We start from the raw sequence: 461,373 nt of genomic DNA, 5'->3' as shown, positions 1-461,373 counted from the left end.
AATGCATGTAAGTATTTTATAGGTACTCATGATTTTTCTGCTTTTAAGAAAAAAGGCAGTTCTGCTAAATCTTCTGTTAGGACAGTGAGAGAGTTAACTATTATGCAAGAAGATAATTTGATTAAGTTTAGCATAGTTGGAGATGGATTCTTGTACAATATGGTAAGGATAATAGTAGGTACTTTATTAGAAGTAGGGTTAGGAAGGTTTACGCCAGAATATGTGAAAGACATTTTAGAGTCTAAGGATAGGTCAAAAGCCGGGAAGCCTGTACCAGCCTTAGGACTTTGTTTAGAAAAAATATTTTACTAGATTGACACACCAGGCACATTGTATTATAATATAAATTGTTTGTATTTTGGATATAAAGGATCCACCAGCCCCGGGTCTTTATATAGAGAATCGTTTATCAAAATTTAAAAGTCTCTTTTTAGAGATTAAAAGAAACTAGAATGTGAGAGGAGTTGAAAACCGTTAGTAATATAACGGGAAAGCCATGAAATCATATATAGCAAAACCCCAAGAAATTGAAAGAAAATGGTATGTTATCGATGCTGCAGGAAAACCTCTTGGAAGAGTAGCAAGTCAAGTTGCTTCAATATTAAGAGGTAAAAATAAACCTATATATACACCGCATGTTGATACAGGAGATTTTGTAATAATAATAAATTCTGAAAAAGTAGTTTTAACTGGTAAAAAATTAGATCAAAAGATGTTGAGACATCATTCCTTATATCCAGGTGGATTAAAGGAAACTTCTTATAGAGATGCTTTAGCAAAGAAGCCAGAATTTGTATTCCAGGAAGCTGTAAGAAGAATGCTTCCAGATGGACCACTAGGAAGACAAATGTTCAAAAAGTTGAAAGTATACAGAGGTGCTGAGCACGATCATGAAGCTCAAAAGCCAGAAGTATTAGAATTAAAATATTAGGTTAGAGCTGGAGGGAGGATAAAAAATGGCTAAGGTTCAGTATTTTGGAACAGGAAGAAGAAAAAAGTCAATAGCAAGAGTTAGACTTGTACCTGGAGAAGGTAAAGTAACTATAAATAAGAGAGATATGGATGATTACTTTGGATTGGATACTTTAAAGGTTATAGTTAACCAACCATTGGAATTGACTTCAACTAAAGGAAAGTTTGATGTCCTTGTAAATGTTCATGGAGGAGGATTTACAGGTCAGGCTGGAGCTATAAGACATGGAATATCAAGAGCTCTCTTAAAAGCAGATGAAAATTTAAGACCGGAACTTAAAAAAGCTGGTTTCTTAACAAGAGATCCAAGAATGAAAGAAAGAAAGAAATATGGTCTTAAAAAAGCAAGAAGAGCTCCACAATTTTCAAAGAGATAATATTAGAATTCAAAATAGTTTATACATACAAAATTTGTGTATGTATAAGCTATTTTTTATTGAAAATAATTTAATAACTTTTTATGTTTTGGGTAAATATATATTAAGGCTCTAAATAATTATAAGGAGTTGGTGTATATTGAACATAAAAAAAGCAAGAGTTATATTGTTGATATTGATAATATGCAGTATAAACATGATATGTCCATGTCTAGTATTGGGTAATGAAAATGTTACCAAAGAAAGTAGTACTATACTTATAGACCCTGGTCATGGAGGAATAGATAGTGGAGCAATATCAAAAGATGGAATAATGGAAAAGGAAATAAATTTAGAAATAAGTAATAAACTTAAGGACAAGTTACTAAAAGAAAAATTTAAAGTTGTTATGACTAGAGAAAAAGACGAGGGGTTATATACAGATGATGGGAGAATAAGAAAAAAGAAAGTTGAAGATTTAAATAATAGATGTGAATTGAAAAAAAGTACAAATTGTAATATGTTTATAAGTATACACTTAAATATGTTCCCTCAGGCTAAATACTATGGAGCCCAGGTGTGGTACTCTAAAAATGATAATAGTAAAAAGTTAGCTCATATTCTCCAAAAAAATTTAGTGAATGATCTCGACAAGAACAATAATAGAAAAGAAAAAGCAGCAAAAAATTGTTATAAGGTACTTAGATGTGAAGACACCAGACCTTCTGTATTGATAGAATGTGGATTCCTATCTAATGTTCAGGAAAAAAGTAAATTGATTACGGATGAGTATCAGAGTAAAATAGCGGATTCTATAGCTAGATCAGTGAAAGAATATTATTCTTCTAATTAGAAATCAACAAAAATAAAGTAGATTTTGCTACAGAGGCAAAGTCTACTTTATTTTTGTGTAATTAGAGCAATTTTCATTTTGACAAACTTATTATCAGAATGAAAGTGACTTTTATTTCTAAAATAAAAGTATATAGTGTGTTAAAAAAATTATTAAAGTACTATTGTCAGAATGATAAAGCATTTTGACAATAGTACTTTAATAGCATGTCTATATCCTTTATTCGATCACTACCATTGCTAACACCCCTATCGCACACAGCGAAAGCGACTATCAAAGTGGGGGGATAAGCACTGCTGCGCGCCTGGATAAGTTCTTCTAAGGTTCAGCTGGAGAAAGTCATCCTTATAAAGCAAGGTTCATCTGAACCTAAAAATCACTTGATATAGTGTAACATTTAGTTAATTTACTTTTTGGCACAATTATTGCTCATATTATTTATAAGATTAGTTAAGAAATGATTAAAGGGGTGAGGCACACGCATTGAATAAATAGTATGTAATTACATTTTTTATGGAGGAGATAAGATATGAAAACAATTATAGGTATATGTGCAGATTATTGCTATGGATTAGATGAAATTTATAATGGTCTTGGAAGTAAACTGGATTGGCAAATTGCAGCGAATGATTTTGTTAAGGCAATTGAAACAGTAGGAGGGGTTCCTGTGATTATTCCCGTATTTACTAATAAAAGCAATATTGAAAACGCTATAGATATTATAGACGGTGTAATTTTTGCTGGAGGAGCTGATATTGAACCAAAGTATTATGGAGAAGAAATAGGACCTGAAATAGGAGAAGTTATTCCAGAAAGGGATACACAGGAGTTATATTTGGCTAAAAAAATTATTAATAAAAGTAATGTTCCTATTTTGGGTGTTTGTAGGGGATATCAACTATTAAATGTCGCTTGTGGGGGAACACTTTATCAGGATTTATCAAACTTAAAAAACAATTCCACTATAAATCATTCTGTAATAGGTTCGCCAAAGTATAATACTGTACACAAAGTTTTAGTCAATGAAAAGAGCAAATTACATAAAATTTTAAATAGAAATACACTGGAGGTAAATTCTTACCATCATCAAGCAATAAAAGATGTTGCTAGTAGTTTTAATGTTGCTGCAATGTCACCAGATGGAATAGTAGAGGCTATTGAAATGAAAGAAGATAGATTTATATTAGGAACGCAGTGGCATCCTGAAATGTTAGAGGAAAAACACAATGAACAACTCCTTATTTTTAGCGCGTTTATAGAGGCATGTAGAGAAAACAAGATGTCTAGAAAAAGTAAGGTTACTATGGCTTAATTGTATATTTTATGTATAAAGTATATTTAAGTATAATTATATAGTTTTAGGTATATTTCAGTATAAAATGTAATTATGTCATATTATCAAGCATTATGACAGAAGATATTTACTCATTACTATGTCATGCTAATTAATATAAAGTAGCATACAGGTTTAGGCAGGATAGTGAAATAATATGTATAGTTCAATGTATGAGATAAGAGAATTTATACAAAATTTAATAGAGACGACGAGTTCGGTTATTGAATTTGATATCTATGTTGTAGATAGCCATTTAGTAAGGGTTGCAGCAAGTGGATTATTCAAAAAATCAATTGGGCAAGCTCTTCCTAAGGGTTGTGCTAATGATTATGTTATTAAAAATGGTAAGCCTTTAATCATTGACAGCCCTAATGGAAGTGAAATTTGTAAGACTTGCCCAATTACTGCATATGGGAAATGCTTCAATGAATATTCCATATATTATCCTATAAAAAATGATGTGAAGTGTATAGGAGCTATTACTATTTTATCTCTTACTCCCAAGCTTAAAGAAAAGCAAATTAAAATGAGAGATAAGTTAAGTATATTTGCTAAAAAATTAGGGGAAACAATTCTAATTAAAATAAAAGAAAAAGAGACAAAAGATAGATTATTAACGGTTTTAAATTCTATAAGTGAAGGTGTTGTATTAACTGATTATATTGGAAATATACTTACTTATAACAGTGTTATGGAAGAAATGATAAAAGATGAACAAAATATTCAAAATATTTTTTCAGAAAACTATTTTGAATATATTATGAAGGATGCAAAAGAATATGATAAGGAATTTGAGGTAGTTTTAAAATATCCAATTCCTAATAATAGAATGTTTCTAAGCGTAAAGTTTATTAATAACAGTAATGAAAAAATAGACATTCTTTTTGTATTTAAGAAAAAGAAAGAACTAGGGAATATAGCCTATAAACTTTTAGCAGATGCTTCACATTTGAATATAAACTTTGACAGCATAAAGGGAAATAGCAAACTTATCAATAAGGCTAAAAATCTTGCTGCAAAAGCTGCAGGATGTGAATCTAACATTTTAATTTTAGGTGAAAGTGGCACAGGGAAAGAGGTATTTGCTAGGGCGATTTGTAAGATGAGTAGAAGAAAAAATGAACCCTTTATAGCAATAAACTGTGCTGCTATACCTGAAAACCTTCTCGAAAGCGAACTTTTTGGATATGAAAAGGGCGCGTTTACAGGAGCTAATAAGGGAGGAAAACCAGGTAAATTTGAACTTGCCAATGGTGGAACTATTTTTCTTGATGAAGTTGGAGATTTGTCTTTGCATTTACAACCCAAATTACTTAGAGTTATTGAACGCGGCGAATTGGAAAGGGTTGGAGGTGTAAAATCAATAAAACTAGATGTAAGAATAATTGCAGCAACTAATAAAGATCTTGAAGAAATGATGAAAAATGGTGAATTTAGAGAAGATCTTTTCTATAGATTATGTGTGATACCGATAATGATACCACCTCTTAGAAAACGTCCCGAGGATATCATATTGTTAGCTGAATATTTCCTGGGGAAATATAACGAAAAATTTAAAAAAAATATTGTTAGTATATCAGAAGAAGTAAAAAAACATTTACTATTATATAATTGGCCCGGAAATGTAAGAGAATTAGAAAATGTTATTGAATACTCAGTTAATATGGCTAGTACTAATATATTGATGCCAAATTGTATTCCAGCAAAGCTTAACAATAATATAAATAGTAATAAAGAGAATAATCAATGCAGCAGTTTGAAATCAATGAGAAAAAATTGTATTGAGAAATTACTCCTTAAATATGGTAATACTTTTTTAGGAAAACAGATGATTGCAAAAGAGTTAGGAGTAAGTCTTTCCACATTATATAGGGATATAAAAAGATATAATTTATAAAACTACAATCTTAAATAGAGTAATTTTTATGTTCTAAGTAAATGTTTTCAAGATTATAGATTTGGATTAAACAAAACTTAATGATAACAAGTTAAAAAATATACAAAATATAAGGAGGATTTTATAATGAGCAATAAAAATTCTGGTTTACATGAAGATCTTGATCGTGGATTGGAAGAAAGGCATATTCAGTTAATAGCACTGGGTGGTGCCATTGGGGTTGGATTATTTTTAGGATCTGCAAGTACAATTAATATGGCAGGACCGTCAATTCTGCTGGATTATGCCATAGGCGGCATTATTTTATTTTTTATCATGCGTGCACTTGGTGAAATGTCAGTTGAACAGCCGCTTGCAGGCTCTTTTAGTGCTTATGCCAATGAGTATATAGGACCACTTGCTGGATATTTAACAGGATGGACTTATTGGCTGAATTGGATTTCATGTTGTATGGCAGAAATTACAGCTATTGGTATTTACATAAATTTTTGGTTTCCATCAGTTCCAAGGTGGGTATCTGCTTTTGCAGCACTTGCTTTAATGATAACTGTAAACTTAATTAATGTAAAAGCTTATGGAGAGTTTGAATTTTGGTTTGCAATTATAAAAGTTGTTGCTATTGTTGCCATGATAATTTTAGGTTTAGTTGTCATATTTACTGGAATAGGAAATGGAGGAAAGATAGTAGGATTTACAAACTTGTGGAAAAATGGAGGATTTTTTCCAAATGGAATAAAAGGTTTACTAAAGGCACTACCACTAGTTACTTTTGCTTTTTTCGCAACTGAGCTTATAGGAATTACGGCAGGAGAAGCAAAGAATCCTGAAAAAACCATACCATCAGCTATTAATAAGGTTTTTTGGAGAATTTGCATATTTTATATTGGATCATTAACAGTAATTATGTCACTTTATCCTTGGAATGAAATAGGAACAATGGGAAGTCCTTTTGTTTTAACATTTAATAAAATAGGAATTAAAGCTGCAGCTGGGATTATAAATTTTGTTGTACTTACTGCAGCATTGTCTTCATGTAATAGTGGTATTTATACGACAGGACGTATGGTATATAATTTATCTCTTCAAGGGGGAGCACCTAAAATATTTAACAAGCTTAGTAGTACGAAAGTACCTAAAAATGCAATATTAGGTTCTGCATCATGTATGCTTATAGGTGTTATACTTAATTATTTCCTTCCAGCACAAGTGTTTACATATATTGCATCTATTGCAACATTTGCAGGACTTTTTGCCTGGTTTATGATAATACTTGGACAGACGAAATTTAGAAAAACTCTTACAAAGGAACAAGTAGGAAAATTAAAATTCCCGGCTAAAGGATATCCTTATGTAAATTATATTAGTTTGGCATATCTAGTATTTGTATTTATAATGATGGCATTTAATCCAGATACTTTAATAGCAGTTGTATTAGGACCTATTTGGATAGCAGCTTTAATTATTCTTTATTATGTATTTGGTGTTAATAAAAATGCAGCTAAAAAAAAGGACAGTATTGTTCAAGAAAATCATAATTAAATAAAAAAATTTAACATATCTATACTGAAAAAATTATGTTCCCTAATATTTACAGCAAAATGACCCTTATAAGGGGGTGATTTTAAGAATTGCATAGGAATATGCAATTCTTAAAGGGGAATTGTTCAAATCTTTTATTTTAGGAGACATTTCTCAAAATTGGACTTTAAGTTTGCGTTAAGTAAAATTGGACTAATTAATGGCAGCCATCCTTAAATTTAGGCTAATTAAAGAAGTAGTTTATTTAGTCCCTAATCCTTTAAAAACACATTTTGAAAACAATTTCATAAGAATTTTCTGAAAATTGAAAGTTAACAAAAAGCTATTGATTTTAATCTTGCATTATGGTACCCTTTAGGTAAAGTAATGGATTAATCCATTAATCCAATAATTTGAGGTGATTGCCATAAACATTAAAATAAATAAAGATAGTGGAGTACCATTATATTTACAAGTAAAAAGCCAAATAATGGACCTAGTTAAAGGTAACCTCATTAAGGTAGGCGAAAAAATGCCTACAGAAAGAGAATTATCTGAAAAACTTAATGTAAGTAGAAATACTATAAGCACAGCTTATAATGAATTAGAACAGGATGGCGTTTTAAAATCTTACCAGGGACGAGGAACTTTTGTAGCAGAAGAAGCAAATCCTTGGAAAGTTCAAAATACAAAGGAAAAAATAACAAAGTTTATAGATCTTGCGTTTGAAGAAGCTATTGAATCGGGTATAGATCCAGATGTATTTTTAGAAATTGTCACTCAAAGAATAAGAGAAAAGAAAGAACTTATAAGTAAAATTAGTGCAGTATATGTGGAATGTAACATAGAGCAATCTAGAATGTTTAGTAAACAGCTTATGGAAAGCACGGACATGAATATAGTACCTTTTACTCTTGATGACATAAGGAATATAAGCAGCCAAACTAAGCAGATTATAGAAAAAAGCCAAGTTATAATAGCAACTTTTAACCATGTAAATGAAGTAATTAAACTAACAGAAGGATTACACAAAGAAGTAATAGGTGTAGCTATAAATGTAGATTTGGCAACAATAGTTAAGATTGCTAGATATCCAAGTAATACTAAATTCGCTTTTGTATGTATTTCTAAGGAGTTTATGTTCAAAGCAAGAGGAGCACTTGAAAGAGCAGGCCTAGGAGATATTGATATTCAGTTTACCAATACTTTTAATGATCAGGAACTTGAAAGAGTTATAAATAATGTAGATATATTGATAGTTTCACCAGGAAGATATAAAGATGTTGAAGCACATAATGTGGACAATAAGCATATAATGAGATTTTTATATAATCTCGATGATAATTCAATTAAAGACTTAAAATCAAAAATAGTTGAACTCAATCAAAATAATTGAACTAAAGTATGCAAGTTGGTATTTAATTAGATTGAAAATACATAATATTATTTACTTAATAAATATTATTTATTTTTTAATATACGATTAATATATGTTAATAAAGATTTTAATTAATTGGTATTTATGCAATTTGGAGGTGTTTTATAATGAAAACCATAGTTTTAGGAGTAATTGGCTCTGATTGTCATGCAGTTGGAAATAAAATATTAGATCATGCCATTACAGAAGCTGGATTTAACGTAATAAATATAGGAGTTCTTTCACCACAAGAAGATTTTATAAATGCTGCAATTGAGACTAAAGCAGATGCTATTTTAGTATCATCACTTTATGGACATGGAGAAATGGATTGCAGGGGACTTAGAGAAAAATGTGATGAATCAGGTCTTAAAGGTATACTAATTTATGCAGGTGGAAACTTAGTAGTTGGAAAACAAAAGTGGGAAGATGTATACAATAAATTTAAGAGTATGGGATTTGATAGAATATATCCACCAGGAACATTACCTGAAGTTACAATTGATGATTTGAAAAAAGATTTAAATGTACAAAACTAGTAGAAAAGTAATTTGATTATTGAATCCTCTTTAAGAGAACAGAGGTGGTAAATTATGAAAGGATATTTGCTTATAGATTTTGGAAGTACCTATACGAAGTTGACAGCTGTAGATATAGAAAATGAAGAGATTTTAGGTACAGCTAAAGCTATAACTACAGTGGAAGATGACATAATGATAGGCTTTAATAATGCCTATGCAGAATTACAAAGTAAATTAAAAGATAAAAAAGTTGATTTTGTAAAGAAACTAGCATGTTCATCTGCTGCAGGTGGGCTAAAAATGGTTGCTATAGGACTTGTACCAGAACTTACCGCTGAAGCTGCTAAAAGGGCAGCACTTGGTGCTGGAGCAAGAGTTATGCATGTTTATAGCTATGATTTGAGCTCAAAAGAGATGGAAGAGATAAAAAATTCAAATCCAGACATGATACTTTTAGCCGGCGGAACAGATGGAGGAAATAAAGAGTGTATAATTGGCAATGCTAAATTGTTAGCTAAAAGTGGAATGGACATTCCAATAGTTGTAGCAGGAAATAAAGTAGCAGAAGATGAAGTATCACAAATATTAGAAGATGCAGGAATGTTTTATAAAGTAGCTGAAAATGTGATGCCTAAGCTAAATACCTTGAATGTTGAACCAGCTAGGGAAGAAATAAGAAAAATATTCATGGAAAAAATAGTTGAAGCTAAAGGAATGAAAAATGCTGAAAAATATATAAATGGTATTCTTATGCCTACACCAGCTGCTGTATTAAAAGCTGCTAAAACTTTGAGCCTTGGAAGTGATAAAGAAGAGGGTATAGGTGATTTAGTAGTAGTAGATATAGGTGGAGCTACTACGGATATACATTCTTTGGCTGATGGAGAGCCTACAAAACCAGCAGTAACTTTAAGAGGCTTACAGGAACCTTTTGCAAAGAGAACTGTAGAAGGAGATCTAGGAATGAGATATTCCGCAGTGTCCTTGTGGGAAGCTGCAAGTACCAAAAGGGTACTCAAATATTTAGATGATAAAAGTATAGATATAGAGGCTGGCTGTAAATATAGAAGTGAGAATATAAGAATGATTCCTGATAATGAAAGGGATATAAAATTTGATGAAGCAATGGCAAAGGTAGCTACAGAAATGGCTATGGAAAGACACGTTGGAGTTTTAACTAGTGTGTATACCCCTTGTGGAGTTGTATATTCTCAAATAGGAAAAGATCTTTTGAATACCAAATATCTCATAGGAACAGGTGGAGTATTGGTTCACAGTGAAAATCCTGAAGAAATATTAAAAGCAGGAATTTTTACTACAGAAGATCCTATGCATTTGAAACCAAAGAATCCAGAGTATTTAGTAGATAGAAGTTATATATTATCTGCTATGGGACTGCTTTCAGAAGAGTATCCGGATATAGCAGTTAGAATAATGAAAAAATATTTAGTTAACACTAAAAAAATATGTTGTATAACAAAATAGAAAATATAAGGGGGTAAAGATATGGAACTTAAAAATAAAAAATGGTCAGAAGAACGATTTTTTAAAGATAGAGAAGAAGTTTTAAGTCAATGGCCAACAGGTAAGGAAGTTGATCTTAAGGAAGCAGTAGATTATTTAAAGAAATTACCTGAGCATAAGAGCTTTCCTAAAAAGTTAATAAAGGCAAAAGAACAGGGAATTACTTTAGCCCAACCAAGAGCTGGAGTTGCACTTATAGATGATCATATTACATTATTAAAACATTTACAAGATGAAGGTGGAGCTGATCTCCTTCCAACAACTATAGATAGTTATACGAGACAAAATAGATATGATGAATGTGAAGTAGGTATAAAAGAAAGTAAAGCTCAGGGAAGGTCACTTTTAAATGGATTTCCAGGAGTAAATCACGGAGTTAAGGGATGTAGACAAGTAGTAGAAGCATTGGATTTACCAGTACAGGCTAGACATGGTACTCCAGATTCAAGACTTTTAGCAGAAATAATTCATGCAGGTGGATTTACTTCAAATGAAGGAGGATGTATATCCTATAATGTACCTTATGCAAAGAATGTTTCAATAGCTAAGTCACTTGTAGATTGGCAGTATTGTGATAGATTAGTTGGATTCTATGAAGAAAATGGAGTATCTATAAATAGAGAACCGTTTGGACCACTTACAGGAACATTAGTACCACCAAGTACTTCAAATGCAGTAGCTATAATAGAGGGGTTACTTGCAGCAGAACAAGGTGTTAAGAATATAACTGTAGGATATGGCGAGTGTGGTAATGTAATTCAGGATGTGGCAGCTATGCGATCATTAGAGCAGCAGATAGATGAATATTTGAAAAAGTATGGATACAATGATGTTTATATAACTACAGTATTTCATCAGTGGATGGGAGGATTCCCTGCAGATGAAGCAAAAGCTTTTGGAGTTATATCTACAGGAGCAGCTACAGCAGCCCTTGCAGGAGCAACAAAAGTTATAGTTAAGACACCTCATGAAGCTATAGGAATTCCTACTAAAGAAGCTAATGCAGCAGGAATAAAAGCTACAAAAATGGCTTTAAATATGTTAAGTGGACAGAGACTTCCTATGTCAAAAGATTTGGAAGATGAAATATCAGTAATTAAAGCAGAAGTAAAATGCATATTGGATAAAGTATTTGAACTTGGAAAGGGAGATTTAGCTGTAGGAACAGTAAAAGCATTTGAAAATGGAGTTATAGATGTACCATTTGCACCAAGTAAATATAATGCAGGCAAGATGATGCCAGCAAGAGATAATACAGGAGCAGTTAGATATTTGCACTTTGGAAATGTTCCTTTTAGCCAGGAATTAAAAGATTTTAATCAGAGAAAGCTACAAGAAAGAGGAAAATTTGAAAATAGAGAAGTAAGCTTCCAAATGACTATAGATGATATATTTGCAGTTGGACAGGGAGTACTTATAGGAAGACCAAAAGAAAAATAATTAAAAAACAGTTTAATTTTCAAGGAGGACTTAAAATGAAAATAGTTGACGTAATTTGCTCAGAAGGAAAAACAGGATTTTATTTTGATGATCAGAGAGCTATAAAAAAAGGAGCTAAACATAATGGATTTACTTATGTAGGCGAACCTGTAACAGATGGATTTGCTAAAGTTAGACAGGCAGGAGAAGCTATATCCGTAATGCTAGTACTAGAAGATGGACAGGTAGCTTATGGTGATTGTGCCGCTGTTCAATATTCAGGTGCAGGTGGAAGAGATCCATTATTTTTAGCTAAAGATTTTATACCAGTTATAGAAAAAGAAATAGCTCCAAAATTAGTAGGAAGAGAATTAAACGAGTTTAAGTCACTAGCAGAAGAATTTGATAGTATGAAGGTAAATGGTAAGAGACTTCATACAGCTATAAGATATGGTATAACACAAGCTATATTAGATGCTGTAGCAAAATCAAAGAAAATAACAATGGCAGAAGTTATAAGAAATGAATATAATCCAAAGGGTGAAATAAAGAGGGTTCCAATATTTGCACAATCCGGCGATGACAGATATGATAATGTAGATAAGATGATAATAAAAGGTGCAGATGTTATGCCACATGCCCTTATAAACAATGTAGAAGAAAAACTTGGAATGCATGGAGAAAAACTTTTAGAATATGTTAAGTGGCTTAGAAATAGAGTAATAGAACTTAGAACTTCTAAAGATTACAGCCCAATATTCCACATTGATGTATATGGAACTATAGGTATTGCCTTTAAATATGATACAAAAGCTATGGCTGATTATATAGCTTCACTTGCAGAAGCAGCAAATCCATTCCATTTGAGAATTGAAGGACCAATGGATGTAGAAGATAGACAAAAACAAATGGAAGCTCTAAGGGATTTGAGAGCAGAAATAGATAGCAGAAAAATAGATGCAGAATTAGTAGCAGATGAATGGTGTAATACAGTAGATGATGTTAAATTCTTTACAGACAATAAAGCAGGTCATATGGTTCAAATAAAAACTCCAGATCTAGGTGGAGTTAACAATATAGCTGATGCTATCATGTATTGTAAAGATCATGATATGGGAGCTTATTGTGGAGGAACTTGTAATGAAACAAATAGATCCGCAGAAGTTACAACCAACATAGGAATGGCTTGTGGTGCAAAACAAGTTCTTGCAAAACCAGGTATGGGTGTAGATGAAGGATATATGATAGTTAATAATGAAATGAATAGAGTAGTTGCATTGGTAAATAGAAGAAAATAGAAAATATATGAAAAGGCGGTTTTTTAAACTGCCTTTTCATATATACTTTATTGGACCTAAAATATATTTTATTAATTTTTAAATATATTTTAGTAATTAAAAATTAGTATACGTAAAACGAGTTGATTTTTCGCTTTAAAACCTTATATAATGAGCTTGTTATACATTAAAAATACAATTAAGGAGAATGGTGTTAAATTATGAGAGAAGTAGATGTATCCACTATAACAAAAGCTGTTAGAAATCTCTGTATAGATGCCAATTATTATCTTTCGGAGGATGTTAAGAAAAAGATAAAAGAATGTGAAGAGGACGAAAAATGGCCTACTGCAAAAGACATTTTAGGTAAAATACTTGAAAATATAGATATATCTAAAAATGAAGATGTGCCTATGTGTCAGGATACAGGAATGGCTTGTGTATTTGTAACAATTGGCCAGGATGTTCATATAGTAGGAGGAAGTTTAGAAGACGCAATAAATAAGGGAGTAAGTCAGGGATATGTAGAAGGGTATTTAAGAAAGTCTGTAGTCTCTGATCCTATAAATAGAGTTAATACTAAGGATAATACTCCTGCAGTAATATATTATGAAATAGTTCCAGGAGATAAACTTAACATAAAAGTGGCTCCTAAAGGATTTGGATCAGAAAATATGAGCCAGATAAAAATGCTTAAACCAGCAGATGGACTTAAGGGTGTTAAAGATTTCGTAATAAAAGTAGTAAAGGACGCAGGACCAAATCCATGTCCTCCTATGGTTGTAGGAGTAGGTATAGGAGGAACTTTTGACAAGGCTGCAAATCTTGCAAAGAAAGCTCTTGTAAGACCATTATCTGAAAGAAATAAAAATAAGTTTTATTCAGATTTAGAAAATGAACTTTTAGACAAAATAAATTTCCTAGGTATAGGACCTCAAGGACTAGGGGGAAAGACTACAGCTCTTGCAGTAAATATAGAAACTTATCCTACGCATATAGCAGGATTACCTGTAGCCGTAAATATAAATTGCCATGTTACAAGACATAAGGAAATAGAATTGTAATATTAAATTTCAAGTTGAAATTCAGAGAGGAGTTGAAAAGCCGTTTTATTTAACGGCATGTATATGGAAAAAAAGATAACTACTCCGTTAACGGAAGAAAAGGTTAAAACTTTAAAAGCAGGGGATAGTGTTTTAATATCAGGGACAATATATACTGCTAGAGATGCTGCTCATAAGAGATTGGTCGAGTTATTAGATGAAGGTAAATCTCTTCCTATAGATGTAAAAGATGCAATAATATATTACGCAGGACCAAGTCCTGCAAAACCAGGCCATGTAATAGGTTCAGCTGGACCAACAAGTAGTTATAGAATGGACCCATTTGCACCAAGACTGCTTGATATAGGGTTAAAAGGAATGATAGGAAAAGGCCTTCGTTCAAAAGAAGTTATAGAATCCATGAAGAAAAATGGAGCTGTTTACTTTGCTGCAATAGGCGGGGCTGCAGCACTTGTAGCAAAATCCATAAAGAAAGCAGAAGTAGTAGCTTATGAAGATTTGGATTCTGAAGCTATAAGAAAATTAGAAGTAAAAGATTTACCTGTAATTGTAGTAATAGATTCAGAGGGCAATAATTTATATGAATCAGGACGAAAAGAGTACTTGGACTCTGTGGGCCAGTCTAAGTAAGATTTATTGATAGATTTTAGAAGCAAACAATTGATGTGGATTATGTTGCAATTATGCAGGGTAATCCATATTTTAAGGAGGTAGCATTTTATGAAAATAAATAAACCAGCAAAGGCAGGTACTCTTGAGTCAAATGATATACTCATCATGGTAATGCCAAATGATAAGGATGGTATAGAGCTTGAACTTGAGAGTGTAGTTATGAAACAATTTGGAAAACAAATAAAAAAGACCATATTAGATAAAGTAAATGAGCTGGGAGTAAAAAGTGCAGTGATAAAAGCTCAGGATAAGGGAGCACTGGACTATACTATTAAAGCAAGAGTTGAAACAGCTTTGAGAAGAGCGTTATAGAGAGGTGATTGTAATGAAAAAATTGAGAAGAACAATGCTTTTTATGCCAGGAAACAATCCAGGTATGCTTCAAAATGCACCTATACTTGGAGCAGATTCTGTCATACTTGACTTGGAAGATGCAGTAAGTCTTACAGAAAAAGATAGTGCAAGATTGCTTGTAAAAGAAGCCATTTGCAATGTAGATTATTCTAAGGTAGAACTTGTAGTCAGGGTAAATCCTCTGGATACAGAATATGGGCCAAAGGACATAGATACTATAGCTAGAGTTAAACCTGATTCACTAATGATTCCGAAGGCAACTGAGAAACAATTAGAAGAAATAGATAAAATACTAACAGGTATAGAGAAAGAAGAATCATTTGAAAAAGGTTCAATAAAGTTAATACCTATAGTTGAAACTGCCTATGGACTTGAAAATGTATATAACATAATAAACTCATCAAAAAGAGTGGTAGCTGTACTCTTAGGAGCAGAAGATTTGACTTCTGATTTTGGAATAAAGAGAACAAAGGAAGGTCAGGAAATATTCTATGCAAGAAACAGGGTTTCTACAGCTTGTAGGGCAGCTAGGGTAGATGCTATAGACACACCATTTACAGATACAAATGATTATGAAGGATTGAAAAAAGATACAACAACAGCGAAAAAGTTAGGATTTACAGGAAAAGCAGCTATAAATCCAAGACAAATTGACAGCATACACGAAGTATTTGCACCTGCAAAAGAAGAAATAGACCATGCTGTTAGAGTACTAAAAGCAAGAGATGAAGCACAACAAAAAGGACTAGGGGTATTTTCATTAGATGGGAAAATGGTAGATGCTCCAGTAATAAGCAGGGCAGTAACTACTGTAGAACTAGCAAAATTACTTGGATTTATCCGATGACTACCTGCTCTAATACTCCCGCTTTTCCAAGAGGGAGTAAAGAGCAGCTATGTCCCTGGATAACGATTTCTAAGCATCAGGTGGAGTTAAAACTCCATCTGATGCAAAGAACTCTGTTTATTTGATTGGGATAAATTAAGAATAATAAGTAGAAATGAGGGATTACAGTGAAAAATTCAATCGGAAGAGAAGTTCCTGATTACATAGAAGGTTATGGAAAGGTAAAGCCTTTTGAAGGTGCCTTTGCAAACTATGGAATAAGAGAAAAGGCAGGAGTAAAAATAAAAAGTGTAAAACCTGGAGAAAATAAAGTATTAAATAGTATAGATGAAGTACTGGACAAAATAACATTAAAAGATGGGATGACTGTGTCATTTCACCATCACTTGAGAAATGGAGATTTTGTACTTAACAATGTAATATATGCACTTGCCAAAAGAGGAATAAAGGATATAACTGTAGCAGCAAGTAGTATATTTCCAATACATGAACCGCTGGTAGAGCATATGAAAAATGGAGTAGTTACCCAGATTATAGCGGATTATATATCAGGACCAGTAGCAGAAGCAATATCAAAGGGATATTCAAAGAAACCTTCAATCATGATGACCCATGGTGGAAGACCAAGGGCAATTGAAAGCGGTGATCTTCATATAGATGTGGCATTTATTGGTGCCCCTACAGCAGATACCTATGGAAATGTAAATGGAGTATATGGTAAATCTGCTTGTGGATCTCTCGGATATGCAATAGCAGATGCACAGTATGCAGATACAGTTGTGGCAGTTACAGATAACTTAGTACCTTATCCTGCATGCCCAATAGAAATAAGTCAGGAATATGTAGATTATGTAGTAAAAATGGATTCCATAGGAAATCCTGAAGGAATAGTATCAGGAACTACCAGGATAACAAAAGATCCTGTAGGACTTAAAATAGCAAAGATGGCTTCAAAGGTAATAGAAGCATCAGGACTTGTAAAAGAAGGAATGTCTTTTCAGACAGGAGCAGGAGGAACTTCTCTTGCAGTAGCTATGGAATTAAAAGATATAATGAAGAAAAAAGAAGTTACAGGCAGTTTTGCAGCAGGAGGAATAACAGGATATATAGTTGATATGCTTCAAGAAGGATTGTTTAGAAACATTTTTGATGTACAGTGTTTTGACTTAAAAGCAGTGGAATCTTATAGAGACAATCCAAAACACCAGACAATGTCAGGTTCTATGTATGGCAACCCACATAACAGAGGATCAGTAGTAAATAATCTAGATGTGATGATACTAGGAGCTACAGAAATAGATACAGATTTTAATGTAAATGTAACAACAGGATCAGATGGTATGATAATGGGAGGCTCAGGTGGACACAGTGATACTGCAGCAGGAGCAAAGCTTGCCATAGTTGTTACAAGTCTTATAAAGGGTAGACTGCCAATAATAAAGGACAAGGTAACTACAGTAACCACACCAGGAGAAAGCATAGATGTAGTTGTAACAGATAGAGGAATAGCAGTAAATCCAAAAAGAGAAGATTTAATAGAAAAATTAAAGAAAGCTAATTTACCAGTTATGACTATAGAAGAATTAAAGGAAACAGCTGAGAAGATGACAGGAAAACCAGAAGCTATAAAGACTTCTGATGAAATAGTAGCAGTAGTTGAGTATAGAGATGGAACTGTAATTGATGTAGTTAGAAAAGTTATATCTTAATTTTACAAAAAGATGGGAAGGAAGGATGAAGTTATGTACGGTTTATCCCTTGAAAGTATAGATTTGAGTTCGGAGCAGGAAAAAAATGAGGTAATTTGTTTTTTACAAAAATTTGATTTAATACTGGACAAAGATGTAGACTACACTGTAGTACTTAGAGACAATAATAGAAATATAAAGGCAACTTGCTCTAAGGCAGGAAACATATTCAAGTGTTTTGCAGTGTCAGAAGACATGAGAGGGGAAAACTTAACTTCATCACTTATATCCCATTTAATTGACAAGAGTTTTAATGAGGGAATATTTCATAATTTTATATTTACAAAACCAGATAGAATTAATGTGTTTACTTCTTTGAACTTTAAACTTTTATATAGGGCAGAAAAAGCTGCCCTTTTAGAGTATGGTATATACAATATAGATAAATTTTTAGATAGTATAGATAAAAAATATTCTATAGACAATAATATAGAAAGTACTGCTTTAGTGATGAATTGCAACCCTTTTACAAAAGGACACAGGTATTTGATAGAAGAAGCTGCTAAAAGCTGTAATCAGGTTTTATTATTTTTGGTGGAGGAGGATAGATCTGACTTCCCATTTTCTGATAGATATACTATGGTAAAAACAGGAACACAAGATTTAAAAAATGTTAAAGTAATTCCAGCAGGAGAATACATTATATCTCAAGCTACATTCCCAAATTATTTTATAAAAAAAGCAGATGAAAGATTACAGGCTTATGAAGAAATAGATAGCGGCATATTTGGGAAGTATATTTGTAAGAGGTTTAATATAAAAAAAAGATTTGTAGGAAAGGAACCTTATTGTGATGTTACTAGCACTTACAATGAAACTTTGAAAAAAATTATGCCTACCTATAATGTAAAGGTTGTAGAAATTGAAAGAGAAAAGTATAATGGAGAATATATAAGTGCTTCCAAGGTAAGGAAGCTTTTATGTGAAGGTAGAATGGATGTAATAGAGAAAATTGTTCCAGAATCTACCTGGCAATTTTTAAATTCTGATAGAGGAAGAGACATTATCAAGAATAAACTTCATAAGGCTTTTTAGGGGGATAAATAGATGGCTTTTAAAAATAGAAAAAGAATAGGTTCCAGATTATTCGGAAAATTTTCTTTAAAGACTAAAGTGATAATATTTTGTGTTCTTTGCATATTTTCCATAGCCCTTATAGGAAAAGACATCTATATGAATAAAAAAAATGAAAACGTTATACAAAAATCTAATAATATAACAGAAAATTCAGTTATAAAACCTGTAGATGAAAAAAAAGATGAAGAGAAAAAGTATGATGAAGCACAAAAGCTTTTTAGCAATAAAAAGTATTCTGATACTATTGCAAAAGCAGATGAAATTATAAATGAGGATAAGGAATTTTACAAAGCCTATAATATAAAGGGTATAGCATTATGTTACAGTAATAACTATGAAGAAGGTATGAAAAATATAGATAAGGCACTTGAAATCAACTCTAATTTTGGATACGCTAGGTTCAATAAAGCCCTGGCTTATGAACTTTATGGAAAATACGATGATGCACTTAATTGGTATGATAAGGATTTGGAGATAGAAAAGTATATTTGGAGTTATTATGGAAAGGCTAGCATATATGGCAGACGGGGAGACGTTGAAAATACAGTTAAATTTTTAAAAATAGCTGTAGATATGTCACCAGATATTAAGTCTATTGCTAGAGAAGAGAAGGATTTTGATCCTGTAAAAGGTTCAAGTCAATTTCAGGATTTAATTAAATAGATACTATTTATGCATAACTTAGACAGTTATTTTCCAAATTGTAATATTTTATTCGATGACTACCTGCTCTAATACTCCCACTTCTCCAAGTGTGAGTAAAGAGCAGCTACGTCCCTGGATAACGAGTTCTAGTCATCAGGTGGAGTCCAAAACTCCATCTGATGCCAAGAACTCTGTTTATATTGAAATGGTTAATTTATGGTACATATATTTAAAAATTTTTAAATATGAGATATAATTATGTAAAAAATAAATATTTATAGCAACATTTATATATAACTTTGTATAAATATACAATTTTAGGAGGAAAATAAATGAAAAAAGGTATATCTGCTTCTAAAGGTTATGCAATAGGAAAAGTAGTTGTAAAAAGGAAAACTGAAATAAGTATAGAAAGAAAGCATATAGATGATGTAATACAAGAAAAAGAAAGATTTCAAAAATCCCTTGAATTATCAAAAAGTCAATTAGAGAAAATTAAGGCAAAAGCTGAAAAAGAAGTGGGAAAAGATAAGGCAGAAGTATTTGAAAGTCATATCATGCTTTTAGATGATGTAGAATTTGCAGGTGCAGTAACAGTAAAGATAGTAAATGAGCATGTGAATGCAGAGAGTGCACTTTATGATATAGTAGATTTGTATATGAAAACCTTTCAGGCTATGGAAGATGAGTATATGAGAGAACGTGGAGCAGATATAAAAGATGTAGGTAGTAGAATACTTGCAAATCTTACAGGAAACAACTCCTCTATAATTGACATGGAAAACAATACGGTAGTTGTAGCTCATGACTTAACTCCTTCAGATACAGCACAGCTGGATAAGAGTAAAGTAATAGCCTTTGTTACAGATATTGGAGGAAGAACTTCTCATAGTGCAATTATGGCCAGAACTCTTGAGATACCAGCAGTAGTTGGACTAAACGATATAACAGATTCAGTTAAAGATGGAGATCTTATTATAGTAGATGGAGTAAAAGGTGAAGTTATAATAAACCCAGATAAAGATACTTTAGATACTTATAAGATAAAAAAAGAAAATTATAATAAAGAAAAAGAAAAACTTAAAGCTTTAATAGATGTAGAAGTATTTACGAAATATGGAAAGAAAGTAGAAGTTTTTGGAAACATAGGTAAGCCAGAAGACGTAGATCAGGTGCTAAAAAATGGCGGTGAGGGTATAGGACTTTTTAGGACTGAGTTTTTATATATGGATAGGGAAAGTATGCCTGGAGAAGAGGAACAATTTAATGCTTATAAAACTGTAGTGGAGAAAATGGGTAAAAGGCCTGTAATTATAAGAACATTAGATATAGGAGGAGATAAAAAGCTTTCCTATTTACCGGTACCTGAGGAAATGAATCCTTTCTTAGGGTATAGAGCTATAAGGCTTTGTTTGGACAGAACGGATATATTTAAAGTTCAGCTAAGAGCTCTTTTGAGGGCATCTGTTTTTGGAAATTTAAGAATAATGTTTCCAATGATAAGTTCTTTGGAAGAATTTCTAAAGGCTAAGGAAATATTAAAAGAGTGTATGGATGAACTTGCTAAAGAGGGAAAGAGTTTTAATAAAGATTTACAAACAGGAATAATGGTAGAAATACCCGCAGCGGCAGTAAATTCAGATGAACTTGCAAAGTATGTGGACTTTTTCAGTATTGGAACTAATGATTTAATACAATATACCTTAGCGGCAGATAGGATGAATGAAAAAGTAGCTTATCTCTACAATCCAATGCATCCAGCAGTTTTGAAACTTATAAAGATGACCATAGAGGCTGCACATAAACAGGGAAAAATATGTGGAATGTGCGGAGAAATGGCTGGAGATGAAAATGCCGTTGAAACTTTAGTAGAATACGGATTAGATGAATTCTCCATGAGTGCTTCCTCTATATTAAAGGCAAAAGAACTTATAATGAAAAAGTAATATTAAAAACTACTGGTAGAATAGCATACCAGTAGTTTTTAGCATAGAATTATTATGGTATAATTTAATTAAATATTAAGGCAGTATGATAAAAAATAAGCTAGCATACTGACTGGTTAATTGTTTAAAAATGTCTAAGACTGCATAGCCCGAAAAATAACAATATAATCTTATACAAGGAGGAATATATTATACATGAAAAATAATAGATTGAATTTTATAATGTGTTCATTATTAGTTATTTTTACTTTAGGACTTACAGCCTGTTTTGACAGCAAAGGCAATTCTACTTCCACTCAAAGAAGCGGTAGTACTAATAGTAAAAAAATAGATTCAAGCAATGTATCTAATAATAAAGAAACTCAAAACCCAAAGGAGGAAATGAAGACTTCTTCTCCTGCTGTTAAAAATTCAAGTGAAATAAAATTTATAAAGCAAGAAATGGATAATAATTCTACAGTTAGTTTTAATACTACCTGGAAAAGTAACAAAAATGGAAGCTATAATGCTTGTATAGAAGGAAAAGGCAGTGAGGCTTTAGAAGAGGGTACAGGGAAAATAATCATAAAAGGTCCTCAGAAAGTTTATAGTTTTAAAATTGAAAACAACGCTAAATTATCTCCGAAATACTTGGAATGGGCTGATGATAAAAATTTATTGGTGGTTATAGGATATTCAAATGGATCCATTTCAAAAGGTGGAGATCTTTATATGCTAAATGTAGATACGGGGGATAATGAAATCTTAATAAAGATGCCAAGTAAAAAACAACAGATAATGTCTGCAGAGAAAAATGGAGATATTGTAAATTTAAAAGTCAATGTATATGACGATGATGTATATAATAAATGTCATGTAGAAAATTGGACTATAAATTCTTTTAGCACAAATTTAAATAATAAGATGGAAGTTAAAAATTCTAATGGGAAAGTGGTATATACGATAAATGGATAAGTCTCAGAAAATATACAATAAGGCTCTAAAAAAATATAATGATGGGTATATAGATAAAGCAATAGAACTTTGTGAAGAAAGTATATCTTTAAATATAAAAAATAGGGCATCTATTAATCTTAAGGGACTTTTATTTTATCTTAAAGGCGATTTAGATAAAGCTCAAAAACTTTGGAAGATGAATCATCAAGTTAATGGAGATGGGGTTTCAGAAAAATATCTCGATTCTTTAAAGGAAGATGATGTTCGATTCAGTTTGTATGTAAAGGCTTTAAGGTTAATTAGAGAATTAAAAATAAATGAAGCACTTGAGTTACTTGAACAATGTGCTGAAAGTGATTTTAATTATATTAAAGTAAATAATTATAGTGCCCTTTGTTATATAAAAAAGGGAGAGTACAAAAGCGCATTGGAAAAATTAAACAATGTATTAAGAGTTGATATAAACAATGATGAAGCTAAAAAGACCATGAAGCTGCTTGAAGATTTAAATGTAGTAAAGAAAAAGTTCCCACTTAAAAAGGTAGCTTGTATTTCAGTAAGTGTAATATGTTCGGTAGTTTTAATTGCATTAATTTTTAATGGTGTCAAAAATAGAAATTTGCTTAATAAAAATTCTGCAAAAGTAAAAACTTCTACTATTAAAAATAGTGGACAAAAGGCTTCAGGTGTAAGCAATAAGGCTAAACCAAAATCTGAAACTACTAAAGAAGTTTTTCCGCAGGAAAAATTTAAAGGTTATGTACAAAATAAAGATTATGATTCTATATACATAGAGGTTAAAAAGTGGAAAGATAAACAATTAAGTACTGATAAAGGGGCACTTCTTTCAGAAGGTACCAATCTCTTAAAAGAAGACGGATCTGCCTATTTTTATAAATTGGGAACCAATTATTTAAATAGCAAAGATTATAATAATGCCAAAGCTTATCTCACAAAAGCTTATGAGTTTGGAAGTGAAAATTATCTTTATGCTCATATAGTATATATGCTTGCTACAACTTTAGATTCCTCAGGAGATACAAAAAATGCTATAAATTATTATATCCAATATGATAAAAGCTTTTCTGATGGAGATTATGAAGAAACTGTACTGTACAGACTTGCCATTATATATAAAGATACGAATAAGTCACAAGCAAAAAAATATGCTCAAAAATTGGTAGATAAATATCCTAATTCAATTTACAATAATTCTATAATAAGTAATTTGATAAATGGCTAAAATTTTTATTTTTTCATTAAATTTATAGACTAAAAACGTTGACCTAGTAGATAATATATTATAAAATATAATTAAAGACAATACCCCTACGGGGTATAAGGAGGGCAAATAATGGTAGAGGAAATAAAAGATCAAAATTTTTCGCAATCAATTGAAAATGCACCTACTCCTGTAGTTGTAGATTTCTGGGCTTCATGGTGTGGACCATGTAAAATGCTTTCTCCTGTAATAGAAGAAGTTTCAGATGAGTTGTCGGGAAAAGCAAAATTCTTTAAGTTAAATGTAGATGAGAATCCTGTTACAGCAGCGCAATTTAAAATTGCAAGTATTCCAACTGTAATGGTATTTAAAAACGGAAATATGGTAGATAAATTTGTTGGATTCAGACCAAAAGATGCAATAAAAGATGCTTTGGAAAAACATATATAGTTTAAACTCTGTTTACGTGTTAAAATGGCAAATTGACAATTTAGTTAATTTGTCATTTTAACTATGGAATTAGAAAACAAAAACTGGAGGTGGTAGTTATGAGTAATAGATATGATATTGCTATAGTAGGCAGTGGTCCTGCGGGACTGTCAGCAGCAATTAATGCGAAAATAAGAAATAAGAACATAATTATTTTTGGAAGCAGCGAGCTCAGTGGTAAATTGATAAAAGCACCTAAAATAGATAATTACCTAGGGCTTCCTGATATAACAGGAATACAGTTAAAAGATAGATTTCAGCACCATGTGGCAAACATGGGGATAGATATAACTTATGAAAGAATAAATACTATATATGCTATGGGACAATATTTTGGTATTGCTGTAAATGAAAAAATGTATGAAGCAAGTGCAGTCATATTGGCAACTGGCATTGAATATACAAAAGCATTAAAAGGAGAAGAAGAATTCCTAGGCAGGGGAGTTGGATATTGTGCTACCTGTGATGCCCCTCTTTATAGAGGGAAGATCGTTACTATAATAGGATATAATAAAGAAGCTGAAGCAGAAGCCAATTATGTAAATGAACTGGCTAAAAAAACATACTATATACCAATGTATAGAGAAAGCTTAAATTTAAATGAAAATGTAGAAATAGTAAGAGATAAGGTAGTGGAGATATCTGGAGGAAATAAAGTAGAAAAGGTAATTTTGAAAAGCAAGGAAATAGTTACAGATGGAGTATTTGTTTTAAAGGATAGTATAGCGCCAGATAAATTGGTACCAGGACTTATTATGGAAAATGGACACATAAAAGTAGATATGAATATGAAGACAAATATTGAAGGTTGTTTTGCAGCAGGAGATTGTGTGGGGAAACCTTATCAGTATATGAAAGCCGCAGGACAGGGACAGGTAGCAGCACTAAATGCTGTCTTTTACATTGATAAAAATTAATTAAAAAAGCCCCCTCATCTTTTAAAAAAAGATAAGGGGAGCTTTTTCAATTAGCTACAAAAAATACATGATGCCCTATAGTTCTCATATTTCTTTTATCTATGTTTTTCATCCATTGAGATGTGGCTATTTGGGGATTATAAAAGAAAATAGATTTACCTGAAGGATCTATACCCTTTAGAGCCTGAGAAACTGCACTATAACTGCTTTCATTTGGAGATGCATTTATAGTACCATTTTTGACACAGGAAAAAGCACCCCTTTGTTTTATAACACCTTCTACTGTCTTTGGAAACTCAGGGTATTTTAATCGGTTTAGTATTACGGAAGCTACTGCTACCTGGCCTTCAAAGGGTTCTGAATTGCTTTCAGCATAAACAACTTTGGCCATTAAATCAACATCATTTTGAGTTATATATATCTTTTGATCAGAGTAATTAAACACTTGCACGACTTCTTCTTGACCATTAAATAAATTGGAACTGGTACTGTCGAAATTCTTTGCAGTTACTTTAGAAAAAGGAATAAGTAACAGCAAAGAAAAAAGTATTAAACAAAAAATTTTTTTCAATCTAATCCTCTCCTTATTACCGACGGGGTTAGCTGACGGGTTCGGTAAAGGCATAACCTACGTAAATACGATTCACCCCAATGTTACTGGTTTCCCCGCGTTTTTAGTAAAACTTAGGCTAATGATATTGTACCCATATAAAAAAATAAAATACGATAAAAATGTATTTTATTAAAATTTTATAAAATAATCTATTACGTGATATAAACAATATCAAATAGTGTATAATTTAAATATATATTTATTGACAGGGTGGTGAGATGGGTGGAATTATTGCAAATGACAGCTAATTCAATAAGAAATATAAGTATATCTTCCGTTATGGATATATTAGTAGTATCATATATACTCTATAAAGGATACATGCTTATAAAAGAAACTAGAGCTGAACAGCTTTTAAAGGGAATTGTACTCATAATATTTCTTATACCAATAAGCAGCTTTTTTAATTTAACTATGCTCAATTGGATACTTACCAAGACCTTGACCATAGGCGTCCTTTCTATTGTTATTATATTTCAGCCGGAAATTCGTCGGGCACTGGAACAGTTAGGAAGAACCGCTTTTAATGATAAACATATTTTAGAGGACGAAGAGACTATGGAAAAGGTTATAACAGAAATTGCAAATTCAGTAGGTAATTTATCTGAAAGCAAAACAGGGGCACTTATTGTAATAGAACAAGTTACTGGGCTTGGAGATATAATAAATACTGGTACTAAGATAGATGCTTTGGTATCATCTGCACTTCTAGAAAATATATTTGTAGTAAATACTCCACTGCATGACGGTGCAACTGTAATAAGAAATAATAGAATAGTTTCAGCAGGGTGTTTTTTGCCGCTTACTAGTAATAACGATTTAAACAAAAAGTTAGGCACGAGACATAGGGCTGCAATTGGTATATCAGAGAATTCTGATGCACTTATCATAGTGGTTTCAGAAGAGACTGGTACTATTTCTCTTGCCATGAATGGAAGGATTACAAGGAATTATACAAAGGATAGGTTGAAAAAAGTTCTTATAAATATAATGAAAAATAGATTTCAGAAAAAGAGTACATGGAGAGAGAGGGTGATTGGGTGGAAAGAAAAAATAAAAGGGACCAAATCCTAGTAAAAATATGCTGCGTAATAGCGTCATTTATTTTATGGTTGTACATATTCAACGTAGAAGATCCTATGAGGGAAAGAAAGATTGTGGTACCTGTTACTATAGTGAATAAAGATGCACTTGCTCAATCAAAACTTGTACAAATAGATAATCAATCCGCTAATATATCTCTTTTAATAAAGGGTAATGCTTCCAATGTATACTCAGTAAAACCATCAGATTTTAAATTACAATCAGATTTAAATGCTTATGTTATGAAAAAAGGGGAAAATAATATACCTGTAGAAGTAAAGAAAAGCCCTGATAACATAAGTATATTAAATAATGAAAATTTGTGGATAAAGGTACAACTTGATGAATTAAAACTGAAAAGCGTGCCTGTAAGAATAGGAGTAGTAGGTAAACCAAAAGAAGGATATTATGCACTAGATCCTGTCTTAAATACAGACAAGGTGGAAATAAGTGGAGCAGCAGATGCGGTAAATAGTGTAAAGTATGCTGCAGCCACATGTGACGTGAAATATGCTGGAAGTGATATAAATACATCTGTTAAGCTTCAGGCTCAGGACTCATTTGGAAATGTGGTAAAGGATGTTACAATAAATCCATCTCCTATTAAAGTTACTGTACCCATAGGAAAAGTAAAGACTGTACCTGTAAACGTAAAAATTCAAGGAAATACAGGAAATGGATCAGTTCCTAATTCAATAGTAAGTAATCCAGATAAAGTAGATGTGTCAGGGGATGAAAATGTAATAAAGAACATAAGTAGTTTAGATACAGAGCCAGTTGATTTAAGTAAAATTGGTAGTTCAGGTAGTATAGAAGTTAAGCTAGTAGTACCTAAAGGGGTAAAATTAGTTAATAACTCAGGAAAGGTAGAATTAAATGTAAATATAAATAATGAGGCTGCGGCTTCTTCCGATAAAAGTGGCCAAAAGACAATGAATCTTAATATACAGGTTAGAAATTTAAATGCTGGGTATACGGCTAACTTAGGCAGTAACAGTGTATCTGCAGTATTTAATGGACCTACTAATAATATAAATAGTCTAAATGGAAATAATATAAGTTGTTTTGTGGATGCAAGTTCTCTATCAGAAGGAACTCATACGGTAAATGTAGTTGTATCTATGCCTCAGGGAGTGTCTTTAGTATCACAAGACCCACAAAAAATTAGCATAGAAATTAAGAAAAAAACGTCGGAGGGACAAAATGGCAATTAGAATAAATAATTTAAGCATAAACATAGATGAAAGTATAAATGAATTAAAAAATAAAGCTGCAAAAAAGCTTAAAATAAGTGAGAAGGATATTAAGAAGTTTAAAATACTTCGAGAATCTCTGGATGCCAGAAGAAAAAACAATATAAGGTTTAACTACTCTGTTGAATTAAGCTGTGATGGAGAAAGAAAAATTGTATCAAAAATTAGAGATGGGAATATAAAGATAGAAGAAAAGGTAGTAGAAAAAAGGTTAGTTTTAGGTACAAAAAAGATGAAATATCGACCTATAGTTGTTGGCATGGGACCTGCAGGTATGTTTGCAGGTCTCTTGCTGGCAGAAAATGGTTATAGACCAATAATAATAGAACGGGGACAAAAAGTTGAAGATAGAACAAAAACTGTAGATGAATTCTGGAAAAGTGGAAAGTTAAATTTAGAGTCCAATATACAGTTTGGAGAAGGTGGGGCAGGGACATTTTCAGATGGAAAATTAACTACTAGGATAAAAGATGAGAGATGCCAATTTATATTGAAAGCTTTTGTAAAGTATGGAGCTCCAGAAGAGATTATTTATAATGGAAAGCCCCATTTGGGAACGGATAATTTAAAAACAATTGTAAAAAATATAAGAAATAGAATACTTGAATTGGGCGGAGATATACTATTTGATAGTAAATTGGATAATTTAATAATAGAGCATAAAAAATTAAAGGCAGTATTAGTAAATGGAAATGAGATAGGCTGTGACAATTTAATATTAGCTATAGGGCATAGTGCAAGAGACACCTATGAAATGATATTAAAAAAAGATGTTGTAGTAGAACCTAAGGCGTTTGCTATAGGAGTTAGAGTAGAACATTCCCAGCATATGATAAATGTAAATCAATATGGGAAATTTGCAGACCATCCTAAATTAAGAGCTGCAGATTATAGGCTAGCTTATAATAGTAAAGAGGGAAGAGGAGTCTACAGTTTTTGCATGTGCCCCGGAGGGGAAGTAATTGCGGCAGCTTCAGAGGAAAATAGGCTTGTGACAAATGGAATGAGTTACTATAAAAGAGATTTTGAAAATGCAAATTCTGCAGTAGTTGTAACTGTAGGAGAAAAGGATTTTGAAGGAAATTCCCCTCTAAAAGGAATGGAATTTCAGAGGCATTATGAGAACCTGGCCTATAAGTTAGGAGGAGGCAATTATGCTGCTCCAGTACAGTTAATTAAAGACTTTTTAAATGACACGGTTTCAAATAAAGTTGGAGAAGTAAAACCTACTTACAAACCTGGATATGAATTTAGAGATCTTAGAAAGTGTTTGCCATCTGCTGTTTCATCTGCATTAAAAGAAGGGTTTATTGATTTTGAAAAAAAGATAAAAGGATTTTCTGAAAGCGATGGTGTAATGACAGCCATTGAAAGTAGAACTTCATCTCCAATAAGAATGATGCGAAACAGTAATTTTGAGAGTGTATCTTTAGAAGGATTATATCCTTGTGGAGAGGGTGCAGGCTTTGCAGGAGGAATAATATCAGCGGCAGTAGATGGATTAAAAACAGCAGAGAGTATAATACAAAAATATAGTCCACTTTTGTAAATATAATTAACTCAGCTACTCGTCACTTAGTACTTGGCACTATCTACTAAGCAAATTTAGCCTGTTAAAAATTGCGTTGTGGAAAAATTTTTAATGTAATATAATAAAAGATGAATGCTTTTAATGTAAGAGAGGAACACAGATTTTAAATTTAATGTGATAATCTATAGAAAAATTAACTTTTAATAAGAGAGGTATTAATAATATGCAGAGAATGTTTGGAACTGATGGAGTAAGAGGAATTGCAAACAAGGAGTTAACTGCAGAACTAGCATATAAATTAGGACGGGCAGGAGCATATGTGCTTACAGAAACTGCACATAAGCCAAAGATATTAGTTGGAATGGATACAAGAATATCTGGAGATATGCTAGAAAGTGCCCTGGTTTCGGGTATACTTTCTGTAGGAGCAGAAGCTGTTTGTGTAGGTGTAATACCAACTCCAGCAGTTGCTTATTTGACTAGAAAATACAAAATGGATGCAGGAGTAGTTATATCGGCTTCTCACAATCCTGTAGAATATAATGGAATAAAATTTTTCAACAGTGAGGGATATAAGCTCTCAGACGAATTAGAAGATAGGATACAGGAAGTAATTGAAAGTAATTTTAAAGATGTATCTATGCCTATTGGAGCTGAAATTGGAAGAAAAGTAGTGGAAACAGGAGAAGCACTAAAAGACTACGTAGAATTTGCAAAATCCACTATAGATATAGATTTAAAAGGATTAAAGGTAGTTTTAGATTGTGCAAATGGAGCATCCTACGTAACTTCTGTGAAAGCTTTTGAGGAATTGGGAGCAGAAGTGAAAGTTATAAATAATGAACCTGATGGAATAAATATAAATAGAAAATGTGGTTCAACTCACCCTGAAGAACTTATGCAAACTGTAGTAAAAGAAGGTTATGATTTAGGACTTGCTTTTGATGGGGATGCAGATAGATGTCTTGCAGTGGATGAAAAGGGAAATCTCATAAATGGAGATTTTATAATGGCTATAATAGGAAAGCATTTAAAGGATGAAGGAAAACTTTATAAAAATGTGGTAGTAGTTACTGTAATGAGTAATCTTGGACTTGATATAGCACTCAAAAAAGAGCAAATGAGTACTGTAAAGACTAAAGTTGGAGACAGGTATGTGCTTGAAGAGATGAAAAAACAAGGCTATAAATTAGGTGGAGAACAGTCAGGTCATATAATTATGCTGGATTATAATACTACAGGAGATGGACTTGTAACAGCACTACAAATAGCTTCTATAGTAAAAAAGACTGGAAAGAAGTTATCTGAATGTGCTTCTATGATGAAAAATTTACCTCAAGTACTTGCAAATGCTAATGTTCCAAATGATAAAAAGAATATATATGCAGAAGATGAAGAAATAATATCTGAGATAAAGAAAATAGAAGAAAAATTAGATGGTTGTGGAAGAGTGCTTATAAGACCTTCGGGAACAGAACCATTAGTAAGAGTTATGTTGGAAGGTCAAAATCAAAGTGAAATAGATAAAATTGCGCATAAATTGGCTGAGCTTATTGAATCAAAAGTGAATTAAAAATATAAAAGCGTACTGTAATTGAATTTAAAAGTGCATTTTTTATTTGTAAAAATTAAATGTTTTAAATATCTTAAAAATTGGACACTCTAATAATTAAGATATAAATTATTAGAGGAGTGAGTCCAATGTCGTGGCAATATAGAATATTTACAGTGGAGCGTTTTTTAAATTCAACTGATAATTTAAACTTAGAAGAAAAATTAAATAAGTATGGTAAGGAAGATTGGGAACTTACAGGAGTTTTACAAAGACATTATGCTACACTTGGAAATCAGGATAAATTAGAAGATGATTTAATAGTGTTTAAAAAACACAGTTAAAAAAACCGCCTTTAAAGTAAAATTTAAAGGCGGTTTATTTTTATAAATTTACAATTTTGAGGGTATATAGTACATTCCAATCTCAATTCCATAATATGAAAATAAGAACAAAAAGTTAATTTTAGCTATCTAGTTGACATAAAATAAGATTAAAGAATATAATAGATTGACAGGTTTTTAATACTGTTATATTTTAAAAAGAAGGTGGTTGAATTTAAGAAAAATATGAATATAAAGCGCCAGAGCTCAAGGCTTAATTTAAACAACACTTTGAGCTGACGAGGATGGGGAGTATCGAATCTTCGGCGGGTGCCCCACGGTATCGCACTACCGTTAACAACTGATAAAATCAGGAAGTGATTTCTGATACAACATCAGTTTGGTGTTAAAACCTTTAATAGGAATCAAAATATATGATTCCAAAAATATGTTTACCTGTAAAATTTTAATAACAATGCAGGTTTTGTTTGATTATCAAATTTTTTATTGATAAAGCCGCAATGTTTTGTAGGTAAATTATGATTTATTATATTAAAATGTGAAAGGAAGAATTGATTATGTGCGGAATTGTTGGATTTGTTGGAAAGAAACAAGCATCATCTATTTTGGTTGAAGGACTAAGTAAACTTGAGTACAGAGGTTATGACTCTGCAGGTGTTGCCATAATAGATAATGATCATATCAATGTAGTAAAATGTAAAGGAAGGCTTAAAAACCTTGAAAATAAATTGTCAGAACATCCTCTAAAAGGAATAGTAGGTATAGGTCATACAAGGTGGGCAACTCATGGAAAACCATCTGATCTAAATGCTCATCCCCATAACAGCCAGGATGGAACTATAAGTGTAGTTCACAATGGTATAATAGAAAATTATGTACAACTTAGAGAATGGCTCACTTCAAAAGGATATAAATTCGTATCTGAAACTGATACTGAAGTTATTCCACAGCTCATAGAATATTTTTACAAAGGTGATATAGTTGAAGCAGTTATGCGTGCAATATCTAAGATAAAGGGAAGTTATGCTGTAGGAGTTATCTGTTCAAAAGAACCTGGAAAATTAGTAGCAGTAAGAAAGGACAGCCCTCTTATAGTAGGACTTGGAAAAGATGAGTATTATATAGCATCAGATATACCTGCTGTATTAAATCATACTAGAGACATATATCTTTTAAATGACAATGAATTTGTTGTCATAACTAAAGATGGTGTAAAACTTTTATCAGAAGATAAAAAGGAAATAAAGAGGGATGTATACCATGTTACATGGAGTGCAAATGCAGCTGAAAAAGGTGGATTTGATCACTTCATGATGAAGGAAATACACGAACAGCCAAAGGCAATCAAAGATACAATGACATCAAGAATTATGCCTGGGAAACCTATAACGTTAGATGATATAAAGATAACTAAAGAGCAAATTAAAAATATAAATAAAATATATATAGTAGCTTGTGGAACTGCTTACCATGCAGGAATAGTTGGAAAATATGTAATAGAAAAATTGGTTAGAATGCCTGTAGAAGTAGATATTGCCTCAGAGTTTAGATATAGAAATCCTATAATAGACGAAAAAACACTTATGATAATTATAAGCCAGTCTGGAGAAACAGCAGATACTTTAGCAGCTTTGAGGGAAGCAAAAGCACAAGGTGCTAGAGTAATAGCTATAACAAATGTAGTAGGAAGCTCTGTATCCAGAGAAGCAGATGACGTGCTTTACACTTGGGCTGGGCCTGAAATAGCAGTTGCATCTACAAAAGCTTATGTAACACAGCTTATAGCAATGTATATAATTGCATTGTTCTTTGCACAGCACAAGGGAACTATAAGCGAAGAAAAGATGGAAGAACTAAAAAGTGAGATGCTTACACTTCCTATTAAGGCAGAAAAAGTTCTTTCAAATAAGGACATTATACAAGAATTTGCAGAAAAGATTTATAAAGAGCAGGATGTATTTTTCCTTGGAAGAGGATTGGATTATGCCGTTGCATTAGAAGGTTCTTTAAAGCTTAAAGAAATATCTTATATTCATTCTGAAGCTTATGCTGGTGGAGAATTAAAGCATGGACCTATAGCTCTTATTGAGGACGGAACTGTAGTAATTGTAGGAGCTACTCAAGGATATTTAGTTGAGAAGATGATAAGCAATATTAAGGAAGTAACTACAAGGGGAGCTAATGTATTGGCTTTTGCTTTTGAAGGCAGTGACGAAGTTAGCAAAGCGGTTGATTCTGTAATGTATCTTCCAAAAGTAAATGATATATTTGCACCAGTACTTTCCGTAATTCCTCTGCAGCTTTTAGCATATTATATTTCTATAAAGAAGGGCTGCGATGTGGATAAGCCTAGGAACTTGGCCAAGTCAGTTACGGTAGAATAGATAATAGGTAGTGAAAAAAATATTGTGTTTTGTATAAAAAATGTTGGAAACTATAAATAATATCGGGAACTATAAATAATATCGGGAACTATAAATAATATCGGGAACTATAAATAAAGTTGGAAACTAAAATATTGCTAAATATTTAGCAATAATAGTGTTGACGATATTTAAAAAATTTTAAATTAAGTATTATTTATAGTTAGTATAGAGAATATTTAAATATAGAACTTGATATACTTAGGAATTGAGTATATCAAGTTCTTATTTTATATGGTGAAATCATGAATTCTTTGAAAATCAATAAATACAAGATATTGTATAAAATGATATAATCTACTCATAAGTTAATTCGCAAAGGTAAACCATTACGTTATAATTATTAAAAATAACTTTCTATAATTGTTTGAAATATTATAGTTATGATATATATAATTTAGTATTCCGATGATGCATAAATGATGGGAGAAGAAATTATGTCTATATATTTTTTCAAAGATAAATTCAATATAATGTGTTTATTTCTAGTTGTTATAGTATTTGTTATATTTCTTACCATTGAACTACTTGATTTGATTAGGAGTTTAATTAATTATAGAATTTTAAAACTTGAGTTAATGAAGACTGGGAAAAACATGAGATACAAGATTTGTTTAAGTTTACTTAAGTTGGTATATAAGTCTCTTGATTCTATTTATAATTTATTTTATAGATTAAGGCATAAGATTAAAGTTGATACAAACTTACTATGTTCTCTTATATTTACTATTACAATTTTTCTTCAATCTATAAAGTTATTATATAGTATTGTTTATATATTCATAAGTGTTATTTTTATTAAAATAACTTTAGTTAAGGATGCTTATGCGTATTTCACTTTGACAATAGTTTTAACAATTGTAGCATACTTCCCCGACAAAGTTGGTTTGTGGGTAGAAATTAGTATGAACAGATTTTTTAAAAAAATTTCTAAGAAAAAAATAGAAGGAATACCTAACAAAGAACTAGATGTTTCAAAAAGTATTATTATACTTTTAAGACCAAAATTGTGGGTGTATTTTGTATCTATTTTGTTTACTATAATTAGCTCATTTGAAAAAATATCTAATAAAACAATTTTTTCAAATCATTTATGGATACAAATTAAGCCAATTGCTTTTGAAGCTGTAATTTCGTTTATAGTTATTGATAGATTTGTAAATTTATTCAAAAATGAATACAAAAAAATAAATGAAGAGGCTAAGAAATTGATAAATAAGTAGAGTAAGAAAAGATATTTGTTATCACTTCAGAAATGGATTTCAAAACTAGTACATAATATTCTTATTAAACGCAATAACTTTTTTAGTATTTTTAAGGGCATTGATTTGCCCTTTTTATTTATTCACATAAGTATTTATACGGATATCCTTATAATTATAAGCTTGTAAGGATTGATTAATTGTATATTGTGAGATTGCTGAATACAGATTAGGACATTTTATCTTATAATTAATACGGATTGTGGCAAAGATACTTATAAATTGTGACAGCTTCAAAATATAAAACATATATTTTGGCCAGTATTTTATGACAATATTAATTATAACTCACAATATCAAGTTCTTATTTTATATAGTGAAATTAGGAGTTTTTTGAAAAATAATTTTATTGACATTGGATTATATAAATTAAAAAAATTGTAATATACAATAAAGTTTGTTCATATAGCTAAAGAGCTAGGAATACAACATCTTAAAAATCCGAAAACTACTATTTAACCCAATAAAATTGTATTCCGAATTATAATTTTTATCAAGGTTAAAATAAATGTTAAAAAACTGATCTTGACCAAAATTATAATTCAGAAAGAGGGTTGTTAGGGTCAACTGGCTAAGTATGCAAATACTTTATGTACTTTAAATAAAAGGTATAGTTTTTTATTAAACAACGTACAAAACTTAGATTTTTAGCTTCTACGTTATTGTCTTTTCTAGTATAGTTAATGGCACGGGTACTACTTTTCACCTCAAATATAAGTGACAAAAGTATTTTTTAAATAAGTGGATATAATATAGATATATTTAAATTATGAAGGAGCGTTATATATGGATAATACATTAGTAATGTTGATGAGCATGATAATAGGTTCCATAATTTTAATTGGAGGTATTGGCATCTTTACAATATTAAAACATAGAAATTTTCTGAAATAAGTGATTTTCTTGTATTACTTTATGATAAATAGAGAAAAATGAGACCGCATTTAATCATATCATTTCATTTTTTACTGCAACTGCATCTTTAGTTGCCAATACTGAACAAACTATTAATTCTAGTTTGCTAAAGTATAATACTTCTAATTTTTTTAAACTTTAATTTTTATACAAAATTTACACAGTGAACTAGATAGGATAGTTATTAGTTTCAATATAGTAAAGTGTTTTAAAATCTTTTCTAAGGAAAGAGTAACCTAGAGGCTGTAAAGAGTTTTCAGAGAGACAGCGTGATTGCGATTGATGGGCATTGTTGGAGTAGTAGGTTGTTTGGATAAATTAATACCAGTATAAAGAAGGTTGGTATCGTAAAAGTGATGCCAACCTTCTTTATACTATCAAATCAAAGAGTATGTTAATATGGTTTTATAGATTTTTTGATTTTTCACCTATAAAAATATTTTATTTAAATAATATTAATGTCTTAAAATTATCATTATAGATCTATGGTTCAATAGGTTTTTTAAATACTATTGAATCTACAGCTAAGCATTTAGATGGATTACCTAACTTTATATATGGTTTTTGTAATATTCCTACAAGTTCCCATCCTTTTGATCCGTATTTATTCAACTTTTCCTCTATCGTTAAGTTTTCATCTAAACTTATAAAACTGTAAACATTTTATACTTCCATATCATAATACATTAACCCACTCCTTCAATATTTTTATAGATACATTCCTAAATACACTCTTTTTGATATGCAATTGTAACTCTATCACTGATAATTTCAAAAACACCACAGTTTGATAAATTATAACATGCCCTATAATTAGTGCATTTTTTCATATCAATTACTGGATACCAACTCACAGATATTATATAATCCAACATTCCCAATTACCAGCATATTTATTTTTCTTGTTTTAAACCAAAATACTTTCTTCCCCACAACAAGGCTACATTAACAAGTCCGATCATAACAGGTACTTCAATTAATGGTCCTATAACAGCAGTAAAAGCTTCCTGGGACTGAATACCAAAAACTGCTACTGCCACTGCAATTGCCAGTTCAAAATTATTACTTGCAGCCGTAAATGACAAACTAACTGTTTTATGATAGTCTATTTTTGATTTATAACTTATAAAGAAAGATACAGAGAACATAATTATGAAGTATATAATCAAAGGGACAGCAATTCTTACAACATCCATTGGGAGCTCAATAATGTATTTTCCTTTAAACATGAACATTATAACTATAGTAAATAATAATGCTATTAGTGCTAAAGGAATTATCTTAGGTACAAAAGTTTTAGTATACCATTCTGTCCCTTTCTTAGGTTCCAAAAGTAGCCTTGTAAGCATACCTCCAATAAAAGGAATACCTAAATAAATTGCCACGGAAGAAGCTACTTCACCCATAGACACATGAACCTGCATACCTTGTAATCCTATTGCCTTTGGCAATACAGTAATAAATATATAAGCAAATATAGAATAAAATACTACCTGAAATATAGAGTTAAATGCAACTAGCGCTGCTGCATATTCGCTGTCACCATCTGCAAGACTGTTCCATACAATTACCATAGCAATACATCTTGCAAGTCCTATGAGAATTAACCCTACCATAAAATGCGGATAATTTCTAAGAAATATAACTGCTAAAGTAAACATTAAAATAGGTCCTATAATCCAGTTTTGAACTAATGAAAGAGTTAACACTTTTGGATTACGAAAAACCTTTCCAAGTTCCTTATAGTTAACTTTAGCAAGTGGTGGATACATCATAACTATAAGGCCTATAGCTATGGGAATAGATGTTGTTCCAACTGATAAATTTGACAGTGTATTAGATAAACTAGGCAAAGCCCAGCCTAAAAATATTCCCAGAGCCATTGCTATAAAAATCCACAATGTTAAATAACGATCAAGCAATGATAATTTTGATGATTGATTACTCATAATAATTCCTCCTAAATTTTCCTAATCATTAATACCATTTAATATCTCATTGAGAATTTATATCTTTTTATCAAACTTAGTCTTTATTTAATCAGATCTAACAACTTATCACCTTTCACTTCTTCTGATTTCCATTCGATAACCGCAAAGTTTCCTTTAGAAATTTCACTTACTTTATTTATCCAGGATATCTCACTGTTTGCTTTTACCTTGAGGATATCATTAGTAGTATTAGCTGCAAACAAGCTTGAATTTATAATCCACCACTTACTATTGATTCCTGCTCTCTTTAAATCTTTCTCTAATCTCACAGCTTCATATACAGGTGTAGCTTCAGCTAAAGTTACAATGATGACTTCTGTTTCATTAGCATTTCTAAGCTTTGGTAAAAGTTTTTTAACTGATTCTGGTATGTCACCTTGTGATCTTTTTATTTCTCTATTATAGTTTTGGGTAGAATCCAGTAATAGTAATGTATGCCCTGTGGGAGCAGTGTCAATAACTACTATTTCTTCTTCAGATTTTTCAACTATTTCTGCAAAAGCTCTAAATACAGCTATTTCTTGAGTGCATGGAGACCTTAAATCCTCTTCTACATAAGCTATATCTTCTGCACCCATAGTTTCTCTAGCTTTACTCAAAACTTCTTTTTTATACTTTTCTAGTTCCTTCTTTTCATCAATATGACTTAAAGTGATACCAAAGCTGTCATCTAAAACAAACTTTAAATGTGCTGCTGGATCTGTAGTAGTTAAATGTACCTTTTTGCCTTTCTTTGTAAGTCCTAAGGCAATAGCTGCTGCTGCAGTGGTCTTCCCAACGCCGCCTTTTCCCATTGTGAAAATCACCTTTTTATCTGTATTGTATAAATCGTCAATAACATCCTTTAACTTAGATATCTTTTCATTATTTAAAGTTTCATTACTATATTCAATGTTATCTTCCTTTAAAAAAGCTCTTACATTTTGAAGTCCTGTTACATTATAGGGCCTTAGTGGAATCTCATAAGTCTCTAGTTTTTTTAAATATTCTGGTATATATTTCAAAGCATTTTGCTGCTTTTCATAAATTGCATTTGAAAGACCATCATCATGATTTTTTAGGACTCCATTTATAATCAATATCTGATTATTTATTCCTATATCCTGTAATTCCTTAGATGCTCTTTCTGCTTCCTTTAAAGGTGTATTTTGAGGCCTCGATACAAGTATAAGGGTAGTTTTTTTCCCATCTGCTAAAGTTTTTACAGCATTTTTATATACTTCCTTTTTGCTTTCAAGTCCTGCTAATTGTCCAAGACAAGATGCTCCATGGGTGTTTTCACTTATAAAATTGCTCCAAGCTGACGGCAACTGCAGCATTCGCAGTGTATGACCTGTGGGTGCAGTATCAAATATAATGTGATCAAATTGTTTTTGTATTTTTTCATCAGTTATAAAATTAGAAAATTCATTAAAGGCTGCAATTTCTACAGTGCAAGAACCTGATAGCTGCTCTTCCATATTTTTTATTACTGTATCTGGAAGCTTTCCTCTATAGGGTGAAATAACACTTTCTCTATATTCTTTAGCAGCATCTTCTGGATTAAAATTTGATACTACTAAATTTGGTACTTCCTTAATAACAGTTCCCTTATTATTTAATTCTGTGTTAAATACATCCTGCAGATTTGAAGCTGGATCTGTGCTTACAAGCATGATTTTTTTACCTTGATCTGCTAAGTTAACTGCAACTGCACATGCTGCTGACGTCTTTCCCACGCCGCCTTTTCCTGTAAAAAATATATATTTGGTTAAATGTATATCATTCAAGTTAAAAGTCCTTATCATGGGTTAATCCCTTCCTTCTTCCTAGCAGCAGCCTTTATGGTTGCAGCCACAACTTTTAGTAGGTTTTTTTATTGCTACATTAGATATTTCTTTCTTAGATAGTCCTGACCATTCCGCAAATTCCTCATTTGTTGGATATTCCTTAATTTTTTTAACTTCGCCATCAACAAGGGTTATTGGAAGTATATCAGCACCTTTTGAGTTTAAATATTCATTGATTTTCTTGTTGTCTATAAATGCCTGCGGCTCACTGGAAAGATTATGCCTTACTACATTAGCACCTTTTTTAATCATGTTATTTATAACTGTTTCAACTCTTAAAAGTTCTTTATTTATACTTGGTCCACAAACACCTGTTGAGCAGCACATAGCTGGATCAAAAATCTCTACTTTACTCATTTTATATCGCTCCCTATAATTTAATTTCATTATTTTTAATTCTTCTAGCTAAATTCCTAACTTTTTCTTCAATAGTTTTTGCTGTCTTTATAAATTCTTCATCACTTTTACCTGTAGGGTCTTCAAGCCCCCAATCTTCTGTATGCTTTGCAGGAAGAAAAGGGCAAACTACATTACAGCCCATTTTTACTACAACATCCATCTTAGGTAAATCCTTTAACAGCTTTGATTTTTGAGTTTTATTCATATTAATGCCGTATAAATCTTTTATAATTCTAACTGCATCCTGATTTATATTATCTCTAAGTTCCGTGCCAGCAGAATAGGATTCAAAGGCATCACTTGCAAATAACTTTCCCAGGGATTCTGCCATTTGTGATCTGCATGAATTGTGTACACATATAAATGCCACTTTTGGTTTCATAATTTATCTCCCTTCTAATTAAAGTAATATTTTATTGTTATTTGCAGCAATTAGGTTTACTTTTTCTTTTACAAATACAATCATCTGTATCAGTGATGATATTCATTAAAAATAGCATTAATCTGTTTGCATTATTGTTATTCAAACGGTAATGACTCCATAAACCTTCTTTTCTAGATTCTACAAGTCCGCATTCCATCAAAACTTTCATATGGTGGGATAAAGTAGGTTGTGTAAATTCAAAATATTCTAGTATGTCACAAGCACATTCTTCACCACAGGATAATATATCAAGAATTTTTAATCTGCTGGGATCTGATAATGCCTTAAATATCTTTGCATTAGTTTCATAGTTTTTATCCATAGTATCACCTCGTGTATAGACCATTATCTATATATAATATAAACTATAAGCTATATACAGTCAATAAAATATACTGTTATTAACTAAAACTAGTATTTATATATAAATGATAATCTATATATACATTTTATGTATTTAATTTTAAAGTGTTCCAATCAATTTTCTAAATATGTTTTATTTATTGTAGTATATTAAAATTATCTTATAACATTTGCTTATACAAAAGAGCCCTTTTATTAATATAAATAATAATTATTGCAAGAGAAATTTATTGAATTTAATATATGACTAAGGGGAATTATATTAAACTGCTTACAATTACATGGCAGTTTTAATATTATAAAAATACTATTAGGAGGAAATTACATTGAATAAGATTATTGACTTGCATAAAATAAAAACTACGGCAGAAAATTATTACCGTAATGGGGATTTTTATTGTTCTGAATCAATAGTAAAAACAATTAAGGATGAATTTAACCTGCCAGTATCCGATGACATTATAAAAATGGCTTCGGGTTTTCCAGTAGGTATAGGTGGATCTGGATGCACTTGTGGTGCAGTAACCGGAGGCATTATGGCAATAGGCTTATTTTTCGGCAGATGCGAACCCAAAGATGAAAGGGTTAATAAAGCTATGGCTTTATCTAAAGAACTGCATGATATTTTTAAAGATAAACATAAATGCTTATGCTGCAGAGTTTTAACAAAAGATATGACCCTTGGTTCTGAAGAACATATGAAACAATGCATTTACTTTACAGGAGAGGTTGCAGAAGAATCAGCAAAAATAATAGCCAGAGAATTAAACCTAAAGGTGAAATAATTAATCTATTTAGCATAAGACCTCCCATTGCGGGAGGTTTTAACTTATAAATTATATGAATTTTCTTACAGCATAGTTTCCAATATATTAATCGCATCTTTAATATACTTAGGACACTTTTCTTTAAATAACCCTTTTTCTCTTGCGACTATTCTATTTTCTTTATGAGCAAAATCAACTCCCATCAGCTCTCTACATATTATGGAACCATTAATTTCTTTAAATTTCTCACAAAAAGCTCTTGTAACATCATACGTTTTTTCTTTTGCCGCCTTATCATCTGCTTTAATATTTCCGTATTTAAGACCTAAAGCCATTACAGCACCAGTTACAGCACCGCAGGTCTCACCAAAGCACATTCCTCCTCCAAAACATGAAGAAATCTTTAAGGCTAACTCTTTGTTAATTCCTAATTCCTCACTGAAAGCTTCTAGGACACATTGAGATCAGTGAAATCCTTCTTTAAAATTAACAGCAGCATTTTGTAAATTACTCACATTATACCCCCCTTATTATTTATAATAGTTCTCACAAAACACCTAATCTATTCCTACAGTATCACTTCTGCGTTCCATTAAAACTACGTCATACCATTTCTTATTGCACATCTTTCCTAGTTTCTTCCTTACACCTACTTCTCTAAAACCACATTTTTCATGCAGTGCTATACTTGGTGAGTTTTCTTTTATAATTCCAGATTGTAAAGTCCAAAATCCATTTTTTTCAGATAATTTAACTAGATTATCTAAAAGAGAGGTTCCTATACCTTTTCCTCTATATTCTTCTCCTATATATATACTAACTTCTGCAACACCTGCGTAAACACATCTGCTTGATGTTGGACTTAAAGCTGCCCAACCCAATACCGTATTTCCTAATCGAGCTACTAATCTACAGGATTTAAGGTGGCTGTTGTCCCAATTTTGCCAAGTAGGTACTTCTGTCTGAAATGTAGCCTTTTTCGTATTAATACCTTCCAAATATATTTTTGATACTTCTTCCCAATCTTCTTTTTTCATTTCTTCAATTTTATAGTCCATCTTTCTCTGCTCCCATTTATATTTTTCAAAGTTTATATGCTTTCACATGTGCTCCTGCAAAAGCACCATCAACAAGTTCTGCATCTATCTTGCTGTATACATCACCTAAATTTTTCTGTTTTGCAATATCTTCTATAACCTCTTTGGTGTATATATTTACCGGTGCTATTTCAATGTTCTTAAAGCCAACTTTTTCTAATATTTCTTTGTAGTTCTTAATTGTCAATGCGCCTGCAATACAGCCAACCCACATTTCCACACTTTGCTTCATTTCTACTGGTATATCCTTAAGCACTACAACATCTGCTATTGCTAACCTGCCGCCATTTTTAAGAACTCTATATGCCTCTTTTAATGCTGCTTCTTTACTTTCACACAAGTTTATTACACAATTTGATGTAATGACATCTATGGTCTCATTTTTAAGGGGAATATCTTCTATATATCCCTTTATAAATTCTACATTCCTAACTCCCATTTTTTCTTTATTCTTATTTGCTAACTCAAGCATTTCATCAGTCATATCAAGTCCGTAGACTTTGCCACTATCTCCAACATATTTAGATGAAATAAATACATCTATTCCTCCACCACTTCCTAAATCCAAAACAACTTCACCCTTTTGAGGATTTGCAAGTACAACAGGATTAGCGCATCCAAGAGATGCATTGACAGCTTCCTCAGGCAGCCCCTCTATAAACTCTTTTGTATATAAATTTGAATTACCTGCAGCATCACCGCAGCAAGATGTACCGCAACCACAGCTAGTTTCAGGTTTAGCACTTACTTTTTTAGCTATACATCCATAATATGCTTTAACTTGACCCTTAATATTTTTCTTCATAATTGATCCTCCTAACAACATTTATTTTTATTTACAGATTCAGTTAGCAATTTCAAGCTTTCAAGTACCTGTTCTCTTTTATTGTCTGGAATAGAATGAAATATATTTTTGTAATATTCTTTCATTCTGGATTCAATACTTTTGAATGTATCCATTCCTTCATCAGTAAGTTTTATAGTTACATATCGTCTGTCTTCTGGATGCATATCTCTAATTACCAATCCACTTTTTACAAGATTATTTATTGTTCTGCTCATTGTACTTTTGTCTAAATTCAGTGTCTTAGCAAGTTCATTTAAGGAAATTTCTTCTGATCTTCCAACTTCTACAATAGCATGGCATTGAGAAATTGTTACGCCGCAGCAGCTTGTATCTGATTTTTCCAATATACCTAAATCTCTTACCAATATTCTTATTAATTCGCGCAAATAACTGCTTCCTTGGTTTTCCATTTGATCTTCACCGCCTTAAATTGATTGTAACATAAAACTGTTGCAAATTACAACTTTATGTTTTAAATTTATTTTATTGTTTTTTATAGACAAAACTTCTACATAAAATAAGACCTACCCAACTGTAAGGCAGGTCTTCATTCTAATTTAATTTCTTAAATTTACAGAAAGTCTGTTTCCTTAATATTATTCACATAATCCAAAACATATTTTCCAACATCCTCAATAATATTCTTAACATTATCACTATATAATCCGTAATGCATTTCAAGTCCTACTTTTTCACTCTTAACTAATCCTGCATCTTTTAAAATCCTCAAGTGCTGAGATAAATTTGCCTGACTATATTCAAACTTTTCATTTAGCTTACATACACATTTAGGCCCATCACACAAAAATTTCATTATTTTAAATCTTACCGGATTCCCCAATGCCTTAAACACCTTTACGGCTAAATCATCTTGATTCAAAGCTTTTCCTCCTTATACATTTATCATCTTATATTTATCTTTTATACATTAAACTATAAAGAATAAATCCTTTTAATTAAATACTAATAGGCGTTTGCGAAACGCTACAACCCGTATAAATGCGGTGTATTTTTTGTTACAAAACAAAATAACTCCTCACTGATTTATGGTAAAATTGAATTGCAAAGAAACAAAATCACCATATACCTCAGAAAGGAGTTATATATTTATGATACCATATAAACAGCTTTCTTTGGCAGATATTTTTTCTGATTGCAAAGAAAAATTTGAAAATAACAAGCCTCAGTTTCTTTCTTTACTTGAAAATACTATTAACCTTGATGATTTAATCCCTGCTTCCTTCATAAATCATTTTTATGCTTCTACTGGAAGGCCCCGTAAATACAGTCTTTACGCCATGCTCCGTGCTTTGATTTTGCAGCACATTTTTTCTATTCCTACGGATTCCCTTTTGATTATTTTTCTTAAATATTCTCAAGAGTTAAGGGATTTCTGCGGTTTCCTTAAAGTCCCTGATGCTTCTAAATTCACACGTTTTAAACAGGATTTTATTCTGGACTTACAATTGATATTTGATAATCTCGTTGATATTACTGAACCAATATGCCAGCAAATTGACCCCAAACTTGCTTCTATGACTATTTTTGATACTTCTGGTATCGAAGCTTTTGTTACTGAAAACAACCCTAAGTATGCTAACCGCATCATAAAACAGCTTAAGACTTTTAAGAAAGTACATGCTTTAGATGATTCTTATGATCCTTATAAAGCTGCCTATGGTTCTATGCCTCCACACGCTTCAGCTAATCCGGCCATTCAACAAATGTACATTAACGGTCATTTTTGCTATGCTTTTAAATTTGGCATTGTAACCAACGGACTTGGTATTGTAAGAGATATTTCATTTTACAATCAGGATTTTCTAAAAGCACATCCTGATATTGTTATTGAGAAAAAATCTGATTCACCGGATGAAGATAAATCTCTTGCTGATTCTAAAGCTCTTATACCTGTTCTTATGGATTTCTTTGCAAAACATCCTTTGATAAATCCAAAAATCTTTTTAGGTGATGCTGCTTTTGACAGCATTCTGATTTATCGATACCTTTTGCATGATTTGAAATTTGAAAAGGCATTCATTCCATTAAAAACTAAACTTGCATCAAAAGAATTCGACTGCCCTTTAAATGAAAATGGTATTCCATGCTGTCCTTATGACCATTCGCTTCCAATGAAACGAGAAGGCAGTAAAACACACTTACGTTCTGGAATTCCATCAATGAAATTCGTATGTCCCAAAATGAAATGGGTATACAATAAAAAAACTAAAAAGAGCAAACGTGTAACTCTATGTGAAAATCCATGTACAAAATCTTCTTGCGGCAGAATGTTTTACATTTATCCTGAAAAGAATCTTCGTGCATATCCTGGAACTACTCGTGGAACTCTCCAATGGGAAAACACTTATAAAATCAGGACTGCTGTCGAGAAAAACATCAACCATTTCAAAGGCAGTTATTGCGTTGCGGATCGTAAGACACAAAATGAGCTAACGCTTCATTCTGACTTACTTCTAGCCGGTATAACTCAGCTAATAACAGTTATTGTAGCAAATAAAATACATAAAAATGAATATATTAGAAGCCTAAAACCATTAATTGCATAAATTTTATTTGTAAAAAATAGAAACCCAACTTTGCTTTATTTCGTGCGCCCTTTTTTATCAATATGGCTATTTCAAATCATAAAAATTTGTCTTTAAACTTCTAACAATACTTTTGCAACTTCTAAACATCTTTTATTCATTTTTATTAGCGAGTTTCGCAATTACCTATATCCTAATATCCGCACAGTTTTTGTTACAGATCCCAATTGGTGATATACTTTCAATGCAATATTAACTTTTTCTTGAGAATACATTTTTCAAAAGCTCCTTTCGGAACTCTAAGGGAGTCCAACTTTATGTCCGCACCCCCGACTCGTTTAAAGTTTTATTTTCATATACTTATCATCCTAAATTTATTTTTATGATCTCAAAACATTAAAGAACACTTTTGCCTTTGTTGAAATCTGTTTCATTTTTTGAAGGAATCATAGATAATTGTTCTGTTTCATGCCATTTGTTTTTTAAATCGTTTTTTACAACAAAGGCATCCATTTCCTGTTTTGTTTGAAAATCTTTAAATTGAAACTCTCCCTCTTCATCCATATATTTTAATCTACAAATCATTTTAACCTCCACACATAATTATTATAAAAAATACAATAAGTTAGAAAATGAACTACTAAAAAAAATATATTGCTAAACTTGTTAGGAAATTAGTTAATATATCAAATTTAATGGTAAATTGAAAAATTAAAGAACAGTAATTCCTTTATTAAAACTATTTTTGGGCTTCAAATGCTATTTTATCAAACTTCTTACATATTTCATCTGCAACCTTATCAACCATTTGATAGTGTTCTTCTTTTAAGTCTTTAGAAGAAACAACTTTGCTTAAAGCAGCATCTTCTCCTAATACATCTGAAACAATTACAGTATCACTTACTTTTCCACTATACTTTTCTGTAGCCCTTTTAGCACAGCATTTATTGCATCCGTCTACTGTAATTACAGGATAAGCTTTTGCAAATGATCTTTCGCCTTCTCCTCCAGCAAGATATAAAGGTAGGCATAGGGTAACAGTTTTACCTACACGGAGATCTTCAAGCATTTTTCGAGTAGCTAGTCTTGCTATAGTACCTCCCAGACATTCTTCACCACTGCAGGATAATACTCCAATTTTTGAATCAGCCATGTTATTTAGCCTCCTTTAATACTTCATCAACTTTTGTACAAACTTTTGCACATAACTCATCAACTATTTGCCAGCCTTCTTTTGTAAGGGCCGTTGCATTTCCAGCATCTACGCCTTTATGATTCCTCATTTCATCAATGGTTCTATACTGTGCTTTGACTAAGCCGCCTGCTAAAGATACATTTTTAGAAGCACATAGTTTTGGACAACCATCTACAGTTATACATGAACATCCCTTTATTTTTTCTTTAGCTTCATCATCACCTGTTACTATATGACCGAGACAAAGGATTTCAGTATCATTAGCTTTTAATTCGTTTGTAACTTTTAAGGCAGTTTCTCTTGCCATAAGACCAAATACTTTCCCTATACCACTGCATGGTATAACTTTTACTTTAGACATGAAATTCATCAACCTTTCTTTTTAATATTTCAAAATATTTATCAAAATCATAAAGAAGTTCTTTATCGCTTTCAAAATCAGTTAACTCTAGTTCTGCAATCCAGCCTTTTTCATAAGGATTTTCATTTATTAGTTCAGGTGAATCAGCTAAGTTTTCATTTACTGCTGTAATTGTGCCACTTACAGGAGATACTACTTCAAAAACAGCCTTTCCAGATTCTATAGAACCTACTTCGTCAAATTGTTCTACTATGGTTCCTATTGATGGTTGATCAAAGAATAGAATATCTGATAGATTGTGCTGAACGTAATCGGTAACACCTATTCGTGCTTTATTACCTACAACATAGGCCCAGCAATCATTTTCATTGAAATATAAACCTTCCTTTGGTATCCTGAATATAAACTTATCTTTTTTATAAGTCTCGTATTCAAAGCTTTCAGGATAAACTGCAGAATTAACCTTTTGTATTTTATCTTCTTGTTTTGCAAGTTTATCAGTTATAATATTTACAAGGTTTAATTCACTTTCTCCTAGTTTTAAACTCTTTCCAATAGTAAGGTTATTTGCTTTAGCTTCATCACTTATATTAATTTTTTGGGTAATTTTTAAACCCTTTTCAGAAGCAAGTTTACTGGCACATCTTGTGGCACATCCATCAAGTACAAGAAGAGGTTTTTCTTCCGCAATTTTATTGTATCTTGCATCTGCTGCTCTGTATAAAACAGGACAAATAATTTCACTATCTGTAGTTTCAATTAGTTTTATAGCTACTTCTTTAGTAATGCATCCAGCACATTTATCAAGACCATTACATGGAAGAATGGCATAAGATTTATTCATTACCCTCAAGCTCCTTTCGTATGGTTTTTATTTTTTTTGTGGTTTCTCCTTTATTAGGGAATGTTAATGCATCAACTCCACAAGTTTTTCCACAAGCACGGCAGAACACAACACAGTTGCCAGGATTTTTTACAATAAGTTTTTTATCTTCATTTTGTATGACTTCGTAAACATTATGAGGACAAAATTTTACACATTCCATGCAGTAGTTGCATTTATCATAATCTATTCTTGGACTCCAATCTATTTTTTCCCTTGGAACCCCCATAAAAGTTGATTCACTCATATTTATTCCTCCTCAATACCTAAATCATTTAATGCTTTTTCAACTAATGAAAATGCTTTTTCATTAGTCATATCTCTTATATCCAGCATAACTGCATCCTTTTCGATATCTAGGCCAGAATCTTTGAAAGCTTGTTTAAACATTTTTCTTTGCATATTTGGAGCACAGGCACCAATTATTAATTTCCTGTGAGCCTTTAAAAAATCAGCAAGGAATCTATCTCCATCCTCTTCACAAAGCTGTGGATGAATAAATCCATACTCTACAGGTAATTCTACTCTAACCTGGTTAATAAAATCCCAGATATCCATTGCTTTAAATCCTGGGCACTTTCCTGTGCATACACACATAATAAAACCTGGTAATTGTTTTTTTTCCATAATTAAAGCCTCCTAATTTTTATTGTTTATGCATGGGTCTTTATAAATTCTCCTTATTTAAAAAATATTCTTAGATGTCTTGTTTACACTTAATAACTAATTAATTAAATCGTTAAATACTTATAAGCTAATGTTACTACTGAAATTATTTAAAGTCAAGTTCGATATTTAAGTTTAAATATGCTAATTTTCTACAACAAAAGCGATATAGGTATTTAATATGATTGGATATATAAAGAGTTTTTAACTTTATAACATAAGTCAAGATGCCAGCTATAGTAATAAAATAAAAATATATTAAACTATATAATTAAATCATATAGAAGATTCCATTCGTTCGTCAATGAAATCTTTTATAGGGTCTATTTATAGTGCTTCCTCAAACATAAAACATATATAGTTAACATTGAAATCTAAAAAAAAATAACCTATACTATATAAAGTATATTAGTATTTTAGGTAATTGCGAAACTCGCTAATAAAAATGAATAAAAGATGTTTAGAAGTTGCAAAAGTATTGTTAGAAGTTTAAAGACAAATTTTTATGATTTGAAATAGCCATATTGATAAAAAAGGGCGCACGAAATAAAGCAAAGTTGGGTTTCTATTTTTTACAAATAAAATTTATGCAATTAATGGTTTTAGGCTTCTAATATATTCATTTTTATGTATTTTATTTGCTACAATAACTGTTATTAGCTGAGTTATACCGGCTAGAAGTAAGTCAGAATGAAGCGTTAGCTCATTTTGTGTCTTACGATCCGCAACGCAATAACTGCCTTTGAAATGGTTGATGTTTTTCTCGACAGCAGTCCTGATTTTATAAGTGTTTTCCCATTGGAGAGTTCCACGAGTAGTTCCAGGATATGCACGAAGATTCTTTTCAGGATAAATGTAAAACATTCTGCCGCAAGAAGATTTTGTACATGGATTTTCACATAGAGTTACACGTTTGCTCTTTTTAGTTTTTTTATTGTATACCCATTTCATTTTGGGACATACGAATTTCATTGATGGAATTCCAGAACGTAAGTGTGTTTTACTGCCTTCTCGTTTCATTGGAAGCGAATGGTCATAAGGACAGCATGGAATACCATTTTCATTTAAAGGGCAGTCGAATTCTTTTGATGCAAGTTTAGTTTTTAATGGAATGAATGCCTTTTCAAATTTCAAATCATGCAAAAGGTATCGATAAATCAGAATGCTGTCAAAAGCAGCATCACCTAAAAAGATTTTTGGATTTATCAAAGGATGTTTTGCAAAGAAATCCATAAGAACAGGTATAAGAGCTTTAGAATCAGCAAGAGATTTATCTTCATCCGGTGAATCAGATTTTTTCTCAATAACAATATCAGGATGTGCTTTTAGAAAATCCTGATTGTAAAATGAAATATCTCTTACAATACCAAGTCCGTTGGTTACAATGCCAAATTTAAAAGCATAGCAAAAATGACCGTTAATGTACATTTGTTGAATGGCCGGATTAGCTGAAGCGTGTGGAGGCATAGAACCATAGGCAGCTTTATAAGGATCATAAGAATCATCTAAAGCATGTACTTTCTTAAAAGTCTTAAGCTGTTTTATGATGCGGTTAGCATACTTAGGGTTGTTTTCAGTAACAAAAGCTTCGATACCAGAAGTATCAAAAATAGTCATAGAAGCAAGTTTGGGGTCAATTTGCTGGCATATTGGTTCAGTAATATCAACGAGATTATCAAATATCAATTGTAAGTCCAGAATAAAATCCTGTTTAAAACGTGTGAATTTAGAAGCATCAGGGACTTTAAGGAAACCGCAGAAATCCCTTAACTCTTGAGAATATTTAAGAAAAATAATCAAAAGGGAATCCGTAGGAATAGAAAAAATGTGCTGCAAAATCAAAGCACGGAGCATGGCGTAAAGACTGTATTTACGGGGCCTTCCAGTAGAAGCATAAAAATGATTTATGAAGGAAGCAGGGATTAAATCATCAAGGTTAATAGTATTTTCAAGTAAAGAAAGAAACTGAGGCTTGTTATTTTCAAATTTTTCTTTGCAATCAGAAAAAATATCTGCCAAAGAAAGCTGTTTATATGGTATCATAAATATATAACTCCTTTCTGAGGTATATGGTGATTTTGTTTCTTTGCAATTCAATTTTACCATAAATCAGTGAGGAGTTATTTTGTTTTGTAACAAAAAATACACCGCATTTATACGGGTTGTAGCGTTTCGCAAACGCCTAATATTAGGATATCCTGAAAGGAGAATTTTATATGACTGGATTCGTAATGAGGGCAAACCTAAAAAGCAAAGAAAAATACTTGATATCACTAATACTAAAATTCATCCAAGGAATCCACCTTTTAAAGTAAAAATGGATGCATTACATCGTTGCTTTGAATTGAGAGAAAGTATAAAATTAGTATCAGAAGATATTGGTTATACTAGAGCTAGCATTTATGCCTGGAGGAAAAAATATCTTCAGAAAGGTGCAGTTGCGTTGATGAATGATAAAAATATTCAGCCAGAAACTTTAAAAGAAGGTTCGGCTGTATCTAATACTAAAGTTGAAGAATTAAGGGCTCAAATGCTTGATATGCAGCTTGAAATAGATATTTTAAAAGAAACGATAAATGTATTAAAAAAAGACCCCGGCATCAACCTAACATCTCTGAAAAATCAAGAGAAGGCAGTGATAGTTGATGCCCTAAAAAATAAATATTCACTGCAACTATTATTTAATAAATTAAATATTGCAAAAAGCTGTTATTATTATCAAGAAAACGTCTTTTCTAAAACAGATAAATATGCTAAATTACGTAACCATATTAGAAAAATATTCACAGAAAACAAAGAACGATATGGTTACCGCCGTATTTATGGTATTTTAACAAAGAAATACTGTACAGTTTCGGAAAAGGTTGTTAGACGAATAATGAAGCAAGAAAATCTAGTAGTGAGAGTTCGAAAGAAGCAAAAATACAATTCTTATAAGGGTGAAATAACTCCATCTGTTTCAAATATTATAGGAAGAAATTTTCATGCTGATAAGCCAAATCAAAAATGGCTTACTGATATAACAGAGTTTGCTATTCCTGCAGGGAAAGTATATCTATCTCCAATTGTTGATTGCTTCGATGGACTATTGCCATGCTGGACAATAAGTACTAGTCCAAATTCAAATTTGGTAAATACAATGCTTGATAATTCTATTGCCTTACTAAAAAATAATGAGCATCCAATAGTTCATTCTGATAGAGGCTGCCATTACAGATGGTCTGGATGGATAGAAAGAATGGATAAAGCAGGACTTACAAGATCAATGTTACGAAAAGGATGTTCTCCAGATAATTCTGCCTGCGAAGGTTTATTTGGGCGATTGAAAAACGAAATGTTTTATGCTCAGGACTGGTCAGGTGTAAGCATTGAAGAATTCATAAACACACTTAATACCTATCTCATATGGTATAATGAAAAACGTATAAAAGTATCATTAGGAAATATGAGCCCTAAGGAGTACAGACAAAATCTTGGATTTACAGCCTAGCTAGTCCAAGAAAATGTCCGCACCCCCCTCTCCAAGTTTAAAATGTGGAAATTGCTTAGAACTTTCTCATTTTAATTTGTACTTTTTCTTGACATAGCACCAATTATAAGTTAGCGCCTATAATTGATAAATCAAAGTTAGCTAATCAGTTATCAAAAGTGCTAGAAATAAATATAAAAACAGCATTAGTATGTATTGACATATTTACATTTAAACCATCATTTATGAATGAACAAATTTCTTTAGATATTTTTTCACAACCATTAGTATATGTTAGTGAAAAACAAGGTATATTTACTCCATGTTTTATAATGCAGATGAATGCAGAAAGAATAATTGATAAGATATTAGGAGCTATAGACTATAATCTAGAAGACAAAGGACATAGAATGGAGAAGGTAATAAATAGTCTGATTGCTAGAAGTGAGTATATTAAGATAAATAAAAATCAAATAAAATTTAAAGCATTTGATGGAAAAGATGTTGAATTTGATTGTATAGCTGTGTTTGAAGGTAAGCTTATAATTATGGAAATGAAATGTAGAACTACTCCATATAGTGATAAAGAGAGAAATGACAAAGAAGCAGTATTGCATGAAGCTGTAGAACAAGTAAAAAGAAGGGTACAAGTAGTACAAAATAATTGGGAAGAGATAAAAAGGAGATCATCTATTAAACTTATGGATAGTGCTCCACAGGAAAGTGACATTATAAAAATTGTTTGTTTTAATTTTTTTAATTTTACAGGACAAGTTATCCATGGAGTGTATATTACTGATTGGTCAGCAATAACAAAATATTTCAATTCACCTATAGATTATGCTAACGTAAGTAGAGGAAGTAGCATTAAGAAAGTAGCTGTTAGAAATATATGGAGAGCAAATAAACCAACATTAGATAATTTTAAAAAGTTTCTGGAAATGCCAAGTATGATGAAAAATTTTTATGATAATATAAAAATTATTTATAAACCTATTATACGCATTGAAGATAAAAATGACAACTTAGGTTTAATAGGTTTTTATTTGGGAAAAAATCCGTATGAAGAGTATTTTAAGTTAGCTGTCCAAACAAGTGAAAAAAATACTGATATAAAGGATACTGATGACTATTTAGAATTGATTATATATCAAAAGAGTAAAAAAAAGAGAAATAAGCAGAGTAAGACAAGTAGAAGACGGAATAGAAAAAAATAATTATATAAAGTAAACGTAATAGTCTATCTGTATTTTGATAAGTTAAGTATTCAAATACAATTTAATGTAGAAATTTTAACGTTATAAAACGTAGAAGCATAAATCCATGCGGTTAGTTTCCAACTTTATTATTTGTAATAAATATGATTAACTTAAGTATACTGCTGTTTAGTTTCCAACTTTAATATTTTTATTAAAAAATTATCTACCTATTAATCAGCTATTAGAAGTTCTTTCAGTTTCCGACTTTATTATTTTAAAACATATTGTCTAAGTATAATAGAGTTTGATTAAGAATAATAAAGTTTGGTTGAACCTCGTGAGAGTAATGAAGGGAAAATTCTTGAATACTTGCACGAGGCTTTTTGCTGCCCTGCGGACGTACCCAAGCATCTACAAAAGCGAAGTGCGTAGCAGTGTATAAAGCCTCAAAAGCCAAAATAAAGATAAATACAAACCGAAGGTCCTTACAAATCCTAGGCAAATCCCGTGTCTTGGTCGCTCCTGACCAAAAATAAAAATATATATAATTGTTCTATTATGTCGATTGTGTTAGCATTTTCTCCGGTTTTTCATTCCTTGTATGTCGCAGAAATCACTAAATAATTAATTAAATATGAAAGAAGCAGTTGTTAAGGTTGTGTGGTTCACCAAACCTTATTATAATTCAACACCAGACGCACGTTGAGATTGTGGTTAAACTAAGTAAGTAAAATCAACAATTTTACGTAAATTAAATATGAAAATTTGGCTATTTGCCACCGCTTTTTTTGAAGGGTGGCAAATTACTTTTAGTAGAAATACAACGGAAGAACAAGATTTTCATATTTAATTAGCAGAAATAGTATTACAAAAGGAACAACAAAGAGTAATAAATAAAGAATAGATGATTGTACAATGCAGATTTTATAGAATATTTAATAGTAATTTTAAGATAGAACTAGCGTATTATGTTTATAGTAAGCTAGTTTTCTTATTATATAGGAATTTTCTATTTTTTAATCTTAAAAAAATGCTCGGGAGGGTTTGATAAATCTTATATGTAATTTGAATTGAATATAGAGTATTAGGGGGGGTAGTCATCGGATAAATTACAATTGTGTAGATATAATTGATATTTGCAATTCCTCAAAGTGTGGAAAAATATAAAGTAGGATATCATTGACAAAATAAAAAGATAAATATATAATAATTTACGCTAGATAAATGATTTACAACATGTAAACCATTTACGTAATGTAAATTAGGAGTGATAACTATGGAAAATTCGTATTTTAAAAAACTACCTTTATTTATTTTGATGATAAATTTATTTATAGCTCTATTGGGACAGGGGATGGTTATACCAATTTTACCTGAGTACTTAAAACAATTTAATGCTGCCGGGAGTGCAGCAGGGTACTTAGTAGCTGCCTTTGGAGCGGCTCAATTCCTATTTTCACCTATAGGTGGGAGGCTTTCAGACAGACATGGAAGAAAAATAATGATTTTCTCCGATATGATTCTTACTGTTATATCTGATTTTATATTTGCAGTTTCTCCTTATCTGATTCTATTATATATAGCAAGGTTTATAGGAGGAATTGGTTTAGGAATAATGATTCCATCGGTTCTAGCATATGTGTCAGATGTGACTTCAAAAGATACACGAGCAAAAGGTATGGGGTACTTAAGTGCTGCTATGAATTTAGGTATGGTGTTAGGCCCAGGAATAGGTGGAATAATAGCTAATTTTGGAGTAAGAGTTCCCTATTTTTTTGCAGCAGCCTTAGGATTTGCTTCTACATTGTTAACATTAATACTTCCAGAAACTTTGCCTATAGAAAAAAGAACTGCATCAAAAGGATCTGAACAGCAGGAATCTATTGTAGAACAACTTGTTCAATCTGTTCATACTTCTTATTTTAGATACTTGATCCTCATTTTTATTATGACTTTTGGCTTAGTAAACTATGAAACTGTTTATTCGCTGTTTGTAGAGCATAAGTATGGATTCACAACTCAACAAATCTCTGTATTGATAACTCTTGGAGCAGCTATCGGTATTATTGTGCAGGTATGGCTTATAGATAAGGTAATAAAGCGTTATGGAGAATACAAAACCATAAGATTTTCTCTAGTTATGGCTGCTATTGCGCTTGTATTGATGATACTAAAAGTAAACTTTATATATCTTATACTAGTCTCATCAGTATTCTTTACATTTAACTCATTTCTTAGACCAACAGTAAATACTATGCTTTCAAAAGAGGCAGGGGATCAGCAAGGCTTTGTATCAGGACTTAATAATATGTATACAAGTTTAGGTAATATAATAGGTCCAATATTGGCTGGGAACTTGTTTGACAAACAAATAAATTTGCCTTATATTTTAGGTGCTTTTATTCTTTTAATAACAACATGTCTAGTGAAAAAAGAAAATAAAATTCAAAATAACGAGGTAATTGTAAATGAGCGATAGTTGGCATGAAAAAGTAAAAAATAAAAATAGAGATGAAATAATTGCAGCAGGAAAAGAGTTGTTTTTAAAGTATAATTTCCTTAATGTTAAAATTAAGGATGTATGTAAACTTGCAGGAATCAGCAGAGTTACGTTCTATAAATATTTTGATTCAATAGAAGAACTCATATTTGAGATTCATGTAGATATTTTAAATAATATGACACAATACATAAAGTCAGTTGATAAGTTAGATGCCAGTGGGATAGAAAGACTTAGATTGATGCTGAACGCATGGGTAGATTTTGGAAAACAGCACAAGGATCAGATGAAGTTTATTATCCTATTTGATCTTTACTATGAATGCTATAACCCTAATGAGGCATTGAGACTAAGGAGAGAAAAATTCCTCAGTAAAGAAATAAATGAACATTTTCTTAACTCAGTTATTAACACTGGAATTAAGGATAAATCACTAAGGGGAGATTTAGACACTATTAAAACCGGATGTTATATATTTTCAACAATTATGGGAGTCCTGCAAAGAATGAGTTCTACTGCATTGATTTATGAAAATCAAGATACGGTATTTGAGGAAGTTGCACAATCACTTGTGGAGAGTATTTTAAATTATATCAAAAGTAATAATTCTACAGTATAAAACTAAATTAGTAAACAGTATTCTTATATTGTAAATAACCCATACAATATCTTATAGAGCATAACTTGATCTTTTTTATTTACTTGTAAATAAATATTTATACTAGCACTTTAATAATTATAAGGCTATATATACTGTTTAAATATGGACTTTTAACTTGCGGAATACAGATGTTCCATTAGGTTGGGAAAAAGGCAAACTTTCATTTTTATGCTTTTGTCTGATTCTAAAATAGAATAATTGAAACTTTGAAATAGAAATTGAAATATTGAAATAAAGTCTCATTAAAAATTTATTATTAGGTATTTTTAATAATAAATTCATTTTAGAAAAAGAGAGGGAAAATATCTACATTGGCAAATTCAAATATTTTATTAACTGTGCGAGTGGCTTATGTTATAGATATATAAGAAGCTTAGTAAGAAAAGCATATGATTATATAGTTAAACAGATAACAATATTTTTAAAAAATCTATAAAAGTGTTTGAAAAACCATAACTTTGTTTATATAGGGATTAGTTCTATAAATAAAAGGATATTTGTTAGGCCACAACTTTTTAGTAACTGACCTAATTAGATTAAGTAGGAGTACTAAAAATTTATTTAGTTTGGTAGATCAGATTGAAAAAAAGGGTGCTAATATTAAAAGCCTAAAAGAAAATTGGCTGGATACTACAATGCCATAAGGTAAATTAATGTTTACTTTTATATCTGGAATAAGCCAATTTGAAAGAGATTTAATAAGCCAAAGAACAAAAGAAGATCTTGCTGCAGCAAGAGCACACGGCAGAAAAGATGGCAGAAAACCAAAGCTTGACGATAATAAAAAGAAAGCAATATATAAATTATGTCAGTAGAAAGAAACAACAGTAAAAAATCTATGCATTATGCTTAATATAAGTAAACCTACTCTATACAAGAGCACAGAAGAAATTAGTAAGAACCATGTATCATAGTGATATTATAAAGTTATAATTAATACGCAGTTGTAATAGTTATATATTCACTTAATATAATGGTAACAAAGAAAGTTTTAAGGAGAATTAACTATGCTATCTAGAAGTGAGTTTATACGACAATCACTGGGATTGAACCTTTTCTTTGCATGGATTATGAAGGAACACTCTTTCTTTTTGCAAATAGGGTTTACTTCGAAAAGTTCAGGTTATATATAGTATGCAAATGATTTTAGGATGGCATTTGATAGACTTTTAACTAATACCATAGCTCTGTCAAACGGAGTTGTTTCAACGAGTGTATTACAATCTAATGAAGTAGTAACACCTTTTACAGTAGAAGCTGAAAAGGCATCATCCTATTTTACAGGAGTAGAAATTCCAACTAAACTAACTGAAGTAGAAACTAGATTAATGGGTAATACCTCAAGATCAGGTAAACCTTCTATTTATCGAAAAGTAATTATGATTAATGAGGAAGCAATGAGGCTAACTAGGGCTTTAGCACAGTTTAAGGCTAAGCTACTGTCAGATGTTGTATCCTGTAGAATATTTACAACTAACTATCCTTTACTTATAGATCATATTTTAAGAGAAGCAAAGTTTTATTTTCACCTAGTTAGAAAATTACAAAATCATGAAGATGTGAATTTGGAAAGAGAAGCTTATGAGCAAGAGGCTTTTTGGAACAGGATTATGGCTGAACATTCAAAATTTATTCGAGGGCTTCTTGATCCAACCGAAGGGGAACTTATAAAAACGGCAAATAATTTTGGAAATGAATTTGATAAGCTTACAGAAGAAGCAAGGGAAGCTATGGATAAAGCATTGCAAATTTCAAAAGTTACAGATAGCAGTCTGAAAGCAACCATAGAAATAAGTAAATTTAAGGCACAAGGTACAGAAGGATTGGTAGAATGTAAGATTAAGTCCATAATAATACCACTTTTGGGCGACCATACCTTACGTGAAGCAAATCACTATTTGCGTCTATTAAAAATATTTAGTAAAACGGTATAAAGGCTAAAAGTCACATGATATAATTTGTTTCCTATATATTATAGAATAGCTGTACATCATGTGGTAGTACATATTTTTTGCAGTACTCCTAATTTATTTGTCTGATTTAACAATATTCTTATTTTTCATAGTGTGTCTTACATTGCGCTATTTCAATTTGACTATTTTAAATGTGGTATACCAAATGGTTTACATCATCAAATCTTCTACTCCAAAAACCCTGTAACTCATAGTTTAATAGTTCGGGTTTTCCAGTACTATAATATCTATTGAGATCAATATCTTTAAGAAGTTGATTTTAAATAAAAAAGCCGCGAAAATACTGATGGGAGAAGAGATTGGAGTGTTGAACTTAATTTGATGTGCACAAAGTAAAGTATTATAAACTTGGTCATTCGTAGAGGAGTTTGGATTAATTTGTAGAATTTATATTATTGTGTAAGTAATTGATGAAACAATAAAATTATAAGAAAATGGGGGAGTAAATATGTTATCAGGAAAAATAATAACTTTAGGGATCACAGCATGTAGCCCAGCAAACCAGTCGCTTATGTTAATTAAGGAATTGAAAAAGCGTGGAGCACAGGTGCATGTAATTATGACGACAAATGCAGCCAATTTTGTTACACCGCTTATGGTACAGAGAGAGGCAGGAACGCCTATACAGATTGAGCAATTTGAACTTCCAAAGGCTTATGATATGAATCATCAGTCGCTGTCATTTAAATCTGACTTAATGCTTGTTGCACCAGTTTCTGCTAATACTGTTGGAAAAGCAGCAAATGGAATAGCAGATAATCTTCTTACTACAAATCTATTATCGACAAGTGCACCTATTATTTTTGCAACTCATATTAATCCGAAAATGTACAGCAAACCAAGTGTACAAAGAAATGTGAAAACACTTAAAGAAGATGGGGTAATATTTGTTGAAAATAAAGAGGCAAAATTTCCAAGTCTATTTCCAAGCATAGAGGCTATTATTAAAACAGTTGAAGAAGTAATTGGTTAAAAATGATTTTAACCAAAATGGAGCTATAACTTAATATAGTTCCATTTTAGCTGAAGCAAAAGATTTTCTTCGTCTTAAATAAGAATATTTATTTGATTAAGTTGGCTCATCTGTGAAGCAGAAACTTTAGAAGCTGTGACAGTGTCAAATAAGCTTTTTATAGGTTTCCTAATTTTGATTTCACTGATTCAAGGATACTCTTAAATTTGGGCTGATCCTTAAATGCTGCAAATGCCGGATTTTCTGTGATTGCCTCAAGTATGCTTCTTTTAATGACCTTTTCATCTCTAGGTGCCTGGTTTCCTAAATCAAATTCTGCAAACCAATTATCAATACTATCAAAAAACTCATCGCCGTGTAGTTCAAATGAAAGTGACTCCGATGTGCATATATCCGCATATTTTCTTATCATATCAATTGCCTTATCCTGATTATTTTGCATTGCATAGCACTGTGCTGCTGTTAAATATATCTTTAGCATAACTCCGGGATGAAGATTGTTTAAATTGAAAAGCTTGGCTGTGGAAATTGTGCGCTGGAGTATATTTTCAAACTGCTTTGGAGTATCCTGATCCAATATAAAATAACTTGGCAATATATCCATCATATTAATTAAGTGATGATATATACCAACCTGTAAAACTTCTTTTGCCTTTTGTATATTTCCTGTCATCTGATATGCACTTGCCAGTATTACTTCATCTGATGGTTTAGGTTTCATTGTTCCATTCAGTAATTCCTGAACTTCTTCTGGATGCTGTAGTATGAGAGAGCAGGCAGCTTCAAGTGAGTTTGCCTCATTTGTTACATACACATCATCCTCTTCTGTTCTAATTCTCTGGCATAAATCAATTACTTCATGAAGAACGGACTCCTGTGCTTCCTTGCCCTTTGCCAGCATATAATGGTTCGTAAGAAGTACAGCCATCTGCACTAAAAGAGGAAAACAAGAATAGTATTTTTTTATGATCTCATGACACTCATCTAGAACATCTTCAAAAGGTTTGCTGCTAAATTCACCAGCTAATTTATTATAGAGTTTTTTTATATCATCCTTTGTCATCTGCGGCTCATATCCTATAAGATCATCTATACTGATATTAAAATATGCTGCAAGCTGTGGAAGAAAAGTAATATCAGGGTAACTTTGACCTGTCTCCCATTTAGAAACTGATGCTTTGGATACACCTATATATTCAGCCAATTTATCCTGCGTAATGGCTTTTTCCTTACGCTTTGCAACAAGTGTTTTTGAAATATTAATTTCTTTCATAATTATCACCCCATAATGTAATTATACGGTTTTAATATATGATAACAATGGATTAAAAGTTGATTTTAGTTGATAAAATCAACTTACAGTTAACTTTGGATATTCCTTAAGTTCTGAGGTAATAAGAATAATAGTCACTATAACTGATAATATTTCTGCACAGGGTCCTGCATATAAAACTCCTAAAACTCCAAGAAATTTAGGTAAAATTATCATAAGGGGAACTATAAAGAAGGTCTGTTTACATAGTGTGAGAAGCATTGCTTTTCCAGGTTTACCTACAGCCTGGAAGAAAATACAACTTGTAAGTTCAAAACCTATAAACATACATAGCATCAAAAATATCTTAAAAGATTTTAATGCAAATTCATTATATAATGCACTATTTTGACCAAATAGATTTACTATACCCTGTGTAAAAAACTGAAATATAATAAAGCCTATTATTGATACAACAGTTGCTATTTTTATAAGCATAAAATAGGTATCTTTAACACGTTTAAAATTTTTAGCACCGTAATTGTATCCAAGTATTGGTTGACCTCCTATGGCTATACCTATTACCACTCCTAATAAAAGATCATTCACTTTCATTACAATACCTATTGCTGATATGGGAATATCACTGCCATAAATTGATTGTGCTCCATAAATTTTAAGCATATTATTGCTTACTATTATTATTATTGTTACTGCTGCCTGGGTAATTAAACTGGAGATTCCTAAAAGCATTACTGTCTTGCTCACCTTTACATCAAGCTTCAAATATTCTCTTTTAAACTTTATGTTTTTAAACTTTTTAAGGTAACTTAGAGAAATTGTGCAGGATAAGATTTGTCCCATTATTGTTGCTATGGCAGAACCTTTAACCCCCATACTGAAATGAAATATAAGTATAGGATTCAAAACAATATTTATAACTGCTCCTACTATCATCGCAAGCATTGAATATTCCGGGCTGCCATCTGCACGTATTATTGAATTTAGACCTGCTGCCAAAATCATGAAAGGAAATCCTATTAAGATTATTCTCATATAATCCAGTGCTACAGAAATGTTAGTGCTTGTAGCCCCAAAGCTCCAAAGCAGCTTTTCCATAAAAATATATCCAACTGCTAAAAATATCAAACCTAAAATCACCATCAAAACAATTGCATTACCTATTGCCTTAGCGCCCTCTTCTTTGTTCTTTTCTCCTAATTTTATACTGTAAAAAGCAGCTGCTCCATCTCCCAAAAGTAGTGAAAAACCTAAGGCTAAAACTACAAGTGGAAAGGTTATATTTGTAGCTGCATTACCAATATAGCCTACTCCCTGACCAATAAAAATCTGGTCCACAATACTGTAAAGAGCATTGACCATCATTGCAAGTACGCAGGGAATTGAAAACTTCATAATAAGCTTGCCAAGCTTTTCATTTTCAATATAGCTTTCATTAGTTTTTGTACTCTTTTCGCTCAACTTACATACACCTCTTTCAAATTTCATATAGACATTCACCGAAGTTAACAAACTTATCTAAGATATATATTTCTGGTGTGAATATCTACAATTGAAAGAATACTGCATACAGTAACGGGAGAGTCAACACTTATTTTAATGATTTTATTGGAACTATAAGTTCAGTCACATAATTTTCTTCATCTACTGTGTTCATTATGTCCACAAGATAATTATCTACAGGTTCACCGCAAATTTCATATCCATTTTCATAAATGTATTTATACAACTTTCTATAAGTATCTATCATACTATCATAACTTCCATAATGAACAGCAGTAACAGCTTTAAAACCTCCAAACTTTCTAACTAAACCATCTATTTCTCTTTCCTCAGATACAGCTAGGCAAACTTCTATATCATAATCTTGCTTTTCTTTTTCTTCAAAATCGATACAGTTATCATAATACACTGCCATAGCATTTTTTATAATATGAAAATTATTTCTTTCAACTAATGAAATCAGCTTACAGTACCTAACTGTAAATTCTTCAATAGTACAAGGTCCCTTGCTTCTGAGATAGGCAACATAAGAAACCGGTATTTCTTTTATCTCAATTTTAAAATCCTTATTTTTTTTCTTTTCCTTCTTACTTTCTTTTATGAAAAACTGTAATTTTTGTTTTAGCATCTTTAAATCGTTAATTTTATTATCAATTTGTATACATTTTTCATTAATTTTTCTTGTGTTATATTCTAAATTTTCTCTCCCCAAAAGAACTTTTATTTCCTTTAATGAAAAACCCGCTTCCTTAAAGTGCTTGATCACAAGCACTAAAGCCAATTGGTCATTTGAATAATATCTATAATTACTGTCTGGATCAATCTTTCTTGGTATCAACAGTTTTATTTCATCATAGTATCTGAGTGTTTTTATTGGAATATTGCATATTTTAGATACTTTTCCTATTTGATAAAGTTTTTTACTTTCATCCATTGTATTAATCAACTCCTTATATAAACGCAGTTAACTATATTTTATCATAACGGACATATGCTAAAAAAGATTCTAAAATTAAGCTGCTTATTTATGCAGTTTAAATTTAGAATCCAAATTTATTCATTCTAGAAATACTTAAACAGAAAGAGTTGAGATAATTTCAGTTATATATTTAACTATATGGCCAATCATGTCAAAATCAATGCTATCCAACGTATCTTTTCGCGTATGGGTGTATTCTAAGGCACCACTAAAAAGATCTGATGATGTTATTACTAAACAAGGTATACCACGAAATATAAAAGGAGCATGATCTCCGGCATACCAATCCTTACCTTTAACAATTTTTTCACTCTTACCTATAGTGCAGTTTATAATGTCACTTATATTATCACTCAGATTGTGAAAGGAAATGGCAGTTTCAGCTCCCTTATGGCATGGTGAATCTATATTAATCATGAGCCTAATTCTATCTTTTTCATTATCAATTAATTTTAAATATTCCATTTCACCACACGCACCATAAAATTCTTCACTATTAAATGGTACAATCTCTATATCGTATGCTGTAGATTTCAATACTTTAGCCACCTGCAGCAACACTGCAACTCCTGCTGCATTATCCAAAGCTCCAGGTGTATTATATTTTGTGTCCATATGAGCACCTATAACAATTTTACCCATTGATTTTTCAGCTTTCTTTAATGCTACAATCTGTCGGCTTTTAGACAATCTCTTATGGGAATCTATTGTTAAATTTACAACCTTACCTAAAAGCTCCGCGGCCTCAATTTTTGATAAGGTTTGATCATTTATATTTGCTGATGGTATTAAAAAGTTTCCATCTTCAAAAAGCGGAAATGGATTTTGCCCATTTAATGGATTTTTACCTGTTACAGCAATAATTGCCTTTGGCTTCTTTCTTTCAAGTAGAGAAATAAGATATTTATGCTCTTTCGGATAATAAAATGGATAGTCCTTGGGCTGCAAAGGACTTTCTGCAAGCTTTCCTGACAATACTAAAATAACATCATTACAATCAATATCCTCTAATTCCTTCACAGTTTTAACCATAATCAATTTACCAATTCCTTTAAAAGGCTCAGAAAAGGGACTTGGATCAACCTGGAACAAGTGATTGCTACTCATAAGAGTTGATTTTGCCTTTTCCCAAACAGTACATTCAAATGGCAGAGACTTTATTGAATAGTTCATATGTTTAAACTTATTTTCTAAAAAATTTACTATTTCATCATTTGCAGCTGTTCCTACTGCACGTTCTTTCGTGATAACTTCAAAAACCTTACTTATCATTGTTTTACCTCCAGTTTTTATAGTTTAGGATGAAAAAACAACACACCATCCTTCTATTAAAAAATAACATAGAAAATATAGGGTGGTGTGCAAGTGTAAGGTTTTTTATAAACAGAGTTCTTGGCATCAGATGGAGTTTTAACTCCACCTGATGCTTAGAAATCGTTATCCAGGGACGTAGCTGCTCTTTACTCCAACTTGGAGAAGTGGGAGTATTAGAGCAGGTAGTCATCGGACAAGTTTTTCATCTCTTCAATAATTGAAGGTATTTTTTGAGCTGCTTCTAGTAGTTTATTTAGTTCATAAAGCCAGCGATCTCCAACTGAGAAAAAATCATCATACTCTTGACAGTCCAGTGATGATGCCACTAACTCGGCATGTCCTTTATCATACATTGAAATACTACGATGGATCGAGGCCATGCTATATCCCGACTGTAATAACATGTATATAATGTGTATTCTTCCTAAATCAGTACTTGAATAAAGTTTTTCACCTTTTGTACCTACTTTTTCTGGAAGAATTAACCTATTCCTTTCCCAGTTTCGAATGGCTTCAGCAGTGACTCCCATATAATTAGCAATATCTTTACGTGATAGCATTTTATTTTCTAAAAAAATTTCATTATTTTTAGTTGAGTTTGCCCAATTCTGCAGCATTTCACAGGTCTTTTGAGCCTTCTTAATTTCCTGTTCAATTATCTGTATATAACAATCTGTATTTTGTTCTGCTTCATCCCACTGCTTTTTTGATATTGACCACATGATTTTATTGCCGGCATTTCTTATGTGACTGTTTGTAAAAGGATAGCCAAAAATGCACCGGCAAACCTTTATTTGTAGTACATGTAATTCTCCAAATATGCGGTAGTTATTTATATTTCTTTTTGCTTTAGATATAAAGCCTAGCTTTTCATATAGTCTTATAGTATTGGAATGAACACCATACATTTTAGCTAAATCAATAACTTTATATATTTTTTTCTTTTTCTCCATAATATCTCACCCTACCAGTGGCTCATCTATAAATTTAGTTTCATTTTTTATTATATCCCCTAAAACATTTAAAATAAAAGCTTTCCTTAAAATCTCCTGGACCGTTTTTCTATCCTAACAAATATATAAAACAAGTATTTTAACTCTCAAATTTAAAACAATACTTTTCAACAACATCAGGAGGTAGCTAACAATATTGGTAAAGCTTTGAAAATTTACTACGAGAATATTGTTAACGTATTTTTATTTATTATAGAAGGAGTTTTGAATTATGAATGTTAATAGTATCTCAAATTCAGCAGAAAACAGACTTTATACAAATGAAAATTTATGGGATAAAAATGGCGATATTACAAAAGCCAAATTTGATACAAGTAAAGCCTTAAAGATTGAAAATGCAAATGTTAATGAAACAAACAGAGCTCCATCAGAAATATTATATATACCATCAGAAGATATAGACTACGAAAAGTGCACAGGGAAAGATGGAAAGGAATTTACTGTAACTAGTTATTGTAAGATTGAAGGTGAAACTTTAAATAAAGATTATTTAGATGTATTTGCTTCTAAAGCTCAAGGAAAAGATGTAAATTATTATGATTATTATGTAAATAATTTTGTAGCAAAAATAGCTCAAAATTTTAGTGATAGCAGTAGTTTAAAAGAGGATGAAACGTCAATAAAAAAAGGAATAACTGATCTTGTTGGAGAAATGAAAAGAAATATTTCAAAAGGTGTTTCCAATAATATAGAAAACTTAAATACTAAGTTTAAGGTAAATGGAGTTGATTTTACTTTAAAAGAATTAGTGGATTCTTCAAAGGTTATGGATTATGCATGTTCTATTGTAAATACTTTAGGTGGTATGGATTATAGTGACTATGCAGAAATGGGGATAGCTAAAGGTAAGGTAAGTTCTTATGCAGAAAAAAATCTAAATGTAGAGCAGCAGAAGTTACTTAATTCAACTATGTCTGCAAGAATACAAAAGGTTATAGATTCAGAGCCAGAAATATCAACTGTAATTGAAGACCTGAAACGTGTAAACATCAAAATTGACATGGTTACAGATAAAAATAGTAAATACTATGCTGTAAAAAGCTTAGAACGTGCCACTAATAAGGAATATGCACAAAAAATTATGAATACTTTTGCAAATGTAGATTATTCAAATACAAAAAGTTTTGATAAAGCTATAGAAGAATATAAAGTTCTAATAAAACCTGTATTCGAGGAAGCAGGTGTTATAAACATGGGAAAAAATGATGCTTTAGATTATGGAATTAATTATGAGGCTAATACTCTTAAAACTTTATTTAATAAAGATTATAAAAGAGTTATTTCATCAAGTGTTAAACTTAAAAGCCTGCATGGACATTCTTTAGATGTTTATAGATAAATTTTAAATTTGTTATTGAAGTCATCTTAAATTAAAGCTTTGAAAATGTTGGAGTTTATATTATACTTAATTTGATTGTATTTCGAATCTTCAATAGTTTTTATGATGTATGAGTTCATAGAATAATTATTGTAAATATACAATTAGTAGATTAAGGAAAAAAGGGGGAATTTATAATGATTTTAGTTATAAGAGTTAGCTCCATGCAAAGATTGTAAAAACATGGAAAAATTTTGTTTGGAGCTGCAGGGAAAACAATGTTAAACTTAATTTATGTATGTTTCAAAATGACATTTTTAAATCATTATGAGTAGTGTATAAGTTAATTAGCGACCCTATAATTTATCAATTTAGTTTTTACATGTTTTGTTCAGTCTTTGCTTCACTATTTACAAAGTAAATGTAGATTGGAGCAGATGACTTATGAAATATGAAAAGGCACAGAATGTATTACCACAATGTATAATTCAAGCAATTCAAAAATATACCGATGGAGGATATATTTACATTCCTAGGAAAAATGAAAATAAAAAATCCTGGGGAGAAAATACTGAAACCAAAAAGTATCTTTATATAAGGAATAAAGAAATTTTTAATAAGTATTGTACAGGAATATCTGTTAAAAGCTTATCTAAACAATATTACTTAACAGAAAATAGTATTAGAAGAATAATCAGAAAACAAAAAAAGCATGGTTAATGTAAAACGGTATATTAGCATAAAAAAGTATGCTAATATACCGTTGTTTTATATAGTCACATATAATACAGAAATATTTATGAGCTTGAGTATTTATAGCATGAAATGATATGCTTTAAAAGCGCATAATATATTAATTTGGAAATACATAGATAAAGGAAGTAAAGAAATAATGAGTATTTTAACAGTTGAAAATATGAGCCATTCATTTGGTGAAAGAGTATTATTTAAAAATACATCTTTTAAATTATTAAGAGGAGAGCATATTGGTCTTATTGGTGCTAATGGGGAAGGTAAGTCAACCTTTATGAAAATTATTACGGGAGAGCTTTTGCCAGATGAGGGTACAATTGAATGGAATCCTAAATTTAGCATAGGCTATATGGATCAGCATGTTGATCTAAAAAAAGGAAATACTACATTAGACACTTTAAAGGGCGCATTTTCGAAGTTATTTGATATAGAGAAAAAAATAAGTGACTTATGCAACAAGCTTGGTACTATGGATGAAAAGGAATTATCCAAAGCTCTCAATAAGCTATCAAATATGCAAGAAACTTTAGACAAAAACAACTTTTACAGTATTAATTCAAAAATACAATCTACAGCAGCAGGTCTTGGGATTAGAGAACTTTTAGATAAAGACGTTTCAGATTTAAGCGGTGGACAAAGAACAAAGGTTTTACTTGCTAAGCTTTTACTTGAAGCACCAGACATTTTGTTATTAGATGAGCCTACTAACCACCTGGATGAAGAACATATAGAATGGTTAAAAAGCTATTTAATAAATTATGAGAATGCCTTTATATTGATATCCCATGATAACAGCTTTTTAAACAGCGTTGTCAATGTAATATATCACCTTGAACACAAAATCTTAACTAGATATCACGGAAATTATGATTATTTTCTCAGGCTTTATGAAATAAGAAAACAGCAGCTGCAGATTGAATACAAAGAGCAGCAAAATGAAATTGCAAAGCTTGAAGATTATGTGAGAAAAAATAAAGCGAGAGCTGCAACGGCAAAACAAGCAAAGGCAAGAGAAAAAAAGCTAAGTAAAATTGAAAGAATAGAAATTAAAAAGAACCTTATAAAACCTCGCTTTAATTTTAAAAGTGTAAAAATGCCGGAAAGTGTAATTTTTAGAGCCAGCAATTTAGTTATTGGATATGATAAGCCTTTAAGCAGACCTCTAAATCTAAAAATGAAAAGAGGAGAAAAAATTGCAATAACTGGAGCCAATGGCTTAGGAAAAACAACTCTATTAAAAAGTTTGCTTGGATTATTAAAACCTGTAAATGGTAAAGTAGTTTTAAGTGACTATAAAAAAATAGGCTACTTTGAGCAGGAAGTTGCAGAAAGTAATACCCATACGGTTTTATATGATGTTTGGAAGACTTTTTCTGATTTGACCCAAACTGAGGTTAGAAGTGACCTTGCTAAATGTGGACTCACAAGACAGCACATAGACAGTCCTATTAATATATTGAGTGGAGGAGAACAGGCCAAAGTTAGATTGTGCAAGATCATCAATAAACCAACCAATATATTAGTTTTGGATGAACCAACTAATCACTTAGATATCTATGCTAAAGATGAGCTTAAGCGTGCTTTAAAGGAATATGACGGCAGCATAATTTTAGTGTGCCATGAACCAGAGTTTTATGAAGAAATTGCAACGAATGTGTGGAATTGTGAAGACTGGAAGGTGTGAGTATTAGAGCCGGTTAAAATAATCGGCTTTTTTCTCGTCTTTTATACCATTACTAATAGAGATAAGTGTATATGTTAGTTAATATGTGATAATAATAAAAATAATATTAAACTTTAAGAAGAGGAGTGAGATTAGGTGTCGCGAGGCTTAGAAATATTTTTAATTACTATAGGTGGATTAATTACAATTGGAACAATAGTGGTTGTATTTATAAAAGTTATGGTTAATATTACAAAGTATGTAAATGAAAAAAATGGGTCATATTAGAATGAATAAGTTTTATGGTAACAATGTTGAAGAACGTACATAAACTAAATGTAGATTATAAAAGTTGTATGGAGGAAATTTTTTTGCCTAATGAAAAACAAGATCTATTATTTTGGACAGGTATAATGAGAGATCATGCTATATTTCAAAATAGTGCATTAACATCTAAAGAACTACCATATATTCAGAAAACAATAATTTTTAGAAACTTTTTTCAAAAAACTATGGACAAAATTGAAAGTGAGGACAATTTTGATGAAAATACATCTGGTTTAATTGAAGTTCTTAATGACCTCATAAATTTTAAAGTAAGTATACTTAAAGGTCTTTTGACCTGTAAATTAGAGATGAATTTGCCGCCAACTCTTATTAGTCATCAAATAAATGAAGCTATGGAATTTAGACTTCAACTTATGTACCCAGAAGATTATTTAAAAAGTATTCAAGATCCTCCCAGACCATATGATTAGAGAGCATAAATACTATCTGGATAAAATTAATGATTATATGAAAAGTAAAGAATGTTAAATATACTTTTTACACACCTTACAAGTGCTGTGGAACTACTTTAAAAATAGTGCTACAGCATTATTTTACTTTTTGTTTTGAAAGTTTATAAAAATGATTCTAGTTAAGTAGAATAGGGTACAAAATTTAACATGAAATTTGGGAATATATTTATCACATGATTTTATGATAAATTCTTAATCATATATATGAAGGTTTTTATCCGATGACTACCTGCTCTAATACTCCAACTTCTCCAAGTAGGAGTATTAGAGCAGCTATGTCCCTGAATAATGATTTTTCCTAAAGGATAACGCCTTCTAAGTGCTGAAGCACTTAGAACTCTGTTTATGTTAAAGAAAACAATATAACAAAAATGTAATGTTAATGAAATATAGTTCAATTGATGATATAAATAGAATCTTATAAAATAAGTTACATGAAATGACGTTAATAGGGCCAGTTAATATCTCAAAATGAAAATATTATATAAACTATCAATAATATTGCAAAGGAGCGCGATATGAATTATATCAAAAAAAAGTTTACAAACTTCATGAATATATCTTTAAAAAATCTTTTCCTATTGATTATATTAGGAAGTATAGGAATGTCATTTTTAAGTCTTATAAAGTTATCATTCAAAAATATAATATACTTAATAATAAGTAGCTTAATTTTATTTTTAATTTGTTCATTAATAGGATACTTTATTTGTAAACTTTTAAAAAAAGGTTACTCTGATAAAGTAATATTATTAATAATTTTGTTATTAGCATTTTCATTAAGGCTATTATACATTTTATTAATAGATGTTAAACCATTTTCAGATTTTGAAATAATTTATAATTGTGGTCAAAAATTTGCATATGGAGACTACTCAGCCTTTAAAGGTACAAGCTATATAGCAAGATTTCCCCATTTAGCGATATTAACATTATATTTTGGAATGATAATTAAATTATTTCCAAATGCTTTACTGGTAATTAAATTAATAAACATTATTTTATCAACAATAAATGTATATATTATTTATTTGATAAGTATAGAATTATACGGAAATAAAAAGGAATCAATCATAATTTCTTTTATAGCATGTGTATTTCCAGCATTTATATTTTATAATTCTGTAATTTGTTCAGAAAATTTAGCTATAACATTTTTTTTAGGAAGTATCTACATATTTATTTTAGTAATAAAAAATAAAAAGAGTTCACTGTGGGCTCTTGCTTCAGGATTATTATTAAGTATAGGTAATCTTTTTAGAATGGTAGGTATTGTTGTTATTATAGCGTACATTTCTTATTTAATAATTTATTATCAAAATAAAAAAAGCATTATGATAAGTATATTATTAATAGTTTCATTTTTAATTCCATTAGGCACTACGAATACCATATTGTTAAGATTGAATATAACAGAATATTCGCTGTGGCATGGAAGAGAACCAGCTGTATGGACCTCTGCCTTAAAAGGTACAAATATTAAAGCTCTAGGTATGTGGAATAATGAAGACAGTCAAGTATCAGAAAAATATAATTTTAATTATGATAAAGTTGAATCAGCTTGTAAGTCTATTATTAAAGAGAGATTGACGAGTACACCATTGTATGAATTAATTGGATTTTATATAGTTAAATTTATAGGACAATGGTCAAGTGGTGATTTTTCAGGAGCATATTGGTCTACAGGTGCGATTAGCATATTAAATTCAAGATTTACTTTGAGCATAGTATTATTCTTTTATTCTCAAATATTATATATTATTTTAATGATGTGTATATATAGATGATTATTTCATGTAAAACAATATTTACATAATAAGCTAATAAACTTACTATATATAATTTTTTGTGGTTTTGTGCTGCTTTATTTAATTACGGAGCAGCAACCGAGGTATGGTTATATAATATCATGGGTATTTATATTAATGTATCAATTACCAATGAGACAAATAACGGATTAAGTGATATACATGCAAAATTGAATCACTTGATGGTGATGTAATCAGATAACAAAATTATTAATGTTTAGAATAGTACTAAGAAAAAAGGGAGAATTGGGAATGCAAAATATATTAAGTGTAGAAAAAATTGAAAAGTATTATGGTAGTAAAGATAATGTAACAAAGGCTATAGATGATATCAGCTTTAAGGTAGATGAAGGAGAGTTTGTTGGAATAATGGGACCTTCAGGAAGTGGTAAAACTACATTACTTAACTGTATATCAACCATTGATAATGTTACTGTGGGAAAGATAATAATAAATGGTAGTGACATTACCAGGTTAAAATCAAAAGCATTGGACAAGTTTAGACAAAATGAGTTAGGCTTTATATTTCAAGACTTTAACTTATTAGATACTCTTACAGCTTATGAGAATATAGCTTTAGCATTAACAATAAAAGGCGAGAAAATTTCAGAAATAGATGAAAAAATAAAAGCAGTAGCTAAATATTTAGAAATAGGACAAGTATTGAATAAATATCCTTATCAAATGTCAGGAGGACAAAAGCAAAGAGTTGCCTCAGCAAGAGCAATAGTAACTAACCCATCCTTAGTACTGGCAGACGAGCCAACAGGAGCACTGGATTCAAAGTCTGCTAGGTTATTACTTGAAAGATTTGAAGAGCTAAATAAGAATTTAAAGACTACAATACTTATGGTTACTCACGATTCTTTTACAGCTAGCTATGCTCATAGAATACTTTTTATTAAAGATGGAAGGATTTTTAACGAGCTTATAAGAAGCGGTGATACTAGAAAAGAATTCTTTAATAAAATTATAGAAGTTATAACTCTTCTTGGAGGTGATGACAACAATGTATTCTAAGATAGCTATAAACAATATTAAGAAGAGTTATAAGGATTATACTATATACTTTTTAACACTAATACTGGCTGTTTGTATATTTTACAGCTTTAATTCTATAGATTCACAAAAGGCACTTATTGATGTAAAATCCTCAAATGCAAAATACATATCCAGGTTAATGGAAATGATGTCTGGCGTATCAGTATTTGTATCAATGATATTAGGGAGTTTAATATTATATGCTCAACTTTCGCACATAAAAATTAAGGCGAAAGCCTTCAGAATAAACACATAAAGCAAAAAAACATTCCTTTTGGTATAATAGAATTGCTAAAAACACCACACCAAAGAAAGGAATGTTTCTTATGAATACTATTATATCAAATGATACTACTGATAAACAATTTAATTTTACTATAAATAGATTTTTTAAAGACAACAAAATTGGACATATACTTAGGCAATGCAATTTTTCTAAAGAAAAAGGATTTTCATGTATTAAAATATTTCAATATATTTTTATGCTTGTTTTTACTGGAAAAAACTTATTTAGAAACTTGGAGTCTGGAAAAAATAATCAATTTTCAAAGGATACTGTATATAGATTTCTTAATTCACCAAACTTTAATTGGAGAAAGTTTTTGTTTTTACTTTCTTCATCAATCATAAAAAATATTATTGTACCACTTACTTCAAAAGATAGAGTTAATGTACTTGTAGTTGATGACTCTTTATACAGTAGGTGCAGGAGCAAATCTGTTGAACTTCTTGCAAGAGTTCATGACCATGTTGAACATAAATATGTCAAAGGCTTTCGCCTTCTCACCCTTGGTTGGTCAGATGGCAATACTTTTTTACCTCTTGCTTTCACTCTGCTTTCTTCCGAAAAGGAGAAAAACAGACTTTGTCCTGAAAACCACAATATTGATAAAAGAACCAATGGTTCTAAACTTCGTAAGGAGGCTGTTTTAAAGTCACCTGAGGTTATGATTAGTTTACTTAAACAAGTTTCAAAATATGCTATTCCTGCATCATATGTTCTTTTTGACAGTTGGTTTACGTACCCAAAAACTCTTATACAGATTTTAGAACTCAAACTTAATACTATTGCTATGGTCAAAGCAATGCCAAGGGTTTACTACAATTACAACGGTAAGTTATTGAACCTTAAAAATCTCTATGCTAATTTAAGAAAAAAGCGTGGTAAGGCAAAAATTCTTTCTTCTGTTATTGTAGGTATTGGCTCTGACAAAAATAGTAATGAGGTAAAAGCAAAAATTGTATTTGTAAGAGATAGAAACAGAAGTAGAAAATGGCTTGCTTTAATTTCTACAAATATATCCTTAGATGACAATGAGATAATAAGAATTTATGGAAAACGCTGGGATATAGAGGTTTTCTTTAAAATGAACAAGTCTTTTCTAAAACTCGCTAAAGAGTTTCAAGGGCGTTCTTATGATTCCATGGTTTCACATACTTCTATAGTTTTTACCAGATACATTATGCTTACTTTAGAGAGCCGTAAGAATAATGACGTTAGAACTATTGGTGGTTTTTTTTATCAATGCTGTGATGAACTTCAAGATATCCAATTTTGTGAAGTAATGAATATTATTATAGATATTCTAAAAAGTGTATTAACTGAAAAACTTCTTCTTTCAAAGAACGTTATTGACTCAATAATAGATAGTTTTATTGCTGCTTTGCCTTGTTATATCAAGGAGAAATTAGTCTTTTTGTCCTGCGAAAGTTGAGTTATATGCAAATAATTTTTTAATAAAAAAACGTAAAAAAGAATTAGGAATATACATGTCTTTAGGTATGGGAAAAGGAAAAGTATCCAGGATATTAGTAACAGAGACACTTATAGTTGGAATTATATCTTTAATTGTCGGTCTTATATTAGGAATGGGAACATCACAGGTTCTATCTATTTTTACATTAAAATTATTTGAAACTCCTATAAATGAATATAGATTTGCTGTTTCAACAAGTGCTATAGGTAAGACTATATTATACTTTGGAATAATGTTTTTGCTTGTTATGATATTTAATGTATTTGTTATTTCTAAGTATAAAATAATTGATTTACTAACAGCAGGCAGAAAAAATGAAAATATAAAATTTAAAAATTCATTTACATATTTATTAGCTTTTATTCTATGTGTGGTATTACTTGGATTTACGTATAAGTCTATACTAAAAATAGGTTTGGATACAAGAAATCCTATGTTTAAGCCATTAATAGTCCTCTCGGTAGTAGGTACTGTATTATTCTTCTTTAGTTTATCTGGAGTTATACTATATATAGTAAATAGAAATAAGAATGTATATTTAAAAGGATTGAATATATTTGTAGTAAAACAAATAAGTAGTAAAGTTAATACAAATTTTATATCAATGTCAGTAATATGCTTAATGTTATTTATTACAATACTTGTATTATCTACAGGAATAAGTCTTAAGAAGGATCTTGAAGCAGGGCTTCAAAAAGAGGCACCTTTTGATGCTAGTATAACAGTATACAATAATAGTAAAAAGAACAATTTAGAAGATGTATTAGCTAAGATTAATTTTAAAACAAGTAAAAATGAAAAGTATGCAGTTTACAATGAATATCTTTCAGGAGTAAAAGTAGGCGGTTTATTATCAATTACAGATGAAGATCATAAGGATGATAGGGTATCCTTTGTTAAAATATCCGATTATAATAAAATGTTGAAACTGAAAGGAAAAAAAGAAATAAGCTTAAACAAGGATGAAGTTTTATTTATGTCCAACTATAATGAGCTGGTTAAGTTAGCTCATGGAAAGCTTAAAAGTAGTAAGAAAGTTAATATTAAAGGAAAAGAGTATTTAGTGAAAAACGACAAAATAATAGATGAAAATCTTGCAAATTATATTATGCAGGATACTTATTTAACGATAGTTATAAATGATAAATTTTTACCTGGTTCTAATGAAATTAATAGATCCATACTTAATGTGATGTATTTAAATAAAAATAGGCAACAAAATAATAAAAAATATAGTGAAATACACGAGAATTTATTAAATCACAAGTATAAGAGCTTAAGTATTTCAAATATGGATGCGTATTCAAAGGATGATATTTATTCTAGAAGTAAGAGCGGAACAACAGCAGTATTGTTTATTGGAATATATTTAGGGATAGTATTTCTAATAACTAGCATGGCAGTGCTTGCTCTTGAGCAATTGTCAGAAGCTAGTGATAGTATAGAAAGATATAAAGCTTTAAAGAGAATTGGTGCAAACAAAAAAATGATAGATAAAACAATCTTCATTCAAACTCTGATATATTTTAGTCTCCCAGTTATGCTTGCGATAATTCATTCTATTATTGGCATTTCAGTAGTTAATGGAGAGATGAGTAAGTTTAATCAAATAGATATTAGATTTTCAGCTTTAATAACAGCGTTATTATTTATTGCAGTTTACGCAGGATATTTCTATACAACATATACAGGATATAAAAATATAGTAAAAAATAATATCTAATATTATAATAATTATTAGGGCTATTAAATTTTGTTTGCCAAAGTTTAATAGTCTTCTATATAGAAAGGTAAAGAAAATAATGAGAAAAATTATTATTATTGAAGATGATGAAGTTATAAGAGAAGAATTACAAAGCTTTTTAATGAAATATGGATACGAAGCGAAAGCTCCTGTAGAGTTTAATAATATAATACAATATGTTGAAAATGAGAATGCAAACCTTATATTGCTAGACATAAATCTCCCACAGTTTGATGGCTATTATATATGTAGAGAAATACGTAAAACCTCAGATGTTCCTATTATAATAGTTACTAGCAGAGATAGTGACGCAGATGAATTAATTAGTATGAATTTGGGGGCAGACGATTTTATAACAAAACCTTATAATACAGAAATACTACTTGCAAGGATGACAAATATATTAAAAAGAACATATGGAAACTTAAAAACTAATAATATATTAAATTACAAAGATTTTAATTTAAATCTTTCAAATGCAACGGTTATTTATAAAGACAAATCTTTAGAGCTAACTAAAAATGAGGTTAAGATACTTTCTTATTTAATAAATAATAGGGGAAGTATAGTAAAAAGAGATTTACTTATGGAATACTTGTGGAAAGTAGACTATTTTGTAGATGACAGTGCTTTAACTGTTAATATTAACAGATTAAGAAAGAAGCTTGAAGAGATAGGTATAGAAAATCCAATAGAGACAAGAAGAGGGTTAGGGTATATAATGCCATGAGTATAGGTGAATTTATTAAAGATAAAATGGTAATAATATCATGTAATATGCTGATATTTATTGTGTTATCAATTATAATGCTTGCTATTAATGTTAGCTTCAGTATAATTGTATTGCTTTTTTGCGTCTGGTTTTTACCATTAGTTTCATATATGGCCTTACAATTTATAAAATATAAAAATTATTATGATGAAATTGATAGCATATTAGAAAAATTGGACAAGAAATATCTGCTCCCAGAGGTAATAAAGGAAGCAAGCTTTATAGAAGGAGAAAAACTTAATTCTATACTTAAAGTGGTAAGCAGAAATATGCATGAGAATGTGAAATATTATAAGGATAGTCAAGCAGATTATAGAGAATACATAGAGACCTGGGTACATGAAATTAAGACACCAATAGCTTCTACAAAGCTGATACTTGAAAATAATCAAAATGAAGTAACTAATAAAATAGACTCCCAACTGGATAGAATTGAGGGATTTGTAGAACAGGTACTTTATTATTCACGAAGTAACAATGTGAGTAAAGACTATATTATAAAGCAAATTAGCCTTGATAATGCAGTAAGAAATGTAGCCAAAAGAAATTATAGAGATTTTATTCATAAGAAAATAAAATTAGATATAAAAGATATTGATGAAATTGTATATACTGATGGAAAATGGGTTGAATTTATTATAAATCAGATAATAGGAAATTCTATAAAGTACTCAAGTACTAAGGACCCAATGATAATTATATATTCAGCGAAGAAAGCTAATGTAGTAATGTTAACTATAGAGGATAATGGAGTAGGTATAGTAGATAGAGATATAAATAGAGTTTTTGAAAAGGGGTTTACTGGTGAGAACGGAAGAAAGTTTAGCAAAAGTACAGGAATGGGACTATATTTATGTGAAAAGCTTTGTTCAAAATTAGGGCTGAAAATTAGTATTAACTCTGATATAAATAAGGGAACTAAAGTTACATTAATATTTCCTTTGTCAGATATGATTAATATATGCAACACTTGAAATTTGATCTAAAATATGTGTGGGAAAATTAAGGAATCCCTTAATGCAGTTTTAATTTTAAATGATATAATATATGATGTAATCAAGTGATTCTTAGGTTCAGATGGAGTTTGCTTATAAGGATGACTTTCTCCAGCTGAACCTTAGAAGAACTTATCCAGGCGCGTAGCAGTGCTTATCCCCCACTTTGATAGAAAAGCAGATATACCAAATCTTTGATTTGGTATAGTCGCTTTTGCTGTGTGCGATGGGGGTGTTAGCAATGGTAGCGATCGGATAAAATTAATTACTGCTTTGTAGGGGTGACAGTTAAGAATGAACATGGAACTTTTTAGATTAATAAACAACTTAGCAAATAAAAATTTAATTTTGGACAAGATAATGATTTTCTTTTCTAAATATTCGCCTTTCATATTTGTGGCAGTTCTTAGTGCGGTATTTATTTTAGGAATTGTAAAAAGGAATTCTAAATATAGGAAAGGTGCTGTTAATGCCTTATTTATTACTTCATTAAACTTAATTTTAAACTGCATTATCGGGGGCATTTATTATGTAGACAGACCTTTTGTTCATAATAAAGTAAATTTATTATTACCTCATACAAGTAATGCATCATTTCCAAGTGACCATGCAGCAGGGACAATGAGTATAGCATTAGGCTTTAAAAATTATAATAAGTCACTTAGTCTAATATTAACCTTTTTATCGTTGATTGTAGGATTTTCAAGAGTATATGTAGGTAACCATTATCCTATGGATGTTATTGCAGCATATGTAATTGTATGGATAACAAACTACATATACAATTTAATATTAAGAAGAAAAATTCAAAGTTTATATGAAGTAATAGAAAACAAATTGATAGCACATTTTGCAGTATAAAGTGATTCTTAAGTTCAGATACAGGTGTTAGCAATGGCAGCAATCGGATAAATTGATTTTTGTTGAGAACTCTATAGTTACTAATAAAAATTAAGGGTTATACTTGTATATGTGAGGTGAAAATTTTGCAGTTTGTAATAGGATTATTTAATCATTATGGATATATTGTATTATTAATAGCGTTAATGCTGGAACTTATAGCATTTCCATTACCTGGAGAAGCGCTTATGACTTATTGTGGATATGTTATTTATAAGGGAAAAATGAGTTTGATTATAAGTATATTAATTGCTTCGCTTGGAGTAAGTATAGGTATAACTCTATCTTATTTTATTGGAAGAATATTAGGATCAGCTTTTTTCGAAAAGCATGGACATTATATTCATATGAATAAAAATAAATTTGATAAGGTATTTCTATGGCTTCAAAAGTATGGTAATAAACTGTTAATTATAGCATACTTTATTCCAGGTGTAAGGCATGTTACGGGGTATGTTTCAGGCATTGCACATATATCATATAAAAAATTTTCAGTTAACGCATATATAGGAGCTCTTATATGGACGACCACTTTTATTTCATTGGGAAGTGTCCTTGGAGTTAACTGGGTAAAGTATCATCACCTGTTAGAAGGTATTTATTTATAGAAAATTTACAGAACAGTGCCTAAAATAAAACAAGAAAAAATTCAACTATCAGTTGTCTATTAATAGTGTACAAAAAGAGTACACTTAATAGATGAAATAAAATATAGTATTATGAAAATTTTAATGTAATACAAAGGAATATACGGCTATCATCCAAATAATAACATTACAGAATTGTCTGAAGATTGTGTTCTTTATTTGATCAAAATCCTGCTTTTTTTTTGAACAGTGGTACTAGTATTATTAAAGATAAACCTAAAGTTGGAAAAGCTATAAAAGTACCTCGAAACCTTAACTGGTATGGCTTTGGGTATAATATCTAATGATATAGAAAATTTCAAAAGTAAGTAAGTTGATTGGTACGAATTTTGCTAATGAAATATATGGGAATAAAAATATATGGAAATAAAATTAGGGGGAATAATAATGGAGAGATTTACGTTGCCAAGAGACATTTACTTTGGAGAAGACGCTTTGGGTGCTTTGAAAACGTTAAAGGGTAAGAAAGCTGTAGTAGTTGTTGGAGGAGGATCCATGAAGAGATTTGGTTTCCTTGACAAGGTAGAAGAATACTTAAAAGAAGCAAACATAGAAGTTAAACTAATAGAAGGTGTTGAACCAGATCCATCTGTGGAAACTGTTATGAAAGGCGCTAAAATAATGACAGAATTTGGACCAGATTGGATAGTTGCTATTGGAGGAGGTTCACCAATAGATGCTGCAAAGGCTATGTGGTTATTTTATGAATATCCAGATTTTACTTTCAAACAAGCAATTGTTCCATTTGGATTACCAGAATTAAGACAAAAAGCTAAATTTGTAGCTATAGCTTCTACTAGTGGAACAGCTACTGAAGTTACTTCATTTTCAGTAATAACTGATTACAAAGCTAAAATAAAGTATCCTTTAGCTGACTTCAATTTGACACCAGATATAGCTATAGTTGATCCAGCATTAGCCCAGACAATGCCACCTAAATTAACTGCACATACTGGTATGGATGCATTAACTCATGCACTAGAGGCTTATGTAGCATCAGCTAGGTCAGATATTTCAGATCCACTTGCAATACATTCTATAATTATGACAAGGGATAACTTATTTAAATCCTATAAGGGTGATAAAGATGCTAGAAATAAAATGCATATATCACAATGTTTAGCAGGTATGGCATTTTCTAATGCACTTCTTGGTATAACCCATAGTTTAGCACATAAAACAGGAGCTGTATGGCACATACCACATGGATGCGCTAATGCAATATATCTTCCATATGTTTTAGATTTTAATAAAAAAGCTTGTGGAGATAGATATGCTAATATAGCTAAAATATTAGGACTTAAAGGAACTACTGAAGATGAATTGGTAGATTCTCTAGTTAAAATGGTACAAGATATGGATAAGGAAATGAACATACCTTTGACTTTAAAAGATTATGGTATAAGTAAAGATGATTTCAATTCAAATGTTGATTTTATAGCAAAGAATGCTCTCTTAGATGCATGTACAGGAGCTAATCCAAGGCCTATAGATTTTGATCAGATGAAAAAGATACTTCAATGTATATATGATGGGAAAAAGGTAACTTTTTAGTATAACTCAATATGAACCTAATATAAACTTAATATAATTTGATGAAGCACCAGTTATTAATCCAATTGATAACTGGTGCTTTAATAAATATTATTGTAAAAATTCCACCTAGTCTAATAAATATAATGAAATCTTTTGGTTGGTATAAATTTTAGATTTTGGTTGAAGACATTGGCACTTTAATAAATATAATTAATTTTATAGAGTTTTTATTTTTTACTTGGAAATTCTATAATATGAATTTTTAGAGGTGGAAAAATGATTAGATATTTTTTACAAGGATTTTTACTTGGAATTTCTTATGTGGCTCCAATTGGTATGCAGAACTTATATGTAATTAATTCAGCTATAACTGCTAGTAAAAGAGCAGAGGCATTTAGGACAGCTTTTATAACTATATTTTTTGATATTTCCCTTGCACTAACCTGTTTTTGGGGTGTAGGAACCATAATTCAAAAATCAAAAGTTTTGAGATCAGTTGTGCTATTGGTTGGATGTATAGTTGTTATATACATTGGAGTAAGCCTTATAAGAAGTAAGCCGGATATTGATGAAAAAACTAATATAGAAAAAGGCTTAGTTAAAGTAATTATATCTTGTTTTGTTGTGACTTGGATGAATCCCCAGGCTATTATTGATGGCTCACTTCTCCTTGGAGGATTTAGGGCATCTCTTTCTTATCAAAGCTCCTGGTACTTTATACTGGGATCATGTATGGCATCAATTTTTTGGTTTACTTCTCTTGCAGCTATTATGTCGATTTTCAAGCACAGTTTTAATGAAAAATCAATTAAGGGAATCAATAGGATATGTGGTATAATAATAATTTATTACGGGGTAAGACTTGGTTTTAATTTTATATTATCAAAATAAAAGGATTTGAATATGTATGTTAAATATTGATTGGAAACCGGATAAAAAATCTTGTATTTCTATGTACAGGCAAATTGTAAATTATATAAAGGAGAAAATAGGAAATGGAGAGTGGACTGTAGGAGAAAAGTTACCATCACAGAGAGAATTGGCAGAAAAATTTGAAGTAAATAGAAGCACTATTGTAGAAGCTTTAGATGAGTTAAAAGCCGATGGTTTAATTGAGGGAAAAAGTAAAAAAGGTACCAGAATTATAAATAATACCTGGTCCTTGATGGCTTCTATGCAGCCAGGTAGTTGGGAACCTTATATAAAAAGTGGAATACACAAACCTAACCTCCATACAATCCAAATTATAAATAAGATGGAGTATAAGGATAATATAATAAGGCTTGGTACAGGTGAACTTTCTCCTGAATTATTTCCAAAAGATATGATGAAGAAGGTATTTAAAACTGTGTCTAATAATATAACTTCTTTAAGCTATGAAATGGCTAAGGGTTCACTTAAATTGAGAAAGGTTATAAGTAAGTATTTAAAAAAGTTCCATATAAATGTGTCACCGGATTCAATACTAATTGTTTCAGGTTCACTTCAAGCTCTTCAGTTGATTTCAATGAGCATACTAAAGCCTGGTTCTAAGATACTTGTGGAAAAACCATCATATATAAAATCACTTCATGTATTTGACTTTTCTGGAGTTAGTTTCAGTGGGATATCTATGGATTCAGATGGAATTAAGTTAAATGAAATTTTAAAAAATATAGATAGAAATACATCTCTTCTATATACTATTCCAACATTCCATAATCCTACAGGTACATTAATGCCGCAGTATAGAAGAAACAAGCTACTGGATTTGTGTAATAAAGAGAGAATTCCAATTATCGAAGATGATGCCTATAGGGAATTATGGTTGGATGAAATGCCACCTTATCCAATAAAAGCAAAAGATGAAAATGGAATAGTACTTTATATGGGTACTACATCGAAATCAATGGCAGCAGGAATAAGAATAGGGTGGGTTGTTGCTCCGGAAACTGTTGTTGAGCGACTTGGAGATGTTAAAATGCAAACGGATTATGGTGCAAGTTCCATTTCACAGTATGTAACTGCGGAATGGATAGAAAGTGGATTTTATGAAATATATTTAAAAGAACTTAGAGAGAAACTTAAAATAAGGAGAGAAATTGCATTAAATGTTCTTGAAAAATATTTTTTTGGCATAGCTAGTTGGAACATGCCAAAAGGAGGGTTTTATATATGGTTAAAGCTTAAAAATAAAATAGATATGAGAAAACTTTTTTATAAATGCTGTAAAAATGGAATATTAATAAATCCAGGATATATATATGATTTTACTAAAAATTATAGTATAAGGATATCCTATTCCTATGCTTCTCTTTATGACTTGAAACTAGGACTCAAAAAGCTTTCAGAAATAATCAGAAGTTTATCCGATGACTACCATTGCTAACACCTATAGCCACACAGCGAAAGCGACTATGAAAGTTGGGTATAAGCATTGCTGTGCGCCTGAATATGTACTGCAAGTAGATTACATAACATTTTGTATAATTTTTAACAATTCTAGAAGTGCTAGGTATAATCTTCTGTCTTATCGCAAAATACGCCTCTTTATTCTAAATTATTCACAAAGTAAGGCAATTTCTTTAATATTTTATTGAAAAAAATCAATACTATTAATACAATAAGGTAACGATAGTACAAAAAGATAAAAAAATAAGCGGATATTGTCCAAATAACATATGTCGCTTTATGCCATGAAAAGATCTTCTATTCGTTTACAATAAGTAATGTATTAATATATTAATATTACAAAAGCGTCTTAATCTGAAATTCGCATTAAGATGAGGCCTCTCATCAAATAACAATATAATAAAATAATTGGAGGTTTGTTTATGGAACTGTCAATGGATGCAGCTTTGGCTGCTGCTAAAAAAAAGGTAAAATCAAGTTTCTTTAAAAAAGGTATTGCAATTGGTTTATTTTCAGGAATTTCATATGGACTATATTCAGCATTTTTGACATTAGCTACAACAAAGGGAGTTTGGAGTGACTGGTATGGTGCAAATACAGCAGGTTTAACAGCACTTACTATTGCATATGTACTTGGTGCACTTAGTAGTGGAATAAATGATACTGCTAGTGCAGTTTGGGCATTAATTGCTGCAGCTGGTAGAGGTAAATTGGGTGATTTCTTTAGATGTCTTAATACTAAGCCAGGTAGATTGATTATGGTAGCTGCTCTTATGGGAGGACCAATTGCTACTACAGCTTATGTTGTAGCTCTTAAGATGGCAGGTTCACTTGCTGTTCCGATTTCTGCCCTTTGCCCAGCTATTGGTGCTATATTAGGAAGAGTTTTATATAAACAAGAATTAAACAAGCATATGATTGTAGGTATTCTTATTTGTGTTTGTGCAAGTGGTTTAATTGGTCTACAAAGTGTTACAGGAAATGCACCTGCAGGAGCAGGATTAGGTATGGTTATCGCTCTTATTGCTGCACTTGGTTGGGGCTTAGAAGGTTGTATAGCTGGTTATGGCTCATGTATGGTAGATTCAGAGATTGGTATTGCTATTCGTCAGACAACATCAGGTCTTTCAAATTTAATTATATTTATTCCTGTTATATCTATAATTGTAGGAAATAATGCAGGACTTGCATTTCACCTTACTGCTAAAGCATTTACAAGTGGTCCTGCTATGATTTGGCTTGCTATAAGTGGTCTTTGTGCTTATCTTTCATTTATGACTTGGTACAAAGGTAATAGTATGACTGGTACAGCTCTTGGTATGGCAACTAATGGAACATACTCATTCTGGGGTCCATTCTTCTGTTGGATTATACTTGGTGTAATTTTTGGCATACAAGGTTGGGCAATGGCTCCTATAGTATGGTTTTCCGCTATATTAATGGCAGTTGGTATTTTAGTAATTGCTGTAAACCCAATAGATTTGTTTAGAAAACAGGAGGATTAATTGTATGAAACCACTTAATTATGCTATTTTAAAACATTTTACAAAAGCTAAAGAAGCCTGTGCAGATGACGTTATTGAAGCTTTAAAAGGTGACTATGGTGATTTTAAAGGACTTAAAAAAGGTGCTGTAATTGAAGCTTTAATGACAGCTGAAGCTAATGGACTTCTTGAAGAAACAAGATCTATATTAGACAAGTCAGGTGATTTAGTTGTTTACTATCATGCAAATGAAGAAGGAGCAGCTACAATTAATAAATACATTGATTAAAATTAAATGCTATTAGTACAAGAAAATAGCTATAGTACAAGAACTCCAAAAAACTAGCAGATATTATGCATTAAAATATGGCATTTTGTACCATGAAAAAATGTTCTAATGAGTTAATATATCATTAGATTGCAAAAACGTTTTCATCAGTCTAGTTTTTTAATATGAGGAGGAATTTTGTTTATGAGTGAAATGACAGGGGCGGTTAGTGCATCTGCAATTGCTGCTAAGAAAAAGTTATCATCACAATTTTTTAAAAAAGGTATATCAATTGCTATATTTTCAGGTATTATGTATGGATTTTATTCAGCATTTTTGTCATTAGGTATGACTAAAGGAGTTTGGAGTGACTGGTACGGAGCTAATAAAGCAGGGTTATCCGCTTTTGCTATTACATATGTATTGGGTGCCCTTGGTAGTGCAGTAAATGATTCTTGCAGTGCTATCTGGGCAATGCTTTATGCAGGTATTAAAGGTAAGTTTGGAGACTTCTTGAGGTGTATTAATACAACTCCAGGCCGTGTAATGATTTTGGCAGCTCTTATAGGAGGACCAATTTCAAGTACAGCTTATGTTATCGGTCTTCAGATGGCTGGCTCAATAGTTATTCCTATTACAGCTCTTTGCCCAGCTATTGGTGCTATTTTAGGTAGAATATTATTCAAACAAGAGTTAAACAAACGTATGGTGTTAGGTATAGTTATTTGTGTTACTGCTAGTTTTATGATTGGTAGTACAAGCATTACTGGAAGTGCTCCAAAGGGTGCTCTTTTAGGTATTTGTATTGCTTTCATAGCAGCCCTTGGTTGGGGATTTGAAGGCTGTGTAGCTGGGTATGGTACATCTATGATTGACTCTGAAATAGGTATTACTATCCGTCAGGCAACATCAGGTCTTTCAAACTTAATTATATTAATACCTATTATGGGTATGCTTGCAGGTAGTGTTAAGCTTTCAACTGGTCTTGTATTTCAGGCATTTACAAGTGGATCTGCTATGATTTGGTTTGCTGCAAGTGGTCTTTGCGCGTTTGTTTCATACATGAGTTGGTATAAGGGTAATAGTATGTGTGGTGCAGCTCTTGGTATGGCTTGTAATGGTACTTACTCATTTTGGGGACCATTCTGCTGCTGGATAGTACTTGGTGTAGTTTTTGGCAAATCAGGTTGGTCAATACCTGCTATTGGTTGGATTGCTGCTGTACTTATGGTACTTGGTATCTTGGTAATTGCTATGAATCCAATGGATTTATTCAGAAAAAAGGAGGACAAATAGTATGAAACCACTTAATTATGCTATTTTAAAACACTTTACAACAGTTAAAGAAGCTTGTGCAGAAGATGTTATTGAAGCTTTAAAAGGTGACTATGGTAACTTTAAGGCACTTAATAAAGCTGCTGTAGTCGAAGCTTTAATGACAGCTGAAGCTAATGGTCTCCTTGAAGAAACAAGATTTGATGAGGATAAATCAGGTAATTTGAGAGTTTATTATCACGCACATGAAGAAGGTGCAGCTACAATTAATAAATATATTAAAGACTAATAACTTGGATTCCATAAGTTCAAATTATTAGTTCAAATAATAAATATTTTCAAGCAAGGGTAATTGAATCAAAGTTGCATTTGCTTGAAAAAGATCCATACTGCGTAATTGCGTATAGAGGAGGAGGGTTATGAAATGAGGTATTATGGCGAAGAGGCATTAGGCCTTATTGAAACATTAGGGATGGTTCCTGCAATTGAAGCAGCAGATAAAATGTTGAAGGCTGCTGATGTTGAACTGATATCATATGAAAATATAGGTTCCACTCTTGTTACAATTATGGTAAAGGGTGACGTTGCTGCCGTTAGAGCATCTGTTGAAGCAGGAGCTGCTGCTGCTGCAGCAATAGGCAAATTGACAGCACACAATGTTATGCCAAGACCAATTAAAGGTGTTGGGGACATTGTTTCAGTACATGACATCGATGCATAAAAATATAGTAAAAAATATGATAAAGGAAAGGGAAAACAGATGAGCAAATATGTAGCTTTAGGTTTAGTAGAAACATTTGGTTTGGTTTTTGTTTTAGAGGCTGCAGATGCAATGTGTAAAGCTGCAGATGTTGAATTAATTGGCTACGAAAATGTAGCTTCCGGTTATATTTCTGTATTGGTTGCCGGAGATGTAGGAGCTTGCAAAGCAGCTGTAGAAGCTGGAGTAAAAGCTGTAACAGATATGGGCGCTGAAGTTTATAGTTCAGTTGTTATTGCAAGTCCACATCCAGATCTTCAGAAAATCACCAAACGTTATACAATTGAAAATTTACTTCCTTAATGTGTGGATAATATGTGGATGTTATGATGTTACCACATAAAATGAAAAAGTACAGAAGTACAGTACTTAGTTAGTAAAAATGAAAGGGAGAGTTAGAAATGAATATTATTGATAATGATTTGCTCTCCATCCAAGAATCCCGAATCCTTGTGGAAAATGCTGCACGAGCACAAAAAATGTTAGCAACTTTTCCACAAGAAAAGTTAGATGAGATTGTTGAACGTATGGCGGAAGAAATCGGAAAATATACCCGAGAGCTTGCTGTAATGTCACAGGATGAAACTGGTTATGGAAAATGGCAGGATAAATGCATCAAAAACCGATTTGCCTGTGAGTATTTGCCAGCTAAGCTTAGAGGAATGAGATGTGTAGGTATTATTAACGAAAATGGTCAGGATAAAACCATGGATGTAGGTGTACCTATGGGTGTAATTATTGCATTATGTCCTGCAACTAGTCCGGTTTCTACTACCATATATAAGGCATTAATTGCAATTAAGTCTGGTAATGCAATTATCTTTTCTCCACATCCTAGAGCAAAGGAGACAATTTGTAAGGCACTTGACATCATGATTCGTGCAGCTGAAGGATATGGGCTGCCAGAAGGGGCTCTTGCATACTTACATACTGTGACGCCTAGTGGAACAATGGAACTGATGAACCATAAGGCGACTTCTTTGATTATGAATACAGGTGTTCCCGGGATGCTTAAAGCATCATATAGATCTGGAAAACCTGTCATCTATGGAGGAACTGGTAATGGACCAGCATTTATTGAACGTACAGCTGACATCAAGCAGGCGGTAAGAGATATTATTGCTAGTAAGACCTTTGATAACGGAATAGTACCATCAGCTGAACAATCTATTGTTGTAGATAGTTGTATTGCATCTGATGTTAAACGTGAGTTGCAAAATAGTGGTGCATATTTCATGACAGAGGAGGAAGCACAAAAACTGGGTTCTCTCTTTTTCCGTTCTGATGGCAGTATGGATTCAGAAATGGTTGGCAAATCCGCACAGAGATTGGCTAAGAAAGCAGGTTTCAGCATTCCTGAAAGTAGCACAGTGCTAATTTCAGAGCAGAAATATGTTTCCCAAGACAATCCTTATTCCAAGGAGAAACTTTGTCCGGTACTAGCTTACTACATTGAAGATGATTGGATGCATGCATGTGAAAAGTGTATTGAGCTGCTGTTAAGTGAGAGACATGGTCACACTCTTGTTATACATTCAAAAGACGAAGATGTAATTCGCCAGTTTGCATTAAAAAAACCTGTAGGTAGGATACTTGTTAATACACCTGCTTCCTTTGGTAGTATGGGTGCTACAAGTAATTTATTTCCTGCTTTAACTTTGGGTAGTGGATCGGCAGGTAAAGGTATTACCTCCGATAATGTTTCACCAATGAATCTTATTTATGTTCGTAAAGTCGGATACGGCGTACGGAATGTAGAAGAGATTATTAATACTAATGGATTGTTTACAGAAGAAAAAAGTGATTTGAGTGGTATGACAAAGCAGTCAGACTATAATCCAGAGGATATACAAATGTTGCAGCATATTTTGAAAAAAGCTATGGAAAAAATTAAATAGCATACAGATGTGTTGGAACATGCTAAACAATAAATTTAAAACTCAAATAGTTAAATCTAAAATAATTATGAAAGAAAAGAGGTAAGTGTTTTGGATATTCGTGAATTTTCAAATAAGTTTGCAGAGGCAACTAAAAATATGTCTGCAGAAGAACAAGCAGCCTTAATGAAGATATTTCAAGGCGTTTCTCAAGAAATTACAAAAGAAGATAATGGAGTACCTGCAGCTTGTGCAGAACCTTGCACTAATAATGGAGAAGTTCCAAATGGAATGACAGAACGTTTAAAAAGAATAAAGGAAAACTATTTAAAGCAAAAGCCTTCAATAACAACATATCGTGCTAAGGCTATTACAAAGATTGCTAAAGAAAATCCTGGTATGCCTAAGATTTTATTACGTGCTAAATGTTTCCGTTATTGCTGTGAAACTGCACCTTTAGTAATTCAAGATGATGAGCTAATTGTAGGAGCTCCTTGTGGTGCACCTCGTGCTGGAGCTTTTTCTCCTGATATAGCATGGAGATGGATGCAAGATGAAATAGATACTATTGGAACACGTCCTCAAGATCCATTTTATGTATCTGAAGAAGATAAAAAGCTTATGCGTGATGAACTTTTCCCTTTCTGGCAAGGTAAATCCGTTGATGAATACTGCGAAGATCAGTACCGTGAAGCAGGTGTTTGGGAACTTTCAGGTGAATCATTTGTTTCAGATTGCTCTTACCATGCAACTAATGGTGGTGGAGATTCAAACCCTGGATATGATGTTATCTTAATGAAAAAAGGTATGGCAGATATTCAGCAAGAAGCAAAGGATCATTTAGCAAAATTGGATTATGAAAATCCTGAAGATATAGAAAAGATTTATTTCTATAAATCAGTTATTGATACTACTGAAGGAGTTATGATTTACGCTAAACGTATGTCTGAATATGCTGCTGAATTAGCTGCAAAGGAGACAAACCCTAAACGTAAAGCAGAATTACAAAAAATTTCAGAAGTTAATGCACATGTTCCTGCGCATAAACCTCGTACTTACTGGGAAGCAATTCAATCAGTTTGGACTATTGAGTCATTACTTGTAGTTGAAGAAAACCAAACTGGTATGTCTATCGGCCGTGTTGACCAGTATATGTATCCATTCTATAAGGCAGATATAGAATCAGGACGTATGAACAACTATGAAGCATTTGAATTATCTGGTTGTATGCTAATTAAAATGTCTGAAATGATGTGGGTTACAAGTGAAGGTGCTTCTAAGTTCTTTGCAGGTTACCAACCATTTGTAAATATGTGTGTTGGTGGTGTTACTCGTGATGGTCTTGATGCAACAAATGACTTGACTTATCTTTTGATGGATGCTGTTCGTTATGTTAAGATTTATCAGCCATCTTTAGCTTGCCGTATTCACAACAAATCACCTAAGAAGTACTTAAAGAAGATTGTTGATGTTGTTCGTGCTGGTATGGGATTTCCAGCTTGCCATTTTGATGATGCACATATTAAGATGATGCTTGCAAAAGGTGTTTCCATAGAAGATGCTAGAGATTATTGTATAATGGGTTGTGTTGAGCCTCAGAAAGCTGGACGTTTGTATCAGTGGACTTCTACAGCTTATACTCAATGGCCTATATGTATAGAATTAGTTCTAAACCATGGTGTTCCTTTATGGTATGGAAAACAAGTTTGTCCTGATATGGGAGATTTAAATAGATTTAAGACTTATGAAGAGTTTGATGCTGCTGTTAAGGAAGAAATCAAATATATTACAAAATGGACTGACGTTGCTACAGTTATTTCTCAGCGTGTTCACAGAGATTTAGCTCCAAAGCCTTTAATGTCCATCATGTATGAAGGATGCATGGAGCACGGTAAAGATGTTTCTGCAGGTGGTGCTATGTACAATTTCGGACCTGGTGTTGTATGGACTGGATTGGCTACATATGCAGATTCCATGGCTGCTATCAAAAAGGTAGTATTTGATGACAAGAAATGTACTTTAGAGCAGTTAAATCAAGCATTGAAAGCTGACTTTGTTGGATATGAAGAACTTAGGAATGATTGCTTAAAAGCTCCTAAGTATGGTAATGATGACGATTATGCAGATTTAATTGCTGCAGACTTGATCAACTTTACAGAGATGGAACATCGTAAATATAAGACTTTGTACTCTGTTTTGAGTCATGGTACTTTATCTATCTCAAATAATACTCCATTTGGTCAGTTGACAGGTGCATCTGCTAATGGACGTAAAGCTTGGACACCATTATCTGATGGTATCAGTCCAACTCAGGGTGCAGATTTCAAAGGACCTACTGCTATTATTAAATCTGTTTCCAAGATGTCTTGTGACAATATGAACATAGGTATGGTTCATAACTTTAAACTTATGGCAGGATTGCTTGAAACTCCAGAAGGAGAAGAAGGTATTATAACATTGTTACGTACTGCTTGCTTATTTGGTAATGGACAGATGCAGTTCAATTACTTGGATAACAAGACTTTGATTGAAGCACAGAAGCATCCAGAACAGTACAGAGATCTTATTGTTCGTGTAGCAGGTTACAGTGCATTCTTTGTTGAATTGTGTAAGGATGTTCAGGATGAAATTATTAGTAGAACTATGTTAACACATTTTTAAACATAGTATCCCATTGATTTTAAATTAATTTATCTGATGTCTGTATCTTGCATACTTCAAAGTATGCAAGAGGACAGGCTCAGTTAAAAATTCATCTGAACACCAAAATGAATCAAACAGGAGATTGGTTAGTATGAGTAATGCGAAGGCAGCAATGATTGAAAGAAAAGCAGTCATTTTTAATGTGCAAAAATACAATATGTATGATGGACCGGGAGTAAGGACACTGGTGTTCTTTAAAGGATGCCCATTGCGTTGCAAGTGGTGTGCCAATCCTGAAGGACAATTACGAAAATATGAAGTTATGTTCAAAAAGAATTCATGCATTAATTGCGGTGCTTGTGTCTCTGTTTGTCCGGTTGGAATACATACAATGTCAAAAGGAATGGAACATGAGGTAGATCATAGTATTGATTGTTTAGGCTGCCGCAAGTGTGAGAATGCTTGTACCGAGTCTGCAATATCCATTATGGGAGAAGAAAAAACTGTTTCTGAAATTATGGAAGTTATAGAAGAGGACAGGCAGTTTTACGAAATTTCAGGTGGTGGTGTCACACTAGGTGGCGGCGAGGTATTGATGCAGTGGGAATTTGCAGCAAATTTGCTTATGGTATGTAAGCAGGAAGGAATCAATACAGCCATTGAAACTTGTGGTCATGCAAAATTAGAAGCAATACTTAAGGTTGCTGAGTTCACAGATTTGTTCCTTTTCGATATAAAGCATATTGATCCTGAACGACACTATCAACTGACAGGAGTGCATAATGAACAAATTTTGAAGAATTTGAAAGAACTTCTTAACCACAGGTATAACGTGAAGATTAGGATGCCCCTGTTAAAAGGCTTGAATGATAGCAAAGAAGAGTTTGATGGTGTAATTAACTTCTTGATGCCTTTCCGTGATTACAAAAACTTTAAAGGTATAGATCTACTTCCTTATCATAAATTGGGCGTAAATAAATATACACAGTTGGGTATAGATTACCCAATAGAGGGAGATCCAAGCTTAAGCAGTGATGATTTGGATAGGATTGAAGGCTGGATTAAAGAATATGATTTCCCAGTTGCGGTTATTAAGCATTAATAAGCAGTTAATTAGTCAATATGTGTTAATGTGTAATTTCCCTGGTTTTATAAAGATTTATTGAATGACCTGTAATTGGTGTAGTAAATAAAATTGATTTGATGGCGGAACATTAGAGTTTGTGTTTCCGACAGTTGAGGCAAATAAAAGTTTCAGAGCCTTATTATAAGATTAGTGTTCACAGCGGATTAGCCGGTGGAGCCCTAAAAAGTGTTTATTTTTAAAATAAAAGTAAAGGGGGGCCAAAATGAAATTTATTACCGAAATTGATTTGCGGGATTTATATAGAAAAGAACCTTTTACAGATTATGAATTAGAACCGGGAACAAGACTTACACCTGGAGCACGTCAATTTCTATCAGATAAAGGTATAAATATGTTTGACGATGGTCCTTACACAAAGAGAAATACTGCAAATAAAAAACAGACTGTGGAGAAAAAGCAGACTGTAGAAAAAAAACAAGCTGTAGAGAAAAAGGAAACTGTGGAAAAGGTGCAGACCATAAATGAAGATCAAACACCTGCACAGCCGAAAAAGAAAAATAGTTGGAAGAAGAAAAAACTTTACAGTAAGATGAAATCAACGGAAGCATTGTTCCTTATTACGGAAGAAGAACTTTTGAATAAGGATATCCTTTGGGCACAGAATGTTATTAGTTTAGGTAAGCAGTTTACTAAAATTAAAAATGCCATTCAGGGTAAAGGGTCCGTTGAAAATCTTTGTATTAAGGAATGTACAGCAATAAATTTTAGCAATTATTCACTTGATTTAGATGATTGCTTTGAAATTACAGAATTTCATATGCAGCTTAAAAAGGGAAGAGATATCATAATTTTGCATAGACTGCGCTGTGCTCTTAGAGAAATCGAACCATTTATTTTAGAAGCATATGAAGATAGTGAAAATGAGGATGCATTGTGCAGTGATACTATTGGAAAGATCAATCAGATTATTAATGCTTTGTCCCAAATGATTTGTTCTATTTTTGGAGGTACAAAATGTCAGAGAAAAATTTGACTTTTAAGTTCTGTGACCAACTTGTGAAAGATTTTGAACATGTAGTAAAACATCCGATTGTTGGCAAGTCATCTGTTTATTATACAGGAGTTGACTTAGGTACAGCATGTGTTGTCCTAGCAGTTGTAGATGAAAACTATAAACCAGTAGCAGGTGCTTATAAATATGCAGATGTAGTTCGAGATGGCATGGTTGTTGATTATATTGGTGCAATCAATATTGTTAGAGAGATGAAGCATGAAATTGAAGAAAAGTTAGGTACAGAGTTGATTTATGGAGCTGCAGCTATTCCACCTGGAACAGATGATTTGGATTCAGGGGCAGTTAAAAATGTAGTTCAGGCAGCTGGCTTTGAACTTACAAGTGTACTTGATGAACCAACGGCTGCTAATAAAGTTCTTAGAATTAAGAATGGTGCAGTTGTAGATATCGGTGGTGGAACGACTGGAATCTCAATTTTAAAAGATGGAAAAGTTGTTTATATTGCAGATGAACCAACAGGAGGTACTCAATTTTCATTAGTTGTTTCCGGTGCATATAAAATGCCTTTTGCAGAAGCAGAATTGTATAAACGTAATCCAGAAAACCATAAGGACCTTTTACCTGTACTAAAGCCAGTAGTTGAAAAGATAGCATCTATTATTAACCAGCATATTAAAGGGTACGATGTTCAGGAAATATCTCTGGTAGGAGGAACTTGCTGTCTGACAGGTATTGAGACAATTATAGAAAAAAAGACAGGAATATTTACTCATAAGCCAAAGAATCCGATGTTTGTAACCCCTTTGGGCATAGCACTTAGCTGTACGCAGGAAAGTATATAGTTGGAGATGATTCAATATGGAATTTCGAACTATTAAATCACCTTCAAAGGGTACTATAGATATGCTTATGAGGCGTATGGGTGCTAATGTTAATAAAGATTCAATTTGTGTTGATGCGGTTGGTCTTGTACAAGGTAAAATGCTGGACATGATTTATGCCGCAGATATTGCTGAAAAGGCAGTTGGTGTCACAGTAGAAGATATTAAAGGAAGTTGTCCACAGAACATGATAATGATTGCGATTTTTGGCGATACGTCATCTGTTGAATCAGCAATTCAGGAGATTAAGCGCAATGTTAAAAAGGAGAAAGATATATGTTAATAGCAAGATTAATTGACAATGTATGGGCAACAAGAAAAGCAGAATCACTTAATGGATTGAAGTTTATGTTAGCGGAAGTAATTGGTGGAACTGGTGCTGGTCAGCATTTAGTTGTTGCAGATATAATCAGTGCCGGAATTGGAGATAGAGTTCTTGTTTCAACAGGGTCGTCAGCTCGAAAAATGTTAGATGAATGTGAAGATATCCCGGTTGACGCAGTTGTTGTTGGAATTATTGATGAAGACTGCAATGTAGAATAAACTCAGGAGGTACGGGAATGAGTATTCTTGATATGGTGCGAGAAGCTGGTGTTATTGGTGCCGGTGGGGCAGGATTTCCTACCCACGCAAAGCTAGCATCAAAGGCAGAATATATACTTCTTAATGGAGCTGAATGTGAGCCGCTGCTTCGTGTGGATCAGCAGCTGATGAGGATGTTTCCAGATGAGATAATTAAAGGATTTGAATCAGCAGGAAAGTTAGTAGGTGCAAATAAAGCACTTATAGGCATTAAAGGAAAGCATAAGGAAGCTATTTCTATACTTCGTAATAGAATCGAAGAACTTCAAGTAGGAGATTTTATTGAAGTAAAAGAAATTCCTGATATTTACCCTGCAGGTGATGAGCAAGTTCTAGTTCATGAATTGACTGGAAGAGTTGTTCCTGAAATGGGTATTCCAATTAGTGTTGGTTGTGTAGTAGTTAATGCAGAAACGGCATTAAATATTTATCACGCTTCTATGGGAGTGCCGGTTACAGAAAAATATATCACAGTTGCAGGAGATATCCCTAAACGTTTGACTGTAAAGGTACCAGTGGGTACACCTGTTATAGATGTACTGAAGCTGAGTGGCATAGAAAATTTTGATGATTATACAGTTATTGATGGTGGCCCTATGATGGGACCTGTAAAGAGTGATGTAGATGGATATGTTACGAAGAAAAATAAGGGATTCGTAATTTTGAAAAAAGATCATCCTCTGATTCGTAAAAAATCTGTTAGCATAGAACAGGCGAAAAGAGTAAATAGATCTTCCTGTGAACAGTGCCGTATGTGTACAGATATGTGCCCTCGTTATCTTCTTGGACATAGTACACAACCCCACAAGATGATGAGAGCTTTAAATTATGCATTGAAGAATGTTGAAGAACAGAAGATTGCACAGCTTTGCTGTCAATGTAATTTATGTGAATTGTTCTCATGTCCAGCAGGGCTTTATCCGAAATCTGCAAATCTCTATTTTAAAGGAAAATTAGCAGAACAGAACATAAAATATAAACCAATGAAGTCGGAATTTACTACCCGCAAAAGCCGTGAATATAGGTTAGTTCCAAGTAAGCGTCTTATTGCCAGATTAGGTTTGCATGACTTTGACAGGCCAGCTCCTATGACTGAAGTTCAGGTAAATCCTGAAGAAGTTCATATTGCAACAAGACAGCATGTAGGAGCACCTGCAGTACCAATTGTTAATGTTGGTGATCATGTAGAACTTGGACAACAAATTGGAAAAATTCCTGAAGGTAGTTTAAGTGCTGCTATTCATGCAAGTATTTCGGGAACAGTTGTGGAATGTGGAAATGATTTTATTGTGATAAGGAGGGGATAATATGTCACAAGCAATAGGAATGGTTGAGTTTACAAGCATTGCTCGTGGTATATATGCAGCAGATCAGATGGTAAAAACTTCTGAAGTGGAAATAGTCACAGCAGGTTCTTCTTGCCCAGGAAAGTATATTGCCATTGTTCAAGGTGATGTTGCAGCAGTTGAAGATTCAGTAAGTGTTGGTGTAAGATTTGCAGAAGAATTTTTAGTTGATTCTATTATTATACCAAATGTCAATCCGGCAGTATTCCCTGCAATCACAGGTGCAACGATGCCAGATGAAGTTCAGGCTTTAGGAATTATGGAGTCTTTCTCCCTGTCAACAATGGTCATTGCTGCTGATGCAATTTTGAAATCTGCTGAATTGCAGCCGATTGAACTTCGTTTGGGAAATGGATTGGGAGGTAAGTCATTCTTTACTTTTACCGGAGATGTAGCTGCTGTTGAAACTGGTGTTGAAACAGGAAAAGCTATTGCAGAAGAGAAAGGGTTATTAGTAAATGCAGAGGTTATACCTTCACCGTCTGAAAGATTATTGGCATCATTGTTCTAATATATAAGAACTTTTATAAATGAAAGGATGTGAAGGAATGAAAAAATTAATTTGTGTAAAAGATGTTGAAACTGCAGAAAAGCAGGGTCAAAAAGTAGTGTATATTAATTGCGATACAATTGTTACTCCTTCAGCTAAAGATGCGGCTAGAAATAGTGGAATAGAATTTTCTACCGAAACTCCAGTTCCTGAAGTAAAGAAATCTTGTGAAGTAGAAGTTCCTTGTGAAGTAAAAGGTTCTTGTGAAACAAAAGCTTCTGAGCTTGAAAAAGTTTTTGAAAATGGAATTGATAGTGAAGTAATTTATAAAGTATTCAAGGTAATGATGGAGAAAGGACTTTTGAATGGAGTGATTGATTTGATTACCAATAAGAAGCCGTATCTTGCTGAGACTGACTCTATCGGTTTGAAGATCGTTCGTGGTAGTTCAGTAAAGTATGAAGCACTAGATACAGGAAATCCTGATGATAAAGTATTTTATCAGGAAATAATCAATGCAGATGATGGTTCCTCAATGAATGCGGGATTTATTACAATTGAAGATTGCAAATTTGATTGGGAAACAGAATGTCAAGAACTTTACTATGTTATAGAGGGTACATTGACAGTAACAGTGGATAATAAAGTTTATACTGCACATCCTGGTGATTCAGTATTCTTCCCTAAGGGAGCTAAGATAGCATTTGGTTCACCTGACAAGATGAAAGCATTCTATGCTACATATTAGAATTTGGAATGCTTGACCAAAGTTTAGGAGGGTTAAACAATGCAGGCACTTGGGTTAATCGAAACAATAGGACTTATTGCAGCTATTGAGAGCGCAGATGCTATGCTCAAGGCAGCAGATGTGAATCTCTTAGAAAAGACATATGTAGGAGGGGGACTTGTTTCGATTGCTGTAACTGGTGATGTGGGTGCTGTGAAAGCAGCTGTAGACGCTGGTGGAGCGGCAGTTAGAAACATAAATGACACATTGCTTGTTTCACAACATGTGATTCCCCGTCCACATGAGGAATTAGATAATATAATTGTATCAGCAGTACCACTGAAAGATAGAAATATTCCAACTGTCGCTCCAGCGAAAAACCAACTAGAAGATGAAACAACAGTTGAAGTAATTGAAGAAGATACTGTAGAGGTTCCTGTTAAAATAGAAGATTCAATAGTAGAAGACTCAATAGAAGAGAATTCAACAGTGGAAAATCCAACAGTGGAAGACTCTAAAGAAGAGAATTCAACAGAAGAAAATTCAGAGAATGAGGAGCTTTTGCCAGAAAAAATAACTGATCCTTTGAAAATGGATTTGACTAAACTAAATAGGAAAGCTGTAGATAAGATGGTACTTGACTATGGTTTAGAAAAAGCTATTGAGATTTTGAGTAAGTTTAAGGTAATAGAGCTTCGAAATCTCGCTCGTAAATATAAGAACTTTGGTATCAAAGGAAGATCCATTTCTAAAGCAGACAAGAAGTTACTGCTTATAGAGTTCAAAAAATATTATGGGCATAATTAGCCAGCTATAAAAATTAAAATATATAAATAATAAACAATGGAGGGAACACAATTGGAAAATTTTGATAAAGACTTACGTTCTATACAAGAAGCAAGAGATCTTGCACGCTTAGGAAAAATTGCAGCAGATCAAATTGCTGATTATACTGAAGAACAAATTGATAAAATCCTATGTAACATGGTTAGAGTAGCAGAGGAAAATGCAGTTTGCCTTGGTAAAATGGCTGCAGAAGAAACTGGCTTTGGAAAAGCTGAAGATAAAGCTTATAAGAACCATATGGCTGCTACTACAGTATATAATTACATCAAGGATATGAAGACTATTGGTGTTATAAAAGAAGATAAAAGTCAAGGTGTAATTGAATTTGCAGAACCAGTTGGTTTATTAATGGGTATTGTACCATCTACAAATCCAACATCTACTGTTATTTATAAATCAATCATTGCAATTAAATCAAGAAATGCAATTGTATTCTCACCACACCCAGCTGCATTAAAATGTTCAACAAAAGCAATAGAACTTATGCGTGATGCAGCAGTAGCAGCAGGAGCTCCTGCAAATGTAATTGGTGGTATTGTTACACCATCTATACAAGCTACAAATGAACTTATGAAAGCTAAAGAAGTTGCTATGATAATTGCGACTGGAGGCCCTGGAATGGTAAAGGCTGCATATAGTTCAGGAACACCTGCAATAGGCGTTGGTGCTGGTAACTCTCCATCTTATATTGAAAGAACTGCTGATGTTCATCAATCAGTTAAAGATATAATTGCTAGTAAGAGCTTTGACTATGGTACTATTTGTGCATCCGAGCAATCTGTAATTGCTGAAGAATGCAACCATGATGAAATAGTAGCTGAATTTAAGAAACAAGGCGGATATTTCATGACAGCTGAAGAAACTGCAAAAGTTTGCAGCGTACTTTTTAAACCTGGTACACACAGCATGAGTGCTAAGTTTGTAGGAAGAGCTCCTCAGGTTATAGCAGAAGCTGCAGGTTTCACAGTTCCAGAAGGAACAAAAGTATTAATAGGAGAACAAGGCGGAGTTGGTAATGGTTACCCTCTATCTTATGAGAAACTTACAACAGTACTTGCTTTCTATACAGTTAAAGATTGGCATGAAGCATGTGAGCTTAGTATAAGATTACTTCAAAATGGTCTTGGACATACTATGAACATTCATACAAATGACAGAGACTTAGTAATGAAGTTTGCTAAAAAACCAGCATCCCGTATTTTAGTTAATACTGGTGGAAGTCAGGGAGGTACTGGTGCAAGCACAGGATTAGCACCTGCATTTACATTAGGTTGTGGTACATGGGGAGGAAGCTCTGTTTCCGAAAATGTTACTCCATTACATTTAATTAATATAAAGAGAGTAGCATATGGTCTTAAAGACTGTACTACATTAGCTGCAGATGATACAACTTTCAATCATCCTGAACTTTGCGGAAGCAAAAATGACTTAGGATGCTGTGCTACAAGCCCTGCAGAATTTGCAGCAAAGAGCAATTGTGCTAGCACTGCTGCAGATACTACAGATAATGATAAACTTGCTAGACTCGTAAGTGAATTAGTAGCTGCAATGAAGGGAGCTAACTAAAATGGACAAGTACGAAGCTGTTATAAAGCTTTTATTGGAAGCTGTTCAAGGTAATCAGTCTTCTACAGAGACAAAACAAGATACAAATGAAATCCCGGTTGGAGTTTCAAATCGACATATCCATCTTTCACAAGCAGATTTTAACATCTTGTTTGGAGAAGGATACCAGGTAACAAAGATAAAGGATTTAGCACAGCCAGGACAGTATGCTTGTAAAGAAACAGTAACAGTATGTGGACCAAAGGGAGCTATTGAAAAAATTAGAATCCTTGGACCATTACGTAGTAAGACACAGGTAGAAATCCTAAGAGGAGATTCTTTCAAATTGGGAGTAGCTCCAGAAGTAAGGATGTCCGGTGATTTACACGGAACACCTGGAATTGCCATAATAGGACCAAAGGGATCTGTTCAAATAAAGGAAGGTGTGATTGTTGCACAAAGACACATTCACATGACTCCTGCAGATGCACAACATTTTGGGGTGAATGATGGACAGACAGTAAGTATTAAAGTTGATGGACCACGTGGTGGAATTTATAATAATGTTGCAATTAGAGCAAATGATACTTCAGCTTTAGAATGCCATATTGACACAGAAGAAGCAAATGCTATGTGTGTTGGCAACTCATCAAAAATTACAATAGTAAAATAGTAAAATTATAAATTATAAAATAACAGTATTTGGAGAGGAGAAATAAAAATGAAATCTGATGCATTAGGAATGATTGAAACAAAGGGGTTAGTAGGTTCTATAGAGGCTGCAGATGCAATGGTTAAAGCAGCTAACGTTAACTTAATAGGAAAAGAACATGTTGGCGGCGGTCTTGTAACAGTAATGGTAAGAGGAGATGTAGGAGCAGTAAAGGCAGCTACTGATGCTGGTGCTGCAGCAGCACAGCGTGTTGGAGAATTAGTTTCTGTTCATGTTATTCCTCGTCCACACGTTGAAGTTGAAACTATCCTTCCTAAAACTGGCTTAAAGGAAGACTAATATTAGAGAATACAGGATATAAGATACAAAGTACAAAATAAAAAATAAATTAAAAATTAGGAGGAAATAAAAATGAAATATGATGCATTAGGAATGATTGAAACAAAAGGTTTAGTAGGTTCAATTGAAGCTGCAGATGCAATGGTTAAGGCAGCTAATGTTTATCTAATAGGAAAAGAACATGTTGGCGGCGGTCTTGTAACAGTAATGGTAAGAGGAGATGTAGGAGCAGTAAAGGCAGCTACTGATGCTGGTGCTGCTGCAGCACAACGTGTTGGAGAATTAGTTTCTGTTCATGTTATTCCTCGTCCACACGTTGAAGTTGAAACTATCCTTCCTAAAACTAATTTAAAGGAAGATGAAAAGTAGATTACAGTTTACCGTTTAAATGCATATGCAGAGATGACTTTGAAAATAAGTCAGATATGATGTGACATGGTAGATAGTTAAAAGTAATAGTTTCTATAGGGAGCGTATCTAGATTGTGTAAATTAAATCAAGATACGTTCCTTATTTGATCTTTAGAAAAATGTTATCGGAAAATATAATTAAAGCGCCAATTGTATAATTGGCACTTTAATTATATATAACTGTCCATTTAACAGGGAACAGTTCAAATATCAATCTTTCCTATGAAATTAACTACACACAATTTAGTCATCTTCCATTGACATAAGCGCATGTTTTCTATAGGCTTGAGGAGTCATATTCATCTCCGCACAAAATACCCTGTTAAAATAAGATGGATCTGAAAAGCCACATTCTGATGAAATTCGATAAGCACGATAATTAGTTGTTTTTAATAATCTGCAGGCATATTGAATTCTCAGATTAATTACATACTTTGAAAATGAGACACCTAGCTCCTTTTTAAAGACACGACTAAAATATTTTGGATTCAAAAACACTGTAGAGGCAACTATTTGTAAAGTTATTTTTTCCCTAAAATGCTCTTTAATATATTTTATAGACTTTTCAATAAAGTATTGCTGAGATTCTTTGGATTCGGGGTTCTTTTCTTCAGAGCTCTTATCTACTACTATATTACAATCAGCTGCGGAGTCTAACATCTTCCGAAAAACTTGTTTAATAATATTAGGCTTTACGGGTTTTAATAGGTATTCAAAAACCCGGAGACTAATTGCTTTCTGTGCATAGGAAAAGTCCGAGTGAGCAGATAAAATTGTAATAAGCACGTTGGGGAGAAATTTTCTGATTTCTTCAATAGTACTAAGACCGTCCAATTCGGGAATCATTACATCCATCATGATAATATTTGGCTTGTATTGTTTGGCTAGTTTAATAGCCTGAACTCCACTTTCGCAGGTCAGTAATACATCTTCTGGGAAAAGTTCTTCAAGTACAATTGATTTGAGAAATTCTTGTTCAAGTATTTCATCTTCTACAATCAATACTATACTCATTATTATCACCTCACAATAGGTTCTGCAGGAATTGTGATGGTAACGGTGCTTCCACTGTAATCAGATTTTAAAATTTTCAATCCATATTGTTCTCCGTAATATCGTTTTAAACGTTTGTCTGTACTTTGAAAACCTAGGCCAGATTTATTTTTACATTGTTGTATGTCAAGCAAAACATCCTTTGGGAAACCATTTCCATTATCCATAATGGAAATAACAATTTCATCTTTATATTTTTCTGCATAGATACTTATTTTGCCCCCATCTCGCCTTGGGGTTATTCCATGAATTACAGAGTTTTCAACAATAGGTTGGATAATCATATTGAGAATTCTATAAGACTTAAGATCTTCCGAAATGTTGATATCATATTCCAGACGAGTTTTAAATCTTACTTTTTGAATATATAAATACTTCTCAATATTGTTAATTTCAGCACCAATGGTGTGAAGCTGGTTACCCTGCTTTAAATTATACCGCAGCAAATCAGAAAGGCAATAAATAAGCTCTTCTGTTTCGTGAGAATGTTCAAAATAAGCCACACGGGCAATACAATTTAAAGTGTTAAACAAAAAATGAGGATTAACGACTAGAGACATATTTTTTGATTCTAGATCAATGATCTTCTTTTCCAGTATTTCCTTTTCAATTGACAACCTTTTCACATCCTGATGGGACAGCTTAGTGCTTTCTGATAAATCAAGAGAAATATTTTTAGCAATTTCGCAACATAATCGCTCGTATACTTTAATTTTATTTGATTCTACGGATTTTAGTGAGAAAATCGATTTAGCGATAAACTCTAGCTCCTCAGTCTTAGTATCTTTGTGAGATTGGACATCAATCATATACTTTTTGTATTCGTTATCTTTCAAATATACTTGTATACCAGCCATATAACCTACAGTTTTATTGTCTACTATGATCGGAAAAATCATATTTTCAAGACCATATCGGCATACAAATCTACCTTCCTTGCCAGATTGTAATCGACATTGATAGTCAGGACATACATGAGACTCTCTTTCCTGACATACATGAGTACAAAAATCTGGGGAGGGAATAAATTCAAGTAAAATATCCCCATTTGTATCTACCAAAAATAAAGGTACATCTGATAGGGATAAAATACCACTATAGCGGCTATATAACTTTGAGGTTATAAATTTTTTAAGTGGATTATCAGTTTTATTCATCCTTATAACACCCGTCTCCTGACCTATAGTTTATACTCAAAAAAAGAAATTAATTAGATTCTAGTACGTTCTTTTTTTATATTATATTATATAAAAATATAAAAGTAAACAATATTTTATATTTTCCCACAGTTTCTTGTCATATATTGTCAAAAAAAGAGGGCAAATATAAAACATTTAGATTCTAATTTTTCCTAGTTTTAAGTAATAAATTAATTTTTACTATAAGCACTAAGACATAATTTAAAAATAATGCAAAGCAAAGCTTCGCAAGTTAAGAATTAATAATGAAAAATTAATAGTGAAGGATGATTTCTAGTTATCACAAAAAATCCACCTTCACTGTCCACTATCAATTATCAACTTTCAACTAAATTGAGAAAGTTGAGATACTTATTAATAACATTTTTGATAAATATGTATAAGTTCTTCTTTAGAAGGTTTTCTAGGATTAGTTGGAGTGCATCTATCTTGCATTGCTGTTTCTGCCATATGATTTAGAGCACTTTGAAACTCATCTTCTTTAATCCCAAAAGATCGAATATTATCTTCAACACCTAGGGATTTTATTAATTTATCTACAGCTTCAATAAAACTTACAGCGCCTTCGCGAGTTGTTCGAGCTGGAAGGTGTAGAATTGATGCTAGTTTTGCGTATTTTTCCATAGCATGTTCGCTTGCATTTCCAACCAAGCTAGCGTTGTATTCCATTACTGCATTAAGTAGAAGTGCATTGGATCGGCCGTGAGGAATGTGGAAAGATCCACCCATAGCATGAGCCAAGCTGTGATTAATTCCAAGACCAGCATTTGTAAATGCTATTCCTGCTATACAGGAAGCGTTTTGAACATGATCTCGAGCTTCGGAATCCTTACTATCGTTATAAATTTTTGGAAGATTCTCAAAAATTAATTTAACTGCTTTTTCAGCAAGAGCGTCTGTAAAGTCAGTTGCTTTTTTGGAAACATAGGCTTCAATAGAATGAACTAGAACATCTATACCAGTATCTGCTACAATACGCTGAGGCAGACCATCAATACAACTTGAGTCAAGTATTGCAACATCTGGTGCAATAAAATCATCTATAATGCATACCTTTTCTTTCTGAGAAGTAATAACAGTAAAGTTTGTTACTTCAGAGCCTGTACCACTTGTTGATGGAATTGCAATAAATAGAGGTTTTTTCATTTCTTGGCCCATTGCTTTTCCTAAATTACATGCAAAATACATTATTCCCTTAGCGGTATCAATACTGGATCCTCCACCTAGTGCTACGAGAACATCTGCGTCGCTTTTTTTGTACAATTTCATTGCATCTGCAATTACATTGACGTCTGGATCAGGGTGTACCCCCGTAAAAACAACGGAACTTATTCCAGCTTTGCTTAGGTAATCTATTACTTTTTGAAGATATCCAAGTTTTCCCATAATAGCATCTGCAACAATAAATGCTCGAGAACCAGTGACTTGCTCTAAAAGTTGAATAGATTCCCTATTAAAATAAATCTTGGATTTCAAATTAAAATTTTCAAACTTGTCTTCCATGATTTTCCCTCCTATTCTTTCTACAGTTACTTTTTACAGATTTTTAATAAACTTTGTTATTTTTTTAATAAATGCTTTCGCAATTATCACTTTACATGGTAGCATACAAAGTGGCTAGTTTATTGTAAATAGAATATATAGTTTTAGCACTATTGTATCTAGTTAGAAATTTATATGGTACAATATTGCTTTTATTGAACAATATCTACTTCAAAACATGATTTGTTATTGCATTTTTTTGAAGTTACAATTAATACTGCTATTAGAATATATATAATCTATAAAAAAGGTATGAAATATTTAATAAAGGCTCTAATAGAAAGCGATATGTTGATTTTTGGGACTATTATTGTTATAATTAAATTAATAATGGGTATGATCAGAAAGTTACAAACCGGTGTTAGGTGGTTACTTGTGTTTTTTATTGACAAAACAAAAGATTGAAATATGTGTGGTGGATTATTTATGAAAATGGAAGAATTAGTACAAAAAAAACTGTGTCTTGCTTTTAACGATGACAGTATAATGTTTGATAAATCTCGTTTTGCAGGTGGACTTACCAATTATAACTATATTATGAATATCAATGGAAAACAGTATGTTGTCCGACAACCGGGTGCCATGACCAATCTGATGATTGATCGTAAAATTGAAAGTTTTAATGATAAAATAGCAGCAGAGCTTGGTTTGAATTCTGAGTGTATTTATTTTGATGAGGATAGTGGAATAAAAATTAGCGTATATATTGAAAACAGCAAAAATATTGCTCAAGTTGATCCATGTTCTCCTATAACGCTTAGATCTGTTTCTGATCTCATGAAAAAAACTCACTCTAGCAAAAAGTGTTTTTCTAATTCATTTAATTGGCGGATGGAGTTAAATAAATATGAACATATAATTCAAAAGCTTAATGGTGATTTTTTCTTTGACTACGCTACATTAAAAAAACAATTGCTTGATTTTATGGAAAAGAATATTAAAAAAACAATTTCTGTTCCGTGCCATAATGACACGGTTCCTGAAAATTTTATTGTTGATAGTAATGGAAAGACCTACCTTATAGATTGGGAATATTCCGGAATGAATGATCCAAGCTGGGACGTAGCTTCATATATTCTTGAATCTAAATTAACCGAGGAAGCAATTCAATATCTTCTTGTTGACTACTATGGACAACTTCCGACACCTGAAGAAATAGTAAAGATAAAAAGTTATATGGTAGCACAAGATTTACTTTGGATGGTATGGGCTATGATTAGACATTACAGTGGAGATGATTTTCTTGATTATTGCTGTTTTAGATATGAACGATTTCAAAGAAATGTGAAGGCAATCACAAGCTCGCCAAGTTACTCCATTGCTGATATGGTAAAGAATTGTTAGTAAATAACATATTGCTGAGAACCCTGTACATAAGAGTAGAAAATAAGATCAAAATCAAAGTAGAAATATAGTGGCTTTTTGTGAATATAAAGCGTTCATTAATAAAGTGAAAATTTATTAATATGAGTTAAAGCAGTTATTAAGCATAACTAAAAGTTTGTACTATCAGTGTACATTTTACTGATAGTACAAGCTTTAATAAGTCATAATATATTATAGTGGTTATCGATTACTATTATTTTGCATAATCTTTAAGAATCTCATAAGTATAATCTATTATCTCATCACAAGATATACCTTTTTGTTTTAATTTAGAGCATTCAAAAGTGCCATACTTTTCTGTTACTTTGTTCATTATTTCTTTTGCAATTTTTCTAGATTCATTTTGTACAGAAGCCTCGTTTCTTCCTTTTACGGAGCCCATAGCCATAAGTGCTCCAGTAACAGCACCGCAAGTACTTTGTACGGCCATACCAAGACCAAATGGACTTGCAATTGAGACAGGAATATTTAAATTGTTGTCTCTGTTAAAAGCTTTAATTATAGATTCTGCACAATTAAATCCCTCTTTATGAAATTGTGACGCATCATTCATAATTTTCACCCCTTGTTTTATATAAATTCTAAATATTTGTAAATTACATTAATAATTATAATATATACATTTTTGTTGATGTCAAATTATATAATCTATCTTATTTATTAGGTACTGTTTTCCAGTCATCTAAAAATCTCTGTATTCCTATATCTGTTAGTGGGTGTTTAGTCATTTGTATTAATATTTTATATGGAACAGTGGCAATGTCTGATCCTGCTTTAGCAGCATTTATAACGTGAAGAGGATTTCTAATGCTGGCTGCTATAATTTCTGTTTTTATGTCATGAATTTTAAAAATATCAGATATTTGTTCAACTAATTCAATTCCGTTCATTCCAATATCATCTAGTCTTCCTAAGAAAGGACTTACATAAGTTGCACCAGCTCTTGCAGCTAAAAGTGCTTGTGCTGGAGAAAATATTAATGTTACATTGGTTTTTATATTTTCTTTTGAAAGAATTTTTACAGCTTTTAATCCTTCTACAGTCATAGGAATTTTTATTATTATATTTTTATGTATTTTTGCAAGTTCTTTGGCTTCTTTTACCATTCCTTCAGATTCTAAGCTTATTACTTCAGCGCTTATTGGCCCGTCTACAATAGTAGTTATTTCTTTTACTACTTCCTTAAAATCTCTGCCTTCTTTTGCGATTAAAGAAGGATTAGTAGTAACTCCACAAATTACTCCCATTTCATTAGCTTTTCTTATTTCTTCTACATTAGCGGTATCTATAAATAATTTCATACTTATTACCTCCTATTATATTTATATAAAATTATGATTTACACAATTATTTTACCACAAATTGATCATATTTTCTTTCTAAAATTCTTAGCTACTTTATTAATTAATTCAACTTTTGAAGTTGACCTTCTGTCTATATATTGACGAAAAAGCTAAAAAAGAATATCATAAAGTCATGTAAATGTATCCACTTTTTATAAAAAAGAAGATACTAATTGACTGAGTATATGAAAATAAGGTCAATCTTTATTAAATTAAATAAAGCTTGGCCTTATTTTCATATTAAATAAAGGTTATAATCTATATTTTTAAGGGTATGAAAAATATAGAGGTTAAATAGTGTAAAAACATTTACACTAACAAATTAAAATAGGGGGAAAGTGTTATGAAGAAAATAAGAAAGGGAAGTTTAATTTTATTATGTGCTATTCTTGTACTATCTACCTTGATTGTAGGATGTCAGGACCAGAAAAAAACAACTTCTGACAATAAAAAAATCAAAGTAGCTTTTGTCTATGAGGGGCCTATAGGAGATACGGGATGGAATTATGCCCAGGATCAAGGACGAAAGTATTTAGCTGCTAATATGCCAAATGCAGAAGTAACATATGTGGACAATGTCCCTGAAACAGCAGACTCGGAGAAAGTATTCACACAGCTTGCTCAAAAAGGCAATAAGGTTATATTTGGAACAACTTATGGGTACATGGATTATATGGTTAATGTAGCAAAAAAATTTCCAAATGTAATTTTCATGCATTGTACTGGATACAAAACGTCAAACAATCTAGGAACATATGCTGGACGTGATTATGAAGGAAGATATCTTTCAGGTATTTTGGCAGGTAAGAATACAAAGAGTAATATAATTGGATTTGTGGCTCCGTTTTCAATACCTGAAATTGTAAGAAATATTGATGCCTTTACTTTGGGAGCACAATCAGTAAATCCAAATGTAAAAGTTAAAGTAGTTTATACTAATTCATGGAGTGATCCTGCTACTGAAAAAACTGCAACTAATAGTTTAATAGATGCGGGGGCTGATGTACTTGCAATGCATCTTGATTCTACTACTGTAATGCAGGCTGCCCAGGAAAGAGGGGTATATGGAATTGGTTTTAGTTCTGATATGAGGTCAAAAGCTCCAAAGGCAGTGCTTGGAGGATCAATATGGAATTGGGGACCTTATTATGTCAAGACTGTTAAAGCTGTAGCTAATGGTACCTGGAAATCTGGACAATACTGGGGTGGAATTAAAGATGATTCAATAGTTGATATAGGTTCTTTTGGTCCAATGGTAACAAATGATGTAAAAACACTTATTTCAAAACAGAGGCAGAGCATTATAGATAATAAGTTAAATGTATTTGAAGGGCCAATATATGATCAAGCTGGTAACTTAAAGGTTGCTAAAGGACAAAAACTTACGGATGAACAAATGCTTTCTATTAATTGGTTTGTAAAAGGCGTTGAAGGAACAATCTCTAAATAGAATATATTATTTTTACATACCGGCTTCTAAATGGGTCGGTATGTAAACTTTAAAGGTTGGGAGTGATAATATGGAGAAACAACCTATAGTTGAAATGACTAATATTTCAAAAGAATTTTCAGGAATAGCAGTTAATGATAAAATCTCATTCTCATTAAATGCTGGAGAAATTCATGCTCTTTTAGGTGAGAATGGAGCAGGCAAAAGTACCCTTATGAATATATTAACGGGTCTATATAAACCAGATAGCGGTGAAATAAAGATAAATCGGAAAAATGTTGAATTCAACTCTCCTAGAGATGCCATAGATTGTGGCATAGGTATGGTACATCAGCATTTTAAGTTAGTAAGAGCTTTTACTGTGGCAGAAAATATAATGTTGGGACTTAGAAATTTAAAAGAAATTTACAACAAGAAGTATATTGAAGATGAAATTGAAAAAAATGCTCAAGAATATGGACTTTATGTAAATCCTAAAGCTAAGATATGGCAACTTACAGTAGGAGAACAACAAAAGGTTGAGATTGTAAAAGCACTTATGCATGGTGCAAAAATACTTATAATGGATGAACCTACAGCAGTACTTACCCCTAAGGAAGGGGAATCACTTTACAAAACACTGGGTATTTTAGCTAAAAAGGGAAAATCCATTATAGTAATATCACATAAAATGAGAGAAGTAATGGAAAATACTAATAGAATTACAGTACTGCGTGATGGAAAATCCATGGGTACTTTTAACACAAAAGATGTTAAAGAAAAAGATATGGCGAAAATGATGGTGGACGGAAATATAGTACATGTTTCCAGTAAAAAAACAGTATCAAGTGGAAAGAAAATTTTGGAATTAAAAGATGTGTGTTCAGAGGACAAAAGTGGATCTGTAAAACTAAAAAATATATCATTTAGCATACATGAAGGAGAAATATTTGGAATTGCAGGTATTGATGACAATGGACAGAAGGAACTGGCAGAAGTTATTTCAGGTTTGGCACCAATAAAAAAAGGAAATATATTTTTAAATGAAGCAAATTGTATAAATGAAAGCAGAAGAAAGTTTATAGATAAGGGAATAAGTTATGTACCAGAAGATAGGATGACGGTAGGTCTTGTAGCTGATATGAATGCTTGCGAAAACATGATACTTGAAAATTATCGAAGGATGCCGGGATATCATATTAACTGGAGAAAAGTGTATGATAACACAGTTAATATAATAGAAAAGTTTCATATCAAGATAGCTTCTTTGAATACCCCTGTGAAAACTATGTCAGGGGGAAATATGCAAAAGCTTCTTTTAGCTAGAGAAATACAGTCAGATCCAAATCTTATTGTTTTGGCATATCCTTTCAGAGGACTTGATATAGGTGCCTCAGAATACATAAAAAAACTTTTAATAGATGAAAGAAATAAAGGTAGAGCAATTCTTCTTATTTCTGAAGAACTGGAAGATTTAATACAGCTTTCAGATAGAATATGTGTTTTGCATGAAGGCTCTATTATGGGAATAGTAGATTCATCTGAGGTTACTATGGAATCTATTGGACTAATGATGTCTGGAAGTAGAAAGGAGAATTACAGTGATTGACGTGTTTAAAGGGTGGAAACTAAAAAAAACGGACTCCTGTTCTATGATGAAAAAGGTAATGGTTTCTATTATATCTGTAATTGGTGGAATTGTATTTTCAGCTATTATCATTGCTATTACTGGAAATGATCCTATAGATGTATGTTCCCAAATATTTTCTGGTGCTTTTGGTTCAACCTATGGACTTTCAGAAACTGTAGCGAAATCTATACCACTTATGCTTACTTCTCTTGGAGTATCACTGGCTTTTCGTATGCAGCTCTGGAATATAGGTGCTGAAGGTCAGTTTTTCATGGGAGCTTTTGGGGCTTCTTGGGCTGCACTATCTTTTCCAAATATGCCCGCCTATGAATTGCTGCCACTTATGATGATAGCAGGTTTTATAGCAGGTGGATTATGGTCAATGGTTGCAGCGATTCCAAAGGCATTTTTAAATATAAATGAAACTATAACTACATTACTTCTCAATTATATAGCTATATTATGGGTTCAATATCTGGTATTTGGCCCTTGGAAAGATCCAAAGGGCAAAAATTTTCCTGTAAGTGCCACCTTTTCTGAAAGTGCAACTTTAACCTCCTTTGGTAATACAGACATAAATATAGGTCTATTTATTGGAATAGGAATAGCAGTGTTGATGTTTATTGTTTTGAAATATTCTAGATGGGGGTATGAGATACGGGTAAGCGGCGGTAATAAAAGCACAGCAATCTATGCAGGTATGAATTATGTCAGAAATATTTTAATTGTTATGTTTATAAGTGGAGGAATTGCAGGAATTGCAGGAATGGTAGAGGTATCAGGAGCTATTCATAAACTTCAACAGAATATATCACCTGGATATGGATATACAGCAGTTATAATTGCACTTCTGGCAAGACTTAGTCCTTTGGGAATAGTTATAGTTTCTTTCTTTATGGGAGGTCTTTTTGTAGGTGGATATAATTTGCAAACATCAGGCTTTTCATTAAGTATGGTTTTAATGTTTCAAGGTGCCATATTACTTTTCGTACTGGGGAGCGAAATATTACTCAAGTATAAATTAGTGAGAAAGGAAGCTTGATAACATGAATAGTACTTTTATAATTTCAGTGTTTGCAGCGGGAGTTGTTGCAGGAACGCCTTTATTATATGCTTGTCTTGGAGAACTTTTGACAGAGAGAGCAGGAGTAATGAATTTAGGTGTAGAAGGAATGATGCTTGTAGGTGCTGTAACAGGATTTATAGTTAGCATTCATACTAAAAATCAATGGTTTGGGTTTATAGCAGGGATTGCTGCTGGTGCGGCTTTAGCATTTTTTCATGCTATTCTCACTATAAAGTTAAAAGCTAATCAGGTAGCCAGTGGTGTGGCACTTACTATATTTGGAACGGGACTTAGTGCCTACCTTGGAAAATCCTACATAGGAACTCTTCCAGCTGCCTCATTTAAAGCTATAGATATTCCACTCTTAAGTAAAATACCAGTGATAGGGACAATACTTTTCAAAAATGATCTTTTGGTGTATTTGAGTTTTATACTGGTTTTTGTAATCTGGTTTGTGCTTTATAAAACTAAATCTGGACTCATACTGAGAGCTGCTGGAGAAAATCCTGGTGCTGCAGATGCTGCAGGAATAAATGTTTTTTTAGTAAGATATGTATGTGTAATTTTAGGTGGTATGCTGTCTGGGGCAGGGGGTGCTTATATATCTCTTGCGTATTCTCCTTCATGGAGTGAAAATATGACAGCAGGACGGGGGTGGATTGCCATAGCCCTTGTGATATTTGCATTATGGAATCCAATTCGTGCTGTGGTAGGAGCTTATATTTTTGGAATTATAAGTTCACTGGGTCTTCATCTGCAGGCTTTTGGCTTTGTTATTCCTACATATATACTACAAATGCTTCCGTATATTTTTACTTTTGTAGTTCTAATTTTTACAACTAGAGAAACTAAAAGTAGACCTTCAGCTATGCCTAAAGCTTTGGGCATTTCATATTCAAGGGAAGAAAGATAATTATTTAAAATGGTAAAAACTTAGGATTTAAATTGAAATCCTAAGTTTTTATTTTTACCTACACATGGATAGAAAATATTTGTGGAAGTTTAAGTCTTCTGTAAGCTCGGGATGGAATGAGGTTGCTAAAATGTTCTTATATTTTGCTGCAACTACATGCTTACCTATGCTACATAAGTTTTTAACATTACTGCCTATGGCAGTAATAAAAGGGGCTCTTATAAAAACTAAAGGTATTTTAGAAGAAGATACCTGGGGAATTAAAGCTTCTGTACTAAAACTATTGATTTGACTTCCATATGCATTTCTTTTCACCTTAATATCCATAACTTTTAGATAGCCTTCATTTGAATCTTCTATAGAATTTGCAAGTAATATCATCCCTGCACAGGTTCCCCAAGTAGGCAATCCATTTAATATTTTTTTTCGCAAGGGTTCCATCATATTTGTGTCTATTAAAAGTTTCCCTATTGTGGTACTTTCTCCGCCAGGAAGTATGATACCATCAATGTCATTCAGCTGATATGAATTTTTTATTTCTACAGCAGCAGATTTAAGCATTTTAACATGGTGAATATGTTCTGCTACTCCACCTTGAAATGATAATACTCCGATTTTCATGATTTACCATCCTCGCTGTGCATATTTTTGATCTAAATTATCAATTTCAAGTCCGGGCATTGCTTCTCCTAGGTCTTCTGAAACTTCTTCAATTTTTTTAGGATCATTGTAATAAGTTGTAGCAAGTACTATAGCGGTGGCTCTTTTTTGGGGATTTTCAGATTTAAATATTCCAGAACCTACAAATACCCCCTCAGCTCCAAGCTGCATCATAAGTGCAGCATCTGCTGGAGTTGCGATGCCACCTGCTGCAAAGTTTACTACTGGTAGCTTTCCGTTTTCCCATACATATCTTATTAAATCATAAGGTGCTTCAAATTCTTTTGCAAGTGTCATAAGCTCTTCCTTTTTTGCACTTTTAACTTTTGATATACCATCTACCATAGTTCTCATATGAGTTACAGCTTCAACAACATTTCCAGTTCCAGCTTCACCTTTTGTTCTTATCATTGCGGCTCCTTCACCGATTCTTCTCAGGGCTTCACCTAAATTTCTAGCTCCGCATACAAAAGGTACTTTGAAGTCCCATTTATTTATATGGTAAGAGTTATCTGCAGGAGTTAAAACTTCACTTTCATCTATAAAATCTATATTCAACTGCTGAAGCACCTGAGCTTCAACAAAATGACCTATTCTAACTTTTGCCATAACAGGTATGGATACAGCTTCTTGTATTTCTTTTATCATTCTAGGATCAGACATTCTGGCTACCCCTCCCTCTTTTCTTATATCAGAGGGAACTCTTTCTAAAGCCATAACCGCACAGGCTCCAGCTTTTTCAGCAATAATGGCTTGCTCTTTATTTACTACGTCCATTATTACTCCACCTTTTAACATCTGGGCTAAATTTTTATTTATTTCATATTGTCCCATATTATTATCCTCCTATATTATCTAAAGATTTATTGATTAAGTTATAAAATCTCCATGAACTAGTATTAATGGAGTCTATAATAAATGAATGAAATAAAGCTTTATTATTTATATATTATATTCGTAATTGAGTATTTGCAAAATGTAACGGTACATTTTTAAATAAAATCTTTATAGAATCTTTATACAGGCAAGTACAATCTTAACTCAAAATTTATGTTTAAGGTGGTAATATAGTAAAATCAAAATTAGGAAATCAACTTTTGACAAGGGGTTTATTAATATATTTAACTTAACTTTCGCAATTTTTTATATTAAGTTAATTTCGTATGTGCGAAAGCTGAGATATCTAATTTGTATTTAGGAGGTGTTAAAAATGAATTTAAATTTAGGAAATGTATCAAATGCTCTTATAGGTAAAAGCTTAAAAACCGAGGAATTAAAAGGTGAAAAATTCAATGTATTTTGGGGACTGCCAATAATGTCAAGTGACGCCATCTCCTCTGTAGCCTATGCTGGAGAAGAAATATTATTGATACTTATGCCGGTTATGGGGCTTTTGTCCTATAGATATATGCTCTATGCTTCACTATGCATTATATTTTTATTGTTTATGCTTATATTTTCATATAGACAAACTATAGATGCCTATCCAGGTGGTGGAGGTTCTTATATTGTAGCAACAGATAATTTAGGGACAACCGCTGGTCTTGTGGCAGGAGCTTCATTAATTATTGATTATATATTGACTGTAGCAGTAAGTGCTTCAGCAGGAACTGCTGCTATAACTTCAGCAATACCATCCCTGCTTCCACACACGGTTACTATAACTCTAGTGCTTATAACGCTTTTAGTAATTGGAAATTTAAAGGGCATAAGAGAATCTTCAAAGGTATTTGGAGTTCCAACTTATATATTTATATTTTTAATATTAGTTATGCTTATATGGGGAATAATAAAAATAAATTTTATGGGGTATGTACCTAAATCCAGTTATAAGATACCTGATGTTTCTGGAACTATAACTATATTTCTATTTTTAAAGGCTTTTGCAGCAGGGTGTACGGCTTTAACAGGTGTGGAAGCTGTAAGTAATGGAGTTCCAAACTTTAGGGAACCATCACAGAAAAATGCTAAGATTGTGTTAATGCTTTTAGCTTTTATAGTACTTTTAATGTTTGGGGGAATTTCCTATTTGGCTACACTTTATCATGCTGTTCCAAATTCTAATGTAACTGTAGTTGCTCAGATTTCGTGGCAGGTATTTAATGGAGGAGTTTTATTTTATATAATTCAGGCAGCTACAGCCATTATACTTGTTATGGCATGTAATACTGCTTTTGCAGGACTTCCGCTGTTACTTGCTCTTATGGCTAAAGATGGATATGCCCCAAGACAGTTTGCAAAACGTGGTAAAAGACTTAATTATTCAAATGGTATAATAATGCTTGGTTTGCTAGCTGCTATATTAGTTATAATATTTAAAGGAGATACCCATTATTTGCTAGGACTTTATGCTGTAGGAGTGTTTATATCATTTACTTTATCTCAGTGCGGTATGTTCAAAAGGTGGACTAAAATTAAAATAAACGGATGGAAACACAAGGCATTTATAAATGGATTAGGTGGAGTGTTAACTTTTGTTACAACTATTATTATAGGAGTTACTAGGTTTACTCGTGGTGCGTGGGTAGTTTTCATACTTATACCTATAATTGTATATACCATGGAAAAGATAAAAAGACATTACTTAAAAGTTGCACAGCAGCTGAGGCTTTCAATGGATGAGCTGAGAAAATATGAGAAGGTAAGTTTTGAGGGGCAAAAGAGATACGTAATAGTACCTATAGATACCTTAAATAAATCTTTTCTGAAAGCTTTAAATTATGCTAGAACTATATCTGAGAATATAATAATATTTCACGTTTCTGTAGATGATGAGGTGACTAATAAACTTTTAAAGAAATGGAATGAATATAATATAGGTATACCTATAATAGTGAAAAAATCTCCTTATAGAAGTATTATAAAGCCTCTTGCAAAGTTTATAGATTCTGAAGAGTATGCTGCAGGACCTAAGGATACAATAACTGTTGTACTTCCACAATTTGTAGTTACTAAATGGTGGGGAAATATTTTGCACAATCAAACTGCATTATTGATTAAAACTATTCTTCTTAAAAGAAGAAATATAGCAATAGTTACAGTGCCTTATATAATAGATGAAAATTAAATATGTATAGAGATTCTAAACCCAAAATAAACTTATGCTCCGAATATTTTTACAACTACAAGTACGGTTAAATATTTTAATAAGTCTAAGGGGAAATTTAAAAAAATACTGAGGACTTTTGAAAACTCGTACCTCAAACAATTCAAAAGTCCTAAATTTTTTTAAATTTTTACCTAAGACTTATATACAAAATATTTAAATGTACTTGCTTATTGTAAAATATTTCTACGCATAAGTTTATTTTTTAGTTAGAAAACCTAGAACCATTTTACTATTACCAGAGAAAAGTATTTTAGCTTTGAAAAATATAATAGTAAAAAATGGAGAGTTAAGAAAGAAATTCACATTTTGTGGATTTCTTTTTTTTTGGAATAAACAGAGTTCTTGGTTTCAGGTGGAGTTTTTTCTTCATCCGAAACTTAGAAATCGTTATCCAGGGGCGTAGCAGCCGTTATCCTCCACTTTATAAGAAAAGCAGATGTCCCAAATCTTTGATTTGGTGACAGTCGCTTTCGTTGTGTGCGATAAAGGTATTACGGCTGGTAGCCATCGGATAAAACATTTATGCAATTTTTACATAGGTAGGGTTTATCTTAACTCTAATTTTATACATAAGGTGATAGTATTAGGGCTAAGTAAGAAACGTGGAGGAGGGATAAAAATGCTGGATATTATATTTGTAGCTTTGCTTTTAATAGGATTTTTGTCATTAAAATATTTTATAAAGTGGTGTGAAAATCAAATAAGTAAAAAACAATAAGTTGGAGGAATGTTTATGATCTTTTTAGTAATTGTGATTATTTTATTGTTTGGATATTTGTGCTATGCATTATTTAATCCAGAGAAATTTTAACTATAGGATGTGGAGGTTAATAATATGGAAATATTGCAAATTGGAATTATACTTGTTATTTTTGTTCTGCTCTGTATTCCAACAGGTAAATACATCTATAAAGTTGCAGAACATGAAAAAACATTTTTAGATCCTGTACTTGATAAAGTTGATAATTTTATTTATAAAATTTCAGGAATAACAAAGGAAGAAATGACATGGAAACAATATATTTTGGCTTTGCTTTTATGTAATGCTGTTCCAGCTGTTTTAGCATATATAATTTTGAGAATACAGTTTATACATGTTTTAAATCCTAATCATATAGGAGGCATGGAACAGGAACTTACATTTAATACTGTAATAAGTTTTTTAACAAATACTAACCTTCAAGATTACAGTGGGGAATCAGGGCTCTCTTACTTTAGTCAGATGATAGTAATTACATTTTTTATGTTTCTCGCAGCATCAACAGGGCTTTCTATAGCACTGGCATTTATGAGAGGACTTGCAGGAAAGAAAAAAACACTGGGAAATTTTTATGTAGATTATGTAAGGATTATAACAAGAATACTTCTTCCTGTGTGTATTGTAGTGTCTATATTTTATATTCAACAGGGTGTCCCACAGACATTATCAGCTAATAAAACAATCACGACTATAGAGGGAAAGCTCCAGGACATACCAATGGGGCCTGTAGCAAGTTTGGAATCAGTAAAACTATTTGGAACTAATGGAGGAGGATTTTTTGGTGCCAATTCAGCTCATCCATTTGAAAATCCAACACCACTTACAAATGCTTTTGAGATAATTTCATTCCTTCTTTTTGCAGGAGCAACTGTGGTATGTTTTGGACATATGATTAAAAAGAAAAAACAGGCTATATCTATATTTTTAGCTATGAGTGTGTTATTTGTAATTGGAATTGCAATATGTTATGTAGCTGAAAAAGCAGGTAATCCTATACTTGGAAATTTAGGACTTAATCAAATTATGGGCAATATGGAAGGCAAGGAAGTTAGATTTGGAATACCTATGTCCGCACTTTTTACTACAGCTACTACGGCTACATCCTGTGGTGCTGTTAATAACATGCATGATTCACTGACACCTATAGGTGGACTTGTGGCACTTGTAAACATGATGCTCAATGTAATATTTGGTGGAAAAGGTGTAGGGTTTATGAATATGATCATGTATGCGATACTTACTGTTTTTCTGTGTGGACTTATGGTAGGAAGAACCCCTGAATTTCTTTCAAAAAAAATTGAGGGAAAAGAAATTAAATTAATAGCACTTGCTATTATTATACATCCATTTTTGATATTAATGTTTTCAGCTTTAGCACTTGTTGTACCTCAGGGAATTGCAGGCATATCAAATCCAGGATTTCATGGACTTACACAGATATTATATCAATTTTCAAGTTCAGCTACAAACAATGGTTCTGGATTTGAGGGACTTTCAGATAACACTATGTTTTGGAATACGACGGCAGGCATAGTAATGTTTTTTGGAAGATATTTGTCTATGATAATACTGCTTGCTGTATCAGCATCTTTAGCTTCAAAGAAGGCAATACCTGTAACTGCAGGTACGTTTAAAACAGACAATGGGGTATTTACTATAACTTTAGTATTTATTGTCTTGATAATTGGTGCACTTACGTTTTTCCCAGCATTGTCTCTTGGACCTATTGCAGAACAGCTTACATTATGAATATAAAAAGGGAATGGTGTGATTATGAAAAATAAAATTAAAAAATCTAAGTTTATTACAAAGAGCATAATGAAAGACGCAATTGTAGAAGCTTTAAAAAAATTAAATCCTAGATATATGATTAAAAATCCTGTTATGTTTGTAGTTGAAATTGGATTCTTAATATCTTTGATAAGTACAATTTTCCCTAGTATATTCGGAGATAAGGGGAATAATCTGAGAATTTACGATTTTGTAGTAGCTCTAATTTTGTTTGTAACAATATTGTTTGCAAACTTTGCAGAAGCAATAGCTGAAGGAAGAGGAAAAGCTCAAGCAGAAACGCTTAAGAAAACCCGTAAGGATACTTCTGCAAAATTACTTGATTTAAATGACAATGTAAAAGTTATAAGTGCAAGTGAACTTAAAAAAGGTGATGTAGTTTTAGTACAAAATGGAGATATAATCCCAAATGATGGGGAGGTTGTTTGTGGTATAGCATCTGTAGATGAATCTGCAATAACCGGTGAATCAGCACCTGTTGTCAAAGAGTCAGGAGGGGATTTTGCTTCAGTTACAGGCGGAACCAGGGTTGTAAGTGATTGGTTAAAAGTAAAAATTACAGCAACTCCGGGAGAATCCTTCTTGGATAAAATGATAAGTTTGGTAGAAGGAGCATCAAGACAGAAAACACCTAATGAAATTGCCCTTAATACTGTGCTTGTAAGTTTAACACTTATTTTCCTTATAGTACTTGTAGCACTTTATCCCATGGCTTCTTATACAGGGGTAAAGCTTTCAATATCCACTCTTATAGCTCTTTTAGTTTGCCTCATACCAACAACAATAGGAGGACTGTTATCTGCAATTGGTATAGCTGGAATGGACAGAGTCACAAGATTTAATGTTATAGCTATGTCTGGAAAAGCAGTCGAATCCTGTGGAGATGTAGATACCATGATACTTGACAAGACTGGTACCATAACTTTTGGAAATAGGCTAGCTGCAGATTTTATTCCCGTAGAACATGTATCTAAAGAAGATCTTATAGATTATGCTGTTTTATGTTCTTTAAGGGATGATACGCCGGAGGGCAAATCTACAGTAGAACTTGGATATAAATTGGGTTCAAAAGTGGAAAAATCTAAATATGAGGATATGGAATTTGAAAAATTTACAGCACAGACTAGAATGAGTGGAGTTAATTTAAAGGATGGTACTTCCATAAGAAAAGGGGCCTATGATGCTATAAAAGATAGAGTGGAGAAATTAGAAGGGGCTATTCCAGATGGACTAGATGATATTGTAAACAAAATAGCAAGCTTGGGAGGAACACCACTTGTAGTATGTGTAGATAATAAAATTTATGGAGTTATATATCTTAAAGATACTGTAAAGCCAGGTCTTGTGGAAAGATTTCAAAGGCTTCGTGAAATTGGAATCAAAACTATAATGTGTACCGGAGATAACCCACTTACGGCAGCAACTATTGCTAAAGAGGCAGGAGTGGATAGTTTTATTGCTGAATGCAGGCCAGAGGATAAAATAGAAGCTATAAAAAAAGAACAATCAGAAGGTAAACTTGTGGCTATGACAGGAGATGGAACAAATGATGCTCCAGCATTGGCACAGGCAGATGTAGGACTTGCTATGAACAGTGGTACCACTGCAGCTAAAGAGGCTGCTAACATGGTGGATTTAGATTCAAATCCTACTAAAATACTTGAAGTAGTTGAAATAGGAAAGCAGCTTTTAATAACAAGGGGAGCACTTACAACTTTTAGTATAGCTAATGATGTAGCTAAATATTTTGCTATAATACCTGCTATGTTTACAGTAGCCATACCTAGAATGCAGGTGATGAATGTTATGAAATTGGCAACACCTTATAGTGCTATACTATCTGCGTTAATATTCAATGCCATAATAATACCTCTTTTAATACCTATTGCTATGAGAGGCGTAAAATATAGACCTATGAGATCAGAGACAATGCTTTTGAGGAATATGCTTGTTTTTGGATTTGGAGGAATTATTGCTCCATTTATAGGAATAAAAATTATAGACTTACTAATAACTCCATTAGTTAGAATTCTTAATTTAGGTTAGATATTTTGAGAAGGGAAGGTTTTAATATGAAGATGCTCCAAAAATCTATTCGATTAACTGTTGTTTTGATGATAATTTGCGGTATTATATATCCGCTTTTTATAACAGGTGTAGGTCAGGTGTTTTTCCATAAACAGGCAAATGGAAGTGTTATAACGGTAAATGGCAAAGAGGTAGGCTCTGAACTAATAGGACAGAATTTTACAGATCCAAGGTTCTTTAGAGGAAGGGTTTCGGCTGTGAACTATAACACTTATACAAAGGCAGATTTGAAACCAGATAAGAGTGGAAAAGTGGCTTACACTGGTGTATCATCTGGATCTCAAAATTTGGCACCGTCAAATAAAGCACTTCAGGATAGGGTTAAAAAAGATATGAATGACTTCTTAAAAACTCATCCAGGGGTAAAGAAAGAAGATATACCGACAGATTTCCTTACAAGTTCAGGATCTGGTCTTGATCCTGATATAAGTCCTAAAGCTGCAGAGATACAGATTCCTGCTGTATCAAAAGCAACAGGTATAAGTGAAGAAAATATTCGTAAGATAGTCCATAAATATACGGAAGATAAAACTTTTAAAATTTTAGGTGAGCCTAGAGTAAATGTACTAAAAGTTAATCTTGAAATAGCCTCGATTTTAAATAAATAAATTTTATTTTAATTGGAGAAGTAGGTGATAGTATCATGAAGAAGATGGGTGTCATAATATCATGTATAATTATTGCTGTATTTATAGTGGTTTTTGTAAAGAAAGATAATAATAAATATCCCTATATAGGTAAATATCAGTGTCCCCAGAATAATACAATTTTAATACTTGATAAAAATAATAATTATACAATAATAAATAATTTATACAGAGAAGCTGTTTATACTAAAGGCAAGTATAGCATAGAAAATAACAATATGAAATTAATGTTAAAGAAAGGCGAGACGGTTTCCTATCCAAAAGAATATATTGAAGGAAAAATTAAGGGGGATAGAATTGAATTCAATAAATTTTATGAAAAACATGTTACATTTTATCTAGAAAAATGAGAAAATAAATATGTGATATAAGTTCTATATGGAGGTGATTATTATAGATTATAATGAAAGACCTAATCCATATCGTATTTTAAACAAAGTGGAAAAAGAAGAGAGTGAAAGTGGACGGGGAAAATTAAAAATATTTTTTGGATATGCTGCGGGAGTTGGAAAAACCTATTCCATGCTTAGAGAAGCCCATGACATTAAAAATTTGGGAAAAGATATAGTGATAGGTTATATTGAATCCCATGAAAGATTAGAAACTATGGATTTGACTAAAGGGATTGAGAGTATAAATACTAAAGTTATCGACTACAGGGGGGTAATTTTAAAAGAATTTGATCTGGATGCAGCACTTTCAAGAAAGCCTGAGATAATACTTGTAGATGAACTTGCCCACACCAATGCCAAGGGAAAAAGACATAGAAAAAGGTGGCAAGATATAGAGGAGCTTCTTGAAGCTGGAATTGATGTATATACTACGCTAAATGTTCAACACATTGAAAGTTTAAATGATGTAGTTGAAAGTATAACTCATATTTCCGTAAGAGAAACTATTCCAGACAAAGTATTTGATAACGCGGATAAAGTTGAAATTATAGATATAGAACCAGATGAACTTTTAAAGCGTTTTAGCGATGGTAAAGTATATGCAAGAGATCAGGTAAAGAGTGCCTTTCATAATTTCTTTACTAAAAGCAATTTATATGCTTTAAGGGAAATTGCCCTTAGAAAAACGGCTGATAGGGTAAACTATGAAATTGAAACTGCAAGGCTTTCAAAAGGTCAGATTACTGTAGTACCTGCGTCCGATCAAATACTTGCATGTATAAGTTCATCACCTTCATCTCTTCGGGTTATACGAACAGCTGCAAGAATGGCAGAAGTTTATCATTCAAAATGGATAGTAGTATATGTAGAAACTACTAAATCTCAGAAATTAAGTAAAGAAGATAGAAAAAGACTTAATTCATATTTTAATTTAGGAGAGCAATTAGGTGGAGAAGTAGTTACAATATATGGGGATGACATAGCAGATCAAGTTATACAATATGCAAAATTTAGAAATATAACTAAGATAATAATAGGTAAGAACAACAAAAAAACAAGTAAGGTATTTCATTTTTATGCAAAAGATGTAGTAGATAAACTTATGGATTCTAATTCTTATATCGATGTTTATGTGATACCAAATTCACTATATGATAAGAAAAGTGACAAGATTACTAAGAAATTTAGTAAAGAATTTAATTTATCCTTAAAGGAAGCTATTAAAGCTGCTTTAATTTTATCAATAGTAACTTGTGCTGCTATAATTTTTGACTATGTGGGTTTTTCAGAAGCCAATGTTATTATGATTTTTATTTTAGGTGTTATAATTGTATATATGCAGACTACGGGTTACTTAATGGGTATAATATCTTCTTTAGTAGGTGTATCTATATTTAATTATTTATTTGTTCAGCCCAAGAGGTCTTTTCATTTTTATGATAAAAATTACTTGATTACATTTATAATGATACTTATTGAGGCATTTGTAATAGGAAATTTGACAAATAGGATCCAGCGGGATGCGGATGAGTCCTATACTAGGGAAAAAAGAACACAGACATTGTATAGGGTGACAAGTAAACTTTTAAGTGCAGTTGGAAATTCTGATGTAATTTCCATAGCTATAAAATATCTATCAAGACTTGTGGACAGGACTGTGGTATGTTACCTATCTATAGATAACAAGCTTTCAACTCCTTTTGTATATTATTTGGATGAATTAAAAAAAGATGATTCAATTTTGAATAAAGATGAGGCTGCTGTAGCTTACTGGAGTTTTTTGAAAGGCAAGGAAGCTGGTTCTGGTACAGATACATTTTATAGGGCAAGGGGATACTACATTCCAATAAAAGTGCAAAATAAGATATTAGGAGTTATTGGAGTTTCCTGTGAAAAAGATTTTTTAAGCCATGATCAGAAATTTATTGTAGAAACTGTAACGGGCCAAATGGCTATTGCACTTGACAGAGAAATACTTGTAGGACAGCAGGAAAAATCCAAAGTGGAAATTGAACGTGAAAGGCTTAGAAGCAATCTTTTAAGATCTATTTCTCATGATTTAAGAAGTCCCCTTGCAGGAATTAAGGGAGCAGTAAGTACTATTATAGAAAACGGTAAATTTATACCAGAAAAGACTAAGGAAGACTTGCTAAATGGGATTTATGACGATACAGAATGGCTTATAAGTCTTGTAGAGAATCTCCTTAGTATGACTAAATTTGATGAGGGAAATATGAAAATCAATAAAAATCTAGAACTGGTGGAGGAAGTAGTATCAGAGGCAGTTCAGAGAAGCTCTAAATATTTTAAAGACCATAAAATAAAGGTAGAAGTTCCAAAGAAACTTATAATGGTTCCTATGGATGGAAATTTAATTGAGCAAGTACTTATAAATTTAATTCAGAATGCTGCAAAATTTTCTAAGAAACAATCGTTTATACAAATAAAAGTTTATGAAAGTGTAGACGATGTATTTTTTGAAGTCATAGATGATGGAATAGGAATATCAGATAAAATATTGCCCCATATATTTGATAGGTTTTTTACCAATGGCAGCAGTATAGCAGATTCAAGACGTGGTGTGGGACTTGGACTTACCATTTGTAAATCCATAGTTGAAGCCCATTGTGGTACAATTGAAGCGGAAAACAAAAAAGAAGGAGGGGCTATTTTTAGGTTTAACATCCCTAAAGGGGAAAGTAATAGTAATGAGTTAGGTAATTGCGAAACTCGCTAATAAAAATGAATAAAAGATGTTTAGAAGTTGCAAAAGTATTGTTAGAAGTTTAAAGACAAATTTTTATGATTTGAAATAGCCATATTGATAAAAAAGGGCGCACGAAATAAAGCAAAGTTGGGTTTCTATTTTTTACAAATAAAATTTATGCAATTAATGGTTTTAGGCTTCTAATATATTCATTTTTATGTATTTTATTTGCTACAATAACTGTTATTAGCTGAGTTATACCGGCTAGAAGTAAGTCAGAATGAAGCGTTAGCTCATTTTGTGTCTTACGATCCGCAACGCAATAACTGCCTTTGAAATGGTTGATGTTTTTCTCGACAGCAGTCCTGATTTTATAAGTGTTTTCCCATTGGAGAGTTCCACGAGTAGTTCCAGGATATGCACGAAGATTCTTTTCAGGATAAATGTAAAACATTCTGCCGCAAGAAGATTTTGTACATGGATTTTCACATAGAGTTACACGTTTGCTCTTTTTAGTTTTTTTATTGTATACCCATTTCATTTTGGGACATACGAATTTCATTGATGGAATTCCAGAACGTAAGTGTGTTTTACTGCCTTCTCGTTTCATTGGAAGCGAATGGTCATAAGGACAGCATGGAATACCATTTTCATTTAAAGGGCAGTCGAATTCTTTTGATGCAAGTTTAGTTTTTAATGGAATGAATGCCTTTTCAAATTTCAAATCATGCAAAAGGTATCGATAAATCAGAATGCTGTCAAAAGCAGCATCACCTAAAAAGATTTTTGGATTTATCAAAGGATGTTTTGCAAAGAAATCCATAAGAACAGGTATAAGAGCTTTAGAATCAGCAAGAGATTTATCTTCATCCGGTGAATCAGATTTTTTCTCAATAACAATATCAGGATGTGCTTTTAGAAAATCCTGATTGTAAAATGAAATATCTCTTACAATACCAAGTCCGTTGGTTACAATGCCAAATTTAAAAGCATAGCAAAAATGACCGTTAATGTACATTTGTTGAATGGCCGGATTAGCTGAAGCGTGTGGAGGCATAGAACCATAGGCAGCTTTATAAGGATCATAAGAATCATCTAAAGCATGTACTTTCTTAAAAGTCTTAAGCTGTTTTATGATGCGGTTAGCATACTTAGGGTTGTTTTCAGTAACAAAAGCTTCGATACCAGAAGTATCAAAAATAGTCATAGAAGCAAGTTTGGGGTCAATTTGCTGGCATATTGGTTCAGTAATATCAACGAGATTATCAAATATCAATTGTAAGTCCAGAATAAAATCCTGTTTAAAACGTGTGAATTTAGAAGCATCAGGGACTTTAAGGAAACCGCAGAAATCCCTTAACTCTTGAGAATATTTAAGAAAAATAATCAAAAGGGAATCCGTAGGAATAGAAAAAATGTGCTGCAAAATCAAAGCACGGAGCATGGCGTAAAGACTGTATTTACGGGGCCTTCCAGTAGAAGCATAAAAATGATTTATGAAGGAAGCAGGGATTAAATCATCAAGGTTAATAGTATTTTCAAGTAAAGAAAGAAACTGAGGCTTGTTATTTTCAAATTTTTCTTTGCAATCAGAAAAAATATCTGCCAAAGAAAGCTGTTTATATGGTATCATAAATATATAACTCCTTTCTGAGGTATATGGTGATTTTGTTTCTTTGCAATTCAATTTTACCATAAATCAGTGAGGAGTTATTTTGTTTTGTAACAAAAAATACACCGCATTTATACGGGTTGTAGCGTTTCGCAAACGCCTAAGTAATGAGTTAATGTAAGGAGGAAGAGTGATGGATAGTAAGCCTTATATTCTTGTAATTGAAGATGACAGACCAATAAGAAATTTTATTACAGCAGCTTTATCTTCCCAGGGATATAAATATATTGAAACAGATAAGGGAAATGAGGGTATTTCTCTTGTAATGTCACACAATCCTGATCTTATAATATTAGATTTGGGTCTTCCAGATATTGATGGAATTGAAGTTATAGAAAAAGTAAGAGGATGGTCTAACATTCCGATTATAGTTGTATCTGCAAGAGGAAATGAAAGACAGAAAGTTGAAGCACTTGATAAGGGGGCAGATGATTATTTAACTAAACCTTTTAGTATAAGTGAATTGCTTGCTAGAATTCGTGTGTCTTTAAGGCATCTTATTGTAAACAAGGATCAACATGAGATATTGAATAATTTTAAGGTAAAAAAGCTATTTATAGATTTCGATAAAAGACGTGTAACTGTAGAAGGTAAAGAGATACATTTAACTCCTATAGAGTATAAGATAATGGCACTTTTATGTAAGTATTCAGGAAAAGTGCTTACTCATAATTTTATTATTCGTGAAATATGGGGTTCATCCTTGGGAAGTGAGACTAAATCATTAAGGGTGTTCATGGCAAATTTGAGACGAAAGATAGAAAAAGATCCTGCACAGCCTGAGTATATATATACAGAGGTTGGAGTAGGCTATAGATTAGCAGATGAGTAGTATAAGAGTATGCTAAAATTGAATTTGATTGCTAAAATTAATAAATTAAATTTTGCATATTAAAAACTTTGTGAGTTAAGAATTAATAATGAAGAATTAATAATGAAGAATTAATAGTGAAGGATGATTTTTAGCTTTCGCAAAAAATCTTTAAATTTATATAAGTCAGTGCTTAGTAATGTTTTGCTTTAGCAAAACGAGTGGTAAAAAGCTTAATCAAAGATTTTTTGTAGTGTAACGGAAAAAAATCCACATTAACTATTAATTAAAAAAGCTGAGTTAAATTATGTCTTGATATATCTATTTTAGGTCATTAAGCTGCTTTTTTAAGTCATGAATTTGATCTTTTTTACTCTGAATTGACTCGAGGTACTGCATCTGAGCTGCGATAGAAAGTACAGTAGCTCCAGTTGATGCAATTACGTTTCCAAGAACATTTATTTCATCTGCACTTTTATCCTTAGTTATAACAATGGCTATAAAAGTACTAAGTACTGCAAGCTGTGTAGGGGACATTGTGTTTAAACAAGACATTTTATTCACACCTCTAATATATATTATATGAAATTAACATAAATGACACACTAAGTTATTTAGGCATTTGAAAGAAAATGGGAGGGTAAGATTATGAAGGAACTTGGAAAATTCTTGGGATGGGTTGGATTTTGGGTGTATTTTATATTACTCCTTAATTTCTTTATAAAGTATATAAATAGGAAATATATAAAGAAGTTACCAAAGGATAAAAAACAGTATGCGCATATATATAAAGCTTTTATGAAATGCATTATAAAATATCACAAGTTGGTTGGAATTATAGGAGTTATAGCTGTAGTGTGCCATGGTTATATTATGTATAAATATAAGGGCATTTCCATACCGGGGCTTGCTGCAGCTGTAGTTATGGTTGCGACAGCATGTTTAGGAGTATATGGACTTAAAAGTAGGAATATGAAGGGAAAATGGCTTGTAGATCATAGGATATTAGCGTTTTTTCTCATATTCCTAATACTATTTCACATAATGTTTAAAAAATTTCTTATGATATAGAATTTCTAAACTTAAAAATAAACTTATACGTAGAAATATCCTGAGTATAAGCTTATTTTTTAATTGGTAACTATGTCAGTTATATTTTTAGGATCAATGTTAACGGCACATAAAACTTCTTATTTGACGTAAATCCATTCCAAAATAAACCCATCTATTTCTATGCCATCTATAACCTGAAATAGATCTTCTTCCTACATGAGTTAACCATGCCCAGAATCCATTGCCTCTATTTGGCCAAATATAAACGAATTTAAATAAGCATCGTCTTATAGAACCTGGATCTACAAATTTTGTACTTGAACCAGGTGCTAAGTTTTGAGGTGCTTGAGGAACATTGGCTGGAGGAGGCCCTGGTGGAAAGTTATCTCGCTGTCTGCTCATACACATAGGGGTATGGTTTGAGGAAAATTGTAGGTAAGGACATACAAAATCATCATCAAGATAATCTAGTTCTTCTGGCTCATCATCTTCTCTAGCGTCATCATCAAATCTGAAGTAATCATAATCGTACATGTACACAACTCCTATTTTTTACTCTTAATTAAATAGTATGTTATTGTGAGTTATATAGTTACAAATCAATGAAAAAACTTTACATATACATAGTAGTTAAGCTAGAATTGTTCCTTAGAACAGTTTGATGTATATATAAAGTTATATAGACTAGCATGTCTTAATTCATCTGTTATTATTTCAATAAGCATGTTTATGTGTTTTCTGTTATTAAGTGCAAACAATATTTTTCTATATTTTACAACTGCATTTAGTTCTCCATTTAAGGCACGTTTAATGCCACTGCAAAAAGAATCAGGAGTATTAAACTCTACATTTTCAGGAGAAGGAATCATATTTCCCGTTAGTTCATAGTAAATAAATCTAAACATTTTGTTATGCTTTTTTTCATTATCCCTGATACCAGATATAATTTTTTTAGATTCATTTTCGGGAGCATTTTTTATTAAATAGTTGTAAAAAAGTTCATCTTCTCTTTCTCCAGAGATAGCTTCTTTTATTAACTTTAGTGCAGAATTGAAGTTGTCTGGATAAGTGTATTCATCTAAATTCAAGTCTACTTGAGAAATATTGTTAGAGAAGTTCATACCACAGCGAGTAAAGGGACACATATAATGTTTCATTTTCAACTCTCCAAAATATAAATTATAGTAGTATTTTATGATAAAAGTTATAAAAAGTGAATTAGGATAAACAGAGTTCTTGGCATCAGATGGAGTTTTGACTCCACCTGATGCTTATTAACAGGCTTCTTAGTGCTTCAGCACTTAGAAGGCGTTATCCTTTAGGGAAAATCGTTATCCAGGGACGTAGCTGCTCGCAACGTACACTTGGAGAAGCGGGAGTATTAGAGCAGATAGTCATCGGATAAATAAGTTACTTTAATGCAATATACTGATATATTGAACTATGATATTGTAAAAAAGTAATTTGCTACTTAAATATTAATCTTTTTATATTTATGTAAATTTTATCTAAGATTGACTTATAATATAAGTATAAGTTTGGAATATAAGGAGATGTTTGGTGTGTATCCAATAAAATTTAAAAACTTATACTATGATAAAATTTGGGGAGGCAGAGATTTAGAACTTTTTAGGAGTAACCTTCCAGAAGGCAAGATAGGAGAAAGCTGGGATATAGCCTGCCATAAAAATGGTATGGGTATAGTAGAGAATGGAAAATTTAAAGGAATTAGATTTGATGATCTTATTAAGATTCAAGGAGATAAGCTATTGGGAACAAAAATTAAAGGTAATAGATTTCCTCTTCTTGTAAAGCTAATAAATGCCAGGAAAAAACTTTCAATACAAGTTCATCCAGACGATATCTATGCGAAAAAAGTAGAAAATGATTCAGGAAAGACAGAGGTATGGTATGTTATTGAAGCATTTGAGGGGGCAAGTTTGATAGTTGGGACTAAAGATGGATGCAGCATAGACGAATTTAAAAAGGCTATAAACAATGAAAACTTGGAAAAGTATATGAACAGAATTCCTGTTAAAAAAGGTGATGTGTATTTTATAAAAAGCGGTCTTGTACATGCCATATGTGAAGGAGTTATATTGGCAGAAATTCAACAAAATAGTGATATAACTTACAGAGTATATGATTATGGAAGGGGAAGGGAGTTACATATTAATAAAGCCTTAGACGTAGTAAATCTAAAATTAAAGGGAAATAAGAGTAGAGGTATTAGTATAAAAAAGGATGGCTATAAAAAAACCTATCTTTGTTTATCAAGAGAAATTTCTCTGGAGTTATATGATATTCAAATTGAAGCAGTAGAAAAAAGTGATAGAGAAAGGTTTTATATATTTACCTGTGTTGATGGTAAGGGCAAGATAGTTTACAACGGCGGTTTTGAAAATATATTTAAAGGAGACAGCGTGCTTGTTCCAGCTTCTCTTGGAGAATATAGCTTGAAAGGTAACATGAAATTGCTTAAAAGCTATGTTCCAGATTGTAATAAAGTAGAAAATAGTATATTAGATGAAATAAGAAAATTTTAAAAATTTTCATTAAGCTATTGTTAATAAAAATCTTTTTATTAACAATAGCTTTCTACTTTTTTATACATAAAAATTGAAAACATCTTATTTTCAAAAAATTTTAAATTTCTAGGCAAATATTTTGGTAAAGCATTTCATTCAAATTCTTATTATTGTACCTCAACCCTTTGTATAAGACAATTTCCTTAAATTTTATCCGTGGAATTGCTGTATTATGTATAGGCAATAACTATAAAAGATAACAATAACATTGGTGGTAACTATTGGTAATATATTTTAGATATAAGTATAATAAAAGCATAAAGATTGTTATAAAATACACAAGGGGGAAATAAAATGTCAAAATTAAATGAAAAAGAATTTCAGGATTATCTGAAACAAATTAGAGCTTTAGCTGAAGGACCTTTTGAAGAGATACAAAAAGAAGTTGAGGTTACTAATAAATTTCCTCAAAAGTTTTTTGATCTATCAATTGAAAACAATTTATACAGATGTGCATTGCCAGAACAATATGGTGGATGGGGATTAAGTGAGACACAAATTTTACAGGTACAAGAAGAGTTCAGTAAAGGACCAGGTGGAATGCGTATGCATCTTCATTATGCAATGGATTTAAACTGGAGAATTCTTGATGACTTTGGAAGTAAAGAATTAAAAGATGAATATATGGACAAATTTCAAGATAAAACAATCTTCACATGCTTTGCATTAACTGAAGAAACAGGTGGTACAGGAGCAGATTTACATACAAGAGCTGTAAAAGATGGTGACTACTACATCATGAATGGCGAAAAAACATTAATTTCACATACTGACTGTTGTGAGTTTGCATATGTAATCGCTGTAACTGACCCAGATGCTCCAAAGGATAAGAGATTATCTGCATTCTTCGTACCAGTTAATACACCTGGTTATGAAATCGTTCCAATGCCTCATATGATGGGATGCCGTGGAGCTGGACATGCAGGATTAAAATTCACTAACATGAAACTTGACAAGAAATACTTACTTGGTAAAGAAGGCGAAGGTCTTAAGATTGCAATGCATTCTTTATCCGTATCTAGAGCTCATATTGCAGTAAGTAATCTTGGTATGTCTCAGAGAATGTTAGAGATGACAATTAAGAGAGCAAAAGACAGAGTAACATTTGGAAAACCACTTGTTAAGAGACAAGCAATTCAACAGACAATTGCTGATATGGGAACTGAAATACATGCACTTAGATTAATGGTTTACGATTTTGCAAAAGATTATGAAGCTGGTAAGGAAATTGAGATGAAAGCAGCTATGTGTAAACTTCACAGTATCAATACTGTTAAGTTAGTATCTGATTATATGTTAGAGATATTTGGAGGAATTGGATACTTTGAAGAATGCGAATATGGTCCAGTTGAAAGATTATACCGTGATTGTCGTGCAATGTGGTTAGAGGAAGGACCTAGAACTGTTCAAAGATTAACAGCTTCAAGAAAACTTATTGCTAATGGAGGCAATACTGAAGAAGAGTAATTTTTTACTTGAAATAGTTATTATTTTATATTATAGCCTTTTGAAGTTTTCAAAAGGCTATAAATAAAATATAAGAACAGGAGGATAAAAATGGAACCTTTAAAAGGGATTAAGGTAGTAGATTTAACCACATATTTAGCAGCTCCTACTACTGCTAGAGTTATGGGAGAGTGGGGCGCTGATTTAATTAAAATTGAAGCCCCTAAAGGAGATCCCGCAAGAGAGCAGGGTTCAGTATTTAATATGCCTTTCAGTGATGAAGAAAACTTGCCTTTTGATGTTGCAAACATGGATAAGAGATTTATCACTATAAATTTAAAAACAGAACGTGGACGAGAAGTTGCTTATAAATTGTTAGAAAAGGCAGATGTATTTATTACAAATACAAGGACAAAATCACTTGTAAAACTAGGTATGGATTATGATACTTTGAAAGAAAAATTCCCAAAACTTATTTTTGCACAGGTTTTAGGTTACGGAGAAAAAGGACCTGCAAAAGATAGGCCGGGTTTTGATGCTACTTGCTATATGGCAAGAGGAGGCGTCTTAGGCACAACAGTAGATAAAGGTGGTTCTCCAATGAATCCACCTAATGGTTATGGAGATTTTCAGGTTTCAATATGTCTTTTATCTGGTATATGCGGAGCTTTGTTTAATAGAGAAAGGACAGGAAAAGGAGATAAGATAACTGTAAGTCTTCAGCATGCTGCATCATTTATGTTAAGTGTTGCCATGATTTCAGCACAATATGGAAATAAATATCCAAAGAGCCGAAAAGAAGTTCCAAATCCATTTAATAATTGTTATCGTACTAAGGATAATAAGTGGGTTGTAATGTGCTGTCCTGAATATGACAGAGATTATGATAAGATTATGACTTTATTGGGTATTAAAAATATAGTAGGAAATACCAAATACAATAACTGCGCAAAGATAAATGCTGAAAAATTAAATCATGAAGTAGTAGATATGCTTGATGAAGCTATTTCTAAGATTAATAGGGATGACTTGCTGAAAATGCTTGCTGACAATGAGTTGCCGTGTGAAGCAGCAAATGAGCCTTTGGATGTTTATAAAGATGAGCAGGTTTGGGCAAACAATATCTTAACTAAGGTAGATTACCCTTCAGGAAAAAGAATGGTTCCTACTAATCCAATTTCATTTGGTTCTATGTCAGAACCTATAATAAAAACTTGTAAACCTCAAGGTGCACATACAGAGCAAATCATGAAAGAATTGGGTTACAGCAGCAGTGAGGTTAAAGAATACATAAACGAAGGAGCTGTAGCTGGATTGAAACTGCTTAAAAAATAATGAGGAGGGTTAAAATTAATGAGCTTATTATATACAAAGGAACAAAAGGAATTAATTGCTCTTGTAAAAGAAATGGCAGAAAATGAAATCAAACCACATGTTCAGGAGCTGGATGAAAAGGGCGAATGTCCAAGAGAATTGTTTAAGTATGCCTTTGATATGGGACTTCATATGCTTGAAATTCCAGAAGAATATGGTGGAACTGGACTTAGCTACGAAACTACAGCCATGATTTTTGAAGAGCTTGCAAAGGTAGATGCAGGATATGCAATTACACTTGTTACTACATTTGTTGCTTTAAGAAATGTTATTCTTTCTGGTACCAAAGAGCAGGGTAAATATTTTGCAGATATAATTGGAAAAGGAAATTTTGCGGGTTTCGCTCTTACAGAGCCAAATGCAGGTTCTGATCCTGCAGGAATGAGAGGAACAGCTGTAAAAGATGGTGATGAATATATATTGAACGCAACAAAAACGTTTATCACTAATGGTGCACTGGCTTCTGTGTTTGTAGGAATCTTTAAAACAAATCCTGAAGCAGGCAATAAAGGTATTTCAGCTTTTATAATAGATGGAAATACACCAGGAATTACTATTGGAAAACATGAAGACAAAATGGGTCTTCGTTTATCAAATACTACAGATGTTACTTTTGAAAATGTAAGAGTTCCAGCTTCTAATATGCTTGGAGAGGAAGGATCAGGATTTAAACTTGCATTAAATTCTCTTAACTTATCTAGAGCTTTTGTTGCTACATTAGCAGTAGGTATTATGCAGAGGGCTTTGGATGAATCTGTAAAGTATGCAAAAGAAAGAAAGCAGTTTGGCAAGCCTATAATTAAATTCCAAATGGTACAACAGATGCTTGCAGATATGGCAATAAAAGTAGAAGCTTCCAGAGCACTTGTAAATAATACTATGAAGTTAATGGATAATGGAAATCTTGTTCGTAAAGAAGGTGCCATTACTAAAGCATTCGTATCTGATTGTGCACAGGAAGTTACGTCAAATGCAGTTCAAATTTTCGGTGGATATGGATACAGCAAGGAATATCCAGTTGAGAAGCTTATGAGAGACTGCAAAGTGTTCCAGATTTTTGAAGGAGCTAATCAGATTCAAAGAATGACAATAGCCGGTGCATTAGAAAAGGAATATAAGTAGGGGGGAAGAGAAATGAACATCGTTGTTTGTATAAAACAGGTTCCTGATACAACAGAAATTAAAATTGATCCAGTTAAAAATACATTGATTCGAAAAGGCGTTCCAAGCATTCTAAATCCATTTGATAAAAATGCACTAGAACAGGCACTTCGTTTAAAAGATCAATATGGAGGTACTGTAACTGCACTTTCCATGGGACCTGATAACGCAAAAGAAGTTTTAAGAGAAGCTCTTTCCATGGGCGCAGATAAAGCGTACTTAGTAACAGATAGAGCTTTTGGAGGATCTGATACCTATGCAACTAGCTATATTTTATCAAAGGCAATTGAAAAAGTAGGGCCATTTGATTTTGTACTTGTAGGTAAACAGGCAATTGATGGAGATACAGGACAGACAGGTTCAAGTATTGCAGAGCATTTGAAAATTTCCAGATTAAGCTATGTGCTTGATATTAAAATGGAAGGCCAAAAGTGTGTAGTAAAGCGTCAGGTAGAAGAAGGTGCTGAAATAGTTGAAACAAAACTTCCTGTTTTATGTACTTTGACAAAAGAAAGCAATAAACCAAGATATGCAACTATTAAGGGAAAAATTGATTCTTTAAAGGCAGAAATAGGAGAAATTCATTTAGATGATATTAAGGATATAGATACTACCAAAATAGGTCTTAAAGGTTCACCAACAAGAGTAAAAGCAACTTTTACACCAAAACGTCAGGCAAGTGGTGAGGTAATGAAAGTTGTAAATCCTGAAAAAACAGCAAAAGAGTTAGTTGGCAAGCTATTAGAAGCAAAATTAGTTTAAGGGGAGGCTTTGGTTATGAATTTCGATGAGTATAAAGACGTATGGGTATTTATAGAATGCTTTCAGGGACAACCAAAGAACGTTGGTTTTGAACTGCTGGGACAAGGTAGAATTTTAGCAGATGGCCTAAAGCAGAAATTATGTGCCGTAGTAATAGGCAGTGATGTAGAAGATGCAGTTAAGGGTGCAAGCAGTCATGGAGCAGATAAAGTTTATGTTGTACAGGGAGAAGAATATAAAAATTATTCTTCAGATGTATATGGAGATGCATTTTTAAAACTTTGTCACAAGTATAACCCAAATACCATTTTAATAGGTGCCACTATAAGGGGCAGAGAACTTGGTTCTAAAATTGCAGTTAGCTTGAGAACAGGTCTTACTGCAGATTGTACTGCTTTAAGTGTAGAAGAGGATACTGGAAATGTTGTATGGGAAAGACCTGCTTTTGGAGGCAATCTCTATGCACAGATACTTTGCAGTGATACCAGACCACAGATGGGAACTGTAAGACCTGGTGCCTTTAAGAAACCACAGGAAAATGAAAATAACCGTCCAGAAATTATTAAAGAGACTATTAATATAGACAAAGATTCTATTTTAACAAAAGTAGTTGACTTTATTAAAGCCCAAGAAGATTCTGGTGTTAAACTTGAAGAGGCAGAATATATAGTATCCGGCGGTAGAGGAATGAAAAATGGAGAAAACTTTAAGATGTTACAAGAGCTTGCAGATTTACTTGGCGGAACAGTTGGAGCATCAAGAGCTGCTGTAGATTCTGGATGGATTCCACAGACAAAGCAGGTAGGGCAGACAGGTAAAACAGTTTCTCCAAAAGTATATATTGCATGTGGAATTTCCGGTGCCGTGCAGCATTTAGCTGGAATGAGCTCTTCAGATACAATTATTGCAATTAATAAAGATGAAACTGCACCAATATTTGAAGTAGCAGATTATTGTATAGTAGGAGACCTATTTGAAGTCGTTCCAGCACTTATAAAGGAAATTAGTTCAGTAAAAAATCTTTAATTGTGTTCTTTTTATAAGGAGATATGACGTGATGGATGAAATTAAAATAAATGATAGCCAAAAAAAATTGTATGAAAAAATGGGCTATTGGGGTAAAAAAACACTCTTAGATTACTGGAATACGTCGGTAAAAAGGTATAGAGATAAGGAATTTGTAGTAGATGATAGAGGATACCGCTATACCTATGGACAATTAGATGAAAAAGCAGGTATTATTGCTTCCTATTTTCTCAGTATTGGAGTAAAGCCTCTAGATGTTATTTCTTTTCAAATACCAATATGGAGTGAATTTGTAATTGTTACTATTGCATGCATGAAGGTGGGAGCTGTTGTTAACCCAATTGGTATGTGCTATAGTGGTCGAGAAGTTTCGTATCTCTTAAATTTATGTAAAAGTAGAGTTTTTCTCTGTCCTACATATTACAACAAGACAAATTATGAAAAATTGATTCTATCAGTCGAAAAGGACGTAAAAAGTTTAAAACACATTGTATTACTTGACAACCTAAAGGAAAAAGAAAGCAGCATCGCTACTTTGACACAAATATTATCATCATATTTTCCAATAAAGTTAAAAGATGAAGTAAGAGTTAATAGTAATGATGTTGCAGCTGTTCTTTGTACATCTGGCACTACTGGATGTGCAAAGGGGGCTATGATGACGCATAACAACATAATATTTAGTGAGAAATACTTTAGTAAGGAACTTGGTCTTACAAAAGATGATATCATGTTTATGCCGGCGCCTTTAAATCATGCAACTGGGTTTCACCATGGAATTATTGCACCTATGCTCATGGGATCAAAAGTGGTTTTACAGCAAAAGTTTAAAAGTAGAAAAGCAATAAACCTTATGAATAGAGAAAAATGCACCTGGTCAATGGGAGCTACACCATTTATATATGATATTTTAAAGAATATTAGAGAGGATAAACTTTACCTTAGTTCGTTAAAATTTTATCTTTGTGGTGGGGCTGTGGTACCGGAAGAAATGGCAAGGCAAGCCTATGAATATGGAATAAAGATATGTGAAGTTTATGGATCTACAGAAAGTGTTCCACATGTATTTGTAAGACCTGATGAAAATATTGAGTTAACATTTGGTACTGCAGGAAGGCCTATGGAAGGGGTAGAAATTCGAATTGTAGATGAAAATAGAAAAGAAATACTACCTGGAAATCTAGGGGAAGAAGCATCAAGAGGTCCAAATGTATTTGTAGGATATATAGGTGATAAATCAGCTACAAATAAGGTACTGGATGATGAAGGATGGTTTTATAGTGGAGATCTATGTGTAAGCGATACAAGTGGAAATATTAATATCATTGGACGAAAGAAAGACATAATTGTTAGGGGCGGTGAAAACCTCAACTCAAATCATATAAGTCAGTATATTTCAAAATTTCCGCTAATTAAGGATGAGGCAGTTATTGGAATGCCTGATAAGCGTCTTGGTGAACGAATTTGCGCTTATGTTGTATTAGAAAAAGGAGTTCATTTTCTGGAATTAGGAGAACTTTTAGAGTATATGAGGAAAGAAAAGATTCCAAAACGGTATTGGCCAGAACATCTGGAGATTATAGATAAAATTCCGAGAACTGATAGTGGTAAGGTGAAAAAAAATTTATTGGCAAAGGATTTGAAAGTTCGTATGGGTAGACAGGAGGAGTCAAGTTGGAAGGGCGAGAATTTGGTCCAAGAAGATCAAGAGAAACAACAAAACCAAGGGTTGTGTGCCCCAAGTTAATATTTTATCATTGTAAACATTGTGGTAGCGTTTTTCAACTAACAAGTATGAGGAAAGAAATTTCTCCAATGTGTTGTGATGAAAAAATGGAGATGCTTTCTACAAAAGATCCATCAGAGATTTCAGATGATATAATTATTGATTACAAAATTACAGGAGGATACAATGAAAATGTGGTAGAAGTTTTTTGGAAAATAAAGAATGAAACCACTTCTCTCGAATGGATTTATCTTAGAACATTTACAGGAGGACAGTTAAAATATGTGACAAATCCTAAAAAGACATCTTTTGTATTTGCTTTAGCAGATGAAGATTCTTATGTTTACTGTGACGAAGATCCATGCCTTGAATGTACTTTTAGATGTAAAAGGGGATTTGAAATTTATGCATATATAAAAGATAAAGTAATTGTTAAAATCCCTTTAGAGAGAATGCATGCTAATTGGCAGTCTTAATTTTACGAATTTTGCTTTTTTTAATCATATAGTCTGCAAACATTTTTACAGCCATGGTGTGGTAAATATTATTATTATACGCCATATATACTGTACGTGTATTATTTGGTGTATCTAGTTTTATAATTTTTAACTTATGAAATTGGAGTAAAAAAGAAGTACGCGCAGTAATAGCAGCCACATTTGTTGAACATACCATTCCACCAATAGTTATTTCATCGTCAAAATCATAACTTACATGAAGGTTGTAGGGTTTTAAGAGTTCCGTTATAGTTTTACCAATAGGCAAACTTTGTCGATATGTGATTAATGGATAGTCGCCGATATCTTGTAGACCAATGATTTTTTCTTTTGCCAATGGATGTTTATCGTTTACAACAAGAACAAGTTCTTGAGTAAGAATTGGAACAAACTCGATATTAGGCTCATTCTCTAAAATGGAACAGAAACCGATATCGTATTTTTCAGACTTGATTCCCTCTATAACATCTAAAGTCATGCCGGTAAAAATATTAAATTTAGTTTTTGAGTTCACAGTATCTAAATACCCATTTACTATATTTGGTAAAAAGTCCCCACATAAGGTAGGGATGCATCCTATATCAATAATCCCTCCAATAATACCAGATGATTCTTTTAAACAATCAATACCTTTTTCTAATTCACCTAAAGAGTTGCATACGTATTGATAAAAGACTTTTCCGTATTTTGTAAGCTTGATTTTTCGACCTTGCCTATGAAATAATTCTATACCAAGTTCTTCTTCTAAAGACGAAATCGCCCCGCTTAAACTTGGTTGTGTTATATATAGTTCTTTTGCGGCATGTGTAAAATGTTGTAATTGTGCTAATTTTCTAAAGTAATACAGTTGATTTAAGTTCATGTTATGCCTCCATACCAGTATATATTAGATTTTTTAGTGTACATTGTTATTGTAGCATAAATTTATAAAAAAATATAGAATTTTATATAAATTTGTACAAAATTGTATAATAATATATAATTTTTGAACTTAAAATGATAGAATATAGATATTTTTAAAATTTCATTAAAAATTTAACTTTTATTTTTGAAAGAACTTTTAGATTTATAACGTTCTTTAATTGAGATATTCTGTTTAAGAATATTAAGCTATTTATTTTTCAATCATTTCGAAATTCCACGAGTAACTAAAATTTCTATAATAAATTTAGGAGGGTTTTTTATGAGTGATTCAAAAAGAACGAATGTACGTTGGGCAGTGGCAGTTGTATTGTCACTTTCCTATATGGTAATGTTTTTAGGTAGAACTGTATTTTCTGTATCTGGACCTAGTATAATGAAGGAGTATGGATGGACTTCTACACAATTTGGATATGCTTCCACTGCATTTTTTATTGGGTACATGATTAGTATGATACCATCAGGTGCTATTGCTGATAAGTACGGAGCTACCAAGGTATTAATTATAAGTCTGCTATTATCTGGAATATTTACTTTCTTTACACCAATCATTGGAATTTCTATTGGACTTATGATTTTGGTTCGTGTCTTTGAAGGTATCGCACAGGGATGTATTGTTCCAGGTGCAATGTCGAATTTAGGAAGATGGATTCCAAAGAAAGAATCTGGTATTGCATGTGGTTTGGTACAGGCAGGATGTCCTTTAGGTTCTGCAATCACTATATATTTGGCAGCAGCATTACTCCCAATTATTGGATGGAAAAAGCTATTTTTCGTATATGCATTGTTCTTCCCAATATGGTGTATTATATGGGCGCTAATTGGTAAATCTGATCCATCTGAGCATAAGAAAGTTAACAAAGCAGAGCTTGCTTATATTCATCAGAAGGAAAAAGTTCAAGCAGTAGTAATGAACACAGACATTACAAAGTCGGATGTTTTGAGAACTCCTGCTGTATGGTTTATGTGTTTGTCTTATGCATGTGCTACCTATATGTATTTCTTTTGCACTACATGGCTTCCAAATTATTTTATTATTGGTCGTGGTATGAAAATCAGCGCAGGAGCCGTTCCTTATATAGTAGGGTTCTTTACTTATTTTATTGGCGGATTTGTTGCAGATGCAGCTTCCAATAAATTTGGAGATAAAATTGGACGTAAACTAGTACAGGTAGTTGGTATGATTGGTGCAGCAGTTCTTATTTTCTTAGGTGCCAGTGCAACTAATCCAACTATTGTAATTGCGGCTGTATCATTATCCTATGGATTTCTTTGCTTGACTATGAGTGGTTATTTTTCTGTAGCACCTTCTATCTGTCCTACACTTGCTGGTGTTTATGCTGGTCTTGCAGGAGTTCTAGGTTCCATTGCTGGAATACTTGCACCAACTATAACTGGTATTGTAGTTGACGCTGGCTTAAAAGCTGGTGCAAATAATGCTACTGCATATGGTTATGCATTATGGATATGTGCAGGTATATGTGCTTTAGGTTCCATTTTAGCCTTAGTGGCAAAGCTTGACCCGATAAAACATAGAGCTGTTGAAGAAGATAAAATTGTTAAAGATTAATAAAGATAAAGGTATAACGTAAAATTTTTACACAAGGGGTTGGTGACCAAATGGATTTTAGCAAGCTATTTAAAGTTGGAAGCACGTATGTTAGTGAGTATATAGTAAAGCCTGAAGATACAGCTAACTTTATTGGAAATAAAGGTGTTGTTATGTTATCTACGCCTGCTATGATAAAGTATATGGAATATACAACTTTACATATAGTAGACAATGTTATACCTAAAAATTATAGACCTGTTGGAACTAAAATTGACGTTGAACATATAAAACCAATACCTGCAAATATGAAAGTTATTATAAAAGTAACATTAATATCAATTGAAGGTAAAAAACTGCGTTATAATGTAGAAGCTTTCAATGAAAAAAATTGTAAAGTAGGGTTTGGAATATACGAACAACAGATAGTTAATTTAGAACAATTTTTAAATAAATAGTAGAAATTAATAAAACCGATAAATTTTTTGAGTTATTTAGGATAAAAATATATATGAAGCATTTGTTTAAAGGTTTTAAAATTGAACCTTCTAATCAAGTAAGAATAAATACATTATGGGTATACCTATAATGTATTTATTTCATATAAAATGAAAATTATTTTATAAAAGCTATTGCAAATTAATAATTAATATTATATAATGATTTATGTCAAGGGAAATGAAAATTATATGAAATAACTTAAGGAGGAATTTTAAATGAAAAAGTTTGTTTGTGCTGTTTGTGGATATGTTTATGAAGGTGAAAATCCACCAGAAAAATGTCCTGTATGTGGTGCACCATCAGATAAATTTGTTGAAAAGGCAGAAGGCGAAATTAGTTGGGCAGATGAACATAAAGTAGGCGTTGCTAAAGGTGTAGATGAAAAAGTATTAGAAGAATTGAGAGCTAGCTTTACTGGAGAATGTTCTGAAGTAGGAATGTACCTTGCTATGAGTCGTCAAGCTGATAGAGAAGGTTATCCAGAAGTTGCAGAAGCATATAAGAGAATAGCTTTTGAAGAAGCAGATCATGCAGCTAAATTTGCAGAATTATTGGGAGAAGTAGTATTACCTGATACAAAGAAAAATCTGCAGATGAGAGTAGATGCAGAGACAGGTGCTTGTAAAGGTAAAAAGGATTTAGCTACTTTAGCTAAAAAGTTAAACTATGATGCAATTCATGATACAGTACATGAAATGTGTAAAGACGAAGCAAGACATGGAGCTGCTTTCCAGGGATTGTTGAATAGATACTTTAAATAAACAGTAGTCATCGGATAAATGCAAAGGACTGATACACTAATTAGTGTATCAGTCCCTTTTTATACTCTATGCTAAATACATAAAATAAGATATACAATCTTTTGTTGGAGTTTCAAAATCTATGTTTCTCTTATGGTAGGCATCACCGGTGTAGTCATAACCTTGATTATCACAAATATAAGCATAATCAAAACTTTTTGGATCTACCCACTTCATGAATGTATATGTATGAGTAGGGCCGCTTCCATAAGAAGTAGTAAAGCATATATCTCCTGGCAAAAGTTTAGATAAATCTGTAGAAGTTTGCCATCCTCTGCTTCCAAGTTGAGATGTAAGTTGATTGGTATTTGCTACATATTCCGGAAGATCAGTCATTCCGGCTCTTCTAAGAGCTTCACTTGCATAATATACACAGTTATTACTTGTAATTCCACCATGAAGTTCAATAGCTCTGTCTAGCACAGATTGTCTATTATCATAATTCATAAGATAATTATAAAGGTTTGTCCCAATTTGAGATTGAATTCTATAGTCGTTCATAATAGATGGTACAGGTTCAAATGCTTTTATAGTTAAATTTAACGTTACTGGTTTACTATATCCATCAACAGTACCTGTATAAGCATATACACCTGGTATGCTTGTCATGTCTACAGACTTGTTCCAAGATACATTTACAGAAGTAGTAGTATCATTTGACATTTTAGCAGTTACCTGTGTAGGTAAGGTGTATTCATCTTCCTGATTTATAGTTACACTTATGTTATCTATAGAAGATATAACTGGTGCTGTTTTAAATTCTACTATAGTAGGATTTTTAAGTGTTCTGTTGTATCTGGATACTATATTCCCACTTATAGTTAAGGTATAGTCTGTGTCTGGATTACAAGCATTCGTAGGTGATACAATAACGGACATTCCGTAATCTGTTGAAGAAAAAGCTAGTGGAACTTCAGTATTATTATTGTCAACTAGTCTTATTTTACCACCTAAGGAATTTACATCTACTGGTTGGTTAAAGCTTATCTTCCACTTTTTGCTTACAGGAATACTAACTTTTACAATGGTATTGTAGTTTGTACTTTGGCCCACGTTTGAATTAGCTTTTTCTGGAGTATTGTTCTCGCTGGTACTTTTATCATAGCTGCTATTAGTGTTACCATCAATAGTTTTTGAATTAGAAATATCTTTATTAGTATCTAAACTAGTTGAAGCGGTAACAGTTGATACGTCAGAAGACTTGTCCATATTATTTGCAGCTAATGCAATTGTGCAGTGAGAGCCTTGAGCAATTGCATAAATTCCGCAAAATAATACGAAGTTTTTAATAAGTTTCTTCACTTTTTAATCGCTTCTTTCTATTTTGATTTTAATTTATGTAAAAAATATGCCATATCTATTAACTTAAATTTTATCCCATTACTCCACCGAACTTTGTAAAAATAATTTGCACAAAATCATAGACTTTAGTTCTCTGTTTTTTTCAAGGCGGGGTAAAGAATAGATGTATCTCTAGATAAGTTCAATAGATTTAGGCATATTTGCTTATAATTTTTCATGTAAAAGGGCAAAATTATAATAACAAATAAGAGTATAGCATAATATTAATATATAGTCTATATAGCGGATAATATACAATATTCTGAAGGCGTATAGACGATTAAATTAAGGTATTTTCAAAGAAATAGCCATCCAGTCAGTATGATAGCCTTTTTTCTTTCAAATGCCTAAAAGAGGAGAATTTTCTTTGAAGGAAAGAGCATTTAGTAAATTAAAGGAATTTATTTTTAGATTTATACAAGATGATGTATTAGCGCTGGCTTCACAACTTGCATATAGCTTATTATTTTCTATTTTCCCTTTTTTAGTATTTTTTATAAGCCTTATAGGGTATAGTGATATAAGTAGTAATGATATATTGCTAATTTTAAGTAATGTATTGCCTAAAAATGCACTGGAATTAATAGAAAATACAGTAGTTAAAACTGCTAATAGCAAAAATATAGAACTTTTATGCTTAAGCTTGATTCTTACACTATGGGCGCTATCAGGTGGATTTCATGCTGTTATAAAAGGATTGAATAAAGCATATGATCAAAGAGAAACTAGATCCATATTTAAGATATATATTATATCTATACTATGCACCCTAGGAGTAACTTTAATAATATTATGTACTTTATTGTTTTTAGTATTTGGGCAAATGCTTGGAAGTTTTTTAGCTTTTAAGTTAGGGCTTTCCGAGGGATTTGGCTTTTTATGGAATATATTACGATATGTTATTATATTTTTTGGAACCATATTTATATTTGCAGCAGTCTATATTTCTACTCCAAATGTAAGGCTTACGTGGAGAAAGGTATTACCAGGTGCTGTTTTTTCAACTATAGGTATCGTAATAGCTTCTATGGGTTTTGCCTTTTATGTGAATAATTTTGGAAATTATTCTAAAATTTATGGAAGTATAGGAGCTGTAATAATCCTCTTAACTTGGCTTTTTATTTTATCTACAATAACTATTTTAGGAGGAGAGTTTAACTCAGTATTATTTAAAAAAGAAAAAAATAGATTTTAGCTGTGCTTTCCGTGTATCAGCACACTTGCTTGTATAAATTTTCTAAAGCTGTATCAAGTACTTCTTAGGTTCAGGTGGAGTTCTTATAGTTATGACTTTCTCCAGCTCAACCTTATAGAAGATGGTGGTGTTAGCAATGGTAAGCATAGGACAAAAAAGTTTTATATAAAATTAAAAATATTATTGACAAAAATTTAGGTAGTTGTATAATATAAATATAAATCATAGTAAAACACTCAAGAATACTTTGAAAAAGAAAAGTAACTTAAATTAAATTTTGCAGAGAAGAAACGGTTGGTGAAAGTTTCTAAATTAAGTTTAAGTGAAGTGCCCTTTGGAGTTATGTGGTCGAATTAATAGTAGATTACATCGGGTTCACCCGTTATAGTGATAGAACATAGCGCTGTGTTCGATTGAGAGTTGGATTTTTTAAAAATCTAATTAGAGTGGAACCACGGAGTATAAACTCCGTCTCTATATAACATATAGAGACGGAGTTTTTTGATTTCAAAGTAAATTTCATGCTTAAAATATTAATTATTATATAAAATTTTGGGAGGTACTAAAATGATATTTACTAATGCTATAGATATGATAGGTAATACACCTTTGTTTAAACTTGATAATTTTAAAAATGAGGATACAGCTGATATATATGTTAAACTTGAAAAATTCAATCCTGGTGGAAGTATTAAAGACAGAGCTGCTCTTGGCATGGTTGAAAGAGCTGAAAGAGAAGGACTCTTAAAAAAAGGTGACACAATAGTGGAGCCAACTAGCGGTAATATGGGAATAGCTCTTGCAATGATAGGAAAATTAAAAGGATATAAAGTTACAATTGTAATGCCAGAAACTATGAGTGTAGAGAGAAGAAATATGATAAAGGCTTATGGTGCAGAATTAGTTTTAACAGATGGAGCTAAGGGCATGAAGGGAGCTATAGAGAAATCCTATGAAATTGGCAAAGGTAAAGAAGGTTACTATATACCACAACAATTTATAAATACTGCTAATCCTAAAAAGCATTATGAAACTACAGCAGAGGAAATTTTAAAGGATTTAAAAGATGTAGATGCCTTTGTAGCTGGTGTTGGTACTGGAGGAACAGCAATAGGAGTGGGAGAAAACTTAAAAAAGCACAATAAAGCTGTAAAGGTAGTTGCAGTAGAGCCAGCAGGTTCACCAGTTCTATCAGGAGGTAAAACTGGAGCTCATAAAATACAAGGTATAGGGGCAGGATTTGTACCTGATATTTACAAATCAGAAGTTGTAGATGAGATCATAACTATAACAGATGAAGAAGCTTTTAAATATGCTAAACTTATGGGAAAAGAAGAGGGAATACTAGTTGGTATATCTTCAGGAGCTAATATAGCTGCAGCAATTCAGGTGGCGAAAAAACTTGGAAAAGGTAAAAAAGTAGTAACTGTAGCACCAGATGGAGGAGAGAAATATCTATCCATGGGATTATATGATTAGTATGTAATTCAATCAATTCACAGTTCACAATTTTGGTAGATTTTTATCTACGAGTGTTATGAAAAATCTAAAAACTAAGTAGTATGAACATTAAATTTTTAGATTTTCTGTAATAGCAGAAAATCATCCTTAATTGTGCATCGTGAATTGATTACTTAGTATTACTTTCATGTTAAGTCAAAATTTGAGCAATAGATTTGAAAGGAGAAAACAATGAGAAACCCATTTAAGCTATTAACTTATGATATTAAAAATGCTATGAAAAATGATCCAGCGGCTAGGAATCCGTTAGAGGTTTTTATATTATATCCCTTTATTCATACTTTGATACAGTATAGAATAGCACATTTTTTTTATAACAAGAAATGTTTCTTTATTGCTAGGTTAATATCACAAATTGCTAGGGGTTTAACTGGAATAGAAATACACCCAGGAGCTAAAATAGGAAAAGGATTATTTATAGATCATGGAATGGGTGTGGTTATAGGTGAAACTGCAGAGGTTGGAGATAATGTAACGCTTTACCATGGAGTCACTTTAGGAGGAACAGGAAAGGATACAGGAAAAAGGCATCCTACAGTAGGAAATAACGTATTTATAGGAAGTGGAGCAAAACTTTTAGGGCCAATAGTTGTAGGCGATAATGTAAAAGTAGGTGCAAATTCAGTAGTTTTGAAGGATATACCAGCAAATTGTACTGTGGTAGGTATACCAGCTAAAGTAGTTAAGGCTGAAAGTAATACTGTTATAGAAATAAAAGACTATGCAGGAAGAAGAAAAAAGATATATAATGAAATGATAATATAATTTCTATAATAAGCAGGTGAAAGGTTTGAACTATAAAGAAGATATATTGAGTTACTGTAATAAGATTGGATTGGATACTGTAGGATTTACAAAATGCAGAATATTCACCGAATTAAAAGATTGTTTTAAATATAGAAAAGAAAATTTGCTTGAAAATGAATTCGAAGAAAAGAATATTGAAAATAGAGTTAATCCATATGTGTATATGGATGGGGGAAAGACAATAGTATCCATTGCCTTTCCCTATTTATTTGAAAAACAAGATGAGGAAAATATAAGCTTTTCTCTATATACTAGAGGAAAGGACTACCATGTAGTAGCACGTTATTATTTACAAAAAGTGTGTAATTTTATAAAGGGTTTAGGGGGAAAAGCTGTATACTTTGTAGATAGCAATTCCTTGCCTGAGAGATATATAGCTTTTCAGTGTGGAATAGGGTTTATAGGAAAAAACAATATGATTATTACAGAGAAATATGGATCTTATGTTTTTTTAGGAGAAATAATAACTGATATAAAAGTAGAAGCTGATACCCCACTAGAAAGTAAGTGTGGCAGCTGTAATTTATGCCAAACATCGTGTCCTACAGGTGCTTTGCTTGAAGATAAAAATTCTAATATATGCATGTCATATATAACTCAAAAAAAACATATAGATAATAAATGGTTTTCACAATTTCAAGGAAGATTATTTGGATGTGATACTTGCCAAAAAGTATGTCCATATAATAGTAAGGTCGCTTTTTCTAATATACAGGATTTTAAGCCTTTTGATTTTATGAGTAGAGTTGATTTAAATGAAATTATAGATATGGATAAAAAAGAATTTGCAGAGAAATACAAAAACACATCCTGTGGATGGAGAGGTAAAAATATTATTCAGAGAAATGCAATTATAAATATGATTACATTAAATAAAAGTATTAATTTGGAATATAAAAACATAAGGTCAACCTATGTAAGAGATTATTATGATAGACTTTTACAGGTTTTAAAATTATAATTTATATTAGAGAGGTACATTTAAAAAAGTATACCATATATAAAAAGAAAGGTGGATTTATTTATGATTTCTCCATGGATGGTCAAGCTAATGGGACATCTTCCTAAAGGATTTTTAGCGTATATTTCAAAAAAGGTATTAGGTGGTTACTTAAATAGATGTGCAGATATAAAAGTAAAAGGCATTGAAAATTTAAATGAAGTGGAAAGACCTGTAATATTTATCTGCAATCATTTAAGCAATTCTGATGCTCTTGTATTAAGTAGAGTACTTAAATCAGAAAACCTGACTTTTGTAGCAGGTAAAAAATTGAATCAAAATTCTTTAACTCAGCTTGGCATGTGTATTACAAAAACTATTGACATAAAACCAAATAGTGCAGACAAGGATGCCATATCTAAAATTATAAAAACTGTAAAGAACGGAGATAATATACTGATATTCCCTGAGGGAACGAGAAGTAGAACAGCAAGCTTAGCAAAAGGGAGGAAAGGGGTAGTTTTAATACAGAAGTTAACTAAGGCTGCAATTCTTCCTATCGGTATCTCTGGTACTGAAAAACTTTTACCTATAAGCGACAAGGATATGGCTCTAGAAAGTTTTCATAATGCAGAGGTAAATGTGAATATAGGAAAGCAGATAGATATACCGCCCCAAGATAAAGGTGAAAACAAACATGTATATGAAGACAGAATATCAGATTTATTTATGAAAAAAATAGCAGAACTTTTGCCTGAACAATATAGAGGAGTATACAAGTCTTAATGAAGGTGATAAAAGTTGGATAAACAAAATATAGATAATATATTGAAAGTACTGAAAGAAACCTATCCAGAAGCAAAATGTGCATTGAATTTTGGGTCTCCTTATGAATTGCTAGTGTCCACTATGCTTTCAGCTCAATGCACCGATGTAAGAGTGAATAAAGTTACATCAGAATTGTATAAACAATATAATACTCCTGAAAAAATGATATCTTTAACAGAGGAAGAATTAGGAGAAAAGATAAAAAGCTGTGGCTTTTTTAGAAATAAAAGCAAGAATATACTTTCAACTAGCAGAGAACTTGTTGAAAAGTACGGTGGAGAGGTACCACATACTATGGAACAATTGATAGAACTTCCAGGAGTGGGCAGAAAAACTGCGGATGTTGTTTTGTCAAACGCCTTTGGAGTTCCAGCAATTGCAGTGGATACTCATGTATTTAGAGTATCAAATAGACTTGGAATTGCAAAAGGAACTACTCCCAACAAAGTAGAAATGGAACTTATGAAAAATATACCCAAAAGTATGTGGAGTGATTCACATCATTATTTAATATGGCATGGAAGGCGCATATGTAAGTCAAGAAAACCTGATTGTGAACATTGCCCTCTAGCCCCTTACTGTGAATACTTCAATCATCCAGAGGAAACTAAGTCTTGAAGTTTAGAATTTACATAGAGTTTCTAAGTAAAAATCACTTTATGCTCCAAATATTTTTACAACATTCATCACGTTAAATATTTTGATAAGACTAAGCAAAAAAATTAAAAAAATACTGAGAACTTTTGAAAACTCGTACCTCAAACAATTCAAAAGTTCTAGATTTTTTAAAATTTTTTTACTAAGACTTATATACAAAATATTTAAAAGTGCTTCATTATTGTAAAAATATTTCTGCACATAAAGTGATTTTTAAGTTAGAAAACTTATGTACAGTTTCTAAATAAAAGTTTTTTTGAAAATAACAGAGTTCAAATAACAAAGAACAGATAAAGATGATTTCCCTCGTACCTCAGGAAATCTATAATTTTAATATTTTCTGACGTTAGGAAGAAAATTATCCTTATTTGATATTTGAACTTTGAACTTTTTCAGTTTAAAAATATTGTTTCACAATTTTTTTAAACTGAAAAAGTTGAGTATTCAACTTTTACTTATAAACTCTACAAATTTATAATGTGCCTTCTTATCAAATCAAGGGCGGTCATAGTAGCCCTTTGTCTTACCACATCTCTGCTTCCAAAGAATTGGCACTTCTTAACATAAGTCTCTCCGTTTATATAAAGTCCTATATATACTAGACCTACAGGTTTTTCGTAAGTACCACCGCCAGGACCTGCAATTCCTGTAGTAGCTATGCCTATATCTGTATTTGCTGTTTTAGCTATACCTTCTGCCATTTCTTTTGCAGTCTCAGAACTAACAGCACTAAATTTGTCTAGGGTATCCTTTTTTACTCCTAGTCTTTTCATTTTGGCCTCGTTGCTATAAGTGACAGCACCTTCTTTAAATACAGCAGATATGCCAGGATAATTTACAAGTCTTGCTGCTATTAACCCACCAGTACATGATTCTGCAGAGGATATAGTTAAACCTTTATTTATCAATAATTTTCCTATAACATCTTCCATAGTGTCATCATCTTCACCATATATATTTATCCCTAGTTTTTCTCTAATTTTAGATTCTACAGGTTTTATAAGCTCTACAGCTTCTTCTTCTGTATTTGCCCGTGTAGTAATTCTAAGTATTGTATCATTTTCTTTTGCATAAGGAGCTACAGTGGGGTTTACACTATTATTTATAAGATCTGATACACTTTCAGCCATAGAACTTTCTCCCATACCACAAACTCTCAGCGTTTTAGATTTTATTACTCCATTACTGTATTTTTTTAAGAATGGTACTACATAATTTTGAAACATAGGCTTTGCCTCTTTTGGAGGTCCAGGAAGTATTATTAAAATTTTCCCGTTTTGCTCCATACAACAGCCAGGAGCCGTACCATGTGGATTAGGAAGTATAGAAGCACCTTCAGGAAAGTAAGCTTGTTTTATATTATTGCCTTCTAAATTTAGTTTTCCCATTTTCTTAAAATAAGATTCTAATTGGGTAAGTGAACTTTTATCTAAGATCATTTCCTTATTGAAGTATTTAGCACTAGTTTCTTTAGTTAGATCATCTTGTGTAGGTCCAAGCCCTCCAGTTGTAATTATGATGTCAGCTCTTTCAAAAGACTTCTTAAACTCATCTAAAAGTCTCTGAGGATTATCTCCAACAACAGATTGGTGATACACTTCTATACCAAGATCAGCTAATCCTTTGGAAATAAATTGTGCATTTGTATTTACTATATCTCCAAGTAAAATCTCTGTACCAACGCATAATATCTCAGCTTTCATTTATGTACTACCTCCATATCTAAGTATATTTGAAAAACAAACATACTTTTATGATAGCATAAAAGTTATGCTTATTTAATAATAATTAACTCAACTTTCGTACATATAAAATTTTGACCTAATATAAAAACTTTGTGAAGCAAAGCTTTGCAAGTTAAGAATTAATAATGAAAAGTTAATAGTGAAGGATGATTTTTAGCTGTTGCAAAAAATCTTTAAATTTATATAAGTCAGTGTTTAGTAATGTTTTGCTTTAGCAAAACGAGCATTCAAAAATTTAATTAAAGATTTTTTGTAGTGTAACGGAAAGAAATCCACATTAACTATTAATTAAATTAATAATTCTTATATATAAAAGCTATTACTCTATAGTATAATAACTATGTGAAAATAAAGAGGTGATAATTATGAGTGCAAAAAGAAGAACTAGGAAGTCAAAGAGAAAGTCAGGCGGAACATTAAAAATATTAGGTTTAGCTGCCTTAACTATTTTTTTGAGTATAAGTTGCGGATTTATAGTATATCATTATAATGATATAAAATACTGGGATAACTTAATTTATCCTAGAGTTTCTATAAATAATACGGATCTTTCTGCAAAAACTAAAGATCAGGCTAAGAGTATAATGAGCAGCGGATATTTAAATAAATTTCAACAGAAACAAATTACTATAACTGCAGGAAATAAAAGTTATGAATTACCTTATTCTAGTTTAAGTTTTACGAATAACTTGGATGATACGGTAAAGTTGGCCTATTCTTATGGAAAAAGCAGCAATATATTTAAAAAATATGAATTATTAAAGAATCCTAAAAATGTAAACTATAATTTGAAATTTTCTTATGACACTAAAGTTATAGATAATATGGTAGATAAAATTGCAAGTGAAGTTGATACAGAACCTGTGAATGCATCTCTTGAAATGGGAGGAGTGAAATTTTCAGTAATACCACAGAAAGATGGGGCTAAAGTAGATAAAGAAGCTTTGAAAAAAGATATTGAATCTAAAATAGATAATAATTCAGATCAGGATTTAACTGTAAAAGCGGTACTCAAAACTACTAAAGCTAAAATAAAGGAAGATGACCTTAAACCTGTGGACACATTAATATCTAGTTTTAGTACAGCCTATGGCGGCATATCTTCTGGCGAAAGAGCAAATAACATATCACTTGCTACTAGCAGCATAAATGGACATGTAGTAATGCCAGGAGATACTTTTAGTTTCAATGATGTTGTAGGTCAGAGAACTGCAGCCAAAGGATATGAGGCAGCTCCTGTTATTATTGGAGATAAAGTGGAGTCAGGACTTGGCGGGGGAATATGTCAGGTATCTACGACGCTTTATAATGCAGTTGCTAAAGCAGGACTTACATCTACGGAAAGGACTCACCATACTATGCCTGTTCATTATGTTCCTGAAGGAATGGATGCTACGGTAGATTACGGAAACATAGATTATAAATTTAGAAATGATTTTAAATATCCTATATACATACAAAGTTATACTTCAGGTGGCAGCATAGTATTTAATTTATATTCCAATTCGTCAGTATCAAAATAAAATCATAAGTTTTTTGTAAAAATTTATTAAATGATTTGTAATATGTTTTTTAACTTTTAGGATATAACTAATAAAAGGAGAGTTTAATATATGAAATAAATAAGGGAAGAGTAGATATGAAAAGTAAAATTCATAACAAGATTATAACTCCACTTTTATATTTTTTGCAGAGTGAGTCTGCTAGCGGTGTAATACTATTAATTTTTGCCATCATTGCAATAATAATTACTAATTCTAAAGTTAATGCAATATATAGTCATATACTGCATACCTATATAACTATTGGATATAAAGATATATCCTTATCAATGTCAGTTCTTCACTGGATTAATGATGGGTTAATGGCTATATTCTTTTTTGTAATTGGTATGGAGATTAAAAGAGAGTTGGTAATTGGAGAACTTAAATCTTTAAAGAAAACTATACTTCCTGTTGGTGCTGCTATAGGAGGTATGATTGTACCTGCAATTATTTACGTATTATTTAATTATAAAGAACCAACTAGTACAGGATGGGGAATTCCAATGGCTACAGATATTGCATTTACTTTAGGAGTACTTTCTTTGGTAGGCAAAAAAGCATCGAAAGGAATTATAATTTTTCTTACGGCTTTAGCTATAGTTGATGATTTAGGAGCTATTCTTGTAATTGCAATATTTTATACCAGTAGAATATCATGGACATATCTTTTTATAGGTATGATCATTCTTATAGTTCTTATACTAGCAAATAGATTTAAGGTAAGATTTGTTTCCGTTTTTATTATGTTGGGAACTATATTATGGATTAGTCTGCTTAAATCTGGTGTGCATTCAACAATTGCAGGTGTACTGCTTGGAATGACAATACCAACAGGAAAAGATAGAGAAGAATTCAAAAAATCAATGTTATATAAACTAGAACATGCACTATTGCCATGGTCTTCCTTTGTAATTATGCCCATATTTGCTTTAGCAAATTCAGGTGTAGTTATTAATATTAATGATTTTTCAACGCTTGTATCAACGCCTGTTAGTTTAGGAATTATATTTGGACTTTTTTTAGGGAAACAACTGGGTATATTCGGGGTTTCATATTTGTTATTAAAATTTAAAATTGCTAAGCTTCCTTATCAAGTAACAAAAATACATTTATACGGTGCAAGTGTGCTTGCTGGTATTGGATTTACGATGTCATTATTTGTTTCATCTTTATCTTTTTCAGATGAGACTATATTATCTATAGCAAAAATTAGCATAATAATGGCTTCAATTTTATCTGCAATATTTGGTATAATAGTTTTTAAATTTATAAAACCTCAAAGTAAAGTAGAACCTAATACAAAACAAGAATTTAGTAATTAAATGTTATTTAATATTTGAGAAGTTTATTGAATAACTTAAAATGTTCAGTTAAAAACGGTTTATATAAAATGGAGTGTAAAACAGTTATGCTTGTTTTCCAGGCTTTGCTGTGATATACTGTTAAAGGAATAAGTGAGCACTTTTAAAGAAAAGTTGTGCTAACTGTGTAATCGTGCGGATATGGCGGAACTGGCAGACGCGCTAGATTCAGGTTCTAGTGAGGGAAACTTCATGCAGGTTCAAGTCCTGTTATCCGCACCAAATGAATGCTTAATGGCATTCATTAATGAGTTAAGAATGTATTATAGTTATAACAAGTGAATATGATAATTATAGGATTATTGAGGTCGGAAATGGTTCCCGACACACTCGAAAGAGTACCTGAGATGATGGATACACCGCCCATCCGATAATCCAAACGTATATAAGGCCTCTGATTGATGTTAGGGGTCTTTTGCTATGCCTAAATTTTTTAAAAATTAACATATAACTTTAGCTAAAAATTTTAAGAAGTTTATAGATATATAGAGTAGATTAAATAGAATAGTATATTAAATTTTGCTGTGATATACTAAAATATAAATATATAGCAAATAAGTTCTAGTGATAAACTTATGGATGTTTAGTTTATTTACATCATGATATTATGAAAGGTGGAAAAAATATATATGTATTTTTCAGATTTATTTGAAAACGATCAACCAGTTGTATCTCTATAATCTAAGATGAAGGTTAATTGTTTGATTAAAATACCTTCTCTTAGATGTCAACTTATATAAATGTAAGAAGATGGAGGTATTAATAATGAAAAAAAGATTGATTGGATCAATATGCTTATTTTTAGCAGCTTGTATATGGGGTGGAATGTATGTAGTTAGTAAATATATACTGAAGTTTATTTCTCCAATTACACTTGTGTGGATTAGATATGCAATTGCTTTTGTAGTTCTATTTTTAATACTTATGTTTTTTGATTATAAAAAAGGATGTAAGGTAGTTATAAAAAAGAAGGACTGGCTTCTCATTGCATGGATAGGTTTTATAGGATATTTTATTTCTATATGCCTCCAGTTTATGGGCACAAAATTATCAGATGCCCATATGGGATCATTAATTACAGCGTCTACACCTGTATTTGTGATTATATTTGCCAGATTCATACTTAAGGAGTTATTTACAAAGAAAAAAATAATTTCTCTTATACTTGCTACTTTTGGTGTCATCATAGTTATTGGATTGGATTCCATGTTTATGAAACATCTTTTAGGAAATATAATTCTTGTTGGAGCTGCTGTGACCTGGGCGTTATTGTCTGTTTATGTAAAAATAGCATCTAAGCGATTTGATTCACTGATTATAACTACATATGCAATGTTATTTGCTTTAATATTTACCACTCCATTTATGCTTATGCAGCATAATAACTTTGCATTAATACTAAATAACAGAAATCTTATACTTGGGGTTATTTATCTTGGAGTTGTATCTACAGCAGGAGCATTTTTTTTGTGGAATAAAGGTATTGAGCTTATGGATGCAGGAATTGGATCGCTATTTTTATTTTTTCAGCCTGTTACGGGTTCAATTTTTGGATGGCTCTACCTACACGAGCAGCTTACATTTGGCTTTTTTATAGGTGGGATACTTATAGTAGCTGCAGTGGTTATAGCTACTACAGGTGCGGATAATTGATAAAATTAGAAACTTTTTAACATGCGGATACTTTAAAACATATCTTATAATGTGAGCTAAATTTGAGGCTATTTAGTGAATAGGTGAATGATATGGATAAAGTGGGTATTACTGAATCGGATAATTTTATAATTCAAGTTAGTGAAATAATAACCTATAATGAAGGGTACTATGATACTATAAACAGAAATGATGGTACTTCATCAAGTATAGGAATATTACAGTGGAATGGCTATAGAGCGAAAAACTTATTGAAAATTATTATAAGTAAAAATGAAGAACAAGCTAAGGCAATTTTAGATGGAACTACTATTCTGGCTGATATAAATAAAGATGATGATTTCTGGAATAGCAAGATATTGGATGATATAGAGTGTGAAAAGATAAGTGAATTATTAAGAACTGAAGAAGGAATGAAATGTCAATATGAACTGAGAATGAGAGATGTAAAAGCTTATATAAATCATGGGAAAAGTCTCGGCATAAAGGACGAAAAGGCACTAGCATATTTTGCAGATTTGGAAAACCAACTTGGATGTTATATGGCGGAAAATATAATAAAGAGTATTGACAGCGGAAAAGAATTAACTATTTATGAAATTTTGCAAGCATCTGTATCATAGTTTTTACTATATGTAAGGAAAAAGTAGATTATTTCAAAAAATTAGGAATTAAAGCAGCACACTTGGGTTTTGGATATCACGAAAGTGTTCATCATCCTGTAGATAGCTGTGATAAATACAAAGTATCTATTGCAGTTGTTGCAAATGGCTATGATAAATATATTGAAGCTCACCCGGACTGCTGCAGAAATGCTTCTCTTAAAGTTCTTGTAAATCCAATTTTAAAAAATAATATGCGTATTGACTTTTGGGGTAGATATTGGGATAAAATGAATTCTATTGTCAACTTTGATATACCAAAGGAATGGATTCATGGATATTTACCTTATACTGAAGCCAATAAAGTTTATAGCTCTGCAGATATAGTAATAGGACTTCAGAATAGACAGCTTACACAGAGAACGTATGAAATTTTAGCTTCAGAAGGATTTTTACTTACTAATGATACGCAGGTGGTGAAACAATTATTTAAAAATGGTAGAGATTTAGTTATATCTTCTTCAGAAGAAGAAACTTTAAAGCTAGTGGACTACTATTTATCTCATCCGAAAGAACGGGAAAAAATACGTAAAAATGGCAGAAAGGCAGTGGAATGCTGCAGCTACAAATATAAAGCTGAATATATTATTAAAGTTTTAAAAGAACAAAAAATATTGCCTATAAATATTAAATAGATTTTTAAAGGAGGATGTGTTTTAATGCGTATAATTTTTTTTTAGGTGGTAATATATGGCGGTATACTTTGCCTGAGGGCCTTATTGAAGCAGGGCATGAAGTTGAAATTGTAGAGCCATTTAGTGAGGAAAATGTTAAAAATAAAATATTAAAGTTTAAGCCGGATTTATCCATGAGCATTGGTTGGGGAACTGAACAGCGTATTAAGAATCAACTTATCATGAGACAATGTGTAAAAACTGCAAAACTGCCTCATGTCTATTGGTCTATTGAAGATCCTGCATATACATTTATTTTTTCACTACCGCTTATACAGAGGCTTCAACCTGATTTCGTATTTAGTATCTCCAATTCCACAGTTGATTTTTATAGAAAAATGGGGATTAAAGCAGCTTATATGGATTTTGGCTTTTCTCCTAAAATTCATAAGTATACTCAATGTGATGAAAATTATAAAGCTTCAATTTCTTTAGTTGCTAATGCATATCCCAATGTACTAAAGAATTATCCTGATCATTATAGACGTATTTCCATGGAGACACTTATTGTTCCGTTGTTAAAAAATAATATAAGAATTGATTTTTGGGGAAACAATTGGGATAAGGTAAAATCTTATGTAAAATGTGATATACCAAAAGAATGGATTCATGGGCATATACCTTATAAAGATGCAAATAAAGTTTACTGTTCTTCTAAAATAGTATTGGGATTGCAAAATTATCCTGATCAGCTCACACAAAGGACTTATGAAATATTGGCATCGGGCGGATTCCTTTTAACTTCTAATACAGCTGCAGTGAGGCAATTATTTAAATCTGGTAGAGAGTTAGCTGCATCTTCCTCTCCTGAAAAAACTTTATCTCTTGTAAGATATTATTTGAATAATTCTAGGGAGAGAAAAAGAATAGCTGATTGTGGTAAAAGGAGTGTATTAGGTAATAGCTATAAAGACAGAGCTGAATATATGATAAAAATATTAAAAAATTATCATATAATATGAAAAAGGCTGCCGTAGAAAGATTTCTACAGCAGTTTTTATTTTAATATTTCACTTACTGTTATCAATTTATATTTTCTAGCTTCCAAGTTTTCAATAATTCTATCAGTAGCTGCTGCTGTATTATTGCCAGCAATATGCATAAGCACAATAGCACCATTTTTAGCTTTACATAATACCTTATTTACTATTACTTGCATAGGTGGCAGAGCCCAATCTATGGGATCAATACTCCAGTAAATGCTGTACTTATACCCGGCTTCACCAACAGCTTTTAAAACTTCGTCATTCCAATGGCCAAAAGGTTCTCTAAACAATGTAGTTTTTATTCCTGTTATATTATAGATGGCTTTTTCTCCATCTATAATGTTTTTAATCATATCATTATAGGGTATCTTTCTCATGTCGGGATGATCAAATGAGTGATTGCCAATTTCATGACCTTCTGAAACTATTTTATTTGCTAGTTTAGGAAATTTATTTACCCAAAATCCTGTCATAAAAAATGTGCATCTTATTTGATGTTTTCTTAATACTTTTAGTATTTCTTCAGTTTCCGAATCTTCAAAACCAGCATCGTAAGTAAGTGCAATTTGTATTTTATCGGTATTCCCATGGCATATAAGGATAGAAGGGGATATGGATTGTATATTCAAAGTATGTTCACCTCTAATTTCAATATCATATAATTTATGTACTACATATTATGATATTAAATAAAAAAAGTTCGAGGTGAGTGTATATTGAAAGTTCTATTTTTCCAAAACCATCCTATGTGGATACATGGACTTCCTAATGGATTTCAGGATCTTGGACATGAAGTAAAAGTATCTGGTGAATTGACGAAAGAAAATGTTGAGCAAATGATTTTAAATTTTAAACCCGATTTAGTAATCACTATTGGATGGACTAATGAAACTGTCGGTGAAAAAGTAAATTGGATAAGAAAATATATTAAGTTATATAAAATTACTCATATTTATTGGGCTACAGAAGATCCTACTCACACTTTTAGCTTTACATTACCTTTAATTCAGAAAATGCAGCCAGACTTTGTTTTTACTATCTGCCAGGAAAGAGTAGATTATTATAAAAAATTAGGAATTAAAGCTGCACATCTGGATTTTGGTTTCCACCCAAGTGTGCATTATTTTACAGGAGTACAAGATAAATATCACTGTTCTATTGCTGTAGTTGCTAATGGATATCCTAAAAATCTCACACTGTACCCAAATCATTATAGAATACAATCTATAAAAACCCTTATTGCACCTCTTGTAAAAGAGAATATTAGAATTGACTTCTTTGGATGGGGATGGGAAAATCTATCATTTATATTAGGGCAAGATATACCTAAAGAATGGATTCATGGATATTTAGATTATACACTAGCAAATCAGGTTTACAGCTCTTCTGATATAATACTGGGAATACAGAATCATCGTACTCAGGTTACCCAGAGAACTTATGAAATTCTAGCTTCTAGGGGATTCTTAATTACATCAGATACTCCTAAAATAAGGAGCTTATTTACTCCTGAAAAAGATTTGGTAGTATCTTCCTCACCGCAGGAAACATTAGATTTAGTTAAGTATTATTTAAAAGAAAAAGATAAATGTGATGAAATACGGAAGCAGGGTCAAAAATCAGTATCTATTCATCACTATAAATATAGAGCTAAGGAAATGTTAGACATATTAAAAATTGAAAAATTGTTGCCAGTATAAGATTTAAAAATGCTATTACATGGCTTTTTCTTGTAACAGCATTTTTTCTATAGTATTATATATTTCATTCCAATTTAATACCCTGGTGATATTTTGATTTAAAGGAAGGCGGTTGTAGTTTGTGTCTACTAGTAGTACTTTAAAGTTACTTTTAGATAATTCAATGGCATTTTCATAACTATCTTCTATAAATATATCACAGTTTAAATTTTTAGCTGTACCTACCTTATGAGCAGAACCAAGGACGTAAACGCCATCGTAAGGTATTTCATATTTATTCAAATATTTGTGTGTTACAATTTCCAGACATTTTTCACGAGCAGTTACAAAATAAATATTATTTAATTCTGCTAGTTTCTGTATAACTTCTACGGCATCTTTTCTTATTGTCTCTTCACTATGAAGTTCAAATTTGATTTTATTGTAAAAATCAGTATACTCATCTCTTGTTATTCCAATAATTTTATGAAGTTCATATTGTGTTACTTCATCGGCAGTTATATTCTTATTAAAGTATTTATTGGCACTTTCTATCCAGTAATATGGATCTGTAATTGTTCCATCAATGTCTATACATATATTCATATTTTTGATACCTCCTATACAAATATACTAATATATAATTATTAATAGGATATTAAAACAAAATTAAATCTGTGTAAAAATATAATTTGGTAGAAGAATAATATTAACTGGAATATTAAGGAAAAAAATGATATAATGTACATATCATAAAAAAACGAAAAAGGGACAGTGATATTATGAGGATTGACAGCAGAAAAAAGTTAATGTTTTCCTGCATTTTTTTAATTTTGATAATGTTTATTTTTGGAAAAAATATTAAAATATTGAATCAAGTTAACTCTATGAAGGTAGCTGCATCTCCTATAGTTAAAATGTCAAATAATCATAGTTCATCTAAAAAGTATCGTATAGTACTTGACCCTGGTCACGGAGGAATAGATAGAGGGACAAGCTATGGAAATATGAGTGAAAAGGACTTAACTTTAAAGATAGCAAAGTATGCTCAGTCTTACTTAAAGAATCAGGGAGATGTAGTACTTTTGACTCGTGATAAGGACAAGCTAGTACCACTTAAAGAAATAGGCAACAAAACAAATTCTTCTCATGCAGATGTTTTTGTTTCAATTCACGTAAATTCTTTAAATGATAAAAATTTTAATGGAATAACTGCATTATATTATGATGTAAATGGATATCAAAAATCTGAAAGGATAAGATTAGCAAAAACAATAGAAAGTCAGGCAGTAAAAAATGATGGTTGGGAAAGTAAGGGCATAAGAAGACAAAACCTAGCAGTACTAAGATATAGCAAAATACCTGGGGTACTTATGGAATGTGGATTTATAACTAATGATGAGGATAGAAAAAGGTTGTCAAATGATGATGTGTTAAAAAGACTTGCAAAAAATATTTCAGATGGCATAATAAAGTATTTAAATGAAAATCCTTAATAACTGTAGAGTTTCTAGACATGAAATTTGACTTATACAAATCATGTAATGACAAATTTCAGCACCATAAAAACTTTTAATAAGTCTAAAGTTCGGTATTTAGAAAATCTAAGGAGCTTAGCTAAACTCGTACCTCAGACATACCTAAGCCCCTAAGATTTTCTAAAATATCTCGCTAAGACTTATGGAAAAGTTTTTAAAGGTGCTTTCAATTTTGTTATTACATTTTATGTATAAGTTCAAATTTCAATTAGAAACCTTAAGTATTTTAACTTAAAAATCAACTTATACGCAGGCATATTTTTACAATAATGAAGTTCTTTTAAATATTTTGTATATAAGTCTTGGAAAAAATTCGTAAAAACTTAGAACTTTTGAATTGTTTGAGGTACGAGTTTTCAAAAGTTCTTAGCTTTTTTAGAATTTTTTACTTAGACTTATCAAAATATTTAATGAACTGAAGGTTGTATAAAATATCCGGAGTATAAGTTGATTTCTATTTAAAAATTTTATAGTGCTTCTAATATAACTGGATTTGGAATAAGATATAGAAAAAATACTATTGAAAAGTTAATCTTAAATAATCCACAACTGTGGATAGATTCCATGGGACACGAAGGAAATCGTCATTATTTGAACTTTGATATTTGGACTTTAAACTTTTTTAAAACTTTGCAGCATTGAATTCTAATTGTAGAGTTAAAAGTATGCTCTTTACTGAAACATCAATATGGAGTAATATATTTAATAGGACTTTTGAACTAATGAGTCCATAAACTTAAAGAAATTATTATTTATATTTTATATGTTGTAATAGAGGAGGAAATAAAATTGAGTTTAAATATAGTGTTATTTCAGCCTGAAATACCACAAAATACTGGAAACATTGCTAGAACATGTGTACTTACAGGATCCAAGCTCCATTTGATAAAACCTTTAGGTTTTAGTTTAGATGAAAAACATTTGAGAAGGGCAGGTCTTGACTATTGGAAGTACCTGGATTTAACTTTATATGATTCTTATGAAGAACTTAGAGAAAAATATAAAGATAGTACTTTTTATTTTTCTACTACTCATGGGAAAAACTTTTATCATGAAGCCAAATTTAAAGATGGGGATTTTATAGTATTTGGAAGGGAAACCTGTGGTTTGCCAGATGAAATAAGAGATAGTGCCCCTGAAAAATGTATAAGAGTTCCTATGATAAAAACAAGTACTCGTTCCTTAAATTTATCTAATACTGTAGCAATAGTTGCCTATGAGGCTTTAAGGCAGATAGATTTTCCCGATATGAAATAAGGAGTAAGTTATGGAAAAAATAAAGATAATAACAGATAGTACAGCAGATTTACCTGAATATATATTAAAAAAGTACGATATAGAAGTACTTCCTCTTATTATTAATTTTGGTGAAGAATCTTATAGAGACGGAATTGATATAGATACTTATGCGCTTTTTAATAAGATGGAAAATAGCAGTATTTTTCCTGCAACGGCTCAAGTAAATCCACAGGTGTTTTTGGATTGTTATAACTCTTATATAAAAAAGGGGTACAAAATAATTTCTATTCATCTTTCATCAAAAATGAGTGGTACTTATCAATCTGCATGTATTGCCAAAGAAACCCTTAAATCAGATGATATAGTTGTAATAGATAGTATGAATGTAACTTCTGGACTAGGAATTCAAGTTATTGAGGCGGCAAAATTAAAACAAGCAGGGCTTGGGATAAAAGAAATAGAAAAGGAAGTTAAGAAAATTTCTACCCATATAAAAAGTACTCTTGCCTTTAACAGCTTAGATAACCTTGTAAGGGGAGGGCGTCTTTCTAAAACAGCTGGAGTTATAGGAAACATTTTGGGCATAAAGATAATAGTTGAAGTGAAAGACGGAGAAATGTCAGTAGTTGATAAGGTAAGAGGAAGCAAGAGAGTTCTTAGAAGTATGTTAGCTTACCTTGATCAAAAAGGAATAAAAAGTGATGAAGGTTTGATATTACTTCATGTAGGAGAAGTAGACATATTGGATTCTCTCAGAGAAAATTTAAATGAGAAAAAATTAGATTTTATAGAATGTGAAGTAGGATGTACAGTTGGGGTGCATTCGGGATCAGGAGCTTGTGGAGTATTTTTTGTAGAGGATTATTAAGATATATATATAGTCTGCAATTTGTAATTTAAGGATCGTAAAGTATTTCATGTATATTACGAATTGCAGAAAAAAATAAACAAAATAAAGTTTTTTACAGCTTCATGATATAATAAAATAAAGAAGCTGTTTTTTTAGTAAAATGTGAGAATGGGAGGTATATAAAAATGAACATGGATTTTGGACTTAACTTAACTCAAGAACAAAAATTAATCATGACTCAGCAAATGCAATTGTCCATAAAAATGCTTCAGATGTCAAGTTTTGAACTTCAGGAATATATAGAAAAAGAATTTCAACAAAACCCTGTCCTTGATGTTAAGGAACCGGACTCTACTGAGATAGAAAAAGACAAATTGGATTATAAGGAAATTATAAAGAGTCTTAATTCAAATAATTTTAGTCATCAAAGCTATCAAAAAAGTGATGAAGAAGAAGTGTCTCCTTTTAACTTTATTTCTCACAAAAAGTCCTTAAAGGAATATTTAAAAGAGGAAATAATGGACTTAAATGAAAAGGATTACGTTAAATCTATATGTTCCTATATTATAGAAAACATAGATCATAGAGGATATTTAGTTATAGAAGAAGGAGAAATAGAAAAAGATCTTAAGATTTCAACAAAACTTGTAAAGTACTGTATAGATATAATTCAAACTTTAGAACCTTATGGAATAGGTGCTAGGAATTTATCCGAATGTCTGAGGATACAGGCAACACAGAGAAGAATAGATGATGAAAATATATTTATAATAATAGACAAATATTTAGAGCTAATTGCGGAAAATAAGTATACTGTTATAGCAAAGAATATGGGGATAAATGTAAAACAGGCTCAGGAATATGGTGATATTATAAAAACTTTCGATCCAAAGCCTTCTAGAGGATTTTATACAGGAGAAGATGTAAAATATATAATCCCAGATGCTTATATAGAAAAAATTGGAGACAAATATTATATAATTATGAATGACGATTTGACACCAAGACTAATCATAAATTCAGTATATAAAGATATAGTTGAAAACCAGGAGGACAAAGAGACTGCGGATTATGTAAAAGAAAAATTAAACAGTGCAGTATTTCTTATAAAAAGTATACAACACAGAAAAAGTACTATATATAAGGTATTACAAAAGATATTGGATTTGCAAAGGGATTATTTTGATTATGGAGAAAGATATTTAAAACCAATGACATTAAAGGATATAGCAAGTAGCATGGACATGCATGAATCTACTATAAGTAGGGCTATAAGGGACAAATATATATATACAAGTAGGGGAACAATAAAAATAAAGGACTTATTTACTACAGGAATATCAAAAGGATTTGATGGAGAAGATGTGTCTGTATTAATTATTAAAAAGAGCATTGAAAAAATAATAAATGAAGAAGACAAGAAAAAACCTTTATCTGATCAACAAATATGTGATTTAGTTAATCAACAAGATATGAATATTTCTAGAAGAACTGTAGCAAAATATAGGGAGGAGATGGGTATAAAATCATCAAAAGGGAGAAGAAGATTTTAATATTCTCCCTAATATTTATAATTGTTGTTAAATTTTTTTCATATTTCTATTTAAAAAATTGTTCATATGTTTTATAATATAAGCGGGACAATTAATAATGCAGTGGGACGCATTTTGACCAAGGAGGCACAGCAGTGGAAGATGTACTTAAATTTGAGCAGAGAATAGTACCTGAATTGGTAAAACTATTAGAGAAAAGATATAACATTTTAAGGACTATATACTATAACCAACCTGTCGGAAGGAGAGTATTAGCCAATAATCTAGGCATAGGTGAGAGAATTGTTAGAACTGAAATAAATTTTCTTAAAGCTCAAGGCTTTATTGAAATAAACACTCCTGGTATGACTATAACGTCGGATGGAGAAGAAATTATAAACAAACTGAAGGATTTTATACACGAATTAAGAGGATTGTCTAAGATTGAGAAATTTATAAAGGATAATTTAGATTTAGAAAATATCATAATTGTTCCCGGAAATTGTGATGAAGATATAACTGTGTTAAATGAAATAGGAAGAGCTGCTGCAAGTTATCTTAAGAATGTGTTAAAAAGTAATGATGTGATTGCAATTACTGGTGGATCCACTATAAAAGAAGTAATTGATAATATGCCTAAAGTTTCTAACATAAAGGATATATTAGTTGTGCCAGCTAGAGGTGGCATGGGTAAAAATGTTGAAACTCAAGCAAATACCCTATCTGCCAGATTAGCAGAAAAATTAGAAGGTACTTATAAATTACTTCATGTTCCTGACAATTTAAGTGGCAATGCGTTAAAGGCAATTATTGAGGAAAAAGATATACAGGATATATTAAAAAGTATATCGAATGCAAATATACTTATGTATGGTGTAGGAATGGCTTGTAAAATGGCAAGGAGAAGAGGATTACCAGAAGAAAAGATAAATAAAATCCAGGCAGATGGAGCAGTAGGAGAAGCTTTTGGATGTTACTTTGATAGAAATGGAAATGTAGTATATTCTACTCCAAGCATAGGAATAGTAAATGAGGAAATAGGTAAAATAGATATATTGATGGCTGTAGCTGGAGGAGTCAGTAAGGCTGAGGCTATTCTTGCTACAGTAAGAAATAATCATAATGGTATTCTTATTACAGATGAAGGTGCTGCTAGGGAAATTGTTAAATTCATAAAGTAAACACAATATATTATTTTAAAATAAATATTTAATTTTTTAGGAGGAATTGTAAATGGTTAAGGTTGGAATTAATGGTTTTGGAAGAATAGGAAGAAATGTATTTAAGGCATTAGTAAAAAGATATGCTAATGAATTACAGGTTGTAGGTATCAATGATTTAACTGATGCAAAAACATTAGCTCACTTATTAAAATATGATTCTTTATATGGTAGATTTGATGGAACTGTAGAAGCAAAAGAAAATTCTATAGTTGTAAATGGAAATGAAATAAAAATATTTGCAGAAAGAGATCCTAAAAATATAGATTGGAATTTATTAGGTGCTGAAATAGTTATAGAATCCACTGGACTTTTTACAGATGCTACGAAAGCCAATGCACATTTGGGAGGATCAGTTAAAAAAGTTCTTATATCTGCTCCAGCTAAAAACGAAGATGCAACAATAGTTATGGGAGTTAACGAAGAAACTTATGATGCTTCTAAACATAATATAATTTCAAATGCATCTTGTACTACAAACTGTCTTGCACCATTTGCTAAAATATTAGATAGAGAATTTAAGATAGTAAAGGGACTTATGACTACAGTACATTCATATACTGGAGACCAAAGACTTTTAGATGCTCCTCATAGAGATATGAGAAGAGCTAGAGCAGCTTGTGAGTCTATGATCCCAACTACTACAGGAGCAGCAAAGGCAGTTGCACTTGTACTTCCTCAATTAAAGGGAAAACTAAATGGATTTTCTCTTAGAGTACCTACACCTACAGTATCATGTACGGATTTAGTTGCAGAACTTTCAAGAGATGTAACAGTAGAAGAAGTAAATGCTGCATTCAAAAAAGCTGCTGAAACTGATATGAAGGGAATATTAGGATATAGTGACGAACCTTTGGTATCTGTAGATTATAGAGGAGATGAAAGATCTTCTATAGTAGATGGACTTTCAACTATGGCTATAGGTGGAAACATGGTTAAAGTTGTTGCTTGGTATGATAACGAATTTGGATATTCAAATAGATTAGCAGATTTAACTAAATACGTTGCCGACAGACTATAATATTATAGGGCCTGGTTTTGTAGTTTTGTCTATGAGGCCGGGCTTTTTTACTACAATAATTTTAAAATCAGTTGTATAATGTTACCGTGAAATAAATTTATAAAGGAGTTGGGAACAGATATGGCTTTTAATAAAAAGACAATTGAGGATGTAGATGTAAGTGGAAAAAGAGTACTTGTTAGATGTGATTTTAATGTTCCACTAAAAGATGGAAAGATAACAGATGAGAACAGGATTATCGGTGCACTTCCAACTATACAATATTTACTGGAGAAAAATGCAAAGGTTATACTTTGCTCACATCTTGGAAAACCAAAGGGAGAGCCAAAACCAGAAATGTCACTGCTTCCAGTTTCAAAAAGGCTTTCAGAACTTTTAAAAAAAGAAGTTGTATTTGCAGCAGATGATGTGGTAGTAGGAGAAAATGCTAGGACTGCAGTTAAGAATATGAAAAATGGAGATGTAGTCCTCCTTGAAAACACAAGATATAGAAAAGAAGAAACTAAAAATGAAGACAATTTTTCAAAAGAACTTGCATCCCTTGCTGAAATATTTGTAAATGATGCTTTTGGTACAGCTCATAGAGCACACTGTTCTACTGTAGGAGTTACTAAATTTTTGGATACTGCCGTATGTGGGTACTTAATTCAAAAGGAACTTAAATTTTTAGGAAATGCAGTAGAAGATCCAACAAGACCATTTATTGCTATATTAGGTGGTGCTAAGGTCTCTGATAAAATTAATGTAATAAATAATTTGCTTGAAAAGGTAGATACCCTTATAATTGGAGGAGGAATGAGTTATACTTTTTCAAAAGCTGAAGGTCATTCCATAGGAACTTCTCTCCTAGAAGAGGATAAATTAGAGTATGCCAAACAGATGATAGATAAGGCAAAAGCCAAAGGAGTAAAGTTACTTTTACCTATAGATACTGTAATAGCAGATAAATTTGATGCAAATGCAAAACCTATAGTTACAGATGGAGTAGATATAAAAGATGGTTATATGGGACTTGATATTGGACCTAAAACCTCTAAGTTATATGAAGAAGCTATAAAAGATGCAAAAACTGTAGTATGGAATGGACCTATGGGAGTATTTGAGTTTGAAAACTTTGCCAAGGGTACTTTTGCTGTAGCTAAAGCAATGGCTGAATCTGAAGCGACTACAATTATAGGTGGTGGAGATAGTGCTGCAGCTGTAAATCAACTTGGTTTTGGAGATAAAATGACCCATATATCTACAGGTGGAGGAGCTTCTCTTGAGTTTTTAGAGGGAAAAGAGCTGCCAGGAATAGCAGCTTTAAATGATAGATAGAAATAAAGGGAGGTAATTTATATGAGAAAGGCAATAATAGCTGGAAATTGGAAAATGAATAAAACTGTAACTGAAGCACTGAAGTTGGTTGAAGAGTTAAAACCTCTAGTAAGTGATGCAAAATGTGATGTAGTTGTATGCCCTCCTTATGTTTGTCTAGATGCAGTTGTCAAAGCAGTAAAGGGAAGTAACATAAAAGTAGGAGCACAAAATATGCACTATGAAGAAAGTGGTGCGTACACTGGAGAAGTAGCTCCTAATATGCTTAAGGATATTGGAATAGATTTTGTAATAATTGGGCACAGTGAAAGAAGACAATATTTTAATGAGACAGACGAGTCAATTAATAAAAAAGTGAAAAAAGCTTTTGAATATGATATAAATCCTATAGTTTGTTGTGGAGAGACTTTAGAAGAAAGAGAATCAGATGTAACAGAAGAAGTTTTAGGGAAACAGATAAAGATTGATCTTGCAGGACTTGAAAAAAGTCAGGTGGAAAAATTAGTTGTAGCATACGAGCCAATATGGGCTATAGGTACGGGAAAAACTGCTACAGACAAACAGGCAAATGATACTATAGCTTATATTAGAAGTGTAATTGCCAAAATGTACGGCAGTGAAACAGCGGAGAAAACAAGAATTCAATATGGTGGTTCTGTGAAACCGGCTACAATTAAAGCTCAGATGGCACAATCAGATATAGATGGAGCGTTAGTTGGAGGAGCTAGCTTAAAGTCAGAAGACTTTGCAAAAATAGTTAATTACTAAATTTTATTGTATTTTGGAGGAAAAGATGAAAAAGAAACCAGTAATGCTTATGATATTAGATGGTTTTGGAATATCTGAAAAAACAGAGGGAAATGCAATTAAAGCAGCCCATAAACCTAATTTTGATAAATACTATAAAAGTTATCCTCATACTGAGTTAGGAGCTAGTGGATTAAGTGTAGGTCTTCCAGAAGGACAGATGGGCAATTCTGAAGTTGGACATCTAAATATAGGTGCAGGAAGAATTGTGTATCAAGCACTGACTAGAATTACAAAGTCCATAGAAGAAAGGGATTTTTTCAAAAATGAAGCTCTAAATAAAGCTATGGATAACTGTCTTAAAAATAATTCATCCCTCCATCTTTTGGGACTTTTATCACCAGGGGGTGTACATTCTCATACGGATCATTTGAAAGGACTTCTCAAATTAGCCAAGGAAAAAGGTCTAGAGGACGTATATATTCATGCGTTTACTGATGGAAGGGATGTACCTCCTTCCTCTGCTGGATCCTATATAAAAGATATGGAAAGTTACATAAAGCAAATAGGAATTGGAGAGATAGCAACAGTATCGGGAAGGTACTATGCTATGGACAGAGACAATAGATGGGAAAGGGTGGAGCTTGCATATAATGCACTTGTATATGGTCAAGGGAAAAAAGCAAAGAGTGCCTTGGAAGCAGTCCAAAATTCCTATGAAGATGGTAAGACCGATGAATTTATAATTCCAACAGTAATTGAAGAACGTGGAAATCCAATTGCTACTATAAAAGATGAAGATTCTATAATATTTTTTAACTTTAGACCTGATAGGGCAAGGCAGCTTACACGAGCTATAAATGATAAGATATTTAAAGGATTTAAAAGAAATAATTTAAATATTGAATTTGTAACTATGACAGAATATGATTCTACTCTGGAAAATGTGGATGTAGCCTTTAAAAATGAACTACATAAAAATACATTGGGAGAATATCTCAGCAGTAAAGGAAAGAGACAACTTAGAATAGCAGAAACTGAGAAATATGCTCATGTAACTTTTTTCTTCAATGGTGGAGTTGAAAAACCAAATGAAAATGAGGATAGAGATCTCATTCCTTCACCTAAAGTTGCCACTTATGATTTAAAGCCTGAAATGAGTGCTAGAGAGGTAACAAGTGAAGTGTTAAATGAACTAAATCAGGATAAATATGATACTATAATATTAAATTTTGCTAATCCTGATATGGTAGGTCATACGGGAAAATTTGAGGCTGCAAAAAAAGCAGTAGAAGTAGTAGATGAATGTTTGGGGAAAATTGTAGATGAAGTTTTAGAAAAAGATGGAACAGTATTTATAACAGCAGATCATGGAAATTGTGAGCAAATGACAAATTATTCTACAGGAAGTCCTATGACAGCACATACTACAAATGAAGTCCCATTTTTATTTGTATCAAATAACTCAAAATCTTTGAGACAAGATGGGATATTAGCAGATATTTCTCCTACAATACTTGATGTTATGGGACTAGAAAAGCCTTCAGAAATGACAGGTAAAAGTCTCATATTAAAAGATTAAACTTAACTAGCTGATTTTTTAAATATGTATATAAAATTAAAATAAGAAATGAAGGGAGTGAAAAAACCGTTGTTTTACATAGCGGTTAGAATTTATGAAAAATTATATAGAAATAGTAGATGTAATGGCAAGACAAATCCTTGATTCAAGATCAAATCCAACTGTAGAGGTAGAAGTTGTATTAGAAGATGGAACTGTAGGCAGATCAGCAGTACCTTCTGGTGCATCTACAGGAGCATTTGAAGCTGTAGAACTTAGAGATGGAGACACTGAAAAATATAAGGGAAAAGGTGTTTTGAAGGCTATTGATAACATAAATAATTACGTAGCAGAAGAACTTATAGGAATGAATGTATTTGATCAGGTACTTATAGATAAGACAATGATAGAACTTGATGGCACAAAAAATAAGGCTAAGTTAGGCGCTAATGCTACATTAGGTGTATCACTTGCTTGCGCAAGAGCAGCTGCTGAATATTTAGGACTAAGCTTATATCAATATATAGGTGGAGTAAATGCAAAAGTTCTTCCAGTTCCAATGATGAACATACTAAATGGTGGAAAACATGCTGATAATAATGTAGATCTTCAGGAATTTATGATAATGCCTGCAGGTGCTCCAAGTTTTAGTGAAGCTCTTAGAATGAGCTCTGAAGTTTACCACACATTAAAATCACTTTTAAAATCCAAGGGCTATGACACTGGTGTAGGTGATGAAGGTGGATTTGCTCCAAATCTAAAATCAAATGAAGAGGCTATACAGGTAATAGTTGAAGCTATAGAAAAAGCTGGATATACTCCAGGAAAAGATATATTTATAGCATTAGATCCTGCTTCATCAGAATTTTATGAAGATGGAAAATACAATTTAAAGGGAGAAGGCAAAGTTTTAACTCCTGCAGAAATGGTAGATTTCTATGTAGATATTGCAAATAAATATCCTATAATCTCCTTAGAAGATGGTATGGCAGAAGAAGATTGGGAAGGATGGGCATTATTAACTGAAAAATTAGGAGATAAAATTCAGTTAGTAGGCGATGACCTCTTTGTAACTAATACAGAAAGATTGAAAAAAGGTATAGATAAAAAAGTTGCAAATTCTATACTTATAAAATTAAACCAAATAGGAACTCTTACAGAGACATTAAATGCTATAGAGATGGCAGAGAGAGCAGGTTATACTGCAGTTGTATCACATAGGTCAGGTGAGACAGAAGACACTACAATAGCTGATTTAGTAGTAGCAGTGAATGCAGGACAGATTAAAACTGGTGCACCAGCAAGAAGTGAAAGAGTTGCAAAGTATAATCAACTTTTAAGAATAGAGGAAGAATTAGGCGAAGTAGCTGAGTACAGAGGACTAGATGCATTTTACAATCTAAACAGAAAGTAAAAAAGAGCCCGGTGTAAAAACACCGGGTTTTTTAAAAAATAGTAAATTGAAATTATTAGATACATATGTTAATATAGTATATGTGTTAATTTAAAATGCAATATGTAGGAGGAAATTACCTATGCACATTTTTTTAGTAATTTTACAGCTGATAATTGGAGTTATGCTTATAGCAGTTGTGCTGATGCAGCCAGGTAAAACTAACGGGTTGAGTGGACTTATATCTGGTGGAGCAGGTGAAAGCTTTTATTCAAGAAATAAATCAAGGACTTCAGAAGCAATGTTAGTAAGAACAACTGTTATACTAGCTATATTATTTGCAATTATATGTGTAGTGCAAAATTTCATAAAGTAATTTAGATAGCAGTTTGTATAAATAGGGTATATGTTGCTCTATTTATTTTTTTGTGTAGAGTTTCTAAACGAAAAATCAACTTATACTCCGGATATTTTTTACAACCTTCAGCTCGTTAATATTTTGAATTGTAAAAGCATGCCTACGTGTAAGTTGATTTTTAAGTTACGAAATAAATTCTATAGGTTATTGACTTATAGTGTAGGTATAATATATTATTATTTTAAATAAAAAATTTGGGTAATATTGAATATTTTTACCATAATTAAGTCAAGATAATAGTAGGTGGTGAAAAAATGAATATAAAAGAAGCAATTATAAATTTTATGGAAGAACAGGCTTATAAGCCTATGAATATAAGGGAATTAGAGAGCATATTTTCTGTAACAAAGGCTGAAGCAAAAGATTTTAAAAAGGTATTGGATGACTTGGAAAAGGAAGGATTGGTAGTTAAAACACGCAGAAAAAGATATGGAATACCGGATAGAATGGGACTTGTAACAGGTAAGTTTCAGGGACATCAAAAAGGATATGGTTTCGTTATACCAGAAAATGAAGGAGCAGATGTATTTGTTCCATCTTCCTATTTAAATGGCGCCATGAATGGCGATAAAGTAGTAGTAAAGGTAACGAAGATGGAAGATAAAGGTAAAAAATGTGAAGGAGAAATTATAAGAGTATTAGAAAGAGCCAATAAAGTAGTTATAGGCACGTTTGAAGACAGTACAAATTTTGGATTTGTGGTACCAGAAGAAAAGCGTATATATCAAGATATATTTATACCTAAGGAATGTAGAAAAAGTGCCCAAACAGGTGATGTGGTAGTTGCAGAAATAACTGAGTGGCCTGAAAAAAGAAGAAATCCAGAGGGGAAGATAATAAATATATTAGGTAAAAAAGGAGAAAAGGGAATAGACATATTGACCATAATAAAAAAGAATAACTTACCTGAAGAGTTTCCTATAAAAGTTCAGCAATATGTTGAAAATATATCTGAAGAAATTCCAAAGGATGAGTATGATAGAAGAACTGACTTAAGAGATTTACTTACAGTTACAATAGATGGAGAAGATGCTAAGGATCTAGATGATGCTATATCCTTAAGTAAATTGCCAAATGGAAATTACTCCTTAGGTGTCCATATAGCCGACGTATCCAACTATGTAAGGGAAAAAAATCCATTAGATAAAGAGGCATTGAAGAGAGGAACTTCTGTTTACCTTATAGATAGAGTTATACCTATGCTTCCTAAGAAACTTTCAAATGGTATTTGTAGTTTAAATCCTAATACAGATAGACTAACATTGAGCTGTCTCATGGAAATAGATAAAACTGGCAAAGTAGTACAGCATAATGTTGTGGAAAGTGTAATTAGAAGCAATGAGAGGATGACCTATACTGACGTAACAAAAATACTAAGAGATAAAGATGCTGAGACTATGGAAAAGTATAGTTATTTAGTGAACATGTTTAATTTGATGGAAGAATTGTGTAAAATTTTAAACAAAAAGAGAACGGGAAGAGGAGCTATAGATTTTGACTTTCAAGAATGCAAGATAATTTTAGATGACTTAGGTGTGCCTGTAAAGATTGAGCCTTATGAAAGGGGAATATCTAACAGGATAATAGAAGAGTTTATGTTGGTGTGCAATGAAACTATAGCTGAGCATATGTTTTGGACCAATTTACCTTTTGTATATAGGATACATGAAGACCCTGATGAGGAAAAATTAATGCATTTTAATGAGTTTGTACATAATTTAGGATATGTGATAAAATGGGGGCAGGAAGTCCATCCTAAAGCCCTACAGGATATTATAGAAAAAGTAAAGGGTAAAAAAGAAGAGATTGTGGTGAGTACTTTGCTACTCCGTTCTATGAAACAGGCCAGATATTCATCGGAGTGTGTGGGCCATTTTGGACTGGCAGCTAGATACTACTGTCATTTTACATCGCCTATAAGAAGATACCCTGACTTAATTATTCATAGAATTATTAAAGAATTTATAAATGGTAGGTTAACTGATAATAGAATAAAAACATTGGTAAAAGAAGTAGACTATGCTGCAAAACAATCTTCTGAAATGGAAAGAGTTGCTCAAGACGCTGAAAGAGAAGTAGATGATCTTAAAAAGGCGGAATATATGAGTAAAAGAATTGGGGAAGAATTTCAAGGAATAATATCTTCAGTTACTAATTTCGGAATGTTTGTAGAACTTCCAAATACGATAGAAGGATTAGTTCATATGAGTACTTTGGAAGATGACTATTATGTATATGATGAAAAACATTTAAGCCTTGTAGGGGAGAGAAACAGAAACATTTATAAATTAGGTGATGAGATAAAAATTCGAGTATTAAAAGTTGATATGTTCGCTCATGAGATATATTTTGAAGTGGTAAAGGAAATAGATGATGAAGAAAATGGGGACTAGGTAAACAGACGTTATGAAAGGGGATGGGATGCTTTGACTAATAAAAAGTCTAGTAATAAGACTCTTGCAGAAAATAGAAAGGCAAGGCATGATTATTTTATTGAAGAATCCATGGAAGCTGGAATAGAACTGGTTGGAACAGAAGTTAAATCTATAAGAGAAGGTAAATGTAACTTAAAAGATAGCTATGCTGAAATAAGAAATGGTGAGATATTTATATGTAATATGCATATTAGTCCTTATGAACAAGGAAATATTTTTAATAAGGATCCATTAAGAAATAGAAAATTACTTCTTCATAAAAATGAGATAATTAAATTGCAGCAATATACAGCCCAGCAGGGATATACTCTTGTGCCAATGTCTCTTTACCTTAAATATGGTAGGGTAAAAGTAAATTTGGCAGTAGCAAAGGGAAAGAAAAACTACGATAAAAGAAATACAATGCTGGAGAGAGCTGCTAAAAGGGATATAGATAGACAGATGAAAGAGAGATCTAAATATTAGGGTAGGTAGTCATATAAAATAGTTAAGGAATCATATTTCAGTGAATATGATTTCTTTTTTGATATTTTTTACTGAGTTTTTAAATGTTTATTGGTTACTTAAAGAATTTCCTAGGTTAGTTGAAATTATGAATTGTAGTATTAATTGTATCTATAGGTTATACTATAGATATGGACATAAGTATAAATTGGGAGGTGGTTTATTTGGGACGCAAAAATGGAGGCAGAGGTAAAAATAAGGACTTAACTGATTTCAGATATTTACTTAATAAAGATGAAGAAAAAATTAGTGATAGTAAAGAAGAGAAAAATAAGGATAAAGAAGATTAGTCTAATTCTAGGAGGGATGTTATGAAAAATACTTTAAAAGGAATTGAAGTTCATTGTGATGATTGTGGAAAAACATTTAGAATAGAAAAACTAGAAACAGATTGGGTAAATGATAGTGTTAGAAGGACTTATTTTGAATGTCCACATTGTAAAAAAAAATATACTTCATTTTATGAAGATGCTAAGGTAAGAGAAAATATTAAAGATATACAGAAGCTGCAGAAAAAGATGAATGGTATCGTTGCGCAGAATAGAGAAATAATGGAGAGTTTAAAACAAAAATATGAAGCGTAGAAGTACACCTGTTTATTTTACATATTTGTAAAATAAACACAAATAATGCAATAAAATTAAATGAGAAAATAGCATTATTTTTAGAAAATATGTTACCCCCTAGATAATATAATTATTTAGAGGGCTTTTAGGTGATCAAAATTGGATGAATATTTTAAATTTATATCGTTTGTTTTATTTATAAGTATAATTTTGTTTGAATTCTTCTATCAAATTCTGACCAATTATCAGGTTCAGTTTCATCCTTTATCTGACAAATCTTATTCATAGTAGCATCTATGGAATCAGCATAGTTAACTATAAATGATTCTTCTGTTTTCATTTCTCTTGGAGAACCAAATTCAAGTTTTCCATGATGCTGAACAATACAGCCTTTTATTCTCATTATAAAATCCTCTGAATACAGTGTAGGATTTTCCCTAATAGCTTTATCTAATAACTCTACTCCAATAACAATATGACCTTCCATTTCTCCTCTAAGAGTATATTTAAAAGGGCCATCATAATACAATTCATAAACTTTTCCAATGTCGTGGAGTTTTGCTGCTAACATTGCCATTTCTGTTCTCCTGCAGTTATACCTTTCACAAAGCACAGCAGTTAAATACATAACGTTTAAGGTATGTTCTGCAAGGCCTCCTATATAATTATGATGCATGGAAACACCACCTATTCCTCTTTTAAATTTATCTAGAAATAGTTCATCTTTAAAAAAATAATCGTTTAAAGTTCTAGCTTCTTTAGAAATAATATATTTATTTGTATACAGTTCAATTTCCTCCATAATATCTTCAATAGGCCTTTTTGCGGTTGGAAGATAATCTGAAATATTATAATCACAAATTAGTTTATAGTCCTTTATATCTAGAATATTACTTTTAATTCCTTCAGCCTCGAGTACTGTTCCTTGTGTAATATTTTCATTTTTATTTGGCATATTAGCTTTTATTTCTCCACTTTTATCGGCTAATATACATACAATCTTAGAAGCATCTTTAAATATTATTTTCATTACCATTAATGATAGTTTTACATTATGTCCATTTTCTATATTACTTAAAAAAAGCTCTTTTTTATTCATATGTTCCTCCCAATTAAATGTCTTTTCTAAATGTAGTATGTGTAAAAAGTTCATTTATATCAATTTCTAATTGAATGTGCTCTATTTGCTTAATATTTTTTCATAGCAGTAGAATGGCTTTTCTTTTCCATTAAAGTGGATTTCTCCAACAAAATTATAACTGCATTTTTTAAAAAGAGCTTGCATCTTTGCATTTACTGAATAAGTATCTGTTTTTAAATATTTTATATTATTTTTTAGAGCAAGGTCTTCTGTAAATTTCATTAATTCAGTGGCAATTCCGCATCTTCTATAATTCGGGCTAACTGACATTCTATGAAGAACCAAACAATCTTCATTTAATGACCAATTTAATCCATTGTATTCAGCTGGTTCTATTTTATTGATGCACAGGAAACCAACTAATTTTTCGTTCCTCTCTACTACAACTAAATTTTCATTTTGAATATCATCAACAAAATCTTTTTTTTGAGGGTAATTTTCATCCCATTGAGTATTGTTATAAGTACGCATTTCTATAATAGTTTTTCTTATGATTTCCATAATATCCTTTATATCTTCCATAGTTGCTTTTCTTATCACAAGTATCACTCCTAAGAATTTTTTATTTCTTTCCAATGATTTTCAATGTTTTCTCTCATTTTCTTAACTAATTTATAGACAAATTCTTTTTCTTCGCTGCTAAAGTTATGGAAACAAATTTGTATATGTTTGTTTTCTTCCTCAATGATAAATGGATATATATCTAATGCCTTTTCTTTTGGATAAAGTCGCCACATTCTTTTATCAATATCATCCTTTTTTTTATTTATATATCCAGCCTCAATGAGTTTCTGTACGGCTTTTGTTGTTGTAGTTTTGTCTACTTTTAAAAGATTTGATAAGTCAATTTGATTAATTCCAGCATTTTCACATATTCTTGTTAAAAATGTAAATTGACCTTTTTGAAGGTTTATTTCTTTAAATTTCAAATCACTTATAGACTGGACACAGCGGGATAGACCTCCTATTTCCCTTAATATTTGACTATGTAAGATTTCCATAACCGTTCACCTCCTTAAACACTAGTTGAAAGTTCAACTATATTACATTAATAGTAACATATTAAAGTTGAACCTTCAACTTTATTTATTTGCTTTTTATTATATGTAATCTTTTTTTTATGCCTAGGACAAAGAAAAGTAATAAAGGTACTCCAAAGTCAATTGGAAGAGAAAAATACTGCCATACATGCTCCCTTAAATTTAAAAACAACACTCTGTCATGACCTAGATAAAAGGTAACAATTATCATTATTAAGGCAAAAACAATAATAATGAATGGATTTTTCTTTTTTATTCCAGTAGTTTGCATAAAGGCAGTTAAAGAACAGCTTGCTAGAATTCCTGCCTGAGTCATTATACTCCAATACCACAGGGCAACCATAAAGGATTCAAATCGGTGAAGATATTGGGTTATTTGAATGGACCTTACAAAGTCCATACTGGCAATACGCATTAAGGCTACTACATGGGGACCCATAACCATTAATTCTACAATAAAGTAAAAGATAAAAAAAGAACCTCCAATGAGCAAACCAGAAGCTGCGGAGCCAAAAGCTTTTTTTTGGTCATGAACCATTGGAAGAATCATTGCTATAAGTATTTGGGATATGCCTATAAATGTATCAGTCTTTAAAGTGGATTTAAATACATTAGCAACTCCTGAATCAAAAAAAGGTAAAATTCTGTTAATATCTATTTCACCTAGAGAAGCCATGGAGACAAGAAAATAAAAAAATATATCTGCTCCAAAAGCGATAACAGCTGTTCTTCCAATGACCTCAGAACCTTTCCATACTAAATAGAATACTATCAAAATATGCATTGTAGTTACTACTAAAAAAGGTGTTCGCGGCAGTAGAAAGTCAGTAAGATGGTGGACGTACATCGATATTGAACTAGAAGACATGATAAAAAAGTACAGTGTAAGTATTATCCCTAGAACTTTTCCTAATACACGGCCTAACAAGTTCTGACTATATTGTACAATTGTTTTGCCTGGAAAGCTTTGTCCGATATAAACAATGAGAAGAGCAAAAGGTATTATAGTAAGTACACCTATAATACCACTTATCCACATATCCCGTCCTACTTCTCTAGCTAAAATGCCACTTGCGTAGTTGATTGTCGTAGGCCACATAATGCAAATTAAAATATCTCTAAACTGGTTATTGCTAATGGTTTCCTTTTTTTGCATCATAGCACTTCTTACTCCTTTATCTCATATATTATTTCTGTATTTTTATTGGCTCTAGGGGCTTTGCCAATGATACGTGATGAATAGTTACATTTGCAGCTATATTAACTTTGCTGTCTTTAAAAAGCTGATCCCATTTTGAAGATATTTGATTCCACTCTTTTCTATGCTGTCTGTGTAGTGTAAAATTTAAACCGGGAAAATCTATTTGTATATCTTTTGCTGTTAGTATTGTAGATTGGATATCTTTGCAAATGGATTTCTCCAGTGATTCTTCCAACTTATTTAGTTTTTCCATGTCGTTAAAGTTGGTAAGACATGATTGTTCGGTGATGGTAGCGTCTACTTTAAGATTAATTGAAAAATGGGGGACTTCACCATCCAAATAACTCTTGATGGAAGACTTAGAATTTTTAATTTCAAGTGTAATAGGCATACCATCATAGGGGCAATTTACAACCATTATTGATGAGTTCATTTTATTTTTTATCCACAAAAGTCCTCTTGTCCGTTCTTCACTAAGTACAGTGGACATTTTATTGTTGCCAAAAACGTATGCACCACTCGTTTTTAGAATAGGTTCTGATTTTGATTTATCAATAATGATCCTTGAGGTTACTGGACCTACATAGGGGTCAAGATAATCTTCAATAAAATCCTTTAACATTATGTCGTAAGATTTGCCTGTTAAGTTCTTATTTTTAATTATTTTTTCCAGGTATACAGCTGGATCTTTCTCCGTTACAGGAACAACATCAAGAACTTTTCCTGCATCTCCCGGGGTAACTGCAACTAGGGTTCTCAAACGAAGCTCGGGATTCCGAATAAAAAAATCAAATATTTCAAGGGTATTGCTCCGCGCTAGTTGTTCGCTTATAACTATTACTTTAATGTGAGACCAAAATATACGTCGGGAAGATATGGAGGCCATATTACGTATTGCCTCAAAAATTGTTTTGCCGGTGCTTGTGATTATCCAGAAAGGTTTATTCTTTTGAGTAATTCCAGAACCTGATGGTGTTTTACTATAAGTTTCGGGACTTGCAATTTGTGCCGTTACTTTGAATCCATAGTCTGTTTTATCCAGACCAATACTCAATACAAAGGCAAGTTCATCGATTTCTCTGGCATCCCAACAGCCAGTTTGTAGAAGTGAAAGTATAAGAATTAATCCCAGAGCTATCTTCCTCATCTGTATCTCTCCTTTTTTGAAAACAGAATTAACTATTATTATCTTTCTCTGTAGAATCTGCTTTTGGTCCTGGTTTCATGTTTGGGGCTTCTCTTACAATATTTTTACGCGCAATATAACCTGGAAGCCGGTTGATTTTCCACCAGTGTTTTCTAAATACAGTGTCTTCAGTTATGCTTTTGTCCGCTGATATAAAAGGTTCCATGTAGTTCACACCAAAAGAGCGCAGGCTGTTTAAGTGAATAACAATTATACTTACTCCTGCCAGGATACCAGGTAAACCGAGTATAGAAGCTACTATCATTAGGGGAAATCGAAGTAAACGGCCTGAAGATGACGCATTAAAAGCTGGAATGGCAAAGGAACTTATACCTGTTAGGGCCACCACGATTACCATAGCTTGTGAAACAATTCCCGCTTGAACTGCAGCCTGACCTATAACAATACCGCCAACTATACTTACGGCTTGACCTGCCTGTTTTGGCAGGCGAAGGCCTGCCTCTATTAGAACTTCAAAAGTAATTTCCATCATAAAGGCCTCTCCTATGCTGGGAAAAGGTACACCCTCACGGGAAGCTGCAATTGATAAGGCCAGTGTAGTAGGTATCATTTCTTGGTGAAAGCTTGTTAAAGCAATGTACAGTGAAGGAAGAAGAATTGAAGTAAAATAAGCAATAATTCGAATAAATCTTGCAAAAGACCCTACAGGAAAACGCTGGTAATAGTCATCTACAGACTGAATAAACTGAACAAAAATTGTAGGAACTATGAGCACATAAGGAGTTGTATCCACAAGAATAGCCACTCGACCTTCTAAGATTGCCGCAGAAATTTTATCAGGCCTTTCACTGTGTTCTATCTGAGGAAACGTAGATGAAGGGGTATCTTCTATTAATTCTTCAATATAACCACTCTCAAGTATGCCGTCAATTTCAATTCGTCCTAGTCGTTCTCTAACTTCATTTATTACGCCTTCCCTTGCTATTCCTTCAAGATAGGCTATCAATACTGTTGTTTTAGTTTTTGTACCTATTTTAAATGATTCTATCCTTAAGTCAGGACTTTTGATATGGCGCCTTATTAGAGCAGTATTGTTTTCAATGTTTTCTGTAAAACAATCCTTTGGCCCTCTTACCGAGGCTTCGCTGGTTGACTCAGAAATTGCCCTGTCTTTCCAGCCTGTACTTCCTACTATAAGAACTTTGTCTATTTTGTCCAACAAAAGAATTGTATTGCCATCAATCAATTCAGTTACTATGTTATTAATATCAGATTCTTCATTTACGTAGGTGTTGGGTAAACCATATTCTTTTATGGTTTGAAAAAACTCATTAGTATTTTTGAAACCATTAAATCTGTCATTTAACATCAATGCTCCAATAACCTGTTCGTTAATGAGTTCTCTTTCAGCCAGGCCTTTAATAAAAATGACCGCTGCCCTTATTTCAGCATCTGGAGTAATAGTAAAATTTCTTACTGTTATGTCACTAGAAAAACCTAGCATCTTTTTTATTATTTCAATATTAGAATTTAAATCTAAGGAAAGTTTTATTTGAGGAGGTAACTTTTTTTCAGTTTTTTGATATTGTTTTTTAATTTTGGATTTCTTAGAATTATGGAAATATTTTGAAATTGACGTAATAAAACCTCCTTTAGAACAATTAAATACAGATTTAGTATGTTTAATATGATTAAAATTATTCACACATGAGATGAAGATTTTTAGAAGAAGTTAAAGAAAGTACAGATATGGAAATAAGAGGACCTTTTCAAAGTATCTTCTTAGTAATGAACTATATAATTTGCATAATTTGCTAAAGTTCTAAAAAAGGTGCGATATTTATACATAATAAATAAAAAAGTACTATCTTTTTTAAACAAGCGATATTATAATAGACGTAATACACTTTAGTTAACTAAAGATGAATAGGAGGAATTTGTATGCAACAAGAATTAAAAAGAACACTTACCATGAAAAATTTAATTATATTCGGTATGATTACGATGTCACCTCTTGCACCTTTTCAAGTGTTTGGTACAGCTGCTCAAGCAAGTTATGGAATGGTCTCTTTGGTATATCTAATTGGGGCAGTACTTATGCTTTTTACTGCATTGAGTTATGCTCGATTTAGTAAGGAATTTCCATATGCAGGGTCAGTTTACTCATATGTAGGAAAAGGATTTAATCCCCATATTGGGTTTATAGCTGGTTGGACTATTTTATCAGATTATATTCTTGCGCCTGCTCTTATGTGTTTATTTTCAGGTTTATGGTTAACAGGTATTTTTCCAGGTCTTGATCCAAAAGTTTTAGCTATCATATTCATTATTATAACTGGTCTTATTAACATTCGGGGAGTAGAATTAAACGCTAAAGTAAACACATTTTTATTTATACTACAGATTATAGCATTAATTTTATTTGTAAGCTTTGCTATTAAATTTGTATTTATTGAAGGATTAGGAATAGGAAAATTTTCATTACTTCCAATTTTTCAACCAGAACATGTTAATTTGAAATTTGCTGCAACTGCAACTTCTATGATTCTATTAGGATTTGTTGGATTTGATGGAATAAGTACATTAGCTGAAGAAGTGGAACAGCCTGAAAAGGTAGTTGGAAAAGCAACTGTTTTAGCATTAGTAACGACAGCTTTAATATTCTTAGTTCAAACTTATTTGGCTTGTTTAGCTCACAGTAATTATGCAAACTTAAATCCAGATATGGCAATGTTTGATATTGCAAAGGAAATTGGAGGACAGTATTTTTATGTGGCTATGCTTCTTATAAATGTAGTTGCAGTTGGACTTGCTGTTACTCTTAATATTCAATCAGCAGTAGCCCGTATTCTATTTGCTATGGGTAGAGATAACATTGTTCCTGGCTCTAATGTATTGAAGAAAGTTCACCCTAAATATATGACCCCGGCAAATGCAATTATATTATCGATGATTGTATCCATTACTCTTGTTTTAACATTAAAGATAACAACCATTTTAATGTTCGTGAACTTTGGTGCAGTAACAGCATTTATGATTTTAAATCTATCTGTAATTGCATATTTCTTTTTCAAGAAAAAAGAAGGTGGAGTGAAGGGATTTTTGTTTCATTTATTATTTCCACTTATAGGATTTGCTGTTTGTGCTTTTGTATGGTCAGGCTTTGATAGAAATACTAAAATTGTAGGCCTTTCTTGGATTTTCATAGGTGTCATTGTTGGGTTTATCAAATCAAAAGGATATAAAAAGGAAGGACCTATAATTGATAATATATAAGAAAATGTATGAATTAAAATAAATTACATTTAGTAGGGAGGAAAAGAATATGAGATTAAAAAATAAAGTAGCCATTGTGACTGGAAGTGCAAAAGGAATTGGAGAAGCAATTGTTAGAGATTTTGTAAATGAAGGAGCAAGAGTAATTATTTCTGATATTTTAGAAACTGAAGGACAAGCCCTTGCGGAAGAATTGCAAAAGAAGGGTTATTCTGTTTATTTTTTTAAAACAGATGTTTCTTCTGAAAAAAACATACAAGAGCTTGTTAAATTTACTGTTGAAAAGTTTGGAACAATTAACATCCTATGTAACAATGCAGCTGTTAATATTCCTGGTTCTGTTATTGAGTTAACAGAAGATATTTGGAATAAAACAATGGATGTAAATGTAAAATCTCACTTTTTAGTATCTAAGCATGTTATTCCTGTTATGCAAAAAGCAGGGGGAGGTTCAATAGTAAATACTGCATCAGCAAATAGTTTTGTTGCAGAACCAAGGCTTTCTGCTTATGTAGCATCCAAAGGGGCTATTCTAATGTTAACAAGAGCAATGGCACTAGATTTTGCAAAAGATAATATTAGAGTAAATTGTATCTGTCCTGGTTGGGTTGACACAACTTTTAATGATGCTCATGCTGAATTATTTGGAGGTAGAGAAGCTGTATTAAAAGATCTTGCTTCCGTACAACCTATTGGAAGACCTATTGCTCCAATGGAAATTGCTAAAATTGCTACATTTTTAGCTTCAGATGATTCTTCTTGCATGACAGGCTCACCTGTTATTGCAGATGGTGGTATCACAGCAGGAGTTTAATAACATTATTATACCGCATACCTGAATTCAGCAGGTGTGCGGTTATTTGTTTTATTATTATGGTGTAGGCAAGGATAATGATTAAATTCCATGCCTGTCATTGAATTAAATTTTCATATTTTTCTTTTGCTAGCTTGATAAACTCCTTTACTGCTTGAGATATATAGCGATTTTTTTGATAGCCAATGGCCAGCGTTCTATGAGTTTTATTATATCTCATGTGGTATATGTTAGTATTTGCAAAGGAGTCTTTATCAAATACTAAATTCTTGTTACTCATTAGAGTTTTAGGATAAAAAGTAATTCCCATCCCTTTTACTGAAAGTGCCAACGCTGTTTCAATACTATCTGTTTCTAAAATAATATTAGGTTTTATATGTTTTTCACTAAACATTTCATCTGCAATAATCCTAACCATATGTCTTGTGTTAAACATTAAAAAAGGGCAATCTTTCAATAAAGCTAAATCTACATCTTTTCCAAGTTGCGCTTTAACTTTATCATAGTTATTAGGAAAGTATTTTACTAATATACTATCTGGAACAATCATAAGAACTTCTTCATTACAAAGAGGTATTGTTTCTACATTTTCTACATTGAAAGGTAACATTGCAACTATTAAATCTACATCACCATTAAGTAATGCAAGGTCTAATTCTTTTGAATTACCTTCGAATAAATGTAAATGAATATTAGGAAATTTTTCGCTATAGTCAGGCAGTATCTCTGGCAAAAATGATAGTCCTCTTGTAGGGGATATACCAATATATAAGTCACCTCGTTTAAAATCTTTGATATCTGACAGTTCTTTTAGAGACTGTTTTCTTAAGTTCAATATCTTTATAGTGTTTTTTGCCAGACTTTTTCCTTCTGGTGTCAACGTTAAAGGTGAGGTGCGATTAAATAATTTCACATTCAAGTCACTCTCTAACTTTGAAATATGAGAACTTAATGATTGTTGAGAGATAAACAGCCTTTTTGCTGCCTTAGTAAAGTTTAATTCTTCTGATGCAACTAAAAAGTATTCCAAATTAAGAAAATTTATCATAATCTAAATCAACTCTACTTTAATATAATGATTTATATATTTCATATACAGTTTGTTCATTTAATTTTGTATAGTTATTTGCCATTAAACGACCTTGTTTAGTCATAACACTTTGCGTAAATTCCTTTAGTTCTTCTTCTTTTACCCCATACTCACGTAATTGTTTTTTAGGAATCAACACGTTTAATAACTCTTCTATTTTAGTGTAAACTTCACTTTCTTTGCAGTTTAAAATGGATGCTAAGAATTTATTTAGTTTTGTAATTTTACCTTGTGGTTTTAAACGATAATAAGTTTTAAATACTCCAATAAACATTTGATAATTTGCTTCTCCATGAGGAACGTGGTAATTAGCACCTAAAGGATAACTCATAGCATGTACTGCACCACACCCTGCATTACCAAATGCGATTCCAGCATAATTGCTTGCAAGTAAAAATTTATCTAACAGGGAAAACCTAGCGTCTGGGCCATTTTTTGAAATTTCCTGATATCCTTTTAAAATCATTTCCATTGCTTTATAGGAAAACATTTCTGTATAGCTTGTAGCCTTTGGTGAAACACTGGATTCAATGGAATGAATTAAGGCATCAATGGAGCTAGTTGCAAAAAATTTAAAGGGTAAATTCTCTAGAAGTTCTGGAATCATAACAGCAAAATCTGCATATAGTTCATCTATGGCAAGACCTAATTTTGTATGTCTTGACTTCAATTCAAGAATAGAAATATTAGTTACTTCACTGCCTGTTCCACAAGTTGTTGGAATTAGGATCAATTCCTTATCTTTTACAAATTCTAATTTGTGATCAAATAAATCAAGTACTGGCGAAACTGTTTTTAATGCAAACAATTTTGAAACGTCAAGGACACTTCCGCCGCCAATGGCAATTACTCTTTTATAAGTAATATCTTTTATATCCTTACAAATTGCTTCTACCATTGTATCATTTGGCTCTCCAGTTCCGTATTTTCTAATAAATATTACATTGGTATCAAGGTTATATTTAGAAAAATATGAAACATAGGTATGCTCACTTGTAATAATTAAGTCTTCTTTTCCTATTTTAAATTTGTCTATAAATTCTTTACATGTATCAAAGGTATAGATTTCTGGTTTAATAGATAATGCCTTCATTTTATTCCTCCACTTTACATATTTTCATAAATTTCTTTTAAATGCTTTGTAAGTTTTATATTTTCACCATAGTCAACTTGACAATCAATAACTGCAGGTACATTTTGTTTAAAGGCTTCTTCTAAAGTTGGAATTAAATCTTCTGCTTTTTCTACTCGATATCCTTTTGCATACATACTTTCTGCAAGCTTTACAAAGTCTGGATTAGTAAAATCTACATAACAGCTTTTACCATAGTGTTCTTCTTGTTTCCACTTTATTAAACCGTAGTTACTATCATTAAATATTAAAACTACAATTGGAGTTTTAATACGTAGGGCTGTCTCTAATTCTTGATTATTCATCATGAAACCGCCATCACCAACAATAGCCAATACTTTTTTATCTGGATTAATTAATTTGGCTGCAATTGCACCTGGAACACCAATACCCATTGTAGCAAAACCGTTTGAAATAATACATGTATTGGGCTCATAACAGTTATAATGTCTGGCAATCCACATTTTATGAGCACCTACATCTGATATGACAATGTCATGTGGTCCCATTACCTTTCTAACATCATTTAAAATTCTTTGGGGTTTCATTGGAAAAGCATTGTCATTTGCATAGCTTTTATGCTCAGCTAGCATTTCTGCTTTAATCTCCAAAGCTTTTACTGGTTCATCTTTGCTAGAAGTTCTTCTCAATATATTGTATAGAGCATCTGAAATATCACCAACTACTTCTACTATGGGCTGATAAAGTTTATTGATGTGTGATGGCCTTGCATCGATATGCACAATTTTAATGTCTCCATTTACATTCCATTTAGATGGGGCATATTCTACAATATCATATCCAATTGTAATTACTAAATCAGCCTCTTCAATAATTTTATTTACATAATCTTTTTGTGGAATACCTATTGTCCACATTGAATATTTGTTATCCATTGGAATAATACCTTTTGCCATCATTGTATTAATTACTGGAATTTTCAATTTAGTTGCAAATTCCGTAACAGCTTTTGAAGAATTTCCCCTTATAGCACCGCTTCCAGCTAAGATAATAGGATTTTTTGCCTTGAAGATTTCACTTGCAGCTTCCTCAATTGTTGATAAATCCGCATGTTCCTTTGGTGGAATTTTCTTTTCCAAAGGCTTTTCTAAAGCACCTACTGGCATTTTTGAAATATTTACAGGTAAATCAATGTGGCATGCTCCAGGCTTTTCACTTTCAGCATACTTAAAAACAAGTCTTATAATCTCACTTACAGTATCAGGACGAACGATTTGTTTACTTCTCTTTGTGATTGGTTCGAACATTTTGCAAAGGTCTAAAAATTGGTGTGATGTTATATGCATTCTTTCAGTACCTACTTGACCTGTAATAGCAACAACCGGAGCACCATCACTATCAGCATCTGCTACACCAGTTACTAAGTTAGTCGCACCTGGTCCTAGTGTTGATAGGCAAACACCTGCTTTTCCTGTTAAACGTCCATAAACATCTGCCATAAATGCAGCACCTTGCTCATGACGGGTTGTGATAAATTCAATAGTTGAATCTGAAATTGCATTCATTATTTCTAAATTTTCTTCACCAGGAATACCAAAAATGTACTTTACTCCTTCGGCTTCTAAACACTTTACTAGCATTTGAGCTGTATTTAGTTGGACTTCTTTTTTTATATCTCTATTCATATAAAACTTCCTCTGATCTTTATAGATTTTATTAAACGAATTAAAATTCATAATTTTAATTAAACAAATTCATATTTGTGATTGTATCAATCATCATACTTCAATTAACAACACTTTTCAAACACTTTTTTCTTATTTTATCACAATAAAATGGTTGTGACTATTATCTGAACCTTTTACATAGGTTTCTTCGACAAATAATATTTTTAAACATTATTCTATTGGATTTTTTATTATTTAATAATATAATGTATTTAATAGTTTATATCTAGGTAATAAAATTATTTAAAGTATTTGTTATATGTAATTATTATTTTATTGGGAGGCTGTTCATATGTATAAATATAAAAATTATATTTTTGAAGTTATTATTTTATTAATTGTGATAGCAGTTTTGTATATGACCAACCTATATAGCTATTTGTTATTTCACAGCTTTGCAGAATTATTTAGTGTAATAATAGGGTTTACTTTATTTATAGTAGCATGGAATTCAAAAAATTTTTCAAAAAAATATTTTGATTACCTTGTATTTATAGGTATTGCATATATGTTTGTATCATTTTTAGATTTATTACATACACTGTCATACAACGGTATGAACATTTTTAGAGGATATAATTTTTATGCTAATCAATTGTGGATAGGAGCCCGTTATCTTGAAAGCATTTCTTTGTTGATACCATTTATATTCATACGTTTTAAGAGAAAATTGAGGCCATATTTAACTTTTGGAATTTATACCGTAGTTACTTTAAGTATTATAGCTTCAATTTTTTATTTCAAGGTGTTCCCTATATGTTTTATTCAAGGAAAAGGGCAAACTTCATTTAAGATAATTAGTGAATATATAATATGTGGAATATTAACAACTGATATCATATTGTTAAGGAAGAACAAAAATAAATTTGATAGTAAAGTTTATGGGTACTTGTTTGGGTCTATTATTTTTACTATAATATCTGAATTTGAGTTTACTTTATATATAAATAACTATGCATTTTCAAATTTGTTAGGGCATTATTTTAAGATGATATCTTTTTATCTTATATATAAGGCAGTTATAATAACTTGTATTACTCAGCCTTATAACACTATATTCAAAGAATTAACAGACAAAGAAAATGAATTAGAAAAAACAGCTGCTACTGATGAAATGACGAAGTTATACAACAGAAGGGCTGGTATGGAGTTTTTGGATAAAGAAATGAAAAATGCATTGAGAAACAAAAATAATCTAACAATATGTTTTATAGATGTAGATAATTTAAAAAAGACAAATGATACTTATGGACATATTGAAGGGGACAATCTTATCTTAAATGTAGTCAAATTGTTAGTCTCTAATGTAAGAAATTCTGACTATGTTTGTAGAATAGGTGGAGATGAATTCCTTATTGTATTTCCTAATATCGCTATAAAAGATGCAGAATTAATTATTAATAGAATAAGAAGTGACATGGACAAGCTTAATGCAGGCAGCTCTTTTAATTATAAAGTAGATTTTAGCTATGGTTTTGCAGAATATAATAATGTAAAAAAGGTTGATATTGATACTTTAATAGAGACAGCAGATAGCAATATGTATAAGAATAAAGTGCAAAAGCGAAAAATGACGGTATAGATAAATTAATTTTCATTTATATTTTTTTATGGTAGTATATCACTATGAGTAGTTATTTGTAGGCTTTCTTATGCAAAATTTTTCTATAAATGGTAATACAATTTAATTGAAGAACTATACTATGAACAAATTACACTTTTTTAATAAGTCAAATTTTTTTTTTACAAAAGATCAAAAATCTAATATTATGCATGATATTAATGTTATTAGTTTTGCAAGAATGAAGTTAATTCTTATTATATTTGTAATAGTTGAAGGTTTATTTATATTATTTAATGATATACCGTACATAATAAATCCTTATTCAAATGTAATTTGGAATGACAGCAGATAATTCCTTATATTTCTCCCTGAAACTTCAATTAATGAAGCTTATTCATTAGCCGAGAATATTAGATTAGCAATTCAAAATAAGGTAATATCAGTTGATAAATCACAAATACAAATAACTGCAAGTTTTGGAGTTTCCTTATTAAAAAGCAGCTTTTTAAACTCTTTTGATAATTCCTATAAATCAGTAGATGATGTTCTTTATCAAGCTAAAAATCAGGGCAGAAATAAAGTTATAATAGTACCATTAGATACTGAAGAATAACTTTTAAGTTTCTTCAAACTAAAAAAATCCCAGTAATTTAAATTTTAGATTGATGTGGGTTTCATCGGTAGAGGCAGCGCATGGTAGCCGAAATTCATGATTACTTATAGTTGAATATGATTACAGCTTTTAATATAATAATCTATATAGCATATAAGAAATAATATTATAAAATGGCGATTAGTTAAATGGAAAAATTGCCTGAAAGACTAAAGAGGCGAAGGATGAAAACAAAAAAATTTGTTAAAAAAAATAAATTTATATTTGCTGGTATACTATTGGTTATTGTATTTTTAGGACTAGTTGGAAGGTTAGGGTATTTAATGGTAGCAAAGGGTTCTGAATATAAATCAATGGCTGTGGAGCAGCAAACAACTACAATACCAATTAGTGCTAAAAGAGGGGAAATTCTAGATAGAAATTCTAATGAATTAGCAGTAAATGAAAGTATTTATAGAGTTGACCTCGATTTAAAAACATTAAGACAAACTTTAAGTGAGAGAAAAATGTCTTTTTCTCAATTAGCTGATAAATTGTCTCCCATACTTAATATGAAACCTGGCGATATTTTAAAAGTATTAAGTACAACACTACCTAATGGATTGCCTGCTAATTCAGCTTTATTGAAAAGGCAGATTGAGAAACCTGTAATGACTCAGGTTAAAGCGTTAAATATTAAAGGAATTATTATTTCACCAGATACTAAAAGGTATTATGTAAATGGAAATTTTATGACAAGTATTTTAGGATTGGTAAATCCTGAGGGCAATGGAATTTCCGGTGCAGAATTGAGCTATGATAAAGAACTTTCAGGTACACCTGGCAGTATGACTTATGAAAAAGATGCAAAAAATAATCAATTACCTTATGAATCTCAAAAATATACCCAGCCAGTAGATGGTAAAAATGTTATTTTAACAATAGATTCAGTTATTCAACAATATGCTGAACAAGCGGCTCAAAAAGCTTTAGAAGATAATAATGCAAAAGCAGTCAATATTATAGTTATGAATCCTCAAAATGGAGAAATATTAGCAATGGCAAATAAGCCTAGTGTAGATCTTAATAATGCAGCAAGTATAGCCAAAAACTCTAAAGATGCTGAAATGCTTTGGAAAAATCCTTCTATTCAAGATAATTTTGAACCAGGGTCTATATTTAAAGTTGTTACTGCAGCAAGTGCTTTAGAAAACAATATTGGATTAAATGATACCTATATATGTGATGGCAGCATAACAATTGATAAAAGTCCTATTCACTGCTGGAATTTAAATGGTCATGGCAGTGAAAGCTTTGTGGATATAATAAAAAATTCCTGTAATGTAGGTTTTGCAGAGTTAGGAAATAAACTAGGTAAAGACAAGCTTGTTGCTACTGCAAAAAAAATGGGGTTTGGTCAAAAAACGGGAATAGACTTACCTGGAGAATCAGCAGGTACTTTGAGAAGTCCTGATCAAATTAATAGATTTGATTTATCTGAGCTTGCTTTTGGACAAGGTGTTGCAGTCAATCAAGTTCAATACATGGCTGCTTTTAATGCAATAGCAAATGGAGGAACATGGATAAGGCCTCATATCATGAAGGATATTACACATGTTACTGATGCAAGCAATGAAGTTATAGATAAAAAATATGATAATTATGGCAAAAAAACTGTGTATAATTCTAAATTAGCATCTGAGTTAAGAGATGATTTAACTAAAGTAGTTACTTCAGGGGTAGGACAAAATGCCTTTTTACAGGGATTAGATATTGCAGGTAAAACTGGCACGGCTCAAGTAGCTGATCCTAAAACAGGAGGTTATGCAGTGGGAAAATACATGTCTTCCTTTGCAGGTATGGCTCCTGAGGAGAATCCTAAAATAACTTTGCTTGTAAGTGTGAATGAACCTAGCGGATCAAATTATTATGCTTCAGATGTTTCAGCACCTGTGGCGAGAACTTTATTTCAGGAGATATTTAATTATATTGGTATTAAAGGTGAGAAAAGTGTGTTAAATTAATATCTCAACTTTCGCAAAGTTTTTAAACTGCGAAAGTTGAGCTAATACATAATAAATATATTATTTATTACATTTCTAAGTCTGCCTCTAATTCATCAATTTTTTTTGAAATATAGGTTTGAAAATCCTGATCATGGACAAAGACGAGATTTGATTTTATAAGAAAAATTGATGAACGGACTGCAGATTCTGCCAGAATATAAGCTTGCTTTACATCTGATGCTGATGTTTTACATCCATGTTTATTAACAAATCTTATAGCGTAAATTAACTCTACAATATTATTGGCCATACTTAGAGGTATCTCTATAGCTGTTTTAAAACTATTTTGCAATTCCTTTTGTTGAATTTCTTTTTCAGCATCTGTAGTTAACTTCATTAAATACAAATCTATTACTTTTTTAAAGGCTTTTGTATCTTTATCAATATCATTAAGAAAAATCTCCCTATAGGAAGAACATTCCTCAGCTATTTCTTTCATTTTAGCTGAAATATCGTGATATTTGGGTTTTTTTGAGGTAAGGTTAGCAGCCATTTCAGTTAATGCTGCTGCAGAAGCTGCGCTCAAGGCAGCTATGCTTCCTGCAGCTGGAGTTAATGGTTTAGAAGCTATATTTTCTAAGAAAGAATTGATTGGTTTATTACTTAGCATTTAGTCACCTACTTTTTTAAACTAATATTAATAAGTAAAATGTTATATTTTATCCGATGGCTTCCATCCTCTTAAGCAAACTCCACCTGAGTCTAAGAATCACTTGATGAAATTAGTATGCCCATGGATATAAAGTCTAAACGAAATTAGAAATGTAATAGATAAATTTCACTTTCCTAATTTTCTAAAATATCCTGTTCTCTGAATAGGCTTAAAACCGCTGCATCGTAATCGTATAATCTTTCTGATTTCTTAATTTTTTTTGCATATTTTGCATTGTTAGAAAACACCTGAATCATATAAGACCATAATTCTTTCATTCTAAACAAGACAGTCCTATCTCCAAAAAGTACTTTTTTATAATCTTCATAAATCTTGTCATGAAAATCTTTTAGTAATATTTTATCTAGTTTAGTATTATTTTTAATATTATTAATCAATCCGGGGTTGGCTAATAATCCACGGCCAATCATTATAGTTTTTACACTGCAGAAATCAGCCGTAAATTTCTTATAATCTTTAACTGTAAAAATGTCACCATTATAGCAAACAGGATTTTTACTTAAAGACAGAGCGTCCTTAAAAATTTTCATATTAGGCTTATTTTTATAAAAATCTTTTTGAATCCTAGGATGAATGATAAGTTCTTCTATAGGATATTTGTTAAATATTTCAATTAAATTATAAAATTCTTCTGGCCTGTCTTTTCCTATTCTAGTTTTTACTGAGATTTTTGCTGTAGCCTCTGAAAAAATTTCATCTAAAAATGCATCAAGTTCTTTTGTTTTTGAAAGGAATCCAGATCCTCTATTTTTTGAGACGACAGTTCCAGAAGGACATCCTAAATTTAAATTGACCTCAGTATATCCCATTTGCTTTATTTTTTTTGAAGTATGTATAAAGTCTTTTGCATTATTTGTTAGTAATTGTGGAATCAAAACTATACCTTGGTTGTTTTTAGGTAAAATATCATTTAATTCCTTTGTTTTAAACTTATCACTTTGATTTGCAAAAATAAAAGGTGAAAAGTATTTATCTATTTTATTAAAAAAGGCATTATGGGCATTTCTATAAATGTACCCAGTCAAACCTTCCATAGGTGCGAAATAAAAATTCATATGTTTAAAAGCTCCTTTATTTAAGTAGTGCTATTACCACATTCATATTCTCATAACAAATATTATACTTTATTGTCACTTATTATTTCAAATCTAGTTTTCCACAGCTGTTGAAATAGTTATTAAGCTAAACAGAGTTCTTGGTTTCAGGTGGAGCTTTTTTTTCCATCTGAAACTTAGAAATCGTTATCCAGAGGCGTAGCAGCCGTTATCCCCCCACTTTATAAGAAGATTGGGGTATTACGGCTGGTAGCCATCGGATAAATCTCCCATAAGGAAGTGGTTTAACTAAAATTAAGCTACATAGGTATGATATTGTGTGGATAATATGTGCATAACTTGTGAATTAATAAATGATAATGTTGAGGCACCTTATTTCTTAGTCCTCATTCAATCATACTTAATTACATAATTTGTATATATTGTTGACAGTATCAAAAAATATAATATACTTATAGTCAGTGCTGAGTATAAGGAGATTACAAATGAAAGTACAATTATATATTCTAGGGATTCTTATGAGATATGGTCCTCAACATGGATATAGTATAAAACAAATAGTATCAGATAACATAGCAGCCTTTGCTAAAATCAAACTTCCTACAATTTATTATCATTTAGATAAACTGGCTGAAAAAGGTTATATAAATTCTGTTATCGAAAAGGATGGCAATAGGCCTGAAAAAACAGTATATTCTATTACTGATTTAGGAATTGCTTATTTTAATTCTTTGCTTAATAAAATTTTAGCTGAAAATTATAGTGTAGAATTTGATTTTGATGGAGTATTATATTTTTCTGACTTTGCTGATAAAGATGCTGTTATTAAAAACTTAAATAGACAAAAAGAGTATATAGAAAATAAGCTGAAAGAATTAGCTAGAAATAAAGATAATACAGTAAGTAAATTGTTACCTGATTACAGAATTTACTGTATTAGCATATTTAATCATCATATATATCATTTAGAAACTGAATTAAAATGGATAAATGGAACATTGAAGGAACTCTCTTAAGAGTTCCAAAAAAATGTTATTATAGTCAGTACTGAGTATAACTATGGAGGTATATTTATGGAAAAGAGTCTTTATTCAAGAAATTTTGAAGTTAACTATTATGAAGTGAATGATAGTATTTGGAGAACGATCTCACATTTAAATTTGCAAAGAAAAACTTCCTAAGGCATGTATAGCTCACACAATGATGAGTAATAATGCTTAAATACTAAGCAAGAAAATCTAATTTATACAAACAAGAGTAAAAATGATGGCATTAAATTATTAGATAATAGAGGAGTAAAATTATGGCTTATAAATTGAAAGAAGTAACAATAAGAACGAGTAATTCTGAAGAAGGAACAAAAATAATTAATGAAATCTGGGGTGATATTACGAGCGGAAAGTTGCCTCTTCTTTTTGATAGTGGGCACATGTTCCAAAAAGGCGTTTCTCCAGTTTCAAAATATAGTAACTATTCTAGTGATGAAAGTGGAGATTATGACCTTACCATAATGGCTGTAACAGCTGATTTTTTTGGAAAAATGGAAACAGCAGTAAGTAAAGGCTTATACAAAAAATATGATGAAAAAGATGAAAACGGAGAAATAGGTATATGTACAAGAAAGGCATGGGAAAAAGTATGGCGTGAACAAAAATCGGGAGATATAAAGAGAGTTTTTACCGAAGATTATGAGAGTACCGTTCCAAGTGAATATACGAAAGATGGAAAGGCACATTGTTATTTATATATCGCAATTCAGTAGAATGAAAAAATGAAAAAACCGTACTGAATTTCTCCAGTACGGTTATGTATTCGTGGATTTCAGTGGAGGTGAAGCATGGACTTTTAAAATCCACTACTTTGAATAATCGAAACTCTAGTATGCTCATTACCTATAATTTTACATTTGGATTTAAATATTGTTCTCTTTTTTTAGTCTTTCCCTTATAATCAATTGCCTTATTTGGGCAGCTTTGAATACATGCCACACATAATTCACAATGATGATTCCAGTTTGGTTTATCATCAATCATTGTAATATTATTTACTGGACATCTTTTTGCACACAAACCACATCCTGTACAATTATCATCTACTGTATAATATTGATCTGCTTCATGAAATTCATTTATATGTTTATAAAAATAATTACTAAACACACGGTCTATAACAGTATGGCTTTTTTCGATTCTGCATTCTTTTTTACTTTTTACACAGTCAGAAATATAGATGATTTTCTTTCTTTCTTTTGCAAATAGCTTGTCCTGAATCTCTTTGTTCTTTGCCCCATAACCCAAAATATAGTTACCAGGCATATTAATCAAGAATCCTGCAGACAATTTCAATCCATTCTCTTTCAAAATATCTTTACACTGATCAAGTGCTTTACCTGGAAGTCCTCCATAATTTGCAATAGCATAAATAAATGTATCATCTGAAACATCTAGTTTGCTTAAAAAATCACAGATAATTAGAGGCAGTCCCCAATTATATACAGGAAAAATAATTCCAAGTGTGTTTTCAACTATTTTCTCTCCAGAAAATTCTGTAATCTTATGGATTTTACATTCGCCCAGTTCTGCACTCAAATCATTGGCAATCTGCAAACTATTTCCAGTACCTGTAAAATAATATATCCTATTCATATTATACCTCCAACGAATTCATCTTACGTTTCTTATATTATTTTAAAAGAAATGGAGGTATAATTACTTTCAATTAGTTGCTATTCTTCTATTGTTTTATACACATCTCTTAAAGATATGCCAAACATCCGTTTACACGTTGATGAACAATGGGATGGGCTGTCAAACCCTGCTAACATACATGCTTCAGTAATATTCCTGCCTTCACAAAAATATTGATAAGTCTTATGAAGTTTTTCAAATGCAAGATAGCTATGTAATGTCATTCCTGTCTGTTGCCTAAATAAATGGGATAACCGGCTCTTTGATACATATATCTGATTACATAAATCATCAACAATTGAAGGTTCAATTGTCTTTAGTCCGCTAATATAAGAGAGAATTTTTTCTATTCTTTCTTCATATTCACGATTACCTGAATTATCAATTCCACACTGCTGTAACAGCACTGTAGCAAGTGTTTCTTTATCAGTCTGATGCTTCATATATTCCTTAAGTATTCTGTCAACAACATCATCAGTTAGAATCATATAAGGTTTTCCATTAAGATATTTTCCCTTTATTGAAGCAGCATATCTGCTTATTTCAGTAAATAAGAAGACAATTGAGCCCTCTTTTGTCATTACTCCTGTATGTAGTATATTTGAATCAATACAAACTCCCTGACACTTTATCTTTTCTTCATTAATATTCCATTCCATTTCCCCACCTAAAGAAATGATAATATGAGAAGCAAGATGTTTGTGTGGTTCTGGATTTTTATAATCAGCTAATATCATCATAGAATCATAAGATTTGAAAATCTTTGACATTACTTTATCACCCCCTTTAAGGTAAAATACAATCTTTTAAATCTATCAATTTTTATTTTATCAGACACAATGTTGTAAATTCAAGTTGCGGATTTGCAACTATAGATTGGTGTGAAGTATAATAAATAATTTTTTATGGGTTAAATATTTTTAGATAGATATTTGTCATTTGTATAAAAGTACTATTCTTTCTTGCCTTTAGAGGCAAAGTAACTTAGCACTAAGAAAAGAATATACCCAAATATAACTAATACAACTGCTGCAATTTTGCCATTACCGCTTGACATCCAATTTTTTGTTAATGGTATTCTTAATGTAATTCCAATAAAGCCTAGAATGAATATAGGTGGTAGAAAAGGCCACCATATACGACGTTCTTGCTTGTCGCAGTTAAATATAAAGAAAGCGGCAGCAATAAGTAGTATAGATATAATAAAAATTCCCAACAAATTTGACAAATGTATAGTTATCAGATGAGGAGTAAACAATTCAATCAATACAAACAAACCAATTATCAAAGAAACAAGGAGCCATATAGACAAAAAAGCGGCGACCTTTCCTTTAATAATTTTTGTATAAATACTTTTGTGCAGTATAAAAAATACAATTTCTACAACTAAGAAGCTCAATAAACCATTTATGATTAGTATAAGAATATTTATTCCCTTGTCTGGAGCAGTTAATGCACTCAGCAGTTCAAAGAAAGAGCTGATGCCAAAGACAAGACCAGTTAATTTAAATGTTTCTTTTTTACTGGATTTACCAAGGTTGTGAATCAATTCGTCTGCTGCAAGCTGTTGGTTTTTTCCAAAGAATTCTTCGGCAGATTGATTATCTTCCTGAGCGGAAATTATATCCTGTAAAATTTGCATCAACAAGCTTTCTACCTCATGATCGTCATAAAATAATCCGGCAGTACGAATGTATATCAGCAGCTGTTCATAATATTCTCTATTTTCATCCGTTAATTTTTTGCGCAATTCAGTATTTCTTTCAATAATTTCTTTCACAGAATTGTCCTTTTTACTCATATAATTTTTCTCCTTTCAAGCATATTAAATTATAGGCGTTTGCGAAACGCTACAACCCGTATAAATGCGGTGTATTTTTTGTTACAAAACAAAATAACTCCTCACTGATTTATGGTAAAATTGAATTGCAAAGAAACAAAATCACCATATACCTCAGAAAGGAGTTATATATTTATGATACCATATAAACAGCTTTCTTTGGCAGATATTTTTTCTGATTGCAAAGAAAAATTTGAAAATAACAAGCCTCAGTTTCTTTCTTTACTTGAAAATACTATTAACCTTGATGATTTAATCCCTGCTTCCTTCATAAATCATTTTTATGCTTCTACTGGAAGGCCCCGTAAATACAGTCTTTACGCCATGCTCCGTGCTTTGATTTTGCAGCACATTTTTTCTATTCCTACGGATTCCCTTTTGATTATTTTTCTTAAATATTCTCAAGAGTTAAGGGATTTCTGCGGTTTCCTTAAAGTCCCTGATGCTTCTAAATTCACACGTTTTAAACAGGATTTTATTCTGGACTTACAATTGATATTTGATAATCTCGTTGATATTACTGAACCAATATGCCAGCAAATTGACCCCAAACTTGCTTCTATGACTATTTTTGATACTTCTGGTATCGAAGCTTTTGTTACTGAAAACAACCCTAAGTATGCTAACCGCATCATAAAACAGCTTAAGACTTTTAAGAAAGTACATGCTTTAGATGATTCTTATGATCCTTATAAAGCTGCCTATGGTTCTATGCCTCCACACGCTTCAGCTAATCCGGCCATTCAACAAATGTACATTAACGGTCATTTTTGCTATGCTTTTAAATTTGGCATTGTAACCAACGGCCTTGGTATTGTAAGAGATATTTCATTTTACAATCAGAATTTCCTTAAAGCACATCCTGATATTGTTATTGAGAAAAAATCTGATTCACCAGATGAAGATAAATCTCTTGCTGATTCTAAAGCTCTTATACCTGTTCTTATGGATTTCTTTGCAAAACATCCTTTGATAAATCCAAAAATCTTTTTAGGTGATGCTGCTTTTGACAGCATTCTGATTTATCGATACCTTTTGCATGATTTGAAATTTGAAAAGGCATTTATTCCATTAAAAACTAAACTTGCATCAAAAGAATCCGACTGCCCTTTAAATGAAGATGGTATTCCATGCTGTCCTTATGACCATTCGCTTCCAATGAAACGAGAAGGTAGTAAAACACACTTACGTTCTGGAATTCCATCAATGAAATTCGTATGTCCCAAAATGAAATGGGTATACAATAAAAAAACTAAAAAGAGCAAACGTGTAACTCTATGTGAAAATCCATGTACAAAATCTTCCTGCGGAAAAATGTTTTACATTTATCCTGAAAAGAATCTTCGTGCATATCCTGGAACTACTCGTGGAAATCTCCAATGGGAAAACACTTATAAAATCAGGACTGTTGTCGAGAAAAACATCAACCATTTCAAAGGCAGTTATTGCGTTGCGGATCGTAAGACACAAAATGAGCTAACGCTTCATACTGACTTACTTCTATCCGGTATAACTCAGCTAATAACAGTCATTGCAGCAAATAAAATACATAAAAATGAATATATACGAAGCCTAAAACCATTAATTGCATAAATTTTATTTTTAAAAAATAGGAACCCATCTTTGCTTTATTTCGTGCACCCTTTTTTATCAATATGGTTATTTCAAATCATAAAAGTTTGTATTTAAACTTCTAACAATGCTTTTGCAACTTCTAAACATCTTTTATTCATTTTTATCAGTGAGTTTCGCAATTACCTAATATTAAATTATCAACCTTGGACTCTAAATTCTTCCACTGTTCAACAAAATCCTTACAGTGAGCTTTTCCTTCTGTAGTTATGCAATAATATTTTCTATCAGGGCCTTCTGGTGAAGGCTTTATTGTACTTGAAAGATATCCTTGCTTTTCTAATTTTTGAAGTAGGGGATATACAGTACCCGCAACTATTTCTTTAAATCCATATTTTTTTAACATTTGAATCATTTCATAGCCATACACTTCGTTTTCTAAAACAACTAAAAGGACACACCCTTCCAGTACACCTTTTAAAAGCTGAGTCTGCTTCAAATTATCCCTCCTTGCTTCGACTATTATGTATTACATATTAGTATTGATATTATTATACGATAGTTTAGCTATTATGTAAAGCATAATAGTTGAAAAATATTATTATCAGGTAATGTGGGCTACTGGTATCACTCATCTCTGATGAAGGGAGGCCATGCATATGGGTAACGACATTTTACAGTAAAACCTTACAAAACTGTAAGGCTTTTTTATATAAATCGATTTGTTGATTTTCTTAATTCATATAAAATCTATTTATCTGATGAAATGTGAAGAGAAAATGTCAACTTAAGAAGTTTAAGGAGGTTACTAACCATGAAAAAACTTATTACTTATATTAAAAGATTTATAATTTGTTTTTCGCTTGTTGCATATATTTTCCCAACGCTATGCGCTTCAATATGTAGCTTTCGCTATATTGTTAATAGTAACGCAACTGTTTCAGCAAAAGAAAATAAGAAAGAATTTTCAGCACCTTTGCTATATAGTAGTTCTACAGAAACTTTAAACAAAGACAATGTAGAAAAATTTGCGGATACTATTTTTAACCAAGAATTAAAAAGATTTAATGTGCCAGGAGCTGTTTTATCTGTTGTTAAAGATAATCATGTACTTTTTGAAAAAGGATATGGATATTCTGACATAGATAAAAAAACGCCAGTTAACCCTAAAACAACAGTTTTTAGAGCTGCTTCCATTTCTAAGCTTTTTACCGCTGCAGCTGTTATGCAACTTAAAGAAAAAGGTAAAATAAACTTAAATGAAAATGTAAATAATTATTTAAAAGGCTTTCAGATAAAGGATAACTTTTCTAAGCCTGTTACTCTTGATAATCTCTTAACTCATACAGGTGGTTTTGATGAAAGGATTATAGGAGAATCAGAACTAGATAACTATCACCAGGAAAAACCACTTAAAGATACCTTAACAGCTCGTCTTCGTCCTATAATTCGAGAATCAGGTGAAGCAATACAGTATAGTAATTATGGTATGGCTGTAGCCGGATATGCAGTTGAAAGTGTATCAGGCACTACTTTTGATAAGTATATGGAAGATAACATATTAAAACCTCTCCATATGAATGACAGCAGCTTTGTCTTTGATAAAAAAACACTAGCTAATTTATCACAAGGTTATGATTATAAAAATGGAGTTTACAAAAAAGTACCTATGTATGGAAATACCTTTTTACCAGCAGGAGGGTTAAAAACTACAGCAGATGATATGAGTAAATAATTTTTAAATATCATAGATGGGCTATAGCTTTTATTTGTATTTTGAATTTAGTTTTTTTAATTGGTATGGCTAAAGAATGTATTACTTTATTATCATCCTTGATTTTCTTAACAGAATTGCCTAAGGCCGCTATATATCTGTTAATGATTCCAATAATAACTACCATATTTACTTTGGGACTAATAATATCAATATGCTTATATTGGCATAATAAAAAATCTAATTTAGGAACAATTATACCCAATATATTAATTTGTTGTATATTTTTAGCTTTTACTCTGTATCTAAATTACTGGAATCTTTTAGAATTTAAATTTTAGTTAAAAAATATCAAAATTTGAACCTAGCTTTTCTCCCAAATAGAATTATGCTATATTAAAATTACTATAGCATAATTTTAAAAGGAGGAAATTGCTTTGTATAAGATACTTGTTGTTGAAGATGATATTAAATTAAATGACCTTATAACAGAGTATCTTCAAAGGTATAAATATGAAGTCGTTAATATACAAGATTTTAAAAATGTAGATACTGAGTTAGAAAAATCAAATGCTGATTTAGTTCTTTTAGATATAAATTTGCCTTATTATGATGGCTTTCAATTATGTAAAACTTTTAGAAGAGTATCAAAAATACCTGTAATTATTATTTCTTCAAGAAGCAGTGATGAAGAACAAATACGTGGGATTGAGTTAGGAGCCGATGATTATATTGTAAAACCTTTTAACTTTGATTTTTTGCTTGCTAAGATACAAGCTGGAATAAGAAGGGTATATGGTGAATATGCTAATGAATCAAATATACTTGAAAGTGATGGAGGCATTAAACTTAATAAAGACACTTTTAAGATACTTTATAATCAGATTGAACTTGAGCTTAGCAAAAATGAGTTCAAGCTATTAAATATGCTTATTAAAAATGAAAATAAAATAGTCAGTAGTGAAGAACTTCTGGAAGAACTTTGGGATGATTCCTTTTTTGTAGATGATAACACTTTAACAGTAAATATAACGAGAATAAGAAATAAACTTAAAAAATTGGGTGTTAGTGAAGCTATATCAACCAAGCGAGGTGTAGGATATATATTCCACACAACTGCAAATAAGGGGAATTAGTATGGATAATAAAAAAGTATTAGTAAACTTTTTAAAAGATAAGTTAGCATTTACTGTTGGGTATTTCCTTAATACAAGTTTAATTCTTTTTTATGGTTATTTGATAAGTAATAAAAGTGATGTGATATACCCTTTACTTATATCTACAATAATATATGTATTTATAATATTTAATGAATGGATTAAATATTATAGGTTCAATAGAGGTTTTAATGAGGGTATAGAAAGTAGATACTTTGATTTAAATCCAAAAACGAATGAACAGAAAGAAATATCTAAAGCTATATTTAAAATTCATGAAAACTATACAAATAAGATAAGTACAATTTATGCACAAAATGCAGATAATAAATATTTCTTATCCCAATGGATTCATAATATAAAGACGCCCACTTCAATAATTGATCTTGTTGTTCAAAAAGCTGCTAAAGAAATAAAATATATTAACGAAAGTTCCACAATAAACCAAACAGATATATTAAAATTATTCTTGGATATAAGAGAAGAAAATGATAAAGTTAAAAGCGGTTTAGATCAAATCCTAAACATTGATAGATTAAATAGTTTTTCTAAAGATTATGATCCTCAAGAGGCAGATTTAGTTTTATTGTTAAAGGAAGTTATCAATAGTAAGAAAAACCAGTTTATTTATAATAATGTTTTCCCTAAAATAGAATTTAATTATGAAAAAATATTAATTATTACCGATAAAAAATGGAATAAGTTTATGCTTGAACAAATAATAGCAAATGCTATTAAGTATTCTGGAGATAGAAGTCAAAAGAAATATGTATATTTTAATATGTATTTAGATAATAAAGAAGTAAAATTAACGATTAGAGATGAAGGTATTGGAATTCCGGGTTATGATATAAAAAGAGTCTTTGAACCATTTTTTACAGGAGAAAATGGGAGAAAAGTAGGTAATGCAACAGGCATAGGCCTATATATATGTAAATTAATATCAAAAAAGTTGAATCACAATATAAATATAGATTCTGAAGTTGATAAGGGGACTACTTTTTCAATTACTTATCCATTAAAATTAGATACAACGGGGTGATACTAATGGAGATCTTGAGTGCCGAGGATATTATTAAAGTCTATGAATGGAATTTAGAAGTTAATCCTACTAATGTTTTGAATGGTATAAATCTCAGCATTGAAAGTGGAGAATTTACTGCTATTATGGGACAATCAGGCAGTGGTAAGACGACTTTGCTTAACATTTTGTCGGGAATCGATAAGCCTACCAGCGGAATAGTAAAGATAATGAATCAATACATAACTTCGCTAGACAAAACAGAACGTTCTATCTTTAGACGAGAAAACTTAGGAATTATATTTCAAAATTTTAATCTTCTTGATAATATTACCCTTGCAGAAAATGCTGCACTTCCATTGATATTTAAAGGTGTGAGTACAGAAAAAATTAATGAAAAAATAGAAGAATATTTTACGTTTTTTAATATATACAATATTAGAAATAAATATCCCTATAATGTATCTGTAGGTGAACAACAGAGGGTAACTGCATGTAGAGCACTAATAAATGATCCTTGTATTATTTTAGCTGATGAATCAACTAGCAGTCTTGATCCAAATACCTCAAAAAAGTTTATGAAGTATTTGCAAAAAATAAATGATCAAAAAAAAGCAACAATTGTTATGGCTACACATGACATATATGCTGCAAGCTGCTGCAGCCGGGTTATCTTTATAAAATCGGGGAGAATATTTGCAGATATATACACAAAAGGAGATCAGCATACTTTTTTTAATAGAATATTGGATACTCTTGCTGTAATTAGTGGTAAGTGATATGAATTGGAGAAAGATGCTTGAACAAACTATAAAATTAAATTTAGGTCAATATTTTGCATACATATTCTCTCTTGTAATTTCAGTTTCATTCTTCTTTGCGGAGCTAATATTTTATAATTCATATGTAACAGCAATTGGACTAAAAAATATTTTTATACTCCCCTCAATTGCAGTTTTTAATACAATGTTGTGGAACATTTTTACGTACATTTCCTTTATAAAATATAGGCAAAAGGAATTTACAACATTTTTGACTTTAGGAATGACATGCAGCGAAATTAAGATGCTAATTTTTATGGAAAATGTGCTAACTTTTTTTATCTATATGCCCATAGGATTGATTTTAGGTGCAGCATTTTCAAAAATTATTGTACTTTTTGCACTAAAATTATCGGGAATGCTTATTTTTACTTTTAAATTTCAATCAATTATTTTTATAGTTACAATTGGATACTATGTTTTTCTTACTATTATATTTATTTTATGGACATTTAAATTTATGGATAAGCTGTCAGTAATTAATGAAGTGAACTATAAAAATTTGTATATAAAATATTCTAAGAAAGAAGAGTTCGCAAAAACAATAATTTCTATTTTAATACTGTGTTATATAAATTTTAAGGAAAGAATGTTTGTAAACTTTCAATCTAGATATTATGTTGACTACTCTTTAATATGTACATTAGTAATTTATATATTATTTTTAATTTTTATAAAAATTTTTGCCGTTTTTATAAAAAGAAGTAAAAGCTTTTATTATAAGAGAATTTTATTAGTAAATGAGCTAGAAGATTCCTTCAAAAAAAATAAATATATAATTCTTTTTATTATTTTCCTAAACACTATATTTATTACCAGCAATAGAGTGTATAGTTTGCCAAATGTAAAAACATTTTTTAATATTTACAGCATTTTTCGTGGGTCTGCTTTCAATTTCATATATATGTTTATTGTACTATTGAGTTTTATTGTTTCTTCTAATATTTTATATTTTAAAGCAAAGATAGATTTTTGTGGCTGGCAACTTAAAAGGACTAAATTATATTATATTGGATTAATTGATAAGGAAATAGATACCTTGTTAACATATAAAATTAGAATAATATTTTTTTTACCTGCACTTTTAACGGTATTAACAAGTATTGTATATATTTATGTTTTAAATACCAATGGAGAATTTAAGATAGATACATTTAAAATATTGGCATATTATATTATTGTTCAATTGTTAGGATACATTATTACTAAAAAGAAAATATTAATATTAAATAACTAGTAAAGTGTTAATAATTATATAAGTTGTATATTTATTAAAAATTAGGACACAATATTAATATTAGAAGTTGATATATACAATCGTATAAAAGAAAAAAATAGAAGAATCCTTAGAAACTTTAGCAGAAACAAAAGCAGAGATAGAATTTTTGGTTGTCTGCAAGCGGGAGAGGCGTGTACGTGTGCCAAAAGTAAAATATATAAAAATAAATGATATTAAAAATATTAAGTTATAAATAAAATACTATAAGTATCATGAATTTTTTTAATATACTAAAGCAAGTAAAATCAATAGCTAGTATAAAAAAAGGGTGTCCAATACGTTGGATACCTTTTTTTACATATTTTTAGATAGGAGAAATAAAGATTATGATGAAGAAAACTCATATTGTGGTAGTCATCGGATAAATAGTTATTGTGGCAATTTCATTATGGTTAAAAATAAAAATATGAAGGGTAAAGATGCTATGGAAAATGCCATATGTAATATATTCATTAGTGGAATATATAATATAATCATTACTGCTATAGTTAGCAGCAAAGTATATTTTGGTTTTTCATTATTAGTTAATCTTATTATTCCTAATGAAAGAAATGTTAATCCTTTCTTTTTAATATTTAAGAAATCTGATCTACTTGAATCCTTATATAAATCTGTAATTAATGATGTAGTTATAGGATATTTTGCTTTTTTGTACAAATCCAATACTCTATCATTTTTTTCACTTGTCTGAAACATTATTGCAGGTCCACTAGTCCCTCTAGCTTCTAAGTTAATAACATATGATACATTTTTGTACAAAGAAAAATTATTATTATATTCCTCCCTTGATCCAATTAAATGCATCTCTTCTCCATCTGTTATTAATATTTTAATACCATTTTCTAATGTTTTTCCACTGTTTCTTATACTTCTTAATGTCTCTAATATTGTTGCAACACCATATCCATCATCTGATGCTCCAAAAGAATATCCTCCGGTATTTTGAGGATTAGTTCCAGCAGAATCATAATGGGCTATAAGTAATATATAGCTTCCATTTTCACCATTTTTATCATCAATTTTCCCATATATGTTACTTAAATTTGCTACTTGTCCTTTATCATTTTTTATATTTTTGTAGCTGAAAATCTTTGGATTCATATTTAATTCTTTTAGCTCATTAAATAAATATTGTCTTACATCCTTTAATGCTTTTTGATGAAATAAAGTTGAATGTGGTTCTTTACTTATTGCCTTTAAATCTTCTTTTGCTTTCACATAGGAAAAATTTCTGCTATTTTCCTTTGAATTTGGATAATACATTGTTATGCATCCTACTAAAATTGATAAAATACATACGACCAAAATTATAACTTTTCTTTTTTTCATAACTTCTCCTCCAATACTTACTGTATGGGAAGAGTATAATAATTCTTTTTTTATTTATACATAGTCTAAAGCTCTCATTTTACAAAAAAAAGCTAGTACATTAGTACTAGTCTCGCCTATTTATAAGGTTTATAAGCTCTACTTTATTTTTAACATTTACTTTTTTATAAATATTATAAACATGATTTTTTACAGTATTAGGGGATATAAATAATTTGTTACCAATTTCCTTATTGCTTAAACCCATGCAAATATAATCAGCAATTTCCTTTTCTCTATTAGTAAGACATTCTAAATCGTTTTTTCCTTCATGTGATTATTTCGCGGAAAAGAATCCAGTACGGAGCATAGCTCCGTACCAGTAATAATCCGTCTTGAATCCAGCAATTCACGGAATGAATCCACTTGAAATTATAGCTTGTGTTTAGCACAGTACTCACGCATGTTCAGGGATCCTGTTTCAACCCAGATTGCATTATGTACTATTCTGTCCATGATGGCATCAGCATGAACACCACCACCAAGTCTTGAATGCCAGTCTTCCTGACGGTATTGCGTGCAGAAGATAGTAGATGTTGAATCGTGTCTGCGTTCAATCAGTTCGAAGATGAAATGCTGTTCTTCTTCAGAGATATCTTCAAGTAGCCATTCATCCAAAATTAGCAATCCATAACAGCTATACTTCTTAAGTAGTTTTGCTGAGCCCTTAGTGACTAGAGAAGCCTCATCATGCTCTACTAATAAGTCTGGAAGTCTTATATACCTAGTTTTGATCTGATATTTGCAGGCTTGCCTTCCAAGTGCACATGCAAGATATGTTTTGCCAGAACCGGTAAAGCCTTGAAAAATGACATTTGAATTGTTTCCAATGAACTGGCATGTGGACAATTCTTGAATCACCTGCTTTTCAATACCACGTTCTGAATAATAGATATCATTTACTTCGGCTTTGGGAAGCCTGAACTTTGAAAGCTTCATAAGTCGCTGAATCTTACTGTTATATTTCTCCTGGTAAAGATAATCCATCAGCCTTTGTATGCGTTCATCAAATTGCAGAGTGACACAGTTGATGTCTCGCTGCTGTATTTCCAATGCAGTAATGAGTTCACTAAGATTCAGTTCACGCAGTTTTCGTTTTGTTTCATCGTTATGACCTTTCCCCAATAAAATAGACATCTTAAACTCGTAATATCTCTTTATTTCGTAGATTATCATAATTTTTATGCTGCTTTTGATTTTTTATTTGAATTGTTATAATATTTTTCAGGCGTTACATAACCATTAGAAGCATGTATTCTTTGCCTATTATAAAATATCTCAACATATTCAAATACAGCAGCACGAGCTTCTTCACGTGTTTTAAAGTGATTCCCATAAAGCCATTCACATTTCATTTTACCCCAGAATGATTCCATAGGAGCATTATCCCAGCAGTTACCTTTACGAGACATACTGCATATAAATCCATACTTATTTATTAAATTTTGGTAATCATTTGAGCAATATTGTGACCCTCTGTCCGAATGTAGAATAACACCAGTTGGTCTTCCTGCACGTTGATATGCGTCATTTAATGCGTTGATTACTAATTCTTTTGTCATTCTTTCATTCATAGATAAACCAACTATTTTTTGTCCACACAAATCCATTACTGCTGCTATATAAAGCCATCCTTCATTTGTCCACAGATATGTAATATCACTGACCATTTTTTCATTAGGTTTATCCACAGTAAAATCTCGATTAAGAATATTTTTTGCTACTGGAAGTTTATGATTTGAATTAGTAGTAGCCTTAAATTTCTTTGAAACCCTTGATTTTATGCCATTCTGATTCATGATACGTTCTACTCTTTTATGATTAATAGGTTTATCATTTTTCATATTTACTATTTTAGTAATTTTAACAGAACCGAATACATTTCTATTTTCTTTGTGGATTGTTTGAATTTGTTCTAATAACTGTTTATTTTCCTTTGATCTTTGACTTTCAGGTCTTTTATCCCATGCATAGTAACTGCTTCTTGACACGCTTAAAACCTTGCACAGCTTCGCTATTCTATATTTATGGCAACTAGCCTTGATAAACTCAAACCTCTTTATTTTAGGTTCTTGGCGAAGTAGGCTGCCGCTTTTTTTAATATTTCATTTTCTTCTTTAAGATCTCTAATTTCTTTTTCTAATCTTCTTAATTTCTCATCTTCAGGCTTAAGATGTCCACTGCCAGGAAAAGGTGTATCAGGTGATTCTCTATACTTCTTTACCCATCCATGCATTGTTGTTGGTCTTACTCCTAATTCTGTTGCTATCTTATTTAATGATTCTCCAGATTTCTCTAATCTTTTTATTGCTTCAATTTTAAATTCTGCACTATATTGTTTTTTCATAACCCTACCATTCCTTTCACTTTTAATATAACACGAGTTCCTCGTGTCTATCAAAGTGGGTAAGGGTCATTAATCATTACTGCTACCTCCGTAATACTCTGCACCACGTACATATCCACCTGTATTTTTCTTGGGTTTTACGGATGCATTTTTATTTTCTAGATAAATCTGGTCTTGATTAGTAGCAAGAATAGATTTAACATGATGATAGCGGGGCGTTTTGACTCTAGTTAGTGCCAACTCGCAGGCAGTTTCCAGACGGGCTTCTGAATAGGTTTTGCTCAAGCGTAAAACGGACAGGGATGGGTTGTATCCCTGTTCTTTTATTTTTACTCCAGCAAATATCCTATCAATAACCTCACCGGTACTGCTTCCGATAGAATAAGCCCGTCGTCTGATTCGTGTATTATCCCATTCAGGTTGTTGGAACTGATCAGGCATGTCTTCAGCGTGTGTTGAATAACGATTGATTACATAATCAGGAAACTTTGTATGGGTAGCAACACGTTCCCTTGATATATATATTTCCAAGTTAGAATCGGTAACTTTTAGGTCTGCTGTTTTACCAACATATTGATAAGGGCAGGAATATCGATTCTTGTTATAGACCACGTGACAGTCAAGATTTACTTTTCTGCCATAAATCCATTCAGCGATTTCATATGGGATGATTGGAAGATTATGAAGATAACTCTTTTCTTCTTCAAAAACTGCCTTTCGGCTTCCCTCACGTTTTTGGAACTTTTGGTTATTAAAGTCCGTAAGGGCATTTGAGACACCCATCTTTAATTCATGAAATGAGTAATAGAGCTTATTACGAAGTTTAGCAATGATGGCAGTTGCTACCTTTCCAACAGTACCTTCTACTGATGCTTTCTGTTTAGGTTTTCTGACTCCGGTTGGCATGATTGCTGTCATGTAATGAGAACCAAGTGCCTCATAATTGTCGTTAAGTATGATATCGCCTTCTTTAGGATGGGATATAACACCAGTTTTGAGATTATCGCAAACAGTACGGATGGTGACACCACCAAAGAATTCATACATGTGAATATGACATCTAAGCCATGTGTCCTGCTTCATATCAAGACAGGGCTCTACATATGAATACTGGCTATATGGAAGTGTAGCAACAAACAGATATACGGTAATCACTTCACCTGTTGTAGCATCAACATAAGACATCCCTGGTCCTGACCAGTCTACTTCTGTGATGACACCTGGCTTGTGATCCAGATGATTAGTCAGTTTGTTTGCAATCGTATAATCACTGTATCCCTCGCAGAATTTAGTGTAGCCCATAGAGATTTCGTTGGAGCTATTACATTTATCACAGTATTCCTGCCAAAGCAGTTTTAATGTAACACCAACTTTCTTCAATTCTTTGTGAACATACTCATAATCAGGATTCCTATACATATTTTCGATGACATGCTTATCCGGATAGAAAATCCGATATACGATTTCCTCATCCATGTCTTTGACAGTATCGAAGGTAATGCCGAGAGAATCAGCGATGTGAAACACATCACTAACAGAGTTTTTAGACATATGCCTGGTAGCTGCAATTGTGTTACGTGACATACGTGCTGCTCGAAGCTCTAGGATGAGCTTCACTTTGATTTTATTGGCCATAAAAAGGCCTCCCTTCTGTAAAATTAGGTAGCTTTTAGCTCCATATTTATTGTACAGAAGATTTATGAATAAGTGGAATCATTCCACGAATGACCTTATAAAAAACAGAGTGGAATCATTATGCGAATAGGTGGCTCTCAATTGCGTATTGATGGCTCCGTGAACGCGAAATAATCATTCATGCACTATTTCGCTTTCTTCTTTAATACAGCATAGTATTACTAATATGCATTGAAGTATATATATTAAACATAAATAAGGTACATCTTTGAGAAATACAATCTTATAACTAAATAAAAATAATATGCATGTTGCTATTATTAGTCCTATAATGATTTTTACCTGCACATTTATTTTTTTTATATAATTTATTATCCTTAACCTTCTTAATAATTCTATATACATAAAAGATAACTGCTGCTGCTAAAAAATAACTTATTACATTAATAATATTCTCTATTTTATATTCTGATAATATTTTTCTAATATAAATAAATAGAGTGTCTATTAAAAACCATATAGAAAAAATAATTTCTCCTATAACTATGTATTCTAATATATTTTTTTTATGCTTTTTATATACTAACCAACTTAATGTAATACATCCTACGCCTAATGAAAAACATAGAAAATGTAAAATAATTATTATATGTATCATATTGTCCTCCTGTAATAGGTTGTACAACTATATATTAACATATCGTGAATATAAATATGTGCATTTAATTCTCAGGAACTATTTACAAGACAATTATGACACACAAAAAAACCGTACTGGATTCCAGTACGGTCATATGTATGGTGGAGGCGAGGGGAATCGAACCCCTGTCCAAAAGCAGAAACATTTGAGCATCTCCGAGTGCAGTCCTTAATTTAACATTCCCTCTTTCAGACGCCTAAGGACAGGCTTCTGAATTCAGTAGCTTCATAAATTCCGTTCCTAGGTCAAAGCTTTCCTAGGCTCGTTTCCCCGCTGTCGACGCCAGACCCTAGATCGCGGGAAGTCTAGGCTGACGGCTAGCAGACTATGCTGCTAAAGCTAAATTTTCGTTATTGTTTTCGTTTATATTTAATCCCATAGTTTTTTAACGCGGGCCCACAGGTTCCCTCGACTCGCTTCTCAAACACATCACACCCCTGTCGAAACCATTGCGCCCCCATGTTGGGTTAAGTGTTTGAATACTTAACATTGCATAATTATTATCTTATGTAGTATTAAATTATATCACCCAGATTGCTATAAGTCAAATATAAAAAAATTGAACTATAACAAATAATAAGAAAGTATTCCAAAATTAGTTATACTATATGCGTTTAAAAATAGTTTATAGAATATGATTTTTACTTTATAGATTACCCCTTGAACTCAAAAGTTTTTTAGAGATTTAAACTACTTTTATAAAGCTAATTTAGGGAGAAATCATTATATATTGTTAATGACTTCTCCTGTTTTAAATGTTTTTATTTTGCTGACTGCTTTTTATTGTTTTTATTATGATTTTGTCCTTCTTCAGTAATAGGTATCTGGCCTTTACTTTTTTTAGCTCTGGCCTTTTTGTTATCAGGCTGACTGTCCTTTGTCATTTATATTACCTCCTAAATTAATCCTGCTTTCTTATTTCCAGTTTTAGCTTTTCCCTGGATTTCTTTCACAGGTTTCACAGTATTTCTATTAGATTTCATCTTTTTATTGCTTTCAGTACCATGAGGGTCACTTGGATCGGGCCTTCTCATTCCTGCTTTAGCCATAAAAATACCCTCCTTAGATTCAAAATACATAGTTATTTTTAGCATTGAATAAGAAAATATACACATAATAAGCAGAGATATTATTTATCAAATATTGAAAAAAATATATAAATAATTAATAAAAAAGAGGTGGCAAGGTATGAAGAAAAAATTAAGCATTTTTATGTGCACTATGTTTTTAGTATCTTTACTTGGAGTACCTGTAGTATATTCCAAGGAAGTTACACAAATGCAAAATGAAAATGTGCAGCTTGAACACATACAAAATAAAAATGTACAGCTTAAAATAGACTCTAAAAAGAAAAATAAAATTCCTAAGAGATTCAGAAAAACTACAGATGACATTAGAGTTTATGGTAAAGCCTTAAATTTGAAGGGATTATCCTCTTTAAATGCTTCAGGCAGCGCACAGTTTACAGGGCAGAATATAAAAATGGTGAAAGAGGAAATAGGTAATGTACCTATATTGGTAGTAGATTTAAGGGAAGAGTCCCATGGTTTTATAAATGACTTGGCAGTTAGCTGGGTAGGAGAAGAAAAAAATAATGCAAATAAGGGACTTACTAAGGAGCAGGTATTAAAGGATGAAAGCGAAAGGTTAAAAGGTATCAAATTAAATGAGGAACTTGATATTGAGAAAAAAGAAATAATTCCAGCTAAAGTTCAAGATGAGAGGGAACTGGTAGAAGAAAATAAGATGTCCTATGTAAGAATACCCGTTACAGATACAGAAGGTCCTACAGATGAAATGGTGGATTATTTCATAAGTATTGTAAAGAAAACACCGCCAGGTACATGGATGCATTTTCACTGCAAAGCTGGAATTGGAAGGACTACTACGTTTATGACAATGTACGATATCATGAAAAATGCTAAGGATGTAAGCTTAGACGATATAATGGAGAGACAGATTTTGCTTGGAGGAAAAAATTTACTTAAGCCTTTTCATAAAGTTGGAAGTAAATCCTCAGAGAGATCCGAATTTATAAAGAAGTTCTATGAATACGCAAAAGAAAATAAGGATAATTTTAATACTAGTTGGTCTGAGTGGTTAAAAAGCAATAAAGATTCAGTTAAAGACTTAAATTAGGAGGTCTTATAGATTGAAACATAAAAATAATATATTTGTCAGGACAGCTGTATTTATGTGTATATTTTTTATGACAATAAACTCCAATGTGGTTTTCGCAAATAATTCAAAACATAACTTGAATGAAGATTTACAGAAGGACAATAAAAAAATAATTTACTTAACTTTTGATGATGGACCTAGTAAACTTACAGATAAGTTTCTAGATATACTAAAGGAGAACAATGTAAAAGCTACATTTTTTCTCATAGGTAATCAAATAGAAGATAATGAACAGGTAGTAAAGAAAATATATAGTGAGGGTCACAGTATAGGACTTCACACATATACTCATAAATATAGAAAAATATACAAAAATGGTGACAGTTTTATAGATGAAATGAATAAATCTAACGAATTGATAAAGAAAGTTACAGGGAAGGAAAGTCACTTAATAAGATTCCCAGGAGGGAGCAGGAAACATCTAAATAAAAGTTTTTTAGAGAAATTGCACAACAATAAGTTCAAAATATATGACTGGAACATACAGGCATCTGATGGAATTAACCCCAAAAGTCCACCGGATAAACTAGTCAAAGAGGCTACTAAAGATCCAGATAAACACAATCCAGTAATACTTTTAATGCACTGCGATTATATGCATAAAAATACTTGCATTGCTCTCCCTGAAATAATAAAGTACTATAAATTACAGGGCTATGAGTTTAAAACTATAACAGAAGATACAGGGGAGGTTTATTTTCCAATAAGAACTAATAAAGCTTCTTCATTTTTAGAAAAGTTATTTAAAAATTAGTAAATGTAATAATATAGTTTTTATAATTGAGGTTTGAACTTATACGTAACATATAATCTATAGTTGAGAATATTTAAATACAAATTTTTAATTGTAAATAAATGTTATGAAGTATTCTCAACTATTACTTTAATCTATTACAATATCAGTATATTATTGTACAACCATTGCCAATATTAATAAAATTTTAGTATATTATATCAAATTATCCCAATATTGATTGAAATTAATACCATTTTTGTTTAAAATGAAAATGGTATTTTTGTGCTATAGATAAAATAAAAAATTAGACTAAGATTAAATAAAATCCATGAATTTTATAAATAACATGAATTTTGCCAATAAGAACAGTATTAATATGGGGGTAAAGTAAGTGATAGAAAATTTTTTAGATAAAAAAGCTACAATATTAAAAAAAGAAAAAAGAGCAAATAAAAGATATAAGTATGACTATAATTTTAAAATTGAAAGCGTAAATTTAAAAGAAATAAATTTAGATGTGCTAGGTGTAAATATTTCTATTAATGGAATAGCCTTTATCTCCAATATAAGTTTTGAAAAAGGCGACATGTTATCAATTGCCTTTAAATTTAATAATGTAACTATACCTGCAATTATTAAAGTGCAGCACGTAAATATATGCGATACTGGATTTTTTGTTGGTGGTGAATTCATAGCTATGCAAAATATGTATAGAGAAGTATTAAAAAGAGGATGTGAGACTTTTTCTGTAAAGTAGCTTTCTATAACAATTCTTTAATGGCAGATATTATTAAAATTAAATCTCATCTTAATTTTCAATATATAATTTAAAAATAAGTATGTAAATAGCGCTTCCAAATTTCAATTGAAAACTCTATGTGGGTATTCTAGCTTAAAATCAACTGTAACTATTAATTTTTATGGGATTAATCTATATAGAGTTTGTAAGTGGAAGCTGAACTTATACCTGAAAATAATGCTGACAAAATTGAAATCACACTTAAAAACTTTTTTTATAAATCTTAGTGAGGTATTTTAGAAAATCTTAGAAGCTTATATATGTCTGAGGTATGAGTTTATATAAGTTTCTTTAGATTTTCAAAATACGGAACTTTAGACTTATCAAGTGATTCTTAGGTTCAGATGGAGTTTGCTTATAAGGATGACTTTCCCAAGCTGAATCTTAGAAGAACTTATCCAGGCGCGTAGCAGTGCTTACCCCCCACTTTGATAAAAGATGGGGGGTGTTAGCAATGGTAGCGATCGGATAAAAAGTTTTTAGTCTGATGAAATTTGTCAGCATATGAACTGGTATAAGTCAACTTCTCAGCTACAAACCTCATGTGTGCAGATTCTTTTTCATAATATCCATAAATGTATCTGGTGGAACAACTTTTACTTTAGGATTTTTATTTAACTCGTTTACTACTTTTTCTATGTCTTTCATGGATTTACTCCATGCATGAACGTACACAAATGTATAGGTTTCAGGTTTGGATATGTTGGTGTATCCTTTATTAACATAATTATTTATGTTGTTTATAAGAGCATCTTCCTCTTCCAGTCCAGACCAGAGTACATCTCTGCAGGACACCACTGGCTTTCCATTGCTCCATACAATTTTACCTTTATAGTCATTTTGCTTGCTATAATTAAGGTAGAATATACCATCAACATTTGAACAACTAGTGTATTTATCCCATAATTTAGTATCATAAAGTGACCAGTCATCCAAAACTGACACATACCTTTCATCTACATCTGCCATATAATTGTTTAATCTTTTCAGATATGCATTTAAAGAATCTTCCTCAAACTTACTAGGGTACATATAACCATTACCAGAAGGTGATACTACAAAGTTATCTCGATGAGAATTTGAAGATGCATTTTTATAATATAGTTTAAAAACGGTAGGTGTCAGTTCATACATAGAAGGACTTATGCTGAATCCCATATTAAAACTACCTCTTTTAGGAGAGCCGTACCATTTTTCAGATCCATAATTACTTCCAAGGTTCCACTGCTGGTTATCTCCATCTGACATTATAAAAGTTACATAGTGCATAGGCTGAGAGAAAAGTTTTTTATCAGGATTTACACTGCTTTTTTGTGTTAAAGGTACTGATGGAAAGGCACTTAATACTGTTAAATTGTAAGACCAATCTGCAGGAACCATACTTACTCCATTTTTAGAGGCTGCACTTACATTACCATGTTCGTCAGGCCCCCACCCAAGGCACGTAGAGTCCTTTTTCATAGACCCAAAAACTTTATCCCTTAGTGAGAAATCTTTTAGATCATCCTCATAAAACACTAGACATTTACTCATGATGCCATAATCTCTAAGAGGAGCATTTTTATTTGGAGACAGCTCAATTACAACGGAATGGTTTAGTCCTGAATTCCACAAATTATTATAAGCCCAATATTTATCGGTGTTTACACAATCACCCTGCATTTTAATTCCTGTATTTTTAACCTTATTTTCTATAGACTTATCTATAACTATAGAATTTTTTAACGCTGCAAGAGAGCAGGCGTTGTTAATGGAAGGGTTTTTTTCAGGATAACTGTTGTAAAGTACATATCCAGATACTAGTGATTTAAATGTATCTAGCAAATACCAGGGATCTTTTACTGTGGTATAGGTTACCCCGTAATTTGATTTCAAATCATCCAGCCATATTTTGTAATCAGGTTGATTTTTATTTAAGGTATATATTTGAGAATTTGACTTATTTGATATTACTCCCTGAAGGGTGACTATCATAGTTTTTTCTACAGGAGTTAGATCATTTTGGTAAATTACATAAAGGTGATGCGGTATCTTTGAGTTTTTTACATAATAAGGCTTGCCTAAAAAAGCATGTACATTTGGAATAAATGCACCAATTAAAAAAATAGAAAGAATTAATACAATAAATTTTTTGAATTTCATATAAATTTACCTCCTGATTTTATTATGCAGCTTTTTGGTTAGTTTATTAGAAATTTGATTTGGTAAAGTATAGCAGCAGCTGTTTAAAAAAGTAAGAATATTTTTAGACGCATAATATTTGGAGAAACCCTAATTTCAAAAAATATATTGACAATAAATTTCCTATATTCTATTATATAGAAAGAGTTTAACTAAATATAGTGATATGCAAAGAAGAGGATTAGTAAAAATGATATTTTTTTAAGAGAGGAAACGGGTGGTGAAAGTTTCTAAATGTACATTTTGAACCTACCTTTGAGTTCTGTTAGGATACAGCGGTAATTGCCGTTATAATTATAATTGAGAGAATATGTTTAATGTTTTAAATATATTAATCAGGGTGGTACCGCCGACGTAACCTCGGTCCCTTTTGGGATTGGAGGCTTTTTTATATTTCAAAGAAAAACTAGTTGCACTAAATTGAAATTTTGGAGGTAATTAAAATTGAGTAAAAAGATGGTAGAACAAATAACATCAAGAGATGAAGATTTTGCACAGTGGTATACAGACATTGTAAAAAAAGCAGAATTAGCTGATTATTCAAGTGTAAGAGGCTGTATGATAATACGTCCTTATGCCTATGCTATGTGGGAAAATATTCAGAGTTATTTAGACAAGAGATTTAAGGAGACAGGACATCAAAATGTATATATGCCTTTATTTATTCCTGAAAGTCTTCTTCAAAAGGAAAAAGATCATATAGAGGGATTTGCACCAGAAGTTGCCTGGGTAACTCACGGTGGTAATGAAGAACTTACAGAAAAATTATGTGTTCGTCCAACATCAGAAACATTATTTTGTGAACATTATGCTAAGATAGTGCAGTCTTATAAAGACCTGCCTAAGCTTTACAATCAGTGGTGTTCTGTAGTTAGATGGGAAAAGACTACAAGACCTTTCCTTAGAACTACAGAATTTTTATGGCAGGAAGGTCATACTATACATGAAACTAAGAAGGAAGCACAAGAAGAAACTACAAGGATGCTGAATGTATATTCGGATCTTTGTGAAAAAGTGCTGGCTATTCCAGTATTAAAGGGACAGAAAACTGACAGTGAAAAATTTGCAGGAGGAGAAGCTACATATACTATAGAAGCACTTATGCATGATGGAAAGGCACTTCAGGCTGGTACATCTCATTACTTAGGACAGAACTTTGCAAAATCTTTTGGAATGCAGTATTCAGATAAAGAAGGAAAACTTCAATATGTATACCAGACTTCCTGGGGTGTAACAACTCGTCTTTTAGGAGCAATTATAATGGTACATGGTGATGATAATGGACTCGTAGTTCCACCTAGAATAGCTCCTACTCAGGTAATTATAGTACCTATAGCACAGCATAAAGAAGGAGTACTGGATAAGGCAAATGAGCTAAAAGATAGAATAGCTAAATTTGCAAGAGTCAAACTTGACGACAGTGATAAAATGGCTGGATGGAAGTTTAGTGAATATGAGATGAAGGGAGTTCCTGTACGTCTTGAAGTAGGACCAAAGGATATCGAGAAAAATCAAGTTGTACTTGTAAGGAGAGACAGTGGAGAAAAGATAATAGTATCCATGGATAACTTAGAGAAGGATATACCAGATCTTTTAGATAAAATTCATGATGGTATGTTTGAAAAGGCAAAAAATCTTATAGAAAACAATACAAATAATGCTGTAAATATGGAAGAGTTTAAAGATATAATGGAAAATAAAATAGGTTTTGTAAAGGCTATGTGGTGTGGAGACGCTAAATGTGAAGAAAAAATTAAAGAAGTTACTGGTGCATCTTCAAGGTGTATTCCATTTGAACAAGAACATATTTCAGATACCTGCGTATGCTGTGGTAAAAAAGCTGATAAATTAGTTTATTGGGGAAAAGCATACTAAAATATGTTTAATATAATACTTTAATTTTTAGAAATACTATCAAAATTTTGATAGTATTTCTTTTTGGTGAATAAACTTAATGGTTACTTGCAAACATTATAGGTATTTGGTTAAAAATAACTTTAAAAATATTTTGTAAATACTAGTAGGAAAAATAGTATTTATTGCTATAATATAAATAGATTATGAGTTGAAATAAAGTGGAGGCTTACATATGTTTAATAGCAAAAAATTTAAAGGCAACAAATTCAAATATGTTATTTATTATTCACTATTAGCTGTTATAATTGTGTTTATAGTTAATGAATACTCTAGTCAATTAAAATATGAGCACATAAAATATAGTGATTTTATAAATTATATTAACCAAAATAAAATATCTAATGTACAAATATCCAAGGATAGGCTAATAATAACCCCTAAGGATAAGGATAAAGCTCACAAAGGAAAAATACTTTATACTGAAAGGGTAGATGATCAGGATTTAATTAAAAAGTTAAATGATGCCAAAGTCCAGTATGAAGGTGTGTCACAGGAAAGCTCTTTAATGAGAAGCCTTTTTACAAATTGGATTTTACCCATAAGTATAATTATGTTTTTTGGAAGTATTTTAATGGGAAGACTAGATAAAAAAATGGGCAGTGGAGTTATGTCCTTTGGAAAGAATACTGCTAAAATATATGCGGAAAATGAAACTGGCGTGAACTTTAATGATGTGGCAGGACAGGAAGAAGCTAAAGAGTCTCTGATTGAAATAGTTGATTTCTTGCATAACTCTCAAAAATATGTATCAATAGGTGCAAAGCTTCCTAAGGGAGCACTCCTTGTAGGACCCCCTGGAACAGGAAAAACTCTTCTTGCAAAGGCTGTAGCAGGAGAAGCTAAAGTCCCATTTTTCTCTATATCAGGTTCTGCTTTTGTAGAGATGTTTGTAGGTATGGGGGCATCTAGAGTTAGAGATTTATTTAAACAGGCGCAGGAAAAAGCTCCTTGCATAGTATTTATAGATGAAATAGATGCCATAGGTAAAAGTAGAGGTGGCAACGTATCTGGAAATGATGAGAGGGAGCAAACTTTGAATCAACTTCTTGCAGAGATGGATGGATTTGATTCTTCTAAAGGAGTTGTAATTTTAGCAGCTACCAATAGACCGGAAGTACTTGACAAGGCACTTTTAAGACCTGGAAGATTTGATAGGAGGGTTATAGTAGATAGGCCTGATCTAAAGGGAAGGGAAAGTATACTTAAAGTTCATACTAAGGGAGTTAAAGTTTCAGAAGATATAGATTTAAATTCTATAGCAAAATCGACTCCTGGAGCTGTAGGAGCAGATTTGGCTAATATGATAAATGAAGCTGCTTTAAGGGCAGTAAAAAACGGTAGAGAAGAAGTAATTCAGGAAGACTTAGAAGAATCAGTAGAAGTAGTTATGGCTGGTAAAGAAAAGAAGGATAGAATTTTATCTGATACTGAAAAGAGAGCTGTTGCTTTTCATGAAGTAGGTCATGCACTTGTGGCTGCATTATTAAAACATACGGATCCTGTACATAAGATAACTATAGTTCCAAGGACCATGGGTGCGCTAGGGTATACTATGCAGCTTCCTACAGAAGAAAAGTATCTTGTTAGTAAGGAAGAAATGATAGATAAGATATGTGTTATGTTAGGAGGAAGATCTGCAGAAGAAGTAGAGCTTAATAGTATATCTACAGGTGCATCCAATGATATTGAAAGGGCTACAGAAACAGCTAGGAGCATGGTGACTATGTATGGAATGACAGATAGATTTGATATGATGGGTTTAGAGTCAATGCAGGATAGATATTTGGATGGAAGACCAGTGCAAAATTGTAGTGCGGAAACGGCTTCTATTATAGATGATGAAACCTTAAAAATAATAAAAGAATGTCATGAAAAGGCAAAGAGTATTATTAAAGATAATAAGAATTTACTCGTAAAGATATCTGAAAGTCTAATTGAAAAAGAAACTCTAATGGGAGAGGAATTTATGGACATAATAAAAGAATATAATGACAAAAAACAGGAAACTCAGGATACAAGACTCTGATTATAAACTACTCTAAAGCATTTGAAAGAAAATAGGCTAAAATACTCACTGGTTATTTCTTTGAAAATGCCTAATGGTTAACTTATGAAATGGAGATAGTAATATGTATAGAGATGATTTAAAAAAGGAATTGGAGAAAGAAGTCGAACTAAACCTTGAAAAGGAAAAATTAAAAGAAGTCTTAAAGGAAATTGAGGTACAAATTCTAGAATACATTGGGATTAGAAAAAAAGTAATAGATTATATTTTAAAGCTAAGAGAAAAAAATTTGGAACAGTACGAAGATGATGAAGATAAAGTTATAGAATATTTCAACCATGAAATGTACGAAAAGGAAGAACAGTATAGGCTAGTAAACAAAAGTATAAAAGAACTTACTATACTGAGCAATTCACCTTATTTTGGTAAGGTAAAATTTCAGGATGAATATGGAGAGGAAGAAATATACATAGGTAGGTTTGGTGTTACAGGGAGGAAAAGTTACGAACCTATTGTAATTGACTGGAGATCACCTGTAGCTGCTTTGTTTTATGCAGGTAAACTGGGAACTGTAAAATATACATCTCCTATGGGAGAAGTAGAAACAGAAGTACTTTCTAAGAGACAGTTTATTATAAAAAAATCTAATCTAGTAGGTATGTTTGATTCTAGTATAGATGTAAAAGATGAAATCCTGCAAATGGTACTTAGCAAAAATGCTGGTGAAAAGTTAAAAGATATTGTAATGACTATACAAAAAGAACAGGACAATTTAATAAGACAGCCTAGAACAGGAGCTATTGTAGTAAATGGAGTAGCAGGAAGTGGAAAAACTACTATAGCACTGCATCGAGTAGCTTACTTATTATACAATTATAGAAAGGTTCTTCAAGGAAAGGTACTGATATTAGGTCCTAATAGCATATTTATAGATTATATCTCACTTGTACTTCCAAGTTTAGGAGAGGAAAAGGTTACTCAAACTACTTTTAGAGAATTTGCAGAGGATATGCTAAATGTGCCTTATATAATGGATTTTAAGGATTATATGGAAAAAGTATTAAGTCACCAAAAAGATTTTTCTGAAGAAATTAAGTATAAGGGTTCTTTACAATATGTTCAGGATATAGATAATTTTATTGGCATCTTGGAAAAAGACTGTTTTAAGATAGAGGATGTGTTTTTTTACGATAAACTTATAATATCTGGAGAAGACATAGATAAGATGCTTAATTATTATTTTAAAGATATGCCTCTGTTTAAGAGAAGTTCCAGGATAAAAAGAGTCATATATTCAAAAATAAGGGATGAAAGAAACAGGCTAATAATATCTATACAAAACGAGTATGAAAATAAGGTGAAGAGTCTAACGGAAAGTGAACTAAATGATTGTGGAAATGAGCTGGAGTATAAGAGACGAAATGATATAAGAGATGTAATAAAAGAAGTAATTAATATCAAAAAAAATAAGTTAATTTGGCTTAAAAACCCTGATGTAATTACATTATACAATGATTTTAATGGAAATAAACTGCTAATTTATGATGACTTAGCTCCTATTTTATATTTAAAAATAAAGCTGGAAGGGTTAAGATATAGAGATGAAGTAAGACATATAGTGATAGATGAAGCACAAGATTATTCCCCACTACAGTTTCGGGTTATTTATGAACTTACAAAGTGTAAATCTTTTACTATAGTAGGAGATACCAATCAGAAAATTATATTTTCAAAAGAGACACCTGCTGTAGAAAAATTGGAAAACATACTCCCAGATTTAGAGATAAAGCGTTTTTCATTAAATAAAAGCTATAGATCCACAAATGAAATAATTGATTATGCGAATAAATATCTAGAGGGGGATAAAACCGTACCCCTAGTTAGAAGTGGAAAAAAAGTTGTGGAAAAAAGGGTAGATAATTCCAAAGAACTTGTGGACAAAATACTCGATAATGTTGTAAAATTAAAAGAAAGAGGTTATGAAAGTATAGCCATAATTTGCAGGGATTTAAAAGACACGGAAGCTATAGGTAATTTAATAAAAGCAAAAATTCATATAAATGTGCTTGATAGAGAAGATATGATTTATTCCAGCGGTGAAGTTATACTTCCAAGTTATTTCGCAAAAGGTTTAGAATTTGACGCGGTTATAATGATAGACACCTGTGAAAAAGATGAAAATACATTAAAATATATAATGACTACAAGGGCACTGCATGAATTATATGTGTATAAGACTTCCTCGATTAATTAAAAGTTTACTGAGCTTCAGGTTTAAATCAATTATCCTGAAGCTCAGTGTTTTGTAAAGGAGATATGATCTATGGGGGATAAATTACTAGAATCAATTGAAAAAGCTGAATTGAATCATACACTTGATAAAAGTGAAATAGTTGAATTATTTAACAGTAACGAGCATAATGAAGAACTTTTTAAAGCGGCAGACAGAGTAAGAAAAAAATATGTGGGGGATGAAGTACATCTAAGAGGGCTGATAGAATTTTCTAATATATGCAAAAGAAATTGCATGTACTGCGGACTTAGACGTGATAATAAAAATATTAAAAGGTATAGAATAGAGCCGGATAAAATAATTGAATTAGCAAAAAAAGCAGTAGGATACGGCTACAAAACAGTTGTTTTGCAGTCTGGAGAAGACGATTACTATACTGTAGATAGGCTTAAATACATAATATCAAATATAAAAAAAATGGACATAGCTGTAACTCTCAGCATAGGTGAAAAGACTTTTGAAGAATATAAAGCTTTTAAAGAAGCTGGAGCAGATAGATATTTAATAAGAATAGAAACTACGGATCCGGAATTGTATGCAAAAATGGACCCCGGGATGAGTTATGAAAATAGAAAGCGCTGCTTGAAAGATCTTGGAAAGTTAGGGTATGAAGTTGGTACAGGATGCCTTATAGGTCTTCCTGGTCAAACTTTTGAGTCACTTGCAGAGGATATACTATTTTTTAAAGAAATAGACGCAGATATGGTAGGCGTAGGGCCTTTTATTCCAAATGCAGATACGCCTTTAAGAGATGAAAAAGGTGGAACGTTCATAAATGCTCTTAAAGTTATGGCTATAAGCAGACTGATTATGCCGGATATTAATCTTCCCGGTACAACAGCTATGGAAACTTTGAATCCAAGAGGCAGGACTATAGCTCTTCAGAGTGGAGCTAATGTAGTTATGCCAAATGTAACAGAAGGTGTGTATAGGAAACTTTATGCACTTTATCCAGGTAAAATTTGTACAGGTGATACTCCTGCCCAATGCAGGGATTGTATAACCGGTAAAATAATTACCATAGGAAGGGTTATATCTGGTTCTAAAGGATTTAGAGTAAAAAAATAGTTGAAATCATTAAATATTTGTGATAAACTTAGAACAATTTAATAAATTAGTTACCTTAGGGTAGAGGTGCTGTAACTATCAGTATTTATTTTTAGTCGGCGGACGTTGAAAAATAAAGAAAGGAGCTGCAGCCGAAAAAACTAGTTTGGCGAAACTGTTTTTGGCTTTGTACATAATATGTTCAAAGCTGTCATTGAAAAGGCATATTCATTTTATATGATTTAATGGATATACTTTTAGTGGAGAGCTACAAAGGTACACGACCATGCATATTTGTGCAGTATAGGTGTTGTGTCCCTTTACTGCACTATTTTTTTATAAGATTCATTGATAACAAACAATTTAGGGAGGAGTATTATGGCAATTATTGTTCAGAAATATGGAGGGAGTTCAGTAGGAACTCCAGAGAAGATAAAAAATGTAGCAAAGACGGTAGTTAGTAGGGTTGAAAATGGAGACAGTCTAGTAGTTGTAGTATCAGCTATGGGAGATACTACAGATGACTTAATAGCCCTTTCCAAAAAAATTACAGATACCCCAGATAAGAGAGAATTAGATGCACTTTTGTCTACTGGCGAAATGATGTCCTGTGCACTGCTTGCTATGGCTATCAAAGATTTAGGATGTGATGCTGTAAGTTATACAGCTTATCAAATTGGCATAAAAACTAGTGGACAATATGGCAAATCTCTTATATGTGATATAAATGGAGAAAAAATAAAGAAAAGTTTGGATGAAGGAAAAGTTGTAATTGCAGCAGGTTTCCAGGGTGTAAATGATAAAGGAGATATAACTACTCTAGGAAGAGGAGGGTCAGATACCTCAGCTGTTGCAATAGCTGTAAAACTAAAAGGAAGTTGTGAGATATATACAGATGTAGATGGCATATACAGTGTAGATCCTAGAAAATATAAAGACGCTAAAAAGCTAGATGAAATAGATTATGAGGAAATGCTTGAACTTTCAAGTTTAGGTGCTCAAGTTATGCATTCTAGATCCATAGAATTAGCTCAAAAGTATAATATACCTGTATATGTGGGATTAAGCAATAGTGATATAAAAGGAACAGTTATTAAGGGGGTAGATAGTATGAATTTAGAGAGTAAACCAGTAACAGGACTTGCAACAAGTGATGAAGATGCAGCAATAACGCTAACAAATATTGATAACGACATAAACATTATTTCCAATTTATTTGAGAAGATAGCAGAAAAGAGAGTAAATGTAGATATGATAAGCCAAACTGCACCTGTAAGTGGAAAGGTGAATATATCATTTACTGTACCAAAAGTTGATTTAAAAGATTGTCTTACCATTTTAAAAAACTATTTTAATGAAGAAACTAAAGTTGATATAGATGAAAACATTACTAAATTTTCAGTAGTTGGTATAGGAATGAAAACTACTTCCGGAGTAGTTGCAAAGATGCTTAAATTATTTAAAGAAAACAATATAGGTGTAAAGATGATAACTACATCTGAGATAAGAATTACTTGTGCTATAAAACAAGAAGATAAAATGAAAACTATAAACGTAGTAGCAAAAGAGTTTAATTTATAATTTTATTCGGGTAAAATTTATTAATAGTTATTATAAATCTTGACGTGTATTCGGAGTATGTTTATGAAATTAAAAGCATACTTAAAAACTTTTGGGAGGAAACCAGTGTGAAGATGATGGGTAGCATGGAAATCAGAAACAATGTTTTATACATTGGTGGGATGAGTACGGGGGAATTAGTAAAAGAATTTAAGACTCCTCTCTATGTAATGGATGAAGAATTAGTAAGGGATAGGTGCAGGAGATATTACAAATCTTTCGAGGCTGATAAAGCTAATAAGGTCACTTATGCGGGTAAAGCCTTTTTAACTTTGGCTATGTGTCAGATAATAAACAGTGAGGGATTGTATTTGGATGTAGTATCAGATGGAGAATTGTATACTGCACTAAAAAGCGGCTTTCCTATGGAAAAGGTCTATTTTCATGGAAATAATAAAACTTTAGATGAAATAGATATGGGAGTAAAACTGGGAGTAGGTAAGTTTGTAGTAGATAATTTCTATGAGATGGAAAAGATAAATTCTACAGCAAAGAAATATGGTAAAATACAAGAAATACTCCTTAGAGTGACACCAGGAATAGAAGCTCATACCCATGACTATATAAAAACTGGTCAAATAGATTCTAAATTTGGATTTACCATGTTAAATAATGAGGTTATGAATATAATAAAAAGTGCAGTTGATTTTCCTAATTTAAAATTTGTTGGAATCCACTGTCATATAGGTTCTCAAATATTTGAAACCAAACCTTATGAAGACGAAGTTGAAATTATGTTAAGTTTAGTTAAAAAAATAAAAGATGAATTGGGCTGTGAAGTAGAGGAATTAGACCTTGGTGGAGGATTTGGAATATACTATACTGAAGGGGATAAGCCTAAATCTGTAGAAGATTTTTGCAGTATTATACTTCAAAAGGCAAGGGAAAAAGCTAAAGAGCTTGATTTAAAACTTCCTACTCTTGTGATAGAACCTGGAAGGTCTATAATTGGTAATGCGGGAACAACTCTTTATACCGTAGGGTCTATAAAGAATATTCCAGACGTAAGAAAATATGTATCTGTAGATGGAGGCATGGCGGACAATATAAGGCCGGCTTTATATGGTGCAAAATACGAGTGTGTTCTAGCAAATAGAGTAAATGATGGTGCAAAAGAAACAGTTACTATAGCTGGAAAATCTTGCGAATCGGGAGACATATTGATAAAAGATGTGGAGCTCCCGGAAAGCAAAAGCGGTGACATATTAGCTGTGTTTACCACAGGAGCTTATGGATATTCTATGTCTAGTAATTATAATAAGATTCCCAAACCTGCAGCAGTTTTAGTAAAGGAAGGAAAGGCAAGGCTAATTGCTAAAAGGCAAAGCTTTGATGATCTAATAGAAAATGAAATAATGTTATAATTTAAATCCATCCTGAGTGTGAATTAATATTTTGTGCTTTTATTGGGAACAATAATCAAAGCAAAATTCTTTTTCACAGGAAAGGATGGATTTTTTATGCTTTACATTGTATGCATTATAGGTATAGGGATAATTTTATTACTCATGATGACTTATAGCAAACTCAATAAGGTTGATTGTGGAAATGAAAATGTAGGAGAGGATATTTCTACACTAATTGTTGATAGAGAAGAATTAAAGAAATATGCTAGAGAAATATCAACTGTTCCATCTGCAGTTCAAAGAAAAAGCTGCAAAAAGCAATTAATAAAGAGTTTGGATAAAAGTTACGGAAGGATTTTAGCTGGATACAATTTTTTTGATGAGGAAATTAAAAATAGAGAGGAAATAGTATCCTGCGCCGAATGGCTTTTAGATAACTTGTATTTGGTAAAAAAGGAATACAAAGATATAAAAAATAATATGTCTGAAAAATATTATAAAAATCTCCCTGTAATGACTGAAGGCACTATGAAGGGTTTCCCTAGAATATACTACATTGCTAGGGAAATGTTATCGAAAACTCAAGGAACTGTAAAAGAAGATACCATAGAAACATTCATAAATGCATATCAGGAAAACACAATATTAAAAAGTGGAGAACTCTGGGCAATACCTATAATGATAAGGATAGCTTTGATTCAAAATATAAGTAATATAACTGATCGTATGGTATTTATGCAAAAAGAAAGAAAGAGGGCAAAAAGTGAAGCAGAGGATATTATAAATTCTAAAGAGAATGAGAATGAAATAATTCATAAGTTAAAGGATAAAAATATTAAATTTACGCCCCATTTTACAGAAGGATTCATTAAAACATTAAGGGATAATTTTATAGGAAATGCTGAAATATACAAATGGATAGACGAGGAGTTAGATAAAGAAGATAGCAGTGTTAAAAGGATGGTAAATATAAATCATCAAAAGCAGGGTGTATGCCAGATTTCTATGGAAAATTCTATAAGTGGAATGGTAGAAATATCTGCATTGAACTGGAAAGAAAACTTTGAAAGATTGTCCTATGTAGAAGAAATATTGAAAATGGATCCTTCAGGAATTTACAGTGAAATGGATTTTAAGTCTAAGGACTATTATAGACATAGAATAGAGAAAATGTCTAAAAATATAAACATACCTGAATCTTTTATAGCCAAGAAAGCTATAGAGTGTGCAAAAGAAGCTTGTGGAAAAGAATACGAAAAACATGTAGGGTATTATTTAATCGATAAGGGTATAAGCTGTCTTGAGAAAAAGATAAAAAACAGTACAAGAGAATATAAAAATTTGCATTACAAAGTTCAAAATAAAATAACAGTTAACTTCTATATAGGTAGTATTGTGTTTGGAACTATTTTTCTAGATGCGCTCATAAGTGGTATAAATTTTTATGTAGAGAACTTACCTTTGTGGAAATATATATTAGGAGCAATTGTGCTCTTTATACCTTTAAGCGATATATTTATATCCATATTCAACTGGAGTGTAAATAAACTTGTAAAACCAAGGTTTATACCTAAAATCGAATTTAGAGATGGTGTACCTGAAAAGTTCAGTACGGTAGTAGTAATACCTGCTATTATAAACGATAGTAAGCAGGTTAAAAAACTGATAGGCGATATGGAGGTCTATTATCTCGCAAATGAAGAAAAAAATTTGTATTTTGCACTATTGGGGGATTTTAAGGATGGTTTTGAAAGAGAAAAGAAAGATGATAAATTAATAGTAGATACAGCTTTAAGTGAAATAGAAAAATTAAATAAGAAATATTCTGCAAAGGGAAAAGATAAATTCTATTTTTTAAGCAGATTTAGAAAATATAATGAGAAAGAGGGAAAGTGGATTGGATGGGAAAGAAAACGTGGAAAGCTTATGGAGTTCAACTCTCTTATAAGGGAAAATGATAATACAAGTTATGATGTTATAAGTGGCGACATAAAAAATTTATATGATGTAAAGTATGTTATAACTTTGGATGCAGATACTAAATTGCCTAAAGATACAGCTAGATTCCTCATAGGAGCTATGGCTCATCCACTAAACATACCTTATCTGAATAGTGATGGTAAAAAAGTAATAAGAGGACACGGCATTATGCAGCCTAGAGTAAGCGTCAGTGTATTAAGTGCAAATAAAACGATCCATTCCAGCATATTTTCAGGTGAAACAGGAATAGACGTATATACAAATGCCATTTCTGATGTGTATGAAGATTTATTTGACGAAGGTATATTTACGGGTAAAGGCATTTATGATGTAGATGTATTTAACAGCGTTTTAAAAGGTGAAATACCCGAAAATTCTGTATTAAGCCATGATCTTTTAGAAGGATCTTATGCAAGAGCCGCTCTTGTGACTGATATAGAACTTGTAGATGGATATCCTGCTTACTATAATACAAGTTGTAAAAGACTTCATAGGTGGGTAAGAGGAGACTGGCAGCTCCTTCCCTGGTTATTAAAAAAAAGTTCTTTAAATAGGTTATCAAAGTGGAAGATAATAGATAACTTAAGAAGAAGCATTATAGCACCCTCCATAATGGTGTTAATTATAATGTCTATGACATTATTTAAAAATTTAAATGATTTTTTGGTAGTAGCTTTTGTTTCAATACTTTCACCTATACTTTTTGATGTATCTGAAACAGTAGTTTCTCCTATAAAGGGAAATGGACTTTCAGGTAAAATAAGTAATTTTAAGACTGTAGTAGAACAATTTTTTCTAATACTAAGTTTTCTACCTTATCAGGCATATTTGATGTTAGATGCTATAATTAGAACTCTTTACAGGCTTTTTATAAGTAAAAAAAATTTACTTCAATGGCAGACTGCAGCAGATGCAGAGGCCACTTGTAAAAAGGGATTGGAAAGTTATTTAAGATCTATGTGGATAGGCAGTGCATTAGGTATTATTGTAGCTTTTTTGGGTTTTAGAAGCTCTGTAGAAGATGCTGTTTTGGTAATACCTTCCTGTATAATCTGGATTTTTTCACCATGGATTGCGTTTAACATAAGCAATGAAAGAAAAAATACTGAGGAAGAGATTCACAAGGAAGAAAAAGATATATTGAGAAGATTGGGAAGAAAAACTTGGGCTTATTTTGAAGATTTTATATCACCTGAAAGTAATTGGCTTTCTCCGGACAATTATCAGGAAGAACCTTATAAGGGAGTAGCCTACAGAACTTCTCCTACTAATATGGCCATGGGAATTTCATCCAATATAGTTGCTTACGACTTAGGATATATAGGCATAAAAGAGCTCATATATAGACTCCAACATATAATATCCAATATGGAGTCTTTAGAAAGGTATAGGGGACATTTTTATAATTGGTATGACATAAAAAATAAAGTCCCTCTAAAGCCTAGATTTATATCTACAGTTGATAGCGGAAATTTAGTGGCATATATGTGGCTTACAGAAGAATCACTGGAAGAATATTTGAGCTATCCTATAATAAATAAAAATTTGCCAGATGGATTTAAGGATACTTTGAAGCTAGCGCAAAATGAATTATATAGTAATTCTAAAATTGAATATGCTTATGATAGTTTTATAGATAAACTTTCTAAGGATAATTTAAATATATTTTCCTTAGAAAGTTTCTTGAGGGATTTAAATAGAGAATGTATCAAATTCATAGGGATTGGTAAGAACTTATATTGGAATGAGAAAGTTAAAAATATGACCTGTAAACTTACGGATGAATTAAGTGAATTTTTCCCCTGGATTTATTTCATAAAGGAAAATGACGAATTTCATGATTTTAGGGGTAAATTAAACGAATTGGCAACTAAAATTCCTTTAAAAAAGGTTCCAGAAGTTTTTGATAAATTGATTAATTTTATAGATAAAGATAATAAAAAAGATTTTTCAGAAGAAGAAAATAGACGTAAAGATGATTTGAAAAAATTATTATTGGACAGTAAATTAAATTTATGTAACTTCATATCTAATGTAAAAAATATAATAGGAAAATTGAAAAGCATTGATGAAGATCATAATTTTAGTATGCTTTATAGTAAAAAAAGACAGCTTTTTGCTATAGGATATGATGTTGAAAAAGATACTATTGGCAAAAATTATTATGACCTTCTAGCATCTGAGGCAAGGCAGGCTAGTTTTGTATCCATAGCTAAAGGTGAGATTAAACAAAATCACTGGTTTAATCTTGGTAGGGCCATGGCTTCTATGGGAGGTGGAAAGGCATTAGTTTCTTGGTCTGGAACTATGTTTGAATATTTAATGCCCCTTATAATTATGAAAAGCTTCCCTAATACCTTGTTAAGTGAAACCTATGAATATGTGGTTAAAGCCCAAAAAAAATATGGTGAAAAAAGAAGGATTCCCTGGGGAATTTCAGAATCTGCTTACTATGACTTTGACATAAATTCTATATATCAGTATAAGGCTTTTGGAATACCAGCAGCTGGATTAAAAAGGGGACTTATTAACGAATTGGTAATTGCACCTTATGCATCCTTAATGGCTCTTCAGGTTGATTTTAAAAGTGCATTTTGTAACATAAAAGATCTTATAAAATCTAATGCTGAGGGCAGATATGGATTTTATGAAGCTATAGATTATACCAAGGAAAGACTTGCAAGAAATCAAAAGTGTGCTCTGGTAAAGTGTTTTATGATACATCATCAGGGAATGAGTTTTATGTCACTGGATAATGTGCTTATGGAAAATGTACTTCAGGAAAGATTTCATAAAATCCCTAAGGTAAAATCCGCAGAACTTTTACTTCAGGAGAAAATTCCTAATAATATAATCTATAATCATGAAGAACATAGTGTAAATGAAAAACCTATAGTAAAAAATGAAAATGTAATTGCCAGGAAGTTTACGGGAGCATGTACAGAAATACCAGTGGTGAATATAATTTCTAGCAACAATTATTCTATGATGATAACCAATAGTGGCAGCGGATATAGTAAAAGAGGGAACATGACAATTTATAGATGGCGTGAGGATGCAACAAAAGATGATACGGGAATGTTTTTTTATATAAAAAATATAAATTCAAATGAATATTGGAGTGCTACTTATGAACCTTGTGAATATGAAGGAGAGAACTATGAAGTAGTATTTTCGCCTGATAAATCAGAATTTAGAAGAAAAGATGGAAACTTAAGAACTTATACAGAAGTTACTGTGTGCCAAGAAGAAGAAGGTGAAGTGAGAAGAATTTCTATTACAAATACAGGTGAAAAGAGGAGAGAAGTTGAAATAACCAGTTATATGGAAGTAACCTTGTCACCTTATAATGCGGACTTAGTTCATCCTGCATTCCAAAAATTATTTATAGAGACTGAATTTATACACAATCCTTTATGTTTGCTTGCAAGTAGGAGGCCTAGAAAAAAAGATGAAAAAAGGCCATGGTTAGTGCAGACTATAGCAGTGGAAGGAGAACAATTAGGTTCTATCCAGTATGAGACCAGCAGGATGAAGTTTATAGGAAGAAATAGAAATCTAAGAAACCCAAGGGCAATGGATAATGATGTGCAGCTTACTAAGTCCGTAGGAGCTGTAATTGATCCTGTAATAAGCATTAGAGTAAGAATAGCCGTAGACCCAGGGAAAACATGTAAGGTAGCTTATACTACTGGAATTACAAGCTCCAGAGAAAAGGCAATTGAAATTGGAAATAAGTATAGGGATATGTTTAATGTAAATAGAGTATTTAAACTGTCATGGACAGAATCTCAGATGGAAATGAAGTATTTAGGTATAAAATCCAATCAAATAAATATATATCAAAAAATGGCCTCGAGGATTTTATTCTTAAATAGCTCTCTTGAGCAAAGAAAAGAATACATTATGAATATAAAAAAAGGGCAGTCTGCTTTATGGCCTTATGGAATTTCAGGTGATTTACCTATAGTACTTGCCATTATAAGGAATGACAATCATATGTCACTTGTAAGACAGCTTTTAAGTGCACATGAGTATTGGATGTGGAAAGGGTTGTCGGTAGATTTAGTTTTTATAAATTTACAAGATAGCTCATATATGCAGTCTCTTCAAAATAAGTTAGGGGATGCTGTGAATTCTAAAGCTTCAAGATATAAGAAAAATATAGATGGGGCAGTATTTTTATATAATAAAGATAACATGAAGAAAGAAGATATAGAACTCCTTATAGGCATATCTAAATTTGTAATAGATGGAGATAAGGGAGAACTGTTTGAGCAGGTTGAAGATAGTATGTATTTACCAGAAGGTGGTAGTATGGAGAAGATTGGCGAAAGTACAAAGCTAGCCTTTGAAAACAAATCTTCTTATCATTTTCAACTTCCAGAGCTTCAGTATTTTAATGAGGTAGGTGGATTTTCTTCAGAAGGAAAATCTTATACTATAGTGCTAAAAGATTATAATCATACCCCGGTTCCATGGATAAATGTAATTTCAAATAAAAAGTTTGGATTTCATATTTCTGAAAGTGGTACTTCTTATACATGGAATAAAAATAGTAGGGAAAATAAACTTACAACCTGGTCAAATGACCCAGTTATGGATGGGGAGTCTGAAAGTATATATTTAAGAGACGAGATTACAGGACAGATATGGAGTATATCTCCCGAACCTATAAGAGATTCGGGACAATATGTAATAGAACATGGATTTGGGTATTCCAATTTTAAACATGAGGCTAATGGAATAGTAGGTGAAATGGATGTTTTTGCTGATATGGATGAAAGCGTAAAAGTGTTCAAAATAAAGCTAAAGAATATAAGTGGAAAGAGAAGAAAGATTTCAATAACTTATTATGCAAAATTAGTATTGGGAGTTTGCCATGAGCAGACAGCACAGTATATATGTACAGGATTTAATAAGAAATCGGAATATATATATGCTAAAAATCCATATAGTGAGCACTTTAATCAAGGAATATGTTACATGAAAATTTTAGGAGGAGAAGAACTTTCCTATACTGCTAGTAGAAAGGAATTCATAGGTAGGGGAGGAGATATATCTAAACCTAGAGCACTGGAATTTCAGCAATTCTCTAACAAAGTAGGTGCAGGATTTGATCCTTGTTTAGCTGAGAATGTAAAAGTAGAACTGGATACAAATTCAGAAGAAGAGGTACTAATTTTATTTGGAGAAGAAGATAGCTCTGAAGAAGTAAGAAGGGTAGTTGAAAAATATAGTAGTATAAAAAATGCATATATGGAATTAGAAAAGGTTCAGGAGTATTGGTCAAAGTTGTTTGGAACTATACAAGTGGATACTCCAGATGAATCTATGAATATAATGTTGAATGGCTGGCTTATGTATCAGGTTATATCTTGCAGATACTGGGCAAGAACAGCTTTTTACCAATCCGGAGGTGCCTATGGATTTAGAGACCAGCTTCAAGATGTAATGGCTGTTTGCTATATAGATCCATCTGAAACTAGAAAACATATAATATACAGCGCTTCAAGACAGTATCTTGAGGGAGATGTACAGCATTGGTGGCATCCATTTGTTGAAAGTGGAATTAGAACTAGATTTTCCGACGATTTGCTTTGGCTTCCTTATGTAGTAGAAGACTATATACAAAATACAGGTGATTACAGCATATTGTCTGAAAAAGCTTTGTATTTGGAAGACACTGATCTTCAAGATGGAGAAGATGAAAGATATAATATATCAAATGTGTCAGAAAAGAGCGGAACCATATATGAACATTGCATAAGAGCAATTGAAAAATCCCTTAAATTTGGAAGTCACAATATACCGCTTATTGGTTCTGGAGATTGGAATGATGGTATGAGCACTGTAGGAAATAAAGGACAGGGAGAAAGCGTATGGCTTGGATGGTTTTTATATAATATACTGGATAAATTCATACCTATATGTACATTTGAAGGAGACGTGGAAAGTTCAAATAAATACTCAGAGCTAAAAGAATTTATAAGGGAAAACATAGAGGAAAATGCATGGGATGGCGGCTGGTATAGAAGAGCATATTTTGATGATGGAACTCCACTTGGTTCTGCAATGAATGAAGAGTGTCAAATTGATTCCATTTCTCAATCTTGGGCTGTTATATCAGGTGCAGCAAAAGAGTCTAGAGCAAAAGAAGCTATGGAGGCCCTGGAAAGAAATCTCATAAGAAGAGATAAGGGAATTATATTGCTTTTAAGTCCGGCTTTTGATAAATCTAATTTAGAACCAGGTTATATTAAAGGATATGTGCCTGGCGTCAGGGAAAATGGAGGCCAGTATACCCACGCTGCTATATGGTCAATTTTAGCACTAGCTAAAATGGGATATAACAATAAGGCATACAGTGCATTTTCTATGATAAATCCTATAAACCATAGTAACACATATTTAAATTGTCAGGTTTATAAAGTGGAACCTTATGTTATGGCAGCAGATGTATATGCAGTTGAGCCTCATACTGGAAGAGGAGGATGGAGCTGGTATACAGGTGCGGCAGGATGGATGTATAGAGCTGGAATAGAGTCAATACTTGGAATGCAATTCAAAGAAAAATTAGGATTTACAGTTTCTCCTTGTATACCAGATAGTTGGAATGGTTTTAGTATGAAATACACGAGAGAAAAATGTATTTACAATATACAGGTTTTAAAAGACAATGAAAAGGGAATATGGTTAGATGGAAACAAGGTACCACAAGATACAATACCTTTTTTAAGAGAGGGCGAGCATGAAGTAAAAGTATATATATAACCTAGGAAAAAATTTCCATAGCATTTTTTACGGGTTTATAGTAGAATATATGATAATATTCGATATAGTTTAAATCCTTTGAAAGAAAGCAAGTAAATTTAAAAACAGATTTTTAGAGAGCTGTATGAGGTGAAATTACAGTAATTATGCTTGAATTGAATGGATTCTTGAGGAGAAAAATGAATTAAATTAGTAGTTTTAACCGTAAGTCTTACGTTATAAAGGCAGGATGTTTTGTAATCCATATGAGAAAAAGATGTAACTTTATCTTTTTGAATTTAGGTGGTACAGCGGTAAATACGCCCTATGATTTTTATATCATAGGGATTTTTTTTATAAATGCTTAAAGGGAGGCAATAATCATGGAAGAAAAGAAAAAAGTAATATTTAGTGGCATTCAACCTTCAGGAAATTTAACTATAGGAAATTATTTTGGAGCTTTAAAAAATTGGGTAAAACTTCAAGACAAATATGATTGTTATTTTTGTGTAGTAGATTTACATGCAATAACTGTAAGGCAGGAACCAAAAGATTTGAGAAGAAGAACCCTGGAAGTGCTTGCAATATATTTAGCAGCAGGCATAGATCCAGAAAAAAATACTATATTTATTCAATCTCATGTTCCTACTCACTGTGAAGCAGCATGGCTTTTAAATTGTTTTACTTATGTAGGAGAATTGGAAAGAATGACTCAGTACAAGAGTAAATCTAAAAAATATGAAAATGGTGGTTCTATAAGTGCAGGACTTTTAAACTACCCTGTACTTATGGCAGCAGATATATTGATTTATAATGCAGACCTTGTTCCTGTAGGTAAGGATCAAACACAGCATGTAGAATTAACTAGAGATATAGCAGAGAGGTTTAACAATCTATATAGTCCTACATTTACTATGCCAGAAGCATACATACCAGAGGATGGAGCTAAAATAATGGATTTACAAGATCCTACAAAGAAAATGTCTAAGTCATCAGATAATCCTAACAGCTACATACTTATTATGGATAAACCAGAAGATATAAAAAGAAAGATAAATAGGTGTGTTACTGACAGTATTGGAAAAGTAAAATATAATGATGACCAACCAGGAGTTAAAAATCTTATAAATATAATGAGTGCTGTAACTGGAATGAGCCATGAGGAAATAGAGAAAAAATATGAAGACAAAGGTTATGCTGAATTTAAAAATGATACGGCAGAAGCTTTAATAGGTGAGCTAAAGCCAATACAGGATAAAGTCAATGAGTTCCTTCAAGATAAAAAATATCTAGAGGACATATATAAAAAAGGTGCAGAAAAGGCTTATTATGTATCAAGCAAGGTACTTAGAAAAATGCAGAAAAAGATAGGATTTATTCCTGTTTCAAAGTAAATAAAATTTTTACAAAGAAAATAGCCAGCTTCAATTCAGTAGAGAATTGAAGCTGGCTTATTATTTTATTCTGTTTTACCTATATCTGATAGCTCAAGGCCTTTATTGTGTTCAAGTGCCCAACTAATAGACCACTCACTTTGAAATATTAAAAGGTCTCTTCCTTTTAGGTCTTTTACTTTTTTAGTATCGCTTGTTAAAATAAGGTCTTCTACCTTTGAAGTAGAGCTTTCTATCCACCTTATAGCTCTATAAGGAAGCATGTCGACTTTTATATCTACATTATATTCATTTTTCATTCTGTACTCTAGCACTTCAAACTGAAGAACACCAACCACACCTATGATGATTTCCTCAATTCCTATATTTAACTGCTTAAATACTTGAATTGCACCTTCTTCTGAAATCTCACTTATACCTTTTATAAATTGTTTTCTTTTCATGGTATCTATGGTTTTTACTCTGGCGAAATGTTCTGGGGCAAACACCGGGATGCTTTCAAATTTTAATTTTTTATTCGTAGGACATAATGTATCTCCTATATTATAAATTCCAGGATCAAATACACCTAGTATATCCCCTGCATAAGCTTCTTCTACTATTTCCCTATCTTGAGCTAGAAACTGCTGGGGCTGAGAAAGCCTTACTTTATTTCCTCCCTGAAAATGGAATACTTCCATACCCTTTTTAAATTTACCTGAACATATTCTCATAAAGGCAATTCTATCCCTATGTGCAGGATTCATATTTGCCTGTATTTTAAATATAAAAGCAGAAAAATCATCACTAAAAGGATCTATTTCCCCAATGTCTGAGTTCCTTGGTAGGGGTGGTGTAGTTAAATTTAAAAATTCCTTTAAAAAAGGTTCTACCCCGAAATTGGTGAGGGCACTTCCAAAAAATACAGGAGTAAGTGAACCTTCTCTAACTTTTTTTATGTCAAATTGGTCTCCTGCAATATCCAAAAGTTCTATATCGTCTTTTAGTTTTTCATGTAAAGCTTCACCTAATAAGTCTTTAAAAACATTGTCATCTACAGAGCCTTCTATGGATTCTACTGCTGTTTGACCATGATTTCCGCCATTAAATACTTCTATTAGACTTTTTTCCCTATCATATATTCCCTTGAAGTCTTTACCGGATCCTATAGGCCAATTCATTGGGTAGGATTTTATTCCTAAAACATTTTCTAGGTCATCCATTAATTCAAAAGGATCCTTACTTTCTCTATCCATTTTATTTATAAATGTAAATATGGGAATTCCACGTAAACTGCATACATTAAACAGTTTTTTAGTCTGTGCTTCAACTCCCTTTGCTGCATCTATTACCATTACTGCACTATCTGCTGCCATTAAAGTTCTATATGTATCTTCACTAAAATCCTGATGGCCTGGTGTATCTAATATATTTATACAAAAATTATTATAGTTAAATTGCATTACTGATGATGTTACAGAAATACCTCTTTGTTTTTCTATTTCCATCCAATCAGATACTGCGTGTTTTGAAGCCTTTCTTGCCTTAACAGAACCAGCAAGTCTTATGGCGCCCCCGTATAATAACAGTTTTTCAGTAAGAGTTGTTTTACCTGCATCTGGGTGAGATATTATTGCAAAAGTTCTTCTTTTTTCTATCTCTTTTTTTAAGTCTGCCACTACCTTTTCTCTCCTCTTTTTTTATTAGTTTCATCACTGATTTTAACTTTATTATATATTAATGTCAACTTGTGTTGTCTGTAAAATTTAAACGTTTAATTCTAATGCTTATGGGTTAATATAAGGTATTTTACGATTTAAACTTATTTTTTGTAAATGATATAATTATTATGAGATATTATTTAATGGTATAAGATAGCACCTATATATGGAGGGGATTTATGTATAAACTAGTAGGAATTGATATGGATGGTACTTTGCTTAGAGATGACAAAAGCATTTCAGAGGAAAATTACAATGCTATTCAAAAGGCTAAAGAGCTTGGAATAAAAATTGTACTAGCTACTGGAAGGCCTTTAAAGGGAATTGAAAAGTATTTAAAACAATTGAAATTGACTTCAGAAGGAGATTATTCTGTAGCCTTTAATGGAGCAGTAGTTCAAAAAAACAATAATGCTGAAGTTATAAGTGAAAATTTACTTAAGCATGAAGATTTAGAATACTTATATAGCTTAAGTAAGGAATTAGGTGTAAATATTCATACCCTTACTTTTGATTTTTGTGCTGCAGCTAAGCTAAATAAATATAGTAAATTGGAATCTTCTTTAAATAAGATGCAGCTTAAAATATTAGATTTGAACGAAATTCCTGATTATGTACCTATAGTAAAAGTTATGTTTGTAGATGAGGAAGCAAAGCTTTCAAGGGCCATAGAAAATTTACCTAAAACAGTATATGAGAAATATACTGTACTTAGAAGTGAACCATATTTTTTAGAGTTTATAAACAAAAATGTAAACAAAGGATTCGGTATACAAGTTTTAAAGGAGAAGCTAAATATAAGTAGGAATGAAATAATATGCATAGGCGATGCAGGAAATGATATTCATATGATAAAATATGCAGGGCTGGGTGTAGCTATGGAAAATGCTTTTCCCGAAGCAAAAAGAGCTGCAGATTATATTACAAAAACTAATGAGCAAAATGGAGTGGCACATGTAATAAATAAATTTATACTAGAACAATGTGTTGTAAAATAGAATCTCAATAGAGTTTCTAAACGAAAAATCAACTTATACTCCGGATATTTTTACAACCTTCAGCTCGTTAAATATTTTGATAAGTCTAAGTAAAAAATTCTAAAAAAGCTAAGAACTTTTGAAAACTCGTACCTCAGACAATTCAAAAGTTCTAAGTTTTTATGAATTTTTTTCTAAGACTTATATACAAAATATTTAAATGAGCTTCATTATTGTAAAAATATGCCTGCGTATAAGTTGATTTTTAAGTTAGAAAGCCTATTCGGTGATTCTAATTAACTCAACTTTCGCACATAAAAATTAAGGCGAAAGCCTTCAGAATAAACACATAAAGCAAAAAAACATTCCTTTTGGTATAATAGAATTGCTAAAAACACCACACCAAAGAAAGGAATGTTTCTTATGAATACTATTATATCAAATGATACTACTGATAAACAATTTAATTTTACTATAAATAGATTTTTTAAAGACAACAAAATTGGACATATACTTAGGCAATGCAATTTTTCTAAAGAAAAAGGATTTTCATGTATTAAAATATTTCAATATATTTTTATGCTTGTTTTTACTGGAAAAAACTTATTTAGAAACTTGGAGTCTGGAAAAAATAATCAATTTTCAAAGGATACTGTATATAGATTTCTTAATTCACCAAACTTTAATTGGAGAAAGTTTTTGTTTTTACTTTCTTCATCAATCATAAAAAATATTATTGTACCACTTACTTCAAAAGATAGAGTTAATGTACTTGTAGTTGATGACTCTTTATACAGTAGGTGCAGGAGCAAATCTGTTGAACTTCTTGCAAGAGTTCATGACCATGTTGAACATAAATATGTCAAAGGCTTTCGCCTTCTCACCCTTGGTTGGTCAGATGGCAATACTTTTTTACCTCTTGCTTTCACTCTGCTTTCTTCCGAAAAGGAGAAAAACAGACTTTGTCCTGAAAACCACAATATTGATAAAAGAACCAATGGTTCTAAACTTCGTAAGGAGGCTGTTTTAAAGTCACCTGAGGTTATGATTAGTTTACTTAAACAAGTTTCAAAATATGCTATTCCTGCATCATATGTTCTTTTTGACAGTTGGTTTACGTACCCAAAAACTCTTATACAGATTTTAGAACTCAAACTTAATACTATTGCTATGGTCAAAGCAATGCCAAGGGTTTACTACAATTACAACGGTAAGTTATTGAACCTTAAAAATCTCTATGCTAATTTAAGAAAAAAGCGTGGTAAGGCAAAAATTCTTTCTTCTGTTATTGTAGGTATTGGCTCTGACAAAAATAGTAATGAGGTAAAAGCAAAAATTGTATTTGTAAGAGATAGAAACAGAAGTAGAAAATGGCTTGCTTTAATTTCTACAAATATATCCTTAGATGACAATGAGATAATAAGAATTTATGGAAAACGCTGGGATATAGAGGTTTTCTTTAAAATGAACAAGTCTTTTCTAAAACTCGCTAAAGAGTTTCAAGGGCGTTCTTATGATTCCATGGTTTCACATACTTCTATAGTTTTTACCAGATACATTATGCTTACTTTAGAGAGCCGTAAGAATAATGACGTTAGAACTATTGGTGGTTTTTTTTATCAATGCTGTGATGAACTTCAAGATATCCAATTTTGTGAAGTAATGAATATTATTATAGATATTCTAAAAAGTGTATTAACTGAAAAACTTCTTCTTTCAAAGAACGTTATTGACTCAATAATAGATAGTTTTATTGCTGCTTTGCCTTGTTATATCAAGGAGAAATTAGTCTTTTTGTCCTGCGAAAGTTGAGTAATTAAAGTTTAAACTTAATATAATATAAGCGTTTTAGTTTTCAAACTAATTTTTCATAGTTTCCAAATAGTAATTACTTACATATATAGCCTTTTTCTTCTTGTAATAAAACATGTCTAATGGCTTCTGGACAAGTACTTTACCTTTAGCCAAAATAAAGTCTACTAATTTTACAGTTAGGTAAGCTAATAACATTCCAGCAAAAACATCTATTACCCAATGAACTTCTAGGTATAGAGTTGCAAATATTACACTTAAACAGAAAAAACCAAATACACATTTCCATATTTTGTTCCTTTCTCTAAGAACTAATAAAAACATGGCAAAGCATATAGATGTATGCATAGATGGAAAACAATTAAGAGCAACGCCTGCAGCAGCACTTGGACTTAAATGTCTATCAAGACCATCAGGTTGTCCAAGTACGAACCATACTTCCTGTAAATGAAAAATAAGATAAAATGGAGTTATTAAAAATATTTGTACTACATGTGCAGATAAAATATAACGCAGCATTTTTTTAAAATCCTTGGCTAAGGTAGATCTATACACTGCAAGTAAAACGGGTAGTACAAAACCGTTATTATATACCATTCTAAAAAACCAGGTTAAAGTTTCTGTTTTATAAATCCTTGCAAAACTTCCATCATTAAAAGGTATTTTACTAAATATAGGATTAAGATCTACTACTATTTTTCTACTTATTTGCCAATGCAGCATTTTCCCCCAAAATGCATATCCGTGCTGTTCTATGTAAAATATGAACGCAAAAAATGGAATACATAATATTAAGAAAGGGATTAATTTAATATCATTTCTAATATCTGAATAGACTGTAAAACACATTAAAGCAAGCATACCCAAATATATCTTACTAGTTAAACTGATAGATGGATATTGAACTAGATGTAAAGTCTTTTGTAAGAAATATAAACCTATAAGAATAAAGTAGTATTTACTTAGTAAATTCAATAATATCTTAAATGTGTGCTGCGTAGTTTTCCATATTTTATTTTCTACAAATTTATACATGAAATTTATACCCCCCTTATGGACAAATAAATTATATCACTAGTAAAAGGGTAAGTATATAAAAAAATTTAACAATATTTTATCATATTTTACATAAATATAATCTAATTATCTTTTCTATATTTATTTGGCATTAGGGAGGAATAAGTTAAAATCAAATATAAAATGTTAATTTTATGAAGCATATTAGAATCGTTTTTTGCCCATAAATGCTGTGTCTATTATAAAAACAAAAGCACATATTAAAAGTAGCATGTTTATGAAAGTTAATCCTATTTTAAATATTGCACCTATAAATAGGAATATCAAAAAAAGGCTGCAGAGCCATTTAAAAAAAATCATTTTAAAATCTCCCTTATATAATTAAATAAAAATATCAAATGTATAAAATAGTATTTCCTATTTTATATGAATTAATACAAAAGCGTACCGCTACATTTTGAGTTTTTCATAAAAGAAAATATAATGTTATTAATTCAAATTTAAGGGGGTTATCACTACAATGGAACAAAAAAGATTAAGTGTAAGTGGTTTAAAAGTTAGAGACATTATTCAGGTATCACTTATGGCTGCAATAACTTATATTGCTACAGCTATAATTAATATACCAACAGGAGTATTGGTTAAAGGTGTTGTACATATGGGAGACAGTATGGTACTTTTAGCGGCTATATTAATTGGAAGAAAAAAGGCATTTTTATCTGCAGCTATAGGAATGAGTTTATTTGATGTTCTTTCATCCTATGTTATTTGGGCTCCGTTTACTTTTCTTATAAAAGGAATTATGGCTTGGATTGCAGCAACTATTGCTTACAGGGGAGAATATAATGGTGAAAAGTTTTGGAATAATATAATTGCATTTATTGTAGCTTGTATTTGGATGGTATCTGCATATTATGCAGCAGGAGTACTTATAATGCACTTTGTTACAAATATAGCTTTTTCAAAAGCCATCATTTTATCTGCAGCAGAAATCCCGGGAAATATAGCCCAGAGTATTGTAGGGATAGCTATAGCACTTCCATTAGCAAAAGTTTTAAAGAGAGCTAATTTAGGTAAATAATAAAGGAGAGGTTTTTACCTCTCCTAATTATTTATCTAGTTCTCATTCTATTTTTTTCAGCTTTTCTTTTTCTTCTACATTCAGGACATCTTACAGGATCATTTTCAAATCCTTTTTCCTTGTAGAATTCCTGTTCACCCTCTGTAAATACAAATTCTTTTCCGCAATCTTTACATACAATTGTTTTATCTGCCATAAAAAAACCTCCTTAACCTAGGACTAATTTTATTCTTGATAACCTACCTCCTAGGATTAAAAGGAGAATATAGCACCTTGAAAAAATTTGACCTAATATAAATATTATAATTAGAGTAAAACTCTAAGCTAATTATACCATATTTTAATAAAAAAACAATATTTTAAATAATTATAGCTTGTACCAATTCGTTGATATAACTAGCGTAGGAGAAAGTGTCAATTAATACACATGTTAATTTTAATTAAAGTTGAATGAATTAAAAATCTGTCAAATAACAATAGTAATGGGGTATAATTAAATTAAGTTTTATATATTAAACTTAAAAAAGTAATGGGGTTGTTTTCATGGATATAAAAAAATTTTTTAATTTATTAAAGAAAATGGAAGGACCGAAATTAGATTTTAAACAATTGCTAAATATTGATACTGATGGTGGAAGAAAAGAATTAGCTAAGGATGTATGTGCTATAGCAAATTCTAGAGGGGGAAGAGGATATATTATAATTGGAATTGAAGATAAAACTAAGAAAATAATAGGAGTAGACAAGAATTTTAGTGAAGAAAAAATACAGCAGATAATAAGTTCTAGAATAGAACCTCCCATACCAATTTCTCTAGAAACCTTAAAGTATAAGGGTAAAGATATAGTTATTATAAATATATATGATGGACCTCAAAAACCATATCAAATGAGAGAAAATGGAGCCTTTTACACGAGAAGAGGTTCAACAAATGATACGATGCGTAAACAGGAAATAATATCGGCTCTTCAGCAAAATTTAAATGTAAACACGGAATTGTGTCCTATACCACATAGCAAATTAAACTGTATAGATAATTGTATAGTAGATAAGTATTTTTTGTCTCAAGGAATAAAAGTAAATGATGAAAATAGATTGGGGCTAATGGAAGATGCTTCAATAATATATATAGATAAGGATTCAGGTAAGTATATGGTAACGTTAGGGGGACTTCTAATTTTTTCTAATACAAATAATGTATATATTCCCCATAATATGATAAAAATAGTTAATAGGATAAATAAAGATTTTAGAAAGGTGAGTATAATTCAGGGAAATCTATTGTCAATTATGGATAAGGCACAAGAGGCTATTGAGAATATTATACCAGTGAAATCATATCCCACAGAGGGGATAAGTGAAGGAATAAGAAATGCCGTAATGTATAGGGACTATTCTGACTTTTCTAGGGAAATAGAGGTTACAGTAAGCTATAATAGTGTAGTAATAACTAGCCCTGGAATGTTATCAAATAGGGAAAATGCAAATTACTATAATTATGCAAGAAGGAATATGTGGATATATGAAAAAATAATTACACTGGATTCTAAAAAGAGATTTACAGGAACTGCAGCAAGTTTTAGTAGAATTCAAAAGCTGTTTAAGAATGTAGGAAGAGTTAAATTTATAAATTCTATAAAAAATGATTATTTTAAGATTATATATCCTAGTATTAAGAAGTTGGGTAGTTAATATGCTATTAATAGTGGTAGGAAAAATAAAAATAATATTTTCCAAAATAATACACTTAAGTTATTGAAAAAATATTCTGAATATTATATAATTTATCTATAAGGATGACACCTGAATATTAAATTAAGGGGTGATAAAAATGATTCATGTATTTTGCAGCAAAAGAGGATCTGGGAAAACTAAAGAACTGATTAATTTGGCTAATGAAAAGACAATGATAGGGAGGGGGCATGTTGTCTATATAGATGATGATAGGGGACCACTGTGGCAATTGAACAGAGGAGTAAGATTTATAGTAACAAGTGATTTTAAATTAAAAAAAATAGAAGAGTTTTATGGTTTTTTGTGCGGCATACTTTCAGAAGATTATGATATTGATACAATTTTTATTGATGGATTGTTTAATATTGTAAAAGAAAATCTTCAGGATATGGCGCATTTATTTTATGCCATTGAAAAGCTGTCGGAGGAATACAAGGTTAATTTCTATATAAGTGTAAATGGAGAAAAAGAGGAGATACCTGAGTGTATTATGAAGTATGTAGCCTGATTAATGAAGTAATTTGTTTGTGAGAAAATAATGCTGGTTTTTATATAGTTAAGACTGGAGAATATATCTTCAGTCTTAAAATTTTTTAAAATAGTTTAAATTAGCATTAGTTTATGCTAATTACGCTATTTATTTAATTAAATTAAAATTACATAGGTAAATCATTTAAATGTTGATAAAAATAGGTTTTAAATATATACTATACAATATATAAGAGTACTATTGTACTTACTATTTGAAAGGTAGGGATTTAGGTTGCCTAACGTTTATGACATATTATTGGAACGTGGATACATAAAACAAAGTACACATGAAGAAGAAATAAGGGAGTTATTAGGAAAAGAAAAAGTGACATTTTATATAGGATTTGACCCAACAGCAGATAGTCTCCATGTGGGACACTTTTTACAAATGATGGTTATGCATTATATGCAAGAAGCAGGACATAGACCGATAGCTTTGCTTGGTGGTGGTACTACAATGGTTGGTGATCCTACTGGAAAAACTGATATGAGAAAGATGTTGTCTAAGGAACAAATAGAACATAATGCAGAGTGCTTTAAAAAGCAGTTTTCAAGGCTTGTGGATTTCAAAGATGATAAAGCTATTCTTGCTAACAATGCAGATTGGCTTTTAAATTTGAATTATATCGAATTCTTGAGAGATATAGGAGTTCATTTTTCCGTGAATAAAATGCTTACAGCAGAGTGCTTTAAACAGAGATTAGAGAGGGGATTGTCTTTCCTTGAATTTAACTACATGCTAATGCAGGGATATGATTTTCTAGAGTTAAATAGAAGATATGGCTGTGTTCTCGAATTAGGGGGAGATGACCAGTGGTCAAATATAATAGCAGGAGTAGAATTAATCAGGAAAAAAGAGCAGAAACCTGCTTTTGGGATGACTTTTACCCTTTTAACTAAAAGTGATGGTAAAAAGATGGGTAAGACAGAAGGAGGAGCTATATGGCTGGATCCTGAAAAAACATCACCTTATGAATTTTATCAGTACTGGAGAAACATAGGAGATGCTGATGTGGAAAAATGTCTAGCTCTTTTAACTTTTCTTCCAATGGATGAAGTGAAAAGACTTGGCTCACTTCCAGGTGAGAAGATAAATGAAGCTAAAAAAGTACTTGCATATGAGGTAACGAAGATTGTACATGGTGTAAAAGAAGCTGAAAAAGCTAAGGAAGCAGCAGAAGCTTTATTTTCTGGTGGACAGAATATGGAAAATGTACCTACTGTAGAAGTAGGTGAAAATTCACTTGGATGTTCCGTAGTGGAATTACTTGTTAACTTACAAATACTGACTTCAAAAAGTGAGGCAAGAAGGTTAATACAACAAAATGGACTCACTGTAAATGATGAAAAAATAACTGATCCAAAACTTTTAATTACAAAGGATAATTTTAAAGAGGGAAAAATGCTTATAAGAAGAGGAAAGAAAAAGTATAATAGGATTATACTAAAATAATACATAATTTAAGTATTAAACCTTCGTAGCTTAAAAAAATTACGAAACAATTTTTTAAAAGAACAAAGAACAAAGTTCAAATATCAGATAAGGATAATTTTCTTCCTAACGTCAGAAAATATTAAGATTATAGATTTCCTGAGGTACGATGGAAATCATCTTTATCTGTTCTTTATTATTTGAACTTTGTTATTTTCAAAAGCTTTGCTTCGCAATATTTTTATATTAAGTCAAAATTTCATATATGTGAAAATGCTTTAAATATTATATTTCCACATTATTAGAGCATCTTCTTTATTGTCTCTATAATATTCTTTACGTATACCGTTTTGTAAGAATCCGTACTTTTTATATAAGTTTTGAGCACGTACATTGGATTCTCTAACCTCTAAGGTCATACTTTTTATAAATTCAATTTTGCATATTTCTATAAGGGCCTCTAAAAGTAAACTACCAACACCTATACCCCTGTATTCTGGATGAACTGCTATATTTGTTATATGACCTTCGTCCAGTATAACCCACATGCCTGCATAGCCTATAACTATTCCTGATTTTTTAGCTGCAACATATTTTGTAAGAGCACTGTTTTCAATTTCTTTCTCTAGAGACTTTCTACTCCAGGGTGTAGGAAAACATAAAGAATCTATTACAAGAATCCTATCAATATGTTCTAGTTTTAAAGGGCAAATTTCTATATCACTCATGGATCTGGGACCTCAGCTTTTTTTCATATTCCCTTTCAGCTTGGGATTTTCTTAGATAAAAAGGTGCAAAACTATATAAATCGTCTTGTATACCGGATTTTAGAAGTTTTAATCCTAATTCACCTAAAGAAGAGGCTCTTGCCAAATTTAAATTTGCAGGTGAGAAACGAATTTGTTTTATATTTGAAATTAAATCATCCTTAAATTTCGGAACAGCATCTCCTATGAAACACACGGGCTCATTATAGTTGTTCAATGTTTTAACTAGATCTTCTATGGAAAGGAGCATATGGTCGCCTATCATATTTAATTTATTACCTGTAAAATTATAAAGGGCGGTGTATACATTTCCTCTAAGGGCATCTAATATAGGACAAATAATACCAGAGGTATAACATAAATTATAGGCTAATGCATCTAAGGAAGATACTCCTACAAAAGGTTTGCCTGTACCTTGGCTTAATCCTTTTATTACAGCAGCTCCAATTCTAAGTCCTGTAAAAGAACCAGGACCTTTTGAAACAACAAAGCCGTCTATAGAATGAATATCCATATCTAAGTTTTTTAAAAGAGTGTCTATCATAGGCATTAATACTGTGGAATGCTGCTTTTTATAATTAAAAGTAATTTCACCAAATAATTTATTATCGTCTATTACAGCACAAGTTGCTGATTCGGTGGAAGAATCTAAACTTAATATTTTCATGTTCTTATTTTAGCTCCTTTATGTAATCATATCTATTACCATGATATTTTATTATTATTTTTCTATAATTTGGACCTTTTTCTGGCAGTTTATAAATACTTACCCATATGCATTCTTTAGGTATTAATTCCTCAATATAATTTGCCCATTCTATAATGCTTACAGCATCACTGAAAATATACTCATCAAATCCAATTTCAGCAATTTCATCTATATCATTAACCCTGTATACATCAAAATGGTATAATTTTAGTCTTCCATAGTACTCATTTACTATAGTAAATGTAGGACTTGTTATAGGATCATCTATGTTAAGTCCCTTTGCTATTCCTTTTGTAAAATGGGTCTTTCCTGTACCCAAGTCACCATTTAGACAAATTATGTCACCAGCATTTAATAAGCTGCCTATTTTTTTGCCTAGATTAATGGTATCTTCAACACTATTTAAAATAAATTCCACAGCAATTCACCTCATAGAATATTGTATCTAAAATGTATTAAAAAGTGAAGAAATATATTATTTAATTTCAGGATTGGAAGAAATAGCTATATGATCTTCATAAGAACTTAAATTAGAAAGATTATTTATTGCTTCCTTTAGATGGTTTAGTGCATGGTCACATATAAACCCTCCAGATACCATTTCGTCCATTATGTTAAAGGCTTTTTCTGAACTCATACCATTTCTATAAGGCCTGTTTTCTGTAAGGGCTTGGTATATATCACACACTGCCATAATCCTACATTCTTCAGATAATTCATCTGCTTTTAAGCCTTGAGGATATCCACTGCCATTTAATTTTTCATGATGATTTGATGCCCATTTGCTTATATTAGGAATATCGCCTATTTTATTTAATATTATTCTAGTATAATAGGCATGAGATTTTATTATACCGAATTCCTCACTTGACAGAGAACCATTTTTGTCAAGTATATAGAGAGGAATGGATAGCTTACCTATATCATGCAGGAGACCTGCAATTTTCATTTCATGACACTTTTCTTCTGGATATCCAATGAATTTTGAAACTAAATAGGCCAGATTTGCTATACCTTGGGAATGAGTTGCAGTGAATTTACTTTTGTTATCTATTATGTTTGCAAATATTTTAGATATCGCTTCAAACTCATGGAGATCCATAAACATATTTAACTTGGGATGGGTTTCATCTAGTATAAAGTCAATAAAATCTATGTTTTGAAGATTAAGCCAGAATATATCAGAAGATGCACTTCCTAAAAATGCATTTGCAATTGTTTCAGAAAAAACTTTTTTAGAGTTTTTTCTAATCCATGAGATAATATTATTTTTTTGCTGATAGTTAGATATATTTTCGTTATATATAAGTTCTGTTAAATCCGAAATCCTTATTATTTGACTTTCGAGAGGGATCATATCTCCTTTTAATCCCAGTGCACCACTTCCATCAAAATTTTCATGATGATATAATATTATCTTTGATATATCATGAAAGTAGGGAAAAGCTTTAGTTATTTTGCTGCCAAGCTCACAATGTTCTCTTATAAATAGATTAGAAGAATGACTTTGAGATAAAAAGGCAGCAGCTCCTATATCATGCAGTAGAGCTGATACATAAAGTTGTTTTTTAAATTTATCACTTAATTTTAGATAATTTGCAATTTCAAGCGCTATATAGGTAGTCCTATGGGAATGATGGATAAATCGATGATCTGAATAGTTTATATTAGTTATATTTTCAATGACTGGATCATTTCCAGTAAAGCTATCATATTTAGAACTCATTTGAGCTAAATCCAGTGCAATTGACATGGCCCTTATTGTTTTGTCCATACTAACCTTCATGGATAAACCCCCTTAAATAGAATATACTTTGTACACCTAATTTTATCACAATGGAATGTGTCAATAAATACTTATGGATAAGCAATGTAAAAAATAAAAATTATTTGTAAAATGGGCATTGTGATTTGCAATGTTAAAATACATTATGTAAAATGTATTTGTTATGAGTTAATTTATTTGCATTCTGGATAGGAAGGTGAAAGACTTGAAAAGAGTATTGAGCTTAATTATGTCTTTTTTAATAATTTTTATTGTTGTTGGATGCAATAGTAAAGAAGAATATAAAAGTAATAGCAAGTTGCAGGTAAGAAATAATGTACAATTAAATATAGTTACTACAGATAAATTTTTATATAATATGGTAAAGTCTATAGTAGGAAACAGACATGTAGTAGAATATATGTTTAATGATAGAAAAAGTGAAATAGATTTTAAATTTACTGAAGATAGTGTAAATAATGTATCTAAAAAAGATCTATTTTTTTATGTAGGAGCAGATTATGAGCCTTGGGTAGATACTTTTGTGGACAAATTAAATAAAAGTAAGGTTGGAGTTATAAATGTTTCAAGAGGAATAAATCTTTTATCTTATAGCAGAGTAGTAAAGTATAATAATGCAATTTTAAAAGATAATCCCTATTATGTTAACAATATTGATAATTACAGGATAGCACTTATGAATATTAAAAATGCACTTGAGGATAGAGACGCTAAGAGTAGAGATTTTTATGAGAAAAATTTTTCTGAAACTTTGAATAAATTAGATAGTTATAAAAAAGACTTAAAGTCAGTAGATGGAGAATTGAGTAATTATACTTTTATTGTTATAGAAGATGAACTCAGTTATTTTGCAAAGTATAATAATTTGAAGCTTTTAGATGTAAGTCCAAGGGAAGATAATAGCATAATGCCTTTGGATTCAGCAGGGCAAAAAGATTTAGAACAAAAATTAAAAGACAATAAGGTAGTTCTTCTTTATAATAATGATGCTGTAGTTAAAAGTAATGAAGAGTTGATAAAAATTTATAATATAAAAACTTCTAAAATAGAAATTTATAATGGGGATTTTAACTATGAAGAAACTTTTAAACACAATATAAATAATCTAGAAAATATTTATAAAAAATAAAAAGCTTGCATTTTATTAGTTTATATTATATAATTAGTAACGTCTTAGGGGTATAGCTCAATTGGTAGAGTGCCGGTCTCCAAAACCGTAGGTTGTAGGTTCGAGACCTACTACCCCTGCCAGATATCAATGCTTTCACGATTTCGTGAAAGCATTTTTTATATGAAATAACACAACCGTAACACAACCCAGAAAAAAATATATAAACACAAATAAAAAAAGCGCCCTAAAACTATAGGGCAAATAAATGATTAATTCTATCAACTACTATTATTGGAGTTTTATTTTCTGCTGGATTTTCTATATTAATTTTAGATATTCTTTTAAAAGTTCTCTGAACTTTAAGATCATTATTTTCAAAATCTATGTCATACCACTTAAGAGCTACTACCTCGCCTATCCTCAAACCTGTTCCAAGTACTAATATAAATAATGCTTTATTTCTATGATCTTGTATAGATTTCAAAAATTTTTCTTCTTCTTCCAAAGTAAATATCTGAATTTCTTTTTTATCAGTTATCTTAGGTAGTATTACATTGTTACAGGGATTAATTATAATATAGTTTTCTTTAACTGCCTGATTTATGGCAGGCTTGAGCATTTTATTTATTGATTTTATAGTATTTGGAGTTTTATGCTTATCTTTTACTAGGGTATTATAGTAAGCCTGTATGTTGGTTGATTTTAAATCTTTTAGCTTTCTCATACCTATTTGAGAATTAAGTATGTAGTTCTTATATAGGCTGTTATATTCTGCTAATGAAGAAGGCCTTAAATCATTAATTCTGTATTCATAAAGCCATATTTTAATCCATTCTTGCAGGGTTATCTTCTCATCACAGGGAAGAAGTCCTGCAGCGGATTTATTCATATACTCATCTTTCTTTTTTATGGCTTCTAATTTCGTCTTTCCATAAAATTGTTTTCGTACAAGCTTTCCAGTATCATCCCGTCCTATAGTAATTGTAGTTCTCCATCCCTTTAGAACTCCATCTTTATAATATTTTTGTACGGAGCCTTCACCATTTGCTTTTTTAGAGGGCATATTAACACCTTCCTTCACATGTAATAGAGAATTATTTGTGATTGTCACCTGTGTATTTTGATGTATTTAGTACATCATTAACTAAATCTGTAAAAGCTTTCTTTAAGTGTTTTGAAAAATAGTTTTTATTAAGGTCATTTGTACTTGTATACTCTAAAATTTCATCTTTAAGTTTTAGAGTAGATGGGGCATTGCAGAACAAAACGAGATTTTCAAGTTTATCCACTATTGAATCAAGACCTATTTTTGTAAGAGCTTTAAGTTTGTTTATATCTTTAAGTGTATCCATGGATATAGAATCTATGTATTTAACGTCCTGAAGGGAGCTTCCTGTGTTATAGCATAAAACTTTATTTTCCATTTCATCATAAAAACTTTTCAGTATATCTACAGCTTTAGTTATGAGATACAGAAAATCCAGGTTTATTTCATACTGCTTTTTTTCATTATTAAAATTTGTGAAAATATCAGAAGTATAATTTGATAGCAAAAAATACACTGCCTTTTTCATATTGTCAGGGTAATTTTTTATAAGCTTTTCAATGTTTTGCTTTGAAAGATATTTAGAAAAATATTCAAAGTTGATTTCATCTATACTTACAGAATCAGTTTTACCAAGAAGGTAATCTGTAGGAACATCAAAATACTGTGCTATTTTTATAAGCATTCCAATTGATGGATCCCTGCCGTTCTCCCAGTAAGATATAGTTTGTGTATATATTTTAGAATTACTACTTAAGTCCGTATTGAGTTTATTTAATTCATCTGCTAGTTCTTTCTGAGTTAAACTTTTAGACTCACGGAGCTGTTTAAGTCTATCTTTAAAATCCATTTTTATAATCCTCCTATGAGCATAGTATATCATAAAATCATTAAATTTATAAATAGGTTATTCATAAAATTATTGACAATCATCAAAGCAGTGATACAATTAAATTATAAAATCAACAAATTAGTAAAAAGATATTATCATTAAAAGGGGGAGCGGATGATTATATGTTGTACAAATTAAAGGCTAAAAGGGTTGAAAAGGGCATAAAGCAGATAATACTTTCAAAACAACTTGGTATAACACCTCAGTATTTAGGAAAAATAGAAAAAGGCGAAGTTGAACCCAGGAGAGATCTGATGAAAAAGATTGCAGAACTTTTAGGGGAAGATGTGAAGGAACTGTTCTTTAAATAATATTTATTAAGGCTGGAGGGATTGAAATGGAAGAGTATAAAACAGCCGACAGGATGAGACATGATAAGAAAAAAGTAATGACAGTATCTCAATTTATGGAGGAATATTGTGTGGGCCATAATAAAGCGTATGAGTTAATACACTGCAAGGGTTTTCCTGTGGTTTTCTGTGGAAGAAAAGCACTTATCATAAGAAATAAAGTTGATGAATGGTTTTTAGGACATTTAGGTGAAAAATTTTGATAGGTATGTTTCTTTATAGTTTATATGTGACAGATGAAATGTTTTTAGTCAGAATATTGAAAATAATACAGAAGTATCTTACAATGAAATTATAAATATAGAAATTATGTTATATTATGTCATGGAACATAGTCACATTAAAAGGGTGTTTAATAATTTTTAGGTGATGAGTATGGGGGTAAATTATAAACTTAAGTCTCTTAGAATTAGAAATAATGTAACTGAAAAGGAACTTGCATATATGCTTCACATGAGTATATCTGCATACAGCCGTAAAGAAATAGGAAGCAGGAATTTCACTATTGGAGAGGCCGGAAAACTTGCTAGATTTTTTAATACTACTATAGAGGACATTTTTTTGTGATAGTTACTTTTATCTTATAATATGGGGGGATCTATATGATTAAAGAAAGACTCAATGAACTTCCACCGCTTATAACTGTAAAAGAAATGGCACAGGTACTTAAGATAGAAAGAAGTACTGCTAACGAAATTATTTACAGGGAAAACTTTACCGTAATTATGCTTAAATCCAGAAGGACAAGGATACTTAAAGAGGAGTTGATTAACTGGCTTGAAAATAATACAGGCAAATATAAATTTAGCAGATAGAAAGATTATATTAATTTAGGGAGGGTATTATATGGCTAAGTACAGGCAGCTCCATACTGATTTCTGGAATGATGGATTTGTTTTAGATTTAACTCCTGAAGAAAAGTTTTTTTACATATACTTGATGACTAACTCAAACACTACCCAGTGCGGTATTTATGAGCTTCCTAAGCGGATTATAGAAACCCAAACAGGTTATAATAGAGAAACAGTGGACAAACTACTCCTTAGATTTCAGGAGTATAAGAAGATATTTTACCTGGATGAAACAAAAGAAATAATGATTTTAAACTGGATTAAATACAATAAACCCAATAATTTAAATGCTGTAAAGTGCGTAAATAGAGAACTTAAAAATGTTAAAAATAAGAGATTTGTTTCAATATTTTATAAACAGTGTATTAATGAAGAACTGGATATTGAAAGTATTTTTGATGGAATAGAAATAAAGGATCCTGCTGATTTTAAAAATGAAGCTGCTAAGGATTTAAAAGAGCCCCTTACAAGCCCCTTGGAAGGGGCTTGTAAGGAGCCTATAAGTAAGGAAGTAATAAGTAATAAGCAAAAAATAATAAATAATAAGCAAGAAGTAAGGAGTAATAAGAGTACAGATGAACCTGTACCTTTTGACACCTATGCTACTGTGCTGGCATTTTTTGAGGAGAACATACATCCTGCAGGAGAAGCTGAGAGAGAAAAACTGCGTATGTGGAGCGGTGTTATGGACTGTGATGTGATTATTCTGGCAGTTGAGGAGGCTTTAAAGTACAATGCTAGGAATATAAACTATGTGGGTAGAATACTGCAGAGTTGGAGAAGGAAAGGATTGAATACTGCTTCTGATGTTAAGAGGTATAAGAATATACGTGATCATGGGGGAGAGTGTGGAAAGTATGATTTTAAGGAGCTTGAGAGACAGCTGCTTGGATGGGGTGATGGATAATTTATACTTTTTGGTGCATTTTTGTATTTAATGGTGCTATTATGGTGTTAAAGGCTGATTTAGTATATAAGAATGTCCATACAAATAGCAATTTGGAGAGAGGATAAAATATGGAAAAGCATGTGTCATTAGCAAATAATTTTATATTATATAAAGATGAAATTGAATTAGTACAAGCTCAAAACCGAGTAGAATGCGATTTATACTCAGTAATTGCCTGTATTATTAGAGGGAGTAAGCAAGGTGGAAATATTTCTTTAAGAGATGTTTCTGTAAGACGTACAACTGATTTTTCTAGGCCGTTTAAAGGAGATGCAGGATTTCCGGACTTTGTGGTAAGGACAAGAGAAAAAAGTGAAAATGCAGCTATTCTTGGGGCAGTTGAGATAAAGTATATAGGTTTAAATTTGGATTTAGAAAACTATATAGAACAGTTAAACGGACATATTGATTTTTACAAACAGGTTATTTACACTAATGGTATCGAATGGCGATTTTACAATTTAGACAAGTTTGGAAATAAAAAACGTATATGGAAAGTTGATCTTGGAAAATTCGATAACGAAGTAATTATTTGGAATGATGAGGAGGAATGGCAAAATTTGTTGGAAAAGTTAGATAATATTAGGTGGATAAAGCAGAAATAGATTAGCAAATTCCAATTTAAGTTTGAGTAATATAAATAGTAATTTGTAATACTATACTGTTTTTCAGATCAAAGCTATGATTAGATAGATTGGAGGATTTTATGTCAAAAAAAAGAAAATGTGTTTTCTGTAATGGAACGAATTTGAGCAAAGAACATATTTTTGCTCAATGGTTATTGAAAGAACTTGATATATACGACAGTGATGTTACCATGGTACACGCAAGTATTGCGGGATTTCCTATATCTAACAGAAAGCACCCTTTTTCAAAATTAGTAAATGGATTAGTATGTGAGAAATGCAATAATGGTTGGATGAGTCAATTAGAAGGTGACTGTCAAAAACATATTATTAATCTTATGAATATAGAAGAGATTGAAAGTGAATTAAAATTTTTTAAAGAGCATTATGATACTGTTGCAAAATGGGCTTTTAAGAATGTTATTCTTTTAAATTCTGCCACTAATTATAGACAACTTGTTCCTGATGAGCATTATAGGACTCTCTATTCTGGCAGAATTCCAGAAGGAGTATTTATAGATTTTGCTTTTTGTAAAAGTGACTCTAAAATAGAATGGAGACAAACTCCTGGAGGATTGGTTATAAGGGATAAACAAATTCCGCTTAATCCCAATGCTATAAGGTATCTAATAACATTTCAAATTAAGAGTTTACTTATCAAAGTAGCTTTTTATCAAAGTTCAGTTGATGTGTTTTATGAAGATGAGGGGGTAATTCGCCTTTTCCCAGAATTTGGTGTATATGGAACACCTAAATTATTTGATAGTATTGATGATTTTGATATTCACGGCGTTATACACGAATACGAAGACATAAAGAAATAAGATTAACAAATCCCAATTTTATGTTGAGTATTATAAATGGTAATTTGAAGGGATTGATATATACACAATGAAGGATAAAAAGAATATTGTAACTACAGTACTTAGAATAATAATTGTATACACGGTGGTTGGTGGTATACTTCCATTTATATTTAAATATGTGATCTTTGAGAGTACAGATTTTTCTAATTTGTCTAATAATGAATGGGCTGGTTTTTTGGGAAGCTATGTTGGTGGTATTCTTGGAGGTTTGGGAACGCTGATATCTGTATTTGTATCTGTGAAAGAGAGTCGTGATATGCAGGCAGAAAATAAAGCAGATACAGATCATAAAATTCTAGCAGATAAAGAGGAAAGAGAGAAAGAAAGAAAAGCGGAAAAAGTATTAGAAGGACAAAAAGAAAGAAAACAATTTGCAGATGACATAGCTGTTTATGTTGGCAAGTATATTACGCATATTTCAAAATATTATTATGCATCAAGATGGTCCGAAAGCCTTGACTCTGCATATAGAGACGCAAATGACAAGTTGAAAAAAATTGAAAATAAACTTGTTAATTTGAATGAAAAGATAGATAAAGGTGTGATTGATTCTGACGAATTTATTAAGTTGGAAACTGAAAGGGAGCATTTATGTGATAGAAAAGGCATTGCTGAAAGAGAGTATAATGAAAGACTAAAAGATAAGGAAGCAAATTCCAATTATGGAAATCGTTTGGAAGCAAATGAGTGTTACTTCATTCTAAGAACAAAACTTTATAACATTTCCCAAGCAAAGGATTTTTTAGAGCAGCTGGATATATTGCATAAAGATATGTTTAAACATTTGAATCAAATAGACATGGAAGAAGACTGGCTTCAAGCCAACAGCAATTTGCTTATAAAAAAATATTATATTTTTAAAACAAAATATATTGTTGCTACAAATGATATTACTATAGCTACAATGGTTGAATAGTTGGAAAACTTGTAGAGTTAATACTTTAAAGGAGAAAACTTAACTTTTTTCTTTATTATAAAATATTAGATTTGTTATATTGAAAAGATAGATTGCCTTGGCAGATAATCGCGTAGTGATTTCGCTGGTGCTTCATATTGGGGTATGATTTTCAGAGTAAATCTTGCAGCAAATAAGAATAAAATTTGATTATGTGCAAGCACAACGCAAATCCGATTTCGTCTTTTGATGGCTCATAGCTAACGTATAAATTCCAATTTAATGAGGTGAATAAATAAGCATACAAGCAATTTATAATAGAAGGAGTATACAAAAGTATAAATCTAAAGAAATATCAATAGATATTCTTAATAAAATATTTGATGCTACAAGAACTGGTTGGAGCTGTATCACTTGAATATCCTGATGAGAAACTAAATCCAAGACCGAGAAAGACACCGGATAGAACTATAATGATACTTAGGACTAGTTCTTTATTACCAGAGCAAAGTATTTTAGTTTTGAAAAATGCATTAGGAGAAAATTTAAAAAGTTTATCTAAAGATGAAGTAGTAGCTCTTGTTTCAGCACTTAAAGAAGGTCAAATAACTAATATTAGACTTCAGATATTAATAAATAAAAATTCTATTGAGGTAAATAAAATATTAAGCTCATTAATAATAAAAAATTATTAAAAACGGAAGGGCAGTGAAGAAACACAATATATTTATTATCTAATATGTTTAATCACAGCAGTTATTTAAATGAGAACTCCATAAATAGTGAAATGAACTCCATAAATAGTGAAATGAACTCCATAAATAAGGAGGCTAACTCCATAAATAATAATGAAGATATACAAAAATATTAGTTAACATAGCAAAAAAATAGAAAATTTAAAAATAAATATTTTCCATTATGTTAAAAAATGGTCACCCACTGCCATTTTACCTGTATAATCAAATAAAAAGGCGGTGGTTACCATAGAAGAGCTTGTTAGAAAAGCCAAATCCGGCGATAAAAACTCCATGGATTCTATCATTGCAAAATTCAGCTGCTTTATAATAAAAAAAGCATGTAAATACAACATTCCTTCCTATGACTTTGATGATCTAGTGCAGCATGGGTACCTATCTGTAATAAAAGCAGTAAAACTTTACAAAATAGGAAAAGGCTCTTTTACAACTTACTGTACAAATTCCATAGTAAATAACTTCAATGCCCTTTTGAAAGGCCAGATAAAGCACTTTAGAGAAGTACAGGATGAAGGGGTTCTGTCAATTCAGCCCTATAACTTTACACTTGAAGATGAAATTATTGCATTTGATCAGGCAGAAAAGATAAAACTTGCACTTTGCAAACTTCAAGCTATAGAGATAAAAATAATTAAATCCGTGTACATGGAAGGCAGGACACTTAAGGAAACCGCTGAAATACTTAACATAAAATATAGACATGCTATAGAAATAAAAAAATCTGCCCTAAATAAACTGAAAAAATATCTGAAATAGCATATATATTTATAATGGCAGGGGGAGGGTGATATTTATGTATGACCAGCTGGTTAGTTTAATCAGCACCGTAGGGTTCCCAATAGCAGTTAGTATATATTTGCTTATAAGGTTTGAAAATAAGATTGACCTTTTAGTCAAATCTATTGAAGACTTAAGAGAGGATATATCAGCCGTTATAAAAAACCAGGAAAAGAAATAGGTAAAAGCCTATTTCTTTTTTTCTGCACTAATTTTAAGAAAGGCATATATATAAGTAAAAGTTAAAGAAAGGGGCGAATTGTTATGGCAGCAAACTCAACAAAGCTTTCAAGTACGCTTTCTATTGTAGAAAAGACAGGGATCAATGAACAGGGTAAAGACATACTTAAGAAAGTTACACTAGGTAAAATCGCCATGGATGCAGCAGACCAGGATGTATATGATGTAGTAAAGGCTGTAGGAGATATACTTGCCTACCCTGTAAATGAGATTCAAAAAGTGGACAACAGCGTAATTACTAACGCCTAGTGAGTGGGCAAAAATTAGGAAAGGAGGAGTTTAAATGGCAAACAGACTTAATATGAGGTTTACTACCGAGGAGGAAGGCAAATATTTTTCCCTGAGTGTGGACAACGTAAAAGAAGATGCAAATGGACAGCCTTCAGTTACCCAGGAACAGGTCGCATCTCTCATGGATCTTATAATTGCAAAGAAAATATTTGTTACTAAGAACGGTGCATTGGTTGGCAAGAAGGATGCTAAAGTTGTAACAACAGACTCAAAAGAATTTGAAATGAAATAGATCATAAAGGTCCTGCAGATGTGCAGGACCTTTAAATTTAGGAGGCGGTATTTTGAATATAGTAAATTCTAATTTAAGCTTCAGGAGCACTTTAACCTGGGGAAACAACCCACAGGCAGTCGTGCTCCACCATGCAGATGCAAAAGTGTGCAGTATAGAGGATATCCACAGGTGGCATCTTGAAAACGGCTGGTGCGGCTGTGGTTATCATTATCTTGTGAGGAAGAACGGTAATATATATACGGGAAGAAATGAGAAGGCTGTAGGTGCCCACTGTCCAGGATATAATTCTAAATCTATAGGAATATGTGCTGAGGGAGATTTCAATGTTGAGGTTATGGGTCAAACACAGTACAGTGCATTATTAGAATTAACCCGCTCCATGTTAAGCAAATATGGAATAAGTAAAATATATGGACATAGGGAGCTTTATTCTACAGATTGTCCTGGAGAAAATTTTCCGCTGGACAGGATAAGAAATGAAGCTTTAGGAAACAGCAGCAGGTTAGTTTATCCAGGACATCTTATAAAGATGAATCCTGATTTGGAGGATAGTAATGTAAAGGCTGTGCAGGAGAAACTTATAAGCAGAGGTTACAGTGTTGGAAGATGTGGTGCTGATGGATTCTTTGGAGGGGGTACCCTGGAGGCTATTAAGAGTTTTCAGAGAGACAGCGGGCTTGCAGTTGATGGCATTGTTGGGATTAATACATGGAATAGGTTGTTTGGATAAATAAAGAAGGTTGGTGTTATATTTACCATAATTATTTTAAAATTAAAATCAACAAAAGCCTACAGAGTTTTCTGTAGGCTTTCTTTATATCTCTCAGATTGATGGCAGGGCGGCATATCCTGCATACCTGGTAACTACCTTTTTAAAGGCAGCGTGTCGGGAACCTTTCCGATCCTCATACAATCCTTTATAATAATATATTCAACTTGTTTTAAGTTTATTATACACAATAAAAAATAAATTATCAATATCAGTTTTATGGATTAACTTTTTTCAATCTTCCACTTTTCAATCTTTTAGGAACTTTTGAAGGTGCTAACAAATACATACTGGAAAAATAAAGATGGCCGGATGGATCTAATTTTACTGCTACTAACACATCGCCATCTATAACTTTAACTAACTCTATACTATCTTTTTCTTTAGGATTTTGTCCTACATAATCAGGACTTTCAATTATCTCAGGAATGTTTTGAAAATATTTTTTAAAATCATCAGGATGTTTCTTTTTTATATGTTTAATAGCACCTGGGTTCATTCTAACTTCTCCAGAAGGTACATTTGAATTAGCCATATTTATATACTTTTGTTCAAGGTTTCCTACAACCTGAACTTCATTCGTATTATCTTTAAGCTTTCTAATACACATAACACTAACCCTTTCAATTTAGCAACCATAAATAAATTATAATGTTTTTAAATATACTTGTCCATTTAAAGTAACCATTTAAATATACAGATGCAAATGGACAGCCTTCAGCTACCCAGAAACAGGTCGTATCTCTCATGAATCTTATAATTGCAGTTATTTAACTTTGTTGACTAAAAAGGTAGCTTATCTGAGTAAGAAAAGTAAAAAATATGATAAAATATAAATATATTTAATAGATTGACTTGAAAAATAGGAGGAAATTAGAGTGGCACAAACAAATGATGGTTCGTTAGACTTTGCAGCAAAATTATGGTCAACATGTGATAGACTAAGAAATAATATGGAAAGTGCAGAATACAAGCATATTGTTTTAGGACTTATATTTTTAAAATATATTTCTGATTCATTTGAGTATAGATATAAAGAATTAGGAGAAATGATTAAAGATCCCAAAAATGATGATTACTATTGTGACAGTGAAGAAGATGGAATTGAAATATTAGAAGATAAAGATGAATATACATCTCAAAACATTTTTTATGTTCCAGAAAAAGCAAGATTTAGTTACATACTAAAAAATGCGACTCAATCTGATATTGGTAAAATTATAGATAATGCCATGGAACTTATAGAAAAAGAAAATCCAAAGCAATTAAAAGGTGTACTTAATAAAGTATATACAAGAGCTCCACTTGATTCACATACTTTAGGAGAAATTATTAAAACCATAGGAAGTATTGAGCTGTACAATAAAAATGATGAAATGGATATATTAGGCAGAGTATATGAATATTTCTTAGGAAAGTTTGCACAGCAGGAAGGAAAAGGCGGTGGTGAATTCTTTACCCCTGATTCTGTTGTTAGACTACTTGTAGAAATGATAGAGCCTCTAAATGGTAGGGTCTATGATGGCTGTTGTGGTTCAGGTGGTATGTTTGTTCAAAGCATGAAATTTCTTCAGGCACATAAAGGGCAGAGAAAGAACATTTCTATTTATGGACAGGAATCAAATCCTACGACACTTAAACTTTGTAAAATGAATCTTGCAATTAGAGGATTAAGCGGTGATATTAGGTATGGAAATACATATATAGATGATCAATTTAAGGATTTAAGAGCACAGTATGTTCTTGCAAATCCACCTTTTAATGATAAATTGTGGGGAGCAGATAGAACAAAAGGAGATGCTAGGTGGGCCTATGGACTAGCACCGGAAAATGATGCAAACTATACTTGGCTGCAAAACTTTTTATATCACTTAGACAGCGAGGGTGCAGCTGGTATAGTACTCGCCAATGGTTCTATGACTACATCTCAAAGTGCAAACCTTGAAATAAGAAAAGGAATGATAGAAAAAGGAAATGTAGTAGATTGTATGGTGGCACTTCCTCATCAGTTATTCTTTACGACACAGATTCCAGCTTGTTTATGGTTTATGAGAAAAGGAAGAACCACAGATAAAGTGTTATTTATAGATGCAAGAAAGATGGGAACAATGCTTGATAGGGTTTTAAGAAAACTAACGGATGAAGATATTAAAAACATAGCAGATACATATCATAACTGGAGAAAAGGCAAAGGTTATGAAGATGTACAGGGTTTTTGTGCAGAAGTTGATAGAGAAACTATAGCTGAAAATGATTATGTACTAGCACCAGGAAGGTATGTTGGTATTGAAGAAGCAGAGGATGATGGAGTTCCTTTTGAAGAAAAAATGACGGAGTTAACGGAAAAGCTTTATGCCCAGATGAAGGAAAGTGTAAAGCTTGATGAAGTTATTAAGAAGAACTTGGAGGAACTTGGGTATGGAGAATAATTGGAAAGAGTTTTTGATTGAGGACTTATGCTCAATAAGAAGAGGTGCATCACCAAGACCAATAAAAGACTTTATAAAACCAGATGGGGTAATACCATGGGTCAAAATTTCGGATGCAACAGCATCTGATTCTAGATATATTACAAGGACTGGTGATAAAATAATTGAATTAGGAAGAAACAAAAGTGTTGAAGTTACTAAAGGAGATTTAATACTTTCAAATAGTGCTACGCCAGGATTACCTAAAATTATGAAAATAGATGCATGTATACATGATGGATGGTTATTATTAAGAGAATTTAAAGGAATATTAAAAGAATATATGTATTACTTACTAATTAATGAAAGAGAAAGAATAGTTGGGTATGCAAATGGTACAGTATTTCAAAATTTGAAAACTGATATTTTAAGAAAATTTAAGGTAAAAATACCTGAAATAGAAGAACAACGAAAAATTGTATCAATACTTTCCTCATTAGATGATAAAATTGAACTCAACAATGAAATGAATAAAACCTTAGAAGAAATAGCACAAGCTATTTTTAAATCCTGGTTTGTTGACTTTGAACCCTTTAAAGGTGGAGGGTTTGAAGAAAGTGAATTGGGAATGATACCTAAGGAATGGAAAACTAAAGAACTAAAAAGTATTTGCCAAATTAATATGGGGCAGTCACCAAGTTCAGAGACTTACAATGATGAAAGTAATGGATTACCCTTCTATCAAGGAATTAGAGATTTTACGGAAAGATTTCCTTTGGTTACTACATATTGTAGTGATCCTAAGAAAGTAGCAGAAAAAGGAGATATTCTACTAAGTGTAAGAGCTCCTGTGGGTAGTCTTAATATAGCAATTGAATCTTGTTGTATTGGGAGAGGAGTTGCTTCTATAAAGAGCGAATTATATGGTAATAATTTCATCTATTATTTATTAAAAAATATTAAGTGGAATAGGTATGAGAGTGGTACAGTTTTTTCTTCAATAAAGAAGTCTGATATTCAAAATTATAAAATAATTGTACCGAGTATGGATGTTATAAAAAGATTTAATAAATTGGTAAAACCATTAGACAATAGTATCTATAATAATAGCATGGAAAATATAGAATTACGACAGATAAGAGATGCATTATTACCAAAGCTTATTTCAGGAGAAATAAAACTATAAAGAATTTATGGGGGACTATAAGTAATGTGAAATTTTTCTTCCATATGATGGAGATAGATATACTATATTGCAGTGTCCGTATTGAAGAGAAAAATTTTAAATGTAGTAAAATCAAGTAATTTTTAAAGAAATGAAGGTGTCTGCTATTGATAAAGAATTGATTATAGAAATTAATTATAATATTAATCCTAATCCTACTGATATTTCAAAGTTAATAAAAATACAGAATGATTTTTTATTAGGAGATTATGAAAAGTTAGTTTTAAATTTTACCGAATCAGAATTTATAAATGCAGCAGTAGCAGTAATTATAGGAACATTGTGTGTTTATGCAAAAATAAAAAATAAATATGTGAAATTTGAATTTCAAAATGAAACTAATAATCCAATTTTTAAATTTATGAAACAAGTTGGAATTTATGAATATTTTACAAAATGTGACGCTCAATATTCAACTAGTCATGCTATTAAATTTGGGAAAATATCTAATGAAGATATGATGGAAAATTATACGGATAAAATTATGAGATTAGCTCCAATAGAAATAACGGAAGAAGCAAAAGATATACTTTCATCATATTTTTATGAAGTATATCAAAATTCATTATATCATGCAAAGAGCCCAATTGGTGTATTTTCATCTGGGTATTGGATGGATAAGAAGAAACAATTAATATTTTCCATATATGATATGGGAATAGGTATAGCTAATAATGTCAGAAATCATATAGATAGTAGTATGACATCAAGAGAGTGTGTAGAATGGGCTTTAACCGAAGGAAAGTCAACTATCGAGGATGAACTGATAAAGAGAGGCTTAGGTCTTAGCAGACTCGAACAATTTATTAAATTAAATAAGGGAACAATGTCTATATATACAGATAACATTTGTTGTATAATTAATAATATAGGAAGAAAATATATTGATTTAGAATATCCAATAATGGGAACATTAATAATAATTAATATTATTGCAGATAGTGATCATATATACATAGTAGGAGAATAATCAGGAGGTATAAGAGTGAAAACTATTATTGTAAATGAGTTTATTAAAAATGCATTTTCGCAAGAAAAAGCACTTATATTAAGAAAAAAAATTGAAGAATGTTTTTCTAATGATGGTAAGATAGTACTGGATTTTTCTGGGATAACTAAGTTTACAACTTTATTTTTTAATTTTAGTACAGGATATATTATTTCAGCATTTGGTCCAGACAAGTACAATGAAAAAATATCATTAATTAACCTTTCACCTTTAGGACAAAGCACTTATGAAAGTTCATATAAGAATGCAGTAGAAAAATACAAGCCTAATAAAGAAATTGAAAGGAAAATATTGGAAGTAATAAAAAATCCTGAAGAGTAAAGATATGTAGGAGTGATAAAGTTGCCATCAAATGAGTATAATATTGATACACTGGATGTTTCAAAGATTGATACAAAAGATATTTTTGCATTAGATACAAATGTTTTATATTGGACACATTATTCTAAAGCAAGTGATCCTAATTTAAGGGTTCATCCATATCAAGTAACTAAATATCCTAATTTTGTTGAAAAATTGTTGGAAAATGGGAATACATTAGTGACTACAATGTTTAACATTACTGAGTTAATACATGTGGTAGAAAATAGTGAGTTTAAGATATATAAGGCAATAAATACTACTCATATTAAGAAAAAAGATTTTAGAAATATGGAAGAAGAACGTATAAAATATAAGAATGAAATAGAAACAATATTACTACAAATAAATTCTTCATACGAAGGACAGATTAAAGTAATAGATCTAAATGAAGATGATATTAATAATTTTGTAGAGAATATAACTAATAATAGTTGTGATGTATTTGACTATGTTGTCATTGATCATTTAAAAGATATGGGAATAAATAACTTTATTACAGACGATAAGGATTTTAAGAGCATTGATGGTATTAATGTATATTTTGCATGTGATTAAAGCTAAAATGCAGGAAGATAATAAATTAGTTGTTGAATATTATAGTTAATTATGTAATGATACTTCAAAAATAGAAAAGCGGATTAGAAATGATAGATAAAAGCCATACTTCCTTAGAAAAGTATGGCTTTTCCATTACACATCAAAAAATAGAGGACGAAGTATGGGAATGCATCGGAAATGTTTTAAAAAGAAGGGAGATGCATAAATAATGAGTATGAAATGCTATATTTGTAATCATGAAATGGAAAAGAAAGTCACTGCAATTAATACAGGGTGGGGTAATTATAAGGTTACTGTAAATGATATAAGTGCGTATGTATGTCCAGAATGTGGAGAAATGGTACTAGATAGTGAAGATGTAATGATGCTTCAAGAGTTTAGTAAGAGCTTAGAAGATATAAAATCGGAAGATAAACCAGATGTTTTAAATCTAACAGAGGTTGCAGATCTTCTACGAGTAAGTAATCAAACTATATATAAACGGATAAATTAAAATATAAGCAGCAGAGAAAAGTCATACTTCCTTAGGAAAACGTGGTAAAATTATAATATATAAACATAAAGTGACAAGGAGTGGCAAAAATGGCTATTAACTCTCAGTTTGAATCTCTAGTGGAACAAGCAGCTATCAAGTGGTTTAAAGACTTGGGTTATGATTATATTTACGGCAGCAAAATATCTGCTGAAGATAGAAAAGATACTATAGAAGTAGTTTTAAATAAAGTTCTAATGGATAGTTTAAAGAAAATTAATCCTAATGTTAAAGGTGAATGTATACAAGAAGCTTATGAAGCCTTAAAAACTTTTAACTATCCTACAATAGAAAATAATAATAAGGATATCCATAAATTAATTAGAGAAGGTGTAAAGGTTACCTATAATGATAAAAGCGGAGAAGAAGTTGGGGATATAGTTAATGTGTTTGACTATATCAATCCGGAAAATAACTCATTTATTGTCTGCAATCAAGTAACTATAAAAGGACCTAATACCCCTAGAATTCCAGATATCCTTGTATATGTTAATGGGTTACCTATAGGTTTATTTGAACTTAAAAATCCATTGGATGAAAATGCAACTATAGAAGGAGCTTACAGGCAGATTAATCTTTATAAAAAAGATATACCAGATATATTTTATTATAATGAAATATGTGTTGTTTCTGATTCTACAGAAGCAAAGGCAGGCACCTTAACTGCAAATTTTGAAAGATATTCTGCCTGGAAATCTATTGATACTGGAAACATAGAAAAAGAAAAAACAGCTCTGGAAGTACTTATAAAGGGTATGTTTGATAAAGAAAGATTGCTTGATATTATAAGAAACTTTATTACTTTTGAAGATGGAAGTGCTGTAGTTAAAAATAAAAAGAAGAAGAAAATAGTTTCAAATAAGAAAGAAAAGAAAAAAATAATTGTAAAGAAAATAGCTATGTACCATCAGTATTATGGTGTAAGTGATGCTATTACAGAAACTTTAAGAGCTGCAGGTGAAAATGGAGATAGAAAGATAGGAACTTACTGGCATACTCAAGGGTCAGGTAAAAGCTTGTCTATGGTATTTTATACGGGAAAGGTTATTAGGGAAAAAGCATTAAATAATCCAACTATAGTAGTTATAACTGATAGAAATGATCTTGACGATCAATTATACGAAACTTTCTGCAATGCAAGTGATTTGATACCTTATCCCGTGCAAGCAGATAGTGTAGAAGATTTAAAAGAAAAAATACATACTCTTGCAGCTGGTGGAATTATATTTACAACTATTCAGAAGTTCCAAACGGATAAAGAAAATATAGAAGGATTAGATGTAAATAAGAAAATGAAAAAGGCTATAACAAGGGGCAGTGAGTATCCACTATTGTCAGATAGAAGCAATATAATTGTTATGTGTGATGAGGCACATAGAAGCAATTATGATTTTTTAGATGGTTTTGCTAAAAATATAAGGCAAGGACTTCCTAATGCTAGTTTTATTGGCTTTACAGGAACTCCAATAGATTTTGAGGACAAATCTACACTTCAAGTGTTTGGCGATTATATTTCCATTTATGATATGAAACAGGCAGTTTTGGATAATGCTACTGTGCCAATTTTTTATGAATCCAAAGTAGTTAAGTTAAAACTTGAAAATAACGATATTGACATGGATTTTGAAGAAGTAACCGAAAATGAAGAGGAAAACACAAAGAATAAATTGAAATCCAAGTGGGCAGCCCTGGAGGCTTTAGTAGGTACTTCTGAAAGATTGGATATAATAGCAAAAGAGATTGTAAATCATTTTGAAAAAAGACTGGAAACCTTAGATGGAAAAGGCATGATAGTTTGCATGAGTAGAAGGATTTGCGTTGATTTATATGATAAGATAATAAAATTAAGACCCTCGTGGCACTCTGATGACTTGGACAAGGGTGCTATAAAAATAATAATGTCTGGCAATGTATCAAAAGATCCTGAAAATTTTGCACCGCATCTTTTAAGTAAAACACAGATGAAAGAAATAGAGGGAAGGATGAAAGATCCTGATGATCCTTTAAAACTAGTTATTGTTAGAGATATGTGGTTAACTGGATTTGATGCTCCTCCGGTTCATACTATGTATATAGACAAGCCAATGAAAGGTCACAACCTAATGCAGACTATTGCTAGAGTAAATAGGGTATTTAAAGATAAACCGGCAGGATTAGTAGTAGATTTTATAGGAATAGCTGAGGATTTAAAGAAGGCTTTGGAGCATTACACACAAAGTACAGGTGGAAATGAGGCAGCTGCTTTTCCAATAGATAAAGCACTTAGATTAATGAAAGAAAAGCATGATATTTGCAAAGCATTTTTCCACAAGTTATTAATATCCAACTGGGAAAACCAGGAGCCAGATAAGAAACTAAATTTATTAAAAAAAGGTATGGATATAATAAACTATTCAGAAGAAGTGAAAATGAGATTTTTGAAACATAGTGCAGAATTAAAAAAGGCATATGCACTAGTTGCTCATGATGAAAGAAGCAATGCTTTTAGAAGTGATATAGCGTATATGCTTGCTGTTAGAAATAATGTGGTTAAATATACACCGCCAAAAGGCCAAACTATGGAAGAACTGGATACGGCAATAAAACAAATAGTATCAGAGGGTGTAGGAGCATCAGAGAAACCTATAGATATATTTGCAGAGGCCGGCCTAAAAAATCCCGACTTATCAATTTTAAGTGAAGAGTTTTTGGATAAAATGAGCGGCAGGGAAAATGAAAATCTTCAAATTGAGCTTTTGAGAAAATTATTGAATGATGAGATAAAAGTTAAGCAAAAGAAAAATGAAGTTAAATATAAATCCTTTAAGGACATGCTTGAAAACATGATAAATCAGTATCACAATAGGGCACTAACTTCAGCTGAAATTATTAAAAACTTAGTGGATATGGCAAAGGAAATGCAAAAGGAAGATAAAAGAGCAGCACAAATGGATATGACAGAGGAAGAAATAGCATTTTATGATATTGTAAAACAAGGCCATGAAGCTATTTTGCAGGATGAAAAGACAAAAGAGATAGCAAAGAACTTAGTTAGGATAATAAGAGAGAAAACTCAAAATGCTGTTGATTGGACAAACAGGGAAGATGTTCAGGCAAATATAAGGGCAACAGTAAAAAGGCTGCTTAAGAGAAGTGGCATAAAGGATTCAGAAGATCTTGAAAATACAATTAAAACTGTAATGAAACAGGCAAGTAATATTTTTGATAATAATATAGCTTAGTATTGAATATATTATTGAGTTAAAAGAAGGAACAAAGTTTATGTTAAGTGAATTTAAAAATTTTCATTCTTTTCAGCAATTATATAATGTAAATTTTTATATGTTTTTGGGCTTTAAGTATCTATATGTTATTATATAGATATAAAGGAAGATAGGTGTGTGGGTATGTTTAAAATGAAAAATAAAAAGCTAATTTTATCTTATGGAATTATATGTATAGCTACATTATTAATTGTTTTAAATGTTATTCAATTTATTCAGAATAAAAGATCATATGATTCTATGACAAAACAAATATTAGTGGCAAATGAAAAGTTAAAAAATCAAGCTAATGATTATAGTAAATTAAAAAAAGAAGTATCAACTGCAGAACAATCAATACAAAAATTATCTAGCAATAAATTAGCCGGGAATAATGATTTATCTAGTGAAAAAGCTGATAGTTCATCTAAAAGTACATTATCTAATAAAAAAGCTGATAGTTCGTCTGACAATACACTATCGGTTGCAGAAGCCCAAACAAAATTAATTCCGGTTTATATGGATGTAGTACAAAAGGGTGGAAACCACTTTACTGGTTCATTTAATATAGTTAATACAAATTATAAAATTAATACTCAGTATTATTATTCATTTCAAGATGACAGGGGAAATTCATATTATGTTAATAAAAGTACAGGCCATATAATGTATCAATTAGGTGCAGATAAAACGTATATTGACTATAAATAAAATATATATATTATGAAAATTAGAAGCCAAGTAGTTATTCATTTGAAGCTATAAGGCTATTTTTTTTAATAGATTAGAAGTTGAGAAAAATGTTATTAAATTAATATTGAATATATTATTTACAATATCTTCAATCTACTTGAAACAAAGTAACTTTTACTTAACACAGGAGACTGATTACTTGAAAGCAAATATATTATTATATATAAGATAAATGCTAGTTTTAATGCCATTTATTATAAAAAGTTGTTATTAGCTTATAATAAGTACAAATTTACTTAACACTAAAGTTATATTACTTGAAAGTAATATAAAGTTGCTCGAAATAGAAAGAGGGAATCTTTAGATGTCCGCCATTTTCATATTTTATTTAAAAGTAGAAATTTGATTGGAGTATAGAGATTAAGTTATATTATGAAGCTATGGCCAAGCTTTAAATCTTCGCATACTCAGAATAAAAGCTAGGCCATAGACGAAAATTTAATGGGATTCTCCGCCCCAAAACCCAGGAAGCAAATCTTCGAAGTCCTATAATAGGCTCCTTTCAGTCGCATGGAAGTTTTGGACTAGCTATTATTTTTCACTACGTTCAAAAAAATAGCTAGTCCAAAGGCGAACATAATATTCTATTCATTAAATCATATCGTAACAAAGTAAATTCCGCTCTTGTAATAATATATAACACTAATCCTACAAATTATGAAAGTATCATATGATAAAAAATAAATCCTGATTTATTAAGTTCAACTAAACTAGATATAGATTCTAGGTTGTAAAAGAAGATAAACTCTTACGCAAGTAAAATTGGTATTACATATAATTTACATTTTATATATTCGGGCACTTTAACTGCCACCCAAAAAAGGACAGGTTCCTATCTATTATTTCTAAGTTTTTATAAGTTCCTCCTTTATCCGGACCTTCTAAAAGCAAAGAAATACACGATTTTAACTAGTCTTTTATTTGGGTATCCGGCAGAGTGCATGGGGGTGAGACATGCTCCCTGCAGAAACCTTTCATGTACAAGCATTAAAAAGACATGTCCATATAAGGTTTTGCAGCAAGGCAGGTCCCACCCCTTCCTAGTATTCCTCTGGGGTCTTTCGCTTGTGCTACTTCGCTAAACAAAGGGAGATTTAACGAAAGTACAAGCTTGTAGCAGAGCCTTTGGTAAATTCTTTAGGGTCACAAGCTTGATACAGTCGTCAAATCTATTGTTTAGCGAAATAAACAAGCGTTTGGGGGAGCATTCACAGGTCTTTATATGCATGAAGTTTTAGATAGCTTTTTAAAATATTTTTAAACAATTTGTAGTATACAGGCGGAAGGGTGGACATGCTTCTAACACTCGGAGGTATATATGGTTATAGTAGATATTGCTTATATAGTCGGCGTTACAAGACAAGTCCACCCTATATAAATTGCGATTACATTTATATAGAAGAAATACTTATTTTGCAAGTATGGTAATAAAATGGATTTATGTAATATAATTAAAATGTACTATTTTTATATGAATGTGCAATAGATATATGAGGAGGATTAATGTAAATGAGCGAAAAAGGAAGAAAAATTATGGGAATGTGGTTTTTACCAAAATTTCCAGATGAAAAGTTAAATGGAACACTAAGTATTGATGATAATGGAAATTGTCAACTGCGAGTAGCTTATAAATTTGAAGGATTACAGAACATTGGATATAATAAGCAGTTAGATGTAATTCATGGTTTTACAGCTAATGGGAAAAAAATTACACTATTAAAGTGTACAGTAATAGAACAGCAAATTGGAATTCCTGGATTTCCTGTTACAACATATACAAGCCAAATAACAATAATTGGAGAATGGTATAGTGATGATAAAAAAGTACTTATTTCAGAAATAACTGCATCATATGATTATTTGAATTATTGGATAGGTAACAAACCTTTTTTTAGTAAGACAAATGATGAAAAAAACGAAATAACTGCAATTTGATTATTTCGCGTTCACGGAGCCATCAATACGCAATTGAGAGCCACCTATTCGCATAATGATTCCACTCTGTTTTTTATAAGGTCATTCGTGGAATGATTCCACTTATTCATAAATCTTCTGTACAATAAATATGGAGCTAAAAGCTACCTAATTTTACAGAAGGGAGGCCTTTTTATGGCCAATAAAATCAAAGTGAAGCTCATCCTAGAGCTTCGAGCAGCACGTATGTCACGTAACACAATTGCAGCTACCAGGCATATGTCTAAAAACTCTGTTAGTGATGTGTTTCACATCGCTGATTCTCTCGGCATTACCTTCGATACTGTCAAAGACATGGATGAGGAAATCGTATATCGGATTTTCTATCCGGATAAGCATGTCATCGAAAATATGTATAGGAATCCTGATTATGAGTATGTTCACAAAGAATTGAAGAAAGTTGGTGTTACATTAAAACTGCTTTGGCAGGAATACTGTGATAAATGTAATAGCTCCAACGAAATCTCTATGGGCTACACTAAATTCTGCGAGGGATACAGTGATTATACGATTGCAAACAAACTGACTAATCATCTGGATCACAAGCCAGGTGTCATCACAGAAGTAGACTGGTCAGGACCAGGGATGTCTTATGTTGATGCTACAACAGGTGAAGTGATTACCGTATATCTGTTTGTTGCTACACTTCCATATAGCCAGTATTCATATGTAGAGCCCTGTCTTGATATGAAGCAGGACACATGGCTTAGATGTCATATTCACATGTATGAATTCTTTGGTGGTGTCACCATCCGTACTGTTTGCGATAATCTCAAAACTGGTGTTATATCCCATCCTAAAGAAGGCGATATCATACTTAACGACAATTATGAGGCACTTGGTTCTCATTACATGACAGCAATCATGCCAACCGGAGTCAGAAAACCTAAACAGAAAGCATCAGTAGAAGGTACTGTTGGAAAGGTAGCAACTGCCATCATTGCTAAACTTCGTAATAAGCTCTATTACTCATTTCATGAATTAAAGATGGGTGTCTCAAATGCCCTTACGGACTTTAATAACCAAAAGTTCCAAAAACGTGAGGGAAGCCGAAAGGCAGTTTTTGAAGAAGAAAAGAGTTATCTTCATAATCTTCCAATCATCCCATATGAAATCGCTGAATGGATTTATGGCAGAAAAGTAAATCTTGACTGTCACGTGGTCTATAACAAGAATCGATATTCCTGCCCTTATCAATATGTTGGTAAAACAGCAGACCTAAAAGTTACCGATTCTAACTTGGAAATATATATATCAAGGGAACGTGTTGCTACCCATACAAAGTTTCCTGATTATGTAATCAATCGTTATTCAACACACGCTGAAGACATGCCTGATCAGTTCCAACAACCTGAATGGGATAATACACGAATCAGACGACGGGCTTATTCTATCGGAAGCAGTACCGGTGAGGTTATTGATAGGATATTTGCTGGAGTAAAAATAAAAGAACAGGGATACAACCCATCCCTGTCCGTTTTACGCTTGAGCAAAACCTATTCAGAAGCCCGTCTGGAAACTGCCTGCGAGTTGGCACTAACTAGAGTCAAAACGCCCCGCTATCATCATGTTAAATCTATTCTTGCTACTAATCAAGACCAGATTTATCTAGAAAATAAAAATGCATCCGTAAAACCCAAGAAAAATACAGGTGGATATGTACGTGGTGCAGAGTATTACGGAGGTAGCAGTAATGATTAACGATGAAACAAAACGAAAACTGCGTGAACTGAATCTTAGTGAACTCATTACTGCATTGGAAATACAGCAGCGAGACATCAACTGTGTCACTCTGCAATTTGATGAACGCATACAAAGGCTGATGGATTATCTTTACCAGGAGAAATATAACAGTAAGATTCAGCGACTTATGAAGCTTTCAAAGTTCAGGCTTCCCAAAGCCGAAGTAAATGATATCTATTATTCAGAACGTGGTATTGAAAAGCAGGTGATTCAAGAATTGTCCACATGCCAGTTCATTGGAAACAATTCAAATGTCATTTTTCAAGGCTTTACCGGTTCTGGCAAAACATATCTTGCATGTGCACTTGGAAGGCAAGCCTGCAAATATCAGATCAAAACTAGGTATATAAGACTTCCAGACTTATTAGTAGAGCATGATGAGGCTTCTCTAGTCACTAAGGGCTCAGCAAAACTACTTAAGAAGTATAGCTGTTATGGATTGCTAATTTTGGATGAATGGCTACTTGAAGATATCTCTGAAGAAGAACAGCATTTCATCTTCGAACTGATTGAACGCAGACACGATTCAACATCTACTATCTTCTGCACGCAATACCGTCAGGAAGACTGGCATTCAAGACTTGGTGGTGGTGTTCATGCTGATGCCATCATGGACAGAATAGTACATAATGCAATCTGGGTTGAAACAGGATCCCTGAACATGCGTGAGTACTGTGCTAAACACAAGCTATAATTTCAAGTGGATTCATTCCGTGAATTGCTGGATTCAAGACGGATTATTACTGGTACGGAGCTATGCTCCGTACTGGATTCTTTTCCGCGAAATAATCAAATTTATCATATGCCAAAAGTGTTTATTTGTAATGTAGGTAATGAAAAAATTGAATTTACATATAAGCTAAATGCTAAAAGTGACTTTCTTAGCAATTTTACAATGTACCAATATGAATTCGTATCTTTTAAATTTTTTGAAAAAGTATATTATAAAAATGCTCTTGATAGAATATGGGATTTTGCTAAATTGCTTACGTTGTGTATTGGAAAGAGGGTATCCCCACTTTCAATAACCAGTAAAAATGAAAGTGGTCAAAAAGTTGAATTTATTTATCCGGCAAGTAATATAATGGATAAAGAAGTAATTAAAGAACATGATATATGTATTAAGTTCTCATATATTAGAGATATTTTTGAAAATGTTATAAATAATTGGAAAGTTAAAAAGGATAAGTTAGAACCTATAATTGACTATTTTGTTGATGCTTATGAAAAAGTATTTATGGTACCTACATCTTTTTTAAAAGTTATCCAAGCTATTGAAGCTTATTCACGAAGAATGAGAAAGAATGCAGTGTTACCTCAAGCAGAATTTGAAAAAAAGGTACAGAATATTTTAGAAAAAGTTGAAAGTAGCGAAGATAGAGAATTAATAAAGAGCATATTATCAAATGAACCAAGATTGAGAAAACGATTAGCAGAATTATTTAATGAAACTAATTATGTCTTTGATATTTCATCAAAAAAAAGAAAATTGTTGATATGTGAAATCGTTGATACGAGAAATTATTATACTCATTTTGATAATAAATCTAAATATAAAATATTAGAGCCTGAAAGGATGTTTTATGCATCAAGTTTTATGAAATTAGTATTAAGAGTACTTTTAATGCAGGAATTGGGCATGAGCAAAGAACTAATAAAAAGTAGAATGAAAGAAGATCAGGAATTAATATATATAAAGCAGGGTTTGCAACTTATAGAACCTATTAGTCAATTTAATATGACATTTATACCTGATGATAAGAAACAATCTAATCCATTAAATGAAAAAAATAAATCCAAGTGTTAATTTAACTAATTTGTATGTAATTATTCATATAATAGATAAATAAAAATTTAAATTATTTTATACCTAAGCCGTCCTTATGCCTGCCCTGCAAAGGGCATGTATAAGGTGGACTAGCCCTGGGCTTGTCAAAGGCGTCAATCGTGCGTGAAAAATTCAATTTAATTAAATACTTTGTGCGTAGAGGGAAGACCCCAGAGGAATACACCGGCAGTACAGTTAAAACAGGAACTTTTTATGAATTATTAAGGAAGCACTTTATCCGCAGGAAGCCTTCCTTTTATTTTTTTGCAGGAATCTAACTATCATAAGGCTGACGAGGACTAAAAAAGTGCTGGTGCTTGAAGAAAATATACAGCGGTTTATTATTTCAAGAACACATAAGTGAAATTAGAAGTGTGTCTACAGTAATATTTATATATATAACAATTCTTATTAGTGATAAGGGAAAAGTTATAGCATTATATTTTAAATTTATACATATATGTTTATGGTATTTTTATTTTGTGAAAGTATAAAAACTCATTTTATAAAGATATAGGAGCGGTGTTTATTTAAAACGCTGTGTAAAAGAATTTATATAATTTGCCTTTGGACTAGCCTTTGTTTTGAACGCTGCAGGGTTAGGTTTTGCATATAACAGATGTTTTACTTTAAGTGATTATTGATGCAGTAACTAAGCGAAAAAGAAAGTGCTTGTCCAAAGCTTCCTTGCGAGGAAGTCCGAGCCTATTATGAGACAGAGAAGCATTACTTCCTGGGATTGGGGCGGAGCATCCCATTAAAATTAAAGGCACTTGCCAAGCTTTTTGTCTGAGTGTGCGAAGAGTTAAAGCTTGGCCAGTGCTTCAGTTTCTGAAGGTTAATATTTATCTAAAGATTGATTAAACAATATGAAATTTTTATGAACTTGTAGTGTTATTTTAGGAGTAGATTTTAAAAATTAGTCTTTATTTATAATGAGGTGATTAAATTGAAAAAAATAATTAAAGGTGCAGTTATGGATCAAAGCGGAAAGTATAGGTATAGCTTGTGGAGGATCTGGAATAAAAACAAGCCCAGAGCAACATTTATTATGCTTAATCCGAGTACAGCAGATGATAAGATCGATGATCCTACGATAAGAAGATGTATAGGATTTGCGAAATCATGGGGATGCGGCTCTATACAAGTAGTTAATTTATTTGCTTTTAGGGCTACAAATCCTAAAAGCTTACGTACTACTATTAATCCAGTTGGTCCTGAAAATGATAAATATATTATTGATGCTTTAAAAGAGTCTGATTTTATAATTGCAGCTTGGGGAACAAAAGGCTCTCTGTTTAATAGAGATAAAGAACTTATTAGAATTTTAGGAAATAAATATAAATTAAAATGTCTTGCGATAACTAAATATGGCTATCCTAAACATCCGTTATATGCTAAATCGGATATAGCACCAGTCAATTTTAAAATTTATCAGGGATAGAGATGTAATACAAATAATTTATGAAGATATGTTCAGTTTTTTATCTGAGTATGAAGTTATTCTCTAAGGTGTGAGAAAGGATCACATTATAAAAAATATAGGAAAGTTAAAAAAATATTTCGGAGATGAAGCAGAAAAACTTATTCAATTATCTTATATGTAAGTCCACATAGTGGAATAAATTATGTAACTATATTCCACAAAATTATAGAGACTTATACTCAAATCTGTAACACAACCGTAACACAACCGGGGGAGAAAAGTAATGCATTTAGGTTTTATTAGAAGGACAAGCTATGTCTGGAGAGCGTTGATATATAAAGGCTTATAAACTTGTATAATTTTAACATAATGTCCATTCTATTACACCGTAGGTTGTAGGTTCGAGACCTACTACCCCTGCCATATATCAATGCTTTCACGATTTCGTGAAAGCATTTTTTATGCTTCTTCAACTCTTCCATTATATTTAGAGGTACAGGTATAGTCCTCTTACTGCTTTTGGTTTTAGCCCCTTGTTCTATTATTGCAGTTTTATTTTCCACTGAATTTCCTATATTAATTTTAGATACTCTTTTAAAATCTATGTCAGACCACTTAGGGGCTACTACTTCGCTTATCCTCAAACCTGTTCCGAGTACTAATATAAATAATGCCCATTTTTATGATTTTGTATATAAGAATGTTCATACAAATTATAATTTGGCGTTAAGGAGGTTAAAAGAAATGGCAAGAGGAATTTAGAATTTCCCGAATTAATAAGAGAGAATATGAAGCATATGGGGAGAGAATCATGGAAGGCGGCGATATGTATGAAGAACATTGCCGTTTTCTTGATAATTCAGCAAGATATGATACCGACGGTTCTCCATGTATGCGCACACATACACAATGGGCTAATTCGTTACCCTGTAAAGTACTTCGACTAAATGGAGATGAAGATTTAAATAAGAATACTGAAATAATAGTTTATGAATATTTGAAGCAGGATTTTCAAGGATAAGTTTATTGGGAATTTTGATGTGAAAATTCCAATTTAAGATTGAATATTGTAAATAGTACTTTAGAAAGGATAATCTATGATAAAGCAGGCAAAAGAACATGATACTTTAGTGATTGAGGAGATATTATTAGATGCAGTGATGTGGATGGAAAAAAATAAATTGCAGAATCAATGGAATGCCTGTGGGATGTATGGCTATAACTGATTTAGACACAAAGTATTGGCCTGAAATTTCAAAAGAAAAGTCACTTTATATACATAAGTTGGCTGTTAAGAGAGTGATTGCAGGTAAAGGTGTCTCAAAAGAACTTATCAATTTTGCCAAAAATTTATCATTAAAAAATGGTATTAATTCACTAAGATTAGATTGTAATTTACAAAGAAATAAATTGAGGATGTTATATGAAAATGAAGGTTTTATATATGAAGGTAAGAAGAAGTCAAAAAATAATTATGATATGGCACTATATGTATGGCATATATAAAATTTTGCTTAACTATAAATTCCAATTTAATGAGGTGAAATAAATGAGCATAGAAGCAATTTATAATAGGAGGAGTATACGAAAGTATAAATCTAAAGAAATATCAATAGATAAGAAATTATACCTTGGAAGATATAAATAAAGAATCATATGAAAGATATAGAAAAAGTTTTCAGAGAGACAGCGGGCTTGCAGTTGATGGCATTTTGTTGGAGTTAATACATGGAATAGGTTGTTTGGATAAGTAAAGAAGGTTGGTGATGCCAGCTTTTTTTATGATATCACATCAAAAAAGTAAGCTTTATTTATATTTTCCTATTTTTATCATATATAAGAAGATACAGAAGCATATATATCCCCTGCACTTCCAAGTAAGCTTAATAATAGCTCCCTTCGGATTAACCAGATTTTTTATTTTATCTGTCTACTCTAAAAGGAGCATGTCAAAGTGTATATCCTCCTAAAATGTATTTTTTATAATCTTTACCTACTTTATTGTATTATTTGGGTTTAATTGAAAATATCTATATTCTTCATAAGATTGGCCACAATTATCTTGTTCAATAAGATTTATAGCTTTACTATCTGTATTATAACTCCATGAGTAACCAGTTAAAATATTTTCCTCTATTGTGAAATAAAAATTATACAGACAAATAAAAATTGTATTGATGATTTGAATGAAAGTGAATCAGCAGAAGTTTAGCACTTAAAAAATTTTTAGGACGGTAGTCCTTTGGATTATAAAGTCTTATGAATATTTACAGTAGAAGTAATAGATTCCGATTTTTACTGGAAATTATACGGAAAAAATTTGCATAATAAAAGCATCCTTTTTATAATGGTTTTGCTGAAAACTAAAAATAAAAGGATGCTGATAAAATGAGTAAAAGTTATTTAAAACAATTACTTACTTATATTAATAAAGTATATGATATAGGTGAAAAAATCAATAGTTTAAAAGATAAAAGAGTAAAATCTCCAGTAAAAGTTTCAACAATAGTTTTCGTAGTGTTATTTGGATTCATGCTTCAAATAAGAAGTTTCAATAGATTAGAACATTGGATTGAAAAGAATAAATTTAAAAAAGTGTTACCTAAAAATACTAAAATGCTGCACATTGACGCAGTCAGGCGGTGTTTAAGTAACTTTGATATGGATGGCTTGAAAAACATTCATATCAGCATAATAAAAACAACTATAAAAAACAAAGTATTTCGAAATGGTACTATTGATGGTTTAAAAGTAGCTGCCATAGATGGTGTAGAGTTATTTGAAAGTACTAAAAAATGTTGCAATAAATGCCTTTCTCGAGAGAATAGAGATGGAACTACCCATTATTTTCATAGATCTGTAGTGTGTGCAACAGTAGGATCAGACCCACATATTATTTTAGGTCAAGAGATGCTTGAACCTAAAAAAGATAGTTCAAGTAAAGATGAAGGTGAAATTACGGGTAGTAAACGACTAATTAAGAAGTTATATAAGAAGTATCATCATTTCGCTGACATCATAGTGGCTGATGCTCTTTACTGTAAATCTACTTGGATAAAAGAAGTTCTTTCTATAGGAATGGATGCATTGGTAAGAGTAAAAGATGAAAGGCTGCACATTGTAAAAGATGCATTAGCCCTATTTAAATGCCGGGAGGCAGATAAAGATTGGACTGTAAAGGAAAATGTAAATACCTATAGAAAGATTAAAGCGTGGGATGATGATAATTTTCAAATGTCTGATTCAAGTATAGAAGTAAGATTCATAAAATTTATAGAAGAAATTCATACTGGAGATAAAGCAGAAATTAAAGAAGAATGGATCATAACAACAGATAAATTTATATCAGTAGAAACTTTATGGAAAATAATGCATAAAAGATGGGATATTGAAAATAATGTATTTCATCAGTTGAAAACTGAATGGCATTTAGATCATTGTTTTCTTCACAGTTCTACAGGGGTAGAGACAGTTTTAATGTTTATGATACTAGCATTTAATTTAATGCAGTTATATTTTTTTAGGTGTATCAGAGGTTTTAGGAAGAAAAAAATGCTCCAAATAGATATTATTGAAGATATAAAAGATGAAAGATTTACTATAGAAGATGATTGGGATAATCCACTATTCATAAAGACGTAATTTTAAAATAAAAACTGGAAACTTTGCATTAAGATTTTTAGGGGTAGGGGAGTGTATAACAATTTTTACGATCTACCGGTTTAAGGGCTTACCAGACCTTTAAATAAGTGTAAAAAAATATAATTCCAGTAAAAATAAAATTTTCACTGGAATTTAGGTGCTAAATCTCTGGTGAATCAGAATTTGTGTTGCTTTTTTGTCTGAATATGGTATAATGAATTATCCTTATCAGAGGACTTGTAATCAAAAGATTATTTAAGTGGGATAAGATCCGAAAAGATCTTGTTCCACTTTTTTTCTAGTCCAATATACTATCTTAACAACATCGTTGATTGTATTTTGCCGTGCTTATTACGAAATTGGAATTAAAAAAACAGAATATAACTCAAGTAAAAATTAGAAGTTAAAGGAGATAATTATTAAATGCATTTGAAAACAGATAGATTGATAATTCGTGATTTTGATAAAAAAGATGCTGCGGGATTGTATGAAATCCTTGAGCACCCACCTGTACATTGTTTTCTGAGTGAAAAATTAGATTCACTTGATGAAGCAGAAAAAGAAGTGGAGCGAAGATGCAAAGAAGGTGAAGACTTCGCTGTTTGTTTGTCTGATACAGATTCAATTATCGGGGATCTTTTTGCCATAAAAGAGGAGCCTGATACATATAGTGTCGGATGGAATTTCAACTTAAAATATGGCAAGAGAGGTTATGCAACTGAAGCGGCAAAAGCGTTAATCGACTACTTCTTCAATAACGGTGCAAGGAGAATATATGCTTATGCTGAAGACGATAATATTCCGTCCCAAAAGCTTTGTGAGCGACTTGGAATGAGAAAAGAAGGACTCTTTATGGAATTTATATCTTTCGTGAACAACCCGGATGGGACTCCGCATTATGAAAACACCTACCAATATGCTATTCTGAAAAGAGAGTGGATAGAGCCATAAATTCCAATTTAAGGTTTGAAATAGTAAATTAGTAATTTGTAATACAGATTATAAAAAAATTACGACCTAATTTTTTTAATTGAAAATTGAGAGTTGAGAATGTATGACTTAATAAAAGTTTGGGATGATGGAACAAAAACTTCTAAAGAAATAACAGGAACTGTTTCTGGTGAAAGTTCGGTTTCAATTCTAGGGGAAGATCCAACGTATGATGGTGTACCTGCTAATGTAGGTAACCAAATACCACCTGTAAATATTAAAAGTTTTGTGGTAAAACCAGTAGTTGATTGTGATTGGAATTGGTCAGATTATAAATATAATTTGAGTTTTACTCTTATTAAGAATCTAAGTAATGGTCAAATTGAAGAAAATCAAGAATCTATATCAATAGATCCTTCAACAACCTATACTTATACTGCAAAGGATGGTAGGTCACCAGACTATTCACAAGACTTTACATTTACTGCACCAGCAGCACCAACTCCGGTTGTAACTAATGCTTTAGTAGAACCTAGCAGTATTAGTTCTAAATGGACTGGGAATAATGCTAACGGAGGAAATGTTCAGGAAAATTATACTTTAACTTATAAAATTAATGGTCAATCCTTCTCTAAATCTTTAAGCACCAACTTTATAAATGGTACAGGATACAGTGACCAAAATTTACTCTATACAGTAACATTTAATGGTGAAGATGTGAATGTAAGTTATACATTGCCATATATTCAGCCAGCTTCAACAGATATTAATACCTCTAATTCTGGTTCTGGTAGTAATGATAATAATGGCAAAGGATCACACTAATAAACAGTTTGAATTTAGAAATATATAAAGGATTTATTGATTTGCAGCAAATAATTTTATAAAACACTGTATTATTCAAATTTGAATTTTACAGTGTTTTTTATGTTTATATTCTCCAAAAAAATAAAACAAATTGGAACAGGATAGAATAAAATAACAAAAATCTGTATGTAGTTATTTATGGTTAAAATTCATAAAAAAGTAGACTTACTAATGCATTACAATTTATTCCAAGCCTATATCAAAAGAAGAAAAATGCAAAGTATATCTAAAGACTCCATGTTTGGGAAAATTCTGAATAGATATATATTGACATTAGATACAAAAGCGGTATACTTATAGATAATATTAGATATAGTCTAATAAGAGATTTAATCTAATTAATAATTAAAAAATGTCCGTGTAAAGATAGCAATCTGGAATGGAACTAATTTCTGTCCAGCAAAGCGAATTTTTAAAATTAATGAAGACGATTGTAATTACTCAAAGTATGAGATATTAAATATCTAAAAAAATTGGAAGGATGGATAAAATGAAAAAAAATAAATTTATGGTTGTCAGTGGATTTTTGGGAGCTGGAAAAACAACAAGCATGATTGCATTTACCGAATATATAAATAAAAATATTGGAAAGGCTGCTATTATAGCTAATGATTTAGGTGCTAAAAATCTTGTTGATGCTGGTTATACATCAACAACAGGGTGTTCAGTAACAGAAATTGCTGGAGGTTGTATTTGCTACCAGACAGAAAACCTGGTAGATAAAATTAGAAGACTGCGAGATGTGGAAAATGCAGATATTGTGATGTCTGATATTCCAGGTTGTGGTGTAGGTGCATTAGACCATGTTTATCATAAATTAAATAGTGATTATGGTGAAGAATTTGAGTTAGCACCATTTATGGTTATTGTAGATCCTGAAAGACTGCGAATGATTATGCCGGAGAAAGCAGATATAAATTTACCTGAAGAAATGATATATTTACTAAGTTCTCAACTTGAAGAAGCAGATTGTATTGTATTAAATAAGATTGATCTTTTGACAGATGATGAAATTGAAAAATATTTGAGCTTTCTTAGAAAAGCTTGTCCTAATATCCCCGTATTTGCTATTTCAGCAAGAGAAAATAAAAATATTAAGGAAGTTGTGGAATACTTTATGTCACATGAATCAAAGCTTAAAGTTGTTGATATAGGTTATGGTGGGGATGAGTTTTTAGCAGCAGAAAGTAAACTTAGTTGGTATAACCGCCGATTTTTTCTCAAAGCAAAGGATGGTAAGGAATTTGACTGTAATGCGTTTATTGATGATTTTATTGAATCGATACGTATGAAACTTGTCAAAAACAAACGTAATGTTCCTCATCTTAAAATATTTGCTGTTGGCGGCGAAAATGATTTTGGAAAGGCATCCTTGCTTGGAATTGATTATAAAACAGAATATGATAAAAAAATACAGAAAAAATATAATAAACTGCGTGTTGTTATAAATATAAGAGCAGCTTGTGAGTCACAATTGTTAGCTGCATTAATTGATGAAGCTCTTAAAGAAGTGTCAGAAATGTATAAAGTTGATTATCAAGTATTTTTTACAGAATGTTTTGGGATGATGGATGAAGGAAAAGAATAAACAAAAATATTTATGTATTATGATTTGGAGGAACTATCATGAATGAAGCTGCGAATGTAATTCATATAACCGAAAGTTTATGTCCAGTATGTTTAAAAAAAATACCTGCAAGACATGTTTCAATAAATGGAGATATCTATATGCAGAAAAATTGTGATGAGCATGGAGATTTTTCTACGATTATCTGGAGAGGGCAAGATGAACCTTGTTATACTTCATGGAAAAAGGATAAATGGCCCATATACCCTCAAAAATGTTTGACTGAGGTAGAAAAGGGATGTCCCTATGATTGCGGTTTATGTGCTGAACATAGACAGCAAACCTGCTGCGCTTTGTTGGAGGTAACTCAGCGTTGTAATTTGAATTGTAATGTATGCTTTGCCAGCAGTGGAGGAAAAGCTCAAGATCCATCTTTTGATAAGATAAAGGAGTGGCTTAAAGTCCTTGTAGAAGCTGGAAGACCTTTTGTCCATATTTCAGGAGGAGAACCTACAGTGAGAAATGATTTACCTGAAATAATTAGAATGATAAAGGAGATGGGCTTTCCGTATATACAATTAAATACAAATGGACTTCGTTTATCACAAGAACCTGAATATGTAAAAATACTAAAAGAAGCTGGATTATCTTCAGTCTTTATGCAGTTTGATGGAACGAAAGATGATATATACAGGCAGCTTAGGGGACGAAACCTTCTTGCTGAAAAAGAAAATGCTATTAAAAACTGCGGCGATAATAATCTTGGAATTGTGCTGGTACCTACAATAGTTCCAGGAGTTAACGTGGACAATATTGGAGATATAGTAAGATTTGGACTGTCAAGAGCTCCTGATGTTAGAGGAATTCATTTTCAACCTGTAAGTTATTTTGGTAGATATCCAGCTTCTCCTTCCGACAATCAACGTATAACTTTGCCAGAGGTATTAAGGGAAATTGAAGGGCAGACAGGAGGTAATTTTAAGGTTGAATATTTTGCACCATCAGGTTGTGATCATGCACGCTGTGGTTTTCATGGAGATTTTGTAGTAATGCCTGATGGCAGTGTAAAACACTTAACAATTAGAAAAGAGGGATGCTGCTGTAATAGCAAAACCGATTCTTCTGGGGTTGAAAAAAACAGAAACTTTGTAATGCGAAGATGGGTAAGGCAGAGTTCTCAAAGCAATCAAAGTTTGAATAAATCTAATGTTAAAATGGATGAAATGGATATTTTTATTGCTCGGCTCAAATCTCATGGTTTTACTATTACTGGAATGGCTTTTCAGGATTGCTGGAATATTGATCTTGAAAGGCTGCATGAGTGCAGTTTACATGTAGTAAGTCCTGAGGGCAAGATTATTCCGTTTTGTGCATATAATGTCACGAGCATAGAGGGTAAATCACTTTATAGGGGAAATGTTCAATAGTTAAAAAGAAGTTAAATTGATGAATCTTCTTATTTAATGCAGCAATTAAAAAATGATATGCTCCCCTTAAAGCACACAGGTTAAAAATAAAAGTCTGTTAATGGAAATGGGGGATCATATCAAAAAACTGTACGGCTTTTTTATTTGAAATGACATATTAAAAAAATAAAATTATTTGCATTTTTGGAGAAACTGATTAAGGGTATGTTTCTCTTTTTCTCTATCGCTATTTAATCTTCCAATTCTATCGCATAAGCCTAGTAAAGCCACTTCATGGATATCTGTGTGCTCTTTCATACCCTGTATATCTGCAAAGGGCAAATTATTTACTACAAAGAGTATTTGCATGTGGTACCTGATAAGTTCGCAAACTCCTTCAATGAAGTCTTTATCTTCTGTAAAAAATAGCAAGAATTCTTTTGATAGAGTTGCTCCAACCTTATCATGGTCATAGGAGGTTATTTTACCCTTTCTGTCCTTGGTTGTAGAAGGTTTTCCAATATCATGAAGCAGTGCTGCCCACATAAATACTTTTTCATTTTTACTTTTTGATTTTACCTTTGCTGCTTCATCTACTACAAGTAGAGTATGGTTCCAAACGGTGCCTTCTGGATGATATTTTGGAGATTGCTTTGTATCATTCAATTTGTAGAGCATGTCAAATGGATGCTGCTTAAATGACGGAATATTATATATCTCTTTTAAATAATCCGATGGTTTGGAATCGTGCAGCAAGTGATATTCAATATTGAGGTACAGTCCATTCAAACTCATCATCTTTTAGTGTTGGAACCTAAGGCCTCTTTTTTTGTATTATGATTTTGATTCTGGTTATTATTATGGGCAGAATTAACCGTATTGCTTAACTTTTCTTGTATGTTTTTGGATTTTGTGTTTTCGTTTTTTTTACTTTTAGACATATGTTTCACCTCTTTAATCAGTATTCCAATATGAAAGATATTTATTCTAATGCCAAACCTTTAGAAAAGAGAGTAATGTTATTCCACAATATAGGAAAATATTAAATGTTTGACATACAGATTGGCAGCGTTTATACTTATATAGGATTTTTAACATAATGTAAACTAAATTTGATAATTATGAGAAAACCAAAAGGGACAGAAATCTCTTTTTATTAACAAACAATTTATATGGGGATGTGACTTATGCCTAGATCGAGGAGAACAAAAAGAATTAAGAAAAATAAAAAATTTAAGGCTGTAACTTTAATTTGTTTTATACTAATAATTTTAATTGCTTGTTTTTGCAACTATAAATTTCACTTTCAAAAAAAATTGACTAGTTCTGTAGCAGTATCATCTAATGCAAATTCTCATAAAAGTAAAAAAACTCAGGATGCTATACCTAAAAATGCATTAAATTCAATTCCTGAAACTACTGATTCCCAAAATAAAGATTTGAGGAAGTTTCCATATCCCTACAGTTCTATGCTTGCTATATGTTCTGATATTGATGATGGAACATTGGAAGAATTTAAAACCTATCATAAATTTTTAAATACCAAATCTCAGACATCATATGGACAAGGACTAGGATTAGATATTGGAGATTCCTTCTGGATGTATATGGGTGATAATACCGACTCTGTAGTTGATGTTCATGGAAGACATAACGTGAAAAGTATAATGACATTTTTTAATGGGACAAGTCAAACTGAAAAACACAATGCTGATGAAATAACTCACTATATTAAGTCAGGATGGATAGATTGTATCCATACTTTTGGAGATTTTTCAACTGAAAATCAAAGAGGTACTCTTTTTAATAGAAATTTGGCTGAAAACGCATGGAACGTTTTAAATTCTGAAAATTTAAAACAAACGGTATGGATAAATCATGGTAATAAAGCTAATAAACAAAATTTTGGTGCATATGGTACTGGAAAATTTATGAGTTATCAACAAGGGGACAATCCTAAATCACCTTACTATCATACAGATATAACTTTAAAAAGTGGTATTAAATATGTTTGGGATTCATGGTCAGATGACAAATTTGGACACGATTATCCACTCTACGAAATTTCATTGAGAGATGGAAGAAAAGTGTGGGGATTTCATAGGTATACAAATGATTTAGTAAATAATAAAATAGATTGGATTTGGACTCCTAAATATATTCACAGACAGCTTACAAAAGCCAATCTTGACAGTATAGTAAATAATAAACAATATAGTATAGTGGCACAACACCTGGGTATTGACACAGAAGATTTATTTACACAAGATAATATAAGTTCACTGAAACTATTAAAAGAATATCAGGACAACAATAAAATAATTGTTGCGAAAACTTCCAGAGTTTTAAACTATGCCAATATTCATAAGTACTTAACCTATCAGAAATTAACTCAAAACGGCAAAACTTATGTTAATATAACTTCTATAAGTGATCCTATATTTGGAAGATACATTCCTACAATTGATGATATAAGAGGAATTACTTTTTATTGTGATAATCCTAAAAATACAGTGCTATTAATAAATAAATCTAAGATAGATAATGATAATTTAGAAGTAAACCCTAAGGATGAAACAGGTAAAGCAAGTATATCTATAAAGTGGTTTAAACCGGATTACAAAGATTACACACAGCAATGAAGCTTTAAAAAAATTTTTGTATATAAGTTAAATTTTATTTAAATTACACATAAAATAGTCCATATTTTAAGTTAAAGTATGGACTATTTTCTATTAACATAGATATTGAACATAATTGATTTAGTGTTATGTTTTTGATACAATCAACATAAGTAGACAAAAAGTAATAATAAGAATTAATTAAATTTAGTATTGATTAGTTTTGATTGATTTTATCATGAAATTACTTTAATGTTTACTTAAAACAAATAAAATAGTATGGGGGATGAAGTCTTTGAAAAAAAACAAAATGTTAATGTTGGTTTTAAGTTTATTACTAGTGTGCGGTATGTTTATAGGATGTGGACAGAAACAGCAAAGTACTAATACGAATGACACAGATAAAAAGACATTACTTATTTATTGCGCTGCAGGAGTAAATAAACCAATGGAGGGAATAGCTAAAGAGTTTGAAAAGAAATATGGAGTAAAAGTTCAGTATACCTATGCTAATTCTTCAGAACTTATAAGTCAGATGGAAGTTTCTAAAAAGGGAGATCTTTGTGTATTAGCATCTAAGGAAGATTATGAAACAGCAAATAAAAAAGGTTTGGTTTTAGATAGAAAAGATTTAGTATACCATGTGCCTGTAATTGCTGTACCGAAAGGAAATCCTGCAGGCATTAAAACTTTAAATGATTTTACAAAACCTGGAGTTAAGGTAATTTTAGGAGATTCTAAAACTTCTCCATTAGGTAAACTCGCATCTAAATTATTTCAAAAACAGGCTATAGAGAGTCAGGTAAAAAATAATGTAGTTTCTACAGTTACTACAGTAAATGAAATGGTAACGTTTGTTTCCATGAAAAAAGCAGATGCATCTATTATGTGGGAAGATAATGCTTTAAATGCGTCTAAAAGCATAGATTTAGTACAAATTCCTAAAGATCAAAATTTGATTAAGACAGTACCTATAGCTGCATTAAAGAGTTCTAAAGATAAAGAATTATGCAATAAATTTATAAGTTTTGCTTTATCAGATCAAGCAAAATCAATATTTATCAAGTATAATTTAAAGCCTATTAAATAGGAATTAGAGGTCTTAAGTATGTCAAAAAATAATTATAAAGACATTCTTTTTAAAATTTATATATTTCTTTTTATAAGTATATTTACGGTTTTTATAACTCTAACCATATTTGTGGTTTTTCAAAAAAGTTTTCCTAACTTAGCATCCATTATTATGGACAAAGAAATACAATTTGCAATTAAATTGACATTATATACATCTACAATATCTACTATAATTTGTTTGATATTTGCCGTACCTATAGCTTATGGACTTGCCAGATATGATTTCTTTGGCAAAATGATTATAAATTCTATAATACAAATATCAAATTCAATTCCTCCAATTGCAGCAGGAATTGCTTTGCTTATGTTATTTAGCACAAAACAGGTTGAAGATATAATAAATAAGTTGGGTTTAGACCCAGTGTTTTCGGTTAAAGGAATTATACTAGCCAACTTTTTTATCAATGTTCCGTATATGATACGAATTTTAAAGGGTACTTTTGAAGATGTGAATCCGAGACTTGAGTTTGTAGGTAGAACTCTTGGGTGCAGCGTCTGGGGAGTGTTTTTTAAAATAACAATTCCTTTAGCTAAAAACGGATTGATTTCAGCTATAATAATTACGTGGATAAATGCACTTGGGGAATTTGGAACCGCACTCATGCTAGCAGGTGCTATTAGAATGAAAACGGAAACCCTGCCAGTAGCTATATTTTTAAATTTGTCAGTAGGAAACCTGGATAAGGCTTTAGCTGCTGCCACTATACTTATAATTATATCTATAATTTGTTTATTTGCATTTGAATGTGTGCAAAAATGCAGTACAAAAAAAGTTAATTACTAGAATTTCATAAGGAGGCTAATATGCTTAGAGTAGAGCATATTTACAAAAAACTTGGTGATTTCGAACTTTGTGATATAAGTTTCGAAGTACTAGATGGAGAGTATTTTGTAATACTAGGGGCTACAGGAAGCGGAAAGACTGTTGTTTTAGAAACTATTGCAGGTGGGTGTGATATTGATAGGGGAAAAATATATATAAATGATGTTAACATAAATAATATTCCGCCGGAAAATAGAAATATTGGATTTGTATATCAGGATTATTTGTTATTTCCCCATTTGTCCGTTAGAGAAAATATATTATTTGGATTAAAGACAAAGAAAATGGATAAAAGTATTATGGATGAAATTTTACAGAAAATAAGTTCAATGCTAAATATAGAACATTTACTGGACAGAAGGCCATTTACATTAAGCGGTGGAGAACAGCAAAGGGTTGCTTTTGCAAGGGCTGTTGTGACTACACCAAAGATACTACTCCTTGATGAAATAAGCAGTGCTTTGGATCCAGGTACTAAGAAAAAATTTCAACATAACTTAAAAAAATGCATAGAGAATTGAATACTACAACTATTCAGATAACCCATGATTTTAATGAAGCAGTATACCTGGCAGATAGAATAGCAATTATGGGGAATGGGCAAATTTATCAAATAGGCACTGCTGATGAAATATTTAATCATCCTAAATCAAAGTATGTGGAAGATTTTATAGGTCATGGTTTGTGATAAAAATGTTTTAACAGAGGGGAGACGTTACAAGTGTATATTTCAGATGAACTCATTGACAAATTTATTAAAGAAGATGTTCCTTATATTGACTTAACTACTTTAGTTTTAGAAATTGGTAATAAGAAAGGTAAGATACAATTTTTTTCAAGGGAAGATGGGGTACTATGTGGAACAGAAGAAGCGGCAAAAATATTTAGCAAATTAAATATACAATTGACAAAAATAAAATCTTCCGGCAGTTTAGTAAAGAAAAATGAGGTCTTTCTTGAAGGAAAGGGCAGCGCCGGTGACTTACATATGGCATGGAAAATCTGTCAAAATATTATTGACTACAGTTCTGGCATTGCTACTAAAACAAGGAAATTAGTTGATAAGGTAGCTAATATAAATCCAGATGTTTCTGTTATAACTACAAGGAAAAACATACCAGGCACTAAAGAATTAGCTATAAAAGCAGTTGTTTCAGGGAGAGGTTTTCCTCATAGATTAGGATTATCGGAGACTATACTTATTTTCAAACAGCATTTAAATTTTTTAGGCGGCATTCATGAATTAGCTAAGATGATTAAGAAAATTAAAGGTAAGGTTTGTGAAAAAAAAGTAATAGCTGAAGTTGATTCACTAGAGGATGCAGTTGAACTTTGTAAAAATGGAATTGATGGAATTCAATTTGATAAGGTTCCCTGCGATAAATTAAAGGAAAATGTAAGTATTCTGAAAGATATTAATCCATCTATGGTTATATTAGCTGCTGGTGGAATTAATGAAAGCAATATTGAGGATTATGTTGAAACAGGAATTGATGCTATTGTAACAACCTGTGTTTATTATGCAAAACCTATTGATATAGGATGCAAAATAGAACCTATAATATAGATATTTCTGTTTTAGATTAGTCTCATAATGATGCTATCATATCATTGTGAGACTAATTCTGTATCATTATAATAAAATCAGCTTTTCATTTTTATCTAACTTCAATTATAATCTGTTAGAAGAAAATTTAAAAAACTTGGTTTTAAGCAGTATTTTTGTCTTATGCCAAGAATTCTGCTTGTTATAATATATACATTTCTAATCTATATATCATATTTTGGCTTAAAAATTGCTTGTATAATTTAAATAATTGAAAGGGGAGATTATTGATGAATAAAGAATTATGGAATAAATGTATACAATTTCATGGACATGAGTGTCCGGGACTTGCCATAGGATTTAAGGCATGTGAGGCAGCAGTAGAAAAAATGAATTTGAAATTTTCATCTGATGAAGAAGTAGTATGCGTTACTGAAAATGACGCTTGTGGTGTTGATGCAGTACAAGTTATAACAGGATGTACTTTAGGAAAGGGCAATCTAATATATAGGGGTACTGGTAAAATGGCTTTTTCATTTTTTAACAGAGAAAATGGAGACAGCATAAGGGTAGTTTTAAAACAATTTAAGGACGAAATGAGTAGAGAAGAAAGAGAAAGGTATATTTTAGAATCACCGGTAGATGAAGTATTTGAAATAAAAAAACCTAAGTTTGAGGTTCCCAAAACTGCAAGATTGTTTAATACAGTTATTTGCGATAAATGTGGAGAAGGTGTTCCAGAGAATAAAATTAGAATGAGTGAAGGAAAGAAACTTTGCTTGGATTGTTTTGAAGAATATACACGAGGGTGGTAAAGAATGGACATAAACTTTTTTTCTAATTTGTGGAGTATTTCAAAGAAATCATATGATATGGAAGAAAAATTTTGGGATGAAAGGGCTGAAGAGTTTAATAGCAAAGATATAGAGGAAAAGGAGAGTAGAGATTTTATCTCTATACTAGAATTTATTGAAGCAAGTAAAAATAATAAATTTAAGAACGTATTGGATATAGGATGCGGTACAGGATTTTATTCTAGAAAGTTTTCGGAAATATCTGAATGTGTTACTGCAGTAGATATTTCTGAAAATATGCTTAAGTATGCCAAAAAAAATTCAAAGGAAAAGTGCAGAAATAATGTAAAATTTGTAAAAAAGGCATGGCCAGACTTAAGTTTAGGAGAATTTAAATGGAAAGAAAAATTTGATTTGGTTTTTGCATCTATGACACCAGCTGTAGATAGCTGTGAAGATCTTATAAAAATGATTGATTGCGGGACAAACTTGTATTTTTTAAGTGGATTTGTAGAGAGAAAAGACAGCTTAAAAAATGAAATTTCTGAAATAATTTTAGGATGTCATAATGATAAACCCTATGGAAACAAAATGTATAGTGCCCTTAATATATTATGGAATATGGGCTATTATCCAAAGATAAGTTATGTAGATTCAGATTGGAGTAAAAGTCAGCCTGTAGATCAATTTTATAAAAAATCTTTACTTAATTTTGGAAGAAAAAAGTCTTTAACAGAAGAAGATAAAGTTTTAATTAGAGATTACATAGAAAGCAAGGCAGTAAATGGGATTGTAGAAGAAAAGGTAACTTCTAAAGTGGCATGGTTTTGTTGGAAAAAGTAGCAGTGATGTATAAAATAAGCAAAGGAATTGATGAAATTGAAAGAAGAGATACATGAAAATTACGAAAGGTATACAGGAAGAAAAAAGATTGTAATTTTATTTGTACTATTGCTAATCATAATATTTTCCTTATTTTCTATATGTGCTGGTTCATCAAATATTAAACCGTACCAAATTTTAATGACTATTTTTCAAAATGGGGATGGGTTATCCAACGTTGTAATTTGGAATATACGTCTCCCAAGAGTTTTAGCTGCTATTATAGCAGGTGCAGGTCTATCTGTTGCGGGATGTGTAATGCAAAGTAATTTAAGAAACCCTCTTGCATCACCGTCAACTTTAGGAATATCCAGTGCTGCAGCTTTTGGTGCAAATATTGCTATTATAGTATTTGGAGCAGGAAGCGTTAAAAGTACCGGTAGTGATGCAGTGCTTATAAATAATCCATACATAGTTACTATTTGTGCATTTTCCTTTTCCATGCTAGCTACTGTTGTTATTTTAATGATTGCAAAACTCAGATCTCTTTCCTCAGAAGCAGTACTCCTTGCCGGAGTAGCTATAGGGTCACTTTTTTCTGCGGGTATTACACTTGTTCAGTATTTTGCCCAGGATGTTCAGGTAGCAGCTGTTGTATTTTGGACATTTGGTGATCTTGGACGTGCTTCTTGGAAAGAGGTAATTATAATGGCAATTCTTATTATAGCATCAGTGATTTATTTTGTTATAAGGCAATGGGATTATAATGCTATGGACAGTGGAGAAGAAGCTGCGAATAGTCTTGGAGTGAGTGTAGAAAGAGTACGCTTTGGCGGAATGTTTGTTTCTTCTTTAATCACTGCAGCAGCAGTTTCTTTTCTAGGTATTATAGGATTTATAGGACTTATAGGACCTCAGATAATGAGAAGAATTATTGGAGGGGATCACCGTTTCTTGATTCCGGCATCTGCACTTATGGGATCACTTTTACTTCTTGTTTCTGATACCCTTGCAAGAACCATAATTTCACCTATAATACTACCTGTTGGTGCTATTACGTCTTTTATGGGAGCACCTATGTTTTTATATTTGCTTATGAGGGGGTATAAGAGAAAATGATTTTATCTGTAAAGGGGCTTACTTTTAAGTATCCAAGTAGATCTGTTCTTAAAGATATTAATTTTTCAGTAAAAAAAGGGGAATGTCTTGCGATCTTGGGGACAAATGGAGCAGGAAAATCCACCCTCCTTAAATGTATAAATCATATATTAAAGGCACAGTCCGGTACTGTATTAATCGAAGGTAATGAAATTTTTAAGCTTAGTCCCATAAAGCTTGCTCAAAGGATAGGCTATGTTTCCCAGCAGCAGGTAAGTGTTAGGACTACTGTTTTTGATTCGGTGCTTTTAGGGAGAAAACCATATATAAAATGGAATATTTCAAAAGAGGATATTGAAATAGTGAATAAGGCTGTTAAAGCGCTTGGACTTGAAGATTATTCTTTAAGATATTTGGATGAGTTAAGTGGCGGTGAATTACAAAAGGTTGTAATTGCAAGGGCACTTGCCCAGAAGCCAGAGGTGCTTCTTTTAGATGAACCTACAAGTAATTTGGATTTAAAAAATCAACTTGAAGTCATAAGAATTATTAGGGAAATAGTTAAGACTCAGCAAATTGCCGCCGTAATGATAGTACATGATCTAAATCTTGCTATAAGATTTGCAGATAAATTTGTTCTATTAAAAGATGGGAGTATTTTTGCTGCAGGTGGAAGGGAAGTAATGACGCCTGAAAACATTGAAAGCGTTTATTCTGTTTCAGTAGCTATTGAAAAATATAGAAATACTCCTGTAGTTGTACCACTATAAAGGGAGAGGTTATTATGTATAAAAAATTTTCATGCATGATGGTTGCCATGTTATTCTTAATTACATGTGTATTTAGTGGCTGTGGCAATAAGGGAATATCTAAATCATCTGAGAAACCAGAAAAAATAAATTTAACTGATATGGATGGAAGGAAAGTTACTATTCCTGCAAATATTAGGCGTGTAGTGGCTATTGGATCAGCAATGAGATTATATTGTTATGTTAATGGTATAAATGAACTTGTTGGTGTAGAAAAGGCACAGCAGACAAGTTCTGACGGACGACCTTACATGCTTGCAAATCCTGGACTTAAGAAATTACCTGTAATAGGACCTGGATTTCCGGCAGATCCTAATCCTGAATTAATCCTTAATGTAAAACCTGATGTAATTATTGCTGGAGATATTGTTGATAAATCAGGGGCTGAAGAACTGCAAAATAAGACAGGAATTCCTGTAGTAAATCTTACCTGTGGAAATAATGTAGTATTTGATCAAAAAATGTATACTGCATTGAAACTTATAGGTAAGGTTATAGGAAAAGAAAAAAGAGCTAATGATATAGTAGATTATATGGAAAATTGTAAGAATGATTTAAGCAAGCGAACTAAAGACATATCAAATGAGGAAAAACAGAGTGTGTATGTTGGTGCACTTTCCATGAAAGGAACTCATGGTATTGAAAGTACATCAGCCAATTATCCTCAACTTGAAATATTAAATGCTAAGAATGTGGCAGATGAAACTGGGAAAAGTGGATCAGTTATGATTGACAAAGAAAAACTTTTAACATGGAATCCTCAAAAAATAATTATTGACGAGGGTGGATATACTTTAGTACAGCAAGATTATAGAAAAAACTCCAATTTCTATAATTCCCTTTCTGCAGTAAAAAATGGAGAATTATATGGTCAATTACCCTATGTTGCCTATTATAACAATATAGACACTGCATTGGCGGATACATATTATCTTGGTAAAGTTCTCTATCCTGAAAAATTTAAAGATATTAATCCAGAGAAAAAGGCCGATGAAATTTATAAGTTCCTTCTTGGAAAAGAACTTTATTCTCAAATGGCAAAAAATTATGGAGGATTTAAAAAGTTGACAATTAAATAATTGAATAGGTTGATAAACACAAAATAAGCTTATATTGTAGATGTTTCTATAATCACAATATAAGCTTATTTTTTAACTGAAATTAATTGATTTGTTAGAATTTTTTTGATATTGTTATATATAGGTAAACAAAACATATATTGTTCAAGATAATTTAGATAAGAAGTATCAAATTAAATACTATGTAAAATATATTAAATAAAAATTTAAATACGGAGGCAGAGTTTAATGGGAAAAGTAGTTTCTTTAAATATTAGTGAAAAAAGAGGAACTGAAAAAATTCAAGTTCCCTCAGTTAATGTCATTGAAAAATATGGTATTGAGGGGGATGCACATGCAGGAAATTGGGATAGGCAGATAAGTATATTACCTATAGAGGCTTTGGAAAAGGTTCCTTCTGATAAAGTTGAGGAAGTTAAGAAAGGTGGATTTACTGAAAATATTACTATATCAGGTATTCCGCTTAATAATCTTGGTGTTGATAGTTCAATTCAAATTGGAGAAGTTGTAATTAAAATACTTTATATAGGAAAAGATAAATACAAAGAATATGGGAGGCCTTATATAGTTAGTAGAGAAGGTAGATTTGGCATAGTAGTTAAAGGTGGGAAAATAAATGTTGGTGATCCTGTAGAAGTTATTTAGTTTTATAATGATAAAACGTTCTCAAAATGAAATATATATTTTGTCAAAATGATATTGTTTTAATAAGAACAATATCATTTTTTATATACATTTTTATTACAAGCTTATCCTATCCAATGGCTACCGGCTCCAATACTTCAGCGTACTCTATTTATAGTATATTAATTTAAAAATTGGTATAAAAATTGCTGATTTATTTAACTAATATATTAAATTAGGGAAGGGGATAAATTATGCATAGGAAAATTTCAAGCTTATTGCTTGTAACCGTATTTATAATAACGTTTTTATTTGCAGGATGTTCTTCTAAATCAGCTGAAACTTCAGGTTCAAAATCTGAAAAGATAACTGTAACAGATTTAGTTGGAAGAAAGGTTACATTAAATGCAAAGGCAAACAAAGTTGTAGCCATTGGACCAGGGGCATTGAGACTTTACTGTTATATAAATGGTTCAAAAAAGTTAGTAGGTGTGGAACAGATGGAAAAAGGTAAAGCTGTAGGAAAGCCATATATGATGGTAAATCCTGAAATTAAGAAACTTACAGTTATAGGTCAAGGTGGACCTAATAATTCACCAGATGCTGAAAAAATACTCTCTGTTAAACCAGATGTAATTTTTTCTACTTATTCCTCAGACAAATCGTCTGCTGATGAGTTACAATCTAAAACAAATATACCTGTTGTAGTCGTAAGTTATGGAAAACAATCTACTTTTGATCCTGATGTGTATAATTCTTTACAAATTATTGGCAAAGTTACTAACAATGCAAATAGAGCACAGCAAGTAGTTAACTATATGAAAAATTGTAAAAATGACTTATATAAAAGAACTAAAGATGTTCCTGAAAATAAAAGGCCAAGTACATATATTGGAGCTGTAAGTATGAAAGGTTCTCATGGTATTGAAAGTACTCAGGGAAATTACTCACTGCTTAAGGCTGTAAACGGAAAAAATGTAGTGGATGAAACAGGAAAAACAGGCACAGTCATGATAGATAAAGAAAAACTTCTTAAATGGAATCCAGAAAAAGTTTTTATAGATGAGGGAGGACTTCAGGTAGTACAGGAAGATTATAAAAAGAATCCTGATTATTATAATAATCTTTCTGCAGTCAAAAATGGTGAAGTGTACTCACAGATGCCTTATAATTTTTATGATACAAATATTGAAACTGCCATGGCAGATGCATATTATTTAGGCAAAGTTCTGTACCCTGAAAAATTTAAGGATATTGATCCAGTAAAGAAAGCCGATGAAATTTATAAGTTTATTCTTGGAAAAGAAGTTTATTCACAAATGGCAAATAACTTTGGTGGATTTAAAAAAATAACTTTAAAATAATAGGGTTTGTTGTAAGTTAAAAGTAAACTTTTGCACATATAAAATTTTGACTTAATATAAAAACTTTGCAAAACATTTTTTAGAGGACAATTGACAGAGGACATAGGACATTGAAGGTAAGTTTTCTTCCTTATGTCAGAAAACTAATTCATTTTTTTAGGCTTGTTTTGCTAATGCAAAACAAGCTTCAAATTTATATAAGTTAGCAATATTTTTAAGTTGGAATTGATATATAATTAGCATATGCTATAATTATATATAGGGTACAAAAATTAATGAAGAAAGCTTGAGGTGGGAATATGTATACTTGTGCTATGTGCAGTGAACATTATTGTAAAAAAGGAGAACTTGATAAATTGCCTCTTAATTGTCCATGCAATGAGAAAGAGGAACAGGATAAAATAAAAAAATTATATTCTGAAGATGAAAATTATAAATTGGCACATAATTCGGCATTAGTTGAAGCAGAAGGATATTGCAAAAAAACAAGACTTGAAGAGATAATGGATTTTGCAAATAAATGTAATTTTAAAAAATTAGGAGTGGCTTTTTGTGTAGGGTTAAGTAAAGAAGCAAAAATGTTATGTAAAATATTAAAACATAATGGATTTGAAGTTGATTCGGTGATTTGTAAAAATGGAAGTATACCTAAAGAATTTTTAAACATAAAAGATAGTCAAAAGGTAAGACCAGGTACTTATGAAGCAATGTGCAATCCTATAGGACAAGCTATTTTACTAAATAATGCTAAAACGGATTTGAATATTATTTTAGGATTATGTGTAGGACATGATTCATTGTTTATAAAACATTCTAATGCACCCATAACCGTTTTTGCAGTTAAGGATAGAGTACTTGCACACAATCCTTTAGGGGCTTTATATCTTTCAGATGGATACTATAAAAATAAGTTGTATAAATAATTAATAAAAGTTAATGATATATAGTAAAATTTTAAATGGGGTTTATTTTCACAATTTATAGTATAGTAGCTTATTGAGTTTGAGAATTAGATTAATATTTTGGGGGAATTTAAATGAATAAAAATGAATTTTATACTGATTTATTTCATAATTTTAGAAAACTTGTAGAAGATAATGGACTTTTAAATGATGAAGTAAAAATAACAGGAAGAGCGTTAACTGCAGAAGAAGCCATAGGAAATACTGAAAGAAAAGATTTTCCTATTATAAAAGGAAAAGAAAAGTTACTTCAAGCAGATTTTAAAGGTGCTAAAGGTCAGGCTTTTACAGATATGCCTAATAATTTTCGCGGAAATTTAAAACAAATAATTGAAATGCCTTTACAGACAAATTTTGATACAGCTGTATATATTGCTACTTTAAATGCTGTATGTAGATATTTAGGAATAACGGATAAGACAGTGCATTGTAAAGATGGGGAACCAGAAAAATGTGCTTTAGAGTTAGTGGAATATATAAAAAATAAATATGGGAATCCCAAAATTGCGTTGATAGGATTTCAGCCAGCTATGTTAGAAAATTTAAGCAAAAATTATAAAGTTAGGATTGTAGATTTGGATGCCAATAATATAGGAAAAGTTAAATATGGTGTAACGGTTGAGGATGGAAGTAAAACAATTGAAGACTTATTGAATTGGTGTGATATTGTAGTTGCTACAGGTAGTACTGTAGTTAATAAAACAATAACTAATGTTTTATTAAATAAACCAACTATATTTTTTGGAACTACCCTTGCAGGCACAGCAGCTTTGATGAAACTTGAAAGATTTTGTGCTTGTTCAAAGTAATGAAGAACAATAATTAGTGAAATTTTATATTCATTTTTAGATTAAATATATATAAAGTGAGGGAAAAGGATGAATATTGCAGTGGCAGCGGAGGGTGAAGATTTAAATAGTATAGTATCTGATAAGTTTGAAAAATGTTTATATTTGTTGATTGTTAATATGAATGATTTAAGTATTAAGGCTATAAAAAATGAGGAACGATGTAAAGGTTTATCTCAAAAAAACCTTGCTGATGAGATATTAAAGTATGATTGTGAGGCGTTGATTACAGGTGATATACAATTGATGGCATTTGATATTTTAGCAGATGCCGGAGTAACAAGGTTTTTTGGAGCAGGTTATTCAGTTGAAAAAGCTCTTGAGCTAATGGATAAAAGATCATTAACATTAATTAGAAACTGTAATGGGACAGACAGCTGTAGTGGAAATCACCACTAGCTATATTCATATCAAGAATACCTTTTAAAGAGGATACTTTTTACGTGAACTGAAAATTTTATATCAAGTTAATAAAATCACTCTTTCTTAACAATAATTTTAGATAATGAATTTACAATTATTTGTGCTAAGGAGTACTTTTTTGCAAACTACTAAAGTTTTGTTTGTACAAAACTTAGGTAATTAAAGATATATTTATTAGCTTATAAAATAACTGATGAATCTTAAAAATTGAATACCATTTGACAATAAAAAGAATATTATTTTTTTAAATCTTGCATTTTACACAAATGAAAGAAAATTCAGGGAAATGACACATTTGCGTTGACAAAGATAAGTATCAACATTATAATTTTAATAGCAATATAAGTATCCATTTACTTTAGTTAAAATATATTGAGTATTCTTAAGAATTTCTTTAGGATTATGCATTTTTAAATTTTAATTGCCCGAATTTATTGAATATAAGAAATGAAACAAAAAAGATGAAATGTAAAAACTTAGAGAAAGAATGGAGCTGGTATTATGAACAAAAAGGTTATTGGAATAAAGGGGAGGATTTTATTATCTTCAATGGTAGTTCTCTTGATAACTTTAGTTAGTATTAGTAGTATTATAATCTATCAAATTAATAAAAAGGCTTATGAAGATTATTTTACTAATTCTAACGAGCAAATGAAGGTCGTTTCTCAAGCAATTAATATTTTTTATGATCAAATTGACAAAAATATTGATATGTTAGCAAAAAATCCTGTAATAATGACAGCTGATAATAGTGTTACGACCTATAAAAATACAACTCAAGATACTCCAATGAAACCTTCAGCTAAGGCAGGAATTGAACAGGAAATTTATAAAGTATTTGAGCAATATGCAAATAGCCACAAAGGTACAAGTTATGTATATTTAGGAACAGAAGATGGAGGATATATACAATGGCCAGAAGAGAATATACCAGCAGGATTTGATCCTTCAAAAAGACCTTGGTTTAATGATGCAATAAGTAAAAAGGAAAGTGTTATTAGAACAGCTCCATACAGTTATAAGTCTCAACTGCTTACAAGTAATGCTCGCACATTTACTGATAAAAATGGGAAAATTATAGGTGCCATAGGAATCGATGTACAGCAAACTAATATTAGTGATATGTTAAATAAAATGAAAATTGGTAAAACAGGATATTCAATGATTGTGCATAGCAATGGACTTATAATGGCAGATGGAAAAAATCCTAAAAACAATTTTAAAAAGGTTGGAGAAGTTGGCATTAATGGATTAGATAAGCTTCTAGCTAAAGACCTAAAATCATTTGATGTTGTTGTTGATGGTGAAAAGTATATTGTTAATCCCTATAAAGTTGAAGGAACTGATTGGATATTAGCATCATTTATGACAGAAAAAGAGTTAGGAGCTGGTGCAAAAGCAATAGTAAATATAGTGATAGTTTCTGCAGTGGTCATGTTAATACTGTCAATTATTTTATTTAATTTTCTTTCGAGCAGTATAACAAAACCTATCTTGGCAGTGACAAAAAAAGTACAAGATTTTGCCAATTTGGATTTTTCAGTATATGAAAAGTCAGATGCATTAAAATACTTAAACAGAAAAGATGAAGCAGGAGATATGGTGAGAGCCTTTGTAAGTATGAGAAAGAATATATCAGAATTCATCATGAAAACTGCGGATTCAACAGAAAAGGTTGCAGCTTCATCGGAAGAATTAACTGCTACTTCTGAACAAGCAGCTACTGCATCAAATGAAGTAAGTAAGGCTATTGAGGAAATTGCAAAAGGAGCTACTGATCAAGCTAAAGATACCCAAATGGCAGCTCATAATGTAGAAGATTTAGGTAACTTATTAGAACAAGATTTAAATTATATTGAGGAATTAAATGTTGCGGCAGTTGAAATTGAAAAGCAAAAATCAGAAGGCTTTTCAATTTTGAAAGAACTTGTTGAAAAAACTGAGAAAAATAATGATTCTGCAAACAATGTTTATCATATTATAATGAGTAATAATGAAAGTGCAGAAAAAATTGAAAATGCTAGTACTATGATTCAAAGTATTGCAGATCAGACAAATCTTTTAGCTTTAAATGCTGCAATAGAAGCTGCAAGAGCAGGAGAAGCAGGTAAAGGCTTTGCAGTTGTTGCCGATGAAATAAGAAATCTTGCAGAACAATCAAATAATTTTACAAATGACATAAAAACAGTAATAACTGAGTTAAAGATAAAATCACAAAATGCAGTTGATTTAATGCAGCAGACTAAGCAAATAATTGAGGAACAAGCTTCTAGTGTTGGAGAAACTGAAGGAAAATTTGAAGGAATAGCAGAGGCGATAGATTCTATAAAAACTGTAGTTAATAAACTTAATAATTCTGCCAGTCAGATGACAGAAAATAAAAACAAAATCATTGAGGTAACTCAAAATTTATCTGCAATTTCTGAAGAGAATGCTGCTGGAACAGAACAAGCAGCATCATCTATGCAAGAACAAGTTACTACAATTGAAGAAATTGCTAAAGCAGGAGAGAGCTTAGCTACAATTTCAGAAGAGTTAAGAGTATTAGTAGACAAATTTAAGGTCTAGAGAAAAACTCTATAACAATTATATTTAAATCAATTTTTTTAAAATTTAATGCACAAAATGGAAGTTAGAAAATATAACTTCCCTTTTGTGCATTAAGTTATATTTTTGACAAATAGTACTATAATAAAAAGTGAAATAATGACTATAACAATATATTTTCACCTATTAGGTTACAGAACATTTAAAACTTATTATAAAGAACATGTATCTACTGTCTTAAAACCTTACTTTCCTAAGCTTGTAAGTTACAACAGATTTGTTGAGTTAATGCAGGAATCATTAAATGAACTTAAATTTTCGAACTCATGTTACTTTAGAAATAGCATTATGAGAATGTTAAAATTACTATCTAAAAATTTGATGAAATAGATGATATAATGAGTACTGAGAATGATACAATATATTTATTAGGGAGAAATATAAAAGGAGGATTAGATAGATGTTAGAATTAAAAAATTTATGTCTTGAAATAGAAAATGATAATGGAAAAATTAATATTTTAAAAGATATAAACTTAAAGTTTAAAAAGAATAAAATATATGTAATTACTGGTCCAAATGGTGGTGGTAAATCATCTTTAGCCAAAACAATAATGGGAATATATAAAGCTTCTTCTGGAAATATACTATTAGATGAAGAAAATATCTCAGATTTAGATATCACCGAGAGAGCTAAAAAAGGTATAGGCTTTGCATTTCAACAGCCGGCAAGATTTAAGGGTATAAAAGTAAATGAACTGCTAAACCTAGCTGCAGGAGATAATAAGGTAAATACATGTAAATTACTTCAGGATGTAGGACTTTGTGCTCAAGATTATATAAATAGGGATGTTGATTCAAGCCTTTCAGGTGGTGAACTTAAGAGAATAGAAATAGCAACTATACTTGCCAGAAACCTCAAAGTTGCATTGTTTGATGAGCCTGAAGCAGGAATAGATTTATGGAGTTTTAAAAAGTTGGTTGAGACTTTTGAAAATATGAATAAAAAGAAAGAAACAACTATAATTATAATATCTCACCAAGAGAGAATTTTAAATTTAGCAGATGAGGTTATCATACTTGCAGATGGTCAAATTAAGGAAATAACTTCAAAAGAGAATATACTTGATAAAATAAAAAAGAATGATAATTGTAAATGCGGCGAGATTTGTCAAAAAGGAGGTACTTTTTAGATGCTGAATGAATTGGATAAAAGTATGTTAAGTCAAATGTCAGGACTTCATGAATTGCCAATTGGCGCTTATAATATAAGAAAGAACGGAGAAAAGGCTGCAAGAAATACTACAGCTCATATAGATATAGTTACAAAAAAGGATAAGCCTGGCATAGACATAATAGTAAAACCCGGCACTAAAGGCGAGAGTGTACATATACCTGTAATTTTAACACAAGAAGGGTTAAATGATGTTGTGTATAATACTTTTGAAATTGGTGAGGGGTCAGATGTACTTATAGTGGCAGGTTGTGGTATACATAATCCAGGTGATAAAAAATCTCAGCATGATGGAGTCCATGAATTCTTTGTCAGGAAAGGTGCTCGCATAAAATATGTAGAGAGACATTTTGGAGAAGGCAGTGGAAATGGTGAAAGAGTATTGAATCCTAAAACAATAATAGAAGTTGAAGAAGGAGGATATGCTGAATTAGAGCTAGTCCAAATAAAAGGAGTAAGCAGTACTAAAAGGGATACAGAAATAAAACTTCATAAAAATGCTAGAGCTGTAGTATCAGAGAGACTTCTTACATATAAAAATCAAGATGCAGAGTCGAAGATAAATGTGGAAATGGTAGGAAAAGATTCTTCTGCACGAATAATTTCTCGTTCTGTAGCACGAGATGAGTCAAAACAACTATTTCATTTAAATATGTCTGGATATGAGAGATGCAGAGGTCATATTCAATGTGATTCCATAATAATGGACAAAGCAACGGTACAATCTATACCTAAAATATCAGCATTTCATTCAGATTCACAACTTATACATGAAGCTGCTATAGGAAAAATTGCTAGTGATCAACTTATAAAACTTATGTCATTAGGACTTTCTGAAAAAGAAGCTGAAGATACTATATTAAAAGGATTTCTTAAATAGCCCAAAGATGTAAAAATAGCATGTTAAAAATATCCTTTTTTAAAGATATTTTTAACATGCTTCATAATTTTACTGATTATTATGTAGAATAATTAATCAATTTTGTTTAATACATCAGCTATAAATTTTTCTTTTCCAATCCTATCCATAACTCCTGAAATTCTTTCACCTTTATTGCCAGTTTGTCTATAATACTCCATAATGGTATCGACAATTGATACTATTTCTTCTTCTTTGAATATTTTCCCAAGTGAGTCTCCAATTCTCATTCCTCTTCCGAATCTTCCACCAACAAATATTTCTGCACCTTTTTCTTTAGCAGTAACAGCATTACTGTTGCATACTCGTACACATTCACCACATTCTACACATAAATTTTTATTATGAACTATTTTTTTGTCTACTAACTGTAATGCTTTTTGTCGGCAATTTGTTACACAAACTCCACAGCCAACACAATTATCTGAATCAAATTTAGGTACACATCTTCCCATAACTCCGATATCATTTATATTAGCTTTTCCACAGTTATTAGCACACCCAACTATTCCTATTTTACATTTATGTGGAGTATCAGTTCCAAAGTATTTACGGTCTAATTCTCTGCAAATTGCTTGGGTGTCAATATTACCATGTAGGCATACAGTTCCCTTACAGGAAACTAAAGGTCTTACTTTTTGGCCTGTACCGCCGTGGCGTAATCCTAAAGCTTTAGCTTCTTGAATTACTTTTTCTGCATCTTCATCCTTGATCCATGGAACTTCAATTTGAAGTCTTGTTGTAAGTCCCGAATACCCTCGTCCATATTTTTCCGCAATTTTATTAATGTTGTTTAATTCTTCTACTGTAAAATTGCCGGCTTTACTTAAAAACCTAACTGAATAATGTTCTTTGTCATTTTGTAATAAAAATCCTAATGCTTTCATTTCTTTTTGTCTTTTTGCACTAACCATAGTGATTATACATCTCCTTTAAAGTTATCATTCATTTTTAATAAGTTTGCTATAATAATAAGAAAATCCATATTCTAAACAAGAAATGCCTTATCTTTGTGTTTTATTTATCAATATTACTTGCTTTCATGATATCACTTGTGACTAAATAACGAAATATATATTATGTTATAATAATGATAGGTAAAACCTATTAAGAATTTTTAATAGTATAAATGCAATAGGGCGGAATAATAAAAAGGGGTTACTAATATGACAATTCGACATTTAAAAATTTTTATTGCTGTAGTAGAAACAGGCAAAATGAGTACTGCTGCAGCTCGATGTTATATCTCGGAACCAACTGTCAGCCAGGCAATTAAAGAATTAGAGGGGCATTATGGTGTATTGTTATTTGAACGAATTGGTAAAAAATTATGTATTACAGAAGCAGGAAAGAACTTATTTGCCTATGCTAGAATGGTAGTAAATCAGTTTGATGAATTAGAGGATAATATGCTGAAGGGATTTTCAGAAAAACTTCGGATTGGTGGTACCATAACTGTGGGTTCCTGTATTATGCCTCAACTTATAAATCAATACTGCAAAATAAAGCCTCAGGTTGAGACCTTCGTTTATATTAATAATACTAAGTCTATAGAAGAAAAGTTGCTAAAATCTGAATTAGATATTGGTATTGTGGAAGGTAAAATTAAAAGCCGAGATTTAGTTGCTATTCCAATGATAAATGATTATCTTGTAATAATATGCAGTAAAAACCATAGATTTTCAGGATGCAGTAGTATTTCTGTTAAGGATTTGGAAGAAGAATATTTTGTAATGCGTGAAGAAGGAAGCGGTACGAGGGAACTTTTTGAGAATTATATTTCCAGGTGTGGAGCAAATATAAATATTAAGTGGGAAGTAACTTGTCCAGATATGATGAAGAAAGTAGTAATTATGAATAATTGTTTTGCAGCTATATCTGCAAGGTTAGTTGAAGAAGAAGCAAAAAAAGGTCTGCTGTATGTGATAAAAGACAGTGGGCAAGCTTTGAATAGATATTTTAGTTTGGTATATTATAAGAACAAATTTGTTAATGATAATATGAAGAGCTTGATGTATCTATTGGAGGAATATAAGGACAAAGATATCTTAAGTGGAATTTCTACTGGAACCTTAATGGACATATAATGTTTTTAAATTTAATCAGTGCTATTAATGTAAATATATTTTGAAGTAGGCGGATCTACTTTTTTAATACTTTGAATTTTTATTAGGGGAATTAAAGAAACTTGTTTTGAATTATTATCAATGTAATTTGTAGTATCAAGAATTCCTGTTACTTGTACCCATGTGTTTTTGTCTAAATTTTGTCCGTTGTAATTACATAAGAATCCAACAGTCTGTGTATCAGCTGCACAGCATACCATAAGCAATCTTGCAATAACAAATTGATTGGCTTTTATGTTATCGTTTTTGTAAACAAAACCGGTTAATGTTATTTTACAATTTCTAAATTTATTTGGATCATCGCTGATTCCATTAAGAAAAGCAAAAAAATTTTTTTCAGTCATAACAATTTCCGTATTTTTAGTCATACTAGAGTTTTTTCTTAGTGCTTTTGTGTTTGCTTGAGTAGAATTTTGCGTTACATTCATTCCCTTTGTATCTGCTATTTGTTGATTTAATCCACCTGGATTCACTAAAATACCAATGATTATTGGAATCCCAAATATTAAGTAGCCAAACTTTGGTTTGTCATTTGGAGTACTTATTATTTTAGGTATTTGAAAAATTCCCAAAACCAGCAAAGCTATAGAAGCAAACGTAACATACTTACTCATATTAGGAGTTATAAACATATTAATCTTTTTTGAAGAAACTAATTTATAGAAATAAAATGAAATTGCAAGAAGAAGTATACACCATGTAAATTCTCCTATGTTAAAATTAAATTTTTTACTATTCATGTTTAGATACCCCCAATAATTTTCAAACTAAGAGGAATTATATAATTTGCGGATGCAGCCATAATGAAACATATAGAAACTATAAGAAAAACAAGCTTTATTACAAATTTTTTATTAAATGTGCCCATAAGCATTAATGTGTTTTTTATATCAAGCATTGGGCCAAATATTAAGAATCCAACTACAGAACCAACAGTAAATTGTCCAAGAAAAGTTCTAGCAATGAAAGCATCTGTTTGAGAACAAATACATAATATATAAGCTAATACAAGCATAATTAATATAGAGTACATTTTACCCTGTCCAATAGAAAGTATATATTTTTTGGGTATATAGGTTTGAACAAAGGCTGATATAAGTGCACCTATAATAAATAACTTACCTGTATTATAGGTTTCAGAGCTAGTATGGTAAATTATATCACAGAAAAAATGAAGTTTATGGATAGTATTATTGTGACTATGACTATGATGTCCATTGCAATTGCAGATGCATTTATTTACTTGAATATCATATCTCAATACATTTCCTGGATGCATTAAATCTATGAAATATCCTATTAAAATAGCACTTATAAATCCAAATATAAATCTTGAAATTAGTATGTATAGTTTACCAGTAAATGCATAGTAAGTGGAAAACAAAACTATAGGATTGATTATGGGTACAGAAAGCATAAAAGTAATAGCTATGCCTGTAGGAACTCCTTTCTTTATAAGCCTTCTGGTAACAGGTATTATTGCACAATCACATACTGGAAAAACTAAGCCTATTGATGCTGCACAAAATAAACCTATAATTTTATTTTTAGGTATAATTTTTAATACAGTTTCTTCTGAAATAAAGATTTGGATAAATGATGAAATCAGTGATCCAATTATAATAAATGGCAGTCCTTCTAGTATCATGCTTATGAATACTGTGCAAAAATTATTTAATGTATTAGTATCAATCTTTATTATAAAAATATTTCTTAAGATATTCATTAAAAAAAGTAATAATACCATTGACATTATAATTATAGCCAGTTTTTTGTCGTTTGTATAAAACTTAGCGTTCTTTTCCATTTTAACTCCTTTACTGATTATTAAATAATATCTAATGTGGAAGCTGTTGACAATTTAGGTATATATGTATATTATATATGTAAATGCAAGCTATTTGCAACAACTTTATACGAGGAGTGAAAAAATGTATAAAAAAATAATCTCAATTTTAATGTTAATGTGTAGTCTTGTAACTTTTTCGGCATGTGGTAATGCTAGTGTGAACAGCAATAATAAGGTTTCTGATAAAAAAGAATCTCACGGAAAAATTCAAGTTGTAGTTTCTTTTAATGCTATGAGAGAATTTGCTGAAGCAGTAGGTAAGGATAAGGTAGAAGTTAAGACAGTAATTCCAAATGGGGTTGAGCCTCATGAATATGAGCCTAAAGCGAAGGATCTTGAAGATTTAAACAAAGCTAAAGTATTTGTTTATAATGGGCTTGGAATGGAGTCGTGGGTGGACAAGTCTCTAAAAGTTATAAATAACAAACAATTAGTTGTTGTTGAAGCATCAAAGGGTTTTGAGTCAATAAAGAATACTGATGAAGGTGAAATTAAGGAACATGGACAAAATGATCCTCACGCTTGGGTAAGTTTGAAGGGTGCGGAATTTGAAGCAAAAAACACAAAAGAAGCTTTAGTAAAGGCTGATCCATCTAATAAAGATTATTATGAGAAAAATTATAAAGATTTTTCAACTCAACTTAACAGTTTATATAATGATTATAAGAAAAAGTTTGATACAGTAACTAATAAAAATTTTGTTACAGGTCATGCAGCATTTGCTTATCTTTGTAGAGATTTTGGACTAAAACAAAATAGTGTAGAAGATGTATTTGCAGAAGGTGAGCCAACAACTAAAAAGATGGAAGAGTTAATTAATTACTGTAAGCAAAATAAAATAAAAACTATATTTGTAGAAGATATGGTAAGTCCTAAGGTTTCAGATACCCTTGCTAAAGAAGTTGGAGCGAAAGTGCAAAAGATATATACAATTGAAAGCAAGGAAGATAATAAAGATTATATTCAAAGCATGAAGAGCAATTTAGAATTAATATATAATAGTTTAAAATAGATTAAGGCATTTTTAAAGAAATAACAAGTTAGTATGCTAGTCTATTATTTATATATTCAACTTTCGCAGTTTAAAAAAATTGCGACACAACTTTTTTATATTAAGTCAAAATTCCGTATGTGCGAAAGTTGAGTTATATATTTATAAAAATATGATTATTGGGTTAAAAACCTGGAAAAAAGGTGTAAAAATTTTTTTGTAATTACTTCCCACTTTTGTTCTATTACGTATTTAATATAAATATTATAATTTAGTATAAACCTAATAGAGGGAGGTAAAGTACAATTGATAACTCAAAATGATAAATTGGGAAAAAACTTTCTTATAATGATTATTTTTATGCTTGTTTTTCCTATTTTGTTTTCAAGCATTTCAATATTAATGCCATCAATCCATTTTTCACTGCCTAATATTCAATTTAAATCTTTAACAGATAATAAAATGTTACAAGGATTTTCAACAATTTTTTTAAGTATAATCTTGGAGGCATTTCCTTTTATAATGGTTGGAACAATATTGGCATCTATAATTCAAATATTTGTTACAGAAGAAACTTTAGCTAAGATAATACCTAAAAACAAGTTTTTAGGATTATTAAGTGCTGCTTTAATAGGATTAGTATTTCCTATATGTGATTGTGCAATTGTTCCTGTTGTAAGAAAATTAATAAAAAAAGGTATGCCGTTACATATAGGTATTACTTTTATGCTTTCCGTACCTATAATAAATCCAGTAGTACTTGCTTCAACTTACTACGCATTTTCAAATAATATTTACATAGTTATTATGCGCGGTGGGTTAGGTATTATTGGGGCAATGATTATTGGTAATGTAATTAGCATTATATGTGATAATAGTTCTGTATTAAAAAAAGTAGACATGGGTCTCCAATATCATCACAGGCATTATCATCAACATGATAGTACTTGTCAATGCGGATGTGGACATTCTCATTATAATTCAGGTAAAAAACATAATATAGGATTAACAATTATGGAAGTAGTGGATCATACAAATATAGAATTAAATGGTGTTGGAAAGTTTGTAATTATTGGTGCATTTCTATCTTCACTAATGCAAACAGTTGTACCAAGAAAATATATTTTATTAGTTGGACATGACAAAATATATTCTATACTTGTTATGATAGGTTTAGCATTTTTATTAGCAGTATGCTCTGAAACTGATGCATTTATTGCAAGAACATTTGTTGGTCAATTTACTACAGGGTCTATAATAGCTTTTCTTATATTTGGACCAATGATTGATATAAAAAATACACTTATGTTAAGTGAAACTTTTAAAAGTAGCTTTATAATAAAACTGATTTTTGTAATTTTTACAGTTTGTTTTATTATAGGAGCATTAGTTAATTACTTGCCTTTTAATGGGGAATTGATATTGTGAAATTGAACAAAAGTGAATTTAAATGGTTTGTAATACTTATATGCTTTACTTATTATGTTTACAACTTACTTTCATCTGGGAAAATTTATCTTTATCTTAATCCTAAAATGATAAAATATGTTCGCTTTTCTTTCATTATTTTTCTTATACTCACTGTTTTTCAACTAAGAAGACTTTTTATACCTACACAAATGAATAAAAGAAAGGTTTATTTTTGTGTGTTTTTAGTTCCATTGTTTTTAGGTATTTACATAAATCCGCAGGGATTAAATGATGAACTTATTTCAAAAAAGGGTGAAGTAGTAATGAAAAATAGCATAAGTAAAAACATCTCAATTTCTAAAACTCAATCGAAAAGTATTCAGAAAGATACTCCAAAAGATAATATTTTAGTTGTTGATGGAAAAAATTTTACTCATATAGCAGATGATATTTGTTATAATAATCCAAACAAATATAAAGGTAAAGATATAGTTATAACAGGTTTTGTGTTTAGGGATGGTACAAATTCTAAAGATAAATTTCTAATTGCAAGATTAATGATGGTTTGCTGTGCTGCTGATACAGAGGTTACAGGATTAGTATGTAATTGGAATAAAGCTTCTACATTAAAAAATGACAAATGGATTAAAATCACAGGAAAAATTGATATAGAAACTGAAAATATTAACGGTGAAAAGTCCAGTACTCCTGTTATAAGAGTTGAAGGTGTAGCTCCAGCTCAAAAGCCACAAAATCAATATATATATCCAGAATAACTTTAATACAAGGAAGAGAAGTAATTTTTCAGATAGGCTAAGTAAAATTATTTGAAATATAAAAGCCTATACATTTTATAATGCATGGTCTTTTATACTATAATAAATTGTAAAATATAGATGTTTTCACATTGGCATTTGACAATAATTATGCATAGATGTATTATGAAAATGGCAAATGCCAATATATAAACAGTAATTAAATTTGTTACAAATAAAAAAATTAAGCCAGAAATTACATTAAAATTTTTGGCAACACTATAAATAATAATGGAGGAATGTTATTATGGAAAAAATTCAAGGAAATATGAAGTCATGTCTTCAACCTATGCCCAAAATATTAGTTTCTTGTAGGGATGCAAATGGTAAGAATAATGCACTAGCAGTAGCATACTGTTGTAACTGCAGTTATGACCCACCAATGATTATGGTAGGTATTGTTCCATCTAGATATTCTTATAAAATGATAAAAGAAACAGGTGTTTTTGTAGTAAATATTGTTACAAAAGAACAAAAAGAAATGTTTGAATATTTAGGTAGTCATAGCGGCAGAAATGAAGATAAATTTTCAAAACTTAATATTAAAGTTGACGAAGGAATAAAGGTAAATGCTCCTTTATTAGCAGATTGCCCTGTAAACATAGAGTGCAAGGTAGAGAATTCTATAGTTACTGGTTCACATGAAATGTTTGCAGGAAAAATTGAATATGTTCATGCTGATAAAGAAATGATTAAAGATAACGGAGATATTGATTTTTCTAAAATTCAACTTCTTTAATAAACTTAACTTTCGTTCTTTAAAAAAATTACGAAACAATTTTTTTAAAGAACAAAGTGCAAAGTTCAAATATCAAATAAGGATAAATTTCTTCCTAACGTCAGAAAATATTAAAATTATAGATTTCCTGAGGTACGAGGGAAATCATCTTTATCTGTTCTTTGTTATTTGAACTTTGTTATTTTCAAAAGCTTTGCTTGGCACTATTTTTATATTAAGTTTAAATTTTATATGAGTGAGAGTTGAGTTATAAATATTTATTAACGTATGCTTAAAAAATACCCATTATAAAATGTTGAACGCCAAGTGAAGTAAGTGCTAAAACTATCCAGCATGTAAATCCTAATAGAATTGGACTCAAACCATTTTTTACAAGTTTTACAATATTGGTATTTAATCCTACAGATACCATTGCCATTACAATGATGAACTTTCCAGCTTGTGATAAAAATGTAGTAAGTACAGCTGGTAATGGAATAAATGTGCTAATTACTGATGCGGCTACAAAACCAAGTACGAACCAGGGAAATATTTTACTTAGACTATAAGATCCTTCTTTATTTTTAGCTTCCTTCTTAGAAGTATAAATAGCAAGTACCAATGTAATTGGAACAATGGCCAGTGTTCTTGTAAGTTTTACTATAACTGCAAGATTACCTGCTGCATTACTGTAAGAATAGCCAGCAGCTACTACAGATGAAGTATCATTAACAGCTGTCCCAGCCCAAAGACCAAAGCATTGATTACTCATGCCAAGTAAATGCCCGAGAAATGGAAATAAAAAGGCTGCAATGGCATTAAAAAGAAATATGGTTGATATAGAATGGGCAACTTCTTGTTCATTTGCGTTAATAACAGGAGCTGTTGCTGCAATAGCTGAACCACCACATATGGAAGAACCAACGCCAATTAAGGTTGCCGTTTTCCCATTTATCTTTAATAATTTACCTACAATATAAGCAGTAATAAATGTTGCTGTTAGTGTGAAAGTCATTAAAAGAATTGTTTGTTTTCCTATTTTAAAAACATTAAAAAGATTCATGCCAAAACCCATAAGGATAATGGAGTATTGTAGTAATTTTTTTGCAGTATAGGTTATACCTTCATTAAAACAGTTTGGTCTTTTCCAAAATGCTAAAATCATTCCAAATAAAATTCCAAGTACAGGGCTTCCTATAATAGGAAAAGCATTTCCAAGTAGCCATGCTGGAATAGCTATAATTAGTGCAAGTATAATTCCTGATACTTTATTAGTTATTGTTTTCATAAGATTTCCCCCTATCTGCAATTCATAATACACCTTGACATTATATAAGTAAAATATTATTATTTAATGAATGTAATAAGTATATACTAATGTGTAAGGAGAATATTATGACTTTAAGACATTTTAAAATATTTGTTGCTGTATGTGACAAAATGAATATGACTAAGGCTTCTGAAACACTTTTTATGTCTCAGTCAGCAGTTAGTCAGGCAATTTCTGAACTTGAGAGTCACTATGGTATACGACTTTTTGAACGGCTTTCAAGAAAACTTTATCTAACTCAGGCAGGAGAAAAACTGATGAGTTATGCTAGGTATATTATCAAATTAAATACAGAATTAGAAAATGACATGAAAACTTTGTATAAAAATGGTGCTATACGCATTGGTGCAAGTGTTACTGTTGGAGCTTATGTTTTACCTAAATTTGTTTCACATTTTCAAAAAGTATATCCAGAAACTGATATACAAGTGTATGAAGAAAATACTACAGAAATTGAAAAAATGCTTCTTCACGATGAAATTGACATAGGTCTTGTAGAAGGAGAAACGACAAATTTGGATATTTTAAACAAACCATTTATGGATGATGAATTGATACTTATTTGTGGAGCTTGCCACAGATTTGCAAAACTTCCTTATGTGGAACCTTGCGAACTTCAAAAAGAAAAATTTATTATTCGTGAAAAAGGAAGTGGAACTCGTAAGACATTTGAAGATAAAATGATAGAAAATGAATTAACATGGAAGGCTTCCTGGATATGTAACAATACTGATACTATAAAAATTGCAGTTGCAGAAGGATTAGGAGTGTCAGTTATTTCTAGAAATTCAGTGACAAATGAATTATCCTCTGGTACCCTTTGCGAAATACCTGTTAAAGGTATTAAATTTAAAAGAAAGTTTAAAATCATATATCACAAGAACAAATACTTAACAGAGACAATGAAATGTTTTATAGATTTATGTACAATAAAGTAGTAAAGGTATCAATGAATTTTACTTAGTGGGAAAAGCAGTAATCGTGAATTAATGATTGTGATATTGTGGAGGATACTAATAATAAACTCAACTTTCGCAGTTTAAAAATATTGCGAAACAATATTTTTAAAGAACAAAGTACAAAGTTCAAATATCAAATAAGGATAATTTTCTTCCTAACGTCAGAAAATATTAAGATTATAGATTTCCTGAGGTACGAGGGAAATCATCTTTATCTGTTCTTTGTTATTTGAACTTTGTTATTTTTAAAAGCTTTGCTTCGCAATATTTTTATATTAAGTCAAAATTTTATATATTCGAAAGTTGAGTAATAAAAAGAAATGGAGTGTAGATTATAATGTATGATTTTGAAAAAATGAGTATTCCTGAATTAGAAAAAAAACTTGCAGAATTTAAAGACTCTCTTGAAGATATAGAAGAAGAAAGATCACTTGTACTAGGACAGAGAGGCATTCATTTATCTAGTGCTGCAGTAGGAAAATATGAAGCTGAGATAGAACAAATAAATAAACGCATTAATGAGTTAGAAGAATTATTGCGGAAAAAACGCTGTGATTGATATTTTGTTTTAAATAGAAAAATGATTATTATAATTGGCATTTGATAATAATTATAAATGGAGTTATTATATAAGTAGCAAATGCTAATTATAAATTTAGGAGATGATTTCATGTCAGAATGTAATTCATGCCCATCTAATGGGGGATGTGATAAGGATAAGCAGAAATGTATGATTGAAAATAATCCTTTAAACAAAGTAAAAAAAATTATTGGCGTTATGAGTGGAAAAGGTGGAGTAGGAAAATCTTCAATTTCAGTTCTTATTGCAAAACGTTTAAAGGAACTGGGATATAGTACAGGTATCTTAGATGCAGATATAACAGGTCCAAGTGTACCAAGGCTTGTTGGACTAAAAGATAAAAAAGTTATTTCAGATGGAGAACTAATGCATCCTGTAGATACAGATGATGGCATAAAGGTTATGTCTTTAAACTTATTAGTGGATAATGAAAATGATCCTGTCATTTGGAGAGGACCGATGATTGGGGGCGTAGTTAAACAATTTTGGACAGATGTACTGTGGGGAGAACTTGATTATTTAGTTATTGATATGCCTCCAGGAACAAGTGATGTTGCACTGACAGTTATGCAGTCTATTCCTATAAATGGAATAGTTATGGTATCTGTTCCCCAGGATCTAGTTTCAATGATAGTTTCAAAAGCTGTAAATATGGCAAGGGCAATTAATATTGATGTATTAGGTGTTATTGAAAATATGAGTTATATAACTTGTCCGGATTGTGGAAAAAAAATAAAACCATTTAATGGAGAAAGCACAACTAAGTTTTTAGAAGAAATGAATTTGAAGCTTTTAGGAGAAATTCCTGTTTTAAATAGCGTAGGTAATTTATCAGATCCTACATATAAAAATGAAGATGAAGACCTTGAAAAGGTTTTTTATCCTATCGTTGATAACGTAATGAAGAGTTTAGACAAATAAAGACAAATACTTATAAATGAATTATAAATTACCCGTAACCGTTTTGTAGTTACGGGTAGATTTTTTAAGTATATTCTGATGGGGGTAATTTAAAACAAAATAGTTTAAAGGGAGTTATGGGTATTTGAGAATAAATCTATTTTAGTAAAAGGCATTAGAGAATATGCCCATTATTAGGACCAGGGGTTAGAATGAATGTTTCTTTTACATTTACAATGACAGCACCTTTGGTTGTTAGGTTCATTTTAGATGTTATTGAATTTCCTTCTTCTAAAAGCTTTGAATCAATTGAATATGTTGCTGTACCTTTCAATTGATATCCTTCCAATGTTTCGTCATTGTATATAGTAATTGCAATTTGTGAATTCTTTTTAATATTTTCAATGGACTTTTTCATAAAAACATCGAAAAGGATAAGGTTGTCTTCATTATCCATCTTTTTAAAAAGAATAGGTACTGCATTAGGGGTTGTGTCCATTGTAGACATAATCCATGCTTTTGATTCGTTTAATAATTTTTTTACCTTTTCATCAAGTTTGTTCATAATATACACCTCACATCTAAAAATTGTAATTAATTTATATTCTTATTCCAGTAATTTAAATACTTACTAAAAATTTATATAAATTATTCAACTAATATGTTACAACAATTATTATATTTATCAAGTATGCACTTTTTTGTAACAATACTAACATAAAAGTAACTATTGAAGGGAGGTTTTTACATGAAATATAGATGCCCTATTGAGACTACATTATCATTAATAAGTGGAAAGTGGAAAATACTCATATTAAAAGAATTAATAAAAGGACCTGTACGTTATGGATTGTTAAATAGAAAAATCTCAGGTATAAGTGCTAAAGTTTTAACTCAGGAATTGAGGAAAATGGAGCAAGATGGTCTTATAGTACGTAAAGTATATGCGGAGATTCCATCCCGTGTTGAATATAGTTTAAGCGAAATGGGTACAAGCATGTTGGATATATTGAAGGCAATGAGAGACTGGTCACTTAATAACGATGTTGTTCATCCTATTAAATGTTTTAAATGTAAACAATGTGAATCTTTAGACAATAAAAATGATATGAAATAATCAATTTATAAAAATATAAGTTATTGGCATTTGACAATAATAAATATTAGTGATACTATGAAAATAGCAAATGCCAATAACATAACTGAGATATGAGTTTATTTTGGAATATAATTCATATCTATAGCAAAAATATAATTGAAGATTTGGAGGGATAGTGATGAAAATAGCAATTTCATCAGCAGGAAAAAATGCTGAAGATTTACTTGATAGTAGGTTTGGAAGGTGCAAGTACTTTCAAATTCATGACACTGAAAGTGGAGAAATTAAAGTCATAGAAAACAAAGGTCAAAGTTCAAGTGGAGGAGCAGGTATTGCTGCATCTAATCAATTAATAGATGAAAAAGTAACTGCTATTATTACAGGTAATCTTGGACCTAATGCATTTGAGCTTGTTGAAAAATCAGGAATCAAAGCTTATAAGTGCAGTAGTATAGATATAAACTCAGTTCTTCAGAAGTATAAAAATAACGAACTTGAAGAAATAAAAATTTCTGGTCCAGCACACCATTGAAGAATTTATTAAGTTGGAGATGAGTGTATAGTGAATATAGCAGTACTTAGTGGAAAAGGAGGAACAGGAAAAACTACAGTATCTACTAATCTTGCTCTTGCTTTAAAGGCAGACTATGTAGATTGTGATGTAGAAGAACCAAATGGTTTTCTGTTCCTAAAACCTAAAGTAGATGTAGTAGAATCGGTGAAAGTAGAATATCCAATAATAGATGCTCGTAAATGTACTGCCTGTGGTGCTTGTGCAAATGCATGTCAATTTAATGCCCTTGCAAAAGTGAAGGATGATCTTTTCCTTTTTCAAAAGTTGTGTCATGGCTGTGGTGCTTGTGAAATTGTATGTAAATACAATGCTGTAACTTATGGTAAAAGAGAAATAGGGAAAATTGAAAAAGGAACATCAAGAGATATAAAATGCAGTAGAGGAATTTTAAATATAAGTGAACCTATGGCAGTACCTGTTATTAAAGAATTACTTGAGAATTTGTCAGGAGAAGTTAATTTAATTGATTGTCCACCTGGAACTTCCTGTAATGTAATAAATACTTTAAAATATGCTGATGCTGCAATGCTCGTTACAGAACCTTCAGAGTTTGGACTTCATGATTTAAAAATGGCTGTAGAACTTGTAAAGATGTATAACATACCTTTTGGTATAGTTATAAATAAAGATGATAAAAAGGACAATATAATAAAAAAATATTGTAAAGAAGAAAAGATTATGTTGTTAGGTACTATTGACTATAGTAAGGATACAGCAATACTTTATTCTAAGGGCCAAATATTATATGATGATTTATGCCACAAAGCAATATTTGATAAACTCTCACAGAAGATAAGGGAGGTGTTAGCTTGGAATTAGTAGTTGTGAGTGGAAAAGGAGGAACAGGAAAAACTACTATTGCAACAGCATTAGCTGAAATTGCAAAAGATGTAATAAGGATAGATTGCGATGTAGATGCCCCAAATCTTTACATGTTTTATAAAGGAAAAGATATAGAAAAAAAAGGTTTTATAGGTGGTAAAAAGGCTTCTATAAATGAATCTATGTGTAAAAAATGTGGGAAATGTGAAACCGTATGTAAATTTCAAGCTATAACAGACTTTAAAGTAGATTTATTTGAGTGTGAAGGTTGTGGTGCATGTACATTAGTATGTCCTCATAATGCTATAAAATTAAAAGATCAAGATGTAGCAAGTACTTTCATTACTGAGTTAGATAAAGGAATAATTTCAAGAGCAGAAATGAAAATAGGGGGTGATGGGTCAGGAAAATTAGTAAGTTATTTAAGAAAAAATGGGAAAAAGTTTAATTATGATAATAAGTTGACTATAATAGATGGATCACCTGGTATTGGATGTCCTGTAATATCGTCTGTAACAGGTAGTGATGCTGTGTTGGTTGTTACTGAACCTACAAAATCAGGTCTTGAAGATTTAATGAGAGTAGTAAATTTGTGTAAACATTTTGAAATTTTTATTATGGTATGTATAAATAAATATGATATAAATGAAGAAATGAGTAAAAGAATAGAAAAATTTATCTTCTTGGAAAATTTAGAGTTAGTAGGCAAAATTCCTTATGATGATACTGTTATGAAGTCCATAAATGAATTAAAACCTATAACTTTTTATAAGGAAAGTATGGCAGAAAAAGCTATTGAAGATATGTGGAATACTATAAAGAGCTTTTTCTAAATTTTTAGCGTTAAGTATAAAATTATAAATTATCAATTAAAATATAAGGAGGAAATTTAAATGAAAATAGCAATTGCAAGTGATGGAAAGTATGTAAGTGGACATTTTGGACATTGTGAAGGTTTCACAATATATGATGTAGAGAATGGAAAGGCATCTCAGGGACAATTTACTGCAAATCCAGGACATAGACCAGGATATCTTCCAGTGTTTTTAAAAGGTTTAAATGTAAATGTAATTATTGCAGGAGGTATGGGAGAAACAGCACAACAGTTATTTAATGAAAATGAAATTGAGGTAATAGTTGGTGCGCAAGGCTTATGTGATGATATGGTACAAAAATATATTAAAGGTGAATTAAAATCAACAGGAAGTGTTTGTGAGGAACATAAATACGAAGGACATTGTAACGAATAATTTTAAAGGATGCTTTCATGAATTAAGAATAGTAAAATAAATAAGTATCAATAGAATAAGTTACTATGAAATGAAAATATTTAGTAGAAAACCCCTGCATATGCATTTTAAATGTTCTAATTGTAATAGTATAATTGATATAGATAGTCAAAGTTTAAACTTTGACTATCTGAGACTAAATAAAAAAGTAGAAGCAGAAAATGACTTAGAAATATATGATTTAAATATTATGTTTATAGGATTATGTAGTAAATGCAGGGAGGAGTTAAAATGCCAAGGCCAACAAAGTTTAGAAGAGTAGAGTTTTTCCCGGAAAATACTTATTTTGTACCCTGGGGAAAACATAAGTGTAAAATTGAGGAAATTGTTTTAAAGGTAGAAGAACTTGAGGCAATGAGGTTAAAGGATATTGAAGAATTAAATCAAGAAGAATGTGCTCAAAAAATGCAGGTATCCAGGCAAACCTTTCAAAACATCATAGATAGTGCCAGAAAAAAAGTAGCTGTTGCCTTAACAGAAGGAAATGCCATAAGAATAAATGGAGGTAACTATACTACAACCTACTGTAAATTTAAGTGTTTACATTGCGGTAATGTATATGAAATAAAATATGAGCAAGATAGATATACTTGTCCTATTTGTGGTTCAGAAGAAGTTATATGCAATAAAAAGGCGAAATTTTGTAGAAAATGGTGTAGAAATATAAAAAGTGATAATAACGTCTAATTGTGGAAAAACTATTTGAGAGTATTGCAAATAAGATTAAAAATGATATAATGAAAGTAGCATATGACAAAAATTGGAGGGAAAGTTTATGAAAATAGCATTACCTAATAACGGAAATATGGTTAACCAACATTTTGGTATGAGTCAGAGTTTTGTAATTGTAACTGTTGAGGACAACAAAATTGGAAATGTTGAAGAAGTATCTACAGTTCAATTAGCTCATCAACATGAGGGACTTGCAAATTTATTAGTAAAACATAATGTCGATTTAGTAATAACTGGAGGTATTGGTGGAGGAGCTTTGATGGGATTGCAACAGTGCGGTCTCAAAGTAATAAAAGGGGCATCTGGTGAATACAGAGATGTTGTTCAAAGTTATATTGACGGAAAATTAGAAGATAAAAATGAGCTTTGCAATCACCATTGTGAGCACTAAGCAAAAATAGAGTTTCTAAACGAAAGATCAACTTATACGTAAAAATATCCGGAGTATAAGTTGATTTTTTTGTTTAGAGACTTTTTAAGAAAAAATTAATGTTACCATATTAAACTTATCTAAGGAAGGGATATAAATAATAAAATTTCTAGGAGGTCTTAAAATGAGTATTTCATCAATTTCTTCTATATCAAAAGCTTCAATTTCAGTTTCAAGTTCAGTTTCAAGCAGCAGTGATGTAAGCGAGCTTGAAAAAGAGAAACAGTCTATCCAGCAGCAGATCCAGCAGGAAAATTCAAGTAAAGATGATGAAAAGACAAAACAAGCAAAGATCAAAGAACTTGAAGCACAGCTTCAGCAGATTCAGTCGCAGATTCAACAAAGTCAATCACAAAAAACGACACAAATCGATAACCAGCAAGTAAAATCACTGAAAAATGATACCGTTAATTCTAGTGGTACGAGTAGTAAAAATACTTCCAGTAATAATATACTTGATGCGTTTGCCTAATTTAAAAATTTTCATAACTCAACTTTCATAGTTTAAAAACTTTGCGAAGCAAAGCTTTTTGAGATGAGAGTTGAAAATTGAGAGTTGAGAGTGACGGTTGATTTTTAGCTATCGCAAAAAATCTTTAAACTTATATGAACCATCAATGTTTCGCTTTAGCGAAACGAGGCTTCAAAATTTAATTAAAGATTTTTTGTAGTGCAACGAAAAAAATCCACATTAACTCTCCACTTTCCACTCTCAATTCTCAACTAAGCAAATTGCTTCGCACTATTTTTATATTAAGTCAAAATTTTATATGTGCGAAAGTTGAGTCATAATCAATAGATTCAAATAAAATTTTATAAAAGCAGGAAAGATGAGTTCTAATATAGAATAACATAAGTATAAATATTTACTAAAGGTGTGAAAGAGGTGTTTGGTATGGCAAAAACTAAAATATTAATACCATTAGATGGAACTGACAGGAGCATGCATTCTCTTGACTTATTAAAAAAAATGTTTAAAAGAGATGAAGTAGAAGTTACAGTTATGAATATTTCAGAAATAGTTATAGTAAATGATATGGTGATTACGGATAAAGTTGATAGAGCACGTGAAACAGGGGAGATTGTTTTAGACAGGGCAGAAAAAGAACTTCAGGGATATACTGTAAATAAGTTTTTTGATTTTGGATATGCTGGAGATGAAATATTAAAAAAGGCTTCGCAGGATAATTTCGACATTATAATAATGACTAAGTCTACTAAAAAAGGGTTAGCTAGGATGGTTGGTTCTGTTACTAGTAAAGTTGTTAAAAATTCACCAAAGATAGTCATAATAGTTCCAGAATAGTTTAATTTTGAAATTGGAGCAAACTTCCAAATGTTTGTTAAATATATACCAAACTAGTATAGATATTTTTTAAATACTAGACTTAAACAGTAGAAATTTGCCTAAAAAATTTTTTGATTTTTTTAAAAAAATCCTTTTCAAGTTGTACGTTATTATGGTAATATGTAATTGAAGAAGTTATGTAATAATATTGTAAACGTTTCTTAAATTTTTTTACATCCATGTAATGCTTAAAAAACCAAAATATGTCACATGCAATTGTATATTTCAAATAATAATATTTATTTTCTTATTAAATTCACAAATAATTTATTAATAATATTAATAACCAAGATTATACTTAAATGGATGTTTATTTTTTAACATTTTTTATAGTAAATATATTTATTTTATGTAGTAAAAAGGTTATAATTATAATTGTATTTATTACAATTAATTAAAATAAAAAAATAGGGTTTTAGGTAAAATTAAGTTATTTTAAGAAGTAATTACAACAAAAATTGAAGTTATTTCTTTAAGGAGGGAATTATTAAAATGGAAGAAAAGGCAAAGTCAATTGATCAAGCTACTTTACAATTATTGGACAAGGCAAAAAAAGATGGGGTTGAAACTGCTTTAGATAGGAAAGCAGACATGAAGGTACAGTGTGGATTTGGGTCAGCAGGAGTTTGCTGTAGAAATTGCAGCATGGGTCCTTGTAGAGTAAGTCCAGTGCCAGGAAAAGGTGTAGAAAGAGGTATATGTGGTGCTACAGCAGATGTAATTGTATCTAGAAATTTTGCAAGAATGGTTGTAGGCGGAGCTGCTGCACATTCAGATCATGGTAGAAGTATAGCACTTAGCTTATACCACTCCAGTAAAGATGGAGATATAAAAGTTAAAGATGAAAAGAAATTGAAAGAAGTTGCAAAAATATATGATGTAGAAACTGAAGGAAGAGACATATATGATATAGCTCATGATGTAGCTAAAAGAGGACTAGATGATTATGGTAGACAAATGGGAGAAGTTAAACTTCCACCGTCCCTTCCACCAAAGAGAAAGGAAATATGGGATAAACTTGACATAGTTCCAAGGGCAATTGATAGAGAAATAGCTGCAGTTATGCACTCAACACATATAGGATGTAATGCAGATGCAGAAGCTATGATTAAAATGGCTATGAGATGTTCACTAGGTGATGGATGGTTAGGATCATATATGGCTACAGAATTTAGTGATATAATGTTTGGAACACCTAAGTCCATTGAGACAGAAGCAAATCTTGGAGTACTTGAAAAGAATTCTGTAAATGTAGTTTTACACGGACATGAACCTCTTCTTTCAGATATGATAGTAGAAGCAGCATCAGATCCAGAACTAGTTGAACTTGCTAAATCAGTAGGTGCTGATGGAATAAACTTATGCGGAATGTGCTGTACTGGAAATGAAGTTTCTATGAGACATGGTATTAAAATAGCAGGAAACTTTATGCAGCAGGAATTGGCTGTAGTTACAGGAGCAGTAGATGGACTTATAGTTGATGTACAGTGTATTATGCCAGCATTAGCAAAATTGACTAAGTCATATCATACTAAGTTTATAACGACTTCACCAAAGGCACATATCACAGATTCAACTTATATCGAATTTGATGAAGAACATCCACTTGATTCTGCTAAACAGATTTTAAAAGAAGCAATATTAAACTTTAAAAATAGAGATAACAGTAAAGTAATGATTCCTGAATTGAAATCAAAGGGAATTGTAGGATATAGTGTTGAAGAAGTAATAAACAAATTGGACAAAGTTGTTAATACACAAATAGGACCAATGCAAACTGTAAAGCCTTTGGCAGATGTTTTAGTATCAGGAGTATTAAGAGGTGCTGCAGGTGTAGTTGGTTGTAACAATCCTAAAGTTACTCATAATTCTGCACATATTGAGACCATAAAGGGATTAATAAAGAATGATGTAATAGTTGTTGCTACAGGTTGTGCAGCTCAAGCAGCAGCAGAATATGGATTAATGCAATTAGAAGCAGCAGAAAAATATGCAGGACCAGGACTAGCTACTGTATGTAAGCTTGTTGGTATACCACCAGTACTTCATATGGGTTCTTGTGTTGATATAAGCCGTATATTAGACTTAGTTGGTAGAGTAGCTAATTTCTTAGGTACAGATATGAGTGATCTTCCAGTTGTAGGTGTAGCACCAGAATGGATGTCAGAAAAAGCTGTTTCTATAGGTACTTATGTAGTAACTTCAGGTATAGATACTTGGCTTGGAGTAACACCTCCAGTAACAGGCGGTCCAGAAGTTGTAGATATTCTTACTAATAAGATGGAAGATTGGGTAGGAGCTAAATTCTTTATAGAAACAGATCCTCATAAAGCAGTTGAACAAATGGTTAATAGGATGAATGAAAAACGTAAAAAATTAGGTATCTAATAATAAAGACAAGCAATTGCCATGCCAAAGTTAAAATGGCTTAAAAGCTAATTTTAATTTTGCATGGCTCAATATGATATAAAAATATGTTCTCAAAATGATATGAAGTCAAGATTACATATCATTTTGAGAAGAATTTTAATTTATAGATGGTATAATGTAGAATAAAATTTATAATTTATCTACAAATACATAAATTATAAGGGAATATATTTGTAGATAAAAGTATATATTAAGTTTGTATTTTAAATAAATTATATAAAATGGTTGTTCAAAATGGGAGGGACTACATATGAAAATGAAAATGGCTATAACAGGTAAAGGTGGTGTAGGTAAAACTACATTTTCAGCGATAATGAGTAGAATATATGCAGAAGAAGGATATAATGTTTTAGCTGTGGATGCAGATCCTGATCCCAATTTGGCATTAGCATTAGGATTTCCAAAAGAGATATCAGATGAAATTGTTCCAATTTCAGAAATGAAAAAGTTAGTAGCAGAGAGAACAAGTTCTACTCCAGGATCTTTTGGAAAAATGTTTAAAATAAATCCTAAAGTTGATGATATACCAGAAAGATATTGCAAGGAATACAAAGGTGTAAGACTTTTAACTATGGGAACAGTTGATACAGGTGGAACAGGTTGTTTCTGCCCGGAAAATGTTTTGCTTAAAAAGCTCACGTCACATTTAATGCTCCAAAATAAAGACATCGTCATAATGGATATGGAAGCAGGTATTGAACATTTAGGAAGGGGAACAGCACAAGGTGTAGATGTATTTATTGTTGTTGTAGAACCTGGAATAAGAAGTATACAAACGTTCAAACATGTAAAAAAATTAGCTAAGGATATAGGAATAGAAAATATATTTGTGGTAGCAAATAAAATTAGAAATAAAAAGGACGAAGAATTTGTATTGGAAAATATAGATGAAAAAGAATGTCTTGGATTTATACATTATAGTGACACAGTTGGAAGTTCTGATAGAGTCAATCAATCTCCTTACGACTCCAATAAGGAAACCGTTGAGGAGGTAAAAAATATAAAACAAAAATTAGAGATGGGGGTATTTTAAATGACTTATAAATCAGATATTGAAATAGCTCAAGAATGCACAATGAAGGACATTAAGGAAGTTGCAAAAAAACTAAATATTTCCGAAGATGATATTGAGTTGTATGGTAAATACAAAGCAAAGGTAAATTACAACTTGTTAAAAACTACACCTAGTAAGAATGGAAAACTTATATTATGTACAGCTATAAACCCAACACCTGCTGGAGAAGGAAAAACTACTACAGCAATAGGTGTAGCAGATGCATTAAATAGAATGGGAAAATCCGTTGTCGTTGCACTTAGAGAACCATCTATGGGACCTGTATTTGGTATAAAAGGTGGAGCTGCCGGCGGTGGATATGCTCAAGTAGTACCTATGGAAGACATAAACCTACACTTTACAGGAGATATACATGCACTCACAGCTGCTAACAATTTACTTGCAGCAATGATAGACAATCATATATATCAAGGCAACAAACTTAACATAGACCCAAGAAGAATTGCTTGGAGAAGATGTGTAGACATGAACGATAGACAGCTTAGGTTTGTAGTTGATGGATTAGGTGGAAAAGCTAATGGTACACCTAGAGAAGATGGATTTGATATAACAGTTGCTTCAGAAATAATGGCTATATTCTGTTTATCAACTGATATAATTGATTTAAAGAATAGAATTGCTAAAATAGTTATAGGATATACTAGAGATGGCAAACCTGTAACAGCTCATGATTTAAAAGCTGAAGGAGCTATGGCAGCACTTCTTAAAGATGCATTAAAACCAAATCTAGTTCAAACTCTTGAAGGAACACCAGCATTTGTACATGGCGGACCATTTGCAAATATAGCACATGGATGTAACTCAATAATGGCTACTAGAATGGCTCTTCACTTTGGTGAATATGTAGTTACGGAGGCAGGTTTCGGTGCTGACCTAGGTGCTGAAAAATTCTTAGATATCAAGTGCAGAATGGCAGGATTAAAACCAGATGCAGTAATAATAGTTGCTACAGTTAGAGCATTAAAATACAATGGTGGAGTTCCAAAGGCTGACTTAAATAATGAAAACTTAGAAGCTCTTGAAAAAGGAATTCCAAATCTATTAAAACATGTAGAGAATATAACTAAGGTATATAAATTACCAGCAGTAGTTGCATTAAATGCATTCCCTACAGATACACAGGCAGAATTAAAATTAGTAGAAGATAAATGTAAAGAATTAGGCGTAAATGTAAAATTATCAGAAGTTTGGGCTAAAGGCGGCGAAGGTGGAATGGAAGTTGCTGAAGAAGTGCTTAGACTTATAAAAGAAGAGAAAAATGACTTCCAGTTTGCTTATGATGAAAAGTTACCAATCAGAGATAAAATAAGAGCAGTAGCTCAAAAGATATATGGTGCTGATGATGTTACTTTCACAAGTCAGGCAGATAAAGAAATTAATGAGCTTGAAAAATTGGGATTCGATAAAACTCCAGTATGTATAGCAAAGACTCAATACTCATTAACTGATGACCAGACTAAACTTGGAAGACCAACAGGATTTAACATTACAGTAAGACAGGTTACAATTTCTGCTGGAGCAGGTTTTGTAGTTGCAGTAACTGGTTCAATAATGAAGATGCCAGGTCTTGGAAAAGTTCCGTCTGCTGAAAAAATAGATGTAGATGAAAATGGAGTAATAAGCGGATTATTCTAAAACATTTAGGAGGAAACAATATGAAATTAGCAGATAAAAGCTGCACAGATTTTATAGAAGTTCTTGCATCTAAAGCTGCAACTCCTGGTGGAGGTGGGGGATCAGCTATTACAGGTGCTATAGGAATGGCACTTGGAGGCATGGTATGTAACCTTACAATAGGAAAGAAAAAGTATGCACAGTATGATGAAAAGGTAAAGGGCATACTTAAAAGGGCTTATGAGCTTCAAGCAGAACTTTTAAAGATGGTGGACGCAGATGCAGAGTGCTTTTTACCTCTTTCAAAGGCTTATGGAATGCCGAAAGACACTGACGAGCAGAAAAAATTAAAGGAAGAGACTTTAGAAAAGTGTCTAAAGCAAGCATGCAGTGTTCCAGTAAGCATTGTTAAACAAGCTTATGAAGCAATAAAACTCCACGAGGCACTTGTAGATAACTGCTCCAAACTTGCAATAAGTGATGTTGGTGTAGGAGTTCAGTGTCTAAGAGCTGCTATTATTGGAGCACAGCTTAATGTCATAATCAATATAAATTCTATTAAAGATCAGGAATATGTTAAAAAGGTAAAAGCAGAGACGGAACCTTTAGTTGAAGAAGGCATTAAGATTGCAGATAAGGTATATGAAAAAGTAGTTAGTGCACTTTCCAAATAAAATTATTATTCTCCAGAAGAAATCTTAATTTCTTCTGGAGGCACTTGTAAATTAGTTTAGTATGGTACAGATAGCTAATTTTAATATGAAGGAGATATAAGTATGGGTCAAATAATTAAAGGTAAACCAGTGGCAGATGCTATAAGTGAAGCTTTAACTAAAGAAGTTAATGATTTAAAGGTAAAGGGTATTACTCCAAAACTTACATTAGTAAGAGTTGGAGCAAACGGAAGTGACCTTGCTTATGAAAAAGGAGCTCTAAAAAAGTGCGAAAAAATTGGAATAGAGGCAGTTGTTAAAGAGCTACCAGCAGATATATCACAAGACAAGTTTATTGAAGAATTGAAAAAAATAAATGCGGACAAGACTGTAAATGCAATAATGGTATTCAGACCATTTCCTAAGCAATTAGATGAAAGCGTTATAAAATATATAATCGCCCCTGAAAAAGATGTAGATTGCTTTAGTCCTGTAAATGTTGCTAAATTGATGGAAAAAGATATGACAGGATTTGCACCTTGTACACCATCTGCTGTTATAGAAATCCTTAAGCATTATAAAGTTCCTATGAAGGGAAAGAATGCAGTTATAGTAGGAAGATCTATGGTAGTTGGAAAACCAGCGTGCATGCTCCTATTAAATGAAAATGCTACAGTTACCGTATGTCATTCAAAAACTACTGATATGCCAAAGGTTTGTTCCCAGGCAGACATATTGGTAGTAGGCATAGGAAAAGCTAAAATGATAGATTCAAAATATGTAAAAGATGGTGCCGTAGTTATAGATGTAGGCATAAATGTAGATGAAAGTGGAAAGCTATGTGGAGATGTAGATACAGAAGACTGTGAATCAAAAGCTTCAATGATAACACCTGTTCCTAAAGGAGTAGGCTCTGTTACATCATCTATACTTGCACAGCATATTGTAAAGGCCTGTAAGTTACAAAATAACCTATAAACCTGTGAAATAAATGGAGGAATAAATATGATTATTTCAGAAAAAAAATCTTTTGATGAATTATTGGATTACCTTAAAGACAGTGAAAAAGTAATAATCACAGGATGTTCTTTGTGTGCAACTACTTGTAAAGTAGGTGGAGAAGAAGAAATATTAGAAATGAAAGCCAAGTTAGAAAAACAAGGTAAAAAAGTTTTAGGATATAAAATACTTGACCCTTCATGCAATCTTTTAAAAACAAGGAAAGATTTAAAGTCCTTAAAGGCTGAATTAAAAGAGGCAGATGCAGTAGTATCCCTATCTTGTGGAGATGGAACTCAAACTGTAGCCAAGTTAGTAAAAATCCCCGTTTACCCAGGCAATAATACTATGTTTATAGGTGAAGTAGAAAGAGTTGGCCAATATGCAGAAGCTTGTAAAGCTTGTGGAAACTGCCAGCTTGGATGGACAGGGGGAATATGTCCAATTACAATGTGTGCAAAGGGACTTTTGAATGGACCTTGTGGTGGTGCAAGAGATGGTAAATGTGAAGTTGATCCTGAAAATGATTGTGCTTGGATATTAATATACAATAAATTAAAAGAACTAGGACAACTTGATAATCTAAAAGAATTAAGAAAACCAAGAGATTATCAAATAAATGCACATCCTAGAAAAATAAATTTAAATGCTAAGTAGTAATCAGAAGGGGGATTAAAAAAATGAGCTTATTGAAGGAAGCTTTTGAAAAGGGAGAATTTGCAGTTACAGCTGAAATGGCACCTCCAAAGGGAACGGATCTTTCTCATTTAGTTGAATGTGCCAAAAAGATAAAAGGAAGAGTTCATGGAGTTAATGTAACGGATTTTCAGTCTGCTACATTAAAGGCTACGTCTTTAGCTACTTGTAAAGTACTAAAAGATGCAGGATTAGAACCTGTATTTCAAATAACAGGAAGAGATAGAAATAGAATAGCAATTCAAGGAGAATTGTTATCTGCAGGTGTTTTTGGAATTGAAAATGTTTTAGCTCTTACTGGAGATTATACTGCTACAGGAGATCACCCTGGTGCAAAACCAGTTTATGATCTAGATAGTGTTGGAATATTACAGGTGGCAAGCATTTTAAATAGCGGAAAAGATATGGGTGGAACTGATTTAAAAGGGAAACCAGATTTCTTTTTAGGGGGCTGTGTTACACCTAGATATGATCCGTTAGAGCTTCAAGTTATAAAAATGAACAAGAAAATTAAAGCTGGAGCTAAATTCTTTCAAACTCAAGCTGTTTATGATATGGAAACTTTAAAGAAATTCAAAGAAGAAACTAAGGCTCAAGGTATAGATGCTAAAGTTATGGTAGGCATAATACCTTTAAAGTCAGCTGGCATGGCTAAATACATGAATAAAAACGTACCTGGTATATTCGTACCTGATGAACTTATAAATAGGATGAAGAATGCTGAGGATAAAGTTCAAGAAGGCATAAAGATAGCAGGAGAATTTATAAAGGCTGTAAAAGAATCAGGACTTTGCGATGGAGTTCATATAATGGCAATTGGTGCGGAAGAAAATGTGCCATTAATATTGGACGAAGCAGGATTATAAAAATATAGGATTAAAAAATAAGGGGCGATTAGGAATGAAATTAGTTGTAATTGGTGGAGGACCAGGAGGATATGTAGCTGCACTGCAAGCTGCAATTTTAGGAGCAGATGTTACTGTAGTTGAGAAGAAAGCTGTAGGAGGAACTTGCTTAAATGTAGGATGTATACCTACAAAAGCACTGCTTGCTTCCACAGATGTTTTAAGTGTAATAAAAGGAGCATCAAAATTTGGAATTAATGTTGAAGGTGAAGCAAAACCTGATTTTGATGCAATTATGAAGAGAAAAGATAAAGTAGTAGATCAACTTGTAAAAGGCATAGAATATATGTTTGAACATAGAGGGGTAAAGCTTATAAGGGGAACAGGAAAACTTATAAGCAATAAAGAGGTAGAGGTTACAAAGCAGGATGGATCTAAAGAATCCATAACGGCAGATAAAATTATACTTGCTACTGGTTCTGTACCTGTTACACCTGGAGTATTCAAGTATGATGGTAAAAAGGTTATAACTTCAGATGAAGTTTTGAATTTAGAGAAACTTCCAAAGTCAATGATACTAGTTGGTGGAGGTCCTATAGGATGTGAAATAGGATTCTTCTTAAATAGTATGGGAGTAGAAGTTAAGGTAGTTGAAGCTCTTCCACATCTTGCACCACTTGAAGATGAAGATGTTGCAAAACAACTTCAGAGAATTTTCAAACAGCATAAGATTAAATACTTTGTAGGCGATGGTATAACTAGTGTAGAAGTTAAAGGTGATACGGTAACTGCTACATTGGGAAGCGGAAAAGTTTTAGAGGCTGAAACACTTCTCATAGCAGTTGGAAGAAGAGCTTATGCTGAAGGTTTAGGTTTGGATGATATTGGTATTAAGAAAGATCAAAAAGGAAGAATAATTGTAAATGAATATTTAGAAACTAATGTAGAGGGAGTTTATGCAATAGGTGATTTAATTCCTACTGCTGCTCTTGCACATGTAGCTGAAAGAGAAGGTATTGTAGCTGTTCAAAATGCAGTTTTAGATAAAAAGAAGAAGATGAGTTACAAAGCAGTACCTGGTTGTACATTTGTAGAACCAGAAATAGCTTCTGTAGGTATGAAAGAGAAAGATGCTGAAAAAGCAGGAATCCAGTACAAGGTTGGAAAATTTGACTTTAGGGGGCTTGGAAAAGCTCAAGCTATGGGTAAATTACAAGGATTTGTAAAGATTATTACAGACGAAAAGGACGTAATAATTGGAGCTGCTATTGTAGGTGATAGAGCAACAGATATGATTTCAGAATTAGGTGTTGCTTGTGAGCTTGGTTTAACAGCAGAACGAGTTGGTGAAGTTATTCATCCACATCCGACTTTGTCTGAGGCAATGATGGAAGCTCTTCATGATGTACACAAACAATGTGTTCATTCTGTTGATTAAATTGTTTAATGTGTATAGGGCTATCTTGCCCTATACATATAATATATAATTAAAGATGTTTTCTACATAAGAGGCATAAAATTTATAATAGGCTTTTTATAAGTAATCTGAAACACAGCAATATAAGGAGGTTGTACTATGGGATATAAAATAGCTGTAGCAGGTAAGGGTGGTACCGGCAAAACTACTTTGACAGGTCTTTTAATAGATTATTTGACAAAAAAAGGTTCAGGACCTATTTTAGCAGTAGATGCTGATGCAAATGCTAATTTAAATGAAGTACTTGGAACAGACATTGAGGAAACTATTGGAGAAATAAAAGAGGACGTAAATAAAAAATCACTTGAAGGGGATAATTTTCCTGGAGGTATGATGAAAGCAGATTATTTAAAGTATAAATTAAATGCATCAGTAGCTGAAGGAGACGGTTATGACCTTATTGTTATGGGAAGATCCCAGGGGCCAGGATGTTATTGTTATGTTAATGGAATACTTAAAGCACAAGTGGATTCACTTTCTGGTAATTATGATTACATAGTAGTTGATAATGAAGCAGGAATGGAACACTTAAGTAGAAAACTTATAGATCCTATTGATACTCTATTTCTGATAAGCGATTGTTCCAGAAGAGGCATACAGGCTGTTGGAAGAATAAAACGGTTAGTTGCTGAATTAAAGTTAAAAGTTGGCCAAATCTTTCTTATCGTAAATAGAGCTCCAGAAGGTAAATTGAATTCAGGAATAAAAGAAGAAATAAAAAAGCAAGAACTGGATTTAGTAGGAGTTGTGCCGATGGACCAAATGGTCTATCAATTTGATTCAGATGGAAAAGCATTAGTAGAGCTGCCAGAGGATTCTTCATGCAGAAAAGCATTGAATGAAATACTATCAAAAATTCAATTTGAAAATTAAATTAAGGAGGCATACATTATGTTCAAAAAACCAACACAAAAATTTTCAGGCAAAATTGGTGAAGTTGAAATTGGAACAGGAGAAAAAGTATTAAAATTAGGAGGAGAATCAGTATTACCATTTTACACTTTTGATGGAGATACAGGAAATAGCCCAAAAGTAGGTATGGAAATTTTGGATGTATATCCAGAAGACTGGATAGATCCTTTAAAAGACATATACAAGGATGTTGCAAAAGATCCTGTTAAATGGGCACAATTTGTAGAAGAAAAATATAGTCCAGATTTTATATGCCTAAGACTTATAAGTGCTGATCCAAACGGTACAGATGCTGCACCAGAAGATTGTGCTAAAACAGCTAAAGCAGTAGTTGAAGCTATAAAAACTCCATTAGTAGTTGCAGGTACAGGAAATCATGAAAAAGATGCAAAATTATTTGAAAAAGTTGCTCAGGAAACTGAAGGACACAATATACTTTTAATGTCTGCAGTAGAAGATAATTATAAGACAGTAGGAGCTGCAGGCGTAATGGCTTATAATGACAAAGTTGTAGCTGAATCTTCAGTTGACATAAACCTTGCAAAACAGATAAATATTTTAATGAATCAACTTGGAATAGACAATACAAAGTTTGTTGACAACGTAGGATGTGCGGCAGGTGGATATGGTTATGAATATGTTATATCAACTTTAGACAGAGTAAAACTTGCAGCACTTGGTCAAGATGATAAAACTCTTCAAATTCCTATAATAAGCCCTGTTTCTTTCGAAGCTTGCAAAGTAAAAGAAGCAATGGATTCAGAAGAAGATTCACCACAATGGGGAAGTCAGGAAGACAGAACAGTTTCCATGGAAGTTGCAACAGCATCCGGAGTATTAGCATCAGGAACAGATGCTGTAATATTACGTCATCCAAAATCTGTAGAAGTAATTAGAAATTTTATTAAGGAATTATTAGGTTAATTAAAATTTATACTGGGATTAAATAAGGAGGATTAAAAATGGCTTTAACAGGATTAAATATATTTAAATTAACACCAAAAAAGAATTGTAAGGATTGTGGTTTTCCTACTTGTCTAGCTTTTTCAATGAAAGTAGCAGCAGGAGCTGTGGAAATAGGAAAATGTCCTCATATGAGTGATGAGGCAATGGAAAAATTAGCTGAAGCTACTGCACCAATTATGAAGACAATAACTATTGGTAAGGGAGATAATGAATATAAATTAGGTGGAGAAACTGTTTTATTCCGTCATGAAAAAACTTTTGTAAATAGAAATAGATTTGCAGTTGCATTTTCCGATAGTATGGATGATGCAGAAGTAGATGCTAAGATCCAACATATAAAAGATGTAGATTATGTTAGAATCGGTGAACAAATGAAAACCGAATTTGCTGCAATAAAATATGCAGGAAATAAAGACAAATATCTTGCTTTGATAAATAAAATAAAAGCAAGTGGAGTAAAAGTAGCTTATGCTCTAGTTTGTGAAGATGCAGCAGTAATGAAAGAAGCTCTTCCACTAGTTAAAGATGAAAATCCATTAGTTTATGGAGCTAATAAAGATAACTTCAAAGAAATGGTTGAACTTGTAAAAGAAGATAAATTAGCTTTAGGTGTAAAGGCAGACGGATTGGAAGCTCTTTATGGTTTAGTAGAAGAAATACAAAAATTAGGATATAAGAACTTAGTACTTGATCCAGGTGGAAAATCCATTAAAGAAGCTTTTGAAAATACAGTTCAAATTAGAAGAATAAATATTGAAAATCAGGATAGAACTTTTGGATATCCTTCTATACTATTCCTAGATGAACTTACTAAAGCTGATAAATTTATGGAAGTAGCTTTATCTACATTATTTACTTTGAAATATGGTTCATTACTTGTTTTAAGTGATATGGATTATGCAAGAGCACTTCCTCTTTATAGTATAAGACAGAATGTATTTACAGATCCACAAAAACCAATGACAGTTGACTTGGGTATACATGGAATAAATAATCCAGATGAAAATTCACCAGTATTATGTACTGTTGACTTTGCTCTTACTTACTTCCTAGTTTCAGGAGAAGTTGAAAGATCTAAAGTTCCAGTATGGATGGTTATACCAGATGCAGGCGGATATTCTGTTCTTACATCCTGGGCTGCAGGTAAATTTACTGGTGCTTCAATAGCTGATGAAATAAAGAAGTGTGGAATATCAGATAAAACTAAGAACAGAACTCTTATAATTCCAGGAAAGGTTGCAGTTTTGAAAGGTGAGTTAGAGGAACTTCTTCCAGATTGGAATATAGTAATTAGTAGTACAGAAGCTATGTTTATTCCTAAGTTATTAAAAGAGTTAACTGCTAAGTAAGAATTATTATAAGTAAAAAATAGGCAATGATTAAAAGTTTTTAATTATTGCCTGACAATATAAATTAATACTAGTTTATAAAGATTAAGGTAAATAGGAGGTCATCTGAACATGGATAAATTTATGATCATAGGCGAAAGAATTCACTGTATATCTCCATCTATAAGAAAGGCTATTGAGGAGAGAAATCCTGAACCAATATTCAAAAGAGCAAAAGAACAATTGGATGCAGGAGCTAATTATTTGGATTTTAATATAGGACCAGCAAGAAAAGATGGAGAAGAAATAATGCAGTGGGGTGTTAAGGCTCTTCAAAGTGAATTTGACAATGTTCCACTAGCACTTGATACAACAAATAAGAAGGCTATAGAAGCAGGACTTAAAGTTTACAATAGAGAAAAAGGAAAACCTATCATAAATTCTGCAGATGCAGGAGAAAGAATTGGAAATATAGATTTAGCTGCAGAATATGATGCTATGAGCATAGCACTTTGTGCAAAAGAAGGAATAACAAAGGATAATGATGAAAGAATAGCATATTGTACAGAAATGCTTGAAAAAGGTATGGGTCTTGGAATGGAGCCTACAGATTTACTGTTTGATCCATTATTCTTAGTAATAAAGGGTATGCAGGATAAACAAAAAGAAGTATTAGAGGCTATTAAATTAATAAGTGATATGGGTCTTAGAACTTGCTGTGGATTAAGCAATGTTTCAAATGGAGCACCTAAGGAAATAAGACCAATAATGGATGCAACTTTTGCAGCTATGGCAATACAATGTGGTCTTACTTCTGCAATAATGAATCCATGTGATAAAAGATTAATGGAGACTATAAAGACTTGTGATGTTGTAAATGGTGCTGTTTTATATGCAGATTCTTACTTAGAGTTATAATATATAATATTTTAAATTAGGAGGGGCTAAAAATGAATTTATATCAAACTGTATTCACTGGTTCAAAGCAGGCTTTAGCAGCTGCTGAAGGCATAGTTAAGCAAGCTGTTGACGAGAAGGGTAAAGACTATAAAGTAGCATTTCCTGATACTGCATATTCACTACCAGTAATTTTTGCAGCTACAGGAAAAAAGATAACTACTGTAGGCGAATTAGAAGGTGCACTAGACATAGTAAGAAGTTTGATAGTTGAGGAGGAAATGCTTGATAAGCTTTTAAATTCAGGACTTGCAACAGCTGTTGCAGCAGAAATTATAGAAGCTGCAAAGTATGTCCTTTCAGATACTCCTTATTCAGAACCATGTGTAGGATTTATCTCAGATCCAATAATTAGATCATTTGGAGTACCGCTTGTTACAGGTGATGTTCCAGGTGTAGCAGTTGTACTTGGAGAATTTCCAGATTCTGAAACTGCAGCGAAAGTAATAAAGGATTACCAATCAAAAGGATTACTTACTTGTTTGGTAGGCAAAGTAATAGATCAGGCTATAGAAGGCAAAGTTAAGATGGGACTTGACCTCAGGGTTATTCCACTTGGATATGACGTTACATCCGTAATTCATATTGTAAGTTTTGCTATAAGAGCTGCACTTATATTCGGAGGACTTAAGGGCGGACAGTTAAATGAAATATTGAAATATACAGCGGAAAGAGTACCTGCTTTTGTAAATGCATTTGGACCATTAAGCGAACTTGTAGTTTCAGCTGGTGCAGGAGCTATAGCACTTGGATTCCCTGTAGTAACTGATCAGGTTGTACCAGAAGTTCCTACATTGTTGTTAACTCAAAAAGATTACGATAAAGTTGTTAAAACTTCATTAGAAGCTAGGAATATAAAGATAAAAATAACTGAAATTCCAATTCCAGTTGCTTTTGCAGCAGCATTCGAAGGTGAAAGAATAAGAAAGAATGATATGCTTGCAGAATTTGGTGGAAATAAGACTAAGGCTTGGGAATTAGTTATGAAAGAGGATTCTGGTTCAGTTGAAGATCATAAGATAGAAGTTATAGGACCAGATATAGATACTATAGATAAGGCTCCTGGAAGGATGCCTCTTGGAATGCTTATTAAAGTAAGTGGAACAAATATGCAGAAAGATTTTGAGCCAGTGCTTGAAAGAAGACTTCATTATTTCTTGAACTATATAGAAGGAGTAATGCATGTTGGTCAGAGAAATATGACTTGGGTAAGAATAGGTAAGGAAGCTTTTGAAAAAGGATTTAGATTGAAACATTTTGGAGAAGTAGTATATGCTAAAATGTTAGATGAATTTGGTTCAGTTGTAGATAAATGTGAAGTAACTATAATAACTGATCCAGATAAGGCTGAAGAATTTGAAGGCAAATACGCTATACCAAGATATGCAGAAAGAGATGCAAGACTTGAATCATTAGTTGATGAAAAAGTTGATACTTTTTATTCATGTAATTTGTGTCAATCCTTTGCACCTGCACATGTATGTATAGTAACACCTGAAAGACTTGGACTTTGCGGTGCAGTTTCATGGCTTGATGCTAAAGCTACACTTGAATTAAATCCAACAGGACCATGCCAGGCAGTTCCAAAAGAGGGTGTGGTTGATGAAAATTTAGGTATTTGGGAAAAAGTAAATGAAACTGTTTCAAAAATTTCTCAAGGCGCTGTAAATAGCGTTACATTGTATAGTATATTACAAGACCCAATGACTTCCTGTGGATGTTTTGAGTGTATTACAGGTATAATGCCAGAAGCAAATGGTGTTGTAATGGTAAACAGAGAATTTGGTGCAACCACTCCTCTTGGAATGACATTTGGTGAACTTGCATCTATGACAGGTGGTGGAGTTCAGACTCCAGGATTTATGGGACATGGAAGACAATTTATAGCTTCAAAGAAGTTTATGAAAGGTGAAGGTGGACTTGGTAGAATAGTCTGGATGCCAAAAGAATTAAAAGACTTTGTTGCAGAAAAGTTAAACAAGACAGCAAAGGAATTATATAATATAGATAATTTTGTAGATATGATCTGTGATGAAACTATAGCTACAGAATCTGAAGAAGTATTAAAATTCTTGGAAGAAAAAGGTCATCCTGCATTAAAGATGGATCCAATAATGTAGTAAAATTTTTTAAGTACTTAAATGATAGTGACAGGAGCAACTGTCACTATTGTTTTAATCAATGAATTATCCAGGGGTGTAGCTGGAGTGTTACATTAGGTAGCCATTGGATAAAAAATTTAATTTATAGAGGAGTGTTATTTATGAATTTTCCAAAAGAATTAAAGTATAGCAAAGAACACACATGGGCAAAGATTGAGGGAGACACAGCACTTATAGGCATAAGTGATTTTGCACAGGATCAACTTGGAGAGATATTATTTGTAGAAATGCCAGATGTAGGAGATGAAATTACTCAAGGAGTTTCTCTTGGAGTTGTTGAATCATCTAAAAAGGCTTCAGATGTAATATCTCCATTATCTGGGGAAGTGCTGGAGATTAACGAAAAGCTAGATGATGAACCAGAGTATGTAAATGAGAATGCTTATGATGCATGGATAGTAAAAATAAAAGTAAAAGACGGTGGTGAAGTTAAAAACTTGGAAGATGCTTCTGAATACGAAGCAGGTTTGAAATAAACAAAGGTTACTTTTCACAAGGAGGTATTCACAAAATATGGTAAAGGTTAAATTTACTCCATACAACAAAGAGATAGATGTTTTAGAAGGAGAAAATCTGCTAGAGGTTATCAGAAAAGCAGGTGTATTCATAGACACTCCATGTAATGGAAGTGGGTCCTGTGGAAAATGTAAAGTTAAGATAATAACTGGAAATGTTATATCAGAAAATAGCAGGCACATTACGGAAAAGGAAGAAAAGGAAGGATATGTGCTTGCTTGTCAGTGTAAAGTTAAAGAAGATATAGTAGTAGAAATACCAGGCACTGCATCCTCTTCAATGCATGGAATGAAAATAGAAGATTTCTCAAGCAAGAGAGAGTATGATATATTTGAAAGAGCTAAAAATCAAATATTAAAATGTGGTATGGAATTTAAGACTTATGTAAGGAAGGATTATTTAGAGTTAGATCCTCCTAATTTAAATGATAATATATCCGATTTTGAAAGATTGAAAAGGCATATTAAAAATCATTTAAATTGTAATAATGTATTTTGTAGATTGCCCATATTGAGGAAGATACCTCAGCTTTTGAGAGAGGCAGATTTTAAAGTAACCATAACTCATATACCTAGAGGAGTAGGTAAAACTACAATTATTGATATAGAAAAAGGGGATACGACAGATAAGATTTATGGAGTGGCAGTGGATATTGGCACTACATCTGTAGCAGCTTGCTTGGTGGATTTATACAATGGTGAATTAATTGCAAAAGCTTCATCTGGAAATGCTCAAATAAAGTATGGAGCAGATGTTATAAATAGAATAATGTATTCTACTAAAGGTAATGGACTACAGGAATTGAATAATGCAGTGATACAGGAAACTATAAATCCCCTCTTAAATAAGATGTATATGGATTCAGGAATAAGAAAGGAACAAGTGGTATCCTTTGTTACGGCTGGTAATACGACTATGTCTCATCTTTTTTTGGGGTTGTATTCAAATTTTTTAAGAATGGAGCCATATATACCTGCTTTTGTTAAGACTCCTTTTATAAAAGCTTCTGAACTAAATATAGAAGTTAACCCTGAAACATTTATATATTTGATCCCTTGTGTAGCAAGTTATGTAGGGGGAGATATAACTGCAGGTGTATTGTCTTCGGGAATGTGGAATACTGAAGATAATATACTATTTATAGATTTAGGAACAAATGGTGAGATTGTATTTGGAAATAAAGAATATCTGATGACCTGTGCTTGTTCTGCAGGACCTGCCTTTGAAGGTGGAGAAATAAGTTGTGGAATGAGGGCATCAGGAGGTGCTATAGAAAAAGTTAAAATAGGTAGTGACTATGAACCTATAATTAGCGTTATTGGAAATGAAAAGCCTCTTGGAATATGTGGCTCAGGTATTATAGATTTAATATGTTCAATGATGTTTGCAGGAATTATCGATAGGAAGGGCAAAATAGTAAAAAATTTAAAAACTAATAGAGTTAGATTTGATGAAAACGGAATTGGGGAATATATTTTAGTTTTTAAAGAACAATATGATTTAGATAGGGATGTAAGTATAACAGATGTGGATATAGACAATTTTATCAGAGCAAAAGCAGCAATTTATTCTGGAATTACTACACTTTTAAATAACCTGGGAATGGATTTTACCATGATAGATAAAATCTATATAGCAGGAGGCATAGGAAATAGTTTAAATATAGGTAATGCTGTAAAGATAGGAATGCTGCCTGATATAGATCAGGATAAAATAAATTATATAGGTAATAGTTCTCTTATGGGATGCTATTTGACACTGATGAGTGAGGATGCAAGGCACAAATTGGAGGAAATAGCAAACCATATGACCTATGTAGAGCTTAGCGTAGATCCATTATATATGGATCAGTTTGTATCAGCTTGCTTTTTACCACATACGGATATAGAAAAATTTCCTACTGTTAAAAAGCTTTTAGATAAATCTCTTTAGTCATATTCAAATTAATATGTTGCCATTTCATTGTTGTGTTATTTTAATAACATAGTAAAAGGAGTATACTTAACTTGAAAGTTAATTTTTGACTTAGGGTAAACATTTATTCTGATATCAGATTAAGCAAATTATTTATCTGATATCAGAATTAGCACCCTGCTTATGTGTAAAATTTAAGAGGAGGTAATTGAAAATGTGTGAATCAACAGCTTATTTGGTAACACCTGAAGGTGAACGTAAAATTATGGATTATGTAGTGGATATAGTTCCAAAAGAAAATGGTAAGTTGTCATTGACAGACATTTTAGGAGAAGAAGAGATAATAGAAGGAATGTTAAAGGAAGTAAGACTTTTGGAGCATAAGATTGTAATAGAAAAGGCAATGTAGCTATTGTATAAAGGAGGTACTAGAATGAACAACGGACATGAATGCCACCACCATCATGACGATACACCTCATACTCATGAACATTATCATGATGGTATAGCTCATACTCATACACATGTTCACGATGATGATCACCATCATACACATGAAATGTTAGATGGAGATGAAAGTAAGGAAGAAAAAACATTAAAGATACTTTTAGGTCATTGGGTAGAGCATAATAAATCTCATGAAGAAGGATTTGCAGAATGGGTAGAGAAAGCAAGAAATATGGGAAAAGTAGAAACTTCACAATTTATTGAAAAAGCAATTGGCTTTATGAAACAGGCTGACAATATGTTGGAAGAAGCAGAAAAGCATATGGAATAGTTTAGATTAAGTTTGTTAAACAACTTCAATTTTATCAATTAATCTTACTTAGTGGAACCCACTAAGTTTGGATGAATTATCTAGGGGCGTAGCTACTGTTATCTCCCACTTTGATAGAAGTGGGAGTGTTACAGTAGATAGCCATCAGATAGAAAAATATAGGGTTGAAGTTGTTTAACCATATATACCATCGATGGATGAGATTATATAATTATTAGAAAATTAAAAAAATAATAATGCTATTTGTTTTGGAGGGGTGTAATAGATGTACAAGAATGGTATAGACAAAAAACCAAAGGATGAAATACCCTATGATCACTATAAAAGTGTATTTAAAAATTTTAAACCTGAATTAATGGCAGAAAATACAGGGTGTGTATACAATGAATCCAGAGGAGAAATAGAAGTAAAGTTGATGGGGAAAAGTGTAATAGTAAAATATCCTTCCGGTGAGGTTCTTAATGAAGATGGCTCTGAGATAGAAAAATATCCTCCTAAGACTTTAATTTTGAGATATCTGATGCAGGGCAAAGGATTAGCACCTTCTGATAAATATATAACCTATAGAGAAGTGGATGGCGGAAATGTGTATTATAATAATTTTTATGGGAGATGTTTATTAAGATTATCTAAAACCTTTGGAAACAATATAAACAAATTTAAAGAAGTGTTTGAAAGTTTGGGAGCTCAAGAAGTAAGCATGGGGGATGCTGCTTATAAATTTAAATTTTTAAACAATATATATGTTATTTTTGCATTATGGGAAGGTGATGATGAATTTGCACCTTCGTCCCAGATATTATTCAATAGTAATGTGCCATTTTATTTTACGGCTGAAGATTTAGCTGTGGTAGGAGACACATCTATAGGAATTATAGCAAAATTAGCATATAAAAAATAAAAAATATGAGATGGGGGTCTTGTAAATGGAAAGTAATATGTTAAAGCCAAATGAAATATGCAGTGCTGCTGTAGGAGCGGGTTGTTCTAAGGCATCATTAAAGACTTATCAACAAGCAGTACTTGGAATACTCGCGGGGGCGTTTATTGCAATGGGTGGAGTTGTTTCTGCTGTTGTATCTCATGGTATAACAAATGTTGGAATTTCAAAATTTGTTGGAGGAGCTGTCTTCCCGGTAGGACTTATACTAGTAGTTATATGTGGAGCAGAACTTTTTACAGGAAATTGTCTGATGGTTGTGCCGCTGGCTGGAAAAGAAATAACATTTAAACCTATGATAAAAAATTGGGTAGTAGTCTATATATTTAATTTTGTAGGATCAGTTCTCATAGCGTTTTTAGTATTTGAATCAGGGGTTTTTGGAATGAGCAGTGGAAAACTTGGTGGAACAGTTATAAAAGTAGCGTCTACCAAAGCATCGCTTTCATTTGGAGCTGCTTTCTGCAGTGGAATAATGTGTAACTTTTTAGTGTGTCTTGCTGTATGGGGGGCTTTTGCAGCTAAAGATATAATAAGTAAAATAGCAATAATCTGGTTTCCTATAATGACTTTTGTAACTTGTGGATTTGAGCATAGTGTTGCCAATATGTACTTTTTAACAGCTGGACTTTTTGCAAAATCCAATGCTTCATTTGTAGCAGCATCAGGAATTTCACAAGATAAAATGATATCTGCATTTGGAATAGTTCATAATTTAATACCTGTAACTTTAGGTAATATAGTTGGAGGATCAGTATTTGTTGGGTTAGCATATTTTGTTGTTTATAAATATAAATCTTCTAAACCAAAGGAGAGCGTATATAAATAAGGCATTTTTATACCCTTGATTGTTATTTAATTATCATTTTCTATTCTTGAATAGTGTGATCGAATATGTTAAACTTAATATTAAGAAATATGGTTATGATAGAGTAAAAAGAGAGCCAAAATTTTAAGACATTTAATTGGTGCCTTAAGTTTGGCTCTTTTTGTTTTTTTACTATTATAAAGGAGGTATATTCAAGTATTTGATGCTACTATTATAGGAGCTGGAGTTGTGGGAAGTGCCATAGCAAGAGAGGTATGTAGATATAAACTTAATTTATGTGTGGTAGAAAAGGATTCTGATGTGGGAAATGGTACTAGCAAAGCAAATAGTGGTATAGTTCATGCTGGATTTGATGCAGAACCCAATACGTTAAAAAGTAAACTAAATGTGATTGGAAATAGTATGTTTGATAACCTCTCTAAAGAATTAGATTTCACATTTAAAAAGGTTGGTTCATTAGTGCTTTGCTTTAATAAATCTGAGGTGAAAAATCTGGAGAAATTAAAACAACAGGGGATTGTAAATGGAGTTCCTGATCTTGAAATAATAGATGGGGATAAAGTAAGACAAATAGAACCCAATATATCAAAAAATGTAGTTGCTGCACTATATGCTCCAACGGGAGGAATAGTTTGTCCTTATGAAATGACCATAGCACTGGCTGAAAATGCAGCTGTAAATGGAGTGAAATTTAAATTAAATACAAGAGTAATATCTTTAAAAAAGAGTAAGAAATTTTATATAATAGAAACAAATAGAGAAAATATAGAAACGAAACTTATAATAAACGCAGCAGGATTGTTTTCAGATGAAATTAATAATATGATAAGTGCTAGAAAAATTAAAATAGTTCCAAGAAAAGGGGAATATTGTTTATTTGATAAGACAGCAGAACATACAGTTTCAATGACTATATTTCAATTACCTACTAAGAAGGGAAAAGGAGTTTTAGTTACTCCTACAGTAGATGGAAATTTGCTTATAGGGCCTGATGCAGAAGATATAGAAGATAAAACAGACTTAACTACTACAAGTAGAGGGATAGATTTTGTAATTTCTAAGGCAGCTTTAAGTGTAAATAAGCTGCAAATGAAACAGATTATAACTTCTTTTTCTGGGCTTAGGGCACATAGTACAGAAGGAGACTTTATAATTGGAGAAGCAGAGGATGCGGAGAATTTTATAAATGCAGCAGGTATTGAATCACCTGGTTTAACCAGTTCTCCTGCTATAGCAGAAATGGTTAGAGATATTGTAGTTAGTAAGCTAAAACCAGAAAAGAACGATAAATTTAACCCTATAAGAAAAGGAATACCTAAATTTAGAGAAATGACAAATGAAGAGAGAAAACGTATGATTGCCAGTAACCCAAAGTATGGTAAAATTATATGTAGATGCGAAACTGTTACAGAAGGAGAAATATTAGATGCCATAAGGAGGCCTCTTGGTGCAAGGACAATGGATGCTGTGAAAAAGAGAACTAGGTCAGGCATGGGAAGATGTCAGTCAGGATTTTGCTCACCGAGAGTAGTTGAGATTTTGGCAAGAGAATTGAAGATCTCACCACAAGACGTAACTAAGTTTGGAAATAATTCAAATATATTAGTAGGAAAAGATAAACAGAGTTCTTGGCATCAGATAAATTAGGATAATTTGGAGGTTTAAAATATGCAAGAATATGATGTAGTAATAATAGGAGGCGGGCCTGCAGGGCTTGCAGCTGCTATATCAGTTAAAGAAGTAGGGATAGATAATATACTTATACTAGAGAGAGAAAATGAACTAGGGGGAATATTAAATCAGTGTATTCATAATGGATTTGGTCTCCATACTTTTAAAGAAGAATTGACAGGACCTGAATATGCTCAGAGATTTATAGATAAGGTAGAAGATTTAAAGATACAATATAAATTAAATACTATGGTGCTTGATTTAAATAAAGATAAGTGCATAACGGCTGTGAATGAAGAAGAAGGTATAATTGAAATAAAGGCTAAATCTATAATTTTATCTATGGGATGTAGGGAAAGACCAAGAGGAGCCATAAATATACCGGGAAGCAGATGTGCTGGGATATATACAGCAGGAGCAGCTCAAAAATTTGTAAATGTAGAAGGATATATGCCGGGAAAAGAAGTTGTAATACTTGGTTCTGGTGATATAGGTCTCATAATGGCAAGAAGAATGACGCTTGAGGGGGCAAAAGTAAAAGCTGTTGTGGAACTTTTGCCTTATTCTAGCGGGCTTAAGAGAAATATAGTGCAGTGCCTTGATGATTTTAGAATTCCACTGAGGTTAAGTTATACCGTAATAGATATAAAGGGAAAGGAAAGAGTAGAAGGCGTGACTATTGCTGCAGTAGGTAAAGATAGAAAGCCTGTTGAAGGTACTGAAGAATATATACCTTGTGATACTTTGCTTTTATCTGTTGGACTTTTGCCGGAAAATGAACTTTCGAGAAAAGCTGAAATAAATTTATCTGATGTAACAGGAGGACCTATAGTTGATGAAAGTTTGGAGACTAATGTAGACGGAATATTTGCCTGTGGAAATGTATTACATGTTCATGATTTAGTTGATAATGTAACATTAGAAAGCATAAATGCAGGTAAGAATGCAGCTAGATATGTAAAAGACGGAAAAAGATTTAGTGGACATAAAATAGAAGTTATAGCTGCTAGTGGTGTCAGGTATACAGTACCAAAGTATATAAATTCTAAAAATGTAGAAAAATCAGTAGATGTTAGATTTAGAGTAGGGGATGTATTTGAAGATAGTTTTATATCAGTTTATTTTGATAAGACGAGAGAAATGTACATAAAAAAGAGGATACTTACTCCAGGAAAAATGGAAACAGTTAATATTAGTAAAGAGCTGCTGAATAAATATACGAATTGTAGGGAGATAACAATAAAGCTGGAAAGGGAGCAGTAGTATGAGTACAAGAGAATTAACTTGTATAGGATGTCCTATGGGATGTCAGCTTTTAGTTAAGCTTAATAAGGATAAAGTTGTAGAAGTTACTGGAAATACATGTAAAAATGGAAAAGAGTATGGAGAAAAGGAATGTACTAATCCTACTAGGATAGTTACTTCTTCTGTATATGTAGAAGGCGGAGAAATGGATGTACTTCCAGTTAAAACAGAAAGGGACATCCCTAAAGACAGGGTATTTGATTGTATAAAGCTGCTCAAGGGAAAAGTAGTTAAGGCACCTATTAAAATAGGAGATATAATAGTAGAAAATGTAGTAAATTCAGGAATAAATATTATAGCTACGAAAAATGTAAAAAGAAGTAAGAGAAGCTAACATACTTACTTTTTTGCTACAGCAAGTAAACAGTAGTGTAACAGTAAATAAATATTATTCTAGAAGAATATGTTATAATAATATTGAGAATTTACTGGAGATAAACAGAGTTCTTGGTTTCAGGTGGAGTTTTTTCTCCATCTGAAACTTAGAAATCGTTATCTAGGGGCGTAGCAGCCGTTATCCCCCACTTTATAAGAAAAGCAGATATCCCAAATCTTTAATTTGGTGATAGTTGCTTTCACAGAGTGCGATGGGGGTATTACGGATGGTAACCATCGGATAAAGCTAGGAGGTATAATATGGATAAAATTACATTAGATGAATTGACAAATGAGCTTGGAAATTTTACACAGTTAAAACTTGAAAGCATACCAGATATAGATTTATACATGGATCAGGTAACTACTTTTATTGAAGAAAAGTTAGGATATTTAAAGAGAAATAAAGAAGATACAGCTATTACTAAAACTATGATAAACAATTATACTAAAGCAGGTATACTAATGCCGCCTAAAAAGAAAAAATATTCTAAGCAGCATATGATACTTATTATATTGACATATTACTTAAAACAAATTTTATCCATAGGTGATATACAGAGTTTATTTTCTTCTCTAGCTGAATCTATAAAAGAAGGAGAAGATCATACAAAAGATTTAGATAAGATATACCAGGATTTTTTGAAAATAGAAAAAATTCAAGTGGAGAGTTTTGTAAAAGATTTTAAATCGAAAATCACTGAGAATGATACCTTTAATTGTAATGGGGAAGAATTAGAACAGGATGAAAATAAACTTATAACAGTTGTAGTTATGTTGATTGTAAGGGCGAATATAGAAAAGAAAATGGCGGAAAGTATAATAGATAATTTCTTTGAAAAATAAATTGAGTACATAAACTTGCAGACTTGCAAATTTATGTACAAGTACAATAAGAGCTTAAAAAGTTATTTAAATAGTTTATTAAAACAATCTTTGCAAATCATGACTGTACCTTTGTTTGCAGATATTAGTTCACTACTACTTACTGATTTTTGACAAATTTCACATACGCGATGTTCATGCTCTTCATGGAAACTTGATGTTTTTTTAGTGTTTTTAAAGCTTCTTTTCTTATTTGGAGGAGGTGAGTAGTTTATAGGTTCATCTATGGTAGTTTTTTTAAAAACATTGTAGCTCATGTCATAAGTACTCTCACCAAATAACTCCAGTTCAAATCTAGGATAATCCTGGTCATAATGTTCTTCTATGATTAATCTTCTAATTTGGGCATCATTTATTATGAGTCCACTTTTTTCAATACCATCAAATATACTTTTAGTTATGTTGTTGGTATCAGGGTGTCTTTTTTTACTCTTATAGTATACTTTTAAAAGGGCTATAAGGGATTCTTCTATAACTAGTCCAGGATTTTGACTTCTGCATTCATAAGCTATTTCTTCTTCATAGAGGGCATATCTGTCGTGATATTTCCCGGAATTATAGGGCAATATGGCTCTTCCATTTACGTTAAACAGCTTAAAATTTGACTTAGATATAGGAGAACCTTTTACTACAATTTTTGCATAAGGTTTGATCATATTTATTTCTCCAGTATATAAAGTTTAGATAACTTAACTTTGCCACATAAGAAATTTTGAATTAATATAAAAATAATACGAAGCAAAGCCTCGCAAGTTAAGAATTAATAATGAAAAGTTAATAGTGAAGGATGATTTTTAGCTGCCGCAAAAAATCTTTAAATTTATATAAATCAGCAATGTTTCGCTTTAGCGAAACGAGTTATGAAAAGCTTAATCAAAGATTTTTTGTAGTGTAACGGAAAAAATCCACATTAACTATTAATTCTTCATTCTTAACTATTAATTAAAAAAGTTGCTTCGCAAAGTTTTTAAAATGTGAAAGTTGAGTTAAATTATAATATGGCTATATTATATCATATGGATTTTAAGTCCCGGGAAATAAGTTGGAAATATACTATACTATAAAAAAGATAAGTAGTATAATTCAATGGTAGCTAAACAAGTGGATTAGAGACAAATTTTAATAACTTTATATGAAATGTAGGAAGGTAAGAAATTATGGAAAGAGATATAAAAATACTTGCTATAGAGAGCAGCTGTGATGAAACTTCTGCAGCTGTGGTGGTAAATGGAAGAGATGTTTTGTCTAATATAATATCTTCGCAGATAGATATACATACGAAATTTGGAGGAGTAGTGCCAGAAGTAGCCTCAAGAAAGCATATAGAGGTTGTAAGTCTTGTAGCACAGCAGGCTATTGAAAAGGCTGGTATTACATTTGATGATATAGATGCTGTAGGAGTTACTTATGGACCAGGACTTGTAGGGGCACTCCTTGTAGGGCTTCAGTATGCAAAAGGATTAGCTTATGCACTTAACAAGCCTTTAATAGGAGTAAATCACATAGAAGGACATATAAGTGCTAATTTTATACAATATAAAGATTTAAAACCGCCTTTTGTATGTATGGTTGTATCTGGAGGGCATACTTATTTGGTTTATATGAAGGACTATGGAAAATTTGAGGTTATGGGTCAAACTAGAGATGATGCGGCTGGAGAAGCCTATGATAAAGTTGCAAGGGCTATTGGACTTGGGTATCCAGGAGGACCTAAAATTGATAAGTTAGCGAAGGAAGGAAATCCAGATGCAATTAAATTTCCTAGGGCAAATTTTCATGATGGAAGTTCCCTTGATTTTTCCTTTAGTGGCTTAAAATCTGCTGTGCTAAATTATTTGAATCAAAAGGAAATGAAAAATGAAGAAATAAACAGAGCTGATGTAGCAGCATCGTTTCAAAAGGCTGTAGTAAGCTTTTTAGTAGACAATGCTATGAAGGCATGCAAGTTGAAAAATGTAGATAAAATAGCTGTAGCAGGAGGAGTAGCTGCAAATAGCTGTCTTAGAGAAACTTTAAAAAATGCAGGTCATGAAAGGAATATAGAGGTTTTGTTTCCAGAGATTATATTATGCACGGATAATGGAGCTATGATAGGAAGTGCCGCATATTTTGAGTATATGAAAGGGACTAGAAGTCCTCTAAGTTTAAATGCAATTCCAAACTTAAAACTAGGAGAAAGATAGATAAGTTATAGAGTTTCTAACTTAAAAATAAACTTATACGTAAGAATATTTAACCGTATTTGCGGCTTACCAAAATATTCGGAGTATAAGTTTATTTTCGTTTAGAAACTCTATCATGTTGAATAATTTACCACAATATATTGAGTAGCATAAATAATATATAGAATATACTATTTACAAAATGCATTACACGATATATAATAAATGGTATCGATATTGATTTTCTGTATAAAGAAAAATTGCAAATAGCATATTAATATATATATTGTCAAACTATAAACTGTAGATAACAAATTCCATTGTAACGTATACATACAGTATTCACACACTATACAAGAAGATTTTCAAAATAAAACTGTTATGCAAGGCAAAAAAAATAAAAATTCAATTGAAATAATTTTGATACTTATATATAATAGTAATGTGACTCAGATATTTAATAGTAAATATTAATAAATATTAATGAATATTAATATTTATACAAAATATATAATTTTTATAAAAGGGGATGGCGTACTTGTTAAAGAGGTTTAAGAGGGTTCTTGTAGCGAATAGAGGAGAAATAGCCATAAGAATATTCAGAGCATGTAAAGAATTGGGAATAACTACTGTAGCAGTATATTCAAATGAGGATAAGAGATCTCTTTTCAGAACTAAAGCTGATGAATCCTATATGATAGGGAAAAATAAGGGACCTGTAGAAGCATATTTAGATATTGATGAAATAATAGATATAGCTTTGAAGAAAAATGTAGATGCAATACATCCGGGTTATGGATTTCTATCAGAAAATCCTGAATTGGCAAAAAAGTGTAAAGAAGCAGGTATTGAATTTATAGGACCTACATCAGATATGATGGAGATGCTTGGTGATAAGATAAAATCTAAGATTGTTGCACAAAAGGCTGGGGTTCCAACAATACCAGGAGTTCAAGAGGCTATAAAGACAGAAGAAGAAGCTTTAAAATTTGCTAAGTTCTGTGGATATCCTGTCATGATTAAAGCAGCTGATGGCGGTGGCGGCAGAGGAATGAGAATAGTAAGGGAAGAAAAAGATCTCGTAGAATCCTACAACAGTGCTAAAAACGAATCCAGAAAAGCTTTTGGTTCAGAAAAAATATATATTGAAAAATATATTGAAAGTCCAAAACACATAGAGGTGCAGGTACTCGGAGATAAGTACGGCAATATTGTCCATCTGTATGAAAGAGATTGTTCTATACAGAGGAGACATCAAAAGGTGATAGAATTTACACCATCTTTAGCCCTCTCAGAAGAAAAAAGACAACAAATATGTGAAGATGCTTTAAAAATTGCAAGAACTGTAGGATATACAAGTGCAGGTACCTTGGAGTTTTTGGTTGATAAAAACGGAAATCACTATTTCATAGAGATGAATACTAGAATTCAGGTAGAACATACTGTAACTGAAATGGTTACAGGAATAGATATAGTTCAAGATCAAATACTTATTGCAGAAGGGCATTCACTTGATTCTAAGGAAATAGGAATAAAATCTCAAGATGATATAGAGTTAAAAGGATATGCAATACAATGCAGAATTACGACAGAAGATCCTTTAAATAATTTTGCACCAGATACAGGAAGAATAGATATGTATAGAACTGGTTCTGGATTTGGTATAAGACTTGATGGAGGGAATGGATTTACAGGCGCAGTAATAAGTCCTCATTATGATAGTTTGCTAGTAAAAACTGTATCTTGGTCAAGAACTTTTGAAGATGCCATAAGAAAGGCAATAAGGTCTATAAATGAGACTGTTATATCAGGAGTAAAGACAAATGCAGACTTTATAATAAAAGTGTTAAGTCATGAAAAGTTTATAAAAGGTGAATGTGATACTAATTTTATTGAAGATAATCCAGATTTATTTGATATAAAACCAAAACTAGATAAAGAGATGAGTGTACTTAAATTTATAGGAAATAAAGTAGTAAATGAGACTCGTGGAAAGAAGAAGAAATTTAATATACCTATTGTACCAAAAGTAGAAGAAAATATTAAATTGAGTGGAACGAAGCAGATACTTGATACCAAAGGAGCAGATGGATTAGTTGATTGGATAAAATCACAAGATAAGCTTCTTATTACAGATACTACTATGAGAGATGCCCATCAGTCGCTTATGGCAACTAGGGTGAGAACTAGAGATTTGCTTAAGATAGCAAAAGCACAATCAGTATTGACAAACGATCTTTTCTCCATGGAAATGTGGGGAGGAGCAACTTTTGATGTAGCTTATAGATTTTTAAATGAATCTCCTTGGGAAAGACTAGAAAAACTTAGAGAAAAGGTTCCTAATATACTATTCCAGATGCTCATAAGAGGAGCTAATGCAGTAGGATATAAGAACTATCCTGATAATGTTATTAGAGAATTTATAAAACAATCTGCAGCTTCAGGTATTGATGTATTTAGAGTATTTGATGCTTTAAACTGGCTTAAAGGAATGGAAGTTTCTATAGATCAGACATTAAAAGAAGGAAAAATAGCTGAAGCATGTATGTGCTATACAGGAGATGTATTAGATGACAAGGAAGATAAATATACACTTCAGTACTATGTAAACTTAGCTAAAGAAATAGAGAAAACTGGAGCACAGATTCTTGGAATAAAGGATATGTCTGCCCTATTAAAGCCATATTCTGCTTATAAACTTGTAAAAGCACTTAAGAATGAGGTATCTATTCCAATACATCTTCATACTCATGATACTACAGGTAATGGTGTGGCAACAGTACTCATGGCTGCCGATGCAGGACTTGATATAGCTGATACTGCATTCAATAGTATGTCTGGGCTTACTAGCCAGCCAGCTTTGAATTCAATAGCAGCAGCACTTAAAAATACACCTAGAGATACTAAGTTAGATGCAGATAATCTTCAAAAAATATCTAACTATTGGGAAGATGTAAGGCCTATATACAGTCAGTTTGAGTCAGGACTTAAGTCAAGTACTGCAGAAATATACAAGTATGAGATACCAGGAGGTCAATATTCAAACTTAAAACCTCAGGTTGAAAGTTTTGGGTTGGGGGATCGTTTTGAAGATGTAAAGGAAATGTATAAGAGAGTTAATAAAATGCTTGGCAACATAATTAAAGTAACTCCTTCTTCAAAAATGGTAGGAGACCTGGCTATATTCATGATACAAAATGATTTAGATGAAAAGAATATTTATGAAAAAGGTAAGAGCTTAACTTTCCCAGATTCTACAATTTCTTACTTTAAGGGAATGATGGGTCAGCCTATGGGAGGATTCCCAAAGGAACTTCAAAAAGTAGTTTTAAAGGGAGAAGAACCTTTTACGGTAAGACCAGGAGAACTTTTACCACCAGAAGATTTTGCCAAAATAAAAGAGTATTTAACTAAAAAATATAAGAGAGAATTTAATAATAAAGAACTTATAAGCTATGCTATGTATCCTGATGTATATGAAGGTTATCTTAAATTCTTAAGTGAATATGGTGATCTTAGCAGAATGGAAAGTGAAACATTCTTCTATGGACTTGCGGAAGGAGAACTTTGTGAAGTTGAAATAGGAGAAGGAAAGAGTTTATTTGTACAGTTATTAGAGATTACAAAAGTTGATGATGAAGGATACAGATTCTTAGTATTTGAGGTAAATGGTATTAAGAGAGACATAAGGATAAAAGATAACTTGGCTTTCTCTGGATCAGGAATAAAAGAAAATTCATGTGTTATGGCAGATGAAGATGATGAAAAAGAAATAGGATCAAGTATACCTGGAAACATTGTTAAAGTACTTGTAAAACCAGGAGATAAAGTAGAAGAGGGCCAGAGCTTAATTGTAATAGAAGCTATGAAAATGGAAACAAATGTTTCAGCTGCTGAAGCAGGAGTAATTGATGGAGTATTTGTAAAAGAAGGCCAGAGAGTTAAAACTGGAGAACTTTTAATTAGATTAAAATAGGTAAATATTATTAAAGGTACTATTAGAGTTTCTAATAGTACCTTATTTTTTAATACTCTAATAGCTTAACTTCACTAACTTAACCAGTTATGTTAGAATATATTAATAATGACAATTTAGCGGTTTAAATTTAGGCATTTGAAAGAAAACAAATTGTAGGAAAGAGGTATGAAGATGAACAAAAATATTGGATTTATTGGATGCGGAAACATGGCTCAAGCTATAATTGGCGGAATAGTAAAGTCAGGATTAATTAACAGTAAAAGTATAATGGCAAGTAATAGATCTTATGAAAAACTTAAATCTACTGAAGAGAAATACGGAATTTTGACGGCTAAAAGCAATGATGAAGTGGCTAGATTTTCAGATTTGCTTTTTTTGAGTGTAAAACCAAACGTATATAAAAAAGTTATAGAAGAAATAAAAGAAGAAATAAAAGAAGATGTAGTTATTGTTACTATAGCTGCAGGTGTAGATATTAAATCTGTAGAAGGATGGTTCGAAAAGAAATTACCTATAATAAGAACTATGCCAAATACCTCTGCTCAAGTGGGGGAGAGTATGACTGCAGTATGTGTTAATGATGTAGTTAAAGAAGAAGATTTAAATTTTACGGTGGATATTTTTAAAAGCTTAGGAAGAGCGGAAATAGTAGATGAAAAACTTATGGATGCAGTTGTAGGTGTAAGTGGATCTTCAGGCGCCTATGTATATATGTTTATAGAAGCACTGGCAGATGGTGCAGTTTTAAGTGGAATGACAAGAAAAATGGCCTATGAATTTGCAGCACAGTCAGTTTTAGGTGCAGCAAAAATGGTACTTGAGACAGGACAGCATCCGGGAATACTCAAAGATAATGTATGTTCTCCAGCAGGTACAACTATAGATGCAGTTTATTCACTTGAAAAAAATAACTTTAGGGGAACGGTTATTGAAGCTGTGAAAAAATGTACAGAAAAATCAATTGAAATGTCAAAGCGTGTTTGATGTTATAGTAAGAAAGGTGCAGAACATATGGAAGGTATAGGATTAGTTTTAGAAGGCGGAGGTATGAGAGGATTATACACTGCTGGAGTATTAGACTTTTTTATGGAGAAGAATTTGTATTTCCCTTATGTTATAGGAGTATCCATGGGAGCTTGCAATGCATGCTCCTACATTTCAAGACAAAAGGGAAGAAACAAAAGGATAAACATAAACTATGTGAATGATTCCAGATATTTGAGCTGCAGAAATTTGATATTTAAGAAGGGACTTTTTGGAGTAGATTTTATATTTGATGAAATACCAAATAAACTAGAGATATTTGATAAAAAATCTTTCAATAATGCAAGTGAAAAATTTATAATAACAACTACAGACTGCGATAGAGGTGAACCTGTATATTTTGATAAAAATCAATGTTTAGATGAAGAAATATTTAATGTGATAAGAGCTTCTAGCAGCTTACCTTTTATGGCTTCTATAGTAAAATTTAGGGGGCTAAATTTATTAGATGGAGGAATTTCAGATCCCATACCTATAAAAAAATCTATAAAAGATGGGAATAATAAAAATGTAATTATTTTAACCAGAAATAAGGATTATGTAAAAAAGCCTTTTAGAATGAAATTTTTAGCAAACAAAATATACTATAATTATAAAGGGTTAGTGAATGCAATGATAGACAGACATAAAAAATACAACAATACTTTAAGCTATATAGAACAACTTGAAAGAGAAGGAAAGGTATTTGTAATAAGGCCTAAAGATCAGCTTAAAGTTAGGAGGATAGAAAAAGATAAAAATAAGCTCACTGAACTATATAATCAAGGGTATAAAGAAGCTTCACAGTGTTATGATAAATTAGAGAAATGGATTGTGGGGTAAATAATAGGAAGGGAGAATTGATATGGATTTAGGAAAAACATACAATGGCTTTAAATTACTAGAGAAGGAAAAATTAGATGAGATAAATTCTGAGGGAATGCTTTTTGAACATGAAAAAAGTGGTGCTAGATTATTTTTCCTAAAAAATGGAGACGACAATAAAGTATTCTCAATAAGTTTTAGGACGCCGCCGGATGACAGCAGAGGTGTTCCACATATACTTGAACATTCTGTATTGTGTGGTTCAAGAAAATTTCCTGTAAAAGAACCTTTTGTAGAACTAGTGAAAGGCTCTCTCAATACTTTTTTAAATGCAATGACATTTCCAGATAAAACCATGTATCCTGTAGCGAGTGTTAATGACAAGGATTTTGTAAATCTTATGGATGTATATTTAGATGCAGTTTTTTACCCTAATATATATAAGTACCCAGAAATAATGATGCAGGAAGGGTGGCATTATGAACTTGATAGCAAAGACAAAGATTTAACTTATAAAGGTGTAGTATACAATGAAATGAAAGGTGCTTTCTCATCTCCAGAGTCCATACTTCTTAGAAAAATGATGGAATCTCTCTATCCAGATACCCAATATGGAGTAGAATCTGGAGGAGATCCAGATGTGATACCGGAGCTAACTCAACAGCAGTTTGTAGAATTTCATAATAAGTATTACCATCCATCAAATAGCTATATATATTTGTATGGTAATATGGACATTATGGAAAAACTGAAATTTTTAGATGAACAGTATTTAAGCAACTTTACTAGAAAAAATGTAGATTCTACTATATTAAATCAGACTTCTTTTAGTAGTGAGAGACAGATGACAATTAAATATCCTATTTCAAGTAGTGAAAGGGAAGAAGATAAAACATTTTTAAGTATGAACTATTCAGTGGGAAAAGCTGTGGACAGTGAGCTGTACCTAGCATTTGATATACTGGAGCATTTACTTTTAGAAACTCCATCTTCGCCTTTAAAAAAGGCACTAATTGATGCTAATATAGGGAAGGATGTATTTGGAGTATTTGAACCAAGTATGCTTCAGCCTATGCTTGGAATAGTATGTAAAAATTCTAATGAAAGTGAAAAAGATAAATTTAAGCAGGTAGTAGAAACTACTTTAAAAGATATGGTTAACAAGGGTATCGATAAAAAGCTTGTAGAAGCTTCGTTGAATATAAAGGAATTCCAGCTTAGAGAAGCAGATTATAGGGGATATCCTAAGGGATTAATATATGGGATGAAGTCCATGGACAGTTGGTTGTATGGTGAGAAGCCATGGATTCACTTAAATTATGAAAAAGTATTGGATAAGATAAAATCTGAATTGGACAATAATTATTTTGAAAAACTTATAGATAAATATATTTTAAAAAACAACCATAGATCTATGGTAATAGTTAAACCTGAAAAGGGTCTTGAGGAAAAGAAGGAAAAAGCATTAAAGGAAAAACTAAATAATTTTAAGAAGGGACTTTCAGACAGTGAATTAGAAAAAATAATACAAGATACTCAAAAATTGAAAAAGAGACAGGAAAGTGGGGATAGCAAGGAAGACTTGATGAAAATACCACTTTTGTCCATATCAGATATAGATCCAAAGGCTAAGAGATTGAAACTTGAAGAAAAGGAAGAGGATAAAGTAAAAGTATTGTTTTATCCAACATTCACTAATGGAATTTATTATTTAAACCTTTATTTTGATAGTAATACAGTAAAAGAAGAACTTATTCCATATATATCACTTTTAAGTGCGGTACTTGGAAAAGTCAGCACTGAAAATTGTTATTATGAAGAACTGGCCAAAGAAATAAATATATATACAGGAGGAATAGGTTATTCTGCTCAATCCTTTGGAGAAAATGGAAATAGCCACAAATTCTATCCTAAGTTTGTAGTAAGATCAAAGGTTCTTGTGGATAACTTACCAAAATTAATTTCAATATTGAATGATATAATAAATCATACAAAATTTGAAGAAAAGAAGAGATTGAGAGAAATAATTCAGGAAACTAAATCTAGAATAGAGATGGCTATTTTTGAAAGAGGCCATGTAGTAGCTGCAAATCATGTTTCATCTTATTTTTCGCCTATAAGTAAATATGAAGATATGCTCAGTGGTTTAGAGTTTTATAAATTTATATCAGATTTAGAAAAGAATTTTGATAGTAAGTCAGAGGAAATAAGCAAAAAATTAGAGGAAGTTTCAAATAATATATTTAATAAAAATAACCTGACTGTAAATATAACTTGTGATGAAAAAGATTATGGTAATTTTAAAAGTGCTTCTAAGGATTTATTTCATGAATTAAAAGATAATGAGATATGTAAAGTAGAGTATAATTTTGACTTGAAGCCTAAAAATGAAGGACTTATGACTTCATCTAAAGTTCAATATGTAGCTAAAGCTTATAACTATATAGATCTCGGATATTCTTATAGTGGAAGCCTTCAGGTATTAAGATCCATAGCTAATTATGAATATTTATGGAATCAGGTAAGAGTTCAAGGAGGAGCTTACGGAAGCTTTGCATCTTTTCAGAGAAATGGAAATATGTTTTTTACATCCTATAGAGATCCAAATTTGAAACATACTGTTGAGGTATATGATAATGCAAGTAAGTTCTTTGCAAACTTTAAAGCAGACAGCAGGCAGATGACTAAATATATAATAGGTACTATATCAGATTTGGATTTTCCACTGTCACCTTCTATGAAGGGAGAACGTGCTGCTGAAAACTATATAAGACACATAAGTTATGATGACCTACAAAAGGAAAGAGAAGAAATACTAAGTACTAAGCCTGAGGACATAGCAGGGTTTTCAGAACTTATTTCCAGCGTAATGGACAAAAATAATGTATGTGTACTTGGAAATGAACAAAAAATAAAAGAAAATAAAGATATATTTAATAATATGGTTAGTTTGTTTGAATAAGCATAAAATAAAATAATCCACAGTGTGAATACATATTTATTCACACTGTGGATAACATTTTAACTTTAGGGTGTTTTACTAAACTGCGGTATTTTCAGGTGTATTGTCATACTTCCCTGATTTTAAATCTGAAATCCAATGCTTGATACTTTCGTAAAGTATAACTATCAATATGGCCATAACGATTAGAGATAATACTGTAAGTGTAGTTTTACCGTGTGGAATATAGTTGCCAGTTATATTTTCAATTGAAGCTGTTAAAGTTGCCACACTTATAAATGCCATTGGTATTACTGTAATTGGCATGTACTTCTTTTTGCCCATTCTTATAAGTACTGATGTACCTATTGCAAAGGCTATAGCTGCTAAGCTTTGGTTTGCTACACCAAATAGAGGCCAGATAGTTGATATATTACCTGTATACAGTAAGTAGCCCCAACATACAGACATAAGCAAACTGAAGAATATTATGTTAAACCAAGAATCCTTTTTTGCAAGAGGCTTGCAGAACTTACCGATTAAATCTTGAAGTAAGTATCTACCTATTCTAGTACCTGAGTCTATAGTTGTCAGTATAAATAATGCTTCAAACATTATACAGAAATGATACCAGTAAGACATCAATCCTTTTAAGCCAGGAATCTGATAGAATACGTAGGACATACCAACTGCAAGAGATACAGATCCACCAGTTCTTCCTGCTAAATTTTCTCCTACTAGCTGTTGCAGCATAGGGAGTTCTTTTGGAATCATGTCTAGTTTTGCAAATACAGCTGGTGTTGAATTTATAGCAAAGTAATCCGCAGTTGGAAGGCAAGTTGCAGCAATTAATGCCATTAAAGCTATAAAGGATTCTAGAAGCATAGAACCAAAACCTATAGGAAGTATATCTTTTTCATTTGAAATAAGTTTAGGTGTAGTACCAGAACCTATTAATGAATGGAAACCTGATAGAGCACCACAGGCAATGGTTATAAATACAAATGGGAATACTTTACCTGAAACTATAGGACCGCCGCCATTTACAAATTTAGTGATAGCAGGCATCTGAAGTTCTGGTCTTACAAATATAATACCTACTGCAAGTACTGCCATAACTCCAAGTTTCATGTAAGTACTCAAATAATCTCTTGGCAGTAACAAAAGCCATACAGGAAGTACAGCTGCACAAAAACCATAAGCGGCAAGTATAAGTGACATTTGTTTTACATTGAAAGTAAGAAATGGTGCTAAAGCTGAATGCTGAACAGTTGGTCCTAAAATAACTCCAAGTAATATAAGTACCATACCAATAATTGTACCTTCAGCTATTTTACCTGGTCGTAAGAATTTAAGATAAATACCTATAAAAAGTGCAACTGGAATAGTAAATCCAACTGTAAACGTTCCCCATGGACTGTTGTTAAGTGAGTTTACTATAGGAAGTCCAAGACCTGCCATTGTTATTATGAGTATGAATATAACTGAAACTGATGTAATATAACCCATTCTTTCACCAAGATTTTTCCTGGCAATTTCGGCAATTGATTGTCCATCTTGTCTAACTGAAGCAAATAAGATAACCATGTCGTGAACGGCACCGCCTAGTACACCACCTATTAAAATCCAAAGTGTACCTGGAAGATATCCGAATTGCGCTGCTAAAACTGGTCCTATAAGTGGTCCAGCACCTGCAATTGCAGCAAAATGATGTCCAAGAAGTATCCATTTGTTAGTTGGTACATAATCATGTCCATCTTCGAACTTTTTAGACGGGACTTCTCTTGTTTCATCTAATGCTAGAACTTTTGCTGCTACAAATGATCCATATATTCTGTAGCCTGCGACTAATACAAGAGCGCCTATAATTACTAGTACTATAGAATTCATATAAAAACCTCCTTTTTAATTTTTAATAATTATAAATAGTTCATTAATAATTAATTATATGAATTTTATTACATGTTTATAATAGTCTGAATTTATTGATTTTCATACCCAAATATTCCAAAGTGCAAAAAAACGGATGCGAATGGTCAAAAATAACATGTGAATGGTATTTACAATGAGTTGAATAACATAATTGAATTTTACAGTGTGAAAAATTTATAAAAAAAATTCACAGTGTGAATTTTTTTTCATACACACTGTGAATAAAACTTTTAAGGATAAACCCTATTTATCCAACTATTTTTTCTTCTTGAGGCTTATCATAATCTCCGGATTTTAAATCTTTAATCCAGTGTCTTATGCTTTCATAAAGTATAATTATTACTATAGCTATGAGAATTAAAGATAACACTGTAAGTGTAGTTTTATGATTTGGAATATAGTTTCCTGTTATATTTTCAACTGATGCAGTTAAAGTAGCCACACTTATAAATGCCATAGGTATTATTGTAATAGGTATATACTTTCTCTTGCCCATTCTTATAAGTACTGAAGTACCTATTGCAAAGGCTATAGCTGACAAACTTTGATTTGCCACACCAAATAAAGGCCATATTGTAGATATATTACCTGTACACAGTAAATATCCCCAACAGAAAGACATAAGCAAGCTGAAGAATATTATGTTAAACCAGGAGTCCTGTTTTGCAAGAGGCTTACAGAATTTTCCGAATAAATCCTGAAATAAATATCTTCCTATTCTAGTACCTGAGTCTATAGTAGTGAGTATAAATAATGCTTCAAACATTATGCAGAAATGATACCAGTAAGACATCAATCCTTTAAGTCCAGGAATTTTATAGAATACGTAAGACATACCAACAGCTAATGATACTGAACCGCCAGTTCTTCCTACTAAGTTTTCTCCTACTAACTGCTGCAGCATAGGGAGTTCTTTTGGAACCATACCTAGTTTTGCAAATAGAGCTGGTGTTGAATTTATAGCAAAGTAATCAGCAGTTGGAAGACAAGTTGCTGCAATTAATGCCATTAAAGCTATGAAAGATTCTATAATCATTGATCCATAACCAACAGCTAAAATATCCTTTTCATTGGCAATAAGCTTAGGGGTTGTACCAGTACTTATCAATGAATGGAAACCTGATAGAGCACCACAAGCTATAGTTATAAATATAAATGGAAATACTTTACCTGGAACTATAGGTCCTCCACCATTTACAAATTTAGTAAGAGCAGGCATTTGAAGTTCTGGTCTTACAAGTACAATACCTACTACAAGTGCGGCCATAACTCCAATTTTCATGTAAGTGCTTAGGTAACCTCTTGGAATAAGTAAGAGCCATACAGGAAGAACAGCTGCACAGAAACCGTATATAGCAAGTATAAGTGACATTTGCTTTACATTAAAAGTTAAATATGGAGCAAGTGCTGAACTTTGGATAGTTGGTCCTAAAATAACTCCTAATAAAATAAGTGCCATACCAATTATGGTACCTTCACCTATTTTACCTGGTCTTATAAATTTAAGATAAATACCTATGAATATTGAGACTGGAATAGTAAAACCTACGGTAAAAGTTCCCCATGGACTACTGGCAAGAGAGTTTACTATTGGAAGCCCAAGGCCTGCCATGGTAATTATTAGTATAAAAATAACAGAAATTGATGTAATATAACCCATTCTTTCGCCTAAATTTTTTCTTGCAATTTCGGCTATGGATTGACCATCTTGTCTAACTGAAGCAAACAATATAACCATATCGTGAACTCCTCCAGCTAGTACACCACCTATTAAAATCCAAAGTGTACCTGGAAGATATCCGAATTGTGCTGCTAAAACTGGTCCTATAAGTGGCCCAGCACCGGCAATGGCTGCGAAGTGCTGTCCTAAAAGCATCCATTTGTTTGTAGGCAAATAGTCATGCCCATCCTCAAATTTTTTAGCGGGAACTTCTCTTGTTTCATCTAGAACTAGGACTTTTGCGGCTAAAAATGATCCATAAAGTCTGTAGCCTATAACTAATACTAAAGCTCCTATAATTACTAGTACTATAGAGTTCATATAAGTACCTCCTTGTAAAATTTTTAATAAATTAAAAGTGCTTGATTAATAAATAACAATGGTAACGTTATTACATATTGATAATAGTCCGAATTTATTCGTTTTCATACTAATGCACTCTAAAATGGTAAAAAAGGGTGATAAATAGTCGAAAATAGATGGTAATCGGTAAGAGGTATTTATATAATAAAGTTAACAAAGCAATTGAATTTTGTTATTATAATATAAGGGGTGCTATTATATTTTTTAGGCACAAAAGTTCAAATAGTTGGTTCCTGCTAGTTCTCATAGATAATTATACGAGGAGTGATATACTTTGATTTATCTTAAATTACTTCAGAACATGGCCTTAATTGCTTTATCTGCATATATGTACAATCATTCTAGTATTTTAAAACAATTAATCAAAGATGAGCTGGGAACTGCAGATAAAATTTTACTTGTAATATTTTTTAGTACTCTAGGTATTTTAAGTAATTATACAGGGGTAAATGTAGAACCAGCTAATAATATTAATTCAGAAACTATGGCTTTGGGGTATCTGGGAATGCATGATGCTATAGCTAACACAAGACCTATTGCAGCCATAGTGTCCGGATATATTGGAGGACCTTTAATTGGAGTTATAGTAGGATTGATTTCAGGAGTCCATAGGTATGCTTTAGGTGGGTTTACAGCTGTTGCTTGCACTATTGCAACTATAGTAGAAGGGCTTATAGGAGGTATTGCAAGAAAATATTCCAAGGATGAAAGCCTTAATGTAAAACACGCATTTTTTGCGGCCATAGTTGCAGAATGTTTTCAAATGATAATAATTCTAATATTTGCAAGACCTCTTATAAGTGCACTTATATTAGTAAAAATTATAGCTGTCCCAATGATACTTATAAATTCATTAGGTACTGTTATTTTTATAAGTATAATAAAAAGTGTTAAGGAAGAATATAATAAAGTTGGAGCTATAGAAGCACAAAAGGCTTTAAACATTGCAAAGAGAACTGTAAAATATATGAGAAAAGGACTTGGAGAGGAAACAGCTAAAAATGTATCAAAAATAATATATGAAGTAGCAAATATTGATGGAATACTTATAGGGGATAAAAGTGATATTTTGACTTGTTCTGTTAAAAACATAAATAAGATAAGATTAAGAGAAAGTATATATAAGGGTGATAAATTTCCTGTTTATAAAATCATAAATGAAGGACAGATGTTTTTTGTGTGTGCACCATTTAATATACCAAACTCTGGTTTTCAAGGAGTACTGGGACTTGGATTGAAGTCAAAAAAAGATATTAACAATTATTTTATACAATTTGTACAAGAACTAAGCGATTTACTCTCTAACCAGATAGAATTATATAAACTAAATAAATTGGCAGAAGAAGCATCTATAGCAGAATTTAAAGCGCTAAGATCCCAGATACAACCTCATTTTTTGTTTAATGCCCTAAATACTATATCGTCATTTTGTAGGACAAACCCCTCTAAAGCTAGGGAACTTATTATAGATTTATCAAATTATTTTAGACAAACTTTAAAGAGAGAAGAGGATTTTGCCTATTTAAAAGATGAATTAGAATTTACTAAATCATACATTTCTATTGAAGAAGCTAGATTTGGAAATAGGCTGAAGCTAATTATTGATATACCAGATAAAATGATGACAGCCAAGGTTCCTGCATTCATACTACAGCCTATTGTAGAAAATGCTATAAAACATGGAATACTGCCCAAACCTGAAGGCGGCAGTGTATATCTTAAGGCATCTTTTAAGGATAAGGAAATACTATTTTCAGTAGAAGATACTGGAGTAGGTATGAGTAATGAAAGATTAAATGAAATTTTAACTAAATGGCCTGGAATAGGATTGAAGAATGTAAATGAAAGATTAAAACTATTATATGGGGAAGACCATGGACTAAGTATAAAGACTTCTTTAAATAATGGAACTAAAATTAGTTTCCTCATATCAATGAAGGAGGTTTCATCGGCAAATGGATAAACTGAAATGTGTTATTGTAGAAGATGAGATTCCTGCTGCGGAGGAATTGAATTATATAATATCAAAATATGAGGATTTATGTATAGAAGGAATTGCATACGATGGTAAAAGTGGACTAGATCTTATAAAAAATAAAAAACCAAATGCTGTATTTTTAGATATAAATATGCCTTTAAAAAATGGTATTGAATTGGCAAAAGTCATTAAAAAATTTGATAAGTCAATAGATATAATATTTGTTACTGCTTATGAACAATATGCAGTTCAGGCTTTCGAAATATATGCCCTTGATTATGTACTTAAACCTTTTGATGAAAAGAGAATAGCTGTTACTATAAGAAGATTAATTAGCAAATGGCGTGAAAAAAGTTCAGAAAATGAAAAAATACCTGATATATTAAATGAAATAGTAAGTAAAATAGACAAAGAGAGTAATTTGGTAAAAAGAATTCCTTGTGAGAGGCAAGGAAAGATAATTTTAGTAAATGTAAAGGATATCTATTATTGCTACATAGAAGATGATAAAACCTATGTTAAAACTAAAAATGACAGATATCTGGTTGGGACAACTCTTTATCAGATAGAAGAGAAAACTAATTTTTTTAGATGTCATAGGAGCTACCTGGTAAACATGGATAATATAAAAGAATTATATTCTTGGTTTAATGGAACTTATAAGCTGGTTATGGATGATGAAGAAAAATCAGAAATTCCTATAAGCAGAAGTAACGTAAAAAAATTAAGAGAATTGCTTAAGATATGAATTATAGAGTTTCTTGGTTAGAAAGTTAGCTTATACAGATCATGTAATGACAAATTTCAATTAGAAACCTTATATATGGTTTGTAATTGACAAAATAGTTAAAAATTAAATTGTGAAGGAGAAATGTATTATGGCAGTAGTAAATGTAAGTCTTCAAGTGTTACCTGTAGTAAAGGATAAGGATTTGTATGGTGTTGTTGATAAGGTTATAGAGTATATAGCTTCTACTGGGGTAAAGTATGAAGTAGGACCTATGGAAACTACTATGGAAGGTGAATTGAGTGAACTTCTGAAAATAGTAGAAAAGGCTCAAAGTATATGTGTAGAAGGAGGAGCGGAGAGAGTTGCATCTATAGTAAAAATAGATTATAAGCCAACAGGTGTGACTATGGAAGAGAAAATTGGGAAATACAGATAAACTGGTTTTCAACTTTTGTATTAGGAAGAGGTAAAGAATAATGAACATCAAAGATATAGCAGTTTTAGGAACTGGAACTATGGGACATGGTATAGCATTACTTTCTGCAAAAGCAGGATTAAATGTAGTTATGTATGGCAGATCTGATGCAAGCTTGGAAAGAGGATTTAATAATATAAAATCTAGCTTAAATAGTTTAAAGGCTGCAGGAAAATTGTCAGATGAAAAATGTGAAGAAATTTTAAGTAAAATAAAGGGTGTTAAAACAATTCAAGAAGCTGCTAAAGATGCTGATTTTGTAATAGAGGCATTAGCTGAAAACTTAGAGTTAAAACAGGATATCTTTAGGCAGTTGGATGAAATTTGTTCACCAGATGTAGTTTTAACTAGTAATACTTCAGGACTTAGTCCAACAGCTATAGCTAAGAATACAAAGTACCCTGAAAGAGTAGCAATTGCCCACTTTTGGAATCCACCACAGCTGATTCCATTGGTAGAAGTAGTACCAGGAGAAAAAACATCACAGGATGCGATGAAAATAGTCATGAACTGGGTTGAATTTATAGGTAAAAAAGCTGTTCGCATGGAAAAGGAATGTTTAGGGTTTATAGGGAATAGACTTCAACTTGCACTTCTTAGAGAAGCCTTATATATAGTAGAACAAGGTTGGGCAAAACCAGAAGAGGTAGATAAAGCCATGGAATATGGACATGGTAGAAGATTACCTGTTACAGGCCCATTATGCAGTGCAGATTTAGGAGGCTTAGACATATTTCATAATATATCTACATATTTATTTAAAGATTTATGTAATTATACAAAACCTTCTAAGTTAATGCAGGATAAAGTTGAAGCTGGAAATTTGGGAAGTAAGAGTGGACAAGGATTTTATAATTGGACACCAGAAGATTTAGAAAAGAAACAAAAAGAACGTACAGAAGTACTTTTAGACTTTTTAGAGAGAGATTCTAAGGAGAAATAGAGTTTCTAAGCAGAAAATCAATTTATACGCAGACATATTTTTAAGTTAAGAATTAATAATGAAAAATTAATAGTGAAGGATGATTTTTAGCTATCGCAAAAAATCTTTAAATTTATATGAATCACCAATGTTTCGCTTTAGCGAAACGAGTGGTGAAAAAGCTTAATCAAAGATTTTTTGTAGTGTAGTGGAAAAAAATCCACATTAACTATTAATTCTTAACTATTAATTATTAAAAATATGCTTACGTATAAGTTGATTTTTAAGTTAGAAACTCTTTTTACATTTTCTATGGGAATAGATAGCTAAAGTTATCTGTTTCTGGTAGAATAAATGCAAAATAGCTTATGAATATAGTAGGAGGATTTTGAATGATACTTATAAAAAACGGATATGTCATTGACCCATTGAGCAAATTAAATGAAAATGTGGATATTTTAATAGATAATGAAAATGTAGTAAAAATTGATAAAAACATAGATGAAAAAAATGTAGATAAGGTTATAGATGCGTCTTCTTGCATAGTTGCTCCAGGTTTTATAGATATACACAGTCATTTTAGAGATCCTGGTTTTACCTATAAAGAGGATATATTTACTGGAGCAAATGCAGCTGCAAGGGGAGGATATACAACGGTTATATGTATGGCGAATACTAAACCGGTGGTAGACAATGTTGAGACTTTAGACTATATATTGAACAAGGCTAAAATGGCAAGAATTGAAGTACTTCAAGTAGCTTCTATAACAAAAGGAATGGCTGGAAAAGAAATTGTAGACATGAAAAAGTTAAAGGAAGCTGGAGCAGTAGGATTTTCTGATGATGGTAAACCAATTATAAGTTCAAAAACAGCAGTTGAGGCTATGAACATGGCAAGGGAGCTTGATGTAGTTCTTAGCTTTCACGAAGAAGATCCGGAACTAATAAGTGAAAATGGAATAAATTCAGGGAAAATAGCAGACGCATTAGAGATAAAAGGCTCTCCCAGAGAAGCAGAAAATGTGCTTGTTGCAAGAGATGCAGCACTTGCAATATCAACTAAAGCAAAAATTGATATTCAACATATAAGCTCTGGTTTATCTGTTGAACTTGTTAGATGGGCAAAAAAGATGGGTGCAAATATAACGGCAGAGGCAACACCGCAGCATTTTAGCATAACAGAAGAGGAAGTCTTGAAAAAGGGAGCAAATGCAAAAGTAAATCCACCTTTGAGAATGGAAAGTGACAGAAAGACTATAATCGAGGCACTGAAAGATAACACAATTGAAATAATAGCTACAGACCATGCACCTCATTCAAAAAAAGAAAAAGAAGGTAAAATTTCTAAAGCACCAAGTGGAATGATAGGCCTTGAAACTGCACTTTCTCTTGCAATTTCAAAATTAGTTAAACCAGGATATTTAAGTTACATGGATGTTATAGAAAAGTTTACTGTAAATCCTGCAAAGTTGTATAGATTGGATAGGGGATATATAAAAGAAGGACATAGGGCAGACATTGTAATATTTAATCCTGAGGAAGAATATGTGGTAAGTGACTTTTATTCTAAGTCATGCAATTCTCCTTTTATAGGTGAAAAGTTGTATGGAAAAGTAAAGAACACAATATATAAGGGAACTATTGTGTATGAAGACGAAAAATAGTGTGCTATCTGAGAAATAAGCTATATATGAGCCTTGCTTAATAAAAAGAAGCAGGGCTTTAATTATGAAATCATGTTTCCTGCAAGTTGATTTTTTCAACTAAGATCAACTACAACTCCATTTACGGTAAATAGGTCAACATCTAAAATATTATTTATAGGCGATAGAAAGAAATGAATATTTTAATAAGGTAGATAAATGATTTGAGGATAATAATTGTAATGGAACAAATACTCGTATAGATGAGACAACAATCAAGAAAAAACTGAAAGAAAGGTTAGGTGAAAAAAGTGAATGCAATAAGTATAAAAAATCTTAAAAAGTCTTACGATGGGCAGATTAATGCTTTGAACAATATAAGTCTAAGTATACCAAAAGGCCAGATATTTGGATTTCTTGGCCCTAATGGTTCAGGAAAAACCACTACAGTTAGAATTCTTAATGAAATTCTTTCGGCAACGTCAGGATATGCTGAAATTTTAGGAATACCTGTGGGAAAAAATAATATTGAAATTCATAGATTATGTGGGGTTATGACTGAAAGTTCTTCCTGTTATGAGAACCTTACTGCTGAGCAAAATTTAATATTTTTTGGCAAAATGCATGGAATGGGTGAAAAATTGCTTAATGAACGTACTGATTTTATATTGAAAAGGCTGGAGTTATTAGATGTAAAAAACAGGAAGGTAAAATCTTTCAGTACGGGAATGAGAAAGAGAGTTTCTCTGGCTGTAGCATTAGTTCATAATCCTAAGATTTTATTTCTTGATGAACCTACTTCTGGTTTAGATCCAGAAAATGCACTAAATGTTACAAGGCTTATAAAAGAACTTGCAGAGGAAAACGAGGTTACAATATTTCTTTGCACCCATCAATTAAAATATGCTGAAGATATCTGCACACTATATGGTTTTATAAATAATGGTAGTATCCTTGGTTTAGGTACATTTAATGAACTTGCTTTAAGGAAAAATGCAGCTCTTCAATTAAAAATTAGAGGAAAAAATATTTCGGAAAAACTTGGATTTATCCATGAAGGTAATAATATATATAGCAAATCTATTTTAGGAGATAAAGAGGCAAATACTCTAATACAAGGCATACTGACAAGCGGTGGGGAAATTTATGAGGCGATGCAGAAGAAATGGTCACTAGAACAACTGTACTTTAAATATATAAAAGGCACATCTAATGATGTAACTTTATAAGTCTGGAGGGGTTAGAGTATGAATATAAGTGAAAAAGCATTGATCTATAAAGATATAAATGAAATAACAAGTTCAAAACGTGTTATTATGCCTATGACTATTGTACCGATTATTTTGATTGTAATCATACCATTAGGAATACTTATTGGGGCGAACTTTATTAGAAATGATTCAAGTATGCTTACAAAAATGGCTCCTCTTCTAAGAAAATTGCCTCCTGAATATGCAGCATATACTCCAGCTAAGCTTTTAATAAAAGTAAGTATAGACTTTATGTTTCCGTCATACTTTCTTATAATTCCAATAATGTGTTCAGGAGTTATTGGAGCCAGTAGTTTTGTGGGAGAAAAAGAGCATAAAACTATGGAGTCTCTGCTTTACACACCAATATCCATGGAACAATTGCTTAGAGCTAAGATTTTAGGGGTTTTTGTGCCATCCTACATCGTGACTTTCATTTCATTTATAGTCTTTGGCATCATATGTAATATAGGTGGTTTTATCTATTTTGGAGGACTCATTTTCCCGGACATAAAATGGATTATAATCATACTTTGGATTTCACCTGCAATCAATTTATTATCGCTAACATTTACTGTTATGGTATCGGCAAAATCAGAAACATTTCAGGAAGCACAACAGGTAAGCGGGCTTCTTGTCATTCCAGTGATTCTTATATTAGTAGCTCAAATGACAGGTATACTTTTACTCGATAATCTTGTAATGCTTATAGCAGGTGGTGTTCTCTTAGTACTTGATTATCTATTGATAAAAAGGATTTCCTCTAAATTTATTCCAGAGAAATTGATTTGAATAGTTACTTCTAACTCTTTGAATATAAGTTCAATTTAAAAACTACCTTTAATGTGTATATATGAACAATTTAATTTCTTCAAGTTTCATGATATACTGAAACTAATTATGGTTCAATTATGAATATATTTTCATTTAGTGAAATAAGATCTTTTAGTTGATATAATTTATAGCTGTTTCTAATTTAAAAATAAACTTATGCGTAGAAATATTTTACAATAAACAAGTACATTTAAATATTTTGTATATAAGTCTTAGTTGAAAATTTATGAAAAAGCTTAGGACTTTTGAATTGTCTGAGGTACGAGTTTTCAAAAGTCCTTAGGTTTTTGTGAATTTTCTGCTTAGACTTATCAAAATATTTAATCGTGCTTGTGGTTGTAAAAATATTCGGAGCATAAGTTTATTTTTATTTTGAAACTCTATAAATCTATAGCATTTTCTCCCAATCAGCGTATAAAGTTTCTATTTCATTTTGTGTATCTGAAAGTTCCTTATTTACAGCACTGCTTTTTTCAGGATTAGAATAAACTTCCTCTAGGCACAGTTTTTTTTGAAGCTCAAGTACGTGGTCTTCCAAATTTGAAATTTCTTCTTCAATGTTTTTAACTTTAGATTTCTTTTCACGTTTAGACTTTTCAAGGTCTCTTTTCTTTTTTTTCTCATGTTGTATTTGAGTTTTAGTCTTTGAACTTTGTTCCTCTTCCATTTCAAATCTCAAGGGATTCTTTTTCTTTTCCACATAATAGGTGTAATTACCTAAGTATTCTTTTGCACCATTCTCATTTAATTCATATATTTTATTGACAGATTTATTTAAAAAGTACCTATCATGAGAAATTACAAGCACGGTGCCATCGTAGTTTAATAAAGCTTCTTCTAAAGCTTCACGGGATGTTATGTCAAGATGGTTTGTAGGTTCATCTAAAAGTAAAAAGTTAGATTTAGACAATATAAGCTTTAATAAATTTATCCTACATTTTTCTCCACCGCTTAAAGAAGATATTTTTTTAAATACGTCATCTCCTGTAAATAAAAAGCTGGCTAGAGCATTTCTTATTTCTGTAGTGGTGAGTTTTGGAAAACTGTCCCATACTTCATCTATAATTGTTTTTTCAATATTTAAGTCAGATTGTTCTTGGTCGTAGTAGCCGACCAACACATTTTTGCCTAATTTGCAAAGACCATCATCCTGTTTTAATTTACCTAGAATTATTTTGAAAAATGTAGTTTTGCCTCTACCATTTTCACCAATTAGAGCTGTTTTTTCTCCTTTTTTTATATCAAAATTTAAGTTTTTAAACAATAGTTTTTCATCAAAACTTTTACTTAAGTTCTCTACGTGAAGTACATCATTTCCACTGTTTATCTGAGTTTTAAATGTTATGCCTTTAATTTTTTCATCTTTGTCAGGAGCAGCTAGTCTATCAATTTTGTCTAACATCTTTTGTCTGCTTTCTGCTGCCTTTATGCTTTTTTCCCTGTTAAAAGATCTATATTTTTCAATAATTTCCTCTTGCTTTTTTATTTCTATTTGCTGCATGTTATAGGCTTTTAGCTGGACTTCATAATTTTTTTGTTTTAACTCCAAAGAAGTAGTATAATTTCCGTTATAAAAATTTATATGACCGTTTATGAGTTCCATAGTTGACTGGGTTATAGCATCTAAAAAGTATCTATCATGAGATATTACTATGATAGTACCTTTATAGGATTTTAAATATTCTTCTAGCCATTCTATAGCGTTTAGATCCAGGTGGTTAGTAGGTTCATCTAAAAGAATGATATCAGGTTTAGATAAAAGCAGTTTACAAAGTGCCACCCTTGTTTTTTTCCCACCGCTTAGCACAGTTATAGGATCGAGAAATTCATTTTCTTGAAAACCTAATCCACTTAAAACTCTGTTTATTTCAGCTTTGTAGGTATAGCCACCCCTGTTTGTATAAAGCTCTGAACAGGTGGTATATTTATCTATCAATTTATTTCTATACTCTTCATTTTTGGCATCGTAAGGTTCGTTCATCAAGGCTTCTAATTTATTTAATTTATTTTCCAAATTAATTAGATCCTGAAACACAGTAAGCATCTCGTCATATATAGTATTTGAAGAATCCAATGACAGATGTTGAGTTAGATATCCAACTGTTTTAGCCTTATCTATAAATAAATTTCCACTGTCATAATTTATTTTACCTGTTAAAATATTAAATAAGGTGGATTTGCCAGCTCCATTTGGACCAATTAATCCTACTTTTTCTCCATCATTTATGTTGAAAGTTATATTTTCAAGTATAATTTCGATTCCATAACTTTTATGAATATTATTGCAACTTAAAACAACCATTAGTAACACCTTCCTTAATCATTAACATTTTACTATGTATAGTAACTTTTTTGTAGTCCTATGTTATAATTATAATTAGAAAATTATAATATGGGCTAATTGATGTTTTAAATTTATTTTTAAAAGAAATTATAATTAATTAATTTTCAAGTACATTTGTAAGGATTGGAAATGTAGGCAAATTAACAATAGTTGTTACTGCTCATTATTTACGAATGTTAAAAGGTAACTAAAAAAGTGAGTACTATATTGTATAAAACATGTAAATAATTAATATAATTTACATATAAATGTATTGATTTATGTCTGTATGAATAGGATAATTAAATATATATCAAAGTAATTTATTTAGATACAATAATGGTATTCTAAAAATCAAAAAAGTATTTAAGAGAAATCAAAGAATATAGAAGAAGGTGTAGTATGGATAAAAAAAAGAATATATCAATGGCTGTTATAAAGAGATTGCCAAAATACCATAGGTATTTAATGGATTTAATGAAAAATGACGTAGATAGAATATCCTCTAAGGAATTAAGTGAAAAAATAGGATTCACAGCTTCACAAATAAGGCAGGACTTAAACTGTTTTGGAGACTTTGGACAGCAGGGATATGGGTATAACGTAGGTGAATTATACGGGCAAATATGCAATATACTTGGTCTTACGAAAACTTATAAGACTGTTATAATAGGTGCAGGTAATATAGGTCAGGCTATAGCTAACTATACTAGATTTGAAAAAATAGGTTTTCGGTTAGAAGCTATTTTTGATATAAATCCTAAACTTATAGGTATTAGAATTAGGGATATCGAGATAAGGGATATAGATTATTTAGATGATTACTTAAAAGAAAGTAGTATAGATATAGGAGTTATATGTGTACCTAACAATAATGCCCAAAAGGTTTGTGATATTTTAGTCAAAAACAAAGTTAAAGGTATTTGGAATTTTGCTCCTGTAGATTTGGTTACTCCAGAAGACATAAAGATTGAAAATGTTCATTTAAGTGATAGTTTATTAACATTGACATGTCTTTTAAATGACATAGATTAAAAACTTAAATGAATTCTTTAAGTTAAAAAATTCATTTGTTAGAAAATAAATTTAAATCATAAATATTTAGAAAAAATGAGTAATATTATGAATATAGTTTATATTTTTAGCATATTGTAATTGTTTTCTTGTGCAATTTTCATAATTATATGATATAATTATATAGGTTTATATTAGGTCAAATATGAGTTGAGAAAGGGGCAAAAAGCCGTTTAGTCAGATGTATCTTATTGGGGGGTATTTACTGATGCTGTAGGGTGAATTTCATCCGAATTTACGCCCTTGGAGTGAAAGACCAAACGAAAGTAGCTAACTAGCAAAATCGAACACTATGAAAAGGGAAATAGCCATAGATCTTATGATTTATGTACTAGAAAAAATGGCACAAAAGTATGTACAAGATTGTTAACAAAAAAGAGTTATCACCAAACATATTCTTAATGGATATTGAGGCACCAAGAGTTGCCAAGTCCTGTTTACCAGGACAATTTATCATAGTTAAAATGGATGATAAAGGGGAAAGAATACCTCTTACTATCTGTGATTATGATGCAGAAAAAGGAACTGTTACTATTGTATTTCAGACATTAGGAGCTTCAACTAAAAAAATGGCTAAATATGAAGTGGGAGAGTATTTTGAAGATTTTGTTGGACCACTTGGACATTGCTCAGAACTTGTAGAGATGGATCTTAAAGAACTTAAGAAGAAAAATATAATGTTTGTAGCAGGGGGTGTAGGTACTGCACCAGTTTATCCACAGGTAAAATGGCTTCATGAACATGGAGTTGCTGCAGATGTTATAGTTGGATGTAAATCAAAAGATCTTTTATTATTTGAAGATGAATTGAAACCAATTTGTGGAAATTTATATATAGCAACGGATGATGGGAGTTATGGATATAAGGGCTTTGTTACGAATCTTTTGAAAGAACTTATTGACAAGAAAGATAAAGAATATGATTGTGTAATTGCCATAGGACCTATGATAATGATGAAGTTTATAACTCAAGTTACGAAACCATATGGAATTAAAACAATAGTAAGTTTAAATACTATAATGGTAGATGGAACTGGAATGTGCGGAGCTTGTAGGGTTACTGTAGGTGGAGAATTAAAATTTGCCTGTGTAGATGGTCCTGAATTTGATGGTCATCTTGTAAATTTTGATGAAGCTATGAGAAGACAAGCTATGTACAAGACTGAAGAAGGAAAGAAACTTCTGCAAGAAGAAGAAGGGGACACTGGAAGTAGAGAAGGTAAAAAGTGTAGAGCAGAAGAAAAACTTGAAAGAATGAAAAGAGTACCTATAAAGGAACAGGATCCTAAAGTTAGAGCTACTAATTTTGATGAAGTTTGCTTGGGATACACTGAAGAAGAAGCTGTAAAAGAAGCTTCAAGATGCTTGAATTGTAAAAAGCCTATGTGTGTTACTCAGTGCCCTGTTACAATAACTATACCTAAGTTTGTTGAACAGGTAAAAAATAGAAACTTTGAAGAAGCTGCTAAAATAATAGCAGAATCAAGTGCACTTCCTGCTGTATGTGGAAGAGTATGTCCTCAGGAAACTCAGTGTGAAGGAAAATGTGTACTTGGCAAAAAAGGTGATGCTGTTGCTATAGGTAAGCTGGAAAGATTTGTAGCAGATTGGTCAAGAAAGAATAATATCGATTTATCTAAGACTTTACCTAAAAACGGCAAAAAAGTAGCTGTTATAGGAAGTGGTCCTTCAGGACTTACTTGTGCAGGAGATTTAGCAAAGCTTGGATATGACGTTACTATATTTGAAGCACTTCATGAAGCAGGAGGAGTACTTGTATATGGTATTCCAGAGTTCAGACTTCCAAAGGATACTGTAGTAAAACATGAAGTTGAAAATGTAAAGAAATTAGGAGTAAAAATAGAGACAGATGTAATAATAGGAAGAACTGTTACTATAGATGAACTAGTAGAAAAAGAAAAATTTGATGCTGTATTTATAGGTTCAGGAGCAGGACTACCAAGGTTTATGGGAATACCTGGAGAAAACTTAAATGGAGTATTCTCTGCAAATGAATTCTTAACAAGAAGTAATTTAATGAAAGCATATAGGGATGATTATGCAACTCCTATAAAAGCTGGTAAGAAAGTAGCTGTAGTAGGAGGCGGAAACGTAGCTATGGACTCTGCAAGGACAGCTCTAAGACTTGGAGCAGAAGTATACATAGTATACAGAAGATCCGAAGCAGAACTTCCAGCAAGAGCAGAGGAAGTACACCATGCAAAAGAGGAAGGAATAAAGTTCAATCTTTTAACTAATCCTGTAGAAATATTAGGAGATGAAAAAGGTTGGGTTAATGGAATACGCTGTATTAAGATGGAACTTGGAGAACCAGATGCATCTGGAAGAAGAAAACCAGTTGCAATAAAGGGATCAGAATTTGATTTAGATGTAGATACTGTAATTATGGCCCTTGGTACTTCACCAAATCCACTTATATCAACTACAACAAAAGGACTTGAAATGAATAAGCGTAAATGCTTAATAGCAGAAGAAGAGACTGGACTCACTACAAGAGAAGGAATATATGCAGGTGGAGATGCAGTAACAGGTGCTGCTACTGTAATACTTGCAATGGGTGCAGGTAAAAAAGCTGCTAAGGCTATAGATGAATATCTGAAAAAATAATTATATATTGAATAAAGGAGCTGTATCACATTTCTGGTACAGCTTTTTTAATATTGATTGAAAATTATCTTAATAAAATGGTATACTATCAGAAATAAGTATACCATTTTGGTAAAAATTTTACGGAGAAAAGGAAGTATAATATGGATTTTAATTATGTAGAGGATTTTGAAAATGGGATTATAATAAAAAATGTTCGAAATTTTGAATTAGCCCATATATTTGAATGTGGGCAGTGTTTTAGATGGCATAGAGAAGAAAATGGCAACTATATAGGCGTAAGTTTTGGAAAAGTAATAGAGGTAGAAAAAAGGGGAGAGGATGTGATTTTATATAACGCATCACAGCAGGATTTTAAGAAAATTTGGGCAGGTTATTTTGATTTGTATAGGGATTACAATGAAATAAAAAATATACTCAGTAAAGATCCTGTTTTAAAGAAAGCTATAGAATTTGGAGAAGGAATCAGATTATTAAAGCAGGATCCCTTTGAATTGGTAGTTTCTTTTATAATATCTGCTAATAATAGAATTCCAATGATACAGAGGACTATAAAAAATATAAGTGAAAAATGGGGAGAACCTTTAGAGTATAAAAATAAAGTTTACTATAGTTTCCCTAAAGTAGATAAATTAAAGGAAGCCACTTTAGAAGAACTTGCTTCTTGTGGAACTGGTTTTAGAAATAAGTATATTAAAGATACTGTATCAAAGATTTATTATAATGGAACTAAAACTAAAGAAAATTATGATAAAAAATATGATATTAATTGGATTAAAGATCAAGAGGATGAGGTATGTCATAAAGAGCTGCAAAAATTTATGGGTATAGGTCCTAAAGTATCAGATTGTATTATGCTTTTCTCTATGCAGAAATATTCTGCATTTCCCGTAGATGTATGGGTTAAGAGGGCTATGAACTATTTTTATCTGGCACCAGATGTGTCTTTGAAAAAGATAAGGGATTTTGGAATAGATAAATTTGGTAAGTTGTCAGGATTTGCACAGCAGTATTTATTTTATTATGTTAGAGAAAATAGTATTAAATTACAATAAATGTAATAAAAGTAATAATTTTAAACTGTACTATTTTATAAAATAAGCTGTTCAAATTTGTTAAAGAAACCATGCCCTTGTAAACAACTAATATATAAGGAAAGTATTATATTGCCCATAAAAAATAAAAAGTAGTTACATTTTACATCTAAAAGTGTTATAATTAAACAAACAAATTATAAAATGTGACAAAGGAAAACATAAGATAACAAATTTTGAAATTCACTTAAGATTAGAGTATTTGGTGTTAAAGGAATATGCTTCTTTAATAACACAAGATAGTTAATTACATAGTGAAAAATACAAAGGTTAATCTTTTAGGTAAAGTTACAATATTCTTTTAGATGAAAAAGTAAGAAGTTCTTCATATTAAGAATTTATCACAATTATTAAGTATGAAGTAATTCAGGCTAAGAATTTATCACAATTATTAAGTATGAAGTAATTCAGGCTAAGAAGGATATTGAATAAATGTTGCCTTTGTAAATGAACATTTTAAAATAACATCAACATTTTTAAATTCTGAAAGTAAACGTTGCATTGATTACTATAATGATCTACTAAAAGGTATATTACCTACTGCATTAAAAATTAATTTCATAATGATAAATTAATTTTAATAATCCAACTAAAAAATGAAGCCTGCCAACAATTTATAAAATTGAAAATTCAAAAATAAAAGAAATAATTTTATCTACATTAAGCTCTATTGAGATGTATGCTATGGTTTATTTTATTATAAATAAAATAATAAAGATTAAGCTGGCAGTATTTAAAGAAATAGCTTAAGAAGAATTGCTATAGTATTCAAATAAAGCTTTTTGTAATGCATAGAAATGTTGATAGAATTTAATTAAAAATTTATATTTATGCCTTTCCGAAAGTCACAACAATAATATTTATCATAAGGAGGGTGTACAATGAATACGTCATTTGATTACAGTAAGTTAGATACTATATTGAAAAATCATGAATTTAAATCTAGCAATATTATTGCAATATTGCAGGACATCCAAGGAGTATACAGGTATTTACCTAAGGAGATATTTCCATATCTTTCAAAAAATCTTGGAGTTAGCAAAGCGAAGATATATGGTATAGCAACCTTTTATGAAAATTTTTCTTTAGAGCCTAAAGGTAAATACGTAATAAAAGTATGTAACGGTACTGCTTGCCATGTAAGAGGATCTATACCTATATTGAATATACTAAGAAAGGAATTAAAGCTTTCAGAGACTAAAACTACAACTGATGATTTAATGTTTTCTTTGGAAACGGTTTCTTGTCTTGGCGCTTGCGGACTAGCCCCTGCTATCACAATTAATGACAAGGTACATGGTTCTATGACTCCTGATAAAGCAATGGAACTTTTAAACTCACTTAAGGAGGAAAAATAACATGTTTAGTAGTAGAAATGATTTGATTAATGCTAGAAAAATTTATAAAAATAGTCTTGAAATGCAAAGCAAGAAAATTCTCATATGTGGTGGTACTGGATGTGTTGCAGGTGGTTCATTAAAAATTTATGATGAATTTCTAAGATTGATGAAAGAAAAAGGAATAAATTGTACAGTAGAACTTGAAAAAGAGCCGCATGATAAATCAGTTGGCCTCAAGAAAAGCGGATGTCATGGATTTTGTGAGATGGGACCTCTTGTAAGGGTTGAACCTTTCGGATACTTGTATATACAGGTAAAATCGGATGACTGTTTAGAAATTTTAGATAAAACTATACTTAATGATGAATGTGTTGAACGACTTGCATATAAAAAAGATGGACAAATATATAGAAAGCAGCAGGAAATACCTTTTTATAAAAAACAAACAAGAGTTGCCCTTGAGCACTGCGGTCACATTGATGCAACTTCAATAAAAGAATGTATTGCTTTAGGAGGATATTCCTCATTTGAAAAAGCATTATTTGACATGGATTCGGATGAAGTTATTAAGCAAATAGATGAATCAAATTTAAGAGGACGTGGAGGCGGTGGATTTCCTACTGGTCGTAAATGGACTCAAGTAAAACGTCAAAAGGCAGATATGAAATATATTGTATGTAATGGTGACGAGGGTGATCCAGGTGCATTCATGGATAGAAGTGTAATGGAAGGAGATCCTCATAGAGTACTTGAAGGAATGATGATTGCAGGTGTTGCCTGTGGTGCACAAGAGGGATATATTTATGTCCGTGCAGAATATCCTCTTGCTGTAGAGAGACTTTCTAATGCAATTGCACAAGCAAAAGAATGCGGACTTTTGGGTAAAAATATTCTTGGAACAGGTTTTAACTTTGATATTAAAATTAATAAAGGAGCAGGTGCTTTTGTTTGTGGTGAAGGAAGTGCCCTTACAGCTTCTATTGAAGGAAAAAGAGGTATGCCAAGAGTAAAACCTCCAAGAACTGTTGAACATGGACTTTTTGGTAAGCCAACAGTACTTAATAACGTTGAAACATTTGCAAATGTACCTGTAATTATTGCTAAAGGAGCAGACTGGTATAGAAACATTGGACCTGAAAACAGTCCTGGTACAAAAGCTTTTGCTTTAACAGGAAATATTGAAAATACAGGATTAATTGAAGTGCCAATGGGTACAACCCTAAGAGAAGTAATATTTGATATTGGTGGAGGAATAAGAAACGGTAAAAGATTTAAGGCTGTACAAATAGGAGGACCATCTGGCGGATGTCTTACAAGTAAAGATCTTGATTTACCACTGGATTTTGATTCACTTAAAAAAGTAGGAGCCATGATAGGTTCTGGCGGACTTGTAGTTATGGATGAAGATACATGTATGGTTGATACTGCAAAATTCTTCATGAACTTTACACGAAATGAATCCTGTGGAAAATGTGTTCCTTGCCGTGAAGGGACTAAGAGAATGCTTGAAATTCTTGAGAGCATAGTTGAAGGCAAAGGTAAAATAGAAGACATAGATATGTTGTTAGAACTAGCAGATACTATATCTTCAACAGCATTATGCGGACTTGGGAAATCTGCTCCATCACCAGTTGTTAGTACTATTAAGAATTTCCGTGATGAATATGAAACTCACATAGTTGATAAAAAATGTCCATCAAAAACATGTACTAAGCTTAGAACAATATATATAGATAAAACAATTTGTAAGGGATGCTCAAAATGTTCAAGAGCTTGTCCTGTTGGAGCAATTTCAGGAACAATCAAGAAGCCATTTACAATTGATCAAAATAAATGTATAAAATGTGGTACCTGTGTTGATACTTGTGTATTTAAAGCTGTAAAGGAGGATTAATAGAATGAGTAGACAATTTATGATTATAGATAATATTCCTGTAGAGATAAATGGTGAAAAAAATATTCTTGAATTAATTAGAAAAGCTGGTATTGATTTACCTACATTTTGCTATCATTCAGAGCTTTCAGTTTATGGTGCATGTCGTATGTGCATGGTTGAAGATAAACGTGGACGTATGCAAGCTTCATGTTCTACTCCTCCTCAAGCTGGTATGGAAATATATACGAATACTCCAAGGCTTAGAAAATACAGAAAAAATATTCTTGAACTGTTACTTGCAAATCACTGTAGAGATTGTACAACTTGTGAAAAAAGTGAGCATTGTAAATTACAAGATTTAGCAAAGCGTTTTAAAATAAAGAAGGTAAGATTTAAAAATACTTCTGTAAATAAAAAAATTGATAATTCATCATTATGCATTGTGAGAAATAGAAGTAAATGTATCTTATGCGGTGACTGTGTAAGAGTATGTGAAGAAGTACAAAATGTTGGTGCTATTGATTTTGTTAAAAGAGGTTCTAATATGACTGTAACTACTGCATTTGATGAACCTATAGCAAATTCAAATTGTGTTGGCTGCGGTCAATGTGCGGCAGTATGTCCTACTGGTGCTATTGTAGTAAAGGATGATACGGCTAAACTATGGGAAGCACTCAGTGACAAGAATACAAAAGTTATAGCTCAAATTGCTCCTGCTGTAAGAGTTGGTCTTAATGAGGAATTGGGAGAAGAAAACGGTAAAAATGAAATGGGCAAAATAGTAGCTGCGCTTAAAAGAATGGGATTTGATGAGGTTTTTGATACTTCCACTGCAGCAGATCTTACAGTTTTGGAGGAATCATCAGAATTTGCTTCAAGACTTGAGAAAAATGAGAAACTACCGTTGTTTACATCCTGTTGTCATGCATGGATAAATTATGTAGAAAAAACTCATCCAGAATTAATGCAAAATGTATCTACATGTAAGTCACCTATGGAAATGTTCGGATCTGTGCTTAAAGAATACTATAAAGATTCTGATAAAAAAATTGTAGTTGTAGCAATTATGCCTTGCACAGCTAAAAAATATGAAGCAAAACGTGAAGAGTTTTCAAGAAATGGAGTACCTGATGTAGATCACGTAATAACTACACAAGAGCTTATTAGTATGATAAGACAAGCAGGAATTGTATTTTCTGAACTAGAACCTGAAGCAGTTGATATGCCATTTGATCTTAGCAGTGGAGCTGGTGTTATATTTGGAGTAACAGGTGGAGTAACAGAGGCTGTTATACGTAAGGTTTTAGCTGATGAACCAAATGCTGTATTACGTTCTATTGCTTTTAATGGTGTGAGAGGTATGGAAGGTACTAAGGAAACTAGCATTACTGTTGGTGATCGTGAAATAAAAATAGCAATAGTAAGTGGACTTAGAAATGCAGAAGATCTTATACAAAAAATACAATCTGGTGAATCAAAATATGATTTCGTTGAAGTTATGGCATGTCCAGGTGGATGTATTTCTGGTGGCGGACAACCATTTGAAAAACTTGAAGGAAAGCTAAAACGTAGTGCTGGAATATATCAATCAGATAAAATGAGCACTATAAAACGTACAGCTGACAATCCGCTTATGAAATCACTGTATTCAGGATTGTTAAAAGGTAAAACTCACGAACTATTACATGTAAACCGTAAATAGAATAGATAATAGCTCACAAGTTTAAAAATAAAAGGGACTCTCCATGGGCTAAAAAAGGGAGAATCCCTTTTTTAGTTTAAAATATTATTTTTAATAAAATCACATAAAATCTAAAACATAGAGATTTATTCAATGTTTTAATTAAATAAATTCCAAGTTTTTATTCACTTTTCAATTTGATCCTGTAAAAGTAAGTGAAAAAGACGAGATAAAAAAGATTATGACTTCAACTAAAATTGGAAGGCTTCAGGACAATTTTATAGAGGAAATGATGTGTGAAGGTGGGTGTATTGGAGGACCGGCTACTATGATTTCTTCCATGAAAGCTAGAGGACAATAGATTAAATTTAGTAAGCAATCCGATAAGAAATCCGTACTTTCTAATGAAAATCTTGAAAAGGTTAAAGATGTAGATTTTGAAGGATAAACCCTATATTCATATGTTTAAGTGAAATTTAATAAATTATATAAAAAATTGTGGTAAGATTTAAGGTATATAACAAAATGAATTGAACATAATGAATATTAATTACATTAAATTAGGTGGTATGGATTGAAAAGATTAAAAAGAACTTTAAAAAAATATAAATCTTATATAGTGCTAGCAATTATATTATTTATATTAATTGCAGTTGCATACGAATATTACAATAAATACATGTATATATTTAGAGATCCAAATAAAATAAAGAATTGGATTATGTCCTATGGCAAATATGGGATAGTAGTATTTTTATTTGTTCAATTTTTGCAGGTAGTTGCCTTTTTTATACCAGGGGAGATTGTCCAAATTGCAGGGGGATATATATATGGAACATTGATTGGAAGTATCATATCAATCTTAGGCATAACTTTTGGCAGCATAGCAGCCTATAGTATATCTAGAATTTATGGAAAGCCGCTTGTGAATAAAATAATATCTGGCAAGGATTTAAAATTTTTTCATAAGGTGTTGAATTTAGGTAGCATAAACTTTATAGTATTTTTACTATATTTAATTCCAGGAATACCTAAGGACGTTCTGGCTTATATATGTGGAATATCAAACATTAGGTTTAAGCATTTTATACTTTATTCAACTTTAGGAAGGTTGCCTGGAGTAATTATTTCAGCTTATTTTGGCTCAAAAATATATACTGGGAATAAAATAGTTCTTATATTAATAGGAATCACAATGACACTTTTATTTATAATAGGCGTGCTAAAAGGAGAAAAAATAATAGTTAAGATAACAAAAAATAAAACTTCTCAAGGCGATAAAGAATTTTAGTTGGATTGTTTATCGCTTTTTTTAATAAACTTTAAATAGTTTGTATATATAAACCTAATTGGAAGATAATAATAGGTATGGTTTTACATATGAAAAGTTTATATATTAAGATATATATGAAATTTATAGTAATAAAGCGAAATAGCTATCTAATTAAAGAATAATTAAGATTTTTACTGTAAAATAGGCTAATAGCTGGTAAATTTAAATTTGAAAATATAGATATTATTCATTATTATAATAATTGTATTAGCACTCACAATTAATGAGTGCTAACAATAAGAGCTAAAAATTAATTTTAAATACATTTAAATATTTTTAAGGAGGGGTTTAGATGAAAATTAGACCACTTGGAGACAGAGTTGTAATTAAAAAATTAGAAGCTGAGGAAACTACAAAGAGCGGTATTGTTTTACCAGGAAGTGCTAAAGAGAAACCACAAGAAGCACAAGTTGTGGCAGTAGGAATTGGCGGAACAGTAGACGGAAAAGAAGTTAAAATGGAAGTAAAAGTAGGAGATAAGGTATTATTCTCCAAATATGCTGGAAATGAAGTAAAAATAGATGCACAAGAGTACACTATTTTAAAACAGGATGACATATTAGCTATAATTGAGTAGTTAATTAATTCAAAGAGAAAAATAAGTATTTATATAACGGTTAATTGTAAGGAGGGTTTTTTATGGCAAAGAGTATTTTATTCGGTGAAGATGCAAGAAAATCAATGCAAGAAGGCGTAAATAAACTGGCAAATGCAGTAAAAGTTACACTTGGACCTAAGGGAAGAAATGTAGTACTTGATAAGAAATTTGGTTCACCACTTATTACAAATGACGGTGTTACAATAGCAAAGGAAATAGAATTAGAAGATCCATATGAAAATATGGGAGCACAACTTGTAAAAGAAGTTGCTACAAAGACAAACGATGTAGCTGGCGATGGAACAACTACAGCTACTTTACTTGCTCAAGCAATAATAAGAGAAGGATTAAAAAATGTTACAGCTGGAGCAAATCCAATGCTTATAAGACAAGGCATAAAGATAGCTGTAGATAAGGCTGTAGAAGAAATAAAGAAAATTTCAACAACTGTAAAAGGAAAAGAAGATATAGCAAGAATTGCAGCTATATCAGCTTCTGATGAAGAAATAGGTAAATTAATAGCTGATGCCATGGAAAGAGTAGGTAATGAAGGTGTCATAACTGTTGAAGAATCAAAAACTATGGGAACTGAGTTAGATGTAGTTGAAGGTATGCAGTTTGACAGAGGTTATTTAAGTCCATATATGGTTACTGATTCAGAAAAAATGGAAGCTGCAATAGAAGATCCATATATCTTAATAACAGACAAGAAGATATCAAATATTCAAGATATATTACCACTACTTGAGAAAATAGTTCAACAAGGAAAGAAGTTACTTATAATAGCTGAAGATGTAGAAGGAGAAGCACTTGCTACTTTAGTTGTAAATAAGTTAAGAGGAACATTTACTTGTGTAGCAGTAAAAGCACCTGGATTTGGTGATAGAAGAAAAGAAATGCTTCAGGATATAGCAATACTTACTGGAGGGCAGGTAATATCAGAAGAATTAGGAAGAGATTTAAAAGAAGCTAAATTAGAAGATTTAGGAAGAGCTGAATCTGTAAAGATAGATAAAGAAAATACTACTATAGTAAATGGACGAGGAGATAAAAAAGCTATAGCAGATAGAGTATCTCAGATTAAGGTTCAAATAGAGGAAACTACTTCAGATTTCGATAGAGAAAAACTTCAAGAAAGACTTGCAAAACTTGCAGGTGGAGTAGCTGTAGTAAAAGTTGGAGCAGCAACTGAAACTGAATTAAAAGAGAAAAAATTGAGAATAGAAGATGCTTTAGCAGCTACAAAAGCAGGTGTTGAGGAAGGTATGGTACCAGGAGGCGGAACTGCTTATATAAATGCAATTCCAGAAGTTGAAAAATTAACTTCAGATATACCAGATGTAAAAGTTGGTATAGACATAATAAGAAAAGCATTAGAAGAACCAATTAGACAGATAGCAAACAATGCTGGTGTTGAAGGTTCAGTAATAATTGAAAAAGTTAGAAATAGTGAAGTAGGCGTTGGATATGATGCATTGAAAGGTGAATATGTAAATATGGTAGAAAAGGGTATTGTAGACCCAACTAAGGTTACAAGATCAGCACTTCAAAATGCAGCATCCGTATCAGCTACATTCTTAACTACAGAAGCAGCAGTTGCAGATATTCCAGAAAAAGCACCTGCAGGTCCAGCAGCAGGAGCACCAGGAATGGGCGGAATGGAAGGAATGTACTAATCTAAAAGCAAATATAAATGAAAAATTGAACCCTAGCATTATGTAAATGCGGGGTTTAATTTTTATCCGATGACTATCTGCTCTAATACTCCCACTTTTCCAAGTTGGAGTCAAACTCCATCTGATGCTAAGAACTCTGTTTATATTAAGTAGCATAATAGAAAGTTTTTTAAATGCATGTATATATAGGGTACCTAAAGGGGAATCTATAATATAATTTAGGATTATTTTAAGTATATGAGGAATTTTTCATTGACAAAAAGAAAAAAATTGAATAAAATAGTGTAAATAGTTATTAAAATAGATAGAAATTAATTAAAATTTGTAAAAAGTGAATATCTTTTATCCAGCTCATATATACCCTCAATAAGGCAGGGAGTATCTACCGGAAGCCGTAAATTTCTGACTATGAGCGGAATTATTATGGTACAAGTCATACTAATTTCGCATGTATGTGAATTTAATATGGCTTTTTTATTAAATTATATTAAAAACAATTAGTTAATAACATATTATTATAATTTAGGAGTGATTTTAATTGGCAAAAATTTTAAAAGAAGCGTATACTTTCGATGATGTACTTTTAGTACCAAACAAATCAGAGGTTTTACCTAGGGAAGTTTCTCTAGCTACTAATCTAACTAAGACTATAAAATTAAACATACCTCTTATGAGTGCAGGAATGGATACCGTCACTGATTCAAAAATGGCTATTGCCATGGCAAGAGAAGGCGGCATAGGTATAATACACAAGAACATGACTATAGAAGAACAGGCTATGGAAGTGGATAAGGTAAAAAGACAGGAAAATGGAGTAATAACAGATCCATTCTACCTTTCACCAGATAACAGTATAAATGATGCTCTTAGCCTTATGAGCAAATATAGGATATCTGGAGTACCTATAACTGTAGATGGAAAATTGGTTGGTATAATTACTAATAGAGATATAGTATTTGAAACAAATTATAATAAAAAGATTTCTGAGGTTATGACAAAAGAAAAACTAATAACAGCATCAGAAGATACTACTATAGAAGAAGCTAAAGAAATATTAAAAACAAGTAAAATAGAAAAGTTACCATTAGTGGATAAGGATAATAATTTAAGAGGACTTATAACCATAAAAGATATAGAAAAAGTAAAGAGATTCCCAAATAGCGCTAAGGATTCGAGGGGAAGGCTTTTATGCGGTGCTTCTGTAGGAGTTACAAAAGATATGATGGATAGAGTAAATGCCCTTGTGAAAGTTGGAGTTGATGTTTTAAATGTTGATACAGCTCATGGACATTCTAAAGGAGTTTTAGATGCAGTAAAAACTATAAAAGAAAGCTATCCAGAAATACAAATTATTGCAGGAAATATTGCAACAGCAGAAGCTGCTAGAGATTTAATTGAGGCTGGTGCAGACGCAATTAAAGTAGGTATTGGACCTGGATCCATATGTACTACTAGAGTAATATCAGGAGTAGGAGTTCCACAGCTTACTGCAGTAATGGATTGTGTAGAGGAAGCTAATAAATATGGTATACCAGCTATTGCAGATGGAGGAATAAAATATTCAGGAGATATAGTAAAGGCACTAGCTGCTGGAGCAAAAGTAGTTATGATGGGATCAATGTTTGCAGGATGTGAAGAAGCACCAGGTGAAACTGAAATATATAAGGGAAGAAGTTATAAAGTTTACAGAGGAATGGGATCTCTAAGTGCTATGGCTTGTGGTAGTAAAGATAGATATTTTCAGGAAGGAAATAAAAAATTAGTTCCAGAAGGTGTAGAAGGCAGGGTTCCTTATAAAGGATCTGTAGCAGATACTGTATTCCAGCTTTTAGGAGGAATACGTTCAGGAATGGGATATTTAGGATCACCTACTTTAAAGGATTTGTATGAAAAGGCTACTTTTGTAGTTCAATCTTCAGCAGGACTTAGAGAAAGTCACCCACATGACATATCCATGACTAAAGAAGCTCCAAATTACAGTGTTAGACAATAAAAATTATGGCCTAAGAAAAATTTTTATAATATAATTGTATAGTAGTATTTAATATACAATGATTTTCTATAATTGGTTAGGAGGAAGTTCATGGAAAAGGAAATAGTTATTGTAGTTGATTTCGGCGGACAATATAATCAACTCATAGCAAGAAGAGTTAGGGAAAATAATGTATACTGCGAAATACTTCCCTATACTTGTTCTATAGATAAGATAAAGGAAAAAAAACCTAATGGAATAATATTTACAGGAGGACCAAATAGTGTATATGGTGAAAACGCTCCTAAAATAAGTGAAGATATATTTAAATTAGGAGTACCTATATTAGGTATATGCTATGGACATCAACTTATATGCAATATATTAGGTGGAGAAGTTAAAAGCGCAAAAGTAAGGGAATATGGAAAAACAAAGATAGAACTTGATACAGATAATGCTTTATTTTCTAATATAGATAAAAACCAAACCTCATGGATGAGTCATACAGATGTTGTATCAGAACCTCCAAAAGGATTTAAAGTAATAGCAAAGACTAAGGGATGTCCTGTTGCAGCTATAGAGAATAGTGATAAAAAAATATATGGAGTTCAGTTCCATCCTGAAGTTGAGCATACACCTTTTGGAAAAGAAATGATGTCTAACTTCTTGTTTAAAGTATGCAACTTAAAGGGAGATTGGTCTATGGCTTCCTTTGCAGATGAAAAGATAAAATTAATAAAAGAGAAAGTAGGAAATAAGAAGGTAATATGTGCTATGTCCGGTGGAGTTGATTCCTCTGTAGCAGCAGTGCTTGTACATAAAGCTGTAGGAAAGCAGCTTACCTGTATATTTGTAGATCATGGTCTTTTGAGAAAAGACGAAGGTGATCAGGTAGAACATGTATTTAAAAAGCAATTTGACATGAACCTTATAAGAGTAAATGCCAAAGATAGATTTTTAGGAAAATTAGAAGGTGTATCAGATCCTGAAAAGAAGAGAAAGATAATAGGGGAAGAGTTTATAAGGGTATTTGAAGAAGAAGCTAAAAAACTAGGAGATATAAGTTTCTTAGTTCAGGGCACTATATACCCGGATGTAGTTGAGAGCGGTCTTGGAACCTCTGCAACTATAAAGAGCCATCATAACGTAGGTGGACTTCCAGAAGACATGGATTTTAAGCTTATAGAACCACTTAGAGAATTGTTTAAAGATGAAGTTAGAGCTGTGGGAGAAAAACTTGGAATACCTCATAAATTGGTCTGGAGACAGCCTTTTCCAGGACCTGGTCTTGCTATAAGAGTTTTAGGAGAAATTACTGAAGAAAAGCTTGCAATAACAAGAGAGGCAGATGCTATATTTAGAACAGAAATAGCTATTGCAGGACTAGATGAAAAGATATGGCAGTATTTTGCTTGCCTTCCTAATATACGTTCTGTTGGAGTAATGGGGGACGAAAGAACTTATTGTTATACAGTTGCACTGAGGGCTGTAGTATCTAGTGATGCTATGACTTCCGATTGGGCAAGAATACCTTATGATGTTTTAGATAAAGTAAGCAGAAGAATAGTTAATGAAGTTAAAGGGGTAAACAGAATCGTATACGACATAACTTCAAAACCACCTTCTACAATAGAGTGGGAATAAAATAAAAGATAGATATATTTAAATTTAATATTAGTAAAAATGGAGTGCTGTAGAAATACTTTTTAAGTAGTTCTGCAGCGCTCTATTTTTGTATATATGAAAAAATTTACCTAGAAAAGTCAACCAAATTGAGTATTAATAAGGCATATTAGTAATTGATAGAATTAAATTTTTATAATATACTGAAAATATATGATTATTTAAATTACGACAGAATAAACAATTATAACTTAAATTAGGCCACAAATTTACAAATATTTTATAATTGGGGTAGGAAGGAAGGGATTTATTATGATTTCCATAAACATACTGGAACAGTTAAAAGCTATATTAGAATTGCAATTAGATATGATACCTGGTGGAGTGTTATATCTAATTATTGAAGGAGACACATTTACATGGAGAAAAGCATCAAAACAATTTAATTTGGATATGTTTAAGGTTGGTGATAAATTAAATTCAAACAGTGTAGTAAGTAGAGCAATGAAAGAAAATAGAACATTGACAGAAAATATTCCCAGATATCTTTATGGGGTAAGATTAAAGACAATTGCAGAACCCTTAGTTGATGAAAATGGGAAAGTTGTTGGAGCACTTTCAATTGTATTTCCAAGGCTTCACCCTGTAGCAAAATCCTTTAATAATTTTGCACCTGTTTTATCCGAAATGTTTCCAGAAGGAGCTTTTATCTATTTGACTGATTTATATAAAGTAATGTATAGACAAGCATCAAAACAGTTTGATATTCCTACTGTAGTTGTAGGATATAAATTAATAGAAGGTGACATTGCAAAAGAGGTTATAGATAAGAAAAAGCAAGTTACACTAGAATTTGACAGTTCAAAGTATGGAATCCCTACTTTAGTTACATGTTTACCATTGTTCGATGAAGAAAATTCAAATGAAATTGTGGCCACATTAGGAATAATGATTCCAAAAAAAGTTGCAGGTGATCTAAGAGATATGTCTGCTAATCTTGAAAGTGGTATTTCTGGAATTGCTTCTGCAATTGAACAGTTATCAATATCTGCAACAAACATACACTCAAATGAAATGGATCTTAATAATGGTATTAAGGAAGTAATAAATTTGTCCGAAGAAATTAACAAAGTATCAGTGTTTATAAAAAATATTGCTGATGAAACAAATATGCTTGGCTTGAATGCTGCCATAGAGTCAGCTAGAGCAGGAGAAAACGGAAAAGGCTTTGAAGTTGTTGCACAGCAAATAAGAAAATTATCTAAACAATCAAAAGATACAGTTCCACAAATTAAGAAATTAACGGATAGCATCAAACAGAAAGTTGATGAAACTCGTGAAAAAAGCCAGGGTTCTTTATCAGAAAGTCAAGAACAAGCTTCTGCTACAGAAGAGATTACGGCGAGTATACAAGAATTGACTTCTATGTCAGCAGAATTAAATAAAATTGCACATAAATTGTAAAGGACATTATATTATAAACAGAGTTCTTGGCATCAGATGGAGTTTTGACTTCAGCTGATGCTTAGAAATCGTTATCCAGGGACGTAGCTGCTCTCAACGTACACTTGGAGAAGTGGGAATGTTAGAGCAGGTAGTCATCGGATAAAAATGTATTTAAGAGTGTATCATAACAGTATATGGTTGTGATACACTTTTAATATGTAATATATTAATACTTAACTTTCGCAGTTTAAAAACTTTGCGAAGCAAAGCTTTTAAAAATAACAAAGTTCAAATAACAAAGAACAGATAAAGATGATTTCCATCGTACCTCAGGAAATCTATAATTTTAATATTTTCTGACGTTAGGAAGAAAATTATCCTTATTTGATATTTGAACTTTGTTCTTTAAGAAAATTGTTTCGCAATATTTTTATATTAAGTCAAAATTTTATATGTGCGAAAGTTGAGTTAAGGAATAGTGTATTAGAAAAATTAATATATATTAAGAGATAAAAAGTAAAAATAAAAGGCAAATTTATTAATTTTTTAAGGTTTTTAGTATAAACTATTTTATAGATACACAATTATGGAGGTAAGATATGTTTAAAGGATGTTTAAACTTGGATTTGAGTAAATGTGAGAATTATTTAAAAAATTATGAGATAGAAGCCTTGGAACCTTTTATAAATCAGGCTCATGAAATGTTGCATAAGAAAACAGGAATAGGCGGTGAATTTACAGGATGGATTGGTTTACCTCTAAATTATGATAGAGAAGAGTTTGAGAGAATAAAAAAATGTGCGAAAAAAATTAGAGACAATTCTGATGTCCTTGTAGTTGTAGGAATAGGAGGGTCTTACCTGGGATCTAGAGCAGCTATAGAAATGTTAAGTCATACTTTCTATAATAATTTGCCTAGAGAAAAAAGAGGTGGTCCTGCAATATATTATCTGGGAAATAATATGAGTTCAACTTATATGGCAGACTTTATGGAAGTTATAGAGGGAAAAGATATATCTGTTGATGTAATATCCAAATCAGGTACCACAACAGAACCTGCCATAGCATTTAGAATGCTTAGAGAATTACTTGAAAATAAATATGGCCATGAGGGAGCAAAGGAAAGAATATTTGCTACAACGGATAAGAAAAAAGGTGCACTAAAATCTGTGGCAGATATGGAAGGATATGAAACCTTTGTAATTCCAGATGATGTTGGAGGAAGATTTTCTGTACTCACAGCAGTAGGGATGCTTCCAATAGCTGTAGCCGGCATTAATATAGATCAATTAATGCAAGGTGCTGCAGATGCAGTTATTGCCTATGGAAATTCAAAGTTAGATAAAAATGATGCCTATAAATATGCAGCAGTGAGAAATATTTTACAGAGAAAGGGTAAATCTATAGAAATATTAGCTAATTTTGAACCATGTTTGCATTATTTTGGAGAATGGTGGAAACAACTGTATGGAGAGAGTGAAGGAAAAGATAATAGAGGAATATTTCCAGCAGCAGTAGATTTTTCAACAGATCTTCATTCTATGGGACAATATATACAAGACGGATTTAGAAGTTTAATTGAAACCTTTATAAATGTTGAGAAGCCAAGAAAAGAGGTTACAATAAAGTTAGATGAAGGAAACCTTGATGGATTAAATTTTATTGCAGGAAAAACTATGAACTTTGTAAACCAACAAGCCTTTAGAGGTGCAGTTTTAGCCCATAGTGATGGAAATGTACCTTGTATAGTATTAAATGTACCTGAATTGACAGCGTATTATTTTGGACATATGGTGTATTTCTTTGAAAAGTCATGTGCTGTAAGCGGCTATCTTATGGGAATAAACCCTTTTGATCAACCTGGTGTTGAAAAATATAAGAAAAATATGTTTGCACTCCTTGGAAAACCTGGTTATGAAAATATGAAATTAGAACTTGAAAAACAGATATAGAGTTTTTAAGCAAAAATCAACTTATACTTCGGATATTTTTTGCAACCTTAAGCTCGTTAAACATTTTGATAAGGCTAAGCAAAAAATTTAAAAGAGCTTCATTATTGTAAAAATATGACTGAGTGTAAGTTGATTTTTAAGTTAGAAAAACTATAAAGCAGCTTTCAAATGAGAAATTCTAGAAATATTTTTATAAATTATCTGTTAAATGTGTAAATATAATATATAATAGGAAGTGTTGTAATATATTTTATAGGTGTAGGGGGAAGTTATTTGAAAAAGTATTTTATAAAAAGATTTGTAATATTTACACTTATATTTTTTGTGTTATATTTTATTAACCTGCAGGATAAAAATTTAGGATCAGTTTTTAAAATTATTGGCATTTCTTTATTGTCAGGTGGGTGTCTTGGAGGACTTATGCTTTTGCTAAAGATTACCTTCGGAAAGATGGGACAAAAAAGAAATCAATAGTAAAGGAGAAAATACGTAAAATTATACGTTGTGGATTAGATGAAAATATTAGTAGATGCAGATGCCTGTCCTGGAAAGTCTATAATAGAAAATGTTGCTAGAGAAAACAATGTGGAAGTTATAATGTACTGCGATATAAATCATGTTTTAAGCAGCAATTATAGTACTATTAAGTACGTGGATGGTGGATTTCAAAGTGTAGATATGGTTCTTATAAATAAAGTTGAAAGTGGAGATATAGTTATAAGTCAGGATTATGGGGTAGCAGCTATGACTTTAGGTAAAAAAGCTTATGCTATAAATCCTAAAGGGTACATATATGATGACAATAATATGGATCAACTTCTTTTTGAAAGACATATATCTTCAAAAATAAGAAGGTCAGGGGGAAAAACTTTCAGCCCTAAGAAAAGGACAAAACAAGATGATGAGAGACTTGAAAAAAATTTACTTAAATTAATATCCAGGTATAAGGCATTTTCAAAGAAATAACTAGTCAGTATGCTAGCCTATTTTTTATCAGACTGCGTCGGTAGAACCCTTAGATAGGATTCACTATCTGCGGAACCTGCCTCCTTGTCAGATAAAAAATATCCTTCGCATTTTTGACTTGTTATTTTCTTTCAAATGCCTAAGGCTAATTAGTGTAGATAATTTTTACAAACGAGAATAGGATACTCCTTTTAAAGTAGTTTACTTTTAAAGGGAGTATTTTTGATTTTAGCTAAGTCTCAATATTGTGATAGATTGAAATATTCCAATTTATTGACCTAGTGTTAAATTATAATAGAAATATACAAAAAATACTATTACAGAATATGGAACTATAGTATAATAAATTTATGGGAATTAGTTCCTAGGAATATTATTTTACATGGGGGATGATGTAGATGAATGAACTTGCTATAAGCTGTAATCTAGAAAGTCCACAGGAGCAAAAATCAAAAATTATTATAAATATATATAATGACTTAAAAGAAAAACTTGTTTATAAGTATATGATTGGATGCAATGGAACCTGGAGTGTATTAAAGGATTTTACAAAAAATGAGAGTGTAGAGTGGATTCCAAAGAATGAAGGAAAGTATATATTAATGGTACAAGCTAAAAAGTTAAATGGAAGTAAAAGCTTTGATTATGTATCCAGGATGGACTATGTAATAGGAAAAGTAGAGGAAAAATTAATAACTGCTGTACATATGGATAAGAAGAAATTAAAATTAGGTGATAAATTAAATATAACAGTTAATACATCTAAAATGCCTCTTATGTTTAGATACTGGATAAAAATAAAAGATGAATGGGAAATGATAAAAGACTATTGTGCTGAAAATACACTTTCCTGGACAGTTAAAAGTGACGGAAAATGTCAAATATTAGTAGAGTGTAAAAATGTGGACTCAAAAAATAAATATGATGACTTTAAAATTGAAGAATTTCAGGTGCTTCCCCTAAAAGAAATTAGGATAACGGATTTTAAGTGTCTGACTGGTAAAATTTTAGAAGATTCTGAACTTACTTTTCAAGTAGATGCACAGTATGATATAGATAGAACTATACTTTATAAATTTTTTAAAATAAGTTCTAATGGCCAGGTACAGTGTGTACAAAATTATTCTACCAAGAGGACGGTAAGTTATGTGGAACATAAGAGCGGTGAGTACAAGCTCTTATGTATGGTAAAAGACATGTACTCCCAAAATAAATTTGACGATAGGGCTATGCTTAATTTTGAAGTTAAAAAGTACAGTAAAATTTATATAAAAAGTTTTATTACAGATATAAATTACCCACAATTATGTGGAACAAAAGTAACTTTAAAGGCTGAAACTATAGGTGGAAGAGAGCTTTTATACAGGTACATAATTTATGGGAAATCCAGTGACGATTCTGGATATACTCATTCTAATAGTTATGTTTGGGAAAGTAAGGCTCCAGGAGATTACAAGATAACTTTGATGGTGAAGGATAAATCCTTTCAGGGAAGTTATGAGGCTATGGAACATTTAAATTATGTTATAGATGAGAGAAGCGATGAACCTGTCAAAATTGAAAAAGTTTTAATGGATAAAAATGACCATGTGCTAATAAATGAAAATATTAATGTAGAGGTAGAAGCATCGGGAGGGGTGGATCTTAGATACTCATTTATAATAAGGGAAAAGGCAGCAGAGTTATACAAAATAAATTATTGTAAAAATAACCACATGAAATTTATTCCTAAAAAGGAAGGGAATTATGAACTGGAGGTTAGAGTAAAAGATAAATATTCAAAGAGAGAATACGACTGTCATTCCATAATAAATATAACGGTCCTAAGCTATATACCTGCTGCAATTGATTATGTGTTGTATCCATTACGGGAGTATTATTTAGTAGGAGATAAAATTTCTATAAATTGTATAGTTCAAAATACTAGAAATGTGGTTATGAAATATGTGCTTAATATAAATAATCATCAGGTGGAAGAGACGGATTTTGTGAGTGAAAAGACCTATGTGTTTATACCAAAATACAGTGGTAGATATAAGGTAGATATATTTGCAAAAAATGTTAAAGGAACCAGAGAATTTGATTGCAAAAAGGAAGTTACAATTAAAGTAAATGAAGCACTACCTGTAACAAATACGAGAATAACCTGTGACAGTGCAGATTTTATATGCAATAAACCAGTTATATTTACAGCTCATAGTGAAGGGGGTAAAGATGTACTATATGAATTTTATATAATGGAAAAAGGGGATTGGAATTTAGTTCAAAACTATAGTAAAAAAAATTACTATACATTTATTCCCTTTGAAAAAGACGAATACAAAGTGCTTGTACTTAGTAAAAGTCAGTACAATAAAGTGTTTTATGAAGATTATACCATATTTTCCTTTAAAGTTAATTGAGTGGGTATAAAGTTATCATATATTAATACGATGAAAATGAGTAGATTATGTTTTTAAGCAGGTGAAAAAATGAGTGTAAATAACGTAAGTAATGAGAATCAAAATACAAATGTTCAAAAAGTATTACAATATGAGATGATGACTCAAATATTAAAACAAGCCTTTGGAGATTCTGATTCCTTTCAACTTGTAATGGAAAGCTTAACTAAAGCATTATCAGACAGCAGTGGAAATATTGACTTGTCTAAATTAAATTTGGGACAAGAAGATCTTAGTAAACTAGGATATGGGGCAGGCCAAAGGTTAAATACTGTCTATAATAGTGTAAAAAGTGACATACAGAGTGGATCTGCAAGTATTGATGAGGCAATTGCAAATGCTTCAAGAAAATATGGAGTTGATACCAATTTAATAAAGGCAGTTATAAAACAAGAATCTGATTTTAATCCAAATTCTACATCTGGTGCAGGAGCTGAAGGACTTATGCAGCTTATGCCAGGTACTGCTAGAGAACTTGGGGTCAGTGACCCATATAACATAGATCAGAATGTAGATGGAGGTACTAAATACTTAAAAGAAATGCTTAATATGTATGGAAACAACAAGGAACTTGCACTAGCTGCATATAATGCTGGTCCCGGTACTTTGCAGTCTAGGGGTGTTAGCAGTACTTCGGGTATTTCAAGATTACCTTATGAAACGAGAGATTATGTACAAAAAGTTATGAAATATTACGGAAAATAGTAGGGCTTTTTCTAATGACATTTATATAAAATTGTAACAAATACTTAATTATACAAAATACAGGATATTAGTAAAATATATTAATATCCTGTATTTTTGTGCGGTGCCAAGAATTATACTTATGCAGTAATTAGGTCAATTGTCTGAATTTTGGACTAAGAATTAATAATTAAAAGTGAATAGCGAATGAGGATTTTTCTCCACTATGCTGTGAAAAATCTTATATTTAAAGCTTATTGAAGCTTTGCTTTAATAACGCTATATTTTAGATTTTCTGAAGTTTTAACGAAAGAAAATTGTCCATAACTATTAATTCTTAATTATAATAGTATATTTTCTATAAATGCAGAAAAGGGTATAATATATGAGAGGAGGCGAAAATATGGATAGAATAGACAAGGTTTTAGCAAATTTAGGCTTTGGAACAAGAAAAGAGATAAAAGCTGTAGTAAAAAATGGAGAAGTAAAAATAGATGGCACTGTTATAAAAGATAGTTCTATGAAAATAGATCCTGATAAAAGCACAATAGAAGTTGGAGGTAATGTTGTAGAGTACAAAAAAAATATATATTTATTAATGAATAAGCCTCAAGGAGTAGTGTCGGCAACTTTTGACAATTATGATGAAACAGTTATAGACATTTTAGAGCCTGAGTATCAGGCATTTAAACCATTTCCAGTAGGAAGGCTAGATAAAGATACGGAAGGACTTTTGCTTATTACAAATGATGGTGAGCTAAATCACAGGATGATATCACCTAAAAATCATGTAGACAAAGTTTACTATGCTGAAATAGATAAGTATTTGGATGAAAGAGATGTAAATAGGTTTAAAAAAGGAATACAACTAAAAGATGGTTATAAATGTTTACCGGGTAAACTACATATTATGGAATCGAATGAAGATGGTGCTAAGGTAGAAGTTACTATACAGGAAGGAAAGTTTCATCAAGTTAAAAGAATGTTTAATGCATTAGGAAAAAATGTAGTTTATTTAAAGAGAATAAAATTTGGACCTATGGAGTTGGATAAAGATCTAAATTTGGGAGAATATAGGGAATTATCTAAAAATGAGATTGAAAGTATAAAAAGAATTTAAATATGAATTAAATTCAATCATAATTATATTAAATTTACAATTATATGTGCATAAATGTATCAGATTTTACTTGATATTTTATTCAAGTTTTACTATAATTAAGTTGCAAGGATAAATAAAAGGAATGAATAGCCCCCTTTTTATTTATGAGCAAAACAGTCCATGCCCCAATGGGCTGTTTTTGCTTTTTTGAATTTAATTATCTACAATTTTATAGATTAATGTTTTAATACGTGATAAAATTAAAGGGGGAATATTAACATTAAATGTACATGAATAAGGAGTGTAGTTCATGGAAGAATATAAATCTAAATTACAGAGTAAAGAAATGGATTACTTGTGTGAGGCAGTATTGTCTTTAAAGACAAAAGAAGAGTGTTATAGATTCTTTGAGGATATATGTACTATAAATGAAATAAAGGCATTAGAACAGAGGCTTCAGGTAGCTAGAATGTTGAAAAACAAAAAAACGTATTTGGACATTGCAGCTGCAACAGGGGCAAGTACTGCTACCATAAGTAGGGTCAATAGGTGTTTGAATTATGGAAGTGACGGTTATAAGATAGTCTTAGGAAGATTAAAATAATATATTCAATCAGTACAAATAAATTTTTTCGTGTGTTGATAAAAATATCAGCACATTTTTTATGCTTTTCATGATTAAATTAATTGTAGAATGTTATAATATTAAACAGGAAGTATCTCTGTATCTACTTTAAATTAGGGGAGATAAACAGAGTTCTTGGTTTCAGGTGGAGTTTTTTATCCATCTGAAACTTATTAACAGGATTCTTAGTGCTTTAGCACTTAGAAGGCGTTATCCTTTAGGGAAAATCGTTATCCAGGGGCGTAGCAGCCGTTATGCACAGCATAAGAACTCTAAATCGCTGAAGCTCAAGAGTTCTAATATTCCCAACTTTATAAGAAAAGCAGATATCCCAAATCTTTGATTTGGTGATAGTCGCTTTCGCTGTGTGAGATGGGGGTATTACGGCTGGTAGCCATCGGATAAACAAACAGGAGTGAATGTTATGGATTTAAAAAGCCTTTTGAATAAAGAACAGTATGAAGCAGCAGTATATGTAGACGGTCCTCTATTGATTTTAGCTGGGGCAGGTTCTGGAAAGACCAGAGTTTTAACTTATAGAATTGCTCATATGATTAAGGATATGAATATATATCCTTCTAAAATACTGGCTATAACTTTTACTAATAAGGCTGCAGGAGAGATGAAAGACAGGATAAAAGAATTAGTAGGAGATGAAGTAGATGGAATGTGGGTATCTACATTTCATTCAAGCTGTGTAAGAATACTTAGAAGAGAAATAGATAAATTAGAATATAATAAGAATTTTGCAATATATGATAGTTATGATCAAAAAGTACTTATAAAACAGTGTATGAAAGAGTTAAATATAAGTGACAAGGATATAACTGACAGAGAGATAATAAATAAAATTAGTGGACAAAAAGATAATTTAATATCTCCACAGCAATTTAAAAAAGAAAATGAAGGAAACTTCAGAATGAATAGAATTGCAGATGTTTATTTGTTATATCAAAAAAAACTCAAGGATAACAATGCATTGGATTTTGATGATCTTATATATAAAACTGTACAGCTTTTTAAGGAAAATGAAGATGTACTGGAATTTTATCAGAGAAAGTTTAAGTACATAATGGTAGATGAATATCAAGATACCAATAGATCTCAATACGAGTTTGTAAGGCTTCTTGCAAAGGCACATAAAAATATATGTGTAGTAGGAGACGATGATCAATGTATTTATGCTTGGAGAGGTGCGGACATAAAAAATATTTTGGATTTTGAAAAAGATTATCCAAATGCAAAGGTAATAAAGTTAGAGCAAAATTATAGATCCAAGGGTAATATATTGAAGGCAGCTAATGATGTCATAAGTAATAATTCAAATAGAAAAGAAAAAATACTGAGAACTGAAAGTGAAAATGGAGACAAAATAAAATTATATAGGGCTTATTCAGATATAGATGAAGGCAGGTATATTGCATCTAAGATCAAAGAAATACTAAAAGAGGATGAAAGCAAACATTATAAGGATTTTGCAATACTTTATAGAACTAATGCCCAATCCCGTATATTTGAAGATGTATTTATGAAATCAAATATTCCCTATAGAATTATTGGAGGCTTAAAGTTCTACGACAGAAAAGAAATAAAGGATATTATGGCTTATTTAAAGTTTATAAATAATCCTTTAGATGATGTTAGTTTAAGAAGGATAATAAATGTGCCAAAGAGAAGTATAGGGGATTCTACAGTACAGAAAATACAGGATTTTGCTAATTCTATGAATGAGTCCATGTACAACGTACTTTTAGCTATAGATGAAGTTTTAAATTTAACAAAGAGAAATATTAATTGCATAAATAAATTTGTAAGCCTTATAAACAGTTTTATAAGAAGCAGGGACAAGATTACTGTGTCCAGTCTTATAAAGGAGATATTAGATACTACTGGATATTTAGAGGAACTTAAAGATTCAAATGAGGCAGATAGTATAAGCAGGGTAGAAAATCTACAGGAGCTTGTGTCTGCTGCTGCAGAGTTTGAAACTTCTTCAGAAGATCCGTCTCTTTCTGCATTTTTAGAGAAGGTGACTTTGGTTTCAGATGTAGATAATTTTGATCAAGATGCTGACTCAGTTGTACTTATGACAGTACATAGTGCTAAAGGATTAGAGTTTCCTGTAGTCTTTATGGCGGGAATGGAAAATGGAATATTTCCGGGAACCCAGTCTTTAAATGAGTTTAAGGAAATGGAAGAGTCTAGAAGGCTTTGTTATGTTGGAATAACTAGAGCTAAGGAAAAACTTTATATGACTTCTGCGGAAACCAGAAGGGTATTTGGAAGAATGGTATCTTACCAGCAGTCCAGTTTTATAAGTGAGATATCTCATGACCTTATAGAGTATGATAGTTTAAAAAAATCCAATTTTACTAGTCCTATAAATAAGCAATTAAACAAAAATACTTTTTCCTGGGGTAAAAAGGTTCACCAGAGCAGCTTGATAGAAAATCCAGTATCTCCTTCTGTAGAAAATGTACCAAAGGGTAATTATTTAAAACTAGAGAATATAAAAGAAGGAACAAAAGTTAAACATGGAAAGTTTGGATTAGGGACTATTGTAAGTATATCTAAAAGTGGCAGTGATATAAAACTTACTATAGTTTTTGATAAGATGGGAATAAAAAATTTAATGTACGGAGTAGCACCGCTGGAAGCTGTATAAGTTGCATTTATTGTTTATGGAGGATTTTAGCTTTGATATATGAAGATAGATATAATGAATTAAAGAAAATAATTACTTATCATAATGATAGGTATTACAATCAGGATAATCCTGAAATATCTGATTATGAATATGATATGTTAATGCAGGAACTAAAGAATATAGAAAGAGAACATCCAGAGATTATTACTCCGGATTCTCCTACTCAGTATGTAGGAGGTGATGCTAAACGTGAAGCAGGCGTACTTGTTAGACATAGAGTTCCTATGTTAAGCCTTAGGGATGTTTTTAACAAAGAGGACGTTGAACAATTTGTTAATGATGTTAAAGCTCAATTTCCTGATGTAGAATTTGTAGTAGAAACAAAAATTGATGGTTTATCAATGGCTTTACGCTATGAAGATGGAAAGCTTATAACTGCTATTACTAGAGGTGATGGTATTGTTTATGGTGAAGATGTTACGGTGAATGCTAAAGTGATAAATGATGTAGTTAAATCACTTAAAGATAAGATTCCGTATCTGGAGATTCGTGGAGAAGTCTATATGACTAAAGAGGCTTTTCAAAATGTTAATGAACATCAGGAACTCTTGGGTAAAAAGGTATTTGCTAATCCTAGAAACTGTGCAGCAGGTACTCTTAGACAGCTGGACAGTAAAGTTACAAAAGAAAGAAATTTATCTCTTTTTATTTTTAATGTTCAAGATGTTCGGGGTATGGAGTTTAAAACTCATACCGAAGGTTATGAATTTCTAAAAAAACAGGGCATTAAAGTTATTGAGAATTATACAGTATGTAAGACTACTTGTGAAATATGGGATGCCATTGAAAAAATTGGTGAAAACCGCGGAGATTTAGATTATGATATTGATGGTGCGGTTATTAAAATCAATAATTTAGCATACAGAACGGAACTTGGTAGTACTTCTAAAGTTCCAAAGTGGGCTATTGCTTATAAATATCCACCTGAAGAAAAAGAAACTAAGCTCCTTGATATTGAACTTACGGTAGGAAGGACTGGAAGGATTACCCCTGTTGCTATTTTTGAGCCAATAAGGTTGTGTGGTACAAGCGTATCAAGAGCCACTCTCCATAATCAAGATTTTATTGATGAACTGGATGTAGGCGTTGGCGATATTATTGTAGTATATAAATCAGGAGAAATTATCCCTAAGATCAAGAAAGTTATACACGAAAAACGTCCTGAAGGAACAGTTAAATTTCAGTTTCCAGATAAGTGTCCTGTATGCGGCAGTCCAGTTGCCAGAGAAGAAGGTGCAGCTGACATTAAGTGTACTAACATTAACTGTCCATCTATGCTTGTAAAAAGAATTATTAATTTTGTAAGCAGGGACTGCATGGATATTAAAGGATTTGGTGCAGCTTATGTTGAACAGCTTGTTGATAAAGGATATATAGATGATATACCGGATATTTATCACCTTAATGAATATAGAGATAAGCTTGTTGAAGAAGGCATAATCGGCAAAGAAAAGAATACAGATAAACTTCTTGATGTTATTGAAAATTCAAAGAAGAATGAACCACATCGGTTATTGGCAAGTTTGGGTATATCTAATGTTGGTAAGTCAACAGCTAAAGAACTTATGAAATATTTTAAATCTATTGATAATCTCATTAATGCAGATATTGATGAAATCAAGAAGGTACCTGATATTGGTGATATAAGTGCTTCAACAATATTTGAATATTTCAAAAATGAAGATAACCTTAAAATTATAAGTGAACTTGCTAAATGCGGTGTAAATATGGTAATGAACGAAGATAAAGAAGCAGATAATTTACTTGAAGGCAGTAAGTTTGTTATTACAGGAACGCTGCCATCAATGGGAAGAACTGAAGCAAAGGAGCTTATAGAGAAACACGGCGGCAAGGTATCAGGTTCGGTATCTAAGAAAACTACATATGTACTTGCAGGGGATGCTCCTGGAAGCAAAGTAACTAAGGCTCAGAAATTAGGTGTTAAGGTAATATCTGAAGCGGAATTATTGCAAATGCTTAAATAAAAATAAATAATAGAATTTTTTAAACAGGGAAATATAATAAGGAGCATAGAAGAATTATTAAGATTTTGAATTAAAATAATAAAGGAAAAATGAATTTGAAAGCATGCTATAAATATTTACAAAGAAGTAAAAAAGGATTATTATAAGAATAGTTTAATTTCATATGAAAGTTAAACTATTTGTATAGTATAGAGATTCTAGGTTAGAGGCAGCTTATTTCCTTTAATATGCTACTAAATTTTGCTTGGGATCACTATAGTGGAGGATAAAAATGAAAAGGACAATAAATTTATTAGGGTGGATAGGAGTTATTTTTACTATCTTAACATTGATTTTAACACTCCTTACTACATATCATTTTACATATGTAAAGTACTTTAATGATTATTGCACGCTTCAGTGGAGCATATTTGTTACTATGGTAGCTTGGGCTATAAATATGATAATTTCTAGAGCTAACTTTAGAAATATAGTATACCCTATAACATGTGTATTGATAGCTTGCGCAACTATGTTTTTTATGTATATGAAAGTTTATTAAGATTATAGAGACAATCTTTTGGTAGATTGTCTTATTTTTTTAGGTACGCCCAACATGGGCGACAGCTTGGGGGTGAATATATTGAAATCTATTGGAATTGTTACAAATAGCAATTCTTTAGTGGCTGAATTTTTGAAAAGCAGTATAGAAAATATATATAAGGGTTTTGTTGCAATAAATAATTATTATTTGAATGAGCTTAAAAGTACAGATAAGATAGATGATGATGTGATATTGATAATGAATCATGAAATAGCAATTGAAATAGAGAGATATGTAAAAAATAAAAAGAATATAATAGTTATTGAAAGAACGATAAAAGAAAATGAAGTTTATAAAATATTTAATATTCCCCAGGGCACTAAAGCTCTTGTGGTAAATAATGCAAAATCGGCTACATTAGAAACCATATCTCTATTATATAGGATAGGTGTAAATAATATTACCCTTATACCTTATGATGAAAATCAAACATATGAAAACATAAAATTTGCAATAACTCCTGGTGAATCTTCCAGAGTGCCAAAATATATTGAAAAAGTTATAGACATAGGAAATCGGTGTATTGATATATCTACCTTTATTAATATTTCTAATAAATTAATGTTTAAAAGCAGAGTAATTGATACCAGGCTGTTTAAATATTCAGAAAAAATTGTAAATTTAGATATTGGTATCAAGGATAAATATAAAGAGCTTTACATTAAAAATGAAGATCTGAATGCAGTACTTAATATGTCCAAAGAAGGAATAATGTTTACAGATTTAGATGGAAAGATATCATTTTACAATAATGCTTTTGAAAGGTTATTCAATATAAGAGAAAATATAAAATGTAAAAATATAAAAAATGTATTGGATAAAAATTTGGTATGCTTGCTTGGAAAAAATAGTGTTAAGGACGAACTCATAGAATATAGAGACAAGTTTATAGTAGTCAATAAAGAAATTGTTAGAGTTTCCCCAAAATTAAAATTCACGTCAAAGCTATCCCACTAATTTCAATATCTGGAGCATAATTAGCTGTTGAGATGCTTTAATTTTAAAAACAGGTTGGAGAAGATTTTTAATTCCAGTAAGTGTTTTTCTCAATATTGTATAAATACCGTCAGCTAATGCATAATAATCAAAGTTGGGTATACCATAAATACGATTAGAAATATTTTCGATACATTTGATTAATGCATTTTGCGTTTTTCTTTCTGACATCATTGCAATAAATCCTATAATTAAAGTTAGAAATAAATTCATAGTTCTTATGGAATTTAAACTTCGTACTCTTATATTTTCAAAATCAAACTGCTGTTTTTTAAATCTGAAATATTCTTCTATTCTCCAGCGTTTAAGATAAATTTGAATTATAGCTAAAGTTAGTTTCTTATCACTAGGTCTAATATTGCTAATAAGCATCATAGGTTTTTTACCAAAACCTTTTACTACAACAAGTGTAAGTTGTTTACTTGGTATATCAGGCAGAGCTATTTGCACAAAGCTAAATTTGCACTTTTTAGCTTTCCCTGCTTTATTTGTTACTATAGTTGCGAATCTCCCTTGATATTTTTTTGCAAGTTTAAGTATATTTATAGATTTATTATTGTGCATAACATTCCTATTGCCTTTAGCTCGAATAACGAAATTTTCTTGATTATCTATAAAATGTTTATAAAACTTTTTGTTATCATAACCTCTATCAAGTGCTTTAATGCCCTTATTGTCAAAACTTTTCCTAATAAAATTTAGTCCTTTTAAAGCTTCTTCATTTTCGCTTATAAAATTCTTCTCAACATTAGAATACATTTTTGAGTACACAGATACTGGCATATTGTACTTACCTGTAAGTGCAGCAATCTCAAGACAATTATAGCCATTAACGTTGGTTTCACCTGTGCTGCCATCACGTACCTTGCCCATAGCTTCTAAAACTTTGCTATTACGTTTTGTAATCTCAGACTCATCAACGCAAAATATAGTATTATCATCAATATATGGTTTTATGCCGGAAATGTAATTATCTATTACCACATTGTGTTTATCAAAGGCTTTAAGGTTGTTAGAAAGTCTTTCAATGGTCTTTTTTAAAGAGATATTCTCCTTAAGTGCCCTTGATATATCACTTAAAAGTACGGTTTGATTTTCTAAAGTTCCATACATCATCTGTGTAACAAATTTGTAAGTTGGTCTCGATAGACTTTTTGAAATTTTATTTGAAAAAGTTAATATTTTTCTTTTTATTTTGTATGATAATTTGCTATAATTAATCATGAATAAAACATCTCCACACTGTTTTTGATTTTTGTTTTGTAGTAAATTCATTATATCAAAACAATGGACTGTTTTATTCTTTTTTTATGCATTTTTATAAATCTGTGGACAACTTTCAAGTTTATTTTTAACTTATCCACAAGTGGTATTTAGTCATTTCTAAAAAAATAGGGAAACTCTAAAGAAATTGTTAACTACTATGGAGAAAAAAAAGGATGCTATATTAGTATAAGTGAAGTTACATATTTGGAGCAGCTTGCAAAAAAACTAACATTAAAATATAGCAATAAAGGACTTATAGCAAGGTATGATTTTAATTCCATAAAAACAAATTCAAACAGTATAAAAGAATGCATAAAACTAGGTAATAAAGTTGCAAAATCAGATTTGACAGTTTTGATAACGGGTGAGAGTGGTACTGGCAAGGAACTTTTTGCTCAATCAATACACAATGCATCTTTGAGAAAAAACAGGCCTTTTGTTGCCATAAATTGTGCTGCAGTTCCTGAAAGTTTGTTAGAAAGTGAATTGTTTGGATATGAAAGTGGGGCCTTCACAGGTGCACGCAAAGAAGGAAAAGTAGGATTATTTGAACAAGCTAATATGGGAACTATATTTCTGGATGAAATAGGTGATATGCCTTTAACACTGCAAGCCAGATTGCTTAGAGTGCTGCAGGAAAAACAAGTAATGAGGATAGGTTCTGATGGGCTTATAAATATTGATATCAGAGTTATTTCAGCTACAAATAAAAATTTGCTTCAAATGATAGAGAAAGGACAATTTAGAAAAGATTTATTTTATAGAATCAATGTGCTTCCTATAAATATACCACCTGTAAGAGAAAGAAAAGAAGATATCATTTCTCTTATAAAATATTTTATGGAAAGAAAAAGGAATATAAGATTATCTGATGAAGTCATAGAAATTTTTATGAATTATTCTTGGCCGGGCAATATAAGGGAAATTCAAAACGTTGCTTCCTATATAAAGATTATGAATGATGAAGAAGAAGTAAAAGCTAGAGACTTGCCTTATTATTTGGTTGACTATAATATAGACTTTGATAAAGAAATTACGTATTTGAAATCTAAAAATTGTATTTTGAATTCAGTATTAATATTGAAAATTATTAAGGAACAAGGAATTTTGAAATCAGGAATTGGTAGAAAAAGTATAAAGAAGATTATGGAAGCAAAAAATATAAGACTAAGTGAAGCTGAAATAAGAAGAATAATGAGCATTTTAAACAAATTGTCATTAATATTATGCAACTTAGGAAGAGGCGGAAGCAAAATTACAACAAAAGGGGACAATTTTTTAAAATGGATGGAAAATAGGACAAAATTATAGCCTAAATAACCTATTTAATATAAATAACTTATGCAAGTAAGCTGTCCACAGGGTATTTTTTTCTTTAATGTATGGCATAAAAAATGCTTATAAAAATTATATTAAATTTGAAATAGCTTTCAGGGAGGAAAAACATGAATACAGTTATCGGAATATCTGGTAATATATTAGAAATAGGAGGCGGATCAGTTCCTGGTATAAAAAGGACATATGTGAATAGCGATTATGTTTCATCTGTAACTTTGGCTGGGGCCTCACCGATAATACTTCCTGTGATTGAAAATGAAGAGTATATTTTTGATCAAGTAAAAAGAGTTGATGGAATAATTATTTCTGGTGGATATGATGTGAATCCCATATTATATGGAGAAGAACCTAGAAAGGCTCAGGGATTTACTTCATATGAGCTGGATAATTTTAATTTTAAGCTCATTAAGGCAGCATGCAGCTTGAAAAAGCCGATACTTGGCATTTGCAGAGGGCTGCAAATAATAAATGTATATTTTGGAGGAACCTTATATCAAGATCTTGATGATAAGGATGGATTTTATATTAAACATTCTCAAGATTCCAGCAGAAGCTTTACAAGTCATACTATATTTGTAAAAAAAGATAGCATATTGTATCCCATACTTGGAGAAAAGTCTATGGTAAATAGTTTTCACCATCAAGGTATAAAAGATCTAGCAAAAGGGTTTAAAGTAGGTTCAGTAGCCAAAGATGGTGTAATAGAATCTATAGAAAAAACAAAGGATAATTTTATTTTGGGTGTTCAATGGCATCCGGAGGGACTTGCAGGTAATAGCGAGCAAATGCTTGAAATATTTAAAAAGTTAGTGTCTGTTTCAAGGAACAAAAGTGTATGATATTGATATATTAGCTAAGATGATATAAAATATAACAAAAATGTAATGAGATTTACCATATTTTATTCTATTGAAAACGGATAGTTAAGACTATCCGTTTTTGTACAAAATAGGTTTGATGAATAAAATAAATATTTAGTTTTTACTCCATTAATAAAAAGGGATAGGAGATGCATTTATGAGAGTTAAAAAAGAAGAAATGAAATATGTAGCTCAGCTTGCTAAGCTGGAGTTTAATGAAGAAGAAGAAAAAGAAGTCATAGAAGAATTAGATAGAATGTTTAAATATATGGAAAACTTAAATGAACTAAATACAGATGGAGTGAATATAACCATAAATCCATATTGTATGGAAAATAAATTTAGAGAAGATAATGTGGAAGAATCTATGGATATAAAAGAAGTACTGGATAATTCACCACAAAATCTTAAAGAATATATAGTAGTACCCCAAGTAATAGAATAATTTTACAGGAGGTGGTTTTATGAAGCTGACTGCACATGAAATTAAAAATATGTTAAAAAACAAAGAAATAAGTGTAGAAGAAATTGTAAGATCCTATTTAAATAGAATAGATAAATTTGATACTACATTGGGAGCTTATTTATATGTAGAAAAAGAGGGAGCACTTAAAAGAGCAAAGGATTTGGATAAGAAAATAAAACATGGTGAAAAAATGGGCAGACTTTTTGGAATACCTATTTCTATAAAAGACAATATAAGCGTTAAGGGTATGCAAAACTCTTGTGCTTCAAAGATGCTTCAGGGATACATATCTCCTTATGATGCTAGCGTAATAAAAAGAATAGAAGCTGAAGATGGAATAATAATTGGAAAAGCAAATATGGATGAATTTGCCATGGGATCTTCAAATGAAAAAAGTGTTTTTAAGTTAGCCAGAAATCCCTGGGATTTAAGCAGAGTTCCAGGAGGATCTTCAGGTGGATCGGCTGTTTCAGTTTCAGCTGGTGAATCTGTAATGTCTCTTGGAACAGATACAGGTGGTTCTGTAAGGCAGCCTGCATGTCTGTGTGGTGTAGTAGGTTTAAAGCCAACTTACGGAAGAGTTTCTAGGTATGGAGCAGTTGCTTTTGCTTCAACTTTAGACCAAATAGGTCTTATGTCAGCAGATATAGAAGATTGCGCATGTTTAACACAATGTATAGCAGGACCTGATAAAAATGATTTTACTACAGTGGATATGAAAGTACCGGATTACAGCAAAAGTTTGACTAAAGATATTAAGGGAATGAAGATAGGTATACCTAAAGAATATTTTGAGGATGGGTTAGATGATAGAATTAGAAAATCCATAGAAGAAGCTGTAGATGTACTAAAAGCAAATGGAGCTGAGGTTAAAGAGTGTTCTATTCCACTAGTAAAGTACTCCATGGCAGTTTATTATGTAATTGCAAGTGCTGAAGTTTCCTCAAATTTAGCTAGATTTGACGGAATAAGATATGGGTATAGATCAAAAAATTTTAAAGACTACATGGACTTATATTTTAAATCTAGAAGTGAAGCACTGGGAATGGAAGTTAAGAGAAGGATAATGTTAGGGACATATATGCTTTCTAAAGGTTACTATGATGAGTATTATGAAAAGGCACTTAAAGTTAGAAACCTTATAAAAAACCAATTTGAGGAAGTCATGAAGGAATTTGATGCACTTATAGCACCTACTTCACCTACTACTGCATTTAAAATAGGCGAGAAGAAAAAGAATGCATTATCTATGTATCTTTCGGATGTTTATGTGCTTCCTGCTAATGTATCCGGTATGCCGGCTATATCTGTACCTTGTGGTATGGTAGATGGACTTCCAGTAGGATTTCAAATTATGACAAATTATTATAGAGAAGATACGATCTTTAATATAGCTTATAGTTTTGAACAATCTACTAACTGGCATAAAATGAGTCCACAAATTAGTGAGGTGTAAAAATTATGGAATATGAATTGGTAATTGGCCTGGAAGTTCATGTGGAGCTTTCAACAAAAACTAAGATGTATTGTGGGTGCAGCACTGAATTTGGAGGAGAACCCAATAGCCACGTTTGTCCAATATGCCTTGCACTTCCAGGTGCGCTACCTAGAATAAATAAAAAGGTAATAGAGTATACAATAAAATCGGGAATTGCTCTTAATTGTTCAATAAATAAAAAGAGTAGAATGGATAGAAAAAATTATTTTTACCCAGATTGCCCTAAAAATTATCAAATAACCCAACACAGATTTCCTCTATGCAGCGATGGATACATTGAGGTAGAAAATAGTGAGGGGGAAAAAAAGAAAATAGGCATTGAAAGAATACATATGGAAGAGGACGCAGCAAAATTAATCCATACAAAGGCAGGTACCTTGATCAATTATAATAGGGCAGGTGTACCTCTTATAGAGGTGGTGTCCAAACCAGATATAAGAACCCCAGAGGAATCTACCTGTTATCTCCAGAAGTTAAAAAATATTTTGAGATCCATAGGAGTTTCAAATTGTAAGATGGAACAAGGTTCTTTGAGATGTGATGGCAATATATCCATAAGACCTAAAGGCAGTAGAAAATTTGGTGTAAAAGTGGAAATAAAGAATGTGAATTCCTTTAAAGCTCTTGAAAAAGCTTTTGAGTATGAATATTTAAGGCAAGTAAGGGCTGTAGAATCTGGAGAAAAGATAGTACAAGAAACCAGGAGATGGAATGAGTCTAAAAATAGAACTGAAGTTATGAGGGCTAAAGAACAAGCTAGAGATTATAGATACTTTCCAGAAGGGGATTTAACAGCTATAAATATTTCAAATGAATGGATAGACAAAATAAGAAAAACTATACCTGAACTTCCCTATGATAAAGTGGAGAGATTTATTAAAGAGTACAATGTCTCAAAACACGATGCTGAGGTACTAATATTAAATATGAGGGCAGCAGATTTCTTTGAGAAAACTGCTAAGCTAAGCCGAAATCCTAAAGCTGCTTTTAACTGGATTATGGGAGATATATCAAGGCTTATGAATGAAAAATCGGTATCATTAAGTAAACTTAAATTTAAGCCGGAAGACCTAGTAAGTTTAATAAGGTTTATAGATTCAGGAATGATTTCTAATAATATAGGTACAGAAATAATAGAGGAAATGTTTGTAAGTGGTGCAAAACCTGAAGAAATAATTGAGAAGAGGAACTTTTTACAAAACAGCAGTGAAGATGAAATCCTGAAGATAATAAAAAAGGTTATGAAAGACAATCCTAAACCATTAGAAGATTATAAAAATGGTAAGAAAAGAGCTATTAAATTTATGATAGGTTTAGTTATGAAAGAAACTAAGGGAAAGGCAAATCCTAAGATTGTAAATGACCTTGTAAATAGAGAATTTAATAAAAACTAATTAAATAAAGGAATAGGAAACTATTTTAAAGCTTTCTTATTCCTTTTTCTTATTGTCCGTTTTAGTTAAAGAGCCATCATCTTTCTTTGTCAAAAAATACATATATTGAGTTAGTTTTTCTACTAAGTAATTTCTATATTTTAATTGTGATAACATCTGCTTCATAATTATAAATCCCCAAATTGAAACAAACATAATAGTACACATAGTTAAAATACCTAAAACTTCTAATGCAAGTATCATATTTACACTCCTTATATCTAAATGTACGTGAACATTATATCATAAAAAACATGGATTAAAAATAATACAGCCTAATTTGTTTATTTTTATAATAAGTGACAATAATTTAAATAGTATCCCATGAAGTGGGAATGAGGAGATATATATGAAGAAATTTATTTATATAATATTAGGTATGCTCATAATTTCCATGATTTCTATAACTTTAATTGGAGGATCTTTGCAAAAGAAAGTTGAGCAAACTGAAAGCAGTAATTATAAGAATGATGTGACATATAATTTGGGTAAGTTACCTGAAGATCTTATAATGCTTGATTCCAATAATTTGAGGGAAAAGGATATACTTGCAAACACATTTGAAGGACTTGTCAATTGTGATGAAAATGGCAAAATAGTTCCTGCGCTTGCCGAAAGTTGGGATGTAAGTCAAGATGGAACTAATTATACTTTTAAAATAAGAAAAGATGGAAAATGGAGTGATGGTTCTGATATTACTGCAGATGACTTTGTGAACTTTTTTTGTGATATTTTAAATAAAAACACAAATAACATATTTTCAGATCAGCTAAATTGTATATTTGGAGTAGAAGATTATAGAAAAGGCAAGTGTGATTTTAAGAATGTGGCTGTTACTGCTTTAAATAATAAAACGCTAAGTATAAGATTAAATTATCCTTGTAATTATTTTTTGAATATACTCTCTCAGCCTATATATGCACTTAGAAATATTGATTCTAAACTCATAGATTGGAAAAAAGACTATAGATCAATAATGTATTCAGGGAGTTTTTGTATAAACAATATATCTGACAGCGGGGAGATTACATTAAAGAAGAATGCTCATTACTGGAACAAGGCACAGGTGAAAAGTAATAGTATAACATTGAGTTCCTTAAAAACTAGAGAAAGTGCACTTGCTGCATTTCAAAGTTCTACAATAAATGTGTTCACAGATCCGCCTTTAGGAGAATTAAAAACTATAGAAGGTAAGGCAAAATATAAAGTCTCACCTTTACTTCAAGGGGAAGGCATAGCTTTTAATTTAAAAAGGAATGGTATTGTAAATGACAATAGTTTTAGGAAGGCAGTAGCTGCTTCTATTAATAGAAATAATATAGTTAAAAATATATTAAATAGCACTGCTTTGGAGGCATATTCTTATATACCTCAGTATACAGGAAATGGACTGAATGGCAAATATATAAATAAGGTATTTTTTCAAGGTAATGAAGATATAAAAAAAGCTTCTGATATGATGAAAAGTGTAAGTTCTAGTTATGGAGAAACTTCATTAAAACTCATATATTTGGACACAGTTGAGAACAAAAAGACATGTGAAACCATAGCTGAAAGTATAAAAAAAGCTGTTGGAATAGATGTGAAGTGTGAAGGATATGAGTCTTTTAAATTCAATGAGAAGTTAAAAAAAGGTGACTATGATATGGCAGAGATAAAATACGAGGGATACTATGATTATCCTCTGTCATTTTTGGATATGTGGAGGTCTACATCCCAATATAATTTATATGGATATAGAAATGTGCAATTTGACAATAAATTTATGAATGCATCATTTGAAAAGGATGGAACTAAAAGAATAGAAATACTTAAGGAAATGGAAAATATGTTGATGGAAGACATACCAATTATTCCTCTATATTTCAATGATGTAATTATAAGTGAAAAAAACTATGTACAGGGTATTTATACTAATAAATTGGGAAATATAAAGTTAGATAAAGCTTATTTAGATGTTCATTGATAGAGCATATAGTACTTTTTACAAGGCTTGAAAAGGTCTCATAAATATGAGACCTTTTCGTTAAATAGAATTGAAATTTGTAAATTGATTTGAAGTGCTTTTTAATTGTCCTTTTGGAGTAAAGTATATACAGTTTGTTTCTAAAGATGAAAGGCTTGTAATAGCATTAATTTGATCTAGGGTACATTTCCCGTTTTTTTCATGTATGCAACTTTCCGAGCAATTAATATTCATCATTAGGTATCACCTACCTTATAGAAGCAGACTTAGTTTTAAAGTTAAATTATGAAGTGCTTGTACTGTAGTTATATTATTATGTCCCAAATATTAAAAAATATTTTTAAAAACTTTTAGTTGTAATACTAGTGTGCTATTTTAGGACTTAAAAGATGTATTACAAGAAAAAATATAGACATATTTTTATAGGCGTCAAAGGAAGTTTTTACAGATTTAAAACTTTCCTTTTTTCTGCTGTAAGTTACGTATTTGGTAAAAACAGGTGCTATTTCACATGATTCAGGTGATGGAATTGAATCTGTTTTAAAATTTTGTTCTTCTCTTAAATCTTCAGATTTAAGAGAAAAGTTTTCGTACCTTTCTGCACTACTTAGATCAGGGGCATCAGGCCAACTTAAAATTATACCTGAGTCTATAAGCTGACGCTTAAATATGTCCAGTACTATTAAACTGTTTTTGTCTTTATCCTCATATATATCTACATCTATGAGAAAGACTGTAAGATATAGGATGATTTCTAAACATGTAAATTCAATGTTTTTTTTGGAAGTATTTTTAATAAATAATCCTTTCTCTGCATCGTACAACTTTAAAAGTCTTTTAAATATAAAGTCAGCATTGTCCTTAGATTTTATAATATTTGTGTACTTATATATAAGCATATAATTTATATAATTCAATGAATCATTTTCTACATCTGTTTCTCTTAAAGGTTCAGCTAAGGTGTTGTCAGAATAAAATTTTTCAAATATGAGCTCTGATATGTCGAGTATTAGATCTTTACAGGTCAAGTCTTTGGAATAGCTGTAGAATATATTAAGACCAAAGCATAATCTTGTAAGTTCTTCAAAAGATAAATCATACAAGTCTTCTTTTAATTTTATAAGCATATTTAGAATGTCAAAAGAAAAATTCCTAAAGTCCTCCCTTTCTTCTCCTTCAAGTAAAGTGCTGCATTTGTAGTAGGCAGCCATCAAAAGTGCCTGAGATGAAAATTTAAACTTTTTATTTTTATCTGCAAATTTTAAGTCATCCATAAGGGAACCGTCTTCCAGTTTTTTATCTGTAAATACACCTTCATTATTTCTAAAGTGCAGGGCATAAAATTTTAATTGACTTTTACAAAGGGATTCGTACAATTTCCCTAAATTATAATTTCTTTTATCTATGTTGTTAAATAGGTTATAGTAATCAGAAAGTTCTAGTAAACATAGAGTCATAAGTGTATTGCTATCTATGTTTATTTCTTTTTTAAATTTATCTTGGTTCCAACATAACTTATTGTCCATATTTATGAGAATAGGGTTTGCTTTCCTATAAATACATATAAGTGGAGAAACACCTTTAAATGTGTTAATATCAAAGTTGGGTATGTTTTTTATATCAAGTTCTTTAACTGGAGTGGAAACTCCGCATTCTGAGTGCAGTACAATTTCCTTTAAAGATTCTTTTGATAAATAAAATAGTTGATTTTTGATGTTAGCCGGGTTTACCTTATTAATTCTCAAAAAAGGTCCTATATATTTCAAAATATTCACACCTACCATAAATTAATCCTTATATATATAATATGAGGTGAGATGTAAAATAGTGCTTGTTTATTTTTAGAAAGAAGGAATTTTTATGAAAGCTGGAAAATTAAATTGGGAAGATTTAAAAACTATAATAGATGAAAATAGGAAAGTAGTACGAGAAGATGTGAGAATAAGAAGCGGTATAGGAGAGGACTGCAGTGTAGTTAATTTTGGTGATATGGAGTGTGTAATGTCTACAGATCCTATTACAGGGGCTAGTGTGAACAGTGGAAAGCTTGCAGTTCATATAAATTGTAATGATATAGCATCTTGTGGAGTCGAGCCTGTTGGAATTTTAGTTACGATTTTAGCTCCAGAAAGTAGTTCTTTAGAAGACATAAGAAGAATTATGGAAGAAATCAGTGAGGAAACGGAAAAGCTAAATGTGGAAATTTTAGGCGGGCATACGGAAATAACAAGAGCTGTAAATAAAATGGTAATATCCTGTACTGTAATAGGAAAAGGAAAAAGTGGAGAAGCTGTAGCTACTTCGGGTGCAAAAGAAGGGGACGATATACTGGTAACAAAACATTTGTGTCTGGAAGGAACTAGTATTGTAGTAAATGACTACGAGGATAAATTAAAGAATATACTTACCACTGAGGAAATAAAAGAGGCAAAAGATTATATAAAATATATAAGTGTGGTAAAAGAGGGGATTTTATCAGCAAAATCAGGAGTAAATTCTATGCACGACATAACTGAAGGTGGAGTACTAGGAGCACTTTGGGAAGTTGCCAAGGCAAGTAAAGTAGGATTTAAAGTATATAAAAATGAGATGCCAATTACTAAAATAACAGAAAAGATATGTAATAAGTACGCAGTTGACCCTTTGAGGTTTATATCTTCAGGGAGTATGCTCATTACTACAAAAGATGGAAGTAAACTCATTAAACTTTTAAAAAGCCAAAATATTAATGCATGTATCATAGGTAAAATTACCAGGGAAAAGGGAATATTGGTTTGTGATGAATTTGAAAAAGAGGTTGTACCGCCTAAAAGAGATGAGTTATTTGTACTAGAGGAAAAGTTGAAATAATTGATGTATAATTAGTAATATAGTTTTGATTTTGGAGGTAAAGTATGAGAATTGATGGTAGAAAATATGATCAAATTAGACCTATAAAAATAACAAGAGATTATACAAAATATGCAGAAGGATCAGTACTTATAGAAACAGGAGATACAAAGGTAATATGTACTGCTTCTATAGAAGATAGAGTACCTCCTTTCCTAAAAGGAAAAGGAGAAGGATGGATTACATGTGAATATAATATGCTGCCTAGGGCTACTCAAGTTAGAAAAATTAGAGATATAACCAAAGGAAAAATTGATGGAAGGACAATGGAAATACAAAGAATAATAGGAAGAGCACTTAGATCTGTAGTTGACTTGAAAGCTATGGGAGAAAAAACTATATGGATTGACTGTGATGTAATCCAAGCAGATGGAGGAACTAGAACTGCTTCTATATCAGGAGCTTTTGTAGCACTAGTAGATGCTGTAAATAAACTTCATAAACGTACCCCTTTTACAGTTTATCCTATAAGAGATTTTGTCAGTGCTATAAGTGTGGGAATAGTAAATAATGTGAGAATGCTTGATTTATGCTATTTAGAAGATTCAAGAGCTCAAGTGGATATGAACATAGTAATGACGGATTCAGGAGAGTTTGTTGAAATACAGGGTACGGGAGAACAAAGCCCATTTACTAGAGATGATTTGCAAGAATTTTTACGTTTAGGTGAAAAAGGAATAAATAATATGATTCGCGCACAAAAAGAGAGTTTAAAAATGGATTCTCTATGGATAGGTACAGGAGGAAAATAATGAAGAAACTAGTAGTGGCAAGCAATAATTGTAATAAGATAAGAGAAATTAAGCAAATACTCTCCAAATATCCTATAGAAGTTTTGTCTATGAAAGATATGAATTTAAATGTGGATATTTTAGAGGATGGAGAAACATTTTCAGAAAATGCCTATAAAAAGGCCAGTACTATATACAATATGCTGCAGGATAAGTGTATGGTTCTTGCAGATGATTCAGGATTAATGGTTAAAGGACTAAATGGGGCACCAGGAGTTCACTCTGCAAGGTTTGCAGGTGAACATGGAAATGACAAAAAAAATAATGAAAAGCTGTTAAATCTTTTAGAAGGTATGAAACCACAAGATAGAGAAGCTAAGTTTGTATGTGCACTGGTACTTATAGTGGATTCAAAAAGGACATTTAAAGTTGAAGGCGAAGTAAAGGGTATAATATGTGATGAAGAGAGAGGAAATAATAAATTTGGCTATGATCCGCTGTTTTACGTGCCTGAATATCATAAAACCTTTGGAGAGATGCCCTATGAAATAAAAAACTCTATAAGCCATAGAGCTAATGCACTTAAAAAATTGGAGGAACAAATGAGGGACATTATGGAGGAGGTTTAGAATTTGCAAATAGGAGTAATAAGTGATACACATAGATACAAGCAAATGGTAAAAAAAGTTATGCAGGTATTAAATCATATGGATTTGATTATTCATCTTGGAGATAATGTAGAAGATGTAAAAGAGATAGAGAAATTTTATCATGGTAACATTATAAACGTAAGGGGAAATTGTGACTTTACTGTAGATGTCCCTCCTGAAAGGATAGAAATCATAGAAGGTAAAAAATTTTTAATAACACATGGGCATAGGTATGACGTTAAATACGATTTATCTAGGTTAAGATATAGGGCTTTAGAGGAAGAGGCAGATATAGTTCTATTTGGGCATACTCATGTATCTGAGATAGCCTATGAGGATGGTATATACTTTGTTAATCCAGGAAGTCCGTCTTTGCCTAGAAATGGGCTGAAAAGTGCTGCTATCATAAGCATAAATGATAAAATTATAAGGCCAGATATCATAGAATTATAAATAAAAATAAAAAAAAGTAAAATAGGGTATTGACGAATTAGAATATATCGTGTAAAATAATTGATGTTGTCAGGAGTTACAAAAAAGATTTCAAGATAAACAAGATGATTTCTTAATAACGGGGTGTGGCGCAGATGGGAGCGCGCGTGGTTTGGGACCATGAGGTCGCAGGTTCAATCCCTGTCACCCCGACCATTTAATTAAGATAAAGCTTAGTTAAATGTAAGGAAGAGATAAAGTAGTGAAATTCTTTTTATTTGACATGAAAGATTATGCGGGTGTAACTCAATGGTAGAGTGCTAGCCTTCCAAGCTAGTTATGAGAGTTCGATTCTCTTCACCCGCTCCAAGCGTGCGTCTTTAGCTCAGTTGGATAGAGCAACGGCCTTCTAAGCCGTGTGCCGGGGGTTCGAATCCCTTAAGACGCACCATAAGCGCCATTAGCTCAGTTGGTAGAGCATCTGACTCTTAATCAGGTTGCCCGGGGTTCGAGTCCCCGATGGCGCACCAAGATGTGGTGGACGTAGTTCAGCTGGTAGAGCGCCAGATTGTGGTTCTGGTTGTCGTGGGTTCGAACCCCATCGTTCACCCCAATGTTGGGATGTAGCCAAGTGGTAAGGCAATGGACTTTGACTCCATCATTCGTAGGTTCAAATCCTGCCATCCCAGCCAAAATGGTTCACTAGCTCAGTTGGTAGAGCACATGACTTTTAATCATGTTGTCCGGGGTTCGATTCCCCGGTGAGCCACCATTTTAATTTTAAATTATTACATTAGTCTATGCAGGTGTGGCGGAATTGGCAGACGCACTAGACTTAGGATCTAGCGCTTTACGGCGTGGGGGTTCGACTCCCTTCACCTGCACCATTTGTAATAATAAGTACAACTTTTATATATGCGGGAGTGGCTCAGTGGTAGAGCGTCACCTTGCCAAGGTGAACGTCGCGAGTTCGAATCTCGTCTTCCGCTCCAAATAAATTGCGGGTGTAACTCAATGGTAGAGTGCTAGCCTTCCAAGCTAGTTATGAGAGTTCGATTCTCTTCACCCGCTCCAAATATGCGTCTTTAGCTCAGTTGGATAGAGCAACGGCCTTCTAAGCCGTGTGCCGGGGGTTCGAATCCCTTAAGACGCACCATGATTAGCGTTATTAGCTCAGTTGGTAGAGCATCTGACTCTTAATCAGGTTGTCCGGGGTTCGAGCCCCCGATGACGCACCATAAGTTCAATTTAATAACGGGGTGTGGCGCAGATGGGAGCGCGCGTGGTTTGGGACCATGAGGTCGCAGGTTCAATCCCTGTCACCCCGACCATTTAATTTAATAAAGATATGCGGGTGTAACTCAATGGTAGAGTGCTAGCCTTCCAAGCTAGTTATGAGAGTTCGATTCTCTTCACCCGCTCCATTTTCATATTTATAATTAAATAGTATGAGCACCCATAGCTCAGCTGGATAGAGTGATGGACTTCGAATCCAGAGGCCGGGAGTTCGAATCTCCCTGGGTGCACCAGTATCAATGCTTTCACGATATCGTGAGGCTTTTTTAATTGCCAAATAACACAACCGTAACACAACCACCATAAAAATATATAAACACAAATAAAAAGACGCCCTATGAATTTATAGAGCGAACAAATCATTTAACCTATCTACAGCTTTTATTTTTTGTCTTGGAACAATAAGAAGAAAAATACAGGGAAATTTCAAATTTTAATAATACTGTGATTAATACTATCATTAACTTAATATGAAAGATCTTTACATATTTTTAGTAAGTGATTTTACTAAATTTTGAATACTTTTCTATAGTATTTAAAATTCTTCCGGGTAATACTTTCCTTATTCTTAAAAAGTGATGGAATGGCTACTTTGAAAGAAATGAGAATATTGCAACTTTCAATTTTAGGGAAAAATGCAATATCTAATTTATTAAAGCTATTAGCTTTTAAAACTCCATAAGAATCTTGAGGATAATTTAGTTTAGCTAGGCCTCCTGTTGTTCCATAAAAGAGTTTTTGATCTGATTTAACATCTAAAGATTCTAGCACCGATTTATATATGTAGAATACTTGTTTATTAGAACTTATATTAATAACTCTTAAATCAAAGAACGAGATATCTTTTGGTGATGGATTGACAATTTTAATGAAACAAATTTTCCCTTTTGTAAAATTGAAGTTAGGTTGATTATTTTTATATTGAAATCTATTTAGGTAAATATCATTGATATCACAAAGATTATCTTCTATTTCAACATCAAGACGTTTTCTGTTAGATATTGAATTAATTAAAGAAAGTATTAGAGAAATTAAAGAAATTATTAATGGTATATTTTTATAAATAATATTAAGCAATACTGTCATCCCCTTATTATGTATTTTATCATAATTATTAAATTATTTTGTTATAGATTTTTCAGCTCCTAGAAATATTTATTTTTATTATATTTAATAAATTGAAAATGCCATGGTACCTAAAATAATGTTTTTAAAGGGTGGTACACGATCCTTTTTATAGTAGTTACACAGATGTAGATAATAAACTAGTCGTTGATATTATAACTAAAAGTTAATTTGATGATTTTTTTGTAAAGATTAGCAGGAATATAATGATTTGTGAAGAAATATTAATAATAATATAATATTTATAAATTAAGGTGAGATAAGTGGAAAAAAAGTTAAAAAAAGGTGATAGTGTTCGATTTGATAAAGAAAAATATTTTACATATATAAGACCTCTTGGCTCAGGAGGAACGGGGGACACCCACTTATTTAGGGATGAAACTACAAATATGTTATTTGCATTTAAAAAATATGCACCTAAAGATCTGAGGTATGAAGAGGAATACTATAAGCGCTTTGTTAATGAGATTAAGATTTTATTTAAGTTATCACATCCCAATATAGTAAGGGTATATAATTATTATTTGTATCCAGACTCAAATTTAGGATATCTGCAAATGGAATATATTGAAGGCTATCCAATTGATCAATTTACTCCAAATGACTTAGGTAAAGACTGGAATTCTATTTTTACAGAAGTTGTATCAGCATTTGAATATTTAGAAAAAAATAATATTTTACATAGAGATATTCGACCTGCAAATATTCTTATTGATAAAGATGAGAATGTTAAAATAATTGATTTTGGATTCGGAAAACAACTTAAAAGCTTTGAAGAAAATGCTAAAAGTGTTTTCTTAAATTGGCCAGTATCAGAGTTGCCAGATGAAGTGAAATTTTATAAGGAATATAACCATCAAACAGAAATTTATTTTTTAGGTAAATTGTTTGAAAAACTTATAAAAGATTGTTCAAACAATTTTAAATTTATGCATATAATTGAAAAAATGATAAAAGTAAATCCCAAAGAGCGTTATGAATCTTTTACTAATGTTGATAAAGCAATATCAGCAGGTGTATTGAGTGAAATTAATTTTACCAAAGAGGAAAAGCAAGTGTATGCTAATTTTGCTGATGAATTATCAAATCATATTAATAGTTATATAGATAAATATAAACCTTTGAATGATTTGGATTATACGATTAATAAATTGGCTCAAGTTATTCATGATAGCGCCCTTGAAGAATTTGTTCAGGATAATACTAGATTAATAGGATGTTTTATATGTGGGGGATATAATTATAATACAATTAATAATATTAAGTTAGAGACTGTAGTTAATTTTTATAAATTACTAAACCAAATTACACCTCGAAAGCAAAAAATTGTTTTAGATAATATTTATACTAGACTATCTAAAATTGAAGTTCAAATTAATTATGATGATAAATTACCATTTTAAAATAAAAATATAATATGAAGAGAGAAAGTAAAAATTATAATTAGAAATTCAAAGAAAATTTAAGCTGTAGGAAAATTTACATAACTTTTTTGGAGTTAATAAGTTAAGGAGGCTAAAGGCAGAGAAGGTGGATCTTATTGAATGTACCCATATATAAACACAAATAAAAAGACGCCCTATGAATTTATAGAGCGAACAAATCATTTAACCTATCTACAGCTTTTATTTTTTGTCTTGGAAGAACATGAGTATAAACATTAGCAGTCGTTGAAATATCAGCGTGACCTAAAAGTTCCTGCACTGTTTTCAAAGGAATATCTGCCTCAAACAATCTTGTAGCATAAGTATGTCTCATAGCATGAAAATTTTTATATGAAATATCAGCACGCTTTAAAGCCCTTTTGTAACTTCTGGTTATATTTTTGGCATCAGTAGGCTCACCAATAGCATTAGGAAATACCAAATCATTATCTACATATATATCTCCCGCTTTTAACTTCTCTTCTGCCTGTCTTATCTTGTGCCTTTTTAATTCTGCAGCTATGGCAGATGGTATAGGAATGGTCCTTTTACTATTTTTGGTCTTCGGTTCCTGGACAATTAATTCTGTTTTATTTTTGGAATTATCTCTATTTATTAATTGCACTCTTTTAAAAGTCCTCTGGACTTTCAGCTCGTTTTCTTCAAGATTTATATCTGACCATCTTAAGGCTAATATTTCACCCTGCCTTAATCCGGTTCCAAGTGCAAGCATAAACAGAGCTCTGTTTCTATGGCTGGATAAAGATTTTATAAACTTCTTTTCTTCCTCAACAGTAAATATTTGAATTTCTTTTTTAGGCGGTAACTTTGGCAAAGTAACGCTGTTACATGGATTGATAATAATATAGTGTTCTTTGACAGCTTGATTTAAACCAGTTTTAAGCAATTTATTCAAATTTTTAATTACATTAGGTGTTTTATGCTTTTCCTGTATAAGTATATTGTAATAAGCCTGTAAATTTGCGGTTTTTAAATCTTTAAGTTTTTTCAATCCAATAGGTGAATTTAATATATAAATTTTATATATTCCGCAGTATCTTTCAAGAGTAGAAGGTCTTAAATCATTGATTCTGTATTCATAAAGCCATATTTTAATCCACTCCTGCAGGGTTATCTTCTCATCACAGGGAAGAAGTCCTGCAGCGGATTTATTCATATATTCATCTTTCTTTTTTATAGTTTCCAGTTTTGTCTTTCCGTAAAACTGCTTTCGTACAAGCTTTCCGGTATCGTCGTGTCCTATAGTAATTGTAGTTCTCCATCCCTTTAGAACTCCATCTTTATAATATTTTTGTACGGAGCCTTCACCATTTGCTTTTTTAGAGGGCATATATTACACCTTCCTTCCATATGTAATTATGGCTGCTGTTTTACTGTGTATTTTGATGAATTTAGTGCATCATCAACCAGATCTGTAAAAGCTTTTTTTAAGTGTTTTGAAAAATAATTTTTATTAAACTCATTTCCATTGGTATATTCCAAAATCTCATCTTTAAGCTTTATTTTGGACTGTTCATCACAGAAAAGAACGAGGTTTTCAAGTTTATCTATTATTGAATCAAGCGCAACTTTTGTAATAAATTTAAGCCTGTTTATATCTTTAAGTTTATCCCTGGAGATAGAGTCCATATATTTAACATCATCAAGAGAACTTTCGGTATTGTAGTATAAAACTTTATTCTCTATTTCATCGTAAAAACTTTTCAGTATATCTACAGCTTTAGTTATGAGATATAGAAAATCTAAGTTCATTTCATACTGCTTTTTTTCATTATCAAAATTTGTGAAAATATCAGAAGTATAATTTGAGAGCAAAAAATACACTGCCTTTTTCATATTGTCAGGATAATTTTTTATAAGCTTTTCAATATTTTGCTTTGAAAGATATTTAGAAAAATACTCGAAGTTAATTTCATCTATACTTACAGAGTCAGTTTTACCAAGCAAGTAATCCGTTGGAACGTCAAAATACTGTGCTATTTTTATAAGCATTCCAATTGATGGATCTCTACCGTTTTCCCAGTAAGATATAGTCTGTGTATATATTTTAGAATTATTATTTAAATCTGTATTGAGTTTATTAAGTTCATCTGCAAGTTCCTTTTGAGTCAGACCTTTAGATTCGCGAAGCTGTTTAAGCCTATCTTTAAATTCCATTTTGTACTCCCCCTATGAACATAGTATATCATAAAATCATTAAATTTATAAATATGTAGTTCATAAAATTATTGACAATCATTAAAATGGTGATAGAATTAAATTATAAAATCAATAAAATAATAAAATAGTATTATCATTATAAGGGGGAATGGATGATTATATGTTGTATAAATTGAAAGCTAAGAGAGTTGAAAAGGGCATAAAGCAGGGGATACTTTCAAAACAACTTGGTATAACGCCTCAATATTTAGGAAGAATAGAGAAGGGGGAAGTTGAACCCAGGAGGGACTTGATGAAGAAAATAGCAGAACTTTTGGGTGAAGATGTGAAAGAACTATTTTTTTAATAAAATTAATTAAGCCTGGAGGGATTTAAATGGAAGAATATAAAACAGCCGACAGGATGAGACATGATAAGAAAAAAGTGATGACAGTATCACAATTTATGGAGGAATACTGTGTGGGACATAATAAAGCGTATGAGTTAATACACTGCAAGGGTTTTCCTGTGGTTTTCTGTGGAAGAAAAGCACTTATCATAAGAAATAAAGTTGATGAATGGTTTCTAGGACATTTAGGTGAGAGATTTTGATAGGTATGTTTCTTTATAGTTTATAGGTGACGGATAGAATGTTTTTAGTCAGAATATTGAAAACAATACAGAAATATCTTACAATTAAATTAAAAGGAATAATGCTATATTATGTCATCAAATATAATTACATGAAATGACATTTAATAATTTTTAGGTGGTAAGTATGGGGGTAAATTATAAACTTAAGTCTCTTAGAATTAAAAATAATATAACTGAGAAAGAGATTGCATATATGCTTCACATGAGTGTGTCTGCATACAGCCGTAAAGAAATAGGAAGCAGGAATTTCACTATTGGAGAGGCCGGCAAACTTGCTAGATTTTTTAATACTACAATAGAGGACATTTTTTTGTGATAGTTACTTTTATCTTATAATATGGGGGGATCTATATGATTAAAGAAAGACTCAATGAACTTCCACCGCTTATAACTGTAAAAGAAATGGCACAGGTACTTAGGATAGAAAGAAGTACTGCTAACGAAATTATTTACAGGGAAAACTTTACTATAATTATGCTTAAATCCAGGAGGACAAGAATAATTAAAGAGGAATTGATTAACTGGCTTGAAAATAATACAGCCAAATATAAATTTAATGGGTAGAATGAGCATTATTAATTTTTAGGAGGTTATTATAATGGCTAAGTACAGGCAGCTCCATACTGATTTCTGGAATGACGGATTTGTTTTAGATTTAACTCCCGAGGAAAAGTTTTTTTACATATACTTGATGACTAATTCAAACACTACCCAGTGTGGTATTTATGAACTTCCTAAGCGAATTATAGAAACCCAAACTGGTTACAATAGAGAAACAGTGGACAAACTGCTTCTCAGATTTCAGGAATATAAAAAGATATTTTACCTGGATGAAACAAAAGAAATAATGATTCTAAACTGGATTAAATACAATAAACCAAATAATTTAAATTCTGTAAAATGTGTCAATAGAGAGCTTAAAAATGTTAAAAACAAAGAATTTGTCTCACTATTTTATAAACAGTGTCTTAATGAACAACTGGATATTGAAAGTATTTTTGATGGAATAGAGATAGAGAATTCTTCTGATTCTGAAAATGAAGCTGCTAAGGATTTAAAAGAGCCACTTATAAGTAAGGAAGTAATAAGTAATAAACAAAAAATAATAAATAATAAGCAAGAAGTAAGGAGTAATAAGAGTACAGATGAACCTGTAACTTTTGACACCTATGGTACTGTGCTGGCATTTTTTGAGGAGAACATACACTCTGCAGGGGAATCTGAGAGAGAAAAATTGCGTATGTGGAGCAGTGTTATAGACTTCGATGTTATTATCCTTGCGGTTGAGGAGGCTTTAAAGTACAATGCTAGGAATATAAACTATGTGGGTAGAATACTGCAGAGCTGGAGAAGGAAAGGATTGAAGACTGCTAATGATGTTAAGAGGTATAAGAATATAGGGGAGCAGGGGGGAAAGTGTGGAAATTATGATTTTAAGAAGCTTGAGAGGCAGATGTTAGGATGGAGCGATGGATAGATTATACTTTTTGGTGTATTTTTGTATTAAATGGTGTTATTATGTTATCAAGATCTGATTAGTATATAAGAATGTTCATACAAATAGTAATTTGAAGGGGATGAGAGTGTGGATAATAAAAAAAGGAAGCAATACTATGTATTCCAAGGATACCTAAATTCGTAAACAACTAATAATAAATTATGGGGTATTCGTAATAAAGAAAATATATTCAATACGGGGACGATTAATCTTGTTCAAGAACGAGATTTTTATAGAATAAAGTTTTTAAATGAAGATGAAAAAAAGGTCTATAATCTATTTGTGAATAGAATGCCAGCTGATGTTCAAAAAGCATTATCTAGTCATATGGATACCTACCTTAAGCTAATAGAATGGCAAAAATTTATTAAAACATTGAAATCTGCTTTAGAATTGCGATATGGTGGTTATGATAGAATTCCAAGTGAAATAAAAGATGAGTTTTTAAAAGTTGAAAATATAATAGATATTGCTATAAATAATACAGAAGAGGATTATCATAGTGGTATTGAGGGCCAAGCTATTAGGATCAATTTATTACAAGAAAGAAATACTAGTTTTTATTATGATGATAATAAGAAAGCAACAAATAAAGGCTATTACGATGATGAGCAATTCGAATTTATATTATTTATTTGCATACAATATTTCAGAACAAAAGCAATAAAAGAACGATGGATTTCTAACTTCGAACCATGTTTAAATCTTCCGTACTGGAACAGTCTGAATATTCCGAGAGAGAATATACATTTAGAAAATTTAGCACATCATTTTTTGGGGGACATACAAAACAGGATTGCAAATTCTTTGCGGAAAAAGAGTGCACATTTAGCGTTATTGATTAATGAAACGAATATATCATTTATTACATCTGATCAGCCAGTAATAAATTTATGTGCAAATTACAAGCAATTAAGTGAAGAAACAAAAAAATTAGTATTTTATTATCCTATTTCACCAAATATTGCAATTACTCTTAACGATGAAAATTTACAAGATAAAATTAAACTGAACATAGAAAAAGTTGATGAATATAATAATGCAATAATTAATGCCTCTTATGAATATATTATTGCTGATAGATTGGAAATTATTAAAAGATATATAGATACTTAAATAAAAAAGATAATTTTTATAGTTAAAAGATTAAATTTTAAATTATCAGATTTTTAAATGAATATGGATGAGGAGGAAAGTATTATGATAATAGAAGACTATAAGATTAACATAGAATATTTTAAAGAAAATCAGATGCTCGACAACAGAGCGATTGGATGTGGAATATATATTATTGAACTATTAAAAGACAATTCTAAAGAAGCAATTCCCTTATATATTGGACAATCTCTCTATATGGTAAAACGCGGTGGAGAGCATTTGTATGAGTTCTTTAAAGAACCTGGCTATTTAGGATTATCAGAAGATAACATGATAGATAGCCACTTAAAAATCAGATTTAGGATACTTGAAAAGTGTGTACCTGATGATAGATCTAAAAGAGAAACTGCCCAAATCATCAAAATACATCCTCTTATTCAAAAACTAACAAATGACAATATGCTTGATATAGACAATAAAAAAAGAAAGGTAAAAGAAGCATTAGAAAAACTACAAACTAGTTAAGGTTATGATTGCTTATTCTGAACACCATATTCTACTTTACCTTAACTCTACAAATTCCAATTTAGGGTTGAGTGTTATAAATATTAAATTAACTTACAAAATATAAATGAAATCCGAGAGTAGTAGCTAGGGTTTTCGTGCTTTTTTATATAAATTATGAAGAGTAATACAATTATATGTAGAATTATAATTTATTAAAGAGCCAATAGAAAATAATTTATTAGAAACAGGAACGCTTGTACACAGAAAATAGCATTAGGATAGCTGCGAGGTGAAAAGACAATGAAATATTTAGAGTTTGATAGTCTATACAAGTTTGTGATTTCAGTTGGTATTATATTTATATTATCGCCGCTTGTTGTTTTTTATTTACTCAACTTTCGCAGGACAAAAAGACTAATTTCTCCTTGATGTAACAAGGTAAAGCAGCAATAAAACTATCTATTATTGAGTCAATAACGTCCTTTGAAAGAAGAAGTTTTTCAGTTAATACATTTTTTAAAATATCTACAATAAGATTCATTACTTCACAAAATTGGATATCTTGAAGTTCATCACAGCACTGATAAAAAAATCCACCAATAGTTCTAACATCATTATTCTTACGGCTTTCTAAAGTAAGCATAATGTATCTGGTAAAAACTATAGAAGTATGTGAAACCATGGAATCATAAGAACGCCCCTGAAACTCTTTAGCAAGTTTTAGAAAAGACTTGTTCATTTTAAAGAAAACCTCTATATCCCAGCGTTTTCCGTAAATTCTTATTATCTCATTGTCATCTAAGGATATATTGGTAGAAATTAAAGCAAGCCATTTTCTACTTCTGTTTCTATCTCTTACAAATACAATTTTTGCTTTTACCTCATTACCATTTTTGTCAGAGCCAATACCTACAATAACAGAAGAAAGAATTTTTGCCTTACCACGCTTTTTTCTTAAATTAGCATAGAGATTTTTAAGGTTCAATAACTTACCGTTATAATTGTAGTAAACCCTTGGCATTGCTTTGACCATGGCAATAGTATTAAGTTTGAGTTCTAGAATCCGTATAAGAGTTTTTGGGTACGTAAACCAACTGTCAAAAAGAACGTACGATGCAGGAATAGCATATTTTGAAACTTGTTGAAGTAAACTAATCATAACCTCAGGTGACTTTAAAACAGCCTCCTTACGGAGCTTAGAACCATTGGTTCTTTTATCAATATTGTGGTTTTCAGGACAAAGTCTGTTTTTCTCCTTTTCGGAAGAAAGCAGAGTGAAAGCAAGAGGTAAAAAAGTATTGCCATCTGACCAACCAAGGGTGAGAAGGCGAAAGCCTTTAACATATTTATGTTCAACATGGTCATGAACTCTTGCAAGAAGTTCAACAGATTTGCTCCTGCACCTACTGTATAAAGAATCATCAATTACAAGTACATTAACTCTATCTTTTGAAGTAAGTGGTACGATAATATTTTTTATGATTAATGAAGAAAGTAAAAACAAAAACTTTCTCCAATTAAAGTTTGGTGAATTAAGAAATCTATATACAGTATCCTTTGAAAATTGATTATTTTTTCCAGACTCCAAGTTCCTAAATAAGTTTTTTCCAGTAAAAACAAGCATAAAAATATATTGAAATATTTTAATACATGGAAATCCTTTTTCTTTAGAAAAATTGCATTGCTTAAGTATATGTCCAATTTTGTTGTCTTTAAAAAATCTATTTATAGTAAAATTAAATTGTTTATCATTAGTATCATTTGATATAATAGTATTCATAAGAAACATTCCTTTCCTTGGTGTGGTGTTTTTTGCAATTCTATTATACCAAAAGGAATGTTTCTTTGCTTTATGTGTTTATTCTCAAGGCTTTCCCCTTAATTTTTATGTGCGAAAGTTGAGTTATTTATTATTTAATAAGAATATTGATCTGCTTATTAGTAAAGAGGAATTTGCTAAGTTAACACAAATATCACAAGAAATTATTAATATTAAGCAAAAATTATTTTTAGATCTCATTAATAGTCAAAAGTATTATATAATAGCGGGATTTGCAATGACAATAGGACTAGCACTAATAGCATTTGGAATTTATGGATGGAGAAAAGCTCAAAGGCAAGTAGACTTAAAATCTATTTTAGAAAATGAAAAGTTAAAAAATGAAATTGGCATTTCTACAGAAGAAAAGAGAAATAAAATTGAAGAAGAAATAAGCAACGATAAAAGGATTCTTGGAAATAGCAAAAGTAGTACGGTATACGAATATATGGAGATAGAAAAGAAATTATTCACAAGGATTAATAATCAATTTGGAGATACACATGAAGTAGTACAAAATGTTAAAATTGGAGCTTTTGAATACGATATTATTGCTACTAGCAAATATCTTTTTAAAAAAGATTACATATTTGAGGTTAAGTATATAAAAGAAAATATTAATGATAGATGGATTAATAAAGTGATTGAAAAGATTATTAATCAAACTAATTGTTATTCGGAAAATACAAATCGTATACCGTATCGTATATTAATAATTGTAACTGAAAATAAAAACTATAATGTGGTAAATGATAAAATTAAACGAATTGATAAAAGGAATAATTTTAAAATCATTGTTGAACAAAAATCTAAAATTAAATATTTAAAGGTAGATTAAAACTTTAAAAAAATAGTTGGTTTAATATATAAATTTTGCTTAGTCAATAGTGTGAATTTAAGATTTATTTATATAAATAGTAATTTTTAGAGGTGAAATATAGTGGGAGATTATTTTTCTAAAAAAAAGTCAGGTGGACAAATAAACTCAAAAATATCAAATCAAGATTCCCTAGCAGCGGTATATGCTGTTGAACAATTAAATAATCCTGATATATTTAATTTTGGAATTGAATTTAAGAAGTTTTCTATCCAATGTGAAGGTGATGATGATATAAGTGTTGCTAATAAAAATAATAAAATATTTATACAAGTAAAAAGCGTTGGTATTGATGATAAAAAATTTTATGAGGTAATGGATAGTTTTTTAGAAAATAGTGACCCTTACCCACTTTGATAGACACGAGGAACTCGTGTTATATTAAAAGTGAAAGGAATGGTAGGGTTATGAAAAAACAATATAGTGCAGAATTTAAAATTGAAGCAATAAAAAGATTAGAGAAATCTGGAGAATCATTAAATAAGATAGCAACAGAATTAGGAGTAAGACCAACAACAATGCATGGATGGGTAAAGAAGTATAGAGAATCACCTGATACACCTTTTCCTGGCAGTGGACATCTTAAGCCTGAAGATGAGAAATTAAGAAGATTAGAAAAAGAAATTAGAGATCTTAAAGAAGAAAATGAAATATTAAAAAAAGCGGCAGCCTACTTCGCCAAGAACCTAAAATAAAGAGGTTTGAGTTTATCAAGGCTAGTTGCCATAAATATAGAATAGCGAAGCTGTGCAAGGTTTTAAGCGTGTCAAGAAGCAGTTACTATGCATGGGATAAAAGACCTGAAAGTCAAAGATCAAAGGAAAATAAACAGTTATTAGAACAAATTCAAACAATCCACAAAGAAAATAGAAATGTATTCGGTTCTGTTAAAATTACTAAAATAGTAAATATGAAAAATGATAAACCTATTAATCATAAAAGAGTAGAACGTATCATGAATCAGAATGGCATAAAATCAAGGGTTTCAAAGAAATTTAAGGCTACTACTAATTCAAATCATAAACTTCCAGTAGCAAAAAATATTCTTAATCGAGATTTTACTGTGGATAAACCTAATGAAAAAATGGTCAGTGATATTACATATCTGTGGACAAATGAAGGATGGCTTTATATAGCAGCAGTAATGGATTTGTGTGGACAAAAAATAGTTGGTTTATCTATGAATGAAAGAATGACAAAAGAATTAGTAATCAACGCATTAAATGACGCATATCAACGTGCAGGAAGACCAACTGGTGTTATTCTACATTCGGACAGAGGGTCACAATATTGCTCAAATGATTACCAAAATTTAATAAATAAGTATGGATTTATATGCAGTATGTCTCGTAAAGGTAACTGCTGGGATAATGCTCCTATGGAATCATTCTGGGGTAAAATGAAATGTGAATGGCTTTATGGGAATCACTTTAAAACACGTGAAGAAGCTCGTGCTGCTGTATTTGAATATGTTGAGATATTTTATAATAGGCAAAGAATACATGCTTCTAATGGTTATGTAACGCCTGAAAAATATTATAACAATTCAAATAAAAAATCAAAAGCAGCATAAAAATTATGATAATCTACGAAATAAAGAGATATTACGAGTTTAAGATGTCTATTTTATTGGGGAAAGGTCAATTCCATACCCATTAAATAAGTATGAAGAAATAGATGAGATATATAAAAACAGTAAATACTAAACGAATGTAATATGAAATCTATAAAATATTTTTATCTTAAGCGAGAAACGAGATTGTATTTAACTAAATTCCAATTCAACAAGGTAAAATAAATGAGCATAGAAGCAATTTACAATAGAAGGAGTATACGAGATCATAAATCTAAAGAAATACCAACAGACATTCTTAATAAAATATTGGATGCCGTAAGAACTTGTTGGGACTGTTGCACTTGGATATCTTGATGAAAAACTAAATTCAAGACAGAGAAAATACCGGATATTATTATTTAATGGTAGAATTTAAAAATTAATATTTTCCATTATGTCAAAAAATGGACAGCCACTGTCCTTTTACCTGTATAATCAAATAAAAAGGCGGTGGTTACCATAGAAGAGCTTGTTAAGAAAGCCAAATCCGGCGACAAAAACTCCATGGATCCTATCATTGCAAAATTTAGCTGCTTCATAATAAAAAAAGCATGCAAATACAATATTCCTTCCTATGACTTTGAAGATCTAGTGCAGCATGGATACCTCTCTGTAATAAAAGCAGTAAAACTCTACAAAATAGGAAAAGGATCTTTTACAACTTACTGTACAAATTCCATAGTAAATAACTTCAATGCCCTTTTAAAAGGCCAGATAAAACACTTTAGAGAAATACAGGATGAAGGGGTGCTGTCAATTCAGCCCTATGACTTTACCATTGAAGATGAAATTATTGCATTTGATCAGGCAGAAAAGATAAAACTTGCACTTTGCAAACTTCAAGCTATAGAGATAAAAATAATTAAATCCGTGTACATGGAAGGCAGGACACTTAAGGAAACCGCTGAAATACTTAACATAAAATATAGACATGCTATAGAAATAAAAAAATCTGCCCTAAATAAACTGAAAAAATATCTGAAATAGCATATATATTTATAATGGCAGGGGGAGGGTGATATTTATGTATGACCAGCTGGTTAGTTTAATCAGCACCGTAGGGTTCCCAATAGCAGTTAGTATATATTTGCTTATAAGGTTTGAAAATAAGATTGACCTTTTAGTCAAATCTATTGAAGACTTAAGAGAGGATATATCAGCCGTTATAAAAAACCAGGAAAAGAAATAGGTAAAAGCCTATTTCTTTTTTTCTGCACTAATTTTAAGAAAGGCATATATATAAGTAAAAGTTAAAGAAAGGGGCGAATTGTTATGGCAGCAAACTCAACAAAGCTTTCAAGTACGCTTTCTATTGTAGAAAAGACAGGGATCAATGAACAGGGTAAAGACATACTTAAGAAAGTTACACTAGGTAAAATCGCCATGGATGCAGCAGACCAGGATGTATATGATGTAGTAAAGGCTGTAGGAGATATACTTGCCTACCCTGTAAATGAGATTCAAAAAGTGGACAACAGCGTAATTACTAACGCCTAGTGAGTGGGCAAAAATTAGGAAAGGAGGAGTTTAAATGGCAAACAGACTTAATATGAGGTTTACTACCGAGGAGGAAGGCAAATATTTTTCCCTGAGTGTGGACAACGTAAAAGAAGATGCAAATGGACAGCCTTCAGTTACCCAGGAACAGGTCGCATCTCTCATGGATCTTATAATTGCAAAGAAAATATTTGTTACTAAAAACGGTGCATTGGTTGGCAAGAAGGATGCTAAGGTTGTAACAACAGACTCAAAAGAATTTGAAATGAAATAGAGCATAAAGGTCCTGCAGGTGTGCAGGGCCTTTAAATTTAGGGGGTGGTATTTTGAACATAGTAAATTCTAATTTAAGCTTCAGGAGCACTTTAACCTGGGGCAATAATCCAGAAGTAGTCGTGCTCCATCATGCAGGTGCAAAAGTGTGCAGCATAGAGTATATCCACAGGTGGCATCTTGAAAATGGATGGTGCGGCTGCGGTTATCACTATCTTGTGAGAAAAGATGGTACTATATATATGGGAAGAAATGAAAAGGCTGTAGGTGCCCACTGTCCTGAATATAATTCCAGATCCATAGGAATATGTGCTGAAGGTGATTTCAATGTTGAGGTTATGGGACAAACACAGTACAGTGCATTATTAGAATTAACCCGCTCCATGTTAAGTAAATATGGAATAAGTAAAGTATATGGACATAGGAAACTTTATTCTACGGATTGTCCTGGAGAGAATTTTCCGCTGGACAGAATAAGAAATGAGGCTTCAGGAAGCAGTGGCAGGTTAGTTTATCCAGGGTATCTTATAAAGATGAATCCTGGTTTGGATGATAGTAATGTAAAAGCTGTTCAGGAAAAGCTTATGAGCAGAGGTTACAGTGTTGGAAGATGCGGTGCTGATGGATTCTTTGGAGGGGGTACCCTGGAGGCTGTTAAGAATTTTCAGAGAGACAGTGGGCTTGCAGTTGATGGTATTGTTGGAGTTAATACGTGGAATAAGCTGTTTGGATAAATTAATACCAGTATAAAGAAGGTTGGTATCATAAAAATGATGCCAACCTTCTTTATACTGTAAAATCAAAATCGCATATGGTGTATCTATAATAAGAGTTTAGTTAAAAGTTTGATTTGTATGTGAATAACAATATATAAGAGTAAGGAACAGAAGCTTTTCAAACTTTAAGTATTATAAAACTTGTGTAGTCTTTGGCTTAAAAAATATTATTTAATAATGTATTAATTATTAAATGTAATATAAATTAATATTAGCTTATTTTAAAAAATATGTAAAAAAGGTGTAAACTATATGTAGTAATAGATATTTAATGATTAAGTATATGCTTAAATACTAAAAAAACATATGATTGGTTAACTTATGTTCAGCTGTATTTTATATACAAAAATAGCTGTAGTTAGATTACATACAATCTAATTATAGTTTAGTGAGGGGAGTCATTTAGATATGCCATATGAAAGCGGTGGACGTGCTGACAAATTAGGAAATACCTATGAAAGAAGATGGGTTATATATCAGATGCTAAGGGTTATAGAAGAAAAGTTGGTTAGTGTAGAATTGGAACCAATAGGTGAAGATGAAAAAGGAATTGATATATGGGTTACATTTCAGGATGGTAGTTGCGAAGGACAGCAATGTAAAGGTAGAAATGCTAGTAAAGAAGAATGGGATATCAGTTCATTAAAGTCAAGAAATATAATTAAAAATTGGAAAAAGCAGTTAGATAGGTGTATTAGCAATAAGGTATCATTAGTATCGCCTTTGTCATGCCAAATGTTGGAAGACTTAATTAAGCGTGCCAAAAACACAAATAATGTTCCACAAGATTTTTTAAATTATCAAATTAAAAAATCCAGTCCAGAGTTTATTAAATTTTTTAATGGTTATTGTAGTGAATTGAATTTAAATCCTGAAGTTAATATGGACTTATGTAAAATAATTAATTACTTATCAAGAACGTCTTATCATCAGGTGCCAGATTCGTTTCAAAAGGAGATAGTTTTAGATAAAATACAGTATTTATTTATTGGAGATAAGGATAATATATACAAATGTCTAGAAAATTTAGTAACTGAAGGTGAAATTTTAGGTAGAAATATTACTAATAGTTATTTGCGTGGGTACCTAAGGGAAAATAAGGTCTTATTTAGGGATATTGCTTTAGATACAAAGGTAGCTTCAAGAATTGAAGAATTAAATGATGAATACAAAAAAACGTTTATACCAATCAACGGAAAGCTAATATCTAGAAGTGAGTTTAAATTATGTAATGACAAAATATTAGAGGGAAAATCAATTATTATTCATGGAAAAGCAGGAAGTGGCAAAAGTGGTTGTACTCAGGCAATTGTGTCATTTTGTGAAAGTAATGGAATTCCATATATAGCTGTAAAGTTAGATATGAGGATACCTAATGGAAGTGCTGAAAAGTGGGGAAAAGATTTAGGATTGCCAGCTTCAATAGCACACTCTTTACATAGCATTTCTAAAAATGAAAATGCAGTAATAATACTTGATCAATTAGATGCGCTGAGATGGACACAAGCACATTCAAGAGATGCATTAAGTATATGTTCAGAAATAATAAAGCAAGTAGCAAATCTTAATTTAGAACGGAATAAAAAAATATCAATTGTTTTAGTGTGTAGGACATATGATCTTGAAAATGATAACAATATTAAGTTACTTTTCAAGGAAAACAGTGAAGAAGAGAAGTCTGTAGGATGGTTAAAGATATTGGTTAAAGAGTTTGATGAAAATACTGTTAAAAGTGTTATTGGGAAAGACTATAATAGGCTATCAAAAAAATTAAAACATGTATTAAGAATTCCAAGTAGTCTTTACATTTGGAAACAGTTAGATAGAAAAAAAGCTTATGATGAATTTTCTACGGCTAATGAGTTAATTTGTGAATGGTGGAATCAATTATTAGAAAAATGTGGACAAAGTGAAATAGATGAGCAAAATGTTCAAAAAGCAAAAAAAGAAATTGTTGATAGGCTTGATAGATGTGGAATGATGTATACTAATTATAAATTATTGAATGTTACACGAAGAAGCTTAAAGTATTTAGCATCTAATGGTTTTATAACAGTGATTAATAACAATGTTTCCTTTGCTCATCAAAGTATTTTAGACTATTTTTTGGTAGAAAAGATGCTGCATAAATACGATAATGGTGAAAATATTATAAGTATTATTGGATCTAAAGAAACCCAAACACCTGGAAAAAGGTATCAGATTCAAATGTTGCTTCAAAATATTGAAGAGTGTTATCCTGATAACTTTGTTAATGTTGGAGAGCAAATGTTAGAATCATCTAATGTTAGATTTTATGTTAAGTATGTATTTTTAGAAGTATTGGGACAGAGTATATCAATAAATTCAAGTATAAAAAGTTTTATTATGAAATACTTAGAAAAAGATGAATTTGCAAATCATATTGTTGATAATGTAATTAATGGGCATCCAATTTTTGTAGAATTGCTGCTTAAAAGTGGAGTTTTAGATAAGTGGATGCAGGATGAGACGAAAAAAAATGTTGCAATTAATTTAATGATAAGTTTACATCCACAATATAGTAATAATGATGTGGAATTTATTAAGAAATATACATTTATCTCTAAAGAAAACGATGAAAAATTATTCAGGTGTTTTAGTTTTAATATACAAGAAGATACTAATGAGATGTTTGAATTGAGAATGGAATTTTATGAGCATTATCCAGAGATGGCAGGATCTTATATTAATTTTAAAGAAATGTTTGAAAATTGTGATTTAAGATCTATTAGAATTTTTGAGCTATTATTAAAGTATAAGATTAAAAATAGTAGTAGAAATATTTATAATTATGAAGAAAAATTAATAGATGAAAATAGCAATATATTAGTAAAAGACAGCAAAATAGTTTTAGATAAATTACTGCCATACATACCACGAGAAAAGGAATATTATAATGTTTATTCAGGATGGGATGCAAGATATACTCATAACAGTGGGTTAGAAAGAGCATGTGTTGAGATAATAAAAAAAGCGAATACTGCATTAATTAATAAGAATCCAGGAATTTTTATAGAACGATATAAAGAATTTATGGGTAAAGCTTATGTGGTATTTAACGAAATAATATTAACTGCACTAGTGAAACTCCCAGGTGAGTTTAGTGATATGGTTGTGAGCTATGTTGCTACTAATTTAAATGAAAATATTTTTGATAAGACAAGTGGCAATAAAGATGAACTTGCTTTAGTTAAAGAGGTATTAAGAAAACATACAGTATACTGTAGTAAAAATGTATTTTTAGTACTTCAAAATGCAATTGTTTCTTATGTCGATCCTAGAGCAAAGGAATGGTACAGAAGACGAATAGAGTACAATAAAAATAATAAAAATGGAGATAGAGTGTATTGGAGTTTCTGGGGTGATATGCAAATGTCATTCTTGCCATGTTTACCTCTGAATAGAATCTCCCAAAAATCAAAAGAATTATTAAGAGTACTTAATCGACGATCGGGAAATATACAAAATATGTATACTCATTTTGATTGCCATAGTGGATGGGTTAGGTCACCTATAGCGGGGAAAAAATTAGGAAATCATCAATGGTTACAAGTACTAACTAATAACAAATTGAAGAAAAAGAATTGTTCACATTGGAGTAAAGTAGAAGGTGGATTTATTGAAAATTCTATTGAAGAGTTTTCTACAAGTTTTCGGGAAGCCGTTTCTTATGATCCTGAAAGATTTATTAAATTGCTATTGAGTTGTGATAAAGATATGAGTGAAGTTTATATTGATTCATTATTTACAGGAGTAGCATTTAGTAATCGTTTGAACGAGGTCCCAATAAACTTGCTGGAAAAAATGATTTTGAAATATCGTTATAATTATGATTCATTTAGGGCTAGTTATATATGTGATATTATTGAGAAAAAAGAAGATACTCACTGGTCTCAAAATATAATTGACATATTGAATGATATTGCTATTAATCATTCCAATCCAAATAATGAAAAACCTAATGTAACATCTTCCGAAGATAAGGAGATGAAATCTTTTTACATGCTCCAAAGTAATGCTTTTAATTGTGTAAGAGGTACTGCAGCTATGGCTATTGGAAAGTTGTTATGGAGTAATAAAGAACTATATGTTAAGTTTAAAGATACAGTATCAAAATTATGTGATGACATAAATCCAGCAGTTAGGCTAGCAAATTTGTTTGCATTAGTTCCAATATATAATATAGATAGAGATCGGGCAGCTGAAAAAATTCTTTATACGTTTGAAAGAGATTATAGAATTGCTGGATATCATGGCTCAAAACAGTTGTTTTTTCTTATGTATCCTAAATTTAGAGAACGCATTTTAAAAATTATATTACAGTGTTACTTTTCAGATGATAAAGATCTGATAAAAGTTGGAGCTTGTAGTTTGACTGAAATGTATATTCAAAATGATGAATTTCAAGATGAAATATTTGATGTTGAAAATATGAATGAAACTCAGGTAAAAAGTATTCTGGAAATGGCATTACTTTATTTCAATAAAGAAGGATACAATGATTTAGTAAAAAGCATTATTAAAAAATTTACATTTAGTAAATTTGATTTGGAATTTCCAATATCCCAAATTTTTTATAATAATTTAGTCGAATTAGAAAGAGATAAAGATTTTTTAATTGAAATAATGGAATCTAATATGAGCAGAAGAATAATTTATGCTTTTGTACATTATTTAGAAGAAAATGCTAAATCAATTATTGATTATAAAGATATTATTTTATCTATGAGTTATGCTTTAATTGAAAATCATGTAGGAAACTCAGGCGATTATTGGAGAATAGATGATGAATTGTCTAAACTTATCATAGGCTTATATGATGAGACATCTCAATTATCAGATGAAAAACTGAAGAGTATTTCACAACAGTGCCTAGATATTTGGGATCTAATGTTCGAAAAACGAGTTGGTTCGGCTAGAGTGTTGAGCCAGCAGATGCTAGATAGGTAAAGGTGTAATAAATAATTAGTACTATTAAATTGATATTTACAATATTGTAAATATCAATTTTCTTTTTAGTAATAAACATGTTATTTGTAATACCTTCAATCTACTTGAAACAAAGTAACTTTTATCTAAAACAAGAGTATATTACAGTATCTTATATATAATAATTAAACAAAATAGATACTTTTTAATGAAAATATCATTTAAAAGTATCTATTTTGTTGACTAAAGTTAATCAAATTGAATATAATATAGATAAGAAGAGGAGGGATGTTTATGTTAAGTACGAATGAAATAATAGGAAGAAATATTTTAAAAATTTTAAATGAAAAAGATATAAAACAAACCCAATTAGCGGAAAAATTAAATGTTTCAAAACAAACTTTAAATAAGATAATTCATGGAAGAAGGAACATTTCAATAAATGAAATAAAAGCGATATGTGAAGCTTTATCTGTACCTATGGAAAAACTTACAGATGAAGACATCTTAAATGAAGAGCAAATGGAGCCTATAAAGCTTTTTATGGGAGAAGTTAATAGCAAAGAAGCTAAATGCGGACTAATGCATGCACAAAATATTATGGATATGATTCTATTTCATAGTGAAATTCAAGAGAAAAAGGGAATACTTCAGGAAGAGTGGGATGATTAATGCATGAGTTAATTAGTAAAAGTATTTTTAATAGAAGTAAGAATACTTATGAAGAATTGGAAGATGGGTCTATTTCATTTTTAACTAGATATTTTGGTACCGGGGATAGAATGATTATGCAAGATGATATATTCAGTGTTATTATGAATTACTGTCCTGAACTAAAATTATTAATGTATCCAATTAGAGACAATGAAATATGCGGGTTTGTATGTAATTATAAGGGACAAATTTTCATGTATATAAACACCTATCTTCCACTAGAAAAACAAATATTTACGGCAGCTCATGAATTATATCATTTGAAATATAATAAAGAACAGTTAGATAAATGTTACAGTCATCTAGTGAAGAGTATAGATTTAGGAAAAGACATTGAAGAAAAGGCAAATCTTTTTGCAGCATTATTGTTGGTTCCAACTAATTCTTTAAAAAAGCAAGTTGAATTATTAAAGATTGATAAGAAAAAATTAAGTATCTTAGATATCATAAAGCTTATGGATGTTTTTGCTGTACCTTATAAAACTATTGTTTTACGTTTGTTTGAAATAGAATTTATAGATATGAAAAAAGCGGATGAACTGCTAGAAATTCCAGATAGGGATGAAAATGAAGGAATATTATATGAAATAAATAAGTATGAAATAGCTGTAAGGTGGCAAAAGAGAACAAATGATATTAGATATGACAATTTGAAAGCATTAATAATAGATAATAATTCGGAGGAATTAGTTCCAATTATGAAAGCTGAAGATGACATTAAATATATTACAAGAGATATTGACGATATTTATAGAGAGCTTGGTGAAAAAATTGATTAAGCTTGGTACAACTGTTTTGGACACAGACTCTATAATAAAATCTTCTATAACTTTAGAAGGAGAATCTTTACTGGAAAAATTCTTAACATTGGAAGGCTCCTATTATATTCATGCTCATATACGAAACGAAGTTGCATGGCCAGAAGAATCAAAAAAATTGCTAAACATGTTAATAGAAAAAGAAACTATAAAGGTGTTATCTGATAAAGACCTGATAGAGATGCTTAAAGAAAGTTATACGATGCCATACAGAACATTTTTAAGCAATTTGAAAGTTTGCTGCAGCATATTTAATACAAGGTATTATAATGATTATTATGTGGAATTAGAAAAACTAGATTTTAAAAATTTGGATATAGATGAGTTTTTAATTAAACTTAAAGTTATCGAAGATAGAATATTAGAGGATTGTAAAAATAATAGAGTTCCTTCAAATTTAGGAGAATTGAAAACAGCTCTAATGTCAGCCATTTTATATGTGGTTAATAATGCACAGGTGAATGTTTTTGTATCTGATGATAGAAGAGCTAGAAGGTGTATGGTTATTGGATATAGTGGAGAGTATCATAGTTTAAAAGCTCTTAGTGTATTAGGAATTTTCTATATTCTTAGAGATTCTTTAGCTAAGGAAAAGGCTGCTGCATATATAAATAAATTTCATGAGCTTAGTTTCAAGATATGTGATAATAAAAGCAATATGATTAAAAAAAGTGGAGAGGATATAATTGACCTGTTATATGCAGGAAAGCTTGTTTTACTTAAAGATGGTAATATGAAATTAGTACATTAAAAATAAGTACTGGTTAAAGCTGGTGCTTATTTTTGTTGAGAGTACAAAATAATTTGCTTTAAATTTATGAATCTATGGACTAACTTTACCTCTTCGCATACTCAGAATTAAAGCTGTTCCATAGAAATCAAATTTAATGGGATGTTCCGCCCCAAACCCAGGCAGCGGTTCTTCGAAGTCTTATAATAGGCTCCTTTTCAGTCGCAAGGAAGCTTTGGACAAGCACTTTCTTTTTATCTTATTTGCTGCATCAATAATCAACAAAAGTAAGATATTTCATATGTATAAATAGTGCTTAGCTTTGCAGTACTCAAAACAAAGGCTAGTCCAAAGGCAAATATACAAGTCTATTAGTTAACTCTGCTCGTATACTTATATCAATGTAACATTAGTATGGCAGATAGGTATCATAAAATAAATTCTATTGTATTAAAATTATTTAATTGAATATGTATTTCAGGTTATAAAGGAGATTGGATCTAATAAGAATATAGTTATTGATGCGTATAGTTCATATCCTATATATCAGGGCACTTTAACTGCCACCCAAAAAAGAACAGGTTCCTATCTAGTATTTCTAAGCTTTTATAAGTTCCTCCTTTATCCGGACCTTCTAAAAGCAAAGAAATACACGATTTTAACTAGTCCTTTATTTGGGTACCCGGCAGAGTGCAGAGGGGTGAGACATGCTTCCTGCAGAAACATTTCATATACAAGCATTAAAAAGACATGTCCATATAAAGTTTCGCAGCAAGGCAGGTCCACCCCTTCGTGGTATTCCTCTGGGGTCTTTCGCTTGTGCTACTTCGCTAAACAAAGGGAGATTTAACGAAAGTACAAGCTTGCAGCAGAGCCTTAGGTAAATTCTTTAGGGTCACAAGCTTGATACAGTCGTCAAATCTATTGTTTAGCAAAATAAACAAGCGTTCGGGGGAGTTTTCACAGGTCTTCATATGCATTAAGCGTTAAATAACTCTTTAAAATATTTCTAAACAATTTATAGTATACAGGTGAAAGGGTGGACATGCTTCTAATACCCGGCCAAAATATGAGTATTATGTAGAAATTGCTTATATGGCCGGCATTACAAGGCAAGTCCACCCTAGATAAATTATCTTTGTATTTGTATAGAATAATGCTTATTTTGTAAGTGTAGGTAATAATATGGATTTATATGATATAATTAGGATATACATTTTTGTTATATAGATAAAGTGAAATATGCTTATAATAGAAAGTCAAAAAATAAATATTTATCTAGAAATAAATTCAATAATAACTTGAATATTTAAAGTTTATGAAATATTAATATACTTTTTAGATAAAATTCAATTAATAAAAATAGTTTGAAGGTGAATCTTTATGTCTGATTTTTTTAACTTAGCTTCAATTTGCCAAGCTGTAACCTTACCATTTGATGATTTTGTAACTTCAGTTATTGCTTATCAAATTATAGTTCATAATAGCTTAAAGAATGATTATACTGCTGTAATTATTAAGCCATTGAATAAAGAATCTAATAAATACTTGCTAGCAGGCTATTCATATATAGATAAGCAAATTAGACCAATTAATAATGAACAAGCTTGCAATATATTATCAACATTAAATAAATATGATAATAAAGATTTAGAGAAAGAAGGTCTTACTGCAACTGATATTCAATATGCACAAGACATTTTAAAGGATAAAAAAGGTAAAAGTATTCCTGAAGGTAATGTACTTTGCAAAGTAACTGAGAAAATATTTGTCTTAATGAATCATGGAGATATGCAACAGTGTACCTTAAATATAGAGATTGGGTTTCAGGATAACATCAGAATAAAACCGGATAAGTTTTCTTTCATAGGTTCAAAGGGTAGTAATGATTATATTGAATTTTATATAAGCAAACGTTTTATAGATTACAACAGTTTTAAATATATACATCTTTTAGATGAGTTAAAGGTATATGCAAATGTTGGAGATGGATTTGAGCACAAATATGCAGGGGAAATTACAACAATTAAAATGAAAGACAGCATGATTGTCATTGAAATGACTTGTGGTAGAATATACAAAATGAAAAAATCTAAAAGCAAATTTTTTTCTGCTAATAGAGCTACACCATTAAGTGTATTTTATTTTATTTGTAGAAGTGCAGGTATGGCTAAGGAAAATATTAAAATAGAGGGATTTAATGATTCATTTAAAAGTATCTACACAATTGTTATACCTGTTTTTAATTTAAATATTTCATCTGAACCATTAGGTTTTGGAAATATAATGTTTTACTCAAATGATAACAATAACGAATATATTTCTAGTATAAAGAAAGAGTTGAATTATGAAAAAACATCTAAATTTGAAAATTGTTCTTTTGCTGAAATACATATAGAAAATACAAATATTTACGATGCCTATATAACTGGAAAAGGACAAATAATGAGTTCATTAGATTGTTTAATGAGTATTGTTAGAGATGATAGTTTTTTTACAAATTATTCAACTCAAAATAAGATAGTAAATTGGAATGTCGATAATTTAACTCCTAAGATAAAATTATCAACTTTGGTATTTATAAAAAATATTACAACTGGAGAGAGTATTACTTGTGACACTGAACGTTTAATGAAACCATTTTTTTTAACAGTAGATAATAATTTGGTTAAAATGATTGATGAAAGTGAATGGTTTGAAGAATTATTTATAAATTATTTAGATAATAAGAGTAAGATTTTACAACCATTATTTACTGCACTTAAATGGATACGCAGAAGTTGGGATTCAAATAATCAAGAGGACAAAATAATATATGCAATTATTGCTTTGGAATTTTTAGTATCTGAAGAAAAGTCTACTCCAATAGTAGCTAAAAAATATATTAAATTAATAGTTCAGGGTGCTATTGAATCATTTCATAGATCATACCAAGAAGATGATAAGGAATATAAGGTTGGAAAATTAAAGGAAAAGTTATCATTATGTTTATCAGATGCACCATTATTTGTAAAGTTAACTAACATGATAGAAAGATTGCAAATTCCTGTTGATACAAAAGAAATAGGCTTGTTAAAGAAGGCTAGAAAAATAAGAAATGACATAGTACATGGACGTAATAGTACTAATCTTTCAGAGGTAGAAATATGTAAAGTTAATAATATAATTTGTAAATTAGTATTTCATAAGTTATATCATTTAAGAGGTGAAGTGAAATGAATGTTGCTCAAGAATGTTACAGAACTGGAAAGATGTTAAATAAAGCAGAAGAAGGAAAAAAGCTATTTGAAATCTTCAAGAAGGTTGATTCGTATGTCTCAAAGGAAGCTTGGGATACATTTAATCAAATGAGACCTCCAATGAAAAATTATTATTCTTTTCCTAGTGCTTTGGAAGTTATAAGGTTCAATAATGATAATCAGCAGTTGCCTGGAGCATTAAAAAGTCAAGTTAAGGAAATAATAAATTGTAATCAAATCAAAGAATTTTGTGACTTATGTATTCAAATGGGAAATGCACTTGATGATGTAACAAACAAACTGTTTCAATTATCAATACCAAATTCATTTTCTAATATTAATACACCGCCAAAGTTGAAAAGAGCCTTAACAGATTTATATATTTCATTTCAGAAAACTGGAATAACGAAAACAGTATTTAGTTATTATAGAAATATAAATTTCATGGAAACACTAGAAGAGTACGAGAAAGAGCGAACAAAGTTAAATTCAATTCCATTTTCCAGAGAACATAGAAAATTAATAAAGAAATTAAAATGTAGTAAATGTGATGAAAAATCTTTGTATTTTATGGAAATATTTATATCAATCGTAGAAGTTATAAAACAAATTATTTTTGAATCTCATTTGGGGCTTATACTAGATATTAATGAAAAAGATATTATAAAATATAAGGCTAATGGAAAAAACAGAATAATATCTTATATAATTGATCTTAAACCTGAAATGTTAAATATAATAAATTGGCGTGGATCTATTATTACATTTAATATAACTGGGAAACAACAATTTGGCCTTGTTAATAAAAGAAAATTAGCATTTGGAATTAACACTAAACTGAATGTTGGTGGAATCCTGTATCCAAATGATGATGTCTTGCCGTAATTTTTCAAGCCGTCCTTATGCCTGCTCTGTAAAGGGCATGTATAAGGTGGACTAGCCCTGGGCTTGTCAAAGGCGCCAATCGTGCATTGAAAATCCAATTTAATTAAATACTTTGTGCGTAGGTAGGACCCCAGAGGAATACATCAGCAGTACAGTTAAAACAGGAACTTTTATGAATTATTAAGGAAGCACTTTATCCGCAGGAAGCCTTCCTTTTATTTTTATTTGGAAATTTATCTATCATAAGGCTGACGAGGACTAAAAAAGTGATGGTTCTGGATTAAAAAATACGGCGGTTTATTATTTTAAAACATATGGATAAATTAAAGGTATATATAAAGTATCTGTACGTGTAGTAATAAATTTTTCAGGTGATAGCGAAACAAGATTATAATAATGTATTTGAAATTCATACGCAGGTATTGATTTCATGAAAATATAAAAAATTATTTTGTAAAGATGAAGAAGCACTGCGCCGCTTATTTAAAGTGCTAGATGAAATAATTTATAAATTGCCTTTGGACAAGTCTTTGTTTTGAGCACTGTAGGGATAAGTCCTACATATAATAGATGTTTTACTTTAAGTGACTATTGATGCAGTAGTAAGCTAAGCGAAAAAGAAAGTGATAGTCCAAAGCTTCCTAGCGAGGAAATCCGAGCCTATTATAAGACATAGGAGCATTACTTCCTGGGTTTGGGGCGGAGCATCCCATTAAAATTAAAGGCACTGGCCAAGCTTTTTGTCTGAGTGAGGAAAGAGTTAAAGCTTGGCCAGTGCTTCAGCTTATAGGTTATAACTTTTACACACACAATAAGCGTAAAAAAATTACACAACAAATAAAAATAGACGTAAAAAATATACACTTTCTTTGAAATTTGGATATAATATAAATAGGAGAGGGTGATAAGAATGTTAAGCAAAATAGAAATAGAAAACTTTAAATCTTTTAAACATTTAACAACGGTAGATTTTACAAGCACTAATTATAGAATTCTTAAAAAAAGGAATGTTTCAGATGATGGAATACTAAAAGGTGGAATATTTGTAGGAGCTAATGCCTCAGGCAAAACTAACATAATACTATCTATTAAGCTTTTACTAGAGTTACTATTTGCAGAAAAAATAATTGATATTGGTTTATATAAATGTTTATTTTCAAAAAGTGACAATATAAAGCTTCACTATGAGTTTCAATTTGGAGATAACGTTATTAATTACAACATTGAATATGATACAGGAAAAAAAATTATGGTTGAGACTTTACTCGTGAATAATAAAATTATGCTAAACAGGATTGGAGAAAGTGCAAAATCATATATTACAGATAATGAAGTATTTGATGATCTTGATAAAAAATCCTTACTTTTAAGATCCATATATTTTAATACAAAGTTTAACAATTATCCTGTTTTAAAAGAATGGTTTAACTATTTGATAAATTCAGTTTTTCTCGATGCATTTCTAAGGAGAGGAATAAATCCGTCAAACAATAACCTGGATTTAAAGGAGTACCTAGACAATAATGGGGTAGAGGATATTAATAGTTTCTTTAAAAAATATAATTTCGGCCAATTAATAGAGTATTCAAAGGAAAGTACGGGAAGCTTAATTTCTATAAATACAGAAGGAAACAAAAGCATTTTCTTTAAAAGAGATGATATTGGAGAACCAATTCCATTTGTGATGGAGTCATTAGGCAATAAAAATCTTTTAAATATGCTGCCAGCATTTTTCCATGTTATAAAAAATGGAGGTATGCTAATTATAGATGAATTTAGCAGTGCATTTCATAATGATTTAGAAGAACTTCTTGTTAGATATTTCATGGAAAAGTCAAGTAAGGCTCAGATATTTATAGTTTCACATTCAACTAACTTATTATCAAATACTATCTTTAGACCGGATCAGGAATATGCAGTTGAATTTAGAGGAAACGATGGAAGTTTTATAAATAGGTTTTCTGATGAAAGGCCAAGAGAAGCACAGAACATAGAAAAAATGTATACGAGCGGAGTTTTTGGCGGAAAGCCGGTATACGAAAATGAGTAAAATAGTTTTTGCTGATAACAACAAACGAATTGGAAAAGTATTGTTTATTGTAGAGGGTATTAAAACAGAAATAAAAATATTGCATAAAATATTTACTAATATATTTGATTACCAGTATGAAAAATTGGATAGGTTAGATAGGTATAGGCCATATAATAAAAAAGATAATCCGCTGTCCTCCATATTTGTCATTAATACGGAAGAATCAAATATTAAGGATATAGAGGATGCCAACGGCTACCTGGATAACTTATTTGAAAGGCTTATTGATGAGTATAATTTTCCGGTCGATAAAGCTGCTATATTTTATATTTTTGATAGAGATAATTATTCCAATACGAATAAGACACTTATCAGTGATTTAATGAATAAGCTTAATAATTCAAGGGAAAGCAATGATGAATATGACAGACAGGGGTTACTCCTGCTGAGCTATCCATCAATTGAAAGTTTTACCGCTTCAAACTATATAAAAGATGCATTTAGTATAGAAATAGAAAAAGGTGCGGATCTAAAAAAATATTTGCATGAAAGAAGTATTGGTTATCAGAAAATAAACAAGGATACTGTTGCATTAGCTGTTAATGAAATGGATAAAGCAATAAAAAGTATAGGAATCGAAAATTATGATTTGGATAATTTTAGAGATGTTAATTTAGAGATATACAACTATGAGGAGAAGTACTATGCTCAAACTAAAAAATACAAATTGCTGAGTTTATTATGCATAGCCCTTCTTGATTTAGGATTGATAGTACTAGAAGATGAATGATTTGTTAAAGTAATATATAGAAATTCATATAATTTGTCTTTGGACTAGCCTTTGTTTTGAACGCTGTAGAGCTGAGAGATATATATAAAATGTCTTACTTTAGGTGATTATTGAGGTGTTAACTAAGTGAAAAAGAAAGTGCTTGTCCAAAGCTTCCATGCGATGGAATCCGAGCCTATTATAAGACTAATCATGATTTAACCAAAGTGTACTCTTTGAGTTGTAGCATAATTATAGGTTTTAGGATTCCTTTAAGAAGTCTATAAAACTATCATCTTTTAAATATTCAATTATAATTATTTTGATAAAGTAATATAATTCGCCAATAATTATTGAATAGTAAACCTCATAATTATTTTTAGAATCAATTGTATTAATTTGATCTTTATACATATCATATACTTTCTTCAATAGTTTATCCATTGATTCAAAGTTACCATGAGCAATGTTTGATCTAAGAGAATAGAACAATTTTAATTTTTCTTTTAGCTTATAAATATTTTGAGATTTATCATTTAAGTAAATTACTATACTGGCCTTTAACTGGAATTGCTTACTAATTGAATCTTCTACATTAAACCTGCTAAAATCTGGGTTATGGGTCAAAAGCATTTCAATTATACTTACTAATGTTATAATTTTTAATCTACTATCCTGTGTTATGTCACTGATGCTTTTTAAAATATTTCCCATAAACATTAACTTTTTAAATTTGCCATCATCAGCAAAAGCGTCATCTAAAATACTTACGTACTTTTTTATTGTTTTGATTATGTATGGATAGAGCTTCCATAAGGAATCTTTGTCATTTTCATTAGGTATTGAAGGACCTGTAACTATAAACCAAGTAAGAACTTGGTTAAAATATTTAGTGAAATTAGAATCTAAATAATTGTTATTAGTTTCAAACAAAAACGTATTTCCGTAATATGAATCATTTTCAGTATTAATTAACAAAGATAACAAATAACTATAGTCCGTTAATAAATTAATATTTTTTATTATTGGATTATTGTTTTCTAATAATACAATACCTGGAATTCCACGATCCTTCATTAGTTGATTCTCTTGTTTTATTTTCTCAAGTTCACCATTATCATCAAAACGAACAATGACAGACATCTTAGCGATAAATTCATACACATTAGAGATATCATTTTTACTATAGAAATTTTTTATATTTTTATCTTCCTTATAAAGTTTAAAGAATTTTTTTAAGACACCTTCAATAGTAATAAACTCATTTGAGCTAACATTTTTATTACTAGGAGGAAATCCTAAATGATCTCCTGATTCATTAGAGTTTTTTATATATTTTTGTACAAATTCTATTTCTTCATTAGTTGTTGGATTATCTAAATATAGATTTAATTTATTTGATAATAGGATTTTATTTTCAATAGGATATATATATTTAGTTAATACGAAATTCATAGTTACCCCCTTATTTGTATATATTGAAATTACTATTTCAGCATATAAATGATATGTAATATATTACTTTCTACATAAATTTTATAATTCCTGCAATATTTATTAAGAAAGTGACTGATATGGTATTTTAACCATTATATATAAGAATGAGTAATAATGTGGTAAAATATTAATGTAATTGGTTGGTATAGTAAAAATTTCTGACAAATAATGAAATTGGTAAATATAAAGGGAGAAAAGTAAGTTATGGGATTAGAAAAGATATGGAATAGTATATGGAAAAATGATTCGTATTCTTTGCCTAAATTAAGAGAAGAAAAAGCTAATAAAAAATGTGAAGAATTATTTAAAACTATTCCCATAAAAAAAGATTGGTCAATTATTGATTTAGGATGTGGTGGAGGATATATATCTAATAAGATATATGAAATGTCAGGCTCAACGGAAATTATAGGAATTGATTTTTCATCTGAAGCTATTAATTTAGCAAAAAATAATTTCAAAAATAAGCCAATCACATTTATGGTAAATAATGCTACTAAGCTAAATTTAGAAAATAATTCTGCTGATTTAGTTGTTTGTTTTGGCTTAATAGAGCATATTGAAAATTATGATTTGTGCTTTAATGAGATTACACGAATTTTAAAAAAGGGAGGTTTTTTGTATTTGACATCTTCTAATAAACATTCATTTATGTACATGCATAGAAAAATAAAAGAGCGGCTTAAAATTTGGAAATATGGATATCAAAAAAATTGGAAGTTATTAGATTTAGATACTTTTTTAAAATCATTGGGTTTTGAAACAATTTCAATAAACATTGATATGGGAATAGGAGATTTTAAATACATAACGATTATGGATAGAATAGTAAGTATCTTTAAAAAAAATTGGGGACGTTATATTGTTTACGCAGGGAGGCTAAAAGGCATTGAATAATATAGTACCATTTATATTAGGGGTAATTTCATCAATAATTGCTACTATAATTTGTGGATTTGCTATTATATTTTATAAAGGTGCCAAGGGGTTTCCTGGAATAAAAATAGCATGTAGATTAATTATTGATTGTGTAAACTCAGGGATAGTTAATTTGTTTTCATGTAGGAAAGTATATTCTGAACACAAGGATCATGGTTCTCCATCAGATTATATAAAGAAAGCTGAATGTAAAGTAATGTATGTAGGTTTTTGGTTATCACATGGAACTGAAATTGGTGATATAACGGAAACTATAAAGTATATGATATTACGCAATAAGAAGGTAATTATTGTTTTTATTAATCCTAATAATGATGTAGTACTTACATCAAGCTCAGAGTTTTTAGGAATTTCAAAGGATGAGGTTAAAACAAGAGTTAGAACTTCAATAAAAAAAATAGCAGATTTATATGAACAAGTGCCGGTTGAATATCATCATAATTTAGAATTAAAAATTCACGATGTCCCTTTAACTGCATCAGCATTTTTGTTGGATTTTGATAGTGTAGAACAGTGCAGAATTTTAGTAGATTATAAATCTTATGGATTTAGCAGGGAAGACAGCTATGGCATAGAATATAGAAACAAAAATAAAAAATTATGTAAGTTGCTTTGTGATTCTTATGAGAAAATATATTATGAATCATCTCTATTAGATATTAATAATATACGTTGTATTAAATAAGTGGAAAATGAAAGCAAATTTATATTGACAATAATATTTTATGGTATTTTTTATGTCTGTAAATTAAAGAGCTTATGAAGCCATGGTCAAGTTTTTTATAAAAATGAATTTCTAAAATAATATATTGTAAAAATGCAAAAATAGTATATAATATAAGTGAGGAGCAATTCTCCAGGGTGCAAGAAACGACCACACTGTTCCGAGCTGTCGGAGTTTAAAGTATAGCAGCATTTGACCTGGTTGGGGTAGGAAAACTAACCTGTCGTTTCAAAATTGTGATTACAAAGTCTTAACTTTTGAGTTAAGACTTTTTTACATATATAGGGGGATTACGTATGTATACCAAAGAGGAGCTTAAACTTTTAGAGATTGTCCCTAAGATATCAAAAATAAGCTTAAAAACTATAGCGGAATTTTATTGTGATAATTTAACCAAAAAATCTTTTAAATATAAAATCAGATTACATAAGTCAAAAGATGAAATTGAAATAGATATTAGATTTTTTACAGAAAATCTACCGCATTTATTAGGTATACAGAAGGTAGCTGCTGAAGGTCAGAAATACAAATATGAAGGCAAGCTGGGTTATGAAGGTATGATTAGAGAATCTATAACAATTAAATTATTAAAAGATTTGGACAAGGGCTTAAGACCTAATAATAAGTCACAGAGAGTATTCCCTAAAATTGAGAGCAGGATAACTTATTTTTATTTGATGCCTCGGTTGATGGAAAAGTGCAATATAGTTAAATTTAATAACAATACAGTAACTCAATTATTTAATGGAAACTGTAATATAAAATCAGATTTCATTTTATATCATGAAAAATTGGGGGTGAAATTACACTTAGGGGTGGTAAAAGAGCAAAATGGGAAAGTGTATTATGTACCACAAACTTTTATTGTTAAATCAATTAGGGCAAGAGATAAAGACAGATTAACTAGTGGACAAAGGTTTGCTAATATAGTAGAACGTACTATAGAAAATATAGATTAGGTTAAAAAATATTTCAGTTATGAAGTGAAAAAATGATTTATTTATCTTATAGACAGTCCTATATAATGGAATGGATTATGGAATTATATTCTAGAAGATCAAAGAGATTTGTACTCAAATTTGTAACACAACCGTAACACAACCGGGAGAAAAAAGTGCGTATTTTCAAGGAAATAAAAGGGACAAGCAATGACGTAAACCTAGATATATCAACCGCTAGGGAGATGGATAAAATTAGGTAAAAGCTTTTTGGTCAAATCCAGAGGCCGGGAGTTCGAATCTCCCTGGGTGCACCAGTATCAATGCTTTCACGATATCGTGAGGCTTTTTTTATTGCCAAATAACACAAATAAAAAGACGCCCTATGAATTTATAGAGCGAACAAATCATTATCTACATATTTTGTCTTTCCGTAAAACTGCTTTCGTACAAGCTTTCCAGTATCGTCGTGTCCTATAGTAATTGTAGTTATCCATTCCTTTAGAACTCAATCTTTATAATATTTTTGTATGGAGCCTTCAGCATTTGCTTTTTTAGAGGGCATATATTACCCATTCTTTCCATATGTAATTATGACTGCTGTTTGACTGTGTATTTTGATGAATTTAGTGTATCATCAAGCAGATCTGTAAAAACTTTTCTTAGTGTTTTGAAAAATAATTTTTATTAAACTCATTTTCATTATCAAAATTTGTAAAAATATCAGAAGTATAATTTATAGAGCAAAAAATAATAATTAATAGGCAAGAAGTAAGGAGTAATAAGAATATAAGGTATAGGCAGTATGATTTTAATGAGCTTAAGAGGCAGCTGCTTGGATGGGGTGATGGATAATTTATGATTTTTGATGCATTTTTGTATTAAAAGGTGCTATTATGGTGCTAAAGGCTGATTTAGCATATAAAAACCTTAATACAAATAGTAATTTGAAAGGAACGAATAGGATAATGGATTTTACAGAAATTATGAAGCAAAATAAGGAATATTTTTCAAAGCATACAGATGTGCAGTCAAAATTACAACAAAAGGCGAAAGAATTATGCTGGAAATATAATCAGACTGGACCATCTGAAGAAGAAAAGAGAAGCAGTATTTTAAAAGAATTACTTGGAACTTATAATCCACTGACATTTATTGAACCATCATTTCATTGTGATTATGGCTTCAATATACATACCCATGGACTTACTGTGATTAACTATAATTGTGTAATATTAGATACATCGCCAGTCTATATTGGTGCAAATGCATTTATAGCTCCTGGAGTTTGTTTAGCATGTTCTGGACATGCTATACTTCCAAGACAAAGAGCAGAAGGAATTGGGACTTCAAAACCTATTACAATAGAAGATGATGTATGGATTGGTGCTAATGCTGCTGTGTGTGGTGGAGTTACTATCGGAAAAGGCAGCGTTATTGGAGCCGGAAGTGTGGTAAATAAGGATATTCCAGCAGGGGTAATTGCAGTAGGTAATCCTTGCAAAGTATTACGAAGGATTACAGAAAAAGACATAATTAATTTGTCATATGAGTAATGCAAATAGTAATTTATGAGGTGATGAATATGAAACTTAAATTGATTCCACTTAAAGCAAAAAACATTGAAATGTTTAAACGAGACATGCAAGAGGCATTTCAATATGGATACGAAACGGAATTCGGGCTATCCGATGAATTAATTTTACCAGAAAAGGACATAGATGATTCACTCAATGTCAATGGTGCTGAAGCATATCAGGCAATTGTTAACGGTGAGGTTTCTGGTGGAACAGTCATAACTGTTGATAACGAAACATATCATAATCATTTGGATTTTCTTTTTGTTAAAGTTGGTTGTCAAGGAACTGGCGTTGGGCAGGAACTTTGGAAGGCAATAGAAAATT

The 461,373-nt window shown here is 31.3% G+C and carries 418 protein-coding genes, 17 tRNA genes, 1 other RNA gene, 10 pseudogenes, 3 riboswitches and 2 other annotated features (2 of these 451 only partly in view); of the genes and pseudogenes, 352 read left to right on the top strand and 94 right to left on the bottom strand.

Going from position 1 to position 461,373, the window contains the following annotated elements:
* From truA to B5S50_RS09655, 24 genes are all read left to right on the top strand, one after another.
* On the top strand, window positions 1–312 hold the 3' portion of the coding sequence (gene truA / locus B5S50_RS09770) for a tRNA pseudouridine(38-40) synthase TruA (RefSeq protein WP_217303698.1). Its footprint begins 423 nt before the window's first position; only the last 312 of its 735 coding nucleotides appear in the window; the start codon falls outside the window, past its left edge; it ends in the stop codon at window positions 310–312.
* A gap of 184 nt (window positions 313–496) precedes the next feature.
* Complete coding sequence (gene rplM, locus B5S50_RS09765) at window positions 497–931, top strand: 50S ribosomal protein L13 (RefSeq protein WP_065078532.1); 435 nt, start codon at window positions 497–499, stop codon at window positions 929–931.
* 25 nt (window positions 932–956) lie between these two features.
* A complete protein-coding gene (gene rpsI / locus B5S50_RS09760) occupies window positions 957–1,349 on the top strand; it encodes a 30S ribosomal protein S9 (protein ID WP_065078531.1) in 393 nt (130 codons plus the stop codon).
* A gap of 196 nt (window positions 1,350–1,545) precedes the next feature.
* Entirely contained in the window at window positions 1,546–2,181 is a 636-nt protein-coding gene (cwlD, locus tag B5S50_RS09755) for an N-acetylmuramoyl-L-alanine amidase CwlD (protein ID WP_254306758.1), read from the top strand.
* Window positions 2,182–2,710: 529 nt separating this feature from the next.
* The gene (locus tag B5S50_RS09750) at window positions 2,711–3,493 is read left to right on the top strand and encodes a gamma-glutamyl-gamma-aminobutyrate hydrolase family protein (RefSeq protein WP_217303696.1); all 783 of its coding nucleotides are present in this window, start codon (window positions 2,711–2,713) and stop codon (window positions 3,491–3,493) included.
* Between the two features lie 178 nt (window positions 3,494–3,671).
* The gene (locus B5S50_RS09745; protein ID WP_217303695.1) at window positions 3,672–5,414 is read left to right on the top strand and encodes a sigma-54-dependent Fis family transcriptional regulator; all 1,743 of its coding nucleotides are present in this window, start codon (window positions 3,672–3,674) and stop codon (window positions 5,412–5,414) included.
* A 126-nt stretch (window positions 5,415–5,540) separates the two neighbouring features.
* A complete protein-coding gene (locus B5S50_RS09740) occupies window positions 5,541–6,953 on the top strand; it encodes an amino acid permease (protein ID WP_065078528.1) in 1,413 nt (470 codons plus the stop codon).
* 397 nt (window positions 6,954–7,350) lie between these two features.
* Entirely contained in the window at window positions 7,351–8,328 is a 978-nt protein-coding gene (locus B5S50_RS09735) for a GntR family transcriptional regulator (RefSeq protein ID WP_217303694.1), read from the top strand.
* 149 nt (window positions 8,329–8,477) lie between these two features.
* Window positions 8,478–8,888, top strand: coding sequence for a methylaspartate mutase subunit S (glmS, locus tag B5S50_RS09730; RefSeq protein ID WP_065078526.1), 411 nt, complete (start codon window positions 8,478–8,480; stop codon window positions 8,886–8,888).
* 54 nt (window positions 8,889–8,942) lie between these two features.
* A complete protein-coding gene (gene glmL, locus B5S50_RS09725) occupies window positions 8,943–10,355 on the top strand; it encodes a methylaspartate mutase accessory protein GlmL (protein WP_065078525.1) in 1,413 nt (470 codons plus the stop codon).
* A gap of 21 nt (window positions 10,356–10,376) precedes the next feature.
* Window positions 10,377–11,834 (top strand): methylaspartate mutase subunit E, encoded by a 1,458-nt coding sequence (locus B5S50_RS09720; protein ID WP_065078524.1) that lies wholly within the window; start codon window positions 10,377–10,379, stop codon window positions 11,832–11,834.
* A 35-nt stretch (window positions 11,835–11,869) separates the two neighbouring features.
* Window positions 11,870–13,111, top strand: a complete 1,242-nt coding sequence (locus B5S50_RS09715; RefSeq protein ID WP_065078523.1) for a methylaspartate ammonia-lyase — start codon at window positions 11,870–11,872, stop codon at window positions 13,109–13,111.
* Between the two features lie 200 nt (window positions 13,112–13,311).
* Window positions 13,312–14,154 carry a fumarate hydratase gene (locus B5S50_RS09710; RefSeq protein ID WP_065078522.1) on the top strand — a complete coding sequence of 281 codons (843 nt, stop codon included), beginning with the start codon at window positions 13,312–13,314 and terminating at the stop codon, window positions 14,152–14,154.
* Between the two features lie 63 nt (window positions 14,155–14,217).
* Window positions 14,218–14,784 (top strand): Fe-S-containing hydro-lyase, encoded by a 567-nt coding sequence (locus tag B5S50_RS09705; protein WP_065078580.1) that lies wholly within the window; start codon window positions 14,218–14,220, stop codon window positions 14,782–14,784.
* Window positions 14,785–14,874: 90 nt separating this feature from the next.
* Window positions 14,875–15,138: a citrate lyase acyl carrier protein gene (citD, locus tag B5S50_RS09700; protein ID WP_013240647.1), complete on the top strand. Its 264-nt coding sequence runs from the start codon at window positions 14,875–14,877 to the stop codon at window positions 15,136–15,138.
* 13 nt (window positions 15,139–15,151) lie between these two features.
* Window positions 15,152–16,027, top strand: coding sequence for a CoA ester lyase (locus B5S50_RS09695; RefSeq protein WP_065078521.1), 876 nt, complete (start codon window positions 15,152–15,154; stop codon window positions 16,025–16,027).
* 167 nt (window positions 16,028–16,194) lie between these two features.
* Window positions 16,195–17,736 carry a citrate lyase subunit alpha gene (gene citF / locus B5S50_RS09690; protein ID WP_217303693.1) on the top strand — a complete coding sequence of 514 codons (1,542 nt, stop codon included), beginning with the start codon at window positions 16,195–16,197 and terminating at the stop codon, window positions 17,734–17,736.
* Window positions 17,737–17,769: 33 nt separating this feature from the next.
* A complete protein-coding gene (gene citC, locus B5S50_RS09685; protein WP_065078519.1) occupies window positions 17,770–18,810 on the top strand; it encodes a [citrate (pro-3S)-lyase] ligase in 1,041 nt (346 codons plus the stop codon).
* A gap of 12 nt (window positions 18,811–18,822) precedes the next feature.
* Window positions 18,823–19,515, top strand: coding sequence for a tetratricopeptide repeat protein (locus tag B5S50_RS09680; protein ID WP_065078518.1), 693 nt, complete (start codon window positions 18,823–18,825; stop codon window positions 19,513–19,515).
* Window positions 19,516–19,829: 314 nt separating this feature from the next.
* Entirely contained in the window at window positions 19,830–21,443 is a 1,614-nt protein-coding gene (gene ptsP, locus B5S50_RS09675; protein ID WP_217303692.1) for a phosphoenolpyruvate--protein phosphotransferase, read from the top strand.
* Window positions 21,444–21,638: 195 nt separating this feature from the next.
* Entirely contained in the window at window positions 21,639–22,397 is a 759-nt protein-coding gene (locus B5S50_RS09670) for a DUF4652 domain-containing protein (RefSeq protein WP_217303691.1), read from the top strand.
* Window positions 22,390–23,622, top strand: a complete 1,233-nt coding sequence (locus B5S50_RS09665; RefSeq protein ID WP_217303690.1) for a tetratricopeptide repeat protein — start codon at window positions 22,390–22,392, stop codon at window positions 23,620–23,622. The genes B5S50_RS09670 and B5S50_RS09665 overlap by 8 nt, the downstream gene beginning before the upstream one ends.
* 111 nt (window positions 23,623–23,733) lie before the next feature.
* On the top strand, window positions 23,734–24,051 hold the full coding sequence (gene trxA, locus B5S50_RS09660; RefSeq protein WP_217303689.1) for a thioredoxin: 318 nt from the start codon (window positions 23,734–23,736) through the stop codon (window positions 24,049–24,051).
* Between the two features lie 98 nt (window positions 24,052–24,149).
* On the top strand, window positions 24,150–25,007 hold the full coding sequence (locus tag B5S50_RS09655) for an NAD(P)/FAD-dependent oxidoreductase (RefSeq protein ID WP_065078513.1): 858 nt from the start codon (window positions 24,150–24,152) through the stop codon (window positions 25,005–25,007).
* A 46-nt stretch (window positions 25,008–25,053) separates the two neighbouring features.
* On the opposite strand, the gene B5S50_RS09650 is transcribed toward B5S50_RS09655, so the two are convergent.
* Window positions 25,054–25,578 carry a cell wall hydrolase gene (locus B5S50_RS09650; protein ID WP_065078512.1) on the bottom strand — a complete coding sequence of 175 codons (525 nt, stop codon included), beginning with the start codon at window positions 25,576–25,578 and terminating at the stop codon, window positions 25,054–25,056.
* 2 nt (window positions 25,579–25,580) lie between these two features.
* A riboswitch (cyclic di-AMP (ydaO/yuaA leader) is annotated at window positions 25,581–25,708 on the bottom strand.
* Window positions 25,709–25,842: 134 nt separating this feature from the next.
* Between B5S50_RS09650 and cdaA the strand changes: the two genes are divergently transcribed.
* The 7 genes from cdaA (at window position 25,843) to B5S50_RS09615 (ending at window position 35,029) form a co-directional block, all read left to right on the top strand.
* On the top strand, window positions 25,843–26,694 hold the full coding sequence (cdaA, locus tag B5S50_RS09645) for a diadenylate cyclase CdaA (protein ID WP_217303688.1): 852 nt from the start codon (window positions 25,843–25,845) through the stop codon (window positions 26,692–26,694).
* Window positions 26,661–27,917 carry a YbbR-like domain-containing protein gene (locus B5S50_RS09640; RefSeq protein WP_065078510.1) on the top strand — a complete coding sequence of 419 codons (1,257 nt, stop codon included), beginning with the start codon at window positions 26,661–26,663 and terminating at the stop codon, window positions 27,915–27,917. Before cdaA ends, B5S50_RS09640 begins: the two co-directional genes overlap by 34 nt.
* Window positions 27,907–29,505 carry an NAD(P)/FAD-dependent oxidoreductase gene (locus B5S50_RS09635; protein WP_217303687.1) on the top strand — a complete coding sequence of 533 codons (1,599 nt, stop codon included), beginning with the start codon at window positions 27,907–27,909 and terminating at the stop codon, window positions 29,503–29,505. The genes B5S50_RS09640 and B5S50_RS09635 overlap by 11 nt, the downstream gene beginning before the upstream one ends.
* 205 nt (window positions 29,506–29,710) lie before the next feature.
* Entirely contained in the window at window positions 29,711–31,060 is a 1,350-nt protein-coding gene (gene glmM / locus B5S50_RS09630) for a phosphoglucosamine mutase (protein WP_217303686.1), read from the top strand.
* Window positions 31,061–31,188: 128 nt separating this feature from the next.
* Entirely contained in the window at window positions 31,189–31,383 is a 195-nt protein-coding gene (locus tag B5S50_RS09625; RefSeq protein WP_013240632.1) for a DUF4177 domain-containing protein, read from the top strand.
* A 557-nt stretch (window positions 31,384–31,940) separates the two neighbouring features.
* Window positions 31,941–33,767, top strand: coding sequence for a glutamine--fructose-6-phosphate transaminase (isomerizing) (glmS, locus tag B5S50_RS09620; RefSeq protein ID WP_217303685.1), 1,827 nt, complete (start codon window positions 31,941–31,943; stop codon window positions 33,765–33,767).
* A 476-nt stretch (window positions 33,768–34,243) separates the two neighbouring features.
* On the top strand, window positions 34,244–35,029 hold the full coding sequence (locus B5S50_RS09615; protein WP_217303684.1) for a hypothetical protein: 786 nt from the start codon (window positions 34,244–34,246) through the stop codon (window positions 35,027–35,029).
* A gap of 1,437 nt (window positions 35,030–36,466) precedes the next feature.
* Here B5S50_RS09615 and B5S50_RS09610 read toward each other — a convergent pair.
* The 6 genes from B5S50_RS09610 to B5S50_RS09585 form a co-directional block, all read right to left on the bottom strand.
* Window positions 36,467–36,595, bottom strand: a complete 129-nt coding sequence (locus tag B5S50_RS09610; RefSeq protein WP_254306742.1) for a DUF4177 domain-containing protein — start codon at window positions 36,593–36,595, stop codon at window positions 36,467–36,469.
* A gap of 281 nt (window positions 36,596–36,876) precedes the next feature.
* Window positions 36,877–37,932, bottom strand: coding sequence for an ACR3 family arsenite efflux transporter (gene arsB, locus B5S50_RS09605; RefSeq protein WP_217303683.1), 1,056 nt, complete (start codon window positions 37,930–37,932; stop codon window positions 36,877–36,879).
* Between the two features lie 83 nt (window positions 37,933–38,015).
* Window positions 38,016–39,761: an arsenical pump-driving ATPase gene (arsA, locus tag B5S50_RS09600; RefSeq protein WP_217303682.1), complete on the bottom strand. Its 1,746-nt coding sequence runs from the start codon at window positions 39,759–39,761 to the stop codon at window positions 38,016–38,018.
* Between the two features lie 21 nt (window positions 39,762–39,782).
* Window positions 39,783–40,160 carry an arsenite efflux transporter metallochaperone ArsD gene (gene arsD / locus B5S50_RS09595; protein ID WP_217303681.1) on the bottom strand — a complete coding sequence of 126 codons (378 nt, stop codon included), beginning with the start codon at window positions 40,158–40,160 and terminating at the stop codon, window positions 39,783–39,785.
* Window positions 40,161–40,173: 13 nt separating this feature from the next.
* Window positions 40,174–40,584, bottom strand: a complete 411-nt coding sequence (locus tag B5S50_RS09590) for an arsenate reductase ArsC (protein ID WP_217303680.1) — start codon at window positions 40,582–40,584, stop codon at window positions 40,174–40,176.
* Between the two features lie 37 nt (window positions 40,585–40,621).
* A complete protein-coding gene (locus B5S50_RS09585; RefSeq protein WP_217303679.1) occupies window positions 40,622–40,948 on the bottom strand; it encodes a metalloregulator ArsR/SmtB family transcription factor in 327 nt (108 codons plus the stop codon).
* 367 nt (window positions 40,949–41,315) lie between these two features.
* Here B5S50_RS09585 and B5S50_RS09580 point away from each other — a divergent pair, with 367 nt between their 5' ends.
* Window positions 41,316–41,774, top strand: a complete 459-nt coding sequence (locus tag B5S50_RS09580) for a C-GCAxxG-C-C family protein (RefSeq protein WP_063554728.1) — start codon at window positions 41,316–41,318, stop codon at window positions 41,772–41,774.
* 65 nt (window positions 41,775–41,839) lie between these two features.
* Here the strand turns inward: B5S50_RS09580 and B5S50_RS09575 are convergent, their stop codons facing one another.
* From B5S50_RS09575 to B5S50_RS09555, 5 genes are all read right to left on the bottom strand, one after another.
* Window positions 41,840–42,181, bottom strand: coding sequence for a C-GCAxxG-C-C family protein (locus B5S50_RS09575; RefSeq protein WP_217303796.1), 342 nt, complete (start codon window positions 42,179–42,181; stop codon window positions 41,840–41,842).
* A 132-nt stretch (window positions 42,182–42,313) separates the two neighbouring features.
* Window positions 42,314–42,814 (bottom strand): GNAT family N-acetyltransferase, encoded by a 501-nt coding sequence (locus tag B5S50_RS09570; RefSeq protein ID WP_217303678.1) that lies wholly within the window; start codon window positions 42,812–42,814, stop codon window positions 42,314–42,316.
* Window positions 42,815–42,839: 25 nt separating this feature from the next.
* Window positions 42,840–43,658, bottom strand: coding sequence for an arsenite methyltransferase (arsM, locus tag B5S50_RS09565; protein WP_217303677.1), 819 nt, complete (start codon window positions 43,656–43,658; stop codon window positions 42,840–42,842).
* Between the two features lie 11 nt (window positions 43,659–43,669).
* Window positions 43,670–44,110, bottom strand: a complete 441-nt coding sequence (locus B5S50_RS09560; protein WP_217303676.1) for a MarR family winged helix-turn-helix transcriptional regulator — start codon at window positions 44,108–44,110, stop codon at window positions 43,670–43,672.
* Between the two features lie 161 nt (window positions 44,111–44,271).
* Window positions 44,272–44,580 (bottom strand): metalloregulator ArsR/SmtB family transcription factor, encoded by a 309-nt coding sequence (locus tag B5S50_RS09555; protein WP_217303675.1) that lies wholly within the window; start codon window positions 44,578–44,580, stop codon window positions 44,272–44,274.
* 229 nt (window positions 44,581–44,809) lie between these two features.
* Here B5S50_RS09555 and B5S50_RS09550 point away from each other — a divergent pair.
* Window positions 44,810–46,154: pseudogene (locus B5S50_RS09550) on the top strand (transposase).
* Window positions 46,155–46,642: 488 nt separating this feature from the next.
* Here B5S50_RS09550 and B5S50_RS09545 read toward each other — a convergent pair.
* The 7 genes and pseudogenes from B5S50_RS09545 to B5S50_RS09515 form a co-directional block, all read right to left on the bottom strand.
* Window positions 46,643–46,831 (bottom strand): hypothetical protein, encoded by a 189-nt coding sequence (locus B5S50_RS09545; RefSeq protein WP_217303674.1) that lies wholly within the window; start codon window positions 46,829–46,831, stop codon window positions 46,643–46,645.
* A 154-nt stretch (window positions 46,832–46,985) separates the two neighbouring features.
* On the bottom strand, window positions 46,986–47,399 hold the full coding sequence (locus B5S50_RS09540; protein ID WP_217303673.1) for a putative zinc-binding protein: 414 nt from the start codon (window positions 47,397–47,399) through the stop codon (window positions 46,986–46,988).
* A 1-nt stretch (window position 47,400) separates the two neighbouring features.
* Window positions 47,401–47,802, bottom strand: coding sequence for a putative zinc-binding protein (locus tag B5S50_RS09535; RefSeq protein WP_217303672.1), 402 nt, complete (start codon window positions 47,800–47,802; stop codon window positions 47,401–47,403).
* Window positions 47,795–48,646 carry a glycine cleavage system protein GcvH gene (gene gcvH, locus B5S50_RS09530; RefSeq protein ID WP_217303671.1) on the bottom strand — a complete coding sequence of 284 codons (852 nt, stop codon included), beginning with the start codon at window positions 48,644–48,646 and terminating at the stop codon, window positions 47,795–47,797. Before gcvH (B5S50_RS09530) ends, B5S50_RS09535 begins: the two co-directional genes overlap by 8 nt.
* Entirely contained in the window at window positions 48,639–48,932 is a 294-nt protein-coding gene (locus tag B5S50_RS09525) for a ferredoxin family protein (RefSeq protein ID WP_217303670.1), read from the bottom strand. Before B5S50_RS09525 ends, gcvH (B5S50_RS09530) begins: the two co-directional genes overlap by 8 nt.
* Window positions 48,933–48,934: 2 nt before the next feature.
* The gene (locus B5S50_RS09520) at window positions 48,935–49,312 is read right to left on the bottom strand and encodes a hypothetical protein (protein ID WP_217303669.1); all 378 of its coding nucleotides are present in this window, start codon (window positions 49,310–49,312) and stop codon (window positions 48,935–48,937) included.
* A 737-nt stretch (window positions 49,313–50,049) separates the two neighbouring features.
* Window positions 50,050–51,394 (bottom strand): annotated as a pseudogene (locus B5S50_RS09515) (transposase).
* 82 nt (window positions 51,395–51,476) lie between these two features.
* Here B5S50_RS09515 and B5S50_RS09510 point away from each other — a divergent pair.
* From B5S50_RS09510 to B5S50_RS09485, 6 genes and pseudogenes are all read left to right on the top strand, one after another.
* Window positions 51,477–52,841 (top strand): IS3 family transposase, encoded by a 1,365-nt coding sequence (locus B5S50_RS09510; RefSeq protein ID WP_254306741.1) that lies wholly within the window; start codon window positions 51,477–51,479, stop codon window positions 52,839–52,841.
* 158 nt (window positions 52,842–52,999) lie between these two features.
* Window positions 53,000–54,037, top strand: coding sequence for a hypothetical protein (locus B5S50_RS09505; protein WP_217303668.1), 1,038 nt, complete (start codon window positions 53,000–53,002; stop codon window positions 54,035–54,037).
* A 1,258-nt stretch (window positions 54,038–55,295) separates the two neighbouring features.
* Window positions 55,296–56,498 (top strand): MFS transporter, encoded by a 1,203-nt coding sequence (locus tag B5S50_RS09500; RefSeq protein WP_217303667.1) that lies wholly within the window; start codon window positions 55,296–55,298, stop codon window positions 56,496–56,498.
* Window positions 56,488–57,138 carry a TetR/AcrR family transcriptional regulator gene (locus B5S50_RS09495; protein ID WP_217303666.1) on the top strand — a complete coding sequence of 217 codons (651 nt, stop codon included), beginning with the start codon at window positions 56,488–56,490 and terminating at the stop codon, window positions 57,136–57,138. The genes B5S50_RS09500 and B5S50_RS09495 overlap by 11 nt, the downstream gene beginning before the upstream one ends.
* Before the next feature lie 557 nt (window positions 57,139–57,695).
* Window positions 57,696–58,094: pseudogene (locus B5S50_RS09490) on the top strand (recombinase family protein); the annotation flags it as partial.
* A gap of 93 nt (window positions 58,095–58,187) precedes the next feature.
* A pseudogene (locus tag B5S50_RS09485) lies at window positions 58,188–59,114 on the top strand (DUF2935 domain-containing protein).
* Between the two features lie 166 nt (window positions 59,115–59,280).
* Here B5S50_RS09485 and B5S50_RS09480 read toward each other — a convergent pair.
* Window positions 59,281–59,394: a type II toxin-antitoxin system YoeB family toxin gene (locus B5S50_RS09480; RefSeq protein ID WP_217303794.1), complete on the bottom strand. Its 114-nt coding sequence runs from the start codon at window positions 59,392–59,394 to the stop codon at window positions 59,281–59,283.
* Window positions 59,395–59,601: 207 nt separating this feature from the next.
* Between B5S50_RS09480 and B5S50_RS09475 the strand changes: the two genes are divergently transcribed.
* Window positions 59,602–60,126: a flavoprotein gene (locus B5S50_RS09475; protein ID WP_217303665.1), complete on the top strand. Its 525-nt coding sequence runs from the start codon at window positions 59,602–59,604 to the stop codon at window positions 60,124–60,126.
* A gap of 157 nt (window positions 60,127–60,283) precedes the next feature.
* Here the strand turns inward: B5S50_RS09475 and B5S50_RS09470 are convergent, their stop codons facing one another.
* The 5 genes from B5S50_RS09470 to B5S50_RS09450 all read right to left on the bottom strand — a co-directional run bounded on the left by B5S50_RS09470 (window position 60,284) and on the right by B5S50_RS09450 (window position 66,148).
* Entirely contained in the window at window positions 60,284–61,399 is a 1,116-nt protein-coding gene (locus tag B5S50_RS09470; RefSeq protein WP_217303664.1) for a helix-turn-helix domain-containing protein, read from the bottom strand.
* Window positions 61,400–61,477: 78 nt separating this feature from the next.
* Window positions 61,478–62,887 carry an MATE family efflux transporter gene (locus B5S50_RS09465; RefSeq protein ID WP_217303663.1) on the bottom strand — a complete coding sequence of 470 codons (1,410 nt, stop codon included), beginning with the start codon at window positions 62,885–62,887 and terminating at the stop codon, window positions 61,478–61,480.
* A 103-nt stretch (window positions 62,888–62,990) separates the two neighbouring features.
* Complete coding sequence (locus tag B5S50_RS09460) at window positions 62,991–63,836, bottom strand: MerR family transcriptional regulator (protein ID WP_217303662.1); 846 nt, start codon at window positions 63,834–63,836, stop codon at window positions 62,991–62,993.
* A 138-nt stretch (window positions 63,837–63,974) separates the two neighbouring features.
* Window positions 63,975–65,153: a M28 family metallopeptidase gene (locus B5S50_RS09455; RefSeq protein WP_217303661.1), complete on the bottom strand. Its 1,179-nt coding sequence runs from the start codon at window positions 65,151–65,153 to the stop codon at window positions 63,975–63,977.
* Window positions 65,154–65,368: 215 nt separating this feature from the next.
* On the bottom strand, window positions 65,369–66,148 hold the full coding sequence (locus tag B5S50_RS09450; protein WP_217303660.1) for a MerR family transcriptional regulator: 780 nt from the start codon (window positions 66,146–66,148) through the stop codon (window positions 65,369–65,371).
* Between the two features lie 271 nt (window positions 66,149–66,419).
* On the opposite strand from B5S50_RS09450, the gene B5S50_RS09445 reads away from it, so the two are divergent.
* The 38 genes and pseudogenes from B5S50_RS09445 (at window position 66,420) to eutM (B5S50_RS09265) (ending at window position 102,540) form a co-directional block, all read left to right on the top strand.
* Window positions 66,420–67,547 carry a hypothetical protein gene (locus tag B5S50_RS09445; protein WP_217303659.1) on the top strand — a complete coding sequence of 376 codons (1,128 nt, stop codon included), beginning with the start codon at window positions 66,420–66,422 and terminating at the stop codon, window positions 67,545–67,547.
* 423 nt (window positions 67,548–67,970) lie between these two features.
* Window positions 67,971–68,246, top strand: a complete 276-nt coding sequence (locus B5S50_RS09440; RefSeq protein WP_065078484.1) for a CD3324 family protein — start codon at window positions 67,971–67,973, stop codon at window positions 68,244–68,246.
* A gap of 172 nt (window positions 68,247–68,418) precedes the next feature.
* The gene (locus B5S50_RS09435) at window positions 68,419–69,963 is read left to right on the top strand and encodes an ABC-F family ATP-binding cassette domain-containing protein (protein ID WP_217303658.1); all 1,545 of its coding nucleotides are present in this window, start codon (window positions 68,419–68,421) and stop codon (window positions 69,961–69,963) included.
* 135 nt (window positions 69,964–70,098) lie between these two features.
* Complete coding sequence (locus B5S50_RS21820; RefSeq protein WP_302180681.1) at window positions 70,099–70,230, top strand: hypothetical protein; 132 nt, start codon at window positions 70,099–70,101, stop codon at window positions 70,228–70,230.
* 83 nt (window positions 70,231–70,313) lie between these two features.
* A complete protein-coding gene (locus tag B5S50_RS09430) occupies window positions 70,314–70,700 on the top strand; it encodes a DUF2935 domain-containing protein (RefSeq protein ID WP_217303657.1) in 387 nt (128 codons plus the stop codon).
* Between the two features lie 560 nt (window positions 70,701–71,260).
* Window positions 71,261–72,529 carry a glycosyltransferase family 39 protein gene (locus tag B5S50_RS09425; RefSeq protein ID WP_254306740.1) on the top strand — a complete coding sequence of 423 codons (1,269 nt, stop codon included), beginning with the start codon at window positions 71,261–71,263 and terminating at the stop codon, window positions 72,527–72,529.
* A gap of 273 nt (window positions 72,530–72,802) precedes the next feature.
* Window positions 72,803–73,570, top strand: coding sequence for an ABC transporter ATP-binding protein (locus B5S50_RS09420; protein WP_217303656.1), 768 nt, complete (start codon window positions 72,803–72,805; stop codon window positions 73,568–73,570).
* Window positions 73,560–73,796, top strand: a pseudogene (locus B5S50_RS09415) (ABC transporter permease); the annotation flags it as partial. The gene B5S50_RS09420 and the pseudogene B5S50_RS09415, both read left to right, overlap by 11 nt.
* A 121-nt stretch (window positions 73,797–73,917) precedes the next feature.
* The gene (locus B5S50_RS09410) at window positions 73,918–75,306 is read left to right on the top strand and encodes a transposase (protein WP_217302540.1); all 1,389 of its coding nucleotides are present in this window, start codon (window positions 73,918–73,920) and stop codon (window positions 75,304–75,306) included.
* 55 nt (window positions 75,307–75,361) lie between these two features.
* A complete protein-coding gene (locus B5S50_RS09405) occupies window positions 75,362–77,071 on the top strand; it encodes an FtsX-like permease family protein (protein WP_254306739.1) in 1,710 nt (569 codons plus the stop codon).
* Window positions 77,072–77,150: 79 nt separating this feature from the next.
* Window positions 77,151–77,822 (top strand): response regulator transcription factor, encoded by a 672-nt coding sequence (locus B5S50_RS09400; protein WP_217303655.1) that lies wholly within the window; start codon window positions 77,151–77,153, stop codon window positions 77,820–77,822.
* Window positions 77,819–78,838, top strand: coding sequence for a sensor histidine kinase (locus tag B5S50_RS09395; protein ID WP_217303654.1), 1,020 nt, complete (start codon window positions 77,819–77,821; stop codon window positions 78,836–78,838). Before B5S50_RS09400 ends, B5S50_RS09395 begins: the two co-directional genes overlap by 4 nt.
* A 315-nt stretch (window positions 78,839–79,153) precedes the next feature.
* On the top strand, window positions 79,154–79,720 hold the full coding sequence (locus tag B5S50_RS09390; protein ID WP_217303653.1) for a phosphatase PAP2 family protein: 567 nt from the start codon (window positions 79,154–79,156) through the stop codon (window positions 79,718–79,720).
* 116 nt (window positions 79,721–79,836) lie between these two features.
* Window positions 79,837–80,367 carry a DedA family protein gene (locus B5S50_RS09385; protein ID WP_242872133.1) on the top strand — a complete coding sequence of 177 codons (531 nt, stop codon included), beginning with the start codon at window positions 79,837–79,839 and terminating at the stop codon, window positions 80,365–80,367.
* A gap of 426 nt (window positions 80,368–80,793) precedes the next feature.
* Window positions 80,794–81,960: an iron-containing alcohol dehydrogenase gene (locus tag B5S50_RS09380; RefSeq protein WP_065078472.1), complete on the top strand. Its 1,167-nt coding sequence runs from the start codon at window positions 80,794–80,796 to the stop codon at window positions 81,958–81,960.
* Window positions 81,961–82,218: 258 nt separating this feature from the next.
* Window positions 82,219–82,833: a LysE/ArgO family amino acid transporter gene (locus B5S50_RS09375; protein ID WP_217303652.1), complete on the top strand. Its 615-nt coding sequence runs from the start codon at window positions 82,219–82,221 to the stop codon at window positions 82,831–82,833.
* Between the two features lie 16 nt (window positions 82,834–82,849).
* A complete protein-coding gene (locus B5S50_RS09370; protein ID WP_217303651.1) occupies window positions 82,850–84,310 on the top strand; it encodes a PLP-dependent aminotransferase family protein in 1,461 nt (486 codons plus the stop codon).
* Between the two features lie 445 nt (window positions 84,311–84,755).
* Complete coding sequence (locus B5S50_RS09365; protein WP_217303650.1) at window positions 84,756–85,838, top strand: hypothetical protein; 1,083 nt, start codon at window positions 84,756–84,758, stop codon at window positions 85,836–85,838.
* 4 nt (window positions 85,839–85,842) lie between these two features.
* Entirely contained in the window at window positions 85,843–86,106 is a 264-nt protein-coding gene (locus B5S50_RS09360; RefSeq protein ID WP_063553798.1) for a hypothetical protein, read from the top strand.
* Window positions 86,107–86,289: 183 nt separating this feature from the next.
* Window positions 86,290–87,381, top strand: coding sequence for a hypothetical protein (locus B5S50_RS09355; RefSeq protein WP_217303649.1), 1,092 nt, complete (start codon window positions 86,290–86,292; stop codon window positions 87,379–87,381).
* A 1-nt stretch (window position 87,382) separates the two neighbouring features.
* The gene (locus tag B5S50_RS09350; RefSeq protein WP_217303648.1) at window positions 87,383–87,649 is read left to right on the top strand and encodes a helix-turn-helix transcriptional regulator; all 267 of its coding nucleotides are present in this window, start codon (window positions 87,383–87,385) and stop codon (window positions 87,647–87,649) included.
* Window positions 87,650–87,784: 135 nt separating this feature from the next.
* Window positions 87,785–88,081 (top strand): BMC domain-containing protein, encoded by a 297-nt coding sequence (locus tag B5S50_RS09345; RefSeq protein ID WP_013240575.1) that lies wholly within the window; start codon window positions 87,785–87,787, stop codon window positions 88,079–88,081.
* Between the two features lie 39 nt (window positions 88,082–88,120).
* Complete coding sequence (locus B5S50_RS09340) at window positions 88,121–88,423, top strand: BMC domain-containing protein (protein WP_065078467.1); 303 nt, start codon at window positions 88,121–88,123, stop codon at window positions 88,421–88,423.
* 98 nt (window positions 88,424–88,521) lie between these two features.
* Window positions 88,522–90,018, top strand: a complete 1,497-nt coding sequence (locus B5S50_RS09335; RefSeq protein WP_217303647.1) for an aldehyde dehydrogenase family protein — start codon at window positions 88,522–88,524, stop codon at window positions 90,016–90,018.
* A gap of 90 nt (window positions 90,019–90,108) precedes the next feature.
* Complete coding sequence (gene cutC / locus B5S50_RS09330) at window positions 90,109–92,658, top strand: choline trimethylamine-lyase (protein WP_217303646.1); 2,550 nt, start codon at window positions 90,109–90,111, stop codon at window positions 92,656–92,658.
* Window positions 92,659–92,791: 133 nt separating this feature from the next.
* Window positions 92,792–93,742 (top strand): choline TMA-lyase-activating enzyme, encoded by a 951-nt coding sequence (cutD, locus tag B5S50_RS09325; RefSeq protein ID WP_063602279.1) that lies wholly within the window; start codon window positions 92,792–92,794, stop codon window positions 93,740–93,742.
* A gap of 247 nt (window positions 93,743–93,989) precedes the next feature.
* Window positions 93,990–94,760 (top strand): ethanolamine utilization protein, encoded by a 771-nt coding sequence (locus tag B5S50_RS09320; protein WP_217303645.1) that lies wholly within the window; start codon window positions 93,990–93,992, stop codon window positions 94,758–94,760.
* The gene (gene eutJ / locus B5S50_RS09315) at window positions 94,742–95,584 is read left to right on the top strand and encodes an ethanolamine utilization protein EutJ (RefSeq protein ID WP_013237856.1); all 843 of its coding nucleotides are present in this window, start codon (window positions 94,742–94,744) and stop codon (window positions 95,582–95,584) included. Before B5S50_RS09320 ends, eutJ begins: the two co-directional genes overlap by 19 nt.
* Window positions 95,585–95,600: 16 nt before the next feature.
* Window positions 95,601–95,906, top strand: coding sequence for a BMC domain-containing protein (locus tag B5S50_RS09310; RefSeq protein ID WP_013237857.1), 306 nt, complete (start codon window positions 95,601–95,603; stop codon window positions 95,904–95,906).
* The gene (locus tag B5S50_RS09305; protein WP_013237858.1) at window positions 95,900–96,166 is read left to right on the top strand and encodes a EutN/CcmL family microcompartment protein; all 267 of its coding nucleotides are present in this window, start codon (window positions 95,900–95,902) and stop codon (window positions 96,164–96,166) included. Before B5S50_RS09310 ends, B5S50_RS09305 begins: the two co-directional genes overlap by 7 nt.
* Window positions 96,167–96,183: 17 nt before the next feature.
* Window positions 96,184–97,512 carry a 4Fe-4S dicluster domain-containing protein gene (locus B5S50_RS09300; protein ID WP_217303644.1) on the top strand — a complete coding sequence of 443 codons (1,329 nt, stop codon included), beginning with the start codon at window positions 96,184–96,186 and terminating at the stop codon, window positions 97,510–97,512.
* Window position 97,513: 1 nt separating this feature from the next.
* Window positions 97,514–98,062, top strand: coding sequence for a BMC domain-containing protein (locus tag B5S50_RS09295; RefSeq protein WP_063602633.1), 549 nt, complete (start codon window positions 97,514–97,516; stop codon window positions 98,060–98,062).
* A gap of 37 nt (window positions 98,063–98,099) precedes the next feature.
* Window positions 98,100–98,789 carry a cupin domain-containing protein gene (locus tag B5S50_RS09290; protein ID WP_217303643.1) on the top strand — a complete coding sequence of 230 codons (690 nt, stop codon included), beginning with the start codon at window positions 98,100–98,102 and terminating at the stop codon, window positions 98,787–98,789.
* 39 nt (window positions 98,790–98,828) lie between these two features.
* Window positions 98,829–99,575, top strand: a complete 747-nt coding sequence (locus tag B5S50_RS09285; RefSeq protein ID WP_217303642.1) for a BMC domain-containing protein — start codon at window positions 98,829–98,831, stop codon at window positions 99,573–99,575.
* 51 nt (window positions 99,576–99,626) lie between these two features.
* The gene (locus B5S50_RS09280; protein ID WP_217303641.1) at window positions 99,627–101,180 is read left to right on the top strand and encodes an acetaldehyde dehydrogenase (acetylating); all 1,554 of its coding nucleotides are present in this window, start codon (window positions 99,627–99,629) and stop codon (window positions 101,178–101,180) included.
* 1 nt (window position 101,181) lies between these two features.
* A complete protein-coding gene (locus tag B5S50_RS09275) occupies window positions 101,182–101,832 on the top strand; it encodes a phosphate propanoyltransferase (protein WP_217303640.1) in 651 nt (216 codons plus the stop codon).
* Between the two features lie 48 nt (window positions 101,833–101,880).
* The gene (gene eutM, locus B5S50_RS09270; protein WP_013237863.1) at window positions 101,881–102,171 is read left to right on the top strand and encodes an ethanolamine utilization microcompartment protein EutM; all 291 of its coding nucleotides are present in this window, start codon (window positions 101,881–101,883) and stop codon (window positions 102,169–102,171) included.
* Between the two features lie 72 nt (window positions 102,172–102,243).
* Window positions 102,244–102,540, top strand: coding sequence for an ethanolamine utilization microcompartment protein EutM (gene eutM / locus B5S50_RS09265; protein WP_013237864.1), 297 nt, complete (start codon window positions 102,244–102,246; stop codon window positions 102,538–102,540).
* A 284-nt stretch (window positions 102,541–102,824) separates the two neighbouring features.
* Here the strand turns inward: eutM (B5S50_RS09265) and B5S50_RS09260 are convergent, their stop codons facing one another.
* The 3 genes from B5S50_RS09260 to B5S50_RS09250 form a co-directional block, all read right to left on the bottom strand.
* Window positions 102,825–103,595, bottom strand: coding sequence for a response regulator (locus tag B5S50_RS09260; protein ID WP_217303639.1), 771 nt, complete (start codon window positions 103,593–103,595; stop codon window positions 102,825–102,827).
* Between the two features lie 5 nt (window positions 103,596–103,600).
* A complete protein-coding gene (locus B5S50_RS09255; protein WP_013240565.1) occupies window positions 103,601–104,791 on the bottom strand; it encodes a histidine kinase in 1,191 nt (396 codons plus the stop codon).
* 396 nt (window positions 104,792–105,187) lie between these two features.
* On the bottom strand, window positions 105,188–106,336 hold the full coding sequence (locus tag B5S50_RS09250; protein ID WP_217303638.1) for a 1-propanol dehydrogenase PduQ: 1,149 nt from the start codon (window positions 106,334–106,336) through the stop codon (window positions 105,188–105,190).
* A 447-nt stretch (window positions 106,337–106,783) separates the two neighbouring features.
* Between B5S50_RS09250 and B5S50_RS09245 the strand changes: the two genes are divergently transcribed.
* Window positions 106,784–107,719 carry a choline kinase family protein gene (locus B5S50_RS09245; RefSeq protein ID WP_013240563.1) on the top strand — a complete coding sequence of 312 codons (936 nt, stop codon included), beginning with the start codon at window positions 106,784–106,786 and terminating at the stop codon, window positions 107,717–107,719.
* A gap of 235 nt (window positions 107,720–107,954) precedes the next feature.
* Here B5S50_RS09245 and B5S50_RS09240 read toward each other — a convergent pair whose 3' ends face one another.
* Both B5S50_RS09240 and fsa read right to left on the bottom strand, forming a co-directional pair.
* A complete protein-coding gene (locus tag B5S50_RS09240) occupies window positions 107,955–108,314 on the bottom strand; it encodes a C-GCAxxG-C-C family (seleno)protein (protein ID WP_063602108.1) in 360 nt (119 codons plus the stop codon).
* 100 nt (window positions 108,315–108,414) lie between these two features.
* Window positions 108,415–109,062 (bottom strand): fructose-6-phosphate aldolase, encoded by a 648-nt coding sequence (gene fsa / locus B5S50_RS09235; protein ID WP_013240561.1) that lies wholly within the window; start codon window positions 109,060–109,062, stop codon window positions 108,415–108,417.
* Between the two features lie 385 nt (window positions 109,063–109,447).
* Between fsa and B5S50_RS09230 the strand changes: the two genes are divergently transcribed.
* From B5S50_RS09230 to B5S50_RS09215, 4 genes are all read left to right on the top strand, one after another.
* A complete protein-coding gene (locus tag B5S50_RS09230; protein ID WP_063602106.1) occupies window positions 109,448–110,554 on the top strand; it encodes a BMP family ABC transporter substrate-binding protein in 1,107 nt (368 codons plus the stop codon).
* Between the two features lie 70 nt (window positions 110,555–110,624).
* Window positions 110,625–112,142 carry an ABC transporter ATP-binding protein gene (locus tag B5S50_RS09225; protein WP_217303637.1) on the top strand — a complete coding sequence of 506 codons (1,518 nt, stop codon included), beginning with the start codon at window positions 110,625–110,627 and terminating at the stop codon, window positions 112,140–112,142.
* Window positions 112,135–113,205 carry an ABC transporter permease gene (locus B5S50_RS09220; protein WP_122057784.1) on the top strand — a complete coding sequence of 357 codons (1,071 nt, stop codon included), beginning with the start codon at window positions 112,135–112,137 and terminating at the stop codon, window positions 113,203–113,205. Before B5S50_RS09225 ends, B5S50_RS09220 begins: the two co-directional genes overlap by 8 nt.
* A gap of 4 nt (window positions 113,206–113,209) precedes the next feature.
* Window positions 113,210–114,142, top strand: coding sequence for an ABC transporter permease (locus tag B5S50_RS09215; RefSeq protein WP_217303636.1), 933 nt, complete (start codon window positions 113,210–113,212; stop codon window positions 114,140–114,142).
* 54 nt (window positions 114,143–114,196) lie between these two features.
* Here the strand turns inward: B5S50_RS09215 and pdxT are convergent, their stop codons facing one another.
* Window positions 114,197–114,763: a pyridoxal 5'-phosphate synthase glutaminase subunit PdxT gene (gene pdxT / locus B5S50_RS09210; RefSeq protein WP_063602103.1), complete on the bottom strand. Its 567-nt coding sequence runs from the start codon at window positions 114,761–114,763 to the stop codon at window positions 114,197–114,199.
* Between the two features lie 3 nt (window positions 114,764–114,766).
* A complete protein-coding gene (gene pdxS, locus B5S50_RS09205) occupies window positions 114,767–115,636 on the bottom strand; it encodes a pyridoxal 5'-phosphate synthase lyase subunit PdxS (RefSeq protein ID WP_122057781.1) in 870 nt (289 codons plus the stop codon).
* Between the two features lie 376 nt (window positions 115,637–116,012).
* Here pdxS and B5S50_RS09200 point away from each other — a divergent pair, with 376 nt between their 5' ends.
* From B5S50_RS09200 to B5S50_RS09170, 7 genes are all read left to right on the top strand, one after another.
* The gene (locus tag B5S50_RS09200) at window positions 116,013–117,869 is read left to right on the top strand and encodes an APC family permease (protein WP_065078439.1); all 1,857 of its coding nucleotides are present in this window, start codon (window positions 116,013–116,015) and stop codon (window positions 117,867–117,869) included.
* 769 nt (window positions 117,870–118,638) lie between these two features.
* The gene (kdpF, locus tag B5S50_RS21935; protein ID WP_081442095.1) at window positions 118,639–118,722 is read left to right on the top strand and encodes a K(+)-transporting ATPase subunit F; all 84 of its coding nucleotides are present in this window, start codon (window positions 118,639–118,641) and stop codon (window positions 118,720–118,722) included.
* A gap of 24 nt (window positions 118,723–118,746) precedes the next feature.
* Window positions 118,747–120,420, top strand: a complete 1,674-nt coding sequence (gene kdpA / locus B5S50_RS09190; protein ID WP_217303635.1) for a potassium-transporting ATPase subunit KdpA — start codon at window positions 118,747–118,749, stop codon at window positions 120,418–120,420.
* A gap of 24 nt (window positions 120,421–120,444) precedes the next feature.
* Complete coding sequence (gene kdpB, locus B5S50_RS09185) at window positions 120,445–122,508, top strand: potassium-transporting ATPase subunit KdpB (protein ID WP_217303634.1); 2,064 nt, start codon at window positions 120,445–120,447, stop codon at window positions 122,506–122,508.
* Window positions 122,509–122,534: 26 nt separating this feature from the next.
* Window positions 122,535–123,158, top strand: coding sequence for a K(+)-transporting ATPase subunit C (locus B5S50_RS09180; RefSeq protein WP_122057777.1), 624 nt, complete (start codon window positions 122,535–122,537; stop codon window positions 123,156–123,158).
* Between the two features lie 35 nt (window positions 123,159–123,193).
* Window positions 123,194–123,547 carry a hypothetical protein gene (locus tag B5S50_RS09175; protein WP_122057776.1) on the top strand — a complete coding sequence of 118 codons (354 nt, stop codon included), beginning with the start codon at window positions 123,194–123,196 and terminating at the stop codon, window positions 123,545–123,547.
* Between the two features lie 43 nt (window positions 123,548–123,590).
* On the top strand, window positions 123,591–126,326 hold the full coding sequence (locus B5S50_RS09170; RefSeq protein ID WP_217303793.1) for a sensor histidine kinase KdpD: 2,736 nt from the start codon (window positions 123,591–123,593) through the stop codon (window positions 126,324–126,326).
* A gap of 258 nt (window positions 126,327–126,584) precedes the next feature.
* Here B5S50_RS09170 and B5S50_RS09165 read toward each other — a convergent pair.
* Window positions 126,585–127,929: pseudogene (locus B5S50_RS09165) on the bottom strand (transposase).
* Window positions 127,930–128,101: 172 nt separating this feature from the next.
* Between B5S50_RS09165 and B5S50_RS09160 the strand changes: the two are divergent.
* Complete coding sequence (locus tag B5S50_RS09160; RefSeq protein WP_065078434.1) at window positions 128,102–128,800, top strand: response regulator; 699 nt, start codon at window positions 128,102–128,104, stop codon at window positions 128,798–128,800.
* 300 nt (window positions 128,801–129,100) lie between these two features.
* Here B5S50_RS09160 and B5S50_RS09155 read toward each other — a convergent pair whose 3' ends face one another.
* A complete protein-coding gene (locus B5S50_RS09155) occupies window positions 129,101–129,334 on the bottom strand; it encodes a hypothetical protein (RefSeq protein WP_065078433.1) in 234 nt (77 codons plus the stop codon).
* A gap of 93 nt (window positions 129,335–129,427) precedes the next feature.
* Between B5S50_RS09155 and B5S50_RS09150 the strand changes: the two genes are divergently transcribed.
* Window positions 129,428–129,850, top strand: a complete 423-nt coding sequence (locus B5S50_RS09150) for a hypothetical protein (protein ID WP_217303633.1) — start codon at window positions 129,428–129,430, stop codon at window positions 129,848–129,850.
* A 99-nt stretch (window positions 129,851–129,949) separates the two neighbouring features.
* Here the strand turns inward: B5S50_RS09150 and B5S50_RS09145 are convergent, their stop codons facing one another.
* The gene (locus tag B5S50_RS09145; protein ID WP_065078431.1) at window positions 129,950–130,366 is read right to left on the bottom strand and encodes a hypothetical protein; all 417 of its coding nucleotides are present in this window, start codon (window positions 130,364–130,366) and stop codon (window positions 129,950–129,952) included.
* A gap of 101 nt (window positions 130,367–130,467) precedes the next feature.
* Entirely contained in the window at window positions 130,468–130,989 is a 522-nt protein-coding gene (locus B5S50_RS09140; protein ID WP_065078430.1) for a ferritin family protein, read from the bottom strand.
* 405 nt (window positions 130,990–131,394) lie between these two features.
* On the opposite strand from B5S50_RS09140, the gene B5S50_RS09135 reads away from it, so the two are divergent.
* The 8 genes from B5S50_RS09135 (at window position 131,395) to B5S50_RS09100 (ending at window position 140,391) form a co-directional block, all read left to right on the top strand.
* Entirely contained in the window at window positions 131,395–132,378 is a 984-nt protein-coding gene (locus B5S50_RS09135) for a type I phosphomannose isomerase catalytic subunit (RefSeq protein ID WP_065078429.1), read from the top strand.
* Window positions 132,379–132,714: 336 nt separating this feature from the next.
* Window positions 132,715–133,887 (top strand): acyl-CoA dehydrogenase family protein, encoded by a 1,173-nt coding sequence (locus B5S50_RS09130; RefSeq protein WP_217303632.1) that lies wholly within the window; start codon window positions 132,715–132,717, stop codon window positions 133,885–133,887.
* Window positions 133,888–133,977: 90 nt separating this feature from the next.
* Complete coding sequence (locus B5S50_RS09125) at window positions 133,978–135,201, top strand: CaiB/BaiF CoA-transferase family protein (protein ID WP_065078428.1); 1,224 nt, start codon at window positions 133,978–133,980, stop codon at window positions 135,199–135,201.
* 18 nt (window positions 135,202–135,219) lie between these two features.
* On the top strand, window positions 135,220–136,362 hold the full coding sequence (locus tag B5S50_RS09120) for an acyl-CoA dehydrogenase family protein (protein WP_065078427.1): 1,143 nt from the start codon (window positions 135,220–135,222) through the stop codon (window positions 136,360–136,362).
* A 12-nt stretch (window positions 136,363–136,374) separates the two neighbouring features.
* The gene (locus B5S50_RS09115; RefSeq protein WP_065078426.1) at window positions 136,375–137,163 is read left to right on the top strand and encodes an electron transfer flavoprotein subunit beta/FixA family protein; all 789 of its coding nucleotides are present in this window, start codon (window positions 136,375–136,377) and stop codon (window positions 137,161–137,163) included.
* Between the two features lie 15 nt (window positions 137,164–137,178).
* Entirely contained in the window at window positions 137,179–138,189 is a 1,011-nt protein-coding gene (locus B5S50_RS09110) for an electron transfer flavoprotein subunit alpha/FixB family protein (protein ID WP_065078425.1), read from the top strand.
* A gap of 31 nt (window positions 138,190–138,220) precedes the next feature.
* Window positions 138,221–139,936, top strand: a complete 1,716-nt coding sequence (gene fadK / locus B5S50_RS09105) for a medium-chain fatty-acid--CoA ligase (RefSeq protein WP_065078424.1) — start codon at window positions 138,221–138,223, stop codon at window positions 139,934–139,936.
* The gene (locus B5S50_RS09100; protein WP_217303631.1) at window positions 139,864–140,391 is read left to right on the top strand and encodes a hypothetical protein; all 528 of its coding nucleotides are present in this window, start codon (window positions 139,864–139,866) and stop codon (window positions 140,389–140,391) included. The genes fadK and B5S50_RS09100 overlap by 73 nt, the downstream gene beginning before the upstream one ends.
* Here the strand turns inward: B5S50_RS09100 and B5S50_RS09095 are convergent.
* Window positions 140,375–141,274, bottom strand: a complete 900-nt coding sequence (locus B5S50_RS09095) for a LysR family transcriptional regulator (protein WP_065078422.1) — start codon at window positions 141,272–141,274, stop codon at window positions 140,375–140,377. The genes B5S50_RS09100 and B5S50_RS09095 overlap by 17 nt on opposite strands.
* A 321-nt stretch (window positions 141,275–141,595) precedes the next feature.
* Between B5S50_RS09095 and B5S50_RS09090 the strand changes: the two genes are divergently transcribed.
* The 3 genes from B5S50_RS09090 (at window position 141,596) to B5S50_RS09080 (ending at window position 144,144) form a co-directional block, all read left to right on the top strand.
* Complete coding sequence (locus B5S50_RS09090; protein ID WP_065078421.1) at window positions 141,596–142,903, top strand: MFS transporter; 1,308 nt, start codon at window positions 141,596–141,598, stop codon at window positions 142,901–142,903.
* A 50-nt stretch (window positions 142,904–142,953) separates the two neighbouring features.
* The gene (locus tag B5S50_RS09085) at window positions 142,954–143,340 is read left to right on the top strand and encodes a thioesterase family protein (protein ID WP_065078420.1); all 387 of its coding nucleotides are present in this window, start codon (window positions 142,954–142,956) and stop codon (window positions 143,338–143,340) included.
* Between the two features lie 258 nt (window positions 143,341–143,598).
* Window positions 143,599–144,144 carry an NADH peroxidase gene (locus B5S50_RS09080; RefSeq protein WP_065078419.1) on the top strand — a complete coding sequence of 182 codons (546 nt, stop codon included), beginning with the start codon at window positions 143,599–143,601 and terminating at the stop codon, window positions 144,142–144,144.
* A gap of 66 nt (window positions 144,145–144,210) precedes the next feature.
* On the opposite strand, the gene B5S50_RS09075 is transcribed toward B5S50_RS09080, so the two are convergent.
* Window positions 144,211–145,485 carry an Ig-like domain-containing protein gene (locus B5S50_RS09075; protein WP_217303630.1) on the bottom strand — a complete coding sequence of 425 codons (1,275 nt, stop codon included), beginning with the start codon at window positions 145,483–145,485 and terminating at the stop codon, window positions 144,211–144,213.
* A gap of 406 nt (window positions 145,486–145,891) precedes the next feature.
* Between B5S50_RS09075 and B5S50_RS09070 the strand changes: the two genes are divergently transcribed.
* From B5S50_RS09070 to nth, 6 genes are all read left to right on the top strand, one after another.
* Window positions 145,892–146,719 (top strand): YihY/virulence factor BrkB family protein, encoded by an 828-nt coding sequence (locus B5S50_RS09070; RefSeq protein ID WP_154104975.1) that lies wholly within the window; start codon window positions 145,892–145,894, stop codon window positions 146,717–146,719.
* Window positions 146,720–146,957: 238 nt separating this feature from the next.
* Window positions 146,958–147,198: a binding site (T-box leader), on the top strand.
* An 88-nt stretch (window positions 147,199–147,286) separates the two neighbouring features.
* A complete protein-coding gene (gene cysK, locus B5S50_RS09065; protein ID WP_065078416.1) occupies window positions 147,287–148,198 on the top strand; it encodes a cysteine synthase A in 912 nt (303 codons plus the stop codon).
* A 213-nt stretch (window positions 148,199–148,411) separates the two neighbouring features.
* Window positions 148,412–149,005, top strand: a complete 594-nt coding sequence (gene epsC, locus B5S50_RS09060; protein ID WP_217303629.1) for a serine O-acetyltransferase EpsC — start codon at window positions 148,412–148,414, stop codon at window positions 149,003–149,005.
* 25 nt (window positions 149,006–149,030) lie between these two features.
* Window positions 149,031–150,008, top strand: coding sequence for a tRNA epoxyqueuosine(34) reductase QueG (queG, locus tag B5S50_RS09055; protein WP_065078414.1), 978 nt, complete (start codon window positions 149,031–149,033; stop codon window positions 150,006–150,008).
* A gap of 63 nt (window positions 150,009–150,071) precedes the next feature.
* Window positions 150,072–150,773: a 1-acyl-sn-glycerol-3-phosphate acyltransferase gene (locus B5S50_RS09050; protein WP_065078413.1), complete on the top strand. Its 702-nt coding sequence runs from the start codon at window positions 150,072–150,074 to the stop codon at window positions 150,771–150,773.
* Window positions 150,774–150,788: 15 nt separating this feature from the next.
* Window positions 150,789–151,433, top strand: a complete 645-nt coding sequence (gene nth / locus B5S50_RS09045; protein WP_065078412.1) for an endonuclease III — start codon at window positions 150,789–150,791, stop codon at window positions 151,431–151,433.
* Window positions 151,434–151,936: 503 nt separating this feature from the next.
* Here the strand turns inward: nth and B5S50_RS09040 are convergent.
* Entirely contained in the window at window positions 151,937–153,175 is a 1,239-nt protein-coding gene (locus B5S50_RS09040) for a competence/damage-inducible protein A (protein WP_065078411.1), read from the bottom strand.
* 407 nt (window positions 153,176–153,582) lie between these two features.
* Between B5S50_RS09040 and B5S50_RS09035 the strand changes: the two genes are divergently transcribed.
* The 7 genes from B5S50_RS09035 to B5S50_RS09005 all read left to right on the top strand — a co-directional run bounded on the left by B5S50_RS09035 (window position 153,583) and on the right by B5S50_RS09005 (window position 160,073).
* Window positions 153,583–154,740 (top strand): VanW family protein, encoded by a 1,158-nt coding sequence (locus B5S50_RS09035; RefSeq protein WP_065078410.1) that lies wholly within the window; start codon window positions 153,583–153,585, stop codon window positions 154,738–154,740.
* 116 nt (window positions 154,741–154,856) lie between these two features.
* Entirely contained in the window at window positions 154,857–156,083 is a 1,227-nt protein-coding gene (gene nhaA / locus B5S50_RS09030; RefSeq protein ID WP_217303628.1) for a Na+/H+ antiporter NhaA, read from the top strand.
* Window positions 156,084–156,257: 174 nt separating this feature from the next.
* Window positions 156,258–156,344: transfer RNA gene (locus B5S50_RS09025), tRNA-Leu, on the top strand.
* Window positions 156,345–156,887: 543 nt separating this feature from the next.
* Window positions 156,888–157,775 carry a DMT family transporter gene (locus B5S50_RS09020; RefSeq protein WP_065078408.1) on the top strand — a complete coding sequence of 296 codons (888 nt, stop codon included), beginning with the start codon at window positions 156,888–156,890 and terminating at the stop codon, window positions 157,773–157,775.
* Between the two features lie 92 nt (window positions 157,776–157,867).
* Window positions 157,868–158,398 (top strand): hypothetical protein, encoded by a 531-nt coding sequence (locus B5S50_RS09015; RefSeq protein ID WP_217303627.1) that lies wholly within the window; start codon window positions 157,868–157,870, stop codon window positions 158,396–158,398.
* A 62-nt stretch (window positions 158,399–158,460) separates the two neighbouring features.
* Window positions 158,461–159,072 (top strand): glycosyltransferase, encoded by a 612-nt coding sequence (locus tag B5S50_RS09010; protein WP_217303626.1) that lies wholly within the window; start codon window positions 158,461–158,463, stop codon window positions 159,070–159,072.
* A gap of 14 nt (window positions 159,073–159,086) precedes the next feature.
* Entirely contained in the window at window positions 159,087–160,073 is a 987-nt protein-coding gene (locus tag B5S50_RS09005; protein WP_217303624.1) for a glycosyltransferase, read from the top strand.
* A 35-nt stretch (window positions 160,074–160,108) separates the two neighbouring features.
* Here B5S50_RS09005 and B5S50_RS09000 read toward each other — a convergent pair whose 3' ends face one another.
* Window positions 160,109–160,726, bottom strand: coding sequence for a polysaccharide deacetylase family protein (locus tag B5S50_RS09000; RefSeq protein WP_065078404.1), 618 nt, complete (start codon window positions 160,724–160,726; stop codon window positions 160,109–160,111).
* Between the two features lie 87 nt (window positions 160,727–160,813).
* On the opposite strand from B5S50_RS09000, the gene B5S50_RS08995 reads away from it, so the two are divergent.
* The gene (locus B5S50_RS08995; protein ID WP_065078403.1) at window positions 160,814–161,797 is read left to right on the top strand and encodes a glycosyltransferase; all 984 of its coding nucleotides are present in this window, start codon (window positions 160,814–160,816) and stop codon (window positions 161,795–161,797) included.
* Between the two features lie 15 nt (window positions 161,798–161,812).
* Here the strand turns inward: B5S50_RS08995 and B5S50_RS08990 are convergent, their stop codons facing one another.
* The gene (locus tag B5S50_RS08990) at window positions 161,813–162,391 is read right to left on the bottom strand and encodes a hypothetical protein (protein ID WP_217303792.1); all 579 of its coding nucleotides are present in this window, start codon (window positions 162,389–162,391) and stop codon (window positions 161,813–161,815) included.
* A gap of 167 nt (window positions 162,392–162,558) precedes the next feature.
* Between B5S50_RS08990 and B5S50_RS08985 the strand changes: the two genes are divergently transcribed.
* From B5S50_RS08985 to B5S50_RS08925, 15 genes are all read left to right on the top strand, one after another.
* Entirely contained in the window at window positions 162,559–163,272 is a 714-nt protein-coding gene (locus tag B5S50_RS08985) for an N-acetylmuramoyl-L-alanine amidase (RefSeq protein WP_065078401.1), read from the top strand.
* Between the two features lie 831 nt (window positions 163,273–164,103).
* Window positions 164,104–164,571 (top strand): tRNA (uridine(34)/cytosine(34)/5-carboxymethylaminomethyluridine(34)-2'-O)-methyltransferase TrmL, encoded by a 468-nt coding sequence (gene trmL / locus B5S50_RS08980; protein WP_065078400.1) that lies wholly within the window; start codon window positions 164,104–164,106, stop codon window positions 164,569–164,571.
* A 10-nt stretch (window positions 164,572–164,581) separates the two neighbouring features.
* On the top strand, window positions 164,582–165,421 hold the full coding sequence (locus tag B5S50_RS08975) for a DegV family protein (RefSeq protein WP_217303623.1): 840 nt from the start codon (window positions 164,582–164,584) through the stop codon (window positions 165,419–165,421).
* 173 nt (window positions 165,422–165,594) lie between these two features.
* Complete coding sequence (rpoN, locus tag B5S50_RS08970) at window positions 165,595–166,956, top strand: RNA polymerase factor sigma-54 (RefSeq protein WP_207644812.1); 1,362 nt, start codon at window positions 165,595–165,597, stop codon at window positions 166,954–166,956.
* Window positions 166,957–167,090: 134 nt separating this feature from the next.
* Window positions 167,091–168,116, top strand: coding sequence for a sugar-binding transcriptional regulator (locus B5S50_RS08965; RefSeq protein WP_065078397.1), 1,026 nt, complete (start codon window positions 167,091–167,093; stop codon window positions 168,114–168,116).
* A 52-nt stretch (window positions 168,117–168,168) separates the two neighbouring features.
* Window positions 168,169–169,176, top strand: a complete 1,008-nt coding sequence (gap, locus tag B5S50_RS08960) for a type I glyceraldehyde-3-phosphate dehydrogenase (RefSeq protein WP_217303622.1) — start codon at window positions 168,169–168,171, stop codon at window positions 169,174–169,176.
* A gap of 120 nt (window positions 169,177–169,296) precedes the next feature.
* A complete protein-coding gene (gene pgk / locus B5S50_RS21570; protein WP_065078396.1) occupies window positions 169,297–170,493 on the top strand; it encodes a phosphoglycerate kinase in 1,197 nt (398 codons plus the stop codon).
* 21 nt (window positions 170,494–170,514) lie between these two features.
* A complete protein-coding gene (gene tpiA / locus B5S50_RS21565; RefSeq protein WP_065078395.1) occupies window positions 170,515–171,261 on the top strand; it encodes a triose-phosphate isomerase in 747 nt (248 codons plus the stop codon).
* A gap of 25 nt (window positions 171,262–171,286) precedes the next feature.
* A complete protein-coding gene (gene gpmI, locus B5S50_RS08950; RefSeq protein ID WP_065078394.1) occupies window positions 171,287–172,822 on the top strand; it encodes a 2,3-bisphosphoglycerate-independent phosphoglycerate mutase in 1,536 nt (511 codons plus the stop codon).
* Between the two features lie 94 nt (window positions 172,823–172,916).
* Window positions 172,917–174,215, top strand: coding sequence for a phosphopyruvate hydratase (gene eno / locus B5S50_RS08945; RefSeq protein ID WP_013240509.1), 1,299 nt, complete (start codon window positions 172,917–172,919; stop codon window positions 174,213–174,215).
* A 121-nt stretch (window positions 174,216–174,336) separates the two neighbouring features.
* Entirely contained in the window at window positions 174,337–174,570 is a 234-nt protein-coding gene (gene secG / locus B5S50_RS08940) for a preprotein translocase subunit SecG (protein WP_065078393.1), read from the top strand.
* A gap of 296 nt (window positions 174,571–174,866) precedes the next feature.
* On the top strand, window positions 174,867–177,005 hold the full coding sequence (gene rnr / locus B5S50_RS08935) for a ribonuclease R (RefSeq protein WP_065078392.1): 2,139 nt from the start codon (window positions 174,867–174,869) through the stop codon (window positions 177,003–177,005).
* Between the two features lie 33 nt (window positions 177,006–177,038).
* On the top strand, window positions 177,039–177,512 hold the full coding sequence (gene smpB / locus B5S50_RS08930; protein ID WP_065078391.1) for an SsrA-binding protein SmpB: 474 nt from the start codon (window positions 177,039–177,041) through the stop codon (window positions 177,510–177,512).
* 203 nt (window positions 177,513–177,715) lie between these two features.
* Window positions 177,716–177,841 carry a hypothetical protein gene (locus tag B5S50_RS21815; RefSeq protein WP_275507577.1) on the top strand — a complete coding sequence of 42 codons (126 nt, stop codon included), beginning with the start codon at window positions 177,716–177,718 and terminating at the stop codon, window positions 177,839–177,841.
* A gap of 21 nt (window positions 177,842–177,862) precedes the next feature.
* On the top strand, window positions 177,863–178,135 hold the full coding sequence (locus tag B5S50_RS08925; RefSeq protein ID WP_023162452.1) for a hypothetical protein: 273 nt from the start codon (window positions 177,863–177,865) through the stop codon (window positions 178,133–178,135).
* A gap of 178 nt (window positions 178,136–178,313) precedes the next feature.
* Here B5S50_RS08925 and B5S50_RS08920 read toward each other — a convergent pair whose 3' ends face one another.
* The 6 genes from B5S50_RS08920 to B5S50_RS08895 all read right to left on the bottom strand — a co-directional run bounded on the left by B5S50_RS08920 (window position 178,314) and on the right by B5S50_RS08895 (window position 184,351).
* Window positions 178,314–179,216 (bottom strand): 3'-5' exoribonuclease YhaM family protein, encoded by a 903-nt coding sequence (locus B5S50_RS08920; RefSeq protein ID WP_065078390.1) that lies wholly within the window; start codon window positions 179,214–179,216, stop codon window positions 178,314–178,316.
* Window positions 179,217–179,297: 81 nt separating this feature from the next.
* Window positions 179,298–179,798 (bottom strand): GNAT family N-acetyltransferase, encoded by a 501-nt coding sequence (locus B5S50_RS08915; RefSeq protein ID WP_217303621.1) that lies wholly within the window; start codon window positions 179,796–179,798, stop codon window positions 179,298–179,300.
* Window positions 179,799–179,809: 11 nt separating this feature from the next.
* Window positions 179,810–180,259, bottom strand: coding sequence for a MarR family winged helix-turn-helix transcriptional regulator (locus B5S50_RS08910; RefSeq protein ID WP_217303620.1), 450 nt, complete (start codon window positions 180,257–180,259; stop codon window positions 179,810–179,812).
* 85 nt (window positions 180,260–180,344) lie between these two features.
* A complete protein-coding gene (locus B5S50_RS08905) occupies window positions 180,345–181,457 on the bottom strand; it encodes an endospore germination permease (protein ID WP_217303619.1) in 1,113 nt (370 codons plus the stop codon).
* Between the two features lie 28 nt (window positions 181,458–181,485).
* Window positions 181,486–182,646 carry a Ger(x)C family spore germination protein gene (locus B5S50_RS08900; RefSeq protein ID WP_217303618.1) on the bottom strand — a complete coding sequence of 387 codons (1,161 nt, stop codon included), beginning with the start codon at window positions 182,644–182,646 and terminating at the stop codon, window positions 181,486–181,488.
* Between the two features lie 28 nt (window positions 182,647–182,674).
* On the bottom strand, window positions 182,675–184,351 hold the full coding sequence (locus B5S50_RS08895; protein ID WP_254306738.1) for a spore germination protein: 1,677 nt from the start codon (window positions 184,349–184,351) through the stop codon (window positions 182,675–182,677).
* Window positions 184,352–184,587: 236 nt separating this feature from the next.
* Here B5S50_RS08895 and B5S50_RS08890 point away from each other — a divergent pair, with 236 nt between their 5' ends.
* Both B5S50_RS08890 and B5S50_RS08885 read left to right on the top strand, forming a co-directional pair.
* Window positions 184,588–185,922: an APC family permease gene (locus B5S50_RS08890; protein WP_217303617.1), complete on the top strand. Its 1,335-nt coding sequence runs from the start codon at window positions 184,588–184,590 to the stop codon at window positions 185,920–185,922.
* Between the two features lie 49 nt (window positions 185,923–185,971).
* On the top strand, window positions 185,972–186,736 hold the full coding sequence (locus tag B5S50_RS08885) for an SDR family NAD(P)-dependent oxidoreductase (RefSeq protein ID WP_217303616.1): 765 nt from the start codon (window positions 185,972–185,974) through the stop codon (window positions 186,734–186,736).
* A gap of 97 nt (window positions 186,737–186,833) precedes the next feature.
* Here the strand turns inward: B5S50_RS08885 and B5S50_RS08880 are convergent, their stop codons facing one another.
* Genes B5S50_RS08880 through B5S50_RS08870 form a run of 3 tightly spaced genes read right to left on the bottom strand, consistent with a single transcriptional unit; the run spans window position 186,834 to window position 190,604 of the window.
* Complete coding sequence (locus B5S50_RS08880) at window positions 186,834–187,784, bottom strand: LysR family transcriptional regulator (RefSeq protein ID WP_065078383.1); 951 nt, start codon at window positions 187,782–187,784, stop codon at window positions 186,834–186,836.
* Window positions 187,785–187,803: 19 nt separating this feature from the next.
* Window positions 187,804–188,919, bottom strand: coding sequence for a 4-hydroxybutyrate dehydrogenase (locus B5S50_RS08875; RefSeq protein ID WP_065078382.1), 1,116 nt, complete (start codon window positions 188,917–188,919; stop codon window positions 187,804–187,806).
* Between the two features lie 14 nt (window positions 188,920–188,933).
* On the bottom strand, window positions 188,934–190,604 hold the full coding sequence (locus B5S50_RS08870; RefSeq protein ID WP_065078381.1) for an acetolactate synthase large subunit: 1,671 nt from the start codon (window positions 190,602–190,604) through the stop codon (window positions 188,934–188,936).
* A gap of 334 nt (window positions 190,605–190,938) precedes the next feature.
* Between B5S50_RS08870 and B5S50_RS08865 the strand changes: the two genes are divergently transcribed.
* The 4 genes from B5S50_RS08865 (at window position 190,939) to B5S50_RS08855 (ending at window position 194,826) form a co-directional block, all read left to right on the top strand.
* Window positions 190,939–192,228, top strand: a complete 1,290-nt coding sequence (locus B5S50_RS08865) for a GGDEF domain-containing protein (protein ID WP_065078380.1) — start codon at window positions 190,939–190,941, stop codon at window positions 192,226–192,228.
* Between the two features lie 121 nt (window positions 192,229–192,349).
* Window positions 192,350–192,562, top strand: coding sequence for a hypothetical protein (locus B5S50_RS21560; RefSeq protein ID WP_065078379.1), 213 nt, complete (start codon window positions 192,350–192,352; stop codon window positions 192,560–192,562).
* 6 nt (window positions 192,563–192,568) lie between these two features.
* On the top strand, window positions 192,569–192,823 hold the full coding sequence (locus B5S50_RS21555; RefSeq protein WP_275507579.1) for a diguanylate cyclase: 255 nt from the start codon (window positions 192,569–192,571) through the stop codon (window positions 192,821–192,823).
* Window positions 192,824–193,047: 224 nt separating this feature from the next.
* Complete coding sequence (locus tag B5S50_RS08855; protein ID WP_065078378.1) at window positions 193,048–194,826, top strand: penicillin-binding transpeptidase domain-containing protein; 1,779 nt, start codon at window positions 193,048–193,050, stop codon at window positions 194,824–194,826.
* A gap of 67 nt (window positions 194,827–194,893) precedes the next feature.
* Here B5S50_RS08855 and B5S50_RS08850 read toward each other — a convergent pair whose 3' ends face one another.
* Together B5S50_RS08850 and B5S50_RS08845 are read right to left on the bottom strand one after the other, a co-directional pair.
* Window positions 194,894–195,478, bottom strand: coding sequence for a cyclodeaminase/cyclohydrolase family protein (locus B5S50_RS08850; RefSeq protein ID WP_065078377.1), 585 nt, complete (start codon window positions 195,476–195,478; stop codon window positions 194,894–194,896).
* Between the two features lie 176 nt (window positions 195,479–195,654).
* Window positions 195,655–196,596, bottom strand: a complete 942-nt coding sequence (locus tag B5S50_RS08845; protein WP_065078376.1) for a tRNA-dihydrouridine synthase — start codon at window positions 196,594–196,596, stop codon at window positions 195,655–195,657.
* A gap of 485 nt (window positions 196,597–197,081) precedes the next feature.
* On the opposite strand from B5S50_RS08845, the gene B5S50_RS08840 reads away from it, so the two are divergent.
* Window positions 197,082–197,612, top strand: a complete 531-nt coding sequence (locus B5S50_RS08840) for a PadR family transcriptional regulator (RefSeq protein WP_065078375.1) — start codon at window positions 197,082–197,084, stop codon at window positions 197,610–197,612.
* Window positions 197,613–197,899: 287 nt separating this feature from the next.
* A complete protein-coding gene (locus tag B5S50_RS08835; RefSeq protein ID WP_065078374.1) occupies window positions 197,900–198,358 on the top strand; it encodes a hypothetical protein in 459 nt (152 codons plus the stop codon).
* A 130-nt stretch (window positions 198,359–198,488) separates the two neighbouring features.
* Here B5S50_RS08835 and B5S50_RS08830 read toward each other — a convergent pair whose 3' ends face one another.
* The 3 genes from B5S50_RS08830 to B5S50_RS08820 form a co-directional block, all read right to left on the bottom strand.
* On the bottom strand, window positions 198,489–199,241 hold the full coding sequence (locus B5S50_RS08830) for an EFR1 family ferrodoxin (protein ID WP_065078373.1): 753 nt from the start codon (window positions 199,239–199,241) through the stop codon (window positions 198,489–198,491).
* An 80-nt stretch (window positions 199,242–199,321) separates the two neighbouring features.
* Entirely contained in the window at window positions 199,322–200,053 is a 732-nt protein-coding gene (locus B5S50_RS08825; RefSeq protein WP_065078372.1) for a helix-turn-helix transcriptional regulator, read from the bottom strand.
* Between the two features lie 182 nt (window positions 200,054–200,235).
* Complete coding sequence (locus B5S50_RS08820) at window positions 200,236–201,084, bottom strand: hypothetical protein (RefSeq protein WP_065078371.1); 849 nt, start codon at window positions 201,082–201,084, stop codon at window positions 200,236–200,238.
* Window positions 201,085–201,258: 174 nt separating this feature from the next.
* Here B5S50_RS08820 and B5S50_RS08815 point away from each other — a divergent pair.
* Window positions 201,259–202,603 (top strand): annotated as a pseudogene (locus B5S50_RS08815) (transposase).
* Between the two features lie 258 nt (window positions 202,604–202,861).
* On the opposite strand, the gene B5S50_RS08810 reads toward B5S50_RS08815, so the two are convergent.
* Window positions 202,862–203,194, bottom strand: coding sequence for a PadR family transcriptional regulator (locus B5S50_RS08810; protein ID WP_217303614.1), 333 nt, complete (start codon window positions 203,192–203,194; stop codon window positions 202,862–202,864).
* A 315-nt stretch (window positions 203,195–203,509) separates the two neighbouring features.
* Between B5S50_RS08810 and B5S50_RS08805 the strand changes: the two genes are divergently transcribed.
* From B5S50_RS08805 to B5S50_RS08785, 5 genes are all read left to right on the top strand, one after another.
* Window positions 203,510–204,430 (top strand): serine hydrolase, encoded by a 921-nt coding sequence (locus B5S50_RS08805; RefSeq protein ID WP_065078369.1) that lies wholly within the window; start codon window positions 203,510–203,512, stop codon window positions 204,428–204,430.
* Between the two features lie 416 nt (window positions 204,431–204,846).
* Complete coding sequence (locus B5S50_RS08800; RefSeq protein ID WP_217303613.1) at window positions 204,847–205,545, top strand: response regulator transcription factor; 699 nt, start codon at window positions 204,847–204,849, stop codon at window positions 205,543–205,545.
* A gap of 1 nt (window position 205,546) precedes the next feature.
* Window positions 205,547–206,608 (top strand): sensor histidine kinase, encoded by a 1,062-nt coding sequence (locus B5S50_RS08795; RefSeq protein ID WP_065078366.1) that lies wholly within the window; start codon window positions 205,547–205,549, stop codon window positions 206,606–206,608.
* A gap of 5 nt (window positions 206,609–206,613) precedes the next feature.
* Window positions 206,614–207,366 (top strand): ABC transporter ATP-binding protein, encoded by a 753-nt coding sequence (locus B5S50_RS08790; RefSeq protein WP_065078365.1) that lies wholly within the window; start codon window positions 206,614–206,616, stop codon window positions 207,364–207,366.
* Window position 207,367: 1 nt separating this feature from the next.
* Window positions 207,368–208,645, top strand: coding sequence for an FtsX-like permease family protein (locus B5S50_RS08785; protein ID WP_217303612.1), 1,278 nt, complete (start codon window positions 207,368–207,370; stop codon window positions 208,643–208,645).
* 411 nt (window positions 208,646–209,056) lie between these two features.
* Here B5S50_RS08785 and B5S50_RS08780 read toward each other — a convergent pair whose 3' ends face one another.
* The 9 genes from B5S50_RS08780 to B5S50_RS08745 form a co-directional block, all read right to left on the bottom strand.
* The gene (locus tag B5S50_RS08780; protein WP_065078363.1) at window positions 209,057–210,016 is read right to left on the bottom strand and encodes a M28 family peptidase; all 960 of its coding nucleotides are present in this window, start codon (window positions 210,014–210,016) and stop codon (window positions 209,057–209,059) included.
* Window positions 210,017–210,122: 106 nt separating this feature from the next.
* A complete protein-coding gene (locus tag B5S50_RS21930) occupies window positions 210,123–210,263 on the bottom strand; it encodes a response regulator transcription factor (protein WP_217303790.1) in 141 nt (46 codons plus the stop codon).
* A gap of 164 nt (window positions 210,264–210,427) precedes the next feature.
* On the bottom strand, window positions 210,428–211,231 hold the full coding sequence (locus B5S50_RS08770) for an ATP-binding protein (RefSeq protein WP_254306644.1): 804 nt from the start codon (window positions 211,229–211,231) through the stop codon (window positions 210,428–210,430).
* Window positions 211,232–211,236: 5 nt separating this feature from the next.
* Window positions 211,237–212,402 (bottom strand): IS3 family transposase gene (locus B5S50_RS08765; protein ID WP_243121154.1). Its coding sequence is split into 2 segments (ribosomal slippage): window positions 211,237–212,144 and window positions 212,144–212,402, totalling 1,167 coding nucleotides; the frame shifts between segments, so codons are not numbered across the junction.
* Between the two features lie 69 nt (window positions 212,403–212,471).
* Window positions 212,472–214,037 (bottom strand): IS21 family transposase, encoded by a 1,566-nt coding sequence (istA, locus tag B5S50_RS08760; RefSeq protein WP_217301825.1) that lies wholly within the window; start codon window positions 214,035–214,037, stop codon window positions 212,472–212,474.
* A gap of 289 nt (window positions 214,038–214,326) precedes the next feature.
* Window positions 214,327–214,695, bottom strand: a complete 369-nt coding sequence (locus B5S50_RS08755; protein ID WP_065078361.1) for a hypothetical protein — start codon at window positions 214,693–214,695, stop codon at window positions 214,327–214,329.
* Between the two features lie 141 nt (window positions 214,696–214,836).
* Window positions 214,837–215,196, bottom strand: a transfer-messenger RNA (tmRNA) gene (ssrA, locus tag B5S50_RS08750).
* A 302-nt stretch (window positions 215,197–215,498) separates the two neighbouring features.
* Window positions 215,499–215,621: a hypothetical protein gene (locus B5S50_RS21810; RefSeq protein WP_275507576.1), complete on the bottom strand. Its 123-nt coding sequence runs from the start codon at window positions 215,619–215,621 to the stop codon at window positions 215,499–215,501.
* Between the two features lie 12 nt (window positions 215,622–215,633).
* The gene (locus tag B5S50_RS08745) at window positions 215,634–215,786 is read right to left on the bottom strand and encodes a hypothetical protein (protein ID WP_013240447.1); all 153 of its coding nucleotides are present in this window, start codon (window positions 215,784–215,786) and stop codon (window positions 215,634–215,636) included.
* A 139-nt stretch (window positions 215,787–215,925) separates the two neighbouring features.
* Between B5S50_RS08745 and B5S50_RS08740 the strand changes: the two genes are divergently transcribed.
* From B5S50_RS08740 to B5S50_RS08730, 3 genes are all read left to right on the top strand, one after another.
* Window positions 215,926–216,876 (top strand): phosphatase, encoded by a 951-nt coding sequence (locus B5S50_RS08740; protein WP_065078360.1) that lies wholly within the window; start codon window positions 215,926–215,928, stop codon window positions 216,874–216,876.
* 70 nt (window positions 216,877–216,946) lie between these two features.
* On the top strand, window positions 216,947–217,672 hold the full coding sequence (locus tag B5S50_RS08735; protein ID WP_254306756.1) for a polysaccharide deacetylase family protein: 726 nt from the start codon (window positions 216,947–216,949) through the stop codon (window positions 217,670–217,672).
* A 373-nt stretch (window positions 217,673–218,045) separates the two neighbouring features.
* Complete coding sequence (locus tag B5S50_RS08730; RefSeq protein ID WP_217303611.1) at window positions 218,046–218,411, top strand: PilZ domain-containing protein; 366 nt, start codon at window positions 218,046–218,048, stop codon at window positions 218,409–218,411.
* A 582-nt stretch (window positions 218,412–218,993) separates the two neighbouring features.
* On the opposite strand, the gene B5S50_RS08725 is transcribed toward B5S50_RS08730, so the two are convergent.
* A complete protein-coding gene (locus B5S50_RS08725) occupies window positions 218,994–220,595 on the bottom strand; it encodes a GxGYxYP domain-containing protein (protein ID WP_065078358.1) in 1,602 nt (533 codons plus the stop codon).
* A 201-nt stretch (window positions 220,596–220,796) separates the two neighbouring features.
* Window positions 220,797–221,006, top strand: a binding site (T-box leader).
* Between the two features lie 84 nt (window positions 221,007–221,090).
* Between B5S50_RS08725 and proS the strand changes: the two genes are divergently transcribed.
* The 8 genes from proS (at window position 221,091) to trpS (ending at window position 240,989) form a co-directional block, all read left to right on the top strand.
* Window positions 221,091–222,509, top strand: a complete 1,419-nt coding sequence (gene proS, locus B5S50_RS08720; protein ID WP_065078569.1) for a proline--tRNA ligase — start codon at window positions 221,091–221,093, stop codon at window positions 222,507–222,509.
* Window positions 222,510–222,723: 214 nt separating this feature from the next.
* Window positions 222,724–224,577, top strand: coding sequence for an ATP-dependent zinc metalloprotease FtsH (ftsH, locus tag B5S50_RS08715; protein WP_217303610.1), 1,854 nt, complete (start codon window positions 222,724–222,726; stop codon window positions 224,575–224,577).
* 103 nt (window positions 224,578–224,680) lie between these two features.
* Complete coding sequence (locus B5S50_RS08710) at window positions 224,681–226,810, top strand: UvrD-helicase domain-containing protein (RefSeq protein ID WP_065078356.1); 2,130 nt, start codon at window positions 224,681–224,683, stop codon at window positions 226,808–226,810.
* A 69-nt stretch (window positions 226,811–226,879) separates the two neighbouring features.
* Window positions 226,880–227,917, top strand: coding sequence for a [FeFe] hydrogenase H-cluster radical SAM maturase HydE (gene hydE, locus B5S50_RS08705; protein WP_217303609.1), 1,038 nt, complete (start codon window positions 226,880–226,882; stop codon window positions 227,915–227,917).
* 53 nt (window positions 227,918–227,970) lie between these two features.
* A riboswitch (Lysine riboswitch) is annotated at window positions 227,971–228,175 on the top strand.
* Window positions 228,176–228,274: 99 nt separating this feature from the next.
* Window positions 228,275–229,477 (top strand): aspartate kinase, encoded by a 1,203-nt coding sequence (locus B5S50_RS08700; protein ID WP_065078354.1) that lies wholly within the window; start codon window positions 228,275–228,277, stop codon window positions 229,475–229,477.
* Window positions 229,478–229,584: 107 nt separating this feature from the next.
* The gene (gene lysA / locus B5S50_RS08695; RefSeq protein ID WP_065078353.1) at window positions 229,585–230,880 is read left to right on the top strand and encodes a diaminopimelate decarboxylase; all 1,296 of its coding nucleotides are present in this window, start codon (window positions 229,585–229,587) and stop codon (window positions 230,878–230,880) included.
* A 96-nt stretch (window positions 230,881–230,976) separates the two neighbouring features.
* Window positions 230,977–239,616, top strand: coding sequence for a glucoamylase family protein (locus B5S50_RS08690; RefSeq protein WP_217303608.1), 8,640 nt, complete (start codon window positions 230,977–230,979; stop codon window positions 239,614–239,616).
* Window positions 239,617–239,978: 362 nt separating this feature from the next.
* Window positions 239,979–240,989 carry a tryptophan--tRNA ligase gene (trpS, locus tag B5S50_RS08685; protein ID WP_065078351.1) on the top strand — a complete coding sequence of 337 codons (1,011 nt, stop codon included), beginning with the start codon at window positions 239,979–239,981 and terminating at the stop codon, window positions 240,987–240,989.
* Between the two features lie 65 nt (window positions 240,990–241,054).
* On the opposite strand, the gene B5S50_RS08680 is transcribed toward trpS, so the two are convergent.
* The gene (locus B5S50_RS08680; protein WP_065078350.1) at window positions 241,055–242,647 is read right to left on the bottom strand and encodes a peptide chain release factor 3; all 1,593 of its coding nucleotides are present in this window, start codon (window positions 242,645–242,647) and stop codon (window positions 241,055–241,057) included.
* 221 nt (window positions 242,648–242,868) lie between these two features.
* Here B5S50_RS08680 and yidA point away from each other — a divergent pair, with 221 nt between their 5' ends.
* Window positions 242,869–243,687 (top strand): sugar-phosphatase, encoded by an 819-nt coding sequence (gene yidA, locus B5S50_RS08675; protein WP_065078349.1) that lies wholly within the window; start codon window positions 242,869–242,871, stop codon window positions 243,685–243,687.
* A gap of 402 nt (window positions 243,688–244,089) precedes the next feature.
* A complete protein-coding gene (locus tag B5S50_RS08670; protein WP_217302540.1) occupies window positions 244,090–245,478 on the top strand; it encodes a transposase in 1,389 nt (462 codons plus the stop codon).
* Between the two features lie 48 nt (window positions 245,479–245,526).
* Here B5S50_RS08670 and B5S50_RS08665 read toward each other — a convergent pair whose 3' ends face one another.
* Window positions 245,527–246,513: a phosphatase PAP2 family protein gene (locus tag B5S50_RS08665; RefSeq protein ID WP_065078348.1), complete on the bottom strand. Its 987-nt coding sequence runs from the start codon at window positions 246,511–246,513 to the stop codon at window positions 245,527–245,529.
* 502 nt (window positions 246,514–247,015) lie between these two features.
* Between B5S50_RS08665 and B5S50_RS08660 the strand changes: the two genes are divergently transcribed.
* Entirely contained in the window at window positions 247,016–247,576 is a 561-nt protein-coding gene (locus B5S50_RS08660; protein ID WP_023162403.1) for an ECF transporter S component, read from the top strand.
* A 31-nt stretch (window positions 247,577–247,607) separates the two neighbouring features.
* On the opposite strand, the gene B5S50_RS08655 is transcribed toward B5S50_RS08660, so the two are convergent.
* Window positions 247,608–247,772, bottom strand: coding sequence for a zinc-ribbon domain-containing protein (locus B5S50_RS08655; protein ID WP_065078347.1), 165 nt, complete (start codon window positions 247,770–247,772; stop codon window positions 247,608–247,610).
* A gap of 347 nt (window positions 247,773–248,119) precedes the next feature.
* Between B5S50_RS08655 and B5S50_RS08650 the strand changes: the two genes are divergently transcribed.
* The 3 genes from B5S50_RS08650 (at window position 248,120) to tyrS (ending at window position 251,294) form a co-directional block, all read left to right on the top strand.
* A complete protein-coding gene (locus tag B5S50_RS08650) occupies window positions 248,120–249,268 on the top strand; it encodes a helix-turn-helix domain-containing protein (protein ID WP_065078346.1) in 1,149 nt (382 codons plus the stop codon).
* Window positions 249,269–249,407: 139 nt separating this feature from the next.
* Window positions 249,408–249,818 (top strand): hypothetical protein, encoded by a 411-nt coding sequence (locus B5S50_RS08645; RefSeq protein ID WP_065078345.1) that lies wholly within the window; start codon window positions 249,408–249,410, stop codon window positions 249,816–249,818.
* 255 nt (window positions 249,819–250,073) lie between these two features.
* Window positions 250,074–251,294 carry a tyrosine--tRNA ligase gene (gene tyrS / locus B5S50_RS08640; protein WP_065078344.1) on the top strand — a complete coding sequence of 407 codons (1,221 nt, stop codon included), beginning with the start codon at window positions 250,074–250,076 and terminating at the stop codon, window positions 251,292–251,294.
* Window positions 251,295–251,551: 257 nt separating this feature from the next.
* On the opposite strand, the gene rimI is transcribed toward tyrS, so the two are convergent.
* From rimI to B5S50_RS08620, 4 genes are read right to left on the bottom strand one after another with little or no spacing between them, the layout of a single operon-like run.
* Window positions 251,552–252,001, bottom strand: a complete 450-nt coding sequence (rimI, locus tag B5S50_RS08635) for a ribosomal protein S18-alanine N-acetyltransferase (RefSeq protein ID WP_217303607.1) — start codon at window positions 251,999–252,001, stop codon at window positions 251,552–251,554.
* On the bottom strand, window positions 251,994–252,707 hold the full coding sequence (tsaB, locus tag B5S50_RS08630) for a tRNA (adenosine(37)-N6)-threonylcarbamoyltransferase complex dimerization subunit type 1 TsaB (RefSeq protein WP_217303606.1): 714 nt from the start codon (window positions 252,705–252,707) through the stop codon (window positions 251,994–251,996). Before tsaB ends, rimI begins: the two co-directional genes overlap by 8 nt.
* A 4-nt stretch (window positions 252,708–252,711) precedes the next feature.
* Window positions 252,712–253,167: a tRNA (adenosine(37)-N6)-threonylcarbamoyltransferase complex ATPase subunit type 1 TsaE gene (tsaE, locus tag B5S50_RS08625; protein WP_013240421.1), complete on the bottom strand. Its 456-nt coding sequence runs from the start codon at window positions 253,165–253,167 to the stop codon at window positions 252,712–252,714.
* A gap of 57 nt (window positions 253,168–253,224) precedes the next feature.
* A complete protein-coding gene (locus tag B5S50_RS08620; RefSeq protein WP_217303605.1) occupies window positions 253,225–254,535 on the bottom strand; it encodes an HD-GYP domain-containing protein in 1,311 nt (436 codons plus the stop codon).
* A 196-nt stretch (window positions 254,536–254,731) separates the two neighbouring features.
* Here B5S50_RS08620 and B5S50_RS08615 point away from each other — a divergent pair, with 196 nt between their 5' ends.
* Window positions 254,732–255,664: a metal ABC transporter solute-binding protein, Zn/Mn family gene (locus B5S50_RS08615; RefSeq protein ID WP_242872130.1), complete on the top strand. Its 933-nt coding sequence runs from the start codon at window positions 254,732–254,734 to the stop codon at window positions 255,662–255,664.
* A 46-nt stretch (window positions 255,665–255,710) separates the two neighbouring features.
* Window positions 255,711–255,786: transfer RNA gene (locus B5S50_RS08610), tRNA-Trp, on the top strand.
* Window positions 255,787–255,896: 110 nt separating this feature from the next.
* On the opposite strand, the gene B5S50_RS08605 is transcribed toward B5S50_RS08610, so the two are convergent.
* Window positions 255,897–256,709: a tyrosine-type recombinase/integrase gene (locus B5S50_RS08605; protein WP_217303604.1), complete on the bottom strand. Its 813-nt coding sequence runs from the start codon at window positions 256,707–256,709 to the stop codon at window positions 255,897–255,899.
* Between the two features lie 31 nt (window positions 256,710–256,740).
* On the bottom strand, window positions 256,741–257,541 hold the full coding sequence (locus B5S50_RS08600; RefSeq protein ID WP_217303603.1) for a helix-turn-helix domain-containing protein: 801 nt from the start codon (window positions 257,539–257,541) through the stop codon (window positions 256,741–256,743).
* A gap of 164 nt (window positions 257,542–257,705) precedes the next feature.
* On the opposite strand from B5S50_RS08600, the gene B5S50_RS08595 reads away from it, so the two are divergent.
* The 14 genes from B5S50_RS08595 (at window position 257,706) to B5S50_RS08530 (ending at window position 265,148) form a co-directional block, all read left to right on the top strand.
* Window positions 257,706–257,894 carry a helix-turn-helix transcriptional regulator gene (locus tag B5S50_RS08595; protein ID WP_023162394.1) on the top strand — a complete coding sequence of 63 codons (189 nt, stop codon included), beginning with the start codon at window positions 257,706–257,708 and terminating at the stop codon, window positions 257,892–257,894.
* Window positions 257,895–257,920: 26 nt separating this feature from the next.
* Complete coding sequence (locus B5S50_RS08590; RefSeq protein ID WP_217303602.1) at window positions 257,921–258,136, top strand: DNA-binding protein; 216 nt, start codon at window positions 257,921–257,923, stop codon at window positions 258,134–258,136.
* A gap of 172 nt (window positions 258,137–258,308) precedes the next feature.
* A complete protein-coding gene (locus B5S50_RS08585) occupies window positions 258,309–258,500 on the top strand; it encodes a helix-turn-helix transcriptional regulator (RefSeq protein WP_023162392.1) in 192 nt (63 codons plus the stop codon).
* Window positions 258,501–258,535: 35 nt separating this feature from the next.
* On the top strand, window positions 258,536–258,748 hold the full coding sequence (locus B5S50_RS08580) for a helix-turn-helix domain-containing protein (RefSeq protein WP_217303601.1): 213 nt from the start codon (window positions 258,536–258,538) through the stop codon (window positions 258,746–258,748).
* Window positions 258,749–258,779: 31 nt separating this feature from the next.
* A complete protein-coding gene (locus B5S50_RS08575) occupies window positions 258,780–259,691 on the top strand; it encodes a DnaD domain-containing protein (RefSeq protein ID WP_217303600.1) in 912 nt (303 codons plus the stop codon).
* Between the two features lie 110 nt (window positions 259,692–259,801).
* Window positions 259,802–260,338: a hypothetical protein gene (locus B5S50_RS08570; RefSeq protein WP_217303599.1), complete on the top strand. Its 537-nt coding sequence runs from the start codon at window positions 259,802–259,804 to the stop codon at window positions 260,336–260,338.
* A 101-nt stretch (window positions 260,339–260,439) separates the two neighbouring features.
* A complete protein-coding gene (locus tag B5S50_RS08565) occupies window positions 260,440–261,183 on the top strand; it encodes a hypothetical protein (RefSeq protein WP_217303598.1) in 744 nt (247 codons plus the stop codon).
* 67 nt (window positions 261,184–261,250) lie between these two features.
* Window positions 261,251–262,141: a hypothetical protein gene (locus tag B5S50_RS08560; RefSeq protein WP_217303597.1), complete on the top strand. Its 891-nt coding sequence runs from the start codon at window positions 261,251–261,253 to the stop codon at window positions 262,139–262,141.
* 362 nt (window positions 262,142–262,503) lie between these two features.
* A complete protein-coding gene (locus B5S50_RS08555; RefSeq protein WP_217303596.1) occupies window positions 262,504–262,815 on the top strand; it encodes a hypothetical protein in 312 nt (103 codons plus the stop codon).
* Window positions 262,816–263,094: 279 nt separating this feature from the next.
* On the top strand, window positions 263,095–263,631 hold the full coding sequence (locus B5S50_RS08550) for an RNA polymerase sigma factor (protein WP_217303595.1): 537 nt from the start codon (window positions 263,095–263,097) through the stop codon (window positions 263,629–263,631).
* A gap of 37 nt (window positions 263,632–263,668) precedes the next feature.
* Window positions 263,669–263,833 carry a YvrJ family protein gene (locus B5S50_RS08545; RefSeq protein WP_023162382.1) on the top strand — a complete coding sequence of 55 codons (165 nt, stop codon included), beginning with the start codon at window positions 263,669–263,671 and terminating at the stop codon, window positions 263,831–263,833.
* 83 nt (window positions 263,834–263,916) lie between these two features.
* A complete protein-coding gene (locus B5S50_RS08540; RefSeq protein ID WP_217303509.1) occupies window positions 263,917–264,141 on the top strand; it encodes a DUF1659 domain-containing protein in 225 nt (74 codons plus the stop codon).
* A 34-nt stretch (window positions 264,142–264,175) separates the two neighbouring features.
* A complete protein-coding gene (locus B5S50_RS08535; protein ID WP_065079093.1) occupies window positions 264,176–264,415 on the top strand; it encodes a DUF2922 domain-containing protein in 240 nt (79 codons plus the stop codon).
* Between the two features lie 52 nt (window positions 264,416–264,467).
* On the top strand, window positions 264,468–265,148 hold the full coding sequence (locus tag B5S50_RS08530) for an N-acetylmuramoyl-L-alanine amidase (RefSeq protein WP_217303594.1): 681 nt from the start codon (window positions 264,468–264,470) through the stop codon (window positions 265,146–265,148).
* A gap of 256 nt (window positions 265,149–265,404) precedes the next feature.
* Here the strand turns inward: B5S50_RS08530 and B5S50_RS08525 are convergent, their stop codons facing one another.
* Window positions 265,405–265,797, bottom strand: a complete 393-nt coding sequence (locus B5S50_RS08525; protein WP_217303593.1) for a PBECR2 nuclease fold domain-containing protein — start codon at window positions 265,795–265,797, stop codon at window positions 265,405–265,407.
* 268 nt (window positions 265,798–266,065) lie between these two features.
* Between B5S50_RS08525 and B5S50_RS08520 the strand changes: the two genes are divergently transcribed.
* From B5S50_RS08520 to trsS, 22 genes are all read left to right on the top strand, one after another.
* Complete coding sequence (locus B5S50_RS08520) at window positions 266,066–267,616, top strand: class I SAM-dependent DNA methyltransferase (protein ID WP_217303592.1); 1,551 nt, start codon at window positions 266,066–266,068, stop codon at window positions 267,614–267,616.
* A complete protein-coding gene (locus B5S50_RS08515; RefSeq protein WP_217303591.1) occupies window positions 267,606–268,781 on the top strand; it encodes a restriction endonuclease subunit S in 1,176 nt (391 codons plus the stop codon). The genes B5S50_RS08520 and B5S50_RS08515 overlap by 11 nt, the downstream gene beginning before the upstream one ends.
* A 130-nt stretch (window positions 268,782–268,911) precedes the next feature.
* Window positions 268,912–269,790, top strand: coding sequence for a hypothetical protein (locus tag B5S50_RS08510; protein WP_217303590.1), 879 nt, complete (start codon window positions 268,912–268,914; stop codon window positions 269,788–269,790).
* 15 nt (window positions 269,791–269,805) lie between these two features.
* On the top strand, window positions 269,806–270,150 hold the full coding sequence (locus B5S50_RS08505; protein ID WP_217303589.1) for an STAS-like domain-containing protein: 345 nt from the start codon (window positions 269,806–269,808) through the stop codon (window positions 270,148–270,150).
* 21 nt (window positions 270,151–270,171) lie between these two features.
* Window positions 270,172–270,747, top strand: coding sequence for a PIN domain-containing protein (locus B5S50_RS08500; protein WP_217303588.1), 576 nt, complete (start codon window positions 270,172–270,174; stop codon window positions 270,745–270,747).
* A 211-nt stretch (window positions 270,748–270,958) separates the two neighbouring features.
* Window positions 270,959–271,243, top strand: coding sequence for a YgiT-type zinc finger protein (locus tag B5S50_RS08495; RefSeq protein WP_217303587.1), 285 nt, complete (start codon window positions 270,959–270,961; stop codon window positions 271,241–271,243).
* Window positions 271,244–271,332: 89 nt separating this feature from the next.
* Complete coding sequence (locus B5S50_RS08490; protein WP_217303586.1) at window positions 271,333–274,503, top strand: type I restriction endonuclease subunit R; 3,171 nt, start codon at window positions 271,333–271,335, stop codon at window positions 274,501–274,503.
* A gap of 159 nt (window positions 274,504–274,662) precedes the next feature.
* On the top strand, window positions 274,663–275,235 hold the full coding sequence (locus B5S50_RS08485; protein ID WP_217303585.1) for a hypothetical protein: 573 nt from the start codon (window positions 274,663–274,665) through the stop codon (window positions 275,233–275,235).
* A gap of 1,551 nt (window positions 275,236–276,786) precedes the next feature.
* Window positions 276,787–277,212 carry a hypothetical protein gene (locus B5S50_RS08480; protein WP_217303584.1) on the top strand — a complete coding sequence of 142 codons (426 nt, stop codon included), beginning with the start codon at window positions 276,787–276,789 and terminating at the stop codon, window positions 277,210–277,212.
* Between the two features lie 174 nt (window positions 277,213–277,386).
* A complete protein-coding gene (gene istA / locus B5S50_RS08475) occupies window positions 277,387–278,952 on the top strand; it encodes an IS21 family transposase (protein ID WP_217301825.1) in 1,566 nt (521 codons plus the stop codon).
* Window positions 278,945–279,688 carry an ATP-binding protein gene (locus B5S50_RS08470; RefSeq protein WP_217301826.1) on the top strand — a complete coding sequence of 248 codons (744 nt, stop codon included), beginning with the start codon at window positions 278,945–278,947 and terminating at the stop codon, window positions 279,686–279,688. The genes istA (B5S50_RS08475) and B5S50_RS08470 overlap by 8 nt, the downstream gene beginning before the upstream one ends.
* A 108-nt stretch (window positions 279,689–279,796) precedes the next feature.
* On the top strand, window positions 279,797–280,801 hold the full coding sequence (locus B5S50_RS08465; protein ID WP_217303583.1) for a HEPN domain-containing protein: 1,005 nt from the start codon (window positions 279,797–279,799) through the stop codon (window positions 280,799–280,801).
* A gap of 970 nt (window positions 280,802–281,771) precedes the next feature.
* A complete protein-coding gene (locus tag B5S50_RS08460) occupies window positions 281,772–282,266 on the top strand; it encodes a DUF1643 domain-containing protein (protein ID WP_217303582.1) in 495 nt (164 codons plus the stop codon).
* 793 nt (window positions 282,267–283,059) lie between these two features.
* Window positions 283,060–283,269: a hypothetical protein gene (locus tag B5S50_RS08455; RefSeq protein WP_242872178.1), complete on the top strand. Its 210-nt coding sequence runs from the start codon at window positions 283,060–283,062 to the stop codon at window positions 283,267–283,269.
* Window positions 283,270–283,345: 76 nt separating this feature from the next.
* On the top strand, window positions 283,346–283,474 hold the full coding sequence (locus tag B5S50_RS21805; RefSeq protein WP_275507591.1) for a hypothetical protein: 129 nt from the start codon (window positions 283,346–283,348) through the stop codon (window positions 283,472–283,474).
* Window positions 283,461–283,754, top strand: a complete 294-nt coding sequence (locus B5S50_RS08450; RefSeq protein WP_254306737.1) for a GNAT family N-acetyltransferase — start codon at window positions 283,461–283,463, stop codon at window positions 283,752–283,754. Before B5S50_RS21805 ends, B5S50_RS08450 begins: the two co-directional genes overlap by 14 nt.
* 125 nt (window positions 283,755–283,879) lie before the next feature.
* Entirely contained in the window at window positions 283,880–284,002 is a 123-nt protein-coding gene (locus B5S50_RS21800) for a hypothetical protein (RefSeq protein ID WP_275507590.1), read from the top strand.
* A gap of 634 nt (window positions 284,003–284,636) precedes the next feature.
* Window positions 284,637–285,890 carry a transposase gene (locus B5S50_RS21550; RefSeq protein ID WP_254306610.1) on the top strand — a complete coding sequence of 418 codons (1,254 nt, stop codon included), beginning with the start codon at window positions 284,637–284,639 and terminating at the stop codon, window positions 285,888–285,890.
* A gap of 423 nt (window positions 285,891–286,313) precedes the next feature.
* The gene (locus B5S50_RS08440) at window positions 286,314–286,841 is read left to right on the top strand and encodes a GNAT family N-acetyltransferase (RefSeq protein WP_065079781.1); all 528 of its coding nucleotides are present in this window, start codon (window positions 286,314–286,316) and stop codon (window positions 286,839–286,841) included.
* Window positions 286,842–286,940: 99 nt separating this feature from the next.
* Window positions 286,941–287,645, top strand: coding sequence for a hypothetical protein (locus tag B5S50_RS08435; RefSeq protein ID WP_065079780.1), 705 nt, complete (start codon window positions 286,941–286,943; stop codon window positions 287,643–287,645).
* 532 nt (window positions 287,646–288,177) lie between these two features.
* On the top strand, window positions 288,178–289,275 hold the full coding sequence (locus B5S50_RS08430) for a GTP-binding protein (protein WP_065079779.1): 1,098 nt from the start codon (window positions 288,178–288,180) through the stop codon (window positions 289,273–289,275).
* A gap of 38 nt (window positions 289,276–289,313) precedes the next feature.
* Window positions 289,314–290,681: a radical SAM (seleno)protein TrsS gene (trsS, locus tag B5S50_RS08425; protein WP_217303581.1), complete on the top strand. Its 1,368-nt coding sequence runs from the start codon at window positions 289,314–289,316 to the stop codon at window positions 290,679–290,681.
* 171 nt (window positions 290,682–290,852) lie between these two features.
* Here trsS and B5S50_RS08420 read toward each other — a convergent pair whose 3' ends face one another.
* Entirely contained in the window at window positions 290,853–291,458 is a 606-nt protein-coding gene (locus B5S50_RS08420; protein ID WP_217303580.1) for an HDIG domain-containing metalloprotein, read from the bottom strand.
* Between the two features lie 389 nt (window positions 291,459–291,847).
* Here B5S50_RS08420 and B5S50_RS08415 point away from each other — a divergent pair, with 389 nt between their 5' ends.
* The 20 genes and pseudogenes from B5S50_RS08415 (at window position 291,848) to B5S50_RS08330 (ending at window position 310,267) form a co-directional block, all read left to right on the top strand.
* A complete protein-coding gene (locus B5S50_RS08415) occupies window positions 291,848–293,302 on the top strand; it encodes a hypothetical protein (RefSeq protein WP_217303579.1) in 1,455 nt (484 codons plus the stop codon).
* 274 nt (window positions 293,303–293,576) lie between these two features.
* Entirely contained in the window at window positions 293,577–294,371 is a 795-nt protein-coding gene (gene modA / locus B5S50_RS08410) for a molybdate ABC transporter substrate-binding protein (protein WP_065079775.1), read from the top strand.
* Between the two features lie 18 nt (window positions 294,372–294,389).
* A complete protein-coding gene (locus B5S50_RS08405; protein ID WP_217303578.1) occupies window positions 294,390–295,199 on the top strand; it encodes an ABC transporter permease in 810 nt (269 codons plus the stop codon).
* A 20-nt stretch (window positions 295,200–295,219) separates the two neighbouring features.
* Window positions 295,220–295,759 carry an ATP-binding cassette domain-containing protein gene (locus B5S50_RS08400; RefSeq protein WP_254306736.1) on the top strand — a complete coding sequence of 180 codons (540 nt, stop codon included), beginning with the start codon at window positions 295,220–295,222 and terminating at the stop codon, window positions 295,757–295,759.
* The gene (locus tag B5S50_RS21545) at window positions 295,756–295,926 is read left to right on the top strand and encodes a hypothetical protein (protein WP_254306735.1); all 171 of its coding nucleotides are present in this window, start codon (window positions 295,756–295,758) and stop codon (window positions 295,924–295,926) included. Before B5S50_RS08400 ends, B5S50_RS21545 begins: the two co-directional genes overlap by 4 nt.
* Window positions 295,927–295,959: 33 nt before the next feature.
* On the top strand, window positions 295,960–296,805 hold the full coding sequence (gene modD / locus B5S50_RS08395; RefSeq protein ID WP_065079772.1) for a ModD protein: 846 nt from the start codon (window positions 295,960–295,962) through the stop codon (window positions 296,803–296,805).
* A 269-nt stretch (window positions 296,806–297,074) separates the two neighbouring features.
* On the top strand, window positions 297,075–297,599 hold the full coding sequence (locus B5S50_RS08390) for an FmdE family protein (protein WP_065079771.1): 525 nt from the start codon (window positions 297,075–297,077) through the stop codon (window positions 297,597–297,599).
* Between the two features lie 3 nt (window positions 297,600–297,602).
* Entirely contained in the window at window positions 297,603–298,421 is an 819-nt protein-coding gene (locus B5S50_RS08385) for a class I SAM-dependent methyltransferase (protein WP_065079770.1), read from the top strand.
* 30 nt (window positions 298,422–298,451) lie between these two features.
* Window positions 298,452–299,519, top strand: a complete 1,068-nt coding sequence (locus tag B5S50_RS08380) for an iron ABC transporter permease (protein WP_217303577.1) — start codon at window positions 298,452–298,454, stop codon at window positions 299,517–299,519.
* Window positions 299,516–300,268, top strand: a complete 753-nt coding sequence (locus B5S50_RS08375) for an ABC transporter ATP-binding protein (RefSeq protein ID WP_065079768.1) — start codon at window positions 299,516–299,518, stop codon at window positions 300,266–300,268. Before B5S50_RS08380 ends, B5S50_RS08375 begins: the two co-directional genes overlap by 4 nt.
* Window positions 300,269–300,282: 14 nt before the next feature.
* A complete protein-coding gene (locus tag B5S50_RS08370) occupies window positions 300,283–301,386 on the top strand; it encodes an iron ABC transporter substrate-binding protein (RefSeq protein WP_217303576.1) in 1,104 nt (367 codons plus the stop codon).
* A 228-nt stretch (window positions 301,387–301,614) separates the two neighbouring features.
* Window positions 301,615–302,031, top strand: a complete 417-nt coding sequence (locus B5S50_RS08365; protein WP_217303575.1) for an MOSC domain-containing protein — start codon at window positions 301,615–301,617, stop codon at window positions 302,029–302,031.
* Window positions 302,032–302,264: 233 nt separating this feature from the next.
* Entirely contained in the window at window positions 302,265–303,374 is a 1,110-nt protein-coding gene (locus B5S50_RS08360; protein WP_217303574.1) for an iron ABC transporter substrate-binding protein, read from the top strand.
* 299 nt (window positions 303,375–303,673) lie between these two features.
* Window positions 303,674–304,297 (top strand): DUF1847 domain-containing protein, encoded by a 624-nt coding sequence (locus B5S50_RS08355; protein ID WP_217303573.1) that lies wholly within the window; start codon window positions 303,674–303,676, stop codon window positions 304,295–304,297.
* A 113-nt stretch (window positions 304,298–304,410) separates the two neighbouring features.
* Entirely contained in the window at window positions 304,411–305,145 is a 735-nt protein-coding gene (locus B5S50_RS08350) for a DUF364 domain-containing protein (RefSeq protein WP_217303572.1), read from the top strand.
* A gap of 69 nt (window positions 305,146–305,214) precedes the next feature.
* Window positions 305,215–305,583 carry a NifB/NifX family molybdenum-iron cluster-binding protein gene (locus tag B5S50_RS08345; RefSeq protein WP_065079762.1) on the top strand — a complete coding sequence of 123 codons (369 nt, stop codon included), beginning with the start codon at window positions 305,215–305,217 and terminating at the stop codon, window positions 305,581–305,583.
* Window positions 305,584–306,108: 525 nt separating this feature from the next.
* A complete protein-coding gene (locus tag B5S50_RS08340) occupies window positions 306,109–308,175 on the top strand; it encodes a methyl-accepting chemotaxis protein (RefSeq protein ID WP_217303571.1) in 2,067 nt (688 codons plus the stop codon).
* Between the two features lie 129 nt (window positions 308,176–308,304).
* Window positions 308,305–308,445: pseudogene (locus tag B5S50_RS21540) on the top strand (IS982 family transposase); the annotation flags it as partial.
* Between the two features lie 169 nt (window positions 308,446–308,614).
* Window positions 308,615–309,346, top strand: a complete 732-nt coding sequence (locus B5S50_RS08335; RefSeq protein WP_217303570.1) for an ABC transporter ATP-binding protein — start codon at window positions 308,615–308,617, stop codon at window positions 309,344–309,346.
* Window positions 309,347–310,267, top strand: a complete 921-nt coding sequence (locus tag B5S50_RS08330; RefSeq protein WP_013240397.1) for a SufD family Fe-S cluster assembly protein — start codon at window positions 309,347–309,349, stop codon at window positions 310,265–310,267.
* 92 nt (window positions 310,268–310,359) lie between these two features.
* Here B5S50_RS08330 and B5S50_RS08325 read toward each other — a convergent pair whose 3' ends face one another.
* Window positions 310,360–311,220 (bottom strand): 4Fe-4S binding protein, encoded by an 861-nt coding sequence (locus tag B5S50_RS08325; RefSeq protein ID WP_217303569.1) that lies wholly within the window; start codon window positions 311,218–311,220, stop codon window positions 310,360–310,362.
* A gap of 252 nt (window positions 311,221–311,472) precedes the next feature.
* Here B5S50_RS08325 and B5S50_RS08320 point away from each other — a divergent pair, with 252 nt between their 5' ends.
* Entirely contained in the window at window positions 311,473–312,393 is a 921-nt protein-coding gene (locus tag B5S50_RS08320; protein ID WP_013240395.1) for a LysR family transcriptional regulator, read from the top strand.
* A gap of 11 nt (window positions 312,394–312,404) precedes the next feature.
* Here B5S50_RS08320 and B5S50_RS08315 read toward each other — a convergent pair whose 3' ends face one another.
* Both B5S50_RS08315 and B5S50_RS08310 read right to left on the bottom strand, forming a co-directional pair.
* Window positions 312,405–313,172: a TIGR03943 family protein gene (locus tag B5S50_RS08315; RefSeq protein WP_013240394.1), complete on the bottom strand. Its 768-nt coding sequence runs from the start codon at window positions 313,170–313,172 to the stop codon at window positions 312,405–312,407.
* 2 nt (window positions 313,173–313,174) lie between these two features.
* Entirely contained in the window at window positions 313,175–314,239 is a 1,065-nt protein-coding gene (locus B5S50_RS08310) for a permease (protein ID WP_013240393.1), read from the bottom strand.
* A gap of 124 nt (window positions 314,240–314,363) precedes the next feature.
* Here B5S50_RS08310 and B5S50_RS08305 point away from each other — a divergent pair, with 124 nt between their 5' ends.
* The 4 genes from B5S50_RS08305 (at window position 314,364) to B5S50_RS08290 (ending at window position 318,236) form a co-directional block, all read left to right on the top strand.
* Window positions 314,364–315,293, top strand: a complete 930-nt coding sequence (locus tag B5S50_RS08305) for a metal ABC transporter substrate-binding protein (protein ID WP_217303568.1) — start codon at window positions 314,364–314,366, stop codon at window positions 315,291–315,293.
* A gap of 285 nt (window positions 315,294–315,578) precedes the next feature.
* Window positions 315,579–316,700 (top strand): permease, encoded by a 1,122-nt coding sequence (locus B5S50_RS08300; protein WP_217303567.1) that lies wholly within the window; start codon window positions 315,579–315,581, stop codon window positions 316,698–316,700.
* A complete protein-coding gene (locus B5S50_RS08295) occupies window positions 316,697–317,458 on the top strand; it encodes a TIGR03943 family protein (RefSeq protein WP_217303566.1) in 762 nt (253 codons plus the stop codon). Before B5S50_RS08300 ends, B5S50_RS08295 begins: the two co-directional genes overlap by 4 nt.
* A gap of 286 nt (window positions 317,459–317,744) precedes the next feature.
* The gene (locus B5S50_RS08290; RefSeq protein WP_217303565.1) at window positions 317,745–318,236 is read left to right on the top strand and encodes a flavin reductase family protein; all 492 of its coding nucleotides are present in this window, start codon (window positions 317,745–317,747) and stop codon (window positions 318,234–318,236) included.
* A 271-nt stretch (window positions 318,237–318,507) separates the two neighbouring features.
* Here the strand turns inward: B5S50_RS08290 and B5S50_RS08285 are convergent, their stop codons facing one another.
* The gene (locus B5S50_RS08285) at window positions 318,508–319,503 is read right to left on the bottom strand and encodes a YeiH family protein (RefSeq protein WP_217303564.1); all 996 of its coding nucleotides are present in this window, start codon (window positions 319,501–319,503) and stop codon (window positions 318,508–318,510) included.
* A 107-nt stretch (window positions 319,504–319,610) separates the two neighbouring features.
* Between B5S50_RS08285 and B5S50_RS08280 the strand changes: the two genes are divergently transcribed.
* The 3 genes from B5S50_RS08280 to B5S50_RS08270 all read left to right on the top strand — a co-directional run bounded on the left by B5S50_RS08280 (window position 319,611) and on the right by B5S50_RS08270 (window position 322,005).
* A complete protein-coding gene (locus B5S50_RS08280) occupies window positions 319,611–320,483 on the top strand; it encodes a LysR family transcriptional regulator (RefSeq protein ID WP_217303563.1) in 873 nt (290 codons plus the stop codon).
* Window positions 320,484–320,841: 358 nt separating this feature from the next.
* On the top strand, window positions 320,842–321,063 hold the full coding sequence (locus B5S50_RS08275) for a hypothetical protein (protein ID WP_065079751.1): 222 nt from the start codon (window positions 320,842–320,844) through the stop codon (window positions 321,061–321,063).
* 111 nt (window positions 321,064–321,174) lie between these two features.
* Window positions 321,175–322,005 (top strand): Mrp/NBP35 family ATP-binding protein, encoded by an 831-nt coding sequence (locus tag B5S50_RS08270; RefSeq protein ID WP_065079750.1) that lies wholly within the window; start codon window positions 321,175–321,177, stop codon window positions 322,003–322,005.
* A gap of 154 nt (window positions 322,006–322,159) precedes the next feature.
* Here B5S50_RS08270 and B5S50_RS08265 read toward each other — a convergent pair whose 3' ends face one another.
* On the bottom strand, window positions 322,160–322,549 hold the full coding sequence (locus B5S50_RS08265; protein ID WP_217303562.1) for a pyridoxamine 5'-phosphate oxidase family protein: 390 nt from the start codon (window positions 322,547–322,549) through the stop codon (window positions 322,160–322,162).
* 183 nt (window positions 322,550–322,732) lie between these two features.
* Between B5S50_RS08265 and B5S50_RS08260 the strand changes: the two genes are divergently transcribed.
* From B5S50_RS08260 to B5S50_RS08100, 33 genes and pseudogenes are all read left to right on the top strand, one after another.
* On the top strand, window positions 322,733–323,101 hold the full coding sequence (locus tag B5S50_RS08260) for a helix-turn-helix domain-containing protein (RefSeq protein WP_217303561.1): 369 nt from the start codon (window positions 322,733–322,735) through the stop codon (window positions 323,099–323,101).
* Between the two features lie 160 nt (window positions 323,102–323,261).
* Window positions 323,262–323,615: a NifB/NifX family molybdenum-iron cluster-binding protein gene (locus tag B5S50_RS08255; RefSeq protein ID WP_217303560.1), complete on the top strand. Its 354-nt coding sequence runs from the start codon at window positions 323,262–323,264 to the stop codon at window positions 323,613–323,615.
* Between the two features lie 30 nt (window positions 323,616–323,645).
* Window positions 323,646–324,476 (top strand): P-loop NTPase, encoded by an 831-nt coding sequence (locus tag B5S50_RS08250; RefSeq protein ID WP_217303559.1) that lies wholly within the window; start codon window positions 323,646–323,648, stop codon window positions 324,474–324,476.
* Window positions 324,467–325,312 (top strand): ATP-binding protein, encoded by an 846-nt coding sequence (locus tag B5S50_RS08245; RefSeq protein ID WP_217303558.1) that lies wholly within the window; start codon window positions 324,467–324,469, stop codon window positions 325,310–325,312. Before B5S50_RS08250 ends, B5S50_RS08245 begins: the two co-directional genes overlap by 10 nt.
* A gap of 60 nt (window positions 325,313–325,372) precedes the next feature.
* On the top strand, window positions 325,373–325,729 hold the full coding sequence (locus B5S50_RS08240; RefSeq protein ID WP_217303557.1) for a NifB/NifX family molybdenum-iron cluster-binding protein: 357 nt from the start codon (window positions 325,373–325,375) through the stop codon (window positions 325,727–325,729).
* Between the two features lie 13 nt (window positions 325,730–325,742).
* A pseudogene (locus B5S50_RS08235) lies at window positions 325,743–326,030 on the top strand (transcriptional repressor); the annotation flags it as partial.
* A complete protein-coding gene (locus tag B5S50_RS08230) occupies window positions 326,000–326,455 on the top strand; it encodes a DUF134 domain-containing protein (protein ID WP_217303555.1) in 456 nt (151 codons plus the stop codon). The pseudogene B5S50_RS08235 and the gene B5S50_RS08230, both read left to right, overlap by 31 nt.
* An 88-nt stretch (window positions 326,456–326,543) precedes the next feature.
* Window positions 326,544–326,891 carry a NifB/NifX family molybdenum-iron cluster-binding protein gene (locus B5S50_RS08225; RefSeq protein WP_065079741.1) on the top strand — a complete coding sequence of 116 codons (348 nt, stop codon included), beginning with the start codon at window positions 326,544–326,546 and terminating at the stop codon, window positions 326,889–326,891.
* 163 nt (window positions 326,892–327,054) lie between these two features.
* Window positions 327,055–327,402 carry a FlxA-like family protein gene (locus B5S50_RS08220; protein WP_217303554.1) on the top strand — a complete coding sequence of 116 codons (348 nt, stop codon included), beginning with the start codon at window positions 327,055–327,057 and terminating at the stop codon, window positions 327,400–327,402.
* Between the two features lie 423 nt (window positions 327,403–327,825).
* Entirely contained in the window at window positions 327,826–328,236 is a 411-nt protein-coding gene (locus B5S50_RS08215) for a universal stress protein (RefSeq protein WP_065079739.1), read from the top strand.
* Between the two features lie 534 nt (window positions 328,237–328,770).
* Window positions 328,771–330,666, top strand: coding sequence for an anaerobic carbon-monoxide dehydrogenase catalytic subunit (gene cooS / locus B5S50_RS08210; RefSeq protein ID WP_217303553.1), 1,896 nt, complete (start codon window positions 328,771–328,773; stop codon window positions 330,664–330,666).
* A 298-nt stretch (window positions 330,667–330,964) separates the two neighbouring features.
* Window positions 330,965–331,741, top strand: coding sequence for an AAA family ATPase (locus B5S50_RS08205; RefSeq protein WP_217303788.1), 777 nt, complete (start codon window positions 330,965–330,967; stop codon window positions 331,739–331,741).
* Window positions 331,742–333,418, top strand: a complete 1,677-nt coding sequence (locus tag B5S50_RS08200; protein WP_217303552.1) for a formate--tetrahydrofolate ligase — start codon at window positions 331,742–331,744, stop codon at window positions 333,416–333,418.
* Between the two features lie 20 nt (window positions 333,419–333,438).
* Window positions 333,439–334,071, top strand: coding sequence for a cyclodeaminase/cyclohydrolase family protein (locus B5S50_RS08195; protein ID WP_217303551.1), 633 nt, complete (start codon window positions 333,439–333,441; stop codon window positions 334,069–334,071).
* 102 nt (window positions 334,072–334,173) lie between these two features.
* Window positions 334,174–335,028: a bifunctional 5,10-methylenetetrahydrofolate dehydrogenase/5,10-methenyltetrahydrofolate cyclohydrolase gene (locus B5S50_RS08190; protein WP_065079736.1), complete on the top strand. Its 855-nt coding sequence runs from the start codon at window positions 334,174–334,176 to the stop codon at window positions 335,026–335,028.
* A 27-nt stretch (window positions 335,029–335,055) separates the two neighbouring features.
* Entirely contained in the window at window positions 335,056–335,706 is a 651-nt protein-coding gene (locus tag B5S50_RS08185) for a methylenetetrahydrofolate reductase C-terminal domain-containing protein (protein ID WP_217303550.1), read from the top strand.
* A gap of 23 nt (window positions 335,707–335,729) precedes the next feature.
* A complete protein-coding gene (locus tag B5S50_RS08180; RefSeq protein ID WP_217303549.1) occupies window positions 335,730–336,611 on the top strand; it encodes a methylenetetrahydrofolate reductase in 882 nt (293 codons plus the stop codon).
* Window positions 336,612–336,645: 34 nt separating this feature from the next.
* Complete coding sequence (gene lpdA, locus B5S50_RS08175) at window positions 336,646–338,028, top strand: dihydrolipoyl dehydrogenase (RefSeq protein WP_217303548.1); 1,383 nt, start codon at window positions 336,646–336,648, stop codon at window positions 338,026–338,028.
* A 138-nt stretch (window positions 338,029–338,166) separates the two neighbouring features.
* Window positions 338,167–338,940 (top strand): AAA family ATPase, encoded by a 774-nt coding sequence (locus B5S50_RS08170; RefSeq protein ID WP_065079733.1) that lies wholly within the window; start codon window positions 338,167–338,169, stop codon window positions 338,938–338,940.
* 18 nt (window positions 338,941–338,958) lie between these two features.
* Window positions 338,959–339,903 (top strand): acetyl-CoA decarbonylase/synthase complex subunit delta, encoded by a 945-nt coding sequence (gene acsD, locus B5S50_RS08165; RefSeq protein ID WP_065079732.1) that lies wholly within the window; start codon window positions 338,959–338,961, stop codon window positions 339,901–339,903.
* A 38-nt stretch (window positions 339,904–339,941) separates the two neighbouring features.
* A complete protein-coding gene (gene acsC, locus B5S50_RS08160) occupies window positions 339,942–341,294 on the top strand; it encodes an acetyl-CoA decarbonylase/synthase complex subunit gamma (protein WP_217303547.1) in 1,353 nt (450 codons plus the stop codon).
* A gap of 111 nt (window positions 341,295–341,405) precedes the next feature.
* The gene (gene acsE, locus B5S50_RS08155; RefSeq protein WP_013240360.1) at window positions 341,406–342,191 is read left to right on the top strand and encodes a carbon monoxide dehydrogenase/acetyl-CoA synthase methytransferase subunit; all 786 of its coding nucleotides are present in this window, start codon (window positions 341,406–341,408) and stop codon (window positions 342,189–342,191) included.
* Window positions 342,192–342,223: 32 nt separating this feature from the next.
* On the top strand, window positions 342,224–344,350 hold the full coding sequence (gene acsB / locus B5S50_RS08150; RefSeq protein WP_217303546.1) for an acetyl-CoA decarbonylase/synthase complex subunit alpha/beta: 2,127 nt from the start codon (window positions 342,224–342,226) through the stop codon (window positions 344,348–344,350).
* A gap of 143 nt (window positions 344,351–344,493) precedes the next feature.
* Window positions 344,494–344,868, top strand: coding sequence for a glycine cleavage system protein GcvH (gcvH, locus tag B5S50_RS08145; RefSeq protein WP_217303545.1), 375 nt, complete (start codon window positions 344,494–344,496; stop codon window positions 344,866–344,868).
* A gap of 37 nt (window positions 344,869–344,905) precedes the next feature.
* Entirely contained in the window at window positions 344,906–346,840 is a 1,935-nt protein-coding gene (acsV, locus tag B5S50_RS08140) for a corrinoid activation/regeneration protein AcsV (protein WP_217303544.1), read from the top strand.
* Window positions 346,841–347,036: 196 nt separating this feature from the next.
* A complete protein-coding gene (locus B5S50_RS08135) occupies window positions 347,037–347,231 on the top strand; it encodes a CooT family nickel-binding protein (protein ID WP_013240356.1) in 195 nt (64 codons plus the stop codon).
* A 24-nt stretch (window positions 347,232–347,255) separates the two neighbouring features.
* A complete protein-coding gene (locus B5S50_RS08130; RefSeq protein ID WP_217303543.1) occupies window positions 347,256–347,600 on the top strand; it encodes a zinc transporter in 345 nt (114 codons plus the stop codon).
* 265 nt (window positions 347,601–347,865) lie between these two features.
* Entirely contained in the window at window positions 347,866–348,501 is a 636-nt protein-coding gene (locus B5S50_RS08125) for a DUF3786 domain-containing protein (RefSeq protein WP_217303542.1), read from the top strand.
* A 25-nt stretch (window positions 348,502–348,526) separates the two neighbouring features.
* On the top strand, window positions 348,527–349,369 hold the full coding sequence (locus tag B5S50_RS08120; protein WP_217303541.1) for a formate/nitrite transporter family protein: 843 nt from the start codon (window positions 348,527–348,529) through the stop codon (window positions 349,367–349,369).
* 189 nt (window positions 349,370–349,558) lie between these two features.
* Window positions 349,559–351,016: an NAD(P)/FAD-dependent oxidoreductase gene (locus tag B5S50_RS08115; RefSeq protein WP_217303787.1), complete on the top strand. Its 1,458-nt coding sequence runs from the start codon at window positions 349,559–349,561 to the stop codon at window positions 351,014–351,016.
* 21 nt (window positions 351,017–351,037) lie between these two features.
* The gene (locus B5S50_RS08110) at window positions 351,038–352,303 is read left to right on the top strand and encodes an NAD(P)/FAD-dependent oxidoreductase (RefSeq protein WP_065079723.1); all 1,266 of its coding nucleotides are present in this window, start codon (window positions 351,038–351,040) and stop codon (window positions 352,301–352,303) included.
* A 1-nt stretch (window position 352,304) separates the two neighbouring features.
* Window positions 352,305–352,679 carry a DUF1667 domain-containing protein gene (locus B5S50_RS08105; RefSeq protein WP_065079722.1) on the top strand — a complete coding sequence of 125 codons (375 nt, stop codon included), beginning with the start codon at window positions 352,305–352,307 and terminating at the stop codon, window positions 352,677–352,679.
* Window positions 352,680–352,981: 302 nt separating this feature from the next.
* Window positions 352,982–353,566, top strand: coding sequence for a DUF1836 domain-containing protein (locus B5S50_RS08100; RefSeq protein WP_065079721.1), 585 nt, complete (start codon window positions 352,982–352,984; stop codon window positions 353,564–353,566).
* A 62-nt stretch (window positions 353,567–353,628) separates the two neighbouring features.
* Here the strand turns inward: B5S50_RS08100 and B5S50_RS08095 are convergent, their stop codons facing one another.
* Complete coding sequence (locus B5S50_RS08095) at window positions 353,629–354,261, bottom strand: RusA family crossover junction endodeoxyribonuclease (protein ID WP_065079720.1); 633 nt, start codon at window positions 354,259–354,261, stop codon at window positions 353,629–353,631.
* A gap of 501 nt (window positions 354,262–354,762) precedes the next feature.
* Between B5S50_RS08095 and tsaD the strand changes: the two genes are divergently transcribed.
* From tsaD to B5S50_RS08070, 5 genes are all read left to right on the top strand, one after another.
* Window positions 354,763–355,788 carry a tRNA (adenosine(37)-N6)-threonylcarbamoyltransferase complex transferase subunit TsaD gene (gene tsaD, locus B5S50_RS08090; RefSeq protein WP_065079719.1) on the top strand — a complete coding sequence of 342 codons (1,026 nt, stop codon included), beginning with the start codon at window positions 354,763–354,765 and terminating at the stop codon, window positions 355,786–355,788.
* Window positions 355,789–356,296: 508 nt separating this feature from the next.
* Window positions 356,297–359,743 (top strand): pyruvate carboxylase, encoded by a 3,447-nt coding sequence (locus B5S50_RS08085; protein ID WP_207644840.1) that lies wholly within the window; start codon window positions 356,297–356,299, stop codon window positions 359,741–359,743.
* A gap of 174 nt (window positions 359,744–359,917) precedes the next feature.
* Window positions 359,918–360,730 carry a pyrroline-5-carboxylate reductase gene (gene proC / locus B5S50_RS08080; protein ID WP_065079717.1) on the top strand — a complete coding sequence of 271 codons (813 nt, stop codon included), beginning with the start codon at window positions 359,918–359,920 and terminating at the stop codon, window positions 360,728–360,730.
* 27 nt (window positions 360,731–360,757) lie between these two features.
* Entirely contained in the window at window positions 360,758–361,612 is an 855-nt protein-coding gene (locus tag B5S50_RS08075) for a patatin family protein (RefSeq protein WP_065079716.1), read from the top strand.
* Between the two features lie 22 nt (window positions 361,613–361,634).
* Entirely contained in the window at window positions 361,635–364,556 is a 2,922-nt protein-coding gene (locus B5S50_RS08070) for an insulinase family protein (RefSeq protein ID WP_254306733.1), read from the top strand.
* Window positions 364,557–364,634: 78 nt separating this feature from the next.
* Here B5S50_RS08070 and B5S50_RS08065 read toward each other — a convergent pair whose 3' ends face one another.
* Window positions 364,635–366,425 carry a carbon starvation protein A gene (locus B5S50_RS08065; protein WP_217303540.1) on the bottom strand — a complete coding sequence of 597 codons (1,791 nt, stop codon included), beginning with the start codon at window positions 366,423–366,425 and terminating at the stop codon, window positions 364,635–364,637.
* 289 nt (window positions 366,426–366,714) lie between these two features.
* The gene (locus tag B5S50_RS08060) at window positions 366,715–368,508 is read right to left on the bottom strand and encodes a carbon starvation protein A (RefSeq protein ID WP_023162324.1); all 1,794 of its coding nucleotides are present in this window, start codon (window positions 368,506–368,508) and stop codon (window positions 366,715–366,717) included.
* A 316-nt stretch (window positions 368,509–368,824) separates the two neighbouring features.
* On the opposite strand from B5S50_RS08060, the gene B5S50_RS08055 reads away from it, so the two are divergent.
* The 7 genes from B5S50_RS08055 (at window position 368,825) to B5S50_RS08025 (ending at window position 376,340) form a co-directional block, all read left to right on the top strand.
* Window positions 368,825–370,513: a LytS/YhcK type 5TM receptor domain-containing protein gene (locus B5S50_RS08055; protein WP_023162323.1), complete on the top strand. Its 1,689-nt coding sequence runs from the start codon at window positions 368,825–368,827 to the stop codon at window positions 370,511–370,513.
* Window positions 370,506–371,276, top strand: coding sequence for a LytTR family DNA-binding domain-containing protein (locus tag B5S50_RS08050; RefSeq protein ID WP_023162322.1), 771 nt, complete (start codon window positions 370,506–370,508; stop codon window positions 371,274–371,276). Before B5S50_RS08055 ends, B5S50_RS08050 begins: the two co-directional genes overlap by 8 nt.
* A 130-nt stretch (window positions 371,277–371,406) precedes the next feature.
* A complete protein-coding gene (locus B5S50_RS08045) occupies window positions 371,407–371,694 on the top strand; it encodes a thiamine-binding protein (protein ID WP_065079712.1) in 288 nt (95 codons plus the stop codon).
* Window positions 371,695–371,734: 40 nt separating this feature from the next.
* Entirely contained in the window at window positions 371,735–372,676 is a 942-nt protein-coding gene (locus B5S50_RS08040; protein WP_065079711.1) for a 3-hydroxyacyl-CoA dehydrogenase family protein, read from the top strand.
* A gap of 371 nt (window positions 372,677–373,047) precedes the next feature.
* A complete protein-coding gene (locus B5S50_RS08035) occupies window positions 373,048–374,319 on the top strand; it encodes a dihydroorotase (protein ID WP_065079710.1) in 1,272 nt (423 codons plus the stop codon).
* Between the two features lie 290 nt (window positions 374,320–374,609).
* Window positions 374,610–375,527: an ABC transporter ATP-binding protein gene (locus tag B5S50_RS08030; protein WP_217303539.1), complete on the top strand. Its 918-nt coding sequence runs from the start codon at window positions 374,610–374,612 to the stop codon at window positions 375,525–375,527.
* An 18-nt stretch (window positions 375,528–375,545) separates the two neighbouring features.
* Window positions 375,546–376,340 (top strand): ABC transporter permease subunit, encoded by a 795-nt coding sequence (locus B5S50_RS08025; RefSeq protein ID WP_065079708.1) that lies wholly within the window; start codon window positions 375,546–375,548, stop codon window positions 376,338–376,340.
* A gap of 430 nt (window positions 376,341–376,770) precedes the next feature.
* On the opposite strand, the gene B5S50_RS08020 is transcribed toward B5S50_RS08025, so the two are convergent.
* Entirely contained in the window at window positions 376,771–378,684 is a 1,914-nt protein-coding gene (locus B5S50_RS08020; RefSeq protein ID WP_217303538.1) for an ABC-F family ATP-binding cassette domain-containing protein, read from the bottom strand.
* 423 nt (window positions 378,685–379,107) lie between these two features.
* On the opposite strand from B5S50_RS08020, the gene B5S50_RS08015 reads away from it, so the two are divergent.
* The 24 genes and pseudogenes from B5S50_RS08015 to B5S50_RS07900 all read left to right on the top strand — a co-directional run bounded on the left by B5S50_RS08015 (window position 379,108) and on the right by B5S50_RS07900 (window position 411,047).
* Window positions 379,108–379,740 carry a redox-sensing transcriptional repressor Rex gene (locus B5S50_RS08015; RefSeq protein ID WP_217303537.1) on the top strand — a complete coding sequence of 211 codons (633 nt, stop codon included), beginning with the start codon at window positions 379,108–379,110 and terminating at the stop codon, window positions 379,738–379,740.
* 392 nt (window positions 379,741–380,132) lie between these two features.
* Entirely contained in the window at window positions 380,133–382,406 is a 2,274-nt protein-coding gene (locus B5S50_RS08010) for a bifunctional dihydroorotate dehydrogenase B NAD binding subunit/NADPH-dependent glutamate synthase (protein WP_065079705.1), read from the top strand.
* A 143-nt stretch (window positions 382,407–382,549) separates the two neighbouring features.
* Window positions 382,550–383,461 carry a DNA-3-methyladenine glycosylase gene (locus tag B5S50_RS08005; RefSeq protein ID WP_217303536.1) on the top strand — a complete coding sequence of 304 codons (912 nt, stop codon included), beginning with the start codon at window positions 382,550–382,552 and terminating at the stop codon, window positions 383,459–383,461.
* 920 nt (window positions 383,462–384,381) lie between these two features.
* On the top strand, window positions 384,382–384,858 hold the full coding sequence (locus B5S50_RS08000) for an NAD(P)H-dependent oxidoreductase subunit E (RefSeq protein ID WP_217303535.1): 477 nt from the start codon (window positions 384,382–384,384) through the stop codon (window positions 384,856–384,858).
* A 1-nt stretch (window position 384,859) separates the two neighbouring features.
* Window positions 384,860–386,734: an NADH-quinone oxidoreductase subunit NuoF gene (gene nuoF, locus B5S50_RS07995; protein WP_217303534.1), complete on the top strand. Its 1,875-nt coding sequence runs from the start codon at window positions 384,860–384,862 to the stop codon at window positions 386,732–386,734.
* A gap of 4 nt (window positions 386,735–386,738) precedes the next feature.
* Entirely contained in the window at window positions 386,739–388,418 is a 1,680-nt protein-coding gene (locus B5S50_RS07990) for a [FeFe] hydrogenase, group A (protein ID WP_217303533.1), read from the top strand.
* A 127-nt stretch (window positions 388,419–388,545) separates the two neighbouring features.
* Window positions 388,546–388,845, top strand: a pseudogene (locus B5S50_RS07985) ([Fe-Fe] hydrogenase large subunit C-terminal domain-containing protein); the annotation flags it as partial.
* A 126-nt stretch (window positions 388,846–388,971) separates the two neighbouring features.
* Window positions 388,972–389,688, top strand: a complete 717-nt coding sequence (locus B5S50_RS07980) for a TVP38/TMEM64 family protein (protein WP_217303532.1) — start codon at window positions 388,972–388,974, stop codon at window positions 389,686–389,688.
* A 334-nt stretch (window positions 389,689–390,022) separates the two neighbouring features.
* A complete protein-coding gene (gene groES / locus B5S50_RS07975) occupies window positions 390,023–390,307 on the top strand; it encodes a co-chaperone GroES (RefSeq protein WP_217303531.1) in 285 nt (94 codons plus the stop codon).
* 62 nt (window positions 390,308–390,369) lie between these two features.
* Window positions 390,370–392,004 (top strand): chaperonin GroEL, encoded by a 1,635-nt coding sequence (groL, locus tag B5S50_RS07970; protein WP_217303530.1) that lies wholly within the window; start codon window positions 390,370–390,372, stop codon window positions 392,002–392,004.
* Window positions 392,005–392,335: 331 nt separating this feature from the next.
* A riboswitch (purine riboswitch) is annotated at window positions 392,336–392,433 on the top strand.
* 109 nt (window positions 392,434–392,542) lie between these two features.
* Complete coding sequence (gene guaB / locus B5S50_RS07965; protein WP_217303529.1) at window positions 392,543–393,997, top strand: IMP dehydrogenase; 1,455 nt, start codon at window positions 392,543–392,545, stop codon at window positions 393,995–393,997.
* Window positions 393,998–394,087: 90 nt separating this feature from the next.
* Window positions 394,088–395,620 (top strand): glutamine-hydrolyzing GMP synthase, encoded by a 1,533-nt coding sequence (gene guaA, locus B5S50_RS07960; RefSeq protein WP_217303528.1) that lies wholly within the window; start codon window positions 394,088–394,090, stop codon window positions 395,618–395,620.
* A gap of 291 nt (window positions 395,621–395,911) precedes the next feature.
* A complete protein-coding gene (locus B5S50_RS07955) occupies window positions 395,912–397,063 on the top strand; it encodes a methyl-accepting chemotaxis protein (protein ID WP_065079699.1) in 1,152 nt (383 codons plus the stop codon).
* Between the two features lie 581 nt (window positions 397,064–397,644).
* A complete protein-coding gene (locus B5S50_RS07950) occupies window positions 397,645–398,997 on the top strand; it encodes a glucose-6-phosphate isomerase (RefSeq protein ID WP_217303527.1) in 1,353 nt (450 codons plus the stop codon).
* A 273-nt stretch (window positions 398,998–399,270) separates the two neighbouring features.
* Window positions 399,271–399,471 carry a hypothetical protein gene (locus tag B5S50_RS07945; RefSeq protein ID WP_013240314.1) on the top strand — a complete coding sequence of 67 codons (201 nt, stop codon included), beginning with the start codon at window positions 399,271–399,273 and terminating at the stop codon, window positions 399,469–399,471.
* A 39-nt stretch (window positions 399,472–399,510) separates the two neighbouring features.
* Window positions 399,511–399,963, top strand: coding sequence for a YaiI/YqxD family protein (locus tag B5S50_RS07940; RefSeq protein ID WP_217303526.1), 453 nt, complete (start codon window positions 399,511–399,513; stop codon window positions 399,961–399,963).
* A 398-nt stretch (window positions 399,964–400,361) separates the two neighbouring features.
* Complete coding sequence (locus B5S50_RS07935) at window positions 400,362–402,365, top strand: triple tyrosine motif-containing protein (RefSeq protein ID WP_217303525.1); 2,004 nt, start codon at window positions 400,362–400,364, stop codon at window positions 402,363–402,365.
* 69 nt (window positions 402,366–402,434) lie between these two features.
* Window positions 402,435–403,109, top strand: a complete 675-nt coding sequence (locus tag B5S50_RS07930; protein ID WP_217303524.1) for a lytic transglycosylase domain-containing protein — start codon at window positions 402,435–402,437, stop codon at window positions 403,107–403,109.
* Between the two features lie 382 nt (window positions 403,110–403,491).
* Window positions 403,492–404,208, top strand: a complete 717-nt coding sequence (locus B5S50_RS07925; RefSeq protein ID WP_065079694.1) for a pseudouridine synthase — start codon at window positions 403,492–403,494, stop codon at window positions 404,206–404,208.
* A gap of 292 nt (window positions 404,209–404,500) precedes the next feature.
* Window positions 404,501–404,794 (top strand): YerC/YecD family TrpR-related protein, encoded by a 294-nt coding sequence (locus B5S50_RS07920; RefSeq protein ID WP_063556227.1) that lies wholly within the window; start codon window positions 404,501–404,503, stop codon window positions 404,792–404,794.
* Between the two features lie 445 nt (window positions 404,795–405,239).
* Window positions 405,240–407,480, top strand: a complete 2,241-nt coding sequence (gene pcrA, locus B5S50_RS07915) for a DNA helicase PcrA (RefSeq protein ID WP_065079693.1) — start codon at window positions 405,240–405,242, stop codon at window positions 407,478–407,480.
* A 32-nt stretch (window positions 407,481–407,512) separates the two neighbouring features.
* Window positions 407,513–409,507 carry an NAD-dependent DNA ligase LigA gene (gene ligA / locus B5S50_RS07910; RefSeq protein ID WP_065079692.1) on the top strand — a complete coding sequence of 665 codons (1,995 nt, stop codon included), beginning with the start codon at window positions 407,513–407,515 and terminating at the stop codon, window positions 409,505–409,507.
* 271 nt (window positions 409,508–409,778) lie between these two features.
* The gene (locus tag B5S50_RS07905) at window positions 409,779–410,048 is read left to right on the top strand and encodes a hypothetical protein (protein ID WP_065079691.1); all 270 of its coding nucleotides are present in this window, start codon (window positions 409,779–409,781) and stop codon (window positions 410,046–410,048) included.
* Window positions 410,049–410,129: 81 nt separating this feature from the next.
* Window positions 410,130–411,047, top strand: coding sequence for a PAS domain-containing protein (locus B5S50_RS07900; RefSeq protein WP_217303523.1), 918 nt, complete (start codon window positions 410,130–410,132; stop codon window positions 411,045–411,047).
* Here the strand turns inward: B5S50_RS07900 and B5S50_RS07895 are convergent.
* Entirely contained in the window at window positions 411,036–412,310 is a 1,275-nt protein-coding gene (locus B5S50_RS07895; RefSeq protein ID WP_217303522.1) for a transposase, read from the bottom strand. The genes B5S50_RS07900 and B5S50_RS07895 overlap by 12 nt on opposite strands.
* Before the next feature lie 246 nt (window positions 412,311–412,556).
* Here B5S50_RS07895 and B5S50_RS07890 point away from each other — a divergent pair, with 246 nt between their 5' ends.
* The 5 genes from B5S50_RS07890 (at window position 412,557) to gatB (ending at window position 417,908) form a co-directional block, all read left to right on the top strand.
* The gene (locus B5S50_RS07890) at window positions 412,557–413,663 is read left to right on the top strand and encodes a sigma-54-dependent Fis family transcriptional regulator (RefSeq protein WP_302180680.1); all 1,107 of its coding nucleotides are present in this window, start codon (window positions 412,557–412,559) and stop codon (window positions 413,661–413,663) included.
* A 134-nt stretch (window positions 413,664–413,797) separates the two neighbouring features.
* On the top strand, window positions 413,798–414,529 hold the full coding sequence (locus tag B5S50_RS07885; RefSeq protein ID WP_217303521.1) for a gamma-glutamyl-gamma-aminobutyrate hydrolase family protein: 732 nt from the start codon (window positions 413,798–413,800) through the stop codon (window positions 414,527–414,529).
* A gap of 178 nt (window positions 414,530–414,707) precedes the next feature.
* Window positions 414,708–414,995, top strand: coding sequence for an Asp-tRNA(Asn)/Glu-tRNA(Gln) amidotransferase subunit GatC (gene gatC, locus B5S50_RS07880; protein ID WP_065079687.1), 288 nt, complete (start codon window positions 414,708–414,710; stop codon window positions 414,993–414,995).
* A gap of 19 nt (window positions 414,996–415,014) precedes the next feature.
* Window positions 415,015–416,472: an Asp-tRNA(Asn)/Glu-tRNA(Gln) amidotransferase subunit GatA gene (gene gatA, locus B5S50_RS07875; RefSeq protein ID WP_065079686.1), complete on the top strand. Its 1,458-nt coding sequence runs from the start codon at window positions 415,015–415,017 to the stop codon at window positions 416,470–416,472.
* 5 nt (window positions 416,473–416,477) lie between these two features.
* Window positions 416,478–417,908, top strand: a complete 1,431-nt coding sequence (gene gatB, locus B5S50_RS07870) for an Asp-tRNA(Asn)/Glu-tRNA(Gln) amidotransferase subunit GatB (protein WP_065079685.1) — start codon at window positions 416,478–416,480, stop codon at window positions 417,906–417,908.
* Window positions 417,909–417,944: 36 nt separating this feature from the next.
* Here the strand turns inward: gatB and B5S50_RS07865 are convergent, their stop codons facing one another.
* Window positions 417,945–418,151: a hypothetical protein gene (locus B5S50_RS07865; protein WP_065079684.1), complete on the bottom strand. Its 207-nt coding sequence runs from the start codon at window positions 418,149–418,151 to the stop codon at window positions 417,945–417,947.
* Between the two features lie 145 nt (window positions 418,152–418,296).
* Here B5S50_RS07865 and B5S50_RS07860 point away from each other — a divergent pair, with 145 nt between their 5' ends.
* Complete coding sequence (locus tag B5S50_RS07860) at window positions 418,297–419,913, top strand: peptide ABC transporter substrate-binding protein (RefSeq protein ID WP_217303520.1); 1,617 nt, start codon at window positions 418,297–418,299, stop codon at window positions 419,911–419,913.
* Between the two features lie 362 nt (window positions 419,914–420,275).
* On the opposite strand, the gene B5S50_RS07855 is transcribed toward B5S50_RS07860, so the two are convergent.
* A complete protein-coding gene (locus B5S50_RS07855; protein WP_242872179.1) occupies window positions 420,276–421,688 on the bottom strand; it encodes a hypothetical protein in 1,413 nt (470 codons plus the stop codon).
* Between the two features lie 85 nt (window positions 421,689–421,773).
* Here B5S50_RS07855 and B5S50_RS07850 point away from each other — a divergent pair, with 85 nt between their 5' ends.
* From B5S50_RS07850 to B5S50_RS07760, 19 genes are all read left to right on the top strand, one after another.
* A complete protein-coding gene (locus tag B5S50_RS07850; protein WP_065079682.1) occupies window positions 421,774–422,763 on the top strand; it encodes an AIR synthase family protein in 990 nt (329 codons plus the stop codon).
* A gap of 44 nt (window positions 422,764–422,807) precedes the next feature.
* Entirely contained in the window at window positions 422,808–423,554 is a 747-nt protein-coding gene (rph, locus tag B5S50_RS07845) for a ribonuclease PH (RefSeq protein WP_065079681.1), read from the top strand.
* Window positions 423,554–424,162 carry an XTP/dITP diphosphatase gene (locus B5S50_RS07840; protein ID WP_065079680.1) on the top strand — a complete coding sequence of 203 codons (609 nt, stop codon included), beginning with the start codon at window positions 423,554–423,556 and terminating at the stop codon, window positions 424,160–424,162. The genes rph and B5S50_RS07840 overlap by 1 nt, the downstream gene beginning before the upstream one ends.
* 3 nt (window positions 424,163–424,165) lie before the next feature.
* Window positions 424,166–424,636 (top strand): metallophosphoesterase, encoded by a 471-nt coding sequence (locus B5S50_RS07835; RefSeq protein WP_063600891.1) that lies wholly within the window; start codon window positions 424,166–424,168, stop codon window positions 424,634–424,636.
* Between the two features lie 119 nt (window positions 424,637–424,755).
* Window positions 424,756–424,831, top strand: a tRNA-Pro gene (locus B5S50_RS07830).
* A 79-nt stretch (window positions 424,832–424,910) separates the two neighbouring features.
* Window positions 424,911–424,984 (top strand) — tRNA-Gly (locus B5S50_RS07825).
* A 5-nt stretch (window positions 424,985–424,989) separates the two neighbouring features.
* A tRNA-Arg gene (locus B5S50_RS07820) sits at window positions 424,990–425,066 on the top strand.
* A 3-nt stretch (window positions 425,067–425,069) separates the two neighbouring features.
* Window positions 425,070–425,145: transfer RNA gene (locus B5S50_RS07815), tRNA-Lys, on the top strand.
* A gap of 7 nt (window positions 425,146–425,152) precedes the next feature.
* Window positions 425,153–425,228, top strand: a tRNA-His gene (locus B5S50_RS07810).
* A gap of 4 nt (window positions 425,229–425,232) precedes the next feature.
* Window positions 425,233–425,307, top strand: a tRNA-Gln gene (locus tag B5S50_RS07805).
* Window positions 425,308–425,311: 4 nt separating this feature from the next.
* Window positions 425,312–425,387 (top strand) — tRNA-Lys (locus B5S50_RS07800).
* A gap of 30 nt (window positions 425,388–425,417) precedes the next feature.
* Window positions 425,418–425,502 (top strand) — tRNA-Leu (locus tag B5S50_RS07795).
* 30 nt (window positions 425,503–425,532) lie between these two features.
* Window positions 425,533–425,607, top strand: a tRNA-Gly gene (locus B5S50_RS07790).
* Window positions 425,608–425,615: 8 nt separating this feature from the next.
* Window positions 425,616–425,689: transfer RNA gene (locus B5S50_RS07785), tRNA-Gly, on the top strand.
* Window positions 425,690–425,694: 5 nt separating this feature from the next.
* Window positions 425,695–425,771, top strand: a tRNA-Arg gene (locus B5S50_RS07780).
* Between the two features lie 6 nt (window positions 425,772–425,777).
* Window positions 425,778–425,853 (top strand) — tRNA-Lys (locus B5S50_RS07775).
* Window positions 425,854–425,870: 17 nt separating this feature from the next.
* A tRNA-Pro gene (locus B5S50_RS07770) sits at window positions 425,871–425,946 on the top strand.
* Window positions 425,947–425,965: 19 nt separating this feature from the next.
* Window positions 425,966–426,039, top strand: a tRNA-Gly gene (locus tag B5S50_RS07765).
* Between the two features lie 28 nt (window positions 426,040–426,067).
* Window positions 426,068–426,144 (top strand) — tRNA-Arg (locus tag B5S50_RS07760).
* A gap of 274 nt (window positions 426,145–426,418) precedes the next feature.
* Here B5S50_RS07760 and B5S50_RS07755 read toward each other — a convergent pair.
* Window positions 426,419–426,988 carry a hypothetical protein gene (locus tag B5S50_RS07755; protein ID WP_217303519.1) on the bottom strand — a complete coding sequence of 190 codons (570 nt, stop codon included), beginning with the start codon at window positions 426,986–426,988 and terminating at the stop codon, window positions 426,419–426,421.
* Between the two features lie 311 nt (window positions 426,989–427,299).
* On the opposite strand from B5S50_RS07755, the gene B5S50_RS07750 reads away from it, so the two are divergent.
* The gene (locus tag B5S50_RS07750; protein ID WP_217303518.1) at window positions 427,300–428,439 is read left to right on the top strand and encodes a protein kinase family protein; all 1,140 of its coding nucleotides are present in this window, start codon (window positions 427,300–427,302) and stop codon (window positions 428,437–428,439) included.
* A 184-nt stretch (window positions 428,440–428,623) separates the two neighbouring features.
* Here the strand turns inward: B5S50_RS07750 and B5S50_RS07745 are convergent, their stop codons facing one another.
* Together B5S50_RS07745 and B5S50_RS07740 are read right to left on the bottom strand one after the other, a co-directional pair.
* Window positions 428,624–429,811 (bottom strand): site-specific integrase, encoded by a 1,188-nt coding sequence (locus tag B5S50_RS07745; RefSeq protein WP_217303517.1) that lies wholly within the window; start codon window positions 429,809–429,811, stop codon window positions 428,624–428,626.
* 26 nt (window positions 429,812–429,837) lie between these two features.
* Window positions 429,838–430,638 (bottom strand): helix-turn-helix domain-containing protein, encoded by an 801-nt coding sequence (locus B5S50_RS07740; RefSeq protein ID WP_217303516.1) that lies wholly within the window; start codon window positions 430,636–430,638, stop codon window positions 429,838–429,840.
* 151 nt (window positions 430,639–430,789) lie between these two features.
* Between B5S50_RS07740 and B5S50_RS07735 the strand changes: the two genes are divergently transcribed.
* The 7 genes from B5S50_RS07735 (at window position 430,790) to B5S50_RS07705 (ending at window position 434,395) form a co-directional block, all read left to right on the top strand.
* Window positions 430,790–430,987, top strand: a complete 198-nt coding sequence (locus B5S50_RS07735) for a helix-turn-helix transcriptional regulator (protein WP_242866906.1) — start codon at window positions 430,790–430,792, stop codon at window positions 430,985–430,987.
* A gap of 29 nt (window positions 430,988–431,016) precedes the next feature.
* Complete coding sequence (locus B5S50_RS07730) at window positions 431,017–431,232, top strand: hypothetical protein (protein ID WP_063600895.1); 216 nt, start codon at window positions 431,017–431,019, stop codon at window positions 431,230–431,232.
* 166 nt (window positions 431,233–431,398) lie between these two features.
* Window positions 431,399–431,590 carry a helix-turn-helix transcriptional regulator gene (locus tag B5S50_RS07725; RefSeq protein WP_217303515.1) on the top strand — a complete coding sequence of 64 codons (192 nt, stop codon included), beginning with the start codon at window positions 431,399–431,401 and terminating at the stop codon, window positions 431,588–431,590.
* A 35-nt stretch (window positions 431,591–431,625) separates the two neighbouring features.
* A complete protein-coding gene (locus tag B5S50_RS07720; protein WP_023162391.1) occupies window positions 431,626–431,838 on the top strand; it encodes a helix-turn-helix domain-containing protein in 213 nt (70 codons plus the stop codon).
* Between the two features lie 34 nt (window positions 431,839–431,872).
* The gene (locus tag B5S50_RS07715; RefSeq protein ID WP_217303514.1) at window positions 431,873–432,751 is read left to right on the top strand and encodes a DnaD domain-containing protein; all 879 of its coding nucleotides are present in this window, start codon (window positions 431,873–431,875) and stop codon (window positions 432,749–432,751) included.
* 189 nt (window positions 432,752–432,940) lie between these two features.
* Window positions 432,941–433,888, top strand: coding sequence for a DUF4238 domain-containing protein (locus B5S50_RS07710; RefSeq protein ID WP_217303785.1), 948 nt, complete (start codon window positions 432,941–432,943; stop codon window positions 433,886–433,888).
* A gap of 84 nt (window positions 433,889–433,972) precedes the next feature.
* Complete coding sequence (locus B5S50_RS07705; protein ID WP_217303513.1) at window positions 433,973–434,395, top strand: hypothetical protein; 423 nt, start codon at window positions 433,973–433,975, stop codon at window positions 434,393–434,395.
* A gap of 373 nt (window positions 434,396–434,768) precedes the next feature.
* On the opposite strand, the gene B5S50_RS07700 is transcribed toward B5S50_RS07705, so the two are convergent.
* Window positions 434,769–436,157: a transposase gene (locus B5S50_RS07700; RefSeq protein WP_217301860.1), complete on the bottom strand. Its 1,389-nt coding sequence runs from the start codon at window positions 436,155–436,157 to the stop codon at window positions 434,769–434,771.
* A gap of 277 nt (window positions 436,158–436,434) precedes the next feature.
* Between B5S50_RS07700 and B5S50_RS07695 the strand changes: the two genes are divergently transcribed.
* From B5S50_RS07695 to B5S50_RS07620, 16 genes are all read left to right on the top strand, one after another.
* Complete coding sequence (locus B5S50_RS07695; RefSeq protein ID WP_217303512.1) at window positions 436,435–437,034, top strand: hypothetical protein; 600 nt, start codon at window positions 436,435–436,437, stop codon at window positions 437,032–437,034.
* A gap of 102 nt (window positions 437,035–437,136) precedes the next feature.
* Complete coding sequence (locus B5S50_RS07690; RefSeq protein ID WP_217303511.1) at window positions 437,137–437,430, top strand: hypothetical protein; 294 nt, start codon at window positions 437,137–437,139, stop codon at window positions 437,428–437,430.
* Window positions 437,431–437,480: 50 nt separating this feature from the next.
* Window positions 437,481–438,646, top strand: a protein-coding gene (locus B5S50_RS07685) for an IS3 family transposase (RefSeq protein WP_243121154.1) whose coding sequence is annotated in 2 segments (ribosomal slippage) — window positions 437,481–437,739 and window positions 437,739–438,646 — 1,167 coding nt in all. Because the reading frame shifts where the segments join, the coding sequence is not laid out codon by codon here.
* A gap of 492 nt (window positions 438,647–439,138) precedes the next feature.
* Window positions 439,139–439,675: an RNA polymerase sigma factor gene (locus tag B5S50_RS07680; RefSeq protein ID WP_217303510.1), complete on the top strand. Its 537-nt coding sequence runs from the start codon at window positions 439,139–439,141 to the stop codon at window positions 439,673–439,675.
* Window positions 439,676–439,712: 37 nt separating this feature from the next.
* Window positions 439,713–439,877 (top strand): YvrJ family protein, encoded by a 165-nt coding sequence (locus tag B5S50_RS07675; RefSeq protein WP_023162382.1) that lies wholly within the window; start codon window positions 439,713–439,715, stop codon window positions 439,875–439,877.
* An 83-nt stretch (window positions 439,878–439,960) separates the two neighbouring features.
* On the top strand, window positions 439,961–440,185 hold the full coding sequence (locus B5S50_RS07670) for a DUF1659 domain-containing protein (protein WP_217303509.1): 225 nt from the start codon (window positions 439,961–439,963) through the stop codon (window positions 440,183–440,185).
* Between the two features lie 34 nt (window positions 440,186–440,219).
* The gene (locus tag B5S50_RS07665; protein WP_065079093.1) at window positions 440,220–440,459 is read left to right on the top strand and encodes a DUF2922 domain-containing protein; all 240 of its coding nucleotides are present in this window, start codon (window positions 440,220–440,222) and stop codon (window positions 440,457–440,459) included.
* Between the two features lie 52 nt (window positions 440,460–440,511).
* A complete protein-coding gene (locus tag B5S50_RS07660) occupies window positions 440,512–441,192 on the top strand; it encodes an N-acetylmuramoyl-L-alanine amidase (protein ID WP_217303508.1) in 681 nt (226 codons plus the stop codon).
* Window positions 441,193–441,642: 450 nt separating this feature from the next.
* Window positions 441,643–446,205 (top strand): hypothetical protein, encoded by a 4,563-nt coding sequence (locus B5S50_RS07655; protein ID WP_217303507.1) that lies wholly within the window; start codon window positions 441,643–441,645, stop codon window positions 446,203–446,205.
* A 273-nt stretch (window positions 446,206–446,478) separates the two neighbouring features.
* A complete protein-coding gene (locus B5S50_RS07650) occupies window positions 446,479–446,856 on the top strand; it encodes a helix-turn-helix domain-containing protein (protein ID WP_217303506.1) in 378 nt (125 codons plus the stop codon).
* The gene (locus B5S50_RS07645; protein ID WP_217303505.1) at window positions 446,856–447,677 is read left to right on the top strand and encodes an ImmA/IrrE family metallo-endopeptidase; all 822 of its coding nucleotides are present in this window, start codon (window positions 446,856–446,858) and stop codon (window positions 447,675–447,677) included. The genes B5S50_RS07650 and B5S50_RS07645 overlap by 1 nt, the downstream gene beginning before the upstream one ends.
* Window positions 447,661–448,467, top strand: coding sequence for a hypothetical protein (locus B5S50_RS07640; protein WP_217303504.1), 807 nt, complete (start codon window positions 447,661–447,663; stop codon window positions 448,465–448,467). Before B5S50_RS07645 ends, B5S50_RS07640 begins: the two co-directional genes overlap by 17 nt.
* 1,362 nt (window positions 448,468–449,829) lie before the next feature.
* Complete coding sequence (locus B5S50_RS07635) at window positions 449,830–451,665, top strand: HEPN domain-containing protein (RefSeq protein ID WP_217303503.1); 1,836 nt, start codon at window positions 449,830–449,832, stop codon at window positions 451,663–451,665.
* The gene (locus tag B5S50_RS07630; RefSeq protein WP_217303502.1) at window positions 451,662–452,570 is read left to right on the top strand and encodes a hypothetical protein; all 909 of its coding nucleotides are present in this window, start codon (window positions 451,662–451,664) and stop codon (window positions 452,568–452,570) included. The genes B5S50_RS07635 and B5S50_RS07630 overlap by 4 nt, the downstream gene beginning before the upstream one ends.
* A 910-nt stretch (window positions 452,571–453,480) precedes the next feature.
* Complete coding sequence (locus tag B5S50_RS07625) at window positions 453,481–454,620, top strand: ATP/GTP-binding protein (RefSeq protein ID WP_217303501.1); 1,140 nt, start codon at window positions 453,481–453,483, stop codon at window positions 454,618–454,620.
* On the top strand, window positions 454,613–455,392 hold the full coding sequence (locus B5S50_RS07620) for a hypothetical protein (protein WP_217303500.1): 780 nt from the start codon (window positions 454,613–454,615) through the stop codon (window positions 455,390–455,392). Before B5S50_RS07625 ends, B5S50_RS07620 begins: the two co-directional genes overlap by 8 nt.
* A 240-nt stretch (window positions 455,393–455,632) precedes the next feature.
* On the opposite strand, the gene B5S50_RS07615 is transcribed toward B5S50_RS07620, so the two are convergent.
* Window positions 455,633–456,826, bottom strand: a complete 1,194-nt coding sequence (locus B5S50_RS07615) for a HEPN domain-containing protein (RefSeq protein ID WP_217303499.1) — start codon at window positions 456,824–456,826, stop codon at window positions 455,633–455,635.
* Window positions 456,827–457,072: 246 nt separating this feature from the next.
* On the opposite strand from B5S50_RS07615, the gene B5S50_RS07610 reads away from it, so the two are divergent.
* The 5 genes from B5S50_RS07610 to B5S50_RS07590 form a co-directional block, all read left to right on the top strand.
* Window positions 457,073–457,765 (top strand): class I SAM-dependent methyltransferase, encoded by a 693-nt coding sequence (locus B5S50_RS07610; RefSeq protein WP_217303498.1) that lies wholly within the window; start codon window positions 457,073–457,075, stop codon window positions 457,763–457,765.
* Entirely contained in the window at window positions 457,758–458,492 is a 735-nt protein-coding gene (locus B5S50_RS07605; protein WP_217303497.1) for a hypothetical protein, read from the top strand. Before B5S50_RS07610 ends, B5S50_RS07605 begins: the two co-directional genes overlap by 8 nt.
* Window positions 458,493–458,827: 335 nt before the next feature.
* On the top strand, window positions 458,828–459,490 hold the full coding sequence (locus B5S50_RS07600; RefSeq protein WP_217303496.1) for a PBECR4 domain-containing protein: 663 nt from the start codon (window positions 458,828–458,830) through the stop codon (window positions 459,488–459,490).
* A gap of 947 nt (window positions 459,491–460,437) precedes the next feature.
* Window positions 460,438–461,025, top strand: a complete 588-nt coding sequence (locus B5S50_RS07595) for a sugar O-acetyltransferase (RefSeq protein WP_065078621.1) — start codon at window positions 460,438–460,440, stop codon at window positions 461,023–461,025.
* Between the two features lie 29 nt (window positions 461,026–461,054).
* A protein-coding gene (locus B5S50_RS07590) for a GNAT family N-acetyltransferase (protein ID WP_217303495.1) crosses the window boundary here: on the top strand, window positions 461,055–461,373 show its 5' portion. 215 nt of this gene lie beyond the right edge of the window; the window shows 319 of its 534 coding nt (coding positions 1–319); it begins with the start codon at window positions 461,055–461,057; its stop codon lies beyond the right edge, outside the window.

The sequence above is a fragment of the Clostridium sp. 001 genome (assembly GCF_019056555.1).
GTDB classification, from domain to species: domain Bacteria; phylum Bacillota; class Clostridia; order Clostridiales; family Clostridiaceae; genus Clostridium_B; species Clostridium_B ragsdalei.
This window is presented reverse-complemented; position numbering and strand designations above follow the sequence as displayed.

Coding starts and splice junctions, on each gene's coding strand:
- rplM (WP_065078532.1), top strand. CDS start 497: ATGAAATCATATATAGCAAAACCCCAAGAAATTGAAAGAAAATGGTAT.
- rpsI (WP_065078531.1), top strand. CDS start 957: ATGGCTAAGGTTCAGTATTTTGGAACAGGAAGAAGAAAAAAGTCAATA.
- cwlD (WP_254306758.1), top strand. CDS start 1,546: ATGATATGTCCATGTCTAGTATTGGGTAATGAAAATGTTACCAAAGAA.
- B5S50_RS09750 (WP_217303696.1), top strand. CDS start 2,711: ATGAAAACAATTATAGGTATATGTGCAGATTATTGCTATGGATTAGAT.
- B5S50_RS09745 (WP_217303695.1), top strand. CDS start 3,672: ATGTATAGTTCAATGTATGAGATAAGAGAATTTATACAAAATTTAATA.
- B5S50_RS09740 (WP_065078528.1), top strand. CDS start 5,541: ATGAGCAATAAAAATTCTGGTTTACATGAAGATCTTGATCGTGGATTG.
- glmS (WP_065078526.1), top strand. CDS start 8,478: ATGAAAACCATAGTTTTAGGAGTAATTGGCTCTGATTGTCATGCAGTT.
- glmL (WP_065078525.1), top strand. CDS start 8,943: ATGAAAGGATATTTGCTTATAGATTTTGGAAGTACCTATACGAAGTTG.
- B5S50_RS09720 (WP_065078524.1), top strand. CDS start 10,377: ATGGAACTTAAAAATAAAAAATGGTCAGAAGAACGATTTTTTAAAGAT.
- B5S50_RS09715 (WP_065078523.1), top strand. CDS start 11,870: ATGAAAATAGTTGACGTAATTTGCTCAGAAGGAAAAACAGGATTTTAT.
- B5S50_RS09710 (WP_065078522.1), top strand. CDS start 13,312: ATGAGAGAAGTAGATGTATCCACTATAACAAAAGCTGTTAGAAATCTC.
- B5S50_RS09705 (WP_065078580.1), top strand. CDS start 14,218: ATGGAAAAAAAGATAACTACTCCGTTAACGGAAGAAAAGGTTAAAACT.
- citD (WP_013240647.1), top strand. CDS start 14,875: ATGAAAATAAATAAACCAGCAAAGGCAGGTACTCTTGAGTCAAATGAT.
- B5S50_RS09695 (WP_065078521.1), top strand. CDS start 15,152: ATGAAAAAATTGAGAAGAACAATGCTTTTTATGCCAGGAAACAATCCA.
- citC (WP_065078519.1), top strand. CDS start 17,770: ATGTACGGTTTATCCCTTGAAAGTATAGATTTGAGTTCGGAGCAGGAA.
- B5S50_RS09680 (WP_065078518.1), top strand. CDS start 18,823: ATGGCTTTTAAAAATAGAAAAAGAATAGGTTCCAGATTATTCGGAAAA.
- ptsP (WP_217303692.1), top strand. CDS start 19,830: ATGAAAAAAGGTATATCTGCTTCTAAAGGTTATGCAATAGGAAAAGTA.
- B5S50_RS09670 (WP_217303691.1), top strand. CDS start 21,639: ATGAAAAATAATAGATTGAATTTTATAATGTGTTCATTATTAGTTATT.
- B5S50_RS09665 (WP_217303690.1), top strand. CDS start 22,390: ATGGATAAGTCTCAGAAAATATACAATAAGGCTCTAAAAAAATATAAT.
- trxA (WP_217303689.1), top strand. CDS start 23,734: ATGGTAGAGGAAATAAAAGATCAAAATTTTTCGCAATCAATTGAAAAT.
- B5S50_RS09655 (WP_065078513.1), top strand. CDS start 24,150: ATGAGTAATAGATATGATATTGCTATAGTAGGCAGTGGTCCTGCGGGA.
- B5S50_RS09635 (WP_217303687.1), top strand. CDS start 27,907: ATGGCAATTAGAATAAATAATTTAAGCATAAACATAGATGAAAGTATA.
- glmM (WP_217303686.1), top strand. CDS start 29,711: ATGCAGAGAATGTTTGGAACTGATGGAGTAAGAGGAATTGCAAACAAG.
- B5S50_RS09625 (WP_013240632.1), top strand. CDS start 31,189: ATGTCGTGGCAATATAGAATATTTACAGTGGAGCGTTTTTTAAATTCA.
- glmS (WP_217303685.1), top strand. CDS start 31,941: ATGTGCGGAATTGTTGGATTTGTTGGAAAGAAACAAGCATCATCTATT.
- B5S50_RS09615 (WP_217303684.1), top strand. CDS start 34,244: ATGTCTATATATTTTTTCAAAGATAAATTCAATATAATGTGTTTATTT.
- arsB (WP_217303683.1), bottom strand. CDS start 37,932: ATGAGTAATCAATCATCAAAATTATCATTGCTTGATCGTTATTTAACA.
- arsA (WP_217303682.1), bottom strand. CDS start 39,761: ATGATAAGGACTTTTAACTTGAATGATATACATTTAACCAAATATATA.
- arsD (WP_217303681.1), bottom strand. CDS start 40,160: ATGAGTAAAGTAGAGATTTTTGATCCAGCTATGTGCTGCTCAACAGGT.
- B5S50_RS09590 (WP_217303680.1), bottom strand. CDS start 40,584: ATGAAACCAAAAGTGGCATTTATATGTGTACACAATTCATGCAGATCA.
- B5S50_RS09585 (WP_217303679.1), bottom strand. CDS start 40,948: ATGGATAAAAACTATGAAACTAATGCAAAGATATTTAAGGCATTATCA.
- B5S50_RS09570 (WP_217303678.1), bottom strand. CDS start 42,814: ATGGACTATAAAATTGAAGAAATGAAAAAAGAAGATTGGGAAGAAGTA.
- arsM (WP_217303677.1), bottom strand. CDS start 43,658: ATGAAGAAAAATATTAAGGGTCAAGTTAAAGCATATTATGGATGTATA.
- B5S50_RS09560 (WP_217303676.1), bottom strand. CDS start 44,110: ATGGAAAACCAAGGAAGCAGTTATTTGCGCGAATTAATAAGAATATTG.
- B5S50_RS09545 (WP_217303674.1), bottom strand. CDS start 46,831: ATGATTTGTAGATTAAAATATATGGATGAAGAGGGAGAGTTTCAATTT.
- B5S50_RS09540 (WP_217303673.1), bottom strand. CDS start 47,399: ATGGCTGATTCAAAAATTGGAGTATTATCCTGCAGTGGTGAAGAATGT.
- B5S50_RS09535 (WP_217303672.1), bottom strand. CDS start 47,802: ATGTCTAAAGTAAAAGTTATACCATGCAGTGGTATAGGGAAAGTATTT.
- gcvH (WP_217303671.1), bottom strand. CDS start 48,646: ATGAATAAATCTTATGCCATTCTTCCATGTAATGGTCTTGATAAATGT.
- B5S50_RS09525 (WP_217303670.1), bottom strand. CDS start 48,932: ATGAGTGAATCAACTTTTATGGGGGTTCCAAGGGAAAAAATAGATTGG.
- B5S50_RS09520 (WP_217303669.1), bottom strand. CDS start 49,312: ATGGAAAAAAAACAATTACCAGGTTTTATTATGTGTGTATGCACAGGA.
- B5S50_RS09500 (WP_217303667.1), top strand. CDS start 55,296: ATGGAAAATTCGTATTTTAAAAAACTACCTTTATTTATTTTGATGATA.
- B5S50_RS09495 (WP_217303666.1), top strand. CDS start 56,488: ATGAGCGATAGTTGGCATGAAAAAGTAAAAAATAAAAATAGAGATGAA.
- B5S50_RS09475 (WP_217303665.1), top strand. CDS start 59,602: ATGTTATCAGGAAAAATAATAACTTTAGGGATCACAGCATGTAGCCCA.
- B5S50_RS09470 (WP_217303664.1), bottom strand. CDS start 61,399: ATGAAAGAAATTAATATTTCAAAAACACTTGTTGCAAAGCGTAAGGAA.
- B5S50_RS09465 (WP_217303663.1), bottom strand. CDS start 62,887: ATGAAATTTGAAAGAGGTGTATGTAAGTTGAGCGAAAAGAGTACAAAA.
- B5S50_RS09460 (WP_217303662.1), bottom strand. CDS start 63,836: ATGGATGAAAGTAAAAAACTTTATCAAATAGGAAAAGTATCTAAAATA.
- B5S50_RS09455 (WP_217303661.1), bottom strand. CDS start 65,153: ATGATAAGTAAGGTTTTTGAAGTTATCACGAAAGAACGTGCAGTAGGA.
- B5S50_RS09450 (WP_217303660.1), bottom strand. CDS start 66,148: ATGGAGAAAAAGAAAAAAATATATAAAGTTATTGATTTAGCTAAAATG.
- B5S50_RS09445 (WP_217303659.1), top strand. CDS start 66,420: ATGAATGTTAATAGTATCTCAAATTCAGCAGAAAACAGACTTTATACA.
- B5S50_RS09440 (WP_065078484.1), top strand. CDS start 67,971: ATGAAATATGAAAAGGCACAGAATGTATTACCACAATGTATAATTCAA.
- B5S50_RS09435 (WP_217303658.1), top strand. CDS start 68,419: ATGAGTATTTTAACAGTTGAAAATATGAGCCATTCATTTGGTGAAAGA.
- B5S50_RS09425 (WP_254306740.1), top strand. CDS start 71,261: ATGAATTATATCAAAAAAAAGTTTACAAACTTCATGAATATATCTTTA.
- B5S50_RS09420 (WP_217303656.1), top strand. CDS start 72,803: ATGCAAAATATATTAAGTGTAGAAAAAATTGAAAAGTATTATGGTAGT.
- B5S50_RS09410 (WP_217302540.1), top strand. CDS start 73,918: ATGAATACTATTATATCAAATGATACTACTGATAAACAATTTAATTTT.
- B5S50_RS09405 (WP_254306739.1), top strand. CDS start 75,362: ATGTCTTTAGGTATGGGAAAAGGAAAAGTATCCAGGATATTAGTAACA.
- B5S50_RS09400 (WP_217303655.1), top strand. CDS start 77,151: ATGAGAAAAATTATTATTATTGAAGATGATGAAGTTATAAGAGAAGAA.
- B5S50_RS09395 (WP_217303654.1), top strand. CDS start 77,819: ATGAGTATAGGTGAATTTATTAAAGATAAAATGGTAATAATATCATGT.
- B5S50_RS09390 (WP_217303653.1), top strand. CDS start 79,154: ATGAACATGGAACTTTTTAGATTAATAAACAACTTAGCAAATAAAAAT.
- B5S50_RS09380 (WP_065078472.1), top strand. CDS start 80,794: ATGGAGAGATTTACGTTGCCAAGAGACATTTACTTTGGAGAAGACGCT.
- B5S50_RS09375 (WP_217303652.1), top strand. CDS start 82,219: ATGATTAGATATTTTTTACAAGGATTTTTACTTGGAATTTCTTATGTG.
- B5S50_RS09370 (WP_217303651.1), top strand. CDS start 82,850: ATGTTAAATATTGATTGGAAACCGGATAAAAAATCTTGTATTTCTATG.
- B5S50_RS09365 (WP_217303650.1), top strand. CDS start 84,756: ATGGAACTGTCAATGGATGCAGCTTTGGCTGCTGCTAAAAAAAAGGTA.
- B5S50_RS09360 (WP_063553798.1), top strand. CDS start 85,843: ATGAAACCACTTAATTATGCTATTTTAAAACATTTTACAAAAGCTAAA.
- B5S50_RS09355 (WP_217303649.1), top strand. CDS start 86,290: ATGAGTGAAATGACAGGGGCGGTTAGTGCATCTGCAATTGCTGCTAAG.
- B5S50_RS09350 (WP_217303648.1), top strand. CDS start 87,383: ATGAAACCACTTAATTATGCTATTTTAAAACACTTTACAACAGTTAAA.
- B5S50_RS09345 (WP_013240575.1), top strand. CDS start 87,785: ATGAGGTATTATGGCGAAGAGGCATTAGGCCTTATTGAAACATTAGGG.
- B5S50_RS09340 (WP_065078467.1), top strand. CDS start 88,121: ATGAGCAAATATGTAGCTTTAGGTTTAGTAGAAACATTTGGTTTGGTT.
- B5S50_RS09335 (WP_217303647.1), top strand. CDS start 88,522: ATGAATATTATTGATAATGATTTGCTCTCCATCCAAGAATCCCGAATC.
- cutD (WP_063602279.1), top strand. CDS start 92,792: ATGAGTAATGCGAAGGCAGCAATGATTGAAAGAAAAGCAGTCATTTTT.
- B5S50_RS09320 (WP_217303645.1), top strand. CDS start 93,990: ATGAAATTTATTACCGAAATTGATTTGCGGGATTTATATAGAAAAGAA.
- eutJ (WP_013237856.1), top strand. CDS start 94,742: ATGTCAGAGAAAAATTTGACTTTTAAGTTCTGTGACCAACTTGTGAAA.
- B5S50_RS09310 (WP_013237857.1), top strand. CDS start 95,601: ATGGAATTTCGAACTATTAAATCACCTTCAAAGGGTACTATAGATATG.
- B5S50_RS09305 (WP_013237858.1), top strand. CDS start 95,900: ATGTTAATAGCAAGATTAATTGACAATGTATGGGCAACAAGAAAAGCA.
- B5S50_RS09300 (WP_217303644.1), top strand. CDS start 96,184: ATGAGTATTCTTGATATGGTGCGAGAAGCTGGTGTTATTGGTGCCGGT.
- B5S50_RS09295 (WP_063602633.1), top strand. CDS start 97,514: ATGTCACAAGCAATAGGAATGGTTGAGTTTACAAGCATTGCTCGTGGT.
- B5S50_RS09290 (WP_217303643.1), top strand. CDS start 98,100: ATGAAAAAATTAATTTGTGTAAAAGATGTTGAAACTGCAGAAAAGCAG.
- B5S50_RS09285 (WP_217303642.1), top strand. CDS start 98,829: ATGCAGGCACTTGGGTTAATCGAAACAATAGGACTTATTGCAGCTATT.
- B5S50_RS09275 (WP_217303640.1), top strand. CDS start 101,182: ATGGACAAGTACGAAGCTGTTATAAAGCTTTTATTGGAAGCTGTTCAA.
- eutM (WP_013237863.1), top strand. CDS start 101,881: ATGAAATCTGATGCATTAGGAATGATTGAAACAAAGGGGTTAGTAGGT.
- eutM (WP_013237864.1), top strand. CDS start 102,244: ATGAAATATGATGCATTAGGAATGATTGAAACAAAAGGTTTAGTAGGT.
- B5S50_RS09260 (WP_217303639.1), bottom strand. CDS start 103,595: ATGAGTATAGTATTGATTGTAGAAGATGAAATACTTGAACAAGAATTT.
- B5S50_RS09255 (WP_013240565.1), bottom strand. CDS start 104,791: ATGAATAAAACTGATAATCCACTTAAAAAATTTATAACCTCAAAGTTA.
- B5S50_RS09250 (WP_217303638.1), bottom strand. CDS start 106,336: ATGGAAGACAAGTTTGAAAATTTTAATTTGAAATCCAAGATTTATTTT.
- B5S50_RS09245 (WP_013240563.1), top strand. CDS start 106,784: ATGTGTGGTGGATTATTTATGAAAATGGAAGAATTAGTACAAAAAAAA.
- B5S50_RS09240 (WP_063602108.1), bottom strand. CDS start 108,314: ATGAATGATGCGTCACAATTTCATAAAGAGGGATTTAATTGTGCAGAA.
- fsa (WP_013240561.1), bottom strand. CDS start 109,062: ATGAAATTATTTATAGATACCGCTAATGTAGAAGAAATAAGAAAAGCT.
- B5S50_RS09230 (WP_063602106.1), top strand. CDS start 109,448: ATGAAGAAAATAAGAAAGGGAAGTTTAATTTTATTATGTGCTATTCTT.
- B5S50_RS09225 (WP_217303637.1), top strand. CDS start 110,625: ATGGAGAAACAACCTATAGTTGAAATGACTAATATTTCAAAAGAATTT.
- B5S50_RS09215 (WP_217303636.1), top strand. CDS start 113,210: ATGAATAGTACTTTTATAATTTCAGTGTTTGCAGCGGGAGTTGTTGCA.
- pdxT (WP_063602103.1), bottom strand. CDS start 114,763: ATGAAAATCGGAGTATTATCATTTCAAGGTGGAGTAGCAGAACATATT.
- pdxS (WP_122057781.1), bottom strand. CDS start 115,636: ATGGGACAATATGAAATAAATAAAAATTTAGCCCAGATGTTAAAAGGT.
- B5S50_RS09200 (WP_065078439.1), top strand. CDS start 116,013: ATGAATTTAAATTTAGGAAATGTATCAAATGCTCTTATAGGTAAAAGC.
- kdpF (WP_081442095.1), top strand. CDS start 118,639: ATGTTTATGATCTTTTTAGTAATTGTGATTATTTTATTGTTTGGATAT.
- kdpA (WP_217303635.1), top strand. CDS start 118,747: ATGGAAATATTGCAAATTGGAATTATACTTGTTATTTTTGTTCTGCTC.
- kdpB (WP_217303634.1), top strand. CDS start 120,445: ATGAAAAATAAAATTAAAAAATCTAAGTTTATTACAAAGAGCATAATG.
- B5S50_RS09180 (WP_122057777.1), top strand. CDS start 122,535: ATGAAGATGCTCCAAAAATCTATTCGATTAACTGTTGTTTTGATGATA.
- B5S50_RS09175 (WP_122057776.1), top strand. CDS start 123,194: ATGAAGAAGATGGGTGTCATAATATCATGTATAATTATTGCTGTATTT.
- B5S50_RS09160 (WP_065078434.1), top strand. CDS start 128,102: ATGGATAGTAAGCCTTATATTCTTGTAATTGAAGATGACAGACCAATA.
- B5S50_RS09155 (WP_065078433.1), bottom strand. CDS start 129,334: ATGTCTTGTTTAAACACAATGTCCCCTACACAGCTTGCAGTACTTAGT.
- B5S50_RS09150 (WP_217303633.1), top strand. CDS start 129,428: ATGAAGGAACTTGGAAAATTCTTGGGATGGGTTGGATTTTGGGTGTAT.
- B5S50_RS09145 (WP_065078431.1), bottom strand. CDS start 130,366: ATGTACGATTATGATTACTTCAGATTTGATGATGACGCTAGAGAAGAT.
- B5S50_RS09140 (WP_065078430.1), bottom strand. CDS start 130,989: ATGAAACATTATATGTGTCCCTTTACTCGCTGTGGTATGAACTTCTCT.
- B5S50_RS09130 (WP_217303632.1), top strand. CDS start 132,715: ATGTCAAAATTAAATGAAAAAGAATTTCAGGATTATCTGAAACAAATT.
- B5S50_RS09125 (WP_065078428.1), top strand. CDS start 133,978: ATGGAACCTTTAAAAGGGATTAAGGTAGTAGATTTAACCACATATTTA.
- B5S50_RS09120 (WP_065078427.1), top strand. CDS start 135,220: ATGAGCTTATTATATACAAAGGAACAAAAGGAATTAATTGCTCTTGTA.
- B5S50_RS09115 (WP_065078426.1), top strand. CDS start 136,375: ATGAACATCGTTGTTTGTATAAAACAGGTTCCTGATACAACAGAAATT.
- B5S50_RS09110 (WP_065078425.1), top strand. CDS start 137,179: ATGAATTTCGATGAGTATAAAGACGTATGGGTATTTATAGAATGCTTT.
- fadK (WP_065078424.1), top strand. CDS start 138,221: ATGGATGAAATTAAAATAAATGATAGCCAAAAAAAATTGTATGAAAAA.
- B5S50_RS09095 (WP_065078422.1), bottom strand. CDS start 141,274: ATGAACTTAAATCAACTGTATTACTTTAGAAAATTAGCACAATTACAA.
- B5S50_RS09090 (WP_065078421.1), top strand. CDS start 141,596: ATGAGTGATTCAAAAAGAACGAATGTACGTTGGGCAGTGGCAGTTGTA.
- B5S50_RS09085 (WP_065078420.1), top strand. CDS start 142,954: ATGGATTTTAGCAAGCTATTTAAAGTTGGAAGCACGTATGTTAGTGAG.
- B5S50_RS09080 (WP_065078419.1), top strand. CDS start 143,599: ATGAAAAAGTTTGTTTGTGCTGTTTGTGGATATGTTTATGAAGGTGAA.
- cysK (WP_065078416.1), top strand. CDS start 147,287: ATGATATTTACTAATGCTATAGATATGATAGGTAATACACCTTTGTTT.
- epsC (WP_217303629.1), top strand. CDS start 148,412: ATGAGAAACCCATTTAAGCTATTAACTTATGATATTAAAAATGCTATG.
- B5S50_RS09050 (WP_065078413.1), top strand. CDS start 150,072: ATGATTTCTCCATGGATGGTCAAGCTAATGGGACATCTTCCTAAAGGA.
- B5S50_RS09040 (WP_065078411.1), bottom strand. CDS start 153,175: ATGAAAGCTGAGATATTATGCGTTGGTACAGAGATTTTACTTGGAGAT.
- B5S50_RS09035 (WP_065078410.1), top strand. CDS start 153,583: ATGAGTGCAAAAAGAAGAACTAGGAAGTCAAAGAGAAAGTCAGGCGGA.
- nhaA (WP_217303628.1), top strand. CDS start 154,857: ATGAAAAGTAAAATTCATAACAAGATTATAACTCCACTTTTATATTTT.
- B5S50_RS09020 (WP_065078408.1), top strand. CDS start 156,888: ATGAAAAAAAGATTGATTGGATCAATATGCTTATTTTTAGCAGCTTGT.
- B5S50_RS09015 (WP_217303627.1), top strand. CDS start 157,868: ATGGATAAAGTGGGTATTACTGAATCGGATAATTTTATAATTCAAGTT.
- B5S50_RS09005 (WP_217303624.1), top strand. CDS start 159,087: ATGTGTTTTAATGCGTATAATTTTTTTTTAGGTGGTAATATATGGCGG.
- B5S50_RS08985 (WP_065078401.1), top strand. CDS start 162,559: ATGAGGATTGACAGCAGAAAAAAGTTAATGTTTTCCTGCATTTTTTTA.
- B5S50_RS08975 (WP_217303623.1), top strand. CDS start 164,582: ATGGAAAAAATAAAGATAATAACAGATAGTACAGCAGATTTACCTGAA.
- rpoN (WP_207644812.1), top strand. CDS start 165,595: ATGGATTTTGGACTTAACTTAACTCAAGAACAAAAATTAATCATGACT.
- gap (WP_217303622.1), top strand. CDS start 168,169: ATGGTTAAGGTTGGAATTAATGGTTTTGGAAGAATAGGAAGAAATGTA.
- pgk (WP_065078396.1), top strand. CDS start 169,297: ATGGCTTTTAATAAAAAGACAATTGAGGATGTAGATGTAAGTGGAAAA.
- tpiA (WP_065078395.1), top strand. CDS start 170,515: ATGAGAAAGGCAATAATAGCTGGAAATTGGAAAATGAATAAAACTGTA.
- gpmI (WP_065078394.1), top strand. CDS start 171,287: ATGAAAAAGAAACCAGTAATGCTTATGATATTAGATGGTTTTGGAATA.
- eno (WP_013240509.1), top strand. CDS start 172,917: ATGAAAAATTATATAGAAATAGTAGATGTAATGGCAAGACAAATCCTT.
- secG (WP_065078393.1), top strand. CDS start 174,337: ATGCACATTTTTTTAGTAATTTTACAGCTGATAATTGGAGTTATGCTT.
- rnr (WP_065078392.1), top strand. CDS start 174,867: ATGAATATAAAAGAAGCAATTATAAATTTTATGGAAGAACAGGCTTAT.
- B5S50_RS08925 (WP_023162452.1), top strand. CDS start 177,863: ATGAAAAATACTTTAAAAGGAATTGAAGTTCATTGTGATGATTGTGGA.
- B5S50_RS08920 (WP_065078390.1), bottom strand. CDS start 179,216: ATGAATAAAAAAGAGCTTTTTTTAAGTAATATAGAAAATGGACATAAT.
- B5S50_RS08910 (WP_217303620.1), bottom strand. CDS start 180,259: ATGGAAATCTTACATAGTCAAATATTAAGGGAAATAGGAGGTCTATCC.
- B5S50_RS08905 (WP_217303619.1), bottom strand. CDS start 181,457: ATGATGCAAAAAAAGGAAACCATTAGCAATAACCAGTTTAGAGATATT.
- B5S50_RS08900 (WP_217303618.1), bottom strand. CDS start 182,646: ATGAGGAAGATAGCTCTGGGATTAATTCTTATACTTTCACTTCTACAA.
- B5S50_RS08890 (WP_217303617.1), top strand. CDS start 184,588: ATGCAACAAGAATTAAAAAGAACACTTACCATGAAAAATTTAATTATA.
- B5S50_RS08885 (WP_217303616.1), top strand. CDS start 185,972: ATGAGATTAAAAAATAAAGTAGCCATTGTGACTGGAAGTGCAAAAGGA.
- B5S50_RS08880 (WP_065078383.1), bottom strand. CDS start 187,784: ATGATAAATTTTCTTAATTTGGAATACTTTTTAGTTGCATCAGAAGAA.
- B5S50_RS08875 (WP_065078382.1), bottom strand. CDS start 188,919: ATGAAGGCATTATCTATTAAACCAGAAATCTATACCTTTGATACATGT.
- B5S50_RS08870 (WP_065078381.1), bottom strand. CDS start 190,604: ATGAATAGAGATATAAAAAAAGAAGTCCAACTAAATACAGCTCAAATG.
- B5S50_RS08865 (WP_065078380.1), top strand. CDS start 190,939: ATGTATAAATATAAAAATTATATTTTTGAAGTTATTATTTTATTAATT.
- B5S50_RS21560 (WP_065078379.1), top strand. CDS start 192,350: ATGAACAAATTACACTTTTTTAATAAGTCAAATTTTTTTTTTACAAAA.
- B5S50_RS08855 (WP_065078378.1), top strand. CDS start 193,048: ATGAAAACAAAAAAATTTGTTAAAAAAAATAAATTTATATTTGCTGGT.
- B5S50_RS08850 (WP_065078377.1), bottom strand. CDS start 195,478: ATGCTAAGTAATAAACCAATCAATTCTTTCTTAGAAAATATAGCTTCT.
- B5S50_RS08845 (WP_065078376.1), bottom strand. CDS start 196,596: ATGAATTTTTATTTCGCACCTATGGAAGGTTTGACTGGGTACATTTAT.
- B5S50_RS08840 (WP_065078375.1), top strand. CDS start 197,082: ATGAAAGTACAATTATATATTCTAGGGATTCTTATGAGATATGGTCCT.
- B5S50_RS08835 (WP_065078374.1), top strand. CDS start 197,900: ATGGCTTATAAATTGAAAGAAGTAACAATAAGAACGAGTAATTCTGAA.
- B5S50_RS08830 (WP_065078373.1), bottom strand. CDS start 199,241: ATGAATAGGATATATTATTTTACAGGTACTGGAAATAGTTTGCAGATT.
- B5S50_RS08825 (WP_065078372.1), bottom strand. CDS start 200,053: ATGTCAAAGATTTTCAAATCTTATGATTCTATGATGATATTAGCTGAT.
- B5S50_RS08820 (WP_065078371.1), bottom strand. CDS start 201,084: ATGAGTAAAAAGGACAATTCTGTGAAAGAAATTATTGAAAGAAATACT.
- B5S50_RS08805 (WP_065078369.1), top strand. CDS start 203,510: ATGAAAAAACTTATTACTTATATTAAAAGATTTATAATTTGTTTTTCG.
- B5S50_RS08795 (WP_065078366.1), top strand. CDS start 205,547: ATGGATAATAAAAAAGTATTAGTAAACTTTTTAAAAGATAAGTTAGCA.
- B5S50_RS08790 (WP_065078365.1), top strand. CDS start 206,614: ATGGAGATCTTGAGTGCCGAGGATATTATTAAAGTCTATGAATGGAAT.
- B5S50_RS08785 (WP_217303612.1), top strand. CDS start 207,368: ATGAATTGGAGAAAGATGCTTGAACAAACTATAAAATTAAATTTAGGT.
- B5S50_RS08780 (WP_065078363.1), bottom strand. CDS start 210,016: ATGAAAAAAAGAAAAGTTATAATTTTGGTCGTATGTATTTTATCAATT.
- B5S50_RS21930 (WP_217303790.1), bottom strand. CDS start 210,263: ATGGGTTTAAGCAATAAGGAAATTGGTAACAAATTATTTATATCCCCT.
- B5S50_RS08770 (WP_254306644.1), bottom strand. CDS start 211,231: ATGATAATCTACGAAATAAAGAGATATTACGAGTTTAAGATGTCTATT.
- istA (WP_217301825.1), bottom strand. CDS start 214,037: ATGGCCAATAAAATCAAAGTGAAGCTCATCCTAGAGCTTCGAGCAGCA.
- B5S50_RS08755 (WP_065078361.1), bottom strand. CDS start 214,695: ATGATACATATAATAATTATTTTACATTTTCTATGTTTTTCATTAGGC.
- B5S50_RS21810 (WP_275507576.1), bottom strand. CDS start 215,621: ATGACAAAGGACAGTCAGCCTGATAACAAAAAGGCCAGAGCTAAAAAA.
- B5S50_RS08745 (WP_013240447.1), bottom strand. CDS start 215,786: ATGGCTAAAGCAGGAATGAGAAGGCCCGATCCAAGTGACCCTCATGGT.
- B5S50_RS08740 (WP_065078360.1), top strand. CDS start 215,926: ATGAAGAAAAAATTAAGCATTTTTATGTGCACTATGTTTTTAGTATCT.
- B5S50_RS08735 (WP_254306756.1), top strand. CDS start 216,947: ATGACAATAAACTCCAATGTGGTTTTCGCAAATAATTCAAAACATAAC.
- B5S50_RS08725 (WP_065078358.1), bottom strand. CDS start 220,595: ATGAAATTCAAAAAATTTATTGTATTAATTCTTTCTATTTTTTTAATT.
- proS (WP_065078569.1), top strand. CDS start 221,091: ATGGTAGAACAAATAACATCAAGAGATGAAGATTTTGCACAGTGGTAT.
- ftsH (WP_217303610.1), top strand. CDS start 222,724: ATGTTTAATAGCAAAAAATTTAAAGGCAACAAATTCAAATATGTTATT.
- B5S50_RS08710 (WP_065078356.1), top strand. CDS start 224,681: ATGTATAGAGATGATTTAAAAAAGGAATTGGAGAAAGAAGTCGAACTA.
- hydE (WP_217303609.1), top strand. CDS start 226,880: ATGGGGGATAAATTACTAGAATCAATTGAAAAAGCTGAATTGAATCAT.
- B5S50_RS08700 (WP_065078354.1), top strand. CDS start 228,275: ATGGCAATTATTGTTCAGAAATATGGAGGGAGTTCAGTAGGAACTCCA.
- B5S50_RS08690 (WP_217303608.1), top strand. CDS start 230,977: ATGCTTTACATTGTATGCATTATAGGTATAGGGATAATTTTATTACTC.
- trpS (WP_065078351.1), top strand. CDS start 239,979: ATGGAAGAAAAGAAAAAAGTAATATTTAGTGGCATTCAACCTTCAGGA.
- yidA (WP_065078349.1), top strand. CDS start 242,869: ATGTATAAACTAGTAGGAATTGATATGGATGGTACTTTGCTTAGAGAT.
- B5S50_RS08670 (WP_217302540.1), top strand. CDS start 244,090: ATGAATACTATTATATCAAATGATACTACTGATAAACAATTTAATTTT.
- B5S50_RS08665 (WP_065078348.1), bottom strand. CDS start 246,513: ATGTATAAATTTGTAGAAAATAAAATATGGAAAACTACGCAGCACACA.
- B5S50_RS08660 (WP_023162403.1), top strand. CDS start 247,016: ATGGAACAAAAAAGATTAAGTGTAAGTGGTTTAAAAGTTAGAGACATT.
- B5S50_RS08655 (WP_065078347.1), bottom strand. CDS start 247,772: ATGGCAGATAAAACAATTGTATGTAAAGATTGCGGAAAAGAATTTGTA.
- B5S50_RS08650 (WP_065078346.1), top strand. CDS start 248,120: ATGGATATAAAAAAATTTTTTAATTTATTAAAGAAAATGGAAGGACCG.
- B5S50_RS08645 (WP_065078345.1), top strand. CDS start 249,408: ATGATTCATGTATTTTGCAGCAAAAGAGGATCTGGGAAAACTAAAGAA.
- rimI (WP_217303607.1), bottom strand. CDS start 252,001: ATGAGTGATATAGAAATTTGCCCTTTAAAACTAGAACATATTGATAGG.
- tsaB (WP_217303606.1), bottom strand. CDS start 252,707: ATGAAAATATTAAGTTTAGATTCTTCCACCGAATCAGCAACTTGTGCT.
- B5S50_RS08620 (WP_217303605.1), bottom strand. CDS start 254,535: ATGAAGGTTAGTATGGACAAAACAATAAGGGCCATGTCAATTGCACTG.
- B5S50_RS08605 (WP_217303604.1), bottom strand. CDS start 256,709: ATGCCCTCTAAAAAAGCAAATGGTGAAGGCTCCGTACAAAAATATTAT.
- B5S50_RS08600 (WP_217303603.1), bottom strand. CDS start 257,541: ATGGATTTTAAAGATAGACTTAAACAGCTCCGTGAGTCTAAAAGTTTA.
- B5S50_RS08595 (WP_023162394.1), top strand. CDS start 257,706: ATGTTGTACAAATTAAAGGCTAAAAGGGTTGAAAAGGGCATAAAGCAG.
- B5S50_RS08590 (WP_217303602.1), top strand. CDS start 257,921: ATGGAAGAGTATAAAACAGCCGACAGGATGAGACATGATAAGAAAAAA.
- B5S50_RS08585 (WP_023162392.1), top strand. CDS start 258,309: ATGGGGGTAAATTATAAACTTAAGTCTCTTAGAATTAGAAATAATGTA.
- B5S50_RS08580 (WP_217303601.1), top strand. CDS start 258,536: ATGATTAAAGAAAGACTCAATGAACTTCCACCGCTTATAACTGTAAAA.
- B5S50_RS08575 (WP_217303600.1), top strand. CDS start 258,780: ATGGCTAAGTACAGGCAGCTCCATACTGATTTCTGGAATGATGGATTT.
- B5S50_RS08570 (WP_217303599.1), top strand. CDS start 259,802: ATGGAAAAGCATGTGTCATTAGCAAATAATTTTATATTATATAAAGAT.
- B5S50_RS08565 (WP_217303598.1), top strand. CDS start 260,440: ATGTCAAAAAAAAGAAAATGTGTTTTCTGTAATGGAACGAATTTGAGC.
- B5S50_RS08560 (WP_217303597.1), top strand. CDS start 261,251: ATGAAGGATAAAAAGAATATTGTAACTACAGTACTTAGAATAATAATT.
- B5S50_RS08555 (WP_217303596.1), top strand. CDS start 262,504: ATGCTACAAGAACTGGTTGGAGCTGTATCACTTGAATATCCTGATGAG.
- B5S50_RS08545 (WP_023162382.1), top strand. CDS start 263,669: ATGTATGACCAGCTGGTTAGTTTAATCAGCACCGTAGGGTTCCCAATA.
- B5S50_RS08540 (WP_217303509.1), top strand. CDS start 263,917: ATGGCAGCAAACTCAACAAAGCTTTCAAGTACGCTTTCTATTGTAGAA.
- B5S50_RS08535 (WP_065079093.1), top strand. CDS start 264,176: ATGGCAAACAGACTTAATATGAGGTTTACTACCGAGGAGGAAGGCAAA.
- B5S50_RS08525 (WP_217303593.1), bottom strand. CDS start 265,797: ATGTGTATTAGAAAGCTTAAAGATAATACGAATGAAGTTCAGGTTGTA.
- B5S50_RS08515 (WP_217303591.1), top strand. CDS start 267,606: ATGGAGAATAATTGGAAAGAGTTTTTGATTGAGGACTTATGCTCAATA.
- B5S50_RS08510 (WP_217303590.1), top strand. CDS start 268,912: ATGAAGGTGTCTGCTATTGATAAAGAATTGATTATAGAAATTAATTAT.
- B5S50_RS08495 (WP_217303587.1), top strand. CDS start 270,959: ATGAGTATGAAATGCTATATTTGTAATCATGAAATGGAAAAGAAAGTC.
- B5S50_RS08490 (WP_217303586.1), top strand. CDS start 271,333: ATGGCTATTAACTCTCAGTTTGAATCTCTAGTGGAACAAGCAGCTATC.
- B5S50_RS08480 (WP_217303584.1), top strand. CDS start 276,787: ATGAGCGAAAAAGGAAGAAAAATTATGGGAATGTGGTTTTTACCAAAA.
- istA (WP_217301825.1), top strand. CDS start 277,387: ATGGCCAATAAAATCAAAGTGAAGCTCATCCTAGAGCTTCGAGCAGCA.
- B5S50_RS08470 (WP_217301826.1), top strand. CDS start 278,945: ATGATTAACGATGAAACAAAACGAAAACTGCGTGAACTGAATCTTAGT.
- B5S50_RS08465 (WP_217303583.1), top strand. CDS start 279,797: ATGCCAAAAGTGTTTATTTGTAATGTAGGTAATGAAAAAATTGAATTT.
- B5S50_RS08455 (WP_242872178.1), top strand. CDS start 283,060: ATGGAAGGCGGCGATATGTATGAAGAACATTGCCGTTTTCTTGATAAT.
- B5S50_RS21805 (WP_275507591.1), top strand. CDS start 283,346: ATGATAAAGCAGGCAAAAGAACATGATACTTTAGTGATTGAGGAGATA.
- B5S50_RS08450 (WP_254306737.1), top strand. CDS start 283,461: ATGGCTATAACTGATTTAGACACAAAGTATTGGCCTGAAATTTCAAAA.
- B5S50_RS21550 (WP_254306610.1), top strand. CDS start 284,637: ATGAGTAAAAGTTATTTAAAACAATTACTTACTTATATTAATAAAGTA.
- B5S50_RS08440 (WP_065079781.1), top strand. CDS start 286,314: ATGCATTTGAAAACAGATAGATTGATAATTCGTGATTTTGATAAAAAA.
- B5S50_RS08435 (WP_065079780.1), top strand. CDS start 286,941: ATGTATGACTTAATAAAAGTTTGGGATGATGGAACAAAAACTTCTAAA.
- B5S50_RS08430 (WP_065079779.1), top strand. CDS start 288,178: ATGAAAAAAAATAAATTTATGGTTGTCAGTGGATTTTTGGGAGCTGGA.
- trsS (WP_217303581.1), top strand. CDS start 289,314: ATGAATGAAGCTGCGAATGTAATTCATATAACCGAAAGTTTATGTCCA.
- B5S50_RS08420 (WP_217303580.1), bottom strand. CDS start 291,458: ATGATGAGTTTGAATGGACTGTACCTCAATATTGAATATCACTTGCTG.
- B5S50_RS08415 (WP_217303579.1), top strand. CDS start 291,848: ATGCCTAGATCGAGGAGAACAAAAAGAATTAAGAAAAATAAAAAATTT.
- B5S50_RS08405 (WP_217303578.1), top strand. CDS start 294,390: ATGTCAAAAAATAATTATAAAGACATTCTTTTTAAAATTTATATATTT.
- B5S50_RS08400 (WP_254306736.1), top strand. CDS start 295,220: ATGCTTAGAGTAGAGCATATTTACAAAAAACTTGGTGATTTCGAACTT.
- B5S50_RS08390 (WP_065079771.1), top strand. CDS start 297,075: ATGAATAAAGAATTATGGAATAAATGTATACAATTTCATGGACATGAG.
- B5S50_RS08385 (WP_065079770.1), top strand. CDS start 297,603: ATGGACATAAACTTTTTTTCTAATTTGTGGAGTATTTCAAAGAAATCA.
- B5S50_RS08380 (WP_217303577.1), top strand. CDS start 298,452: ATGAAATTGAAAGAAGAGATACATGAAAATTACGAAAGGTATACAGGA.
- B5S50_RS08375 (WP_065079768.1), top strand. CDS start 299,516: ATGATTTTATCTGTAAAGGGGCTTACTTTTAAGTATCCAAGTAGATCT.
- B5S50_RS08370 (WP_217303576.1), top strand. CDS start 300,283: ATGTATAAAAAATTTTCATGCATGATGGTTGCCATGTTATTCTTAATT.
- B5S50_RS08365 (WP_217303575.1), top strand. CDS start 301,615: ATGGGAAAAGTAGTTTCTTTAAATATTAGTGAAAAAAGAGGAACTGAA.
- B5S50_RS08360 (WP_217303574.1), top strand. CDS start 302,265: ATGCATAGGAAAATTTCAAGCTTATTGCTTGTAACCGTATTTATAATA.
- B5S50_RS08355 (WP_217303573.1), top strand. CDS start 303,674: ATGTATACTTGTGCTATGTGCAGTGAACATTATTGTAAAAAAGGAGAA.
- B5S50_RS08350 (WP_217303572.1), top strand. CDS start 304,411: ATGAATAAAAATGAATTTTATACTGATTTATTTCATAATTTTAGAAAA.
- B5S50_RS08345 (WP_065079762.1), top strand. CDS start 305,215: ATGAATATTGCAGTGGCAGCGGAGGGTGAAGATTTAAATAGTATAGTA.
- B5S50_RS08340 (WP_217303571.1), top strand. CDS start 306,109: ATGAACAAAAAGGTTATTGGAATAAAGGGGAGGATTTTATTATCTTCA.
- B5S50_RS08335 (WP_217303570.1), top strand. CDS start 308,615: ATGTTAGAATTAAAAAATTTATGTCTTGAAATAGAAAATGATAATGGA.
- B5S50_RS08330 (WP_013240397.1), top strand. CDS start 309,347: ATGCTGAATGAATTGGATAAAAGTATGTTAAGTCAAATGTCAGGACTT.
- B5S50_RS08325 (WP_217303569.1), bottom strand. CDS start 311,220: ATGGTTAGTGCAAAAAGACAAAAAGAAATGAAAGCATTAGGATTTTTA.
- B5S50_RS08320 (WP_013240395.1), top strand. CDS start 311,473: ATGACAATTCGACATTTAAAAATTTTTATTGCTGTAGTAGAAACAGGC.
- B5S50_RS08315 (WP_013240394.1), bottom strand. CDS start 313,172: ATGAATAGTAAAAAATTTAATTTTAACATAGGAGAATTTACATGGTGT.
- B5S50_RS08310 (WP_013240393.1), bottom strand. CDS start 314,239: ATGGAAAAGAACGCTAAGTTTTATACAAACGACAAAAAACTGGCTATA.
- B5S50_RS08305 (WP_217303568.1), top strand. CDS start 314,364: ATGTATAAAAAAATAATCTCAATTTTAATGTTAATGTGTAGTCTTGTA.
- B5S50_RS08290 (WP_217303565.1), top strand. CDS start 317,745: ATGGAAAAAATTCAAGGAAATATGAAGTCATGTCTTCAACCTATGCCC.
- B5S50_RS08285 (WP_217303564.1), bottom strand. CDS start 319,503: ATGAAAACAATAACTAATAAAGTATCAGGAATTATACTTGCACTAATT.
- B5S50_RS08280 (WP_217303563.1), top strand. CDS start 319,611: ATGACTTTAAGACATTTTAAAATATTTGTTGCTGTATGTGACAAAATG.
- B5S50_RS08275 (WP_065079751.1), top strand. CDS start 320,842: ATGTATGATTTTGAAAAAATGAGTATTCCTGAATTAGAAAAAAAACTT.
- B5S50_RS08270 (WP_065079750.1), top strand. CDS start 321,175: ATGTCAGAATGTAATTCATGCCCATCTAATGGGGGATGTGATAAGGAT.
- B5S50_RS08265 (WP_217303562.1), bottom strand. CDS start 322,549: ATGAACAAACTTGATGAAAAGGTAAAAAAATTATTAAACGAATCAAAA.
- B5S50_RS08260 (WP_217303561.1), top strand. CDS start 322,733: ATGAAATATAGATGCCCTATTGAGACTACATTATCATTAATAAGTGGA.
- B5S50_RS08255 (WP_217303560.1), top strand. CDS start 323,262: ATGAAAATAGCAATTTCATCAGCAGGAAAAAATGCTGAAGATTTACTT.
- B5S50_RS08240 (WP_217303557.1), top strand. CDS start 325,373: ATGAAAATAGCAATTGCAAGTGATGGAAAGTATGTAAGTGGACATTTT.
- B5S50_RS08230 (WP_217303555.1), top strand. CDS start 326,000: ATGCCAAGGCCAACAAAGTTTAGAAGAGTAGAGTTTTTCCCGGAAAAT.
- B5S50_RS08225 (WP_065079741.1), top strand. CDS start 326,544: ATGAAAATAGCATTACCTAATAACGGAAATATGGTTAACCAACATTTT.
- B5S50_RS08220 (WP_217303554.1), top strand. CDS start 327,055: ATGAGTATTTCATCAATTTCTTCTATATCAAAAGCTTCAATTTCAGTT.
- B5S50_RS08215 (WP_065079739.1), top strand. CDS start 327,826: ATGGCAAAAACTAAAATATTAATACCATTAGATGGAACTGACAGGAGC.
- cooS (WP_217303553.1), top strand. CDS start 328,771: ATGGAAGAAAAGGCAAAGTCAATTGATCAAGCTACTTTACAATTATTG.
- B5S50_RS08205 (WP_217303788.1), top strand. CDS start 330,965: ATGAAAATGGCTATAACAGGTAAAGGTGGTGTAGGTAAAACTACATTT.
- B5S50_RS08200 (WP_217303552.1), top strand. CDS start 331,742: ATGACTTATAAATCAGATATTGAAATAGCTCAAGAATGCACAATGAAG.
- B5S50_RS08195 (WP_217303551.1), top strand. CDS start 333,439: ATGAAATTAGCAGATAAAAGCTGCACAGATTTTATAGAAGTTCTTGCA.
- B5S50_RS08190 (WP_065079736.1), top strand. CDS start 334,174: ATGGGTCAAATAATTAAAGGTAAACCAGTGGCAGATGCTATAAGTGAA.
- B5S50_RS08185 (WP_217303550.1), top strand. CDS start 335,056: ATGATTATTTCAGAAAAAAAATCTTTTGATGAATTATTGGATTACCTT.
- B5S50_RS08180 (WP_217303549.1), top strand. CDS start 335,730: ATGAGCTTATTGAAGGAAGCTTTTGAAAAGGGAGAATTTGCAGTTACA.
- lpdA (WP_217303548.1), top strand. CDS start 336,646: ATGAAATTAGTTGTAATTGGTGGAGGACCAGGAGGATATGTAGCTGCA.
- B5S50_RS08170 (WP_065079733.1), top strand. CDS start 338,167: ATGGGATATAAAATAGCTGTAGCAGGTAAGGGTGGTACCGGCAAAACT.
- acsD (WP_065079732.1), top strand. CDS start 338,959: ATGTTCAAAAAACCAACACAAAAATTTTCAGGCAAAATTGGTGAAGTT.
- acsC (WP_217303547.1), top strand. CDS start 339,942: ATGGCTTTAACAGGATTAAATATATTTAAATTAACACCAAAAAAGAAT.
- acsE (WP_013240360.1), top strand. CDS start 341,406: ATGGATAAATTTATGATCATAGGCGAAAGAATTCACTGTATATCTCCA.
- acsB (WP_217303546.1), top strand. CDS start 342,224: ATGAATTTATATCAAACTGTATTCACTGGTTCAAAGCAGGCTTTAGCA.
- gcvH (WP_217303545.1), top strand. CDS start 344,494: ATGAATTTTCCAAAAGAATTAAAGTATAGCAAAGAACACACATGGGCA.
- acsV (WP_217303544.1), top strand. CDS start 344,906: ATGGTAAAGGTTAAATTTACTCCATACAACAAAGAGATAGATGTTTTA.
- B5S50_RS08135 (WP_013240356.1), top strand. CDS start 347,037: ATGTGTGAATCAACAGCTTATTTGGTAACACCTGAAGGTGAACGTAAA.
- B5S50_RS08130 (WP_217303543.1), top strand. CDS start 347,256: ATGAACAACGGACATGAATGCCACCACCATCATGACGATACACCTCAT.
- B5S50_RS08125 (WP_217303542.1), top strand. CDS start 347,866: ATGTACAAGAATGGTATAGACAAAAAACCAAAGGATGAAATACCCTAT.
- B5S50_RS08120 (WP_217303541.1), top strand. CDS start 348,527: ATGGAAAGTAATATGTTAAAGCCAAATGAAATATGCAGTGCTGCTGTA.
- B5S50_RS08110 (WP_065079723.1), top strand. CDS start 351,038: ATGCAAGAATATGATGTAGTAATAATAGGAGGCGGGCCTGCAGGGCTT.
- B5S50_RS08105 (WP_065079722.1), top strand. CDS start 352,305: ATGAGTACAAGAGAATTAACTTGTATAGGATGTCCTATGGGATGTCAG.
- B5S50_RS08100 (WP_065079721.1), top strand. CDS start 352,982: ATGGATAAAATTACATTAGATGAATTGACAAATGAGCTTGGAAATTTT.
- B5S50_RS08095 (WP_065079720.1), bottom strand. CDS start 354,261: ATGATCAAACCTTATGCAAAAATTGTAGTAAAAGGTTCTCCTATATCT.
- tsaD (WP_065079719.1), top strand. CDS start 354,763: ATGGAAAGAGATATAAAAATACTTGCTATAGAGAGCAGCTGTGATGAA.
- B5S50_RS08085 (WP_207644840.1), top strand. CDS start 356,297: ATGGCGTACTTGTTAAAGAGGTTTAAGAGGGTTCTTGTAGCGAATAGA.
- proC (WP_065079717.1), top strand. CDS start 359,918: ATGAACAAAAATATTGGATTTATTGGATGCGGAAACATGGCTCAAGCT.
- B5S50_RS08075 (WP_065079716.1), top strand. CDS start 360,758: ATGGAAGGTATAGGATTAGTTTTAGAAGGCGGAGGTATGAGAGGATTA.
- B5S50_RS08070 (WP_254306733.1), top strand. CDS start 361,635: ATGGATTTAGGAAAAACATACAATGGCTTTAAATTACTAGAGAAGGAA.
- B5S50_RS08065 (WP_217303540.1), bottom strand. CDS start 366,425: ATGAATTCTATAGTACTAGTAATTATAGGCGCTCTTGTATTAGTCGCA.
- B5S50_RS08060 (WP_023162324.1), bottom strand. CDS start 368,508: ATGAACTCTATAGTACTAGTAATTATAGGAGCTTTAGTATTAGTTATA.
- B5S50_RS08050 (WP_023162322.1), top strand. CDS start 370,506: ATGGATAAACTGAAATGTGTTATTGTAGAAGATGAGATTCCTGCTGCG.
- B5S50_RS08045 (WP_065079712.1), top strand. CDS start 371,407: ATGGCAGTAGTAAATGTAAGTCTTCAAGTGTTACCTGTAGTAAAGGAT.
- B5S50_RS08040 (WP_065079711.1), top strand. CDS start 371,735: ATGAACATCAAAGATATAGCAGTTTTAGGAACTGGAACTATGGGACAT.
- B5S50_RS08035 (WP_065079710.1), top strand. CDS start 373,048: ATGATACTTATAAAAAACGGATATGTCATTGACCCATTGAGCAAATTA.
- B5S50_RS08025 (WP_065079708.1), top strand. CDS start 375,546: ATGAATATAAGTGAAAAAGCATTGATCTATAAAGATATAAATGAAATA.
- B5S50_RS08020 (WP_217303538.1), bottom strand. CDS start 378,684: ATGGTTGTTTTAAGTTGCAATAATATTCATAAAAGTTATGGAATCGAA.
- B5S50_RS08015 (WP_217303537.1), top strand. CDS start 379,108: ATGGATAAAAAAAAGAATATATCAATGGCTGTTATAAAGAGATTGCCA.
- B5S50_RS08010 (WP_065079705.1), top strand. CDS start 380,133: ATGTACAAGATTGTTAACAAAAAAGAGTTATCACCAAACATATTCTTA.
- B5S50_RS08005 (WP_217303536.1), top strand. CDS start 382,550: ATGGATTTTAATTATGTAGAGGATTTTGAAAATGGGATTATAATAAAA.
- B5S50_RS08000 (WP_217303535.1), top strand. CDS start 384,382: ATGAATACGTCATTTGATTACAGTAAGTTAGATACTATATTGAAAAAT.
- nuoF (WP_217303534.1), top strand. CDS start 384,860: ATGTTTAGTAGTAGAAATGATTTGATTAATGCTAGAAAAATTTATAAA.
- B5S50_RS07990 (WP_217303533.1), top strand. CDS start 386,739: ATGAGTAGACAATTTATGATTATAGATAATATTCCTGTAGAGATAAAT.
- groES (WP_217303531.1), top strand. CDS start 390,023: ATGAAAATTAGACCACTTGGAGACAGAGTTGTAATTAAAAAATTAGAA.
- groL (WP_217303530.1), top strand. CDS start 390,370: ATGGCAAAGAGTATTTTATTCGGTGAAGATGCAAGAAAATCAATGCAA.
- guaA (WP_217303528.1), top strand. CDS start 394,088: ATGGAAAAGGAAATAGTTATTGTAGTTGATTTCGGCGGACAATATAAT.
- B5S50_RS07955 (WP_065079699.1), top strand. CDS start 395,912: ATGATTTCCATAAACATACTGGAACAGTTAAAAGCTATATTAGAATTG.
- B5S50_RS07950 (WP_217303527.1), top strand. CDS start 397,645: ATGTTTAAAGGATGTTTAAACTTGGATTTGAGTAAATGTGAGAATTAT.
- B5S50_RS07940 (WP_217303526.1), top strand. CDS start 399,511: ATGAAAATATTAGTAGATGCAGATGCCTGTCCTGGAAAGTCTATAATA.
- B5S50_RS07935 (WP_217303525.1), top strand. CDS start 400,362: ATGAATGAACTTGCTATAAGCTGTAATCTAGAAAGTCCACAGGAGCAA.
- B5S50_RS07930 (WP_217303524.1), top strand. CDS start 402,435: ATGAGTGTAAATAACGTAAGTAATGAGAATCAAAATACAAATGTTCAA.
- B5S50_RS07925 (WP_065079694.1), top strand. CDS start 403,492: ATGGATAGAATAGACAAGGTTTTAGCAAATTTAGGCTTTGGAACAAGA.
- B5S50_RS07920 (WP_063556227.1), top strand. CDS start 404,501: ATGGAAGAATATAAATCTAAATTACAGAGTAAAGAAATGGATTACTTG.
- pcrA (WP_065079693.1), top strand. CDS start 405,240: ATGGATTTAAAAAGCCTTTTGAATAAAGAACAGTATGAAGCAGCAGTA.
- B5S50_RS07905 (WP_065079691.1), top strand. CDS start 409,779: ATGAAAAGGACAATAAATTTATTAGGGTGGATAGGAGTTATTTTTACT.
- B5S50_RS07895 (WP_217303522.1), bottom strand. CDS start 412,310: ATGATTAATTATAGCAAATTATCATACAAAATAAAAAGAAAAATATTA.
- B5S50_RS07885 (WP_217303521.1), top strand. CDS start 413,798: ATGAATACAGTTATCGGAATATCTGGTAATATATTAGAAATAGGAGGC.
- gatC (WP_065079687.1), top strand. CDS start 414,708: ATGAGAGTTAAAAAAGAAGAAATGAAATATGTAGCTCAGCTTGCTAAG.
- gatA (WP_065079686.1), top strand. CDS start 415,015: ATGAAGCTGACTGCACATGAAATTAAAAATATGTTAAAAAACAAAGAA.
- gatB (WP_065079685.1), top strand. CDS start 416,478: ATGGAATATGAATTGGTAATTGGCCTGGAAGTTCATGTGGAGCTTTCA.
- B5S50_RS07865 (WP_065079684.1), bottom strand. CDS start 418,151: ATGATACTTGCATTAGAAGTTTTAGGTATTTTAACTATGTGTACTATT.
- B5S50_RS07860 (WP_217303520.1), top strand. CDS start 418,297: ATGAAGAAATTTATTTATATAATATTAGGTATGCTCATAATTTCCATG.
- B5S50_RS07850 (WP_065079682.1), top strand. CDS start 421,774: ATGAAAGCTGGAAAATTAAATTGGGAAGATTTAAAAACTATAATAGAT.
- rph (WP_065079681.1), top strand. CDS start 422,808: ATGAGAATTGATGGTAGAAAATATGATCAAATTAGACCTATAAAAATA.
- B5S50_RS07840 (WP_065079680.1), top strand. CDS start 423,554: ATGAAGAAACTAGTAGTGGCAAGCAATAATTGTAATAAGATAAGAGAA.
- B5S50_RS07745 (WP_217303517.1), bottom strand. CDS start 429,811: ATGCCCTCTAAAAAAGCAAATGGTGAAGGCTCCGTACAAAAATATTAT.
- B5S50_RS07740 (WP_217303516.1), bottom strand. CDS start 430,638: ATGGAATTTAAAGATAGGCTTAAACAGCTTCGCGAATCTAAAGGTCTG.
- B5S50_RS07735 (WP_242866906.1), top strand. CDS start 430,790: ATGGATGATTATATGTTGTATAAATTGAAAGCTAAGAGAGTTGAAAAG.
- B5S50_RS07730 (WP_063600895.1), top strand. CDS start 431,017: ATGGAAGAATATAAAACAGCCGACAGGATGAGACATGATAAGAAAAAA.
- B5S50_RS07725 (WP_217303515.1), top strand. CDS start 431,399: ATGGGGGTAAATTATAAACTTAAGTCTCTTAGAATTAAAAATAATATA.
- B5S50_RS07720 (WP_023162391.1), top strand. CDS start 431,626: ATGATTAAAGAAAGACTCAATGAACTTCCACCGCTTATAACTGTAAAA.
- B5S50_RS07715 (WP_217303514.1), top strand. CDS start 431,873: ATGGCTAAGTACAGGCAGCTCCATACTGATTTCTGGAATGACGGATTT.
- B5S50_RS07705 (WP_217303513.1), top strand. CDS start 433,973: ATGATAATAGAAGACTATAAGATTAACATAGAATATTTTAAAGAAAAT.
- B5S50_RS07700 (WP_217301860.1), bottom strand. CDS start 436,157: ATGAATACTATTATATCAAATGATACTAATGATAAACAATTTAATTTT.
- B5S50_RS07695 (WP_217303512.1), top strand. CDS start 436,435: ATGACAATAGGACTAGCACTAATAGCATTTGGAATTTATGGATGGAGA.
- B5S50_RS07675 (WP_023162382.1), top strand. CDS start 439,713: ATGTATGACCAGCTGGTTAGTTTAATCAGCACCGTAGGGTTCCCAATA.
- B5S50_RS07670 (WP_217303509.1), top strand. CDS start 439,961: ATGGCAGCAAACTCAACAAAGCTTTCAAGTACGCTTTCTATTGTAGAA.
- B5S50_RS07665 (WP_065079093.1), top strand. CDS start 440,220: ATGGCAAACAGACTTAATATGAGGTTTACTACCGAGGAGGAAGGCAAA.
- B5S50_RS07655 (WP_217303507.1), top strand. CDS start 441,643: ATGCCATATGAAAGCGGTGGACGTGCTGACAAATTAGGAAATACCTAT.
- B5S50_RS07650 (WP_217303506.1), top strand. CDS start 446,479: ATGTTAAGTACGAATGAAATAATAGGAAGAAATATTTTAAAAATTTTA.
- B5S50_RS07645 (WP_217303505.1), top strand. CDS start 446,856: ATGCATGAGTTAATTAGTAAAAGTATTTTTAATAGAAGTAAGAATACT.
- B5S50_RS07635 (WP_217303503.1), top strand. CDS start 449,830: ATGTCTGATTTTTTTAACTTAGCTTCAATTTGCCAAGCTGTAACCTTA.
- B5S50_RS07630 (WP_217303502.1), top strand. CDS start 451,662: ATGAATGTTGCTCAAGAATGTTACAGAACTGGAAAGATGTTAAATAAA.
- B5S50_RS07625 (WP_217303501.1), top strand. CDS start 453,481: ATGTTAAGCAAAATAGAAATAGAAAACTTTAAATCTTTTAAACATTTA.
- B5S50_RS07620 (WP_217303500.1), top strand. CDS start 454,613: ATGAGTAAAATAGTTTTTGCTGATAACAACAAACGAATTGGAAAAGTA.
- B5S50_RS07615 (WP_217303499.1), bottom strand. CDS start 456,826: ATGAATTTCGTATTAACTAAATATATATATCCTATTGAAAATAAAATC.
- B5S50_RS07610 (WP_217303498.1), top strand. CDS start 457,073: ATGGGATTAGAAAAGATATGGAATAGTATATGGAAAAATGATTCGTAT.
- B5S50_RS07600 (WP_217303496.1), top strand. CDS start 458,828: ATGTATACCAAAGAGGAGCTTAAACTTTTAGAGATTGTCCCTAAGATA.
- B5S50_RS07595 (WP_065078621.1), top strand. CDS start 460,438: ATGGATTTTACAGAAATTATGAAGCAAAATAAGGAATATTTTTCAAAG.